383 protein-coding genes, 8 tRNA genes, 1 other RNA gene, 2 pseudogenes and 1 riboswitch (2 of these 395 running past the window's edge) are annotated in these 461,373 nt (G+C 44.3%); of the genes and pseudogenes, 251 read left to right on the forward strand and 143 right to left on the reverse strand.

Annotated elements, in window-relative coordinates; genetic code table 11:
* The 4 genes from GTQ48_RS03055 to GTQ48_RS03070 form a co-directional block, all read left to right on the forward strand.
* Positions 1-1,013: the end of an AAA family ATPase gene (locus tag GTQ48_RS03055; protein WP_163105124.1), read on the forward strand. The gene continues 2,764 nt to the left of window position 1, outside the view; 1,013 of the gene's 3,777 nt are visible here — the last part of the coding sequence; its start codon lies beyond the left edge, outside the window; its stop codon occupies positions 1,011-1,013.
* Positions 1,014-1,201: 188 nt separating this feature from the next.
* Positions 1,202-2,008: an alpha/beta fold hydrolase gene (locus tag GTQ48_RS03060; RefSeq protein ID WP_163105434.1), complete on the forward strand. Its 807-nt coding sequence runs from the start codon at positions 1,202-1,204 to the stop codon at positions 2,006-2,008.
* Positions 2,005-2,898 carry a GGDEF domain-containing protein gene (locus GTQ48_RS03065; RefSeq protein WP_163105125.1) on the forward strand — a complete coding sequence of 298 codons (894 nt, stop codon included), beginning with the start codon at positions 2,005-2,007 and terminating at the stop codon, positions 2,896-2,898. The genes GTQ48_RS03060 and GTQ48_RS03065 overlap by 4 nt, the downstream gene beginning before the upstream one ends.
* A gap of 223 nt (positions 2,899-3,121) precedes the next feature.
* Positions 3,122-3,541, forward strand: coding sequence for a CreA family protein (locus GTQ48_RS03070; protein ID WP_203565094.1), 420 nt, complete (start codon positions 3,122-3,124; stop codon positions 3,539-3,541).
* 121 nt (positions 3,542-3,662) lie between these two features.
* On the opposite strand, the gene GTQ48_RS03075 is transcribed toward GTQ48_RS03070, so the two are convergent.
* On the reverse strand, positions 3,663-4,421 hold the full coding sequence (locus GTQ48_RS03075; RefSeq protein WP_239059977.1) for a MipA/OmpV family protein: 759 nt from the start codon (positions 4,419-4,421) through the stop codon (positions 3,663-3,665).
* A 321-nt stretch (positions 4,422-4,742) separates the two neighbouring features.
* On the opposite strand from GTQ48_RS03075, the gene GTQ48_RS03080 reads away from it, so the two are divergent.
* A complete protein-coding gene (locus GTQ48_RS03080) occupies positions 4,743-5,657 on the forward strand; it encodes a glucosamine kinase nucleotide-binding domain-containing protein (protein ID WP_163105127.1) in 915 nt (304 codons plus the stop codon).
* A gap of 197 nt (positions 5,658-5,854) precedes the next feature.
* Here the strand turns inward: GTQ48_RS03080 and GTQ48_RS03085 are convergent, their stop codons facing one another.
* The 4 genes from GTQ48_RS03085 to GTQ48_RS03100 form a co-directional block, all read right to left on the reverse strand.
* Positions 5,855-7,447, reverse strand: coding sequence for an ABC-F family ATPase (locus GTQ48_RS03085; protein ID WP_032096404.1), 1,593 nt, complete (start codon positions 7,445-7,447; stop codon positions 5,855-5,857).
* Between the two features lie 308 nt (positions 7,448-7,755).
* On the reverse strand, positions 7,756-8,949 hold the full coding sequence (locus GTQ48_RS03090; protein WP_163105128.1) for a patatin-like phospholipase family protein: 1,194 nt from the start codon (positions 8,947-8,949) through the stop codon (positions 7,756-7,758).
* Positions 8,950-9,143: 194 nt separating this feature from the next.
* The gene (locus GTQ48_RS03095; protein ID WP_163105129.1) at positions 9,144-11,555 is read right to left on the reverse strand and encodes a YbcC family protein; all 2,412 of its coding nucleotides are present in this window, start codon (positions 11,553-11,555) and stop codon (positions 9,144-9,146) included.
* Positions 11,555-13,171, reverse strand: coding sequence for an NADH-quinone oxidoreductase subunit L (locus GTQ48_RS03100; RefSeq protein ID WP_163105130.1), 1,617 nt, complete (start codon positions 13,169-13,171; stop codon positions 11,555-11,557). Before GTQ48_RS03100 ends, GTQ48_RS03095 begins: the two co-directional genes overlap by 1 nt.
* A 255-nt stretch (positions 13,172-13,426) precedes the next feature.
* Between GTQ48_RS03100 and GTQ48_RS03105 the strand changes: the two genes are divergently transcribed.
* Positions 13,427-14,395, forward strand: coding sequence for an L-threonylcarbamoyladenylate synthase (locus GTQ48_RS03105; RefSeq protein WP_163105131.1), 969 nt, complete (start codon positions 13,427-13,429; stop codon positions 14,393-14,395).
* Here GTQ48_RS03105 and GTQ48_RS03110 read toward each other — a convergent pair.
* Entirely contained in the window at positions 14,392-15,264 is an 873-nt protein-coding gene (locus tag GTQ48_RS03110; RefSeq protein ID WP_203565095.1) for a LysR family transcriptional regulator, read from the reverse strand. The genes GTQ48_RS03105 and GTQ48_RS03110 overlap by 4 nt on opposite strands.
* A 335-nt stretch (positions 15,265-15,599) precedes the next feature.
* Positions 15,600-16,205, reverse strand: coding sequence for an HvfX family Cu-binding RiPP maturation protein (locus GTQ48_RS03115; RefSeq protein ID WP_420837591.1), 606 nt, complete (start codon positions 16,203-16,205; stop codon positions 15,600-15,602).
* Positions 16,206-16,664: 459 nt separating this feature from the next.
* Between GTQ48_RS03115 and GTQ48_RS03120 the strand changes: the two genes are divergently transcribed.
* The 3 genes from GTQ48_RS03120 to GTQ48_RS03130 all read left to right on the forward strand — a co-directional run bounded on the left by GTQ48_RS03120 (position 16,665) and on the right by GTQ48_RS03130 (position 21,933).
* Positions 16,665-17,321, forward strand: coding sequence for a hypothetical protein (locus GTQ48_RS03120; protein WP_163105133.1), 657 nt, complete (start codon positions 16,665-16,667; stop codon positions 17,319-17,321).
* On the forward strand, positions 17,321-21,400 hold the full coding sequence (pulA, locus tag GTQ48_RS03125) for a pullulanase-type alpha-1,6-glucosidase (RefSeq protein ID WP_163105134.1): 4,080 nt from the start codon (positions 17,321-17,323) through the stop codon (positions 21,398-21,400). Before GTQ48_RS03120 ends, pulA begins: the two co-directional genes overlap by 1 nt.
* A gap of 215 nt (positions 21,401-21,615) precedes the next feature.
* Positions 21,616-21,933, forward strand: a complete 318-nt coding sequence (locus GTQ48_RS03130) for a hypothetical protein (RefSeq protein ID WP_338023275.1) — start codon at positions 21,616-21,618, stop codon at positions 21,931-21,933.
* A gap of 390 nt (positions 21,934-22,323) precedes the next feature.
* Here GTQ48_RS03130 and GTQ48_RS03135 read toward each other — a convergent pair.
* Positions 22,324-22,400: transfer RNA gene (locus GTQ48_RS03135), tRNA-Ile, on the reverse strand.
* A 396-nt stretch (positions 22,401-22,796) separates the two neighbouring features.
* Between GTQ48_RS03135 and GTQ48_RS03140 the strand changes: the two genes are divergently transcribed.
* The 9 genes from GTQ48_RS03140 (at position 22,797) to GTQ48_RS03180 (ending at position 30,591) form a co-directional block, all read left to right on the forward strand.
* Positions 22,797-23,606 (forward strand): MbnP family protein, encoded by an 810-nt coding sequence (locus tag GTQ48_RS03140; protein WP_163105135.1) that lies wholly within the window; start codon positions 22,797-22,799, stop codon positions 23,604-23,606.
* 221 nt (positions 23,607-23,827) lie between these two features.
* Positions 23,828-24,157: a hypothetical protein gene (locus GTQ48_RS03145; protein ID WP_163105136.1), complete on the forward strand. Its 330-nt coding sequence runs from the start codon at positions 23,828-23,830 to the stop codon at positions 24,155-24,157.
* Between the two features lie 196 nt (positions 24,158-24,353).
* On the forward strand, positions 24,354-24,725 hold the full coding sequence (locus GTQ48_RS03150) for a CidA/LrgA family protein (protein WP_239059978.1): 372 nt from the start codon (positions 24,354-24,356) through the stop codon (positions 24,723-24,725).
* A gap of 4 nt (positions 24,726-24,729) precedes the next feature.
* Positions 24,730-25,440: an LrgB family protein gene (locus tag GTQ48_RS03155; protein WP_163105137.1), complete on the forward strand. Its 711-nt coding sequence runs from the start codon at positions 24,730-24,732 to the stop codon at positions 25,438-25,440.
* 201 nt (positions 25,441-25,641) lie between these two features.
* Positions 25,642-26,637, forward strand: coding sequence for a response regulator (locus tag GTQ48_RS03160; RefSeq protein ID WP_032096415.1), 996 nt, complete (start codon positions 25,642-25,644; stop codon positions 26,635-26,637).
* Positions 26,637-27,125 (forward strand): PAS domain-containing protein, encoded by a 489-nt coding sequence (locus GTQ48_RS03165; RefSeq protein ID WP_163105138.1) that lies wholly within the window; start codon positions 26,637-26,639, stop codon positions 27,123-27,125. Before GTQ48_RS03160 ends, GTQ48_RS03165 begins: the two co-directional genes overlap by 1 nt.
* 103 nt (positions 27,126-27,228) lie before the next feature.
* On the forward strand, positions 27,229-29,031 hold the full coding sequence (locus GTQ48_RS03170; RefSeq protein ID WP_163105139.1) for an Lcl C-terminal domain-containing protein: 1,803 nt from the start codon (positions 27,229-27,231) through the stop codon (positions 29,029-29,031).
* 4 nt (positions 29,032-29,035) lie between these two features.
* The gene (locus GTQ48_RS03175; RefSeq protein ID WP_420837586.1) at positions 29,036-29,623 is read left to right on the forward strand and encodes an Lcl C-terminal domain-containing protein; all 588 of its coding nucleotides are present in this window, start codon (positions 29,036-29,038) and stop codon (positions 29,621-29,623) included.
* A 161-nt stretch (positions 29,624-29,784) separates the two neighbouring features.
* Entirely contained in the window at positions 29,785-30,591 is an 807-nt protein-coding gene (locus tag GTQ48_RS03180) for a DUF2884 family protein (RefSeq protein WP_163105140.1), read from the forward strand.
* A gap of 107 nt (positions 30,592-30,698) precedes the next feature.
* Here GTQ48_RS03180 and hemW read toward each other — a convergent pair whose 3' ends face one another.
* From hemW to srmB, 3 genes are all read right to left on the reverse strand, one after another.
* Positions 30,699-31,838, reverse strand: coding sequence for a radical SAM family heme chaperone HemW (gene hemW, locus GTQ48_RS03185; protein WP_163105141.1), 1,140 nt, complete (start codon positions 31,836-31,838; stop codon positions 30,699-30,701).
* Complete coding sequence (rdgB, locus tag GTQ48_RS03190; RefSeq protein ID WP_163105439.1) at positions 31,831-32,433, reverse strand: RdgB/HAM1 family non-canonical purine NTP pyrophosphatase; 603 nt, start codon at positions 32,431-32,433, stop codon at positions 31,831-31,833. Before rdgB ends, hemW begins: the two co-directional genes overlap by 8 nt.
* 232 nt (positions 32,434-32,665) lie before the next feature.
* On the reverse strand, positions 32,666-33,925 hold the full coding sequence (gene srmB / locus GTQ48_RS03195; RefSeq protein ID WP_163105142.1) for an ATP-dependent RNA helicase SrmB: 1,260 nt from the start codon (positions 33,923-33,925) through the stop codon (positions 32,666-32,668).
* A 337-nt stretch (positions 33,926-34,262) separates the two neighbouring features.
* Here srmB and msrA point away from each other — a divergent pair, with 337 nt between their 5' ends.
* Positions 34,263-34,862, forward strand: a complete 600-nt coding sequence (gene msrA / locus GTQ48_RS03200) for a peptide-methionine (S)-S-oxide reductase MsrA (RefSeq protein WP_163105143.1) — start codon at positions 34,263-34,265, stop codon at positions 34,860-34,862.
* Between the two features lie 69 nt (positions 34,863-34,931).
* Positions 34,932-36,707: pseudogene (locus GTQ48_RS03205) on the forward strand (S46 family peptidase).
* A 90-nt stretch (positions 36,708-36,797) separates the two neighbouring features.
* On the opposite strand, the gene GTQ48_RS03210 reads toward GTQ48_RS03205, so the two are convergent.
* On the reverse strand, positions 36,798-37,385 hold the full coding sequence (locus GTQ48_RS03210) for a porin family protein (RefSeq protein ID WP_163105144.1): 588 nt from the start codon (positions 37,383-37,385) through the stop codon (positions 36,798-36,800).
* A 273-nt stretch (positions 37,386-37,658) separates the two neighbouring features.
* Positions 37,659-38,927: a tRNA nucleotidyltransferase/poly(A) polymerase-related protein gene (locus GTQ48_RS03215; RefSeq protein ID WP_163105145.1), complete on the reverse strand. Its 1,269-nt coding sequence runs from the start codon at positions 38,925-38,927 to the stop codon at positions 37,659-37,661.
* Between the two features lie 146 nt (positions 38,928-39,073).
* Here GTQ48_RS03215 and GTQ48_RS03220 point away from each other — a divergent pair, with 146 nt between their 5' ends.
* Positions 39,074-39,985 carry an ExeA family protein gene (locus tag GTQ48_RS03220; protein WP_163105146.1) on the forward strand — a complete coding sequence of 304 codons (912 nt, stop codon included), beginning with the start codon at positions 39,074-39,076 and terminating at the stop codon, positions 39,983-39,985.
* Position 39,986: 1 nt separating this feature from the next.
* Positions 39,987-41,267 (forward strand): general secretion pathway protein GspB, encoded by a 1,281-nt coding sequence (locus GTQ48_RS03225; RefSeq protein ID WP_163105440.1) that lies wholly within the window; start codon positions 39,987-39,989, stop codon positions 41,265-41,267.
* 52 nt (positions 41,268-41,319) lie between these two features.
* On the opposite strand, the gene GTQ48_RS03230 is transcribed toward GTQ48_RS03225, so the two are convergent.
* Positions 41,320-42,546, reverse strand: coding sequence for a cyclic di-GMP phosphodiesterase (locus tag GTQ48_RS03230; RefSeq protein ID WP_163105147.1), 1,227 nt, complete (start codon positions 42,544-42,546; stop codon positions 41,320-41,322).
* A 650-nt stretch (positions 42,547-43,196) separates the two neighbouring features.
* On the opposite strand from GTQ48_RS03230, the gene nhaC reads away from it, so the two are divergent.
* Positions 43,197-44,684, forward strand: coding sequence for a Na+/H+ antiporter NhaC (gene nhaC, locus GTQ48_RS03235; protein ID WP_032096427.1), 1,488 nt, complete (start codon positions 43,197-43,199; stop codon positions 44,682-44,684).
* Positions 44,685-44,921: 237 nt separating this feature from the next.
* Here the strand turns inward: nhaC and leuD are convergent, their stop codons facing one another.
* From leuD to GTQ48_RS03260, 5 genes are all read right to left on the reverse strand, one after another.
* The gene (leuD, locus tag GTQ48_RS03240; RefSeq protein ID WP_163105148.1) at positions 44,922-45,527 is read right to left on the reverse strand and encodes a 3-isopropylmalate dehydratase small subunit; all 606 of its coding nucleotides are present in this window, start codon (positions 45,525-45,527) and stop codon (positions 44,922-44,924) included.
* A gap of 3 nt (positions 45,528-45,530) precedes the next feature.
* Positions 45,531-46,931, reverse strand: a complete 1,401-nt coding sequence (gene leuC, locus GTQ48_RS03245; protein ID WP_163105149.1) for a 3-isopropylmalate dehydratase large subunit — start codon at positions 46,929-46,931, stop codon at positions 45,531-45,533.
* Between the two features lie 9 nt (positions 46,932-46,940).
* Positions 46,941-48,038 carry a 3-isopropylmalate dehydrogenase gene (leuB, locus tag GTQ48_RS03250; RefSeq protein WP_163105150.1) on the reverse strand — a complete coding sequence of 366 codons (1,098 nt, stop codon included), beginning with the start codon at positions 48,036-48,038 and terminating at the stop codon, positions 46,941-46,943.
* On the reverse strand, positions 48,039-49,598 hold the full coding sequence (gene leuA, locus GTQ48_RS03255; RefSeq protein WP_163105151.1) for a 2-isopropylmalate synthase: 1,560 nt from the start codon (positions 49,596-49,598) through the stop codon (positions 48,039-48,041). It lies immediately after the preceding gene.
* 508 nt (positions 49,599-50,106) lie between these two features.
* Positions 50,107-50,859 (reverse strand): hypothetical protein, encoded by a 753-nt coding sequence (locus GTQ48_RS03260; RefSeq protein WP_163105152.1) that lies wholly within the window; start codon positions 50,857-50,859, stop codon positions 50,107-50,109.
* 621 nt (positions 50,860-51,480) lie between these two features.
* Here GTQ48_RS03260 and GTQ48_RS03265 point away from each other — a divergent pair.
* From GTQ48_RS03265 to GTQ48_RS03310, 10 genes are all read left to right on the forward strand, one after another.
* Positions 51,481-54,441 carry a TonB-dependent receptor gene (locus GTQ48_RS03265; RefSeq protein ID WP_163105153.1) on the forward strand — a complete coding sequence of 987 codons (2,961 nt, stop codon included), beginning with the start codon at positions 51,481-51,483 and terminating at the stop codon, positions 54,439-54,441.
* A 492-nt stretch (positions 54,442-54,933) separates the two neighbouring features.
* Complete coding sequence (locus tag GTQ48_RS03270; protein ID WP_163105154.1) at positions 54,934-55,812, forward strand: NAD(P)-dependent oxidoreductase; 879 nt, start codon at positions 54,934-54,936, stop codon at positions 55,810-55,812.
* A 138-nt stretch (positions 55,813-55,950) separates the two neighbouring features.
* Entirely contained in the window at positions 55,951-58,218 is a 2,268-nt protein-coding gene (locus GTQ48_RS03275; RefSeq protein ID WP_163105155.1) for a polysaccharide lyase 6 family protein, read from the forward strand.
* Entirely contained in the window at positions 58,215-60,413 is a 2,199-nt protein-coding gene (locus tag GTQ48_RS03280) for a heparinase II/III domain-containing protein (RefSeq protein ID WP_163105156.1), read from the forward strand. The genes GTQ48_RS03275 and GTQ48_RS03280 overlap by 4 nt, the downstream gene beginning before the upstream one ends.
* A 20-nt stretch (positions 60,414-60,433) precedes the next feature.
* Positions 60,434-60,778 carry a cupin domain-containing protein gene (locus tag GTQ48_RS03285; RefSeq protein ID WP_163105157.1) on the forward strand — a complete coding sequence of 115 codons (345 nt, stop codon included), beginning with the start codon at positions 60,434-60,436 and terminating at the stop codon, positions 60,776-60,778.
* A 2-nt stretch (positions 60,779-60,780) separates the two neighbouring features.
* The gene (locus tag GTQ48_RS03290; RefSeq protein ID WP_163105158.1) at positions 60,781-62,082 is read left to right on the forward strand and encodes an MFS transporter; all 1,302 of its coding nucleotides are present in this window, start codon (positions 60,781-60,783) and stop codon (positions 62,080-62,082) included.
* Between the two features lie 67 nt (positions 62,083-62,149).
* Positions 62,150-63,070 (forward strand): sugar kinase, encoded by a 921-nt coding sequence (locus GTQ48_RS03295; protein ID WP_163105159.1) that lies wholly within the window; start codon positions 62,150-62,152, stop codon positions 63,068-63,070.
* Between the two features lie 224 nt (positions 63,071-63,294).
* Positions 63,295-63,915, forward strand: coding sequence for a bifunctional 4-hydroxy-2-oxoglutarate aldolase/2-dehydro-3-deoxy-phosphogluconate aldolase (gene eda / locus GTQ48_RS03300; RefSeq protein WP_163105160.1), 621 nt, complete (start codon positions 63,295-63,297; stop codon positions 63,913-63,915).
* Between the two features lie 5 nt (positions 63,916-63,920).
* A complete protein-coding gene (fbaA, locus tag GTQ48_RS03305) occupies positions 63,921-65,000 on the forward strand; it encodes a class II fructose-bisphosphate aldolase (protein ID WP_163105161.1) in 1,080 nt (359 codons plus the stop codon).
* A gap of 678 nt (positions 65,001-65,678) precedes the next feature.
* A complete protein-coding gene (locus tag GTQ48_RS03310; protein WP_163105162.1) occupies positions 65,679-66,416 on the forward strand; it encodes a FadR/GntR family transcriptional regulator in 738 nt (245 codons plus the stop codon).
* A gap of 131 nt (positions 66,417-66,547) precedes the next feature.
* On the opposite strand, the gene GTQ48_RS03315 is transcribed toward GTQ48_RS03310, so the two are convergent.
* The 3 genes from GTQ48_RS03315 to GTQ48_RS03325 form a co-directional block, all read right to left on the reverse strand.
* Positions 66,548-67,981, reverse strand: a complete 1,434-nt coding sequence (locus GTQ48_RS03315; RefSeq protein WP_163105163.1) for a polysaccharide lyase family 7 protein — start codon at positions 67,979-67,981, stop codon at positions 66,548-66,550.
* 143 nt (positions 67,982-68,124) lie between these two features.
* On the reverse strand, positions 68,125-71,379 hold the full coding sequence (locus GTQ48_RS03320; RefSeq protein ID WP_239059980.1) for a TonB-dependent receptor: 3,255 nt from the start codon (positions 71,377-71,379) through the stop codon (positions 68,125-68,127).
* A gap of 153 nt (positions 71,380-71,532) precedes the next feature.
* Positions 71,533-72,597, reverse strand: a complete 1,065-nt coding sequence (locus tag GTQ48_RS03325; RefSeq protein WP_163105164.1) for a polysaccharide lyase family 7 protein — start codon at positions 72,595-72,597, stop codon at positions 71,533-71,535.
* A gap of 383 nt (positions 72,598-72,980) precedes the next feature.
* Between GTQ48_RS03325 and GTQ48_RS03330 the strand changes: the two genes are divergently transcribed.
* Positions 72,981-75,203 carry a VCBS domain-containing protein gene (locus tag GTQ48_RS03330; protein ID WP_163105165.1) on the forward strand — a complete coding sequence of 741 codons (2,223 nt, stop codon included), beginning with the start codon at positions 72,981-72,983 and terminating at the stop codon, positions 75,201-75,203.
* Between the two features lie 191 nt (positions 75,204-75,394).
* Here the strand turns inward: GTQ48_RS03330 and eno are convergent, their stop codons facing one another.
* The 3 genes from eno to mutS form a co-directional block, all read right to left on the reverse strand.
* Entirely contained in the window at positions 75,395-76,687 is a 1,293-nt protein-coding gene (gene eno / locus GTQ48_RS03335) for a phosphopyruvate hydratase (RefSeq protein WP_163105166.1), read from the reverse strand.
* Positions 76,688-76,746: 59 nt separating this feature from the next.
* Complete coding sequence (locus GTQ48_RS03340; protein ID WP_163105167.1) at positions 76,747-78,378, reverse strand: CTP synthase; 1,632 nt, start codon at positions 78,376-78,378, stop codon at positions 76,747-76,749.
* Between the two features lie 181 nt (positions 78,379-78,559).
* A complete protein-coding gene (mutS, locus tag GTQ48_RS03345; RefSeq protein ID WP_163105442.1) occupies positions 78,560-81,163 on the reverse strand; it encodes a DNA mismatch repair protein MutS in 2,604 nt (867 codons plus the stop codon).
* Positions 81,164-81,278: 115 nt separating this feature from the next.
* Here mutS and GTQ48_RS03350 point away from each other — a divergent pair, with 115 nt between their 5' ends.
* The 4 genes from GTQ48_RS03350 to GTQ48_RS03365 all read left to right on the forward strand — a co-directional run bounded on the left by GTQ48_RS03350 (position 81,279) and on the right by GTQ48_RS03365 (position 85,677).
* The gene (locus GTQ48_RS03350) at positions 81,279-81,818 is read left to right on the forward strand and encodes a CinA family protein (protein ID WP_163105168.1); all 540 of its coding nucleotides are present in this window, start codon (positions 81,279-81,281) and stop codon (positions 81,816-81,818) included.
* Positions 81,819-82,138: 320 nt separating this feature from the next.
* Complete coding sequence (gene recA / locus GTQ48_RS03355) at positions 82,139-83,173, forward strand: recombinase RecA (protein WP_163105169.1); 1,035 nt, start codon at positions 82,139-82,141, stop codon at positions 83,171-83,173.
* A gap of 505 nt (positions 83,174-83,678) precedes the next feature.
* Positions 83,679-84,485 (forward strand): ATP-binding cassette domain-containing protein, encoded by an 807-nt coding sequence (locus GTQ48_RS03360; RefSeq protein WP_163105170.1) that lies wholly within the window; start codon positions 83,679-83,681, stop codon positions 84,483-84,485.
* Entirely contained in the window at positions 84,469-85,677 is a 1,209-nt protein-coding gene (locus GTQ48_RS03365; protein WP_163105171.1) for an ABC transporter permease, read from the forward strand. The genes GTQ48_RS03360 and GTQ48_RS03365 overlap by 17 nt, the downstream gene beginning before the upstream one ends.
* Before the next feature lie 134 nt (positions 85,678-85,811).
* Here GTQ48_RS03365 and GTQ48_RS03370 read toward each other — a convergent pair whose 3' ends face one another.
* Together GTQ48_RS03370 and GTQ48_RS03375 are read right to left on the reverse strand one after the other, a co-directional pair.
* Complete coding sequence (locus GTQ48_RS03370; protein WP_163105172.1) at positions 85,812-86,135, reverse strand: EscU/YscU/HrcU family type III secretion system export apparatus switch protein; 324 nt, start codon at positions 86,133-86,135, stop codon at positions 85,812-85,814.
* Between the two features lie 14 nt (positions 86,136-86,149).
* Complete coding sequence (locus GTQ48_RS03375; protein ID WP_163105173.1) at positions 86,150-88,783, reverse strand: flagellar hook-length control protein FliK; 2,634 nt, start codon at positions 88,781-88,783, stop codon at positions 86,150-86,152.
* Between the two features lie 337 nt (positions 88,784-89,120).
* Between GTQ48_RS03375 and ccmA the strand changes: the two genes are divergently transcribed.
* The 10 genes from ccmA (at position 89,121) to GTQ48_RS03425 (ending at position 97,432) form a co-directional block, all read left to right on the forward strand.
* Positions 89,121-89,744, forward strand: a complete 624-nt coding sequence (ccmA, locus tag GTQ48_RS03380; RefSeq protein WP_163105174.1) for a cytochrome c biogenesis heme-transporting ATPase CcmA — start codon at positions 89,121-89,123, stop codon at positions 89,742-89,744.
* Positions 89,744-90,409, forward strand: coding sequence for a heme exporter protein CcmB (gene ccmB / locus GTQ48_RS03385; RefSeq protein ID WP_163105175.1), 666 nt, complete (start codon positions 89,744-89,746; stop codon positions 90,407-90,409). Before ccmA ends, ccmB begins: the two co-directional genes overlap by 1 nt.
* On the forward strand, positions 90,409-91,161 hold the full coding sequence (locus GTQ48_RS03390) for a heme ABC transporter permease (RefSeq protein ID WP_163105176.1): 753 nt from the start codon (positions 90,409-90,411) through the stop codon (positions 91,159-91,161). Before ccmB ends, GTQ48_RS03390 begins: the two co-directional genes overlap by 1 nt.
* A gap of 1 nt (position 91,162) precedes the next feature.
* Positions 91,163-91,360, forward strand: coding sequence for a heme exporter protein CcmD (ccmD, locus tag GTQ48_RS03395; protein WP_163105177.1), 198 nt, complete (start codon positions 91,163-91,165; stop codon positions 91,358-91,360).
* 103 nt (positions 91,361-91,463) lie between these two features.
* On the forward strand, positions 91,464-92,054 hold the full coding sequence (gene ccmE / locus GTQ48_RS03400; protein ID WP_163105178.1) for a cytochrome c maturation protein CcmE: 591 nt from the start codon (positions 91,464-91,466) through the stop codon (positions 92,052-92,054).
* A 3-nt stretch (positions 92,055-92,057) separates the two neighbouring features.
* Positions 92,058-94,061 (forward strand): heme lyase CcmF/NrfE family subunit, encoded by a 2,004-nt coding sequence (locus tag GTQ48_RS03405; protein WP_163105179.1) that lies wholly within the window; start codon positions 92,058-92,060, stop codon positions 94,059-94,061.
* A complete protein-coding gene (locus GTQ48_RS03410) occupies positions 94,058-94,714 on the forward strand; it encodes a redoxin family protein (RefSeq protein WP_163105180.1) in 657 nt (218 codons plus the stop codon). Before GTQ48_RS03405 ends, GTQ48_RS03410 begins: the two co-directional genes overlap by 4 nt.
* Before the next feature lie 65 nt (positions 94,715-94,779).
* Positions 94,780-95,208 carry a cytochrome c-type biogenesis protein gene (locus tag GTQ48_RS03415; protein ID WP_239059991.1) on the forward strand — a complete coding sequence of 143 codons (429 nt, stop codon included), beginning with the start codon at positions 94,780-94,782 and terminating at the stop codon, positions 95,206-95,208.
* A complete protein-coding gene (gene ccmI, locus GTQ48_RS03420; protein ID WP_163105182.1) occupies positions 95,205-96,530 on the forward strand; it encodes a c-type cytochrome biogenesis protein CcmI in 1,326 nt (441 codons plus the stop codon). The genes GTQ48_RS03415 and ccmI overlap by 4 nt, the downstream gene beginning before the upstream one ends.
* 2 nt (positions 96,531-96,532) lie before the next feature.
* Positions 96,533-97,432, forward strand: coding sequence for an MlaA family lipoprotein (locus GTQ48_RS03425; RefSeq protein WP_163105183.1), 900 nt, complete (start codon positions 96,533-96,535; stop codon positions 97,430-97,432).
* 162 nt (positions 97,433-97,594) lie between these two features.
* Here the strand turns inward: GTQ48_RS03425 and galE are convergent, their stop codons facing one another.
* From galE to GTQ48_RS03465, 8 genes are all read right to left on the reverse strand, one after another.
* Positions 97,595-98,617, reverse strand: a complete 1,023-nt coding sequence (galE, locus tag GTQ48_RS03430; RefSeq protein ID WP_163105184.1) for a UDP-glucose 4-epimerase GalE — start codon at positions 98,615-98,617, stop codon at positions 97,595-97,597.
* Positions 98,614-98,916: a DUF6170 family protein gene (locus GTQ48_RS03435; protein WP_163105443.1), complete on the reverse strand. Its 303-nt coding sequence runs from the start codon at positions 98,914-98,916 to the stop codon at positions 98,614-98,616. The genes galE and GTQ48_RS03435 overlap by 4 nt, the downstream gene beginning before the upstream one ends.
* Positions 98,917-99,119: 203 nt before the next feature.
* Complete coding sequence (locus GTQ48_RS03440; protein WP_163105185.1) at positions 99,120-100,640, reverse strand: peptide MFS transporter; 1,521 nt, start codon at positions 100,638-100,640, stop codon at positions 99,120-99,122.
* A gap of 223 nt (positions 100,641-100,863) precedes the next feature.
* Positions 100,864-101,979, reverse strand: a complete 1,116-nt coding sequence (locus GTQ48_RS03445; protein WP_163105186.1) for a capsule biosynthesis protein — start codon at positions 101,977-101,979, stop codon at positions 100,864-100,866.
* Between the two features lie 10 nt (positions 101,980-101,989).
* Positions 101,990-102,664 (reverse strand): ABC transporter ATP-binding protein, encoded by a 675-nt coding sequence (locus tag GTQ48_RS03450; protein WP_163105187.1) that lies wholly within the window; start codon positions 102,662-102,664, stop codon positions 101,990-101,992.
* Positions 102,661-103,440: an ABC transporter permease gene (locus tag GTQ48_RS03455; RefSeq protein ID WP_163105188.1), complete on the reverse strand. Its 780-nt coding sequence runs from the start codon at positions 103,438-103,440 to the stop codon at positions 102,661-102,663. Before GTQ48_RS03455 ends, GTQ48_RS03450 begins: the two co-directional genes overlap by 4 nt.
* A 2-nt stretch (positions 103,441-103,442) precedes the next feature.
* The gene (locus tag GTQ48_RS03460) at positions 103,443-105,272 is read right to left on the reverse strand and encodes a polysaccharide biosynthesis/export family protein (protein ID WP_420837592.1); all 1,830 of its coding nucleotides are present in this window, start codon (positions 105,270-105,272) and stop codon (positions 103,443-103,445) included.
* Positions 105,273-105,280: 8 nt separating this feature from the next.
* The gene (locus GTQ48_RS03465; protein WP_163105190.1) at positions 105,281-105,685 is read right to left on the reverse strand and encodes a hypothetical protein; all 405 of its coding nucleotides are present in this window, start codon (positions 105,683-105,685) and stop codon (positions 105,281-105,283) included.
* A gap of 708 nt (positions 105,686-106,393) precedes the next feature.
* Here GTQ48_RS03465 and wecA point away from each other — a divergent pair.
* From wecA to galU, 4 genes are all read left to right on the forward strand, one after another.
* Positions 106,394-107,455 carry a UDP-N-acetylglucosamine--undecaprenyl-phosphate N-acetylglucosaminephosphotransferase gene (gene wecA, locus GTQ48_RS03470; RefSeq protein ID WP_163105191.1) on the forward strand — a complete coding sequence of 354 codons (1,062 nt, stop codon included), beginning with the start codon at positions 106,394-106,396 and terminating at the stop codon, positions 107,453-107,455.
* A 150-nt stretch (positions 107,456-107,605) separates the two neighbouring features.
* Complete coding sequence (locus tag GTQ48_RS03475) at positions 107,606-108,493, forward strand: glycosyltransferase (protein ID WP_163105192.1); 888 nt, start codon at positions 107,606-107,608, stop codon at positions 108,491-108,493.
* Positions 108,490-109,344 (forward strand): glycosyltransferase family 2 protein, encoded by an 855-nt coding sequence (locus GTQ48_RS03480; RefSeq protein WP_163105193.1) that lies wholly within the window; start codon positions 108,490-108,492, stop codon positions 109,342-109,344. Before GTQ48_RS03475 ends, GTQ48_RS03480 begins: the two co-directional genes overlap by 4 nt.
* Positions 109,345-109,621: 277 nt before the next feature.
* Positions 109,622-110,515 (forward strand): UTP--glucose-1-phosphate uridylyltransferase GalU, encoded by an 894-nt coding sequence (gene galU, locus GTQ48_RS03485; protein WP_032094321.1) that lies wholly within the window; start codon positions 109,622-109,624, stop codon positions 110,513-110,515.
* Between the two features lie 61 nt (positions 110,516-110,576).
* Here galU and GTQ48_RS03490 read toward each other — a convergent pair whose 3' ends face one another.
* From GTQ48_RS03490 to queF, 7 genes are all read right to left on the reverse strand, one after another.
* Positions 110,577-110,891 carry a ComEA family DNA-binding protein gene (locus tag GTQ48_RS03490; RefSeq protein WP_163105194.1) on the reverse strand — a complete coding sequence of 105 codons (315 nt, stop codon included), beginning with the start codon at positions 110,889-110,891 and terminating at the stop codon, positions 110,577-110,579.
* A gap of 187 nt (positions 110,892-111,078) precedes the next feature.
* A complete protein-coding gene (locus GTQ48_RS03495; RefSeq protein WP_163105195.1) occupies positions 111,079-112,086 on the reverse strand; it encodes an isocitrate dehydrogenase in 1,008 nt (335 codons plus the stop codon).
* Positions 112,087-112,413: 327 nt separating this feature from the next.
* Positions 112,414-114,081, reverse strand: coding sequence for a histidine kinase (locus tag GTQ48_RS03500; protein ID WP_163105196.1), 1,668 nt, complete (start codon positions 114,079-114,081; stop codon positions 112,414-112,416).
* 6 nt (positions 114,082-114,087) lie between these two features.
* On the reverse strand, positions 114,088-114,462 hold the full coding sequence (locus GTQ48_RS03505) for a DUF3192 domain-containing protein (RefSeq protein ID WP_032094325.1): 375 nt from the start codon (positions 114,460-114,462) through the stop codon (positions 114,088-114,090).
* A 329-nt stretch (positions 114,463-114,791) separates the two neighbouring features.
* Complete coding sequence (ppnN, locus tag GTQ48_RS03510) at positions 114,792-116,147, reverse strand: nucleotide 5'-monophosphate nucleosidase PpnN (protein WP_163105444.1); 1,356 nt, start codon at positions 116,145-116,147, stop codon at positions 114,792-114,794.
* 11 nt (positions 116,148-116,158) lie between these two features.
* Positions 116,159-117,727, reverse strand: coding sequence for a diguanylate cyclase domain-containing protein (locus GTQ48_RS03515; RefSeq protein WP_163105197.1), 1,569 nt, complete (start codon positions 117,725-117,727; stop codon positions 116,159-116,161).
* Between the two features lie 55 nt (positions 117,728-117,782).
* Positions 117,783-118,664, reverse strand: coding sequence for an NADPH-dependent 7-cyano-7-deazaguanine reductase QueF (gene queF, locus GTQ48_RS03520; protein ID WP_163105198.1), 882 nt, complete (start codon positions 118,662-118,664; stop codon positions 117,783-117,785).
* Between the two features lie 96 nt (positions 118,665-118,760).
* On the opposite strand from queF, the gene syd reads away from it, so the two are divergent.
* A complete protein-coding gene (gene syd, locus GTQ48_RS03525) occupies positions 118,761-119,339 on the forward strand; it encodes a SecY-interacting protein (protein ID WP_163105199.1) in 579 nt (192 codons plus the stop codon).
* Between the two features lie 129 nt (positions 119,340-119,468).
* Here syd and GTQ48_RS03530 read toward each other — a convergent pair whose 3' ends face one another.
* On the reverse strand, positions 119,469-119,762 hold the full coding sequence (locus tag GTQ48_RS03530) for a hypothetical protein (RefSeq protein WP_163105200.1): 294 nt from the start codon (positions 119,760-119,762) through the stop codon (positions 119,469-119,471).
* Between the two features lie 516 nt (positions 119,763-120,278).
* Between GTQ48_RS03530 and GTQ48_RS03535 the strand changes: the two genes are divergently transcribed.
* Together GTQ48_RS03535 and GTQ48_RS03540 are read left to right on the forward strand one after the other, a co-directional pair.
* Entirely contained in the window at positions 120,279-120,644 is a 366-nt protein-coding gene (locus GTQ48_RS03535; protein WP_032094329.1) for a DUF3192 domain-containing protein, read from the forward strand.
* Positions 120,645-120,810: 166 nt separating this feature from the next.
* The gene (locus GTQ48_RS03540) at positions 120,811-121,461 is read left to right on the forward strand and encodes a GNAT family N-acetyltransferase (RefSeq protein WP_163105201.1); all 651 of its coding nucleotides are present in this window, start codon (positions 120,811-120,813) and stop codon (positions 121,459-121,461) included.
* Positions 121,462-121,586: 125 nt separating this feature from the next.
* Here the strand turns inward: GTQ48_RS03540 and GTQ48_RS03545 are convergent, their stop codons facing one another.
* The 3 genes from GTQ48_RS03545 to GTQ48_RS03555 all read right to left on the reverse strand — a co-directional run bounded on the left by GTQ48_RS03545 (position 121,587) and on the right by GTQ48_RS03555 (position 124,676).
* Positions 121,587-122,144, reverse strand: a complete 558-nt coding sequence (locus GTQ48_RS03545) for a hypothetical protein (protein WP_163105202.1) — start codon at positions 122,142-122,144, stop codon at positions 121,587-121,589.
* A gap of 1,169 nt (positions 122,145-123,313) precedes the next feature.
* Entirely contained in the window at positions 123,314-123,616 is a 303-nt protein-coding gene (locus GTQ48_RS03550) for a DUF3301 domain-containing protein (protein ID WP_163105203.1), read from the reverse strand.
* A 1-nt stretch (position 123,617) separates the two neighbouring features.
* On the reverse strand, positions 123,618-124,676 hold the full coding sequence (locus GTQ48_RS03555) for a DUF3549 family protein (RefSeq protein WP_163105204.1): 1,059 nt from the start codon (positions 124,674-124,676) through the stop codon (positions 123,618-123,620).
* A gap of 340 nt (positions 124,677-125,016) precedes the next feature.
* On the opposite strand from GTQ48_RS03555, the gene GTQ48_RS03560 reads away from it, so the two are divergent.
* From GTQ48_RS03560 to GTQ48_RS03570, 3 genes are all read left to right on the forward strand, one after another.
* On the forward strand, positions 125,017-125,361 hold the full coding sequence (locus tag GTQ48_RS03560; protein ID WP_163105205.1) for a YqcC family protein: 345 nt from the start codon (positions 125,017-125,019) through the stop codon (positions 125,359-125,361).
* Positions 125,362-125,449: 88 nt separating this feature from the next.
* Positions 125,450-126,208: a pseudouridine synthase gene (locus GTQ48_RS03565; RefSeq protein ID WP_239059993.1), complete on the forward strand. Its 759-nt coding sequence runs from the start codon at positions 125,450-125,452 to the stop codon at positions 126,206-126,208.
* A gap of 40 nt (positions 126,209-126,248) precedes the next feature.
* A complete protein-coding gene (locus GTQ48_RS03570) occupies positions 126,249-126,698 on the forward strand; it encodes a flavodoxin domain-containing protein (RefSeq protein WP_163105207.1) in 450 nt (149 codons plus the stop codon).
* Between the two features lie 150 nt (positions 126,699-126,848).
* Here GTQ48_RS03570 and dapD read toward each other — a convergent pair whose 3' ends face one another.
* The 3 genes from dapD to map form a co-directional block, all read right to left on the reverse strand.
* A complete protein-coding gene (dapD, locus tag GTQ48_RS03575) occupies positions 126,849-127,673 on the reverse strand; it encodes a 2,3,4,5-tetrahydropyridine-2,6-dicarboxylate N-succinyltransferase (RefSeq protein ID WP_032094342.1) in 825 nt (274 codons plus the stop codon).
* A complete protein-coding gene (gene glnD / locus GTQ48_RS03580; protein ID WP_163105208.1) occupies positions 127,670-130,321 on the reverse strand; it encodes a [protein-PII] uridylyltransferase in 2,652 nt (883 codons plus the stop codon). The genes dapD and glnD overlap by 4 nt, the downstream gene beginning before the upstream one ends.
* A 292-nt stretch (positions 130,322-130,613) precedes the next feature.
* Entirely contained in the window at positions 130,614-131,408 is a 795-nt protein-coding gene (gene map, locus GTQ48_RS03585; RefSeq protein WP_163105209.1) for a type I methionyl aminopeptidase, read from the reverse strand.
* Between the two features lie 366 nt (positions 131,409-131,774).
* Here map and rpsB point away from each other — a divergent pair, with 366 nt between their 5' ends.
* From rpsB to tilS, 17 genes are all read left to right on the forward strand, one after another.
* A complete protein-coding gene (gene rpsB, locus GTQ48_RS03590) occupies positions 131,775-132,506 on the forward strand; it encodes a 30S ribosomal protein S2 (protein WP_032094345.1) in 732 nt (243 codons plus the stop codon).
* 113 nt (positions 132,507-132,619) lie between these two features.
* Positions 132,620-133,492, forward strand: coding sequence for a translation elongation factor Ts (gene tsf / locus GTQ48_RS03595; RefSeq protein WP_163105210.1), 873 nt, complete (start codon positions 132,620-132,622; stop codon positions 133,490-133,492).
* Between the two features lie 290 nt (positions 133,493-133,782).
* Positions 133,783-134,523: a UMP kinase gene (gene pyrH, locus GTQ48_RS03600; protein ID WP_032094347.1), complete on the forward strand. Its 741-nt coding sequence runs from the start codon at positions 133,783-133,785 to the stop codon at positions 134,521-134,523.
* 21 nt (positions 134,524-134,544) lie between these two features.
* The gene (frr, locus tag GTQ48_RS03605; protein WP_032094348.1) at positions 134,545-135,102 is read left to right on the forward strand and encodes a ribosome recycling factor; all 558 of its coding nucleotides are present in this window, start codon (positions 134,545-134,547) and stop codon (positions 135,100-135,102) included.
* A 9-nt stretch (positions 135,103-135,111) separates the two neighbouring features.
* Positions 135,112-135,894: a polyprenyl diphosphate synthase gene (gene uppS, locus GTQ48_RS03610; RefSeq protein ID WP_163105211.1), complete on the forward strand. Its 783-nt coding sequence runs from the start codon at positions 135,112-135,114 to the stop codon at positions 135,892-135,894.
* 54 nt (positions 135,895-135,948) lie between these two features.
* The gene (locus GTQ48_RS03615; protein ID WP_163105212.1) at positions 135,949-136,812 is read left to right on the forward strand and encodes a phosphatidate cytidylyltransferase; all 864 of its coding nucleotides are present in this window, start codon (positions 135,949-135,951) and stop codon (positions 136,810-136,812) included.
* Entirely contained in the window at positions 136,812-137,999 is a 1,188-nt protein-coding gene (ispC, locus tag GTQ48_RS03620; RefSeq protein ID WP_163105213.1) for a 1-deoxy-D-xylulose-5-phosphate reductoisomerase, read from the forward strand. The genes GTQ48_RS03615 and ispC overlap by 1 nt, the downstream gene beginning before the upstream one ends.
* Positions 137,993-139,345 (forward strand): sigma E protease regulator RseP, encoded by a 1,353-nt coding sequence (gene rseP, locus GTQ48_RS03625; protein WP_163105214.1) that lies wholly within the window; start codon positions 137,993-137,995, stop codon positions 139,343-139,345. The genes ispC and rseP overlap by 7 nt, the downstream gene beginning before the upstream one ends.
* Positions 139,346-139,403: 58 nt before the next feature.
* On the forward strand, positions 139,404-141,881 hold the full coding sequence (bamA, locus tag GTQ48_RS03630; protein ID WP_163105215.1) for an outer membrane protein assembly factor BamA: 2,478 nt from the start codon (positions 139,404-139,406) through the stop codon (positions 141,879-141,881).
* A gap of 73 nt (positions 141,882-141,954) precedes the next feature.
* Entirely contained in the window at positions 141,955-142,470 is a 516-nt protein-coding gene (locus tag GTQ48_RS03635) for an OmpH family outer membrane protein (protein ID WP_032094353.1), read from the forward strand.
* Positions 142,471-142,642: 172 nt separating this feature from the next.
* Positions 142,643-143,092 (forward strand): 3-hydroxyacyl-ACP dehydratase FabZ, encoded by a 450-nt coding sequence (gene fabZ, locus GTQ48_RS03640; RefSeq protein ID WP_163105216.1) that lies wholly within the window; start codon positions 142,643-142,645, stop codon positions 143,090-143,092.
* A gap of 1 nt (position 143,093) precedes the next feature.
* Positions 143,094-143,864, forward strand: coding sequence for an acyl-ACP--UDP-N-acetylglucosamine O-acyltransferase (lpxA, locus tag GTQ48_RS03645; protein ID WP_163105217.1), 771 nt, complete (start codon positions 143,094-143,096; stop codon positions 143,862-143,864).
* 2 nt (positions 143,865-143,866) lie between these two features.
* Entirely contained in the window at positions 143,867-145,015 is a 1,149-nt protein-coding gene (gene lpxB, locus GTQ48_RS03650) for a lipid-A-disaccharide synthase (RefSeq protein ID WP_163105218.1), read from the forward strand.
* Positions 145,008-145,583 carry a ribonuclease HII gene (gene rnhB, locus GTQ48_RS03655; RefSeq protein ID WP_163105219.1) on the forward strand — a complete coding sequence of 192 codons (576 nt, stop codon included), beginning with the start codon at positions 145,008-145,010 and terminating at the stop codon, positions 145,581-145,583. The genes lpxB and rnhB overlap by 8 nt, the downstream gene beginning before the upstream one ends.
* Positions 145,584-145,687: 104 nt before the next feature.
* On the forward strand, positions 145,688-149,152 hold the full coding sequence (gene dnaE, locus GTQ48_RS03660; protein WP_163105220.1) for a DNA polymerase III subunit alpha: 3,465 nt from the start codon (positions 145,688-145,690) through the stop codon (positions 149,150-149,152).
* A gap of 68 nt (positions 149,153-149,220) precedes the next feature.
* Positions 149,221-150,177 carry an acetyl-CoA carboxylase carboxyl transferase subunit alpha gene (gene accA / locus GTQ48_RS03665; protein ID WP_032094358.1) on the forward strand — a complete coding sequence of 319 codons (957 nt, stop codon included), beginning with the start codon at positions 149,221-149,223 and terminating at the stop codon, positions 150,175-150,177.
* Positions 150,178-150,195: 18 nt separating this feature from the next.
* On the forward strand, positions 150,196-151,530 hold the full coding sequence (gene tilS / locus GTQ48_RS17865; RefSeq protein ID WP_163105221.1) for a tRNA lysidine(34) synthetase TilS: 1,335 nt from the start codon (positions 150,196-150,198) through the stop codon (positions 151,528-151,530).
* A gap of 116 nt (positions 151,531-151,646) precedes the next feature.
* On the opposite strand, the gene GTQ48_RS17870 is transcribed toward tilS, so the two are convergent.
* On the reverse strand, positions 151,647-152,546 hold the full coding sequence (locus GTQ48_RS17870) for a GGDEF domain-containing protein (RefSeq protein WP_163105222.1): 900 nt from the start codon (positions 152,544-152,546) through the stop codon (positions 151,647-151,649).
* Positions 152,547-152,910: 364 nt separating this feature from the next.
* Here GTQ48_RS17870 and GTQ48_RS03680 point away from each other — a divergent pair, with 364 nt between their 5' ends.
* A complete protein-coding gene (locus GTQ48_RS03680) occupies positions 152,911-154,842 on the forward strand; it encodes a monovalent cation:proton antiporter family protein (RefSeq protein ID WP_203565082.1) in 1,932 nt (643 codons plus the stop codon).
* A gap of 103 nt (positions 154,843-154,945) precedes the next feature.
* On the opposite strand, the gene GTQ48_RS03685 is transcribed toward GTQ48_RS03680, so the two are convergent.
* The gene (locus GTQ48_RS03685; RefSeq protein WP_032094361.1) at positions 154,946-155,179 is read right to left on the reverse strand and encodes a hypothetical protein; all 234 of its coding nucleotides are present in this window, start codon (positions 155,177-155,179) and stop codon (positions 154,946-154,948) included.
* Between the two features lie 288 nt (positions 155,180-155,467).
* On the opposite strand from GTQ48_RS03685, the gene tadA reads away from it, so the two are divergent.
* Complete coding sequence (gene tadA / locus GTQ48_RS03690; RefSeq protein WP_163105224.1) at positions 155,468-156,025, forward strand: tRNA adenosine(34) deaminase TadA; 558 nt, start codon at positions 155,468-155,470, stop codon at positions 156,023-156,025.
* 374 nt (positions 156,026-156,399) lie between these two features.
* On the opposite strand, the gene mltF is transcribed toward tadA, so the two are convergent.
* Positions 156,400-157,782, reverse strand: a complete 1,383-nt coding sequence (mltF, locus tag GTQ48_RS03695) for a membrane-bound lytic murein transglycosylase MltF (RefSeq protein ID WP_163105225.1) — start codon at positions 157,780-157,782, stop codon at positions 156,400-156,402.
* Between the two features lie 175 nt (positions 157,783-157,957).
* On the opposite strand from mltF, the gene purL reads away from it, so the two are divergent.
* Together purL and GTQ48_RS17505 are read left to right on the forward strand one after the other, a co-directional pair.
* Positions 157,958-161,845 carry a phosphoribosylformylglycinamidine synthase gene (gene purL / locus GTQ48_RS03700; RefSeq protein ID WP_163105226.1) on the forward strand — a complete coding sequence of 1,296 codons (3,888 nt, stop codon included), beginning with the start codon at positions 157,958-157,960 and terminating at the stop codon, positions 161,843-161,845.
* Positions 161,846-162,087: 242 nt separating this feature from the next.
* On the forward strand, positions 162,088-162,228 hold the full coding sequence (locus GTQ48_RS17505) for a hypothetical protein (RefSeq protein ID WP_203565083.1): 141 nt from the start codon (positions 162,088-162,090) through the stop codon (positions 162,226-162,228).
* A gap of 108 nt (positions 162,229-162,336) precedes the next feature.
* Here the strand turns inward: GTQ48_RS17505 and smrA are convergent, their stop codons facing one another.
* From smrA to GTQ48_RS03715, 3 genes are all read right to left on the reverse strand, one after another.
* On the reverse strand, positions 162,337-162,924 hold the full coding sequence (gene smrA, locus GTQ48_RS03705) for a DNA endonuclease SmrA (protein WP_163105227.1): 588 nt from the start codon (positions 162,922-162,924) through the stop codon (positions 162,337-162,339).
* Positions 162,925-163,280: 356 nt separating this feature from the next.
* Positions 163,281-163,356 (reverse strand) — tRNA-Arg (locus GTQ48_RS03710).
* Positions 163,357-163,434: 78 nt separating this feature from the next.
* Positions 163,435-164,616, reverse strand: coding sequence for a flagellar assembly protein T N-terminal domain-containing protein (locus tag GTQ48_RS03715; RefSeq protein ID WP_163105228.1), 1,182 nt, complete (start codon positions 164,614-164,616; stop codon positions 163,435-163,437).
* A gap of 713 nt (positions 164,617-165,329) precedes the next feature.
* Here GTQ48_RS03715 and GTQ48_RS03720 point away from each other — a divergent pair.
* Positions 165,330-165,764 (forward strand): LPP20 family lipoprotein, encoded by a 435-nt coding sequence (locus GTQ48_RS03720; protein ID WP_239059996.1) that lies wholly within the window; start codon positions 165,330-165,332, stop codon positions 165,762-165,764.
* Positions 165,765-165,876: 112 nt separating this feature from the next.
* Here the strand turns inward: GTQ48_RS03720 and flgN are convergent, their stop codons facing one another.
* From flgN to flgA, 3 genes are all read right to left on the reverse strand, one after another.
* Entirely contained in the window at positions 165,877-166,308 is a 432-nt protein-coding gene (gene flgN, locus GTQ48_RS03725) for a flagellar export chaperone FlgN (RefSeq protein WP_163105230.1), read from the reverse strand.
* A 312-nt stretch (positions 166,309-166,620) separates the two neighbouring features.
* The gene (gene flgM, locus GTQ48_RS03730) at positions 166,621-166,950 is read right to left on the reverse strand and encodes a flagellar biosynthesis anti-sigma factor FlgM (protein ID WP_032094369.1); all 330 of its coding nucleotides are present in this window, start codon (positions 166,948-166,950) and stop codon (positions 166,621-166,623) included.
* Between the two features lie 103 nt (positions 166,951-167,053).
* A complete protein-coding gene (flgA, locus tag GTQ48_RS03735; protein ID WP_163105231.1) occupies positions 167,054-167,770 on the reverse strand; it encodes a flagellar basal body P-ring formation chaperone FlgA in 717 nt (238 codons plus the stop codon).
* A gap of 224 nt (positions 167,771-167,994) precedes the next feature.
* Between flgA and GTQ48_RS03740 the strand changes: the two genes are divergently transcribed.
* The 13 genes from GTQ48_RS03740 to flgL all read left to right on the forward strand — a co-directional run bounded on the left by GTQ48_RS03740 (position 167,995) and on the right by flgL (position 180,890).
* Positions 167,995-168,924, forward strand: coding sequence for a chemotaxis protein CheV (locus GTQ48_RS03740; protein ID WP_032094371.1), 930 nt, complete (start codon positions 167,995-167,997; stop codon positions 168,922-168,924).
* Between the two features lie 15 nt (positions 168,925-168,939).
* Positions 168,940-169,770, forward strand: coding sequence for a CheR family methyltransferase (locus GTQ48_RS03745; protein WP_032094372.1), 831 nt, complete (start codon positions 168,940-168,942; stop codon positions 169,768-169,770).
* 204 nt (positions 169,771-169,974) lie between these two features.
* A complete protein-coding gene (gene flgB / locus GTQ48_RS03750) occupies positions 169,975-170,406 on the forward strand; it encodes a flagellar basal body rod protein FlgB (protein WP_163105232.1) in 432 nt (143 codons plus the stop codon).
* 2 nt (positions 170,407-170,408) lie between these two features.
* Entirely contained in the window at positions 170,409-170,831 is a 423-nt protein-coding gene (flgC, locus tag GTQ48_RS03755) for a flagellar basal body rod protein FlgC (protein WP_163105233.1), read from the forward strand.
* A 31-nt stretch (positions 170,832-170,862) separates the two neighbouring features.
* Entirely contained in the window at positions 170,863-171,549 is a 687-nt protein-coding gene (locus GTQ48_RS03760) for a FlgD immunoglobulin-like domain containing protein (RefSeq protein ID WP_163105234.1), read from the forward strand.
* Between the two features lie 14 nt (positions 171,550-171,563).
* Positions 171,564-172,949 carry a flagellar hook protein FlgE gene (gene flgE, locus GTQ48_RS03765; protein ID WP_163105235.1) on the forward strand — a complete coding sequence of 462 codons (1,386 nt, stop codon included), beginning with the start codon at positions 171,564-171,566 and terminating at the stop codon, positions 172,947-172,949.
* A 195-nt stretch (positions 172,950-173,144) separates the two neighbouring features.
* Positions 173,145-173,888 (forward strand): flagellar basal-body rod protein FlgF, encoded by a 744-nt coding sequence (flgF, locus tag GTQ48_RS03770; RefSeq protein ID WP_163105236.1) that lies wholly within the window; start codon positions 173,145-173,147, stop codon positions 173,886-173,888.
* Positions 173,889-173,973: 85 nt separating this feature from the next.
* Positions 173,974-174,762 carry a flagellar basal-body rod protein FlgG gene (gene flgG, locus GTQ48_RS03775; RefSeq protein ID WP_032094378.1) on the forward strand — a complete coding sequence of 263 codons (789 nt, stop codon included), beginning with the start codon at positions 173,974-173,976 and terminating at the stop codon, positions 174,760-174,762.
* Positions 174,763-174,773: 11 nt separating this feature from the next.
* Positions 174,774-175,466: a flagellar basal body L-ring protein FlgH gene (gene flgH, locus GTQ48_RS03780; RefSeq protein ID WP_163105237.1), complete on the forward strand. Its 693-nt coding sequence runs from the start codon at positions 174,774-174,776 to the stop codon at positions 175,464-175,466.
* A gap of 15 nt (positions 175,467-175,481) precedes the next feature.
* Positions 175,482-176,588, forward strand: a complete 1,107-nt coding sequence (locus GTQ48_RS03785; protein WP_163105238.1) for a flagellar basal body P-ring protein FlgI — start codon at positions 175,482-175,484, stop codon at positions 176,586-176,588.
* A gap of 12 nt (positions 176,589-176,600) precedes the next feature.
* A complete protein-coding gene (gene flgJ / locus GTQ48_RS03790) occupies positions 176,601-177,557 on the forward strand; it encodes a flagellar assembly peptidoglycan hydrolase FlgJ (protein WP_163105239.1) in 957 nt (318 codons plus the stop codon).
* Positions 177,558-177,571: 14 nt separating this feature from the next.
* A complete protein-coding gene (flgK, locus tag GTQ48_RS03795) occupies positions 177,572-179,659 on the forward strand; it encodes a flagellar hook-associated protein FlgK (RefSeq protein ID WP_163105240.1) in 2,088 nt (695 codons plus the stop codon).
* A gap of 7 nt (positions 179,660-179,666) precedes the next feature.
* The gene (gene flgL / locus GTQ48_RS03800) at positions 179,667-180,890 is read left to right on the forward strand and encodes a flagellar hook-associated protein FlgL (RefSeq protein WP_032094382.1); all 1,224 of its coding nucleotides are present in this window, start codon (positions 179,667-179,669) and stop codon (positions 180,888-180,890) included.
* 29 nt (positions 180,891-180,919) lie between these two features.
* On the opposite strand, the gene GTQ48_RS03805 is transcribed toward flgL, so the two are convergent.
* The gene (locus GTQ48_RS03805; protein WP_163105241.1) at positions 180,920-181,879 is read right to left on the reverse strand and encodes a hypothetical protein; all 960 of its coding nucleotides are present in this window, start codon (positions 181,877-181,879) and stop codon (positions 180,920-180,922) included.
* 239 nt (positions 181,880-182,118) lie between these two features.
* Between GTQ48_RS03805 and GTQ48_RS03810 the strand changes: the two genes are divergently transcribed.
* The 22 genes from GTQ48_RS03810 (at position 182,119) to GTQ48_RS03915 (ending at position 205,625) form a co-directional block, all read left to right on the forward strand.
* Positions 182,119-182,964, forward strand: a complete 846-nt coding sequence (locus GTQ48_RS03810; protein WP_163105242.1) for a flagellin N-terminal helical domain-containing protein — start codon at positions 182,119-182,121, stop codon at positions 182,962-182,964.
* Between the two features lie 806 nt (positions 182,965-183,770).
* Positions 183,771-184,616 carry a flagellin N-terminal helical domain-containing protein gene (locus tag GTQ48_RS03815; RefSeq protein ID WP_163105243.1) on the forward strand — a complete coding sequence of 282 codons (846 nt, stop codon included), beginning with the start codon at positions 183,771-183,773 and terminating at the stop codon, positions 184,614-184,616.
* Positions 184,617-185,362: 746 nt separating this feature from the next.
* Positions 185,363-186,202 carry a flagellin N-terminal helical domain-containing protein gene (locus GTQ48_RS03820; RefSeq protein WP_163105244.1) on the forward strand — a complete coding sequence of 280 codons (840 nt, stop codon included), beginning with the start codon at positions 185,363-185,365 and terminating at the stop codon, positions 186,200-186,202.
* 87 nt (positions 186,203-186,289) lie between these two features.
* Positions 186,290-186,769: a flagellar protein FlaG gene (locus GTQ48_RS03825; protein ID WP_163105245.1), complete on the forward strand. Its 480-nt coding sequence runs from the start codon at positions 186,290-186,292 to the stop codon at positions 186,767-186,769.
* Positions 186,770-186,781: 12 nt separating this feature from the next.
* On the forward strand, positions 186,782-188,212 hold the full coding sequence (gene fliD / locus GTQ48_RS03830) for a flagellar filament capping protein FliD (protein WP_163105246.1): 1,431 nt from the start codon (positions 186,782-186,784) through the stop codon (positions 188,210-188,212).
* Positions 188,213-188,237: 25 nt separating this feature from the next.
* Positions 188,238-188,666, forward strand: a complete 429-nt coding sequence (fliS, locus tag GTQ48_RS03835; protein WP_163105247.1) for a flagellar export chaperone FliS — start codon at positions 188,238-188,240, stop codon at positions 188,664-188,666.
* Positions 188,663-188,980, forward strand: a complete 318-nt coding sequence (locus GTQ48_RS03840; protein WP_163105248.1) for a hypothetical protein — start codon at positions 188,663-188,665, stop codon at positions 188,978-188,980. Before fliS ends, GTQ48_RS03840 begins: the two co-directional genes overlap by 4 nt.
* Positions 188,981-188,982: 2 nt before the next feature.
* Positions 188,983-192,345: a 6-hydroxymethylpterin diphosphokinase MptE-like protein gene (locus tag GTQ48_RS03845; RefSeq protein WP_163105249.1), complete on the forward strand. Its 3,363-nt coding sequence runs from the start codon at positions 188,983-188,985 to the stop codon at positions 192,343-192,345.
* A 2-nt stretch (positions 192,346-192,347) separates the two neighbouring features.
* On the forward strand, positions 192,348-193,340 hold the full coding sequence (locus GTQ48_RS03850; RefSeq protein WP_275405600.1) for an NAD-dependent 4,6-dehydratase LegB: 993 nt from the start codon (positions 192,348-192,350) through the stop codon (positions 193,338-193,340).
* 9 nt (positions 193,341-193,349) lie between these two features.
* Positions 193,350-194,495 carry a LegC family aminotransferase gene (locus tag GTQ48_RS03855; protein WP_163105250.1) on the forward strand — a complete coding sequence of 382 codons (1,146 nt, stop codon included), beginning with the start codon at positions 193,350-193,352 and terminating at the stop codon, positions 194,493-194,495.
* Between the two features lie 27 nt (positions 194,496-194,522).
* The gene (locus GTQ48_RS03860) at positions 194,523-195,218 is read left to right on the forward strand and encodes a WbqC family protein (protein WP_163105251.1); all 696 of its coding nucleotides are present in this window, start codon (positions 194,523-194,525) and stop codon (positions 195,216-195,218) included.
* Positions 195,199-195,873, forward strand: a complete 675-nt coding sequence (locus GTQ48_RS03865; protein ID WP_163105252.1) for a class I SAM-dependent methyltransferase — start codon at positions 195,199-195,201, stop codon at positions 195,871-195,873. Before GTQ48_RS03860 ends, GTQ48_RS03865 begins: the two co-directional genes overlap by 20 nt.
* Positions 195,863-197,053: a UDP-N-acetylglucosamine 2-epimerase gene (neuC, locus tag GTQ48_RS03870; protein WP_163105253.1), complete on the forward strand. Its 1,191-nt coding sequence runs from the start codon at positions 195,863-195,865 to the stop codon at positions 197,051-197,053. Before GTQ48_RS03865 ends, neuC begins: the two co-directional genes overlap by 11 nt.
* Positions 197,054-197,065: 12 nt before the next feature.
* Positions 197,066-198,415, forward strand: coding sequence for an NAD(P)-binding protein (locus GTQ48_RS03875; RefSeq protein ID WP_163105254.1), 1,350 nt, complete (start codon positions 197,066-197,068; stop codon positions 198,413-198,415).
* Positions 198,402-199,430: a DegT/DnrJ/EryC1/StrS family aminotransferase gene (locus GTQ48_RS03880; RefSeq protein WP_163105255.1), complete on the forward strand. Its 1,029-nt coding sequence runs from the start codon at positions 198,402-198,404 to the stop codon at positions 199,428-199,430. Before GTQ48_RS03875 ends, GTQ48_RS03880 begins: the two co-directional genes overlap by 14 nt.
* Positions 199,427-200,098, forward strand: a complete 672-nt coding sequence (locus GTQ48_RS03885; RefSeq protein WP_163105256.1) for a PIG-L deacetylase family protein — start codon at positions 199,427-199,429, stop codon at positions 200,096-200,098. The genes GTQ48_RS03880 and GTQ48_RS03885 overlap by 4 nt, the downstream gene beginning before the upstream one ends.
* A 9-nt stretch (positions 200,099-200,107) precedes the next feature.
* Positions 200,108-201,061 carry a sulfotransferase gene (locus tag GTQ48_RS03890; protein WP_071950979.1) on the forward strand — a complete coding sequence of 318 codons (954 nt, stop codon included), beginning with the start codon at positions 200,108-200,110 and terminating at the stop codon, positions 201,059-201,061.
* Positions 201,062-201,064: 3 nt separating this feature from the next.
* The gene (gene neuB / locus GTQ48_RS03895; protein WP_163105257.1) at positions 201,065-202,165 is read left to right on the forward strand and encodes an N-acetylneuraminate synthase; all 1,101 of its coding nucleotides are present in this window, start codon (positions 201,065-201,067) and stop codon (positions 202,163-202,165) included.
* Entirely contained in the window at positions 202,159-202,788 is a 630-nt protein-coding gene (locus GTQ48_RS03900; RefSeq protein WP_163105258.1) for an acetyltransferase, read from the forward strand. The genes neuB and GTQ48_RS03900 overlap by 7 nt, the downstream gene beginning before the upstream one ends.
* A 20-nt stretch (positions 202,789-202,808) precedes the next feature.
* Complete coding sequence (locus tag GTQ48_RS03905) at positions 202,809-203,876, forward strand: nucleotidyltransferase family protein (protein WP_163105259.1); 1,068 nt, start codon at positions 202,809-202,811, stop codon at positions 203,874-203,876.
* On the forward strand, positions 203,866-204,579 hold the full coding sequence (locus GTQ48_RS03910; protein ID WP_163105260.1) for a cytidylyltransferase domain-containing protein: 714 nt from the start codon (positions 203,866-203,868) through the stop codon (positions 204,577-204,579). The genes GTQ48_RS03905 and GTQ48_RS03910 overlap by 11 nt, the downstream gene beginning before the upstream one ends.
* The gene (locus GTQ48_RS03915) at positions 204,576-205,625 is read left to right on the forward strand and encodes a polysialyltransferase family glycosyltransferase (protein ID WP_163105261.1); all 1,050 of its coding nucleotides are present in this window, start codon (positions 204,576-204,578) and stop codon (positions 205,623-205,625) included. Before GTQ48_RS03910 ends, GTQ48_RS03915 begins: the two co-directional genes overlap by 4 nt.
* 18 nt (positions 205,626-205,643) lie before the next feature.
* On the opposite strand, the gene GTQ48_RS03920 is transcribed toward GTQ48_RS03915, so the two are convergent.
* The 10 genes from GTQ48_RS03920 to pseB all read right to left on the reverse strand — a co-directional run bounded on the left by GTQ48_RS03920 (position 205,644) and on the right by pseB (position 215,170).
* Positions 205,644-207,128 carry a CDP-glycerol glycerophosphotransferase family protein gene (locus GTQ48_RS03920; RefSeq protein ID WP_163105262.1) on the reverse strand — a complete coding sequence of 495 codons (1,485 nt, stop codon included), beginning with the start codon at positions 207,126-207,128 and terminating at the stop codon, positions 205,644-205,646.
* Positions 207,129-207,170: 42 nt separating this feature from the next.
* Entirely contained in the window at positions 207,171-207,917 is a 747-nt protein-coding gene (locus GTQ48_RS03925; protein WP_203565084.1) for an SDR family NAD(P)-dependent oxidoreductase, read from the reverse strand.
* Positions 207,918-207,941: 24 nt separating this feature from the next.
* A complete protein-coding gene (locus GTQ48_RS03930) occupies positions 207,942-209,246 on the reverse strand; it encodes an AMP-binding protein (RefSeq protein WP_163105263.1) in 1,305 nt (434 codons plus the stop codon).
* Between the two features lie 14 nt (positions 209,247-209,260).
* On the reverse strand, positions 209,261-209,512 hold the full coding sequence (locus GTQ48_RS03935; protein WP_163105264.1) for an acyl carrier protein: 252 nt from the start codon (positions 209,510-209,512) through the stop codon (positions 209,261-209,263).
* A 38-nt stretch (positions 209,513-209,550) separates the two neighbouring features.
* Positions 209,551-210,138 (reverse strand): UDP-4-amino-4,6-dideoxy-N-acetyl-beta-L-altrosamine N-acetyltransferase, encoded by a 588-nt coding sequence (gene pseH / locus GTQ48_RS03940; protein WP_163105265.1) that lies wholly within the window; start codon positions 210,136-210,138, stop codon positions 209,551-209,553.
* A gap of 2 nt (positions 210,139-210,140) precedes the next feature.
* Positions 210,141-211,190, reverse strand: coding sequence for a pseudaminic acid synthase (pseI, locus tag GTQ48_RS03945; protein WP_163105266.1), 1,050 nt, complete (start codon positions 211,188-211,190; stop codon positions 210,141-210,143).
* The gene (pseG, locus tag GTQ48_RS03950) at positions 211,177-212,238 is read right to left on the reverse strand and encodes a UDP-2,4-diacetamido-2,4,6-trideoxy-beta-L-altropyranose hydrolase (protein ID WP_163105267.1); all 1,062 of its coding nucleotides are present in this window, start codon (positions 212,236-212,238) and stop codon (positions 211,177-211,179) included. Before pseG ends, pseI begins: the two co-directional genes overlap by 14 nt.
* A gap of 1 nt (position 212,239) precedes the next feature.
* Positions 212,240-212,941 (reverse strand): pseudaminic acid cytidylyltransferase, encoded by a 702-nt coding sequence (gene pseF / locus GTQ48_RS03955; RefSeq protein WP_163105268.1) that lies wholly within the window; start codon positions 212,939-212,941, stop codon positions 212,240-212,242.
* Positions 212,942-213,002: 61 nt separating this feature from the next.
* A complete protein-coding gene (gene pseC / locus GTQ48_RS03960; protein WP_163105269.1) occupies positions 213,003-214,172 on the reverse strand; it encodes a UDP-4-amino-4,6-dideoxy-N-acetyl-beta-L-altrosamine transaminase in 1,170 nt (389 codons plus the stop codon).
* Positions 214,169-215,170 (reverse strand): UDP-N-acetylglucosamine 4,6-dehydratase (inverting), encoded by a 1,002-nt coding sequence (gene pseB, locus GTQ48_RS03965; RefSeq protein ID WP_163105270.1) that lies wholly within the window; start codon positions 215,168-215,170, stop codon positions 214,169-214,171. The genes pseC and pseB overlap by 4 nt, the downstream gene beginning before the upstream one ends.
* A gap of 331 nt (positions 215,171-215,501) precedes the next feature.
* Between pseB and GTQ48_RS03970 the strand changes: the two genes are divergently transcribed.
* From GTQ48_RS03970 to ppnP, 36 genes are all read left to right on the forward strand, one after another.
* The gene (locus GTQ48_RS03970; protein ID WP_163105271.1) at positions 215,502-216,299 is read left to right on the forward strand and encodes a flagellin; all 798 of its coding nucleotides are present in this window, start codon (positions 215,502-215,504) and stop codon (positions 216,297-216,299) included.
* 183 nt (positions 216,300-216,482) lie between these two features.
* Positions 216,483-217,958: a sigma-54 dependent transcriptional regulator gene (locus tag GTQ48_RS03975; RefSeq protein ID WP_163105272.1), complete on the forward strand. Its 1,476-nt coding sequence runs from the start codon at positions 216,483-216,485 to the stop codon at positions 217,956-217,958.
* A gap of 137 nt (positions 217,959-218,095) precedes the next feature.
* Positions 218,096-219,235, forward strand: coding sequence for a sensor histidine kinase (locus GTQ48_RS03980; RefSeq protein ID WP_163105273.1), 1,140 nt, complete (start codon positions 218,096-218,098; stop codon positions 219,233-219,235).
* A gap of 18 nt (positions 219,236-219,253) precedes the next feature.
* A complete protein-coding gene (locus GTQ48_RS03985) occupies positions 219,254-220,597 on the forward strand; it encodes a sigma-54-dependent transcriptional regulator (protein WP_163105274.1) in 1,344 nt (447 codons plus the stop codon).
* A 268-nt stretch (positions 220,598-220,865) separates the two neighbouring features.
* Positions 220,866-221,213, forward strand: a complete 348-nt coding sequence (gene fliE / locus GTQ48_RS03990) for a flagellar hook-basal body complex protein FliE (RefSeq protein ID WP_163105275.1) — start codon at positions 220,866-220,868, stop codon at positions 221,211-221,213.
* Between the two features lie 12 nt (positions 221,214-221,225).
* Positions 221,226-222,923 carry a flagellar basal-body MS-ring/collar protein FliF gene (fliF, locus tag GTQ48_RS03995; protein ID WP_163105276.1) on the forward strand — a complete coding sequence of 566 codons (1,698 nt, stop codon included), beginning with the start codon at positions 221,226-221,228 and terminating at the stop codon, positions 222,921-222,923.
* A 12-nt stretch (positions 222,924-222,935) separates the two neighbouring features.
* Positions 222,936-223,976, forward strand: coding sequence for a flagellar motor switch protein FliG (gene fliG / locus GTQ48_RS04000; protein ID WP_032094402.1), 1,041 nt, complete (start codon positions 222,936-222,938; stop codon positions 223,974-223,976).
* A gap of 61 nt (positions 223,977-224,037) precedes the next feature.
* Positions 224,038-224,820: a flagellar assembly protein FliH gene (gene fliH, locus GTQ48_RS04005; protein WP_163105277.1), complete on the forward strand. Its 783-nt coding sequence runs from the start codon at positions 224,038-224,040 to the stop codon at positions 224,818-224,820.
* The gene (fliI, locus tag GTQ48_RS04010) at positions 224,813-226,141 is read left to right on the forward strand and encodes a flagellar protein export ATPase FliI (protein WP_163105278.1); all 1,329 of its coding nucleotides are present in this window, start codon (positions 224,813-224,815) and stop codon (positions 226,139-226,141) included. Before fliH ends, fliI begins: the two co-directional genes overlap by 8 nt.
* Positions 226,141-226,587, forward strand: a complete 447-nt coding sequence (gene fliJ, locus GTQ48_RS04015) for a flagellar export protein FliJ (RefSeq protein WP_032094405.1) — start codon at positions 226,141-226,143, stop codon at positions 226,585-226,587. Before fliI ends, fliJ begins: the two co-directional genes overlap by 1 nt.
* Positions 226,588-226,947: 360 nt before the next feature.
* Positions 226,948-229,140 carry a flagellar hook-length control protein FliK gene (locus GTQ48_RS04020; RefSeq protein WP_163105279.1) on the forward strand — a complete coding sequence of 731 codons (2,193 nt, stop codon included), beginning with the start codon at positions 226,948-226,950 and terminating at the stop codon, positions 229,138-229,140.
* Positions 229,141-229,326: 186 nt separating this feature from the next.
* Complete coding sequence (gene fliL, locus GTQ48_RS04025) at positions 229,327-229,863, forward strand: flagellar basal body-associated protein FliL (RefSeq protein WP_163105280.1); 537 nt, start codon at positions 229,327-229,329, stop codon at positions 229,861-229,863.
* Between the two features lie 39 nt (positions 229,864-229,902).
* On the forward strand, positions 229,903-230,964 hold the full coding sequence (gene fliM / locus GTQ48_RS04030; protein ID WP_163105281.1) for a flagellar motor switch protein FliM: 1,062 nt from the start codon (positions 229,903-229,905) through the stop codon (positions 230,962-230,964).
* 16 nt (positions 230,965-230,980) lie between these two features.
* Complete coding sequence (fliN, locus tag GTQ48_RS04035; protein ID WP_163105282.1) at positions 230,981-231,388, forward strand: flagellar motor switch protein FliN; 408 nt, start codon at positions 230,981-230,983, stop codon at positions 231,386-231,388.
* A gap of 28 nt (positions 231,389-231,416) precedes the next feature.
* Entirely contained in the window at positions 231,417-231,851 is a 435-nt protein-coding gene (fliO, locus tag GTQ48_RS04040; RefSeq protein WP_163105283.1) for a flagellar biosynthetic protein FliO, read from the forward strand.
* Positions 231,852-231,855: 4 nt separating this feature from the next.
* Positions 231,856-232,614: a flagellar type III secretion system pore protein FliP gene (gene fliP / locus GTQ48_RS04045; protein WP_163105284.1), complete on the forward strand. Its 759-nt coding sequence runs from the start codon at positions 231,856-231,858 to the stop codon at positions 232,612-232,614.
* Positions 232,615-232,622: 8 nt separating this feature from the next.
* Positions 232,623-232,892, forward strand: a complete 270-nt coding sequence (gene fliQ, locus GTQ48_RS04050) for a flagellar biosynthesis protein FliQ (RefSeq protein ID WP_163105285.1) — start codon at positions 232,623-232,625, stop codon at positions 232,890-232,892.
* A gap of 94 nt (positions 232,893-232,986) precedes the next feature.
* A complete protein-coding gene (fliR, locus tag GTQ48_RS04055) occupies positions 232,987-233,766 on the forward strand; it encodes a flagellar biosynthetic protein FliR (RefSeq protein ID WP_163105286.1) in 780 nt (259 codons plus the stop codon).
* Between the two features lie 32 nt (positions 233,767-233,798).
* Positions 233,799-234,923, forward strand: coding sequence for a flagellar biosynthesis protein FlhB (gene flhB / locus GTQ48_RS04060; RefSeq protein ID WP_163105287.1), 1,125 nt, complete (start codon positions 233,799-233,801; stop codon positions 234,921-234,923).
* Positions 234,924-235,026: 103 nt separating this feature from the next.
* On the forward strand, positions 235,027-237,126 hold the full coding sequence (flhA, locus tag GTQ48_RS04065) for a flagellar biosynthesis protein FlhA (protein WP_163105288.1): 2,100 nt from the start codon (positions 235,027-235,029) through the stop codon (positions 237,124-237,126).
* Positions 237,127-237,155: 29 nt separating this feature from the next.
* A complete protein-coding gene (flhF, locus tag GTQ48_RS04070) occupies positions 237,156-238,583 on the forward strand; it encodes a flagellar biosynthesis GTPase FlhF (protein ID WP_163105289.1) in 1,428 nt (475 codons plus the stop codon).
* A 5-nt stretch (positions 238,584-238,588) separates the two neighbouring features.
* The gene (locus GTQ48_RS04075; protein ID WP_163105290.1) at positions 238,589-239,455 is read left to right on the forward strand and encodes a MinD/ParA family protein; all 867 of its coding nucleotides are present in this window, start codon (positions 238,589-238,591) and stop codon (positions 239,453-239,455) included.
* The gene (locus GTQ48_RS04080; RefSeq protein ID WP_032094418.1) at positions 239,452-240,183 is read left to right on the forward strand and encodes an RNA polymerase sigma factor FliA; all 732 of its coding nucleotides are present in this window, start codon (positions 239,452-239,454) and stop codon (positions 240,181-240,183) included. The genes GTQ48_RS04075 and GTQ48_RS04080 overlap by 4 nt, the downstream gene beginning before the upstream one ends.
* 35 nt (positions 240,184-240,218) lie before the next feature.
* Positions 240,219-240,602 carry a chemotaxis response regulator CheY gene (cheY, locus tag GTQ48_RS04085; RefSeq protein ID WP_013785088.1) on the forward strand — a complete coding sequence of 128 codons (384 nt, stop codon included), beginning with the start codon at positions 240,219-240,221 and terminating at the stop codon, positions 240,600-240,602.
* Between the two features lie 34 nt (positions 240,603-240,636).
* The gene (locus tag GTQ48_RS04090; RefSeq protein WP_163105291.1) at positions 240,637-241,392 is read left to right on the forward strand and encodes a protein phosphatase CheZ; all 756 of its coding nucleotides are present in this window, start codon (positions 240,637-240,639) and stop codon (positions 241,390-241,392) included.
* A 12-nt stretch (positions 241,393-241,404) separates the two neighbouring features.
* Positions 241,405-243,648: a chemotaxis protein CheA gene (locus GTQ48_RS04095; protein ID WP_163105292.1), complete on the forward strand. Its 2,244-nt coding sequence runs from the start codon at positions 241,405-241,407 to the stop codon at positions 243,646-243,648.
* A gap of 34 nt (positions 243,649-243,682) precedes the next feature.
* Positions 243,683-244,813, forward strand: coding sequence for a protein-glutamate methylesterase/protein-glutamine glutaminase (locus GTQ48_RS04100; RefSeq protein WP_163105293.1), 1,131 nt, complete (start codon positions 243,683-243,685; stop codon positions 244,811-244,813).
* 29 nt (positions 244,814-244,842) lie between these two features.
* Complete coding sequence (locus GTQ48_RS04105) at positions 244,843-245,607, forward strand: AAA family ATPase (protein WP_163105294.1); 765 nt, start codon at positions 244,843-244,845, stop codon at positions 245,605-245,607.
* A gap of 6 nt (positions 245,608-245,613) precedes the next feature.
* The gene (locus GTQ48_RS04110) at positions 245,614-246,513 is read left to right on the forward strand and encodes a chemotaxis protein CheW (protein ID WP_163105295.1); all 900 of its coding nucleotides are present in this window, start codon (positions 245,614-245,616) and stop codon (positions 246,511-246,513) included.
* A gap of 16 nt (positions 246,514-246,529) precedes the next feature.
* A complete protein-coding gene (locus GTQ48_RS04115; protein ID WP_032094424.1) occupies positions 246,530-247,021 on the forward strand; it encodes a chemotaxis protein CheW in 492 nt (163 codons plus the stop codon).
* A gap of 100 nt (positions 247,022-247,121) precedes the next feature.
* The gene (locus GTQ48_RS04120; RefSeq protein WP_163105296.1) at positions 247,122-247,556 is read left to right on the forward strand and encodes a DUF2802 domain-containing protein; all 435 of its coding nucleotides are present in this window, start codon (positions 247,122-247,124) and stop codon (positions 247,554-247,556) included.
* A 249-nt stretch (positions 247,557-247,805) separates the two neighbouring features.
* Positions 247,806-248,744 (forward strand): homoserine O-acetyltransferase MetA, encoded by a 939-nt coding sequence (metA, locus tag GTQ48_RS04125; RefSeq protein WP_163105297.1) that lies wholly within the window; start codon positions 247,806-247,808, stop codon positions 248,742-248,744.
* A 3-nt stretch (positions 248,745-248,747) separates the two neighbouring features.
* Entirely contained in the window at positions 248,748-249,815 is a 1,068-nt protein-coding gene (locus tag GTQ48_RS04130) for a homocysteine S-methyltransferase family protein (protein ID WP_163105298.1), read from the forward strand.
* A gap of 9 nt (positions 249,816-249,824) precedes the next feature.
* Positions 249,825-252,449 (forward strand): methionine synthase, encoded by a 2,625-nt coding sequence (gene metH / locus GTQ48_RS04135; RefSeq protein WP_163105299.1) that lies wholly within the window; start codon positions 249,825-249,827, stop codon positions 252,447-252,449.
* Between the two features lie 33 nt (positions 252,450-252,482).
* Positions 252,483-253,085, forward strand: a complete 603-nt coding sequence (locus GTQ48_RS04140) for a DUF938 domain-containing protein (protein WP_239059982.1) — start codon at positions 252,483-252,485, stop codon at positions 253,083-253,085.
* Between the two features lie 165 nt (positions 253,086-253,250).
* Positions 253,251-253,535: a pyrimidine/purine nucleoside phosphorylase gene (gene ppnP / locus GTQ48_RS04145; protein ID WP_163105300.1), complete on the forward strand. Its 285-nt coding sequence runs from the start codon at positions 253,251-253,253 to the stop codon at positions 253,533-253,535.
* Between the two features lie 129 nt (positions 253,536-253,664).
* Here ppnP and GTQ48_RS04150 read toward each other — a convergent pair whose 3' ends face one another.
* On the reverse strand, positions 253,665-254,573 hold the full coding sequence (locus GTQ48_RS04150; RefSeq protein WP_163105301.1) for a LysR family transcriptional regulator: 909 nt from the start codon (positions 254,571-254,573) through the stop codon (positions 253,665-253,667).
* A gap of 128 nt (positions 254,574-254,701) precedes the next feature.
* Positions 254,702-255,643, reverse strand: coding sequence for a hydrogen peroxide-inducible genes activator (locus tag GTQ48_RS04155; protein WP_163105302.1), 942 nt, complete (start codon positions 255,641-255,643; stop codon positions 254,702-254,704).
* A gap of 166 nt (positions 255,644-255,809) precedes the next feature.
* On the opposite strand from GTQ48_RS04155, the gene GTQ48_RS04160 reads away from it, so the two are divergent.
* From GTQ48_RS04160 to GTQ48_RS04170, 3 genes are all read left to right on the forward strand, one after another.
* Complete coding sequence (locus tag GTQ48_RS04160; RefSeq protein WP_163105303.1) at positions 255,810-256,472, forward strand: carbonic anhydrase; 663 nt, start codon at positions 255,810-255,812, stop codon at positions 256,470-256,472.
* 12 nt (positions 256,473-256,484) lie between these two features.
* Positions 256,485-258,122 carry a SulP family inorganic anion transporter gene (locus GTQ48_RS04165; RefSeq protein ID WP_163105304.1) on the forward strand — a complete coding sequence of 546 codons (1,638 nt, stop codon included), beginning with the start codon at positions 256,485-256,487 and terminating at the stop codon, positions 258,120-258,122.
* Between the two features lie 257 nt (positions 258,123-258,379).
* Positions 258,380-260,803, forward strand: coding sequence for a TonB-dependent receptor domain-containing protein (locus tag GTQ48_RS04170; protein WP_163105305.1), 2,424 nt, complete (start codon positions 258,380-258,382; stop codon positions 260,801-260,803).
* Positions 260,804-261,002: 199 nt separating this feature from the next.
* On the opposite strand, the gene GTQ48_RS04175 is transcribed toward GTQ48_RS04170, so the two are convergent.
* Both GTQ48_RS04175 and GTQ48_RS04180 read right to left on the reverse strand, forming a co-directional pair.
* The gene (locus GTQ48_RS04175; protein ID WP_163105306.1) at positions 261,003-263,078 is read right to left on the reverse strand and encodes a M13 family metallopeptidase; all 2,076 of its coding nucleotides are present in this window, start codon (positions 263,076-263,078) and stop codon (positions 261,003-261,005) included.
* A 19-nt stretch (positions 263,079-263,097) separates the two neighbouring features.
* Complete coding sequence (locus GTQ48_RS04180) at positions 263,098-264,306, reverse strand: GNAT family N-acetyltransferase (RefSeq protein WP_163105307.1); 1,209 nt, start codon at positions 264,304-264,306, stop codon at positions 263,098-263,100.
* A gap of 190 nt (positions 264,307-264,496) precedes the next feature.
* Here GTQ48_RS04180 and GTQ48_RS04185 point away from each other — a divergent pair, with 190 nt between their 5' ends.
* From GTQ48_RS04185 to GTQ48_RS04225, 9 genes are all read left to right on the forward strand, one after another.
* A complete protein-coding gene (locus GTQ48_RS04185) occupies positions 264,497-264,946 on the forward strand; it encodes a regulatory protein RecX (protein ID WP_163105308.1) in 450 nt (149 codons plus the stop codon).
* Positions 264,947-265,305: 359 nt separating this feature from the next.
* On the forward strand, positions 265,306-267,903 hold the full coding sequence (alaS, locus tag GTQ48_RS04190; protein WP_163105309.1) for an alanine--tRNA ligase: 2,598 nt from the start codon (positions 265,306-265,308) through the stop codon (positions 267,901-267,903).
* A 132-nt stretch (positions 267,904-268,035) separates the two neighbouring features.
* Positions 268,036-268,227 (forward strand): carbon storage regulator CsrA, encoded by a 192-nt coding sequence (gene csrA / locus GTQ48_RS04195; protein ID WP_032094439.1) that lies wholly within the window; start codon positions 268,036-268,038, stop codon positions 268,225-268,227.
* Positions 268,228-268,482: 255 nt separating this feature from the next.
* Positions 268,483-268,572, forward strand: a tRNA-Ser gene (locus tag GTQ48_RS04200).
* Between the two features lie 39 nt (positions 268,573-268,611).
* Positions 268,612-268,688, forward strand: a tRNA-Arg gene (locus GTQ48_RS04205).
* Between the two features lie 53 nt (positions 268,689-268,741).
* Positions 268,742-268,818: transfer RNA gene (locus GTQ48_RS04210), tRNA-Arg, on the forward strand.
* A gap of 259 nt (positions 268,819-269,077) precedes the next feature.
* A complete protein-coding gene (locus GTQ48_RS04215; RefSeq protein ID WP_163105310.1) occupies positions 269,078-269,347 on the forward strand; it encodes an OadG family protein in 270 nt (89 codons plus the stop codon).
* A gap of 15 nt (positions 269,348-269,362) precedes the next feature.
* Positions 269,363-271,276: a sodium-extruding oxaloacetate decarboxylase subunit alpha gene (gene oadA, locus GTQ48_RS04220; protein ID WP_163105311.1), complete on the forward strand. Its 1,914-nt coding sequence runs from the start codon at positions 269,363-269,365 to the stop codon at positions 271,274-271,276.
* A gap of 3 nt (positions 271,277-271,279) precedes the next feature.
* Complete coding sequence (locus tag GTQ48_RS04225; protein WP_163105312.1) at positions 271,280-272,410, forward strand: sodium ion-translocating decarboxylase subunit beta; 1,131 nt, start codon at positions 271,280-271,282, stop codon at positions 272,408-272,410.
* 159 nt (positions 272,411-272,569) lie between these two features.
* On the opposite strand, the gene GTQ48_RS04230 is transcribed toward GTQ48_RS04225, so the two are convergent.
* The 7 genes from GTQ48_RS04230 to pspF all read right to left on the reverse strand — a co-directional run bounded on the left by GTQ48_RS04230 (position 272,570) and on the right by pspF (position 279,692).
* Complete coding sequence (locus tag GTQ48_RS04230) at positions 272,570-272,779, reverse strand: hypothetical protein (RefSeq protein WP_163105313.1); 210 nt, start codon at positions 272,777-272,779, stop codon at positions 272,570-272,572.
* Positions 272,780-272,917: 138 nt separating this feature from the next.
* Complete coding sequence (locus tag GTQ48_RS04235) at positions 272,918-273,724, reverse strand: ATP-binding cassette domain-containing protein (RefSeq protein ID WP_163105314.1); 807 nt, start codon at positions 273,722-273,724, stop codon at positions 272,918-272,920.
* A complete protein-coding gene (locus GTQ48_RS04240) occupies positions 273,721-274,716 on the reverse strand; it encodes a peptide ABC transporter ATP-binding protein (RefSeq protein ID WP_163105315.1) in 996 nt (331 codons plus the stop codon). Before GTQ48_RS04240 ends, GTQ48_RS04235 begins: the two co-directional genes overlap by 4 nt.
* Position 274,717: 1 nt before the next feature.
* Entirely contained in the window at positions 274,718-275,611 is an 894-nt protein-coding gene (locus GTQ48_RS04245; protein WP_032094446.1) for an ABC transporter permease subunit, read from the reverse strand.
* Positions 275,598-276,566, reverse strand: coding sequence for an ABC transporter permease subunit (locus GTQ48_RS04250; protein ID WP_163105316.1), 969 nt, complete (start codon positions 276,564-276,566; stop codon positions 275,598-275,600). The genes GTQ48_RS04245 and GTQ48_RS04250 overlap by 14 nt, the downstream gene beginning before the upstream one ends.
* 59 nt (positions 276,567-276,625) lie before the next feature.
* Positions 276,626-278,428, reverse strand: coding sequence for an ABC transporter substrate-binding protein (locus GTQ48_RS04255; protein WP_163105317.1), 1,803 nt, complete (start codon positions 278,426-278,428; stop codon positions 276,626-276,628).
* A gap of 94 nt (positions 278,429-278,522) precedes the next feature.
* The gene (gene pspF, locus GTQ48_RS04260; RefSeq protein WP_163105318.1) at positions 278,523-279,692 is read right to left on the reverse strand and encodes a phage shock protein operon transcriptional activator; all 1,170 of its coding nucleotides are present in this window, start codon (positions 279,690-279,692) and stop codon (positions 278,523-278,525) included.
* A 227-nt stretch (positions 279,693-279,919) separates the two neighbouring features.
* Between pspF and pspA the strand changes: the two genes are divergently transcribed.
* The 7 genes from pspA (at position 279,920) to maiA (ending at position 286,083) form a co-directional block, all read left to right on the forward strand.
* Complete coding sequence (pspA, locus tag GTQ48_RS04265) at positions 279,920-280,603, forward strand: phage shock protein PspA (protein ID WP_163105319.1); 684 nt, start codon at positions 279,920-279,922, stop codon at positions 280,601-280,603.
* Between the two features lie 67 nt (positions 280,604-280,670).
* Positions 280,671-280,910 (forward strand): envelope stress response membrane protein PspB, encoded by a 240-nt coding sequence (gene pspB, locus GTQ48_RS04270; protein WP_032094451.1) that lies wholly within the window; start codon positions 280,671-280,673, stop codon positions 280,908-280,910.
* A complete protein-coding gene (pspC, locus tag GTQ48_RS04275) occupies positions 280,907-281,356 on the forward strand; it encodes an envelope stress response membrane protein PspC (protein WP_032094452.1) in 450 nt (149 codons plus the stop codon). Before pspB ends, pspC begins: the two co-directional genes overlap by 4 nt.
* 190 nt (positions 281,357-281,546) lie before the next feature.
* Positions 281,547-282,347: a phenylalanine 4-monooxygenase gene (gene phhA, locus GTQ48_RS04280; RefSeq protein WP_032094571.1), complete on the forward strand. Its 801-nt coding sequence runs from the start codon at positions 281,547-281,549 to the stop codon at positions 282,345-282,347.
* Positions 282,348-282,590: 243 nt separating this feature from the next.
* Positions 282,591-284,147, forward strand: a complete 1,557-nt coding sequence (tyrR, locus tag GTQ48_RS04285; RefSeq protein WP_163105320.1) for a transcriptional regulator TyrR — start codon at positions 282,591-282,593, stop codon at positions 284,145-284,147.
* A gap of 234 nt (positions 284,148-284,381) precedes the next feature.
* On the forward strand, positions 284,382-285,392 hold the full coding sequence (locus GTQ48_RS04290) for a fumarylacetoacetate hydrolase family protein (RefSeq protein ID WP_163105321.1): 1,011 nt from the start codon (positions 284,382-284,384) through the stop codon (positions 285,390-285,392).
* Between the two features lie 37 nt (positions 285,393-285,429).
* Entirely contained in the window at positions 285,430-286,083 is a 654-nt protein-coding gene (gene maiA, locus GTQ48_RS04295) for a maleylacetoacetate isomerase (RefSeq protein ID WP_163105322.1), read from the forward strand.
* Positions 286,084-286,157: 74 nt separating this feature from the next.
* Here the strand turns inward: maiA and GTQ48_RS04300 are convergent, their stop codons facing one another.
* The gene (locus GTQ48_RS04300; RefSeq protein ID WP_032094572.1) at positions 286,158-286,625 is read right to left on the reverse strand and encodes an Lrp/AsnC family transcriptional regulator; all 468 of its coding nucleotides are present in this window, start codon (positions 286,623-286,625) and stop codon (positions 286,158-286,160) included.
* A 193-nt stretch (positions 286,626-286,818) separates the two neighbouring features.
* On the opposite strand from GTQ48_RS04300, the gene GTQ48_RS04305 reads away from it, so the two are divergent.
* Both GTQ48_RS04305 and ffs read left to right on the forward strand, forming a co-directional pair.
* Complete coding sequence (locus GTQ48_RS04305; RefSeq protein WP_163105323.1) at positions 286,819-287,877, forward strand: Glu/Leu/Phe/Val dehydrogenase; 1,059 nt, start codon at positions 286,819-286,821, stop codon at positions 287,875-287,877.
* Positions 287,878-287,960: 83 nt separating this feature from the next.
* Positions 287,961-288,057: signal recognition particle sRNA small type (ffs, locus tag GTQ48_RS04310), an RNA gene on the forward strand.
* 170 nt (positions 288,058-288,227) lie between these two features.
* Here ffs and GTQ48_RS04315 read toward each other — a convergent pair.
* Positions 288,228-288,497 (reverse strand): annotated as a pseudogene (locus GTQ48_RS04315) (late competence development ComFB family protein); the annotation flags it as partial.
* Between the two features lie 229 nt (positions 288,498-288,726).
* On the opposite strand from GTQ48_RS04315, the gene GTQ48_RS04320 reads away from it, so the two are divergent.
* The 9 genes from GTQ48_RS04320 to GTQ48_RS04360 all read left to right on the forward strand — a co-directional run bounded on the left by GTQ48_RS04320 (position 288,727) and on the right by GTQ48_RS04360 (position 299,417).
* Complete coding sequence (locus tag GTQ48_RS04320; RefSeq protein ID WP_163105325.1) at positions 288,727-289,824, forward strand: tryptophan 2,3-dioxygenase family protein; 1,098 nt, start codon at positions 288,727-288,729, stop codon at positions 289,822-289,824.
* Positions 289,825-290,148: 324 nt separating this feature from the next.
* The gene (locus GTQ48_RS04325) at positions 290,149-293,415 is read left to right on the forward strand and encodes a TonB-dependent receptor domain-containing protein (protein WP_163105326.1); all 3,267 of its coding nucleotides are present in this window, start codon (positions 290,149-290,151) and stop codon (positions 293,413-293,415) included.
* A 138-nt stretch (positions 293,416-293,553) separates the two neighbouring features.
* The gene (locus GTQ48_RS04330) at positions 293,554-294,165 is read left to right on the forward strand and encodes a 2OG-Fe(II) oxygenase (RefSeq protein WP_163105327.1); all 612 of its coding nucleotides are present in this window, start codon (positions 293,554-293,556) and stop codon (positions 294,163-294,165) included.
* Positions 294,166-294,473: 308 nt separating this feature from the next.
* The gene (locus GTQ48_RS04335) at positions 294,474-295,235 is read left to right on the forward strand and encodes a DUF3450 domain-containing protein (protein WP_163105328.1); all 762 of its coding nucleotides are present in this window, start codon (positions 294,474-294,476) and stop codon (positions 295,233-295,235) included.
* Between the two features lie 6 nt (positions 295,236-295,241).
* Positions 295,242-296,600: a MotA/TolQ/ExbB proton channel family protein gene (locus tag GTQ48_RS04340; RefSeq protein WP_163105329.1), complete on the forward strand. Its 1,359-nt coding sequence runs from the start codon at positions 295,242-295,244 to the stop codon at positions 296,598-296,600.
* Position 296,601: 1 nt separating this feature from the next.
* Positions 296,602-297,126 (forward strand): MotA/TolQ/ExbB proton channel family protein, encoded by a 525-nt coding sequence (locus tag GTQ48_RS04345; protein ID WP_032094464.1) that lies wholly within the window; start codon positions 296,602-296,604, stop codon positions 297,124-297,126.
* 11 nt (positions 297,127-297,137) lie between these two features.
* Positions 297,138-297,536, forward strand: coding sequence for an ExbD/TolR family protein (locus GTQ48_RS04350; RefSeq protein ID WP_163105330.1), 399 nt, complete (start codon positions 297,138-297,140; stop codon positions 297,534-297,536).
* A gap of 1 nt (position 297,537) precedes the next feature.
* On the forward strand, positions 297,538-298,149 hold the full coding sequence (locus GTQ48_RS04355) for an energy transducer TonB (protein WP_163105331.1): 612 nt from the start codon (positions 297,538-297,540) through the stop codon (positions 298,147-298,149).
* Between the two features lie 2 nt (positions 298,150-298,151).
* Positions 298,152-299,417: a tetratricopeptide repeat protein gene (locus GTQ48_RS04360; protein WP_081926564.1), complete on the forward strand. Its 1,266-nt coding sequence runs from the start codon at positions 298,152-298,154 to the stop codon at positions 299,415-299,417.
* 73 nt (positions 299,418-299,490) lie between these two features.
* Here the strand turns inward: GTQ48_RS04360 and GTQ48_RS04365 are convergent, their stop codons facing one another.
* Entirely contained in the window at positions 299,491-301,866 is a 2,376-nt protein-coding gene (locus GTQ48_RS04365) for a GNAT family N-acetyltransferase (protein ID WP_163105332.1), read from the reverse strand.
* Between the two features lie 60 nt (positions 301,867-301,926).
* On the opposite strand from GTQ48_RS04365, the gene GTQ48_RS04370 reads away from it, so the two are divergent.
* From GTQ48_RS04370 to GTQ48_RS04410, 9 genes are all read left to right on the forward strand, one after another.
* Positions 301,927-302,352, forward strand: coding sequence for an acyl-CoA thioesterase (locus tag GTQ48_RS04370; protein ID WP_032094467.1), 426 nt, complete (start codon positions 301,927-301,929; stop codon positions 302,350-302,352).
* Between the two features lie 210 nt (positions 302,353-302,562).
* A riboswitch (TPP riboswitch) is annotated at positions 302,563-302,667 on the forward strand.
* 56 nt (positions 302,668-302,723) lie between these two features.
* Positions 302,724-304,820, forward strand: coding sequence for a TonB-dependent receptor (locus GTQ48_RS04375; RefSeq protein WP_163105333.1), 2,097 nt, complete (start codon positions 302,724-302,726; stop codon positions 304,818-304,820).
* Positions 304,821-304,832: 12 nt separating this feature from the next.
* Positions 304,833-305,096: a hypothetical protein gene (locus GTQ48_RS04380; RefSeq protein ID WP_032094469.1), complete on the forward strand. Its 264-nt coding sequence runs from the start codon at positions 304,833-304,835 to the stop codon at positions 305,094-305,096.
* On the forward strand, positions 305,096-305,734 hold the full coding sequence (gene pnuC, locus GTQ48_RS04385) for a nicotinamide riboside transporter PnuC (RefSeq protein WP_163105334.1): 639 nt from the start codon (positions 305,096-305,098) through the stop codon (positions 305,732-305,734). The genes GTQ48_RS04380 and pnuC overlap by 1 nt, the downstream gene beginning before the upstream one ends.
* A complete protein-coding gene (locus tag GTQ48_RS04390; protein ID WP_163105335.1) occupies positions 305,700-306,635 on the forward strand; it encodes a phosphotransferase in 936 nt (311 codons plus the stop codon). The genes pnuC and GTQ48_RS04390 overlap by 35 nt, the downstream gene beginning before the upstream one ends.
* Positions 306,636-306,716: 81 nt before the next feature.
* Positions 306,717-306,793, forward strand: a tRNA-Trp gene (locus GTQ48_RS04395).
* A 244-nt stretch (positions 306,794-307,037) separates the two neighbouring features.
* Entirely contained in the window at positions 307,038-307,631 is a 594-nt protein-coding gene (locus GTQ48_RS04400; protein ID WP_163105336.1) for an alanine acetyltransferase, read from the forward strand.
* Positions 307,632-307,637: 6 nt separating this feature from the next.
* Positions 307,638-308,099, forward strand: a complete 462-nt coding sequence (gene rimI, locus GTQ48_RS04405; RefSeq protein WP_338023278.1) for a ribosomal protein S18-alanine N-acetyltransferase — start codon at positions 307,638-307,640, stop codon at positions 308,097-308,099.
* A gap of 250 nt (positions 308,100-308,349) precedes the next feature.
* On the forward strand, positions 308,350-309,270 hold the full coding sequence (locus tag GTQ48_RS04410) for a DMT family transporter (RefSeq protein WP_163105337.1): 921 nt from the start codon (positions 308,350-308,352) through the stop codon (positions 309,268-309,270).
* A 71-nt stretch (positions 309,271-309,341) separates the two neighbouring features.
* Here the strand turns inward: GTQ48_RS04410 and GTQ48_RS04415 are convergent, their stop codons facing one another.
* Positions 309,342-311,090, reverse strand: a complete 1,749-nt coding sequence (locus GTQ48_RS04415) for a diguanylate cyclase (RefSeq protein ID WP_163105338.1) — start codon at positions 311,088-311,090, stop codon at positions 309,342-309,344.
* A gap of 452 nt (positions 311,091-311,542) precedes the next feature.
* On the opposite strand from GTQ48_RS04415, the gene prfC reads away from it, so the two are divergent.
* From prfC to GTQ48_RS04440, 6 genes are all read left to right on the forward strand, one after another.
* Entirely contained in the window at positions 311,543-313,132 is a 1,590-nt protein-coding gene (gene prfC, locus GTQ48_RS04420; RefSeq protein WP_163105339.1) for a peptide chain release factor 3, read from the forward strand.
* Positions 313,133-313,141: 9 nt separating this feature from the next.
* A complete protein-coding gene (gene argS / locus GTQ48_RS04425) occupies positions 313,142-314,872 on the forward strand; it encodes an arginine--tRNA ligase (RefSeq protein WP_163105340.1) in 1,731 nt (576 codons plus the stop codon).
* Between the two features lie 241 nt (positions 314,873-315,113).
* Positions 315,114-315,683 carry an NADPH-dependent FMN reductase gene (locus GTQ48_RS04430; protein ID WP_163105341.1) on the forward strand — a complete coding sequence of 190 codons (570 nt, stop codon included), beginning with the start codon at positions 315,114-315,116 and terminating at the stop codon, positions 315,681-315,683.
* 454 nt (positions 315,684-316,137) lie between these two features.
* Positions 316,138-317,484 (forward strand): TonB-dependent receptor plug domain-containing protein, encoded by a 1,347-nt coding sequence (locus GTQ48_RS17605; protein ID WP_239059983.1) that lies wholly within the window; start codon positions 316,138-316,140, stop codon positions 317,482-317,484.
* On the forward strand, positions 317,411-319,117 hold the full coding sequence (locus tag GTQ48_RS17610; protein ID WP_239059984.1) for a TonB-dependent receptor domain-containing protein: 1,707 nt from the start codon (positions 317,411-317,413) through the stop codon (positions 319,115-319,117). The genes GTQ48_RS17605 and GTQ48_RS17610 overlap by 74 nt, the downstream gene beginning before the upstream one ends.
* Positions 319,118-319,256: 139 nt before the next feature.
* On the forward strand, positions 319,257-320,396 hold the full coding sequence (locus GTQ48_RS04440; RefSeq protein WP_163105342.1) for an aspartyl/asparaginyl beta-hydroxylase domain-containing protein: 1,140 nt from the start codon (positions 319,257-319,259) through the stop codon (positions 320,394-320,396).
* Positions 320,397-320,652: 256 nt separating this feature from the next.
* On the opposite strand, the gene GTQ48_RS04445 is transcribed toward GTQ48_RS04440, so the two are convergent.
* A complete protein-coding gene (locus GTQ48_RS04445) occupies positions 320,653-321,699 on the reverse strand; it encodes a PLP-dependent cysteine synthase family protein (protein ID WP_163105343.1) in 1,047 nt (348 codons plus the stop codon).
* Between the two features lie 310 nt (positions 321,700-322,009).
* Here GTQ48_RS04445 and GTQ48_RS04450 point away from each other — a divergent pair, with 310 nt between their 5' ends.
* From GTQ48_RS04450 to GTQ48_RS04460, 3 genes are all read left to right on the forward strand, one after another.
* A complete protein-coding gene (locus GTQ48_RS04450) occupies positions 322,010-323,224 on the forward strand; it encodes an endonuclease/exonuclease/phosphatase family protein (protein WP_163105344.1) in 1,215 nt (404 codons plus the stop codon).
* Positions 323,225-323,421: 197 nt separating this feature from the next.
* Entirely contained in the window at positions 323,422-323,832 is a 411-nt protein-coding gene (locus GTQ48_RS04455; protein WP_163105345.1) for a hypothetical protein, read from the forward strand.
* Between the two features lie 57 nt (positions 323,833-323,889).
* A complete protein-coding gene (locus GTQ48_RS04460; RefSeq protein ID WP_163105346.1) occupies positions 323,890-324,318 on the forward strand; it encodes a DUF2177 family protein in 429 nt (142 codons plus the stop codon).
* On the opposite strand, the gene GTQ48_RS04465 is transcribed toward GTQ48_RS04460, so the two are convergent.
* Both GTQ48_RS04465 and GTQ48_RS04470 read right to left on the reverse strand, forming a co-directional pair.
* A complete protein-coding gene (locus GTQ48_RS04465) occupies positions 324,307-325,524 on the reverse strand; it encodes a fatty acid desaturase family protein (RefSeq protein ID WP_163105347.1) in 1,218 nt (405 codons plus the stop codon). The genes GTQ48_RS04460 and GTQ48_RS04465 overlap by 12 nt on opposite strands.
* Complete coding sequence (locus GTQ48_RS04470; protein WP_163105449.1) at positions 325,521-326,609, reverse strand: flavin reductase family protein; 1,089 nt, start codon at positions 326,607-326,609, stop codon at positions 325,521-325,523. The genes GTQ48_RS04465 and GTQ48_RS04470 overlap by 4 nt, the downstream gene beginning before the upstream one ends.
* A gap of 412 nt (positions 326,610-327,021) precedes the next feature.
* Here GTQ48_RS04470 and prfB point away from each other — a divergent pair.
* Positions 327,022-328,120 (forward strand): peptide chain release factor 2 gene (prfB, locus tag GTQ48_RS04475; protein ID WP_163105348.1). Its coding sequence is split into 2 segments (ribosomal slippage): positions 327,022-327,096 and positions 327,098-328,120, totalling 1,098 coding nucleotides; the frame shifts between segments, so codons are not numbered across the junction.
* A gap of 23 nt (positions 328,121-328,143) precedes the next feature.
* Positions 328,144-329,715, forward strand: a complete 1,572-nt coding sequence (gene lysS, locus GTQ48_RS04480; RefSeq protein WP_163105349.1) for a lysine--tRNA ligase — start codon at positions 328,144-328,146, stop codon at positions 329,713-329,715.
* A gap of 19 nt (positions 329,716-329,734) precedes the next feature.
* Here the strand turns inward: lysS and GTQ48_RS04485 are convergent, their stop codons facing one another.
* Genes GTQ48_RS04485 through GTQ48_RS04495 form a run of 3 tightly spaced genes read right to left on the reverse strand, consistent with a single transcriptional unit; the run spans position 329,735 to position 332,237 of the window.
* A complete protein-coding gene (locus tag GTQ48_RS04485; RefSeq protein WP_163105350.1) occupies positions 329,735-330,847 on the reverse strand; it encodes a ketopantoate reductase family protein in 1,113 nt (370 codons plus the stop codon).
* Position 330,848: 1 nt separating this feature from the next.
* Positions 330,849-331,649 carry a pseudouridine synthase gene (locus GTQ48_RS04490; protein WP_163105351.1) on the reverse strand — a complete coding sequence of 267 codons (801 nt, stop codon included), beginning with the start codon at positions 331,647-331,649 and terminating at the stop codon, positions 330,849-330,851.
* Between the two features lie 9 nt (positions 331,650-331,658).
* A complete protein-coding gene (locus GTQ48_RS04495; RefSeq protein WP_163105352.1) occupies positions 331,659-332,237 on the reverse strand; it encodes an Hpt domain-containing protein in 579 nt (192 codons plus the stop codon).
* 306 nt (positions 332,238-332,543) lie between these two features.
* Here GTQ48_RS04495 and GTQ48_RS04500 point away from each other — a divergent pair, with 306 nt between their 5' ends.
* The 4 genes from GTQ48_RS04500 to GTQ48_RS04515 all read left to right on the forward strand — a co-directional run bounded on the left by GTQ48_RS04500 (position 332,544) and on the right by GTQ48_RS04515 (position 338,356).
* On the forward strand, positions 332,544-335,420 hold the full coding sequence (locus GTQ48_RS04500) for a M16 family metallopeptidase (protein WP_163105353.1): 2,877 nt from the start codon (positions 332,544-332,546) through the stop codon (positions 335,418-335,420).
* Between the two features lie 61 nt (positions 335,421-335,481).
* Positions 335,482-337,101: a glutamate--cysteine ligase gene (gene gshA, locus GTQ48_RS04505; RefSeq protein ID WP_239059985.1), complete on the forward strand. Its 1,620-nt coding sequence runs from the start codon at positions 335,482-335,484 to the stop codon at positions 337,099-337,101.
* A gap of 67 nt (positions 337,102-337,168) precedes the next feature.
* Positions 337,169-337,807 carry a transglycosylase SLT domain-containing protein gene (locus GTQ48_RS04510; protein WP_032094485.1) on the forward strand — a complete coding sequence of 213 codons (639 nt, stop codon included), beginning with the start codon at positions 337,169-337,171 and terminating at the stop codon, positions 337,805-337,807.
* A gap of 426 nt (positions 337,808-338,233) precedes the next feature.
* Positions 338,234-338,356, forward strand: a complete 123-nt coding sequence (locus GTQ48_RS04515) for a DUF3149 domain-containing protein (RefSeq protein WP_152561496.1) — start codon at positions 338,234-338,236, stop codon at positions 338,354-338,356.
* Positions 338,357-338,416: 60 nt separating this feature from the next.
* Here GTQ48_RS04515 and smrB read toward each other — a convergent pair whose 3' ends face one another.
* Positions 338,417-339,016: an endonuclease SmrB gene (gene smrB, locus GTQ48_RS04520; RefSeq protein ID WP_163105354.1), complete on the reverse strand. Its 600-nt coding sequence runs from the start codon at positions 339,014-339,016 to the stop codon at positions 338,417-338,419.
* 165 nt (positions 339,017-339,181) lie between these two features.
* On the opposite strand from smrB, the gene prmB reads away from it, so the two are divergent.
* The 3 genes from prmB (at position 339,182) to GTQ48_RS04535 (ending at position 342,548) form a co-directional block, all read left to right on the forward strand.
* Entirely contained in the window at positions 339,182-340,117 is a 936-nt protein-coding gene (gene prmB, locus GTQ48_RS04525; protein ID WP_163105451.1) for a 50S ribosomal protein L3 N(5)-glutamine methyltransferase, read from the forward strand.
* Positions 340,118-340,126: 9 nt separating this feature from the next.
* Positions 340,127-341,224, forward strand: a complete 1,098-nt coding sequence (gene aroC / locus GTQ48_RS04530) for a chorismate synthase (protein ID WP_163105355.1) — start codon at positions 340,127-340,129, stop codon at positions 341,222-341,224.
* Between the two features lie 124 nt (positions 341,225-341,348).
* A complete protein-coding gene (locus GTQ48_RS04535; protein WP_203565085.1) occupies positions 341,349-342,548 on the forward strand; it encodes an MFS transporter in 1,200 nt (399 codons plus the stop codon).
* Positions 342,549-342,599: 51 nt separating this feature from the next.
* On the opposite strand, the gene GTQ48_RS04540 is transcribed toward GTQ48_RS04535, so the two are convergent.
* The 4 genes from GTQ48_RS04540 to sodB all read right to left on the reverse strand — a co-directional run bounded on the left by GTQ48_RS04540 (position 342,600) and on the right by sodB (position 348,299).
* Positions 342,600-344,129 (reverse strand): SpoVR family protein, encoded by a 1,530-nt coding sequence (locus GTQ48_RS04540; RefSeq protein ID WP_203565086.1) that lies wholly within the window; start codon positions 344,127-344,129, stop codon positions 342,600-342,602.
* 10 nt (positions 344,130-344,139) lie between these two features.
* On the reverse strand, positions 344,140-345,462 hold the full coding sequence (locus GTQ48_RS04545) for a YeaH/YhbH family protein (RefSeq protein ID WP_163105357.1): 1,323 nt from the start codon (positions 345,460-345,462) through the stop codon (positions 344,140-344,142).
* A gap of 116 nt (positions 345,463-345,578) precedes the next feature.
* On the reverse strand, positions 345,579-347,501 hold the full coding sequence (locus GTQ48_RS04550) for a PrkA family serine protein kinase (RefSeq protein WP_163105358.1): 1,923 nt from the start codon (positions 347,499-347,501) through the stop codon (positions 345,579-345,581).
* Between the two features lie 216 nt (positions 347,502-347,717).
* Positions 347,718-348,299, reverse strand: a complete 582-nt coding sequence (gene sodB, locus GTQ48_RS04555; RefSeq protein WP_163105359.1) for a superoxide dismutase [Fe] — start codon at positions 348,297-348,299, stop codon at positions 347,718-347,720.
* A 460-nt stretch (positions 348,300-348,759) separates the two neighbouring features.
* Here sodB and GTQ48_RS04560 point away from each other — a divergent pair, with 460 nt between their 5' ends.
* The 5 genes from GTQ48_RS04560 (at position 348,760) to GTQ48_RS04580 (ending at position 357,103) form a co-directional block, all read left to right on the forward strand.
* Positions 348,760-349,110, forward strand: a complete 351-nt coding sequence (locus GTQ48_RS04560) for a Grx4 family monothiol glutaredoxin (protein WP_032094492.1) — start codon at positions 348,760-348,762, stop codon at positions 349,108-349,110.
* 323 nt (positions 349,111-349,433) lie between these two features.
* A complete protein-coding gene (locus GTQ48_RS04565) occupies positions 349,434-351,986 on the forward strand; it encodes a TonB-dependent receptor plug domain-containing protein (RefSeq protein ID WP_163105360.1) in 2,553 nt (850 codons plus the stop codon).
* A 179-nt stretch (positions 351,987-352,165) separates the two neighbouring features.
* On the forward strand, positions 352,166-352,726 hold the full coding sequence (locus tag GTQ48_RS04570) for an RNA polymerase sigma factor (protein ID WP_163105361.1): 561 nt from the start codon (positions 352,166-352,168) through the stop codon (positions 352,724-352,726).
* 1 nt (position 352,727) lies between these two features.
* Positions 352,728-353,795, forward strand: a complete 1,068-nt coding sequence (locus GTQ48_RS04575) for a FecR family protein (protein ID WP_163105362.1) — start codon at positions 352,728-352,730, stop codon at positions 353,793-353,795.
* A 416-nt stretch (positions 353,796-354,211) separates the two neighbouring features.
* A complete protein-coding gene (locus GTQ48_RS04580; protein WP_163105453.1) occupies positions 354,212-357,103 on the forward strand; it encodes a TonB-dependent receptor plug domain-containing protein in 2,892 nt (963 codons plus the stop codon).
* A gap of 110 nt (positions 357,104-357,213) precedes the next feature.
* On the opposite strand, the gene GTQ48_RS04585 is transcribed toward GTQ48_RS04580, so the two are convergent.
* Together GTQ48_RS04585 and rnt are read right to left on the reverse strand one after the other, a co-directional pair.
* Positions 357,214-357,408 carry a bacterioferritin-associated ferredoxin gene (locus GTQ48_RS04585; RefSeq protein ID WP_032094496.1) on the reverse strand — a complete coding sequence of 65 codons (195 nt, stop codon included), beginning with the start codon at positions 357,406-357,408 and terminating at the stop codon, positions 357,214-357,216.
* Positions 357,409-357,592: 184 nt separating this feature from the next.
* Entirely contained in the window at positions 357,593-358,231 is a 639-nt protein-coding gene (gene rnt, locus GTQ48_RS04590; protein ID WP_239059987.1) for a ribonuclease T, read from the reverse strand.
* A 484-nt stretch (positions 358,232-358,715) separates the two neighbouring features.
* Here rnt and GTQ48_RS04595 point away from each other — a divergent pair, with 484 nt between their 5' ends.
* The gene (locus GTQ48_RS04595) at positions 358,716-359,549 is read left to right on the forward strand and encodes a flagellar protein MotY (RefSeq protein ID WP_239060000.1); all 834 of its coding nucleotides are present in this window, start codon (positions 358,716-358,718) and stop codon (positions 359,547-359,549) included.
* 169 nt (positions 359,550-359,718) lie between these two features.
* On the opposite strand, the gene glpQ is transcribed toward GTQ48_RS04595, so the two are convergent.
* Together glpQ and gloA are read right to left on the reverse strand one after the other, a co-directional pair.
* A complete protein-coding gene (glpQ, locus tag GTQ48_RS04600; protein WP_239059988.1) occupies positions 359,719-360,879 on the reverse strand; it encodes a glycerophosphodiester phosphodiesterase in 1,161 nt (386 codons plus the stop codon).
* 110 nt (positions 360,880-360,989) lie between these two features.
* On the reverse strand, positions 360,990-361,373 hold the full coding sequence (gene gloA, locus GTQ48_RS04605) for a lactoylglutathione lyase (RefSeq protein ID WP_163105365.1): 384 nt from the start codon (positions 361,371-361,373) through the stop codon (positions 360,990-360,992).
* Between the two features lie 592 nt (positions 361,374-361,965).
* Between gloA and cspE the strand changes: the two genes are divergently transcribed.
* Entirely contained in the window at positions 361,966-362,178 is a 213-nt protein-coding gene (gene cspE, locus GTQ48_RS04610) for a transcription antiterminator/RNA stability regulator CspE (RefSeq protein WP_032094499.1), read from the forward strand.
* A 529-nt stretch (positions 362,179-362,707) separates the two neighbouring features.
* Here cspE and GTQ48_RS04615 read toward each other — a convergent pair.
* The 10 genes from GTQ48_RS04615 to GTQ48_RS04660 all read right to left on the reverse strand — a co-directional run bounded on the left by GTQ48_RS04615 (position 362,708) and on the right by GTQ48_RS04660 (position 371,820).
* On the reverse strand, positions 362,708-364,114 hold the full coding sequence (locus GTQ48_RS04615; protein ID WP_163105366.1) for a M20/M25/M40 family metallo-hydrolase: 1,407 nt from the start codon (positions 364,112-364,114) through the stop codon (positions 362,708-362,710).
* A 170-nt stretch (positions 364,115-364,284) separates the two neighbouring features.
* Positions 364,285-365,016: an endonuclease III domain-containing protein gene (locus GTQ48_RS04620; protein ID WP_203565087.1), complete on the reverse strand. Its 732-nt coding sequence runs from the start codon at positions 365,014-365,016 to the stop codon at positions 364,285-364,287.
* Between the two features lie 327 nt (positions 365,017-365,343).
* Positions 365,344-366,036 carry an electron transport complex subunit E gene (locus GTQ48_RS04625; RefSeq protein ID WP_163105367.1) on the reverse strand — a complete coding sequence of 231 codons (693 nt, stop codon included), beginning with the start codon at positions 366,034-366,036 and terminating at the stop codon, positions 365,344-365,346.
* Positions 366,033-366,728: an electron transport complex subunit RsxG gene (gene rsxG / locus GTQ48_RS04630; RefSeq protein WP_203565088.1), complete on the reverse strand. Its 696-nt coding sequence runs from the start codon at positions 366,726-366,728 to the stop codon at positions 366,033-366,035. The genes GTQ48_RS04625 and rsxG overlap by 4 nt, the downstream gene beginning before the upstream one ends.
* Positions 366,728-367,831 (reverse strand): electron transport complex subunit RsxD, encoded by a 1,104-nt coding sequence (gene rsxD, locus GTQ48_RS04635; RefSeq protein WP_163105368.1) that lies wholly within the window; start codon positions 367,829-367,831, stop codon positions 366,728-366,730. The genes rsxG and rsxD overlap by 1 nt, the downstream gene beginning before the upstream one ends.
* The gene (gene rsxC / locus GTQ48_RS04640; protein ID WP_163105369.1) at positions 367,828-370,218 is read right to left on the reverse strand and encodes an electron transport complex subunit RsxC; all 2,391 of its coding nucleotides are present in this window, start codon (positions 370,216-370,218) and stop codon (positions 367,828-367,830) included. The genes rsxD and rsxC overlap by 4 nt, the downstream gene beginning before the upstream one ends.
* Positions 370,219-370,220: 2 nt before the next feature.
* Positions 370,221-370,790 carry an electron transport complex subunit RsxB gene (gene rsxB, locus GTQ48_RS04645; protein ID WP_032094506.1) on the reverse strand — a complete coding sequence of 190 codons (570 nt, stop codon included), beginning with the start codon at positions 370,788-370,790 and terminating at the stop codon, positions 370,221-370,223.
* Positions 370,790-371,371 (reverse strand): electron transport complex subunit RsxA, encoded by a 582-nt coding sequence (rsxA, locus tag GTQ48_RS04650; protein ID WP_032094593.1) that lies wholly within the window; start codon positions 371,369-371,371, stop codon positions 370,790-370,792. Before rsxA ends, rsxB begins: the two co-directional genes overlap by 1 nt.
* A 269-nt stretch (positions 371,372-371,640) precedes the next feature.
* A tRNA-Asn gene (locus GTQ48_RS04655) sits at positions 371,641-371,717 on the reverse strand.
* A gap of 26 nt (positions 371,718-371,743) precedes the next feature.
* Positions 371,744-371,820: transfer RNA gene (locus tag GTQ48_RS04660), tRNA-Asn, on the reverse strand.
* A 1,292-nt stretch (positions 371,821-373,112) separates the two neighbouring features.
* Between GTQ48_RS04660 and GTQ48_RS04665 the strand changes: the two genes are divergently transcribed.
* From GTQ48_RS04665 to GTQ48_RS04685, 5 genes are all read left to right on the forward strand, one after another.
* A complete protein-coding gene (locus GTQ48_RS04665; RefSeq protein ID WP_338023280.1) occupies positions 373,113-374,516 on the forward strand; it encodes an MATE family efflux transporter in 1,404 nt (467 codons plus the stop codon).
* 10 nt (positions 374,517-374,526) lie between these two features.
* Positions 374,527-376,542 (forward strand): excinuclease ABC subunit UvrB, encoded by a 2,016-nt coding sequence (gene uvrB, locus GTQ48_RS04670; RefSeq protein ID WP_163105370.1) that lies wholly within the window; start codon positions 374,527-374,529, stop codon positions 376,540-376,542.
* A 177-nt stretch (positions 376,543-376,719) separates the two neighbouring features.
* Positions 376,720-377,646, forward strand: a complete 927-nt coding sequence (locus tag GTQ48_RS04675; protein ID WP_032094509.1) for a LysR family transcriptional regulator — start codon at positions 376,720-376,722, stop codon at positions 377,644-377,646.
* A gap of 69 nt (positions 377,647-377,715) precedes the next feature.
* Positions 377,716-378,117, forward strand: coding sequence for a hypothetical protein (locus tag GTQ48_RS04680; RefSeq protein ID WP_338023281.1), 402 nt, complete (start codon positions 377,716-377,718; stop codon positions 378,115-378,117).
* Positions 378,102-378,503: a hypothetical protein gene (locus GTQ48_RS04685; RefSeq protein ID WP_163105371.1), complete on the forward strand. Its 402-nt coding sequence runs from the start codon at positions 378,102-378,104 to the stop codon at positions 378,501-378,503. The genes GTQ48_RS04680 and GTQ48_RS04685 overlap by 16 nt, the downstream gene beginning before the upstream one ends.
* Positions 378,504-378,596: 93 nt before the next feature.
* Here GTQ48_RS04685 and queC read toward each other — a convergent pair whose 3' ends face one another.
* Positions 378,597-379,253 carry a 7-cyano-7-deazaguanine synthase QueC gene (queC, locus tag GTQ48_RS04690; RefSeq protein ID WP_163105372.1) on the reverse strand — a complete coding sequence of 219 codons (657 nt, stop codon included), beginning with the start codon at positions 379,251-379,253 and terminating at the stop codon, positions 378,597-378,599.
* Positions 379,254-379,371: 118 nt separating this feature from the next.
* Here queC and queE point away from each other — a divergent pair, with 118 nt between their 5' ends.
* Positions 379,372-380,019, forward strand: a complete 648-nt coding sequence (gene queE / locus GTQ48_RS04695; protein WP_163105459.1) for a 7-carboxy-7-deazaguanine synthase QueE — start codon at positions 379,372-379,374, stop codon at positions 380,017-380,019.
* A gap of 64 nt (positions 380,020-380,083) precedes the next feature.
* Positions 380,084-380,938: an amino acid ABC transporter substrate-binding protein gene (locus GTQ48_RS04700; protein WP_420837587.1), complete on the forward strand. Its 855-nt coding sequence runs from the start codon at positions 380,084-380,086 to the stop codon at positions 380,936-380,938.
* Between the two features lie 66 nt (positions 380,939-381,004).
* Here the strand turns inward: GTQ48_RS04700 and asnB are convergent, their stop codons facing one another.
* Both asnB and GTQ48_RS04710 read right to left on the reverse strand, forming a co-directional pair.
* Positions 381,005-382,675 carry an asparagine synthase B gene (gene asnB / locus GTQ48_RS04705; protein WP_163105373.1) on the reverse strand — a complete coding sequence of 557 codons (1,671 nt, stop codon included), beginning with the start codon at positions 382,673-382,675 and terminating at the stop codon, positions 381,005-381,007.
* A 549-nt stretch (positions 382,676-383,224) separates the two neighbouring features.
* The gene (locus GTQ48_RS04710; RefSeq protein ID WP_163105374.1) at positions 383,225-384,898 is read right to left on the reverse strand and encodes a M28 family metallopeptidase; all 1,674 of its coding nucleotides are present in this window, start codon (positions 384,896-384,898) and stop codon (positions 383,225-383,227) included.
* A gap of 82 nt (positions 384,899-384,980) precedes the next feature.
* Between GTQ48_RS04710 and GTQ48_RS04715 the strand changes: the two genes are divergently transcribed.
* Entirely contained in the window at positions 384,981-385,859 is an 879-nt protein-coding gene (locus GTQ48_RS04715; protein WP_163105375.1) for a DUF3025 domain-containing protein, read from the forward strand.
* A 97-nt stretch (positions 385,860-385,956) separates the two neighbouring features.
* Here GTQ48_RS04715 and GTQ48_RS04720 read toward each other — a convergent pair whose 3' ends face one another.
* The 17 genes from GTQ48_RS04720 to GTQ48_RS04800 all read right to left on the reverse strand — a co-directional run bounded on the left by GTQ48_RS04720 (position 385,957) and on the right by GTQ48_RS04800 (position 407,465).
* The gene (locus GTQ48_RS04720) at positions 385,957-386,661 is read right to left on the reverse strand and encodes a YIP1 family protein (protein ID WP_163105376.1); all 705 of its coding nucleotides are present in this window, start codon (positions 386,659-386,661) and stop codon (positions 385,957-385,959) included.
* Between the two features lie 419 nt (positions 386,662-387,080).
* Positions 387,081-388,805, reverse strand: coding sequence for an SLC13 family permease (locus GTQ48_RS04725; protein WP_163105461.1), 1,725 nt, complete (start codon positions 388,803-388,805; stop codon positions 387,081-387,083).
* 16 nt (positions 388,806-388,821) lie between these two features.
* Entirely contained in the window at positions 388,822-390,237 is a 1,416-nt protein-coding gene (gene cysN, locus GTQ48_RS04730; RefSeq protein WP_163105377.1) for a sulfate adenylyltransferase subunit CysN, read from the reverse strand.
* Between the two features lies 1 nt (position 390,238).
* A complete protein-coding gene (cysQ, locus tag GTQ48_RS04735) occupies positions 390,239-391,030 on the reverse strand; it encodes a 3'(2'),5'-bisphosphate nucleotidase CysQ (RefSeq protein WP_163105378.1) in 792 nt (263 codons plus the stop codon).
* A complete protein-coding gene (cysC, locus tag GTQ48_RS04740) occupies positions 391,031-391,627 on the reverse strand; it encodes an adenylyl-sulfate kinase (RefSeq protein ID WP_163105379.1) in 597 nt (198 codons plus the stop codon). It abuts the gene before it with no gap.
* Positions 391,627-392,541 (reverse strand): sulfate adenylyltransferase subunit CysD, encoded by a 915-nt coding sequence (gene cysD, locus GTQ48_RS04745; RefSeq protein ID WP_032094520.1) that lies wholly within the window; start codon positions 392,539-392,541, stop codon positions 391,627-391,629. The genes cysC and cysD overlap by 1 nt, the downstream gene beginning before the upstream one ends.
* Positions 392,542-392,784: 243 nt before the next feature.
* The gene (gene putP / locus GTQ48_RS04750) at positions 392,785-394,290 is read right to left on the reverse strand and encodes a sodium/proline symporter PutP (RefSeq protein ID WP_163105380.1); all 1,506 of its coding nucleotides are present in this window, start codon (positions 394,288-394,290) and stop codon (positions 392,785-392,787) included.
* Between the two features lie 230 nt (positions 394,291-394,520).
* The gene (locus tag GTQ48_RS17875) at positions 394,521-396,527 is read right to left on the reverse strand and encodes a diguanylate cyclase (protein WP_163105381.1); all 2,007 of its coding nucleotides are present in this window, start codon (positions 396,525-396,527) and stop codon (positions 394,521-394,523) included.
* Between the two features lie 270 nt (positions 396,528-396,797).
* On the reverse strand, positions 396,798-397,502 hold the full coding sequence (locus tag GTQ48_RS04760; protein WP_163105382.1) for a DUF3379 family protein: 705 nt from the start codon (positions 397,500-397,502) through the stop codon (positions 396,798-396,800).
* Complete coding sequence (locus tag GTQ48_RS04765; protein ID WP_163105383.1) at positions 397,495-398,052, reverse strand: sigma-70 family RNA polymerase sigma factor; 558 nt, start codon at positions 398,050-398,052, stop codon at positions 397,495-397,497. The genes GTQ48_RS04760 and GTQ48_RS04765 overlap by 8 nt, the downstream gene beginning before the upstream one ends.
* A gap of 150 nt (positions 398,053-398,202) precedes the next feature.
* Entirely contained in the window at positions 398,203-400,056 is a 1,854-nt protein-coding gene (locus GTQ48_RS04770) for a DUF885 domain-containing protein (RefSeq protein WP_163105384.1), read from the reverse strand.
* A 152-nt stretch (positions 400,057-400,208) separates the two neighbouring features.
* A complete protein-coding gene (locus GTQ48_RS04775; protein ID WP_163105385.1) occupies positions 400,209-402,014 on the reverse strand; it encodes a BatD family protein in 1,806 nt (601 codons plus the stop codon).
* Positions 402,015-403,991: a vWA domain-containing protein gene (locus GTQ48_RS04780; protein ID WP_338023282.1), complete on the reverse strand. Its 1,977-nt coding sequence runs from the start codon at positions 403,989-403,991 to the stop codon at positions 402,015-402,017.
* Complete coding sequence (locus tag GTQ48_RS04785; protein WP_163105386.1) at positions 403,988-405,022, reverse strand: vWA domain-containing protein; 1,035 nt, start codon at positions 405,020-405,022, stop codon at positions 403,988-403,990. Before GTQ48_RS04785 ends, GTQ48_RS04780 begins: the two co-directional genes overlap by 4 nt.
* A complete protein-coding gene (locus GTQ48_RS04790) occupies positions 405,022-405,543 on the reverse strand; it encodes a DUF4381 domain-containing protein (protein WP_163105387.1) in 522 nt (173 codons plus the stop codon). Before GTQ48_RS04790 ends, GTQ48_RS04785 begins: the two co-directional genes overlap by 1 nt.
* A complete protein-coding gene (locus GTQ48_RS04795; protein ID WP_163105388.1) occupies positions 405,543-406,505 on the reverse strand; it encodes a DUF58 domain-containing protein in 963 nt (320 codons plus the stop codon). The genes GTQ48_RS04790 and GTQ48_RS04795 overlap by 1 nt, the downstream gene beginning before the upstream one ends.
* Positions 406,506-406,508: 3 nt before the next feature.
* On the reverse strand, positions 406,509-407,465 hold the full coding sequence (locus GTQ48_RS04800; protein ID WP_163105389.1) for an AAA family ATPase: 957 nt from the start codon (positions 407,463-407,465) through the stop codon (positions 406,509-406,511).
* Between the two features lie 434 nt (positions 407,466-407,899).
* Between GTQ48_RS04800 and fadI the strand changes: the two genes are divergently transcribed.
* Together fadI and fadJ are read left to right on the forward strand one after the other, a co-directional pair.
* Positions 407,900-409,210 carry an acetyl-CoA C-acyltransferase FadI gene (fadI, locus tag GTQ48_RS04805; RefSeq protein ID WP_032094529.1) on the forward strand — a complete coding sequence of 437 codons (1,311 nt, stop codon included), beginning with the start codon at positions 407,900-407,902 and terminating at the stop codon, positions 409,208-409,210.
* A gap of 1 nt (position 409,211) precedes the next feature.
* Complete coding sequence (gene fadJ / locus GTQ48_RS04810; RefSeq protein ID WP_420837588.1) at positions 409,212-411,383, forward strand: fatty acid oxidation complex subunit alpha FadJ; 2,172 nt, start codon at positions 409,212-409,214, stop codon at positions 411,381-411,383.
* A 346-nt stretch (positions 411,384-411,729) separates the two neighbouring features.
* Here the strand turns inward: fadJ and GTQ48_RS04815 are convergent, their stop codons facing one another.
* Positions 411,730-411,888: a class IIb bacteriocin, lactobin A/cerein 7B family gene (locus GTQ48_RS04815; protein WP_163105390.1), complete on the reverse strand. Its 159-nt coding sequence runs from the start codon at positions 411,886-411,888 to the stop codon at positions 411,730-411,732.
* Between the two features lie 559 nt (positions 411,889-412,447).
* Here GTQ48_RS04815 and GTQ48_RS04820 point away from each other — a divergent pair.
* Complete coding sequence (locus GTQ48_RS04820) at positions 412,448-412,645, forward strand: hypothetical protein (protein ID WP_163105391.1); 198 nt, start codon at positions 412,448-412,450, stop codon at positions 412,643-412,645.
* Positions 412,646-412,815: 170 nt separating this feature from the next.
* Here the strand turns inward: GTQ48_RS04820 and GTQ48_RS17510 are convergent, their stop codons facing one another.
* From GTQ48_RS17510 to GTQ48_RS04830, 3 genes are all read right to left on the reverse strand, one after another.
* The gene (locus GTQ48_RS17510; protein WP_203565089.1) at positions 412,816-412,983 is read right to left on the reverse strand and encodes a hypothetical protein; all 168 of its coding nucleotides are present in this window, start codon (positions 412,981-412,983) and stop codon (positions 412,816-412,818) included.
* Positions 412,984-413,278: 295 nt separating this feature from the next.
* On the reverse strand, positions 413,279-417,826 hold the full coding sequence (locus tag GTQ48_RS04825; RefSeq protein ID WP_163105392.1) for an EAL domain-containing protein: 4,548 nt from the start codon (positions 417,824-417,826) through the stop codon (positions 413,279-413,281).
* A 212-nt stretch (positions 417,827-418,038) separates the two neighbouring features.
* Entirely contained in the window at positions 418,039-420,786 is a 2,748-nt protein-coding gene (locus tag GTQ48_RS04830; RefSeq protein ID WP_163105393.1) for an insulinase family protein, read from the reverse strand.
* Positions 420,787-420,941: 155 nt separating this feature from the next.
* Between GTQ48_RS04830 and sixA the strand changes: the two genes are divergently transcribed.
* The gene (gene sixA, locus GTQ48_RS04835) at positions 420,942-421,469 is read left to right on the forward strand and encodes a phosphohistidine phosphatase SixA (RefSeq protein WP_163105394.1); all 528 of its coding nucleotides are present in this window, start codon (positions 420,942-420,944) and stop codon (positions 421,467-421,469) included.
* A gap of 136 nt (positions 421,470-421,605) precedes the next feature.
* Complete coding sequence (locus GTQ48_RS04840) at positions 421,606-421,818, forward strand: hypothetical protein (RefSeq protein ID WP_163105395.1); 213 nt, start codon at positions 421,606-421,608, stop codon at positions 421,816-421,818.
* 185 nt (positions 421,819-422,003) lie between these two features.
* Here the strand turns inward: GTQ48_RS04840 and GTQ48_RS04845 are convergent, their stop codons facing one another.
* Both GTQ48_RS04845 and GTQ48_RS04850 read right to left on the reverse strand, forming a co-directional pair.
* Positions 422,004-423,296 carry an HlyC/CorC family transporter gene (locus tag GTQ48_RS04845; protein ID WP_032094536.1) on the reverse strand — a complete coding sequence of 431 codons (1,293 nt, stop codon included), beginning with the start codon at positions 423,294-423,296 and terminating at the stop codon, positions 422,004-422,006.
* Positions 423,297-423,435: 139 nt separating this feature from the next.
* Positions 423,436-424,227, reverse strand: a complete 792-nt coding sequence (locus GTQ48_RS04850) for a cytochrome C assembly family protein (protein WP_163105396.1) — start codon at positions 424,225-424,227, stop codon at positions 423,436-423,438.
* Between the two features lie 300 nt (positions 424,228-424,527).
* On the opposite strand from GTQ48_RS04850, the gene ffh reads away from it, so the two are divergent.
* The 6 genes from ffh (at position 424,528) to GTQ48_RS04880 (ending at position 433,586) form a co-directional block, all read left to right on the forward strand.
* The gene (ffh, locus tag GTQ48_RS04855; RefSeq protein WP_163105397.1) at positions 424,528-425,943 is read left to right on the forward strand and encodes a signal recognition particle protein; all 1,416 of its coding nucleotides are present in this window, start codon (positions 424,528-424,530) and stop codon (positions 425,941-425,943) included.
* An 83-nt stretch (positions 425,944-426,026) separates the two neighbouring features.
* Positions 426,027-429,725: an ATP-binding protein gene (locus tag GTQ48_RS04860; RefSeq protein WP_163105398.1), complete on the forward strand. Its 3,699-nt coding sequence runs from the start codon at positions 426,027-426,029 to the stop codon at positions 429,723-429,725.
* Positions 429,722-430,357 carry a hypothetical protein gene (locus GTQ48_RS04865; RefSeq protein ID WP_163105399.1) on the forward strand — a complete coding sequence of 212 codons (636 nt, stop codon included), beginning with the start codon at positions 429,722-429,724 and terminating at the stop codon, positions 430,355-430,357. The genes GTQ48_RS04860 and GTQ48_RS04865 overlap by 4 nt, the downstream gene beginning before the upstream one ends.
* Complete coding sequence (locus tag GTQ48_RS04870; RefSeq protein WP_163105400.1) at positions 430,354-431,571, forward strand: phosphoenolpyruvate carboxylase; 1,218 nt, start codon at positions 430,354-430,356, stop codon at positions 431,569-431,571. Before GTQ48_RS04865 ends, GTQ48_RS04870 begins: the two co-directional genes overlap by 4 nt.
* Positions 431,572-431,837: 266 nt before the next feature.
* Positions 431,838-432,230 (forward strand): TerB family tellurite resistance protein, encoded by a 393-nt coding sequence (locus GTQ48_RS04875; protein ID WP_032094542.1) that lies wholly within the window; start codon positions 431,838-431,840, stop codon positions 432,228-432,230.
* Between the two features lie 75 nt (positions 432,231-432,305).
* Positions 432,306-433,586 carry an alpha/beta hydrolase gene (locus tag GTQ48_RS04880; protein ID WP_163105401.1) on the forward strand — a complete coding sequence of 427 codons (1,281 nt, stop codon included), beginning with the start codon at positions 432,306-432,308 and terminating at the stop codon, positions 433,584-433,586.
* A 209-nt stretch (positions 433,587-433,795) separates the two neighbouring features.
* On the opposite strand, the gene GTQ48_RS04885 is transcribed toward GTQ48_RS04880, so the two are convergent.
* From GTQ48_RS04885 to GTQ48_RS04895, 3 genes are all read right to left on the reverse strand, one after another.
* A complete protein-coding gene (locus GTQ48_RS04885; RefSeq protein WP_163105402.1) occupies positions 433,796-436,915 on the reverse strand; it encodes an efflux RND transporter permease subunit in 3,120 nt (1,039 codons plus the stop codon).
* A complete protein-coding gene (locus GTQ48_RS04890; RefSeq protein ID WP_163105403.1) occupies positions 436,908-437,963 on the reverse strand; it encodes an efflux RND transporter periplasmic adaptor subunit in 1,056 nt (351 codons plus the stop codon). The genes GTQ48_RS04885 and GTQ48_RS04890 overlap by 8 nt, the downstream gene beginning before the upstream one ends.
* A gap of 351 nt (positions 437,964-438,314) precedes the next feature.
* On the reverse strand, positions 438,315-440,090 hold the full coding sequence (locus tag GTQ48_RS04895; RefSeq protein WP_163105404.1) for an ABC transporter transmembrane domain-containing protein: 1,776 nt from the start codon (positions 440,088-440,090) through the stop codon (positions 438,315-438,317).
* A 378-nt stretch (positions 440,091-440,468) separates the two neighbouring features.
* On the opposite strand from GTQ48_RS04895, the gene GTQ48_RS04900 reads away from it, so the two are divergent.
* From GTQ48_RS04900 to GTQ48_RS04930, 7 genes are all read left to right on the forward strand, one after another.
* Positions 440,469-441,341 carry a mechanosensitive ion channel family protein gene (locus tag GTQ48_RS04900; RefSeq protein WP_334065719.1) on the forward strand — a complete coding sequence of 291 codons (873 nt, stop codon included), beginning with the start codon at positions 440,469-440,471 and terminating at the stop codon, positions 441,339-441,341.
* Between the two features lie 145 nt (positions 441,342-441,486).
* On the forward strand, positions 441,487-442,839 hold the full coding sequence (locus GTQ48_RS04905; RefSeq protein WP_420837593.1) for a M20/M25/M40 family metallo-hydrolase: 1,353 nt from the start codon (positions 441,487-441,489) through the stop codon (positions 442,837-442,839).
* A gap of 254 nt (positions 442,840-443,093) precedes the next feature.
* Positions 443,094-443,345 (forward strand): 30S ribosomal protein S16, encoded by a 252-nt coding sequence (gene rpsP, locus GTQ48_RS04910; protein WP_032094545.1) that lies wholly within the window; start codon positions 443,094-443,096, stop codon positions 443,343-443,345.
* A 23-nt stretch (positions 443,346-443,368) separates the two neighbouring features.
* Positions 443,369-443,890 carry a ribosome maturation factor RimM gene (gene rimM, locus GTQ48_RS04915; protein ID WP_032094546.1) on the forward strand — a complete coding sequence of 174 codons (522 nt, stop codon included), beginning with the start codon at positions 443,369-443,371 and terminating at the stop codon, positions 443,888-443,890.
* Positions 443,891-444,652: a tRNA (guanosine(37)-N1)-methyltransferase TrmD gene (gene trmD / locus GTQ48_RS04920; protein WP_163105405.1), complete on the forward strand. Its 762-nt coding sequence runs from the start codon at positions 443,891-443,893 to the stop codon at positions 444,650-444,652.
* 18 nt (positions 444,653-444,670) lie between these two features.
* Positions 444,671-445,030 carry a 50S ribosomal protein L19 gene (gene rplS / locus GTQ48_RS04925; RefSeq protein ID WP_032094606.1) on the forward strand — a complete coding sequence of 120 codons (360 nt, stop codon included), beginning with the start codon at positions 444,671-444,673 and terminating at the stop codon, positions 445,028-445,030.
* Between the two features lie 256 nt (positions 445,031-445,286).
* Positions 445,287-446,045 (forward strand): substrate-binding periplasmic protein, encoded by a 759-nt coding sequence (locus tag GTQ48_RS04930; protein WP_163105406.1) that lies wholly within the window; start codon positions 445,287-445,289, stop codon positions 446,043-446,045.
* Positions 446,046-446,138: 93 nt separating this feature from the next.
* On the opposite strand, the gene GTQ48_RS04935 is transcribed toward GTQ48_RS04930, so the two are convergent.
* Both GTQ48_RS04935 and GTQ48_RS04940 read right to left on the reverse strand, forming a co-directional pair.
* Positions 446,139-446,858 carry an enoyl-CoA hydratase/isomerase family protein gene (locus tag GTQ48_RS04935; protein ID WP_163105407.1) on the reverse strand — a complete coding sequence of 240 codons (720 nt, stop codon included), beginning with the start codon at positions 446,856-446,858 and terminating at the stop codon, positions 446,139-446,141.
* A 220-nt stretch (positions 446,859-447,078) separates the two neighbouring features.
* On the reverse strand, positions 447,079-448,113 hold the full coding sequence (locus GTQ48_RS04940; RefSeq protein WP_163105408.1) for a metal-dependent hydrolase: 1,035 nt from the start codon (positions 448,111-448,113) through the stop codon (positions 447,079-447,081).
* A 342-nt stretch (positions 448,114-448,455) separates the two neighbouring features.
* On the opposite strand from GTQ48_RS04940, the gene GTQ48_RS04945 reads away from it, so the two are divergent.
* Together GTQ48_RS04945 and tyrA are read left to right on the forward strand one after the other, a co-directional pair.
* Entirely contained in the window at positions 448,456-449,544 is a 1,089-nt protein-coding gene (locus GTQ48_RS04945) for a 3-deoxy-7-phosphoheptulonate synthase (protein ID WP_163105409.1), read from the forward strand.
* 38 nt (positions 449,545-449,582) lie between these two features.
* The gene (gene tyrA, locus GTQ48_RS04950) at positions 449,583-450,728 is read left to right on the forward strand and encodes a bifunctional chorismate mutase/prephenate dehydrogenase (RefSeq protein WP_163105410.1); all 1,146 of its coding nucleotides are present in this window, start codon (positions 449,583-449,585) and stop codon (positions 450,726-450,728) included.
* A gap of 116 nt (positions 450,729-450,844) precedes the next feature.
* On the opposite strand, the gene pheA is transcribed toward tyrA, so the two are convergent.
* From pheA to yciH, 3 genes are all read right to left on the reverse strand, one after another.
* The gene (gene pheA, locus GTQ48_RS04955) at positions 450,845-452,026 is read right to left on the reverse strand and encodes a prephenate dehydratase (RefSeq protein WP_163105411.1); all 1,182 of its coding nucleotides are present in this window, start codon (positions 452,024-452,026) and stop codon (positions 450,845-450,847) included.
* A 259-nt stretch (positions 452,027-452,285) separates the two neighbouring features.
* The gene (locus GTQ48_RS04960) at positions 452,286-453,086 is read right to left on the reverse strand and encodes a response regulator (protein ID WP_163105412.1); all 801 of its coding nucleotides are present in this window, start codon (positions 453,084-453,086) and stop codon (positions 452,286-452,288) included.
* Between the two features lie 50 nt (positions 453,087-453,136).
* Entirely contained in the window at positions 453,137-453,469 is a 333-nt protein-coding gene (yciH, locus tag GTQ48_RS04965) for a stress response translation initiation inhibitor YciH (protein ID WP_163105413.1), read from the reverse strand.
* A gap of 162 nt (positions 453,470-453,631) precedes the next feature.
* On the opposite strand from yciH, the gene GTQ48_RS04970 reads away from it, so the two are divergent.
* The 8 genes from GTQ48_RS04970 to GTQ48_RS05005 all read left to right on the forward strand — a co-directional run.
* The gene (locus GTQ48_RS04970) at positions 453,632-453,937 is read left to right on the forward strand and encodes an STAS domain-containing protein (RefSeq protein WP_163105414.1); all 306 of its coding nucleotides are present in this window, start codon (positions 453,632-453,634) and stop codon (positions 453,935-453,937) included.
* Between the two features lie 153 nt (positions 453,938-454,090).
* A complete protein-coding gene (locus GTQ48_RS04975; protein ID WP_163105415.1) occupies positions 454,091-455,755 on the forward strand; it encodes a fused response regulator/phosphatase in 1,665 nt (554 codons plus the stop codon).
* Between the two features lie 99 nt (positions 455,756-455,854).
* Positions 455,855-456,304: a tellurite resistance TerB family protein gene (locus GTQ48_RS04980; RefSeq protein ID WP_163105416.1), complete on the forward strand. Its 450-nt coding sequence runs from the start codon at positions 455,855-455,857 to the stop codon at positions 456,302-456,304.
* Between the two features lie 145 nt (positions 456,305-456,449).
* Positions 456,450-458,522, forward strand: coding sequence for an EAL domain-containing protein (locus GTQ48_RS04985; protein WP_163105417.1), 2,073 nt, complete (start codon positions 456,450-456,452; stop codon positions 458,520-458,522).
* Between the two features lie 170 nt (positions 458,523-458,692).
* Positions 458,693-458,989 carry an EF-hand domain-containing protein gene (locus tag GTQ48_RS04990; RefSeq protein ID WP_163105418.1) on the forward strand — a complete coding sequence of 99 codons (297 nt, stop codon included), beginning with the start codon at positions 458,693-458,695 and terminating at the stop codon, positions 458,987-458,989.
* Positions 458,990-459,141: 152 nt separating this feature from the next.
* Positions 459,142-460,557, forward strand: coding sequence for an ATP-binding protein (locus GTQ48_RS04995; RefSeq protein WP_163105466.1), 1,416 nt, complete (start codon positions 459,142-459,144; stop codon positions 460,555-460,557).
* A 162-nt stretch (positions 460,558-460,719) separates the two neighbouring features.
* Entirely contained in the window at positions 460,720-461,304 is a 585-nt protein-coding gene (locus GTQ48_RS05000) for a hypothetical protein (RefSeq protein ID WP_163105419.1), read from the forward strand.
* Positions 461,301-461,373, forward strand: partial view of a sigma 54-interacting transcriptional regulator gene (locus GTQ48_RS05005; RefSeq protein ID WP_163105420.1) — the start only. The gene runs 1,268 nt beyond the window's last position; only the first 73 of its 1,341 coding nucleotides appear in the window; it begins with the start codon at positions 461,301-461,303; its stop codon lies off the right edge, out of view. Before GTQ48_RS05000 ends, GTQ48_RS05005 begins: the two co-directional genes overlap by 4 nt.

Below are 461,373 nucleotides of genomic sequence, written 5' to 3' on the forward strand. Positions count from 1 at the left end.
AGCAGGGCGCCAACAATACGGCAGCTCGCTTAGATGCGGAAAAAGAGCAGCTCATCGAACAGCTAATGACTAAACGAGAGCAGCTTGCCATTGCTCGTAGTGATTTTGAAAGCCTGCTTAACAAAAGCCCCTTTGAAAGCGAGGAAGCCTTTACTCAATCGCTGCTTGATGAAGAAACCCGAGAGCAGCTTGTTGCACTCAAACACTCGGTTTCGCAGAAGCTGCAACATGCTGAGTTACTAATGGCTAATGCAGTTACGCAGCAAGAAAAGCTTAAAGCGAACGAGAATGCAGAGCGCTGGCAGCAGTTACTTGAAGAGCGCGGGCCGCTGCAGGTTAGCGAAAATATAGCTGAGAAAAATGAGCGTAAAGACGCGTTGCTGTCTACCCAAGGTCAGATAGCTCAGCAGTTAGCAGCCAATGCACAGGCACAAGAAAAACAGCAGAAATTAATAGAAGAAATGGCGAGTTTTGAGGCCTATTACGACGATATTACGTATTTGCATTCCTTAATCGGTTCAGCCAGTGGTGACAAGTTTAGGCGCTTTGCACAAGGACTCACTTTGGATAACTTAGTGGTGCTGGCTAATCAGCAGCTTGATAAGCTGCACGGGCGTTATCAGTTAATTCGCAAAGAAAATGAAGGTTTAGGGCTTAGCGTGGTTGATACTTGGCAAGGCGATGTTTTAAGAGATACTAAAACTCTATCTGGGGGCGAAAGCTTTTTAGTGAGTTTAGCGTTGGCACTGTCTTTATCTGATTTGGTGAGTTTTAAAACCAGTATCGACTCACTTTTTTTAGACGAAGGATTTGGAACTTTAGATGCAGAAACGTTGGATGTCGCCTTAGATGCTCTTGATAATTTAAATGCTAGCGGAAAGATGATAGGTGTTATTAGCCACATAGAGGCTATGAAAGAGCGTATTCCTACTCAGTTAAAGGTAATAAAGCGAAACGGCGTAGGTTTGAGTGCATTGGAAAAGCAGTATTCAATACCTTCTACCTTAGTATAGTTTTTAGGAAATTTCGCTGTTTTTTTAGTCTAAAAGGCTATTAGAGCGAATATTGGCAATCATTTTACGCTACAATAGACTCTAAAGAAGTAATTTGAATTTTGGTTTGAAATAAGGACATTGTGCTAGGAAAACAGCAGCTAGGGTAAGCAAACCACCTATTGTCAAAAAATATCGGCAGAATAGATATGTACTTAGAGACAGATATCATAAAGCGCAACAATGTGCGTTTTTTTGGCAACGGCGAAGTTACCCTACTGCTAGCCCATGGTTTTGGTTGCGATCAGCGCATGTGGGACCATCTAATCCCTTATCTTGAAAACGACTACAAAATCGTTTTGTTTGATTATGTTGGGTGTGGACAGTCAGATCTTAGTGCATTCGATAAAAAAAGATATTCAAAGCTGTGTGGTTATGCGAAAGACGTTGAAGAAATCTGTGATGCGCTTGAACTAAGCAATATTATTTTTATAGGCCATTCAGTGAGTGGCACCATTGGCATGCACGCGGCAATCGAACGCCCAGGCTTAATTAACAAGCTGATCATGATTTGTCCTTCTCCATGTTTCTTAAATGTCCCGCCCGATTACATGGGTGGGTTTGAAAAACAAGACTTAGAAGAGCTCATCAATTTAATGGATAAAAACTATCTTGGGTGGGCCAATTATTTTGCCCCTATTGTAATGGGCAAAGGTAACGACGATGCTTTTACCCAAGAGCTAGAAAACAGCTTTTGTTCTACCGATCCCGGCTACGCAAAACCCTTTGCTAAAGCCACATTTTTTGCAGACGATAGGTACCTTTTGCCAAAGCTCGGCACGCCAACACTGATACTTCAAAGCCAAGATGACAGCCTTGCATCTGTTGAAGTTGGCCGCTACATGAATAAAGCAATAGAGCACTCTGAACTCATCGTTTTAGAAGCCAAAGGGCACTGCTTGCACATGACAACACCAGAGCAGGTGGCTTGTGCTATCGGGGAGTTCTTGGGTTGAACCAAGTAGAATTTGATCATTTCCCTTGCCTGCTGTTAGTGAGTCATATTGAGACCACCCATTTACTTACCTGCAATACTTATGCAGAGAGTTTTCTGGGGTTACAGAGCATTGACGGCTCGTTTGGCATCAATGACATGCTGTCTAAAGCGTCACTGATTTTTTACGAGAGTTACTTAAAGCCTATTTTGTTAAGTAATGGGATGTGTAAAGAGGTTCAACTTACGCTTTTGACTCATACTGGCGAGCGTGTTCCTGCTGTGGCCCATATTACGTTGAAAGAAGCGGCGCTTTACTGGGCTATTTATCCTGCTCAAGAGCGAGACAAGCTATACCAAGAGCTTGTTTCTGCTCGCGAGAATTTGGAAGCAAAAACCGAGGAGCTCACTCGACTAACTCGGCTAGACCCGCTCACATCATTATTAAATCGTCGTGCACTAACCGCCGACCTTAATAAAATAATCACGCTCATAAAACGCAAGTACGTACCTGTATGCTTAGTACTCATCGATATCGACTTTTTTAAGCCTATAAATGATAATTTCGGTCACGAGTATGGCGATGAGGTTTTAATAAAACTTGCCGCCGTACTAAAAGGCGTTGTACGAGAAAGTGATTTAGTCGCGCGATGGGGTGGCGAAGAGTTTTTATTAGTTCTTTATAATGCCAACGTTGACGATGCGTTTTCTTATTGCGATAGAATTCATGAAGCCGTCCGAGACATTGACCTACCCGATAATAAACATCTTACGGTAAGCATTGGCATAGCCAATGTGAAGCAAGAGGATATCAGCGACAGTGAGGTTATTTCTAAAAATATTCACGTTGCAGATAGCGCGCTTTACATCGCTAAAAAAAGCGGTAGAAATCAAACTCAATTAGTTAGCTAGTGTTGGCGTTCTATCTCAGTCGTTCCGAGAGATAGTGATACACGTCTTATTTTTCAAACGACAGAACTAATAAATTGGCTAGTTTTTGCATGGCATATAGGCCACAATCGCCATGCTGTGCAAACAATATACTATGGAGAAAGCAATGACTTGTGAAGGGAGAGTATCTGACGTGGGCGCGTTAATTAAACAATGGTCTGTTGGTGCAGTACTATTGGTAATAATGGCAATTACAGGCTGCAGTGATAGTGAAGTAGGCGATGTGTCTCTTGGTTTATTTACTACCAAAGATATTAAGATAGACGCGTTAGTAGACCCCATAGTAACAGGCGTTACCTGTCATATTTCTAGTATTGAGGCCGATTTAGACTTTTCAGATCCGTCTGATAGCGCGATTGCCTGCAGACAAACCGGGCCGATAACAGCTGAAATGCTAGCGAACATTGATAAATCGCCCTCTGGTGATGTGATTTTTAGAAAATCTAAAAGTGTGTTTTTTAAAAACATGAAGCTTCGCCGCATTTACGATGAAGAATCAAAAACACTGATGTATTCGTCGTACAGTACGAAAGAAACATCAGGTAGTTACAAACATAGCTTATCTACGGTACCACTTTGGGAAACTGCGGCTTTTAATAATTAATCGAGTGCTGCGAAAAAGCCTGTGATGAAAGCTCACTTTTAAAAGCGCACGTTAAAAACGATTCTTTATTGTGCGCTATCATAACCAATGTCAATAAGTTCGCTCTTGGTTTTAAATCTCTTTAAAACATGCGTGTGTAAACCAGCGTAGCGCTCAATGCAGTGTCGTCATCGGTGAGTGGGCTGTCACTTATGCTGCTATCAAAAAATGTAGCGCCGACGTCAACTCGCGTCATGCCGCCTAAAAACTTACCCGTAGACACTGCGACTCTTACTTCGGTATTTGTCGCGCTGCTGCCTTCATACAAACCTCTAAATGCAGTGACTTCTTCAGGACGCACGCCGTAGTAATAATCCACATAGTTATTATCTTGAAAGCTAAGACCAACAGAGGGCTCAATCAAAAAGCCATTTACTCTAAATTGTTTGCCTATTCGCGCAGTGGCTTGAAAACCATCGTATTTACCTAGCATATCGGTATTGGTGGATAAGGAGTATGTCCAGCTTTGCGTGTTGTAATTTGCACTTATTCCAGCGGCAAAACTAAAGTCTCTATCGTCCATTCCTTCAAAGATAAAGCTGTCGGATTCCTCGTAACCGGCAAACACGGGAACCAATTGTGCATCGACTGAGAAGCCCTCTTTTTGAAATACTTGATAGCTAACAAAAGGCCCATACACCCTGAGTTTTTCGCCGGCATAACCAATAATAGGAATAGGAACAATTCGGTTATCGAAGCCCGCGTAGACATCTTGCGATACGCTAATGCCAAAACCATACATCCAGCCTTGAGGTTGTTGTGGAGCCTGGGCGTGCGTAAATGTAGACGCGGTTAGTGCCGACAGCAAGCCGCTAAGTATTAAACCTGTTTGTATTTTCAATTTCGAGCCTCCTTTTCAATAGCAATGTATTCGACCGTTTAAAGCAACGTTTAAATCAGAGTTTGAACAGAGCTTAAAACAGAACTTAAAATAAAACCTAAAACAAGAATACATTCAATGGGTCGTAATTGATCAGCACTATGCGTGAGTGAGTGTAACCAAGTGTTGCTGCTGCCCTCTGACTAAGCGTTAGATTTATCTGCAGGCGGTTTTTTAAAATGAAATCGTGGCAAGTGATAAAAACCATCTTAGTTGATGATAGGGCTTGTGATAGAGTGGAGGGATATGAAGCAAAGTAATATGAAGTAAATTGACGAGAAAATGGTGAAGCACGAATACATTATTGGCATCGACGGCGGAGGTTCACACTGTCGGGCTGTGTTGCAAAGTAGCGATGGAAAAATAGTGGGAGAGGGAGTCTCTGGGGCATCAAATATTATGAGCGACCCCCAACAGGCACTGCAATCAATAGTGAGTGCATGCAAAGCAGCAATAGCCGATGCCAACCTGTCGCTTTCTCTTTCAAACGTAGTGGTAATGGCTGGGCTTGCAGGCGCCAACATTCCTAAAGCAAAGACCTATTTTCTGTCATTGCCAATGCCGTTTAAACGCATTCACGTAATGAGCGATTTGCATGCCGCCTGCTTTGGTGCCCATGAAGGTGCAAGCGGTGGCCTAATTATCTGCGGCACTGGCTCGGCGGCAACGTGTCATCGCGATGGCACATTTAAAGATATTGGTGGTTATGGACTTAGTTTAGGCGACAATGGCAGCGCAGCGTGGCTTGGTCTTCAAGCAGTCAAAATTACCTTACTTACGATGGATGGTGTTCATCAAGAAAGCGCGCTTGCAAAGCGAGTGGTTGAGCAACTCCAAGCACGCACAGCTAGCGATGTTGTTACCATTACCTCCTCTTACAAACCAAGTCATTATGGAGAGTTGGCACCCCTTGTTACAGCGTGTCATGAAGCAGGCTGCAAAACAGCTACCGAGATTATTCGCGAAGGCGCACGCTACATTCACTCCATCATAATCACGCTGAACGAGTACTATCGAAGCTTTTGTAAAACAGCAGGCGATTCATCAGTAATGCCAGTGTGTGTGGTGGGTGGACTTGCGCAAACTTATATTCCGTTATTGCCTAATGATATACAGCAATCGTTATGCGCGCCAAAAACAAACGCTCAGCGCGGTGCAATAGGGTACTTTTTACAAGTGGAGAGCGCAAAACGATAGAGTGAAAGAAGACGTAAAGTAAAACGTTCTTAAAGGAATAGGGCAGATAGTAACTGGGCCAATAGTAACAAGGCCGAAAGAGACGGGGTTCTATAGGAAAAGGGTTTTGTGCACAATAGTGTGAAGGGTAGACGTGGTTTAAATAAATAAGGTGGCTTGCGCCACCTTATTTTGTATATAACGTTTAAAACGTTAATTTACGCTATTTCTTTGTGTGACAAGAACTCGTCGTAGTTACCATCAAAGTGGTTAAGCTCTTGATCTTTTATTTCAATAATTTGAGTGGCTAGCGAAGAAACGAACTCTCTGTCGTGGCTAACAAAAATAACCGTGCCATCAAATTTGTAAATAGCATTATTGAGCGCTTCGATAGACTCCATATCCATGTGGTTGGTAGGTTCATCTAGCACAAGTACGTTGATATCTTGAAGCATTAGCTTGCCAAACAATAGACGGTTTTTCTCACCACCTGAACACACCTGCACTTTCTTATTGAAGTCGTCAGAGGTAAACAGTAAGCGTCCCAGCATACCTTTTATTTGAAGGTCATCATGCTTTGGACTGCGCCACTGGCTCATCCAGTCAAACAACGTCATATCTTTAGCGAAGTATTTGGCGTTGTCTTGTGGAATGTAACCTATCGCTGCGTTTTCCGCCCACTTAATGTTACCCATTGTAGGCTCTAAATCGTCCACTAAGGTTTTAAGTAGCGTTGTTTTACCTGCACCGTTTTCACCGATAATCGCCAGTCGCTGACCTGCTTCAAGCAACAAGTTAACGTTGCTAAAAAGCGGAAGGTCGGGATAGCTGTGACCCAGCTCTTCAAGGGTTATGGCTAAGCGATGCAGTTTTTTGTGTTGCTTGTACACAATGTAAGGCTTACGGCGACTCGACGCTTTCACTTCAGATAGTTCAATTTTTTCTAAACGGCGAGCTCGCGAAGTTGCCTGCTTTGCTTTTGACGCGTTAGCAGAGAATCGTGCAACAAAGCCCTGAAGTTCTTCAATTTCAGCAGATTTCTTCGCGTTTTCGTTATGCAACTGCTCCTGTACTAACATTGCAGCCTGAACGTAATCGTCGTAATTACCTGGGTAAGTACGAAGTTCACCGTAGTCAATATCCGACATATGAGTACACACAGAGTTTAAGAAGTGTCTATCATGGGAAATAATGATCATGGTGGATTTACGCTTGTTTAGCTCTTCTGCTAACCAGCTTATGGTGTAAATATCCAAGTTGTTGGTTGGCTCATCAAGCAGCAAAATATCGGGTTCTGCAAACAAGGCTTGAGCAAGAAGAACACGCACTTTTTTACCCGGTGCAATTTCTTTCATTAGGCCAAAGTGGTAGCTTTCATCAATACCGGCAGAACTTAATATATCGCCTGCTCGGGCTTCGGCAGTATATCCGTCCATTTCGGCGAACTGAGTTTCAAGATCGGCAACACGCATACCGTCTGCTTCGCTCATATCAGGCTTGCTGTAAATGGCGTCGCGTTCTTGCTTTACTTCCCATAATTCACGGTCGCCCATGATAACGGTGTCAACTGCGCTAAATTCTTCAAATGCGAATTGGTTCTGACTTAAAATACCGAGTTTAGTACCTGGTGCCATAGAGACATTGCCAGAAGTCGGTGTAAGTTCACCGCTCAAAATTTTCATGAAGGTAGACTTGCCGCATCCGTTTGCACCAATTAGGCCGTAACGGTTGCCGTTGCCAAATTTGGCAGAAATGTTTTCAAACAGTGGCTTAGAGCCAAACTGCATCGTAATATTAGCGGTGGTTATCAAAACAGGTATCCAGGGGAGTAAATCAGAAGATAAAGCTGGGCGCGTTTGTACGCCGAGACAGCTTGCATTGCGCGCGCACTATAAGGAAATAAGGGCAATATGTCGAGGAAATTTTGAGCTATTGCCCTTATCTTCACACAAATGTCTTAATTCATGCCCTAATTCCTTAGCACTAAAAACTAGCCCCCTTAAAGGGCGCACAGTCACTTATTCGACTTGTGGGCTGCTCTTAGTGCATTAAAAGGAACAGTGCACCAGACTAAGTTGTGCATTAAAGAGAACATCACCCTAAGCCGAGAGTCGGTGGGCTAGGCAGACAGTCGGTGACTTTCAAATGCTGTTTGGTTGATAGGTGAGCCATTCATTGCCGCTACAAGCGCTGAATCATCTGTTGCTGGTAATGCTAAATCACCTGTCGGCGGCAGCGCTACATCACGGTCTTTTGCGGCCTCATGCTGATCTAAAAAGTGCTTTCCTGCGCTTACTCCAACCTTATAATCATGGCGCAAGTCGCTGTCAGTACTTCCAAGAAGCTTACTGTGCAAGGGTTTACCAGCAAAAATTTGGATTATCTCTACATCTGCTGGTGGATTTGCGATAAACGCCAACTCTTGCTGATAAGCTTGCTCGTGCTGCACTAAATAATTAATTGTTTTGGGGCAATGACCCGTTGCGCATACTAACGACTTCAATTTGTGTAGCCACGCTGAGCGCGCCTGAAAATTAATATCACCAGTGCGAATAACAACAATTTTCTTCGCGCCCCGCTCGTACGCCTCTCGCACGGGCAGGGGAGCCGCCAAACCGCCATCTAAGTAAAAATCTGATATAGGTGCAGTTTGCTTAATACAGCTGGCATTTTGCCCACCTTTTGTAGGCCCTTTAGCGATACCTTTCCTCGCTAGCGCTCTATCACTGCTAGAAACGCTAGTGCGTTCACCGTTATTCGAAGAGGCGTTATAAGCACTAGCATTATAGTCTGTTGTCAGTTCTACGCCTTGCTTATACAAAAAAGGTAATGCGCTAGACGCTTTTAGAAGTTCACGCCATTGATTAGCGCTACCTGTAGGGCTTAAGAAATAAGGTTTACGATCCCGAGAGTTTGTAGCGGTAATAAATAGCTCTCTATCTCCTAGGTTTTCAGTAGCGGCACTAAAATCTAATAGTCGATTTGTTTCTTTGGTTTTATCAAAGTACCAATCTAAATCGACAATGTGCTTACCCACCAAGCCGCGGCCAACTTGAAAAAAACGTTTGTGACGTGATAGTCCCCTAATTAATCGTTTCGCATATCCTTTTTGCCGCGCTAAAAAGCTAGTCAAGTTTTGCGAGCCCGCTGAGGTTCCAATAAACATGTCGAAAGGGTCGTAATTTTCAGCCAACCACGCGTCGAGCACTCCAGCGGTAAAAATTCCTCGCTGTCCTCCGCCTTCTGCAATAAGCGCTAGCTTAGTGCGCTCATTTACTTGAGGTGAGCTTGAGGATGAGGCTGGAGTGTTCATTTTAATTACCTGTTCGACGGATACTAAAGATGAATCAAAGGATATGGCGTTTTACGCCAATGCGAAAATTGAAAGAATGAATCGCAGCGATAGGAAAATACAGTCAGTTAAAGAACGGGATTAAAAAACAAATGTGAAAAAAAGACATCCTTGTCAACACACTTACACACAAACAAGTTTGCCGGTAGGCAGAATTACATAGAAAGACCGTGAGACTTGTACCACTTTCCTTTATAAAGTCTTTCTATGACAGCCTGCTTTTCCCAGCTAAATAAATATATCCAATCGTTATCAATAAGTTCTTGCAACATGGTGTGTTTATTCACAATGTCGAGAATTTTGTGATTTGGGGCAACAATATAAACACCCAGTCGTTGAGGTTGATGAACCCAGCGCTCGCCATTGTGCAGCGACTGCTTTGAAAGCCCTATTCGTAAATCGCCAGAGTTGCCTTCAAATACACCAATGTTGTTTCCAAGGGCGTTGTGAAGCACCTTATTTCCGCTGCCTAACTTTTCGTTATCGGTAACAGAGGCGTTGTATTGTGCGTTAATCCAGTGGGTAACAATCATTGGCGCTGTCATCAATGTTCCTAGCACGGAAGAGTCTAAATCGTTTTGCCAGGTATAGTCGTGGAGGAAGCTCTTACCTTCTAAGTCCACGCCTCGAGTACGCTGTCGAGGTCCGATAATAAACGAAGCGTTACCTGCAAGACCCCACTCAGGCTGAACCTGAGACCAGTCTTTTGCGCGATGTTGAAAGCGCAGATCCCGCTTCTTGTCCGATTCAAACTGTAAATTGGTACTGTAGTGTTTTGCCCTTTCTTTTTGCGCTTGGTGTTTAGCTTTTAGCAGCCAGTTTTTTACTTTTTCCGGTACTGAATTATCAAAACACTCCACATCATCGGTAGTCGTATTATGCAGTGCGGGGATAAAGCGCGTATTTCCAGCTATTTTGTGTCCCATTGTTTTAAGTGCTTTACGAACCTCCTCATCATTGAGAAGTTGAGCCAGCACGCGCACATTAACCTCGCCAGATTGACCGCCGCAGGCGCCGCAATCAAGACCAGCGGCATGCAGGTTATTTCTAGATTTGCTGCCATGACCTACTAGCAAAACAGTAGGTGAGAACTTAACCATTCCCATCATTTTAAGCGCACCTGCAGCAAGGGTCACTTTTTCAACTAGGCCGATAGGGCCGTTTTCATTTTTAATTTCCCAATTATGTTCATGACTTAGTGAGTTCATCGGGTTTTCTTTGCTTGATGGAAGCCAAGAGTTTTTCAAAAGTTTAAAGGCATACCACCACCCCGCAGACTCCACCATAGAAAAGCTGCCAAGTGGCGACTTGCTCCACTTGTGCCACGTAGAACGCTGCTGAATAAATTCGGTGCGATGAGCTTCAGTACCAGTTTCCGATGCTAAAAGCTGCGGAGCGAGAAGCCCTGGTAGTTGAGGACGTTTTGCATCTGTATTCGCAGGCGCATAGGCTACTGGCATACCAAAAAAGCCTGCAAACCCCATGGTTTTCACTGAAGGACTTTGCAGTTCTAAAACACGTCGTATAACTTCAGAGCGCACATCAATGCAAAAGATAGCCTGCACTTCTGCGTGGGTGTGCTCAACCGGCGTACAGCCAATCAATTTACTCTGTAACCGCTGTTGCTGCTCATATTCGTAGGCATACATCATTACCCACAGGCTTTGCTCTTCTCGTTTAAACTGCTCTATTCTTGTCGGGAGTTGATTTAATAGGTAAGACCATCTTGTTCTTACCTGACTAGCCTCTACAGCATGGTGTTTTTCATAATACCGATATACGATGAGTTCCCAGGCAAGACGAATAGCGAGTAAACCTAGCAGTTCGTTTTCGTCTTTGAGCCAAGTGCGATAAGCGATATAAGAAGACCACCCATTAATACTCATAATGAGCGCGTAGAAATAGTCTTGCGCTTTGCTGTTATCTAGCGACAGTGTTTTACTCGCTTCAAGTAGAAGAGCATCAACACTTGTTGGCAGGGTTTCAAATACTTTCTTGAGTCCTCGGGTATTCATCAGTACGTTAATGCCGGCGTCGTGCTTTAACCCATTAAGCCAACTCTTATACAGTGTGTCGGCGGCAGAGTTGCCTTCAACGTGAACCAGCGGTGATTCGTGTTGATAATACGCCGCGCAAAACTGACTGATTTGAAATAAGCACTCATCTTGCCAGGTCATTTCACTTGCCGAGCGATAGCTGTCGAAGTGCGTCGTAATAAGTGGAAGCTCTAACTTCTTGGTGGTATCGCCAAGCGTAGACAAAAACGTCGCGCTATCTAATGTAATACCGTACTGAATTAAACTGTGAGAAATTGCGTTGTCTGAGATCTCTCCCTCTTTATACAAATCTAACCAGTGAGACGCTGGCATCACGGTTGATATACCGGCAAGGGCATGTACTTTTGCCGACACGTCTTGCTGTGTGCTGTTTATCAGTTTCCAATAGGGATTTACCGCAATTAATTTATCAAGAGGAAAGTTTGGCGCTACTCCTTCGCAAGCTTGGGCTGCCGCTTTGTGAATGCGCTTTTCGTCAAGGCTAGAAGCGTTAAGTGAGATAACGGTCATTATTGACTCCCAATTTTAGACACTGATGCTGCATGACTAGGTCGCGACTGTTTCTCACGCAGCGTTATTGGATATAGTTTTAATGTGACTTTGGTAAACCATTCATCGAGGTAAAACCCTGCAAACAAGAGCTGTTTAAAACGCTTTACTGCAATATGATTAGCAAATGTTTGCATAATAAAGTGCAGCGCAAATAGCGTAACTAACAGTGCTGATACCCATATGTCCATTAGCGAAAACATGCCAATTGGGGCCGGAAAAGCGGGCACAATATAGCTTTGAATTACGCCTTTTATTGTTGCGTAAAAGCTTACAAGAGCAATGGTAATAGCCACTAAGATATACATTTGTGTTTGGTCTGAATTAGCGGTTCGCATAGCAAGAAACGCGGTGAATGCCAGCGCCATGAGAAGCCAAGGGCTTGCGGGCCCTTGATAGCTAGAAAGTGTAAAGCTAGCAGCAATGGCAAGAGAGGTAATAAATGCAGCGTTAAGCCAATCGGCGAAAAGGGGGGCGCGATGGGCGCTAATATCGTGCTCTAAAGTCTCATAAACCGCCGAGCCTGTATTTAAAAACGCATAGGCCTTGTAAAACGAGTGAGCAACCAAGTGGATTAGTGCAAGTGAATACAATCCCATGGCGCATTCAATGAGCATTAACCCCATTTGTGATGACGTTGACCAAGCAAGTCGTACTTTAATCGTGACGCGGGTTGTCATGATCAATGCACTGAAAAATACACTTAACCCTGCTACAACTAAAAGCATCCACTGCGCCTCACTACTTGCAGCAACAAGGGGAGCAAAGGCCAATAACAGGTAACCACCTAAGTTTATAACACCTGCATGAAGTAGCGCACTCACTGGAGTAGGCGCTTCAACAATATTAATGAGCCATCCATGCGCCGGCAGTTGAGCACATTTTAACAGCGCAGCTGCACTTATTAGACAAGCGGCATACGTAGCTAATTGAGTGTTAGTGAAACCAGTTTGTGTTTGACTGAGCTGATCTGGTTGATTAACGAGATACAAAATTTCATCGATATACAAGGTGTCGAATGCTAAAAACAGCAATACAAAGGCGCCAGCCATTAAACACTCTGAGGTGCGAGCCAAAATAAACTTTTTGTGTGCCGCGATAATGGCGCGTGGGCGCTCGGGATAAAGTAGCAATAGGTTGTGCAAAGAAAGACTGACCGCTAGCCATCCAGCCCAAAAAATAACGAGGTGGTTGGCCAAAATGGTAATAACCACAGACGATAAAGTGAGCTGCATCCAGCGCAGGAAACTGGGGTAACAGGCTTCACCCACTAAGTAATTGCGTGAAAATCGCATAAGGATGGTGCCTATTGCTACAACCGTTAGCATAACAATGGCTTTCATCGGGGAAATAGAGACTAACATGACACCCACTGCAGCTGTTCCCGCATCAGTAAGCATGCTACTAGAAAGGCCAGTAACTAAAGACACGATGAGCAGTGTGATACTTCCCACAATAGCCACTTTCTCAATATTGACAGTCGAGAACATTGTGGCCTTTTTACTGGTAAACCAAGACAATATGGCCCAGAACAGTGGCAGCAAAATTAGCAAAAATGCGCTGGTTTGCGGTGACATGTTTTACTCCTTTATTGTTTCAAGCAGTAAAGCACGGTCAGTTTCATTTAAAAAATAGATATATATTTAAAAATCGTTCGTATTTTTAACTTTGTTAATTTTTTGTTTTGGGTAAAGTATTGAAATATATATTAAATATTAGTTTTCGTTGTTGATTTGTTCTGTTTAATAAATGGTTTTGTTTAATAGTTTGAATTTTATTTTATATTCATTGAGGGCGATCATTACGCTAACAGAATTTTTGTATAACGAAGCATGCAACCTACAACCCCTATTCTCCATTTTCCCAACGACTTGGCACAGGCAACCGCTTTTATCAAAGCCGGTGAGTGCGTAGCTATTAAAACCGAGACGGTATACGGTCTTGCTGCTGATGCATCGAACGAAGATGCGGTAAGATCCATTTTTAAAGCCAAAGCGCGGCCAGCCACAAACCCGCTTATTGTTCACATTGCCAGTATTGCTGATATGAAAAAGTGGGCACGAGATATTCCATCGAAGGCTTATTTATTGGCTGAAAAATATTGGCCAGGTCCGTTATCCCTATTACTAAAAAAGCAGCCATGGGTAAGCGATACCGTCACCGGGGGGCAAGATACTGTGGTGCTGAGAATACCAGCGAGTAATGATTTCTTATCGCTTATAAAAGCAGCGGGTGTTGGGCTTGCTGCTCCCTCTGCCAACAAATACAAGTTTATAAGCCCAACTTGCGCAGCCCACGTGCTTACGTCTTTACATGGACGAATTGCTGCTGTGGTAGATGGAGGAAGGGCGGAAGTGGGTATTGAGTCGACCATTGTTGATGTAACGGGAGAGGCGCCCTGCATATTGAGGCCTGGGCCTATCGACCGCGACAGCCTGAAGCATGACTTACAAACCGAAGTCACTTTCAAAAACAATGAAGGCCTTACTGTACCTGGCAGCGTCTTACAGCATTATCAGCCGAATACGCTTGTGAAGATGCTTTCCCAAAACGCGCTAGTGCAAAAGCGATTTACCAAAGGCGAAGGCTTAATAGCTCTTTCACCCTGCACATGGCCTTTAGAAAAAAGAAACCACATTCAACTTTCTTCTACACCCAAGGAGTACGGACGAGATTTTTACGATGCATTGCATCAGTTGGACAAACAGGGGCTGAGTTGTATTTACATTGAAGCCTTACCTAATACCGATTCATGGTTTGCATTGAATAATCGGCTAAGCAGGGTAGTGGCTTTGGGCTAACTTTTCGTTTGTTCAATCAGTTGCTGAACATGTGGCGAAACCCGTTTTTTCGACAGGGTAACAGCATAAAAATGCTCATAGGCGTCGGGCAGACTTTGTTGAATGTGCAAAAGGCCATTGGCAATCTCATCGCGAACTACCACTTCAGGCATAATTGAAAAGGCGCCGCTATCTCGTGCTAGCAATCGAAGCATCGCCATATCGTTGGTTTCTGCCTTTATCTTGGGTGTGTATTGAAATTTGGCACAAGCAATACTAAACGAAGAACGAATTTCGCTGTTTTGAGAAGGAAGAACCCAAGTAGCATCGCCATAACTATTGGGGAATTTTCGGGTTCGCTGTGGTTTAGTGGGGCCAATGATCTCAATGGCTTGGCGGGAAACCAATTCGCTGTGCCATATGGCGTTTTGCTGGCCTAATTCAACATTGTGATTGGTGAGTATAATGTCGAACTTAAAGCTAGAAAGCCCATCGAGCAGATTTTCTAAGCTATCTGTTTGCAAAGAGAAAGTAGCAAACTTATCGTTTATAAGCGGAAGCGTAAAACTCTCTACAAAGTTTCGAGACAAGTTAGATAACACGCCAATTGAAACGTGCCTATGTTGAGTGGGTAGGCCCTTATTGATCAAACTCTCTAGTTCTTCGCCTTTTGAAAAAATGTCGTCGGCGTAGGCAAGTACCTGCTTACCCTCTGGCGTTAGAATAAGTGAACGACCCTTGCGGGTGAGAAGCTCTATACCTAAGTGCTGTTGAAACTGTTTAAGCTGGGCCGATATAGCCGATTGTGAAAGGTGAATTTCGTTGGCTACCTGAGTTAGATTACCTGTATTCGCGACGCGCCAAAAATAATACAAATGATGATAATTCATTCTCGACACGAGGTTATCTCCGTAGCTCAAATAAGCCTATGATTTAGCTTTAAATTTAGCGGTTAACGTTGCCTATACTACCGCAAAAAATGAGACAGTGCAGTATTCTGTTGTTTCGATTCCTCGTTAACCCCCTTAAAAATATAACATAGTGCGTTTATCAAATTGCTTAAAAAGCGCTTTGACGAAGAAGGCATCGTTATTCCATTTCCTATTGCTGCGATTAATCTTGATCAAGAACGGCAACAAGGCCAGAAATAAAAACAGCAACAAGACCAAAGGTAAAAACAGCAATAGGAGTAAGCCAATAGCCATAGGGAATAAGGTTGTTAGTGTTATCTATTTCTTGTTAAAAAGTAATCGGCGCTCACGTATTTTCCGCCGCCGTAAATAAGTAGCACGAGTAACATAACAAAATAGGTGGCGGCGAATTCAATGCCATTATTTAACACTACCATGTTGCCACTTGAAGTTAGCCAGTCGTAATTGCCGTGGGTTTGAAGAAGTGATTTGGCAGCAGCAAGCTTTTCAGGAGCGTCCATAATGCGCTCGTTTAGCAAAATAGTACCATCTGCCAGCCACGAAGAGGGATCAGAGATAGCTAGCCAGCCGTTTTTTCCATGCACGGTTACCATGGCCACCAGCATGGTTACCAGCAAAGGAATGCTAACTAATCGAGTCAGCAAGCCAAACAAAAGAAAGATGCCGCCAACCAGTTCAGCCGCTGTAGCTAGCAGTGCAAGCACAAATGGAAAGGGTAGCCCCAAACCGTAATCTTCATTACCGAACCAATCTACTATTCCTGAAAAACTGCTGGCTTTATTCCAACCTGCCTGAATCATAACTGGCGCTAGATAAAGCCTTATTAATAGTAATGCTATCCCATCGAAATGGTGTAAACGCTTAACAGTATTGTCGTATTTTGAAATGAGCACGGCGATAATCCTTAAATGTGAATTTTTAAATAAGAACGCTATATGTGCAAAAAAATTTCACGTCATACACTTTCATGTTTTGTCGAAAGCTCATTTTAAAGAAGGAGAATTACCTAAAATCACGCTGCATAAGCTGGAAGTTCTATTGCTGTGGAAATAGAGTGCTATCGCATAACGTTCTTCTCCGCTGCGTTTCAAAGTACGAAATTACACTACGGGATTCGCTTTTTAATTTCGCTACATCAACACCTTTGTTAATCTCAAAAATTTCATATTTACCGTCAATTTCTAAGCATTTGTTTACATTTTCGTTAAATTTTTCCCAATATGTCTAATTTCTTTTGCATACGTATTCAGCGCTCTTTTAGGGGCTAAACGCTAGTAAGCAAGTATCCCTTCCAATAGCATGTGTGAAAAATAAACATTTTGTTAACACAAAATGCACTTCTTTAACAAAAAGGTGAAATGATGAATTTCAGATTTATAACGGCAGTCACACTAGTTTTTATATGCGCTCAGGTTATGTGCACACGGGCTAATGCTAGCCTTATTTCCAATGGCGATTTTCAAACATGCAGCATCGATGGGTGGAGTTTAGACACAGACGCGTTCGGTGAACCCGCCAATACCAGTGACTTCTCGATAATAAACAACGCAGGTCAATGCTCTGCGCAAGTTAGTGTAGAGAATTCGTTGTCCGTCAACTTTAACAACTCGTTGATTACCCAACTCGATTTATCAGATGTTGCCAATGGTGTGTCGTTAGATTTAAGTTTTGATTGGATATTTAGTGGTTTCGACTTACAAACAGATACCGAATCTGATTTGTTCTCAGTGGTGCTAAACGATGGGATTAATATCGAAACACTATTTTCCGTATTCGAAAATGGCAGCGGTACATTTACCACGCAAATTGACAATAGTTACGATGGCTTTTTTCTTGAATTTGTATTGGAGCCTGGCTTCAATCCTGAGTCATTTGCCTCAACGTTCATCATTGATAATGTCTTCTTGACTGAAGAAGTAGATGTGCCAACGCCTCACACTTCGTTATTAATGGCAATGGGACTGGCCATTATTGGCATTCGTCGTAAGCATCAGGATAAAAGGGGAGCGTTGTAATGAACAAGTTATCAATGATGTGCCTACCTTTACTAGCCCTTACAGGCGCGCCATCGTTTGCAGATTGGCAGCAAACAGAGGCCGCTGATACAAGTTACCTTAAACGTCCTATGCTCGATCGTATTAATCGACAATACGTCACCACAGTTACGGTTGAAAATACGGGTGATTCGATATTACTAGGCCCTTTACGTGTCATGGTGAATGCTAGCAGCCATGCGTTGATGAATGCCAGTGGAGAAGAAGACGGTGTACCTTACTTAACGCTAGATACTGAGCAACTGGCACCTGGAGAACGCGCTACTGTAAACGCTAGATTGGAACTGCGTCGAGCCCGCCTTTCCTTAGACCTTTCGGTGCAGGGGTTTGTTGAAGACAGCGGGGGCACGGGTCTAACACTTGCTGAAAATCAGATTGCTGTATTTTATGACCGCGACGATGGTCAATACGACGGATGGGGCTTACATCTTTGGAATGGCCAAGCATGTGGCAATTACGCTGAGCCTACTACACAAAGTTCTCATTTTAGTAATTGGAATGATCCCTATCCTGCTGACGGAGTTCATCCCGATTATGGGGCGTATTACATAATGTCAGTTGAGCCTGGAGCTGACTGCTATAACTTTATTTTACATAAAGGAAATGAAAAACCGCTAAGCGACGCTGATAGTCAATTTGAACCTGAATTTGGTAACCAAGCGTTCACATTTAATGGCTTTCCAGAGCTTTGGTATACTCCCGTAACTAGCCGTCCTCAGTTTCTAGATGGTGCAAGAGCTCACTGGATGGATAGTAATACCTTGCTTTGGCTTACTGAGCACAGCGATGCCGTAAATATATCGCTGTATCATTCGTCTGACGCGAGCCTTGATATAGAGAGCTCCGGTGTGTCGTTATTAAATACCGATGCATTGAGTTCTGCCTCCAGCACTCCTATGTCTTTGGATGCGCCAGAGCAATTTCATTACAACAACAATCCGCACTTAAGTGAGTTTACCGGCTTCTCAATCGATGTAAGCGAAGCGCAAGCTAAGCAGATGTTGACAGGTCAGCTTATTGCCGTAGCTGCCGATGCTGAAGGAAACATTGTTGATTCAACGCGAGTTCAAATTCCAAGAGTTTTAGACTACTTATATACACGCACTGACAATGATGCAAATGAAGCGAAGTTGGGCGTAGACTATAGTAACGATTCAGTGACCGCTTCAGTATGGGCTCCAACTGCCCAGTCGGTTACATTAAAGGTATACAACAAAGCAAAAGTGCTACAAAACACCTATCCTATGATACTTGATTCCGACACAGGTATCTGGCGTCACAGGGGGGAAAAGGCAACGCTAGATAGACAATTTTACCGTTATGAACTGTCGGTATACCACCCACTCACACAAAACATTGAGTTAGTTGAGACAACCGACCCTTATTCAATCTCCCTTTCCACAAATGGCCGCTTTACTCAATTTGTTAACCTTGATGATGCAGACTTGAAACCAGCAGGCTGGGATACACACGTAGTTCCAGCAGCGAAGGATCCTGAAGATATCATTATTTACGAAAGTCACATTCGCGACTTTAGTATTCTCGATGAGAGTACAAGTGCTGAACATCGCGGTAAATATATGGCATTTACCGAGCTTAATTCTGCTCCAGTTCAACACTTACAGTCGTTACAACGTGCAGGACTCACCCATTTTCACATGTTGCCGGCGAACGATATAGCAACTATTCGAGAGGATGAACAAGGTCGCGTAGATGTTACCGATACCGTAGGCAAACTGTGTAGTTTGAATGCCCAAGCGTCTGTTTGCGGGGTGGAAAATGACAACGCGATTATTTTAGATGTACTGCAAAGTTACTCACCTAACACTGCTGAAGCACAAGCATTAGTAGACTCAATGCGTGCCTTTGATGGTTTTAATTGGGGCTACGACCCACATCATTTTGCTGCGCCAGAGGGAAGCTATGCTACCGCTCCAGACGGTGAAAGTCGAGTTTTAGAAATGCGCGCGATGAACCAAGCGCTTCATGAAATGGGTCTGCGTGTAGTGCTCGACGTGGTGTATAACCACACGGCATCATCGGGGCTTTACGATACATCGGTACTGGATAAAGTAGTACCTGGGTACTACCAGCGCTTAAGTGAAACCACTGGCAGCATAGAGAACTCAACATGTTGTGAAAATACCGCTACTGAGCACGTCATGATGGCAAAACTAATGAACGATTCGTTAGTCAATTTTGCTAAAGAGTTTGGATTCGATTCATTCCGCTTTGATTTAATGGGGCATATACCGAAGCAAGCCATTTTAGATGCTCGTGAAGCGGTTCGCGAAGTAGACTCAGACACCTATTTTTATGGAGAAGGTTGGAATTTTGGTGAAGTGGTTAACAACCGCAGATTTGAGCAGGCGGCCCAGCTTAATATGGCTGGCTCTGAAATAGGTACCTTCTCAGACAGACAGCGAGAGGCAGTGCGAAGTGCAGCTCTATTTAACGCCGGGGGAAGCCTTCACGATCAAGATACGATAAGAATTGGCTTAGTGGGCAATGTAGGTAGTTATCAATTTGTAGCCGCAGACGGCACGTACTTGTCTACCTACGACTATAGCTGGAACGGACAGCCTGCCGGCTACAGTGACGACCCCGCTGATACCGTTAACTATATTTCTAAGCACGACAATGAGGCACTTTGGGACCAGCTTCAATATGGTTTGCCAAGTGATATGGCACTACAAGATCGCGTTCGTATTCAAAACGTTGCGCTTTCTATTCCTTTGCTAAGCCAGGGGATCCCATTTCTCCACATGGGCTCAGAACTAATTCGTTCTAAATCAATGGACCGGAACACTTACGATGCAGGTGACTGGTTTAATAAAGTCGATTTTACCAAGACAACAAATACTTGGAATATCGGCTTACCGTTAGCGCAAGATAACGAGGCGAAATGGGGAGAGATTAGCAGCGTTTCAGCGAATACTAATGCGCAGTTTGGCTCTGAAGACATTCAGCTGACTTCCTCACTGTTTAAAGAGTTTCTTAATATTCGGTCTACAAGTAAATTGTTTAGGCTAACAAGTGCAGAAGCTATTTCAGAGCGTATTCGTTTTCACAATACAGGGCAGGGGCAAGTACAAGGATTAATTGTGATGAGTCTTGATGACGGTATAGGTCTTGCCGATCTGGACGCAAACAATGATGCAATTGTGGTGCTATTTAACGGAACACAAAGCTCACAGAGTTTCAGCATAGTCGATGCACTCGGCTTTGAGCTTCATTCCAATCAGCAGACGTCTGCCGATGAACGAGTGCAAAATGCATCGTTTAGCAACGGTACATTCAGTGTACCAGCGCTTACCACTGCAATATTTGTTAAGCCGCAAAATGGCGATCAAGGGTACGGACTGTCAGCCTTGCCACCCTATGGCGATAGGGCAGTATTTCTTCGCGGAAGTATGAACAACTGGGATATGTCTCTACCTCTTGAGTATGTGGGTAATGACAAATATCGTCTCACCGCTAATTTGTTTGAAGGCACTTACCAATTCAAACTAGCGGATGAATATTTTGATGTGGCAAACATTGGTGGTGGCTTCGCGGTAGGAGCGGGCCAGTCGTTTACACTCAGTAATGGCGGTAATAACCTTACACTGAACATTATCAAAGACGGTGACTATACCTTTGAGTTAGATGCTTCAAATGATGCCAATCCAGTGCTCAGTATTTCTAATGAAGACCCTGATGCAATACCTGCACCTTATGGCAATACGGCTATTTATTTACGCGGCATTATGGGCGATTGGGGAACGTCTCGACCAATGACATACGAAGGGGCAGGGGTTTACGCTATAAGTACTTTTGTTAGTGCTGGTACTTACGAATTTAAAGTGGCGGAAGCTAACTGGTCTAGTCCGAATTTAGGTAGCAACGGTGGTTCAATTAATGTGGGAGAATCTATATCGTTAACGCAAGGCGCTGGTAACGTGCAATTGACGGTAAGCCAATCGCAAACATTACGCTTTGAGATAGACGCGAGCGATACCAGTTCGCCGGTTATTCTCGTGCAAGGACCGGAACAATAGTAGGCTATTTATAAATCTGCTAAAAATACATAATGGGGCGATAGTTATCGCCCCATTTTATTTTAAAAGAGACGTATTTTGACAATTAGACTAAATCAATATGTGAAGAAAAGAACCGGCTTAGGGCTAGGTGCTTCAGGCTCTCTGCAAAATATGCTTTCACGCTCCTTAGGAGCCAAATCTTTCAGTCACTTTTGGCGATACTGGAATCCGATATGGAGTTACTATTTATCGCGATACGTCATGCGGCCACTATCAAGATGGTACCGCAGTGGCTAGCCATAATGATAACTTTTGCAGTAAGCGGAGCGCTTCACGACCTAGCAGTTACCTTGCTTAAGTGGCACGTTATATTCTTTTTTACACCTTGGTTTGCAGTGATGGGGGCAGCAGTTTTAGCCACAAGCAAACTGAATCTTGAATACGCTAACTTTCCGTGGGCCATCCGTGCATTGATCAATTCAGCGATAATAGCTGCGTGTTATTTGTTGACCACGTTGCTTGATGAAGTGTTTGTGCAGGCTTATAGCTAAATTCACGTTTATTGAGTTTTGAACAGTGAGCTGTTTTATATAATGGAGCTGCGAGTAACGCGGCTAGAAAGGTATCACGTGCTAGTTCAAACGAAGCGCCTTTCGGATTAGAAGCGCATTCCGATGCTGGTAATAAAACCATTAAAAAACTAATTAATAAAACTTTAAATGTCCCACATTTATATCCCTTTATTTAGACAGCTTTTATAGAGGCACTTCTCTATATTATTGTAGTGCAGGTGTAAGAACAGTATATGGTAACAATCATAAATTCAATCACATATTGTGCAACCTTTATCCAATATGCTCGACAAAATTCGAGAGGGATTTAGTGTTAACTTTTTGGTTGTGAATGCGTTTGAGCTTTATAGAATGTTAGGAATGAAGAAATGGTGGCCCAACCCTGACTTGAACAGGGGACCTGCCGATTATGAGTCGGATGCTCTAACCAACTGAGCTATTGGGCCATTTTGAATTGTATATTGCGCTGCGTTAACTATGTGATTCAAAGCTTCGTTTGAAAGCAACATGGGATTCACATATTTAAGCGACCGCAAGTATAAGCAGTTTTATTTGGCTTGTCACGCCTTGGCAATAGCTTTATGAATTGTTTGCTTTATTTTTGTTCACATTAGCGCAAGATGTAGTGAAAAGCTTTTGGTGATGGGCGTGGCTTTCTCTACTCTTATTAAGTTTCTTGACTCATCGTAGCCAAAAGCAGCACTATTAGGGCTGCTTACGATTCGCTCGTGGCTGCAAATAATCGCTTGAGTTAATTTACTACGCTTTTTTTTAAACTTTACTTCCTTATTGCTTGTCTATCAGATGTCTCATCTCTTTTTTTACAGGATAAACGCCCCGTTATGAACATGCATTCCCGTTCTGCTTCTTTGTTAGCACTATTGTTTACTGCCACCTTGTCATTGAGTGGTTGTGATGTGGGGAGCTTTGGAAGCAGAGAAGCTGGTGAAATACCGTTTAAACTAGTGGGCGTTGAAACTGATGCCTGTCCTGTCATTGTGCGCGCCGGAAACGACAGATGGAATATCGACTACTTTGGATTCTATCTAAGTAAGCCAGAGGTGCGGGTTGACGGGAAATGGCAGCGAGTGAAGTTTAAGCAAACACAATGGCAAACGCCGTCTACTGCGCTTTTAAAGTTTCATACCATGTGCAGCAACCCAAGCGATGCGAACAATAAGATTGTATTAGACGTTTCTGAAGAGCTATTAAAGTTGTCAACCAACTTGCGTTTCACTATGGGGCTGCCTTTAGAGCAAAATCACGCCGACATTAATAAACAGACCTCGCCGATAAGCGATAAATCTATGTTTGCTAACCAGTTAGACGGGCATATGTTTTTGCGGTTAGACGTATCGAAAACCGGTGACCCGTCATCCACATGGTCTTATCATTTGGGCAATGCAGGGTGTGAAGATACAGGGATTGATGAGGTGAAAGTTGAGTCGTGTGCGTTCACTAACCGTGTTGAGTTTATACTTCCCATGACACAGCTAGATACCGACTTAGACCTTGATATTTCAGTGTCTAATATATTTGCTCAGTTAGATATAAATGAGGTGGACGACTGCAAGTTTGCGTCATCTGAAATTGCCCCGTGCAAGAAGCTTATCAACAATTTGGTGTACCGCCCTTGGATAAAGTGGCACTAAACAAGCGCGATAAATAAAAAAAGAAGCAGCAATAGTACCGAAAGTAAGCAAAAAGCGACAAAAAGTAGTTTTTATTTGCCTGTTTTAATTGTTTTATGTTTATACTTTAGTCAAAGCAAGAGCTTGCTGCTTATGTGCTACGTATGTAATTAGTGGTAAACTTATAATAATTTTAACATTGCATTGCCTTATACAGCAGGTACGCTGTCACGGAGATTAAAATGACAGAAAGAGCCTTTATTACAAGTGGCCGTAACACCATTATTCACAAAATTCGAAAGCTAGACTTACTGGTCATTAACGGAGACGAGCATCCGCCGATTATTGTTACCTATAAAGGTATTAAGCAATACGAAGGAAAAGTCCCAGAGAACAAGCGCGATGCCAAAATGATGGATATGGAGCTGGTGGATGTGACCACAAGTGACGTATTTGGCGATGAAAAAACATTGGTGTTCATTCAAACCCTTAACGGGAAAGAGTACAAAATAGACTACTCGAAAATTGGCACCAGCATGTTTATTAAAATTCACCAGGACAGCTTCTTCTAGGCCGATAGAGAGTTTTGGCAAGTATTGATTTTAAAAGTAAGGGCTAGTTTATCTAGCCCTTACTTGTTTCTGACGCCTCACTTTGCAGCATTCATCATTAACTAAAGCGTTATGATCATTTATTAGTAAGACCTTTGTCGCGCTTTTCAGCATGCTAGTTTGAGAATACACTTGGTAATCAATATCAAAGAGACGAATGGCGAAAATGCTTCAGCTTAAAAATACGTTCATTGGCGTTTTTGCTATTTTATTCGCCTATTACGGCGGGGTATTTCTTTCAGCTTCCCTCGGCCTGCCCATTCCCGGCCCGTTACTAGGGTTGGTAATATTGCTCTCTTTGCTTTTCGCCTTTCCAAACATTGAAACACACACCACATTAGTGGCGCAGCCTTTACTCAAGCACATGTCTGTACTTTTTGTTCCTGCCGTATTGGGAGTTGGTATGTATTGGAGCGATATTGAAGCTAATGCGGTGGCGCTGATTCTAGCGATTGGGGGCACCACAGCATTAAGCTTGGGGTTAACGGCGTGGGTAGCGAATAAACTAATGAAAAAAAAGTCGATGTAGCGCAATGATAGATGCGATCCTCAATACCTTTACTGTAAGTGGTCTTATATGGTTATCCGTTACCTTGTGTTGTTACGCCATTAGCGTAAAAGTGAACCTGTTTTTTAACGGCCATCCCGCATCACACCCGCTGGTAATTACGGTATCGCTTGTGGGTCTCGCGCTTTTACTCAGTAATATGAGTGTGCCTCAGTATCAACAATCGGTATCGCTGTTGCACTGGTTGTTAGGGCCGGTAACCGTTGCTTTAGCGCTGCCTATTTTTAAGCAGTGGCAAAAGTTAAGGCATTACGGCTGGCGACTATTTGCCAGTATTGCTGTAGGCGGTGTGTTGGCGCCATTGTTAGCTTGGTTTACATTGTATGCGCTGGGTTCGCCCGTTGCGCTGCAGCTCACCATGTTAGCTAAATCAATAACTACGCCGCTGGCCATGGAAGCCACAGCTCAAATTGGTGGCATACCAGCACTGGCGGCTGTTTTTGTTATCACCACGGGTATTGTGGGAGCGGTGGTCTCGAACTCGGTCTTCTTGTTGTGCCAAGTAAAAAGCCCAGAAGCTCAGGGCATCGCCCTAGGTACAGTGGCTCATGCAGTAGGCACGGCTAAAGCCATTCACATGGGCGAGGAGGTAACCGCAATGGCAACGCTTGGGCTTTGCATTAACGGCTTATTTACCGCTTTTATTCTCCCCCTTATGTTTAGCATAGTGTTATAAAGCCCCAACAGCATTAATTTGGTGCTATCGTTGGCAATATTCCCCAAAAGTGCTATTTCTTAGTGATGTATTTCATATCATTATTCACTTATGCAAAAGTGCGTTTCAGTTTGCTGTTATTCTGCCGATACGGTTACATTAGTTAATAATTGATAACGTCGGTGAAAACTGGTTTCTTAAATTAGGTGGTATAAAAGCTTAATGTTTTCCGTACTCGTTTGTGATGACTCATTAGTTGCACGAAAGCAAGTGGCTAAGTGCCTTCCCCAAGATTGGGACGTTGCTGTGCATTTTGCTAAAAATGGCCAAGAGGGGCTTGCGTCCCTTACCGCCGGTAAAGGCGATTTGCTTCTACTCGACCTAAATATGCCCGTACTTGATGGGTACGGCACCTTAGAAGCTATTCAAAAGCAGGGGCTTAAAACTAAGGTCATTGTGGTATCTGGCGATATTCAACCTGAAGCCCGTGACCGAGTAATCTCGCTTGGTGCATTAGATTTTATTCGCAAGCCCGTCGACCCTCAGGCACTGGCCGAGGTATTAGATAAACATAATATCCTGCATGCTGAAGAGGAAGAGGTGCACGAGGTTACTCCTCTTGACCCCGATATTCGCGATTGCTACCAAGAGATTACTAATATAGCCATGGGCCAAGCGGGCGACCACCTAGCCAGAACCATGAACGTATTTGTTGAATTACCCATTCCCAACGTCAATCTCATTGAAGTGTCTGAACTTCATATGATGCTGTCAGATATAGAAAGTCATGAAGAAGTTACCGCGGTTTGCCAAGGCTTTTTAGGCCCAGGTATTAGTGGCGAGGCACTGTGTATTTTAAGTGATTCAAGCTTCGACGACGTGGCCAAAATATTAAATGTAGAAGGTGAGGTAGACGATCAGCTTCAATTAGAATTATTGATGGACGCTGCCAGTATTTTAATTGGCACCTGTCTGAGCGGGCTAGCAAACCAGATGGATGTTAATTTCAGCCAAGGCCATCCCATTGTACTTGGTCAACATCGTGCGATTACCGAAATCATCAGTATGAACCAAATTAAGTGGAAGCGAACGCTGGCCATTGAATTAAGCTATGGTCTTGAGGGCTACAACGTTCAATGCGATCTCATTTTGTTGTTCACTGAGGAATCGATGAAAATGATGAATTCAAAACTCGCCCATTTGCTGGAGGACTTTTAATGAATCAGAATCTCGACGATTTATTAGAATTCCATTGGATGATGGATATGCTGCAAACCGTTGATGTAGGTATTGTGGTGTTAGATAAAAGCTTTTCTGTGCAGGTGTGGAACGGCTTTATGGAAAGTCACAGCGGAATGCTGCCTAGCGAAGTGAGAGACAAAACGTTATTTGAGCTGTTTCCCGCCATCAAAAAAGACTGGTTTATGAAAAAAGCCAAGCCAGTGTTTGAATTGAAAACCCGTGCATTTATGACATGGGAGCAACGCCCCTATTTGTTTAAGTTTCCCAACTATCGGCCGATTACAGGTAGTGAGCCATACATGTATCAAAACATCACGCTTTCACCGTTGACCTCGGCAACGGGTAAAGTGGATTACATCAGTATGATGATTTATGACATGACTGATGTGGCAGTAGGGAAAAAGCAATTAGAATCGTTGCAGGTATCGGTGTCAGAGGCGCAGGAGTCGAAAAGAGTACTCTAGCGTTAACGCAGCTGCATCACCTCATTCCTTACTCCCTCAGTAATTTAAAACATGCTGTTTTTAAAAAGCACGGCCAATAGGTTGTCGTGCTATTGGAGCTTTTATGCAAGTAACGCCTTTTATTCATTCTCCTCGCTCTTTTACTGCCGCGGCACGATTTTTTGTTGTGTGTTGTGGTGTCTTTATTTTAGGCGCATGTGGCGGAGGCGGCTCCGATTCCAACAGCAGTCCAGGCAACAGTGCTCTGGCGGTAAATGCAGGGCCAGACGCCACCGTTACCGAAGGGGTTACTTATACATTAAGCGGCAGCGTAACTGGCGGCGACGGTACCTATACCTATAATTGGACTGCGTCGCCTACCCTTGATATTACCCATGACGATACATCCACGTCTTCAGCTAGCTTTGTCGCGCCTTCGGTAAATGAAAGCACCAGCTATACCATTACGTTGGCGGTAAATGACGCAAGCGGTAATTCAACCAGCGATGCCACTATCATCACGGTAGCGCCTATTAACATCGATCCTGTGGCAGATATTTCTGTTCCTCAGTGGAGTGGTCTGCCAGCCAATAATTTTCCAGGCGGTGTAAATATTGTATTAGACGGTTCTGGCAGCAGCGATGCTGATGCGCCAGCGAATACAAACGCTATAGCCAGCTATACGTGGTCGCAAACCAGCGGAACCAATGTCATCACGGGTGTTGAAACCAACTTATCTACGTTGAGTATCACTACGCCTATTGCAAACGATCCACAGACCCTCGAATTTCAGCTAGAAGTGGTTGATAGCGAGGGGGCGAGCGACACCGCTTTAGTGAGTTTGTCTATTCAGTCTGAGGCCGAAACGTTACCAGAAGCTAACGCCGGCTTTTCGCAAGGCGTATTTAGTGGTGAAGTTATTGTGTTGAACGGACAAGCGAGTACCAGTATTCCGGCGGCAGAGCCGCTTCAATATTCTTGGGAGCGTAGCAGTATTGCGACCTCTTCTTTGTCTGGTACGACTGGCTCTAACCAAGACAATAGCGACCCAGCGAGCACATTGGTAAGCATAAAAGCCGTTGACGATAGTGATGCGCTATCTACCTTCGCCATTGCCCCTGCGGTATCGTCTGCCACAGTAGTGACGTATACGCTTACAGTAACCGATGCCAATAGCAACAGTGTTGAAGATACTATTTCGGTGCGTATTCAACCCATGCCCACTGCGTTAGTCAACGACACTGGTTTTTTACAACAAGCCACCAATAATGCCCTAACCCAAGCACAGCAAAACGACTTTCCTGGCCAAGACGGTCAGCGCGGCTCTGATATTATCGAGCAAAACGGGTTAATAGAAAAAGCAGGCCGAGGTAAAGCCGGGTTTGATTTTACCCGCTTAAACGCAAACGGCGATGAGCAAGACGCTGATGCCCAAACATGGTCTTGCGTTCGCGACAACGTAACCGGCTTAGTATGGGAAGTGAAAACTGATGACGGTTCGGTGCGCGACGTAAACTTTACCTACTCTTGGTATAGCGAAGAAGTTAACGGCGGTTTTGAAGGCGACCAAGTGGGCATGGCCGCAACATGCCTGCTCACTAACTGTAATACTACGGCTTATGTTGCCGAGGTAAACTCACAAGGTTTGTGCGGCTTTTTCGATTGGCGTATGCCCACGCACAAAGAGCTCTTTTCGCTTATGCATCTTGGGGACGTTAGCGGGGTAGCGATAGATGAAGATTACTTCCCTAATACGGGGGCTCCATCGAGCGCGCCTCTTTGGTATTGGTCGTCAGTGCCAAGCGCAGACGGTGTAAACAGTGATGACGCACAAAATTCATGGGCGCTAGATTTTGACTCGGGTGTTGATAACTTTCTCAATAAGTCCACGGCAGCGAGAGTGCGTTTAGTGAGAGCAGGGAGATAACGTAATGAAACTAACTATAAGCAACACCTTTATGACACAAACTGCTGCAGGAAAAAACAGCGTATTAAACGCCAAGCTGGTTGGTGCATATCTGTTCGCGGCGCTATGCATTATTCCCAGCGTGGCGCTGGCACAAGAGTGTTTGTCAGATGGCCTTGAAACCACCCCTAATGACAACTTTACTGCCGTAACAACGAGTACATTACTTGATGTTACCACCGACCTTGTGTGGCGACGTTGCTCAGAAGGGCAAACGTGGAACGGCTCTACGTGTGAAGGTGAAGCAATAAAATACACGTGGCAAGCGGCGCTGCAACTAGCCCATCAAGCAAGCGACGAAGATTTGCTTGGCTGGCGTTTACCTAATGTGAAAGAGCTTGCTTCGATTACCGAGCGAGACTGCGTTAGACCCGCTGTGAATAGCTCGCTTTTCCCGGCCACCCCCCCTGATGATTTTTGGACTTCTACACCATCTGCTGACGATCCTGATAGAGCGTGGGTGGTTGCCTTTTTTAACGCCAGTCACTCTATTAAAGAAAAAGACCGGTTTATTTATGTTCGCTTAGTAAGAACATTTACCACCGACGAATAGACATCTGCGTTTAGCAAAAACAGATAAAGATATCGATGAAAAAGCACATAAAAATTTATGTGCTTTCTTTTTATCCAATCTAGTTCAAGTTCAACCTGATTTTTAGCACGTTAAACTCAACACGGCTTTTTATTTTGTCGTAAGCTAGCCACAATAGCGTTATGAAATATTTCCCTCGTTTCAAACCTATTTCGATATTGCTTTGCTTGCTAGCAGGGCTGCCTTTTTCTACGCAGGCCGAATATACCTGTAACATCGATTTTGCCTACGGCATTGCGGTTAATAGCGACCAATTGCGAGTGATGGATAAAACTCGCACCGTAGTGCAAATTAACGAGCAGTCTCAGCTTTTTATTAACGGTCGGTGGCAAACCCTTAATGAAGAGCAGCGTGCTTGGCTTAGTGAATATTCAAATGGTCTGCATTATGTAGTGCCGAAAATGATAGTGCTGGCCACCGAAGGAGTCGATTTGGCGATAGACACTATCGAGCATGTTTACTTGGGCTTGGTAGGTAGCGATCACGACAGCTACGAGCGCTTGAATACCGCAATGAAGCGGGTACAAGGCAGAGTGAAGGATAAGTTTCGCCATGCCAGTAATCACTATTTTATTGGCCCTGGGTCACTAGAAAGCGTCGATGAGTTTGTAGACAGTGAAATTGAGGCGCAGCTTGAAGAAGCGATTTCTACCTCAGTAGGCGGCATTCTCTCAGCTATCAGCGGTATTAACACCGACAACAGCGAAGTGAATGAAGAGAAAGTCGCGGCTATTACAAGACAGCTGAATACGGTTGGTGAAGGTTTAGACGTTGGCGACAAGGCCACGACGCTGCGTAAAAAAGCAGAATGGTTTTGTGAAAAGCTTAAGCGTTTAGACATTGCCGAGGAAAACTTAAGAGCCAGTCTTCCAGCGTTTGAACCCTACAACATTATTACTTCGCAAACAGTACAAACGGCTAACGAGTAAGCCCAGCACTGCTGCTTAGCACACTGCCGCGTTTCACAACGCCGCCTTTAACACTGCCGATTTTAAAACTGCAATGTATAACGCGGTGCAGGCTCATTTGCATGGCATTACACAAAGCAGGAAAGCAGCGTATTTAAGTAGCGTCGGCCCTTAGCTGTAACCTGCCAGTGATGCGGTGTAATGTCTAGCAGTCCTTTTTGCGCAGCATCATCAAGCGCAGCTTTTACCTCATCGCTTATTGAAACGCCTGTTAATGCACTATAGTCGTCGATAGGGCAGGGTTCTAAAAGACGGAATCTATTCATAAAAAACTCAAAGGGAATATCGTCTTCTTCTACCATTGTGGTGGTATCGATATAAGGGCGACTCATTTCCATATAGCCTCTAGGGTGTTTCACCTTTACTAGCCTTTTTATCGTCCCGCTTTCTATATCCGTTATTTTGCCATGAGCCCCGCAGCCAATACCTAGGTAGTCACCAAAACGCCAATAGTTTACATTGTGGCGACACTGGTGGCCTTCTTTTGCATAGGCTGAGATTTCATATTGCTGGTAGCCCGCCGCTTCTAACACTTTGTGCCCTTGCTCTTGAATTTCCCACAATATGTCGTCATCTGGTAAGTCGGGAGGGCGAGAGTAAAAAGGCGTGTTTGGCTCAATGGTCAGCTGGTACCACGATAGGTGATATGGATTAAGGGCGATGCCTTTATCTAAGTCTGCCATGGCATTGTCGACGCTTTGCTGAGGCAACCCATGCATAAGATCAAGATTGAACGTAGGCAGTCCAGCGCTGTGCGCCTGCTTTACTGCATTGATGGCTTGGTCATCATTATGAATACGCCCAAGCACCGCTAAATGCTGCGGTTGGAAGCTTTGAATTCCTACAGAAATACGGTTTACGCCAGCGTGATAAAACCCTAAAAACTTTCCAGCCTCCACGGTACCAGGGTTGGCCTCCATGGTAATTTCCGCATCAGGTGCTAAATTTACCCGGGCTTTTATGCCAGCGATAATATCTGCCATTGCGTCTGCAGAAAATAAGCTTGGTGTGCCGCCACCAATAAACACGGTATCTACCTGCCTATCGCCAATAGACTTGGCGTCTTCTGCAAGGTCGTCGAGTAGATGAGCTACGTATTCTTTTTCTGGCAATGCCGACTTTAATCCATGTGAATTGAAGTCGCAGTAAGGGCATTTTTGTACGCACCAAGGAATATGCACATACAAACTAAGGGGTGGATTACGCAAAAGCAGATCTCATATTATCAAGTAAAATAGCCAGCGCGTTACCGCGATGACTAACGCGATTTTTTTCGCCGCTTTCTAGCTCTGCCGCCGTGCAGCCGTGGGAAGGCAGATTAAAAATGGGGTCGTATCCAAAACCACCGTCGCCTTGGCGAGCTTTAAGAATTTCGCCTTGCCATTTGCCTTGGCTAACTAGCGGTACAGGATCATCAGCGTGACGCATAAATACTAGTGTGCAAAAGAAGTGGGCCTTGCGATTTGCTTCGCCATCAAGATCAGCCAGTAGCTTATCGATGTTGTCACCGTCGTTGGCGTTTTCACCAGCATAGCGTGCCGAGTAAATGCCTGGGGCACCGCCTAATGCATCAACCACCAACCCAGAGTCGTCAGCGATAGCGGGCAAACCCGTTACCTGAGCCGCATGGCGCGCTTTAATAATGGCATTTTCTACAAAGGTGGTACCTGTTTCTGGAACGTCTTCAACGCCCAGTTCTTTTTGTGCAATTACGTCTACGCCATAGTCAGCAAAAAGAGAGGTGAATTCACGTACCTTGCCTTGATTACCCGAGGCTAAAACAATTTTTTGGGGAAATGTCATATCATTACTCTGAGTTGAATAGGTTTGCCACAGCCAGTAGGCCAAGTGAACTGAGTCAACAGAAGGCACTACAGGGCACTTTGTCATTGTACAATCTGATAGCTAGCTTTGTTTCTAGCCATACCCATTAAATTTAATGATTAAACTTAATAGCTAAATTTGATGGCTCAATTTAATTGCACAAATTAGATGCACTCGTTAAATACCCTTGCAGCGCTTAACAACCTCTGACTTACTTGGCTTTTTTGCCAGCTGACTTTGCTTTTGAACTGGCCCTTGCTTTCGCTTTGTTCTTCGGCCTTGTCTTTTTCTTTGTTGCTACCTTTTTCTTTTTGGCAGTAATTTTGGGCGTCTTGTTTTTAGGTCTAAGCTCGGCGATAACCCGCCCTTTAATAGGCTCTTCCATATAACGGGCAGCTTTTGCAACCATGGCAAAGTCGTGGGCTTCTACCAGTGAAATAGCAGTACCTTTTGCGCCAGCGCGGCCAGTTCTTCCTATTCTGTGCACGTAAATATCGGCTTTGCGTGGCATATCAAAATTAATCACATGGCTTACATCGGGTACGTCTATTCCACGTGCCGCAACGTCGGTGGCAAGTAAAATAGGCACTTCACCGCTTTTAAAACGCGCTAATGCGGCGTTTCTTTTATCTTGTGGCATTTCGCCCTGAAGCCAGCAAACATTAATTCCTTTAGACGCAAGCACGTCTTTAAGCATCTGCAAACGCTCTCGTGTTTTTACAAACACAACTGCAGTAGTCACTTGCTCTTTAAGAATGTGAATAAGCAGCGCTTGTTTATGAGCGAAGTCATCGGCGAGGTGATACCACTGGTGTATTTTATTTTTTTCTTTGCGCGATGGATTTGCTTCAACAACTTCAGGGTTAATTAAGATGTCTTTCGCAAAGTTTTTTACCCCAGCGCCTTCTAGCGTTGCTGAGAAAAGCAGGTTCTGTTTGCGCCAGCGAGCTTCTGTGGCTATTTGATTTACCACGGTAGAAAAACCCATATCAAGCATACGATCAGCTTCATCAAGAATTAAGCATTCAATATCACGGCAGTCAGCCGTTTCTTTTTCGATGTGCTCTAAAAGGCGTCCCGGTGTGGCTACAAGAATATCTAAGTTTTGGCTTAGTGTTTCTTTGTCGGTGCCATAGTTAATACCGCCAGTAATAACACCACAAATTAATTGCGTATGTTTGGTAAAACTTTTAGCTTGCTCGTATACCTGAAGAGCAAGTTCACGAGTGGGCGTTAGAATTAATATACGCGTAGCGCCAGGTTGCTTACGCGGGTAATCCAGCAAAAATTGACACGCAGGCAACAAGAATGCCGCTGTCTTTCCGGTACCGGTGGGTGCAGACGCTAAAATGTCTCGTCCGTCCATGGCAAGTGGAATAACCAATTCTTGAATATTGGTTGGGGTTTCATAACCCATATCGGCCACGGCGTGACAGAGAGTTTCGTCTAATTCGAGTTCTTCGAAAGTCATAGTATAAAAACGCTTAAAATGAATGGGGTGTATTGTAGCATTGATGCGTCGAAACACAGAAAAAAACTGTACAGGAAATGAGATTATCTCAGCATTCCCTTTCGTTCTCGTTTACGCGTTTTGCATCAAGCGCAATGGTAAAGTTGATAGCGCTAAATTAAAACCGCGATTTTGTTTTAACCGTATAGACTCAATAATTGACACAAACACAAACACAAACACAAACACAAACACAAATACAAACGCAAAGCAGGCGAGGTCAACACGTCCGCGTGTTTGAAAATAGCTAATCAACATAGCTAAAAAAAGCGCTTCTCAAAATAGGTAAAACGTTGTTATGAAAAAAATTCTTACGCTGGCAATAACATGTGCCGTACTTTTTTATGGTCCTTTAGCAATGGCTGCGAAAACGAAACAAGCCATACTGGCAGGTGGCTGCTTTTGGTGTATGGAAAAAGACTTTGAAACATTGGAAGGGGTCACTGACGTTATTTCAGGCTTCACTGGGGGAAAACTTAAAAATCCAACGTATAGTGGCAATCATAAAGGTCATTACGAAGCCGTGTTGATCACTTACGACACTAGCGTGTTGAGCTATCAAGATATTCTGGACCATTACTGGGTAAACATCGACCCATTTGATGACAAAGGTCAGTTCTGTGATAAAGGACCTAGCTACCGCAGTGCTATTTTTGTAAAAAACGAGAGTGAGCGCATGCTGGCAGAAAAGTCTAAGCAGGCAGTTATCAGTCAGTTTCCAAATCAGCAGGTGGTTACGCCTATTCTCGATGCCTCAACCTTTTACCCCATTAAAGGTGATGAAAGCTATCATCAGGACTACTACAAAAAAAGCCCAATCCGTTATGCAACGTATCGCTGGGGATGTGGCCGCGACGCTCGCTTAGAAGAAATTTGGGGTGATGCTGTCACGCACTGAGTACTTCACCTCCTTTGGTTACACTTGTTAATAATTGTGTGCTCACAATATGAATACGCTTTTGCGACAATGCAAAAATACTACACTGGTGGTATAAAAGAGTCGGTAGAAGGGCGTGCGCGCTTCGATGCTATCGAAGCTAACCGTAAAGCATTGATCACCGAATGTGAGTCACAACCGGGTTTCCGCTGCTCAGTGCCGTCATTTTTCCAAGGCCTTGAATACAAGCTTATTAAACAAATGGAAATACGCGATGTTCGCATTGTGTATGCACCTGCAGACTCCATTGGGAAATACGGCGGTGATATCGATAACTGGATGTGGCCTCGCCACACGGGCGACTTTTCATTCTATCGTGCTTACGTGGGTAAAGACGGTAAGCCAGCCGATTTTAGTGAAGAGAACGTACCGTTTAAGCCAGAACATTTCTTAAAAGTGTCTGCAGCAGGTCTTAGCGATGGCGACTTTGTTATGGCAGCGGGGTACCCGGGCTCAACAAATCGCTATGCGCGGTTGTCTCGCGTATCGTATACATTCGATTGGTTGTACCCCACCTATTTAGATTTGGTAGGCGAGTGGATTGATACTATCGAAAAAGCGTCAGAAGAAGGAAGCGACGCGCGCATTAAATGCGAAGCGACTCTTGCCGGTTTAAATAACTTCCATAAAAACACATTAGGCCAGCTATCTGGTGCCAAACGAGTGGGATTAGTACCACGTCGTGCTGAGCGCGAAGCACAGTTGTCCGCTTGGCTTGATAAAAATGACAAAAGCGAACTTAAACAGGCGCTAGCTGAACTAGACGCGGTAAGCGAACAGCAGATGCAAATGAATAAGCAAAACTTTTGGTACAACAACTTGAATCGCGCTCAGTTACTGTCGTCTGCGCAGACACTATATCGCAATGCTATTGAGAGTGAAAAGCCAGATGCAGAGCGTGAATCTGGATTTCAAGAACGGGATCAAATTCGTTTGAAAGAAGGAATGGAGCGAATAGAGCGTCGTTTCGATCCGGTTGTTGATCAAGCTGTTTGGCAAAAAATGATCAGCATGTATTGAGAGCAGCCTGAAGAAAATCGCGTTGCGTCATTTGACGAGGCAGTTGGCATCAACGGCTCTACGGACAACCAAACACTGCAGAAAACGTTGAAGGCGTTTTACGATAATACCTCATTAACCGACACTGAAACTCGACTTTCCTGGCTTACCGCTAGCCGTGAAGACTTTGAAAAAAGTGATGACCCATTCATTAAATTGGCCGTTGCCCTTTTCGATACTGAAATGAGTATTGAAGATCAAAGCAAAACCTTAAGCGGCAAAGCCACAGCGCTTCGGCCTAAATATATGAAGGCAATTATTGAATGGCAGAAGTCGATGGGAAGTTTGGCTTATCCAGATGCTAACAGCACATTGCGTGTGACTTACGGCAACGTAATGGGCGGTTCGCCTAACGATGGCCTTATCTACGAGCCTTTCACCCGTCTAGAAGGGATCACTGAGAAAGACACTGGCGAAACTCCGTTTAATTCACCTAAAAAACAGCTTTCACTCATCAATGAGTCTCAGTACGGCCCGTATAAATTGGATGATATAAACAGCGTTCCAGTTAACTTCTTAACCGACTTAGATTCTACAGGCGGTAACTCAGGATCTGCTACTTTAAACTCGAAAGCCGAATTAATTGGTTTATTGTTTGATGGAACCTTTGAGAGTGTAAACTCAGATTGGGATTTCGACCCTAAAGCTACCCGCACTATCCACGTTGATACCCGCTATATGCTTTGGGTAATGGAGTATGTAGATGGGGCGAACAACTTAATTGAAGAAATGACAGTGGTGAGATAAAAGTTGCTAGGTAAAAGCTGTTAGTAACAAACTGAAATATAAAAGCCAGCCTGATTAAAAGCTGGCTTTTTAGTATTTAAAAACTGTTATTTAGAAGCGGTATTCAACACCGATACTCGCTTGTTTTAAATCGGTTTCAAAGTTAGTGTCGTCAATATCGTCAACGGCTTCTTCCGCGTCTAGTTCCGCGTCGTATACCGTGTATTCCGCGTTTACTAGGAAGTTAGCGGTAATGGCGTAACTTAAACCTGCGCCAACGAAAAGGCTTTCATCGTCGGATTCATTCGATATGCCACCTAAATTATACTCAGTTTCTGACCACAGTTGACCTGCTTTTGCATAGAGTGAGAAACGGTCTGTTAACGGAAGGATACCTTTAATCGCTGCCGTATACCCATCGGTATTCCCGCCAGCAAGGTCGGTGCCGTAGTCACCAAAATCGATAAAACTACCTTCTAATGCAACGTATTCGTTAAATTTATAACCTAGCAATCCTTGCCATACATCTTTGTCGTCATCAAAGTCGTCTTCACCTTCTACACGAAGGTAACCGTAGTTACCACCTACATAAAAACCACTGTCGTCAGCTGTCATATCGTTTGATTGCGCATGGGCACCAAACGATGTTAGCGATGAGAGTGCTGCGATTCCTGCAAGTGTTGTAAGTGTTTTTTTCATAATGACATCCTCTTTTCAATTTATAACTTTCCATTAGCTTCCCTCAGGGAAGTTCAACGTGAAGCTGTAATTGTTCACGGTTGATGTGATTAACTATTCAATTGGTATGCCAGCGTAAATTTCACAGAAAAGAGGAAAAACCGTGAAAGAGTTTCACAGTTTACACAGGTTTTTGACCGGAGTTGTACAGCTTCTAATCGTCGATTAAAAGCTGTACGGCAGAACTTTCATGCTCTTTGAAAAGAATACATAAGCTTTGCTGTATGTAATGACTTACTTAGCGCCTTCGCCTTTGACTGACTTAATAGCATGGCCTATGGCTTGCAGCTTTTCTTTATCTAAAGCTTCTTTTATTGCTGCGCCTTTGTGCCCTTTGGCAATAATGTCTTTAACATTAACCTGGTTCGCTGCGGCTAAGGCCTTATTAATTAGGCCGTGCGTGGCTGACCATTTTACTCCACTTGCCTCTGCTGCTGGACCGATGGCAAAAAGTAATCGTTCAAAGCGCTCAGCTCGTCGCCACGCATCCGCTGCGTTGAAAACAGTGATCAGGGCATCAGAGGTTATGCAGGTTTCAGTAGAGCTCGCTCTATGGCTCGTCGCGGAGCCAATAATATTGCCTAGCAACAAGGTTTTAAATTTACAGGCCAGCACAACAATCTCGCTTACTTGATTTGGCACCCTTAGGCGTTTACACAGCGACGCTGCCTGTTGCTCATTTAACAACATGCAAAGTGAGGTAAACCGAGTAATTAATATTTGGGTATCATCCTGTTCTTTTTTATCAGCGCTAACGTTTTCATCAGCCTTACTATCGATACTTCCGTCGTCGTTATCGTTGCTATTACCGTTACCATTAGTAGCGGCTACTGCTTTAACCAGTAACGCTATAGCGTCGTCGATGACGTCACTGAGTTCCATAAACCAGCTTGGCAACGCCTTGCTTTTTGCCAACGTTGAAAAATACACCCCGGGAGACTGCTCTAAAAGGCTGCGCTTAGTCTCTTGCCATACGCGCTCTGCACTTAGTGCTTTTAATTCACCGCTTGTTGCCATCAATGTCATAAGGGCGATGGTGTCTTCGGCAATGTAAAAAGCTAAGTAGGCATACCTAGCGGCAAAGCGGGCCGCGCGAAACACTCGTAACGGGTCTTCGCTAAATGCTTGAGAAACATGGCGCAAACATCTGTTTTCTAAATCAGCTTTTCCGTTGTAGGGGTCGATAATATTGCCCGAATCATCTTGCGCCATGGCGTTAACAGTAAGGTCACGGCGTCGCAAATCCTCTTCAAGCGTCACTTCAGATGATGCATCGCAAATAAAGCCCGTGTAGCCAGCCCCAGATTTTCTCTCTGTGCGGGCTAGGGCATATTCTTCATTAGTGCGCGGGTGGAGAAATACAGGGAAGTCTTTTCCTACTTGTGTAAAGCCCTTTGCGAGCATGTCGTCAGGGGTTGCCCCTACTACCACGTAATCGCGTTCGGTAACGGGCCTTCCTAACAACGTGTCTCTAACGGCACCGCCAACCAAGTAAACTTGCATGTATTCTCGCTCTTCAAAAAGTAAGGGTAATAATGGTGAGTATACCAATGTTACAATTAAATTTGTTACTGCGTGCTATGGCGCTTTTACTTACCGTCATGCTCTGGTAGTTTAATCATCGTTTTTACGATGAATTAGCGAAAACCATGTACTTGAATTACTTCGGGTTAAACGACAACCCGTTCTCCATAGCGCCAAACCCCGACTACCTTTACATGAGCCCACGACACAAAGAGGCTCTAGCACACTTAACCTTCGGCTTAAGGGAAAGCGGTGGTTTTGTCATGCTGACTGGGGAGGTTGGAACAGGCAAAACAACGGTTTCGCGAAAATTACTTCAACAGCTGCCGGATAATACTCAGGTAGCGATGATTTTAAACCCCACGTTATCAGCCTTAGAGCTCTTGGCCACAGTGTGTGACGAGTTAGGGCTTTCATATTCATCTGATAAAGCCAGCCTTAAATATTTCACTGACCTCATTTTGTCTAAACTCGCCGAAAATCATAAATCGGGTATGAATACCGTATTGATGGTTGATGAAGCGCAGCATTTATTGCCTGAGGTATTAGAGCAGTTGCGCTTATTAACTAATTTAGAGACTAACCGAGAAAAGCTGCTTAAAGTGGTGTTAATTGGCCAGCCTGAGCTGCAGCAATTGCTTAAACGCAATGAACTCCGACAGCTTGCACAGCGCATTACGGCTCGATATCACCTGCTGCCGCTAACCGCCCCAGAGGTGAGTTCTTACATTGCACACCGACTTAGCGTGGCAGGTGGCGATATTAGTATTTTCAGTAAGGGTACCTTGCGTGCAGTACATCAAATAACGGGGGGAATTCCTCGGGTTATTAATTTGCTATGCGATAGGGCGTTAACCCTTTCATTTACTAAGCAACATGCGGTGGTGAAAAAGCCTATTTTTCTCGCAGCGGCAGAACAAATTTTGGGTGAAGATGTCGTAAGCCAAAGAGTGCAGGGCCAAAACCGATGGTACTTGACGGGGGCGTTTGTACTAGCGTTAGTGTGTGGGTATGCCATTGGGAGTTTGTATGTCTAGTATGTCTAATATTGTTGCTATTGAAAATTTGCAGCCAGGCATGGTGATAGTTCAAATTACCAAGCAAAACGGGCCAGTTAAAATACGCAAATCTGGATTAGTATCGAGCGATGCTATGGTGCAAGGCCTTTCAGAAATGGGAGTGCAAGAACTTGAAATTGACCCTGAACAAACAGTTGAAGTTGCACCTCCAACTCCCACTTCAACTCACCATCGCACGCAAACGCAGGCATTATTGCGGGGCCAGCACGATACGTCGGCGCGCTTCGATAAATCGTTGAATGACCAATTCAATCGCAGTTTATTTTTGCCTACTGTTGAAGGCCTTCCGTCGTCGTTTTCACTTTATGCAAAGCAAGCTTTTGTTTTTGCCGTTGTGATAATAGGCGGGCTTGCACTTGGCTTTACCGCAGCGACAAAGAATAATTGGTGGCCGGCGTTAGCCTCATCAATTTCTACCGATACCTCAACATCAGCAGGAAATATAGATACGGCAGCAAATACGCCCTCGAATACCACTACAGATGCAGCGCCGAATGAAAACGGCGTAGGCGGTGAGCAAACGTTATCTACTAATACAGGGAACAATTCAACGCCTGCGCAGCAGCCTGCTCAACAATCATCACAACAGCCAGGTCAACAATACGTTGGTAATACGCAAGATAATGCGCAGAATGTGATGAATAACAACGCATCGCCGCCGTCGAATAGTCAAGCCGCGTCAAATGGCAGTGTAAATAATGCTAGCAATTCGGGGCTAAGCACTGATTTTGGGGGCGCTAATTCTGGAAGCGCTAATTCTCAATCTGCCAGAACTGGCAATCAAAAGAGCAGTGGGCAGGGTAGCACAGGGCAAAGTGTTACGGGTGAGCAGGGCTCTACCGACGAGTACGAAGGGAAAGTGCTTAACGAGGCGAATAACGCTAACAATATTGAGGTTTCTCCAGAGCTAATGGCGCGATTTAACGCTGCCGTTGAAGCACTTGATGAAAAATCACCGGGTTCAGCGAGAGAGCCTGAAACAAAGGTAACGGTACGTGACGATACACTGCGGGTAGACCAATTACCGGTTAGATTATTAACTCGGTTGCCAACAATGAATTTCAGTGCCCATATGTACGCGTCTCAACCGCGAGATAGGTGGGTTAGGGTAAATGGTCGTCAGCTTTCAGAGGGCGACTGGATTGCCGACAAAGTCCAAATTGTAAACATTGAGGCTCAGCGGGTGGTGCTAGCCTTTGAAGATGAAATATTTACTATGGCAGCGCTTACTGACTGGTAGCGCGCAAGCCAGGCCAAGCCCCGAATATCGAATATCGATTCTCGGTTATTGTTTACTGCGGGGCTTGATGAACAAACACTTCCTTGAAAAACTTCGGCAGGTTTATTCTGAATTCTTCCGGACGCACGCCAGAGACCACTTCATCGTTATAATGACTAAGGTCAATTTTTTTAATTTCATTAAAGTGGTTCGATGTCACGCTGTAAAACGTCATCACATGAGGGCTTATTGGATCTTTAGGATTAATTTTACTAACAATGCCTAACTTGCCGCTTTTTAATTTAACCAAAGATCCTACTGGGTGCACACCAATACATTGGATGAACTGGGTAACCAAGGTTTGATCTAGGCCAGGTGATGCTGATAAGCGTTTGAGCGCTTGCATTGGGGTGAGGCTTGGCTGCGACGGATGATGAGATGTTAACTCGTCATAGGTATCAACAATGGCGGCTATTCGAGCAAACTCTGATATTTGGTCGTTACAAAGCCCGTCAGGATAACCACTGCCGTCTACTCTCTCTTGATGTTGTTCAATAACCTGCAAAGACAAATCGGGAATTTCTCCGCATTGCTCTACTAGGGTAGTACCAACTTCTACGTGGGTTTTCAAAACCGCGAGATCGTCTTCAGATAGGGCTGCAGTAGGCCTTCGAATATCAGCGGGTATTGATGACATGCCCGTATCCATAAGCAATGCCCCAAGACTTGCTTGCTCAATACTGTCTCTGTCGTAGCCAAGAAATTTGCAAAATATTCCGGTTAACACTGAGCAGTTTATCGAGTGTTCTAGCAGGTAGTTGTCAGTATCTTTAATGAGGGTGAGGCAGCTTAAGGCGTCTTCGTTATCAAATACACTCTCTATAAGACTGTGTGATAGCGACGTCATTGGAGATAAGTCAGTCACGGCTTCTTGATTTAACGCTTTTATAAACTTACTTTGAATAGACAGAGCATTTTCGTATAAGTCATTGGCTTCGTTAATGGAAGCATTGTCTAGGGGGGGCGACTTAGCCGTTCCTGATTCAGACGCTGAGGGTTCATTGGCAGGTGTTTGCTCTTCATTTGCCAGAGCATCCGCTTGAGTTTCATCATTGCGATGGTGCTTTGACTTAGCAATATCAACTTCGAGAAGTAAAATGCCTTTTTTCTTCAATGTATCCACAATGCTTTGAGATTTAACAATGCCCTGGGAGCGCATATGAAGCGTACCAGATTGCTTTAGAACCTGTGTAACGTACATTCCTGGTTTAAGCTCATTAATAGGCACCTGTTCTAGCATTTCATTGTCCGTTTACTGCATTGTTTTAGGCTCGTTAAATTAGCATAGGGTTATGTGTGATGATATGCCAATAATGAGGAAAATTATTTTTAAAAACCGCAAAGTTCACTTCTTGTACTAACAGTGGTTTTCATTGAAAAATGAAATCAAACGGAAAGTTTAAGTATGTGCCCAAACCCGTGACAAAGCCCTACAAAACCTCTGCCATTTTCCGTGCATTCGATCTTTTACGCATAAAGTAGCGTAGCAAACCTGCACAATTAATAAATAATTAACTAAAGGGCGTGTTGATCTTTGCTGTAGATTTTTGCAGCGGTCTGTGAGCTATTTAGACAAGGCAAATGGTTGAAGGTCTAGCGGTCTAAATCGAAACCATTTAACGCAGGATAAATAGCTCACAGGCGCTGCCCGAAGGGGGCGTTATAGAAGCATTTTACTCTTTGTCACAGCCCTTTGACTTAGCCCACTAGGCCTACAGGACTGTTTCGCGATTAAAATGCTTCTATTTAGCCCAAAATTCGTACAGCAAAGAACAACACGCCCTAGTAATAGCGCTTTTAATATCTAGCGAAGTATTTTTTATATCTAGAACGCTATTCACAGCATGGGGTCTGATTGTCTATATCAGTGCTCTAGTATAAGGATGTCCTATGAAAGATGAACAGCAAACTACGCCCGGGCTTTTGCTGGCGTTAACACCTGTTGTGTTAACGCTGATAATCTTGGGAACACAGATTTTCTACTTTGGCGTTTTCGAGCCTCATATCCCCTTGGCGATAGGTTTAGCCCTTGCAAGTTTTGTAGGTGTTTACCTCGGACTGTCGTGGGAAGATATTCGCGCCGGTATTTTTAAAGTTATCCATGTTGCGCTGCCATCGGTAAGCGTGCTCATAACGGTGGGCATGATCATCGGCATTTGGATTGCCAGCGGCACAGTTCCCACCATTATCTATTACGGCTTAAAAACCTTATCGCCAGAGATATTTCTCGCCGCTGGCATGGTCATTTGTGCTGTGGTGTCAGTGTCTTTAGGCACAAGTTGGGGAAGTGTCGGAACCGTTGGTTTGGCCCTGATGGGCATTGGCGAGGGGTTTGACATTCCCATGTATTGGACGGCAGGCGCTGTGGTGTCTGGCGCATTTTTCGGTGATAAAGTATCGCCGCTTTCTGACACGACGAACCTAGCACCAGCGGTGACAGGTACCGACGTCTTTTCACACATACAAAACATGATGGCCACTACTATACCGGCCATGGTTATTGCGCTGTTAATCTATATTGGCGTTGGCTTTTTTGTTATCGATACGCAAAGTGTGTCGTTTGAAAAAATTGAAGGTATTACTACCGCTTTAGAAGATAACTTCTACATATCCGCATGGGCGTTATTGCCGGCTTTGGTGGTGATGGTATTGGCGTTGAAGAAATTTCCACCTTTGCCTTCGCTGTTCGCAGGCGTAGTTGTTGGCGGCGCGTTTGCAATGGTCACTCAAGGACAGTCACTTCAAGCCGTGTTCGACTATGCAAATAACGGTTACTCCATTCAAACTAATATTAGCGAAATAGATACATTGCTTAATCGCGGCGGTATTCAGTCGATGATGTGGACCATTTCGCTTGTACTTATCGCCCTGGGTTTTGGTGGGGCGCTTGAGACAACAGGCTGTTTGAGAAGTATTATCAACGCTATCAAAAGTAAAGCAAAAACATTCGCAGGTACTCAAGTTGCAGCCGTAGGAACTGCGTTTGCAACGAATCTTGTTGCGGGCGACCCCTACCTATCTGTTGCTTTACCAGGACGTATGTATTCTCCTGTTTATCGCGGCATGGGGTATTCAACCCTCAATCTTTCCCGTGGTATAGAAGAGGGCGGTACGCTAATGTCGCCACTCATCCCGTGGAATGCCGGGGGCGCATTTGTTATATCCGCACTAGGGCTTGGCATATCCGGTGATAACTTACAAAATCTACTCTATATACCGCTGGCTTTCGCATGTTGGACAGCGCCATTAATAGGAATATTTTATGCCTATACCGGTATGTTTTCACCGAAGGCATCAGATAAAGAGCGTGAAGAGTGGGAGTCATCAGGTGCTGATATTGCCAAGTTCAATGATGACGGTACGCCAGTGACCGAATGATTGGTTTTTGCTGACTAAAGTAAAGACTGATAAACGAGGCTCTTACTAGACGAAGCATTAATAAACGAGCCTCTTTTCAACCAAAAAATTCATTGAAAGATATGCTGTTTAAAGTATTTAGGGAAAACAAAAAAGCGAGGGTTGTCACCAACCCTCGCTTTTTATTTGCCGCTTTATTTCGACCTTCACAATTGGGGCCTTGATATAGCGCCTTTACATTAGCACTCCCTTCGCAAGCTAAAGCCAGCTAGGCTGTTTGTCTTCAAACGCGCTGATAGCACTATCAAGCTCGAGAGTTTGACCTATTGCATCAAGGCCTTTTATCAGATTAGTTTTGTGATGAGGTGCAATATCAAAACTAAACGATGTATCGTCAAAGCTCACTGTCTGCGCCGGCAAATCCACAGTAATAGCGACAGCGGGATCTGCTTTTATAGCGTCAAATAAAGCGTCCATTTGTTCGCTGCGTAACGCAACAGGAACAAGCTGGTTGTTAATACAGTTACCATAAAAGATATCAGCAAAGCTGGTGGCGATTACGGTTTTAAAACCAAAATCGGCCAGTGCCCAAGGCGCGTGCTCTCGACTTGAACCACATCCAAAGTTTTCTCGTGCCAACAACACGCTAGCGCCTTTATGCTCTGGCTTATTCAATGAGAAATCAGGGTTAGGCTCTTGCTCTTTTAAATCCAAATAGCGCCAATCGTGAAAAAGGTGCTTGCCGTAGCCGATACGGGTGACACCCGTGAGAAACTGCTTAGGAATAATTTGGTCTGTGTCCACATTGGCTTGGTCTAACGGTGCTGCAATGCCCGTGTGGTGTGTAAAACCTTGCTCTGACATGTATTACTCCTGATAGTCTCTAACATCGGCGAAGTGGCCGTTAATGGCTGCTGCTGCAGCCATAGCGGGGCTCACTAAATGGGTGCGTGCACCACGGCCTTGGCGTCCTTCAAAGTTTCTGTTGCTGGTTGATGCACAGCGATCGCCAGAAACCAGTTTATCGTCGTTCATACCCAAACACATTGAACAGCCTGGTAAGCGCCACTCAAAGCCGGCCTGCTCGAAAATCTTATCTAAACCTTCAGCTTCAGCTTGGCGTTTTACTGCACCAGATCCCGGCACCACAATAGCGGTAACCGATGATGATACTTTGCCTTTTTTGGCAACGTGAGCCGCAGCACGTAAATCTTCTATACGGCCATTGGTACATGAGCCAATGAAAACGTGATTTACTGCTACATCAGCGAGTTTTTCACCTGCCTTCAAGCCCATATAGCTAAGTGCTTTTTTCGCACTTTCTATTTCAATTGGGTCGCTAAAGTCTTCTGGGGCCGGCACTGGAGTATTTACCCCAATAACTTGACCTGGGTTGGTTCCCCATGTGACCTGCGGTGCTATGTCGGCCGCTTCAAGTTCGACAACCGTGTCAAAGCTTGCGCCTTCTTCGGTGTATAAGGTTTTCCAATAGGCAACCGCGTCATCCCAGGACTGGTCTTTGGGTGCATACTCGCGGTCTTTTAAATACGCGAAAGTAACGTCGTCTGGTGCTATAAGCCCAGCTTTTGCCCCCGCTTCAATACTCATGTTACATACGGTCATTCGCTCTTCCATGGTAAGTCCACGAATGGCCTCGCCCGCATACTCAATCACATGACCTGTTGCACCGGCGTGTCCAATTTTGCCGATGATAGCCAAAATAATATCTTTCGCTGTAATTCCCACAGGAAGTTTGCCATTCACATTAATAAGCATGCTTTTTGCGCGGCTTTGCTTCAGAGTTTGTGTGGCTAAAACATGCTCAACTTGAGAAGTACCTATTCCAAATGCAAGTGCACCGAATGCGCCATGGGTTGCAGTGTGAGAGTCGCCGCACACTACGGTCATGCCAGGCTGTATAAGCCCTAATTCTGGCCCCATTACATGCACGATGCCTTGTTTTTGATGGCCTACAGGGTAAAGCTGAATACCGTGATCTTCACAGTTTTTGGCTAGGGTATGCAGCTGTAGTGCGTTATCTGGGCCGCATGCATCAATGGCTAACGAGCGAGTTGATATGCTGTGATCCATGGTTCCCACAGTTTTATCTGGGCGACGCACTTTACGGCCTTTTTCGTTAAGGCCAGCGAATGCTTGCGGAGATGTCACTTCGTGAATTAAGTGGCGGTCGATATAAATAAGGCTATCTTCGCCTAGTTGGTCGACAATATGCGCTTGCCATACTTTGTCATATAAGGTCTTGGCCATGTGGTATTTCTACTCCTGCGCCATTAATTGTTTAACAATTTCATCGCCTACTTGCGATGTATTTGAAGCTTGTTCTCTTTTATCTTCAGGCAGCAGTTCGCCGGTGAGTACGCCCTTTTCAAGAGTGGCGACCACGGCTTTTTCTATAGCATCTGCGGCGTCGTTTAAGTTCATACTGAATCGCAACATCATGGCTGCCGATAAAATTTGAGCGATGGGGTTTGCAATACCTTGGCCTGCAATATCCGGCGCTGAACCGCCTGCTGGCTCGTATAAACCAAACCCGTCTTCGTTCATACTTGCCGAAGGCAAAAGCCCCATAGAGCCTGTCATCATAGCGCATTCATCAGATACGATGTCGCCAAACAAGTTTGAACACAGCATGACGTCAAATTGCGCGGGGTTCTTCATTATTTGCATGGTCGCGTTGTCGATATAGATGTGATCTAACTCAACATCGGGAAAGTCTTTGGCCACTTCTTCTGCCACTTCACGCCACAATCTGCTAGTAGCCAATACATTGGCTTTATCTACTGAGGTGACTTTACCGCGACGCTTTTGTGCTGCTTCAAAGGCGGCGACGGCGATACGGCGAATTTCTCGTTTGCTGTAGCGCATTGTGTCGTAAGCAAACTCTTCTTCGCCTTCACCCTCACGACCTTTAGGCTGGCCAAAGTAAATGCCGCTGGTAAGTTCGCGCACTACCAACACATCTACACCTGATTTAGCAATGTCTTCACGAAGTGGAGATAAACCTTCAAGGCCAGGATAGATACGTGCAGGGCGCAAATTACTGAATAAATCGAAGTGGCTTCTTAAAGTAAGCAGTGCAGCGCGTTCGGGACGCTGTTCAAGTGGAAGTGTATCCCACTTAGGTCCGCCTATGCTTCCAAATAAGATCGCGTCTGCTTGTTCACAACCTAACAGTGTTTTCGCTGGAAGGGCTTCGCCTTCGGTATCGATAGCAAAGCCACCAACAGGAAACTCGGTGCGATTTAGCGTAATGCTAAACTTCTTTTCTACAGCATCTAAGACCTTGTTGGCCTCTTGCATAACTTCTGGACCGATACCGTCTCCGGCTAATACGGCAATTGAAAACTGGCTCATTTACACTCCTACAACGCGTTCTTGTTGATTCTTTTGCTGATCAATCTGGTCGGCCAGATAAGTATTGTTCAGTACAAATATCAATGCTTTTACACCGGCTTCTACGATATCTGTGGCCAAGCCTATACCGTGGAATCGACGATCTTTATATGTGGCGATGACACTCACTTGCGCTAACGCATCTGCACCTTCGCCTTTTGAATCTAGTTTAAAGTCGACAACTTCTAAGTCTTCATGACCAAGAATAGAGATTATCGCTTTAAATGCGGCATCTACTGGTCCGTTACCTGTGCATGCCTGTGTAATCTCTTGTTCGCCCACTTTCATTTTTACGGTAGCGCTTGGGATAATTTCTCTGCCCGAATTAGCCTGTAGGTAAAGCAGTTGATAGTGCGCTTGGTCGTGCTTTTGCTTATCGAAAAACAACAGTGCCTCAAGGTCGTAGTCGTAAACCTGTCCTTTTTTGTCAGCCAGCTTTAAAAACGCATCGTATACGGCCTCTAAATCAAATTCTTCAGGCTTGTAACCTAATTCAGTAAGCCTATGTTTGATAACATGGCGACCCGAACGAGAGGTTAGGTTTAGGTTGTTCTTATTAATGCCCACGCTCTCAGGCGTCATAATTTCATAGGTATTTTGCGCTTTTAAGACACCGTCTTGATGAATACCTGACGAATGACTGAAGGCGTTTGCCCCAACAATGGCTTTGTTAGATTGCACCGGCATATTACACAACTGGCTGACAAGTTTAGACGTACGTGAAATTTCCGTGGAATTGATATTAGTATCAATGCCAAGCAGCCCTTTTCGCGTTTGCAAAATCATTGCAATTTCTTCAAGCGACGCGTTACCTGCACGCTCACCAATACCATTTATAGTACACTCCACTTGACGCGCACCTTGCTCTACGGCGGCGAGTGAATTAGCAACAGCTAGGCCCAAGTCGTTGTGGCAATGCACAGAGATAATGGCTTTATCGATGTTAGGAACCCGATTGAACAACTGCTGAATAATACCGCCGAATTCAGTGGGTGTTGTGTAGCCAACAGTATCTGGAATATTTACCGTTGTAGCGCCCGCGTGAATAGCAGCTTCAACCATACGGCAAAGGTAGTCGATATGCGTTCTGCCGGCGTCTTCACATGAAAACTCCACATCATTGGTGTATTTACGGGCATGCTTTACCGCAGCCACAGCCATGTCTACCACATCATCATGAGATTTACGCAATTTTGCGCCAACGTGTATTTCCGATGTGGCAATAAAGGTATGTATTCTAAACTGATCAGCTACGCTAAGGGCTTGGCCGCATGCATCGATATCACCGGGAAGGGCGCGGGAGAGACCGCATATCACTGAGTTTTTGATCTCTTTGGCAATCAACTGTACTGATTGGAAGTCGCCAGGTGAAGACACAGGGAAACCGGCTTCAATAATATCTACACCTAGTCTTTCAAGCGCCAGTGCAATCTGTAACTTCTCTTTGGCACTTAGACTTGCTGGCAAGGCCTGCTCACCATCTCGCAACGTGGTATCAAAGATTTTCACTTGATTTGTCATGACGCTCTCTCAATTGAATAGTTAAAAAAAAACCCGTGCTGTGCACGGGTTTTTGTGTGATTAGTCGCTGGTCGCAATCTACCCGTGCAGTCTGGCTGCCTTGAGGAGTAGTGTAATTAGAAGAAAACGAATACGCATTTTTCGAAAATCTTTGCTGACCAAAATTGATAGCGATAATTTAACCATGTGAGCCTTGAACGTCAACCATTGTTTACCATATTGATTAAATTTTTATGAAAAAATTAATCTCAACGCTAATATTAGGATGTGTGTCCTAATTAATGGTGTGAGCTCTCTGGTTTTATGGGTTAAACGCCTGTTTGATTGCTGCTAATGCAGGTTATGAGACTGGCTTTCGAAATGGTTAGTATGTTTGTACTCTTTTTGACTGATATGAAGAAGTTGTAAAGTGAATTAATACTTATTAATTTTGTATTTTTATTCATATTTGGGTTGGTATGGCATTGCTAATGTCGCCTTGAAAGAAAAAAGGACGTAAACAAGCCCTTTATTTCAATAAGGTAAAGTTCTTCCAGTTTATTTGAGTAGACAGCCGCATTTCTCTAATAGACAGTGCACGAGGTGATACGCGAGATTTGAAGTTCCAAGCATGACCCGAGCAAGCACTCGCCATGATGGTTTTCGTTGGTTTAAGAAGAGTTTTACTATTAAAAGCTCCGTAGTTTTCAAGTCCACTTTCACGAGACTCTTCATCTGAGCTTTCAATGGAATGACTAGCCTGCTTATTTCTTCGATTCGCTTCCTGACTGTTTCCCCGATTGACTCCATCAACTGTAAACCAACCGTGTTTGTTCAGATGAACGACGTCATCTACCAACATCGTTTTGTCGATAGCGTCTAATTCAAGGTGAATACCTTCAATGGTTTTAACTAAGACTGGAACAATTAACCCATAGTCGGCATGTTTTCTAAACCATTGCGCTGTTGCATCAGCATTCTGTGGTAAACGGGGCGCAGATTTTGGCTGCTTGGCGTACCAGCTTCCGTTATAGGTGTCGGTAGATAGTGGGGTGGGGTTGGTTACAAAATATCGAGCGACACTTCTAATATGATGAGGCAAGCCACCAATTCGGCGTTTAAGGATAGACGCATTACTGATACCGCTGTGGGCAATAAACAAAAGTTCTCTTTCATATAGCGCCGTACACACTTCAGAAAACTGTGCGTGATTACCACCCAGCTCGCCTAAGTCGTTAAAAAAACCTGATTGTGTTTTTGGCGGATGACTGTTTGTGCTCACGTTAACATCGCGTTTTGACTGTCTCTGCACTAACCGTATCAAGAAACCTGCAAACTCGCTACTGCTCGCTTATTAATTGCTTAAGAAGTGACGAAAGAAGAAAGGCCTTTTACGAAACGTCTGGTCGGATTGCGGTTCAGGCGGCGGCTTAGCACGATGAGAATATTGAACATACTTGATATTACTTTTTTCGAGAAAGTGAAATTGTCTGACTAGCACTAATAGCATTTTTATCAACATCAACGTCAGTATCAATATCAACATTCGTTCCACGTTGTTATTTACCAATTTAATACTTTTGGTAAGTTTTTTAAAAAGTTGTTGTTTTTCCTTCTGTTACTTTAATAGCAGTAAATTATTGGCCTCAGGGCCTATTTTTAAAAGGTTAAGTAAAACTCTACAGAAATTTACATTTAAAACAACTTGGTATTACCAACTTTAGTCTTAAAACCGATTTTTGTTTGTATTCTTGGTTGACCAATGCCGTTTTTTGGCATAACTTTGTGAACGCCTTGTGAACGTATTGTAAGTTTTTAACCGGCAGGGCATATGACGATGAAAAATAATTCTGTGATTCAGGTGGGTTAGAAACTCACTTTTCAATCCTTAAAGGAAACACAAATGGGACACAAACTATCTAAGATTACACTTGCCGTGCTGTCAGCTACATCACTCAATTTTGCCTCGATGGCCCATGCACAAGAGGCTGAAGAGCAAGGCAAGCAAGAAAAAGAAGTTGAAGTGATTGAGGTTTCAGGCATTCGCGCTTCACTCGCAAGCGCCCTGAATGAAAAACGCTTCAGCAATAACTTAGTTGAAGTTATCGAGGCCGAAGATATTGGTAAGCTACCTGACCAAAACTTAGCTGAAGTCCTAGAAAATATTACTGGTATTCAAATTACGCGTTCTGCTGGTGTTGGTACTGGTGTACAAATTCGTGGTACAGACGCAAACAGAACAGAAATCAACGGTGTTTCAACAGTAGGTTCTGGCGCAGGTAGAAGTGGTATAAACTTCGAAGACGTGTCAGCTGCAATTATTGCGGGCCTTGAGGTAACGAAATCTCCAGATGCGAAAACTATCGAAGGTTCAGTCGGTGGTACCATCAATTTAAAAACTATTCGTCCTCTTCAACTTACTGAAAGGCTTGCTGCCGTTCGTGTACAAGGCGAAAACAGTAGCCTTACAACAGACAGCACTTTCCAACCACGATTTTCCGGGACTTTCGGTGACAACTGGGAAAACGACAACGGTAAGTTTGGTGTAGTAATAAGTGCAAGTTACGCAGAGCAAGATGTGACTGCATTCCGCCCACGTGCTGACCGAGACAACCTAGTAGCTACTGATAGTGGTTTCGCTAGTGCCCAGGCGTTCGACTTCCTTCCTATCCAGTTCTTTGTTCAAGACTACGATAACTTTGAATATGAAACTAAGAACTTCGTAGGTACGTTTGAGTGGGCGCCGAATGATAATTCCAGAGTGTTCTTCGACGCAGTCATTAACGATCAAGAACGTCGTCAAGAAAGCTCACGCGTACAGGCTTCGGGCGTGAGTGCACTTAATGACATTTCAGTTCCTGATGAATATGAAACGGTTAACTTTGGTTCATTGGGTGGAAGGAACCTGGGTTCTATCGAAGCAGCTTTGCGTGGCGTTATTCCTGTAAACCTAGAGAATGATGATGACGATCCAAACCTTCGTTTCTCTAGCGATACAAACTCTCGTATCACCGACAGTAAAATATTCAGATTTGGTGGTGAGTGGCAAGGCGATAAGTGGAGCATCTTCACTGAAATCGCGTCATCTTCATCAGATACTACGACGCCAAGCTTTAATACTACGCTTAACTTTATTAACCCTAATGCGCCCTTAGACGCTGGTGGCGGTAACGATAACAGTGTGCCATTTGCCTATGATTTGTCTGGTGGTTCGCTAGCATTTGGAATCGCTGAGGGTGCAGACTTTGCGCCTACGTCATCACAGTTACTCGACCCTAATAATGTGGTACTGCGCGATGTCAACATTGGTCGAGATACAACTGAAAACTCTGAAGATGCATTTCGTGTTGATGCGTCTTATTACATCGATTCAGTTATCACCTCAGTCGACTTTGGTTATCGATACAATAAATCTTCAAGCGTACGGGAAGATATTGGTACCAGCGTAGGTTTGCGTACCATGGACGACAGTCCTCGCGGTAGCCTGTTCGCTGACCTTCTTGTTGCTGGTCCAGACAACTTCAATGATGCTGATGGTCGTCAGTTATTCGTAAAAGACTTCCTTTTGATAAACCCAGAGTTAGTTGCATCAGACCCAGATGGCGTTTTAGCAACACTTCAGTCTGCATTGACGACCCATGGTTCTAGCAGATCGTTAAGCCAACCGACAGCGTCATCATCTGGTTTCTTTGATATTGAAGAAGAGACTCATGCTCTTTATGCACAAGCGAACTTTGAATACGAAATGTTCCGCGGTAACTTTGGTCTACGCTATTTGCAAACTGACGTGACTTCATTAGGTAATTCAATTACTGAAGATGACGCCGGCAACGAGATAGTGTCAAGAGTGACCAACAAAGGTGATTACGATTTCGTATTACCACGCCTTAATATCGTTGCAGACGTTACCGACGATGTGGTTGTTCGCTTCGGGGCAGGTAAAGATATCCGCCGTCCAAACTACAACGACCTATCTACGTCTGTGGTTTACAGCACAAGTCCTAACCCGAATGTAGCGATTGGTAACCCTGGCCTAAGCCCTGAAGAAGTGACGTCATACGATTTATCAGCAGAATGGTATTTTGCAGAGGCTAGTGTCGTCAGTATCGGTATATTCCATAAAACACGTAAAGATCTGTTTGTTGACCAAATTGTTAGCCCATTCGAAGATCCAACCACTGGCTTCCGTGACCTAACCGACCCTTGTGAAGGCGGCGGTATCTTCAACCCTATTGCAGACATCAACGTGTTTGGTCCTGATTTGGGAACGGGTGTGTGCGTAGGTACAGAAACTAAAGTTAACGACACGGGTGAAACAACGCAAAAAGGTATTGAATTTGCTGTTCAGTATGACTTGTCAGGCTTTGAAAAAGAGCTAGGTTGGGCATCAGGTTTTGGTGTGTTGGCTAATTATACCATCCAAGAGTTCTCTGGTGGTGATACTGAAAACAGTGCGACCTCACGTGCCGCTAATGTATTTGCAGCAACAACGGGTAGCGATGAGGAAGTATCTGCAGTTCAGGGTTTACTCAACCTTTCTGAAAATGCTTACAACTTCACGCTGTATTACGAAAAGTACGACTTTTCTGCACGCATGCGTTACACGTGGCGTGAAGCGTTCAGAACGGACGACTTCGGAAGTACTTCCAGCTTCCCTTGGGGCTTCCCGGCTGTTCAAGGGGATCGCGGCCAGCTTAACGCAAGCGTTACCTACACGGTGAACGAAAACTTAAACGTTGGCATTGAAGCGGTGAATTTAACCGAGTCAGAAGTTGACCAGTACTGTGTTAATGAAAATGCCGTTCTTTGTTTCCAAGGATTGACAGATCGCCGCATTACTGTTGGCGCAAACTACAGATTTTAGAAGAGACACTGTAATCAAGGTTTGGCCTTTGTAAAAAAAGGTCAAACCATTAACAGATAGCTATTAACACTCAGCCATCAAAATATGGCCATAAACATATAGCGGAGCAACCCGCCTAACGTTGCAATCATCACCACAGGTGATAAGCCGTAAATATCCCCTAAGGCGATTGTGACCTAGCGAGACGTAATTAGCATTGAAACTGGATACTCAAGCGTTCATTCACCAATGTAATAAATGTATGAATATCCTACCTTTACTAACTTTTTATTTACCAATATTTAAATATAAATCTAGATTGGTTGACAAATTGGTCTAATAAAAATAGACTTTTGATATGTGCTTCCGGTTATCAATAAACACGATTATCCCGAAGGGGCTAAATCGTTAAGCAGTCTCTAGCGTTATTAAGAAAGAATTGTATTAACCAGTGAATAAACAAGACTTCACTGCTTAGAACTCAATACTAGTATCAAAATTTAGGAGTTATTCATGTCCAAACCAACGATCGGTTTTATCGGCCTAGGCCTTATGGGCGGCAATATGGTTGAGAACCTTCAGAAGAAAGGTTACTCAGTTACCGTAATGGATTTAAACAAAGACGCCGTTGAGCGATGTGTAGCTCGCGGCGCAAACACAGCGTCTTCGGGCAAAGAACTAGCTGAACAGTCAGAGATCGTGATGTTTTGTTTAACAACATCAGACATCGTTGAAAAAGTGGTATATGCAGAAGATGGTGTCTTAGCGGGTATGAAAGCCGGATCAGTATTGATTGACTTCGGTACATCAATTCCTGCTTCAACGCGCAAGATTGGCGCAGACTTAGCAGAGAAAGGCGCTGGTATGATTGATGCGCCGCTAGGCAGAACGCCTGCACATGCAAAAGATGGCCTATTAAATATTATGGCGTCTGGCGATATGGAAACCTTCAACAAAGTTAAGCCGGTACTTGACGATCAAGGCGAAAATGTTTTTCACCTTGGTGCATTAGGCGCAGGCCATACTACTAAGTTGATAAACAACTTTATGGGTATGACCACAGTATGTGCAATGTCACAGGCATTTGCAGTAGCTGAAAAAGCGGGTGTTGATAAACAGCAGCTTTTCGACATTATGTCTACAGGCCCGTCTAACTCGCCGTTTATGCAGTTTTGCAAGAACTACGCGGTAGACGATGTTAGCGACCTAGGCTTTTCTATTGCTAACGCTAACAAAGACCTTGGATACTTTTTAAAAATGGTAGAAGACCTTGGCACTGAGTCGAAGATTGCTGAAGGTTCATCTGCAAACCTCAATGCTGCCGTCGATGCAGGGCTTAGCAACGGTAATGTGCCGGAAATTTTTGACTACTTCAAAACGCTAGCAAAGTAATAGCGAATCAAGGTAGATGAGCGCTCGAGATAGAGTATTGTATCAAGAGCGCTACGTTCCACTATCCTCAAACCTAACATCGTTTCTGTAAAAAATATGACATTTTTATTTGCCGTCTCGATAAAGTAAGAGTGTGTTATGCGATTAAGTACGGTCTATTTAGCAAGCTTATTATTCACAAGCGCTTCATTTCTCTCATTTTCTATTGATGCTGCCGACTACGTTGTTTCCTCTCAAGAAGAATATAAAAACGTTTCAAGTAGTCTAACGCCTGGCGACACTATCATTTTAACGTCTGGTGTTTGGCAGGATTTCGAAATATTGCTAGAGGGTGAAGGTACGAGCGAGGCGCCAATCACCTTAAAAGCAGAATCAAAAGGTGATGTAGTATTATCGGGTAAGTCAAACTTAAGGCTGGCAGGGGAGCACCTCGTTGTTTCTGGTCTAGTGTTTAAGAATGGTTACACGCCAAGTAGCGCCGTTATTGCATTTCGCAAGAATAAAGAAAGTTACGCCAACCACTCTCGCGTAACAGATGTTGTTATTGACAACTTTAACAATCCAGACAAGCAAGAATCCGATTATTGGGTTGCCCTTTATGGTAAGCACAACCGCTTCGATCACAATCACCTAGAGGGTAAGCGCAACAAAGGCGTGACGGTTGCTGTTCGTCTTAACTCAGAGGCCAGCCAAGAGAACTACCATAAAATAGACCACAACTATTTTGGCTATCGTCCAACGTTCGGTTCAAACGGCGGTGAAACCCTTCGTATTGGAACCAGTCACTTCTCCCTCACTAATTCATACACGTTGGTAGAGAATAATATTTTCGAACAAACTAACGGTGAAGTAGAAATAATCTCTGTTAAATCTGGCAAAAATACGTTGCGCGGAAATGTATTTTTGTCGGCTAGAGGCACACTGACTCTTCGCCATGGCAATGGCAACATTGTTGAAAATAACGTGTTTCTTGGTAACGAGGTTGCACATACTGGTGGCATCCGCGTTATCAACAAAGATCAGGTGATCAGAAATAACTACTTAGAAGGCCTTAAAGGCTATCGCTTTGGAAGTGGCTTCACCATTATGAATGGCGTTCCCAATTCGCCAATTAACCGCTATCACCAAGTAGAAAACGCAACAATCACAAACAATACGTTCATCAACGTTGACCATATACATCTTGCAGCAGGCAGTGACGCCGAGCGAAGTGCAGCGCCTAAATCCACTATTTTTAAAAACAATGTGGTGTATAACCAAAACGACACACAGCCATTTTCTATTTTCGATGATGTTAGCGGTATTTCCTTTCGTGATAACGTCACTAATACAGAGACTGCAAGCCCCATTGCGAGCGGGTTTGATAAGCAAAAGATTTCACTAAAAAGGGAGGGAAATGGGCTTTTTTACGCAAAAGGAATAGCTCAAGGTGTTGATGAATCTTTATCAGTTATAGACAAGGAAAGTGTAGGAACCTCCTACTATCCTAAAACGGTAGTCTCTGATGATTTCGATACAGGAAATACCATCGCTGTCGAGGCTAGCGCAAAGGCGTTAAAAAATGCCATAGCAACAGCACAAAATGGTGATGTGTTAGAGCTCGCTGAGGGAGAGTTTGTTGTACCGTCTGTACTCTACATTGATGACGCTATCACTATTAAAGCGCGAAATTCGCAGAAAACCACCCTGTATTTTGAGCGCACTGCGCTATTTGAAATTCGTGACGGGGGAAGCCTAAAACTAGAAGGCCTGGTTATCTCTGGTGCACAAAGCCCTGATTCCTCTGGCAACAGTGTGGTACGTACAAAGAAATGGGGCATGGTAAACAATTACCGATTCACACTAGCAAACACCATTGTGAAAGACCTTGATATTAACCACTCGTTCTCATTCTTTACCTCTGGAAAAGGGGCCTTTGCTGATGCAATAACCCTTTCTAATAATACTTTTACATCGGTTTCAGGAGATATTCTGCGCCTAGATAAAGAAATTGAAGATTATGGTATTTACAACGCTGAATACGTCACCCTTAAGCAAAATACATTTACAGATATAAAAGGTGGTGTACTTAAGCTGTATCGAGGTGGCACTGATGAAAGTACATTTGGCCCGCACTTGCTTATGACCAACAACGTGCTAAATAACGTGGGTAACGGTAAGCGCAACAAAAAAGGGGCTAGCGTGTTCTTACATGGTGTGCAGGTTACTGATGTACAGAGTAATGAGTTTATTCAATCAGGACCTCTTATCATTGACCACACGGTTGGTGAGCCTATCACTTCTGTAATCGATAATACGTTTACGGCGACACCGACAATACAAATCCAAGAACTTCATGCCGAAGGACCACATACCGCAATACTAAAAAACAATATTGTTGCGGGAAAGGAAGCGAGTAACCTATGAAAAAGCTAGCCATTATATCGTGCGCCACAGCCGTGCTTTTATTTGCCGCGTCATCGCTGTCATTCCAGTCGCAGGCTGCCCACCCTAACTTAGTGATTACTGAACGTGATGTGGTTGACATGAGAGCGGCCGTAAAGGAAGGAGGTCGCTTTTCAAATGCCTATCATGCACTTAAGGCAAACATCGACTTTTACATGACGCAGCCAAATGTTGTACCTGTGCCAAAAGATGGCGGCGGCGGTTACACCCACGAACGTCATAAGAAAAACTATCAGCTTATGTACAACGCTGGCGTGTTGTATCAAATCAGCCAAAATGAAGCTTACGCCAACTACGTTAAAGATTTACTGCTCGATTACGCTGCACTGTACCCTACACTTGATGTGCACCCAAAACGAAAAGTAAAGTCGCAAAATCCTGGAAAGCTGTTTTGGCAGAGCCTAAATGAAGCCGTTTGGCTAGTGAATACCATTCAAGCCTACGATTTGGTTTATACGGCGCTAAGTGATGGTGAACGTGCAACTATAGAAAACAAGCTGTTAAAGCCAGTTGCACTATTTCTCTCGGAAGGCCAGCCTTCTACGTTTAACAAAGTGCATAATCACGGTACTTGGGCTACCGCTGGTGTAGGTATGGCTGGGTATGTGATGGACGAACCAGAATGGGTAGAGAAGGCGTTATACGACCTTGAAAAGTCGGGTAAAGGCGGTTTCCTGCGTCAGCTTGATACACTGTTCTCACCTCAGGGCTATTACAACGAAGGCCCTTATTACCAGCGTTATGCACTCATGCCCTTTGTTACTTTTGCCAAAGCGATTGAGAACAATCAGCCTGAAAGAGACGTGTTCGACTATCGCGATGGGGTTTTACTTAAAGCCATCGATACCACCATACAGCTAAGCTATAACGGCTTATTTTTCCCCATAAACGATGCTATTAAAAGCAAGGGGGTTGATACTATCGAACTGGTTTACGGTGTTACGGTAGCGTATGGGCGAACAGGTGATACAGCCTATTTAGACATTGCTGATAAGCAAGACCACATTGTATTAACTGGCGATGGCGTAAAGGTAGCAAAAGCCTTAGACGATGGCTTGACTACGCCTTATAAGTTTCGCTCAGTGGCATTCGGCGACGGTAAAGACGGCGATGAAGGCGCTTTGGTAGTCATGCGCAGCGAGACAAATGGTGATTCTGCAGTACTGTTTAAACCCGCAGCTCAAGGGTTAGGCCATGGTCATTTCGATAAACTCACATGGCAGTTCTATGATGCAGGTGAAGAAATCGTATCTGATTATGGTGCTGCGCGTTTTTTAAATGTGGAAGCAAAATTTGGTGGTCGTTATCTGCCGGAAAACAACAGTTATGCTAAACAAACTGTTGCGCATAACACGGTAGTTGTCGATGAAAAAAGTCATTTCGATGGAAACGTTAAGATTGGAAATCGCAATGCTCCCACATTGAATTTCTTTGAAACGAACGCATTTGGCACGATAGCCAATGGAGAGATTGAAACCGCCTATGATGATGTGTCGCTAGAAAGAACATTGGCCCTAATTGACCTTCCAAAAATAGACAAAACGGTTGCGCTGGATATTTTCGACGTGACCTCATCAAGTAATCATCAGCTCGACCTTCCGCTTCATTACAAAGGGCATTTAATTGATACCAGCTTTCCAATGACGGCAAACACATCTTCACTTCCAGCCCTAGGTAAAGATAACGGTTATCAGCACCTTTGGCTTAAGGCTCAGGGAACGGTTGAAGACACCTTATCAAGAGTGACCTGGCTTAACGAAAATGGACACTTCTATTCTCAACTAAGCTTAGTGACTTCTCCAGAAACCTTTTTATTCACTCAGCTTGGTGCTGGCGACCCTAATTTTAACCTTCGAAATGAAAATGGATTTATTCGCAGAGTAGAGGGGGCTTCATCTCACCAGTTTGTGTCTGTGCTTGAGCCTCATGGGAGCTACAACCCAAGCAAGGAGTTTACGCTTAATGCATCAAGCTCAATAACGGCGCTTTCAATGGATGAAGAGTCTGGGATTGTGCTGGTTACACTAACTGCCGCCGAGCATACGTTTCTGATTGCGATAGACAAGCGAAGCGCCGCTGCAGATGAATCAAATTCTTTCACTTTTAACAATACTTCATATTCTCTTGATGGCCGATTTGCCGTTTATGAGCTGTAACACGATTAGGAATAGATATTATGAATAAGCAAAGCGAACACTTTTTATTCGGCAATGACACACCTATTGAAGACTTAGGTAATGGTTTAAAGCGTCAAATGCTTGGATTTAATCACGAGTTGATGGCAGTTAAAGTGTTTTTTGATAAAGGCGCTGAGGGTTACACCCATAAACATCGTCACTCACAGGTGACCTATGTAGAGTCTGGTGAATTTCATTTCAGCATCGACGGTGAGATGAAAATTCTCAAAGCCGGAGATAGCTGTTTAATTCCTCCCCATGTGGAGCACGGTGCAGTATGCCCAACAGGTGGTGTGTTAATCGATACATTTAGTCCTGCACGCGAAGACTTCGTAGGGGAATAGCCATGAAAGTAAACGGCTTACGCTGGTGGGTAATAGCACTTATTGCGCTTGCTACCATCATTAATTACATCGACCGTCAGGCGCTGAGTGTGCTTTGGCCGGACATTGTTGAAGATTTGTTCCCAGATAAAAGCGCGCTAGAGCGAAAGCAGATTTACGCCAATATCTCTATTGTGTTTGTTTTCGCATACGCCTTTGGTCAAGCTATATTTGGGAAGGTGTTTGACTGGGTAGGTACCCGATTGGGCTTTGTTTTATCCATTGGAGTGTGGTCACTGGCTACCGTGTTACATGCCTTTGCACAAGGTGTACTTAGCTTTAGTTTCTTCCGTGCTATTCTTGGTGTTGCCGAAGCGGGTAACTGGCCGGGTGCTGCGAAGGGCAATGCCGAGTGGTTCCCCACCAAAGAGCGTGCTCTAGCACAGGGCATTTTCAATTCAGGTGCCGCTATCGGTGGCATAATCGCTATTCCCGCTATAGCAATGCTTACCATTTATTTTAACTGGCAAATGGTATTTGTGATTGTAGGTGCAATTGGTTTCCTATGGTTGGTTCCATGGCTTATTTTGGTGAAGTCGCCGCCAGGCAGTCACCCTTGGATAACGGAAGAAGAAAAGCAGTATATTCTTACCGGCCAGCGCGCAGAAGATAAAGATGAGCATGGCAATGCGTGTGAAGAATACAACCCGTCTACCGCTGAGTTATTAAGGCATAAAGAAAGCTGGGGCGTTATTATTGCGTCAGCCGCTATCGATCCTATTTGGTGGTTATTTGTATTCTGGATCCCTATCTATCTTAACGAAGTTTATGGCATGGACGTACAGTCTATTGGCCTTTACGGTTGGGTGCCTTATGTGGGCGCCATGTTCGGAGCGTGGTTTGGTGGTCTGCTTGCGCAAAATAGACTGAAAGCAGGTTGGAACATCAACAAAACGCGAAAGCTCACTATTACGTTAGGCTGTCTTATCATGCTGCCTGCGTTGCTGGCGATGGCAAATCCTGGCGCACCTGTGATTGCGGTATTGATCATGGCCGTTATTTTGTTTGGATTCCAAACTGCAATCGGCAATGTTCAAACACTACCTAGCGATTTACTAGGAAGAAAAGCGGTTGGCACGTTATCAGGATTTTCCGGGATGGCCGCAAAACTTGGTGCGGTAGGACTCACATCGTTGGTGCCTTTTTTAACCGCTGATGGCAATTACACCCCCGCTTTTGTAATCGGTGCTTCGTTAGCCATTATTGCGATGGCTGCTGTGTGGTTCCTTATCCCTAAAGTTGAGCCGTTAAAAAGGTTGAAATAACGCTAGCAGTGCCCCGCTTAACAGCGGGGCAGGCAGCTGACCTCACAACGTAAATTGAGTGCAAATAATGAAAAAAATCTGCTTTATGGGCGAATGCATGGTTGAGCTGCGTCCGGTCGAGCCTCAAAAGCTGAATCAGTCATTTGCTGGTGATGTTTATAACTCTGCGGTTTACCTAACCCGCTGTTTTGCTCACGTTAGCGCGGCCATGTTAACTGCTGTTGGAAGCGACAGACTGAGCAACGAGATGGTGACTCGATTCAAGCAAGACGACCTTGATACATCGTATGTGTTTCAGCATCAAACTCGCTCCACGGGGCTTTACTTAATAGAAACTGACGAAACAGGTGAACGTAGCTTTACCTATTGGCGCAGTGAGTCTGCCGCGAAACAAATAATGTCGTTTATCACACAAGCGCAAATAGATTCGCTTAGCGACCTAGACCAATTTGTATTTTCAGGAATATCCATAGCAATCATTGAAGCTGGCGATAGAGAAGCGTTTTGGCAGTTCCTCAACACATTGAAATCAAAAGGGGTTCAAATTGTTTTTGACCCTAACTACCGCGCTAGGTTGTGGAAAAACGAGTCTGAGGCAGTGATAAATTTCGACCGCGCCTTTGAACTCTGTGACGTCACACTTGCTGGGGTAGAAGACTTAACCTCTCTTTATGGCGTCCACACCTCTGAAGAGGTGCTCAGCCTGTGTCAAAAGCATGATATCGGTGAAATCATTGTCAAAGATGGACCTTCCTCAGTTATCTCGTGGTTCGACAACGAATGTTTAGAGCACGCTATCACTCCCGTTACCAACGTTGTTGATACCACATCAGCAGGTGATGCCTTTAATGGCGTGTATTTGGGCGCAAGACTTTCGGGTAGCACTATCAGTGATGCGATTTCACTTGCTGCAAAAGCGGCTGGCATAGTTATTCAACACCCAGGAGCTATTGTCCCGAAGGGGCTGGTTGAGAAGGCCATTAGTTGAAAAGGTATTTGTTGAGAAGGCCATTCGTTTAAAAGATCATCACAAGCTAGAAAGTAGCAGCCGATGGTACAGACATGCTATCCACATGTTTTCCTAGCGCCTCAAAAGAGACGAAACAAAGCGCGAACAAAATGATATGTATACGCGCAATTACACAATAGACACTGCACTTATGCACTGAGTTCGGGGCTTTTGCCACGAAAAAACAATATGGAGATTTTCAAATGACCCGTTTTTCTGAATTAATGTCGGGACAGACTCTACTGCCCATTATCCAAGCCAATTCGAGTGAAGAAGGTGTGAACATCGCCAAAGCGATGGCTGAGGCTGGTCTTAATTTAGTAGAAGTGGTTCTTCGTACTGAGGCATCACTTGATGCATTAAGTGCTATCAAAAAAGAAGTCCCTTCACTATGCGTTGGCGCAGGGACAGTGATTAATAAAGATATTTTGAAGAAGGCCATTGATGCAGGCTCAGACTTTATTGTTACGCCCGCAGTATCAAGAGGGCTTTTAGCTGACCTTTCATCTTGCGGGTTACCCGTGCTTCCAGGTGTGTCCAACACGGGCGATATATTACTTGCGCTAGAAGCGGGCTTTGAAGAGCAAAAACTTTTTCCTGCGTCACTCTCCGGTGGTGCTCCTTTTTTGAGTGCAGTCTCCTCGGTATTTAAATCAGTTTCTTTCTGTCCGACTGGTGGCGTAAACCAAAATAATCAATCTGACTATCTCTCCTTGCCCAATGTTTTCGCCGTAGGTGGTACATGGATAGCCAAGAAAGAATGGGTTGCAGAGGGTAACTGGCAAGCGGTTACTGACGCGTGTCGAGAAGCAACAAAAGGCTAATTATTATGGATAGTATAAGGTCTACCATTAAACCCGGCGTGGCGCTTGGTGAAGAAGTGTCATCACTGTACGCCCATGCACGGCATAACGAGTATGCTTTTCCTGCGGTAAATGTTATCGGCACGCAGTCAATTAACGCCACGTTAGAAGCTGCAAAAAAAGTCGACTCTCCCGTTATTATTCAACTTTCACATGGCGGAGCGCAGTTTTTCTGCGGTAAAGGCTTGTCACTTCCGGCAGATGATAGAGCCGTTATCGGTGCGGTGGCTGCAGCTAATTACGTGCACCACGTCGCTGAAAAGTATGATGTGGCAGTGATGCTACATACCGATCATGCAGCCAAAAAGTTGCTGCCATGGATTGATGGCCTTCTCGATGAAGGTGAAAAGCACTATGCGCGAACCGGAAAGCCTTTATTTAGCTCGCACATGATAGACCTTTCAGAGGAATCTTTAGAAGAGAATATTGAAATTTGCGCTAAGTATCTCTCTAGGATGGCAAAGATTGGAATGACCCTTGAGATAGAGCTTGGCTGCACAGGTGGCGAGGAGGATGGTGTTGATAATAGCGATATGGACAATGCCATGCTGTACACCCAGCCTGAAGATGTTGCCTACGCATATAAAGAGTTAAGCAAAATCAGCGACAACTTTATTATTGCTGCCTCATTTGGGAATGTTCACGGCGTTTATAAGCCTGGAAATGTGGTTCTGACGCCACAAATTCTTAAAGATTCTCAGCACTATGTTTCGCAACAGTTTTCTCTTCCTAAAAACAGCCTGAATTTTGTCTTTCATGGTGGTAGTGGTTCAGAGCCAGAGAAGATAAAAGAATCGTTGGGGTATGGTGTAGTAAAAATGAATATTGATACCGACACTCAGTGGGCAACGTGGGAAGGCGTGCTTGATTACTACAACGATAAATCGGGTTACTTACAAGGGCAAATTGGCAACCCTGACGGCGACGATAAGCCTAATAAGAAGTTTTACGACCCCCGTGTGTGGTTGCGACATGCAGAAACCAACATGGTCAAAAGACTTGAGCAGTGTTTTGCTGACTTAAATTGTATAGGGCGTTACACATAATGCGTCGACGTACTCTTTTACTCAAATGGTGTTGGAACCGATCTAATTATGCTGATTAGGCCGATGCTTTGACGATGTACTATAGGCATCTGACAAGTACACAGCTAGCGAATGGTGAAAAGTACTAGACATACAGCCACACGGTATTCATCAACGTGTTCCCGTAGCGATGGGCTCTAGCGTGCCAGTTTGTGCTTATAATTCGCAAACGAAATAGCTAACCAACCACGGTAGAAATAGAGGTGTAAATGCACCCTTCGGCCTTACCAAAATACGTTGCTAAGCATTAAGGATAAATGCTTTTGACCGTTTATTGTGCGATTGCTAAGTGAATATTGAGCGTGTTGTTTGAATGCTTATGTTAGTAAAATACTGATTATTTCAGTCTTTTGCGTTTTTTAAGTAGGCTGAAATATGCACGAATTAAAATATTACCAATTGCGTGTATATTGGCGGAAAAAAAATGGCATAATATGGGCCTGCATGCGTACTAAATGGGTATATTGGACACAACAGTTTAGTGATATTTTCTTGGTCATTTTAACTTAGAAAATAGGCAAATTTAGAAGTTATGTGTGATGTTCAAGGGAATGTAATCGTTGGCTACAAAATTGACTATACCCAGCGAAGCAGTAAACGTGCTTAAGTATTTAGCAATTATTTTTAAAAGGTTCGACCATGAAAAACCGTCGCATGTTCTGGCAAATAGCCGAAAAAATCCAGTCATTAATTGAATCTGGATTATACCCTCCAGGAAGTAGACTACCTCCAGAGCGAGAACTTGCGGAATCCTTTAACGTGAGTCGGCCGACGATCCGTGAGGCGATCATTGCACTAGAAGTTCTGCAGCTTGTTGAAGTGAAAACAAGCTCTGGTGTGTACGTGCTCGATAAACCCAAAAATAATAATGATGCACCGGCCGAAACAATAAGTGCTTTTGAACTAACACAAGCGCGTGCTCTTGTTGAAGGTGAGGCCGCGGCGCTAGCTGCACTGTCGATCACTGATGAAGAGCTAAAAGCACTGGCGGCAACCCTTGATGCCATGGAGTCGGGTATAGAGGCGGAAAAAGCCGACCGTGAATTCCATATCATTATTTCAAAAGCAACCCGTAACAAAGCTATTTTGCTTGCAGTGAATAAATTTTGGTCGTTAAGAGATTCTCAGCCGCAGATTACACAGGCCTATAGCAATGTTTGCAGTCAGTCAGACAGAGACAGATTGGAAGAACATACTAAAATCTACCAGAGCCTAAAAGAGCGTAACTCACAAGCAGCCCGCGCTGCCATGCATGCTCATTTCAACAGACTCATTAATGCATTATTCGAAGCGAGCGAGGCACAGGCGCTAGAAGAGGTTCGTAAAAAGACGAGTCAGACAAGAGACTTGTATTCGCTAAGTCATCTGCGCAACTAAATCGCCACGTTGCCAACACGGCCCCAACTCGCCCCCAATATGCCTCTAACATACGAAAATAAAAAAACCTACTATGCAGCGCCTCGCATAGTAGGTTTTAGATATCCCTTGTTAACTTCCCTTGCTAATACCTACTCGCTTTCTGCGTAGTTGTCGTGGCTGTTTTTGATAGAGTAGAACGTGACTTTCGCTCGCTCATCGGCGTTGCTTGAGTTATTAACATGATAGACACCGACCTTAAAATACATATATTGGTCTGCTTCGTCATAACGACTTCCCGTCATATCGTAAGTACTCACCACATCCGCTTTACCTTCTCGAGAAATGGTGACAAACAGAGTGTTGCCAAGTACTTCAATGGTGTAGCTGAAAGGCTCGTTAAGGGCTATGCCGTCACTGGGGTTACTCGCTGAACTACTTCTAGACCCAATCATTTCAATCCAGTCTTCGCTCTTCTCCATGGAGCCATCCGCGCTGGCACGCTTTTCGTGAGCATAATAAATAGCGCCCTTATCATTGTTAGGCAGCTTGCGGTAATACAGCCTTACAGGTTCGTCATCATTAGCATGAATTTGGCCGATAATGACTCTGCCAATCTGATAATTTTCACCCGTTGTACTTACTTCATTGACAGCTAGAGAGACGTTAAGTTTACCGTCAACACCGCCCGCTGCTGTTTGTGCACTTTGCGGTGCAGAGCTAAATACCCAATTGTTTTTATTCACGCCCTGAGTGCTAATACTTTTATTTCCTCGTCTTAGCATTTCTCTCAGCTCAACACGCACGTAGCTGGTGTTTTGAGAGGTTTTAAAGCCATAGGCTGGAGAGCGCATTACAATGCCTGCATCGTCACTGGCATAGAAGTATTCTGAGTTAGTGTAGCCATCAGCCAGTTCGTTCTCATAGATACTATCTGATGTTCCTGAGCCGTCCTCGTCAGTAGGCACGCTCACATACCAATCGAGTAGTTCAATACCTACTTCATTGGGAAATACGTCGACAATTTCTCCATCGCCTGCTTCGCAGTTAAATGCGTCAACTTCTACTATGGCGGTTTCATCGTTTACTGAGTTTCCTGAACCCGTGATGCGAAGAAAATTCGCGGTTGTAGGCTCTTCAAAGCTGATAAGTTCAAAGCCTGAATGTCGACCGCTAGAGCTTTCATTGCTGAGTATGGTGCTCCAATCGTTGCCGTCTGACGAACCCTCAACTGAGAAGCGATATGTACGCTCACTGCCTTTAAACCATTTAATTTGAAGGCTACCTACCTGTCGCTCCTGTCCAAAACCAAGAGTCAGCGATTCGTTACTGAAGTTACTTTGCCACCTCGATGTGCTAGTTGTATCGTCATCAACAGCGTTACTTGCCCCATAGCTATCGCTAGATGCACTATCATCTGCAGATACGCTAATTGGCAGTGAGGTGGTGGAACATGTTTGACCGGCTGTGGGGGGCGGTAAAGGCACCTGCTCAGGCACCGACTCGCTAACTGGCTGCGATTGAGAGCCGGAGCCGCCACAGGCTGTTAGCGTTAAAAGGGTACACAATAGGTATAAGCTACGCATGAAATATTGCTCTTTAAATATAGAAAAAATGAAGCGCAGAGTGAGGGTAGGGCTACCCTCATGTCTGCGCTCTTTGTAGTTGCAAGGTTGATGTGTTTGCAAGACTGCTCGCACTTGCAAAGCTGCTAGCACTTACAATGGCGTTAGTACTTAAATTCAACACCTGCAAAAACACGTGGGCCGTAAACATTAATTTCTGCGAAATTATCACGTGACGGACGATACTGTCTTTTCGGGTCGTCAAACAGGTTGATAGCTTCGAGTCTGAATTTCCAGTTGCTGTTCAAGCGATATGACAAACGAGCCTCGAAAATTTCGGTATCGTCTACATAGCGCACGGCGCCCGGTGTGCTTAAGAATTGCTGGAAGTAATTACTACGATACTTGTAATTTACCGCCACATTAAAGTTCTCATATTCATAGTAAACCTGAGTGGAAAGTACGTGCTCAGAGAAACCAAATAGATTCGCAGGTGGAACAATACCAAAACGCTGCTCAAGCTCACCCGTGCTTGAATTAATGACAACTGAGGTACCAAAGCTTTCATCTTCAAATTCAAAGTTCGAATCTGCGTAGTTATAGCTCACCTTAAAGCCAAAGCCATTTAACCAGCTGTCTAAATAAGAGAACGAGTGTGTGGCGGTAAGCTCTAGACCGTAAATCTGGCTTGAGTCGTCACTTGTTTGAGGGGTAGTTACAATGGTATCCACCGACTCGCCATCAATTTCAAATGATTCCGTTTGCGACGTATTCGAGAACCCCCCGTCGAAGGTTTTATAGTAGAGACCGAATGCTAATACCGTATCTTCATTAGGGTACCATTCTACTGCAGCATCAAAGTTCCACGACATAAACGGGTCTAACAGTGGGTTACCAACTGCCACTGCACGGCCTACGGCATCAGACAAGTTACCTGTGACTACTTCGTCATCTATTCCGGTAAAGCTTCGACCGAATCCTAAATCAGATGGATCAGGGCGAGATAGTCCGCGATAAAGGCCGCCGCGTACAAGAATGTCGTCACGAACATCTACAATGACGTTTACACTTGGCAATAGCTCGGTATAACTGCCGCCGCCTTCTACTTGCTCTAGGTCTCCCCCGACTGGGCTTATTGCAGTAATAATGCCGTCAAAGTCTCTTTCAGCCGTAAGCGGGCCGCGATATGAAATTGAGGTTACGTCAGTTTTAACTACTCGAAGACCAAAGTTGCCTCGAACGCCATAATCACCGATGAAGGTGTCATAATCGGCCTGAAGGTAGGCAGCGATTGTGTCTTCTTCCATATCAACAGCGGCGATATCGCGGGCATCTGCTTCGTCGTTAGTAGGCATTGAGTTGGCGATAGTGCGGATATCACCGTTTTCCAGCGTCAACGAGCTAAGAAGGTTTTCTGCTAAGCAGATAGGGTCGAACGTGGCAAAAGAGTTGCCTGTACCGTTTGTTAGCACATTGCCATCACTATCCACATTGGTAAATAAAGGTGCACCGCCGGTTTCGTTGTCAAGAAAGCCTGATTCAGGAAATACCGTGTTACGACATGCTATGTTTGCCGCAGCTGCAGCATCGTTACTGAAGGTTAATTCTGTTCTGTTGTTGGTGCCGCTTCCGCCAGGAACACTTGCGTATTCAAGTTTAGACACTCGTAAGCCACCTTTTAAACCCACAATAAATTCCGAGTCAGGTATATAGTCAAAGTCTAAGCGGGCAGCATTAACGTCGTTGAAACGAGACTGATTTAGGTCAAGGCGAGTTCGTGCTTCGTCTGCAAAGGCAGCGTGATAATTTACATCAAAGTTTTGCAGTGTCCATGTTGGTACTAATGAACCATTGTTAAAGATTTGCGCAGCGGTGAGTACTTCACCATTACTATCTGCACCTTCAACGTTATTTTGATAAATATCTCTGTTTTCAGATTGAAGTCGAGTTTGAATAATGGTTTCTACCCGCTCTGTTTGCGAAGCGGCGTAGTCGAACATCACTTTTAATCTATCGTTGACGGTATACTTAATATTAATACCGCCGCCGTTGTATTTTTCACCGCGTTCAGCATATTGACTGTTGGTTTCAATGTTTTGAATTGCAGTAAATTGACGAAGGGCACCGTTTTCGGTGGCAGTTAAATTAAACGGTAATCTTTCTGATTCAGGGGTGTTAAAACCGTCAATGTGGTTTGCTTCTGCAAACACTAGGTCGTTACGAATTTCACTGAAATCGCGGTTTGAATACTGATAGTCGGCATTTATTTCTAGTTTATCGTTAGGTTGCCACTGCACAGCACCAAACACTGATTCACGGGTGTCGTCAGTAATGTTTTGTCTAAAAGAGTTTTGAGAGCGGGAAAATATAAAAGGTGTATTGGCATCAGGGGCATTGCCACTTTCATCTGCTACAAGGTCAAGGGCGCCACCACCGTCTTCACAATCAACACGGCCTTGGTTAATTCCGCCATCAAACCCAGGCGCAATGCGACAAGCATTCCACGAGGTGCCTGTGCGTGCCTCTTGCTCGGGGTTACTTTTGGTGTCCCGCTGTAAGCCAATTGAAAAGCCAAAATCACCTAGCGAGTCAGTTTCAATTTGATCTACGAAGCTGGTTGTAATTCGATGTCCAAATTCATCTACCGGCTCCTCTAAGTCGTAGTTGTCAGGGTTGAAGTTTCCTTTATACGACAACTGAAAACGGCGCTTCCCGTAGTCTAAAGGTCTGATGGTATCGAGGTGTATTTGCCCAGAAACACCACCTTCAATTAATTCAGCAGATTGGGTTTTGTATATCGCGACTTTGTTAAACAACTCTGATGGAAACTGAGAAAAGTTAACTGACCGGTCGCCACTGCCGTTAGCAGCTTCACGTCCGTTCATTACCGTGCTTCCTAGATATGGACCTAAACCTCGAATTGATATTTCCGTTGCACCGCCTTGCTCTCTGTGAGAAGAGGCGCCGGTTAGGGTTTCTAACGCTTCACCAATAGATAAGGCCGGCAGATCGCCAATATCGTCTGCTGAAATACCGTCGACAATTTCGGTAGACTCGCGTTTTATCGATATCGAGCTTTGAATAGTTTGGCGAATCCCTCGAACTTCAATAACTTCAGTTTCTTCAGCAGATTCACCTTCGCTCTCTTGCGAATAGGCAAAGAAGGGAGCCATTGTCATTGGTGCGCAAATTACACCAGCAACGAGTGAAGGGCGGTACGCCTTGCGTATCGCTCGCAATACTTGGCTTAATCTTGTTTCTTGTTTTAAATCAGTGTGCATAAACGTGATGTCCATTAAAGTTTCAACTACCAAACTCGAAGTAAGGCGTTCCTTGTGAATCCATGCTGTCCATATACCAGGAATTAGGGTAACCAATACTGCCAAGGTGTTACCAAAATGAATAGTAATTGTTACCAATGCTATTCTTTTGTTTACATATTGGCAATAACATTTGGTAAATATTTATAATTCTATTTAGTTTTAACGTTCTAACGTCGGCGTAATACAAAGCTCGTCATTGTTACTTTTAACGACGTATTTCAAATGACTGCGTTTTTAGCGCCTGTATCTCTATTTACCAGCAACTGGTGGTGTACTCTCACTCAATGTAAGCTTTGAGAAGCTCACTCTGGCATAGTCACCATTGGCTTTATCTTCTTCCCAGTTTCCCGTACCTAAACAGGCTGGATACCAAAACCCTGCTTTTTCGCTAGTACTGCATTGGTTGTATGCGCCAGCTTTAAAGTAGTTCCAGTCAAGAGTGTAACCATAGGGGTGATCGAACTTATCAAGTTCACCATTAGCATCCACCGCATTGGCTAAATTAATCTCATACTTCACCGTTTCGTGGCCCTCTGCCTCAAAAGTCAGATACATAGTATCTTCGTGAACATTGACGGTGTAAGACATTTCATCACCCAGTGCGATGCCCTCATCACCAGGGTTGGCAGGCTCTTTCCACGTGTTCCCCCAAACTGGGTAGGCAATATCGGTTCTATTTGGATCGTCTTTAGGAAGGTTGCGCTCGTAGGTCCAAAATACCGAGCCCGTTTCGTGCTCTGGCCATTTCTTATAATAGATTTTCAGCGGTTCATTGCCCCAACCGAAACCCTGTACTTTTTTATCCCACTTAGTAGCGTGGATCTGACCAATTACAACGGAAAACGCGGGTGGTCTGTCGGGGTACTTGGCCCTCTTTGCCACGTGCTCTACTTTCAGTGTTGCTTCCATTTTTCCACCAATACTGGCGAATCGTTTTGCAATTGGATTACTTGCCACCGTAAAGCTGTTTTTCGGCGATTGTGTTTTTATGCGGCCGTCATCGCCTTTAAGCATCTGACGAAGTTCGCTGCGAGTATTTGTCGAGTTTTTGGTTGTTAGCGCCTTATTAGGCGCAGTAAAGACCATGTTGCCTTCATCATCAAGGTAGAAAAAGTTGGGGTGATAAAAGCCCTGTAGGTCTTCCACAGAAATATTGTCAACCTTACCATCGTTATTGTCATCCACAGGAAGCGTGATATACCACTGAGAAAGATCAAATTGCTCTGACGGTGCGTCGGCAGCTACCCCTTGGCTTGAAAACAAGACGAAGCTTGAAAAGAGTAACGTCGTAAATTTTTTAGGTCGTATTTGCATAACGAAGTCTTCACATGTTGTTCACTTTGTTTCGCATATTAACAAACCAAATAAATTTACCAATAAATATTTTTTGACAAACCAATTATTCAAATGGAAGCGATTAGAAAGCTTATTCGATTAAGGCCTGTAAATACAAAGACTGCACGCCAGTGCACCGTGAGAATGCTCTATGTAAAATTAATTTTTGTACCTTACCGGTTGATAAAGGTTTCAAGACTAATTGTTAATTTTTTGTATTTAATTATGGAATATGGTGAGGGATTGTGATTACATACCAAAAAATAAATTGGTAATAATTAAGCTTTTTGTTGGTAAGGTTTTGTTTTTCAGCCTTCACAATGGTCAAGCATGGGTTTTAAAAAGGAAATAGGTGAACCGTGATGAAAATAAAGAGTGTGTTTACATTGAGTATGTTGAGTTTGACGCTTTACGGGTGCGGTGGTTCAGACGCACCTGAAAATCAGCCAGGCTCTGTAACGCTTTCAGGAAACGCTATCGCTGGCGAAACGCTCAGTGCGAGTGTGGAAGATGCAGATGGTTTTGATGCAAGCGCTGTATCCTATCAGTGGCTAGCCAATGGAATTCCTTTGTCTGACCAAACAAGCTCGTCTTTTACATTAACTAGTGCACAGCGCGGCGCTACAATTCGCGTATCAGTGACCTATGTGGATAATGGTGGAACGCGCGAAGGAGCAACATCAAACGAGACTTCTGAAGTACTTGCTAATGAAGTTGGTGCAATTACCGTTTCTGGCGCTACCACCGTTGGCTCGGTGCTAACAGCTGAGGTAACAGACGGCAATGGCTTGCCTGAAACAGTTACCTACTCTTGGTCAGCGTCTGGTACGGTGATAGAGGGCGAGACGGCTCAAACGTTAGAGCTTGGAGAAGCAACTGAAGGGACAACAATTACTGCTACTGCGAGCTATACAGATTTAGAAGGCTTTGAGGAAAGTGTTACCTCTGAGCCTACTGAAGAAGTTGCCCCTTTCGGTACGAATACCCCTGCAGAAATTAGTGGGCTAACCGCTACGGTAAGTAATGATGTGACTGATCCGCTAACAGGCTCGGTGTCCGTGTCTGATGTGGATGAGGGGGAAGCGACAATCGTCGCACAAACAGACACCACAATAACTTACGGTACGTTTTCTATTACGGAGTCTGGCGACTGGTCATACAATCTAAACACCGAAGATCCAACGGTTGCTGGCTTAGCCAATGCCTCTGAATCTGTTGAGGACAGTGCGGTACTAGAATCTGCTGATGGAACAGTTGCTACGCTGGTTATTACTATTATTGGTGTTAATCCTGCGAGCGGTAATAATCAAGCTGCTGTTATTAGAGATTTAACCGATGACGATACAGGAGAACTGCGTTTCTCTCTTCCCGAGGCACTAGCGGCCGGAAGAATTGAAGCAAGCTTCACCAGAACCGATGACGACCTTGGCAGCACTGATGCATTCATAAGCCTATTTAATTCGGGCAATAACAATGCAGGTTCTATCATTGACCTACGCATCCGTGATGATCAGTTTGCGACTCGCTACCCTGAACGCTCATTTGATGGAGTGGATGTTACACCAGGAACCTTACAAGACATTGTGATCACATGGGCTTATCCTGATGGAAACACCGCAGCGGGTCAATTGCCAGTCATTACTGTTGAAATAGACGGCGAAGCAGCGGTTGATCCCTTCACTCCAGATGGAAGCAATCCTGAAGGTGGCGTGACGACGGTTTCATTCCGTTTTGGTAGTAACTCTCTCGTGCTTCCTGAAACCGGTCAATTTACCATTGATGAGTTTGCTGTATACAGCGACGTAAATGGTGACACTCTGGTATTTGAAGATGATTTCTCTACTTATAGCGCAGGCTTTAATCTTGATTCAGAAGTGAGTGACACATCGCCTTACGCCACTAATACAGAAGATGCTCTGGTTGAAGAATATGGCTCAGCGTCTGGTGAGGGTAATCAGTACGCACGTGTTATTGATACTGATGACAGCGATACGGGAGAGTTGAGATTTGCGTTACCAGAAGCACAAGCCGAAGGTAAACTTGACCTTCGCTTTACGCGCACTGACGATGACGCAGGAAGCACTGATGCTTTTATTAGCCTATTCAACTCAGGTAATAACAACGCTGGCTCAATCATGGACTTACGAGTAAGAGATGATTCCTTTGGCTTGCGCTACCCGAGTATGGATATTGAAGGGGCTGTAGTAACACCTGGTGAATTCCAAACGTTAAGTGTGACCTGGGCTTACCCAGACGGAAACACGGCGGCAGGGCAATTACCTACCATTACGTTAGAAATTGACGGCGAAGCGGTAATGGATCCGTTTGAGCCAACTGGCAGTAATCCTGAGGGCGGTGTGACGACGATATCTTTGCGTTTTGGCAGCAACAGCACAGCGCTCACGCAAGATGCCATGTTCTGGCTAGACGACCTCATCATTTATGCTGACACTGCTGGAACGAACATCGTCTTCCAAGATGATTTCCAAAGCTATGCAGATGGTGAAGACTTAGACCCAGACAACAACGCAAACTCTGTATATTCAAGCAATACTTCGGAGGCAGTGGTAGCCACTGAGCAGTAAAAGCAGGCGTGTTACTCGATTACATTGCAACATCGGTTGTAATAGTATAAAAGCTGTCGAATAAGACAAATGCCCGATACGCTAAAACGTGTTGGGCATTTTTTTCAGGCAAAAAAAAGCGCACTTTATACAGTGCGCTTTCGTATTTTTAAAGCAAGTTAACAGCGATTCATAGGAGAATCGCTTTTGCTTTATTGACCTTTAATTTCAGAAAGGCCTTTATAGGTTGCTGCACTACCAAGCGCTTCTTCAATACGTAGAAGTTGGTTGTACTTAGCGACACGGTCAGAACGGCAAAGAGAGCCTGTTTTGATCTGACCTGCAGCAGTACCTACTGCCAAATCAGCAATGGTCGCGTCTTCAGTTTCGCCAGAACGGTGAGAGATGACAGCGGTAAAGCCTGCGTCTTTCGCCATTTTAATTGCGTTAAGCGTTTCTGTTAGTGAGCCAATTTGGTTGAACTTAATAAGGATTGAGTTACCAATACCGTTATCGATACCGCGCTTAAGAATTTTGGTGTTAGTGACGAACAAATCATCACCGACAAGCTGTACTTTGTCACCAATCTTCTTCGTTAAGCTTTCCCAGCCGTCCCAGTCACTCTCGTCTAAGCCATCTTCGATAGATACGATAGGGTACTGTGAAGATAGGTCAGCTAAATAGTCACCAAACGCTTCTGAGTCGAAGCTCTTATCTTCGCCAGACAATACATACTTACCGTTTTTGTAGAATTCAGACGCTGCACAATCTAGTGCAAGGGTAATGTCTTCATTCATTTTGTAACCAGCGTTTTCAACGGCTTGTACGATAACAGCAAGTGCCTCAGCGTTAGAACTAAGGTTTGGTGCAAAACCACCTTCATCACCCACAGCGGTGTTAAGACCCTTCGCTGACAGTACTTTCTTAAGTGAATGGAAGATTTCAGCACCCATACGCAGTGCTTCTTTAAAGCTTTTCGCGCCAACTGGCTGAACCATGAACTCTTGAATATCAACGTTGTTGTCTGCGTGCTCGCCACCATTGATGATGTTCATCATAGGTACAGGCATTGAATATTGACCAGACGTGCCGTTTAAGTCAGCGATGTGCTCGTAAAGTGCTACGCCTTTTTCAAGGGCGGCGGCTTTTGCTACAGCAAGAGATACAGCCAAAATAGCGTTAGCACCAAGAGTTTCTTTGTTTTCAGTGCCGTCTAAGTCAATCATCACCTGATCGATATCAGACTGCGCTAGTGCATCTTTGCCTAAAAGAGCCGGAGCAATGGCGTCGTTAATAGCCGCTACTGCTTTAATTACACCTTTACCAAGGTAACGAGACTTGTCGCCGTCACGCAGTTCTAATGCTTCGCGGCTACCCGTAGACGCGCCAGAGGGTGCAGCAGCACGACCCATAACGCCAGACTCTAAATAAACGTCTGCTTCTACAGTTGGATTACCGCGTGAATCTAAGATTTCACGTCCGATGATGCGACTAATTTTCGCCATGTTATTTCCTCAACAATTGATGTGGGAACGCAACGGGAAAGCGTTCCCTTTATTAGAAACTAGTGATTTTCTTTTTGGTATTTGCCTGCAGCTGCAACAAACCCCTTAAACAATGGATGTCCATCGCGAGGTGTTGAAGTGAATTCAGGGTGGAACTGACCTGCGATAAACCAAGGATGGTCAGGTATTTCGATAACTTCTACAAGTCGTTTATCAGTGGACAAACCACTTACTTTAAGGCCTGCAGCTTCGATTTCATCGCGAAGATTGTTGTTCACTTCATAGCGATGACGGTGGCGCTCGTAAATTTCGACGTTGTCATACATCTCATGTACTTTAGTGCCTTCAATTAAATGACAAAGCTGGCTACCCAATCGCATTGTACCGCCAAGATCTGAGGTTTCAGTGCGTGTTTCGGTTGTGCCTGCTGCATCTAGCCATTCCGTGATTAACCCTACCACAGGGTATGCAGTTTGTGGGTCGAACTCGGTGCTGTTTGCTTTTTCCATGCCTGCAACATTTCGTGCAAATTCTATTAGCGCCACCTGCATGCCTAAGCAAATGCCTAAATAAGGCACTTTGTTTTCACGGGCGTAGCGGGCGGCTTCAATTTTGCCCTCAATTCCTCGCTCACCAAAACCGCCAGGCACTAAGATAGCGTCAAGCTTTTCAAGGATTTGCGTGCCTTTACTCTCAACATCTTGAGAGTCGATATGATGAATGTTGACTGTCAGTCTGTTTTTAAGACCAGCATGCTTTAGTGCTTCGTTAACGGATTTATACGCGTCTGGCAACTCAACATACTTACCAATCATGCCTATGTTAACTTCTGCAGTGGGATTTGATTCAGCGTAAAGCACCTGTTCCCACTCGACTAAATCGGCTTCTGGGCAATCAAACCCAAAGCGATCCACAACAAGCTGGTCCATTCCTTGCGCTTTAAGTGCAGCTGGAATGCGATAAATGCTATCTACATCTTTTAATGAGATAACCGCTTTATCTGCGACGTTAGTGAAAAGCGCGATTTTAGAGCGCTCACTGGTAGGTAGAGCACCTACAGAACGACACACAAGAATATCGGGTTGAATACCAATTGAGCGCAACTCTTTAACTGAATGCTGGGTTGGCTTTGTTTTTACTTCACCGGATGCTGGCATATAAGGCACTAGCGTAAGGTGCATGTACATAGCACGCTCGCGGCCTACTTCAGTGCCTAGTTGGCGAATGGCTTCTAAGAAAGGTTGTGACTCAATATCACCTACGGTTCCGCCCACTTCTACAATGGCAACTTCGTGACCTTCAGCACCTTCAATTACGCGACGTTTAATTTCGTTGGTAATGTGTGGTATGACCTGAATTGTGGCGCCTAAGTAATCGCCGCGACGCTCGCGTTTAAGTACTTCTTCGTAAACACGGCCTGTGGTGAAGTTGTTGCGTTTTGTCATACGGGTGCGAATAAAGCGCTCGTAGTGACCAAGATCAAGGTCTGTCTCTGCACCGTCATCGGTAACAAATACTTCACCATGCTGTATAGGGCTCATTGTGCCCGGGTCGACGTTGATATAAGGGTCGAGCTTTAACATGGTAACGGTGAGACCGCGTGCTTCAAGAATTGCTGCTAATGATGCTGCTGCAATACCTTTTCCAAGCGATGAAACTACACCACCAGTGACGAAAATATAATGTGTCATGCGAAACCTAGAACGTTAGGGTTGTATGGTAAATATAGGCCGATTTCAGAAAGAAACCATCTACACTTTGGACGGGGCGATAGTATACGCAAAACCATGTAAACAGACAATCGATTTGCCCACATGATGTGCAAATTTACGCCAAGTTCAGGCCAATTGTGACCTAAACTTGGCCTTGCGGCTAAGACTGACTTAAGCGCTTTAAGGTGTAAATAAGGTCGAGAGCTTGGCGCGGAGAGAGCTCATCAGGAGATATGTTCGCAAGGGCATCGACAGCAGGGTTAGGTTTATCTGGAAACAGCAGTTCTGCTTGGCCTTTTGGCTTTGCGTTTGATGCAGCCTTTGATGTGGCTTTTGTTGTAGCTTTCGGGGTGCTTGCTGCCTTATCAGGCGTGCTCTCTTCTCCTTGTATCATAATATGAGAAGATTCGAGCGCAGCGAGCTTTTGTCGGGCGGCTTGAATGACGGTTTTTGGAACGCCCGCTAACTGCGCTACCTGAAGCCCGAAACTTTTGCTTGCTGCACCCTCTGACACCGTGTGCATAAAGCGAATGGTATCTTCAAACTCAACAGCATCTAAATGCACATTTACTACACCTTGCTGTGTATCAGGCAGCTCAGTAAGCTCGAAATAATGAGTAGCAAAAAGGGTATAGGCATTAAGCTGCTTGGCAAGGTAACTTGCACATGCCCACGCCAGTGAGAGCCCGTCGTAGGTGCTAGTTCCACGGCCAATTTCATCCATTAACACCAATGAATTTTCTGTGGCATTATTGAGAATATTGGCGGTTTCTGTCATTTCTACCATAAAGGTTGAGCGGCCAGAAGCAAGATCATCAGACGCACCAATGCGGGTGAAGATACGGTCAAGTTTACCAATGTGAGCCTGTTGAGCCGGCACGAAACTACCCACACATGCGAGCAGTGCAATGAGAGCCGTTTGACGCATATATGTAGATTTACCGCCCATATTAGGACCCGTAATTATTAGCATGCGCCGTGCGCTATCTAGCTGAAGCGGATTAGCGATGAAAGGCGCTTTCATTACATTTTCGACAACAGGGTGCCGGCCTTCTTCAAAAGTAAGTGCGCACTCGTTACTGAGCCTGGGTCTATGCCAATCTAGAGCTATTGCCCGTTCGGCGAAACAACACAGTACATCGAGTTTTGCCAGCGCCGCGGCACTGTCTATCAGGTTGTTTAAATAAGGCGTAAAGTCATCAAATAGTGCTTCATAGAGTTTTTTCTCAAGCGCAAGCGCCGCCCCTTGACTACTAAGTACCTTATCTTCGTGCTCTTTTAATTCAGGAGTAATAAAGCGTTCGGTATTTTTCAGCGTTTGGCGACGGATATATTCCGCGGGTGCATTTGCGCTATTGGCGCGGCTAATTTCAATGAAAAAGCCATGTACTCGGTTGTATCCCACTTTAAGGGTAGAAATACCAGTACGCTCTCTTTCTCGACGCTCCATTGCATCTAGATAGTCTGTAGCGCCCTGAGAGAGCGCGCGTAATTCGTCTAATTCTTGATTGTAGCCAGGTGCTATGACGCCGCCTTCTCGGATAATAACCGGCGGGTTATCAATAATGGCCTTATTAAGCAGTGTTTGCAGTTCGGGATAAGTGCCGATGGTTTCACTGATTTGTTTTATTTGGCCAGTTTCAAAGCGCGATAATGCGTCGTGTAAATCAGGTAATGCGTTAAACGCGTTTTTCAACCTCGCAAAATCACGAGGTCGCGCAGAGCGAAGGGCTAAGCGCGCCATAATACGTTCGATATCACCAATGTGTTTTAGGGCGCTGCGAATATCGTCAGGGTTATCATCAATAAAGGCGTCAACGGCGTCTAATCGACTCTGTAGCTCATGTTGGTCGGTTATCGGTGAATGGATAACCCGTTGCAACATACGGCTACCCATCGCCGTTGTGGTGGTGTCCATCACACTAAAAAGCGTGTTTTCTTGACCGCCAGATAAGTTATGGGTGAGCTCTAAATTGCGTCTTGTCGCTGCGTCTAACTGAACGCGGCTGTCTTGCTGTTCGGTTTGTATTTGCCTGATATGGGGTAGGGCAGTTCGTTGGGTGTCTTTTACATATTGCAACACACAGCCCGCAGCGCCTAACCCTTTCGTTATGCCTTTAAGACCAAAACCATCAAGGGTCTTGGTCTCAAACTGCAGATTCAGCTGCTCATCTGCGGTATCAATGTCAAACTCCCATTCAGGACGTCTTCTTAATCCTTTTCGGTTCTCAATGAGTGAGAGTTGCTCGAAGCCTTCTGGATAGAGCAGTTCGGCTGGATTAACTCGCTGTATTTCCGCTAACAAATTCTCATCATTATCGCATTCAAACACCACAAATCGTCCGCTAGTCACGTCGAGCGTGGCTAAACCATAATGCATAGTGTGGCCACACACGGCGGCTAATATATTATCTCGGCGCTCTTCTAGAAGCGCTTCGTCGGTGACAGTACCGGGTGTGACAATACGCTGAACTTGGCGCTCTACGGGACCTTTACTTGTAGCGGGGTCGCCAACCTGTTCACAAATGGCTACTGACTCACCCATTTTAACTAATCGGGAAAGGTAACTCTCTACTGCGTGATAGGGTACACCAGCCATTGGAATGGGATCGCCGCCAGACTTGCCCCGAGCCGTCAATGATATATCGAGAAGATCTGCAGCTTTTTTGGCATCATCAAAAAACAATTCGTAAAAATCGCCCATGCGATAGAACAAGAGAATATTCGGATGCTGCGCCTTAATCGTAAGGTACTGGCGCATCATAGGAGTATGTGATTCCAAAAAAACGGCCTCGATAGATATGTTTATGGTGTTAGTGCGTATGGTAACAAATAAATGATAAACTCTGTGTAACAAAAAGCACTGACGGTAAATTGATATGACCACACCATTTTCAACGGTTTCTATTACAAACGCTATACCTCTAGTGCTTGATAGCGCGTTAAATACCCAAGTAATGGCGATTGGTGATGTGTTGCGTGAAAGGGGATGGACAGCATCTTCTGCTGAGTCGTGCACCGGCGGCGGTATTGCTTTCGCGTTTACCAGCGTGGCAGGCAGTTCAGATTGGTTTAATCAGTCTTGGGTAACCTATTCTAATAAGGCTAAAACACAGGAACTGTCAGTAAACACTGAAACCCTTGAGGTGCATGGTGCTGTATCGCAGCAGACGGTGACTGAGATGGCGCTTGGTGTGCAAAAGCGATGCGGAGCAAACGTGGTGATTACGGTTAGCGGTATTGCTGGGCCTGGTGGCGGTAGTGACAGCAAACCTGTTGGCACTGTGTGGTTTGGTTTCATTTGTGGGGAAGATGCTTTTCAAGTTAAGCAGGTGTTTAGTGGCAACAGGGATGAAGTGCGTGGTCAAGCGGTAGCGTTTGCAATCAATTACGTGCTGAAAATGCTTAGTGCTAGTTAAGCCAAACATATTCGGGCGTGTTGGAAAAAATAATTAAAACACTGGTTGAAACTGTATGCTTGTACAGTATAGAATGCATGCAGAAATTGTTAAGGTGTTGATGTAGTTGTTAGTCATAGCAACTTTAGATTTACGCGCGGTTTTATAGCGCTGAGTCAATACTAACGGTGTTTTGGTGTGAGTGCACCTGTGTAAAAGTTAAAATATAAGAATGTGAAAAAGTATTTTTATATTTTAATTTTTACTCACATTCATGTTCCAACTCTTGTTGATAATAAACGCAATGTGACGCGCAAAAGATAAGCATAGGCATAGTTAAAATGACAGATCAAAATAGAACTAAAGCGTTAGATGCAGCGCTTTCCCAAATTGAAAAGCAATTTGGTAAAGGCTCAATCATGAAGTTGGGCGAAAACAAGACAATGGATGTGGAAACGATTTCCACAGGCTCCCTTGGGCTAGACATTGCGCTTGGTGCGGGGGGGTTACCACTTGGCCGAATTGTTGAAATTTACGGCCCAGAATCATCAGGTAAAACAACGTTAACCCTTGAGGTTATTGCTGAAGCGCAGCGCCAGGGCAAGACTTGTGCGTTCGTCGATGCGGAACACGCGCTAGACCCTATTTACGCTGAAAAACTTGGCGTTAACATTAACGAGTTATTGGTATCGCAACCTGACACGGGTGAGCAAGCGCTTGAAATTTGCGACATGTTGACACGGTCTGGCGCTGTTGACGTTATTGTTGTCGATTCCGTGGCGGCGCTAACACCGCGAGCTGAAATCGAAGGCGATATCGGTGATTCACACGTAGGTCTTGCTGCGAGAATGATGTCTCAAAGTATGCGTAAAATTACGGGTAATTTGAAACGCTCGAACACAATGATGATTTTTATCAACCAAATTCGTATGAAAATTGGTGTAATGTTCGGAAGCCCTGAAACCACAACAGGTGGTAACGCGCTGAAGTTTTACGCGTCTGTGCGCTTAGACATCAGAAGAATTGGTTCGGTAAAAGAAGGCGATGAGGTTGTTGGTAACGAAACTCGCGTTAAAGTCGTTAAGAACAAGATCGCGCCTCCGTTCAAACAAGCTGAATTTATCATTCGCTATGGTGAAGGTATTTCTAAGCACGGCGAGTTAATCGACTTAGGCGTTAAGCACAAGTTGGTTGATAAAGCCGGAGCGTGGTATAGCTACAACACAGACCGTATCGGTCAGGGTAAAGCGAACAGCATGTTGTTTTTAAAGAACAACCCTGCCGTATCGGACGAGATAGAAGCTAAGCTTAGAGAAATGTTGCTTCCAAGTAAAATCGTTGAAGATAAAAGCGAAGAGGCTGGTGAAGAGTCATAAGCACCACCAGAGACAGCGTCTTACTTAAATGATTTGTGAGAAGCTCAATCCTCTTTAAAATAATTAAAACCGCCATCAAGGCGGTTTTTTTGTATCTATCAATTAACGATATTGTTCAACAGAAAACATTTACTAACATTTTTAGCCTGAATAACCCTTGTTTACATGACTAATAAGAGGAATGCTGTAATTAATCGCAAAAAGAAAAGACTAATAGTCTGTGCAGCGTTTCATCTAAGCGCAAAGTAAAGCGAAAAACAGTACAGCGAAAAACAGTACAGTGACAAATAGTACAGCGATAAATAGTGAAGTGATAAATAGAATGTTCATCCAATAGCCCAAGCTATGAACATTGTATGTTTATGCAAAATAAAGTATTTCTAATATGATAAAAATAAATAGTGCAATGCTGCTTATGTTGTAAGCATCACTGAACGTCATCGGTTTATGAATACGCGAGTTGCTGGCATAAATCGTAATTAATAAAAGAGAAGAGGGAACGTCCATGATTGAAATAGCTGGCCTCGCTAAACGCTTTGAGGTCGAGAACCCGAAAAAGCTTAGCGAACAAGAGAAAAAAGATCCGCGTTTGAAGGGGCGTTATTTTCAGTCTGTTAGGGATGTATCTTTTACATGTCAAAGTGGAGAGGTTCTTGGTTTGCTTGGACCCAATGGAGCGGGTAAAACGACGACGCTTCGTATGTTATCAACAGCACTTCGTCCAGATAGCGGCAGCGTGTTAATAGATGGCCAAGACATTTTGGCGAATCCTAATGTTGCACGCAAAAAGATAGGCTTTTTATCGAGCTCCACAGGTTTGTATGGTCGACTGACTGGTAGAGAAAATATCAGTTACTTCGGCGAACTGCATGGATTATCGAAAAGTACGATTAATGCTCGTATTGAAGAAATGGCAGACTTACTTGATATGCAGAGCTTCTTAGAGCGTCGAGCCGAAAATTTTTCATCTGGGATGAAGCAGAAAGTATCAATAGCGAGAGCGGTTATTCACGAGCCTTCACTTGTTGTGCTCGATGAGCCCACCACGGGTTTAGATATTATGGCTACCAGCACCGTAATGGAATTTATCCAGCGATTAAAAGACAAAGGCACGCCCGTTATTTTCTCTACCCACCATCTCGATGAAGTGCAAACGCTGTGTGACAAAGTCACCGTCATCAACCAAGGTGAAACGGTATTTAATGACTCATTAGCGGCGTTCAGTGCACTGTCTGATGGCCAAATGCACAAGAGTTTCCTTAAAACACTAGAAACAGAATCACAGGAGAAGAGCAATGTGGTTAATCTTTAAGAAGGAGTTTAAAGAGTTATTGCGGGATAGAAAAACTATCATCTTTATGATCTTGTTACCGCTATTACTGTTCCCCGCGATCTTTGGTGTGGGCATTTTCTTTATGAGTAATGCCGCTGAAAAGGCAGAAAACGAAATTTTAAAATATGCCATTGTTGGTGAAGCTTATGCGCCAGATATTGTTGAGTCGTTCAGTCAGGCTTCGGATAAGTTTGAGCAAGTCGCTATTGACGGCACCGCTACCGATAAACAAGGCTACGCAACGCTGATTAAAAACGAAACCTTAGACTTCGTGCTAGTAATACCTGAAACCTTTAACCCTGACATTTTGACGTCTGGGCAGCACAAAATTGAGCTTTATCTTAATGACGCTGGGCTCAATAAGGTGTATGGACGGGTAGCTGAAATTATCGATGTATATATGGATGAGTACCAGCTTTCTGCATTTACGCAGTTAGGTTTAAATGAATCTCAGCAGGAGGCGCTGCTAAAACCCATTTCAATAGAAAAGCAAAATATTGCTGATGATAGAGAAGTGTGGGGAGAGCGTATTGGCGGCTTCCTTCCTTATTTCATATTCATACTGTGCTTACAAGGCGCAATGGCGCCGGCCGCTGATTTAGGGGCAGGGGAAAAAGAAAGAGGTACACTAGAAACATTACTTATTTCACCAATGGACAGGTACAAACTTGTTCTGGGCAAATTCTTTACGGTAAGCGCTGCAGGGATCATTACTGCCCTCATCACCGTATCGTCCATGGCTCTGTGGGGAATAGTGTTATCACAAGGTATGGCCATCGAATTTGTCGTTGAAGTGATGTCCATGATTGGCATTGTGGATTTTGTACTGATATTTCTTATGTTGGTGCCTGTGGTGGCAGTATTCGCAGCTATTTTGCTTTCCCTTTCTATCTATGCGCGTTCATTCAAAGAAGCACAAAGTTATATGGGCTCGCTAATCATGGTGGTTATCTTCCCTGTGCTGATTGCCATGATGCCTGGTGTAGAACTAAAAGGTGCGTGGGTGTGGGTTCCGTTAACCAACGTAGCTCTCGCGATGAAGGAACTGTTTAAGGGCACTATGGACTACTTTGCGTTGTTCGGTATTTTTACTTCCACAGCCGTTATAGCAATAGGTCTTATCATGTTCTGCATTCATTGGTTTAACAAAGAAAAAGTACTCTTTAGATAGCCAATTTACTGGTATAAGCGAGAGCGCCCTGTGTGGTTGGAAGGTGGTTAATCCTACCAGCCACACGGGGCGTTTTTTTTATGGCGTGGAGTATTTTTTAAGGCTGTATATTCGGCCAACACAAAGGGGGAGTTTCATACTTCAAAATCGATTCGTTTGATAATACTTTCCCAGCCCGGTGGGATCTTTCCTTGAAGAACGTATGAGTAGGCAAGCAGCTCTGCGATGACAAAGTACAAGGACTCTGGGATATCTTGGCCTACATCAAGTGTGGCAAGGACTTCACTTAAATAAGGGTCTTCATGGATAAGTATTCCTGTTTCTTCTGCCATAGCAATGATGGCTTCGGCGAGGTCGCCATATCCCTTTGCCACCACTTTTGGCGTATTTTTTTTGTCGCCTCCTTCGTACTTGAGGCCTATGGCACGTTTAGCCTTGTTTTGCTTATCTGAACTCATCGCAATAACTCATTTCACACTTTGGTCTCAAAAATATGATGCGGACGGCTATTGAGCGTGTCAGGTATGTGGCCGCGCTGAAAACTGGAATTTTCAACATGCAGCCCCAGCCCTTCTAACCGTTTGGTTAAATATGGCAGTGTATCTGCAATCCTTGACAGAATAACGTCATTTGACGCGTACAAGTCGAGGGTTATTGACTCTTTATCTATTTTTGATTTGACGAGCACCTGCCCTGTATCGCCGATATCCAACTTCATAGTGACATTCCATAGCCCCCGCTGCGCGCTATTTTCTTGCTGTTGGTGCTGCTTCTGATTTTCGCGATAGATGAGCAGTTCCGGTGGCGTGCTGTGTTGAGACAATGTGGGCAGCACGTAATAAAAAGCATCTTGACCTTGAATACGTGTATCAGCTTGAGTTACTTTGCTTTGCTGATGATTGGCAAGCAATGTTTTTAATTGAGCTAACAGCTGCTGGCGGCCATCTAACTGGTTTACATCTTGGCTAACCCTGCTTGGCTGAGTGTTACTTCCCACGCTTGCTAAGGTTTTGGAGATAATAGAGTCAGGTGCATCTATTTGCGACTTCAGACTGGGCTGTCGCTGCAGGGCTCTTCCGGCTAGTGCGAGCTGAACAAGTGCTACAAGTCCTTGTACAAAACTCGATACCGCAACGGGAGAGGTCAGCGTTGATGGCGTTGCCAAAAGTGCTGGGCTGTTTAGCAGAGTTTGAATACGTTGAGGCAATGACGAGTCAGACCCTGACGTACCGGCCTTTAAATTAACGTCTTTAACCTCTTTGTCCTTTCCTGTGCTGTCAGTAGATTTCACGTCAGACTCGGCTAAAGCGTTTGTCATTTCTTTGACTAGCGCGTTTCGTTCACTTGCACTTATTTGCTGCTTGCTGGTGTTATTTGAGAGTTGCTGCAATAGATTATTAAACAGCTCCACCGAAGCGCTTTTTGCTTCAGATTTTATCATTTGAGCAATGGAGCCCAGTGTGGGCCTTGTTGCGTTTGCTTCTTTGGTCAATTGGCTGTTCGCTGTGTTTTCCACCGCATTTGCATTGTGAGTAGAAGGTGCCTTTTGTGCAGGTAACCCCTGAGTTGTTTCAAGCTGTGGCTTGTTTAGTGCCGAAGGCGAAGCTGAGCGAACGTCTATGCTTTTTAATTGCTGTATTAGTTTGGATAGTGCAGATGACGTATCTTGTTGAACTAGGGACTTGCCTTGTACCTGTCCAAGAGCGCTAGTATTCGGTCTATTCTCTATAATGGACACTAGGGCTGTAAGGGCGCTAGCGGTGCTGCCAGTTTGATTTAATAAAACACGGGAGAGTGAGCGAATGGCGTTATGTACATCACTGCCGCTAAAAGACTCAGGTGAAGTTTTAATACTGGCACTGTGAGTATTATTAACACTATGAGAGTTAAGCAATGTTGCATCAGGTGCTAGCCGTGAACCCGCCCCTTTTCCAGCGCTCGTTATTTCAATGCCAGTAAGTTGAGATGTCGGCAAGCTTTTAACATTGATATTACGCAGCTGCTCTGTGCTCAATTCAGGCATTATGCCCTTAGATAAAAGTGAAGCTGAAGCCGGTAGTGAAAATGTGGTAAGCAGGCTATTTTTCGTAGTGTGAATGTTTAGTGTAGCGTTTGCTGCGTCCTTTGTATTTAAGGAAAGTAAACTTACGGCTTTTAACGTATTCGCGCTGTAGGTTGTGTCTGGAAGAAACTGTTTTAGCGAAGAAACTATATCGCGCTCTTGAGATATCGCAACACCGCCTTGTCTAAGCGCCTGCTCAATCAGTTGGTATTGAGCCTTTGCACTTATATTTCCCAATGATAGGGAATCTAAGTTTGTGCGTTGCTGTGCAGAGCCTTTTCCCGTTAACTCGTTGGCAATATTATTTAAACTAGTGTGTAGTGTTAGCGCAATATTCCCACTTTGCGTCCTGTTAAGGCTGATGGAAACGTCTTTGCCATTAAGGTTTTGAAGTGATGCCATTGACTTAGCGTCTAATTGCGCCAAGGGCAAATGAATTGATTTACCCCCCTTTAAACCAAGGGTTATTTCTTTACTGGTAACAGAATGTATTGGTGCCCTAAGCGATACCGCGGCTCCTTCAGCGTTCTTTAAAGCTTCTGCGATTGCTTTAAACAGTTGCCCTTGTTTATCTAAAGGAATACTCGTGCTCTGCGATGTCACCTCTACAGACGTCAGTGCAGCTTGTACAGTGGCCTTTGCTATAGAATCTGTTGTTCCAGAGCTATTTACTCCAGAGACACTTGCCTCAGAGGCACTTGCCCCAGAGCCGAGGGATACGAGTTGAGGCTGCTGTATTCCTTGGCGAGAAACCGTGTCGGGGACACGTAAATTCGCTTTTAACTGAGGAGTACTTAGGGTCAATACATTATCGGGAAGCCGAGCAACAACTACCTTAGCGGCGTTATCAATTGCGACCGCCCGTGATAGCGGGTTGCTCCGGAATTGATTCATCGCACCTTGTTGAGTAGGTGCTTGGCCTGTATTAGCGGATACGGGGTTGGTACTTTGACTGCCAGCAGCCCTCGCAGCGCCTATTTGCCCTGTAGATTGTGCTGTTGTTTTCAGTACACTCGCGAGAATATTGGAAAGTTGCGACGTCATGTGAATGGTATCGGCCTTGGCATGTTTTTCCTTAGCTACATAATTGATAAAGTCACAATCGATTATTATAGTAAAGCAGGTTAAAAGCCGCCTGTTAAACCAGTTATTAGCTCACCGATTAATTCGTTAACTAACTCATTTTTTGAAAGGCATATGAACAACCCAGCTAATGTTGTAGATAGCCTGAGATGGAAATGATAAATCGTTAATAAAAAGACAAGAAAACTGTTGAAGTAAATCATATTTAATTGATATTCGCGACTGCGAAAATGCCATCCTGTGATAAACTAGCGTCAATTTTTAAAGGTAGTAATTCGTACAGAAGGTAGGCGTCGTAGTGCTAAAAGCGTGTGAACTAACATGCGTAAAAAGAGACAGGGTATTATTTGAAGATGTTTCATTGGCGGTCAATGCCGGTGAGCTCCTGTATGTCCGTGGGCCTAACGGAGCGGGTAAAACCAGCTTACTTCGAATTCTCACCGGGCTAAGCACGCCTGAATCTGGCGCTGTATTGTTTAACGGAGAGGATATTGCAGATTCTTCGTTTTCGTATTTGTCGACGTTGTTATACCTAGGCCATAAAAGCGGGACCAATGGCAGCTTATCTGCAATTGATAACTTAACGTTTTGGCTCGCTCAACATCAAGTAAACTGTGAAGAGAGCCAACTTTTCGATGCATTAATGCGTGTAGGGCTAGTTGGTCTTGAAGATATACCGGTTCGGTTCTTATCGGCGGGTCAGCAGCGAAGAGTAGCCCTAGCTCGGTTGTGGTTAAAGCCCGCTGACATATGGATCCTCGATGAGCCTTTTACCGCATTGGATGTTAAGGGTATAGCGTTGCTTGAAGAGCGAATGAAATCCCATGTTGAGCGTGGTGGAGTTGTCATAACTACCTCTCATCAGCCGCTGTCTGAAGCTGCAGGCCCGCACAGCGTATTTGATTTGGAGTATCGAATTTAATGTCGCTGTATCAGGGAGTATTTAAACGAGACGTTCACATTGCGTTTAAACAGAAGGCTGAACTACTTCAACCGCTTATGTTTTTGCTGATGGTTGTTACTATGTTTCCACTTGGTGTAAGCCCTTCTCCTGACACCTTGCAACGCATTGGTCCTGGGGTGCTGTGGATTGCGGCAATCCTTTCATCATTGATGGCCATGGAGCGAATGTTTCGAGACGATTTTCAAGACGGCACCATGGAGCAGTATGTGCTCTCAGGTATGTCTCTTGCAGGGATTAGTGCTGTGAAGGTGTGCGTGCATTGGCTGGTGAGTTTTATTCCCATGCTGGTGCTGTCACCGCTATTAGCCATGTTTTTAAATTTAACGTTTGATATGTACGTGGCGCTAATAGCTACTCTGCTATTAGGTACTCCGCTACTGTCATTGATTGGTGCAATTGCAGTAGGGTTAACGGTAGGGTTACAGAAAGGTGGCGTGTTGTTAGCATTGCTGCTAATCCCTGTTTTTATTCCGTTACTCATTTTTGCCACGTCAGCTGTGGATTCTGCCGCACTTCAATTACCTTATTATCCGCAACTTGCTATTATCACCGCCATGCTGCTGCTGGCACTAGCAATAGCACCTTTTGCGATAGCGTATTCTTTAAGAGTGAGTCAGAACTAATGTGGAAGTGGTTACATCCTTACGCAAAAACAGAGCGAGCTTATCAGCTTTGCGTAACGTTACAGCCTTGGCTTTGGACAGGCGCAGGCATTGCTTTGTTTATTGGCACGCTGTGGGGACTTGCGTTTGCGCCACAGGATTATCAACAGGGTGATTCATTTCGTATTATTTATATTCACGTGCCAAGCGCCATATTGTCTATGGGCACGTACGTAGCTATGGCGGTAGCGGCACTCGTCGGTATGGTATGGCAGTGGCGCACGGCTTACATGAGCATGATTGCGATGGCGCCTGTTGGCGCTGTAATGACATTTATTGCCTTGTTCACCGGTGCTGCATGGGGTAAGCCTATGTGGGGCGCGTGGTGGGTATGGGACGCGCGGTTGACCTCAGAGCTTATTCTGTTGTTTTTATATTTTGGTGTTATAGCGCTTTACGGTGCATTTGAAGATAAGCAGCAAGCTGGCAAAGCGGCAGGGGTTATGGCGCTAGTAGGGGTAGTGAATATTCCTATCATTCATTACTCGGTTGAGTGGTGGAACACCCTTCATCAGGGGGCCACAATTAGCAAATTTGACAACCCCTCGATAGCACCTGAAATGCTGTGGCCGCTACTGATTAATTTACTTGGTTTTGCATTTTTTATTGGTGCAGTAACCACAGTTCGCTTGCGCAATGAAATAGTGCTGCGAGAAATGCATCGTCCTTGGGTGCAAGCTCTTGCGAAAAAACAGGTAAAAGGGGCTCAGTAGTATGCAGTTTGAATCGTTGACAGACTTTTTTGCCATGGGCGGGTATGCCTTTTACGTCTGGATATCGTTTTTTGTCACCTTTGGCAGCATGGCTATCATAGCAATACAAAGTTATGTGAAACAGAAAGCGCTGCTGTCTACAACGCTAAAAGAACAAGAGCGAAGAGCCCGCATTAAACGTGCTCAGCAAAGTGTTTAAATTGGCCGTTTAAAATAAACACTTAAAATTAGCGCACTGTATAAGGCGTGCTATCAACAAGACACATTTTTCAATTTTCCAAATATCGAAGTGAGATAGTTGCATGAACCCAAGACGAAAGCAGCGTTTAACTGTAGTGGCTTTAATCGGCCTTCTAGTTGCTAGTGCAATTGGACTGATGCTCTATGCATTAAACGACAGCATTGATTTATTTTACACGCCAAGCGAAATCATTGAGGGTAAAAATGGACTAAAGCCACAGGTAGGACAGCGTTTGCGGATAGGCGGAATGGTGGTTCCTGGAACGGTAAGCCGCGACCCAGATAGTTTAGCGGTCAGTTTCGACCTTGTAGATACAGGCCCTGCTGTCACTGTGACTTTTACCGGCATTTTGCCAGACTTATTTCGCGAAGGTCAGGGCATAGTGGCAACGGGTGTATTAACAGACTCAAGACAGATAAATGCTCAGGAAGTACTGGCAAAACACGATGAAGAGTATATGCCGCCTGAATTGGCAGAAAAAATGAAGGGGATAAAACACGTAAAGCCTGAAAATAAACCAGGTTACGGTTCTTCAGACGCCAGCTCTTATAACGACAAATCCTATGAGGCTAGCTCTTATGAGAAAAGCACTAATGAAAGCGATGTTTCGGGCAAGGCAGATTCAACCACGAGTATGAATGAGGGGCAGTAAGTTATGATACCTGAAATTGGTAATATAGCGCTCACACTGGCGTTAGTGCTATCCATTTTGTTGGCGGTATATCCGCTTTGGGGCGCTCACCGTCAACATGAAACCTTGATGGCAACGGCGAAGCCGTTAGCGATTGGCCTATTTGTTTTTACGCTCATTGCCTACGTATGCTTGACGTATGCTTTTGTTACCGATGACTTTAGCGTTGAATACGTTGCCCAACACTCTAACAGCAAACTGCCTATCTACTATAAAATCACAGCGGTATGGGGTGGCCATGAAGGCTCGTTTTTATTGTGGGTACTGATGCTGTCGCTATGGACTGTTGCAGTGGCTATATTTAGCCGAGGGATCCCCCTTGCTATGGTAGCTCGAGTCCTATCGGTGCTGGGAATGATCGGTATCGGTTTCTACTTGTTTATGCTGCTAACGTCAAACCCGTTCAACAGCATGCTGCCGTTCTTTCCTGTTGATGGGCGAGATCTCAATCCGCTGCTGCAAGACTTTGGCATGATTATCCATCCTCCTATGCTGTACATGGGATATGTAGGATTTTCTGTGGCGTTTGCATTCGCAATCTCAGCGCTAATTTCAGGACAACTCGACTCCACGTGGGCTCGGTGGTCTCGTCCTTGGGTGATTGCTGCATGGGCATTTCTCACCGTTGGAATTGCACTGGGTAGCTGGTGGGCTTACTACGAGCTTGGCTGGGGCGGCTGGTGGTTCTGGGACCCAGTAGAAAATGCGTCTTTCATGCCATGGCTAGTAGGTACCGCATTAATGCACTCCTTAGCCGTAACTGAAAAGCGCAAAGCCTTTAAGTCTTGGACGGTTTTGTTGGCCATTGCTGCATTTAGCATGAGCTTACTTGGCACCTTTTTGGTTCGCTCTGGCGTTATTGTGTCTGTGCATTCCTTTGCAAGCGATCCCACCCGAGGTTTATTTATTCTCGGTATTCTTATTGTGCTCAGTGGTTTTGGTTTACTGCTCTACGCAATGCGTGCTGCGTCACTAAAAAGCCCGGGCAGATATCAAGCTTTCTCACGTGAAGTGTTATTAATGGGAAACAACGTTTTCCTCTGTGCTGCAACGCTAGTGGTGTTGCTAGGGACTCTATTCCCACTTGTGCATAAAGAGTTGGGGTTGGGCAGTATTTCGGTGGGTGCACCGTTTTTCAATCAGATGTTTACGCTGCTTATCGTTCCTTTTGTGCTTATTCTTGGCCTTGGGCCGCTTACCCGTTGGAAGCATCAAAAAGCCAGCGAGCTTAAAAAACAGTTGCTTATAGCGCTAGGCATTGCGCTAAGTGCAGGCATACTCGTGAACTTCGCCTACGACACGCCAAGCTACATGGGTGTGCTTGGTATGGTATTGGTGTTTTGGATTTTGGTGATGACGGTGCAAGAAGTTATTCAGCGGGTATCCTCAATGCCCAGTGACATGAGCACTCTGACATCGCTTAAGAAACTGACGCCTAGCCACTGGGGTATGGTACTAGGTCATGTTGGTTTTGCTATTTCAATTATTGGTATCACACTCGTGTCTAATTATGAGCTGGAGCGTGATATCCGTATGGATGTTGGCGAAACAGTGAGTTTAGGTGGTTATGACTTTACTTTTACTGATGTAAAGCGCGCCGACGGACCAAATTATAATGCCGACGCTGGCGTTTTTGATGTGTATAAAAACGGCGAGAAAGTCGTTAGGCTTGAGCCTGAAAAGCGTCTTTACACCGTGCAGCGTATGCCGATGACCGAGGCTGCAATTCACTCTACAATTACACGAGATGTGTTTATCGCCATGGGCGAGCCATTAGATAATGGGGCTTGGGCAATACGGATATACATTAAACCGTTTGTTATATGGCTATGGGCTGGTGCGGTGGTAATGGCGCTGGGCGGCGTACTGTCAATTAGTGACAAGCGCTACCGAATTGCGAAAGTGAAGAAAGTAAAAGCGGTATTGAGTAGAAGCGCGACAGATAAACCTGAAGGGAATGCAATATGAAGAATGCGCGTTTAGTCGTGATTCCACTGGTATTATTTTTATTGCTGGTTGTCTTTTTATTCAAAGGGCTGTTTTCAGACCCTCGAGAACTAGATTCTCAGGTGAAGAATAAAGTACTGCCAGCGTTCTCACTACCAGATCTTATGCAGCCAGACATAACCTATACCCCAGAAAGTTTAAAAGGACAGGTGACGCTATTAAATGTGTGGGGCGTATGGTGCGTAACGTGCGCGGTTGAAATGCCTTATTTGACTGAGCTGAAAAATGAGAAAGGCGTTCATATTGTCGGTCTCTATTTTGACCAAGATTTAGATCCAGATTTTGGCACTAAGACGCTTAACCGTGTTCAACAAGAAGTGACATCCATGTTGAGCCGATACGGCAATCCGTATGCGTTTAATATTTTTGATGTGTATCGCGATACATCATTGGATTTAGGCGTTACCGGCGCACCAGAGCATTTTGTTATTGATGCCCAGGGCGTTATCCGTATGCATCATATTGGTGACATCAACGAGCGGGTTTGGAAAAACAAAGTGGGCCCCCTTTACAATCGGTTAGTGGCAGATGCATCAACTGGTAAGTTTGATAGTGACAAGACAAGTACTAGTACCAACGCAAACGCTAAAACTATTAGCGCGGAGGTAAAGTAATGCGCCAGTGTATAACGTCGTTGCTCATTGCCTTGAGATTAAGACCCTTCATATCAAGCGCTTTAATGATAAGCGCGCTGGCTTTTGCTAGTACCCTCTATGCAGCAGAAGACAACTTTTCATTTGAAACACCAGAGCAACGAGCGGCGTTTTTAACGTTGACTGCGGAACTACGCTGCCCTATGTGTCAGAATCAAAACATAGCGGATAGTGACGCTATGATCGCTCATGATATGCGCCGCAAAGTATATACCCTTCTTAAACAGGGCAAAACTGAAGCACAAGTTATTGATTATATGAAAACGCGCTACGGGGACTTTGTTCACTATCAGCCACCGGTGACAATCGCTACCATGTGGCTATGGGCTGTGCCGGTGTTGTTTGTTTTTATCGCTTTACTATTTATCGTTAGACGTAAGTCAGCCTCACCGCCTGAGGACATGGCAGCAAAATTAGCCAAAGCCGATGCAATGTTGGAGCAAGATAAAGAATGAGTTGGTCTGAGTTTTATTTAATTGTTTCTGGGCTTATTACCCTCGTTCTTTTAATTATCGCATTTCCGTTTTTACGCAATAAAAATCATGCAAAACGAGATAGCCTGAGCAATACGCAAATTATTAGACAGCGCCTGTTAGAGTTGGAGCGCGAAGTAAAAGAAGGGCTGATTAGCGAAATAGACAAACGCCAAGCGGTGGACGAGTTAAAAATTGCCCTTGTTGACGAAAGTGCTTTTACAGCAAAGAAAACCGGCACTGCGCCTCTTGTGCTGATTGTGGGTGGGTTAATTGCCCTAATTTGCGGCGCCGTGGTTTACTCTCAAGTGAATCAAATGAGCCAAGTCAAGCGCTCGACGGATGCAATTGCTGCGCTGCCTCAATTGAGTCAGCAACTTGCGAACGGCAATGCGAACAGCCTGACTCAGCAGGATATTGCTGATTTAGCCCTCGCTATTCGCCAGCGCCTTCGTGACGACCCGAGTGACGATACTGGATGGATGTATTTAGGTCGTTTGATGCTAAGTATAGGGCAAGAGGTGCAGGCGATAGAGGCTATCGATAGAGCTACTGTTTTGGCTCCTGCCAACAGTGGTCACAAAATTACGCTTGCGCAGGCGTTGATGACCACCGGTGATGTGAATAATCTTCAAAGGGCACAGGCTATATTAAACGGCTTGTTAGCTAACACTCCAGATAACGACAATCTTGCTTTAATGATGGCCGTGGTATCTGCACAAGTAGGTGATTTAGCGCAGACTAAACGTTATTATGCTCAAGTGAAAGATAAGCTTCCCAATGGCAGTGATATGCAGCAACGTCTAACGGTTCGTATTGCTGAGCTTGAAGCGCGAGCTAGTGATATGGCTCAGCTGACTGGCAGTACTGATGGTAGCACTGACGGCAACATGTTGGCACCAGGTGAATCAAGCAATATGCCAGACACTGCGTTATCAGAACCATCAAAAGTTAAAACTGGCTTTACTATCAATGTTGAATTGTCCGAAGAGGCGAAGGTAAAAGCGCCCAAAGAGGGCTTTCTCATCGTATTTGCACAAGATGCTCTATCAGAAAATAGAATGCCTGCTGCTGTAGTAAAAATGCCCATTGGTGCTATGCCTGCGGTGGTGACACTTAGCAATAAAAACGCAATGATGCCGCAATACACTTTAGGCTCGCTTTCTGACATCACCATCACAGCAAGGCTGTCTATCGATGGGGATGTTTCTATTTCATCAGGCGAGTGGCAGGGCAGTACCTCAGCGCAGGTTAAACAAGGGCAAATGCCTGAGTTAACCGTCATCATAAATAAGGAATTGTAGTAATGGATATAACCAGGCAACTGGTCGCTGGCGCTTTAGTCATAAGCAGCCTGTTAGGTGGATGTGCAACAAATAACGCATCTCAACAAACTTCAGCGGTTTCAACAAGCAGCACACAGGTGGACTCATCAGATCCAAGAGACCCTCTTGAACCAGCAAACCGTCTAATGTGGGATTTTAACTGGGAAGTACTTGATGCCTACATTGTGCGCCCTCTGACCGTTGGTTACGTGACAGTGATGCCTCAGTTTGCAAGAACTGGCTTACTTAATGCCTCACGTAACTTACAAGAACCAGCTAACTTTATGAACAATGTGTTTCAGGGCAAGGTGGACGATGGTTTAGACAGCTTAGCCCGTTTCCTATTAAACTCTACCGTTGGCTTACTTGGTACTATCGATGTTGCTGAGAACATTGGCATATCTCGCAAAGATGAGGAGTTTGGCGAAACGTTAGGCGTATGGGGTGTTGATACAGGGCCCTTTATGATGCTGCCGGTGTTGGGGCCAAACGACCCGAGAAGTTTCACAGGTCAATTTGTTGATGGCACGGTATACCCCATGGCGGTTATTGCCAGCAATTTTTTCATCGCTCGCTACGTGGTGTCTCTACTTGAAACTCGTGCTCAATTAATGGCACAAGAAGCGCAGCTCGAGCAGTCGGTGGACGATTATGCGTTTATCAAAAACGCCTATTTCGAAAACCTAGCGTTTCGCGTTACCGATGGTAAAAGCGGCGACAAGGCTATTGATGAAAAGCAGCTAGATGATTTCGCTGACTTTGAGGCCATGCTAGAAGATTCAAGCTTCGATGATTACGAATATGAAGAAGAGCAAAGCGAAGATGACGAGCAAAGTGATAAAGCTAAAGCGTCAGAAGATGGCGATATTATAGATAATTAAAGGGCATTCAACGCCCTCGAGCGCATAGGCAATAAAAGCTTACTTTTAGCAACGCTACACGCTCGAGAAAAATAAAAAGACCCCCAGTAGTGGGAATGTCCAACTACTGGGGGTCACTTCATAGTGCTTAGGTTTTTGCTTTTAAACTTGTCTAAATGCTGGTTAATCTTTCGGATAGCCTGTTGGGTTCTGCGACTGCCAATTCCACGTGTCGGCACACATATCTTCTAATCCTTTATCTGCATTCCAATTTAATTCTTGGGCTGCCTTTGTGGGGTCAGCATAACAGGCCGCTACATCGCCACTTCGTCTCGGTGCAACCTTGTAAGGCACCTTTTTGCCAGAACCTTTTTCAAATGCTGCTATCATTTCTAGCACAGAATAACCCTGACCCGTGCCGAGATTATACTTATCTAATCCCATATTAAGATTGAGTCTGTCTAGCGCTTTCAAGTGGCCATTCGCTAAATCGACAACGTGGATGTAATCTCTCACACCCGTTCCGTCAACGGTGTCGTAGTCATCGCCAAATACGCTAAGCTGCTGAAGTTTCCCCGTGGCAACTTGAGAGATGTATGGCATCAGGTTGTTTGGGATCCCGTTAGGATCTTCACCAATTTGACCAGATTTATGTGCGCCTACCGGATTAAAATAACGCAGCAACACAATGTTCCACTCGTTGTCTGACCCATAAAGGTCGCTAAGCATGTGCTCGACCATCAGCTTTGACATGCCGTAAGGGTTTGTTGGGTGACCTGTCGACATATCTTCACTAAGAGGAAGGGATGCAGGGTCGCCGTATACAGTGGCTGATGAGCTAAAAACAATGTTCTTCACATTGTGTTTTTGCATTGCCTTACATAGCGTTAGCGTGCCGTACACATTATTTTCGTAATAAGATAACGGCTTAGCCACCGATTCACCTACCGCTTTAAGTCCGGCGAAATGAATAACGGCAAAAATGCTGTGCTCACTAAAAATATCATCTAAAACGGCGGTGTCGCGGATATCACCTTGTACAAACGTAACTGACTTTCCAGTAAGGCCTTCAACCCGTCTTAACGACTCAGGACTGGCATTACATAGGTTATCGAGTACAACGACGCCGTAGTCTTGTTCGAGAAGCTGTAGAACGGTGTGGCTACCGATGTAACCCGCACCACCAGTAACTAAGATGGTTTTCATTCATTTTCCTTGCTTGACGGTTGCGCTATGTATTTAGCGCATAGGGAGTATTGGATAGGCTTTATCACCAACGGATAAAGTAAAAATACCACAAATGCCCACAGTAGCGATGTCCAATTTGTGGCCGTTTGAAGAATAAAGGCAAAAACAGGCACAATAACGAGTAGCTTTAAGACATTCAGTAGCGTTTTCTCTGGTACTGAAAGACGCTTTGATGCTTGGTCAAGCAAACGAGCTCGCTCGGCTAAGGGTAAACCTTGTAGCGCAGGGATATTACGTGTAGAAAAATAAAACGTCATCATTACTCTCAATAAAAAGCTTACTTGTATCTAAGGCGTGCTCATCTTTGTTGTAAAGCAAAGAGCAACACGCCCTATCAGTTCGCTCCCAATAAAAAACCGCCGAAATACAACTATAACGGCGGTTATTGTAGGTCAATATTCTACTAGTTAAAACAGCGTAAAAATAAAACTGTTTTAACCTAAGAAAACATAATCAACTTCTACGGTTTTTCTTGGATTCCAGCTTTTTCCCAGAAGCGTGATTTAACGCTAAGAAGGGCAATCACAATACCTACAGCAATGCTGAATAAGGCTATCTGTAGATAAAGATTAGGCATTTCTTTTACATTTTCCGGGTCGAAATTACCAGAAAGAAGACCAGCAATGATGTTACCAATTGAATAGGTCAATACGAATACACCCATCATTTGTCCAGCAAAACGTTTAGGCGACAGTTTACTGACCGCACTTAGCGCCACAGGGCTTAAGCATAGCTCGCCCACTGTATGTAGGAAGTATGTAGTTACCAACCACATAGGCGCAACTTTTAGGCCTTGTGCGGCATATTGTGACGCCATGAACATAACTAAGAAGCCCGACGCCATAATGATGATACCGACAGCACATTTAATGGTGTAAGACGGGTCAATCATACGCTTTGCAAGATTTATCCAAAGCGCGGCAAAAAACGGCGATAGTATGATGATAAACAGTGAATTTGACAGCTGGAACCACACCGTAGGTATAGCAGACATACCAAACCAAGAGGTAAGGAAGGAACCATCGCTTAACACACGGTCGGTATAATTCTGGGCAAACAAATTAAGTGAAGAGCCCGCTTGTTCAAAACCAGACCAAAAACATGCCGAGGCTACACATACTAAGAACAGCGCCCACATGCGTCTCTTTTCGTTTTCTGATAAGTCGCCTTTAAAATAGATAAAGCCAAAATATAAGAAGAAAATAGCAGTAAAGAAGATAGCCACTTTCTGTGCAAGTGCGATAGGTTCGATAACAATGCTACCCATATGAGCCAAAATGATGACAGCAATAGCTGCTGCAACAACCACAAGTACACCTGTCCACGCCCGCTTTCTGGCTGCGCCTTGATAGGCATTTGCTGGTGCCACCGATTCCGCTGAAAGCGTACGGCTAGAGAAGTAGTATTGAATTAGACCAATTGCCATACCCACAGCAGCGGCGCCAAAGGCGTAGTGCCAGCCCCAGTTTTCTTGAAGGTAGCCGGTGACTAAGTACGCAATCAAAGAGCCAATATTGATACCCATGTAATAAAGGGCATAGCCACTATCACGGCGACCGTCGTCTTCCCCGTACTGCTGGCCGACCATGGCAGAAATATTAGGTTTGAGTAACCCAGTTCCTGATGCCACTAAAATTAGACCAACGAAGAATAGGTTCTGCAAATCAATAGCAAGTACTACGTGCCCTGCAAAGATAATAAGGCCGCCATACCAAACAGCTTGCTTACCGCCAATTAGTCTGTCAGCTAACCAGCCACCGGGTAAGCCAAGAAAGTAAACGGCACCGGTGTATAAGCCATAAATTGCACCCGCTGTCGCTACGGTTAATCCAAGTCCTTGGGTTTGAAGGCTTGCTGTCATAAAAAGTACGAGCAGGGCGCGCATGCCGTAATAACTCATGCGTTCCCACATTTCAGTGAAGAAAAGCGTTCTTAGGCCCCCTGGATGACCGAAAAAGCTTGTATCGATAGATGGTTTCATAATTATTTTTTAATTCCACATTGCTTATGGTTGTTATTGTAGAGCTCTATATTGGTCGGCTCTTTGATAATGGTCCGAATACGGATAACTTCTTATACTAGAGGTGGCGATAAGACACAAGATTTCGCGTGCAAACTTCGAGAGCCAAGTGTCAACCGACCAAGTATTGAACAACATTGAGCAATAGTGGCCGGATGACATTTATCTTTATTCTTCGTAAAAATTACAGCTCTCGAATCGTTGCTACTATGATGCGTGCAATGCCATACAGTAAAAGTAGCGCTGCGCCGAAAAGGACGAGGTTATATAAAATAGTGGGGTAGGAATTGTCATCGGGTAGGGTGGATGATTCCACTGTCACCAGATGCTGTAGTTTTTGATAAGCTTCAACCCGAGCGTTTTCGAGCGTGATTAAAGATGATGAATACGCCTGAATGGCCAGCTGTAGCTGAACTTGCAAATTGCTGTATTGTGCCATCAATTCACTCACAGAAAGGCTTTGCCCCGGTCCTTCGGTAGTGCTGATTTTTTCTTTCTGTTTTTCTACTTCTTTTTGTAGCGCACTAATTTCCCGCTTTATATTAATTACCTCTGGGGCCATGTTCGACATCATTGTGGCCATGGTGCTCAGTTCCGCTTTTTTCTGCGCAAGTGTCGCTTCAAGAGAAAAAGCTATCTGTTGAAAAGCTGCGCCTTCGGCGGTGGGGTCTAAAACATTATATTTTGACTGAAAGCCCAAAATCTCTGTTTTCGCATTTTGAAGTTTTTGCTCCACAATTTCGTGCTCGCCTTTCGCGAATACCAGTTTAGATTTAGCTAAGTTGTTATTGATAGTATTAATAAATTGTTCAGCTTTTTCTACAATAGCCTGGTTAATTACTTGTGCATACTCAGCATTAAACGCACGGGTACGCAATGTAATCACCGAAGAAGTAGAATCAACACTTACGTCAACATGGTTAAGGTAAAACTGATAAAAGTCTTCTTGTTTATGCTCTGAGGATAGACCGCTGAACATGTCTGCCTCATCGGAGGTGTAGTGGTCACGCAATTGAATAGTGCTGTCTAGATACTTAATCATATCGGCAGACTGGATATAGGCTTCTACTAAGGAGCTTTCATTACTGCTTCCACCTGATACGCCAGCTGCCATAAGAAGAGAAGATGGGTCGAAACTGCTGCCACCATCACTAGATTTTACAATTAACTGACTTTGACTTTCATACTGAGGCGCTGCCCAAACGATAAGATAAAAGGCATAAAGTACCCATGGCAGAATAAGAAGTGCGGTTTTATTCTGTTTAAGAAGAGTGTTTAGCTGTGTAAGAGATTTTTCCACGGTGTTAAACCTATTTAAGTGATTTCTTATTGTCCGCATCCTGCGTGTACACGTCGATGCCTTCTTCAAGATCTTTATAATATGTGAGCTTTCCATCATCAATGATGACGGCTGAAGTACAAAACTCTCGGATTTGATCTAACTCATGGCTCACCATAATGACGCCGGCCTGTTTACTTTTTTCTTTTAATGAGAGCCGGGCTTTTTTACGAAAAAGTGGGTCGCCAACGGACGTCGCTTCATCGATAAGGTAAATATCAAAATCAATGTTCATACAGCATGCAAACACAAGCTTGGCGCGCATACCCGAAGAGTAGGTGCGAACAGGAAGGTCGAATCGATTGCCTAACTCGGCAAATTCCTGGACCTTTTCTTCATACTCTGGAAGAGAGCGAACATTGTTAATCCTGCCCACAAAGCGCGTATTCTCACGTCCGGTCATTTGTGGGTGAACGCCAGTTGCCAGTGCCACTGGCCAAGACATGGCTTTGTTAGTGACAACGCGGCCTCTGTCTGGGTATTCACTTTTAGCGAGCATTCGGAAGAGCGTAGATTTACCCGCCCCGTTTTTACCTAAAATGGCCACATTATCTTCGCTTGGAAAATCGAAGTTTAAATTCTTAAAAATGTACTGCGGCCCCATTTTACTCGGGTAGCTTTTGGTTAAGTTTTCAATCTTTATCATCTAGACAACACTCTTTTCCATGTGACTTGATACATCGAAAGACTTAGGAACAAAAAAACAACAGTAACGGCAATAGTAAAGGTAAGCGATACACCTTTATGTCCATAAGACTCAAAACAGGCATAACGCGCTAGTTCATTGAAATGTACTAGTGGATTCCATGTTAGATAAGGCCAAAATTCTTCTGGTAAGTCTTGCAAACTGAAAAATACACAGGAGATAAACATTAGCGGCCTCGTGAGCATTGATTTAATTTTGTCCACCTCAGGTACAAATGCTGCTGCAATAGCAAACATAAGGCCGATTGAGATTGAAAATACCCATAGAAGTAAAAACAAAAAAAGCAAAAGCAATGGGTCATGAATTACGAATGTTTCGTCCATTAGATACAGTGCCAAGGCTAGGAGCATAACAACAACCACTTTTACTGAGAACTCTAAGAACCCAGCAGTGATAATGGCCGATATTGGCTGCACTTGTCTAAATGCATAAAGGGGTTTGTTTCGTCGCACCGAGGTTGATACTGACTGTAAGCACGTTGTAAGAGACTGAAGGCCGACCATGCCAATCATCATAAAAATAAACAATGGAACAGTATGAATGTCGCCACCGCTGATAAGACCGCGGAGATAAGACAATGCAAAAATAAATGCGAAAGGCTCTAAAAATGCCCAGCCCAATCCAAATTTATCGTTAAACTTACTCTGCAACTCACGAAGGAAAAGCGCAAAGATTACGCCTCTCCATGCATAAAGCTGTTCTTTAAACGTGACCATTATTAGTTAGTCGCCACGTTGGCGGCAACCGCAACTTGGAAGACGATTTGTGTGATATCTTTGACCGCTTGAAGCAATTTAGTATCGATAGCAGGTAATACAATAATTTGATCGCCAGGCTCTAGTTGACTTTCTGCACCCGATAACAAGTTGCCATTTAAGTTGCTAAATGTGACGTTACCATTTTTACGTACAATTAAGATGCGCTCATCTTCCGCTCGTTCTGTAAATCCGCCAGCCCACGCCAAGTAGTCTTCGGTGGTGGCTTCAGGGTTAAATACAATAGATTGAGGCAATAGTACTTCACCGCCAACATGTACTAGGTCAGTGACTTCCGGGATAACAATAGTGTCATTCGGTTCAAGAAGAATATTGGCGATGTCACCGTTTTCAGAAACTACCACCCTTCCTTGAGGCTCGACTTGCCTAGCGCGAGCAATAAAATCAGCGACGAGCTGTGCTTCTTGAGCGCGTATAGCACCTTCGCCCGTTGAGCTAATTGGTGCGGTATACATGCTGCGTTCAAGACGTTGTAGGCCTTCTTCAATGATTTCTTTTTGCTTTATTGCCACGCTTTCTCTTAATAAAAAGATATTTTGAGTGTCTGATAAGGAGGTGTCGGCTTCGATATGATCTAACACGTCAAGCAAGCGAGTGCCCTTGTCGATCATAACTTGTGAGGCGCCTGAAAAGGCTCCGGCAACGTTTATGCGATATATTTGCGGTTCGTTATCGGCAACATACTCTACCGTATCCCCTGCACGTAGCGTTAAGGTAGAGAACTCCTCTATACTTAAATATCTAGCATATTGTTTGTCTCCCCTTACGCCTGCTACTGAAGCGTGAGACGCAAACTCACCTGGACGAGCAAAGTAGTTGACGGCTTCACCATTTAGCTCTTCATTTAAAAATTCAAATGTGAAGCTATTTCGCGCACCGGTTTCAACGGTAATAGTGTTGCCAATTGGGTGCACTAATATGGTATCGCCGTCTTTAAACGACAGCGAAGGAAGCTTTCCGCTTCTAAAAAAGGCATAAAGGTCTGCACTTGCTACCACTTTATTATCGCGTAGTACATCTATTTGCCTAAAGCTGCCACGCTGAAAATCAACACCGCCCGCTCTTTTTAGAAAGTAGAGTACGCTATCAGAAGCGAGTCCAGCGTATTGTCCCGGCCGTAACACTGGTCCTGAAACGTAAACCGAGACAGGAGTAGTCGTAAGAAGGTTCACATACACATTAACGTCATTAGTGTAGACCTGGCGTATTTTACCAGTTACCGTTTGATTAACACTGCCTGCTGGCGTATTCGCTATACGAATCGGTCCAATATTTGGAATAAAAATGTTGCCCTGATTATCCACAGTGACCACATCTGAAAAATTAACTGCGCCCCACAGCCAAATTGAAATTTTATCTCCCGGCGCTACAAGATAGTTGTCATTCATTCCAGAGGTACGCTCTGACTCAAATCCACCGATGAACAGATTAGCCGCAAAAGGCGGGTTTTCCATCGCTGTTTGTAGAGGGAATACGGTATCTATGGTGGGCTCACCCGGCAAAGAAACGCCATTCCTGGGTTGGGTTGAAAACTGCCCGACAGCGCTGCCAGATTGTGTTGCCCCAGGTAGCGTTCGTTGGCTTGAAATATTAAGTGGAGATACTGCCGACGTTCCTGCGGACGAGCTGTTCGTTTGCTGAGCTCGCTGTCTTAGCTGTTCTATCTGTTCAGCGCTTTGACTATGTGCGTTGTTACTAAAAACTAGAAATGTAATAAGAAGCGGTAATGCAACCGCCAGAGATTGTTTAAGCTTAATCACGTTATGAGCCATCATCTTAATTAAACGCCTTCCATGTTAGTGGTTCCGACAAGTGGGTTTATTAAAACCCACACACCATCTCGTTCGCATGACGTAATTTTCTTACGAGTAGCGTTAGGCACTGCCTCTTTACTGCTATCGCTTAACACGAATCTTATACATTTATTGCCAGTGGCTGAAATATACCGCTCTGTTGACTGATAGCGAACGCCGTCAAAGGTTATCGGTATTGAGTCATTAGTATCAAAAAGCATATTCGCTCTTGGAATATTGATAGTCAGTGCAGTGGTACTATTTAGCGAATAAGCTAGAGAAGAATGAACCAATGGTATGTCAGCTTTGGTAACGGTGGGGGTATTGGTACAACCTGTTACGCCCATCATTACGGTGACAGCAGAGAAAAAATAGGTGATGTGTTTTAACATTCGCTTTCATATCCGTGTAGCAATTTGGCGATAGGATAACACAAGATTTATTAAAAGCGTGATCGTGGATATGTGTAATGCACTGCGCAACAAATAAAAGTGTTTGGATACTTGATGCTATATACTGCGACTCGCTGTTTTACCCCTATATAAAGCGACTATTTTCGATATCTAAAGCTTCACGAAAAATTAGTTTGGTTGCTTAGAATTTACACATTTGCACAATTATTGCTTATCAGATTTAAGCTAATGTGTTTGCGCCAGTAGTTTTTAAAGAATGTTTAGCAGTGCATTTAAAAAGCGATTCTTAAAGGAGTCACTGCAAGTGAAGAAAGAGTAAAAGAAGCAGCTTGTATCATTTTGGCGGCTTGAATTAATGTATATGGTGGTCGGCAGAGTCGTCGCTATCATTGAATTAACGAGGGAAGCGTTCGGATATTGCGTTTTATGAAATGAAAGTAGTGAAAGAGCGACAAGTTACAGATACTTTTTTTTACAAGCTAGGGTGGTTACTTAGACAAATGTTTTATATCATTGGGCATGATGAATCGCACAATGACGGAGCAATATAGGCCGTTTAGTCCTGTTGTAATTAGGGAAAAGATTGTTGTTTTACATGGAACTAAAGTTGAGATATTCACCAATAACAAATACGACTTGTGTTGGGTTTTCGCAAACCAGCAGAGGTAACGAGGAATTGTGCTTTTTATGCTAGCTCACCTGCAGTTTGTGCCGCTTTTCACTGCATTTATTGTTGCGCTTATTCTATTAGTTGTGATGACTCCGCTTGCGCATCAGTTTGGCTTGGTTGATCAACCCACAGCGAGAAAGCGTCATGCCGGAATAGTGCCTTTAACGGGCGGCGTTGCTATTTTTATGGCCGTGCTGGTTGCAAGTGTTGCAACCGATGTGTGGATGAAAAACAATCCACTGTTCTTTACCGCTTCTGCTTTTGTTGTTCTGCTTGGCATGTTAGACGATAGGTTTGACTTAAGTGCCAAAGGCCGACTTATGTGTCAGTTTGGAGTCGCGTCTATCATGGCGTGGAGTGCGCAAAATTACATTACCTCTTTAGGTAGCATTCTAGGGGCTGAGGAAGTATTTCTCGGTATCGGAGGTTATTTCTTCACTATTGTATGTGTGGTCGGCGTTATCAATGCGTTTAATATGATTGATGGTATCGATGGGCTAGCCGCTGGAATGAGTTTAGTCATTCTATTAACGTTGGTTGGCTTTCTAATCGCAACGGGTAATGGTGTTGCTATCATGGAACCGCTTATCATTGTCGCCGCAATTGTTCCGTTTTTAGCGTTTAATCTCAGCTGGAAAGGCTTTAAGGGCAACAAAATTTTCATGGGCGACTCTGGCAGTATGTTTGTGGGTCTCACCATTGTCTGGTTATTGGTTGATCATACTCAAGGAGAAGGAGCCGCGTTTAGACCAATTACTGCGGTTTGGCTTATAGGTCTCCCTCTAATGGATATGGCAGCCATCATGTATCGTCGAGCAAGAAAAGGGCAATCCATGTTGCGGCCAGACAGACAACACCTTCACAATATTTTTATGCGAGCGGGCCTTAGCAGCAGAAAATCCCTTATTGCTATTTTAGCATTAGGCGCGTGTTTCTGTGCAGTTGGAATACTGGGTGAAGTCTATCAAGTCTCGGAAGCAATTATGTTCTGGGGGTTCATGGCACTGCTTGTGGTTTACAGTTTCGTTATTCAAAATATTTGGAATGTCCTGCGATTTATAAAGCGCGTGACAACCTAGCTCTCAAGAAATCCTCAACTTATTCGCAATGATGAAGAATATGCAGAACTGAAATGCGTAGATGCCAGCAGCATTTCTCTGTAAGATATTGTGAAGAAGCGCATTATTTACGCCTCTCTTTGTTTGCACACGTCACAATCGGTAATCTATTTGAATAATCAATTTTCTATTCTTTCTAATAACAATCAAAAAAAACGTGTAGAAACTATCGTCGCTATGGCCGTTTATCATGCGGACAATGTAGTGTGGTTGGAAGAAGCCATGAGCAGTATTACCACGCAGGATTATCGCGACTTTTTGTTTGTCATTGTTGTTGACGGTTCGGTTCCTAAGATAATTTTGAATACGGTGTTAGATGCGTCAAAGCGGGATAGCAGAATTGTTGTTGCACAAAATTCAGATAATGTAGGTCTTGCGAGCAGCATGAATTCAGCAGCAGAATTCGGCCTTACCTTTGAACCTCAATTTTTCGTGCGAATGGATGCAGACGATATATCTGAGCCTAATCGTCTTTCCCGTCAAGTGTCTTATATGAGAAGACACAGCTATATTGCGGTGTTAGGTACAGGGTTAACTGAGGTTAACGAACACGGTGTTAAAGTGGGAGCGCGAGTAATGCCTGCCTCTCATAAGCAAATTGCAAGAATACTGCCCCGCCGCTGCGCGCTTAATCACCCAACGGTGGTGATTCGATATAACGTATTTAGAGACGGGTACCGATACGACATCAGCTTGATGAATACCCAAGACTATTTTTTCTGGATAAAGCTCGCGTCTGAAGGATACGTTTTCAGAAATTTAAAAGATCGTTTGTTAAAATTTCGCCGTGTGAATAATTTTTATAAACGCCGAGGTCTCAGTAAGTCCTTAAACGAATTCAAAGCACGAATATACGCCATCATAAAATTAAAGCAGTATTCACTGTATAATGTGGCCTATGCCTTTGGTGTGCTGGCATTACGACTGATGCCCGGCAAATTAGTGAAGTTAGCTTATAAGTTAGATAGGCATCTACTTGAAAGGTTTGGTAAGCATTGAGTATTGGCATTGTCGTTATTCTTTACAACCCCGACGTGGAGCATGTAAATCATCTGATTGATGAGTTTGCTAGCGATGATTGGCAGATAGCCATTGTCGATAACTCCCCTCATCCTACTCAGTTAGATTTAGCTAGCAACTGCATCTATTCCCACTATCCGTCAAACCTGGGCATTGCTGAGGCGCAAAACATTGGTTTACGCGCACTGTTTTCTCAATCAATCGGCTATTGTTTTCTTCTCGATCAAGACAGTAGCTTCTCACCTGTTATCGCAGCCTCACTGTATAAGCAGTTCATAGCGCTTGAAAAAGTAAGTCCTGTTGCTGCTATAGGCCCAGCTATTCACTGCCAATTCAGTAACACGGTGCAGGAAGGAGTGATTCAAAAAGGTAAGCAGATATCGTTAGGACTAAAAGAAGTTAAGCAGATAATAGCCTCCGGTATGCTCATTTCTCAACAGGCATTTGAGAAGGTGGGTGAGAAAGAGTCTGCATTGTTTATAGACGGGGTCGATCATGAGTGGTGTTGGCGAGCAAAGCGTAAGGGCCTAAAGGTTTATCAATCTCAATTAGTCAGCATGCCACACAGACAAGGCGACGATAGAGTTAAAGTACTTGGCATAACCTTTAAACAAGGAACGCCTGTAAGGCTGTACTACCAGTTGAGAAATGTACTTATTTTAAGTCGCCGGCGCTATGTCCCCATTTATTGGAAATGTCGTCATCTTTTCGCAATACCATTGCGTTACATTGTGAATCGTTTCGTTTTTGAAAATGGACAAGAGCGAGGTCAGTTCATGCGTAAAGGGCTCAGAGACGGCATCAAAAAGAACTACGGCCCTTTGAAGTAAGGACAACGCTTAATAAAACTGAAAACCTGTGATGAAAAAAAGATCTTTTCTTTCACCATATTGGTGCGTGAGATATCATACCGTCACAACTTTGGTGCTGAAAAACCGAAAAAATTTATAATTTGGGCATTAAATCATTCTTTATGCTCAAAGTGTGTTAGTTGGAACATCGATTGCATCTCATTCCACAAGCCGACGTGCTTACCCAAAGTACAAACTCCTAATAAGAGTTGTGTAAAGAGACCGTCGAAGAATTTGAATCAAAAGGATATAGACTATGAGTCAGGTAAAAAAGGCAGTAATTCCAGTAGCAGGGTTAGGAACACGGATGCTACCTGCCACGAAAGCAATACCGAAGGAAATGCTTCCAGTTGTTGATAAGCCTCTAATTCAGTATGTAGTGAGCGAGTGTGTTGCAGCAGGTATAAAAGAGATTATTCTCGTTACCCATGCAAGTAAGAACAGCATTGAAAACCACTTCGATACCTCTTTTGAACTAGAAGCTACGTTAGAAGCGCGTGTAAAGCGTCAGCTGCTTGAAGAAGTACAGTCTATCTGCCCTAAAGACGTAACTATTATGCAAATTCGTCAAGGTGTTGCGAATGGCCTAGGCCACGCGGTACTTTGCGCTCGTCCTCTTATAGGCGATGCACCGTTTGCAGTTGTGTTACCTGACGTCATCATTGATGATGCTGCGAGCAACCCTAAAAAAGACAACCTTGCCGATATGGTGGCTAAGTTTAATACAAGCCGAGTTAGCCAAGTTATGGTTGAGCAGGTTGCGCAGGAAGATATTTCTAAATTTGGTATCGCAGACCTAGATGGCGCGTCTATTACTCAAGGTGAGTCAGCGAAAATTCACAAAATGGTAGAGAAGCCGCCACTTGACGAAGCACCATCTGATTTGGCCGTTGTGGGTCGTTATGTGCTTTCAGAGAAAATCTGGGATCTACTTGAGTTCACGCCTCCAGGAGCTGGTGGAGAAGTTCAGCTTACTGATGCTATCGATGCGCTAATGAAGCTAGAGCAAGTAGATGCCTACTACATGAAAGGAAAGAGCCATGATTGTGGTAGTAAACTTGGTTATATGAAAGCGAATGTTGAGTATGCACTACGCCACCCAACTTTAGGTGAAGAGTTTAAAGAGTTTTTAGCTACTATCAAAGCCTAATAATAGAACTCTAAAAATGAAAAATGCGCCTTTTAAAGGCGCATTTTTTTTAAATTGTTTTTCAATTAACTTTTACCAAGCTTTGAATTTTCGATAGCATTTTGTTACCAATTCCCTTCACCTCGGTTAGCTGCGCTACCTCTAAAAAGGGACCAACCTGCTCTCGGTAATCAATAATCGCTTTGGCTTTTGATACACCAACACCCGGTAGCGTTTGCAATTCGGCTAGTGAGGCCACGTTTAAATCAAGCTTGTTGGCAACTGACTGGCTAGTATTGTGTCGTGCTTCGTCAGTATCCATGCTTTGTGAGTAAGCCACAGGTATGTGGAGTGACAGTGCGGTGAGTAACATTAATCCCGGTAGTATTTTTTTCATCATCGTTCCTTGTTTAACGGTGTACACCATTTGTACAACAAGAATTGTATGAGATTGAGGGGATTAGGCTAGTCCAGTTTTAGTACAGGTTTTAAAGTAATTACCTATGCGACTGGTATAAGTGAAGAATGAGTAGATAAAAAAATAGCGGGCATTGCCCGCTATTTTTGTTTTCTTACTGTAGGGCCTACAGACGTTCAATCAGTGCGTCAGTAAACTCAAGGGTGCCCGCTTCACCACCAAGGTCGCGTGTAGTGCGGTCGCCGCTTTCAATAACGTCTTTTAGCGCTGAGCGAATTTTTTCTGCTTTGTCGCTCATGTTCAAATATTCTAGCATTTGCGCTGCAGCTAGAATTACTGATGTTGGGTTAGCAAGATTTTTACCCGCAATATCAGGAGCAGAGCCGTGCACTGCTTCAAAAATGGCGCAATCTTCGCCGATATTCGCACCAGGTGCCATACCTAGGCCGCCAACAAGTCCTGCACATAAATCAGAAAGAATGTCACCGAACAAGTTTGTCGTAACAATGACATCGAACTGATGTGGGTTCATAACTAACTGCATACAGCAGTTATCAACAATCATTTCTGCTGATTCGATGTCTGGATAACGCTCACCAACTTCACGGGCCACTTTAAGGAACAGTCCAGAGGTTGATTTTAAGATATTTGCTTTGTGAACCGCTGTAACCTTCTTTCTGCCTTCGCGGCGAGCAAGTTCATAAGCAAAGGTCACAATTTTTTCTGCGCCGTCACGTGTAATCTTACTCATGGCTTCAGCTTCGTTGCCATCTTCAGACACTACTTGGCCAAGACCAGAATACATACCTTGGGTATTTTCGCGCACAGTGATGATATCGATGTCTTCGTAACGCGCTTTTGTGCCTTTAAAGGAGATTACTGGGCGAAGGTTTGCGTACAGTTTAAACTGCTTGCGAAGGCTCACGTTAATAGACGTGAATCCTTCTCCTACTGGAGTAGTAAGAGGGCCTTTAAGTGCTACTTTGTTTTTTGCAATGAGGTCGAGTGTCTCTTGTGGTAGCAATTCGCCATGTTCTTCTAGAGCAACGAGTCCTGCGTCGGCATAATCGTAGGCGAAGTTACAGCCAACCTTGTCTAAAATTTTTGTGGTTGCATCGATGATATCCGGGCCAATGCCGTCACCGCGAATGACTGTAATATGTTGCTGAGTCATGATGGGAGATCCTCTAGTAATTCTGTTGTCTTAGTCGTTAGGTTCTATATGCACCGCTTTATTGTAGCGAGCACAACACGCCATTGCTTGCCTGCTTATTATAAACTTGAAAAAGTAGGGGATATTAAAATGTCGCAGTGCAAAAGTCCGCGTATTTTATACGATAGAAGGCATAAGTTATAGCCATTCGTAAATATAAATTGGAAACGGGCAGAACCTTTGATATTTAATACCAGTTAAAAAGAAGGGCTTTGCTGCCTCAAGTTGGAATAAAAAGCCGGAGCGCAAAATGTCTACTAGTAGAGAACTGCATACAGAGGTAGCTAATTAGCGGGACAGTGGGCATAGCAAGTGAGGTTTTCGTTCATTCACAATGTGCGCTAGGTCACTAGAAGACAAGGACAGTACTGACTTCCACAGCTTTACTTCTTTGGTGTTGCTTAAGTCTTTATCAGGCGTGGTTAATAGGTACGCTTTGGCTAAATAAAAACCCAATGATATTACCGCGTGCTCTTTTCTAAGTGATGTTGGCACAGCGTCATTTGTCTTATTACACTGATGGAGAACAGCACGCCACGTAGCGCTTTGATGCCAGTTCTCAGCTAGCTCACTGGCAATAGAGAGCCAGGGCGATGGTGTCGTTATTTTAAACGTATTATTGATGGAGAAATTCGGGTTTGCCCGAACAGGGAGTTTGGTAATTACTTTCAAGCCCGGCAGCGTGAAAAGCGGTGAGCAAGCGAAGGTCATAGTTAACGCCGCGGACTGGGCCGTAAACTTGGTTTTGGTAAGCGATGCGATATGACTGGCAAACGCGCTGGCAACCAGTGTGAATTGTTTGCAGGTATCTACAAGAGGAAACTCATGCTGTGTTAATCGCTCCATTAAAGCAAATTGAACAAGCATATCGCCCACGCGCTCAGTACCGTAAGTGAGTACTGCCTGTTTTATCGTCTTCACCGGTAGTTGCAAGCGGTTATCTTGGCTCGCTGTGCTTATTAAAAAATGATTGAACGTAGGAGCACGTTCTATTTTCTCACAAAGCGTCGGAATATCGATGTCGCGTTTTTGCAACTCGTCAATAATGTGCAAAAGTGCAGAAGGGGGGCGTTGGATAGCAAATGTTGTTGGAAAAAAAGGCTGGCCTCCCTTTACTAGTCTAGGGGCTCTAGTTTCATTAAAAAGCGCAATGAACGCATCAAATTCAATGTGTTGATGTATCGGCGAGCGTATTGATGAAGCAGGCACCCAGTCACTATCGCGGTCGGCATTACGAGCAACCGCTGCAAAACTGTGGTTTTGCTGTATATCTACAATGGTTGCCGGAATACCACTGGCATACACTTTCTCGCCTGGCATAGCACGCTCAAAAAGCGGAGACAGTGAGGGCAACAAGCCGTGATGGTGCACAGGTATTAAGCGAGTGCATTGAGAAAATAGACTATGCTTTTTTTCCGTCGATGCGCTGCTGATTATTTTAGACAGTAAACAAAGTCGTTGTGCGCGGTTGAGTTTAGCACTGGCAAGAGAGTGGGCTTGTGCATTTCTGGCAGAAAATACCACCCGTTTTAACCGCAAAATCTCCAGCCAAGACGATAAGCCTTTCGCGCGTAAAAATTCAGAAATTGCTTTACCGTCATTCGATTTTCTTATCAGGCTAGCGTCGCCTAGTTGCTCGGCATCTGTTTCGTCGCTTTTAACATGACCAGTAAGGTGATAGAGGGCCAAGGTTGCCGCAATAAGATGCTGAAGGTAGTGATCGTTAAAGTGATTGAGCTTACCAAATACTGTCAATAAAAGTATGTGGGTTAACTGCGGGGAGAGTGAGTTTTTAGTCCCATGAGCCGCTAGTACCGCGGCGGGCTCTTCATTAACAAGCGCGATGGCTAACTTGGCATTTCTAAGCCAGAGGTTAACTTTGTTATCAACGCTTTGTGAGGGAGTCGGTGCAGCAAGTATCTGAGAAAACGTCGACTGAATATCGGCTAATGCCATACGGGGCTAGCTTTCTTGATAGCTAGAGTAGGCACCTTCTCCCCAGGCAATGAGCTTGTCATTTTCAAACAGTAGAGGCGTACATTCGTCTTGGGTTGTTAAGCCATCGGCACGGACATGCTGCGTTCGAAAGAACATAACTTGAATAGCATTCACCCCTTGGCGTTTAGCCTCAGTCAAATCAGGTGAGCCGAGTAGTGCAAGCACCTCCTCTCGCGTGCTGCCTAATTTAAGCTTGGTAATTTGAACGCGGTTATATTCTTCTCTATCCTTCCAATCCATGTTCTCAGGCTTATCTGGATAGAACGCGATAATCATAAAAACAAATAACGCGTAAAGTCCTACGCCAGCTAGGATGAGTCGAATAACTTTGGTGTTCATAACCGTTACTTCTCGTGTCTAAATTAATGTAATAGTGACAAGCATGGGTGCCTATTGCAGGTGCACAACGCGGCCGAATAACTTGAGCGTGTAACGCATAGGCGTGCAGATAAAAACGCGCTAAACCTATACGCTCATTCCCAGCTTTTATAATATTTTAAGTCTACCGTAAATTGTATGAGAATAATAAGCGATTATGGTAAGTGTTTATTTCAGGCCATCATTACCGGCAAAAGTATAATAGCTAAAGAGTAGGAGGCGAACGCGCAGCGCTTATTTTCAAAGCGCTGGCGGTGCAATACATCTCTTGGCTAAATGAACTGGATAAACTATTTCACCAAATAGCAGGGCTCGTAAGCGCTGCCAGGAAGCTTCATTCGGTGCTGTTTTACAAATGATTCTAGCAGTACATCAACATGCTTCATTAACGTTCTGTCACCCGTGATCTCAAAAGGGCCGTTTTCTTTTATCTGCTTAATCCCTTCTGCTTTTACATTACCGGCAACAATACCTGAGAACGCTCTTCTTAAATTCGACGCTAAATCGCTTCTGCTTTGATGATGGTCAAGTTGAAGCCCTGCCATACTTTCGTGCGTTGGAATAAATGGCTGTTGAAAGTCTCGCTCTATTTTTAACGACCAGTTAAAACTAAAGGCATCTCCCATCGCACCGCGATATTTTTTCACCTTTTCTAACCCTTTACATAATGAACGTGCTACTTCTTCCGGGTCGTTCACTATAATTTGGTATTTCTTCTGTGCTTCTTTACCCAAGGTCTCTGCAATAAACGTATCTACAGCCTCGAAATATTCTTCACTGCCTGCAGGGCCGGTTAGAATGACAGGGAAAGGCTGTTGGTCATTTCTTTCATTCATTAGAATGCCAAGAAGATACAGGAGCTCCTCAGCCGTGCCCACACCACCTGGGAATATGACAATGCCGTGTGCCAAACGCACAAACGCCTCTAAACGCTTTTCAATGTCAGGCATTATGATGAGCTCATTAACAATCGCATTAGGTGGCTCAGCGGCAATAATACTAGGCTCTGAAATACCTACGTATCGACCGGATTTGTGTCTTTGCTTAGCATGACCTATTGCTGCACCTTTCATTGGGCCTTTCATTGCACCCGGCCCACAGCCTGTACAAATGTTCATGTCTCTAAGACCAAGCTGATAGCCCACTTCTTTAGTGTACTTGTACTCAACTTGATTAATGGAGTGGCCGCCCCAGCATACAATGGTATTAACGCCATCGTTGCCCTCTAGCGCTTTAGCATGGCGAAGCATATCAAACACCATGTCGGTAATTTGTGCGCCGTCTGCTGGTGAGTGTTGATGTAAGAAATCATACTTATCGCCCATGTACAGTAAGTCTCGCAACACTGCGAATAAGTGCTCATGAACGCCTCTTACGAGGTTGTCGTCTACAAAGGCGACTTCTGGAGGGTTAATCAACTCAATTTTCACGCCGCGCTCACGGCGAACAAGCCTTATATCGAAGCTTTCATAGGGGGCAAATAAGGTTTCAAAATTATCTTCATCAACACCGCTGTTTAACACGGCGAGAGAGCAATTTCGAAACATGGTAAAGAGTTCGCTATCGGAAGCATCCTGCAGACGCGCAACTTCAGCTTGTGACAGTTGGCTCATCCAACCCATGGGGTTTAGCTGTACTTTTTTAATCACACTACTTCCTATTTTTGGGCGTCGATGTCAGTAACGACTTGATTTCGGCCATTTCGTTTAGCTTGATAAAGGTATTTGTCTGCACGCTCAAAAGCCGAATCAATGGTATCTGTTGAGGTAAATGACGTACCTCCGAGCGATACAGTAATAACCACTTTTTCTTGCTTAAACTTAAGCTGCATACTTTCCAAATCTTTTCGAATAGCCTCTAGTTTTTCTCGTAGTTTTGTCTCGTTGGTATTGGGCAGAAGCACCACAAACTCCTCTCCGCCCCAGCGCGCAAGAAACTGATCGCCAGCCATGTGACGCTTAAACGCTCGACTAACAAGCTGCAGTGTTTTATCACCCGCGGAGTGCCCGAACTTGTCGTTAATTGATTTGAAGAAATCAATGTCGATAAGGGCAATAGAAAGCGGCTTTTTGGATGATTGAAAATGCTGATGCGCTATCGCCAACTGTTCATTGTACGCTTGACGGTTAGGTAAACGGGTAAGTGCGTCTGTTTTACTTTGCATAACCTGTTCGGCAATTTTCCGCTTATAAGAATCAGTTTGCTGTTGAAGCTTGTTGATGCGGTCCTGCATTGACGACAATAATGAGATGAGTGCTGTTTGGCTCTCGCTGTCGCTTGCCTGGGTATCCGTCAGCGTTTTTGACAGTACTTTGATACATGACTGTGTTTGCGTTTTAAGCGCGTCAAAAGAATCGGTTGTAGAAACTGCTTCTTCTATATTGTCGATATAGGTTTTCAGCTCAGCATTACTGGCTGTCCGTTGCTCAAACTGCGCTTTGCTTCCATCAATACTTTTACTCACGTCCTCGCCAATTTTACCGAGTGACGTATGCAGTCCCTGAATGACCTTTCCGGTTAAACTAGCTTCTGTCATGGCGTCTTGTACTATCATGCGAAGTACTACGACACAACTTTCTAATAGCTGCTCGTTAGCCATGCCTTGGTCAAGCCGCTTTTTGATATCTAAAAGCTGTCTATCGTTGGGTTTTTTCTCTGTGTATGAAGTAACCAGCTGATTTAGCTCTATAAAAATAGAGCGGTAAAAATGAGCACTCCCTCGCTCCGTACCATCATCTTCCGCTGACTGTCGCTGTGTTGATGTGGCGGTTTCGGGCGTTGCAGAATCGCCTGATAACAAGCCTTTAACGTGTTTACCAAGGGCAACCCGGTGAAGCTGAACCGCTCTAGCGTAGAGCCTGTAAATGCTGAATATATCTGATACAGGCTGATTTAGCTTTATGAGTTCTTGAGTAGCGAGACCGCGAAGCGCTTCATCTTCAAAGATAATTTTCTGCAGCTGCTTCATAGCATCTTCAATAGATGACACCGTCTCAAGGCTGTACTTGCGAAGGCTAATGTCTTGATGCTGTAACGCCACATTCAGTTTATTGATACTGACTGTAGCTAGACTGAAATTGGGCGTGCCGGATAGGTGTCCGCGGAGGGTTTTCAGTTCACCATCAACCTTGTCTGAAAAACCCTCGTAAAAAGATGAGAGTTTTATGATGAATTGACACAATAGCGCATTGTTTTTTTTGTACGCTTGCAGCTGTTTATCTTCCATGTTGCTCATCTTTTGTTGTTTATGGACACGTTACATTTGTAAGCTCATCAAGGGACTACTGCCGAGCTTGACGATGGTTTGGGTAAGGTGCCTCAAAATTGGTACGAAACGGATTGATATCGAGTCCACCTCTTCGTGTATATCGAGCGCAGACCGTCAGCTTTGTTGGTTTACAGTGATTAAGGATATCGGTGTAAATGCGCTCTACACACTGCTCGTGAAATTCATTGTGTTGTCTAAAGCTAATCAAATATCGCAGCAAGCCTTCATGGTCGATTGACGAACCTGTATATTTAATTTGAATACTTGCCCAATCTGGCTGGCTGGTAATAAGGCAATTAGATTTTAGCAAATGAGAAATAAGCGTTTCACTCACTTCCTTGCCTTTATCTGATGATGCCAGACCAAGATACCGAGTGTCGGGCTCATAATTATCAATTTCAATATCAAGCTCATCGAGTAATGTACCTTGGAACTCTTTGAATTGCAGAGTTTCAAATTCACTGGGTAATATCAGGTTAACTTCAACGTCTTTGCCCGCGCAGGCAGACAAATCTTTTTTGAGCACTGTTTTTACATCGTCGCTGCTTTTAAAACGGGTTTGATTAAAGCTGTTTAGATAAAGCTTAAACGACTTAGACTCAATCAGGTTTTCAGAGGTGATAGGCACCATGCATTCAAGAATCGCGACCTGAGGTTTACCTTTCATATTGAGCCAGGATAATTCATAGCCTGTCCACGTATCGATGCCTTCAAAGGGAAGCGTATCAGAGGAAGGAGCTCCTGATTTAAAAGACAGAGTGTCTCTACTTAGACTACGCGGCACCCCTTGAAGGAGCGCAGGGTTATATTCATACTCGTAGTCTACTTGCTTACCTAACGAGAGATCGTCTGGTGCAGAAATAGTAATTTTTTCTCGTTTGTTGTCTGTCGACATAAGAACCCTATTGCATTAATCGGTATATCATCGCCAAACGTTGACTTGGCATATTTTACGTATAGTGTAACCCAAAAATACGAAGGTAATTAAATAATGGCTCTGTCTATTTGCGAACAACTGGATAATTTTGTTTCATCTTATGTCGAGAACGCCAACGAAGGTGTTCTGTCCATTCCTTATGACAAGGAGTGGCCCTCGCTGTGTTATAACAGCGAAGGCGAGCAGGGGCGGCAGGGACAACAGGGGCTACAGGGGAAAATAGTACCTTGGCAGCCTGTGAAACAAACACAGCCGTTGTCTTTTGATAATGTAGGTTCCGCCCTTGAACTTACCTTAAACAGTGACTATTGCACCTATTTCACGCGTTATTTTAGCAATAATCTAATTGCAACAGCCCCTCAGGGTGAATGCGAGCTACTTCAGGTGTGGAATGAAGAAGATTTTGAGCGCTTGCAGCAAAACCTTATCGGCCACCTGCTCATGAAGCAACGGTTAGAGCAGGCACCAACGCTATTTTTTGGGTTAACCGATGAAGAAGATTTCATATTAACGGTAATCAACAAAACAGGCGAGGTTGCATTAGAGCAGGTGGGCATGGAGCCAAAAGAAATTTTGGCGCCGTCACTTGCTGCTTTTCTTTCTACCCTTAAGCCAAGCTCAGCAAGTCGATAACGCCTATTTTACAATACCGACGAATAGACCCTCATTGCTGGTCGCGTGTCTCATTGCCCGCCGCGTATATTATTATCGGTCGCGGATATCAATACCGGCTGCGGATATCAATGCCGGCCGCACGTCTTACTATCGGTGGCGTAGCAGGTCAGCCACCGAGGCTTTCAGTGTTTCTACTTCTCGTTCGAGTGCATCTACTCGAGTCGCCAGGCTAACTGAGTCATCACCAAGCTGTGTATCGTGCTGCGAGTTTTTAGTTTGTGCTCTTGGCGTACTGGCATTAAAGCGCTTAATTGCATCTATTGCTTCAGTAACCGACACTTTAAACGGCGCCTTCGAACGAAGAATTCCCACACTTGGAGTCTTGCCTTCTTCATGCATTTTTTGGCAGATAATGATTAATTGGTTGATGGTGTTGTTCATAGTTTATTTGTTACTACCCTTATGTTTATGCCGACTGTCAATGTGTCGCCCTCACTGCATTGCCCTCGCTGCATTGCCCTCACTGCATTGCCCTCACTATATTACCCTCAATGTGCCGCCTTCAATGTATTGGTGGTGAAAGCCTTTGAGTTTAAAATGAACGTCAAGCATCGTACTACCTATCAGTAATCAGGTTCATTACCCAAAGTACCTTACGGCATATCAAACTAACCTTCGGCGCAAAGGTTAAATGTTAAAAAGACTAATAATTTGCCTTATCCACTAATTGTTAAGGTATTTAGTATTTGGCGTTTTTAATAAATATAATAAAAACAGATGCTTACGTTTTGGCGCTATTTTTGATTGTTACTTACTAAGTGTGTGCCTTGCAAAGTTTGCCATCTAACGGTTTATCTACTCAGCAACGGCGCAGGGCGTATTGTCTGTTTCGACCAAAGTTTGTACAGCAATGGTCAAGACGCCCTAAATAAATCAAATAATAATTAAGGAATATACATGAAAACACTCATTCTTTCTGTCGCTGTTGCGTCTTCATTACTACTTTCTGGCTGTGTTGTTTCTGTAGGAGGAGGCTCTGATAGTCACTACGGTTCAGATTGGGAAGACAGAGAGTTCAATAATCGTAAACATATCGCTAATCTTGAGGTTGGGGTTGGCTATGAAACGGTATTGAGAAAGATGGGAGTCGCCGACTTCAACGAACTTTTTGAAAAAGCAGATGGCACATACCGCGTACTTTATTACCGTACTCAAAAAACAATGGGTGATGGTGTAACAACAAAGGACGAATGTACACCACTGGTATTTAGAAACGGAAACCTTGCGGGTTGGGGAGACAGTGCCTACAGCCTAATGCATTAAAAATTGTTAATAAAAAGTTAACAGGTGATGGGTTTTCGCGTAGTCTAATCATTAATCAGTTCTAAAGCGTATGAGTTATAGCTATTTGAATTTGCGTGAACAGTTTATTCAGTGGTCATTTTTTTCAAGCGCGAACTTAGATATAAGCCTACACGGAGGCCCTCTCATGGATATCGAATCAAATGAGGCTGTTCTTGCTCCATCAGCCGATACGGTTAAAGCCATTTATCTTGGCGTTGATGATCTAAAAATCGCGGCATCTATCCTTTATAACGCCTATGTGGATGACCCTCTGTTTTTGGAAATTTTCCAAGCAGAAAAAGAAGGCTATGAGAGTCGATTACGCTCGGCTATCCGAGAAGAGCTTAATGCGTTTTGGGTTGCAGAGCAGCCCATGATAGGGCTGTTTGATGCTGAACGTTTAATTGCAGTAGCGTGCCTTACTGCTCCTGATGCAGCATTTGGTGCAGGGCGATATTGGCACTGGCGACTTCGCATGTTGCTTACCGCTGGGCTTTTCGGAACGAAGCAAATGCTGGAAAAGGAAGAAAAAGTACGAACCCTGGTTCCAGCAGAGAATTTTCATATGCTTAGCTTCATTGCTGTGCATCCTGATCATCAAGAACACGGTTTAGGTCATATTCTACTTGGCGCAATTGACAGTGTGGTTGAAGTAGACGCTAAAAGTGCAGGTATCGCGGTATTCGTGACCATTGATAAGCATAAATCCTTTTTTGGCGACGACAAATACAGTGTTGTTGGTAATTTATCGTTATCTCATGTTGATGGGTCGGTGATGTTCAGAGCTAAGTCTTAGCAAGGTCGCTATGACATGCAGCTTTCTCAGCAGCAAATACTCGTATAGTGATGCGCTTACGTATATACAAATGATAGTTCGTGCGAACGGACCGGCGATACCTTTTAAGCTTTCTGATGTGTCCCCTAGTCTTTTAATCCAAACTTTTTTCGAATTCGTTTAGCCCATGAAGGCCTTTGTATTTTGTAACGATTTGGATTATCCGGAAGAATGATATTTGGGTTTGCAGTTGCAAGCGCTTCGAAAAAAGCGTGTCGATTAAAGCCGCGATAATTGTGATACATAAGTTGCTTATTCTCTCCACTTTTCAACACAATGAAATTAGAAATATGTTGCCTTGTGTCACTGATTTGCTTTAACTGTGTAATGTCATCAATGTTGACCTGCCAACTTATATCACCGAAGGTAGGGTCGAAGTACGACAGTTTGGTGGATGACACACAAACTCTAATCTCTTTATCTTCACACCAAAACCATAATGCCAACCCAAGCAAAGTAGCTTCAATAAACCAAATGGCGATATCTAGCACATCAAAAAGTTCATTTAGTGCAGTGCTATCGCTTGTTAAATTTGGAAGATATCGATGTGCTGCTCCGTATAAAACAAGCGCCACGCCAGCATTAAAAACAAGTAATAGCGCGGAAGAGCGCTGCTTTCTTGTAAAAATGAAGTGAGTTGCCATACGTCCCCTCTCAGGAATGAGCCTTACAGTAAGACTACAATAGATTGTTAATTCGCATTAGCAAAGTAGAACGTGGCGTTAGTTATTAGTTTATAACTAAAGCATAGCTAGGAGGTATAGCGTTAAATTGTTGGTGGTGAGTTGTAATTGGTAGATAATTGATGGTGAGTCGTGCCTCTATCAATGGCATATTGAAAAATTCGGACGAATTGTAAATTTCGCATTTCTTAATACCGGCCTCCTATCTCACCAATTGCTCAGGCAAGTGTGAGATATCTCCTACAAAATCTGTGAGTTTTCCGCCTTTTTTCATATGGGAAATTTTTAGACTAAAGTATAAAGCATTTGATTTTTATAGGCTTTTTGGTCTTTATCCAAAAGTTGTAGAAGATCACTCCTTAAAACTTTGTAATTTCGTATAGCGGTAATATTTGAAGATTATATTATTTAACACGTCACAGGGAAACACGATGAGTCAGGATGATTTGCAAGGATGACCTAGGACAACTTAAGGATGAGATTCTCACACGGAGTGAGAAAAAGGAAATGGACAAGACAAGGACGCTTATTATAGGACGTGCTTAAGGGATGAAGGATAGGGACATCTCGCAAAAAGGATTCACAATTGGACGTGGGCAGAGAACAGGATGCTTCTTCTGCATTGCTATAAAGGATGAGTCAGGGACGAGTGTATAAGGATATAAAGCAAGGATGTAGAACAAGGATGCTATTTACAGGGAGCGCTTAAGGAATAAGCGGGCTACAGCAGGATGTGTAGTCAAAAGGACTATAAAACAATGGATAAGGAACGTCAGCGGAGTCTGACACGGACAGCCTCAGGATGGGGAATATTGCAGAATGGATTTGCAGTAAAGAAGGGAACAATGGAAAGGGACCTACGCACGGACGGGTAGCTCACAAAGGGTATTGTGAGACAAGATGGAAAGGGGCGAAGACGGATTCTGATCGGGAAGATTTTAGTCGCAAAGGATCGCAGAGAGGGATGCTCAAAATTACGAAAAAGGGGGAAGTCTGATGACTTCCCCCTTTTTTATTATTTAGACCTGCTCAACTAGTTAGATATGGCCGTGCCATTAAGTCCAGTCTCAGTAAGCCCAGTATCAGTAAGCCCAGTTCCATTCGTCTAGGTACGATGAAGCTCAGTGCTATTAAACGCGATGCGGTGGAACCTCGGTGCGTATGACGCGGCTTCCTACCAACTCTACCTCTCCGCTGTATCTATCTTCACCATTGCTTGAAAATTCAAACATAAACACACTGTTCCAATCGGGCTTTTTGAATTTAAACGAGAGACGTGTTTTAGCTCGCGCAACACTCAATAATTGAAGTTGGTGTTTATCACAGTACTGTTTCAAGTAGGTATTGGTGCTTTCTGATATGCCTCTTATTCGCCAGAATTGATAACTGATAAAGCCAATTGCCAACCATAGGGAGAGCTCTAAAAGTGTCATACTACTTCCCCGTTTGCGCAAAAAGTTGATTAAAGGCTTTGGCTAATACGGCCGGACGGTCGGGTGAGCGTAAAAGGGTAAGTACTTGACGGCGCAACTTCGGAACTTGAACTAAGTCAGAGAAGAACCCAGAAAATAAAGCGCCTGCATGGCCTTCACTTTCATCCGCCTTTGCTGCTTGTGTTAAAAACAAGGTTAACAACTCATTGTCCATTTGCTCATAGTGACGAGCAGCTATAACGCTTAGCACGTCAAGTCGCGTTGAAATGTCTTTGCTTAAAATACTCTTGAGTTCACAGTGAAGCTGTTTATTAAACTCATTGCATGAAAGCGCGCGCAGTGCAGCCAAGTTAATATCATCAAAGTGCGCTTTTTGAAAAAAGCGTTGTAACACGAACGTCTCGACAGGTTTTGACAGAGGTACGTACTCGAGCATTTCCATAAACGTATTCAAAAATACGTCAGAATACAGACTTACATTGTTTACAAACGCTTCTTCTAACCTATATTGATGACTGTGGGTAGGTAGAGAAAATGCAAAATCTGCTACACTTTGCATAGACAGCTGTTGCCAATCCACTAACTGTGGCGCTTGAATGTAAGCCTCAACTTGTTTGGCCTCATCACTAAGCGGCTGCGATAATGTGTGTTTCACTAACGCATTAAACTGAGCCAGCAACGCTTGATTGGGAACAAACGAATAGGGGTTATCAGGCAGTGTCTGTGCTTTTTCAGTATCCTCTATTATGGACTGACCCAACGCATCGACAATAATATCAAGAAAATGATTACGGGCGGCTGTGACTACTAAGCCTTGTTCATCAATAGGTAGCTTTACAAACCAAATATAGTGTTCTGTTGAGCTTTGCTTGTTCCAAAAAACAATACCAAACCATGCGTGCTGTTGGCGCGGGAGGGGAGCGTAGGCATTGCCACTTTCAATATCTAAGAATGATTGATTATCAATGATTGTTAATCTGCGACCAATATCGAATACCTTGTACTCAGTACCAGCGTGTAATAAGAATTCACTGATTGAATTAATTGTGTCTGCGCTCATCAAAACATCCTAAATACTACAAATTTATCCACGTGAGCTTTTTGCTCATAATTGTGTGCCTGAATAGACTTTTTCTAAATACACGTTTTCATTACGCTGAAAAGAACAAGACTGCACACAAGGGTGCGAGGCCAGCGTCGCTTTTCTATGTGTGTTTCTCGAACATGTATCGCCAATACGAGCCTAGAAGCCTCTAATGCTATTAGTTTATCACAGATAATAGGCACTCAGACATGCACACTCAGACATGCACACAATTATGAATACAGCAGTGACAGGGTTCTGATTAGCCTGATATAATTTCGCGATACATTCTTGAGCATTCGATGGTAGTGAGTTAATGGTAAATCAGGTCTATCAAGATATGGCCTCAGCAATAGAGACACTCGTTTTGTTGATGGACAATGAAGGGCTTTGGCCGAGCACTAATTCTACTGACGCTGAGCCTTCTGAAACGGCGTTGCGCAGCCAAGTGCCATTTGCTTTAGACACCATGGGATTTGAAAGCTGGTTAGCTTACGTCTTTATTCCTAAAATGAAACATATCCTCAGTGCTCAAATGCCCATACCAAGTATGAGCATCACTCCGGCCGCTGAGCAGTATTTCACTCAAGCCCCTCCGGCTATTCTCGACCAGCTTAAAACGATTGATGGGCTCTCCAGCAAAGCGAATTTGAACGAATGAGACAACTACAAAAACTAGTACACGGAACAATTCAAATGGCATTCTTGCAATGAACAATGAAGCGGTCGATAAGCCCTTCTCTCAATATATGGTTGAGCAGCCAAGGTCATCGGCCGGTCCTTTGACAGTTTTATATCAAGATGAGGATATTGTTGCCATTGAAAAGCCTCCTGGTCTCTTGGTTCATCGAAGTCCTATCGACAAACATGAAACCGTTTTTGCCGTACAAACTTTAAGAGATCAGCTCGGTAAGCACGTATTTCCTGCCCATCGATTAGACCGGCCTACCTCCGGCGTACTGTTATTTGCCTTCGATGGGCGCATGGCGGCGCAGCTTGGTCAGCAAATGATGCAAAAACAAGTGCATAAAACCTATCATGCCGTTGTAAGAGGGTTCGTTTACAGCACTGGGCTTATCGATTATGCGCTGAAGTACAAGTACGATAAAATTGCAGATAAACACAAGCGCCCGCAGCAACCTGCGCAAATGGCAACCACCACCTACGAATCCTTGGCACGCTATGAAGTGCCCGAGCCGGTAGGAAAATATCAGAGCGCTCGCTATTCGCTAGTAAAACTAACGCCAAGCACAGGGAGGAAGCATCAACTTCGTCGACATTTGGTTCATATTCGTCACCCGATTATTGGCGATACCACTCATGGCGACGGAAAGCAGAATAAATTCGCTAAATCGCACTTTAGTTTTAATAATTTGGCCTTAAACTGTACGTCAATGGGATTTCATCATCCTTCATCAGGCAGATGGATGACAATATCATCAGAACTTCATCATGAAATGGCGACATTTGTACGCCATTTAGAAAACTTTCGCGTTGTTCCTTCGTAAAAGCATACGACATCGCAGAAAATAAATAGCAGGGGTAGCAATGGGTACTTTGAAGATAATTGCGGGCACAGTATATGGAAATGCTCAGCATGTGGCCGAGCAGGTAGAAGAGAATTTGGCCGAGCAGGGTGTTGATTGCGAGCTAGAGAGCACGCCGTCAGTTGAAGATTTTACTGATGCGGATGCAATATTAGTTATTACGTCTACCACTGGGCAAGGGGATATCCCGCCTAATTTAGAGTTTGTATTTTCAGATTTAAAAGACGATTCACCACTGCTAAAAGATAAGCCCTTTGCAGTAGCTGCACTAGGTGACAGCAGTTATGGTGAGAGTTTTTGCGGCGCAGGTAAACAGTTTCAGGCTTTATTAGTAGAGCTTCAGGGAACGCCAGCGGCAGAACTTCTCGAAGTAGATGCAATGGAGACGTTGGAGCCAGAAAAAGACGTAATCGATTGGGTGAATAGTATTAAAGACAAGCTAATCGCATAAAATTCGATGGGCCTTTAACAAACGCAAGGTCGTAAAAATAAAAAAATGGCGCTAACTGGTTAGCGCCATTTTTATTTGTAGCTCGTTATTCTTAGCTTAGCTTAGCTTCGCTTTAGCACTAGCTCTGCTTTAGCAAAATAACTAGGTGTGCTATTCAACGCCGCGTAAAAGTGCATTAATGCCAACTTTCGCACGGGTTTTCGCGTCTACTTTTTTCACGATGATAGCAGCGTAAAGGCTATATTTGCCGTCAGCACTTGGCAGGTTTCCTGAAACCACTACCGAACCTGCTGGAACTCGACCGTAGTGAATTTCTCCGGTTTCACGGTCGTATATACGAGTACTTTGACCAATATACACACCCATAGAAATTACCGCACCTTCTTCAACAATAACGCCCTCGACAATCTCAGAGCGGGCTCCTATGAAGCAGTTGTCTTCGATGATGGTTGGGTTTGCTTGCAATGGCTCCAACACGCCGCCAATGCCTACGCCACCAGAAAGGTGAACGTTCTTACCAATTTGTGCACATGAACCCACGGTTGCCCATGTATCAACCATTGTGCCTTCATCCACGAATGCACCAATGTTGACGTACGATGGCATTACCACCGCGTTTTTACCCACAAATGTACCAGTGCGAACTGCTGCCGGTGGCACAATGCGCGCACCGTCAGCAACGAACTGCTCGTTGGTGTAGTTGGTATACTTAAGAGGCACTTTATCAAAGTATTTGCTCTCGGCACCGTCAATCATTTCGTTATTGTGCAAACGGAAGAAAAGCAATACCGCTTTTTTCAACCACTGGTGAACTACCCATTCCCCAGCAATTTTCTCTGCTACTCGAGCTTTGCCGCTATTCAGTAATGAGATAGCTTCTGCAACGGCATTTCTTACCTCATCAGGTGCTTCATTTGGGCTGATGGCATCGCGATTTTCGAAGGCGTCTTCAATAATGGATTTCAATTCATTCATGGTATTGTAATATCTTCAAGTTGGTCGAGTTTAAACAAAATCTGCTTTTTTAAGCTGACTTGTTGTTCTTGGGTTAATGCGGTGCCAGCCTCGTTGCTGACGATGAAAATGTCTTCGGCGCGCTCGCCAATAGTGGCTATTTTAGCAAGTTTTAATGTCATATTCGTGTCGACAAACGCGTGGCCAATTTTAGCCAAAATGCCGGGCGCGTCCAGTGCTTCAAGCTCAACCAGAGTGGCTTCGTCGTGTAAGTTGAAAAAGCGCACTTTAGTTGGTACGTCTAATTGTCGCATTTGACGAGGCAGTTTGCGCTTGTTTTCGTGAGAACGCCCAGGTTTTTCAAGCTGTGTAGATACTGCCTTTTCTAGCGACGAAATACGAGAGTCGGATGAAAGGCGAGTGCCATCATTTTCCAGAACTATCATACTGTCGAATACGTAGCCGTCTCGAGTAACGGTAACGTGGGCATCGTGAATTGAGCAGTTTCTGCTATCAAGTACCGAGGCAACCTGTGCAAACAGGGCCTTTCTGTCTTTACCATAAACGAACAACTCAGTGCCACCTTTGGCGCTGTTGTCATTTGCCCGTACAAGTAAAGCTTCATTGTCGGGAGTTAGCCAGTCATCTTGTGCCGTAATAATTTCTTCTGTATGCCACGCAACTTGGGTGGGTTTAAAGCGCACAAAGTAATCGTCGTCTAATCGTGCCCACAGCGCATCAACAGATATCGGATCAACGGCGCGCTCTTGTAAAATCTGTCGTGCTTGATGTTTATGTGTCGCAACGCGTTCATTCAGGGTCACCTGACACTGCAATCCGTTATCTAGTGCTTTTTGCGTCATTAGGTATAGCTCTCTGAGCAATGAGGCTTTCCAGTCGTTCCACAAATTGTCATTGGTAGCGCGAATATCTGCAAGGGTTAACGTATAAAGTAAGTTTAAATGATTGTGGCTTCGAATTGCTCCTGCAAACTCACTGATCACATCCGGATCGTAAATGTCTCGTCGTTGAGCCACCACCGACATCAGTAGGTGATTTTCTACTAACCAGGCTATCATTTCGGCATCATCTGAAGGCACATTATGAAGCTCACAGAACGTGGCGACATCTTTTGCGCCAAGTTTGGAATGATCGCCGTTTCGACCTTTTGCTATATCGTGAAAGATGGCGGCAATATAGAGTACTTCCGGTTTATCGAGGTTTCGACAAATGCGTCCGCATCGAGGAAAATCTTTGTTTTCTTTCGAGAAGAAATAATTGACCTGTTTAACGAGCCTGTGCGTGTGCTCGTCAACGGTATAGGCGTGAAACAAATCGAACTGCATCATGCCCACAATGGTATCCCATTCAGGCAAATAGGCTTGAATAATGCCGTATTGATGCATGATGTCCCAGCCGAAGTTGAAGAAGTCTGGTTGCTTCATTAACATCATGAACTTTTCACGACATGCAGGTCGTTCTACGTAGTAATCACTTTCAAACTCTCTGTGAGCATTGCGCAGCTGTCTAATGCATATGGTACTGAGGCCTTTTACTTCAGGGGTATTCGTCACTAAATTTAGAAAGTCGAGAATTGCCTCAGGTGTTGAGAACACGCGCTCGTGGCGCGGTGATATCATGTAGTCGAGTAATTCAAAGTCTTCATTGATGATGGCACTGTGCTGAACACTTTGATTCAACATATCGTACTTAAAGCGCTGGAGCAGCATCTGATTGAGCTCGGTTACTCTTGCCACTGTACGGAAAAAGTCACGCATCATCTTTTCTACAGATGACTTGCCTTCTTCCCCGTACCCCATCATCTCTGCCACATCAGGCTGATAATCAAACAGGAGGCGGTTTTCGCTTCGTTGAGCAACTAAATGAAGTGCGCAGCGCATTTTCCAAAGATGCATCCGACAGGCTATTAACTCGCTGTGCTCTTGCTCCGTAAAATAACCATGGCCGACCAAATTCCAGCCGTCATATTCTTTAAAGTGCTTTTTGGCCACCCAACCAATAGATTGAATATCACGCAAACAGCCAGGGTTTTCTTTAATATTCGGTTCAAGGTTATAGGCAGTACCGTTAAACTTTGCGTGACGCCTTTTCTGCTCATCGTATTTTGCAGAGAAAAAGGCTTTGCTGCTCCAAGAGTTTCTGCCGTTAGCTTCTTCCCAGAGTTTTTCAAACGTTTCTTCGCTTCCAATTAATAAACGACTTTCCACAAGGTTAGTGGCAATGGTGATATCGTCTTTTGCTAGCTTTACCGTTTCTTTTAAGGTTCGTACCGACTGTCCTACATCAAGCTTAATATCCCACAGTAAGGTGATGAAGAGACCTACTTTCTCTTGAGCATCAGCACTGAGCTTCTTTTTACTTACAATAAGCAAGTCGATGTCTGAATGAGGTTGAAGATGGCCGCGACCATAACCACCAACAGCGCAAAGCGAGAGGTCGTTTACAGCACCTAGGCCGAATAATTTCCAAAGGTGGCAAAGAAGTGCGTCAACAAAGTGCGCTCTGCCAGTGACTAGCTGATTTACTGGGGTGCTATCAAAAGATTGCGTTATCCATTCGTAGCTTTTTTCTACACAGGCCTTAATAGTAGGAACATCATCAACAGCACCTATGGTATCGATATCTTGAATAAGAGATTGGAGCGTCAAATTGCACCTTTTCCGGACGTCTAACAAACACCTCTGACTTTATCATGAATTAATATCAATTCGCACCTGTGAATAAATGCATATTTTAGGTTAAATTGTGAATATTTATGGAAAAATGTTATAGCGTAAGCGATAGACAGAGATAAGTAGGGCATTACATTTACAGGGTGAGTAAGTAAAAGAAGTTATACGTGAGGTTTGTATAAAGCCGCGCTGGCCATTGCTACAGAATTCATATCAATGGCTAGCGCGGCTGTAAGGGGGGGCGCTTAATAATTAACGGCAGCCCTGATTAGCTGTGAGAAATGGTACGGGGAAGCGTTTCTTCATCGCGAAGTGTTAGCACTTCGACACCGTCTTCAGTCACCAATAAGGTGTGTTCCCATTGCGCACTCAAGCTCCTGTCTTTAGTAACAACGGTCCATTGGTCTGGAAGCACTTTTGAATAGCGCTTACCCGCATTCACCATAGGTTCAATGGTAAAACACATGCCTGGTACAAGTTCTTCACCGGTTCCTGGCTTACCGTAATGCACAATCTGCGGTTCCTCATGAAAGCTCGAGCCAATACCATGGCCACAATATTCTCTCACAATTGAATAGTTATGCGCCTCTGCATGGGTTTGGCATATATGACCAATATCGCCTAAACGCATGCCGGGCTTAACCTGCTCAATCGCCTTGTACAATGACTCTTGCGTCACGCGTATTAAACGTTCCGCTAGAATAGTAGGTTTGCCCACAACAAACATTTTTGATGTGTCGCCGTGATAGCCGTCTTTGATAACCGTAACGTCGATATTAATAATATCGCCGTCTTTCAGCTTTTTGTCCGAAGGTATGCCGTGACAAATACAGTGATTAACCGACGTACATACAGACTTTGGAAAAGGCGGTTGCCCGTAATTCAAAGGAGCAGGAATAGCCTGTTGCTCATTGACGATATACTCATGACATAGCGTATTGAGTTCATCTGTCGTTACTCCTTTTTTTACATGGGGAGTGATCATGGTTAATACGTCTGCCGCTAGTTTTCCAGCCACGCGCATTTTTTCGATTTCATCAGGGGATTTGATAATTGCTGCCACAACGCCTCTCAATAATCGTATTTAGTTAATGACAATATTCTACGCAGTATATCATTAATAAGACCGCTTTTGGATAAGCAAGAGCACAAAGAGACTGTTTATAGAAAGAAGAAAGAAAAATTGAAGAGAGGAAATGCCCCTGAATATGGGCTTAAAACTTGAGAGTAAACTGTGGTTATGGTATAAAGCGCGCGCCCTGACGGAAAGCCTATTTTTCATTGCGAAAAAAGCCGCACGTTAAAGGGTATATTCTTTTATTAAAACACACATATACCGACACTTGTTATCGGGGTGTCCAAGCTAACTCGCGTTGGCAAGGATCGATACAAGGGGTATATGGAGGCCTAACCCCAAGAGGAAAATAAAATGGCTAATGTTTCTATGCGTGACATGCTGAAAGCCGGTGTGCATTTCGGTCACCAAACTCGTTACTGGAACCCAAAGATGAAACCTTACATCTTTGGTGCTCGTAATAAAGTTCATATCATAAACCTTGAAAAAACAGTTCCACTTTTCAACAACGCGTTGAACTACATCTCAGGTGTTTCGTCGAAGAAAGGTAAAATCCTTTTCGTTGGTACAAAACGTGCCGCTGGCGATGCAATTAAAGATGCTGCAGTAAAATGCGACCAGTTCTACGTAAACAAGCGTTGGTTAGGTGGTATGTTGACTAACTGGAAAACAGTTCGTCAATCAATCAAGCGTTTGAAAGAGCTTGAGCAAAAGAGCCAAGACGGTACGTTTGAAAAGCTAACCAAAAAAGAAGCATTAATGCTTCAGCGCGAAATGGATAAGCTTGAAAACAGCCTTGGTGGTATCAAAAACATGGGCGGTCTTCCAGACGCGATCTTTGTTGTAGATGCAGACCACGAGCACATTGCAGTTACAGAAGCACGAAACCTTGGTATCCCTGTTGTTGGTGTTGTAGATACTAACTCTAACCCAGATGGTGTTGATTACATCATTCCTGGTAACGACGATGCTATCCGTGCTATCCAACTTTACTTGGACGCTGCTGCAGACGCTATTAACTCAGGTCGCGAAAGCAACCTTGAAGTACAAGCTGAGCAAGACGATTTCGTAGAAGCGGCAGAGTAATTCTGACTGCTCGCTGCCTTGTAAAAGGTGGTGACATATTGCGGAACGTAATGAGAGGGGCGAGTCGCCCCTTTTACCTAACGAATTTATATTTATTGCTGAGGAATTGAAAAATGGCAGTGACTGCAGCACTAGTTAAAGAACTGCGCGAACGTACAGGCGCAGGCATGCTGGATTGTAAAAAAGCCCTGGTTGAGACGGATGGCGACATTGAACTAGCCATCGAGAACATGCGCAAATCAGGTCAAGCAAAGGCAGCTAAGAAAGCAGGCCGTATCGCAGCTGAAGGTGTAATCCTTACTAAAGTTGAAGGTGGTCGTGCGACTATGCTTGAGCTTAACTGCGAAACTGACTTCGTAGCACGTGATGAAAGCTTCCTTAAGTTCGGTAACGACTTACTAGAAGTAGCATCTGCGAATAACATTAACGACATCGATGCGCTTAATGACGCAGAAATGAACGGCGTTAAAGTTAGCGACGCTCGCGACACGCTTGTAGCGAAAATTGGTGAAAACATTTCTCCACGTCGCGTAATCAACGTTGAAGGTGACACGCTTGGTGGTTACGTTCACGGTGGTCGCATCGGTGTTATCTCTATCCTTAATGGCGGCAGCGAAGAGCTAGCTAAAGACGTGTGTATGCACGTTGCAGCTGCTAGCCCGCAGTACGTTAAGCCTGAAAACGTTCCGGCTGAAGTTGTTGAGAAAGAGAAAGAAATCCAAATCGACATCGCAATGCAGTCTGGTAAGCCAGCTGACATTGCTGAGAAAATGGTTGCGGGTCGCATGAAGAAGTTCACTGGTGAAGTGAGTCTTACTGGCCAACCTTTCGTTAAAGATCCATCTATCACCGTTGCTGAACTTCTAAAGAACAACAGCGCTGATGTTATCAACTTCGTACGTTTCGAAGTAGGTGAAGGTATCGAGAAGAAGACTGAAGATTTCGCAGCAGAAGTAGCTGCGCAAATGGAAGCGGCCAAGAAATAATTGAGCGTTTTTCTTTTGCATTCAGTGAATGTCAGATAAACTAAAAGCACCTCTTCGGAGGTGCTTTTTTATAGCCGAATCTCTTTCTATTACTGCGGTTTCGCGATAGTGTGAGGCGCTGATGTGATGATAAGCGTCGCTGTAATGGCAAGTAGTATGCAGCAAAACCACTTATGCAAATGCATAAACATATCAAAATGAGCTAAAGCGCTTTGTTCTATATTTTTTCATGCAGCTGCATGTCGTTAAAATGTATAGCACAAACCGGGTTTACGAGGACATATCGAATAATGAGTATCACACCTAAATCAGCATATCGACGCATTCTATTAAAATTAAGCGGTGAAGCCCTCATGGGTGAAGAAGGGTTTGGCATTGACCCTAAAGTGCTTGATAGAATGGCACAAGAAATTAAAGAGTTGGTTGAACTTGGCGTTCAAGTGGGTCTTGTAATTGGTGGCGGTAACTTATTTCGCGGCGAAGGTTTAGCGAAAGCAGGTATGAATCGTGTTGTTGGCGACCACATGGGTATGCTAGCTACAGTAATGAACGGCTTGGCGATGCGTGACGCGTTGCACAGAGCATTTGTTAACGCACGTATGATGTCAGCTATTCCATTGAATGGCGTTTGTGATGCTTACAACTGGGCAGAGGCTATTAGTCTGTTAAAATCGGGTAGAGTCGTTATTTTCTCAGCCGGTACAGGCAATCCATTTTTCACAACAGATTCTGCGGCGTGTTTACGTGGCATCGAGATTGAAGCTGACGCTGTGTTGAAAGCAACAAAGGTTGACGGTGTTTACAGCGATGACCCGGTTAAGAATCCAGACGCTACCTTGTACGATCAACTCAGTTATAATGAGGTATTGGACAAGGAACTAAAAGTAATGGATTTGTCAGCATTTACCCTAGCACGTGACCACAGCCTCCCAATTCGCGTTTTCAATATGAATAAGCCTGGTTGTCTTAAGCGCGTAGTGATGGGCGAAAAAGAAGGCACGATAATCAGCCACGCTGGCAATGATAAATAAAGAAACATAGGACATATAATCGTGATTGATGAAATTGAATTAGATGCGCAAGAGCGCATGGAAAAAAGTGTTGTTGCCCTGAAAGGCCAGTTTAGCAAGATACGCACGGGGCGTGCACATCCCAGTCTGCTCGACGGTATCATGGTGCCATACTATGGCGTAGATACACCGCTGAAGCAGGTTGCAAATGTTATTGCCGAAGATAGCCGCACACTTGCGCTAACGGTTTTCGATAAATCAGCTATCCAGGCCGTTGAGAAAGCTATCATGCAGTCTGACTTGGGATTAAATCCAATGAGTGCAGGTGGTTCTATTCGTATTCCTCTTCCACCATTAACGGAAGAACGAAGAAAAGATCTTATCCGCGTTGTGCGTAATGAAGCAGAAGGCGGACGTGTTGCGATTCGAAACATTCGTCGTGATGCGAATGGCGACATCAAAGATTTGCTAAAAGAAAAAGAAATTAGTGAAGACGAAAGTCGCGCTGCTGAAGAGAACATTCAGACAATCACTAATGAAATTATTAAGAAAGTTGACAGCATGCTTGCTGACAAAGAAAAAGAACTCATGGAAGTATAAGTTAGTATCATGATTGGAAAGCGTTTAAACGCAGCCAAAAAGACTAACGTAATAGGGCCAGCACCAGTTGCTGGCCCTAAACACGTGGCTATCATTATGGATGGCAACGGTCGATGGGCGCAAAAGAAAGGGAAGATTCGTACTTTTGGTCACAAAGCAGGTGTTGAGTCTGTTCGTTCTGTAGTGCGGTTTGCTAGGCAAAACGCCATTGAATCACTCACATTGTTTGCCTTTTCCAGCGAAAACTGGAAGCGACCAGAAGAGGAAGTGAGCGTGTTGATGGAGTTGTTTAACCTCGTACTTAACAGTGAGGCAAAGCGACTGCACAAAAACGGCGTTCGGCTTCAAGTTATCGGCGATTTAAGTGCCTTTGACGGAAAGTTGGTAGAAAAAATTCGCAAAGCCGAAGAGATGACCAAAGACAATGCCGACCTAGTGCTTAATATTGCAGCAAACTACGGCGGGCGTTGGGACATTGTTAATGCTGCTCAGCAATTAGCAAATCAAGTGAAAGAAGGTAAAATACACGCGAGTGATATTGATGAAGCGATGTTCACTGCACATACCTCTACCGCAAACCTACCCGAATTAGATCTCCTTATCAGGACTGGTGGCGAGCACCGCATAAGTAATTTCCTATTATGGCAATGCGCTTACGCTGAGCTTTATTTCACCGACGTATTGTGGCCAGACTTCAACGAAGATGTATTTCAGCTCGCTGTAGACGACTTTAATGTACGTCAACGTCGTTTCGGTCTCACCGGTGAGCAGGTTATCGTTTCCAATGATTAGGTTTACTCAGGCGATTATCGGACTCGTCCTGAATATAAAAGCCAAGGGCAAATTATGCTAAAACAACGAATAATAACCGCATTAATTCTTGCGCCACTTGCACTGTACGCCATTCTATTTTTACCAATATTCTGGTTTGAGATTGCTATAGCTGGCGTTGTAGGTATCGGCGCTTACGAGTGGGCAGCCATGGCGGGTGTCTGTGAAAGACCTAAAAAACTGCTCTTTATGGCAGGTGCATTTGCTATTTGTATAGCGCTTTCGTTTATTGTTGATGCCAGTGTTATCTGGTATCAAGGCCAGCTACACGGCCTATATACGGGTATTCTCAGCGTAGCTGTTGTATGGTGGATTGCGTCATTGGCAATGGTGCTTGCCTATCCAAAGTATTCTAAATTTTGGCGCGACAGCAGGGTGGTGCGAACGGTATTTGGTTTACTTACTCTCATTCCTACATGGGTTGCGGTCATCGCGCTTCGCACAAGCTTGCACGATGTAGACCCTTTCTATGGCGCCTCACTTATCTTTTATGTATTGGGTATTGTGTGGGCCGCTGACATTGGCGCGTTTTTTGTGGGCGTTAAGTTTGGCCGCCATAAGCTGCGTCCTAATGTATCACCGGGTAAAAGCTTAGAAGGCTTATTAGGTGGTATTGCTGCGTCGTTTGCAATTATCGCCTTTGCCGCACTGCATTACCAAGTTGAACCGTCGCGTATTTGGCTCCATCTTGCAATCGGCGGAATTACGGTGGCAGTATCAGCGTTAGGCGATCTCAACGAGAGCATGCTAAAGCGTTGTGCAGGCATTAAAGACAGTGGCAAGATTTTACCCGGGCATGGTGGGGTCTTAGATCGTATTGACAGCTTAACTGCTGCGTTTCCTGTTTTCGCGTTTTGCTATGTTACTTGGATGGCGTAATGGAGACGGTAACGGTATTAGGGGCCACAGGCTCCATTGGTTGCAATACACTTGATGTTATTAACCGCCACCCAGACAAATATCGCGTTTTTGCTATCACCGGCAACACGCAGTTACCTTTGCTTATGGAGCAGGCAAATAAATGCTCGCCCCGTTACGTGGTCATTGCTGACCCTAAAAATTACGACGATGCTTTACAGCTTGCTAAGCAACATAATGTCGAAGCAGAAATTCTATGCGGCCAGCAGGCTTTAGAAGATGTTTCAAGCGCACCAGAAGTAGATGCTGTGATGGCGGCAATTGTCGGCGCTGCAGGTTTATTACCCACCATGGCCGCAGTAAAAGCGGGAAAGCGTGTATTGCTTGCCAATAAAGAAGCATTGGTTATGTCCGGTGCGCTCTTTATCGACGCGGCGAATAAAAGCGGCGCGCAAATTCTGCCTATTGATAGTGAACACAACGCTATTTTCCAATGCCTACCCCATGATTATACCTACGGTGATTTAGCGGGCTCCGGTATTGCAAAAATATTGCTTACTGGTTCTGGCGGACCGTTTAGAGAACGAGCATTAGATTCCTTTAGCAGCATTACTATCGATGAGGCTGCAACTCACCCTAATTGGTCCATGGGCAGAAAGATTACGATCGATTCAGCCACCATGATGAATAAGGGGCTTGAGTTTATTGAGGTATGTTGGCTGTTCGGTGTCAATGCCAGCGATATAGATGTTGTTATTCACCCGCAAAGCATTATTCACTCAATGGTGCAGTATGTTGATGGTTCGGTGATTGCCCAAATGGGGAATCCGGATATGCGCACGCCCATTGCTTATGGCTTAGCACATCCCGAGCGAATTGACGCTGGCGTCAAGCCGTTAGATTTTAAACGCTTAGCCGACTTCAGTTTCCACACGCCGTGCTTTGAACGATATCCAAATTTGAAGTTGGCAATAGACGCTTGTCAAAACGGGCAGTGTGCAACCACCAGCTTAAATGCAGCCAATGAAGTTGCAGTAGCGCACTTCCTAGAGGGGCAAATTGCTTTTTGTGATATTGCAAAAGTCAACGAGGCGACCTTAAATGCACTGTCTATGGTGGAGATGACGTCTATTCAGCAGATATTGGAGCAAGACGCATTGGCTAGAACCAAAGCGAACGAATTAATTCGAGGTAAATTTCAGTGCTAGCATTTTTTTGGAGTCTAGGTGCATTCATTCTTGCCCTCGGTATTCTTGTTGCCGTTCACGAATGGGGTCACTTTTATGTGGCACGAAAATGTGGAGTGCAGGTAGAGCGTTTTTCCATAGGCTTTGGCAAGCCGATTTGGCGCAAGCTGAGTAAGTCAGGTACAGAATATGTGATTGCCATGATCCCACTTGGCGGATACGTGCGAATGCTTGACGGGCGAATTGACGATGTCCCACCTGAACTCGAGAGTAAAGCCTTTAACAACAAAACCGTATTGCAACGTATGGCCATAATTGCTGCGGGCCCAGGCGTTAATTTTATATTTGCGTTTTTTGCGCTCTGGCTAATGTACATAGTAGGTCTAGAGACGGTTAAGCCAATAGTTAAAGCAGTAGAGCCTGACAGTATTGCCCACGTGGCAGGTGTGCAACCTGGCGATGAAATTATCAATATTGACGGGCGAAACACGCCAGATTGGGAAGCTGTTAACTTAGAGTTAGTGTCAAATATTGGCGGCGACAATACTGTAGTTACCGTTAGAAATTCATCGAATACTGAAAAAGAACTCACATTTACACTGGATACTTGGAACTTTGACCCAGATATCGAGTCTCCTTTAAGCAGCTTAGGATTGACGCCATTTCGCCCAAATCCAACTTTAACCGTTGGTTTTGTAGGCGATGATAGTGCAGCGAAGGAAGCGGGGCTTTTGCCTGGTGATAAAATCGTTACACTTAATGGTAATAAGCTTGCTTCGTGGAATGCGTTAGTTGATGAAGTTGTTGAAAGCCCTGGAGAGGTTATTTCTCTTGCTATTGAACGGGATGGACAACAACAGACACTACGTGCCACGATAGCGCGCCGTGATACACCACAAGGGCAAAGTGGGTATCTTGGCGTGAGCCCAACGTTTGAGTCTTGGCCAGAGGGGTATGTGTTTACGCATCAATATGGCATTATAGAGGCTATTGGGACAGCGCTAGATAAAACATGGCGCTTAATGACACTCAGTGTCGAAATGATAGGCAAATTACTCACTGGCGATGTGTCAGTTAAAAATTTGAGTGGGCCTATCTCAATTGCTCAAGGAGCAGGTACAAGCGCTGGTTATGGGCTTGCATACTTCTTGAGTTTTCTAGCCTTAATAAGCGTAAATTTAGGCATTATAAATTTATTACCCCTGCCCATGCTTGATGGTGGTCATTTGATGTTTTTCATCGTTGAATGGATCATTGGCAAGCCTGTGCCCGAAGCGGTGCAAGAATGGGGTTACCGAATAGGTGGCGTGCTTCTGTTTATGATTATGGGTATCGCTATTTTTAACGATATTGCTCGCATAACCTGATGAATATCAGGAAGTACAAAACAGCAAATATGAAACGCGGCCAGGAAAAGAAAAGTAGATGAAGTTAAAACAGTTAGTAGCAGCCGGAGTTATTCTTTCCAGTGCTAGCTTTGCCAATGCTGCGGCGCAAAACAGTGAATTCGTAGTACAAGACATTCGTGTTGAAGGTTTACAACGTGTAGCACTTGGTGCGGCGTTAACTTACTTGCCTGTGCAAGTAGGTGATGAGCTAAATACATTCCGTGTAACTCAGCTTATCCGTTCGTTATATTCTTCAACTCACTTTGAAAACGTTGAGATATTGAGGGATGGCAACACACTCGTTGTGCGCGTGTCTGAACGTCCAACCATCAGTAATATCATTTTTGAAGACAATGACGATATCAAAGATGAGCAGCTGCAAGAAAGCTTAGATGGAAATGGCGTAAGGATTGGTGAACCCCTAGACAAAACCGTATTAACCTCTATTGAGAATGGTCTTAAGGATTTCTTCTACAGTATCGGTAAATATAACGCTGACGTTACCGCCATTATTACGCCTCTACCGCGTAATCGTGTGGATCTAAAACTTCTTTTCGAAGAAGGTGACGCTGCGGAAATAGAACAAATTAACATTGTTGGAAACGAGCTGTTTTCAGATGAAGAGTTGATGGAGTCGTTTGAACTTCAATACGACACCCCTTGGTGGGATTTCTTATCTGAAACGCGTTATCAGCAGCAAACACTGCAAGGCGATATGGAATCGTTGCGCAACCACTACCTCGACCGTGGTTACCTGCGCTTCAATGTAGATTCAACGCAGGTGTCTATGACACCAGAGAAAAGCGGTATCTACGTAGCCATGAACGTGTCTGAAGGTGAGCAATACACCATTTCAGAAGTAGAGCTTGTGGGTGATGTTCTCGGACACGAAGAATATATTGAACGTGTACTGCCGTTAACACCTGGTGAGCTTTATAACCAAGCTGAAGTGACATACACAGAAGAATTCATCAGCAAGTATCTTGGTCGATTTGGCTATGCCTATCCAACGGTAACCACCGTGCCTGATATCAATGATGAAGACAAAACGGTAAAACTGACATTGTCTGTCGACCCGGGTAAGCGCATCTACGTTAACCGTATCAAATTTAACGGAAACGTCGTTACCGCCGATGACGTTCTTCGCCAAAATGTAAGTCAGATGGAAGGCACGTGGTTGTCAAATAGCCAGCTTGAGGTGTCAAAAAGCCAGCTATCCCGTCTTACCTACATGGAAAATGTAGAGTTTGAGACAGTACGAATTCCTGGCTCAGAAGATAAGGTAGACGTTAACTTCAACGTAAAAGAGCAGCCTTCTGGCTCATTTAACGCCGGTATCGGTTACGGCGACAGAACGAAATTGAGTCTGCAAGCGGGTATTCAGCAGGATAACTTCCTAGGTACCGGTAAACGCGTAGGTCTTAACCTAAGCACGGTTTCTTACCAGAAGTCAGCGCAAATAACCTACAACGACCCTTACTTCACCATCGACGGTATCAGTTTAGGTGGAAGTATTGGTTACAGCGAATTTGATGGTTCAGACTTTAACGTTATCCAGTACAACTCGAAGCGCTGGTCTGTTGGTGCAAATATCGGTTACCCGATAAACGAAGTAAACCGTATTAACTTCGGTCTAACCTATAGCAATGTTGAACTATTTAACCGTGGTTTCTACGAGCAAACCGAACGCTTCTACAATCAGTTCCCAGACGGAAACGATCCAGATGCAGCGGTAAAATATGACAGCTACTTGGCGAGCGTGAGTTGGAGCAGAGTTACCTTAAACCGTGGCTTGTTCCCAACAGCAGGTTCATCGCAGCGAGCCTCATTTAGTGCAACGACGCCTAACTCTGATGTAACCTATTTTAAAACTGTGTTTGATGGTAAGTGGTATTTTCCACTGTCGCGCAATCAACGTTGGTCTTTCTTAGCTCGAGTTCGCTTAGGGTACGGAAACGGTTATGGCGACATTAACGGCAATGAACAAATTCTTCCGTTCACAGAAAACTTCACCGCGGGTGGTGCAGACTCACTACGTGGGTTTGAAAACAACACCGTTGGCCCAAGAGGTTTACTGGTATCGTCACCTGGTAATATAATAGGCCCAGACGGCGAAGCGTTCCCAACGGATCCTGCTGACGCGGTTATTTCGTGGTCTAGACAGAGTCTAGGTGGGAACGCAATGGCACTCGGTGGTATTGAGCTTATCGTTCCAACACCGTTTGTCGAAGCTGACATGGACAACTCGGTAAGAACAAGTTTGTTTGTGGATGTGGGTAACGTATGGGATACTGAATTCGATTACGAACGATTCAGACAGTTGAACGTTAACCCGAATCAACAGGGTGAGCTATTGGACTATTCAGACTGGACTCTGTATCGTAGTTCGGCAGGTTTATCGGTTCAGTGGGTTTCTCCCATGGGACCAATGGTATTCAGCTTCTCTAGAATGATCCAAGAGCGTGATGGTGATGATGCGAGATTCTTCACTTTCAACATTGGTCAAACTTTTTAGATACGTTTTTAATTAGAAAAGCGGGCTCGCACTTCGTGTGTCCCAAACAAGAAGATACAAAAAGGAGTTCCCTTTGAAACAGTTGGTTAAACATATCGTTGCAGGTGCAATGCTAAGTAGTGCACTAGTCAGTACGTCAGTAATGGCAGAGCAGAAGATGGCCGTAGTAGACGTGCAAGGTATTTTCCAAGCTATGCCTCAGGCTGCAGAGTTGCAAAACGCAATTCAATTAGAGTTTAAAGATCAAATTGAAGAAGTTAATCAGCTTCAACGTGACGGTCAGTTCTACGCAGAACGCCTTCAGCGCGATGCAGCAACAATGAGCGACTCAGAGAAAAAAGAACTAGAACAAAAGATCTTATCTGTTCGTGAAGAGTTGTCTCAAAAAGGTCAGCCACTTCAGCAAAACATTCAGCGTCGTAGCAACGAAGAGCGTAACAAGCTGCTAGGTCTTATCAAACAAGCAATCGATACAGTAGCGGCGAAGCAAGGTTATGACCTTGTACTTAACGCTGGTGCGGTAGCCTTTGCTAAAGAAGACCACGACCTGTCTGAGCAAGTATTAGAACAGGTTAGCAAAGCTAACTAAAAACATTGCCAAGGCTGGTAGTGTGCAACAATTTATCAGACCAACAACCGAAAGGTGTTGGTCTGATTTGTTTTTTGCGTTTAACAGCGTATGGTTGCCGCCGAATTTAGTTTTACGGCGAGTTTGACCATAAATTAGTTGCTAGGTCATGCTTGATTACAGGAGAAAGTTCTTGACCAATTCACTTAATACCATCGAAATTCAGGAAATAATGGCACTATTGCCACATCGTTATCCTTTTCTGTTAGTCGATCGCGTCACCGACTACGTTCTTGGTGAGTCAATCAAAGCGTATAAAAATATTACGATTAACGAACCGTGTTTTACCGGTCATTTTCCAGGCCAGCCAATTTTTCCAGGCGTGCTTATTCTTGAAGCGATGGCGCAGGCGGCAGGTGTGCTTGGTTTTAAAACCATGGGCAAGAATGACAGTCTATACTTGTATGCAGGAATTGATAACGCCCGCTTTAAGCGCCCGGTAGTGCCTGGTGATAAGTTAGACTTTGACGTGGCGCTAGTGAAAGAAAGAAGAGGGATCTGGAAGTTTAAAGGTACTGCAACCGTCGACGGCGATTTAGTATGCAGTGCAGAATTTATGTGTGCGATGAGAGAGATAGCATAACGTGATCCATCCGACTGCGGTAATTTCAGAGAGCGCTACCATTGGTGAAAATGTCACTATTGGTCCATTTTGTGTGGTCGACGATAATGTAACTATTGGCGATGGTTGCATCTTGAAGTCACATGTAGTTGTTCGCGGCACTACGCGAATAGGCAAAAATAACAAGTTCTTTCAGTTTTCGTCTATTGGCGAAGACTGCCAAGATAAGAAGTATGCAGGCGAGCCCACCGAACTCATTATTGGCGACGACAACGAGTTTCGTGAAGGTGTTACCGTTCACCGCGGTACCGTGCAAGACGAAGGCGTAACCATTATTGGCTCTCGTGGCTTGTTTATGGTTAATGCCCATATAGCCCATGACTGTGTGCTCGGCGATGACATCATTGTTGCTAACAACTGTGCAATAGCGGGCCATGTTCACATTGATGATTTTGTTATTGTTGGTGGCGCAGTGGGTATTCACCAGTTCTGTAAAATTGGGGCTCATGCCTTTTTAGGTGCTGGCGGCATAATTTTAAGAGACGTTCCGCCGTTTGTTATGGTGAGCGGTCACAAAAATATTCCTCAAGGCATTAATTCAGAAGGCCTTAAGCGCAGAGGTTTTGAAAAGGACGAAGTGCTTGCGATAAAGCGCGCATACAAAGTCATTTATCGTGCTGGCAATACCATTGAAGAGGCCATCGACGCGTTAGAAACTCCCGCTAACGATCACAATGGTGTGGCGCGCATGGTAGAGTTTCTTCGCCATGCTGAGCGAGGCATAATCCGATAGTTATGAAAACGCCATTACGAATTGGCATGGTTGCCGGAGAGCCTTCCGGTGATGTCCTCGCCGCTGGAGTGGTTGCTGAACTAAAGCGCCAATACCCCGATGCAGTGATAGAGGGTATTGGTGGGCCTAATATGCAGGCCCAAGGTTTTAACACATTATTCGACATGGAAACGCTGTCGGTAATGGGTCTTGTCGAAGTATTGTCCCATCTTCCTGCCATCCTAAAAGTGAAAAAGCAGCTGCTCGCCCACTTTGAGCAGAACCCCCCAGACATATTTATTGGCATAGACGCACCAGATTTTAATTTGCGTGTGGAGAAGACGCTTAAGCAGCGCGGTATAAAAACCCTTCACTATGTCAGTCCCACCGTGTGGGCATGGCGAGAGAAACGTATTCACAAAATTGCGAATGCAGCGAGCCGTGTATTGGGTTTGTTTCCTTTTGAGCAAAAGGTATACGATAAATACCAAGTGCCCTATACGTTTGTGGGTCATACTATGGCGGATACCATCGCTTTAGTGCCGGATCAGTCTCTGGCCAGAACAACCTTAGACCTTGCTGCTGATAAGCCTGTTTTGGCGGTGTTGCCCGGCTCACGGCGGGGCGAGGTAGATACTCTGCTTCCTGTTTTTTTAGACACGATAGAAGCTATCCACAAAAAACGCCCCGATATCCAGTTTGTCATTCCTGCAGCTAATGAACATCGTTTAGTACAAATTGAAGCGTTTTTAGCGCAATCTGATGATGCGCAATCGCGACTTCCTATTCACATCACAACAGGTACTGCCCGTGATGCCATGATTGCCAGTGATGTCATACTCTTGGCCTCAGGCACTGCAACCTTAGAAGCCATGCTGTGCAAGCGGCCCATGGTTGTTGCGTATAAACTGGCTCCGCTTACCTACAAAATTATGCAGCGCATTTACAAAGCACCGTATTTTGCCTTACCTAACTTACTTGCTAACGATGCAATTGTTCCAGAATTACTTCAAGAGGACGTAAACGCGGAGAATATGAGCAATCAATTATTAGGTTTCTTTGAAAGTGACAATTCTGCACTTATTTCCCGTTTCACCGAACTCCACCATACGCTAAAATGTGATGCTGATAAAACAGCTGCAAAAGCGGTAGTGGAGGAGTTACTTGGATAAATTAATAGCCGGTGTGGATGAAGTAGGTCGCGGACCTCTCGTTGGTGACGTGGTAACCGCTGCCGTTATCTTAGACCCGTCAAATCCTATTGAAGGGCTCAACGATTCAAAAAAGCTTAGCGAAAAAAAACGCATTGTATTAGCTCAAGAAATTCGAGAGAAAGCACTGTATTGGAATATAGGTCGTGCTAATCCAGCTGAAATCGACAAGTTAAATATACTGCACGCTACCATGTTAGCGATGGTGCGAGCTGTAAAGGGGCTTCCCGTTACACCTGATTTTGTGCGTGTAGATGGCAATCGGTTGCCTGCATGGAATTACTCATCTGAAGCGGTTGTGAAAGGTGATAGCCTACATCAAGAAATATCCGCGGCGTCGATTATTGCAAAAGTAGAGCGTGACAATGATATGTTGGCTCTGCACGAGGCGTTTCCTCAATACAACTTTGCCGGTCACAAAGGTTATCCTACTAAAGCACATTTTGCGGCACTGGCCGAGTTTGGTGTGTTAGATTGCTATCGCAAAAGCTTTAAGCCGGTAAAGGCGTTGCTAACAAACGATAATTAAAAAGCTGCTAACGCACAGTAGTTAAAAAAACCTGCTAACGCACAACAGTTAACAAAGCTGCTAGCGCAAGATGCCTCACAAAATTAAAAAAGAGAAATAACATCATGTCTTCGCCATTTATTCATTTACGGGTCCACAGTGATTATTCAATGATGGATGGGCTTAACAAGGTTAAGCCCATTTTGAGCAAAGTGGCTGAGCTCGAAATGCCGGCAGTCGCTATCACCGACCAAATGAATATGTGCGGCCTAGTGAAGTTCTATTCTGAAGCGCATTCGAAGGGTATCAAACCCATTATTGGCACTGATTTTTGGGTAACGAATGAGGTATTTGGCGACGAACCGTTCAGGCTAACGTTATTAGCCATGAACAATGAGGGATATAAGAACATGACCGTGCTTATATCCAAAGCCTATTTAAGAGGTCACCTAGCTCATCGCGCGGTTATCGACCAGTCTTGGCTTGCTGAGCACAGTGAAGGGCTTATCGTGCTTTCTGGTGGTTTACACGGCGATGTTGGCGTGGGGCTAACCAAAAATAATACAAAAATTCTCGATGCTTCAATCGAGTTCTATAAAACCTATTTTCAAGACCGCTTTTATTTAGAGCTTGTTCGCACTGGACGGGTTGGAGAAGAAGACTACCTTCACCGTGCAGTAGAATTCGCCCATCAGCAAGATTTACCCGTAGTGGCGACCAACGAAGTTTGCTTTATTGATAGAGAAGGCTTCGATGCCCACGAAATTCGCGTGTGTATTCACGATGGGTATACCTTAGACGACACCCGTCGTCCAAAGCGCTATAGCGAGCAGCAGTACCTGCGAACTGCCGAAGAAATGGTGGACTTGTTCAGCGATATTCCAGAAGCGATAGAAAACACCGTTGAAATAGCGAAGCGATGCAACGTTACCGTTCGGTTAAATGAGTACTTCTTACCGCAGTTTCCCACCGGTGGCATGACCACCGAAGATTTCTTGGTAAAAGTTTCAGAGGAAGGCCTTGAAGATAGGCTTGAGTTTTTATTTCCAGATGAAAATGAACGCAAGGAAAAACGCCCAGAATACGATGACCGACTTCGAATAGAGCTCGAGGTTATCAACCAAATGGGGTTCCCCGGTTACTTCCTTATCGTGATGGAATTCATCCAATGGAGTAAAGATAACGGTATACCCGTTGGACCTGGGCGTGGTTCAGGTGCAGGTTCATTAGTGGCTTACGCGTTAAAAATTACCGACCTCGACCCCCTTGAATTCGATTTGCTTTTCGAGCGATTTTTGAACCCTGAACGTGTATCTATGCCCGATTTTGACGTGGACTTCTGCATGGATAGACGGGATGAGGTTATCGATCACGTTGCCGAGCTTTACGGTCGCCAAGCGGTATCGCAAATTATTACCTTCGGTACGATGGCAGCAAAGGCCGTTGTGCGTGACGTGGGAAGGGTACTAGGACATCCATACGGCTTCGTAGATAGAATTTCAAAGCTTATCCCGCCAGATCCGGGTATGACCCTGGAAAAAGCATTCAAAGCGGAACCCCAGCTTCCTCAAGTATACGAGCAAGACGAAGAGGTAAAAGACCTCATTGATATGGCGCGTATTTTGGAAGGTGTTACCCGTAACGCAGGAAAGCACGCCGGTGGTGTTGTTATTGCGCCCACCACTATTACCGACTTTTCACCACTGTACTGCGATGACGAGGGGAACAACCCGGTCACCCAGTTTGACAAAAATGATGTTGAAACTGCGGGGCTAGTTAAGTTTGACTTCTTGGGACTGAGAACGCTGACCATCATTCAGTGGGCTATTGATATGGTCAAAGAAGGCAAAAATATCGATATCGATATTTCTGCTATTCCTCTCGCCGATGCTAAAAGCTTTCGCACGCTTCAAAATGCTGAAACTACGGCGGTTTTCCAGCTTGAATCACGGGGTATGAAAGAGCTTATCAAGCGTCTTAGACCCGACAGCTTCGAAGATATCATTGCATTGGTGGCATTATTTCGCCCAGGTCCACTGCAGTCGGGCATGGTAGATAACTTTATCGACCGTAAGCACGGCAGAGAGGCGATTTCCTATCCGGATAAAGATTATCAGCACGAATGCTTGGAAGTTATTCTGGAGCCCACCTACGGTATTATATTGTACCAAGAACAGGTTATGCAGATTGCCCAGGAAATGGCGGGCTACTCACTGGGTGGCGCCGATTTACTGCGTCGTGCAATGGGTAAGAAAAAGCCAGAGGAGATGGCTAAGCAGCGCGGCGCGTTTGCCGAAGGGGCCAAGGGCAATAACATTGACCCTGATTTGGCCATGAAAATCTTCGACTTGGTGGAAAAGTTTGCAGGCTACGGTTTTAACAAATCACACTCTGCGGCGTATGCATTGGTGTCGTACCAAACGTTGTGGCTAAAAGTACATTATCCTGCCGAATTTATGGCCGCGGTAATGTCCGCGGATATGGATAACACCGATAAAATTGTTACCCTAGTAGACGAATGCGAGCGCATGGGCATTGAAATTCTGCCCCCAGACTTAAACGCTGGTAAATATAAATTCACCGTTGATAGTAAAGGACGCATTGTCTATGGCATTGGCTCTATAAAAGGGGTTGGTGAGGGCCCAATTGAAGCCATAATTGAAGCCCGAGATACTCACGGTGAATTTAAAGATCTTTTCGAATTTTGCGCAAAAATTGACACTAAGCGAGTTAATAAGCGGGTGCTAGAGAAGTTGGTATTATCTGGCGCCATGGATAATTTAGGTCCCCATCGAGCTACATTAATGGCCACGTTGCCTGAGGCACTCGCTGCTGCAGGTCAGCATGCAAAAGCCGAATCATTTGGACAGTCCGATATGTTTGGACTACTGACCACTGAGCCCGATGAAGTAGAGCAGGCCTTTGCCGACGTTCCCGAATGGCCTGAAAAAGTTTGGCTAGAAGGTGAAAAAGACACCTTAGGTTTATATTTAACCGGCCACCCCATCAATCAATATGCCGATGAACTGCGCTATTATACCGATGGCCGTCTTGTGGACTTAAAACCAACGAACAAAGATCAAATGTCGAGTGCTGTTGGTCTTGTACTTGGCGTAAGGGTTATGACGAACAAACGAGGACGTCGTTGGGCAATAGTGACACTGGATGATAAGAGTGCCAGAATGGATGTTCGTTTTTTCCCCGATACGTACGAACAGTTCGAAAGTGTGCTAGAAACCGATAAAATATTGCTCGTAAAGGGACAGGTCAGCTTTGATGATTTCTCTGGGGGCAATACAATCACCGCCCGTGATGTAATGGACATTGTTCAGGCACGAGAGAAAAATGCGAAAGCGCTGGCGTTAAAAGTTGATACCCAGTCGCTTGAAACGAAGAAAATGAGTCAGATGCAATCTATTCTGCAGGCATTTAATGGCGGTAGTTGTCCTGTTCAAATAGAGGTTACGCACCCCGACGCCGAAGCAACGTTAGCGTGCGGCGTTAAGTGGTATGTAACCCCAGAGGATCAACTCTTGCACGATCTCAAACAGTGTTTGGGAGAAAAAGCCGTTTCAATTCTCTACCATTAATAGGTAGAGTTCGATAGATTGGACATCTCGCGTTTGTATTGACGAGCGTAGATAGAATAGGACATAAAATGAGCATACAGTTTTTGGACTTTGAGCAACCCATAGCCGAATTAGAAGCAAAAATAGAAGAGCTAAGACTGGTTAATCAAGGCGGTGAGTTCGATGTTGGTATTGAAGAAGAGATCAACAAGTTACGAGGCAAAAGCGCCGATCTAACGAAGAAAATCTTCTCAGATCTCGGCGCATGGCAGGTTTCTCAAATAGCCCGCCACCCGATGCGTCCATACACATTGGACTATATTCCTCGTATTTTTAGTGAATTCGATGAATTAGCAGGGGATAGAGCGTTTGCGGATGACAAAGCGATTATAGGCGGCCCGGCAATGCTAGACGGACAGCCAATAATGGTAATTGGACACCAGAAAGGTCGAGATACCAACGAAAAAGTCAGACGCAATTTTGGTATGCCGAAGCCAGAAGGGTACCGCAAAGCGTTACGTTTAATGAAAATGGCGGAACGTTTTAATTTACCTATCATTACCTTTATCGATACCCCAGGTGCATACCCTGGCGTAGGCGCTGAAGAGCGTGGGCAAAGCGAAGCTATTGCAAAGAATCTTTTCGAAATGGCAGAGCTCACTGTGCCTATCATCTGTACCGTTATTGGTGAAGGCGGCTCTGGTGGTGCATTAGCCATTGGTGTGGGCGATAGAGTAAATATGCTTCAATATTCCACCTACTCTGTTATCTCACCTGAAGGGTGTGCTTCTATCTTGTGGAAAAGTGCAGAGAAAGCGCCGCTAGCCGCAGAGGCAATGGGTGTTAGTGCTCCGCAAATTAAAGAGCTCGGGCTGATCAACAGTATTGTTGAGGAGCCTTTGGGCGGTGCTCATCGAGACCACAACAGCATGGCTGCCAATTTAAAAGCGGTACTGAAGCAGCAGCTGAGTCAACTTAAAGAGCTAGACAAAGACAAACTTCTTGAAGAGCGTTATCAGCGACTCATGTCGTTTGGCTACTGCTAATTAACAAACGGACAGTGTGTGCCCCCCATATCAACTGAAATAGGCCAGCAGGTAATTGACTCAATAGCTGCTGGTCTCAACGATGCTAATCTTCCTTTACATTCCCCCCTTGTCGTTGCATTTAGCGGCGGCGTGGACTCATCAGTACTCTTACAATTAGCCTTATTATATCGCGACCAATACCACTGCGAGCTACATGCAGTGCATATTCATCACGGGCTAAGCGATAATGCCGATGGGTGGTCAAAGCATTGCGACTTACAATGCAGAATAAATGATGTTGTATATCACCAGCAGCGGGTTGTCGTTGATACAAGTTCACGTAAAAGTATTGAAGCTGAGGCAAGAAAGGCGCGTTATCACGCCCTACTAAGCGCTTGCGAGCAAATAGGAGGCGTGCTGCTTCTTGGGCAGCATGCAGAAGACCAATTAGAGACAGTACTGCTGCAGTTAAAACGTGGAGCAGGGCCGCAAGGGCTTGCCGGTATGGCTGAGTCTCAGTGGCGAGGCGATACCTTGGTTTTACGACCTATGTTAAACCTCAAAAAGACAGATATCGTCAGTTTTGCCCATAGTGAGGCATTGAGCTGGGTTGAAGATGAGTCGAATTTTGAAACCAGTTTCGATAGAAACTTTTTGCGAAATGATATCATTCCTGACTTAGTTGCACGCTGGCCTGAGTTGGCCAAAACGGTAAGTCGTAGTGCGCTCCTATGTGCAGAGCAGTCTCACTTAATCAATGATACTGCCAATCAATTTTTAAACGACTGCAAGCTATCACCTGTTCGTCTTAGTGGTGATATTCTGACAACACTATCGATACCCTGGCAAAAAGCAGTGATTCGATTGTGGTTTACCCAGCAAGGACAACTAGCGCCGTCAAAAGCACAGTTAGATGAACTGCTTTCCATGCTAGGTGCTAAACAAGACGCTACACCGGAAATGTCGTTTAAGTGGGGTAAAATTGCGCGCTCTAATGGCGATATTTACTGGGTGGCAAAGCCAACAGAAGATATTCCGGTAACGCTAGCACTCAACAATCACGAGATGACTTACCTTGCGTGGTTGAGTATGAGCGTCACCGTGTCTCTTGAAAACAGTGACGAGGCAATTTGTCTTAAAACTGATATGCGAGGGCTTAAGGTAAAACCTGAGCAAGCTGGAGTGTCAAAAGAGTTAAAAAATTGGTTTAAGGTATGGCGCGTACCTCGTTGGGAGCGACAGGGCGTACCGGTAATTTTTATTGGCGATACTCCGGTAGCAGTCATTGCCAATAGGGAGTGCCTTTATTTAAGACGTGAAGATAACAGCGTAAAGGTAGATATACGTATCGAGTACTGCTCAGAGGATTAGCGGCAAGAGTTTGCCGCGTTTTAGTTATAAAAAGAACAGATTTGCAATTGGGTCAGAGTCGTAAAGAAGACAGAGCCCTAATCAAAAATTCTAATTTGGTATGCAGGTAACAGTGATTATGCGGCTTGATAATCATCTTTCCCTGAACTTTTTACTTTGTACAGCGCACTATCAGCTCGGTCGAACATGCTGTGCGTTGTATCACCTACACGATAGAGTGCGCCGCCTAGGCTGCATGAAATGCCTAAATTCACCAAGTAATCGGAACTACTGATACTGGCCTTTATTCGCTCAGCAGCGCATAAAAGCTGCTGCTCGGTTTGACAGTCTAAAATGCAGCAAAACTCATCGCCACCATACCTAAAAGGCTCATCTTCATTGCGCAGCACGTTCACTAATCGCGAAGCCACGTGTGCCAACACACGGTCTCCCTCGCTGTGTCCAAACGTGTCATTCACCTGCTTAAAGTTATCTAAGTCTAAGACCAACAATGAAAATGGTTCATCTCGACGCTGTGCCCAGCTACGCTGGCGTATCATAGCTTGTTCGAAGGCAATACGATTACCCAGCTCAGTTAAGCCATCTTTTGTTGCCATACTCTTCATGCGTGAATGCGATACGGCATGTTTTACTTGTTTACCAAATAAATCATGAAGTTGAAAAAGTATCTCACGTTGCGACAGCGAAAGAGGTGAGCTAATGTAATAGTAAGCGTGGGCTTGTTCTCCACCTTTCGATGCAGAGCCTTGCAGAGGCAAATCAATCAAGGTTGACGAAATTTTTGCATTGCCGTACACCCAGCGGGGGTCAAAATCAGTCAAGCTCAAACCTGCCACTGGCAAAAGAGCGTTCAGCTGTTGGAAATAGAGTGTTCCCAACTCTTCAAGCTCAAGTGTAGAAAGTAGTCGATTGATGAATACAGTCAGTTCACTCACAGAAAGACCGTGAGCCTGTGACTCTCTCGGATAAAAACTGCTATGGTGTGTGCTATCGTATACTGACGTTGAAAATTCCACGGCGTACCCTTTTCGCAATATGTTGCATCGGTTGTGTGTCAAATCACTGACACTGGTGCGTATACTGACGCCAAGCATAGGCAAGGGCGGCAATATTTATCTTAAATGCTGGCGTGCATCGGGGCTGTCATATCTGCGAATGCTCTGGGCAGATGCAAAACGTGCACGCTAACACGTTATTGATTAAGAGCGTTGCAAACTGAGTGCCAATTCTTTTTTGACGCATAGGGCTTTCGCACTAGGCGGCCCTGCCAACTCAGTGGCTCTGCTAATTCAGCGAGAGCTGTGACGTAGCATCACTGAATATTTAAAAAGAAGTAACGGAGGTAAAGTGGGAGCTGGTTTTTTAAACATAGTGGTTTTAATGTTTATATCGGTGTGTGCGGTTGCTTTATTTAAGCGAGCGCACTTACCACCTATTCTTGCCTACCTCTTTGCAGGCATTCTTGCTGGCCCACAAATATTATCGGTATTTGCTCATCCAGAGCAGATGCATCTGCTGGCTGAAGTGGGCATTGTATTTTTGCTGTTCTCTCTAGGGCTTGAATTTTCATTACCTAAATTGCTTGCAATGCGTTCCTTAGTATTTGGGGTTGGCTTGGGGCAGATGTTAATCACCACCGCAGTCTTCACAAGCGTTCCATACTTTTTAGGGTTGTCATTAAGTGCTTCCATCATTGTGGGCGGCACCCTCGCGCTAAGCTCGACAGCTATTGTAATAAAGCAGGCCACTGAAATGGGGATCTTAAACAATCGCCGCACTCAGCTAGCAATCAGTATTCTACTTTTCCAAGACTTAGCCGTTGTCCCTTTCCTTATTGCCATTCCCTTGCTAGCACAAACAGGTGAAGTAAGCATTGGCTTAGCATTAGGTGAGGCATTACTTAAAGGTGTGTTCGTTATCGCCTTTCTTATGTCTGTTGGTAAGTGGGTACTTCCATGGGTATTTAGAGAGATCGCCAGAACGAGAACCGATGAACTGTTTGTTCTTACCACTATCTTAATCGCTTTATTGGCCGGTGGCTTAACCTACTATTTTGGTCTTTCAATGGCGCTAGGGGCTTTTTTAGCCGGAATGATGTTGGGAGAAAGCCAGTATAAATATCAGCTAGAGGCAGATATTCGCCCCTTTAGAGACATTTTGATGGGACTGTTTTTTGTTACCGTTGGCATGCAGCTCGATTTAAGCGTGTTGTGGAGCAATCTATTTGAAATCGTTTTTGGTGTCTTTGCCCTTATGCTGGTGAAGGTGGTACTGGTAAGGCTTGCATCAATGCTGGTTAAAACCGACCCTATTGACGGATGGTCGGCTGGCGTGAAACTTTGCCAGATAGGAGAGTTTAGCTTCGTCATCGCAGCCCTTGCAACTACACACGGTGTACTTTCAACCCAACAATCGTCACTCATTATCAGTATGGGGGTCATTAGCATGGCGTTAACCCCGTGGTTAATGAGTAACAGTGTGCTGATTGCAAAGCGTATCGTGAAAAGCGATTTAGCCCTCACCGATGAGGAAACGAGTTTACGCCACGATAGCCTGACTAATCATGTCATTATTTGCGGTTTCGGTCGCGTAGGACAGTCGGTGGCACGCATGTTAAAAATGGAAGGAATAAAGTTTGTCGCTATAGATATGGACCCTGTACGGGTACAAGAAAGTCGCAATGCAGGAGAGCCAGTGGTTTTTGGAGACGCCAGTCAAAAAGATATTCTGATAAGTACTGCGATTGAAAAGGCCACCTTGGTGTTAGTGGCCTTCGACCAGGTAGATAAAGCCAAACAAGTTATTACCCAAGCCAGAACCATTTCCTCTACAGACGTAATGGTGAGAACGAAGCGAGATTATCAATTAGAAAGTCTTTATTCTGCTGGAGCAAACCAGGTTGTGCCTGAACTGCAGGAGGGAAGCTTAATGCTAGTCTCTCAGGTGTTGCATTACGCTGGTGTACCCATGTCGAGAATATTGAAGCGAGTAAGAGCAGAGCGAAAAGGCCGTTACGATCACATGCACGGTTTCTACCCAGGTGAAACCACAGAGATAAGCTACGGCACAGAGGATAAGTTGGAGTTTATCCATGCCGTTGTGCTTAGCGAAGGCGCTGCATTTGTGGGTAAACCTTTAAAAGACATTGACTTTGCCCGCATGCGGGTAAAGGTGAAAGGACTGCGTCGAGACGGTAATGAAGTAAAAGAGCCAAATGAAAACGCGATATTACAAGCCCATGATGTGCTTGTTATTGCGGGCAAGCCACGAAGAGTGGAGCGGGCGGAGCGTAAACTTTTAGAGGGCAATTAGCCCTCTTTAAATCGCTTTAAGGTGTGTCGTTTAGAGCATGTCCTTTAAAGTGCGCCCTGTTAAGTGCGCATTTAAGAACTGTAACCTCAAAATCTATAACCCATTAAGCTACACGGTCTTTTTCTAAATCAGCAAACTGTTTTTTGAGGTCGTATTTTTCGTCGGTAACGATTTTCTCTAATACCGAAATACGTTCTTTTAATTCAGCAATTTCCGATTTGTATGCATCGAATTCCTTGCTGTTAAGTTTTTTCTTGCTCTTATCTTTCGCGCTGTCGATAATACTGACTAGCGCCCAAGCACAGATAGCAACAATAGCAATAGCAGTTAAATTCACGGTGGCATCCCTCTCAAATATCGTTAAAAAAGTGTAGTCGATAACAATTAGTTTGTCTTGTTAGGCTGTTTGACACAGCGTGTTTACTTAATATCGATGATTTAAATAAACCCTATTTGTTGATAAATGTACAGCAAGATTGTTGCCATCGATAAAAAAGCATTTTTTAACAATGGTTTATATTATTAAGGTGAATGTTTTAGTGTTTTGGATGATGAAAATCACTAACTGTTTTGGTGATATTGACGAAGGAATAACTAAAATGGTCATTACGAGGTATGCCGTTACATGACGCCTGACAATACGATTTCCTCACACTCAGAGGCCAATGAACAAGACATAGAGTGGATGAAACATGCCTTGAGGCTTGCTGATAAAGCCGAAGCAATTGGCGAGGTTCCTGTGGGTGCATGCGTGGTAGCTAATGGCGAAGTAATAGGTGAAGGCTGGAATACGCCAATACAAGATCACAACCCCACCGCTCACGCAGAGGTGCATGCGGTGACTCAGGCTGCTAAACATGTGCAAAACTATCGCCTTATAGACGCAACGCTTTACGTTACCTTAGAGCCATGCTCAATGTGTGCAGGCATGCTGGTGCATGCAAGAGTCAAGCGCGTGGTGTTTGGAGCTTGGGATGCAAAAACAGGCGCTGCCGGTTCGGTGATGAATTTGCTACAGCATCCTGTACTCAATCATCAGTCCGAAATCGAGTCTGGGGTATTAGCCGATGAATGCGCTAACAAAATTTCTGCATTTTTTAAAAGGCGAAGAGAAGAGATAAAAGCGGCTAAAAAAGCGAAGCGCTCCCAGCAAAATGAGGAACTGCAGCCAAAGCAGTTATAAATCTGGGCAGTTATCGATAAGCTTAATTACAAATGGGGCAGTTAAAAACCAGGGCACGCATTTATCATTGCTCTGAGCTTCTGGTCAGTTGGGTGAACATGTCATTAGTGACATAAAGCCTTCTGCGGTGCAGTACTTTCTGATGGCTTTTCTTTATCAACAGTCTGCGTCTATTGTTATTTCTCAATGTAATCCCCTTTCTCATAAATCTATTTTTCTTCATATACTCTCCCTATCTTGACGATGTTGGGAAGCCAAATAATCCCCAAACCTATGTACCTTATCGGTATCATGCTGGGTTGGGCTTATACTTCCAAACTTACGCCATAGAGATGACACTTAAATGACATATTTCAATAGCCAGCAGACTGAGATCATATTTTATTTTGTTCATCTAGCCATACTAGGCTGTCGTAGTAGCGCCTGATATTTTCAACATACTGCATTGCTTCATCGCCGCGAGCATAGCCATAGCGGGTAGTGCGATAGTATTTTTTCTGCCTAAGCTGCGGCAATCTGCGTTTCACATCCACCCATAGGTCAGGGTTACCGCCTTGTCGCTCGGTTAATACTCTCGCATCTTCTAAGTGCCCCATACCTATATTGTACGCGGCCATGGCCATCCATACTCTGTCAGGGTTACCAATTCGCGCAGGTATTCGACTCAATAAGCTGGCAAAATATCGCGAGCCGCCGCGAATGCTTTGTTCAGGGTCAACGCGATCGCTTACATCCCAGTCACTGGCGGTATCAAGGGTGAGCATCATCAGCCCCCTAACACCAGTGCGAGAAACTGCGTCCGGCTCCCAGTGGCTCTCTTGGTAGCTCATCGCAGCTAATAATCGCCAGTCTAAGTCGCCCGAATATTTTTTGAATAAGGGTTGGTATTGTTTAAGGATAGACTCTGCAGCGTTCTTGAATGCTCTGCTGTCAACATAATCAAACTGACGAATGTGTCCAAAATATTTGTCTTCTAAAACGGTAAACCATCCTGACTGATGTACCGTTCCAAAATACTCAATTATCGCCGCTTTCACTGAGTCATCTTGGTTTACCGGCATAGCCCAAGCCATGGGCATTTTCGCATTTAAGGTTTTTGCCACAGCCAAGCTAGGATAGCGCCTGCGCTGTAACGCGAGCCGATTGCTGTCGGCCACTGTAAAGCTAATTTCTCCTGATGCGACCTGCTGCAGCAATTCCTCTGAATCAGAATCTTCGGTGGTGATAACCTTTGATGACGTTACGTCAGTAGACGATTGATTCAAGAGTGCGTTCAGTACGTGTACTTGACTGCTGCCCGACACGGCAATAATAGGTGACGATAGCGCTTGTATATCACGAGGCCGGGGTGTACCGGCCTTAAATACTAGCTGTTGATCCACAAATTGATACGCTGGTCCGTAGTCAAAGCGCTGCTGCAAATTTGATGTAACGGCATCGCCAGTAGCAACAATGTCGAGGTTTCCTTCTTCTAGCTGTTGCAACATAACGTCATAACTGTAAAACGGGTACAAATCGAGCGTTACCCCGAGATAATCCGCAAAGCCAGCCAAAAGTTCATATTCAAACCCTTGGGGCCCGCCGGCGCCATTGTAAAACGTGCCGGCGCCATATACGGTTCCAACTTTAATAGAGTTTCTTTCAAGTAGCTGCGATAGTGCAGTCGGCACAGAGGGCACCGTGCACGCTATGGTGACAACAGAAAGTATCAGAAGGGCGTAAAGTCGAAATTGCTTTTTATAGCGTTGTAACTGCATAGCGCTTTTCTTATTTGTGTTAGTTAAAAAAATTTCAAAAAAATTTCACGTAAGGTCGTATTGAGGTTACCAAATGAGCGTAATTGCTCTATAATCCGCGCCGAATTACTCATCAATTTAAGAGGCAACGCGTCGCATTGGTGGTCGTTGTTTCAAAACAACCAGGTAAAGCACTATGTTGGTCCTTCGAGGCGCTCCCGCACTATCAGAGTTTAACCAAACTAAACTGATTGCAAAGCTGGGTCAATCCGGCGTTAAGGTGAATAACCTTTATAGCGAATATATTCACCTAGTAGATTCTCAAGGTGACTTATCCAATCAGCAAATAGAAATCTTAGAAAAACTGCTCACTTACGGACCTGCTAGGCAAACACAGTCGCCTTCTGGAACACTTTTTCTTATCACTCCTCGTCCAGGTACTATCTCACCCTGGTCCTCAAAAGCCACTGATATCGCTCATAACTGTAGCCTTGATACTATTAACCGTATTGAACGCGGTTGTGCATTCTACATCGATACCGATACCCGCTTAAGTGATGACGATTTTGCCCTAGTTGCTAGTTTCTTACACGACAGAATGACAGAATCGGTGTTTACCAATACTGATGATGCGGCGGTGCTTTTTGCACAGGCAGAGGCGAAAAGCTTTACTTCTGTACAGATGTTAGAACACGGAAAAGATGCACTAGTAAACGCCAACGTGTCTTTAGGCTTAGCGCTTGCTGATGATGAAATTGATTACCTATTTGACAGCTTTACGACGTTAGGTAGAAACCCGACGGACGTAGAGCTTTATATGTTTGCACAAGCAAACTCTGAACACTGCCGTCATAAAATTTTCAATGCCAGCTGGACCATCGACGGAAAAGATCAGGAAAAGTCACTTTTCAAAATGATCAAAAATACCTTCGAATTGCTGCCCGACAGCGTGTTCTCTGCCTATAAAGATAACGCAGCGGTAATGGAAGGGTGGCAAGCCGGACGTTTCTTCCCAAATCCTCAGTCTCATCAGTACGAATATCATCACGAAGATATCGATATTCTGATGAAGGTTGAAACACACAATCATCCAACGGCTATTTCGCCTTTTCCCGGTGCTGCTACAGGTTCTGGCGGTGAAATTCGCGATGAAGGCGCGACTGGCCGAGGCTCTAAGCCAAAAGCTGGGCTTGTTGGCTTTACGGTGTCTAACCTTCGCATTCCAGGTTCAGAGCAGCCGTGGGAAAGTGAATACGGTAAGCCGCAGCGCATTGTTAGTGCACTTGATATAATGACAGAAGGCCCATTAGGTGGCGCTGCGTTTAACAATGAATTTGGTCGTCCTAATCTGTTGGGTTACTTCCGTACTTACGAACAAGAAGTAAACAGCTTTAACGGTGTAGAAATAAGAGGCTATCACAAGCCTATTATGCTAGCCGGTGGGCTGGGTAATATTCGCCGTGATCAAATTGAGAAAGGTGAAATCACGGTAGGTGCCAAGCTAATTGTACTTGGTGGGCCAGCGATGAATATTGGTCTTGGTGGCGGTGCAGCCTCATCAATGGCATCAGGTCAGTCAAACGAAGATTTAGATTTTGCCTCTGTACAACGAGAGAATCCAGAAATGGAGCGTCGCTGTCAGGAAGTTATCGATGCATGTTGGCAGCTTGGTGAAAATAACCCTATTCAGTTTATCCACGATGTTGGTGCGGGTGGCTTGTCTAATGCGTTACCCGAATTAGTCAGCGATGGTGGTCGCGGCGGAAACTTTGAGCTTAGAAAAGTATTGTCAGACGAACCCGGTATGACGCCGTTAGAATTGTGGTGTAACGAATCGCAAGAACGCTATGTCATGTCAGTAGCACCACAAAATATGCCAGTATTCGAAGCGATTTGTGCCCGTGAACGGGCACCTTATGCGGTAGTGGGTGAAGCGACGGTTGAAGAGCATTTAAACCTTAATGACAGTCAATTCGATAATAAACCTATCGATATGCCATTAGACGTTTTACTGGGTAAACCACCTAAAATGCACCGCGATGTTACATCAAAGGTTGCACATTCACCTGCCTTTGACGACAGTCAAATCAGCTTAAGTGAAGCAGCAGAGCGCATTTTGTCACTACCTACGGTAGCTGAAAAAACCTTCCTTATTACCATTGGCGACCGCTCTGTTACAGGACTAGTCAATCGCGACCAAATGGTGGGGCCGTGGCAAGTTCCCGTTGCTGACGTCGCGGTTACGGCCAGTGCCTTTGACACCTATCACGGTGAATCAATGGCAATGGGAGAGCGCACCCCAGTCGCCTTGTTATCTCATGGGGCTTCTGCACGACTTGCCGTAGGGGAAGCGCTGACAAATATCGCGGCCTCTTACATTGGTGATATTAAACGTATTAAATTGTCTGCAAACTGGATGACGGCCGCGGGTCACCCTGGTGAAGATGCAGGTTTATATGAAGCGGTTAAAGCTGTTGGCGAAGAGCTTTGCCCTGAGTTGGGATTAACTATTCCAGTGGGTAAAGACTCTATGTCGATGAAAACGGCATGGCAGGACGATGGCGAAGAAAAATCAGTCACATCACCCCTGTCTTTGGTGATTACTGCATTCGGTGCGGTAAAAGATATTCGTAAAACCGTAACGCCTCAGCTAAGAACTGACAAAGGCGACAGTAAGTTATTACTCATTGACCTTGGTGAGGGCAACAATCGTCTTGGCGCTAGCTGCCTAGCGCAAGTGTATGAGCAACTCGGCGACAGCCCAGCAGATGTGGTTTCACCCACCAGACTGAAAGGCTTTTTCAACGCTATTCAAGCGCTATTGGAAAACGGTCTTGTACAAGCGTATCACGACCGCTCTGATGGCGGCTTATTTACCACCGTTGCGGAAATGGCTTTCGCTGGTAAAACCGGCGTCACAGTGACGCTAGATAAACTCGCTGGTAGTGATTTATCAGTGTTATTTAACGAAGAGCTAGGTGGCGTACTGCAGGTACTAGAACGCGATAGTGACGCGGTAAATAGCATTCTTGCAGAGCACGGGGTTGCCGACATTACTTATGATATTGGTTCTGTTAATACTACCGATATGATTGAGTTTCAGCGCGATGGCGTTGCTGTACTGGCTGATAGCAGAGTGTCGATGAGAACCACGTGGGCAACGACAACGTTTGAGATGCAAAAGCTGCGGGATAACCCCACTTGTGCAGAGCAAGAACATATTGCTAAGCAAGACGCGACAGATCCAGGCCTTCACGCTAACTTAACTTATGATGTTGATGACGATATTGCGGCACCTTACATTGCTACTGGCGCTAAGCCTAAAGTGGCTATATTAAGAGAGCAGGGCGTTAACTCCCACCTTGAAATGGCAGCGGCATTTACGCGTGCAGGCTTTGATGCGGTAGATGTTCACATGAGTGATATTCTTTCAGGTCGAAGTTCACTAGACACCTTTGCGGGTCTTGCCGCTTGTGGCGGCTTCTCTTACGGTGACGTTTTAGGAGCAGGTGAGGGCTGGGCGAAGTCGATACTCTTTAACAGTATGGCTAGAGATCAATTTGAGCAGTTCTTTACTCGTGACGATACCTTTAGTTTAGGTGTGTGTAACGGCTGTCAGATGCTGTCTAACTTGAAATCACTTATTCCAGGCACTGAGCATTGGCCTCACTTTGTAACAAACCAATCGGCTCGCTTTGAAGCGCGTGTTGCTATGGTAGAAGTGATGAAATCAAAATCTGTGCTACTTGATGGCATGGCCGGTTCGCGTATGCCAATAGCGGTCTCCCACGGCGAAGGGCAAGCAGAGTTTGCCAATGCTGATGCACTAGCAAAAGCAAACGAGCATGTAGCGTTGCGATATGTGGATAACTTTGGCAATCCAACCATGCAGTACCCTGCTAACCCTAATGGATCTCCACAAGGGATAACCGGTCTTACTTCAGCCGATGGGCGCAGTACCATTATGATGCCGCACCCTGAGCGGGTATTTAGAGCTGTAGCCAATTCTTGGCGCCCAGATGACTGGGAAGAAGATGGGGCATGGATGCGGATTTTCAGAAACGCACGTAGGTTTGTCGGTTAAAATCAATGATAAGCGCAATTTATGTTGGCTGTTTGCAGCCAACATAGCTGCTGATTTATTAAACAAGGGCACTTTTTGTGTCAAACCATTGGCTTAGCGTCAATATTTTGCTTTTGCCCCTTGTTATTGGCGTATCGCTGATCTATTGTAGTGCTGCACGGATTGCAATTTGGTTACAGGAGTTGAATTGGGTTGCACTAGTTATTGGTAACAATACTAGTTTAAATAATAAGAGACGAACAATGAATCGTTCCTCAAAAGGGTTTGGCTTGACTGGAGTCGCCGTTGCCGTGGTATTTATGTTTATTACCGCCGTATTTAGTACTTCTGCAAAATCTGCAGACGCTCCAACAACGCTAAGTGTGCAATCTTCAGTTAAGTAGTCTGAAAGAAAATAATAAAGCCCGTAATAAATACGTTTATTACGGGCTTTAATCATTTTGGGCGATGCTATTTTTCTATGATCATCTCCCCCTAAGTTTGAGCGGTACTTATCCTTTCCTATTTTTTTCTCTGTTTATCAATTTTTGTTGAGGATGTTTCTTTAATAATACGTAGGTAGCGCCAAATCCGCCATGCATAGGCTGCGCGGTATGAAACGCTATTACTTCCTCAAGTTCGCGCAACCAATGATTAACGTAACTCTTCTTTAAAGCCGGAAATGGTTTAGAGTTTTCACCAGTCCCATGCTTAATCAAAAGTGCTCTTACGCCTTTTTCATGCCCCGAAATCACGTTCTGATACAGTAAATTTCTGCTTTCATCGAGGGTTTTTCCCGCCATAGATATCACTACCTCTAGCGGGTACTTTCCTAGTCTTAGCTTTTTAAATACACCATCTTGAATACCTGGCTGCTGAAATTGTATAAAGTCATCAAGCGGCACAGGCTTTACACCTTCCATACTTAGGGGGTTTTTTAATTTATCTCGAATGGAGGCTTGCAGAGAAGCGCGTTTCTGTTTTTCTGCTAAGGCTGCCTCTGGGTCGTGCAGCTGTGCTTTATCGTCAGAGATAATGGGTTTTACGTCTTGCATCTCAGCGAAAAAAGAATCCAATTCATCGTGTTCGAAATGGCTCATAACGGCTCCCCGAGGTTATAACTGGCTTCAATAACACGTTACTTAATGGCTTAAATAACGACAGATGTTTTGTACATTAAAACAGGATATGGGGATTAAGTTGTAAATTTCACTGGGGTTAGAAAATAGCGCCGGGCTCGTTTAACATCTCAATCACGTCCCATATATCCTTTTGGCTATTCTGCTCGTCTGCACAGTCGCGTTCTGTGTCATTATCCATTCTATTTTCTCTAAATACGTTATCTACTCTCTATATAATATTGCGTGGATATGATTAAAAGCAAAATCTACAGAGCATAAACAACGCAGTCTGTATGTGAAAATGTACAAGATAAAATTAGGAGATTGTCAAATTATGGCGTCCCCACCGCGACTCGAACGCAGATCTAAAGCTTAGGAGGCTCTTGTTTTATCCAGTTAAACTATGGGGACTTGCCCTTCGATTATACCCACCTAAGCCAAATACGGAACCCTGGATTTAGGATAATTACCCCGTTGCTTCTAGTGCGTTTATTTTTTCACCACAAAGTCATTTTCCTGGATATTTGCAACCAAACCAGAGTTTTTGTGAATAATGGTTGAAGAGTTTGCAAAGGTATTTTCAACCACAAAAACACCAGGGTAGAGTGAGTACTGAAGGTATTTCTTTCCCTTATTATCCATAACTTCTTTTGCCTGATAAAGCACAAGCTCGTCGCTGTCTTGCAACCCGTTATCTCGCCCTAACGAAATAGAAATAATATTTCCGGCCACATTAACCACTCGCCCTGTTACCGGTTGGCAGGCTGTTGCTTCTTTTAAGTCTTGAATAGCGTCTATCATTAGCTTTTGTGCCGCACGACCATAAGTAGAGTGCCAAAAGTAATTTGAAAACTCATCGATTTGAGCAAATCGGTCAAATGTCCACTGCGCATGTGTACTGTAAGACTTGGTAAAGAGTTTGCCTCCATTGATGCCGTCAAAAACATGAAGAGTCATTCCAAAGTATCTGTCAACACTATCATCGGCCCACGGCGTAAATATAGAGGCTGATTCTCTTTTAATACTCAAGTCGTCAATGGTACCCACTATCACAAATTGAGAGTTTCCTCTTTGTGACAAAGAACGCACGTTTTGTTCGGTAAACTCGCTTTTAAATTTTGCTGTATGCGGTGCAATGTACGACAAGCGAAGCGTATCAGTCGTGTTAGCCATTAAGTCTGCAAAGCGTTTCGTTACCGCTTCATCTAAGTGCCTAATATTGCCCTCGGTAAGTTGTTGTCTATTTGGAATAAGGAAGTGGGTTGTTGCAAAACGCTTGATATCAGATATGGCGGCGCATTGTTGGCTGGCAGGGAAGATATCAGCCCTAATACTCACCGTGAAAACTTCGCCATTGTACCTTTCGTCGATAATTTCTAATTGTTCAACTTCGCCCGTACTGCGAATGGTCATTTCTTCGTTTTCGAGTAATCCATTGGTAAGCTGTTGAACACTTTTGATAGATGCCCCTGAGAAAAGCATGGCTTGTTTGAGGGCTTCTTCAATTGCCTCACGTTTAGCGGTTTCTTTGTCACCATTTAAGATAATCGCTCGCCCTTTCGCCTCATACCACATGGCATGGGATTGCCCACTAAACAAGGCAATAAGGCAAACCAGTGCCACACACACATTGATCAAAATGGCGTAGCCTTTTATCTTTTTACTTTGCATATAAACCTCACGAACGCTGCAAATAATGCATCGCTTTTTTTGTGTTTGACGTTTGTCAACGCTTACTTGCGATGGCTTTGTAGTGACTGCATAAATGACTCAGCAATTCCACAATGTAGTATTGAGTGCTTTTACTCGCTCTTTTACATAAAGCGCTTCTACACAAAAAGGACGCCACGTATTTTGTAATGGCCTTATAACTGCATACATTTATGCTAAAACAATGCCAAGTGAGAGGGGATGCCAGGTGATAGGGGAAAATGTTGCGAAGCGTAATTAAAAAGCACTGAGGAACCTAGAGACGCAGCTTAGTTAAAAGGCGCAGCAGTTCAAAAAGCTCAGCACTAAAAAGAATGAGCCCTGCAAAAGCGCGAGTCGTTAGCACTGTGATTGTACTCTATTGCGATAAACTGTTTTTAAGCAGAGTATAAATAGGTTATTCAAAAAAATGTATTCTCTTGTGAACTACGCACATGATTAGGCACAAGCGTTGCATCGATTAGGCACAAGCCTTGCACATAGAAAAATACAAGCAAAATACAAGCAAAGCACAAGCATAAAAAAATTATCGCAGATATAAGCGTAACGCACATCATCAAGGTTAATGATGACAGAGTGAGCAACTTAGTTAATCGTTACGTGTGATATCAGGAATAGGAAAGAATGTAATGGGTATTTCAACAAGTGTTGTTAGAGTGAAAGCTGCTTTACTTATGTTTAGTATCATGACGCTCGCGAGCTGTGGTGTCATCGATAAGCATGTTGAGTGGGAAACGGTTGAGCCAGCGTCGTACCCTGTCCTTACCGCCATAGGGTATGCCCCTATCGAATCACAGCAGGGCAGTAATGCTAACGTAAAGCTTTTAATGGCGATGAAAGCGTCAAAACTAGAGGCCTACAGAGAGTTAGCCGAACAGGTTTACGGTCAACGTATCGAAGGCAGCCAATCATTATCTAGTTTAGTTGTTGATAGTGAGTCCTTACGTGCTTCTGTGGATGGCGTAATCAGGGGAGCAAAAATTGTGAAAACTTACCCCGTAGGTGAAGACACGTATGTCACAGAACTTTCTTTGGATATGAAACGTGTGCACGACATATATTTGACGACGGCTAAGCCTCGAAGAGTAAAAGACGTTAAATATTACTAAGCGGCGAAGATAGACTGATTATATTAAAGCGGGACTTCGTGAAGGGTATATTAAATACAGCGGTGTAATTAGCAGCGTTGTAGAAGTTATGTTTAAGCGCTGTCTATAAACGCTATGCGCTCACACCTGAACCAAGGGTACCGCCTTTCGGCTTTCCTTTTTTGTCATACGTAAGCGATTCTTTCGCACGTACTTCCATCATCAGGTTGCGCAGGTGGGTTAAACGAAGCTGACCCTGTTCAACTGCTTTTTGGTTTACCTGAGTACGATACTTACAGTCATCAAGCAAAATTTTAGCCTTATCTGTAAGTGCATCGTCTTCCTCTGTGTAAGACTGACCATTCGCAAACATTGATTCTGCGGTGGCGTCTAACATCTGGATTTCCTCTAGAATCTGGGTTTTTTCATCAAGCAAGGTCATTAACGCTTCGGCATCACGAGAGCTGATAAGATGAAGCTCTCTTTCTAATAGCCCAGAAAGCGCCGTCAGCTGATCCACCTGGCTTCTTAATACCGATGTTAAGTTTTCATGCTGATTCGTCAATTTATTACTCTTATGGTTTATTCGCTTTTTCTGACAGCTAAGCTTCTGTTGTTAACTGTTCGCTGCGAAGTTGGCACGTCTAGTTTGAATAATGTACGCTTTTAGATGGTGGCTTTCAAGTTAGCGCTTTATATCTCGCCGCAAGAGGATTGGCAGAAGCCTTTAGCGCTACTTAGAGCCTTTAGCGTTGCATAGAGCCGTTAGCGATGATACTAAAGCAGCGAAGCTTGGAACCTACGTTATACCCTCACTACTGAGTATTGGTCGTTTCCAAAGCTCTGCGCTATTGCTACCCTGTGCTTTGCGCAAACGCTATTTAGTGCCGAAAATTTCTGCCTCAGCTTTTGCAATCTTACTTGCAAGTACTTCAGGGTTGATTTGGTAATCACCGCTTTGAATTGCTTTTTTCAAACGATCGACCTTTTCCTGATTAACTGGCGCCTCAGTCCCTTTCTTCTGAACTTGGTTCAGCTGCTGGGCCGATTGCGTCAACGAAACAGAATCTTGGCGAGGTGCTGGCGCCGCAGTGGCGGTTTTAGCAGTCGCTTGCTGTTGAGCTTGCTGGGTCTGGTTTTGTTGTGAAACCTTACCATTATCAACGGGATTTTTTGGTAACCCATTGTTTATATTGTTAATAGCCATAATAGTTCCTCACTACCTTTTTACCTCTCTATACGTTATCGGCCGCTGAGACATTTTCTTTAGCCCAAATTAACGTAAAAAGGATAGTTTTCGTACGCCATTATTATAATTGTATCACGACTCTCTCTACGCTGGCGACTCTGGCTATAACTGTCTTTTTTGAGCTCGCATTGAGTACCTGAATGTTATCGCCTACCACGCCATCTTGTTGCGCTATACCGGCGGTTTTTACTTTCATTTTGCCTACCTCGGCAGAGATGGTAATACGATCGCCCTTGCATACAAAACAGAGCATATTTGCCTGGATAGCCTGTCCATTTGTGGCGCGGCGTTTCATACGTGCACCAACTAGCGTTTCAATGTTGGTAAACGTTGTGTAGCGAAGACGTTTAATGTCTACACTCGCCATTTTCAAATTTGATGAGGTTAACACTGTGCCGGGGCTAACCGCGCCATAGGTCACCACAATATCTTTTGTCCTTGATACCTGACCACTGGTGAATAAATACCAATCATTATTTTGACAACTCACCCGCACAGAAATGTACGATTGACGAAGGGCTTCTTCGGACGTGTGATACTGATAGCCCTCGGGGCATTCGGGAATATTTATCCTATCGTCTATTTTAATAATATCGACGTCGATGTTAGTATCCGCCGTATTATCAGCGAGTTGCGATACTAGGTAGTCTTTTGCGCCATTTTCCACAACACGGTGTAAACTGTCTGTCGCAACACATGAAAATGACACTGCACTCGACATAATAAGCGCAATGGCGGCCAATGTTTTCTGTTGTCCTTTGCTATTCAATTTTTTCATTGTGACTTTTCGTGTTCAGTTCGTGAGTTATTGGCTATGCTTAGTAACAAGATGCGGGGTTACCATGACCGAGCTTTCTAATGTCAGTCGCCTTTGAGAGTTGCTTTTAAAAGTTTTAGGCGATACTGTCATTTTTCTGTCGTTTAACCTGCAAAAACCAAGTGTTCTTGTCTATCTTATTGGATAACGCAATGTTCATGCCCAGAATTACCTAGAGGTGACTTATGTCGGGGATTTTAGATTCAGTTAACCAGCGCACGCAGCTTGTGGGGCAGAATCGTTTAGAATTATTATTGTTTAGGCTAAACGGACGTCAGCGCTTTGGCATAAACGTGTTTAAAGTTCGCGAAGTGCTTCAGTGCCCTCCGTTAACTTCCATGCCCAAGCTAAATCCTCTGGTACGGGGAATTGCCCATATACGTGGACAGACAATTTCCGTTATCGATTTAAGCATGGCGACGAAAGGCAGAAAAATAGAAGACCTGTCTAACGCCTTCATCGTAATTGCAGAATATAACCGCTCAGTTCAAGGTTTCTTAGTGGGCGCGGTAGAACGCATCATTAATACTAACTGGGACGCGATAATGCCGCCACCTCAGGGTACCGGGCGCGCAAGTTACCTCACCGCAGTAACGGAAGTTGAGAACGAACTCATTGAAATTCTCGATGTTGAAAAAATACTTAATGAAATTTCTCCGTTGAATGCAGAAGTTAGCTCAGAAGTCGCTGAAGGGTTAACCACCGAAGGGCAAGAAAACAAAATTATTTTTATTGCGGATGATTCCACAGTTGCAAGAAATCAGGTTAAAAAGGCGCTGACTTCATTAGGTCTTGAGATTGAGCTCGCCAAAAATGGTCTTGAGGCGCTTAAGCGTTTAAAAGAAATTGCCGAAGAGTATGGCGATATCACGAAGCGAGTTGGTGTTTTAGTCTCTGATATTGAAATGCCTGAAATGGATGGCTATACGTTAACTGCAGAGATAAAGAACACGCCTGAACTGCAAAAGCTTCATGTTGTCCTTCACACCTCGTTAAGTGGCGTATTCAATCAGGCTATGGTTCAGAAGGTGGGCGCCGATGACTTTATCGCAAAATTCCACCCTGACGAATTAGCGACCGCAGTGCAAAAATGGCTAATGACTGAATGCGAATAACGGAGCACCAAAGGATTGATTAATAAAGAGGTTTCGCCAGAGGGCTACCTAAAGTTTAGGCAGTTTTTAGAAAAGCAGTGTGGAATAGTGCTTGGCGAAAACAAGCAGTATTTAGTACGAAGTCGACTGGCGTCTTTACTGTATAAATACAGCTATAGCTCTGCAGATGAATTGATTAATGTGGTTGTGCGCGGTCACGATCGCGGATTGCTGCAAAGCGTGATCGATGCCATGACGACAAATGAAACCTTATGGTTTCGCGATAACTACCCCTTTGATCTTCTTGTAAAAGATTTGCTTCCTGATTTGGCCAAAACCAATAGAAATATCAAAATCTGGAGTGCGGCTTGCTCCTCAGGTCAAGAACCCTACTCAATAGCAATGGCAATTTTAGAGTTTCAGCGACAGCGTCCTGGCATCTTGAGAGGAGGTGTTGATATTGTGGCGACAGATTTGTCATCTGAAATGCTGTCTAAATGCGAGCTCGGTGTTTACGATGAACTATCTCTAGCGCGAGGACTTTCTCCGCAGCGCAGACAAACGTTTTTCCAGCAGCACGAAATGGGGCGAATGCAGATAAAGCCAGAAGTGCGTCGCATGGTGACGTTTAAAAGTTTTAACCTGTTGTCGAGCTATGCCGCCCTCGGCCGGTTTGATATTGTGTTTTGCCGTAACGTACTCATTTATTTCTCTGCAGACGTAAAGCAGCGGATACTGCAACAAATTGCCGGTCAGCTGCAGCCAAAAGGCGTTCTTTTCCTTGGCGCTTCTGAATCCATAAGTTCAGCCAGCGACACTTACTCTATGGTTAAATGCCAACCTGGCCTTTATTACCAAAAACGGTAGGGCAGTAACAAAGTAAATTAGGGTAGTTTGAAAGCTGAATTTTAAAGGCTTTTTCATTACCCGCTCCTCTTATTCCGCAAAATATCAAACGTCAAAATCCAAACTGGCACTCGCCTTGCTAACTATTTCACTAGAAGGTAATTAATACCATTCTGATGGCACAACACGCATCAGAAGGTGGTGAAAAGTTAGGGGTCATAGTCAATGGCGATCAATCTAGATAAGTTAGTAGGGTTCCACGAATCAGCGCTTAAGATCCGCACTGAGCGGATGGAAGTCATCTCTGGCAATCTAGCGAACGCTAACACTCCTGGCTACAAAGCAAAAGACATCGACTTTAACAAAGCTATGCAGTCAGCCCTGAACGAAGGTGTTCAGGGTAAACATAAAAGCACTGGTGGATTAGTTCGTACCAATGAACGCCACCTAAGCGGCAATCCTTCGTCAGTCGCGGCAAATTTTGACATGCAATACCGTATCCCTAATCAACCTGATACCGGTGATGGCAATACTGTTGAAGTTCAGTCTGAAAGGAATCGCTTCCTAGATAACGGACTTCGCTACCAAGCGAGTTTGCAGTTCTTAAACGGAAAGATTAAAGGTATGAAAAAAGCACTAGGCTCTGGAGGGCAGTAGCAATGGGTTTATTTAACGTTATGCAGATATCAAGCACGGGTATGGAGGCGGAAAATGTTCGCCTTAACACCACGGCTAGTAATATCGCAAATGCAAATTCAGTGAGCAGCAGCTACGAAGAGACCTATCGTGCACGCCACCCCGTGTTTGCATCAGCATTGCAAGATGCAATGAGCGACCAATCAAAAGGTGTGGGAGTTCAGGTTAAAGGCATCGTGGAAAGCGACGCGCCTTTACAAGTTGAGTATTCGCCCAACAACCCTATGGCTGATGCTGAAGGCTACATTTACAAGCCAAATGTGAATATCGTCGAAGAAATGGCAAACATGATGTCGGCATCTAAAGCTTACGAAACAAACGTTCAAGTGGCTGACACCACGAAGCGTATTTTCCGCCGAGTATTGCAATTAGGGCAAGGGCAATAATGCGCGGTTGGGTTAATGTGAGGACAAACCAGTGAACACAATTAATAACACCGGCTTAAATACCGACCTCTACTGGCAAGAGGAAACGGTGAAAATAGCTGACGGTACGGAGCAGCAGCTTTCACAAGAAGATTTCTTCTCGATGCTGACAGAGCAGCTTGCTAATCAGGATCCAACAAAGCCAGTAGACAACGACCAAATGGTCGCCCAAATGACATCGTTTACTATGGCTGATGGTATCTCTCAGCTAAACGAAAAGTTTGAAACGTTTGCGTCGTCAATGACGTCGAATCAGGCGCTTCAGGCTTCCAGCTTGATTGGTCAGAACGTGCTTGTTCAAGGCAACGTTGGTTTCAAAGGCAGCGACGGTGAAGGAATATCTGGCGTCGTTGTAAATGAAGGCACTGTCCAGAATATGACGATAAGCATCGAGAACCAGTTTGGTGAGGTTGTCAAAACTATCAATGCGGGCACGCAAACTGCGGGTAATATCGAGTTTGAGTGGGATGGGAAAGATCAGCAGGGCAACCTCATGCGTGCCGGTGAATATGTAATAAGCGCCACTGGCGAATTAAACGGCGAGGGTGTACAGCTGAACACAGCGGTCAATCGTCATGTAGGTAGCGTAAGCTTGGCTGGAAGCGGTCAAGGTGTCATTTTGAATTTGGATGGTGATGTCAGTATTAATCTTGACGACGTCATTCAAATCGGCAGTTAGTAGGGGAATTAATAATGTCTTTTAATATTGCACTGAGCGGTGTATCAGCCGCGCAAAAAGATTTGGATGTAACCGCCAATAACATTGCAAACGTCAACACGGTTGGCTTCAAAGAATCACGGGCAGAGTTTGGTGACGTGTACGCTGCATCACTACTCGCAGGTGGTAAAACCAAAGTGGGTGATGGTGTGCTTACCCAAGAAGTTGCTCAGCAATTTTCACAAGGTAGTCTTCAGTTCACCAATACATCACTGGATCTTGCAATAACCGGTAACGGTTTCTTTGCTACGGTTCCTGAAATAACCTCGCGAGATTTCTCATTCACTCGTGCAGGTCAATTTAAGTTGGACGACGATAATTTTGTTGTTAACAGCGCGGGCGATAATCTACTTGGATTCCCAGTTAATAATGACGGAACAAGCGCTTCTGTTGCCTTGAGTACCACTGAACCTGTTCGTATTCCTGATTCATCAGGTTCACCTCAGCAGACGTCTGAAGTTGATATTCGAATGAACCTACCTGCGGGCGATGTGGGTTTAGATCCACAGGACTTTGACCCAGAAGATCCCCTTACCTACAACGCAGCAACCTCTGTAACAGTGTATGACTCGTTAGGTGATAGTCATGTAATGACGTATTACTTTATAAAGGACAATGCACCTACTGCAGATAACGAGTGGTATGTGGCAACAGCGGTTGATGATACGCTGGTGGACATGACCGATTCTACGGGTGCAGATACCGACCCAGCAACCGCGGTGAATTCCGTTGGCGGAAATACAGGTAATGCAGTATCTGCCTCCAAACTGCTGTTTTCACAAGGTGGTGATTTTAACAGAATGGAGACGCCAGATGGTCTTCCCACGTTAGACTTTAAGATGCAAACTGAGGCGTTGGGCGCGAATATTCTTGCAAACGGTTCTGACCCAACCCAACAAATCAGCATCGATTTTAATCTAGATGTTAACAATGCAACGCCAAACGAACCTACTCAGTTTGCCTCCGCATTTGAGGTAACGTCATTAGAGCAAGATGGCTTGCCAGTGGGCCGTTTGACCGGCATTGATATCGGTCCAGATGGGTTGGTAAGAGCAACCTTCTCAAACGGTACGTCTGAGCCTATTGTCCGTGTTGCGCTAGTTAGATTTTCTAATGAGCAAGGGCTAACGCAGGAAAGTGGTACTCAGTGGAAAGAAAGTATTCTTTCAGGCGAGGCTCTTGCGGGTGAGGCAACAACCGGAACGTTCGGTGAGATAAACTCATCATCACTAGAACAAGCCAACGTTAACTTAACCACTGAGCTTATCGACATGATCATCGCTCAGCGTAATTTCCAGGCCAACTCTCGTGCGTTGGAAGTGAATAACTCGCTTAACCAGACTATCTTGAATATCCGATAGGCGAAGTAGCTTAGCGTGGAAAAATAGAGCTCGTAAAATTAAAGCCGCAGATACTATCTGCGGCTTTTTATTACTTAAAATCAGAGCGTTAACTCTATATCCTTACCCTAGTCAAAATCATCGCTCTAACTCCCACCATTCTGGCACTACCTTTGCAATCTTTGTATATGGTTTGAACAGAGTCAAAAGTCAGTCATGGATAAACTTCTCTATATTGCAGCAAGCGGTGCGTCTCAAGACCTTATGGCGACAGGTATTCGCTCGAATAACTTGGCCAACGCCCAAACGACAGGATTTAGAGCTCAGCTAGAGCAAGCACGAGCAATGCCGGCCTACGGCGAAGGTTTGCCTACCCGCGTTTTTTCAATGACTGAAAGCCCGTCTAATAATTACGAGTCTGGTCCTATGATTAAAACAGACCGTGATTTAGATGTGGCAATTCAAGGTGACGGTTGGTTTGCTGTTCAAGGCGACGACGGTCAAGAGGCCTATTCACGCAACGGAAACTTTAAATTAAGCACCGACGGAATTTTGACAGACGTTAACGGTCGCGCAGTGTTAGGGGATAACGGTCCGCTTTTTTTGCCAGTCCCTCTCGATAATCTGACCATTGCTGCGGACGGAACACTGTCGATGAGACAAGTTGGCGCACCGGCTAATGTGATAGAGACGGTTGGCAGATTAAAGCTAGTAAGCCCTAACTATTCGGATATGGAGCGTGGCACTGATGGTTTATTTCATATGAAAGACCGCTCGGTGGCAGACCCATCAGCTAATGTAAAAGTGATGTCGGGCATGCTTGAAGGCTCTAACGTAAACGCCGTTGAAGAAATGGTAGATATGATCAGTTTACAGCGTCATTACGAGCTACAGGTAAAAGTCATGAAGCAAGCGGAGGAGCTCGATACCCGCGGCAATTCGATGTTGAGAATTTTGTAATAGCAGATTTCAATTTTTGCTTGATATTTTCTTTAAAATTTTTCTTTAACAGCAATACGTATCGTCGTGTTGTTTGGAGGTTAACATGCATCCAGCATTGTGGATTAGTAAAACCGGATTAGATGCCGCACAAACTGACGTGGCAGTGGTTTCTAACAACTTAGCGAATGCCTCAACGGTAGGATTTAAGAAAGATCGCGCCGTATTTGAAGATTTGCTTTATCAAAACATCAACCAACCAGGTGGCAGGTCGTCTGCAGATACTGAACTGCCTTCAGGCCTTATGCTGGGCTCTGGTTCGAAAGTAGTGTCTACGCAAAAAGCCCACACTCAAGGCAATCTGCTAACCACTGACAACGCACTTGATTTATCTATTCAAGGGCGCGGCTACTTTGAGATTTTACAGCCTGACGGCACAACGGCCTACAGTAGAAATGGTCAGTTTAGTTTAAACGATCAGGGTCAAATTGTGACCTCTGGCGCGGGTTATTTACTGCAGCCTCAGATAACCATACCACCTGATGCACAGCAAATTACTATCTCTCAAGACGGGCAAGTAAGCGTGAGCATCAGGGGGCAGGCTCAGCCTCAGCAGCTAGGACAAATTAATATTGCCGATTTTGTTAACCCAACAGGCCTGCAGCCAATTGGTCAGAATCTGTATTCAGAAACCGTGTCTAGCGGGTTTCCTAACCGAGGTGTTCCAGGTCTTCAGGGCCTAGGAATGTTAGCACAGGGCGCGCTGGAAACATCGAACGTCAACGTAACGGAAGAGCTCGTTAATTTGATTGAAAGTCAGCGACTTTACGAAATGAACTCCAAAGTTATCTCATCAGTTGACCAAATGCTGGGTCAAGTCATTCAGCAGCTGTAGGAGTGTTTACTATGTATCGTTTCGGTTATTTTTTTACTGCGCTAGTTGCTTTATCAGTGGTCTCAGGGTGCGAGAGCACGCCTGATACACCGGTACAGGCAAACGATCCTTTTTATGCGCCAATCATTCCTGATTATCCCAGAGAAACGATCATTGAAGACGGTTCACTATTTCGCGGTCATTTAGCAAGAAGCCTTTATTCTGATGTCACTGCACGTCAAGTGGGCGACATCATCACCGTTACGCTAAGTGAAAATACGGCGGCAACTAAGTCTGCAAACACGACTACATCAAGAGAAACTTCTGCCGAGCTTGACCCTATTATTGGGTTAGGGGGTAACGCGGTAAATATAGGTCGTGAATCCATACAGCTTGGTATTGATGGCTCAAACGATTTTGCCGGTGATGCTGCAGCTAACCAAACAAACAGCCTTCAGGGAAGTATCTCTGTCACCGTTGTGGATGTTTTACCAAACAGCAATCTTGTGGTGCGGGGTGAGAAGTGGATGACCTTAAATCACGGCGATGAATATATTCGATTAACTGGAATAGTTCGACCGCTCGATATCGACCCAGACAATCAGGTTGAATCTACGCGTATAGCAAACGCGCGCATTCAATATAGTGGTACTGGATCATTTGCCAATGCACAAGAGAAGGGATGGCTAGGTAAGTTTTTCTCTTCTACTTGGTGGCCGCTATAAATGATGGGGTTTCTTATGCGTGCTTTAACATGTTTATTGGTTGCTTTATGCCTTTCAGGCGCAGCCAATGCTCAAAGGATCAAAGACGTAGCATCTATTCAAGGTGTGCGTTCTAACCAATTGATAGGTTATGGGCTGGTGGTTGGTTTACCCGGAACAGGCGAGCAGAACCCGTTTACTGAACAAAGTTTTAGAACCATGCTCGCCAATTTTGGTATTCGCTTAGGTGCCGACGTGCGACCTAATGTTCGAAATGTTGCGGCCGTTGCAGTGCATGCGGAGCTTCCTGCATTTAGCAAGCCCGGACAAACAATTGACGTCACCGTTTCTTCGGTGGGCGAAGCGAAAAGCCTTCAAGGCGGCTCTCTATTACAAACCTTTCTTCGCGGGGTGAATGGCGAAGTATATGCCGTGGCCCAGGGAAGTTTGGTGGTCAGTGGTTTTGGTGCAGAAGGTGGCGATGGCTCTCGAATAGTGGTTAATACACCTACGGTAGGACGTATTCCAAACGGCGCCATGGTAGAAAGAGAAGTGCCAAGTGGTTTTGCAAACGGTGATTCGTTAACGCTTAACCTTCACTATCCTGATTTTACTACAGCGAAATCGCTGGCAGATACCATAAATGAACGCTTAGGTGCGCAACCAGAAAATGGCTATGTCATTGCTACACCCATTGATGCTGCCTCTGTTCGAGTATCGGCTCCCCGAGATGCAGGACAGCGTGTAGGCTTTCTCGCCACATTAGAAAACTTTGAATTTACGCCTGCCGAGGCTCCTGCTCGTGTCGTTATTAACAGCAGGACCGGCACTATTGTCATCGGCAGCGAGGTACGTCTTCTTCCTGCCGCGATAACGCACGGAGGGCTAACTGTCACTATTTCAGAGAACCAGCAGGTTGCCCAGCCAAACGCTTTTGCAGACGGCGAAACCGTGGTTACCACGCAATCTATCGTTGACGTAGATTTGGCCGACAGCCGAATGTTTAAGTTTGAGCCAGGAGTAACACTTGACCAATTAGTGCGTGCGGTAAATGAAGTAGGCGCAGCACCAGGCGATTTAATGGCAATCCTTGAGGCATTAAGGCAGGCCGGCGCATTACGCGGCGAACTGGTTATTATTTAGGGGCTTACGGTAATGGACGCACTCAGCACAAAAGGCCAGCTTGATATGGCGCGCAACGTTCACGATATGGGCAGCATCAACAAGATGCGCGAAGCCATAGCGTCGGGCGATGAGACTGTATTGCAAGAAGCAGCAGAGCAGTTCGAAGCGATTTTTGTACAGATGATGCTTAAGTCCATGCGTAAAGCTCAAGACGCATTAGCCGACGAAGACAGCCCGTTTAATTCACAGCAAGTAAAGTTTTATCGCGATATGCACGACCAACAGCTAGCCACGGATTTGACCGCTGGCGGCGGGATGGGTCTTGCCGATGTGATTGTGAAGCAGCTTGGCCAAACCGAAGAAAGCTATACGCCAGCTAGCGTTATACGCAGCGACGGCAATTTATCTTCGCTTAATCAACACCGCGCTGAGTCCATATCTCAGGCACAAAATGTAGCGTTATCCTCGCACGCTATGGGCAGCAAAAGTGCTCATAAGGAAGCGATGTTCGATAGTCCTGAGCAATTCGTTGAGTCACTTATGCCACATGCTGAAAAAATAGCTGAAAAGTATGGCATGGATGCAAAAGCGATAGTGTCGCAAGCTGCGGTTGAAACAGGTTGGGGGAAATTTGTTATTCACTCAGCCGACGGTAAAAGCTCCCACAACCTATTTGGAATAAAAGCAAATAGCGAGTGGAAAGGAGAGCAGGCCGTTGTTGACACGCTTGAATTCAACGGTTTGGTTCCACAGAAACAAAAAGCAGCGTTTAGAGCATACAGCTCTATTGAGGATGCAATGGATGACTATGGGCGATTTATTGCTACGCAGCCACGCTACAGTGACGCAGTGAAAGCTGCAGGTAATGCCACAGAATATACCCAAGAATTGCAGAACGCAGGTTATGCAACCGACCCACATTACGCCAATAAGATCATGTCTGTTTACAACAGCGATAGACTTAATGCGCTGATACCGCAGAGATAGGGGAGGCATACACCATGAGTTCAGTTGACTTATTTTCTCTTGCAACCAGTGGCGTTAATGCCAGTGGAAAGTTGCTGCAAACAACCAGTAACAACATTGCCAATGTAAATACGCCTGGGTATGTCCGCGAGCGCACAGAGCTGAATAACAGCCAAGTGTTTGGTGTTGAAATTGGCAATACAGAAAGAATTATCAACGTGTTTGCGCAAAATCAACTTCGTCGCGACATAACCGCGGTTGGAGAGCTTGAGGCATTTTCATCAAAAACCACGGCTATCGATAATTTGCTTGCGGGTGATGCAAACTCTATTTCAAAAGGGATGAGCGAATACTTTTCTGCGCTACAGACTGCTGCTGACGACCCAACAAACTTAGCGTCTCGAGAGCAAGTACTTGGCAAGTCAGAGTCCTTGTTTCAGCGTATGAGAACCCTGTCTGACTACATGATTGAAAAAGAGGAGGAGCTTAACTTAGAGTTTACTTCTTTGATTAATCGCGCAAATACCCTTATTGGCAATATCGGTGATTTAAACCGAAATATTGTTATTGCTAATGGAAACAGTACAGCCGATCAGCCATCAGCACTGCTCAATGAGAGAGACAAAGCGGTTGATGAGTTATCGTCAATTATGGGGATTAATGTTAAGGAAAGTCAGACACAAAACGGTGCGGTTACCATTAACTTAACCTCTGGTGAATCCTTGGTGTTGGAAAACGGCGCGTTTAACTTATTTGAAGTTAACACCGATGCTGACCTGTCGTTAAAGCAGTTAACTCTTGAAACAAACTTTGGCTCGCAAACAAAAGCCGACGCGTCACTGCGAATTCAGGAAAGTGATTTGGGCGGTGCACTTGGCGGACTATTCGGCTACCGAAACGAAGTGCTTGGCCCCACAATGCGAGACGTTGGTCAGCTGTCTATCGCTTTCGCTGACGCGATGAACGAGCAGAATAAGTTAGGTATGGACCTAGACGGCCAGCTAGGAAGTAATATTTTCGATATCCCGTCATTTCGCGGCTTAGCGTACTCAGACACTAATGGTGATTATGTAGTCACAGCACAAGTTACCGAAGGTATGGGCGCAGAATTAACAGATGCAGATTACAAAATTGAAGTAACTGCAGTTTCCGGTGGAGCGCCTAGTGAGCTGGAAATTACGTTTTTAAATGCAGACGGAACACCAAAGAAAGATGGCTCTGGTAACGATATCGTGTTTTCAAACTTTCCTGTTTCCTCTGGCTTTAACGAGCTGCCAGGTGGAATTGAAGTAGATTTCGCAGGAACATCTAGCTACACGGTAGGTAACGAATTCCTCATACAGCCTACAAAAACCATAGCGTCAAAAATCGATTTCAGCACAATGCGACCAGAAGATTTGGCGTTTGCAACACCCGTTCGCGGTCAAGCCGACAGTACAAACTTAGGTGATGCGAGTGTGGTGAATGTAGCCGTATCTAATACTACGCTGGGTACTGGTATCGACCGCTCTGCCTTTGATGGTGCCGGTGGTATTGATACGGGGGCGCCCGCTCAAATTGTATTCACTGCCCCAGACACGTTTGATGTTGTTGATGGAACTGGTGCCGTCATGGCAAGCGTTACCGGAACAACCGATTTAAACAACCTCATTGAACAGGCAAAAAATAGCGGTACGTGGCCAGCGGGACTAAGCGGTCTTACTGATTACCCTGGCTACGATATAAGTTTAGACGGCGTTCCAAGAGCCGGTGATAGCTTTTCGCTCGCTTATAATACTGACGGTTTTAACGATAACAGCAATGCCCTTAATCTTGCGGCCTTACAAAATGAGAACTTAGTTCAGGTGAGCAGTGAAGCCACAAATACACCACGTACATTTCAAGATGCCTATGCGTCAATGGTAGGTCGCATCGGTGAAGATGCTGCGATGGCCAAAGTGTCGTTGGCGTCGGCTGAAGCTATGCAGGTGCAATCAGAAAACTGGTTTCAGTCCGTCTCCGGAGTGAGTTTGGATGAAGAGGCTGCCAACTTGATTAAGTATCAGCAAAGTTACGCCGCGGCGGCTCGTATTCTTACCACCGCACAAGAACTGTTTAACACTATTCTCCAGTCAGCGAGGTAGTTAATAAATGCGCATAACTACAAATCAAATTTACGATCAAAACGTTCGTTCAATTATGAATAATCAGACCGAGCTGTCTAAGACTCAAGAGCAACTTGCGTCAGGTAAGCGAATTATTGCTCCTAGTGACGACCCTGTTGGCGCAGCAAAGGTACTACGTTTAACCGAGGAAGTGGACGAGCTTACTCAATTTCAGCGCAACAACGACCTAGTGACAGGGTCTTTAGAGCAGCAAGAAGCAGTATTGACGAATATCACCAATTCTATCAACCGTGCTAGAACGTTGGTTGTTCAATCAGGCAACGGTATTTTAGCCGACCCTGATAAACGGGCCATTGGTGCGGAGCTAGAACAGATAAAATTAGAAGTTTTAGATTTGATGAACACGCAAGATGCCGACGGAAATTACCTCTATGCAGGTTATCAGTCTGGCAATCAGGCGTTTTCCTTTAATCCTGCATCTACAGGTAATGCCGTTTCTTTTGCCGGTGATGCCGGTGTCAGTTTTATCCAGCTTTCAAATAGCTCGAAAATTCAGTCAACCAGCAATGGTTATGATGTGTTTGAAAACGTGCTTTCTCGTTTTAAATTTTCAGTAACAGGAAGTGCTGTAGGCAATTTAGAAAGCGCAACGGTAAAAGAGCAGGGAACATTCGATACGTTTTTTGATAAAAACTTTGACCCTGTGAATGCAGCTAACAATAACTATCGGGTGAATTTCTTGGCCGGTGGACAAGCCGAACTTGTTAATCAAGGTACGGGCGCGGTAGTGGATACGGTAGGCTTTACATCGGGTCAACCTTTTACCATAAAAGGCATGCAGTTTGAGGCTACTGCCGTTGCCGGCAACAGTATAGATTTCTCTCTGGATACGCCAGAAAAGAAAAGCATGGCTCAGGCAATTCATGAGATTCAAGAGATTCTGCTAGACAGCACCATTGATAACGGCGCACTGCAAGAGTCTATTGCCGATGCATTGGTAGGGCTAGATAACGGCTTAGAGCGAATTTCTCTAGAACGGGCGTCCATCGGCAGTCGACTTAACATTGCAGAATCATCGTACGAAACTAATCTGGATATGGAAATTGCAGCTAAAGCAGCGCGCTCATCCATTCAAGATGTAGATTACGCTGAAGCGTCGACTAAATTTGCTCAACAAGAGACGGCGCTAAATGCGGCCCTTGCTACATTCCCAAAAATAACCAACTTGTCTTTATTTAACTTTATTTAAGCTGAGCTGAATAGGTTATTGACGCGGGTTTACATGCTCAATTTAGCAAGGTAAACCCGCGCTTCTTCATCGCAATGACTCGAATAATAAGATACGTAAAGAATATCGTTATCAAGTACCAAACCTGGATAACTAGTATCACCGCCACTTGGAAGAGTAATCAGTTCAGTGAGCTTCTTTGATTGAACATCAAAATGCCATAATCTTGTACTGAAAATATCGTCCTCCCATTCAACGTGTCTACCTGCCACAACAAAATTCCCATCTTCCAACATAACTGCTGCTGGTCCGCCGATGTAAATGTCTAAATCATACCAGTCCCAGTTTGTGTAGGGAGGACTTGCGTATCCAAATTGAGCGCTGTATGTGTCGGCATCTCGGCGTAAAAAGACGCTCGCATTACCCTGTTCGTCAAAGAGAAGCGCACTTTCATTGGGGTAACCCTTGTCTGATTTTTCAAGTCCAAATACATTGTCTTGATAGCATGTCATTGAGTTTAAAGGATTACCCCTATACAAGCTTATAGATTGAGCTTTGCGATTATAGGCAAACCCGTATGCCGTTGTTTTAAACCAATCGCAATTCCAAATCCACCACGCGTCATCGCCAAAATAGTGTGGTCCATTCCAGGATAATCCTGTGTCAGAGCTATAGCTCACCATATGACGTGAAAGGCTACTGTCTTCTAAAACAGTTTTAGCATAAGCGGTGATGATAAGACGTTTGCCATCGAAAGAAAGTTTTGGATCTCGAAGATCTGTGCCTGGTATTTTTAATGCCCAAGAATTGAATGGCTTCAATGTTTTTTTATCTATTCGTACAACGATAATTCTGCCGTTTGGACTGACATGGGTATCAGCCTCGCGGTAGGTGCAAAATAGCGACGCAAAAGATATATCAAAAGGATCTTCGCATAAATCAGTAAAGGCAGCATGAGATGCGGGCGCTGATATCTGAGTGACCTCAAGTATTTTCAATTTATCCAGCACTAAAAATCTCCTATTAAAATCCGATAGTTACGGCGCTTAACTCAGGCAATAAGCGGCAATATGTTACCGCTAATCGGCAATAATCGTAATTTTTTCTAAAGGGAAGTTACATATTGTCGATACAGTTTCTGAGAGAGCCAGTTCATCAATTACCCCTCAGGTGTTGATGACTACTAAAACAAAACGTCGGAAAACCCGACAGCCAGCCCACGCTGGACTGAGAGTGTAGGAGAGACTTTATGTCTATGTTCGTCAATACCAATGTATCATCATTGAATGCACAGCGTCAGTTATTCGATGTTAGTAATTCTTTGAATACGTCATTTGAGCGTTTGTCTTCAGGTTTCCGTATCAACAGCGCTGCTGATGATGCCGCAGGCCTTCAGATAACCGATAGAATGACATCACAAGTTCAAGGTCTTAACCAAGCGGTTCGAAATGCAAACGATGCGATCTCACTATCGCAAACTGCAGAGGGTGCGCTATCTGAGACTACCACCGCGCTTCAGCGCATTCGTACTCTAGCAGTACAATCGCAAAACGGAATTAACAGTTCTGCAGACCGTGTAGCACTTCAAAAAGAAGTGTCTGCACTGCGTACTGAAATTTCACGAATATCTACAACGACTCAGTTCGCCGGTGTAGATATTCTATCTGGTGATTTTTCTGCTAAGTTTTTGGTTGGAGCTAATGCAGGGCAAACAATATCCGTAAACCTTTCTTCTGGAACATTGGCGAGAGCAGGCGTGAGCGGATTTAGTGCTACTGGTCTTGGAATTACTACCGACGATGTTCTAAGCAATGGTAATGCATCAGCAATGCTTGCAAGCGTTGACACAGCAATATCAGCGGTAGGTGGATTACGTGCTGATTTAGGTGCGCTTCAAAACCGTTTCCAATCAACTATTCGTAACCTTAGCAACATTTCTGAAAATGTTTCTGCTGCACGTTCACAAATAAAGGATACGGACTTTGCAACTGAAACCGCTAATTTAACCCGTAATCAGATACTGCAGCAGGCAAGTACAACTGTATTGTCTCAGGCGAATCAGCGCCCACAGGCAGCGTTACAGCTTCTAGGATAAGCTTTCTAAGCCATAGACTACGGCGAGGATGAAGCCAGGGGGTAGTGACCCAGTGCTTGTTATCTATTTAAATGGCCAGTAATTGAATGTATTTCAATTTACTGGCTTTTTTGTATCTAAAGTATTTAGATGTTGCCGAATACTTTTTCCTCATTCTGCTTTCTATTACTTTCACATAGGCTGTTTTATTCACAAAGTCTTAATTTTCCTGCATCTCAATCTCAACTTTATGATTTCAATTGGTTCGTAATGTCATGAAAATCATCGGTTTTTAAAAATTTCACTTTTTTTTCGTCTCAATGGGCAAAAAACGCTAAAGGAAAATCGGTAATAGGACGATAACTATTACAAAGGGGAGATAACGAACGTTTTTACTTCCCAAGTGCTAATAACAACATTAGTAGGGCACTAAGCAAGACCTTTTTTGCGTAAAGTAAATAAAGTAAGTGAAATTAAAGGTTAGGAAAATCAACCTATTAAGATGTTAAAAGTGCAGTTTAAAAAGTTCTAAAGTAATTGTGTTTTAATGTCGATATATAGGAAGGTTTGCTAGAAGGGTTGGAGCTGCTGACAGGCGAGAATGAAGCCAGGAGGTAGTGAGAGGTTTGAGGTTTGGAACATCAATCTCACCAGCCAGCAAAGAGAAGAAAACTTCTCCGTTTAGCAAACTTCATCAGTAGTGTGCCGATGAAGTGTCAGATAAATCTGACTACTTAAATCAAGCACGCACTGTGCCAAGAATTTAATACAACGCGCAAATAATAAAACCAATAGCGCAATCACTCGAAACTGTTAGGAGAGACCCCATGAGTCTATTTGTAAATACCAACGTGTCATCATTGAATGCACAACGTCAATTATTTAATACCGGAAACAACTTAGATACCGCGTTTGAGCGTCTATCTTCTGGGTTTCGCATAAACAGCGCCGCGGATGATGCAGCGGGCTTGCAAATCACCGACAGAATGACATCGCAGATTCAAGGCTTAAACCAAGCTGTTAGAAATGCGAATGACGGTATCTCGCTAGCGCAGACAGCTGAGGGTGCAATGGCGGAAACTACGACTGCGTTACAACGTATCCGTACGCTTGCAATCCAATCTCAAAACGGCATAAATAGCTCTGCTGACCGCTTAGCGTTGCAAAAAGAAGTATCTGCATTACGTACTGAAATTTCGCGAATTGCGACAACAACCCAGTTTGCTGGTGTGGACGTACTGACAGGAAGCTTTTCTGCCCGATTCTTGGTGGGTGCGAATGCCGGTCAAACTATCTCGGTAAATTTGTCTAGCCAGGCACTAACGCGCGCAGGCGTTCAAGGATTCAGTGCAACAGGTTTAGGTATTACATCCGAAGACGTGTTGACGGAAGCAAATGCTTCAGGTCTATTGTCTTCAGTTGATAGCGCTATATCAGCAATCGGTGGAATTAGAGCTGACTTAGGTGCTCTACAAAATAGATTTCAATCAACTATTCGTAATTTAAGTAATATTTCTGAAAATGTGTCAGCGGCAAGATCTCGCATCAAAGACACTGATTTTGCCACAGAGACGGCAGAACTAACCCGTAATCAGATATTACAGCAGGCAAGTACGACTATCCTATCGCAGGCTAATCAGCGTCCACAGGCTGCATTATCACTACTAGGTTAATCTTTTAAATTAGGCGTAAGTCTGGGAAGGAGTTGAGAGGCCATCCCCTAGAAAGGAATGCGACCGTGAGGTCGCACCTTTAAGAAAGCGCCGACTAACAGGACTGAGAGTGTAGAAGCGTTGGTTGAGAGGCCAGTTTGTCCTACTAAACCCTGCCAGCCGACAGAAACTAATTTTGCTCAATCTCCTAACGTGAGCAAATTGGCCGAGACTTTGTGTCTCGGCCTTTTTTTTATAATCGCCGAAACATCCCACCAATTTCAGACCTCAGTAGAGCAACGCTGAAATCCATTAATATTAAAGCATCTTTGATGCCAACTTAATTTCGAATCCTCATTTAATTTTTTAAGCAGTGAAGCTTCTTTTTAATCATATGCTCTAAACCGCTGTTGCAAGGTTAGCGCCTTGTCTTGCCTGATTTCTTGATGATATCGCCTCATATAAATTCATTTTATCGTCTTTGACAACACTTTTAGCCCAGCAAATGAGCTTAAGAGATCTATTTAAGTATTTTTTTACAAAAGTAAAATTCAATGTAATCAATACTATATATTCTGCTTAGCAATAATTTGAAAAAAAATTTAAAAAAAGGCTAAAGAACCTAAAACCTTGGCCGATACCTATTGTTGAGGGGTAATTTACTTTACTTTTACAAGAGAGGTTAGCAGGCGTAGTGACCCGGCTAATTTGAACTGGATGGATTTGAATGTACTTGTAAGCACATCGAATCTCTAGGAGGTAATCTAATGTCTTTATTTGTAAATACTAATGTGTCGTCGTTAAATGCACAACGTCAGCTTTTTGACGTAAGCGACCGTTTAAACACATCGTTCGAAAGACTTTCATCGGGATTTCGTATAAACAGTGCAGCTGATGATGCGGCAGGTCTTCAAATCTCTGACCGTCTTACATCGCAAGTTCAGGGTCTTAATCAAGCGGTAAGAAATGCGAACGACGCAATTTCTTTATCGCAAACCGCAGAAGGTGCTTTAGGTGAGGTAACAACCAGCCTACAGCGAATCCGTCAGCTTGCAGTACAATCTCAAAACGGTATTAATTCGTCTGCAGACCGTGCAGCACTTCAAAAAGAGGTTTCTGCGCTGCGAACTGAGATTTCTCGTATCGCTACGGATACTCAGTTTGGTAACGTCAACATACTTGATGGAAACTTCTCTGCAAGCTTTTTAGTCGGTGCTAACGCAGGTCAAACGATTTCGGTTAACCTTTCGTCAGGTAACCTTGGCTCAATAAGCGGTTTTAGTGCAACCGGTTTAGGCATTACGACAAATGATGTGTCCACAGCCGCTGGCGCCTCTTCATTACTAGCAGATATTGATGGCGCAATCTCCGGTATCGGGGGAGTGAGAGCAGACCTTGGTGCGCTTCAAAATCGCTTTCAGTCGACAATTCGTAATCTGAGCAACATCAGTGAAAACTTGTCCTCAGCCCGTTCGCAAATACGCGATACAGACTTTGCGGCTGAAACTGCCGAGCTAACTCGAAATCAGATTGTCCAGCAGGCATCGGTTTCAATCCTTAGCCAGGCTAACCAGCGTCCGCAAACAGCACTGTCACTACTTGGATAAGTAGTTAAAAAGTAGCTATAGTTAGTAGGGCGGGTGCTTACATATGATGTAACGCCCGTTTTTCTGGTTTAGGTCAGGAGGTATTACGTGGAAATTCAAAATACCCTGGGTGGTCAAGCTTTTGCATCACCAAATGTAACACCTATTCGGACGGATACTGATGTAAAGAAAGAGTCTTCCGGCAGTGAAAATAAAGAGTTTAATCAGCGAAATAATGATTCTTTAGCATCATTGCAAACTCGTGATTCCTTTTCTATCGAGACGAATAAAGAATTGTCTCAAGCATCTGGATTACAGGCCGATAACGTAAGAAGCACGGAGAATGATAAACAGCTTGATGATGCAATATCAAAAGTCGAGTCATTCCTAAAAGTTCAGAATCGGGATTTAGCGTTTTCTATCGACGAAGAAACCAATCGGTCAATAGTAACGGTTAAAGATTCTCAATCTGGAGACGTAATACGGCAAATTCCTTCCGAAGAGGTGCTAGAACTTGCCGAGCGTATCCAAGAGCTCCAACAGGATGTTGGGAACAGTGTGGGAGTGTTTATCAACAACCAGGTTTAATGAGGTAATACAATGACAATTCAGTCTCTAGGTGTAGGATCGGGGTTAGCCCTTGATGATCTTGTACAGCAGCTTATAACCGCAGAACGTAAACCGAAAGAAGATCGTTTGAATGCGTCGGAAGAGCAAATTGAGGCTGAAATTTCTGGCCTTGGTCAAATTAAGTCGAAACTTTCTGATTTTAAAGATACGGTAGATGACCTTCGAAGCGATAACGGTATCAATGGCCGAGAGCCAACTATCACCAATCCTTCCGAGGATGACGATGTCCTTTCAGCAGAAGCATCCAACTCAGCACTCAGAGGTAGTTACGAGATATCGGTAGAGCAACTTGCCGCGGGTAGTCGTATCACCACCGATGCAGGTGCATTCACATCGAGTAGCGATCCAGTTCTAACGTCGGGCACAGGTTCACTTTCATTTGATGTGGGTGGAGCGGATAGCTTCACAGTAGACGTTACAGCCGGTATGTCCTTAACCGCCCTTCGTGAAAAGATCAATGGTGCTGACGATAACTTTGGCGTAACCGCGAATATTATCGATACAGGCACTGGTGCAGGCCCCCGGCTTGTATTCTCTTCATCTGAAACGGGTGAGGGCAACGATCTTGTCATTACTAACGATACTGGAGTTGCTGAACTTGACCGCCTATCTACAACGGGCGGTACCGCCAGTATCAGTGCGGCAAATATTGAAAGTGCTAAAAATGCTATAGCTTATATAGATGGCATTGAAGTTCAAAGTACTTCTAACGAGTTCGAAAATACAATCCAAAACGTATCCTTTGATGTCAATGAGGTTTCTCCAAAAGACTCCGTTGGCGATTTTTTGACGACTAAGTTGGACATTGGTTTTGACAAAGAAGGTTTGGATAAAAAAATCCGCGACTTTGTTGATAATTACAATGCGTTGATTGATGAAATAGGGACGTTAACTAGCTATGGCGAATCAGAACTTGAAGATGACGGAGCGCTTGCTGGCGACTCACTGCTTCGCGGGATTCAGTCTGGCCTTGCTTCTATAGTTAGCGGGAGTGTGAGTAATTCAGCTCTTGGTAATCTATTTCAGGTTGGCATAGAAGTTGATAGTGACGGTAAGCTGGAAGTAGGTACAACCGATTTTGGTTTAGGGTCTGGTGAAGACAGATTAGAGGATGCACTCGAAGATAACTTTGATGAAATTGCGAAACTGTTCACTGATAAAGACGAAGGTATCGCCACGCGTATGTTCGAATTTGCCAAAGAATATACTTCGTTCAGCGGCCTGATTAGTTTAAGAGAACGAGCGGCAAAGGATAATCGAGACGAAATTCTCGACCAGAGAGAAACGCTGGAGCTACGTATGTTGAGTTTCGAGCAGACGCTTAGAGACAAGTATTTAAACCTTGACCAAACTGTAGCGCGACTAAACCAAACTGGCTCTGCATTATTAGCCTCGTTATAAGTTTAAAGATGTAATCGGAGATAGTATGTCACTTAAGGGTATTAACGCTTATCGTAAAGGCAACTTAAAGCAAGATGTTTCAAGTGCCGATCCTCACAAGCTCACACTGATGTTACTGCAGGGGGCGCTTGACCGTATTGCTTATGCAAAAGGCGCGATGGAGCGCAAAGATCTTATTGTGAAAGCTGACTATATTTCAAAGGCAAGCGCAATAATAATGCACCTAAGAGATACGTTAGACTTAAAGGTGGGCGGTGAAGTTGCTGAAAATATGTTCGCACTTTACAACTACATGGTAGAGCGTCTTGGCGATGCTCATATTAATAACGACTTGAATATGTTGGACGAAGTGTCTAGCCTGTTAACACCAATACGTGATGCATGGGTTTTGATTCCTGAAGATGCCAAGCAGGAAGCTTACGAAACACAGCGCCAAAACCGACAAGCGATTTGAACAAATCAATATTAAATCACGCTAACACCCCACTTTTTCTGCAAGCAGTTAATTCTGAATTAGCTGCTTGTCTATCTACTCCTGGTGAAGATTTTTCAACAGATCGTTTTAGATATCTCTGCGATGTTCGCCACAAAGTAGTTATTCGGGCATTAGCTCGACTTGACCCAGATGTAAGACACTCATTTGCCAAAGAAGAACTTGAGATAAATAACAACTTAGAAAAGCTGGCGCAAGGTTTGCTTCTCAATGCCAAAGACGAAGCTGTGAAATTCTCCCGAGGTCGCTCGGCTGTGAAGAAATATAATAAATAATTATGCTAAATCAAATTCAGCTACATATTCATGAGGATGAAGAAAAGCAGCTTGAGGTAGAGGAAAAGTTTTCTAAGCACATTCAAGCTAGGCAGAAAAACGCTATTGAAGCTTTCAGGCGTTATATTCCGAGCTTGTTACCAATATTGACAAGACGTGAATTCAAAACTTCTACCGTATTCTGTAATAAACACGGTGACGTTAATATTATCGACTATTTTTCGGGGCAGGTCGTTTATGGAGAGTTTCCTGCTAATGAGATCGCTGAGCATTTACGGCTAAGCGATCAAGATTCAAGCGCCATATCCTTTTCTGAAGACCATCTTCACAACGCTGTCATCGTGTTAGGACTAGGCCTAGGTCTTCACATTGAATCATTAGTTTATTCAAGAAAATATAAATACATAATCGTATATGAACCTTCTCTGGATCATCTAACATGCTCAGCTTCTGCTATTGATTGGCGGAGCGTCTTAAATTTTGCTCAGCAACATGGTATCAGCCTGTTCCTACAAATTGGTCAAAACGGTAGAACGCTCTACAAAGATATACAGGAGTTGCGAGAAAATTTGCCTTTAGACAGTATTTGTCTTTATAAGCATTTTAATTCGCCTACATTCGACCATATTCAGGAGATTTGGCAAAAAGGAGATTGGCATAAGTTTGAGAAGCAAAACATATCCAATAGCCTGACATACGATGTAGTAAACTACATTCCACCATGGACGCTACTAAATAGCGAAAACGAGTGGCTATCCTCTAAGCTGTGCTTTAAAACTAAAGAGCGAAACTTAAAGGCACTAGAGAAGTTTTTTCCTACGCTTTTTGATGAGTATAAAGATTATGTCCCACAAGGATGGTCGCCGGTCGCGGATTCAAACGGTCAGATAAATATTTGTAGGTTGGGTACAGAAGCTCTGTTTTATAGTGAAAATCCAAAGGATGAGTGTGAAAGAAGTTTTGAGCAATTTCGACATCATCCGCACAAAGATGGATTACTACTTGGCTACAAAGGGACAAAATTACGCAATTATTTGCACTACAGAATGGTTGCAGATTGTCAATCAATCCTAGAAAGCGTTGAGGATGTAAAAGGGGAACTTCCAGAGAAACTCCGCGCATTGATTGTAATGGGGTTAGGTAATGGGTACACATTGAATAGCCTGACCGAGCGACATAAGGTAGACAAACTCTTCATTTGCGAACCCAATCGCGACTTTTTTTATGCTTCTTTATTTTGTGTAAACTGGTCTGCAATTTTTGAGGAATTTGACCAAAGCGAGCGTCGAATTTATCTCAATATTGGGGACGATGGTTCTAATTTAACCGACGACCTCCTCATTCAATTTCAATCCATTGGTCCTTATGTATTAGCAAATACATACTTTTATCAAGGCTATTACAATGAAGGGCTGGTAAGAGCGATATCTCAGCTTAGGGAGCAACTGCAAGTTATTATTGCAATGGGAGACTATTTTGATAATGCAAAGTATGGCTTGTCTCATACTATTGATAGCATTACATCAGATGTCCCTTTTTTAAGAAAAACTTTTCCATCTTTGGTTAATGATGCCACCCGCAATGTTCCAATATTCGTAGTAGGTAACGGACCTTCACTTGATAACCTGCTTCCTTATCTTAAGCAAGAAAGAGAAAAGGCTATCGTCATCTCCTGCGGTACCGCATTACAGTCCCTTTACAAGAATAATATAGTTCCTGATTTTCACGCTGAGATCGAGATGAATAGGGCAACCCACGACTGGGCCGTTAGAATCGGAGATAAAGCGTACTTAAAACAAATTGTTTTATTGAGCTGTAACGGTATTCACCCTGACACACGAAATCTTTATAAAAGTACGTTGTTAGCGTTCAAACAAGGCGAAGCCTCGACCGTAGCCTTGATGGAAGCCTACGGGAAGCATGACTTTAAGTTATTGGAGCATGCTTACCCGACGGTTTCCAACTTCGTGATTGATCTAGTCGCATCACTTGGTTTACAGCAGGTATACCTGTTGGGGATAGATCTCGGCTTCGTCAGCGAAAAATATCATCACTCGAAAAGCTCTGGATACTATTTAAAAAATGGACAAGAGCTATACGCTTATAGCGATACAAACAACACATCGGTGGTTGTCCCAGGAAATTTAAGGCCTTGGGTTAGTACTAAATTTGAGTTTAAGGTTTCAAAGTCAGTTATTGAGCAAAGAATAGCGAAATCGAAAGCCGACTTTTACAATCTGAACGATGGTGCTCGAATAGCGGGTGCATCTCCACTTAAACCAGAGAACCTTCTTATAATGTCCTCTCCATCGCAAAAAGACGCCCTGGTCGCAAGTGTGTTTGACCAGGCTTTTAAGCCACTTGACAAAGCAAGGCTTACTGACGGATTGACGCAACGATTTAGTAAACCTGCATTGCTTGAAGAGTTCGATTCCCTAATAACTCTTTGCGATGAAAACGATTTAGATAGTCATTCATCTCTAGAAGCCTTTATTGAGTTACAAAGAGAGTTTATTGTTTCATCATTATTTAGAAAAAAGTCTCAACTTTTTTTCTTACTTAATGGCACGCTTAATTATATCAATAGCGTCATGAGCAAGTTGCTCGATATTCAAGACGAGGCATTGCTTTGTGACACAGCGAACCAGCTAAAATGTCTTTGGAAACGTTACGTTCAAGACATGCAGCGCATTATGGACTTGGATGAGTTAGGAACAGATGGTTCTGGAAGTTTCTATGCACTAAGACGAAAAGTGTATATTCAAAAATATGCAGAGACTTCAGGTTTTGACATTCGCGTGGTGCCAAAAGTAAATGAAGTTTGGCTTAAAGAATGGCAATTGCTAAATAGCGTATGTGACGTTGACAGTCAAAAACGTGACCCTATTGTTGTAAATTTTGATAATGAAGAGCACGTACTTGAACGCGTAAATTGTAAGGTTTCATCAAATATTGAAGGGGTTTTAAGGTCTGCGGAATATGACGATACGGTTGTATTTTCGCTTGATACATTTTGCGTAGATAAAGACGTTTGCTTACTTCCACCTAAATTTGATCAAATAAACCACGCGTTAAACGTTACGTTGTCTTCTATTGGAAAAGCGATCGTCATTCCTAAGTTACTCGTCTTGAAAGGCTATTGTCCAGATGGACTTGAAAAGGTTGTTGAAGCTTTTCAAAAACGTTTTGTTTACGAGACTCAGGACTTTATCGTTCTTACAGAGACTTTGCTGAAAAATGATCAGAGAGTATTAACATTTGGTGACAGACTTAGCTTCCGCCCAAGATTAATGACATCGTTACTTACCGTTTTAATTAAAACCGAAAAGGCGTTTAAAGACGTTGTCGCGTTAAAGAAGAGATAGAAATGAAAGCGAAAAAAATGAGCGTTTTGGTCACAGGGGCTGATGGGTTTATCGGGTCGCACCTTACAGAGCATTTGCTAAAAAAAGGCTGCTCAGTGAGAGCCTTGTGCCAATACAATTCATTTGGTTCACAAGGTTGGCTTGAAGAGTTCTCCCACCCAGAAACACTAGAGGTTGTGTATGGCGATGTGCGAGACCCGCAATTTTGCGACTCTTTATGTGAAGGTATCGATATTGTTTTCCATTTAGCTGCGCTGATTGCCATTCCTTATTCCTATGCAGCACCAAGTAGTTATGTCGACACAAACATTACAGGTACATTGAATATGTGCCAGGCAGCGTTGAGACACAAAGTCAATCGCTTTATTCAAACATCTACCAGTGAAGTATATGGGACGGCACAGTATGTGCCAATTGACGAAGCGCATCCTTTACAAGCTCAATCTCCTTACAGTGCATCAAAAATTGGTGCTGATGCTGTAGCAATGAGCTTCTTTAATGCATTCTCACTTCCTGTTGTTGTAGCGCGACCGTTTAATACCTATGGGCCAAGACAGTCCGCTCGCGCGGTCATTCCCACAATTATCAGCCAAATCGCCACTGGTGCCGATAAAATTAAACTAGGTGACGTTTCACCTACCAGAGACTTTAATTATGTGCTGGATACGTGTGAAGGATTTTGGCAATTAAGTCAAGCGGAAGGCGCTGTAGGTGAAACGGTAAACATAGCATCAAATTATGAAATTTCAGTTGGTGATACTCTGAACCTCATACGCTCTTTAATGCAAAGTGACGTGGTTTTTGAAATAGAAGAGGAAAGGCTACGCCCTCAAAGCTCTGAGGTATTTCGCCTTAGGGGAGATAACAAAAAGCTTAAGGCATTAACAAAATATACGCCCAGTACTAGTTTAGAGAAAGGGCTTCAAGAGACTATCGATTGGTTGACTAGGCCAGAGAACTTGTCGCGCTACAAGGCTGGAATTTACAACAAATAGTGGAAGCTCATGCACAATTCGTTAATTACTTTCATCCGTGAGCTATACGGCTCGTCAGATTTCATTCCGCTGCATCAACCAACGTTTGAGGGAAATGAAAAAAATTATGTGAGCAACACCATTGATTCTACTTTTGTTTCTAGCGTTGGCGCCTATGTAGATGAATTTGAAAGTGCGTTGTCATCATATTGTGATGCAGCAGCAACGGTAGCAGTAGTAAATGGAACCAACGGACTACAGTCTGCCTTGCATATGGCAGGGGTTACCCGAGACGAACTCGTCATAACGCAATCAATGACCTTCGTAGCAACATGTAATGCGATTCATTGGTTAGGAGCAGAGCCTGTGTTCGTAGATATTTCTGATACGACGCTGGGTATGTGCCCGCTCTCCCTTGCTGGTTTTCTTGATGAATATTGCAAACTATCCAATAACGTGTGCCTTCACAAACAGACAGGTAAACGCGTGCGTGCTGTCGTTCCAATGCATACGTTCGGTCACCCTGTAGATCTATCTCGTCTTATTGAAATTTGCCAAAACTGGAACCTATCGCTGGTTGAAGATGCCGCTGAAAGTTTAGGATCAACTTACAAGGGTCAGCATACAGGCACGTTTGGCCGCTTTGGAGTACTTAGCTTTAACGGTAATAAGATTATTACTACCGGTGGTGGAGGCGCCGTACTTTGCAAAACAAAAGTGGACGGAACAAAGCTTAAGCATTTTACAACGACCGCTAAACTTCCTCATGCGTTTGAATTTATTCATGATGAATACGCCTACAATGCACGAATGCCTAATTTGAATGCGGCATTAGGCTTGGCACAGTTAGAACAACTAGCGCTTTTCATTGAAAAAAAGCGCCAACTAGCGGCTTACTATGCTGACTTCTTCAAAGGTACAGCATTTAAGTTTGTCCAAGAACCTCAAAATACGCGCGCTAACTATTGGTTAAACGCAATAGTATGTGAGAACAAAGAGTGCAGAGACGGCCTGCTCAAATACGCCAACAGCAGCGGTGTGATGATGAGGCCTGTCTGGAAACCGATGCATCAACTTTCACTGTATAGCAACTGTATAGCTCATGAAATGCGAAACACAGAATGGTTTGCAGACCGGCTTGTTAATCTCCCAAGCTCAGTCCCATCAGTAGAGTAACGTTTTATATAATAATAGAGTGCGCTTATGAAGAAGCCTCGAAAAATAGCAATGCATCAAAGCCAATATCTTCCTTGGCCCCCTTTTTTTAGAAAAATGGCATTGGCAGATACCTTTGTACTAATGGATTGTGTTCAGTTTCAAAAAAATGGATTGCAAAATCGCAACCAAATTAACAGTAGTAATGGGCCGCTTTGGCTCACGCTTCCGGTAAATTCAAAACTGGACGAGCCCATAAAAGACAAGGTAATTATCGACAAAAGGTGGAAAAAAAAGCATTTACAAAGCATTCAGAGTAGTTACGGAAAAAGCACTTTCTTTCACGAATATTTTGACGAGGTTAAGGCTGTTATAGAGTCTGCGGATGACACCCTGTTTGATATTAACTTACGGTTTATACATTTTTTTAGAAAGGTGTTGTCTATTGACAATCAACTCATGCTTCTTTCTGACCTGTCGATAACAAGTAGTAAGAGCCAATTGGTGTTGGATACCTGTATTGCCCTCAATGCTTCTGAGTACCTTTCCGGAGAGGGAGCGAAGAGCTATTTGGATTTGGACGCCTTTAAGGTCAATCAAATAAAAATACAATATGTCGGAACTAATACGCCTGCATATAAGCAAATTCATCCGGCGATGAAGCACCTTTCGTTATTGGATTGGTTATTTCAAGAAGAGTTAGACGTTATAAAAGACTATATTCATGACACCAAATACAATTAAAAGCAAAGACCGTGTAAATTCCGAGGTTTGGGATAACTTGTATCAGCAGAGAAAGTCTCTTCTTTCTTATCCAGATAGCACATTTGTAACGCTTCTTCATCGGTACTTAACGACGGCAAAGCACAGGCAAATTTTGGACTACGGTTTTGGTGGCGGCGCTAACATGCGCGTAATGTTAAAGCGTGGGCATAATGTAGATGGCATCGAAATATCGGATACAGTTATTGAAATTAATAACCAAATTCTAGAGGAGCAAAACCTACCGGCAACACTACATAATGTTCAATCACATGAAGCGTTGCCTTTTGCCGATGAAAAATTTGATGCGGTGGTCGCCTGGCATGTGCTGGGTTATAACTCGCTATCGTCTTTGCAATCACGAATTGTTGAATTTATCAGGGTACTCAAAAGTGGCGGGTGTTTTATTGGCACCATTCCAGCTTATGGAGATGTATCCCATGACAGTGGCAAAGCAAAAAATGCATTTGAATTTGTGTCAAAAGTGCCGACCCAAGAAGGCGCGCAAATTGTTTGTTTTGAATCAGAACAAGCTGTATGTGACGCATTTAATTTGGACATGTCTGTTGCACTTCTGCAAAGCCCATTAATGGATGGTTCGTTTTCACGACACTGGGTGTTTCTGTATGAAAAATGACGGCAAAACACTGCTTGAAGAATGCCATGGTAAGATATCGGTTATGGCAGTTACTGGGATTCGTTCGGAATACGATTTAATGTACCCGTTGTTGCTTGCTATGTCAAAAAGTGAAAAATTTGAAGTAATGGTGGTGGCGACTGGAGCGCATTTGACGGCTATTCATGAGTACTCTATAAAAGAAATCGAAAATGATGGTTTTAACATAGTCTCACGCATTCCTACGTCTATTTCTCACGATGATAACCTACACAGAGTGAAATCTTGCTCTGAGTTAATGGCGGGACTAGGTGAAGCTATCGCTCAAAATAACCCTGACCTTCTACTCGTCCTAGGCGATAGAGAAGAGCCGCTGATCAGTGCTGTCGTGGCAAACTATGCTACAGTTCCCATTGTTCACCTTGCTGGTGGTGACAGCACCAATCCTGAAGGCGGAAATGTAGATGAACAGTCGCGGCATGCGACAACAAAATTAAGTCATCTTCACCTTACTATGACGGACAATCATACAAAGCGTATTCTTCAACTAGGCGAAGAACCTTGGAGGGTCATTACAGTGGGAAGTGGTGGAGTAGACAGGCTGCGCATGACCCCTCATATGTCTCCTTCCGAACTAGCGAAAGAGTCAGGGTTAAGCTGTGAGGGGCGTTACGGTGTGTTAATCCACCATCCCTTAAATGGTGATTTTGAAAGTGCCAAAACTGAGATTCTCAATACAGTTAAAGCAGCCAAATCTCTTGGTTTACATGTTATCGTCGGCTCACCCAATTCCGATCCTGGCTCATCAGAAATTGTGAAGTTCATTGATAACCTTGAAGGTATTGAAGTATATCGAAACCTGCCGAGAGTCGCCTTTATCAATTTGCTGCGACACGCCTCTGTGCTTTTAGGTAATTCATCACTTGCATTCCATGAGGCTGATTATATGGGCTTGCCTTGTATCAACGTAGGGGAGCGACAGCGCGGCAGAGAACACTCTGGTAATGTTATATTTTCCCAAAGCAACCAAGATGACATAAGTACAGCATTGTCTTGCGCGTTAGCAGATAAAAGTTTCCGTAGTCACTTGCGTCCGAACCAAAGCCTCTATGGTGATGGGTTTATGGCAGAGCGTACACTTGAGATTTTAGAAACATTGCCGATAAAAAGAAAATTGTTAGCGAAAAAGCTTATGTATTAGTCGAGGTTATCTATGACAACTATTGCAGTAGTAGGAGGTGGAATTGGGGGTATTGTTGCCAGTTATACACTCAAAAAAGATTTGCCAAACTGTAACGTTGTCATTATCGAAGGCGGAAGCCGTCTGGGTGGTTTGCTCGGGATGTCAGCGAAATTTAACCAACAGCATTTTGATATAGGAACACACATTCCAGCACAAACAAAAGTTGATGAACTAGACAGCTTCTTATTTAGCAGTATATGCAGCGACGACGACTGGATTGAAATAGGTCGAATTAAAGGCGGACACTACTTTAATGGAATGTTAGACGCTACACATCACAATGTGGCCAGTTCAGAGGCGGTTGATGCCTTACGAGATGGCGTTGTATCTAATAACAGTGATGACATCACTTCAAATTATCGACGTCGCTTTGGCAACGTCTTAACAGATAGTATTTTTCTGCCTAGCATAAAAAAATTTCTTCCTTGTGCACCTGAATTATTAGAGGCTGAGGTTCAGCGTTATTTTGCGCTGGATAGACTCTCTGAGCACACCGGACGAAGCGCTGAGCACAGTGCTGAAACCCCCTTGTCCTTAACGCGTATTGATTTAACTGGTAAGAAAATTCCCCTAGCGTTTTATCCGAAAAATGGTTTCGGTGTTGCTAAGTGGATTGACGAACTTGTTACTAAAACCCGTAAAATAGGTGTAGATTTTAAGCTGAATAGTAAAATTACCAAGGTTATTAAAAGCGGTGATGAAATCGAAAACTTGGTTTTTGAAAGTGGAGAAATATTTGATTGCGATCACGTTGTGTGGACTGCCCCAATTGAAACACTAAGCGTCCTAGCTAACCCAAAAGACATGAAAAAATTGTCTGAATTGTACGCTAGGACTCGCATTCAACTTTTCCATTTTGTATTCGACAGCCCTTATAAAACAAACTGCCATTATATAAATTGCTTCGACCCTAATTTTGCGCCATATCGAATAACGCTTTACGAGAATTTTGCTTCTAACGAATACTCAGAAAACGGATATCGTTGCACGGTAGAAGTAATTGGTCATGGAAACCTAGAAAAGCCTATTGATAATGAAGAGATAGTTAATCAGCTCAAGCTAATGGGGATTATTTCCCAAGAGGCGACAGCACTGTATAGCGAACAGACTGGCGTATTAAATGGCTTTCCCCTTCGTAAGCTCGGGGCTTATAAACAAGGAAGGGAAATAGTTGAAAAACTTGGAAAATCTATAAATAATCTCACGCTAACAGGGTCGAGTGAACCTGGTGTATTTTTTTCTAACGATGTCATGATAAAGACTTTCTCTTGCGTGAAGGCATTGTGCAAACAGGAATTAACAAGTTTTGATACCGCATAATCAAATCGTCTTTGCTAATGCTGAGAAGCAATTGCTACACGATGTAGTGCAAAGTGGCTTTTTCACGCAAGGGAAATATGTAGCAGACTTTGAAGCCAAAGCTGCGAGCTTCTATCGGCGTAAATGCGCAACCGCAGTTTCTTCAGGTTCAATGGCAATTCGACTCTCACTTATTCTAGCGGGGGTGAAGGCGGGAAGTAACGTCATAGTACCTGCTTATTCATGCAGCGCTGTTTGCAACTCGGTGCTGTCACTAGGCGCGAATGTCATCCCCTGCGATATTGCAGAAGGCGAAGCAAATATTGATGTACTTAAAGCCATACAGCTTGCCGAACAACACCATGCCAATGTTGTAATAGTAGTTAACACATTTGGTATTCCTGCTGACGTTACCACACTCAAAAGTGCCGGCCTTACGGTTGTTGAGGATTGTTCTCATGGTTTCGCAATTGACGGGGATAGTTTCCCTCAAACTTACGGTGACTTTGTCATACAATCTCTTTATGCAACAAAATTGTTCGGTGCTGCAGAATTGGGCGTAGTGTTATTTGATGATGAAGCGTTATTGGATAGTGCAAACCGTCTACGTGAAGGGTATTCGCAAACACCCTCTGGTGAATGTCTAAATATGAAAGCAAACGAGTTTAGCGGGGCATTGGGCGTTGCCAAACTCGTTGAGGCAACGTCAATTGTTGCCCAAAGGCAAGCTCGAGCGAATATCTACTTAGAAAACGAGTTCCTTTCCCGACACGTTGTAGGTAGCGTAAACAACCGCGTTTGGTATCGCTTTGTAATAGCGGTAGAACAAGCCGATAAACTTATTGACTGTGTAGCTAGCAGGGTTCAGATATTGCGACCCATAAGTCCTTGGCTAAAAGACCTGAATAAGTTTCCCCACGCGTCAACGGCCTACCGACGTTACCTATCTTTGCCTATATATCCCTCGCTAGAAGAGGAACATCAAGCAGAAGTGATGTCCGCTCTAGATACGTATTTACAGGACATTGCATTATGAATAAGTCGGTTATGGTTATTGCCCCACATCCTGATGATGAATCCTTAGGGTGTGGTGGAACACTTTTAAGACATAAGTCCGAGGGCGATGACATACATTGGTGCGTAGTTACAGATATGCAGCAAAGCAGTAATTACACCTCTGAGCAAAAAGCACAAAGAGCAGAACTGGTAGAGAAAGTAAGCCAACACTTCGGGTTTTCCAGCGAACGAAATTTGGGCTTTACTCCCGCAGGATTGGACTCAACGACTGCAGGTGCGCTTATTGGAAAGCTCAAAGAGTACATTGATTTAGTGAAACCACACACGGTATATATCCCTTATGCGTTTGACGTACATTCTGACCATAGATATGTTTTTGACGCAGTCATTTCTGTCAGCAAATCCTTCAGAGCTCCCTATATAAAGAAAGTGGCATGTTATGAAACCTTGTCAGAAACTGATTTTGGCTTATCGCCTATAAATACACAGTTTCAGCCAAACCTCTTCGTTGATATTAGTCATTTTAGCGAACAAAAAAAGACAGTGTTGTCTTTGTATCAAAGTGAGTTAGATGCTCACCCTTTTCCTCGTAGCTTTGATGCGGTCGAAGCACTTGAGATCATTCGTGGCACTCAAGCTCATGTAGAGCGAGCTGAGGCATTTGTTGTTTTAAAAGAAATCGCATAGGACAACAAAGTGAGCGACTCCTTTGACATCGAACTTGTGATTCATGTGGGCTATCCTAAAACGGCTACATCGTGGATGCAGTCGCATGTTTATACAAAAGCCGAAGGGTTTTGCCATCTCGGTAATGGACTCAAAATGTCTGGGTGGGGAATTCACCTAGTTGCAGCGCACGACCTAGCATTTTCTCCCGCACTGGTTAGGGAAGGCGTGGCTGAGTTTTGCCGTTCCCGTGGATGTAACAAAGCGATAATGTCATGGGAGCATTTACTCGGCGATTCTGCTTACCATGCTGATGGCTTAACTCGGATAGCTAACCGGTTGAAACAATCTTTCCCTAATGCGCGCATTATTCTATATGTGCGCGAGCAACTTGCTTTGCTAAAAGCAATATATGCGCAGTATGTGCAAGAAGGGGGAACGTGGACTCTCGATGAGTTTACGCAGCTAAAATATCCGTACAGGGTTGGCTTTTCACCTGTTTACTTGAATTATGAGCTTGTCTACCGCTTATATGGCAACTTATTTGGCGAGCACAATATATACTTGCAAGCCTATGAAGCGCTAAAAGCTCAACCGGAGGAAGAAATATCACGTTTGTTTGCTTGGCTAGGAGCACCGTCTCACAGTATTGCTGATATCCAGTTTTATGAGCAGGTAAACGCAAGTTTATCTCGCCAAGCACTCAGTGTGTTGAGAGTGCTCAATCATGTTGTCCCAAGCAGATTTAATTCGTTAGGGAGCGTAGCGTTTACCAAGCAGCCGAAATCTCGCTTCTATTTAAGGAAGTGGCTGCAGCAATATGTAGACCCCAAACTGATTAAAAAAATCTTCACCGCAACAGAACTAGAATTGTCTTCAACTGTTCATGCAGAGCTTGAGCGTTACTATAGGAAGTCAAATAGTACATTGGCTAAGGACCTGAGGATAACCCTTGCAGAATATGGCTATTTACTAGAGGCGTAAATAATGAATAACTTTTCAAGAGCCTTCATAATTGCCGAGGCTGGCGTAAATCACAATGGTGATATTAATATTGCTAAATCACTTATCGACAAGGCGAAAGACGCGGGCGCTGATGCGGTAAAATTCCAAACTTTTAAAGCTGATGCATTGGTTACGCAAGATACACCAAAAGCGCAATATCAAGCGACAAATACAGGGTCAGACGATGGCCAGTACAATATGCTGAAGCGTTTAGAACTATCTGACGTGCAGCATTTAGAGCTTGCTAGGTACTGCAAAGAAAAAGCGATAGCGTTTATGTCTACAGCTTTCGATGTTGATAGTTTAAGGTTTCTTGAGCAATTTGATCAGCCTTTCATTAAGATCCCTTCAGGTGAAATAAGAAATGCGCTGTTACTGTGGCATAGTGTGAAAGCAGGGAAGCCGCTAATTATTTCAACGGGTATGGCAACGTTAGGTGACATTGAGTTTGCACTTAGCTTTGTTAACTATGCGCTACATCACGATAGTCCCCCTTCAACCATGGAATGCATAATGCGCTATCGCGCCGAATGTTTATCGGGACAGTATGCAATTGATTGTGATAAATCGCTTAGCAACCTTGTAACGTTACTCCACTGTACAAGTGAGTATCCCACGCCCCTCGAACAAGTTAATCTGCGTGCCATGCAGCAGTTGTCTTCTACTTTTGGTGTAAACGTGGGTTACAGTGACCATACGTTATCGTTATCCGTCCCATGTGCAGCGGTGAGTCTTGGAGCTACCTGCATTGAAAAGCACTTCACACTGTCACGAGAAATGGACGGGCCAGACCATCGTTCTTCGCTAGAGCCGGAGGAACTCACGTTAATGGTCTCCATGGTTCGGGATTGTGAACGTTCACTTGGCCACGCCACCAAATTCCCACAGCCCAACGAGTTTGACACCCAAAAAATAGCGCGTCAGAAGTTAGTTGCTAAAAAGCAGATAAAAGCAGGCGAACGTCTTACTGAAGATAATGTTACAACCGCCAGAAGCCCAAGTGGTATGTGTGCAAGCCTTTACTGGTCAGTCCTTGGGAAAAAATCGTCTTGTGACGTAGAAATAATGTCGCCCATATGCTGAAACCAGTAGCTATAATCGGAGCCGGTGGGCATGCAGCGGTTATCGCCGACTTACTAAGAAAAGCAAGTCGTCAGTGCATAGCTATTGTAGATAGACTTGGTTGGTCGGAAGGTAATGATATTCATAATGTACCCATATTTAGCGAAGAGATATTCTTGGCTCGGTATTCGCCAAATGACGTGGAGCTTGCTCTGGGTATGGGTTCACTGCCTCATCAAAATATTCGCCAAGAAATATTTGATCGCTTTGTTCGGGAAGGGTTTAACTTTCCCGTGCTCATTCACCCTCAGGCAATAGTGGCCGATAATGTTTGCTTTGGGGATGGTGTGCAGGTTATGGCTGGAGCAATCATTCAAGCAAACTCACAATGTGCCGATAATGTTATTATTAACACTAGGGCTAGTGTTGATCATCATTGTCATATTCGAGCTCATAGCCATATAGCGCCAGGAAGTGTGCTGTGCGGTAACGTTAGTGTAGGGAATGGCGCTTTCATTGGTGCCGGCGCAGTAATAACTCAAGGAGTTTCGTTGGGCAATGGTTCAGTCGTTGGCGCGGGTGCCGTCGTGGTATCTGACGTTAAAAGTAATACAACTGTGAAAGGTGTTCCTGCACGCGTTTAAACTCGTGCATTGGAGGCTCTATGAAAAAGCAAAGTAATTGGCGAAAGCTGTTAGTTGAACCAGGTCTCTCTCTTGTTGATGCCGTTAAAAGGCTAGATGAAGGGGCAAAGCGTATTCTTATAGTCGTTGATAAACGCGATAGGCTAATAGGTACAGTTACCGATGGTGATATTCGACGGGCGCTTATCCGTCAAACAGAATTGACAACACCTATCTCTGAAATCATGAACACTAACCCCAAGAGCGCAACGCATGCTTGGAGTCGCCTTCGCTTGTTGTCATTCATGGAGCGAACAGATTTATTACAGCTTCCAATTGTCGATGAAAAAAACAAGGTGGTTGGTGTTACCTTTCTTTATGAGCTTCTAAAAAAACCAAGAATAGACAATCCAGTATGCCTGATGGCCGGAGGGTTTGGTACAAGGCTTAAACCGCTAACTGATAGCTGTCCTAAACCTATGCTAACCGTTGGGGACAAGCCTATTTTAGAGATTATTCTTGAGCGGTTTATTGAAGCTGGATTTTGGCGCTTTTATATTTCTACGCACTATATGGCTAATACTATTAAAGGGTATTTTGGAAATGGTAGTGATAGAGATGTAGAAATTAACTACCTCGATGAGAGAGAGCCTTTGGGTACTGGTGGCGCATTATCTTTGTTGCCCAGAGAAGAAATTAATGCCCCTTTAATCTTAATGAATGGCGACCTTTTAACCAATTTAGACTTCTTGTCGCTACTGTCACACCACGAATTGAGTCAGTCTAAACTTACAATGTGTTTGAGAGAATACGAACAGCAGGTGCCCTTTGGTGTAGTAAATACCCAAAAGGGGGAAGTGAAAAGTATCGTAGAGAAGCCGGTAAATCGCTATCACGTTAATGCGGGCATTTATGTGATGGAGCCAAGCGTTATTGCAGGGTTAGAAAAAAATCAATATGTTGATATGCCCACTGTCGTCGATAGGTTATTAGAGCAAAGAGCATCTATTGGTTATTATGAAGTCAGTGAAGACTGGTTAGATATTGGCAGGCTGGACGACTTTAAGAAAGCACAACAATTCGTGTTGGAAAGTTTTAGTGAGCTGTAAATACTTAGCCATAATACCCGCGAGGGCAGGCAGTAAAAGATTACCAAATAAAAATGTACTTTCTCTTGCCAAAAAGCCCATGGTTGAATGGTCAATTGCTGCTGCTGTAGCCGCTCAACAAAGCCTCGACATCGATGTAGTAGTTACCTCGGATGATGAAAGGGTGTTAGAGATAGCACGCCGCTTTCCTAAGGTTTTTACAATTGTAAGAAACCCTGCCTTGTGTACCGATGAAGCAAGTTCAATGGATGTAGTGTTTGATGCGCTTACTCAGCGAGAACAAGCAGGTAGAGTTTATGACGCGCTTATTCTTCTTCAGCCAACCTCACCATTGAGGACTAGCACAGATATCACGCAATCCATCGCGCTTTTTGAAAGTAAAAACGCGCAAGCTGTTATCTCAGTTTGCCAGTGTGAACACTCACCACTTTGGACAAATACACTCCCCGCAGATGGGGCAATGTCCGACTTTATGCCGCAGCAGGTAATGGGGAAGAGAAGTCAGGATCTCCCTGCTTACTACCGCCTCAATGGTGCCATTTATATTGCAAATTGCCAGACATTGCGTGAAACCAACACCTTTTTTAATTTGCCCAATAGTTTTGCCTATAAAATGCCAGCCGAATATTCAGTTGATGTAGATAGTGCTATTGATTTGGCGCTTGCAGAGGTGCTGATAAACCAGCGAGAGGGGAAAAATTGAAAGCGTTATTTCTAATCGACACCCCAAGCCAAGTCTACAATGTTTCTGATGCAATAAGCAGTTACGGGATTGAGCGCTATGATGTCATGATCAACGATTGCAACCGTGCTGATACGTATGAACAGCTAAAGAACACAATGGTGTCACTTTCCCCGCAAGAGGTGATTGAGATACCTCGGGAAACAGGGGATATCGAAAAGCGAATTGAAGTCTACGCAAAGCATCTCAACACGTTGAGGAAAGCTAATTATAGTCATATATTTTTCAGTGCAATAAGGCAACAGTGGCAGCGTGATATTGTGTGTAGCCTTGAGTGTCAAAATACCATTTTAATGGATGACGGTAATGCAACGGTTATTTTTTACGAATATTTGTTTAAAGACAGAAGGTTTTTCGATTTTCCCATAGATGAGAATGAAGAAAGACGAACGCGGGCAGAGCAATGCCGGCAGGAGTATGGCATCTCAACCCATCAACCCACATCACTTTCCCTTTTCACTATCTTTGATTTAGCTCCTTTGCCATGGTTGTCGGTACGGCATAACTCCCTAAACCATTTATCAGAAGTGGATAAAGACGTCGATGAATCTAGTGTTTATATCTTAGGTGTTGGCGCGGAAACGGTGGGGTATATCGACTTAGAAGACTATGTTCAGTTAATTGTTACGACGGCTAGATTGTTTGAAGGAAAATCAATTACGTACGTACCCCATCGAATAGAAAGTGCCGCGTTGCAAGCAGCTATTTTGGAGCAGGGAATAAAAGTTTCCCGTTTCGACAAGCCAATTGAAAATCAATTAGCGAGTATGGAATGTATTCCCGGCTCTATTGTGAGTTATCACACCACAGCGCTTTTTACGTGTGCAAAGATGTTTCCAAATGCGAATATATATTGTGCACGCCCACCAATGTCGGTGTGGAATAAAGCTAAACACTCACATGTCTGGAACTTCACCGCGTGCAATAACTATGAGGGGTTATCTGTGGTCTACAAATACCTAGAAAAAGAGCCTAGTATTACCACTATTGATTTAACGCTAAATTAAAACAGATTAAAAGTAGCCTCACTCTCGCACGAGACGGCAAATTTGTTCAGAAGCCAGTAGATTCTTCATGCCGAACTTATTCTTAAGGTTTGAGGAGTGTGGCTTAGCGTTGCTGAGTACAGCAAGCATTTCCTCGGTACTCTCGACCACTTCACCGGCAATAAAATCATCGTCACTGACCAGTGTTGCCCCACGTAATTTCACATAATCGGCTTTATCATATTGAAAATAAACAATTGGTTTATTGGCCAGTAAAAAATCATAAGCAATTGACGAGTAGTCTGTTACCAGCGCCGATGCTTCTGCAAGCCATGGATAGATGTTTTTGCCGCTGGGATACATATAAATATAAGGGTGGCTAGGGAGTTGTTGCAATGAATTACTGTCCTCAAGCCCCATAGCCTCTCCAAATAAGCGTGAAATAAAGGGGTGAAACTTGAGCACAAATGCACGTTTATTTTTCCTACACCAAGCATTGATGGCGTCCAAATCGATGGGGTATTCGTTGTTGCCCCAGTCTCGGTATGTGGGGGCATAAACTATGATGCTGCCCGAGTTATCCTCTATCTGCTTCAGCGATTCATAGGGCTCTGTATTTATCCAATCACGCTCATTAGGGCTTTGCAGGAAAGCATCATTTCTTGGGTAGCCTAATGCTAAATAATTTTTAGCTCGAAAGATCTTAGGGAAAATTTCATTGTTGAACCAAGTCGAGCTAGAAACAAAGGCCTCATCGCATATATCTGGATAATGCTTGTTCCCGCTTAACGCTTTGTAGGGCAGGCCATGCCACAGCTGAATCACAGGAATATGTTTTCGCAGAAGTGAAAACGTATCTCCAGTGTATTCATGGTCAACGATAATTCGTTTTGCGCAACAGAGTTTCCACAAGACTGGTAAAGACAAATGGTCAAATTGAGTGTTGTCGCTTTCCAGTTCAGCGATATGTTGCTTTAAATCCAAACCAAGCAAAAAGGCTTCTTTTTTATAGCGTCGTTTATGTTCTCGATAAGCTAAAAGAACGTTCGTATCAAAAAAGCCTTCTGCGTAGTATACGTAGTTACGTTTGGGAGCAACTAAGCGCAACGCTTTAAACAGCAGCAAGCATGTATTAAAGACCACCTGGCGCCACCGAAAGTTTAACGGCAGTGAATAGCGAGAAAAAGATACATCAACGTTAGCGTTTTCAGAGGAAGTTGTTGATGATGTTATGGGCGGAGGTGAGTCGCCAGCGGTATGGCACAGCCACAGAACTCCTCGAGCAAAATGGCGTTGTAAAAGCCCAGCGGCGACGCTGTCGGTATAAGTTGCCTCATGCAGTATTACTTTCGCATGTTGCTCAAGGCGGGATGCCTGGCTAGCTATATCGTCCCCTTGTTTAAGGTTATCAACAAAGCCTCTTACATTGTAGCCGGCATTTTGCAGATTTTTTGCTAATTTTCTACCAGCGGGGTTTGCTGGTGCAATGTAAAGAGGTGTGCTTTTATCTATATCGTTTTGCATCGCCTTCCCGCTATGCTGTGCGTTTTTAAAACCGTCAACCTGTTAGGCTGTAGAGCCAGCATCAACCGTCATTATGGTACCTGTCATTGACTTTGCTTGTTCGCTCATTAAATACAACACAGCGGAGGCGGCATCGGCAGGAGACGCTAATCTTCCTAATGGACTGCGGCGCTTTACACTCTCTAACTTTTCGCCCTGCAAAGACGATGTCATTTCAGTTTGCATATACCCGGGGGCAACGCAATTTACCGTAATACCCGCTTTACCCACTTCCCGTGAGAGAGACCGTGTAAATCCTTCTATAGCCGCTTTACTGGCAGCGTATACGCTTAGTCCACTAAACCCCGTACGGGCAATAATTGACGATATATTAATAATGCGCCCGGTACGGTTTAACATCATGCTGCGTGAAAGGTATTTACTCAACAAAATAGGCGCCTGAACATTAATATTAAGTAGTGAGTTAATTTCACTGTTGTGCATGGTAGCTAATACGCCGTCATGGCCAACAGCAGCATTGTTTACCAGCGCGTAAGGCCGTCCAAACTCTTCAATGATTGCCTTACAGAGAGTGTGTATATCATCAAGATTGGCTAGGTCATACGGAAGATGAGCAATTGAAAGTGGGTGATCATCGCATAGGTTTGATAACTCACTACTTAGGCTACGTGAAATAGCAACAACGAAATAGTTTTCTTGAAGTAATTGATTACAGATAGCGAGGCCGAGTCCTCGACTTGCGCCAGTGATAATCACGGTTTTCTTTTGGCTTTTTACGATCGAATTCAACAGCACTATTCCTTGGGGTACTGGTTAGCTTGTCGCTCTCACTAACTTGCCACTGTCGGACAAGGCCAGTGTATCGACGACGTTAATTTTTGTAGGCATGTCTTTTCTGTCTAAATGCGTTTTACAGTAAAGCAGTATCGACAGTTTTATTTTTTTATTGTCAGCATTCGCTGGCGGCTTACTTAACACTATATCGGCAACGACAACACTACCTAAAATCTTATTTTCTTTGCCATATACTCTGGCCTGTGCAACTAAAGGTGAGCTTAATAGAACGCTTTCTACCGTTTCCGGAAAGACTTTGTGTCCGCCTACATTAATTGTGCCATTCAGTCGTCCTTTGAAAAAGACTCGTTCGCCCTCTACCAACACCACATCTTGTGTATTGATGTACCCCTCATCGTCACACTCAATTGCACCAGCATTGTTAAGCCGTGCTGCGTCAAACCAAGGTTTGATCCACAAAATGTTTTGCTTTATGCGAAGGTAATTCCGGTTCACGCCATTTTCTACCCATGATTTCGGAAAGCCTGCTTTATTATCGCTGACCGCAAAACCCACTCCAGCTTCAGTTGATGCATAAATGTGAAAAATTTTTGCTGATGGAAAACAGGTAGACAAGGTGCTTAGTAAATGCTGGTCAGCAGTTTCGCCGCCAAGAGTGATATGCGTCAGATTGAGGGAGTCGATGCTATTCGTCATCAGTAGTTGTCGCCACCATGAGGGCGTCGCTGATATCGCACTGGCTTTGGTTTCCTTAAGCAATGCCACCTTTTCGTCGGGTGAGCCAGAGGAGCAATCAACTAAACAGTCGCCACTCAGCAAGCTCTGAAGAATCACTTGAATACCCGCAAATTTACTGGGTTTGTATGTAAGTGCCCAGCAACTTTGCTTTGAATGTCCACGCAACCTAAGAGAAGCGCAAATGCTTTTTGTTGTGTGCGCAATTTGCTTCGGTTTGCCTGTCGTACCTGACGTGAAAAGAAACCACGTGGAATTGACTGCGCTCTTTTCGCCCAGTGTTGAGGGGGGAGAGTAAATAAACCTGTCGGATAAAATTGAAAATTCCTCAACCCAACCTTCTAGGGCAAGCAGCCCAATTACAAATTCTGTAAGTGAAGAAAAGGGTAATTCTCTGTCTTTTGTCTCTGCATCATTCTGATGTGAGTTATTGACCAAAGCGTCAGCTGATTTCGTAGCTACGGCTTTGATTTCCTCTCGCAAAACGTTGGACACTGACACAATAGAGGAAAATGAAATGGTATCCCCATTAGGCAGAGTGATGGCGGCTCCATCAAATGTGTCGAGTTGCTGAAGTAATGTAGTCACGAGAGGTTATCTGCTCAACTTAATGCATTCTTGTATACAGTAACGAATTCGCCAAGCGTTCTGGGGTACACCGCTAACTCCATTTCACTAAAGGGATCCGTTCCGAGTTCTTCTTCAAGTTGTGCAACCAACATAGCAAAGCCCAGCGAATCTAGGCCACTTTGCAATAAAACGGTATCGTCGGAAATGTTTTCGATTAACGTGCAGTCAGCTATCACTGCAACTTGCTCCATGCAATCTAAGATGGTTTTTTTAAGGTCAGACATGTTCACATTTTTCTCGTAATTTACTGTGCAGATACTGTTTATACTTCAAATTCAATGTTGCGCGCAGCTGCGCAAATTTGCTTTGGTAAACGATTTAATACAATGGCCTTATTGTGTTGCCACTGTTCTCTTTTGTATTTAAAGCGCTTTACGCAATGCTCTTCTTCATCACGGACAAACGATGGGCCATCTTCTAGCGGCATATATTGAAAAAGCGTGTGAAGCTTGATGACGCTCTTGTTGAACGATAAAACTTCTGCGTAAAGCGCATTTGCAGACTCAATTTCCAAAGCAAATTGTAAAGCAGCAATTTCCAACAAAAGTCCTGAGCCCGGCCAAGCGTTGTCTTCACCAATATAACACCCCCATTCGAAAGTATCAGGCACTGAAGGGTACTGAGAAAAATTGAGTACTCCAATAGGTCTATCATTCTGATAGAAAACAAAAAAGAGGCGGCTGTCATCATTTGTTAGTGCCTCATACCATTGACTGTGCTGTGTCCAAGTTATTGTTTCTTGATGGTGCATGTTTTGGCGTATATGTGGTTTATTGCGCCAATTAAGCACGGTCTCTAACTCATTGTGAGACAATAGGGAGAAGCGACTTTTAGGTGAATATGATGCCATCGTTAAACCAAGTCCCATGACATTGGCGTTCCTTTAGTGACAGCTTTGGTTACTGGTCTTCCTAAAAGCGTTGGTAAATGTTTTACCGCCAAACCCATTCCGGGGCGAATAGCGCGTAAGCTTGATACAGTTAATAGCTCACCTTCTGCCAAGTCTTCACATATATAAAGAGAACGGCGATGAGTGCGAGAGGCTAATTCAGATGATGTACAGCCATAATTCACGCTTCCAACGGCAATAGCTGCGCGCCCAGTCTCATCCACCAGAGACTTAAATTCATCGGGCTCAAGTGAGAAAGCAGCATCTACGCCCCCAGCATTTCTATCAATTACAAAATGTTTTTCTATGACTGTTGCACCAAGTGCAGTTGCAGCCACGGCCACGCCAATCCCTTTTGTATGATCCGATAATCCTACATGGCAATTAAACATCTGTTTCATGTGGTTAATCGTTGCAAGGTTTGCATTAACTGGATCGGCAGGGTACTGGCTAGTGCATTTTAGTAATACGTAATCTGTGCAGCCGTTTTGTTCGAGTGTGTTCACAGCTTCGGCTATCTCAACCAGGCTCGCCATTCCAGTAGAGACTATTACGGGTTTGCCCGTTTTAGCTACTTTAGCGAGCAGTGTGTGATCAGTATTTTCAAATGAAGCAACCTTATAACAAGGCACATCGAGAGTTTCTAAAAAGTCCACAGCTGTCCCGTCAAAAGGCGTACTAAAAGCCACCATACCGTGTTCCTTGGCCCTACTGAAAATAGCGCTGTGCCACTCCCAAGGGGTATATGCTTTTTGGTAAAGCTGATACAAAGAGCTGCCGTTCCACAGGCTGTTTTCATCATCGATATAAAACTCACCTTCAGACACGTCGATAGTCATTGTATCTGCCGTGTACGTCTGTAACTTTAGCGCATGCACACCTGCTTCAGCCGCAGCGTCCACCATTTTTAGCGCTAGCGCTAAGTCTTGATTATGGTTTCCGGAAAGTTCGGCAATAATGAAAGGAGGAAACCCATCGCCTACATTGAAACGATCAATTTTAATGTTCTTCAATGGTAAAACCTCTTTCGTCTTTCTTTGTGTTTATCAAATAAATAATTTCTTTGCTGACTGATGCTGCTCCGCCATCTAGCGGTACAATTTTGTTAAGACGCTTTTGGGTTGCTGTCTCAGCTCCATTTTTGACGAAGTAGTTTCGTAACGCTGCAGCGATAACTTCACGGTTAACTGACGTTACATGACCAATATATTCACAGGCGTAGCGTGAAGCCAAGCACTGTGTGGCCTCTCTTTGGTTATCCGCGATAGTAATAATAAGCCCAGGCAAATCGCATATACACCGTTCCCAGTGCATACTGCCTCCAGCGCCGATCATGACACTTGCTTTACACATTAATTCGGCCATGTTTGGGCTATCAATATGAAGCGTTACCTTATCAAGGAGTTGCACCTGCTCGATGATAATTTGCTTATGAGTGTTCCCTGCGCCTATCACCACATCGGCGGTAAGCGGTAAGTCTTTAACTTCTTTCAACGCCTCAAGGGCCATAGACGTTGTGTTAGTGGGGTCGCTACCACCAAAGCAAATGAGTATATGATTAGAGGTTCTCGGTACCATCTTCTTTTGTACGTGGTAGAACTCCTCCCTCAACAGCGCATACTTTGGGCCAATTAGCTGAACACAATTCTGTGTGACTAATGTGTTGTAACGATGTTCGGCATTGTTCGTTAGGTTTGCGTCAATAAGGAGGTGACAATTGTGCTGTCGATTAGCAAGGTCGTCAATCACCACTACAAGCGCACCACTTTTTACCAAGGGGGTCTCAAATTCCGCATCAAGCTGATAGTGGTCGACAATCCAAATATCCGCTTTAATGTGACTGACATCGCAATGTATGTCATTAACATAAATAACGCTAAAGCCCGCGGCCTTAAATGCATCGTTTAACATGTCAGCGCCGCGCGTGATTACAACATCGACTTTCAATAAAATATTGTCAGCTTTCAAGGCTTGTTGTAGTGCTTTGGCTAGAGTAACACAGCGTACAGCATGCCCTGAGCCAATGTCTGAGGACGCATCTACTCGAATGGCTAAACGCAAGCTAGCATTCTCCCATTTCTTGAAGAACTTTAAACATAACCTCTGCGCGTTTCCAGTCGTGTATTGTATCGATATCTTGAACTAGATGACTGGGAAGCTTAATCATTCTAGAGTGATTAGAAAAAACACGCGCTGATGGAGTAAGCCAAGTGTTACTCAAAGCGGTATACAGCTGGCCAGCATCGTGAAAGGTTTCGGCTAAATCCTGTGAACGTTTGCCGATATCTGCTCTAGAGAAAGGGCTTACTTCTCCGCGTTCCCCTTCTAAAAGCGCTCTTTGAATGGGAAATGAAAATTGATTTGCAGTGAAAACAAACTCAGCTTTCTCTTTCAGTAGCTTTTCAATGGACCTATCAATGATTTCAGCTGATAGAAAAGGGGCTGTGGCGTAAATACAGACACAGGCCTCGATTGTAAGTCCTTGCTCTACCAATGTAGATAACGCTTGGCGCACGACTGGCGTTGTACCTGTCGAATCGTCTGAGAGTGATGCATCGCGTAAAAAGGGGACTTCAGCGCCATGTGCTCTAGCAACGTCAGCAATTTCATGGTCATCAGTAGAGACAAAAACGCGGTCGATAGCATGACTATTCTTGGCTGCCTCTATGGAGTAAGCGATGATGGGTTTTCCGCAAAATGACTTAATGTTTTTTCGAGGTATACGTTTGCTCCCGCCCCGTGCGGGAATGATAGCTATATTCATATCATTCTTGGCTAGTAAAGTAAGTGAATAGCCTGCCTGCGTATTAACTTACAACTACCCGTTACCTTTTCAAAGAATCGACTAGAGTTATTAACGTATCGGCAATAAAATTTATTTGTGAAGTCGTTAAATTTGGAAAGATGGGAAGTGTTATTGCCTCGCGGTAATACCGCTCTGAATTAGGGTAGTCGCCAAGCTTGTGACCGAGCTCAGCATAATAAGGTTGAGTATGAATAGGAATATAATGCAAATGAGCAAATATACCTTTATCCCTCATTGTCTCGACGAGCTCGCGTTGCTGATGTTGAGTTAAGTTTGCAATGCGCACCACATATAAATGGAAACTACTGTAGCAACCATCGCTTATCGTAAGTGGCGTAATGAAGTCGCTTTCAAAGAATCGTTCATTGTACTGTTCGGCTATTTTATTCCTCTTAACGATAAAGTCGTCCAGTTTTTTAACTTGGCTGCAGCCAAGTGCGGCTTCAATATCATTCATTCTGTAGTTAAAGCCTAGCTCAACCTGCTCATAGTACCAAGGCCCGTGCGCTGGATTACGCATAGCCGAAGCTGCGTTTGTGACACCATGACTCCTAAATAGACGCATTTTGTCGGCGAGAGACTGCTGATTGGTCATTGCCATTCCGCCTTCCATTGTCGTTATGATTTTCACAGGGTGAAAACTAAAAACACAAATGTCGGAGTAATTGCAGCTACCAACGGCGCTTTCGAAATATTTCGCGCCTACAGCATGAGATGCATCCTCAATAATCTTAAACTTGTATTGCTCTGCAAGTGTGGCAATTTGTTTCATGTCACAGGGTTGTCCGGCAAAGTGTACCGGGATAACCACTTTTGGAAGGCAATTGTGTTCGGCTGCATTGGCCAATTTAATGGCTAACGCGTCAACACACATGTTTCCCGTATCAATGTTGATATCAACAAAGTCGACAGAGGCGTTGCAGTAAAGGGCACAGTTTGCAGAAGCCACAAAAGAATTCGGCGACGTCCAAACAATATCGCCAGTGCCTACTTCTAGTGCAAGACATGCAATGTGGAGTGCTGAAGTAGCACTGTTAACTGCAATACCAAATTTCGCACCAACGTGGCAAGCCAGTGCACTTTCAAACGCAGGTACGCGAGGCCCTTGCGTAAGCCAATCTGATTTCAGCGCTTCTACCACTGCCTCAATATCGGTATCGTCAATGTGCTGACGACCATACGGTATCACTTCTTCGCTTCCTCATTGAATGAACAAATCTCATCTACAGAAAGAAAGTGCGGATTCGTATCTGAAACATACTCGAATCCTTCGTCCACTGGCTTGCCTTTTTCATCTAGCGCATTGCTGGTGAAATCATTACTGCGGTGAAAGAATTTTATAGCAGGTGCAATAACGAAATGATCATCAAACTCATAGGTGTGAAAAGCCATATCACCAGGACACATCATCTCGTGTAATTTTTCGCCGGGGCGAATACCCACTATTTTAATCGGTATATCTGGTGCCATTGCTTTGGCTAAGTCTGTGATCCTGATCGATGGAATTTTGGGAACGAAAATTTCCCCCCCCAGCATACGTTCGAAATTTTTCAATACAAAATCGACACCTTGCTGAAGAGTTATCCAAAACCGAGTCATGTCTTGGTGTGTGACAGGAATATGGTCTGTACCTTCTTCTATTAGAGTATTAAAAAAGGGAACCACGGAACCTCGAGAGTTAACGACATTGCCGTATCGAACAACTGAGAAACGGGGTTTTCTTGCGCCTACCATATTATTCGCTGCCACAAATAACTTGTCAGAGGCAAGCTTGGTAGCACCGTAAAGATTAACAGGGTTAGCGGCCTTGTCGGTGGATAGGGCAATCACTTTGCTTACGCCATTATCAATGGCCGCATTTATTACGTTTTCAGCACCGTCTATATTGGTGCGAATGCATTCAGTTGGATTATACTCAGCGGCTGGAACCTGCTTCATGGCGGCCGCGTGAATAACATAATCAACGCCCTGCATAGCACGCGTTAAACGGTCTTTGTCGCGAACATCACCAATAAAATAGCGCATGCAGTTAGCATTAAACTTTTGCTGCATTTCGAACTGTTTTAGTTCGTCACGAGAATAGATAATCAAACGCTTCGGTTTGTATTTAGCTAACAGAATCTCTGTATATTTGTGGCCAAAAGACCCCGTCCCACCAGTTATCAGTATTGATTTCCCATCGAACATATATCTGCCGCTGTTTTTATGATTATGAAATAAATATATCATGTGTCGGCGCTAATGCCATAAACCATTAGTTTTTATGTGAAATACACACGAATTTTTATACTTTAGCGAGCTCGCCTGCTCGTAAATAAACTATGTAATGTAGAGCAGCACCTATCCTTAACTTCGTTCATGAAGTTCATTTCTCACTATGAAGGTATTGTTGAGTATTAAACTACATATCCTGCACAGAACTTTAATACCCATTGGTGATGGTTATAAGACGTGGTTGGTTAGATGTTGAGCAGTACTGTGCTATAATAACGGTAAGATTTTTTTGATAGGCGGAATTATGCAAATAGACAACAGTGGCCCATCCTCGCTAATTGGGCAGGTTCAAGAAAAGCAAAACAATCTTTTCGAGAAACTTGCCTCTGGCAAAAAGGTGAATAATGCACTGGATGATGCGTCTGCCCAACAAATCATCGACCGCCTAACTTCCGAAATTGAAGGCAATCGCCAAGCTGTCAATAACGTGTACGACGGTATCTCAGTTGCACAGGTGGCAGAGGGCGGATTAGGTAGCATCAATTCCGATGTCGACAGAATACGCGAACTCACGATTCAGTCAGGCAATGGCATTTTAAGCGCAGGTGACCGCCGTTCTATCCAGTCTGAAATTACTCAGCTTCAAGAAAATATATCGCAAACCATCGAGCAGACAAATTTCGCTGGCAAGCCTCTGTTATCTGATAACGGTTCGTTAAATTTTCAGGCTGGTGCAAATTCTGAACAATCTATCAGTGTGCAAACGCAAGATATTGCTGCGCAACTAGGTGGTGTACTTAATATCGATATCACATCGGGCACTAGCGTAAACGATGCTTTATCGGCAGCCGATTCTGCGCTTGAAATAATTGGTGGTGCTAGAGGCGACCTTGGTGCAACACAGAACCGATTTGAAAGTGCAGCAAGAACGCTCACACAAGCAAATGTAAATACGGCTGATGCCCGCAGCAGAATTCAAGATCTTGATTTTGCTCAGGCGGCCTCGCAGCGCGCATCGAACGATGTTCAATCACAAGCTGCACTCTCCGTGCAGGCACAGGCTAATCAGCAGCAAGGCCAGGTATTAGCACTGCTTAATTAATCGATGCTGCATTTTAAGTAACGCTAACAGCGTTATTTTCTACAAATTAACCAAAAGAAGCAGGGTAACCTGCTTTTTTTATTGCTATATTTCCGCAAACATCGGTTGCAGAGTTAACTTTTACCGTTACAATTTGCTTATGCGCTACACTATAAATAATAACAAAGCGTCATTGGGGAATAGATGAAGGACATATTGCTGGTTAGTGATAATCAGGAACTCATTCAAAATTTAGAAACGATCGTAACCTTCATGGGAGAGTCGTGTTTGTCGCGAGGTCTCACTGACTGCGATACTTACCTGTCTTCTTCCGGCGCTGACGCTGTACTTATTGAACATACATCAGCAGCCATTGTTAATAAACTAGTCACGAAATACCCCCATATTCCTTTTGTCGCCCTTGTACAAAACGAAGGCGAAGCTAACGTAAACTGCAACTTGGTAAGCGTTATCAGTACGCCTCTTACTTACCCGGTATTGACTCAAGCTATTCACCGTTGCCAAGAGTACTCCCGTCGAAAACCTAATTTGTCGAAATCTTCAGGCACGAAAACCCGGCTCTTTAGAAGCTTGGTGGGGAAGAGCGATCAAATTCAAATTGTACGGCGTTTGGTGGAGCAGGTGGCTCCTACTGATGCTACAGTACTCATACTCGGTGAATCTGGTACGGGTAAAGAAGTGGTTGCACGAAATGTCCATTTCTTTTCTGAGCGTAAAGATGGCCCCTTTATTCCGGTAAACTGCGGTGCTATCCCTGGAGAGCTTCTTGAAAGTGAACTCTTTGGGCATGAAAAAGGCGCATTCACCGGTGCGATTAGTGCCAGAAAAGGTCGTTTTGAATTAGCCGAAGGCGGCACCTTATTTCTTGATGAGATAGGGGATATGCCGTTACAAATGCAGGTGAAATTACTTCGTGTGCTGCAAGAAAAAACATTTGAGCGCGTTGGTGGTACTAAGCCGCTTAAGTGTAATGTTCGCATTGTTGCCGCTACGCACCGTGATTTAGAGACGATGATAAGCCAAGATAAATTTCGTGAAGATTTATATTATCGTCTCAATGTTTTTCCTATCGATAGCCCGGCCCTTCGTCAACGAAAAGACGACATCCCGCTTTTACTGCAAGAGATCAACAGTCGAATACAAGGCGACGGTGTTGATGGGGTTCGCTTTACAGAAAGAGCCATTGCATCGCTTATGGAGCATGAATGGGCTGGTAATGTGCGAGAGCTCTCCAACTTAGTAGAGCGGCTCACCATTTTATATCCTGGGCACATTGTGGATATAAGCGATCTCCCCGAGAAATATCAATACGGTGACGCTGTCGCCTACGAGCCAGATTACCCTGAAGAGATACTCGAACGTGAAGCGTTCAATAGCCTGTTTGCTGAATCAGCAGCGCAAGAGCGCCTAGAAGAGCAAGAGCTCGAGCAAGGAGAATCTTCTGAGACTGCACAGGACAGTTTTATTTCCTCTACACTGCCGGAAGAGGGTGTCAACCTCAAAGAATACCTATCGGAACTCGAAGTAAACCTTATTCGCCAAGCCTTAGAGAGCCAAGAGTGGGTAGTCGCTCGTGCCGCGGATAAGTTAGGAATGCGCAGAACCACACTCGTGGAGAAAATGCGCAAATACGATATTCAGCGTACTGAGGATGCCTAACGTCAGGTATTTGACGTATTTTTTCTGACGCAAAAAACAGAGTCAACTTTTTGATTTTTATAGTAAAATAAAACTGGCACGCCTTCTGCTTTAGTTAAGCCATATTTCGTTAACGTCTGCAATTTGACGAGGGTTATATGGCTTACGACGGCTCACAAACAATTTTTGAATACGCTGCTTCTAGTTTTGTTTTTCATGGCTCGAAAAGCAACGATAACCTAGCCGACTTTTCAATAAATCAAACGCCTTCTTCTGAAGAAGTGGCCTCGCTGAGACTTCAAGCAAGTCGCCTAGAGCATTTACTACAAGTTATGCCCGCTGGCGTTATCGTCCTCGACGGCAAAGGCATAGTGCGCCAAGCCAATGACCAAGCAAAAGCATTACTCGGCGAACCCCTTGAAGAAGAGATTTGGCGACGTATTATCACGCGCTCTTTTAAGCCAAGAGCCGATGATGGACATGAAGTATCACTGGTAGATGGACGCAGAGTTAAGCTGTCAATAACGCCTCTGGAAAATGAACCAGGCCAACTTATTGTCATCACTGATTTAACTGAAACCAGAGAGCTTCAAGCCCGGGTCAGTCACATGCAGCGTCTGTCTTCCTTAGGAAAGATGGTTGCGTCATTAGCGCATCAAATAAGAACTCCGCTATCAGCGGCGGTGCTGTATGCATCTAACCTTACACGTAAAAATTTGCCTGAAAATGCCTCGCAACAGTTTGCCTACAAGCTTACCGATCGCCTCAAAGAACTAGAGAACCAAGTGAATGATATGTTGCTGTTTGCAAAATCAGGGGAGCAACAAGTCGTTAGCCAAATTACCTTATCCGAGCTGTTTGAATCTATAGAGTCAAACGCTCACGCCATGACGTCACAAGAGCAACAAACCCTTACATTCAAAGGTTTCGACAGTACGGCGTCGATCACGGGTAATTTAACGGCACTTCAAGGTGCGTTACTCAACCTCATACACAATGCAAGTCAGGTGACTCCTAAGGGCTTTGAGGTAGTCGTAGAAGCAAATCTCAACAATGGCACTTTAGTGATTGAGGTAACAGACAGTGGCACTGGCGTGCCAAACGCCATCAAATCGAAAATTTTCGAACCCTTTTTCACCACTAAAACTCATGGCACTGGTCTTGGATTAGCGGTTGTTAAGTCGGTTATTAATGCACATGACGGCGTGTTAAATGTCGGTGATGCAGAAAATGGTGGCGCATGTTTCAGTGTTAGCTTGCCGTGTAACACCGACAATATGCTGACTAACGTCGCGTAAACTCATAGGAGAATACCAATGTCTAAAACTACTATTTTGATTGTTGAAGATGACGCAGGTTTGCGCGAAGCACTCTTTGATACCTTGCTGCTTGGTGACTATGACGTCATTGATGCAGATTGCGCTGAGTCAGCTCTCATGGTCCTGTCGGCCAAAAAGATAGATCTGGTGGTGAGCGATATTCAAATGGGTGAAATGAGTGGGCTTACGCTGCTAAAGAGCATTAAAGCTAAATACCCAAGCATGCCGGTACTGTTGATGACAGCCTACGCAACCATTGATGATGCAGTGCAAGCCATGCGAGACGGTGCAACTGATTACTTATCAAAGCCATTTGCACCAGAGGTGTTGTTAAACCTAGTAGGCCGATATGCACCTGCGCAAAAAATAGAGTCGCGAACGCCAATCGTTGCCGACCCATCGAGTATTAAGCTACTAGAGCTTTCTCGTAAAGTGGCAAAGTCAGAAGCAACCGTCATGGTGTTAGGACCAAGTGGCTCGGGTAAAGAAGTTATTTCTCGTTATATACACGACCAATCAAATCGCAGTGAATCGCCATTTGTGGCCATTAATTGCGCGGCTATCCCAGAAAACATGCTAGAGGCCACCTTATTTGGTTATGAAAAAGGTGCATTTACTGGTGCGGTTCAAGCATGTCCTGGCAAGTTTGAGCAAGCGCAAAATGGCACCTTGCTACTCGATGAAATTACAGAGATGGACCTAGCGCTTCAAGCCAAGCTGCTACGGGTTTTGCAAGAGCGCGAAGTGGAAAGGTTGGGTGCACGAAAAACAGTAAAACTGAATGTGAGAGTTATTGCAACGAGTAACCGAGACTTACGTAAGGCTGTTGATAATGGCGAATTCAGAGAAGATTTATACTACCGATTAAATGTTTTTCCCATTGAATGGCGTCCGCTATCTGAGCGTCCCGGTGATATTGTACCGTTGGCTGAACATCTTATTACCCGCCACGCAAGCCAGCAAGGGCTGGGCAATATTAGGTTGAGTGCGGCAGGGCGCAGTAAACTATCTCAATATCAGTGGCCAGGAAATGTCCGTGAGCTTGAGAACGTTGTGCAGCGAGCGCTTATCTTATGTGAAGACGGTGAGATAGATTCTAGTGATTTAATGATAGATGAAAGCGTATCCCTTGCTGCGGATACGGCTATTGCGCCAGAAGCGAATGAAGATAGCTACCTAGGCTCAGAGTTGCGGTATCAAGAGCACCAAATTATTCTGGATACATTAGCCTCGTGTAATGGCAAACGAAAAGACGTGGCGGAGAAACTGGGCATCAGTCCTCGTACACTCCGCTATAAATTGGCTCGCATGCGCGATGATGGTATCGAAGTGCCAGCCTAACGTTACTCAGGACTCTTTTACAAAAAAGACGAACAAAAATACCGTCGCCATTAATGACATTTTTGGAGGCGGTTTTTTGTTGGCAATAGTCATTGCTCTCTCCCACACTACGTCATTATTTTGGCTTCTTAAGTTTTATTTTTGTAAGTTTTTGATTTAATGGGCTTTAAATTAATTTAAAAACTTGGCAAGCCCTTTGCAAAACCTTCCTTATATAATAAAAATGTGACCGATAGCCGTCACAATTCATCGATACTTAGGAGTGGTTATGGACGTTAAAGCCAACAGCTTGTACCAAGAAATGCAAAGTATGATTGGGCAGACTCGTCTTCCAGTTAACGAGCTACAACCCTCAAATGGGCTGCAACCTACTAACGAGATAAACACCTCTGCAAGTGATTTTTCCTCTATGCTCAAGCACGCTGTCGATGGTGTAAATAACATTCAGCACGAAGCTAAATCCATGCAGCAGCGCTTTGAGATGGGCGATGCCAACCTTAGCCTTGCTGAAGTTATGCTGGCAAAAGAAAAGTCGGGCATTGCGTTTGAGGCAACGGTTCAGGTACGCAATAAAGTACTTGAAGCTTACAAAACAATCATGAATATGCCGGTGTAGGTGGAGTAGGTTATGGCTGAGGCAACAGGCACAAATTTATCTATCCCCGATCAAGGGAATGGAATGGATAGCGAGCCGGAAAATAAATCGGGCTTTATGGACACCATAGGCAGCGCCGACATGATGCGTCAAATGGCATTGGTCGTTGTGTTAGTTATCTGTGTGGCTATCGCTATTTTTATTCTTATTTGGTCGCAAGAGGCAGATTATCGGCCACTAGCCAAAATGGAAACTCAAGAGTTAATTGAAACCCTTGATTACATGGACGCCAACCAAATTGATTATAAGCTTGAAGGCAATACGGTTTACGTGAGAACCGATGAGTTTCAAACCATCCGCCTAGGCATGACGCGACAAGGTCTCAATAATCCTACTGAGACCGGCACAGACATCATCATGCAAGACATGGGGTTCGGTGTCAGTCAGCGGGTTGAAATGGAGCGTCTTAAGCATGCTCGCGAGCAGCAGATTGCATCAACCATTCAGGATATGTCGAGTATTCAAAAAGTACGTGTTTTGCTGGCTATGCCGAAAGAAAATGTATTTGCGCGAAGAGAGAAAAAAGCGTCGGCTACGGTAGTACTAACCGCTAAGCGAGGCTCAGTCATTACTGGTGAGGAAGTTGACGCAGTGGTGGATATTGTTGCATCAGCGGTACAAAACCTCGACCCATCAAAAGTAACAGTCACCGACAGCAACGGACGTTTACTCAATTCAGGCTCGCAAGATTCATTGAGTGCACGAGCTCGAAAAGAGTATGAAATTGAGCGCCAGCGTGAGCAGGAGTATTTAGAAAAAATTGATGCCATACTTATCCCAGTATTGGGCATCGGCAATTATACTGCCCAAGCAGATGTATCGATGGACTTTACCGCAATGGAGCAAACTCAGCGTAGCTACAATCCAGATTTACCCGCTGTACGAAGTGAGATGATTATGGAAGAAAACAGCGTTGGCGGCGGTGTAGGCGGTATTCCAGGTGCGCTTTCCAATCAGCCCCCTCTAGACTCTAACATTCCTGAAAATGCTACAGGTGCGGCAAGTCAACAAACTATGCCAGGGCGTACGGCAAAAGAATCAACACGAAACTATGAACTGGACACCACAATCAGCCACACTAAAAAACAATCGGGCGTAATCCGGAGGTTAAGTGTTTCTGTGGCAGTAGACTACATGCAAGTAGCGGGAGAAGACGGTACCATGACGCCATCACCTCGCAAACAAGAAGAAATACTCAATATACGCCGACTGTTGCAAGGTGGCGTAGGCTTTGATGTTACGCGGGGAGACTCTCTTGAAGTGGTTAGCGTGCCATTTATGCGTATGGATACGGGAGAAGTCGAAGATATTCCATTTTGGAAAGATCCAGAGCTTCTACCTATAATCAAGCTCATCATCGGTGGATTGGTTATAATAGTGCTTATCATCTTTGTCATCCGCCCAATGTTACGTCGCTTGATTAATCCAGACGAAACGAAAGAAGTTGACGATTTCGATGCTGATGAAGGCTTAGATTTAGGCGACGATACCATTAGCATGCTGTCGACAGATTTCGACGAGGGTCAAGTTGGCTTTGCAGCAGATGGGTCGCTTATGCTACCTGACTTACACAAAGACGAAGATGTATTAAAAGCCGTGCGCGCCCTAGTTGCAAATGAACCAGAATTGTCAGCCCAAGTTGTGAAGGGCTGGTTGATGCAAGACGAGTAGTGAGAAAATATTATGGCTGAAGAACTTGCCAACGTTGAAGACCAGTCCTACGACGTCAGTAAATTAGAAGGCGTTGAAAAGGCAGCAATATTGCTTTTGAGCTTGTCTGAAGAAGATGCCGCGCAAATACTTAAACACTTAGAGCCAAAGCAGGTACAAAAGCTCGGCAGTGAGATGGCGAAAGTCGATGATATGACACAAACCAAAATCACAGCGGTGCACAAGCATTTCATTGAAGAGATTCAAAACTACAGCACCATCGGGTTTCAAAGCCAAGACTTTGTTAAGCGAGCACTTACTGCTGCTCTTGGTGAGGACAAGGCCGCCAATCTTATTGACCAAATACTTATGGGAAGCGGTGCGAAAGGCCTCGATTCACTTAAATGGATGGATTCCAAGCAGGTGGCCAGCATCATTCGAAACGAGCACCCGCAGATACAAACTATTGTATTGTCTTATTTAGAGCCGGAACAAAGTGCTGAGATTTTGGCCCAGTTCCCAGAGAAGGTACGGCTAGACCTCCTTATGCGTATTGCTAATCTTGAAGAAGTACAGCCAGCAGCACTGCAAGAGCTCAACGAAATTATGGAGAAACAGTTCGCGGGTCAAGCTGGAACACAAGCCGCGAAAATGGGCGGCTTGAAGTCTGCTGCCAATATCATGAACTACCTAGATACCTCCATTGAGGGGCAGTTGATGGATGCAATTCGCGAGCAAGACGAAGAAATGAGTCAGCAAATTCAAGATCTCATGTTTGTCTTCGACAATCTCATTGATGTTGACGACAAAGGCATTCAGGCTATTCTTCGAGAAGTGCAGCAAGACGCCCTACTCAAATCAATTAAAGGTGCGGATGAAGAGCTTAAAGACAAGATCATGCGCAATATGTCAAAACGTGCGGCCGAAATGCTTAACGATGACCTTGAGGCGCTTGGTCCAGTGCGTATTTCGGAAGTTGAAGTGGCGCAGAAAGAAATTCTTTCAGTGGCCCGTCGACTTTCTGACTCTGGTGAAATTATGCTTGGCGGCGGTGGCGGCGAAGAGTTCTTGTAATAGTGTCTTTAAATAATGATTTGCCTTTAAATGCTGTTGCCTTCAAATACTGGGAAAAATGATGTCTACGAACAAAGGTTTTAGTGAAAGCGAAGTAAGCGATGCTAAGAAATGGGACCTGCCATTTGTAGAAGATGCCAGTGCTAAAAAGAATGACGGCACGACTAACGCCTTAAACCGTCGCTCAGACTGGAAGTATGAGCCCCCTGAAGAAGTAGAAGAAATTTCTCCGCCAACCGCGGATGAAATTGAGACTATTCGTCAAGCAGCATTTGATGAGGGGATGAGCGATGGAAAGGCCGCCGGCTATGAAGAAGGAAAAGCACAAGGCCTAGAGGAAGGATTTAACGAGGGCCGTGAAAAAGGTCACGCAGAAGGGTTAGCCCAAGGCCTCGAAGAGGGGCAGTCTCAAATAGCGACGCAAACTGAGCAGTGGCAGATGCTCGTTGATAAGTTACATGACCCACTCTCTCAGGCCAACGATGAAACCCGCGACCAGCTAGTAAAGCTGGCGGTTACCCTTGCCAAAGCCGTCATTAAAACTGAAATTGATACCAACAAAAGCGTAATCATACAGGCGCTCAGCGAGGGTATAAAAGCGCTTCCCATCAATCAAAATGAATACCAAATACATTTACACCCTGACGATATCACTATTGTGAACGAGCACTTCTCTGAAGAGGAAGTGGAAAAGAAAAAGTGGAATTTGATCGCCGCGCCTAACATGGAGCGAGGTGGCTGCGACATCGTGACAGCGCAAAACGCAGTGGATGTTTCTGTTGAAAGGCGTTGCCGAGAGGTCATTGAACGCTTTCTTTTAAACCAGGGGTTAAACGATGACTAGCCCATGGCACAATCACTTTGAGTCGCTGACTAAGCAGGTGGCGTCAGTACCAATCGTTGCGGCGGGTAAGCTGGTTCGCGGTATTGGTTTAACCTTGGAAGCGGTTGGATGCCAACTTCCCGTTGGAAGCCAATGCCTGGTGCAAACCATTGAAGGCGAAATTGAAGCGGAAGTAGTCGGGTTTGGCGATGACATTACGTATTTAATGCCCACCGAAGCGGTAAGAGGTATTGTTCCTGGCAGTAGAGTGATGCCATTAAGTCGACAGGGCGGTTTACCCGTGGGAATGGGGCTATTAGGCAGAGTGGTAGATGGCAACGGCCAGCCACTAGATGGCCTTGGTGAAATTGAGGCTGAACATCGTGCCCCCACTACTCGTCCTCCAATGAACCCGCTTATAAGACGACCTATTAATGCTGCCATGGATGTGGGCGTTCGCGCCATTAATGCGCTTAATACTGTGGGAGTGGGGCAACGCATGGGACTGTTTGCCGGCAGTGGTGTAGGCAAAAGTGTGTTGTTAGGAATGATGACAAGAGGCTGTGAAGCGGACGTTGTTGTTGTTGGCCTCGTAGGAGAGCGTGGGCGAGAAGTAAAAGAATTTATTCATGACATCCTGACAGAAGAAGAACGTCAGCGCGCAGTGGTAGTCGCAGCGCCAGCAGATACGTCACCGTTAATGCGACTAAAAGGCTGTGAAACTGCAGTGACTATTGCGGAGTATTTTCGCGACAAGGGAATGAAAGTACTGCTTTTAATCGATTCTCTCACGCGTTATGCCATGGCGCAGCGCGAAATAGCGTTAGCCGTGGGAGAGCCGCCTGCAACAAGAGGGTATCCACCTTCGGTGTTCGCGCGGTTGCCAGCACTGGTAGAGCGTGCAGGTAACGGGAGTGAAAAGCAGGGTTCAATCACGGCGTTTTATACGGTGTTAACAGAAGGCGATGACTTACAAGACCCGGTAGCAGATGCGGCAAGAGCTATCCTCGATGGCCATGTGGTGCTATCTCGTACATTGGCAGACAGTGGCCATTATCCCGCTATTGATATTGAATCGTCCATTAGTCGAGTAATGCCGCAAGTGGTGAGTGAAGAGCATCAATTGATGGCACGGCGTATTCGCCAAGTCTATTCCCAATACAAACAAAACCAAGATCTTATCTCAATTGGTGCATATGCAAAAGGCTCAGACCCGCGTATCGACTTAGCCATTAGAGCAGAGCCAGCTATAAACGCGTTTTTGCAGCAGGGAATGAATCAAGTTTTACCGTATGACGAGAGCCTAGAGAGTATGGCAGCGCTCGCGAAAGGATTAGGATAATGTCGAAGCAACTAGAGCGGTTAGCCGAGTTTGAAAAGGAAAAAGAACAGCGAGAGGCGCGTTTTTACCAACAGGCGCAGCTTAATGTTAATCAGCAAAAGCAAAAGCTTTCTAGTTTAGAGCAATACCGCGTTGATTATATCAAGGGTATTCAACAGACCGGACAGTCTGGTGTTACCGCCACCTATTATCAGCAACACCTCTCTTTTGTGGGAAAGCTCGATAAAGCATGCGAACAGCAAATGCACATTATTGGTCAGGCGAAAGTGGCCGCCGACCAACGCAAGCAAATGTGGCTGAAACAGCAGCAAAAAGTAAAAGCGGTCACGCTTTTACTTGATAAAAAGCGTATAGCAAAAGAGCAAAAAGAGGCAAAAGCAGAGCAGGCTATGATGGATGAGTTTGCCACTCAGCGATTTATTCGCTCTAAGCGTTCGGTTTTCTAACTCCTCTTTACCAACCCCCTCGTTTTTCAATTACCTTCCTTTTAACGACACTATTATTTACATTGGAATATAGATAGGAATGAAACGTATGGCTTGAAATGTTTATTGCGGTACGTTTATTGCTTTTTCTGTTATTGGGTATCGCTAGACATCGCTAATCATGGCGAAGAAAGCAAAAAAGACCATTAGGCTTTTACATCGTTGTTAACGCAAATTGTAAGTTTAAAAATTCTTTTATAAAAAAGGATTTTTTTAAAAATCTTAACTTTCATGCAGTTACATTTTTATTTGCGTACAGACAACGATATAACTTTTTACATTACTGGCTTTGCCGGTGAACGTGTAGGACGGTAGAAAATCATGCAACAAGTTGCCGCAAATAAAACAGACATTGCCGCATTGCCCTTCTCGGCAACTTCCACAGCAAAAGCGGTGGGGACAGGCCTAGACAGTCAAGCTAAAGGACAAAATACCGACGCTTTTAACAGTCTTTACCAAGAGGCAAAGGCTCCAGGCCGTGACTTCGTATTAAATGAAAACGTCCGCAGCGCCGACAATGCGTTTCGCGAAAGTGATACCCGAGCAGAACGGGCTGAATTGAGCAACAAGGGCACAAACGCTAAAGGCCCCGAAAACGCGAATAAACAGTCAAATAATGACTCAATGTTGAAAGATAGCAGTCACAGAGGGCTTGATTTTGATAACGGAAAATCTCCTGTCAATGCATCGGTAACCGTTACTGAAAAAGAATATACAATAGGCGCTGACGGTAACGAAGCGCTTACCAATGGTCAGATTGCAAATGAAGAGGCTGGTGAACCCGATTGGATAGCACTCGTTGAAGTCATCACTAAAAGCGCATTGGGACAGGCTATCAACGATAGCAGTACTCAGTCTATCAATACCGAGGGAGACGAGAGCAGCGCCATTGCTGATGCAGCTTCTGAATTAATGTCTCAGTTACAGTCTATGGAAGGGGACGATGTCGCTTCTAATCAAACTCTGGCTGATAAATTAAGTGAGCTTAGTAACTTGCTTAATAAACAAGTCGAACATGCAGACACGAAAGATAGTGCACAGAGCGAGGGTGCGGGAGAAGGTAAAGGCACAGATACATTGAGTGAGTTGCTTGCAGCGCTAACAGGCTCAGAGTCATCAGAAGGACTACAAGGTGACTCAGAAAACGCAATCTTAGAAGACGCTATCTCGAAAGAGATTAGCAGTGAAGAGAGTGCTCAAAAAGCGTTTTTACTCAGTCTCGCTCAAGATGCACTTCCAACAGCATCCGACAGGCTAAGTAAGGCGCTATCTACAGCAAATGCAGGTGAAACTGCCACAGTGCAAACAGACGCCAATACAGACAAGTTGCATAAAGAACTGACTGACGCAGGAGCAAAGAGCCAAGACGCTGTCACACTCCAACAGTTATCTGCATCAAACACGGCAGCAGTTTCTGATATCGATGCTTCAAATCAAGATGTTTCAAATCCCAGCATTTCAAACCTAATTGCTTCAGAGGCCGAGCAGAGTCTACTTACCGCTGCCCAGCAAGACGCTTCTGCAAAAATAGTGTCATCCGCAGCAGCCAGTAATGGGGAAAATGCTAATTCACCAAGCGCTACGTCAATCCTCAATAAAGGTGGAGACAACTCTGTGGCGAGCTCAGAGGCAGCTACCTTAAGCGATGAGTCTCTTTTAATGGCAATTAATAAGTTACCGCCTGAAACAGCGCAAAAGGCGACAGAAGCTTTTGCCGAACGCATGGTTGCCCTTGTGCCAAATAGTCAGCAGCAACAGGCGGTGAAAGCAAATATTATTGCGGGCATTAACGAGTTTCAAAAGCAGGTTGAACAGGGCCATCAGCCTGGCATCGACTTATCAGCAATTGTTGCCGACGCTGCCAAAGAAGCATCACTTACCAGTGACGTATCGGCCGCTCTTAATTCAAGAGTCGATGCCCAAGCCGGGCAGTTTATGCAGTTGATGAATAACGCCCAAAACAGTATCCATCAAGTCGTGCAGAATCAATTAGCGCAAGTTGATACAACGATTATTGAGAATAGCCAGTTGCGGTCAGAGGGCTCTAAACCGCAAATGCAGTTTGAGGGCTTTGATAAAGCCGTTAATATTCATAAGCCAGAAGGGCAACAGCAGCTGAACGAAAAAATCCGCTGGATGGTTAACGCCAGAAATACAATGGCAGAGATTCGTTTAGACCCGCCAGAATTGGGCAGTATGCAGGTGCGTGTAAATGTACAGGGCGATGCGGCTAGCGTTAGCTTTATCGTGCAATCTCAGCAGGCTAAAGACGCCCTTGCCGACACTATGCCAAAGCTCAGAGACATGTTATCTGAACAAGGTATCGAGCTTGGCGATGCTCAAGTAAGAAAAGATAACTCACAAAATGGTGAAAGTGGTCAGCAACTTGCAGGTGAAAGTGGAAATGGTCAGGGGCAGCGTGGAAATAATGACGCTGAGTTTGATGACGACACTCGAGTGATTGAACAAGCGGTCACAAGAGAAGCAAAAGGCGGTATTGATTATTACGCTTAGCTTTTTCGCAAGACGCTTTTTGAGCAAAGTCAGTTTAATGCTGCTGGCGTTTGACTGAACAGTTGAGCCCAAACAGTGTATATCAGCAAATATCTGCAAATTTTGACTAAGGCAGCATTGCGATTTTTACCTGAAGTCTGATAATACAGGCTTTGTGGTACTAAATGAGATATAGAAGAGATTTCCATGGCAGATGAAGAGTTACAGGTAGAAGAAGGCGGAAAAAAGAAAAGCAAATTGATGCTTATCATCATTATTGCTGTCGTAGTTATTGGCGGTGCGGCCGGTGCTTACTTTTTCCTTTTTGCAGGCAGTGATGAACCTGCAGCAGAACAACTCCCTGAAACAGAGGCCGCAGCTGCTGCAGCGCCAGCAACACAAGGTGGCGGTGCAGAAATTGGAACGGCACTTTATGTGGCTATGCCAAGACCCTTTGTGTTTAATGTCCCCGGCGGAGGGCGTGACCGCCTAGTACAAATCAAAGTACAGCTGTTAGTACGTGGTTCTGACAACGAAGAGCTTGTAAAAACACATATTCCTTTAATTGAAGGTACGTTGTTACAAACGTTTAGTATGTCAAATGCTGAAGACCTAGTGACTGAAGCAGGCAAGATAGAACTTCGTGAACAGGCTGTCAGCGAAGTTAAAAGAGCGTTGGAAGAGAACGATATAGGTAGCAACGTAGTGGAGCGAGTGTTATTCACTGGCTTTGTGATGCAGTAGCAGTATGCATATTGTGCATGCGATAACGGGTAGAACACTGTGAGCGATTTATTATCACAAGATGAGATCGACGCCCTATTACACGGCGTGGATGATGTGGAAGAAGAAGAGGTTAGCAGCGATGCTGAATCTGGCGCTTCGACGCTCGAATATGACTTTTCCTCACAAGATCGCATTGTTCGTGGGCGCATGCCAACCCTTGAGATTGTGAATGAGCGTTTTGCTCGCCATATGCGAGTAAGCCTCTTCAACATGATGCGTCGCTCTGCTGAAGTGTCTATCAACGGTATTCAAATGATTAAGTTCGGCGAATACATTCACACCTTGTTTGTTCCAACCAGTTTGAATATGGTGCGTTTTCGTCCCTTAAAAGGTACTGGCCTTATTACTATGGAAGCGCGACTTGTATTTATACTTGTCGATAACTTCTTTGGTGGAGACGGACGCTATCATGCAAAAATTGAGGGTAGGGAATTTACGCCTACCGAGCGTCGTATCATTCAAATGTTGCTCAAAATAATATTTGAAGATTATAAAGAGGCATGGGCGCCGGTAATGGACGTTTCTTTTGAATATTTAGATTCAGAAGTTAACCCTGCTATGGCCAACATCGTGAGCCCCACTGAAGTGGTGGTGATAAGTTCGTTTCATATAGAGCTTGACGGTGGCGGTGGTGATTTCCACGTATCATTGCCATACTCGATGCTAGAGCCTATCCGAGAGTTGCTCGATGCGGGTGTACAGAGCGACAAAGAAGATACGGATCTTCGCTGGAGCAAAGCACTTCGCGACGAAATTATGGACGTCAAAGTGGCGTTAACCACGCACATGCTTGATGTAGATGTGCCGCTGAGAGACGTGATGGAGTTTAAGTCGGGCGATATTATTCCCGTTGAAATGCCTGAAACTATCACGGTACTCATCGAAGATTTACCCACATTTAGAGCTAAACTTGGCCGCTCAAGAGATAACTTAGCTTTAAAAATTGTAGAGAAAATCGCAAGACCGACTTCTGTGAAGTCTGAGCTGCAATTATTAACCCGTGGCGGGCGCATTATTGATAATGATGCCGAGCTACAAGTACTCGAAGAAGACCTGTAAGGTAAGGGGAGTTCCCATGAGTGAAGACGGTATGGACGATTGGGCTGCAGCCATGGCTGAACAGGCTGATTCAGAAGCAGACCAAGAAGGCGGCGAGAACGAAGACGTTCAGGTTGCCGAATTAGATGAATTAACCGATGATGCGCCAATTACTCAGGAAGAGAAAAAGAAGCTAGATACTATTTTAGATATTCCGGTTACTATTTCTATGGAAGTAGGCCGTAGTCAAATTAGTATTCGAAATCTGCTACAGTTGAACCAGGGTTCTGTGGTGGAACTGGATCGCGTAGCCGGTGAGCCACTAGATGTATTAGTAAATGGCACGTTGATTGCTCATGGTGAAGTAGTAGTAGTTAACGACAAATTCGGTATTCGATTAACGGATGTTATTAGTCAAATTGAGAGAATCAAGAAGCTTAGATAAAACTTCTTACATAGTAAGGGGTTGCGCAATGCTGCCCCTTTTCATTAGCCACGTTGCCAACGCGCAAACCACTCAGTCAATCACCAATCCCACATCTGTACTGTCAATTTTCCTTTCGTTACTGGTTGTTGTTGGCGTTATTTTTGCGCTTGCTTACATCATGCGTCGGTTTAATGTCACTGCCATGGGCAGCAACCACCTGAAGGTGGTGGCAAGCATGGTGGCCGGCACTAAAGAAAAAATAATGGTGATACAGGTGGGCGACGAGCAGCACCTTATTGGTGTTACTAGCCATAATATTTCCCACTTAAGTAAACTGGATAAAAATTTAGATGTGCCGGTGAAGGGCAAGGCCCGAAATAACGGAGCCGGAAGTAGCCAAGACGCATTTAAACAAAAGCTGGTGGCTGCGATGGCGGGTAAACTAAATCCGCAGGCCAATACTAAGCAAAAGGATAACTAAAACAATGCGAAATCTTGCGTTTCTATTTTTAGCTTTGGTGTCGTTAGCATTGTTTACAGAGCCTGTGTACGCGCAGCAGGGCATATCGGCGGTTACCGTGGTAACCAATGAAGATGGCTCTCAAGACTATACAATGACCCTGCAAGCGCTGTTTATTATGACAGCGCTCAGCCTTATTCCTGCATTTATCATGATGATGACGTCTTTTACTCGCATTATTGTGGTGTTATCTATTTTGCGCCAAGCCATTGGTTTACAGCAGTCGCCCTCTAACCAGATTCTCATAGGCGTGAGCCTGTTTTTGTCTATGTTTATTATGGCACCTGTATTTGAAGAGGTTAATGAGCGCGCGCTTCAGCCATATTTAAATGAAGAGATGACCAGTCTTGATGCGCTAGAGCAAGCAAAAGGCCCCATGCGGGCGTTTATGCTTTCGCAAACACGGGTAAAAGATTTAGAAACCTTTGTTCGCATAGCGGGTGATGAAGATAAGTACGCCGACACCAATGAGGTGCCGCTCACCATATTGATCCCAGCATTTGTCACCAGTGAGCTTAAAACGGCTTTTCAGATTGGCTTTATGCTGTTCATTCCCTTTCTCATTATCGATTTAGTGGTGGCCTCAATTTTAATGGCAATGGGGATGATGATGCTCTCCCCCATGATAGTGTCACTGCCGTTTAAATTAATGCTCTTTGTCTTAGTTGATGGATGGAATCTTATTTTTGGTACCTTAGCCACTAGCTTTGGTATGGGCGTCTAGGAGGACTTATGTCACCAGAAGTCTTTGTTGAAATACTCAAAGAAGCCATGTTCATGGTTATCATGCTTGTGTCTGCGGTTATCGTACCTAGCCTGATTGTTGGTTTAGTGGTTGCTGTATTCCAAGCCGCGACCTCTATTAACGAGCAAACCATGAGTTTTTTGCCTCGCTTGTTGATTACGCTTCTCGCGCTAAGCTGGGGCGGTAATTGGCTTGTTCAACAGCTAATGGATTTCACCTTTCATATGGTTGAAATGATCCCCCAAGTCGTTGGCTAAAATGGGGCAGAAGACGATGTTGGCTGAACAGGTTTGTTGAGTAGAAATATATGTGGGGTAAAAAGGTGAGTGAAATAAGAAGCTGGGGTCTCTAGTGGAAGTTGATTTAGCGACAATAAACCAATTCTTGGCCGATTTAATGTTGCCGTTTATGCGAATAAGCGGAATGTTTATCGCGATGATTGGCCTCAGCGCTAAATCTATTCCTCCACAGGTAAGGGCGCTACTTGGTATTTTGCTTGCGTTGATTATCATGCCCATGGTGCCCCCTTCTCCAGTGGATAATTTGGTGAGCGCTGGTACTTTTTTGATCATTGTTCAACAGCTGCTTATAGGTATTGCCATTGGTTTTATTTCAATGATGGTGTTAAACACCTTCGTTTTAGCCGGTCAGATAATCGCCATGCAGACAGGTTTAGGTTTTGCGTCTATCGTAGACCCTGTGAACGGAATTAATGTCCCCGCGGTTGGCCAGTTTTATCTTATTTTAGCGACCTTATTGTTCTGGACCCTCGATGGACATTTGTCCATGATTCAAATGATCGTGATGAGCTTTGAGGCCTTTCCAATTGGTGAGGCATGGTGGACGGGAGAGCAGTTTAAAGGCATTGCTCATTGGGGCGGTTGGATGTTTGTATCTGCCATTACCTTGTCGCTAGCACCTATCGTCTCATTGCTGGTGGTTAACCTTGCCTTTGGTGTTATGACGAAAGCGGCCCCCCAGTTAAATATTTTCAGTATTGGTTTTTCTATAGCGCAGATGATGGGGTTACTTATCATCTGGATAACCCTAGGTAACTTTACGGCGCACTTTGAAACGCAGTGGATGCGCGCTGAGCAATATATGTGCGAGCTGTTGCGAATATGTTCTTAGATTTTAGAAATTATGTTGATTTGAGAGAATAGATGTCAGATTCAGCAGAAAAAACAGAAGACCCCACGGGGAAAAAGCTCGAGGATGCCCGAAAAAAAGGGCAGATTGCGCGATCCCGTGAGTTATCCACCACGTTGGTGCTTATTATCAGTGCCGTCATGTTCTTGTTTGTGGGAAGTTGGATTGCTGAATCGGTTTTCACACTCACTCGCCGCATGTTTATTTTGTCTCGTGACGAAACCTACGACACCACGCATATGTTAGCTGCGTGGGGTGACGCATTTACTACTATTAGCGGGCCTGTACTTTTGTATATGGTTGTGGCTATGATTGCCGGTATCTATGGTTCAATTGCTTTAGGCGGCTATAACTTTACATGGAGCGGTGCAAAACCAAAAGCCTCCAAAATAAGCCCAATTCAAGGCTTTAAGCGCATGTTTGGCACTAATGGCTTGGTGGAGTTACTTAAGTCAATCGCTAAGGTTATCACCATAATCGGCATGGCGATTGCCGCACTGCTATTCTTTCAGGACGAAGCTCTGCATCTGGATATGGAGCTGTATCCTGGCAACATTTTCCACGCCCTTGATATGCTTAAATGGGCATTTCTACTTCTTGTATGTGGCATGATCCCTATTGCGCTTATTGATGTGCCTTATCAAATGTATAAGCACAACGAAGAGATGAAAATGACCAAGCAAGAGGTCAAAGACGAGCGCAAGAACGCAGAAGGCGACCCTATGGTGAAAGGGCGTATACGCCGTTTACAATATCAGGCAGCCTCCAAGCGGATGATGCAAGAAGTGCCCAATGCTGATGTGGTTGTCACTAACCCCACCCATTTTTCGGTGGCAATAAAATATGACGATAATGGCAACCGCGCTCCCGTTGTTATTGCTAAAGGGGCTGATGAGCTCGCCATGCACATACGAAAAATCGCCACGGCCAATGACGTGCCGCTTATCCCATCGCCTATGTTAGCCCGCGCTATTTTTTACTCAACAGAAGTTGACGATGAAGTACCTAACGCATTGTTTATGGCTGTGGCTCAGGTGCTGGCCCACGTCTACCAACTAAAAGCGCATAGAGCTGGAAAGGGTAAGCGTCCTAAGCCTTTAAAACGAGACTTACCCATACCTCCAGAATATCGTCGCTAGAGCGTGTTTTATTTGATAAAAAACCTAAAGCTGGCACGTTAGTTGTTATATCTCTATCAGATTAACGTTAAGCGTCAATTTTCTGATAGAGAGACATCCAACGATGCAGTTATCCGGCTATCTTCAGCGGTTCGATAAGAATCAGTTGCAAAACTTCACCAGTGGCTTAGGTGCCCCCATAGTTTTGCTTGCCATTATGGGTATGGTCATTCTACCCATGCCCCCTTTTCTTCTAGATGTTCTGTTCAGCTTCAATATTGCATTGTCCTTGGTCATTATTCTGGTGGCGGTTTTAACGCAAAAGCCTGTCGATTTCGGTATTTTTCCACTTGTCTTGCTTATCGCTACGGTATTGCGCCTCGCTTTGAACGTGGCTTCTACGCGGGTTGTGTTGTTGTACGGCCATGAAGGCGGCGACGCTGCGGGTAAGGTTATTGAAGCTTTTGGTGCAGTGGTTATTGGTGGTAACTACGCGGTAGGTATCGTGGTATTTGCTATCTTACTGATTATCAATTTTAAAGTAGTTACCGCTGGTGCGGGGCGAATTTCTGAGGTGAACGCTCGCTTTACCCTTGATGCAATGCCTGGAAAACAAATGGCCATAGACGCCGATTTAAACGCCGGATATATCGACCAAGACCAAGCCCGGGAGCGCCGTGAAGAAATAACCGCAGAAGCAGATTTTTACGGTTCTATGGATGGTGCGTCAAAATTTGTTAAGGGTGATGCTGTTGCTGGCCTGTTTATTATGCTTATCAACATCGTTGGCGGACTGTTTATCGGGATAATTCAATATAGTCTGTCATTTGGCGATGCGATTGAAATTTATACGCTACTGACTATTGGCGACGGCTTGGTTGCTCAAATACCTTCACTGCTGTTGTCGGTTGCTACCGCGATTATTGTGACTCGTGAGAATGAGTCTCAAGAAATGGGTAAAGAAATTCGCGGGCAGCTTGGTAATAACCAAGCGCTGTATATAGCCTCAGGCGTGTTATTCGTCATGGGAATTATACCGGGAATGCCCCATGTTGCGTTTCTTGGTTTTTCCTTTCTTATTGCTGGTGTTGCGTATTTTCAAACTCACAACGCGAAGAAGAAAGCGGCTGAGCCACAAGTGCCAGACACGCTGTCACGAGACGAGTCAGTCGCGCCAGAGGTGAAAGAGCTTGGGTGGGACGATGTACAGCAGGTTGACACAATCGGTCTTGAAGTAGGCTATCGCTTAATACCGTTAGTTGATAAGTCCCAAGGGGGCGAGCTATTAACCCGTATTAAAGGGGTACGTAAAAAGCTGTCTCAAGAATTGGGTTTTCTCATTCCCCCAGTTCATATTCGCGATAACCTCGACTTAGAGCCCAATACGTACACCATTGCGATGCTTGGCGTTACCATTGGCGATTCAGTAATAAGTCACGATGAAGAGTTAGCAATTAATCCAGGGCAAGTATTTGGCAAGTTAGAGGGAAGGGCAACAAAAGACCCTGCCTTCGGTCTTGATGCGGTATGGATTAAACCGAACAAGCGAGAGCACGCGCAAACACTTGGCTACACCGTAGTCGATGCTGCAACGGTAGTCGCGACTCACCTAAGTCAACTGCTGACGAACAATGCCTATCAGCTCTTAGGTCATGAAGAGGCGCAGCAGCTTCTCGATATGCTAGCGAAGCAGCATCCTAAACTCGTAGAGGGATTAGTGCCTGACATACTCCCCCTTAGTACGGTAGTTAAAATACTGCAAACGCTGCTGTTTGAAGGTGTGCCAATTCGTGACATGCGAACTATTGTTCAAACGTTAAGTGAGTACGGAACCCGCAGCCAAGACCCAGATGTGTTGGTATCGGCGGTGCGAATTGCACTTAAGCGCCTAATAGTTCAAGAAATAACCCAAGGTTCAAAAGAGATACCTGTCATAACCTTGGCGCCAGAGTTGGAACAGATGTTGCACCAGTCACTTCAAGCAGGTGGCGAAGATGGCGCTGGTATTGAGCCAGGCTTGGCAGATAAGTTGCAAAAATCACTGCAACAAGCCAGTCAGCAGCAAGAACTTGAAGGAGAGCCCGCAGTGCTTCTTACTTCAGGAATGCTAAGACCGGTGTTATCGCGCTTCCTTAAGTATTCTGTTGTTGGGTTACATGTGCTTTCTTACCAAGAAGTGCCCGATGACAAGCAAATAAAAATAGTCAGTTCGGTCGGTCAATAATCTGACGCTGGGTGAGTGGAGAGGTTGCAATGAAAATAAGACGATATTTTGGCAAAGATATGCGCGAGGCATTAAGCCAAGTAAAGGCTGAGTTAGGTAGCGATGCGGTTATCATGTCAAATCGCAAAGTGGCTGATGGCATCGAACTTGTTGCAGCTTACGACAAAGAGCCAGAAGCAAAGCTAAATATTAGCAAACCTTCCGGTGCTCCTTCTTCACAAACGTTTTCTAAGCAAAATGCTACACCGAGTCTTAGCGAGATCATTGGCGATGATGGTCCAGACAGCCTAAAGGCGCTGCTTGAAAAGCAACATGGCGCGGGACAGGCTGCTTCAGCAGAGGTCATGCAACCGACGTCTGTAAATGCACAGCATGCCAATGATATTGCATCGCATCTTAATTTCTCCGACGCATTCATCGACGAGGTTGAAGCACAGCAACCTGTTGACAGACATTCGGGCCCCAGTGAGTATCAAAGACAAAGCGAAGCATTTCCTTCTCATCAAGCGTCGAGCATTGAAGAAGCGCCAGCTGCACCGTCTGATGAGCTAGCGCAGATAAAAGAAGAGCTAGCGTCATTAAGAGGGGTACTACAGCACCAAGTGGCTGACTTGATGGAGGCAAAACAGACTCGTCAAAAACCCGTTCATCAGTATTTGATCACTCGCTTAACCGATATGGGGCTTAGCAAAGCATTATCTAAGCAACTTATCAGTTATACACCTTCGCATTATAACGAGAGAGATGCCTGGGTTTATCTTCTTAACCTATTGGCTAATCGATTAAATGTAACGGGTAACGATATACTTACCGCACAAGGTGCTGTCGCACTAGTTGGACCAACGGGTACAGGTAAAACAACCACGGTGGCGAAATTAGCCGCTCGCTATGCACAAAAGTATGGCGCAGATTCTGTGGCAATGATCACCATTGATACCTATCGTATTGCGGCGTATGAGCAACTTGCAACTTACGGTAAGATTATTGGCTGTACGGTGCGAAAAGCGCAATCAAGTGAAGAACTTTCAGATTTATTGTTCCAACTTCGTCATAAACGACTAGTATTGATTGATACGGCTGGATTTAGTCAACGAGATAGTCGATTAATTAAGCAAATAAAGCATTTTGACAACGGTCAGATGCCCGTGGTGAAAAAATATTTAGTCGCGCAGGCAAATACACAATATCCTGCATTACAGCGTATCATTAGAGCGTATGACGACATCGAACTAAGTGGTTGTATTTTCACAAAGTTAGATGAGTGCTATTCTTTAGGAGAGGTACTCAGTGCGGCAGTCGAGTATCAGTTACCGGTTAGCTATGTCACCGACGGTCAGAAAGTACCTGAAGACATTAAGATTGCAGAAGCGAAATCTTTAGTTTCCGCTGCTGCAAAGCTTTATAAAAAATATGGTTTGGATCATACTAGTAATAACAACGATATTAAAACAGCATAAGTAGTATGATTGACGACCAAGCGAGTAGCTTAAGAAAAATGAAGCAATCACGGTTAATCAAAGTTATCGCCGTCACCGGAGGCAAAGGTGGCGTAGGTAAAACAAATATTACGCTTAACACAGCAATTGCTATGGCTAAGCAAGGTAAACGTGTGATGGTTCTTGATGCCGACTTAGGATTGGCAAACGTAGATGTCATGTTAGGCCTTCGCGTTGAAAAGAACTTGTCTCATGTTTTGTCCGGTGAGTGCACGCTAGACGATGTACTAGTTACTGGTCCCCACGGTATTAAAATTGCGCCAGCAACATCGGGAACCCAATCGATGGCCGAGCTTTCAACGACGCAGCATGCAGGCTTGATACGTGCGTTTAGCGAACTTCGCACGCCTATTGATGTGTTGCTTGTCGATACTGCCGCGGGCATTTCTGACATGGTGCTCAGCTTTGCAAAAGCTTCCCAAGACATAATGGTAGTAGTGTGCGACGAACCCACTTCACTTACCGATGCCTACGCCCTTATCAAATTGCTTAATCGCGAGCACGGCGTGTTTCGCTTTAAAGTGGTAGCGAATATGGTGAGGGACGTGCGCGAGGGGCAAGAGCTATTTAGCAAATTGAGTAAAGTAACAGGGCGCTTCTTAGATGTTGCGCTAGAATTAGTTGCAACAATACCGTTTGATGAAAATATTCGCCGTGCAGTTAGAAAGCAAACTGCTATAGTCGATGCCTATCCAGGCTCACCTGCTGCTGTTGCGATAAGCCAGCTAGCGAATAGAGCGGCATCATGGCCAATACCGGCTCAACCAGGTGGTCATTTAGAGTTTTTCATTGAGCAGTTAATTGCAGAAAAAGCAGTAGGGAATCAGCGTTGAACAGTAAGGCGGCAGCTTATCAACAACAAACTGATAAGTCGCAGTTAGTAGAGCGACACGCGCCCCTTGTGAAGCGCATAGCACATCACTTGATAGCGCGACTCCCTGCTAGTGTGCTCGTTGATGACCTTATTCAGTCTGGCATGATTGGACTCTTAGAAGCCGCTCGAAACTTTGACGGTTCGAAAGGCGCAAGCTTTGAAACGTTCGCGGGTATTCGCATTCGCGGTGCTATGTTAGACGAAATTCGCAAAGGTGACTGGACGCCCCGTTCGGTGCATAGAAACGGGCGTGCCATAACAGACGCCATCTCTCGTGTAGAGGGCGAAACGGGAAGAGATGCAAGAGATGTTGATATTGCTGCTAAGCTAAACGTAAGCTTGCAGGACTATCATCAAATGCTCAACGAGGTAAATGCAGGTAAGCTAGTTGGGATTGAAGATTTAGGTGTTTCGGAAGATGTGATTACTACTGAGCAAAGTAGAGGTAGTGATGCACCGCTGGAAGACCTTATGCAAGGGGCGTTTCAAAAGTCACTTGCGCAAGCAATCACCACGTTACCAGAGCGAGAAGCGATCGTGCTTTCTTTATACTATGATGAAGAATTGAACCTAAGAGAAATCGGTGAAGTTCTTGATGTAAGTGAATCGAGAGTAAGTCAAATTCACAGTCAGGCCATGTTAAAACTCAAATCTCGAATGAAGTCGTGGCAAGCTGACGAAGAATAGAAATTAAAACAATTAACCCCTCACTGGAGGCTATTTTGGATAAGAGCATGAAGATTCTCGTGGTCGATGATTTTTCAACCATGAGACGTATCATAAAAAACCTACTAAAAGATTTGGGTTTCGCAAACATCCAGGAAGCGGACGACGGAAATACGGCGTTACCTATGCTACAGCAGGGTGATTTCGATTTTGTTGTAACCGACTGGAACATGCCAGGCATGCAGGGTATCGATTTGCTTAGGGCAATTCGCGCCGATGACAAGCTGAAGCATTTGCCGGTACTAATGGTAACCGCTGAAGCGAAGAAAGAACAAATTGTTGCCGCTGCGCAAGCAGGCGTGAATGGCTATGTAGTTAAGCCATTTACTGCAGCTACATTGAAAGAAAAGCTAGATAAAATATTCGAACGTTTAGGTTGATCCAGACGCTCACCAGAGAAACGAGGTTTACTGGATGACAACGAATACAAACGTTCCACTTTCATTAGAAGAAGCTAAGCAACTCGTTGTTTATCTTGAAGCTGGTGATAATGCGTCGGCTAATGCACTATTTGAAGCCGCGTCAATGAAAGAAAATGTAGAGCTTTTCGCTGAGGTTGGAAAGCTAACGCGCCAACTTCATGATGCGCTGAACAATTTTCAAATAGACGCTCGCATAAAGAATTTAGCGACAGATGATATTCCCGATGCGCAAACTCGCCTAACTTACGTTATTGAAGAAACTGAGAAAGCAGCTAACACTACCATGGATGCGGTAGAGGCGAGCATGCCTATAGCTGAACTGCTAGCTTCTCGCATTGATAGCGTGATGCCTGAGTGGAAAAAGCTCATGACTCGCCAGATTGAAGTGGGTGAATTCAAGGTTTTATGCAAAGACTTAGACGAATTGTTAGAAGATGGTGCTTCGCAGTCGGCTAAACTTACACAATTGCTAACTGAAGTATTAATGGCGCAGGGTTACCAAGACCTAACAGGTCAGGTTATCCGCCGCGTTATCGACTTAGTAAAAGAAGTTGAAGAGAGCTTAGTCAACATGCTTACCATGTTTGGCGAGCGAGATGGTTCAGAACAAACTAAACCATTATGCCCTGAGGCCGATAAGGCTGAAGGTGTGAAAGCAGAGGGTCCGATTATCGACGCAGAAACACGTGATGATGTTGTATCGGGCCAGGATGATGTTGATGATCTTCTGTCGAGCTTAGGTTTTTAGGGGAGCGGGCGCATGTCGTTTGATGTTGACGAGGAAATACTACAGGACTTTCTAGTTGAAGCTGGAGAGATACTTGAACAATTACAAGAACAGCTCGTTGATCTTGAGAACAATCCTGAAGATGCGAATTTGCTTAACGCAATTTTTCGCGGATATCATACAGTTAAAGGCGGAGCGGGATTTTTATCGCTCACCGAGTTAGTTGAAATTTGTCATGGTGCCGAGAACGTTTTCGATGTCATGAGAAATGGCCAGCGCACGCTTACGCCAGAATTAATGGATATTATTCTACAGGCTACAGACGTAGTGGTAGATATGTTTGAGCGGGTAAAATCCCAAGAACCATTGGAACCTGCCGACGCCAAACTTGTAGATACTCTGCACAAGTTAAGCAAACCAGAGTCACCGGACGAAAATATTTTTGATACCGATGAATCTGCTCCAAGCGCTCAACCTGAAATAGCCTCTGAACCTGAACTAGACATCGTAGACGAAGCACCTGCGCCGGCAAGCTCTGGTGGGGATATTGATGAAATCAGTGAAGATGAATTCGAGGCTCTACTTGATGAACTTCACGGTTCCTCTGCGCCTGGAAAATCTGCGCCAGCTAAACCTCCTACAGACACAAAAAGCGAAGTGAAAGAACCAGCTTCGTCTAGCGTTGATGCTTCGTCGGGCAGTGGCGATGATATTACCGACGATGAGTTCGAAGCGCTTCTTGATGACCTTCACGGTAAAGGCAAGTTCAGCGCCGCAGAAGAAAGCGCTGCACCCAGTCAGCCAGCGCCACAATCCACATCTGCGTCCGGCGATGAAGAAATTACTGATGATGAATTTGAAGCGCTGCTAGACCAACTTCACGGTTCAGGGCAAGGTCCAACCGTTCAAAGCGCCTCCGATACCAAAGCTCCAGAGCCTAATGTTGATAAAGCGGCGACTGAAGCTATACAAAAAGCAAAGCAATCTGCACCCGCTGCGGCTAAGGCGGCACCTGCTGCGCCAGCGCCCAGTAAGGCAGCATCTACAGCCCCAGCAAGTAAAGATTCTGGCAAGAAAGACGAGAAGAAAGCTGCACCTAGTGCGCCGCCAGCTGAAACTACCGTTCGTGTTGATACTAAACGCCTAGATCAAATCATGAATATGGTGGGCGAACTGGTACTCGTTCGTAATAGATTGATAAGCCTTGGTATAAACACCAACGATGAGAGCATGTCTAAAGCGATAGCAAATTTAGATGTGGTTACCGGAGATCTACAGGGCGCGGTAATGAAAACTCGGATGCAGCCAATTAAGAAAGTATTTGGCCGTTTCCCAAGGGTTGTTCGTGATTTAGCGCGAAGTCTCAAAAAAGAGATTACCCTAGAGCTTGAAGGTGAAGAAACAGATTTAGATAAAAACTTGGTGGAAGCACTTGCCGATCCGCTGGTTCACTTGGTGAGAAACTCCGTCGACCACGGTGTGGAAATGCCAGATGACCGTGCAGCTTCTGGCAAACCAAGAATGGGAACGGTTAAGCTATCTGCATCGCAGGAAGGTGATCACATTTTACTTACCATCGAAGACGATGGTAAGGGCATGGACCCTGAAAAATTAAAAGAAATTGCTATCAGTCGCGGTGTGCTAGACGCCGACGCTGCAGCACGAATGTCAGATGTTGAAGCCTTTAATCTTATTTTTGCACCGGGCTTCTCTACGAAAACGGAAATTAGCGATATTTCTGGTCGTGGCGTTGGCATGGACGTGGTGAAAACTAAGATAAATCAGCTTAATGGTACGGTAAATATCGACTCTCAGCTTGGTAAAGGCACTCGGTTAGAGATAAAAGTTCCACTTACCTTAGCTATTTTGCCAACACTGATGATTATAATTGGTAAGCAAACCTTCGCATTACCTCTAGGCTCTGTCAGTGAAATAATTAACATGGACATCAAAAAGACCAATACGGTTGATGGACAGTTAACAATGATAGTTCGCTCTAAAGCTATACCGTTATTTTTCCTTGGCGACTGGCTAATCAGAGGGCCTAAGTCTATCGAGAGAGAGAAAGGGCATGTGGTCGTGGTGCAAGTTGGTACCCGACAAGTTGGTTTTGTTGTCGATGCATTAATAGGGCAAGAAGAAGTGGTAATCAAGCCACTGGATGCGCTGCTACAGGGCACTCCAGGAATGGCAGGCGCAACAATAACCTCCGACGGCGGTATTGCGTTGATCTTAGATATTCCAAGCCTTCTGAAGCGGTATGCTCGTAAGCCATAATAAGCTGGTTTACAAACAATAGGAAAAGTAATCCATGGTCTTTAAAGTCCTGGTCGTGGACGACTCAACGTTTTATCGTCGTCGTGTAAGAGAAATACTCGATGAAGATAGAGAGTTAGAGGTTGTAGGTGAAGCTAGAAACGGCAGAGATGCCCTTGATAAAATTAAAGAGCTATCTCCCGACGTAATTACGATGGACGTTGAAATGCCCGTTATGGACGGCATTTCGGCGGTTAAAGCCATCATGAAAAATAAGCCCATCCCTATTTTAATGTTTTCATCACTTACCCATCATGGGGCACAAGCTACGTTAGATGCATTAGAAGCAGGTGCACTCGATTTTCTACCGAAGAAATTTGAAGATATAGCGCAAGATAGAAAAGATGCAACGCGCCTGTTGTGTACTAAAGTTCGTTTGATTGCGCGCAGAGGTATAGGGCTGAAACGCCCCACGTTCAGATCTGAGGAAACCCGAAGATTACCTCCCAATGCACCGAAACAGGCCTTTTTCAAAACGTCAGGTTTGCTGTCGGGTCATAAAGACGCGGCGAAGCAGCCTACGGTTTCATCGGTTAAAGCAACGGGTAAACGATATAAGTGTCTTGCCATTGGCGCTTCAACGGGGGGCCCGGTAGCGCTGCAAAAAGTGCTAATGCCTTTACCCTCAGATTTTCCGTACCCAATTATTTTAGTTCAGCACATGCCTGGCACTTTTACGACGGCGTTTGCACAGCGGTTAGATGCAAACTGTAAAATAGGCGTGAAAGAAGCTGAGCACGGAGACATTCTAATGCCTGGTCAGGCTTACTTGGCCCCTGGCGGAAGACAAATGCTCATTGAAACTGTTGGCGGGCAAAAAAAGATTGCTATTGTCGATGCTAGCAGTGCTGACAAGGTTAACTACAAGCCAAGTGTTGATCTCACTTTTAGCTCCTTAGAACGAGCTTTTTCGGGCGACGTGTTGGGGATAATCCTCACCGGTATGGGAGCCGACGGGCGCGAGGGCTGTAGAAAGTTAAAAGAGAAAGGCGCTACAATTTGGGCCCAGGATCAAGACTCCTGTGTGGTTTACGGCATGCCTCAAGCGGTTGCCGTGGCGAATATATCAACGCAAAATATTAATGTTGATGATATGAGCAACTGCATTCTTTCCGAAATGCGTTAGTGTATTAATCGTGTAGTGGACATTATGTCGTGAAGGTATGGACAGTAGCAAATCAAAAGGGTGGGGTAGGTAAAACTACTACCACCGTGAGTTTAGGCGGTTTACTCGCGCAGCAAGGTAAGCGCGTGTTACTCATTGATACCGACCCTCACTCATCGTTAAGTTACTATTTTGGTATCGATGCTGAAGCGCTAAGTCATTCGGTTTACGACATTTTTATTAAGTCTGCCAGTTTAACGGCCGATAGCGTTTTAGATTGCCTTTGCCCAACCAAAATAGATAATCTCTATGTGCTACCCGCAACAATGGCGCTTGCTACCCTTGATAGAACCATGGGGAGTGAACAGGGCATGGGTTTAGTGCTTAAGAAAGCGCTAGCAAAAGTCGACAATGAATTTGATGTGGCCATTATCGACTGCCCACCTGTGTTAGGTGTGTTGATGGTGAATGCACTGGCAGCGTGTGACAAGGTTATCGTGCCGACACAAACCGAATACCTGGCGTTAAAAGGCTTAGATAGAATGATTCGTACAATGGAAATAATGGGGCGCTCATTGGGCAAAAGTTTTGATACCTGCATTATTCCAACCATGTTTGATAAACGAACAAACGCGGCGCTTGAATCGCGTAAGCGCTTAATGAGCGATTACGGTGGGCGTGTTTGGGAAGGCGTTATCCCGGTTGATACGCATTTTAGAGATGCCAGCTTGGTGCAGTTGCCCATTTCAGCGGCCTATCCGAAAACACGAGGCGTTGCGGCCTACGGTAAACTGCTTGAAGTGTTAGGGAAATAATGAGCGATGAGTAAGCAGTCTCCGTTTGCACGTGAAGACGTGATGGAAGCGTATTTAGATGGTTTGCTTAAAGAGCCTATAGAGGCTGACGACGCAACCGCTCGGGCAGCTAAGCTGCTTGAGCAAGCTTCTCATCATATTACTGAGGAGCGGTTAGTTAAAGATACGATACCACTGCCTCAAGATAACGACGTGATTGATGCCGTTACACTGAAAGCTGAGCAAAACGTTTCTGAGCATGGCACTTATGAAAAGAGCAGCTTACGTGAATTAAGTAGTGCGAAAGATAGCCGTTCATTAACAGAACACGAAAACGTTGCTGACTCCAGTGTGAGAACGCCTGAGGTTATCACCTCAGATGAACTGGAAATTAGAGGTTCTTCGTCTACTGAAAAAAGTAGCGATGAAGAAACAATAGCTGCAAAAACGAAGGTTGCACTTCAAGACAGTCTAGACTTTCGTTTTCAGGCGTTATTTTTTGAAGTGGCAGGGTTAACCCTTGCCGTTCCATTAACCACCCTTGGTGGAATACACCAAATAGATAAAATTGCACCACTTTTTGGAAAACCTGACTGGTTTATGGGTGTAATGTTGCACAGAGAGTCTAAACTAAGTGTAGTAGACTCAGCAAAGTGGGTAATGCCAGAAAAATATACCGAAGAACTCGCTGAATCTCTTAACTATCGATACATGATCATGTTGGGAGATAGCGAATGGGGATTAGCTAGCGAAAAGCTAGTTAACACCGTTAATTTAACAAAAGATGATGTCAAATGGCGCGGATCCACTGGTAAACGTCCTTGGTTAGCGGGGATGGTTAAAGAAAAGATGTGTGCATTAATTGACGTTGAAGAATTAATATCTATGCTTAACAAAGGCTTAGGCAGCAACGACCAGACGCCATAGTACGGGAGCCAGGTTCATGAGCGACGAAAAGATGAAAAATAACGGCACTGACAGCAACGATGAAGTCCTTCAGTGGGTGACATATCGCCTAGGTGATGAAACATACGGTATTAATGTAATGCAGGTACAAGAAGTATTGCGTTATACCGAAATAGCGCCGGTGCCCGGTGCGCCTGACTATGTATTAGGAATAATAAACCTGCGTGGTAACGTTGTTACGGTTATCGATACGCGAGCACGCTTTGGTTTACCTCCTACAGAAGTTACCGACAATACGCGTATTGTTATTATAGAGTCTGATGAGCAAGTCGTTGGCATACTCGTCGATAGCGTCGCTGAAGTGGTGTATCTGAAGTCGTCTGAAATCGACAGTGCGCCAAACGTAGGTACTGAAGAAAGTGCTAAGTTTATCCAAGGCGTCAGTAATCGCGATGGCGAGCTTCTTATCTTAGTGGATTTGAACAAGTTGCTAAGCGATGAAGAGTGGGACGAGCTAAGCAGTATTTAGTGAGTAGTCTTTAGTAAATACTATATAGTGAAAGTAGAGTTGATGGCACGAGTGCCGTCGGCTTCCCTTTGTATCTCGGTCTCATTTAGGTGTGTCGCATATGGACTTGCAGCTTGCTGCTCTGTCACTGGTTGAATGTATACTCGCGGTAATCAGTCTTTTACTCATTATCGCCGTTATAGTGCTTTATACAAAACTTCGTAAAACAACTGAACTGTTAGAAAACCTTACCGTCAGGGTTTCAAAGGAGTTGTCGAGTATGGCCGTTCAGGTTAATGATGCTAACAACCAGCAATCTGAAATTCAGACTAGAAGCGTTGTGATCAGTCAGCATTTACAGCGTATTGATGAAAAGCAGCAAGACGTGGACAATCAACTTCGAGAGCTCAAATTTCAAGATCCATCGTTGAAGCTGTATCAGCGGGCTGCGGATTTGGTCAAACAAGGCGCGACGATTGAGGAGATTATTGAAACCTGCGATATTCCCCGTGCCGAAGCCGAAATGCTTGTTATGGTGCACAAGTCCGGCAGCTAATTCTTTATTGCTGCTATCTAAATGAGTCTTAGTCACTCTTGTCGTTTGTGTTGAAGGTGCGTGACGCGGCAATGTTACTTACATATTTTTTAATCTTTCTTACTGTTATCTAGCGTTCATACGCTTCCCTTCCAATTGTCCTCCCAACTTTCCTCCCAATATTGCGTTTAGACGTCTAGACGTAAAGATGTTGACATATTCACAGTATTCGCCACAATACAGTTATCGTTTTTTTGACTGGAGTTATTTATGCCAATCCGTATCCCTGTGCAACTGCCTGCTCAGAATGTCTTGTTAGGTGAAAACATATTCACTATGGATATGGATAGAGCGGCGAGTCAGGAAATTCGTCCTCTTGAAGTGGGTATTCTTAATTTGATGCCCAATAAAATAGAGACAGAAGTGCAGTTGCTAAGATTACTGTCTAATACGCCATTGCAAATCAATGTGGACTTTATTCGCATTGATAACCAAGCACCAAAAAATACGCCGCAGTCTCATATGGATGCCTTTTATCACGAGTTTTCCAGCGTGGCGAATAAAAAGTATGACGGATTGATTGTCACGGGTGCCCCCCTTGCTTTACTCGATTACGAAGAGGTGAAGTATTGGGAAAATATGAAAACTATTTTACAGTGGGCCCAGCGCCACGTTAACTCAACCCTCTATTTATGCTGGGCTGCTCACGCGGCAATGTATCATTTCTACGGCGTGACGCGGGAGCTTCGAAACGAAAAGTTTTCAGGCGTTTATCAGCACACTGTGAACGATCCGAACAACGAATTACTGCGTGGATTTGACTCACCTTTTGCGGCACCACACTCTCGTTACGGTCACATAGACACATCACTTTATAATAGTGTTGAAGGTCTTAATGTAGTGGCTGAGTCAGAGGAAGTGGGCGCTTACATTGTAGCTTCAGAAGACAAACGGATGGTATTTGTTACCGGGCACCCCGAGTACGAACCGGACACGCTAAAAGACGAATATCTGCGTGACGTGCAGGCTGGTCAACATCCTGCGGTGCCAAATAATTATTTCACTGACAATGACCCAACTAAACCGCCTTTAGTTCAATGGCGCTCCCATGGAAGTCTATTGTTTACAAATTGGCTTAACTATTACGTTTATCAAACAACGCCGTATGATTTAAGCCAGTTAGCTGAAAAACCACAGCCAAAGAGGTAACGCGTGAGTAACGATTTAGATTCGAAAGCACGAGCTAGTTTAGCCAGTGCCGCAAAAGAAAGAATTTTAATTCTAGATGGCGCCATGGGCACCATGATCCAACGCCATAAACTGGAAGAAGATGACTATCGCGGCGACCAATTTGCCGATTGGCACTGCGATGTTCAAGGAAATAACGACCTTCTTGTTTTAACTCAGCCCGACCTCATTTACCAAATTCACTGCGATTATCTAGACGCTGGTGCTGATATTATTGAGACGAACACATTTAACGCTACCACCATCGCCATGGCCGATTACGACATGGAAGACATATCTCGTGATATTAACGTGGCAGCTGCGAAACTTGCTAAGAAAGCCGCGCAACAATACAGTCTAAAAACACCGGACAAACCTCGTTACGTTGCGGGCGTGCTTGGGCCTACCAACCGCACCGCTTCAATATCCCCAGATGTAAATGACCCGGGCAAACGAAACGTAACCTTTGACGAATTAGTCAAAGCGTACAGCGAGTCTACGGAAGCACTCATTGAAGGTGGTGCTGACCTCATTATGCTTGAAACCATCTTCGATACGCTAAATGCCAAAGCGGCGGCCTTTGCTGTTGAGCAAACCTTTGAAAAAGTGGGTAAAACTTTGCCAGTCATGGTGTCGGGTACCATTACCGACGCATCGGGACGCACACTTTCAGGTCAAACCGCCGAAGCGTTTTACTACTCTATGCGTCATATCAAACCTTTTTCTTTCGGACTGAACTGTGCATTAGGCCCTGATCTTTTGCGTCAGTATGTTGATGAAGTTGCCACTATTTCAGAGTGTTTAATTTCAGCACACCCCAATGCTGGGCTGCCCAATGAGTTTGGTGAATACGATATGGAGGGCCCCGAAATGGCCGAACATATCAAAGAGTGGGCGGTATCTGGTTTAGTCAATATTGTGGGGGGCTGCTGTGGAAGTACGCCTGAGCACATAAGTGATATAGCCAACGCTGTTGCGGGCATTAAGCCTCGCCAAGTTCCTGCATTTGAACCTAAAATGCGTCTGTCAGGCCTAGAGCCTTTTGTACACTAGGAGGGCAATGTGAGCGCAGATTTTTCTACATTTATTAATATTGGTGAACGAACCAACGTAACTGGATCAGCACGTTTCAAACGACTCATTTTGGAAGGTGATTACGAAGCGGCACTCGACGTTGCTCGTCAGCAAGTTGAGAACGGTGCGCAAATCATCGACATCAACATGGATGAGGCGATGCTTGATTCCGAGCTGGCGATGGTGACGTTTTTAAACCTTATTGCGTCTGAGCCCGACATTAGCCGAGTGCCTATTATGATTGACTCCTCGAAATGGGACGTCATTGAGGCTGGGCTTAAATGCGTACAGGGAAAAGCCATTGTTAACTCCATAAGTCTTAAAGAGGGCGAAGCGCTCTTTATTGCTCAAGCGAAAAAAATTAAACGATATGGCGCCGCTACGGTTGTTATGGCGTTTGATGAAAAAGGCCAAGCCGACACGCAACAGCGCAAAGTTGAAATCTGTCAACGAAGCTATAAGGTCCTCACTGAGCAAGTGGGTTTCCCACCCGAAGATATTATTTTTGACCCAAACATCTTTGCTGTAGCAACCGGTATCGAAGAGCACGACAATTACGCTGTAGATTTTATCGAGGCAACGCGCGTTATCCGCAAAACATGCCCTTATGCACATATCTCGGGTGGTCTTTCGAATATTTCCTTTTCGTTTCGGGGCAATAACCCTGTTCGCGAAGCTATGCATTCGGTTTTCCTTTTCCACGCTATTCGAGCGGGAATGGACATGGCCATCGTTAATGCCGGTCAGCTTGAGGTGTACGATGAAATTCCCAAGGCACTTCGTGAAGCGGTAGAAGACGTCATATTAAACAGGCGCAGCGATGGCACCGAGCGACTACTCGAAATTGCCCCACAATTCCAAGGCGATGGAAAGGCTGCGGCAAAAGAAGATCTTAGCTGGCGAGAACAAAGCGTTAGTAAACGTTTAGAGCATGCTTTGATAAAAGGCATTACCGATTACATTATTGATGATACCGAAGAAGCGCGTTTAGAGGCTGAACGCCCGCTACACGTTATTGAAGGCCCGCTCATGGATGGGATGAATGTCGTCGGGGATTTATTTGGCGAAGGCAAGATGTTCTTACCCCAGGTAGTTAAATCTGCCCGGGTAATGAAAAAAGCAGTGGCTCATCTACAGCCGTATATCGAAGCTGAAAAGTCTGAGGATAATAAAAGTAACGGTAAAATATTACTGGCCACCGTAAAAGGTGATGTTCACGATATCGGCAAAAACATTGTTGGCGTTGTTTTGCAGTGTAATAACTTTGAAGTTATTGATATGGGTGTCATGGTGCCCGCGGCAAATATTCTTCAAAAAGCGAAAGAAGAAAATGTGGATATGATTGGCCTTTCGGGTCTCATTACGCCGTCGCTAGATGAAATGGTGTACGTGGCTAAAGAAATGGAGCGCCAAGGCTTTGATATGCCCTTACTTATCGGTGGTGCAACAACGTCGAAAGCCCATACTGCCGTTAAGATAGAGCAAAACTATCATTCAGCAGTGGCCTATGTACCTAATGCGAGTCGTGCAGTAGGCGTGTGTCAGAAATTGCTCAACAAAGGTTCGCGGGATATATACGCAAAAGAATTAGCGAAAGAATACGATACGGTGAGAGAGCAGCATGCTCGTAAAAAGCCTCGCAGTAAGCCTGTTACGCTTGAGGCTGCGCGAGCTAATGGGTGTAAAGTCAATTTTGCCGAGCCACCGGTTAAGCCAGCGCAGCTTGGTGTTACGCCTATTACCGCAGACTTGGCTACATTGCGAGATTATATTGATTGGACGCCTTTCTTTTTGACGTGGTCATTAGCAGGGAAATATCCGCGAATTCTTAATGATGACGTGGTGGGTGAAGAAGCAACGTCATTGTTTGCCGATGCCAACGCTATGTTAGATAAAATTATTGCCGATGGCTCACTTGAAGCAAAAGGCGTGATAGGGTTGTTTCCCGCAAATAGGGTGGGCGATAATATCGAAGTCTATTCTGATGAGAGCCGCACCTCGATAAAAGGCGTTGCACATCATCTGCGTCAGCAAACCCAAAAAGATAAATTTGCCAACTATTGCCTTGCCGATTTTGTGGCTGAAAAACAAAGCGGAATTGCAGATTACATCGGCGCGTTTGCAGTCACTGGCGGCATAGGTGAGGACACCCTTGCCGATACATACATTAAGGTCGGTGATGACTACAATGGTATTATGGTAAAAGCCGTTGCCGATCGCTTAGCCGAAGCCTTCGCTGAATATCTTCATCAGCAGGTGCGCTTGAAGTATTGGGCCTATGCACCTAATGAAACCTTGAGTAATGAAGAGCTTATTAGGGAGAAATATCAAGGTATTCGACCTGCACCAGGCTATGCGGCGTGTCCAGAGCATACTGAGAAACAGCTCATTTGGGATTTGTTATCAGCAAAAGAACACACCGGCATGACGCTTACTGAAAGTTATGCAATGTGGCCTGGCGCGTCTGTATCGGGATGGTACTTCGCTCACCCAGAGGCAAAATATTTTGCGGTGGCTAAAATTCAACCTGATCAAGTTGAGGATTACGCCAAGCGTAAAAACTGGACACTGGAAGAAGCCGAGAAGTGGCTGGGGCCAAATCTGAGTGATTAGGTCAATCTGTCCCTTGGCGAAAGTATCTGTAAGATGGAAGTTACAACAGTAATGGAAAAACCCTTTAGCCAAGCCTGTGAGAATAATAAACGCCCAATTTTAGATATTCTAAAAAGGGCGTTCGCTCATACTCAAAAGGTGCTCGAAATTGGTAGTGGAACCGGGCAGCACGCATCTTATCTTGCTGCTCATCTGCCTCATTTGACTTGGCATACGAGCGATCAATACGAGTACCATGACGGAATAAACGCCTGGATAAGTGAGTCTTCACTATCCAACCTTATTCAACCAGTCGAATTCAAGGTGGGTGTAGACCCGTTTCCTGCTTTGCCCTTTGATGGGATATTTTCCGCCAATACTGCCCATATTATGCAAAAGCATGAGGCGAAACTGCTCATGGAATTAGTATCGCAGAAATTACCTAAAGGCGGTACATTTTGCCAGTACGGCCCGTTCACACAATCAGGGATTTACTCATCTCAAAGTAATGCTGAATTTCACCAATCGTTAGTCGAGCGGGGCTATGGCGGCTACAGAGATATTGATGAACTCGAAGCATGGGCTAAGCGACTCACATTGAAAGAAATGATAACGATGCCTGCTAACAATCTTATGTTAGTGTGGACGAAAGAGTAGCAATGCAGTGGATTCGAGCCCACTTTGTTAACAGAGCTACTCCAATAGAGGTACGTTTGCCTGGTTACGTTAGCCGAGGCTCCAGAAACTGAAGTCTTTGAACTTCTGTTTTTCTACCGCCTTTGTTTAAAACCATTTTTCTTAAAAAAACTAACAAGGAATAATATGTCATTTTCAGTTAACCACTACTTCGACAATAAAGTCACCTCAATAGCATTTGATTCAGCAAATGGTCCCTGTACATCCGGTGTGATGTCTGTAGGTGAGTATACTTTCGATACTTCAAAGAAAGAGCTAATGAAAGTTGTTGAGGGTGAGCTTACCGTAAAATTACCCGGCAGCGATGAGTGGCAATCGTTTCCTACCGGTACTGAATTTAACGTAGATGCCAATGTGTCGTTTGATGTAAAAGTATCATCGCCAACGGCTTACCTTTGCTTTTACAGCTAGTTAGGGTGTGTTGAACTTTGTTGTACGAGTTTTGGGCTAAATGCACAGAAAGCCTTAGCCCTAGCTAATACCTATATGGACGAAGGCGCCTTGATTCTCAACAGCGCCTTCGTCATCATCAGCCCGCAGTTATTGCTGCGGGCTGTTTGTTTTTAATCCTTGCGCCATTGCCATCTCTACGAAACTATCAATAAAACCCAGCGTGTCAGTACGCTTTCTATGCCCCACGAATAAGGTTTTTGTTAACCCTTCTTCGCCAAGGGGACGACAGCACAGCAATTCACTTTCTTGCGACTCATCTACAAGCCATTTAGGCAGCGCAGTTACCCCTCTTCCTGCTGCCACCATTTGCAGAATAATCTCAGTGGTCTCTATGGTTTTGTGACTTTTAACCGATGCATTGGCCGGTGTTAAGAATTGAGAGAATATGTCCAACCTACTAGTTTCTACTGGGTAGGAAATGAGCGTCTCTTGAGCGAGATCCCGAGGCGCTATAAATGCCTTCGTCGCTAAGTCGTGTGTACTATGCATCACTAGAACCTGTTCGTAGCTAAACACAGGTGTGTAAGTAATCGCGTCTAAGTGCAGGGGATCGGGAGTAATGAGTACATCAATGTCATAACCATGCAGCGCTTGAAGGCCGCCAAAAGAAAAGGCACGTCGTACGTCTACGTCTACATCAGGAAATCGTTTTAGAAAGGGAGCGACTATTTTCAATAGCCATTCAAAGCAGGGGTAACATTCCATTCCAATGCGCAGTGTGCCTTGCTTGCCCTCGGCAAATCGACGAAGTTGCGCTTCTGTGTGTTCAAACTGAGGTAATATACGCTGTGCAAGGCCAAGTAAACTTTCACCTGCCTGAGTTAAAAACAAACGCCTGCCTTCTTTCTGCCAAAGCGGAACATTAAACTCGTGTTCAAGCTTTTTCATAGCATGACTTAAGGCCGATTGGGTTAAATACAAAGATTTCGCGGCTTGTGTCATCGTGCCATGCTGGTGTATTGCGTGGACAATACGCAGGTGTTGTCTATCAATCATGTGTATAAAAGCGCTAGTGAATGTGGAGTCAATATAACATCAATAGGTGTGTTAAAAGCGCTAATTCAATAACCCTATTTAAATAACTGGCTTTAATTAAATACCAAGCTTTTTTTCACTCACCAAGCCTAATCACACATAGTGACAGCATCAGCCAGCCGCTCTTCAATAATACGCCTAATAATAATAGACATCTCACGGAAGGTCTTTCTACTAGGTGATGTGTTACGCCATGCAAGAGAGTGCTGGCGCTCAATAGGCATGTCAGCAATTTCACACACGTGTAAAGCTTCAGGTTTGTGTAATTCAGAATGAATATAAAGACCGGGCAAAAAAGCAACGCCCATGCCCATAACCACCATTTGTCTTAATGTATCAAGGCTGGTGCCTTCATAGTCTCGCTGTAGGTCTGCACCTATGTCTTCGCATATTCTTTGCACTTGATGATGAAAATGGTGCTTATCTTCTAACGTAAGTATTTTTTCACCGCTGATATCTTCAGGGTGAACAAATGCTTTACCCGATAGAAAATGATCAGACGGGGTAACAAACTTTAGCGGTTCTTTGAACAGCGGCGAAGTAATAAGCTGTGAGTTATCACTTGAAAGGGGAGAAAGGATAATGTCGTACTCACCTCTTAATAATCCGTGCTGCAAGTCATCGGGTGACGCTTCTCTTACGTAAAATCGCAGTCCCGGCTTTAGTCTGTGCAAATCGGGTAAAACAAAAGGCAATAAATAAGGACCAAGTGTTGGAGGAATACCAAGCCGATAGGTGATTACTTCCCCTTTTGAGAGATCGCGGGCCATTTCAGAGAAGCGTTGAGTAGACTGCAATACCTCCTCTGCACTGGCTAAAAGCGCCTTTCCTTGTGGCGAAAGCAAGGTGCCAGTGCGGGAACGTTCTAACAGCGTTAAATTCAGTGTGTCTTCTAACGCATTTATTTGGCTAGTCAGCGTGGGCTGGCTAATGCCAAGTGCCCCTGCTGCCTGTCGAAAATTGAGGTATTTTGCAACGGCCACAAAGTAGCGAATCTGGTTAAACGAGGGGGCTTTACCACCTAATTGCATAATTAAAACTCCTACTTTTGACTATAGTTAATGAGCAGACTATCCAACAAATAACTCGCATGATAGTTTTTGGTTATCACGAGGTGGTATATTAAACTATTAATCTATCAAGTGACACTAGAGTATTAACATTGTTATAACTATTTAAAATAACCGGGAGTATTCTATGGAACACGTCTTTTCAGGTGTTGCGAAGTTTCAAAAAGAAGTTTATCCAAATAAAAAAGCAACCTTTCAAAAATTAGCGAATGGTCAAAACCCAGAAGTTCTTTTCATCACGTGCTCAGATTCTCGTATTGACCCGAACCTGGTTACTCAAACCGATCCGGGCGAGCTTTTCATTTGTCGAAATGCGGGCAATATTGTTCCTCCTCATAGTAATCAAACCGGCGGCATGACAGCGTCTATTGAATTTGCTGTAGCTGCGTTAGGGGTTTCACACATTGTGGTATGTGGTCATACAGATTGTGGTGCTATGAAAGGCGCTATCAGCCCTGAAGGTCTAGATTCATTACCGCACGTAAAAGAGTGGTTAGGGCACTGCCGCGTGGCGACTGACGTTGTTAAAGAGCGTTGTGGTCACGACAAACTATCTATTGACGATTTAGAAGCGGTGACAAAAGAAAACGTATTGCAACAAATACAGCACCTTCGCACTCATCCTGCAGTGGCGGCTAAAATTGCAACTGGACAAGTAGAGCTTCACGGCTGGGTTTACAATATCGGTAGCGGCGACATGTTGTGTTACAGCAGCGAAGCTGGCGACTTTGTTACTATGGACCAGACAGAGGCTGAAGCGCGATTCAAACGTGCAAAAGCGGCTGAATAAGAGGGAACATTTGTGGTAAAAATTAATTTTTCAAATTTAAGAGGTGATCTCACTGGTGGTTTAACTGCCGGTATCGTTGCATTACCTCTTGCGTTAGCGCTTGGTGTAGCCTCAGGTCTTGGACCAATGGCTGGCCTGTATGGTGCAATAGCTGTTGGCTTTTTCGCTGCTCTTTTTGGCGGCACACCAGCTCAAATTTCAGGTCCTACTGGACCAATGGTGGTGGTACTTGCTGGCTTGTTTGCCAGCCTCTCTGGTGATGCTAGCCTAATATTTACGGCGGTAATGCTAGCCGGTATATTCCAAATAGCGTTTGGCTTGTTTGGTGTTGGACAATATATAAGGCTTGTTCCTTATCCAGTGATTTCGGGCTTTATGTCTGGGATTGGTGCCATCATTATTATTTTGCAAATTGGCCGATTACTTGGGCATGAACCTCCAGGCGGTACCATCGGTGCGCTTTCTTACCTTCCAACAGCGTTGGCTGATATAAACTTCTCAACCCTAGCTTTAGGTCTTGGCACGTTAGTGATAGCGTACAAGTGGCCTGCGTCTTTAGGCAAATATGTACCTGGTGCTCTTGCTGCACTTATCATTGGTACATTAGTCAGTCTTGCGCTAAGCGTACCAGTATTGGGTAATATTCCAACGGGCTTGCCTAGCCTTCAATTGCCTGTATTTGATCAAAGCAAGATATGGGTTGTAATAGAGGCTGCATTTATTCTAGCGCTGCTAGGTGCAATTGATAGTCTTTTGACTTCGCTTGTTGCTGATAACATGACGCGTACTCGTCATGATAGTAATAAAGAGCTTATCGGTCAGGGGATTGGTAACACCTTTGCCGGCTTAATCGGCGGTATCGCGGGTGCAGGTGCAACCATGCGTACTGTTGTAAATATCCGAAGCGGCGGTAAATACAACGTGTCTGGTATGGTACATGCGTTGGTATTACTTGCTATTGTATTAGGTTTAAGCCCACTTGCGGCAAAAATCCCGCATGCTGTGCTTGCCGGTATATTGGTAAAAGTTGGACTAGACATCATCGATTGGGGCTACTTAAAACGTGGTCACAAAGGCCCACGATGGGACTTTGGATTGATGGCATTAGTATTGCTGTTAACGGTATTCGTAGACCTTATCACCGCAGTGGGCGTAGGTGTTGTACTTGGCGCTTTAGCGTATGTTAGACAAGTCGCTCAGCTACAAATTGAAGAGCTGCAAAAGATTCCCCAAGATCTTAACGACCCGAAAGAAAATGGATTGCTTGAGGAACTCAAAGACAAAGTGTCTATCTTTAGCTTCGGTGGTCCATTGAGCTTTGGTGCGGCAGCTGATTTAGGTCACCGTGTTCGCGAGCGTGTTCAGCCTGGCAGTAAGTTCACTATTCTGGACTTCTCACGGGTACCTTTGATGGATGTATCTGCAGCAATGGCAGTTGATACAGTAACATCAGACGCACTAGCGGCAGGAAGGCAGTTGATAATTTGTGGTGCCAACGAAAACCTTAACAAAGTACTTGAGGGTGTTAATGAAGCTCACCCAGGCATTCCTAACTTTGAAACGCTACACGATGCGCTTCTGTATGCAAAAAAGAAAGTAGGCGGGAGTAATGATGGCGAACCATCGCTGCAAGCCGCAACACAATCGTGATAAGAGTTTGAGGTAAACAAAACCTTTCCCTTTTTTAGCCCTCCTCAGGAGGGCTTTTTTATGTCTGCAGCTAAGCTTTTTTATCGATTGGCGATGAATAATGAGAGGTAGGTGCTCTTTGAACCCAATGTGCCACTAATTACCTGTAAATAACATTCGCAATTTAATTAATTGATTGTTCAATTAAACTTAACGTAAGTGTAACAATGCCTTTCTAAAGTAGTGCGCAAACAATACACAACTACTTTGAGAACCACATGAAATCACGGAATAAATTATATATAGCAATACTTGCTGCTCTTTCTTCTATTGCTGCGTCGTCACAAGTTTTGGCGGAGGAAGCGGAACGCGCAGAGGAAGAGCGTATTGAAGAAATTACTGTTGTGGGGCGTAGCGTTTCTTATGCGAATAACGCAACCAGCGACGACATGTTCAAACAGCAGGCAAATCTGAGCAGCGTTTTAGCGGCGGTGGACAACTTACCAGGTGTTCTTATTAACGAAGGCGACACCTTTGGTGCTGATGATTGGTCAACGTCTATTGTTATTCGCGGGTTTCAGGTAAACCTAAACGAACAGCAGATAGGTATGACGGTAGATGGAATCGCTAACGGCAACTCAAATTATGGTGGGGGTGCGAAGGCGAATCGCTATATCGATACTGAAAACGTAAATGGCGTAGAAGTATCACAGGGTACAGCAGACATTGCTTCCCGCTCTCATGAAGCATTAGGCGGTACGCTAAACTTCACCACCATCAACCCGTCTATGGAGCAAGGTTTAGTTACTAGCTTAACCGCAGGCGAGTTTGATGCGTCAAAGTATTATGTGCGCTACGAAACAGGTGAAATCTTTAAAGATACTTACGCTTGGATAAGCCTTTCAAGTCAAGAGAGTTCTGACTTTATGCAGCAAGCAGCAGAGAACACTCGTGACCACTTGGCGATGAAGTTTATCTCTACTGTTAACGATGTATCGCTTACCGGTTACCTGTCTTACGACGATACCCACGAAGACAACTATCAGCGAATATATGGTTTAGCGCAATATGAGCAAAATCCGGAATGGGATCAGCTAACTGACGAATGGACAGGAGTGCCTTATCAAGATCAGGCGTATCGAAGGGGGTGGTCTACATTACGGGAAAACCTTTTTGCCTATCTTCAGGCTGAATTTACCATTGGCCAGGTCGATTTTATGACCAACGTTTATTATCACGACAATAAAGGCCGCGGCGAGTGGGTTCCACCATATATCGTTGATATCACTGATGACGATGCTGAAGGACACTCTGAACTTGTGGTCGGTAATACGGTGTTCGGCGGACAAGAACTCGGACAAATCTACTTCGTGGATAGACAAGGCAATCAGCTAAGCCCTATTGAGGGTTGTCAAAGCTCACTAACTTTCCCTTATGGCGGTGCAGGCGCACAGTACGATCCTGGCTGTCACGAACAAGGGGCTATTCCAGTAGGCTCTTATCGCCACACCCATTATGATAAAGAACGCTTTGGCATAAATGCCGATGCAGTCTGGTACACCAAAATTGGTGATTTTGATAATACGGTTCGATTCGGAATTTGGTGGGAAGACTATGAGCGAGGTGAATCACGGGACTGGCACAAGATAACCAATTCATCTATCAGCGTAGATTATGATAACGTGCCTTATTGGGTGCAGTACGACAGAACATTTCCGGTTGATACCCTGATGTACTATGTGGAAGACGAGCTAGATCTAGGCTTTGCTCGCATCCGTGCGGGCGCAAAGAAGTTCAACGTGGATATCGAGAAAACCGACAACTTTGATTCAGCTAACAACTTAGCGGTGAATACGGATTCAGATACATTATTCTCAGCGGGTATCGTCGCACCTTTACCAATTGAAGGAGTAGAAGTTTTCGCAGGTTACGGTGAAAACTTTGCGGCAATCAAAGACGCCCAGCTTGAACGTAACGATACTGACCTTCGTTTTATAAAGCCAGAGACAGCTGATAACATTGACGTCGGTTTCCGCTACGCGTCACCAGGCTTTAATACCAGTGTGACCTACTACAATATTGAGTTTAATGACCGTATTCAGTTTACTAGTAACGAAACTTCAGAGGGTATAGACTTTCTTGAAGCCGCCGCTGGTGGTTATAAAAATGTTGGTGGTATTAAGTCAAGCGGTTTTGAGGTTTCAGCAGACGTTATGCTAACCGACGAGTTCTCGTTGTTTACCTCTATTACCCTAAGCGATTCTGAGTACGTTGCGACGGTAGGAAGTTCAGGTACGCAATATGATACACTTGCTAATGCCCAAGCTGCCATTGCAGACGCTGAAAACCCTGAGGTATCGCTGGTAGCTATTGAAGGTAATACGGTTATCGGTACACCTGATACTATGGCAGTAGTCAGTCTTGATTGGGCGCGCGACAACTACTTTGCTGGCTTATCAACTAAGTATGTTGATAGCCGTTTCCTAGATATCGAAAATGCCGCACGGGTTGATGACTACATTGTTAGTGACTTCTATGTGGGTGGCTTTATCGAAAACATTGGGCCAGGTGTTGAAGAACTAGAGGTGCGTTTAACCGTCAATAATTTGTTTGACGAAGATTACGCTTCTACTATTGCACCAGGTGCGTTTTGGATTGGCGCCCCACGCGCAGTTGCAGTCAACGCACGCTTAACCTTTTAATCGTGATAACAAATCTGCAACAGTTTAGTGCTGTTGCAGGTTCGATAAAACACTGAAGAATATTGATTTGTATAAAAAGGGCGGTTCGACATAAGTCTTACCGCCCTTTTTGTATTTTTTGAACAATCAGTGCCGAATGCATCATGCTATCCAGCGTAGTGAGCCAAAATACGGCTCACCAAACTGATCGTTCAACGAATTACCAAATACGCACACGCTCATCTGGCGCTAGGTATAGGGCATCACCCGGTTTAACGTCAAAGGCTTCATACCATGCATCGTGGTTACGAGGTGCTTGTGCACGGAAGCGGCCCGGTGCGTGTGTACCGGCACGAAGCTGGTTCAACATGCTTTGTTCAGTACGCTTTTCTTTCCAAACTTGAGCCCAAGCAAGGAAGAAACGCTGATCGCCTGTAAGACCATCAATAACTGGCGCTTCTTCACCGTTAAGACTAAGTTTGTAAGCGTGGTAGGCCATTGCAAGACCACCTACATCACCAATGTTTTCACCCAGGCTGTTACGACCGTTTACGAAGTTGCCTTCAATGGGCTCGTACTTACTGTATTGAGCTGCAAGGGCATCTGCTTTTTCTTCGAACGCCGCGCGATCTTCGTCTGTCCACCAGTTAGTTTGAATCCCCATGGCATCAGACTTCGAGCCTTGGTCATCAAAACCGTGTCCCATTTCATGACCGATAACAGCACCTATTGCACCGTAGTTAACGGCTGCATCTGCATTTGGGTCGAAAAATGGTGGTTGAAGAATTGCAGCAGGGAATACAATTTCGTTGAATGAGCTGTTGTAATAAGCATTTACTCGCTGTGGTGTCATACCCCAACGCTCACGATCGGTCTTCTTAAGCTCACGCTCTACCGATTCAGCATGGAAGAATTCACGTAAGTTGCGAACGTTACCAATAAGGTCGTTATCACTAATAGTTACGCCGTCAAACGACTGCCACTCATCTGGGTAACCAATTTTAGGACGAAATGCCATTAGCTTCTCTTTGGCATTAACCTTGGTTTCTTCACCCATCCATTCAAGGGTATCTATACGCTCGCTTAACGCAGCACGTAGGTTCTCCACTAGCTCTGCCATTTGTGTTTTTGAGCTTTCAGGAAAATACTCGTCTACGTAAATCTTGCCAATTGCAAAACCAAGAGACTGAGTACCCGACATTTGACTTAACGCACGCTTCCAACGAGGGCGCGGCTCTTGTTGACCATTAAGCGTACGACCGTAAAAGTCGAAATTGGCCATGTATACATCTTCGGCAAGCATGCCCGCATTGTTAGAAATCGTGTGATATTTCAAATAAGATTTCCAGTCGTTCAGGTCAACTTGGTTTATCAGTTTAATCACATCTTTTACAGGCTGAGGCTGAGTGATGTTGAGCTCTGGTACCTTATAACCTGACTGTGCGAAATAAACATCCCAATCGAAACCCGGATAGGCATCAGTGAGCTTACTGCGCTCAATTTGGTTAAGGGTCAGGTCACGGTTACGGCGTTTTTCGCGAGGCCACTGAACTTCAGCTAGCTGAGTTTCTAGCGCCATAATATTCGCTGCTTTTGTGCCTGCGTCTTCTACGCCAGCTAAGGTAAGCATCTCTTCAATGTGGGCTACATAGGCTTCGCGAATTTTTACAAAGCGCTCACTATCGCTTAGGTAGTAGTCGCGATCGGGAAGACCAATACCACCAACACCCACGCTTAGCTGGTATTCATTCGGGTCAAGACGGTTGTACCACATACCGCCACCAATAGGCGTACTGTAACCGTATAGCCAGCTTTTACCGAAGGCTGCGGTGAGGTCTTTCGTGTTTTCTATACTATCAATGTCGTTTAGAACATCACTAATAGGAGATAGGCCTTTTTCATTGATGGTCTCTGTGTCCATAAAGGCAACGTAGAAATCTCTAACTAACTTTTCATCAGCGTTAAGTGTTTCCTTTTCTGTTAGACCATCGATAATGCTTTTTACCTGTTCTTCGCTGCGTTCAGCTAAGCCGGTAAATGCGCCATAGCGCGTTTTATCTGCAGGAAGTTCATAGTTGTCGTACCAAGTGCCACTGGCATACATAAAGAAGTCGTCACCTGGCTTAACCGCTTCATTTCGAGCAGAAAGATCGACACCAAACGAGCCAAGTTCCGCCTCGGCTTTTGCTTCAGCAGGCTCTGCTTTGGTCATTTGTTCTTTGGCTTGCTCTGGTTGAGAGCAACCAGCCAGGCCAAGTGATGCCGCAATCGCTACGGCAAGGAGTTTATATTTCATATGGTTTCTCATTTTAGTTTTATGTGTCGTCGTTAGGATGAATGACACTTTTAGTTTTTAAAGTAGGCACAAATTCCTGATTAAAAGGTAAAGCATTCTGTGCCTGATTAAAATAGTGGGCGATATGTTCGTTTTCTTGCTGTAAAAAATTTGCGACAGCATCGTGGAAAGCCGGCTCAAACAGCTGGTGTTTGGACTGACAGTAAATAGGCTCAAACCCTCGCAATATTTTATGTTCGCCTTGGGTGCCTGGGTTGAAATGAGTGAGCTTATTGTTTATCGCAAACGCGATACCTTCGAAATAACAGCATGCAAAATGCAGGCTATCGATATCTTTGAGTGCTCCCCAATAACGTCCATAAAGGCCAGATTCGTCGTGAAAAAATAAAGCGCTAGCCACCGGATTTCCGTGCTCAATTGCTGTAACAATAAGCAGGCGTTCACTCATAGTTGACACAAGCGTTTCAAAAAAGGCGGTATTGAGGTAGCCAAGGTGGCCACTGCGCTTTAAGTAGGTAGATTGATAGCACTTAACGAAGAAGGCGAGTCTTTCTGGGGTAATGTCGCTTCCGCTGTAGTGTGAGAATTGGATGCCGTTTTCAGTCAGTTTTTTTCGTGTTTTGCTTATTGATTTACGCTTTCTCGAGGTGAGGGCATTCAAAAAATCATCAAAGTGCGTGTAACCATAGTTGTGCCACTGAAATTGCACACTGTGGCGAGTTAAATAATGGTGTTCTTTAGTTAGCAAGTTGTTTTCGCTGTCTGAAACGAATAACCAGTGTAGTGACGAGATATGCTCTTTGTATCTCGATTGGCACTGCGCGCTTAAGGTATCTGCAATTTGTGCTAATAGAGCAGGGGAGCACGTTAGACCTTCTTTTATTAGTAACCGTTTGCCTGTTACCGGAGTGAAAGGTACGGCACTTATCCATTTTGGGTAGTAGTCAATGCCGTGTTGATGATAAGCATTTGCCCATGCGTGGTCGAATACGTACTCGCCATAGCTGTGTGTTTTAAGGTAGCCAGGTATCGCCATAACAATATGGCCGTCATGCTCTACCGTTACATGAAACGGGCGCCATCCCGATTCTTCACCACAACACTTTGACGTTTCCAATGCATGCAAAAATTCAAATTGGAGAAATGGGCCTGCATTCTCAGCGAGAGAGTTCCATTGCGCTTTGGAGATACTTGCTATGCTGTCGTGTATTATTACTTGTTCATTCATAATTTCATTTAAAGTATATCAAGCGCTAGTAATGCGACTCTTTTCTTATTAAGGCTAGACTGTCGTTGGTATAACGAAATAAAATACTGCTTCAAAATAGGTCAACGGGACCTAATCAAAACACATCACCCATGCCGTAATTTTAGTATTTGAATATTTACGGAAAACAGTAACAAGTAGGGTCACAAAAATGTCAGAGTTTGACCGAAAGATCATTATCGACGCGATTACCCGCATGCTGGCACGACGAGAGCATAGCTACAGTGAAATAGTGCGTAAACTTACCCAAAAGGGCATTGAGAACGAAGCGCTGTTACCCATTTTAGATGCTTTTCGTGAAGCCGATATTCAAAGCGACGAGCGATTTGCTCAAAGCAGAGCGCGGGCCCTGTATTTAAAGGGCAAGGGCCCAAGAGTGATAAAGTTAGACCTGCAACAATACGGTGTTGATGAAGGGTACGTTCGACAGGCTTTCGAAGAAATTGAAGCGGATTGGTTTGAAAGCGCGAAAACGGCAAAAGTGAAAAAGTTTGGCGCATTTTTTGAGACAGACTTCACCTTACGTCAAAAACAAAAGCGCTTTTTACAATACCGAGGGTTTTACCAAGAGCATATTGATTATGCTGTAAGCAATGAGTGATCATACGGAAAGTAACATGTAAATGTACCTACAATTTTATTTTAGCTGCAGTTTTGGTGATGTTTAGTAAAAAATTGCCTACTACATAGCCCCCTTAGGCTTAACAGAAAACCACTATTCGTGCTATTGTTTCGCAAAATTGTGCGAGCATAACGCCATGTGACGCGGATATCTCTTTGTTCACTATTTTTACTCGACTTTTCACTTTGTTGTTTACGCACTTTTCCTTGCTATGAAATTGTTAGGCTATGTTGGGTTATGGAATTGTGAGCGATTTAAGCAACTGAGTAAATTAAGCAACAATGTCGAGTAAGGGCTTCGCACCGTCTCATTAATGTATAAAGGAAGTTAGGTTTTCAATGACAATATCAACTGCTGACTTACGCAACAAGTTCAAAGATTATTTCAAAAGTCATGGCCATCACGCCGTCGCTAGCTCGTCACTGGTACCTGCAGATGATCCAACGCTTCTTTTTACTAACGCAGGTATGAATCAATTCAAAGACACCTTGCTAGGCGCAGATAAGCGCAGTTATTCTCGTGCAGTGTCTTCTCAGCGCTGTGTAAGAGCCGGTGGTAAACACAACGATTTAGAGAACGTAGGTTACACCGCTCGTCACCACACATTCTTTGAAATGTTGGGTAACTTTAGTTTTGGCGATTACTTCAAAAAAGAAGCTATTGAATTTGCTTGGAATTTTTTAACCAAAGAAGTAGGCCTTCCTGCAGAGAAGCTATTAGTGACGGTTTACTCTGAAGATGATGAAGCCTTTGATATTTGGGAAAATCACATTGGCGTTCCGAAAGAGAAAATCATTCGCATAAGTACCTCTGATAACTTCTGGTCGATGGGTGATACAGGGCCTTGCGGTCCATGTTCTGAAATATTTTATGATCATGGTGCACATATCTGGGGCGGTCCTCCTGGCACGCCAGAGGAAGACGGCGATCGTTTCATTGAAATATGGAACCTAGTATTCATGCAGTACAACAAGCAGGCTGATGGCAGCATGGAGCCCCTACCTGCACCCTCTATCGATACCGGTATGGGACTTGAGCGTATTTCTGCCATTTTACAAAACGTGCACAGCAACTACGAAATCGATTTATTTCAAAATCTTATTAAGTCAGCGGCGTCAATTGTTGGTACCGATGATTTAGAGAATAAGTCGTTGCGAGTGATTGCTGACCATATTCGTTCGTGCAGCTTTTTAATTTGTGATGGTGTTATGCCATCTAACGAAGGTCGCGGCTATGTACTTCGCCGTATTATCCGCCGTGCCGTTCGCCATGGCTATAAGCTAGGTGCTGATGATATTTTCTTCTACAAGCTAGTAGCTTCATTGGCTACTGAGATGGGCGAAGCGTACCCAGAGCTCGTTGACCAAAAGCCAGTAGTAGAAAAAGTACTTCGCGTGGAAGAAGAGCAGTTTAGTAAGACACTTGCCCGCGGAATGGCAATGCTTAACGAGACCCTTGAAACATTAGAGGGCGATACTATTCCAGGCGATGTTGTGTTCAAGCTTTACGACACCTATGGATTCCCTATTGACTTGACCAACGACGTAGCAAGAGAGCACGAGCTTAAAATTGACGAGGAAGGCTTTGAGTCTGCTATGCAGCAGCAGAGAGCAAGGGCGCAACAAGCGAGTAATTTTGGTACCGACTACAATAATAGATTGGTGGTTGAACAGGAAACTGCCTTTACGGGTTATACCGACGTTGACGGCAGTGCAACGGTTGTTGAGCTAATTGCTAACAATGAATTCGTCGCCACTTTAGAAGATGGCCAAGAAGGTGTTGTGGTGCTAAACAGCACGCCGTTTTATGCGGAAAGCGGTGGTCAATCTGGTGACAAAGGCATACTAAGCGTAGCCGGTGGTGAGTTCGTTGTATCAGACACTCAAAAGATGGGTAAAGCATTTGCTCATAGAGGTGTTGCTAAAGGTACAGTGAAAAAAGGTGATACAGCTACCGCATCTATTGACGTAGCCAACCGAGAAGCAATTAAAAAGAACCACAGTGCAACTCACTTATTGCATGCTGCTCTTCGCGAGATATTGGGCGAGCACGTAACGCAAAAGGGCTCACTGGTTGAGGCTCCTCGCTTGCGCTTTGACTTCTCTCACTTTGAAGCCGTGACGTCAGAGCAAATTGTGCAAATAGAGCGTCGAGTTAATGAACAAATCAGAGAAAACCATGTCCTATCTACAGAGCTAATGGAGCTTGAAGACGCTAAAGCGTCAGGCGCGATGGCGTTGTTCGGCGAAAAGTACGACGAAAAAGTACGCGTTGTAAAAATGGGGCCGTTTTCTGTAGAGCTTTGCGGCGGTACTCACGTTACTAGAACTGGTGACATCGGTTTGCTTAAAATTACCAGCGAAGCCGGCATTGCTTCAGGCGTACGTCGTTTAGAAGCAGTAACAGGCGAAGAGGCCTTAAATGTAATGCAGAGCCAGCAGGCAACACTTGCGTCGCTATCGGCAATGTTGAAAACAGACAGCGCCAATGTGCTAGACAGGGTAGCAACATTACAAAATCATACTAAAGAGTTAGAAAAAGCACTCACTGCGGCCAAACAAAAACTGGCAAGTCAGCAAGGTGCTGATATGCTTAGTAATACGGTAGAGATAAATGGCGTAAAAGTGCTAGTCGCCAATTTAGAAGGTGTGGAAGCTAAGTCATTGCGTTCAATGATGGATGATATAAAGAACCGAATCGGCGAAGGCATCGTAGTATTAGGTGTAGCAAACAATTCAAAAGTTAATCTTATTGTTGGTGTTACCAAAAACCTTACTAGTCAGGTAAAAGCCGGCGAATTGGTGAATTTCATCGCCTCGCAAGTTGGCGGCAAAGGTGGCGGTAGACCTGACATGGCTCAGGCAGGTGGCGACAAACCTGAAAATCTCAATCAGGCGTTAGATTCGGTTAACGCTTGGTTACAAGATAAGCTATAATGATAACCGCATATAACAGTGAGTTTTTGAAGTGACACAGAAACAAGGAATCACTGCGCTTCCGCTGGGTCGTGCCGGCGAGTTAGCAAACTATAATGGAAACGTTAAATATAAAGGAACAGGAGCAAGCGAATGCTTATTTTGACTCGTCGAGTTGGTGAAACGCTTATGGTTGGTGACGATGTTACTGTTACTGTGTTAGGCGTCAAAGGGAATCAGGTACGAATAGGTGTTAATGCACCGAAAGAAGTTTCTGTGCACCGTGAAGAAATATACATGCGTATTCAGGCAGAAAAAGGCGGACAGCCGGACTCTGCAGAATAAACGTTAATATAGCTTCATTGGGAAAGGTCGGCGCACGCCGGCCTTTTTTGTTTCTATATTTAAAAAAATGGTACTAGCCCAAATTTTCCCGGCAATGATTGATTGACGAGGTATCAGTAGGCGAGGGTCGTGTGATTGGTATATAATTAACGTGTTTTTTAAACGAATCGTTTAAAATGACAGCGGACGAACACTTTCTTCCTAAAAAAGGTTTGACTCAGGCCAATGAATCCGTAAAATGCATCCCGCACTCAAGGAGAGGTGGGTGAGTGGCTGAAACCAGTTCCCTGCTAAGGAACCGTACGTTAATTCGTACCGAGGGTTCGAATCCCTCCCTCTCCGCCATTATTCGTTGATAGTGGCGGTCGACAAAAAGTTTATTGCGCGTGTGTAGCTCAGCTGGATAGAGTACCTGGCTACGAACCAGGCGGTCGGAGGTTCGAATCCTTCCACACGCGCCACTTATTTTGAAGCGTCACCTTTTGATGTAAAAATCGAAAGTAAAACAGTTTACGCGTGTGTAGCTCAGCTGGATAGAGTACCTGGCTACGAACCAGGCGGTCGGAGGTTCGAATCCTTCCACACGCGCCATATAAGAAAGCCCACCTCATTGAGGTGGGTTTTTTTATGCCTGCCTCAAAGTGCCTCACGCTACACACTTCTACACGACGAGCACAAATCCACTCTTTTTGCATATTCTCTTGTTAAAGATTGTGAACCTTTGTACGTGCTAAAAGCATGTTCAAATATCGACAGTTTTCATCTTTATGGCATTTATCACATTGCGTTGTTGAGTTTTAACAAACCCCATGATAGTTATTTATCATAGATTTTATTAAAGCGAGTTCACATGGACACTGATTCAGTCACTAGCCTGCTAATGGAAGCGGCTTCACTTATGCTAATAGGTATGCTGTTTGTATTTTCCTTTCTTGGTTTACTTATCCTAGGGATCCATCTTATTGCGCGCTTTTGTAAAGCATTCCCCGGGGAGGATGACTCAGAGTCAGTTTCTACCAGTAGACCCAAGCATTCAGCGCAGCCAGGTATTGATGGCAATATCATCGCCGCCATTTCCGCAGCTGTTCATACTCACCGTCAATCTAACAAAAACATATAGCCTCAAGGAACTACCATGACAAAGCCACTTGCGCTTACCGAGCTTGTTTTACGTGATGCACATCAATCTTTGCTCGCCACTCGGATGCGAATTGAAGATATGCTGCCTATTGCTGAGAAATTAGATAGCGCTGGGTTTTGGTCTGTAGAGTCTTGGGGAGGCGCAACCTTTGACGCCTGCATTCGCTACTTAGGAGAAGATCCCTGGGAGCGTATTAGAAAACTGAAAAAGGCGATGCCAAATACCCGGCAACAAATGTTGTTACGCGGGCAGAATTTGCTCGGCTATCGTCACTACGCCGACGATGTAGTGACGCGGTTTGTCGAGCGGGCTCACGAAAGCGGTGTGGACGTATTTAGAATATTCGATGCGATGAACGATATTCGCAATTTAAAAACAGCCATTAAAGCTACTATTGATAGCGGAGCTCACGCGCAGGGGACTATTTCATATACGGTGAGCCCTGTACACGGACTAGAAACATGGCTAGAGATGGCCAAGCAGTTAGAAGATCTTGGCGTTCACTCTATTTGTATTAAGGACATGGCAGGACTGCTTAAACCTTACGAGTGCGAGGCATTGATCTCAGGGCTTAAAGAGACAGTGAATGTTCCTATTGCAATGCAGTGTCATGCAACAACAGGGTTAAGCACGGCCACATATCAAAAGGCTATTGATGCAGGTATCGATATGCTGGATACCGCCATTTCCTCTATGAGCATGACATATGGTCATACAGCCACTGAGACAATGGTATCCATTGTCGAAGGTACCAAGCGAGATACGGGAATATCACTTCCACATTTAGAAGAGATCGCCAGTTACTTTCGCGAGGTCAGAAAAAAATACAGTCAATTTGAAGGCAGCTTGAAAGGTGTGGATGCGCGCATCCTTCTTGCTCAAGTGCCAGGTGGAATGCTCACCAACATGGAAAGCCAGCTAAAAGAGCAGGGTGCAGAAGACAAATTTGAAGAAGTATTAAAAGAAATTCCGCGGGTTCGTGAAGACCTCGGTTACATACCGCTAGTAACACCTACGTCTCAAATAGTAGGCACCCAATCTGTATTGAACGTACTCACGGGAGAGCGTTACAAAAGCATTACGAAAGAAACAGCAGGAGTTTTAAAAGGTGAATATGGTGCAACTGCAGCGCCGGTGAATAGCGAGTTACAAGCCCGGGTGCTAGACGGAGCAGAGCCAATAACATGTCGTCCTGCTGATAACATTTCACCTGAACTTACTAAACTTGAAAAAGAATTAGATGAACTTGCTGACAAAAAGAACATTGCTCTGTGTGAAAGCAAAATTGATGACGTGTTGACCTATGCACTCTTTCCTCAAATCGGTCTTAAGTTTCTTACCAATCGAGGGAACCTTGATGCATTTGAGGCTGCGCCGACGCTCGATGAGAATTCAAAGGACAATACCAAGGACAATACTAAGATCTCATCTTCTACTAAGGGCGCTGTCCAAGAAGGCCAAACCCAGCAGGTGACGTCTCCTCAAGCTAATACACAGGCAAATGCAGCCGCGTATGACGTTAACGTTGATGGAAAGCTTTATCACGTAGAGGTAGCTCCATCGGGCGCATTAAGCAAAGTCTCTGAGGTAAACGGCAACTCTGAGGTGAACAGCAATACTGCAGCTAGTGCTGCTACGCCTGCAAATCAAAACCAAGCCTCGAGTCAAGCTGCATCAGCATCTCAAGCAAGCGCCGCGCAAATTATTGATGCCCCATTGGCCGGAAACGTATTTAAGGTTTTGGTGCGCAATGGCGATAGCGTAGCCGAAGGAGATGTGGTCATTATTTTGGAAGCCATGAAAATGGAAACAGAGATACGCTCAGCCTATACAGGCACAGTTAGCGATATTCTCGTTAGTGATGGCGACGCTGTAAGCAGTGGGCAATCACTGATTTCGTTGGGGTAATACATGGATAAGTTACTACTGCTTTGGGATAGTACCGCACTTGCCCATTTTGAGGCTGGCCAACTTGTTATGATGTTGGTGGGCTTTGGATTGCTCTATTTAGCCATCGTTAAGAAATTTGAGCCTCTTTTGCTGTTACCCATAGGATTTGGCGCGCTTCTCACTAATATTCCCATAGCGGGTTTCTCCGAAGCGGGAGGCTTGCTCCACTATATTTATAAAATTGGTATCGACACCGGTGTGTTCCCACTCCTTATTTTTATGGGAGTTGGGGCTATGACCGATTTTAGCGCGCTTATCGCCAATCCAAGAATGCTATTACTAGGCGCGGCAGCTCAATTTGGCATTTTCGCTACGCTCTTTGGTGCCATCGCTTTAAATTTACTGCCAGGTTTTGATTTTACCTTAAAGGACGCCAGTGCTATCGCCATTATAGGTGGAGCCGATGGGCCTACCGCAATATTCCTTGCCTCTCGTTTAGCGCCGGACTTACTAGGTGCCATCGCCGTTGCGGCATATTCGTACATGGCATTAGTGCCCATTATTCAGCCACCTATTATGAAAGCTCTTACTACCAAAGCTGAGCGAGAGATTAAAATGGGGCAACTGCGCTTTGTTTCTAAACGGGAAAAGATAATTTTTCCTCTGGCGGTGTTGTTTCTAACGATTTTATTTTTGCCTGCGGCAACCCCTCTTGTAGGCATGTTCTGTTTCGGTAACTTAATGAAAGAGTGTGGTGTTGTAGACCGGCTAAGCAATACAGCACAAAACGAACTTATCAATACAGTGACAATCTTTCTTGGTCTTGCTGTTGGCTCAAAGTTATCGGCTGAGGCGTTCCTCACGGTAGAAACCCTTGGCATTTTAGGGCTAGGTGCTATTGCTTTTGCTATGGGTACGGCAACCGGTGTACTCATGGCAAAACTAATGAGTCGGTTAAGTGGTAATGCGATTAACCCGTTAATTGGCGCCGCGGGCGTATCTGCTGTGCCAATGGCTGCGCGAGTCGTTAATAAAGTGGGTTTAGAAGCCAATCCTCATAATTTCTTACTTATGCACGCTATGGGGCCTAATGTGGCTGGTGTGTTAGGCTCAGCAGTAGCCGCAGGTATTTTATTGGCCCTCGTAGGATAACAGCGATTAGCGCAGTAAGGGCTGACCCTGCTGCGCTTTTGCCATTAAAATAAGGTGCGAACAGGGCTCGGCTCTAATAAAGTAAGTTGCCAATAAGCAAGGTGGCATTAGAGCAAAGTGCTAGCAGTATCAGGTGCCAGCAGAGTCAGTCTATTTAACTTACAGAATGAATCCAGAAGATGTGTTTACCGCTGCGGCCGCTGTTGCCGCACCCAGTAACGTAACCACACCAGCACCGGCTAAAAACGTACCTAGCTTTTTAGCAAACGATCTATTTTTTGACTGCGCTGGCAGCTTTTGCGAAAAAAACGAAGTAAGAATAAAAATTGCACCAGCAATAACTGCATAGCTCACGTAAGTCATCAACATAACATTTCCCATTATTTAAATGTGTAATGCTTGTTTCGTTCGGCGCAGAGTAAACGTTCATTTTATGAGTTACATTAAGTTAACAAAACGAGGGGTGTGGCCGTTTCTAATGCTGCCTTTAGCTTTCGTTATTATGGTTTAGCGAATGGTTTGCTGGGGCACAAGAGAGTGGTAGGCAGTCACTAGTTTTTTAGTCCGAGTGTGTTGGGGCCAACGAAATATAGTTTCTGTTTTGCCTTCTTCAACAATTTGACCGCGCTCCATTACAATAACTTTATCTGCAATATGGCGAACAATACCCAAATTGTGACTAATAAATATAAACGCCAAACCAAGCTCTTGTTGTAACTCTAAAATCAGATTGACAGTTTGCGAGCGAATAGAGGGATCAAGGGCGGCAAAAGGCTCGTCTGCTACCAAAACTTTAGGTTTGAGCATGATTGCGCGGGCAAGCGCAATACGCTGCTGTTGTCCGTCTGAGAGCATATTCCGATAAAAGTAGAAGTGCTCTCTTAACAACCCTACTTTGACGAGGGTATCTTCAATGATTTTCTTACGTTCGTTAGATTCCAGTGTGGTATTCAATCGCAAAGGCTCATCGAGTATGCGACCCACCGGAACCGAAGGGTTCATGGTTTCGTTGCTGTGCTGCAATATCATCCGAATATCATGCGTTCGCTTTCGCTGACCGTCTTTCGATTTATATTTGGCTAAATACTTGTGCTCATTAATTTCAACTTCGCCTTCGTCAGCACGAACGGCGCCCACAAGAAGCTTGGCTAACAGTGATTTACCAGAGCGATTTTCACCAATAATAGCTACGGTTTCTCCGCGCTTAACCGTTAGGTCAATGGGGCCTAGCTCAAAAACTTCGGGCCGTTTTAACCACCGCTTGTTTTCATTGTGTAGAAACCTAAGTTGCTTTACCTGCATAACGTCTGTCATAGTTTCTCCATATGCAAAGGGTAGTGGCAACTGTAGCTGTGATCGTGGATGCGTCTTACTGCTGGTGTTTGTACGCAAGCACGTTGTGCTCGGGGGCATCGTGGACCTAATCGACAGCCAATAGGCAAATGCTGCAAGGTGGGTATTGACCCAGCAATGGTGGGCAAATGAGACTTAGGCGGTAAATCCTTTCTAAAGCTTGGGGCACTATCAAGCAGAGCCTTCGTATAAGGGTGCAGCGGCCGCTTTTTAATATGCTTCATTTTACCTGATTCCACCGTTTGCCCTGCATAAAGCACCGTCATGGTATGCGACATGCTGGCAATGGCAAGAAGGTCGTGACTCACAAATAAAATAGACAGAGACCGGGTTTGATTTAAGCGAGTGAACAACTTCAGAATTTGTGTCTTTGTTGTTGGCTCCATGCCACGTGTAGGATCATCAGCAATGAGCAGTTTAGGTTGTGAAACCAAGGCCATGGCAATCATAAATTTTTGACCAATATCGCTTGGGATTTGGTGGGGGAAGGCGCTTAAATAATGCTTGTGATGTTTTATTCCCACTTTATGCACCGTGCTGATAGCAATTTTTCTACGTTGTTGAGCACGTTGCCAAAACCATCGCCCCTGAATAAACTCACTGGGAATACTTTCTTCTAGCTGTTCACCAAGCGTTGCAGAGGGATCTAAACTGGTTTGTGGGTTTTGAAATACCACTGCAATTTCCCGTCGCATCACCTCACGACGTTGTTGTGAAGACATACCAAGAAGATTTTCACCATTCCAACTCATTCTGTCTGCGGTAACCGACCACTCTAAGGGCAGGGCCCCACATATTGCAGATACGATTAAACTCTTGCCTGAACCAGACTCACCCACTAATGCGCGAATTTCTCCAGTGCTCACCGTGAGATTGACTTTATCTAACGCTTTAATGGTGCCCTCACTACTATGCATTTCTAGCGTCAGGTTTTTTATATCTAACATCGGCATTTTAGTGATTTACCCTTTTTCTCAAGGCTGAGCGAAGACCGTCACCAACCACATTGATTGAAAGCACCAAGAAGAAAATTGCCATGCCGGGAAGCGCGACATTCCATGGGGCTAAATAGGTCACATCCAGTCCGTCTGATAGTATTGCCCCGAGTTCCGGCAGGGGAGATTGTGCACCGAGGTTTAAAAATCCCAGTGCAGAAATATCAATAACGGCGATAGAAAGCGCTATTGTTCCTTGCACTACAAGCATTTCAGTCATGTTAGGTAAAATGGAATAGGTAAATAACTGCCATTTGTTCGCACCGTCTAGCTTCGACGCTACAATGTAATCTTTTTTCATTTCAGTGCGCACCAAACTGCGGGTATGGTGCACAAACTGAGGTATCAGCGCGAGGGTAATCGCCCACATACTGTTCACCAGTCCGGTACCAAAAATAGCCACAATAATAATAGCGATAAGCAAGGTGGGAATTGCCATTAGCGCGTCTGGCAGGTGGTTGGCAATACTTGAGCGAACGCCGCGAAGCATACCCGCGAAAGCGCCTAGGCTTACGCCAACCAGCATGGCCAATACCACGGTAATAAATGCAGAGCCTAGGGTTACTCGGCACCCATAGATAACGCGAGTAAAGAGGTCTCTCCCTAAGGAGTCGGTGCCGAATAAATGGGAAATTGAACCATTACCCGTCCAACTTGGTGGTACTAACAGGCCATCGATATTTTGTTCATTAACCCCATAGGGGGTTAACAACGGAGCAAACAACGCAAATACAACAAATACGCAAAGCAGCACAGCACCTGCCATTGCAATGTGACTCTCTTTAAACGCACGCCATGTGCGCTGCCATGGCGAGGGGTGAAATTCTTCTTCGTACAAACTATATTGCGGCATGCTCGTACTTCTCTCTGCTAGGGTCGATGAGTCGATTAAACATATCAACCGTAATGGTGAGGGTGATAACCAGCGTCGATACTGCCAGCATGCCTACTCGTAGCGCAGGATAGTCCCGCTGATAAATAGCCTGAATTAACCAATTGCCAATTCCCGGCCACGAAAATAGTGTCTCTACGATCATTGTGTTGGTTATAAGGGTCGTAATCTGAATCGCCATCAGTGGCAATATGGGAAGTAGAGCGTTTCTTAAAATGTGTCGAAAGAAAATCTGCCAACCCGACAATCCTCTAGACACTGCTGCAGCAATGTAGGGTTGATTCCTAGCATCAATAACCGAGCGCCTAGTTATTCGCACCATGGAAGCAGTTGAAACTGCGCCAATAGCAACGGTGGGAAGGGTTAAATGGGACAGGGCATCTTTAAATGCCAGGCTTTTGTTTTGCATGTCAGAAAGTAAAATATCCAGCAGTATGAAGCCGCTTACAGGCTCTACATCGAATAACAAACTTATTCGACCAGAAAGAGGTGCTTTGTCTAATTGCAGACTGAACACAAGAATTAGCAAGAGCGCTAGCCAAAAAACAGGAAAAGAATAGGTGGTGATGCTGCTCGTGTTAATTATGTAGTCAGAAGTTGAGTAGCAGCGCATTCCAGCGTAGTACCCCAGAGGAATACCAACAAAAAGGGCAATCATGATTGAATAAGTGGCAAGCTCAATGGTAGCGGGCATTGCGATGCCAATCTCATCTCTTAAGGCAATCCCCGAGGTAAAGCTATACCCCCAATCTCCCGCAAATAGGTTAGAGAGGTAATAGAAAAACTGGATGAAATAAGATTGGTCAAGTCGGAACTGGCGTTCTAAAGCCAGACGCTGAGCGTCATTGGCGGGTACTATGCCAGTGAGATTTTCTAACACATCACCGGGAAATAAATAGGCCAGCGAGAACGACATGACGGCTAACACTAAAAGCGTCAGGATAAAAAGAATGCTGTAGCGTGCTAAAATCCGAATCACAGTACTTTTTCGACTCCACCAAAACGGACACCGCCAAAGGGGTTAATGGTCATTCCCTTAACTTCATTTCTATAGGCTTGATAGCGATAAGCATGGGCAATTGGCACCAGCGGAAGTCGCTCATACATGAGCCTGTTCACTTGATGATAAATAGCCCGACGTTTATCAAGGTCTTCTGTTTTCAATGCCTCGTTAATAAGCCTATCATAATCCTCATTACACCACATGGCTCTATTGGTGCCTGAGGGAATAGCACCGCAGCTAAGTAGAGGACGATAAAAGTTATCGGGGTCGCCGTTATCCGCAGACCAACCTATCAATACCGAGTCGTGTAAACCTTCTTGCAGGTGGCGTCTAAACGTCTTCCAGTCATACGTGACGATGTTGGCTTCTACACCCACCTCTCGTAGGTATCGCTGAATAAGTTCTGCCATCTTAATTGCATTGGGATTGTAGGCACGTTCAACAGGCATAGCCCAAATCGTCATTGAAAAGCCCGGCTCAATACCGGCTTCAGCAAGCAAGCTTCGCGCTAGCACGGGGTTATACGCCGTATCGTCTGCATCATTTTGATAAGCCCAGCTGGCGGCAGGTAACAGGCTCTTCGCACGAGATGCACTGTCAAAATACACCGCCTCTAACAGCGTATTTTTATCGATAGCGAAGGCAAGTGCCCGTCTTACGTTTGGGTTATCAAAAGGAGGCCGCTGTGTGTTGAATGCCCAAAACCCAATATTCAGTCCTGGTTTTTCTGCTAACGTAAGATCTTCTCTATTCCTGATTACTTCAAGCTCTGTTTGGGCAGGAAATGCAGTAGCGTCGCACTCTCCCGTCATCAGTTTAGCCAGGCGAAGTGAACTACGGGGAGTAATATCAAAAATGAGTTGTTTTACGCTGGCGCTTGGGGCTTTTTCATTTGTCGCTTGATTGAGGTCTTCGCCGTTCGCAACATTCTCTTCGGTAGAAAGAGCTCGGTCGCTAGCCAAAATGGCATCACTATTTTCTTCAAGAGATTCGTCTTCAAGAGGTTCGTCTCCAAGAGGTTCGTCTCCAAGAGATTCGTCAGCTGCATCTCCTTCAAGAGCGCGCCAATAGTCCTCATGGTGGAGGTATTTGATGTAGCTATCTTTGCGAAAGCTATCAAACCGGTAGGGGCCGGTTCCAACCGGTAGCCGATCGATTTGGCTAGGATTACCTTGCTCGAAAAGCTGCGCCGCGTACTCTTCAGATAATATGACGGCAAAGTCAGTGGCTAAATTGGCTAGAAATGAACTGTCTCGACGCTTAAGGGTAATTTCAACGCGATAGCCATTCACTCGCGTTACGTCAGCAATATTGTCTGCTAAACCTAAGCTCTCAAAATAGGGGTAGCTGCCGCTTGATACGTTGTGAAATGGATGAGATTCAAGTCTCCAACGATCGATACTGAATATGACATCGTTGGCATTAAAATTACGGGTTGGCGTAAAAAAGTCAGTGGTGTGAAACGCAACGTCTCTTCGCAGTTGAAACGCATAAGTTAAACCGTTTTCTGAGACCAACCAACTGCTTGCTAAGCTCGGTACTATGCGGCCAGAGTCGGGGTCGAAGTCAAGTAATCGGTCGTAAAGTTGATGGGAAGTGGCGTCTGACGTTGTACTTGAGGTATCAAGCTGGGGATTAAAAGTAACCGGGTTACTTTCAGAACAATACACCACGCCAGTATTGTAAAAGGGCTGCTTGTTTTGCTTTGCACAGGACACCACAAGCAAGGCCGTACCGGCGCAAACAGCAACGCGCTTTATAACACTGCTCATCATATTAATTGCCTCAATTTTTACGCCCCAGCCTTTGCGATTCGGTCTTTACGGTTCAGTCTTTACGGTTCAAAGTGTGCGAGTTAAGCCCTAAAGTTCACGCTTCTAGGTCCTGCGCAGATGAATCTAACAGGTTGTACTTTTTCAAGTAACCCCTTAGCTGATGATACGTTAGGCTGAGTTTTTCTGCTGTTTTTTTCTGATTAAACTGACTATCTGATAACGCCTGCTTAATAATATCAATTTCAAATTGCTGTGAACGTTCTTTTAGATCGATAGGGTAGTCAACTGCAATAGAATCTATCTTTGGTGAAAGCTGTTGAAAAGACTGCTCATCTGCAGCATTGCCTGTATTTTGCGGCGGTGTTTCTGAGTTTGCAGTGTCATTTGCTGCATTATTTACTGTGTTATTCGCTGCGTTGTGCGTTGAGGCTTTATTCAGCGTTGAGACTCTATCCTGCGTTCGCATCCTATTTTTTGGCCTAAATGCCGATTCAAAGGGGTCGAGTACAATTTCGTGCACTGGCAGGTGAGGGTTATTCGTTCTATATACAGCGCGCTCAACAACATTCTTAAGTTCACGAATATTGCCAGGCCACTCATACTCAAGTAGCGTGCGTTTGGCTTTTTCAGTGAATCCGCTGAAAAGCTCCATTTCCAGCTCGCGAGCCATATTAATTGCGAAGTTTTCAGCTAGCATCATGATGTCTTCTCTTCTTTCACGAAGAGGGGGAATAGTAATAACATCAAAGGCAAGGCGGTCGAGCAAATCTGCTCTAAATTCGCCAGCATCAGCAAGGGCCGGGAGATCTTCATTTGTCGCTGCAATAAGGCGTACATCAGTTTTAACCGACTTACTGCCACCTACACGTTCAAATTCGCCGTATTCGACTACGCGAAGTAACTTCTCCTGAATAAGCCCTGATGTGTTTGCGAGTTCATCAAGAAAAAGCGTACCGTTATGAGCCACTTCGAAGCGGCCTTCGCGACGCTTAGCCGCTCCGGTAAATGCGCCCGCTTCATAACCAAAAAGCTCACTTTCTAAAAGGCTTTCATTCAGTGCAGCGCAATTGAGCTTGACGTAATTCTGGTCCCAGCGCTTCGATAAAAAATGCAAGCGAGCAGCAATTAGCTCTTTACCTGTCCCGCGTTCACCGATAACTAGCACGGGTTTGTCTAAAGGGGCAATTTGCGAAATTTGCTCTAAAACTTCTAAAAAGCTATTTGCTTGGCCTAGCAAATTATCTTGTTGGCGATATCGACTCATTAAATCTCTCAATAGTTAGTCATTTCGACTAATAAATAGTGTAGAACAAAAAAAATTGATAAACGAGCATTATTTAAATTTAAAAAAAGGTTTTGTATTTAGGTACTTACGAGTTTGAGCAGATTGGCAAGCATATTGAATACTCTTCTATACAGATTTATTCAATATGTCAGTCATAGTTTCACAAGAATACATGACGACCAGATTTTCATTAAGAGGTAATTATTATGGGTATCTTTTCGCGTTTTACAGACATTGTGAACTCAAACATAAACTCATTATTAGATAAGGCGGAAGATCCTGAAAAGATGGTTCGTCTCATCATTCAGGAAATGGAAGATACATTAGTAGAGGTGCGCTCCGCATCAGCTAAGACCCTTGCCAATAAAAAAGATATTGTCAGTCAAATAGCGAAGTACGAAAGTGACGCAGCTGACTGGCAGTCAAAAGCAGAGCTTGCACTGAGTAAGGATCGTGAAGACCTCGCAAGAGCGGCGCTGCAAGAAAAGAAAAAGTCTGCAGAAGCAGCAGAGACATTAACCAAAGAATTGGCTATTGTTGATGCTCAGATTAGTAAACTGCAGGATGAAATTGGCCAGCTACAAGATAAGCTTGCTGACGCCAAAAGCCGTCAAAAGACCATCATTATGCGTCAGAAAACGGCAAGCTCTCGTCTTGAAGTTAAGAAAACCTTGGACAGCACCAAAGTAGACAACGCAATGGGGCGCTTTGAGCAATACGAGCGCAAAATTGATGACCTAGAGTCGCAGGTTGAATCTTATGACTTTGGTAAGAAGTCGCTGCAGGATGAATTTGCAGAGTTAGAAGCGGGTGAGAAAGTAGACGACGAATTAGCAGCGTTGAAAGCAAAAATGCAAAACGCCAAGAAAGATACTGAAAAGTCTGAATAATAAAAAATAACGAGCTGCTCCGACGTGATGCGGAGCAGACTGATCAGAGTTTGTAGGAGAATTCGAGATGGAAGAAGGCATGATCGCAATTATTGTAATGCCACTAGTGGTTTTCACAATTTTTGTAGCACCCATATGGTTAATTTTGCATTATCGCAGCAAGAAACAAGTCAATCAGGGATTAAGTGCTGAAGAGTACGCAGCGTTGAGCACGTTAGCCGATAAAGCGGAAAAGATGAGCGAGCGTATTGAGACATTAGAAGCGATTCTTGATAGCGAGGCTCCTGAGTGGAGGAATAGAGCATGAGAAACGGTAAGCAGCTCTACCGCAACCCAGAAAAGGCAAAAATAGCGGGTGTTTGTTCAGGTGTTGCGGAGTACTTCGGCTTAGAAACATGGTTAGTGAGAATTTTAGTTGTCACAGGTTTCTTCCTTCTTGCTGGGCCTTTCATCTTTGTTGCCTACATTGCCGCTTGGTTCATTTTAGACAAAAAGCCAAAGCATTTGGATAACGCACAGCCTACGCCTCAAGCTTTTTCGCGGGGTAAAGGTTGGACTAACCCAAATCGTGGGCAGGTTAAAGAAACGAAGGTCGAGGTGAAAACTAAGGTGTGGCAGGCTGGCGAACCACCAAAACAAGCGTTTCACGATATTAGAAATCGATTTGAAAAAACAGAAAATCGATTACGTAAAATGGAAACCTATGTAACGTCGAAAGAGTATCAGTTGAACAAAGAAATTAGCCGACTGTAAGCCTGACCAATGTATTGATTAAAAACCACCCTTATGGGTGGTTTTTTAATTTATATCATAGGGTTAGATTTTGATGTAAAAACATTGTTACAGTGATCTTAGTGGCTCAATAGGGGCAAATGCTTCTCGTAAAGCGGTTTTTGGTTAGACTACAGTCCACGTAATTAGCAACTCATTGGTTTTAGAAGTTATGCCAAAAACAACTCAATATGCATCGCGAGAATCTGACGGTAGCGGCCACATCGCCTGGTCGACAGAAGAAAACCAAATCTGGTCAGAGCTTTATTCAAGACAAATACCCTTGGTAAAAGAGCGCGCGTGTGATGAATATATCGAGGGTTTGAGATTGCTTAACTTGAGCGAAAACTGCATTCCTCAATTACCCGATATTAATCGTGTATTGCTCGAGAGAACCGGCTGGCAAACCGCAGAGGTACCTGCGTTGATTCCATTTGGTGAGTTTTTTCGTCTGCTAGCAAATAAGCAGTTTCCTGTGGCCACGTTTATTCGCTCACGTGAAGAGTTCGACTACCTGCAAGAGCCGGATATTTTTCACGAAGTATTCGGGCATTGTCCACTACTGACTAACCCTGCGTTTGCGCACTTTACGCATACTTACGGAAAATTAGGGCTGGCAGCGAGTAAAGAAGATAGAATTTATTTAGCGCGCCTTTACTGGTTTACCGTAGAGTTTGGCTTGGTGAAAGCCAAGAACGAGCTGAAGATTTACGGCGGTGGCATTCTCTCATCTCCGGGTGAAACTATTTATTCGCTAGACAGCGACGTACCAGTAAGAAAGCCACTAACCGCTACCGACGCGTTAAGAACCCCTTATCGCATCGATATCATGCAGCCACTATATTACATTTTGCCAGAGTTTGATCATCTGTTTGAATTAGCGGAAATGGATATCATGGCGTTAGTAGAAAAAGCCAAATCTCTTGGTTTGTTCGCACCCTTGTTCGAACCAAAAGAGAAAAAAGCTGGCTAGTTTTTGTGAACGGTCACACAAAAGCGAAAAAGTATACTTAACAAAAAAGCATAAAAAAAATACTGAATAAAAAGTATATCAGGCAGAAAGGAGACGACTCAGTCTCCTTTTTTATTTGCACCATGTTGTATCCCATTGCTTACAAACTCACAGCTTTTTAATCTTTAGTAACAATTATCTTGTTATCTTTTTGTAAAAGTGTGATATCTTGTACATAAATCTTTACAAAAATATACATACCCTATGCGCCTAGAAATCAGTTGTCAGGACCGCCTTGGTATCGCCCAAGATGTTCTGGATATTCTCGTGACTAAAGAAATAGACCTTCGGGGAATCGAAATAGACCCTGTAGGCAAAATCTTTCTCAATTTTCCTAATATAGAATTTGAAGACTTCCAGCATCTCATGCCTCAAATTCGTCGAATTGACGGTATAGACGACGTCAAGACTACGCTTTTTATGCCAGGGGAAAGAGAGAAGAATCAGCTTTCAGCAATACTACGCACGCTACCAGACCCTGTTTTCTCTGTGGATGCCAAAGGCAATATCTTACTGTGTAATGAAGCAGTAAGTGCTGGGTTAGAGCTTCCTGCCAGTGAAATAAACACAATGGAGATTACTGAGGTTGTTAAAGGGTTTAACTTTACGAAGTGGATGGATGGAAAAAGTCCGGGCCCCCAATCTTCAAAGGTGAAGTTTATTCAGCAGGATTATCTAGCCGACATGCTGCCTATTACGGTAGCGGACGGAGAGAAGAAAAGTATCATGGCTGGCGCGGTGGTCATTTTAAAATCCGAAATGCGCCTTGGTCAGCAGTTCACGGCATTTCACCAGTCGCCCACAGACAGTTTCGACCGTTTTGTAACAGAGTCATCCTTTATGAAACGCGCGGTTCACGAAGCCAAAAGAGTAGCGGACTTAGACGCACCTATCCTCATATTCGGTGAAACTGGCACAGGTAAAGAGATGATCGCGCGAGCTTGCCATCAATCAAGTCGTCGCAGTGAAGGGGCATTTTTAGCATTAAACTGTGCCTCGTTACCTGACAGTGTTGCAGAAACTGAGCTTTTCGGTTGTGCAGCAGGAACTTACAACCAGTCTAGCGGCAAAGTGGGCTTGCTCGAGCAAGCAAAAGGCGGCACCTTACTACTTGATGAAATTGCTGATATGTCGTCGCAGCTGCAAGCAAAACTATTAAGAGTGCTTGAAGACGGTGAGTTCAGAAGAGTAGGGGATGTGGAGCCTGTCTCTGTAGATGTACGCTTTATTTGTACTACTTGCCGCGACTTAGGCCAACTGGTAGAAGAGGGGCGCTTTAGAAAAGAGCTGTATTATCGCTTAAACGTGTTAAGCCTGGTAATGCCGTCGCTAAAAGATAGGCGTCAAGACATTGTTCCTCTGGCAGAGTCTTTTATCTTGCAGCACAGTACCAAGCTGGGTCGACGACCTGCTAAGTTAAGTAAATCCTGCGTCGACTTTTTGCAGCAATATCCTTGGCCAGGAAACGTGAGGCAGCTGCAAAACGCCCTTTATCGTGCGCTTTCCTTGCTCGATGGCAAAGAAATAACCAAAGAAGATATTCAGCTTCCAAGCTGCGCCCCAAGTGTTACCTATATTGATGAGAATTTTGAGGGTACGCTGGATGAAGAAGTGAAGAAGTTCGAGAAAGATTTATTAAAGCGTCTGTACCCGTTCTATCCCAGTACCAGGCAGCTTGCTAAAAAATTGGGCCTTAGTCATACCGCCATTGCTAATAAGCTGCGTGAATATGGCATTAATAAGGCGACAGTTAAACTGTAGAGCGCTCACTTTTCGCTGCTGCAAGGCTGTTGTGATAAGTTTACAACACCCTTGCAGCTAGCGTCGGCAGGCAATTGCCAGCAATTCTCCCTTACTCCCCGTACATCCTTTCTTACAGCTTATTAAAACTTGTGGATGTGCACACTTCTCTTTCCCCTACATGTAATGGCATAACTGTACTTATACTTAAGCAAACGTGCCCTAATCTACTTAGTGCTTATCGAGGAAAAAAGAATGAAGCTTGCTACTTATAAAAATGAAACCCGCGATGGGATCCTTATGTTGGTATCACGAGATTTGTCTAGAGCGTGTGACGTGTTAGACATAGCGCCAACAATGCAATATGCCCTCGATAACTGGCAAGAAGTTGCGCCGCAGCTACAGAGTCGGTATGAACAGTTAAATGATAATGCCGGTGACAGTGTGCAATTCGACTCAACTCGCTGTGAATCCCCATTGCCGAGAGCGTTTCAATGGGCAGACGGCAGTGCTTATGTGAATCATGTTGAGCTGGTAAGAAAAGCACGGGGTGCTGAGATACCGGAGAGTTTCTGGACCGATCCACTGATGTACCAAGGTGGTTCTGACGATTTCATTGGGCCAAATGACGATATCATTTTGCCTAGCGATGATTGGGGAATAGATTTTGAAGGCGAAGTTGCCGTAGTTACCGACGACGTGCCTATGGCATGTACACCAGAGCAAGGCGCTGAACGAATCCGTTTAATCATGCTGGTAAATGACGTTTCTCTTCGCGGGCTCATTCCAGGTGAATTAGCCAAGGGGTTTGGCTTTTTCCAATCCAAACCAGCCTCTAGTTTTTCACCAGTAGCGGTTACGCCTGATGAACTCGGCGGTGCGTGGCAAGATAACAAAGTACATCTGCCGTTGCGCTCGACCTACAACGGTGAGCTATTTGGTAAGCCTGAAGCAGGGCAAGACATGACTTTTGATTTTGGTCAGCTTGTTGCTCACGCCGCTAAAAGCCGTAACTTAGGTGCAGGCGCCATCATAGGTTCGGGAACTGTATCGAATAAGCAAGGCACCGAGCACGGCTCAGCAATCAGCGAAGGCGGCGTAGGTTATTCCTGTATTGCTGAGGTGAGAATGATTGAGACAATACGAGATGGCAAGCCAGCCACCCCGTTTATGCAGTTTGGCGATCGTATTCGCATGGAAATGCTTGATGAAAGTGGCGTCAGTATTTTTGGTGCTATCGAGCAGCAAGTTAAGCCTTTGCGCTAAATTTTTCAATCGTTAACATGTGTAGAGGAACAATAAGATGAGTATTAAGCTTCACGGTTACTGGCGTTCTACTGCTACCTATCGCGTGCGTATCGCGCTCAATTTAAAGGGTGTGGACTACGAATATGTACCGGTTCATTTAGTTGCCAATGGCGGCGAACAGCACAGTATGGATTACGCCCGCTTAAACCCGGCTCATCTTGTTCCCACGTTTGTGGATGAAGACGAAGACATTATCTTGAATCAATCGTTAGCCATCATAGAGTATCTCGATGAACGCTATGCGAGCGACTTTCGTTTAATCCCAGAGCATAAAACAGAGCGTGCGCGAGTACGGGCACTGGCCCAGGACATTGCTTGTGACATTCAGCCTGTGGGAAACCTTCGTGTGTTAAATGCATTGAAAGGTACGTTTAATGCCAGCCAAGATGATGTGTCTGTGTGGGCAGCCCATTGGATAACATTGGGGTTCGATGCTATTGAAAAACGACTTCAAACTCAGTCAGGTAAGTATTGCTTTGATTTTGACGTAACCATGGCCGACATATGTTTAGTGCCTCAAGTTTACAATGCGAAGCGTTTTAATATTGACATGGACCAATATCCTTTGATTAGCAAAATAGCGGACAACTGCAATGCCCTTGAAGCTTTTGAAAAGGCTAAACCAGAAAATCAAATCGACGCTAGTTAGCGTTTGGTATAGAAGAAGCTTTGGGTTTGATCTAGAGCTAAAAAGGGGCGGTTTTTTACTGCCCCTTTTTGTATCTACTGACGCTTGATAGGAAGTTCGGTGGTGTTTTTCACTTGCTTAAGTGCAAATGTAGAACTGAGGTGGTCAACTAACGGTAAATGTGTCAGTTTTGTTTTTAATAAAAACTCATATTCTTCGATACTTTCTACAATGACTTTAAGCAAATAATCCTTCTCGCCACTCGTAGTATGACACTCCACGATTTCATCAATATTCTGTACTGCCGTTTCAAAATCTGTCAGTGAGTCACCATCGTGATTTTTAAGCGTGACATAGATAAAAACAGACACACCAAGGTTAAGTTTTTTGCTATTTAGCAAGGTCACTTTTCCGAGGATAATACCATCTGCTTCCATTCGCTTCACACGTCGCCAGCACGGAGTATGAGAGAGCCCGACTTGCTGGCTTAAATCAGCCATAGAGACGGTGGCATCTTGCTGTAGGACGCGTAAAATCTCACGGTCAAACTTATCTAATTTCATAAGAGTTATGTCCATCGTTTTTATGATGTTCATTATATAGTAAAAAAAATTATAGGATAGCTGTCCTAGTAAAATAGTGTTCATTTCTTTTCCGTTTCGGTTTGTAAAAACCACATGAGAAACTCGCAACGCTTGTCCTCAGCGTATTCAGCTAGACTAGACGGATTAAACAGCAAATAAAAATAGGGAACGTATGTCAGTCTTCGATCATTCAGAATTTGATAATCACGAGCACGTGGCTTTTTATCACGACGAAAAAGCGGGCCTTAGTGCCATTATTGCAGTGCACAATACCAATCTTGGACCTGCACTTGGTGGTTGCCGCATGTGGCCATACGTGAACAGTAGTGAAGCACTTACGGATGTGCTTCGATTATCAAAGGGGATGACATACAAAGCAGCGCTTGCCAATTTAGAATTGGGCGGCGGCAAGTCAGTCATTATTGGCGATCCTAGAAAAGCAAAAACACCAGAAATGATGAAAGCAATGGGGAAATTTGTCGATTCGTTAGGCGGCAAGTATTTCACCGCAGAAGATTCTGGTATTACTGTAACTGACTTACAAACAATGGCTGAAGAGTCTGACTATATTGCTGGTGTTAGCGCGAAATATCACTATGCAGGTGAAGTACCAAACGGTAATCCAGCCCCTTCTACAGCCTATGGCGTATACGTTGGTTTAAAGGCGTCTGTTGAGTTTGGTTTAAAGCGCAGTCTTGATGGCGTTTCAGTGGCTATTCAAGGCATGGGTCATGTTGGTTACAGACTCGCTAAGCATCTGCACGAGCAAGGCGCAAAGCTTTATGTTGCAGATATCTTCCCTGAAGGTATAGAAAAAGCAGAGAAAGAATTTGGTGCGACCGTTGTGGCGCCGGAAGATATTCTAAGTTTAGACGTAGACGTGCTCGCACCGTGTGCGTTAGGCGCTGCAATTAACGATCAAACGCTGCCAGATATAAAAGCGAAAGTCATTGCGGGCGCGGCAAACAACCAGCTTGCACGAGAAGAGATGGGCGAGTTACTCAGCAAGCGTGGCATTCTTTACGCACCTGACTACGTTATTAATGCCGGTGGTGTCATCGATATCTTTCATCAGCGCATGGCATCGAGCTCAAATGAAGCATTGCGTGCTCACATTGAGCAAATTGGCGACACGCTTAAAGAAATATATGCGCGAGCAGAAAAGGAAAATACAGCGACTAATCGTATTGCTAATGTGATAGCTGAAGAGAGATTTTCTGATAAGGCTTGAAACTTAGCATTCAAATAGTCATAATGCGCCCCGCAATAAGGAGGGCGCAAGCTACTTTCTAATTGCAGTTTTCTATGGTGGGCTTTTGGTCCTCCCGCAATGATACTCTGTGAACTCGGTCAGGCCTGGAAGGGAGCAGCCGCAGCAGACGACTCATGTGCCGGGATGTGGCTGGAGGCCCGCCACCCAAACCTCTTCCAGCATCCTTGCCTCTCACTGCTTAAATCCAACGTATATACAGCACTTTCCTCGACTATGGCAAGAAAACTCAATTAATCGTCTTTTAAATCACCTGTAATGTCGATTTCAGATTTCATCGCTTCAGTTGCTATTGTTTCCGGAGGTTGTGGTTTTTCACTCTTCTCAGCGTCATTCAAAAACCGCAGCGCCTTACTGATTGCATATTCTACGTTCATCTCCATCTGCCTGCGTTCACTTTGTGGCAGGTAAAACGCCATGTCCACTTCAAAGCGAATATATCGTGGTGGCACCTGATTTAACGCTAAACAGCATAAGTCTGCTAAGTAATCAGGACTTTTATTTTTATCAAGACCTAGCTTTGCAATTCGCTCTAACACTAGATGTTCGTAATAGTTATGAATATCATCATCGAGTTTCATTTTACTTACCTCAAACGCTTTATGTACCGACGGTCACCAACGATACTTCTTTTAAATATTGGACAGTATTTTATACGCACAACACTAACGAATAGGGAGTGCTCTGTCACTATAAAGGTATAGCCTGTATTCTATATATGTCGAGAAGGTGAAGCTGAATCTCAAGCCTTTGTCTATCTCAAAAGCACCTAAAAACACTCATAAAAAAGCAATTACAGAGAAGAACACGATGAAAAAGAATATCGAACCCTGCTACTACGGTGATTATTTACAACTGGATAAAATTCTTGGTGCACAAAAACTTCAAAGTGCGAAATATTCAGATGCGGCTCATGAAGAGATGCTGTTTATCATAGTGCACCAAGTTTACGAACTCTGGTTTAAACAAATATTGCACGAATTAAACGCAACCATAGATACCTTCAATCAAAAGGTAGTAAAAGACCAACAGCTTACACAAGTTGTCCACCGTCTTCAGCGAGTCATTACTATACAGCGATTAATGAACGATCAAATTGCTGTAATGGAAACTATGACACCACAGCAGTTCCTGTCATTCAGAGATTATCTTGTACCTGCGTCTGGCTTTCAAAGCATCCAATTTAAGCGCTTAGAAATATCGCTGGGGTTAAAGCGTGAGTTTCGGGTGGATTTTGATAAGCAAAGTTTCTATAGCCGATTAAGCGACGATGACAGAGCATTATTAGAAGGCTTAGAAGCAAAGCCAAGTTTATTTGACCTTGTAGATAAATGGCTATCGAGAATGCCGCTGCTAAAAACAGATGACTTTGACTTTTGGCACTATTACAAACAAGCCACCGATGAAATGCTAAGCGACGACCACGAGACGATATCTACCAACGATACGCTCTCGACAACAGATAAGCGCCAAGAGTTAAAAGACTGGCAGTCGACTAAAGAAAACTTTGATGCGCTTTTTGATCACGCAAAATTTGAAGCGCTTCGCAAAGAAGATAAGTTTAGGTTGAGTCACGAGGCGTTATTGTCTGCACTATTTATAAAGCAGTATTCAGAGGAGCCCGTTTTTAATCTTCCATTTCAACTTATCACTGCACTGACTGAAATTGATGAACAATTAACTATCTGGCGTTATCGTCATGCCATGATGGTGCAACGAATGCTGGGTACCAAAATCGGTACAGGTGGGTCTTCTGGTCATCACTATTTAAAACGCACTACTGAGTCTAATCGCATATTTCTCGATTTTTTCAACATGGCTACTTTTTTGTTGCCAAAATCGGCCTTACCCGAGTTACCGAATGCCATAAAACGAAAGCTTGGATTTTATTTAAATTCGGTAAATTAGAGTTGAGAGCTATACCTTCCTTTAGTATATGACGTTGTTAACAAATTCTGGTAAATTGCAGCTGTGACTAATTATTATACATTCGTATAAAAAATAGTCACACATTAAGAAAAATGTAATAAACGTGTGTTTCGTACGCAAGGCTTTACAATTCGTGACTTTGTTCAAAAAAAAATTGAACTTTTCAGCAAACACTTGTGCCACTGCGTATTGACCCCCAGTCGTTTTTTGTATTCTATAGAGGCTGGGCGAAAGCCTTACAAAAATATTCGCAAAAGCGAAAAAACACACACAGATAAAAATACTAGGTCCAGGGAGACTTACATGTTTAAAAATTCTAAGTTGGCTACGTCAGTCAAGTTAGCTTGCGTATTTGGTTCTGCACTCGCAGTATCAGCAAGTAACCTTGCATTGGCACAAGAGGTCACTAACGACGACGCAACTGCTGATGAAGCAGTTGAAAAAATCACGGTTACGGGTTCTCGTATACGCCGCGTTGAGCTGAGCGAGAGTGCACCTGTATTTTCATTTGGTGAACAAGATCTAGATGTGCGCGGCTTCACAAACGCTGCAGATCTTCTGAACGCATCTCCATTGTTTGGTGGCTCACTAACTCCTGCTGGCGCACAGGACGCTGAGAATGCTGGTCAAAACCAAGCAAACTTGTTTGACCTTGGAACCTCACGAACGCTTACACTAGTAAATGGTAAGCGTTTTGTAAGTTCTCAATCTGCTTCTCAGGGTGGCTCCCAGGTTGACATTAACGCTATACCAGTTGCGCTTATTGAACGTATTGAAGTGGTTCCGCTTACCGGTGCAGCAACTTACGGCGCAGACGCAATTGCAGGTACGGTTAACGTAATCTTGAAAGATGATTATGAAGGATTTGAGGTTACTGCACAGTACGATGGCAATGAAGATGGTAATGCCAGAACTTTTCAAGTTAGCGCATTAGGCGGCGGTAACTTCGACGATGGTCGCGGTAATATAACTTTCGGTATTGAGTATACACGAAACAATGGTTTGCTTCTGTGCGACCAGGATTTCTTATGCAACAACAACCCGGGCTTTGATAACGCGCAAAATGAATTTTTAGATCTTGACGGTGACGGTTTACCGGATGACTTTAATGGTGACGGAACAGTTGACGCCGAAGATACAAGGTCTGTGCAGTTAGTTTATAATGAACTTAACCTGCAATTATTCTCAGAATTCGGCTCTATTACACCTGCTGGTGGTGGATTTCTGCCTGCATTCGGTTCTGGTGCGATGCCAGATGGTAGTTTCTACGAGTTTGCTCAGAATGGTGACCTAAGACAGTGTCAACCTGGAACAAGACAAGCTCGCAGCTTGATTACACAAGGTGGTGAAGGCGTATGTGGTTTAGATTTCTTCGACAGCGTTGCGCAAATTCGCTCTCCTACCTCACGTATGAACACATACGCGTCATTCAATTATGACCTTGCAGATAATGTGAGAATTAAAAACGATTTCATGTATGCGAACACAAAAGGAAGTGAATTGGTAAACCAAGGTGGTTTCCAAACCGGTTTCTTCGGCGGGACATCTGCTGCTATTAACATGAGTATCAACAACCCATTCCTATCTGAACAGGCGCGTTCAACGATAGTAAACACCGGTTACGACGCAGACAATTTCTCTGTTCATCGTTTCAACAATGATTTAGTGAGCCTCGGTGGCAACTCAAACGAAACACACGTTTGGCGTGCAAGCAGTATGTTAGAGGGTGAATTTGAAGCTTTAGACAGGGATTTCTACTGGGATGTGTCAGTCGTACATGGTCGCTCTGATATTAATATCAGAACGACAGGTATTGTCGATGGTCGCTTCCTCAATGCGGTAGATGCACAGCGTGTCGACGACACTATGCTTGAACGAATTCGTGATGAACAGGGTTTAGACACATTAGATGATGCGTTGGCTGCTCTACAGGGAGCTCGCTCTCAGTTCACAGGCGGTTTCCAGCGTGGAGATATTATCTGTGGTGCCTATGCAGATTTAGCGGCAGGAACACTAGAAGGATTTAACTCACGTGCTTCTGGTTCGGGTCTTGTTGATGAAGACCTTCCGTTCCTCGATGGCTGTCAGCCGCTCAACCTATTCGGGTCTCAAGCATCGCCTGAGGCACTAGACTTCATCACTGGTGGTTCGCAAATGTCTCAAGCGAGCAACCTACAAACTGTTTACACTGCAAACATTGGTGGTACAGCGTTCGAACTCCCTGCTGGTCCGTTAGACTTCGTAGTTGGTGTTGAGCGTCGCATTGAGAAAGGTGATTACGAACCTGCTTTAGGTGGTCGTGTGCCAATCACCCGTTCTGCCATTGATCGCCCAGTGAGCGGTGGTTTCGATACCAACGAATATTATGTTGAAATTGTTGCTCCGGTTATCTCTGAGGATATGGATATTCCGTTTGTTAAATACTTTGAGCTGAGCGGCGCCTATCGTAATCAGGAGTTCAATACAAACGCACCACGTGGTTTTGATGACAGAACAACCGAGGAAGATGTATATCAAGCAAGTATGAAGTGGCAGGTTGTTGATGACCTATCGTTCCGCGCAACGTATGCAACAGCATTTAGAAACCCATCTATTAATGAATTGTTCCAGCCGGAGCAACAAACTTTTATATTAGGTGATGACCCGTGTGACTCTCGTTCAGTTGGGGTTGGTCCTAACCCCTCTGTGAGAAAAGCAAACTGTGAGTCAGAAGGAATTGATACCGATACATTTATATCAAATATCCAAGATGGAACAATTCCAACAGGTATTATCTCTGGAAATCCAGAGCTAGGGCCAGAGACAAACAAATCTTACTCATACGGCTTTGCATACACTCCTTCATACCTCGAAGGATTGCAGTTGAGCGTTGATTATTACAACTTAGAGATTGAAGATTTCATCGAACAAGTTGATTTTGAAACACTTGCTGCAGCTTGTTATGATTCGAATAACTTCCCGAATGAGCCTGCTTGTAACACGTTCCAACGTGGTGACGACTTCCAGGTAATTGAAGCACGTAACCAACCAGCGAACGTTGCTCTATCTACGTTTGAAGCAGTATCAATATCGTTATTCTATGCTCACGATCTAGGCGAGTACGGAAACCTTACTGTTAATTCTTCAACACAGCACAATATTACAAACGAGTTCCAGGCAACTTCTGCTGCTGAAGTAACGGAAGATGTTGGTGATTTTGCAGATCCAGATTGGATTGGTACGGTTGATATCAACTGGTTATATGAAGACTGGATTGTAAGTCATCGTATTCGTTGGCAGAACCCAGTTAAAATTGATGCGTTAGATCAGCGTCTATACGCGGATAGTTATACTGAGCTTGAAGATGGTACTTTCCAAGGTAACTTCACCAACGAGACTGATTGGCGTGCGATTCATGAGCTAAGTATCGGATATACTCTGGATTCATCGACGAATATACAGCTGAACATACTGAACCTTCTTGATCGCAAACCAGACGAAAATGGCGATATTGCATTTGCTGCAGGCCATTTTGGTATTGACGAGCGTTTAGGCCGTCGATTCAGCCTACGTGTTAACCATAAGTTTTAAGTAAAAAAGCTTAGTACTCTTCAATAAATATATTGCGGAGTATGAAAAGTAAACAAAGCCGCCCTTTTTCGAAGGGCGGCTTTTTCATTTTGATTTCCTCGTCACTTCTAACTCAAAAAACTTCGTGTTTGCGACATTTTGTCTTTTGAAGAAGCAGCTCACTTATACCAAGCGTTGAGTGAAAATGTGACGTTCGATACTGCTATGGCGGTTGATGGCAGAAATATAGTGGTCTCTGCTGAAGAGTGGAAAGCATTGAAGGACGAACAAAGAAAGCAAATCTATTTTAATCTCATGGAAAATGCGGCGAAAGGAAATGGCTTTTCTTACGGGCGGCGCTACATTACTGAAAGTGAGGCTAATACAGTACTCAACAACTTCTTTTCAGCGTTAAATAGCGAAAGGGTATTAAGCGCTATGAGTGAAATGACTGGGATGGGAGATTTGAATTATGCCAGTATGCAGGCTACGCGGTTTGTACCTGGCCAATTTCTTACTCGTCACAAAGATGTGGTGGAACAAGAAGGAAGAAAATTAGCTTACGTATTTAACTTGTCGCCAGAATGGCATCCAGACTGGGGCGGATTGCTGCAATTCTTTAATGAAGATGGTGCTACCACTGAAAGTTGGACTCCGAATTTTAATACCCTAAGCTTATTCACAGTAGAAAATATTCACAGCGTAACTTATCTCACACCGTTTGCTAAAAAACCACGATATGCTCTTACAGGCTGGTTTGGTAAACGATAACGCAACAAATCTAAAATAGAAAACGTGTGAAACTTTAAATGGGTAAGTAACAAAACCAAAGTACGAAGTTGTACGTTCCGGGGTGTCTGTTTTTTGTTCAGACAACGCCTCATTTCAATGGTGTAAACATAGTGTTGCTTGACTAACCCTCACATTCCGTGTGAGTATAATAGGTTCGTAGTGCTGGTTAGCGCCTCATGTACTACATATTTGAAACAACATTGTAAAAATTTAATACGCCCCTTGCCCGAATATTTTCCTATCGGCGAGGATTCAAATAAGAAATTTGGTTGGGAACTATGTCCAAAATGAGCAAGAGAACTCTTATTGCTTCTACTGTTATAGGTGCATTCGCACTAACAGGTAGCGCAGTCTCTGCAGATACCCTTGATGATCTTCACAGAGAAGAAGCAAAAATTCATGCGGCTGCAGCGAAATCGCAAGAAAAAATCAACACGTTGTTTGAACAATCTCAAGAACTACTTGTTGAGTATCGTCAAACAGTAGACCAGACAGAAAACCTCAAAATCTACAATGATTATCTAGCTAGCCTTGTTGCTGACCAGCAGCGCGGTATCAATTCATTGCAACGTCAAATTGACAGCATTGAAGAAACAAAGCAGGGCATCGTTCCGCTTATGTTCCGCATGATTGATAGCCTAGAGAAGTTTATCAAACTAGATCGTCCTATTCACTTAGACGAGCGTCTTCAGCGCGTTGAGCGTCTTCGCGACCTAATGGCTAACTCTAACGTTACTGTATCAGAGCAGTTCCGCCAGGTACTTGAAGCGTACCTTGTAGAAGTTGAATACGGTACTAAAATCAATTCATACCAAGGTACAATCGATGATGCAGGTACAGAAGTAACTGTTGATTTCTTTAACCTTGGTCGTGCAGCACTGCTTGCGCTTTCTCTTGATCAAACTCACGCGTGGGTTTGGAACAACGAGAGCCGTGCATGGGAAAAACTTGGTGATGAATATCTTTCATCAGTTGTTGATGCAGTTAAGATGGCTAATGGCGTCGTTCCTGCAGATCTCATCAAACTACCAATTAGTGCAGCGGAGTAATAGTTAATGAAACCAGTATTCAAATCTCTTTTAGCCGCTGTGACAGTTGCAGTTGCGGCAACCGGAGCACAGGCTCAGGAAGCAAAGAGCCTTAAGGATCTGCTTGACCAGGTTCAGCAAAACCGTGTTTCTGAAGCGCGCTTAGACAAGCAACGTGAGGCTGAGTTTCAGTCTGCTCGTGCTGACAAGCAAGCGCTTCTAAGAAAAGCACAAAACGAACTCAAAGCAGAAGAAAATCGTGGCGATCGTCTACAACAGCAATTTTCTGACAACGAAGTAACGTTGAATGAAAAAGCGGCTGAACTAGACCAGGCTACAGGTACTCTTGGTGAAATGTTTGGTGTTGTACGTCAAGCGTCATCAGAAGCATTTGGTCGTATTTCTACGTCAATTGTAAGTGCTCAATACGCAGGTCGTGGTGAGTTTCTTGCAGCAATGTCAGAAGATTCTAAAGGTCTTCCGAACATTCAAGAACTAGAAGACCTATGGTTTGCACTTCAGAAAGAAATGACTGAAGGCGGTGAAGTTGTTAAGTTTACTACTGAAGTTGTAAACCTAGACGGCGGTTCATCTCAACAAGAAATTGTACGTGTAGGTACGTTTAACCTTGTTGGTGCAGACGGTTACCTTGCATACGACGCAGAAGCAGAAGTTGTACAGCCTCTTGGCCGTCAGCCAGATGGTCACTTTGTATCTTCAGCAAATGACTTAGTATCTGCTACTTCTGGCCTAGTTCCTTTTTATGCTGACCCTTCTCAAGGTGCGATCCTTGGTCTGTTAAAGCAGAAAGCAACTATGTCTGAGCGCTATCACGCTGGTGGACCGGTAGGTTACACAATAACAGTGATGCTAGTTATCGGTTTGCTTATCGGCGTTTACAAGCTAGTTACGCTTACTGTTGTTGGCGGCAAAATGCGCTCACAGCTTAAAAACGTAAACAACCCGTCTGAAGGCAACCCTCTTGGTCGTATTCTTAAAGTATACGGTGAGAACAAAAATGCCGACGCAGAAAACTTAGAACTTAAACTTGATGAAGCTATCCTTCGTGAACTTCCACGTATCGAAAGCGGCATCAACGTAATTAAGATTTTTGCAGCGATTGCACCTCTACTAGGTCTACTTGGTACAGTACTTGGTATGATTGAGACATTCCAAACTATCACATTGTTCGGTACTGGTGACCCACGCATGATGGCAGGAAGTATCTCAATGGCTCTTGTAACTACAGCTCAGGGTATCATAGCGGCACTACCGCTAATCCTTACTCACAGCATCGTAGCTTCTCGCAGCAAGTCAATCATCCATATTCTTGATGAGCAAACTGCGGGTATCGTAGCTGCTCACTCAGAGTCGGAGAAGGCGTAATATGAATTACCTGATTGGATTATTTGAATCGGTCAGGGACTTTATCGCTACCGGCGGTGACGTGCTTTACTTCGTCGCTGCCGCGCTCTTTCTCATGTGGGTTTTAATGATTGAGCGTTATTGGTATTTAACCTCTGTTTTTCCAAAGGTGAAGAAAAACATCATCGCTAATTGGGATGCACGAGCAGATACTACTTCATGGTATGCGCATAGAATCCGTGACGCGTGGATTTCTCAAGCGTCAGACGACTTAACCGCAAGAATGCTAATCATAAGAACGATTATTGCAATGTGTCCTTTAATAGGGCTACTTGGAACAGTAACCGGGATGATCAGCGTTTTCGAGACAATGGCCACACAAGGAACCAGTAATGCACGTCTTATGGCATCTGGTATCTCTATGGCTACAATCCCGACAATGGCGGGAATGGTAGCGGCGCTATCTGGGCTGTTTATCAGTTCACGTCTTGAAGCGAAAGTGAAGCTGGCAAGAGAAGGGCTAGTTGATAGCCTGCCACATCATTAGAGAGAGAGATTATGCCTCGAAAAGTCAGAACCGAGGAAGAAGATGCACAGATTGACATGACTCCCATGTTGGATATTGTCTTTATCATGCTTATCTTCTTCATCGTTACCACTGTTTTCGTTAAAGAAGCAGGGATTGAAGTTAACAAGCCAGACGCGAGTCAGGCGGTTCTTCACAAAAACGCAAACATCTTTATCGCCGTAACGGAAGATGGGAATGTTTGGTTAGATAAACGTGAAGTAGCGCCAGATAGCGTAAGAGCGAATATAGAAAGACTGCTTACCGAGCAGCCAACTGACTATGTAATCATTCAAGCTGATGTTAAAGCGAAGCATGGTTTAGTAGTTGAAATCATGGATCAGGTTAAAGCCGCTGGCGTTGACCGAGTCTCGGTAGCGGCAAGGGGATAAGATGTTACGTATAATTGTATCTATATTATTAGGTGCTGGTGTTGCATTTGCCCTATTCGTTCTAATGGCCAAGCTGATTGAAAACTCATCTAGGCCAGCAGACGAAGTGCCGCCTGCACCCGTAATCGATATTGTGATGCAGGAACCAGACGACCAGACGCAAACGCGTCAACGTGTTCCGCCTCCACCGCCGCCTCCGCCTCCACAACCTCCTAAAATGGAGCAAGTAGAGCCAGAAGCTGCGGAGCCAGATGCTGATGGGTTTAGCCTAGCTATTCCTGCAATCGACACTGGCGGCGTGGGTGTAAACATTGGTGGTGTTGGTGCTATGCAGCGTGACGGTGAAGCAACGCCTATCGTTCGTATCGATCCTAAGTATCCACCGCAAGCAGCCAGAGATGGCCGTGAAGGTTGGGTTAGGTTATCTTTCACTATCAACGAAGTTGGTGGTGTAGACGATATCGAAGTTATCGAAGCTGAACCTAAGCGTATATTCGACCGCGAGGCACGTCGTGCGCTTCGCAAGTGGAAATACAAGCCTAAAATTGTTGATGGCAAGGCTGTTAAGCAAACCGGCATGTTTGTACAGCTAGACTTCAAACTGGAGCAATGATTATGATGAAACGTTCATTCAAAATGTCAGCCGTTGCTTTAGTGCTAGGTGCAGGGGCGATGTTTACATCGTCTGCTGCCTTAGCGCAGTCATCTGCTGTAGTTTGTCCTGGATATGAAAAGGGCAAAACAACACTGGTTGGCGAGCGTACTGGTAAGAAAGTTCAGAAAGCCTTTGAGTTTTACAATGAAGACCAAGTCGATGAAGCATTGAATATCCTTTACGATATCGACCCGTCGGATGACTTTGACAAGTCTTACGTAAAGCGCTTCATCGGAAATCTGCTTGCTGCGCAAGAAGGAAAAGGTGCCAAGGCTTATGGATATCTTGCAGATTCTGTTCAACCGAAGGTACTTAATGACCTAGAGCATTCTCAAACACTTAAATTGTTAGGTGACTTGAGTATGCAGGAAGAAAAGTTTACTGACGCGGTTAAGTGGTACAACTCGTGGATGGATTTCACGTGTAAAGAAGATGCTGATGTGTATACGCGTTTAACTCAGGCTTATTATGAATCTAAGCAATTAGATAAAATGATTGAGCCAGCGGATAAAGCGATTGCGTTATACGAAGAGCCAAACAAAAACCCGTATGTACTTAAGCTTACTTCGTACTACGAGCGCAAGATGTTTCCTGAGACAGTTGCTGTAGCAGAAGAGTTAGTGCGTAACTTCCCTGAAGAGCCACGTTGGTGGAGTCAGTTGGGTTTCTTTTATCTTTCAGTGGAAGATTATAAGAAAGCACTCTCTACATTTGAACTAGCGCACATGCAAGGCTATCTAGAAAAAGAAAGTGAAGTTAAAGCACTTTCTCAGCTTTACCAAACTAATGGCATGCCGTATCGCGGTGCCAAGGTAATGGAAAAGTTCATGAAGTCTGGTTTGCTAGAAGAAGATGAGAAGTTGCTAGCAAGTCTTGCTAACGCTTATCATTCTGCGAAAGAGTTCAAAACTGCGGCGTCACTTTATGGCAAAGCGGCTAAAATGAGTTCTGATCCTGACCTTTATAAGAAGCAAGGTACATTGTTACTTGTTGCTGAAGATTATAAGGGTGCTATCTCTGCGCTAGAAAATGCGTTGGAGAGAGGTATTGAGAAGCCGGCTAAAGTTCACTTTACGCTTATGGAAGCGAACTTCTATGCAGGTAACTACAGAGAAGCCTTCAGACACATCCAAGAAGCTAAGAAAGATCGCTCACTACGCCGTAACGCATCAGCGTGGGAACCTTACATCAAGGAAAAAGCGAAGAACCGTGGTATCAACATTTAATTGTTAATACGAACGCTTAGTAAGAAAGCCTCCTCACGGAGGCTTTTTTGTTTCTGAGCATTTTATAGATGAACTAATCTGCCATATCCAGCTTGATGATAAAGCGGCTAATAATTTCTTTTAACGCAGCAGTTGTTCCTTTTTTCCCTTTTGTTTTTAGCATGTCAGAGAGTGAATTATAGTTAGGGCGGGGTTGTCGTAGAAGTCTGATCAATTCACTGCGTCTTTCATTAGTCTGGTTATCGAACAACTCACTTAATACATCAAATAAAGGGGCGGTGTGATTGCTAGACGGATGTGGACTGTTGCAGAGGGCAATTGCATTTATCTCTCCCCAGATGTTATCTAGGCTTCGATAACCCGCTATAAAATGACGAAGTTTAGTCACACAAAGTAATTGCAGAGAAGCAGAGAGAGAATCATAGGTGGTTTGCTTTTTCTTAGCGTCGTATATGCTGGCCACTTCTGATGAAAGTGTTCGTGCTCGCTCTGAAAGAGGCGCAATTCGCAATACGCTTGTTTCACCACTTGCTTTGTTGGCTTTCTCACCTTTATGTACGCAGACAAATTTATTCTGTTGCCAAAATCTATCTAGTTTATCCTCTGAACCGTACGACGTACTTAAGCTATCAATGCCGGCTTCGTAAGCCGCTTTTTCTAAGGTCGATATAATAAAGGTACCAAAACCTTTTCCCTGAAGTTCTGGACTTACAGCAATACGGTTAATACGCCAATACTTCAACGTGGCCAGTGCAGGATTTGCACTCATGAGCGTCAATTGCTGTGCGCCTAAATGTCCCTTAGGTCGACGTTCACCCGTCGCTATGTTCTTAGCAATGTCTCGCAGTTTCTCACCACCTTCCTCGTTAACAACCGCTGCACCAATTACTTTGCCACCTTGATACAGTAAAAACAAAATCAGGTCTGGGCTATCTAAGAGACGCATTAAGTCATCAGGCGTGGTTTGGTAATGGGCAAGTGTTAATAGCTTCATCACGTCCTCCAGCGCTCTCTCACTGAGCCGTTCAAATCTTGTTTTGTTCAACGAGATGTCACTAAACGAGTTAGTCGGGGCTAATGGCGCTTCGACTGTTTTGTATCCGGCTTTTTCATCGCCTTCAAAAACCAACTTTGAATCTTCACGATCTGTATCAAATAAACACGCTTTATTGACAAAGCGTTCAATGGGGTCATGGGTGAACCAGCGAAGTGGTGTGTGTAACTCAATAATGTTGACAGATTTACGTTCACTCTTACGCAAGTGAAAGTTTAATTTCGGAATGAGTTTATGGATAAAGCCGCTGCCGCTACCTTCGTAACCTTGTAATGTAGTGCTAAGCAGCCATTGCTTATGGTTTTTGATTATATTAAGCACTACGGGTATAGGTAATGACGCAGCCTCATCAATGAAAACGGCATCACAATGGCCGTTAAAGAGCATTGGATTATCAGGTGCAACCCATTCAACGGTTCCCTCGCCAACGCGCCGTTTTTTCTCCGACGTTTTATCCAAAACGTTATTCGAATTTTTATCCGAAGAAGAAAAAGGCTCAACATGCGGATGTTTGCTATCGTCAGTAGAAGTTTTATTCTGTTCGTGCATTCGGTCAATCTGGCGGAATACAGAGTGCACGTTTTCAAACAGTGTACTTGTTAGCAAAATATGTTGGCCTTCATTTAACAAGTGCCATATGAATATTCCGAGTAGGCTTGATTTGCCGCGCCCTCGTGGGGCTGCTACGAGAGTATGCATATTATCCTCTTCAAACTGTTCACTCAGCGCATCAAATGCGGCTCTTTGGTCTTGAGAGCTAAATAAAGAGGGTATTAAGTGTTGGCTATCCTGATCAGCATCCGAATAATCCATATTCTGCTTTGTGTCCAGATACCCACTATCTTGATTCGGTAGGCGGGTACCTTCAAGGGTGTGAATCGCGGTGTGCTTGTCATCTAAAAGTAATGTTATAAATCGTTTTAAATAAGCACTGTCATTACTTTCGTAGCCGTATGAAATGAAGGAGGCATGGTGTTGCTGTGGCCACTTATCAAAAGAAGGGCAGGTAACAATGAGGCAACCGCCATGCGTAATTGTGCCAGCCAGCGCCAAAAAGTTGCCTGGGCTAAAAGACTCATGGCAATGAAAAATGGCCATATCACGTTCAGAGCCCAACAGTACTTTTCTGTTTTTACCTTTTAATTGGCTCTCGTTAAACGCTTCTGCACGGCACTGGCCTGGTAAATCAGCGAGCAATACATCAATAGTATTCTCAATAAACTCAACATCACCAGATATAACAAGGAGTCGGCGATGAATCTGTGGCCGCTCTGCATTGTGTTGTGCATAGGGTTCTGCATTAAATTCTGCACTATATTCTACATCGCTTTTTTGCTTTGCAGCCTGCGAGTAGTAGGGAGCGAGTAGCCAATCACGTAATTGTTGTAGCGCCATGTAGAGTTTTTTTCTGTATAATTGAAGGCATATAGTAGCGATTTATATTAAGGAATTCGAATGCGCTTTCTTTCTCGGCGTTTAGTGATGCCAAACGACCTCAATTACGCCAACTCATTGTTTGGCGGTAGAGCATTAGAATGGATCGATGAAGAGGCCGCCATATGGGCTATTTGTCAGTTAGAAACCAATTGTTTGGTCACCAAGCATATAGGCGAAATTAGTTTTGAATCACCCGCTTTACAGGGCGATATCGTTGAGTTTGGTCTTGAGACCAAGGCAGTAGGGCGCACGTCTATTACGGTGAGCTGCTTAGTGCGTAACAAGGCCACTAAAAAGACGATTTGTTTTGCAGACGATATTGTGTTCGTTAAGGTGGACCCAGAGACGAGACAGCCGGCCTCTCACGGAAAGACATTAGAAGGGTTAATTGCACAAACTGATGATGAAGTGCGCAAGCTCAATCTTAATATAGAAAATAGCTAAGTCGAGTTTAGTTCGTTACGCTAAATTTGTAACGGCCTAAATTTGTAACGGCCTAGATTTGTAATAACCTAGATTAAATATGAACTTAGCTTAACGAGCGCTGCGCTTGACGGCGTGTTTCGAAGTGGTAGACTCCACGGCGTTCGTTAAGTTAATGACTCGTGCTCGTTTAACTCAAACAGCTTGCACGTTACTGATGAGTCACTTGCGAATTATACCAAGGGGTGTCCGTTTTTCGGTCTGAGATCCACACTAGTGGGAACCCTTAAACCTGATCCGGATAATACCGGCGTAGGAATGGTTTACAACATAGCCTGATCACCTGCCGCTAACCCCGGATCTTTTTTCTTATTAAGAGAACAAGAGATCCCATGTACAAACAACTTTTCACACTCTCTCTATTGGCAACCTCAATAAGTGCGATTGCACAATCTGAGGCCTCTGATAACGTTCAAAAAAGCACTGACACCATTGACGATATTGAAAAAGTAGTAGTGACGGGCAATTTTCGTCAAACTACCCTAGATCAACTTAGCGCCAGTGCGACCATACTGAATCAAGATCGCTTGCGCAGCAGACAGCCTTCTCATGTTGACAGTATTCTCAATAGTATTCCTAATGTAAATTTTGCGGCAGGTGCCTCTCGCGGCCGCTTTATACAAATTCGTGGTATTGGTGAGCGCAGCCAGTTTGCTGAGCCGATTAATCCGTCTGTCAGTTTTATCGTTGACGAGTTTGATTTTTCTGGTCTCGCTGCGTCGGGCATTATATTTGATACTAAGCAGCTTGAAGTTTATCGCGGTCCCCAGGCAACGCTATATGGCACGGGAGCACTAGCCGGCGCCGTCAAACTTTCAAGCAATGAAACGGGAAGCGAAGCGCCTGACTATGTTGAAGCGCGAATTGGCAATAAAGATAGCTATCGCGTTGAAGCTGCAACCGGCGATGACATTAACACTAATTGGGGCTATCGCGTAGCGCTGGTTCACAATCGAAGCGATGGTTTTGTCGAGAATACGTTTTTAAATAGAGACGATACGAATAATATTGATGAGACTGCGCTTCGTTTCGCTATAGATGGAAATGTTGCTGACAACAGCACATTGGCATTGGCTTACCGTTGGTATGATATTGATAACGGCTACGACGCATTCTCTTTAGACAATGACAACAGAACACTGTCTGACGAGCCGGGTTTTGACGAGCACCAAACTCATGCAGTAAGTGCCCGCTCTACCACTACCACTGGCGCAGGCGACCTTATCTTAATTGCGACACATGCTTCTCATAACATCGCCTATGGCTATGACGAAGATTGGACGTTCACTGGTTTCCACCCTTTCGGCTATACATCGTTTGACGCTTATTATCGCGATGTAGAAACACAGACAGGTGAAATCCGCTTCGTTTCCTCTCGCGATGCTGCGTTGTTCAATGGGTTGACAGATTGGACGGTAGGGGCTTTCTATAAACAAACTGAGGAAAACTTGCTACGCCAATATACGTATTTAGACGGCGATTACGCCAGTGAGTTTGCCCCTACAACAACCGCGCTTTATTTAGAAACCGAAACCCGCTTAAGAGACGATTTAACACTGGTAGCCGGTATTCGCGCAGAAAACTATGATTTCGATTTTGCGGATAATCGTGGCCTAACCCGTGATAACGATACCAATATGCTGGGCGGCAAAGTGGCATTGCAATACACACTGGGCAAGCACTTTTACTATGCCAGTATTTCACGTGGCTATAAAGGACCTGGCTTTAACCCTGATAACCGAGTTAACGACGATCAGCGTTTCTTCGATGAAGAATACAACGTCAATTATGAACTAGGATTTAAAGGGCCGCTTTTAACCCCAGACTTAACGGCGCGCGCTGCTGTTTTCTACATGGACAGGACAGACACGCAAGTTAGCGACTTTGATGTGATTACTCGCGAAGACGGCACGGCCGGATTTATCGATATTATTGATAATGCCGATCTTGGTACCAACAAAGGGGCTGAGCTTGAGTTGTCATGGTTGGTTTCTGATGCTTGGCAGCTAAGTGCGAGTGCAGGATATTTGTCCGCCACATTTGAAGGTTATACGTTAGCCGATGGCACGCAAGTTAATGAGCAGCGTCAGGCTCAGGCACCGAAGTGGACAGGTAACCTATACAGTGAATATGCGTTAACCGACAATGTAACGTGGCGAGTAGACATAGATTATAAAGACGAATATCGCTTTTCAGACGGACACAATGTGACGTCGCCATCTACCACGCTGGTGAACTCAGAGCTGGTCGTAAACCATGGCAACTGGCAAACCTCTGTGTGGATCCAAAATGCGTTCGACAGAGAGTATTACACACGGGGCTTTGGCGGCTTTAGCAATGATCCAAGAGACGAATATGCGTTTGAAGAGCCCTATTACCAGCTTGGTAATGGCCGTCAATTTGGTGTAACGGCTAAGTATGAGTTTTAAGGGAGTATGAATATGCAAGTGATGGTTGAATTGTCGTTATATCCGTTGGTGAATGAGTATATTCCTCCTATCCAAAATTTTATTGATAGGCTTAATAGCTATACTGAGTTAAGCATTAACACCTGTTCCACCAGTACTCAGGTCACTGGTGATTACACAAAGGTGATGGAAATTTTAGGAAAAGAAATGCAACGGACACACGAGGAAGTAGGGCAGGCAATCTTCGTCGCCAAATTTCTTAATTTTGATGCAATGCAATCAAGAAAGTCGTCTTAGTGGACGGCTTTCTTTCTGATTTTATTGCCCAAATAGCGGGCACCTCTCCATTGGAGTGGGTGGCCGTTGTTCTCGCACTAGGGTATGTGCTCCTTGCCGCAAAGCAAAACAGTTGGTGCTGGGCGTGTGCATTTGTGAGCACTGGCATTTACACCTGGTTATTCTGGCAAGTCACGCTTCCCTTTCAAGCTGCCTTGAACCTGTTTTACATGGCAATGGCCGGCTATGGATACTATCAATGGTCGAAGGGCAGCACAGCAGACGGGCAGGTTAAGCCTGTGCGGTCATGGGCTCTTTGGGTTCATTGTTTAATCGTGCCTGCTATGCTGGTGATTGCGTGGGCGTTAGCTCAAGTTGCGGGCTCACAGTTCATTAGCGATTACTTACTATTAGATGCCAGTATTAATTTACTCAGTGTTGTTACTACCTTTATGGTTGCCCACAAAGTCTTACAAAATTGGGTGTATTGGTTTTTTATCAACTTGGCGTCGGCCTATTTATATCTTCAGGTAGGGTATGCGTTATCTGCATGTCTTTTCCTAGGGTATGTGGGATTTTCTATATTTGGTTACTATCAATGGTTCTCCCAATGGAAAGCGCAAGATGACAGACAATCAACTGCTACAGCTGTTACATAAACCTCTAGGGCTGTCTGCTGAGGCAAGTTTGTATCGCTGTCCTGCCGGGGCGGTTAACCATGTGTATCATTTGCGGGATGCTAACCTTAGCGCGGCGGTAAAATGGCTTGGTGACGATAACTTTAGTGGCGTGAAGCGACGTGAGCAATTTGTACTGCAGCAATCCTTGTCGCGTTTAGGCGCTGCGCCAGCGCCCATTTGGTTAAGTGCTGATGAAAAAATTTGGGTAGAGCAGTGGATTGATTGTGACGCCAATGAGATAAAACAGGGCAACAGTGCTCAAGAGAGCTCTGTGCAGAAAAACCATAAGCAGGCAGATAGTCAACCAGAGGCGTTAACACCTCAGCAGATGGCACAGGTGTTAGCACAGCTTCATGCATTACCTGTTAGCGGTCACCCTCTGAATTTGTATGGACGTTGGCAGCATTATCTTGAAGTGGCCAACATAACGCCGACAAGTGCATTATTCGATAAAGTATGTGAGCTAAAACACCACGTTATTAACAGCGAAAGAGCGTTCTGTGGCGACTCTGATGCCGAAAACAGAAGCAATGATAGTGTGACCGAGAGCGACATCGTTATTTGCCACAACGATTTATTGAGAGCTCACGTATTAAAAGCGACAGCCTCGCCCCCTCTACTGATTGACTGGGAATACGCAGCTATTGGCAATCGTTATTTCGATGTAGCGTCGTGTTGTTTAATCAATGGGTTTACAGAAGCCGAAAGCGTTCAGCTAGTTAATACCTACGCCGATGAAATGGGTATTTGCCCACAAAGAGCATCGTCACAGCATAAGTTGTTCAGTGACATCGTGCATGTAACCAACGTGTTATGGCGCGCAGCAATGGATGCGACAGCGAATAATGAGACACTTTTGAATGAAAATTCAACGCATTGAGTGTAAATTAAGCATGCGAGCAGGGCAGGTAACAAAAAGGCTTTACCTTTTAATTGTCATACGTATAATGCACAGCGCGCTAGGGGTGTAGTTCGAATTGGTAGAACAGCGGTCTCCAAAACCGATGGTTGGGGGTTCGAGTCCCTCCACCCCTGCCACTTTTCCTCTTGATTTATTCCAATGTTATCTCTCCAAGCAATAGTGTAACCGCCAATCTATTTCTATATTTTCTTTTTATTCCTATTATTCTGTACCATTTTTTGAACCTGCTTTTTAGTACACTTGCTTTGAACTGTAATTGTGAATAGTCATTCAATATTTTACGTCATTGCAGTACACTAACCGCACGTGGCTATTTCGCTAATACTGCTTTAAGCATTACACTAATTTTTCGGTACTTTTATGCTCATTACGCCTTATCAACACGCTGTTTTGCAAGAGATGGGTATTCCCGTTTGGATAAGCAAAGAAGCATATTTTGCTGCAGAAAGTGGTGAAGTTGGCAGTGCGGCGAGTAAACATTCTGCTAAATTGCACTCCACAGAAATTGCTCAACGAAATGTATCTTCCTCTGTTTCTAGCAAGCCTATTTCACAGCAAGAAAAGCAGTCGAGGCTTGATCAGCTAAGAGCCCATGTTGGTGGAGCGTCCGCTCATAAAGAAAATACAGCCGCTAAAGAAAGCATACCCACAAAAGAAAGCTCAGCCACTAGTAAGCCACAACCCACTCAAAGCGATACTAGCTCTCAGTCTCAACCACTGGGTATACCGCTAAGTGCAAGTCAGAAAGTAGCAAGTGCAGCGTGGCTTTCTGATCTTACATTAGCTTGCGTACAGCTAGGCCTCTCTTCGAGCCAGGTAAATGTATTTATTGGAACAACACTCAGTATTCATAAAAACGCTATAGTTGTACCTGCACCGCCAGAGCAGCTCAATACGCAACAAAAACGCGCGTTATGGAGCGCATTAATCTCAGCAAGCCAGAAAAGCGGGTAGGCGCGGGTGCTTAAATTACGAATAGTAAACTCGAATACGCCATTAGACACTCTTAGCGAGGCCCATCGCATCCACGAGTCTGTGCAGGTGGAACCATGGTCTTTTGCTACTTTTGAAGATTGCCTTACAGCACCTTATTACGGCGTATTCGCTTACCTCAACGAAGAGGTTGTGGGGTTCGCCATTGTGCTTGAAGTGCTGTCAGAAGCTACGTTAATGGATATTGCTGTAGACAAAAAAGCAAGAGGTAAAGGACTTGGTAAAGCGCTGCTTAACTTTGTACTAGAGCAATCTAAACGTCGCAGCATGGATGAGATGTGGCTTGACGTGAGAGAAAGTAATGAAGTTGCTATTTCACTTTATAAACGGCTGGGATTTTCCTATATAGATACACGGAAAAATTACTATCCCACAGAAATAGGCAGAGAGAATGCCTTAGTAATGAAGTGGTGTAGTGCTAAGCAGTAGAGTGTGTCATTTCTTCTGTATTTAAATAATACGTAATGTCGATAGCAAATAAGTTCCATTATAGCGATTAAGCCCAAAGGTGGCTTGGCCTATTTGACTGTAACTAAAAGTTGACCATTTGGTCATATTTCGTTTTTCATTTTTCCTTGCTTCATTTCAATTAGCCAAGCTTTACCTTATAGTCGCGCCCATTATAGATAATACCAATACGTCGCAACAGCGCAAATGAAGTCAATTGGATCTAATGACCATGCAACACACCTCCACAATAGATAAAACCCAGTCTAAAGGCATTAAAATGCTTTTAGTTGCCGTGCTGTGCTTGGGGTTTAACTGGCCTGGAATGAAAGTAGGGTTAGAGATAGTTTCTCCGCTTTGGATGGTGAGTTTACGTTTTTTACTCAGTTTGCCTGTATTGGCTCTTTTTGTAATTTTAACCAAAAAGCGTTTTCCAATACTTAATCGCAAAGATAGATCAGTGATTCTTGTCGTTGCACTTTTTCAATTTATTTTATCAATGGGCTTAATAACGGTCTCCCTGCAGTTTATCCCTGCAGGAACGGCAAGTATTCTCATCTATACTACGCCACTATGGATGTTGCTAATTGATACCTTATGGTACAAGCAGCGAGCAGCTGCAAAGCGACTCATATTGACCGCGGTTTCTACTGTTGGCTGCGCCATGATCTTGTTTGCTTCTGGCGAACCTGGAGCGCGCATACCTTTGTTGGGAATGTTAGTTGCCTCTGCTCTTTGGGCAGTGGCAATCCGCAGAGTGTCATTTCACAAGTGGCAGGGCAGTGTCATTGAGGCTGTTTTTTGGCAGTTTGCTATTGCAGGATTCGCCATGGTTGGATTGGCGTTGGCTTTTGAGCCCATTCCTGATTTTGCCTCATACACATGGGCAGATTGGCTATTGCTAACATACATTGGCCCGGTGGCTACGGGTCTAGGGTTCGGCTTAATGGTCGCTGCTGGGCCCAAACTTGCTCCAGAAAAAATAGTGCTTATTTCTACGCTTACGCCGATAGTTGGCTATGTAAGTTCAGTGGTGATTTTACAGGAAGCGCTATTGCCAATGGTGGTTGCTGGTGCGGTATTAATGATTTCTGCACTGATTATGAATGGGTTATCACCGCAAATGCTAAAAAAAGTGTTCAAGTTACCTTAGGGCACTATGTCATTTGTAACATTGATCATGCCGTTACATGCACTGTTATTAAAAAATAATTTTGCTCCTCGTTAGCTTTCCTCTGCACGAATTATACGATTACGGCCTTTATTCTTTGCTGTGTAAAGCGCTTTATCTGCACGTCTAAATGCGTCTACCACGTCGATAGGCCCAGTACACATGGTCCAGCCTATACTGGAAGCCACTTTTCTATCTTCTATCTCAGTGATAGATAGCTCATTGATGCTGTTGTGAATACTGTGCAGGGTCATATAGAACCTATTGTCATTCATATCCCTTGCTATGATTGCAAACTCTTCGCCACCAAATCGACCAGCTAGCAGGCTATCGCTGTTAAAGGCTGCCAGTACATTTGCAGCTTTTTTCAGAACAATATCACCCACTTCATGGCCATAAGTGTCATTTATATTTTTAAAGTGATCGAGGTCGATGAGCGCTATCGCAATAACTTTTTCATCGCCCGTAGCCTCTGCAAAGCTAGCGTCCACAAATAAGTCTACACTCCTTCTATTTGGGAGATTAGTCAGCGTATCTTTAGATGCTAATTCAGCAAGCATCGTATTGGAGCGCTCAAGCTCTTTGGTTCTCTCTTTAACTAGCGACTCGAGTATGGAAGTTTGTTCACTTCTCATTTGTGCCACTTCTTTTTCTGCATCTCTTTCTTTTTGTAATAATTTTACTAAATAATTCGAGGTGATCACTATCATAAACACGCAGGTCAGTAAGATCCCAGCCATGAAAGTCGCGACAGGGTCCCAGGTTGAGAGTGTATTATTGAGCGCGATAATTACCAAAAACAAAGAACTTACTGCTATGGGTAACATGGCGATTGCAAAGCGTTTTGCTATGTCTGACCCTCGCTTATGCTCCACTATAATTACCACAACAGAAATTATTAGGTAGGGGAAGAACAGTAAAACGGGAAGCCGCAACGCTAAATCTAATCCTAAGGTTTGCCATACAGCGATCCCAATAAGCGGCAGTAAATAGCAAAACCACTTGATAAATTTTTCACCGTAAATTTGTCGGCCTGGTCTTTTTAATACCGTTACTATCACCCCGAAGGCAGAAAGTAGCAGTGCGTAAATACTGACTGCGTAGCTGATGTCATTAAGTTCAGGGGTTTGAGGCCATAGTATTTCAAACGCGTAACCGAACACTCTGAAAAACCAAAAGGTGGTTGCAAAGATAAAAACCGCGAAGCTTAAAAACGCAATTTTGCGCGTGGCAAAAAAGACCAAAAATGACAGGGCAGTCAATATGGCCATGGCACCGAAAAATGCCATGTCTCGCTGTAGGGTATCGACATAGTCATTAATCACTTTCTCTGGTGTGGCAAGAGAGAAGTTGTAGCGAAGAATTTCACCCCGCATATGGCCGGTAAACGTCACGCTGTCATTAGCGGGTAATATAGATGGGAAGTGATAATTCGGTAGGTTAATCTCTCTTGTAGAAAAGGGGAGTGCATCACCGGTTTTCCACACACGGTTCCCGTCTGAAACCTGTAAATACTTAATAGCAGGGAACGTTACGTTAAACCACACTGGCGTTGGACTGCTGTGATTGCTTGCCACTTCTACTCTAAAGTGCAGATATTGATTAGGCTTTCTTTCTAAGCTATGGGGGTCATCAACCCAATTTTCATGACCACTTAATTCCGCGGTATTAGAGATGGCGAACTCTGCATGTTCAGTAAGCGTTAATTCTTCGTTGATATCAGTGAAAAGAACATAACCGTTTACCGAAAAAACAAACATGCTGTATAGAACTAATGTTAAAAACAGTTTCAACTTCACCATCGAAAACATCCTTATATCTATTAATAGTAGCTATACCGCCTATCGCAGTCCAATTCAAAATGACCCTGGGTTTGCCAATATGTTAACTCTTAATTCCTTCTTACCTGCACTTGTGTGATGGAGCAGAAATTTCCAAGTCTAACAATAATTTCTAATGGTATCAGAAAATAGCATTGTGCAGTCTATGAAAATTGAAGGCATCAAATCTCAAACAATATCGCCCTTCCATGATGATGTCCGATGTAGAATAGATTCTGCTAACATTTCTTGAAACAGGGCTCTACTGTTACCGACGGTAAGATGCTAAAATCACCTGCAATTAATACACCACCCGAATTTTGCTTTTCCATTGCATTTGCTAAATGGAAATTCAATGGATTGTGGTTCAAATGTCGGAGTCGAGTTGACTAATCAACACGGCGTCCAAACGCACAGAAAAAAGATTATTATTAATGTCAGATCTAAAGCTTCTTGAAGAAATAGGAAAGCGACGCACGTTCGCGATCATTTCACACCCTGATGCGGGTAAAACCACCATCACTGAAAAAGTATTGTTGTTCGGCAGTGCTCTTCAAACCGCAGGTACGGTTAAAGGGAAAAAGTCAGGCCAGCATGCCAAATCAGATTGGATGGAAATGGAAAAAGAACGTGGTATCTCTGTGACGACCTCGGTTATGCAATTTCCTTACAACGATCATTTAGTGAACCTACTCGATACCCCGGGGCACGAAGATTTCTCCGAAGATACTTATCGTACGCTTACCGCCGTTGACTCCTGCTTAATGGTTATTGATGCCGCGAAAGGGGTAGAAGATAGAACCCGTAAGTTGATGGAAGTTACTCGACTGCGCGACACGCCAATCGTTACCTTCATGAACAAGCTGGACCGTGATATACGCGACCCGTTAGAGCTTCTCGATGAAGTTGAAACCGAGCTAGATATACTGTGCGCCCCCATTACATGGCCCATTGGCAGCGGAAAGCGATTTAAAGGTATTTATCATCTTTATCGCGACGAAACCGTGTTGTACCAAAGTGGTCAGGGTCACACCATTCAGGAAGTACGCACTATTAAAGGCTTGAATAACCCTGAGCTTGATGATGCAGTCAGTAGTGAGTTAGCAGATACACTGCGCGATGAACTTGAATTAGTGCGCGGTGCGTCAAACGACTTCGACAAAGAGTTGTTCTTAGAGGGGCAATTAACCCCCGTATTTTTTGGCACTGCACTAGGTAACTTTGGTGTTGACCACATGCTCGATGGCTTAGTTGAGTGGGCCCCTGAGCCTCTAGGTCGTGAGACAGAGTCAGGGAAAGTTGACAGCAAAGACGCCAAGTTCAGTGGATTTGTATTTAAAATACAAGCTAACATGGACCCGAAACACCGTGACCGCATTGCGTTTTGCCGAATTGTGTCGGGTAAGTACGAAAAAGGCATGAAAATGCGCAACAGCCGGTTAGGCAAAGATGTTCGTATTTCTGATGCGCTTACGTTTTTAGCCGGCGACCGCTCTTTACTTGAAGAGGCCTATGCGGGTGACATTATTGGTTTACACAACCACGGTACTATCCGTATTGGCGATACCTTTACATCCGGTGATAACTATCGATTTAGCGGTATTCCTAATTTCGCTCCTGAACTATTTAAACGCATTCGCTTAAAAGATCCCCTCAAGCAAAAGCAACTGTTGAAAGGCCTTATACAGCTTTCAGAAGAAGGCGCGGTTCAGGTGTTTCGTCCGCTCGCGAATAACGACCTAATTGTTGGCGCCGTTGGTGTGCTTCAGTTTGATGTGGTGGTTGCTCGTCTTAAAGCCGAGTACAACGTTGAAGCCTTGTATGAGCACATCAATGTAAGCACAGCGCGCTGGGTTTACTCTGATAACGAGAAAAAACTCGATGAGTTTCGTCGAAAGGGTGAGCAAAACCTTGCACTAGATGGCGGGGATAACCTCACTTACATTGCACCGACTATGGTGAACCTTCAGTTAGCGCAAGAGCGCTACCCAGACATTCAGTTTACGAACACCCGCGAAAATTAAGAACACACTATGAATATACATGCTCTATTAGTTAACCGATTCAGCGAAGCACTTCAAAAAATGGGCGTTGAAAACGCGCCTATTCCCGTTTCTCGCAGTGCTCGTCCAGAATTTGGTGAGTATCAGTTTAACGGCGCTATGGCGCTGGCTAAGCAATTGCGCAAAAAACCTCGCGATATTGCAGATAACATCGTCGAAATAGTTGAACTTGACGACGTATCTTCAAAATTAGAAGTAGCCGGCCCGGGGTTTATCAACATTCACTTGAGTGACGAATGGCTTGCTAGCCAATGTGAAATTTCACTTGCTGATCCTCGCCTTGGCATCGCTGAGTCGGATGAACAAAATATCGTCGTTGACTACTCTTCACCAAACTTAGCCAAAGAAATGCACGTGGGGCATTTGCGAACCACTATTATTGGTGACGCGGTAGTGAAAGTGCTTGAGTTTTTAGGGCATAAGGTTATTCGCCAAAACCACATGGGTGACTGGGGTACGCAGTTTGGCATGCTGTTGGCACACCTGTCTGACAAGCTTCAAGAAGAAGTGGCTGAAACCGCGCTGTCTGACCTAGAAGACTTTTATCGCGAAGCCAAAGTTCGTTTTGATGACGAAGAGGGGTTTGCCGACCGTGCTAGAGAGTACGTAGTGAAACTTCAAGGCGGCGACGAGAAATGTTTAGCGCTTTGGGAGAAGTTTATCGATGTATCGATTACTCACTCAGAAGAAGTGTACAAAAAGCTTAATGTCAGTCTAACCCGCAACGATATTATGGGTGAATCGGCGTACAACAGCGATCTGGCCAATGTCATTGCCGACCTTAAATCAAAAGGGATTGCGGTTGAAGATCAAGGTGCTCAGGTGGTGTTTATTCCTGAACTTGCCGACAAAGAAGGTAATCCTGCTGTTTATATCGTTCAAAAATCTGGCGGCGGATACCTGTATGCCACTACCGACCTTGCAGCAATGCGCTATCGCAGCGGTAAGTTAAATGCCGACCGCACACTGATACTTACCGATGCCCGTCAGGCGTTGCATTTTAAGCAAACTGAAATTGTAGGCCGCAAAGCGGGCTTTATGCTTGAAACACAAACCTATGAGCACTGTCCGTTTGGTATGATGTTAGGCAGCGATGGCAAGCCCTTTAAAACGCGTACGGGTGGAACGGTTAAGTTGGTAGAACTGCTTGACGAAGCTATTGAGCGCGCAGGTAAACTGATTGCAGAACGTGACAACGATTTAAGCGAAGACGAACTGAATGAAGTTGCTTACAAAGTAGGTATTGGTGCGGTGAAGTATGCCGACCTATCTAAGAACCGTACCACTGACTATATGTTTAACTGGGACTCCATGTTGAGTTTTGAAGGCAACACAGCGCCTTACCTACAGTATGCTTATACTCGAGTGAAAAGTTTATTTAGAAAGGCTGGGGTAGACATGGCGTCTATGCCGGTTGATATCTCATTGGTGGAAAAACAGGAGCATGCGCTAGCTGTACTTCTTTTACAATTTGAAGAAGTTATCAGCATGGTGTCTCGTGAGGCCACGCCGCATATTCTTTGTACCTACCTGTACGATGTGGCATCGGCATTTATGACGTTTTATGAGGCGTGCCCAATGCTTAAAGACGGCATAGAGCCAACAACTCGCGACAGTCGATTGGCATTGTCAGCTTTAGTTGCCAATACGTTGGAAAAAGGTTTGACCCTTCTTGGTATTGAAACACTAGAAAAAATGTAATCTACGTCATACATTGCACAGTACAAAGCATAAGTATGAAAAAGAAGGCTGACAGTAATGTCAGCCTTTTCTTTTTTGTAAGTCAGGTCAACACGATTTCTTCTTTATGGGTGAAAGCTTAGTTTAAAAAGCTTATATCGAAGAAGCTATACCGATAGCTACTTATGCCGATAAAATTCCATACAAATCAAAACTGATGCTGAAAACAGTTTTAAATGACAGAACAACAATAGGAAAACCAATGACAAAAATTCTCGCATTTGCAGGCAGTACCCGAGACGGCTCGTTTAATAATGCTATCGTAAAGGTCGCCGCTGAAGGGGCAAAAGAAGCAGGGGCTGATGTAACCGTTATTAACCTGGCTGATTATCAGATGCCTATATTCAATGAAGACGAAGAGGCTGAGTTTGGAATTCCAGAAAAGGCATTAGCTTTTAAAGAGCTGTTAATGGAGCACGATGGTTTTCTCATTGCGTCGCCTGAATATAACTCTAGCTATCCTGCGTTGCTGAAAAACGCTATCGACTGGGCTTCTAGAATGAGTGAAGGTGAAAAGCCGCTTCAGGCATTCAAAGGAAAGGTTGCTGGTATTATGGCAGCCTCTGCTGGTGGGTTAGGTGGCTTGAGAGTGCTGGTAGTGCTTAGAATGTTGCTGGAAAACATCGGCGTTATTGTTAGCCCAAATCAAAAGGCCATTGCGAAAGTAAACACCTTGCTTGATGATTCTGGCAGCGTAAGCGATGAAAAAACAATAAAACAGCTTAAAAACTTAGGTAAAGAAACCGCAGAGCTTGTAAGAAAACTGTCATAATAGAGTTGTTTAAAGGGCTTTGACTCACGACCATGAAAATGGGTGATGGCTTTCTAATCTTCACGGAAGCCATCTTTCAAAAAGCTATTCGAGACTTTCTTCTTTAGCATCTTTTTACAAAATTAGATGATTTCAAAACGTTGACTTTAAGCTTTTTTGTGTATGATGCCCCCTAAACGGTACTGAAGTTTTGTTATTTCCATACACTTTATAAAAATTAAACTAGAGTCTAGCAACAAAAAAACTTAGACAATTTTGCTAAGTGTCGGCGAAATCTAGAATGTTTTTTGGGCTTCATTATTTTTTTTTTTATTTTGAACTTTTCAAAAATCTAGTGAATGACTTTGTTGACCACTTTGTCGCGATGTGTTTATTATAGCTTCAGAAGACCGTGTCTTCGCAAAAAATAATAAATCAAATTATACATTTTTAATAATGTCCAGGGAGACAGCCCATGTTTAAAACCTCAAAGTTGGCATCAGCAGTTAAGCTTGCCAGTTTGTTAGGTGCGACGTCTATTGCGTTAGGCAACGTAGCTTATGCGCAAGATAATCAAAGCCCAGGTTCAGACGAAGCAACGGTTGAAAAAATTCAAGTAACGGGTTCTCGCATTAGAAGTGCTAATGCAGTTTCAACTAGTCCTATTCAGACTGTTGGCGAGGTTCAAATTGAACAGCTTCAACAACCTGAATTAGAGCGTGTGTTACGTTTGTTGCCAGGTGTATTACCTGGAGACAACAGCAGTGTAAACAACGGCTCGGGAGGTGCAGCAACAGTAAACCTTAGAGGTCTAGGTGCCAATAGAAATTTAGTTCTTATGGACGGAAAGCGCCTAGTTCCGTTTAATACATCAGGTACGGTTGATACATCAATCATCCCAACTGCACTTATCAAAAACGTCGATATAGTGACTGGTGGTGCTTCTGCAGTATATGGTTCAGATGCTATATCTGGCGCTATCAACGTAATGCTGAAAGACGATTTTGAAGGTGTTGAATTAGAGATACAGCATTCACGCACAGCTGAGGCGGATGCTCAGACCAAAAATATCTCCTTAACGTTGGGTGGTAATTTTGACGACGATCGCGGAAACGCAGTAGTATCAATGAGCTGGCTAGATCGTGATTCGCTTCTTTTGGGCGCACGTTCATACGGTAACTACGGCATGGGAACAGCTTCAGGTGCTAACTACCAAGAATTTTTAGATGGCAATCCGCCTGCTCCGCCAATTGCGGGCTGTGGCGACCAAACTCCTTTCGCAGTAGCCCCAGGCGGCGGCTCTGGTACGACAATGCCTACGCGCATGCAAATACCTGGTGTACCCGCGGCGAATGGTCAGTTTCGTGATGATGGTACTTGGGTAAATGGCCCAACATGTAGTAACTTTAACTTCAACCCAGTTAACTTCTTCCAGACTCCATCTAAGCGTTGGTCTGCAACTGCACTAGGACACTATGATATTACTGATGATCACCGTGCTTATTCAACAATAACGTTTACTAACACAAGTGTTCGTCAGCAAGTAGCACCTTCAGGCATCTTCGGAAATGTGTTTGATATTCCACTAGCCAATCCTTTCTTAGGCGACCAAGCGAGAACTGCGTTTATTGATGCAGCAAATGCAAACATTGGCGATTTAGGTAGTAACTGGACTGACGTAAATGGCAATGGTGTTGTTGACGTTGAAGATAGAATGCAAACTACATTCTTCCGAAGAACTTTAGAACTTGGATTCCGTTCAACAGAGTTTAATACAGACACAATTCCAAGTTGTGTTCGGTATGGAAGGTATGCTGAATGACGATTGGGCTTACGATGTGTCAGTTCAACATGGCGAAACGAATCGTACAAACGTTTTTGGCGGTTATACTAATGTTGATAACATCGCTAACGCGTTAAACGCTGTCGAAACCGATCGCTGTTTAACGGGTGGTGATGCGTGTGTTCCACTAAACATATTCGGCGGCTTCGGTACTATTACCCCTGAAATGGCTGCTTATTCCTCTGCAACCGCTTTATCTCGCACTGAATATCAACAGCGAGTTGTTATGGCGAACGTCGACGGGCCGATTGATGCCATGATGTCACCTTGGGCTGAAACTCCATTAATGATGAGCTTTGGTTATGAGTGGTGTGAAGATGCCTCTAACTTCACTCCAGATGAGTGTTTAAAACTTGCTCCTCGAAGCTGCCTTGGTGGCGCGGGTGGTAACTCTCTTCCTGTTGGTGGTGCTTTCCAAGTAAATGAGCTTTACATGGAAGGTAAAATGCCTCTAATTGAAGATGCAGACTTTGCTGAGGTGTTAGAGTTAGAATTCGGTTACCGTCACTCCAACTTCAGCACAGTGGGTGAAGTCGGCGCATGGAAATTGGGTCTTGCATGGCGACCTAGCAGCGAAATGCTTGTTCGTGTGATGAACCAGCAAGCAACACGAGCGCCTAACGTGGGTGAACTTTTCTCGCCATTTACAAGCTCATTAAATAATGCGGAACAGGATCCATGTTCAGCTGCAAACGCAGCAGCTCTTGCTGATAATGCGGAACTTCGCCAGTTATGTGTTGCTACAGGAATGACAGAAGGTCAAGTTGGTCAAGTAGAGGATATCATCGCTGGTCAAATTTCTTCGTTCTCAGGTTCAAATCCTGCGTCATTACCTGATGAAGAAACAGCTAAAACTTTCACAGCGGGTTTCGTATATACTCCTGAAGTGAGTTGGGCAACATCAGCATTACTATCTGTAGATTACTATGATATCGATGTTGATGGCTATATTGGCACAAACACTCCTCAGGAAGTGCTTGATGGATGTTATGAGCTAGGTAATCTTGACCAGTGTTCTCAGATTACTCGTGTTGGCGGTGGGTTGTTGCTTGCAGGAGCAGGTATTTCAACGTTTACCACTAATCTATCTTGGTTACGTACCCGTGGTATTGAGGCTACTTATAATTTCAACTTTGATTTAGAAGATATGGGTAACTTGAGTTTAAACGGTAACCTCAACCATTATCTTGAGTCTGAGTCGCTGAGCGCTCCAACATCGTCTGTTATCGATTGTAATGGGTTCTTTGGACCTCAATGTAATCCTCAACACACTACACGTGCTATCACACGTGCAACGTGGAGCTACGAAGATTACTCAGTATCATTATTATGGCGTTACCTGAGCGACATCGAGCGTGAACCAGGCGTTATTGATTCTACTTTTGAACCGTTTAAGCGTATTGGTTCTTACAATTACTTCGATTTGTTCACAAGCTACCAAGTAAACGACTATACTAGCCTTAACTTTGGTATCGACAATTTGTTCGACAAAGCCCCACCAATTGTTGGTAACCAAGCAGCAGGAACCGCACGCAACAGCGGTAATACGCTGCCTGGTCACTATGATGTGTTAGGCCGCACATATCGCTTTACTGTTTCTCTTAGCTTTTAATAAGTTAAGCAAAAATAGGTAAACATCTAAAGCCCCGTTCACGGGGCTTTTTTTCATTTCTGTTTCAAAAACTAAACGTTTAGTTAGGATTCAATCTACAGTCCTTTTATTAAATAAATATCGGTATACGGCGGCAACAATGTCAGAAGACTTAAATACCTATGAAAAAGGAATTAACTTGTTACGGCAAGGAAAAACCGAACATGCAATCATTTGTTTGAAGGAAGTGACCAAGCATAGAAACGCAGGCTCATCTGCATGGTTTGCGCTATCCATTGGTTATCGACAATGGGGAAGTCATACAGAGGCTTTAAATGCAATAAACAAAGCTTTAAGAATCGACTCTAACGACATTACCCTACTTGTATATAAAGCAGATTTACATGTGGAGCTAGGTTCCGAACAGGAGGCCTTACCTATTTATCGCAGAGCAATTGAGGTAGGAGATACTTTTGAAGTACTTCCTGATCAACTTCAGTCATCGATATTGCAGGCTCATAGAAAAGTTTCGCAGATCACACAAAGTATGTTCCAGTATCTTGATGAGATATTGGGGCAGCATTCAAAGGATAAACTTCCCTCTCGATTCAACAGGTCTATCGATCTGATAAAGGGTAAAATTAACCGATTTGAACAGCAACCGAGAGCGTTTTTCTATCCTGAGTTACCATGCCGTGAATTTTACCATAAAGATGAATTTTCATGGGCTTCCTTGGTAGAATCTAATCGAGATATGATTTGTAAGGAACTACAAGCTTTGATGGCTAGCGAAACGTTCTTGCCTTATATGCAGTCTGACCATATCACCACTGACAATAGCAGTACTAAGCTTGTAAATAATAATGACTGGTCTGCTTTCCATTTAATAAAAAATGGGAAAGTGGATCCAATTGCTAAACAATACTGCCCAAATACCCTCGCGCTGTTTGATTCATTGCCTTTGCCTAGAGTCAAAAATTTCTCGCCAATGTTAGTATTCTCTAAGCTCAAAGCTGGTGCCAAAATCCCTCCGCACTGCGGTTATTACAATACGCGCTTAATCGCCCATTTGCCAATAACGTCAGAACCAGGTTGTTACTTGAGGGTAGGAGGACAAACTGAGAGTGTTAAAGAAGGTAAGTTGATCATATTTAACGATAGTATTGAGCACGAAGCATGGAACGATAGTCAGAAAGATAGAGTCGTTTTAATTTTTGATATTTGGCGTCCGGAGTTATTGGACTCCGAGAAAGAAGCGCTGGCCTCGCTTTTCTCTTCCTTAAACTTGTATAAAGCTTAACTGATTAAGTTAGTGCTGCCTGTTATTAGGCAAGGAATAATTCGCTCTTTCTCTGCACATTTAGTGGAACTCTTACAGAAAGTGTCAACCATCAATACTACTCAGAATTCGTGCGATGCATTTAAATTTCCTTATTTGAAACCGGAGTAAATGTAGACCGTCAATTGAGATTGCTAGTCTTCTTGCAATAAACTCATGACTTTAAAGACATGAGTTTATTTTTAACTACGTGATAAAAAACTTTGCCAAAAAGAAACTAGTCTGTGACGAATGCGTTTAATATCTCTTCATAGCCACATGTATTGCCTATTTCTCTGTCAATCCACTCGCGATTATAATAGGTATCTAGATAGCGCTCTCCGCTGTCACACATTAGTGTAACGATAGAGCCTTGCTCGCCTTTTTCTAACATAGTTTTAGCAACTGCCAGCGCGCCCCACAAATTTGTCCCCGTGGACGGGCCCGCTTTTATACCCATCGTGTCATTTAACCAATGCATGGTGGCCACGCTTGCTGCATCAGGAACTTGAATCATATCGTCGATAACATCGCCCTGGAATGAAGCCTCAACTTTGGGCCTGCCTATACCTTCAATCCTACTGCCTCTTTTGGCCGTTAATGAGGAGTCTCGTTGTTTATAGCTGTCATAAAACACGGAGAACTCAGGGTCTACCACCACCAATTTAGAGGCCATACCTTTAAAGCGAATGTAGCGGCCTATGGTGGCAGAAGTACCGCCAGTGCCCGCGCTCATCACTATGGTATGGGGCAGAGGATGAGGTTCGGCCTCCATTTGGTGAAAAATACTCTCAGCGATGTTGTTATTTCCTCGCCAATCTGTAGCGCGTTCTGCAAACATGAACTGATCCATAAAGTAACCGTTACTCTGCGTGGCAACACGAATTGCCTCATCGTGCATTTGTGTTGGGCAGTCGACAAAATGACAGCGACCTCCAAATTGCTCAATAAGCGCAATTTTTTTAAGGGCAGTAGAGCGCGGCATGATTGCGATAAACGGAACGCCAATCATACGAGCAAAGTAGGCTTCAGATACCGCGGTGCTTCCAGAAGATGCTTCCACAACGGTGGTGTGTTGGTTTATTTTGCCATTACACAACGCATACAAAAATAATGAGCGGGCGAGGCGATGCTTTAAACTACCTGTTGGATGGGTACTTTCATCTTTTAAGTAGATATCGATACCGTTAAGTTTGAGTGCATCGAGTTTGATAAGGTGCGTGTCCGCTGAACGCTGATAGTCAGCGTTAATCTTTTTGATCGCTTGGGAAACCCAATTTGCCATTTTAACCTCTTGAAACATACTGTGAATAAAAATATAAGAGTAGAATAGCAGTGAGTTTTCAGTTTTTTTGTGCGATGTTTTCTATATTTAATCTAATAAGTGCGATTTAATGCCAAAAATTACTGCTTAAGTGGTTTTTAATTCTATAATTGATTTTTGAGGCGAAGTGTTCGGCAACGCTGTGTGCATAAATTGTTTGGGCTTCATAAAAAACTTGGTATCTTGTGATTAAACGCTAGGTCACTGCGTCTTAAGACAACATGTCTTAGTCCTTCATGTCTTAGGTAAATTACAAATTGGGAAAAATACCATGAGAGCTCTGCTACTCATTTTTTTGTTTACGCTTTCGCCGTACTGTCTGTCCACTGAGTCACTGAAAGTCGCTACCTTCAATGTCAGTATGGAGGCGGGAAACTACCCTGAGGCTTTAACAAAAAAGAAAAATACACAAGGGGCAACGCTAAAGCCCGCACCGAGTATTGATGTGCTTCAACGAGTGCTAAGTACGGGAGAGCACCCGCAAGTTAAGAATGTGGCTGAAATTATTCAGCGCGTTAATCCAGACGTACTGCTATTGAACGAGTTCGATTACATAGCGGATAAAACCAAAGGTGTCGATGCCTTTATTGCCCATTATCTCAATGTTTCTCAAAATGGTCAGCGGGCTGTTGACTACCCCTATACTTACATTGCACCGGTCAATACGGGGCTTGCAACGCCATTCGACTTAGACAATAACGGTCGGGCTGAGCAGCTTGGAGGCGATGCCCACGGTTTTGGCTTATATCCAGGCCAATATGGTATGGCATTGTTGTCGAAGTACCCCATCGACACCAATAATATCCGAACATTTCAACGGTTCAAATGGCACCACATGCCTCATCCCCAGCAGCCATATATACCGAGTCCTCAGCAAAAAGAGACTGAGTGGACGCCTTGGTACGATGCCAAAGAGTGGCAGGCATTGCGTCTAAGCTCAAAGTCTCACTGGGATGTGCCAGTGCTGGTTAATGGCGAAAGCATTCATATATTGGCAATGCACCCAACGCCGCCGTCTTTTGATGGTGAAGAGGACAGAAACGGCAAGCGCAATCATGATGAGATTCGTTTAATGGCAGATTACTTATCGCCAGATAAAGGAAGCTATATTTACGATGACAACGGCAACAAGGTGAGTTTACAGCACAATACGCGCTTTGTACTTGTTGGTGATTTTAATGCTGCCGACATCGGCGATAAATACCGAGACGGTGTCATTGAGCAACTAACGGAAAACCCGTTAGTGAATAATACTGTTTTACCCATAAGTCGCGGTGGCGCAGAGTCGTTTAAGGTTTCTTTTAGTAACCGTTATACGGCAAGTTGGGGCGCTAGGGCTGACTATGTTCTGCCATCAGCTAATTTGAATGTTAGTAGCGCTGGTGTATTCTGGCCTGTAAAAAGTAGCCATCTTTATCGTTTGGTGGACAAAAGAGAAGCGAGTTCGGATCATCGCTTGGTTTGGGTTACGTTAGCACTTAACTAACTTTTCTGTACTGCTAATTAAGCATTGCCGTCCTCTATTTGTGAAGCGATAGATTGCCTTACGGCAGTAGTACTATTTTAGCAAACGAGAAATACCACCTTTGTAAATGACAGCAAAAGAGTCATTGTTAAACTCATCGTAAAAGTCGATTATAAAAGCCTATTTTAAAAACACAGTGCAAGATAAGAGAGTTCTATATGCGTTTACTAGTGTTTGTTTTTACTTTAACTCTCGCCGCTTGCGGTGCAAGGCCTAATGAAGACTTCATTGATATCGAAGCGATACAGAGTTTAGAGCAAGGGGTCGATCACGACCTTCCCCTGATTGCGCAAGCATATTCGATAAAAAGCAGTGAGCTATGTGAAAAAGAGGGAGGCACGTGGAAGCAAAACGGTAGCAAGCAATCTACTATTTGTGTGTTGCCGGCGATTGATGCCGGAAATGTGTGTTCTGATAGCTCTCAATGCACAGTGGCGTGTGTGGCAAAAAGCGATAATGTCACCGCAGGAACGAATGTTGAAGGCATGTGCTTAGAATCTACCGATCTCTTCAACTGCCCAATTTATGTATCAAAGGGCGTTGCCGAACAAAGTATGTGCGCTAACTAGCTAAAGAAATACTCACTACCAATTTACTCATAAGAAATTGAAACAGGAACATGTTAGATGCTTCAAAATATTCAACACTTTGCAAAATCTATAGCGGTTTCTCTTTTCGCTATTTTCATTTGTTTTGGCGTGCTTGATTTCCTGTGGCTAGGCATTATCGCCGATAGCTGGTATCAAACCGAAATGGCGCCGTTGTTACGCTCGCAATTTATTACCTGGCCGTGGCTAATATTTTATCTTATGTATGGCTTTGTCGTATTTGTATTGGCAGTGGTAGCAAACCGCGATAAGTCGCTATTGTATGCTGGTATTGATGGCGCCTTACTCGGGCTAGCTAGCTATGGTGCTTACAACCTAACTGCATACAGCATTATCGACGGATTTACCTTGTTTATCATGCTGATAGATTGGGCCTGGGGAACATTCCTAACCAGCGCTAGCGCGATGGCCGGCTGGTTAGGATTCAAAGCAGCGCTACGGAAATGAATAGCGGACGATGCGTTTTAGCACGCTGGCATACTGCTTAAAAAATCCGCCCGTGTTGTAATGCATACCGTGTTCTTTGAAAATGGCTTGTACCTGTGGTGCCATTTCTTTGTAGCGGCGTGCAGGAATATCTGGAAACAGATGATGCTCTATCTGAAAGCTCAAGTGACCGGTAAGTACGTGAAATAACTTACCACCTTTTATGTTGGACGAACCAAGCCCTTGTCGGTAGTACCATTGCCCTTGGGTTTCATCAACACAGTCTTCAGCACTAAAGGTTTGCACATCCCCCGTGAAATGCCCGCAGAAGATGATGGTAGACGTCCATAAATTCCTCAGTAAGTTAGCCACCAAGTTACCGGTGAAAACGTAAAGAAAGAATGGGCCGGCTAGCAAAGGAAATAATACGTAGTCTTTAACTAATTGACGGGCTCCTTTGCTAAAAAAGCGACGCTTTAACTCAGCATGCGACAATTGATTTTTGCGGTTGTCTTTTTTCTTACCAAAAAATACGCGCTCTGCGGCCATCTCATGATACGACACCCCCCATTGAAACATGACGCTAAGCATTACGTAGGTAATAAACTGCCATAGGTTTTTTACGCGCCAGCGAAAGTCATTCGACAAACGCAGTAAGCCATAACCAAAGTCTCTGTCTTTGCCAATAATATTGGTATAGGTGTGATGTTCATAATTATGCACACGATTCCAGCTAGACCCGTCACAGGCAATATCCCACTCATAGGCTTTGGAGTTGATGTGCTTATCGTTCATCCAGTCGTACTGACCGTGCATAACATTGTGACCAATCTCCATATTATCTAAAATTTTAGCCGTTGCTAAACTCAGCACACCTACTACCCATAACAGAGGTTGTATAAACCCTAACATAAGCAATATTCTGCCGGTCCATTCACACGCTCGCTGGGCCAATATTACCCGTCTAATGTAGGCGGCATCTTCACTGCCAATTTTACTTTTTATGTCGGTTTTAACGGCATCAAGCTGAGTGGCAAGTTTGGAATAGTTAGGTACCTTTGTATTGCTACTTTCTGTGCTAATTGATGCACGCTGTGAAGCCTGTTCGTTAGCATTTTCTCCACTATTTAAATGGTTGTTTGAACCTTTGAAAACTTGGCCCTTATTAACGATACTTTTATTAACCGTGCTTGTCTTAACGGTGTCTGTATTAATTGTCGTAATCATGCTTGAAGCTCCAAATCGGTAACGGCTTGAGATACACAAAGTTGAATTAGCTGCTCGGCGTTGTCTGATAGCGCGCCGGTTCGTGTATCTCGAACCACGCCACGTTTTTTCACACATTGGCATTGGTGACAAATACCCATGCCGCATCCATAAGTAACAGGTCTTTTAGCTTGCTGAAGTTGTGTTAATAGCGTTTGCTGGTTATCTACTAAAAGAGAGCTTCCGTTATGGTTTAAAGAGAAAATGGCTTTCTCAGCACTGGTTTGCGCAGTTGCCACGGGAAATGCTGCAAAATGTTCGCTATCTAATGACACATCATTAGAAGGGGGAAGGTTCGCATGTGTATTTGCCACTTCATCATAAAGAGACTGCGGACCGCATACCATCCAGTGTGAATCAGTGTGGTTATCCAAAAGCTGTTCCACCCCGCCATCTTTTTGGCGACACAGTAATTCATAGGTGAAGTACGTATTTAGTCGCTTATGTTCGGCAAGCTCGTCTGTGAGTAGATGCTCATTCTCTTTAGCAAAATACAGTAAGTGAATAGGCAGACTTTGCAGATTATCGCTACTTGCACTGTTTAAATCTTCTAGCATAGCGATGAAAGGCGTAATGCCTGAGCCGCCAGCTATCATTACAACGGGTTTGATTTGCTCGGGCATTGCTCCTTTTAAAGAAGTGCTCTCGGGCTTATCTAAACGCGCAGCGTTTGGCATAACAGCATTTGGTATAATAAAGTGGCCCATGGGCGCAGAAATATTCACTGACACTTTTGATACCGCTTGTGTTGCCGATTTCGATGAAAGCGCGCTCAAATACGGCGTTAGCACACCGTCTTTCTTAACCCGCATAACTAAGCGAATAGTACCTTCATTTTGTCGGCTTTTTTGGCCGCTGGCGATAGTAAATACCCGAGTGACTAACTTGCCGTTTACTTCTACGGTAAGCGCAATATGTTGGCCAGCAGTATGTTGGGGCCAGCGCTTTTGCGGCAAGAGAATAAGCTGAACGCTTGTATCACTTAGCGTAGAAACCGATTTTACACGGGCTTGATAATACCCGTCCCGCCATGATGGATTCACCATTTGAACAACCGTTTCCCAATATCCTGCCCACGTAGCGTGGTGGAAGAAAACGGCTGCGGCCCTATTTATTAATGCTTTCACTGCGATGTTTACTCTTTTCTCTTGTATTAGCTTTTACATTAGCTCTCTGGGAGCCTTCAAAAGTAGGTACGGTTAGCGTTTTTACTATCACCAAACATATGTAAAACCGTTGGCTTACACTTGTACGCTCAGTCAGCGCACAAGTGTAAGCTTAAAAAAATAAAAAGCAAGAGGGCGATTATTAAATGTTCAAGCACGACAAACGCAATTAAGACAAAATGGGCTGATAAAATAGGCTGTCTAAATTGAGTCTTATTTACTGCAGCCTCTATCAAAATTGCTCTAAATTCGGTAGTATCCGCGGTCTTAATTTTTAATTAATAAGCGGACTATGTTTGAAATTAACCCGGTTACTAATGCGATAAAAGATATCCGCGAGCGCACCGAAGCGCTTAGGGGGTATCTTTGACTTTGATGCGAAGTCAGAGCGTTTAGAAGAAGTAAGTCGAGAACTTGAAAACCCAGATGTGTGGAATGAACCAGACAGAGCGCAAGCATTGGGGAAAGAAAAGGTAGCCTTAGAGCAAATTGTGGAAACCATTCACAATTTAGACCAAGGCACTGAAGATGTTGAAGGTTTGGTTGAACTTGCCGTAGAAGCCGAAGACGAAGAGACATTCGAAGAAGCGCAAAATGAACTGAATAGTTTAATTGAGGCGCTAGAGAAACTTGAGTTTCGCCGTATGTTCTCCGGCCCAAACGATGCCAACGATTGCTACATTGATATTCAATCTGGGTCAGGCGGTACGGAAGCTCAGGATTGGGCGAATATGCTGCTGCGTATGTATCTTCGCTGGGGTGAAGCTCACGGTTTTAAAACAGAACTTATCGAAGTATCAGACGGTGATGTTGCCGGCATAAAAAGTGCTACATTACGCATTCAAGGTGAGTATGCCTTTGGCTGGCTGCGTACCGAAACAGGTGTTCATCGCCTTGTTCGAAAGTCGCCATTTGACTCTGGCAATAGAAGACACACCTCGTTTTCTTCGGCGTTTGTATACCCTGAAGTTGACGACGATATTGATATCGATATCAATCCTTCCGATTTGCGTATTGATACTTACCGAGCCTCAGGTGCCGGTGGACAGCACGTAAACCGAACGGACTCCGCTGTGCGTATTACCCATGAGCCCACCGGAATTGTGGTGCAGTGCCAGAACGATCGCTCGCAGCACAAAAACAAAGATCAAGCCATGAAGCAGTTGAAAGCGAAACTCTATGAGTTTGAACTGCAAAAGCAAAACGTTGAAAAACAAGCGATGGAAGACAGTAAGTCAGATATCGGGTGGGGGAGCCAAATACGGTCTTACGTATTAGACGATTCTCGCATAAAAGATTTGCGTACTGGCGTTGAAACACGCAACACCCAGGTTGTCCTTGATGGCGATTTGGATAAATTCATTGTAGCTAGCCTGAAGTCTGGGCTGTAGACCGAACAACGAAGTGAAAGGTTATGACTGACCAACAAACTGACGATAACAAATTGATTGCAGAGCGCCGTGCTAAGTTAAGCGCTATTCGTGAGCAGTGCCGTGCAAACGGTTTCCCTAACAGCTTCCGTCGCGAAAATTACGCTGACGAATTACAAGCTAAGTTCGGTGAATTCGATAAAGAAACGCTGCAAGAGCAGGGTAATAAAGTAAGCATCGCTGGACGTATTATGGCAAAACGCGGTCCATTTATGTTGCTTCAAGACATGACTGGACGTATTCAGGCCTATGCTGACAAAGATACGCAGAAAGTGCTTAAAGCCAAATACGGTGCGTTAGATATTGGCGATATTATTGGTGTTGCCGGTGATTTGCACAAATCTGGTAAAGGCGACTTATACGTTAACATGGTCGAGTACGAGCTGCTGACTAAAGCACTGCGCCCGTTGCCTGAGAAGTTTCATGGCTTAAGCGATCAAGAAACTAAGTATCGTCAGCGCTACGTAGATTTGATCACCAGCGAGCAAACCCGTAAAACCTTTATGATCCGCAGCAAAATTGTGAATGGTATTCGCAATTATCTAACTAAGCGCGACTACCTAGAAGTAGAAACGCCAATGCTGCAGGTTATTCCTGGCGGCGCTACTGCGAAGCCTTTCGTTACACATCATAATGCGTTAGACATTGATATGTATTTGCGTATTGCCCCCGAGCTTTACTTGAAGCGCTTAGTGGTAGGCGGTTTTGAACGTGTGTTCGAAATTAACCGCAACTTCCGTAACGAAGGCTTATCAACGCGTCACAATCCCGAGTTTACGATGCTTGAGTTTTATCAAGCTTACGCTGACTACAACGACTTGATGAATCTTACGGAAGATATGCTACGCACTTTGGCGGAAGATATCCTCGGTACTAGCATTATCACCAATACCACAAAAGACACTGACGGCAATGTAACCAGTGAAGTTCAGTACGACTTTGGTCAGCCTTTTGAGCGTTTAAGCATGGGTGATGCCATTTTGAAGTATTGGCCAGAGGCCAATGAAGCAGCAATCCGCGACCCAGAAGCGCACCTCGATGCGCTTAAAGCCATGGCAAAGCAGCTTCATATTAAAGAGCCTGAAGTGGATGGCATTTGGGGTGCAGGTAAATACTTGTGTGAAATTTTTGAAGCCACTGCAGAAGAGAAACTAGAACAACCGACGTTTATTACGGAATATCCGTGGGAAGTTTCTCCGCTAGCGCGTCGCAACGATAATAACCCGTTTATTACTGACCGCTTTGAGTTTTTCGTTGGTGGTCGTGAATTGGCCAACGGCTTTAGTGAGCTTAACGACCCAGAAGATCAAGCGGAACGTTTTGCTAAGCAAGTGGTAGAAAAAGACGCCGGCGACGATGAAGCTATGCATTTTGATGACGATTACATTCGCGCCCTTGAGTATGGCTTACCGCCTACAGCGGGTGAGGGCATTGGCATCGACAGATTAGCCATGTTGTTTACCGACAGCTCTACTATTAAAGACGTAATTTTGTTCCCTCACATGAAGCCTCAAGCAGGCAACGACGCTGAGGCAAAAGACTCAAAAGCCGAGTAAAAAAAACGAATAAAAAAAGCTAAACAAGAAGCGCTTTCACGCGCTCTACAAGAAGGGTATTGGTGGGAACGCTAATACCCTTTTTCTTTGCCATAGAAACAATATAGCCATTGATCGCGTCTATCTCAGTTTCACGTTTATACTGTACATCTTGATGCATACTGGAAAAATTACTGCCCGTCGCCTTTGCTACCTGAATTACTTTGTCTTTAACTTCACTAAGGTCGAAGTGCTCACCGCAAGCTTGAGCTACTGCTACAAATTCTTGGCAAATATCGTGTATTTGTTCGCTGTAGCTTTCATCGCAAATAGCAATATTAGGAACATTATTAAGCGCAGTGAGTGGGTTTATGACTGCGTTAACTGCAAGTTTGCTCCAAAGCGCGTGTAAAATGTTGTTTGAGAGTGCCACTGGCGGCAACGTCTTATTCAGTAATGCATAGGCTCTCACAAGCTGTCTACTTTCACGCTCTGTTTTTGATAGCTTGCCTGTTTTCCCTAAGCTGCCTGTTTCCAATAGACTGTCTGTTTTCAATAGATGGTCTGTTTTTAATAGACTGTCAGCATTGAATGAGTCGGCTAACGCGCACAAGTTAGGGTGTTTTATACTGCCTAGCGTAGTACTTCCCAAGCCCGTATACACAAGCTGTTGCTGTGCATCGTCTCTTTGCTTTTTCAACGCACCGTGGCTCGTTGTCGCTAATAACAGTGGATAGTCATCACCGAGTAAGGCTCGCGCTATTTCGTGTCCGCCCATGCCATTTTGCAGTAATACAACAACCGGTTTGGCGTGTAAAAACGGTAGCCATTGGCGAAGAGCCGATTCCAGTTGATACACTTTAAGCGGAAATATTAGCACATGGTCGGCATCAATCTTCGTGGGTGATGCAATAGCGCCTTGTAGGGGAAAAGAATGTCCATCAAGCCATGTTGCTTCGTTTGGAATGCTAGATTCGTTTGGAGTGCTAAAAAATGCATCGAGTGTTGGTTTATCACAACGCTTGGTAGCTTCATTGTGGTGCAAGGACGAGTAAACCCTAGGGTAGCGAGTATAAGTCACCTGATGCTTTTCAGCGCCCGCTGCCAAAAGACTCCCAATGGCACCACTGCCCACAATATGTAAGTGCGTCATATCAGTTAGGTTGCCTGGCCGCGCTAAGGGAACTGTCATGAGTGTAGCGAGAGGGCAGTGCTGGCCATGCAAAATTATCGGGGTTTGCGACAGTCAATAGCCACTGCTTAACGGTATCGTCACTAAATTCATTGCCCTCTAATAAAGGCGCGGTAAAGGTCTTTGTTCCGCTTTTCAAAGGCAATGAAAGCATAAAGGCGTGTAAATACAATCGGTCGGCACTGCTACCGCCGTAGAGTGAATCCCCTAAAATAGGTGCGCCCATGCTTTTTAAAGCAACTCTAATTTGGTGAGTTTTACCTGAATGGGGCTTTAGTAGAAACCCGCGGATCCCTTGTTTTGCCGACTGGCTAAAGAATTGAGTGACGGCAGGGTTATCAGTGGTTTTTAACAAAATGTGTTGACCACCTCGTCGGTTTTTCATGTCGCCGATGATTAAGCCCTGCTTTTTCTTCGGCTTTTTATCACTGAGCGCTAAGTAGTACTTACTTACCTGGCGAGTCTCGAATAACAGACCAATTTCTGCTGCCAAATGCTCATTTTCAGTAAGGCATAAACAGCCAGAAGTGCCGGTGTCTAAGCGGTGGCATAGAAACAGTTGAGGTACATTTAACTGCCGTTTTAATAACTCGACTATACCCAGTTCCGGTTCAAGCTCTGAACCAAGTTCTGAACCTAGCCCTGCACTGGGTTGTGCAACATGCTCGCTATGCGTAGGTGACGTAGTATGCATGGCAATGCCAATGGGCTTATTGACAACAATAACCCCGTTGTCACGGTAAATAATAGGAATGTGCTGCACTGCCTAGCTTCACTTAACGTCTAGGGTTGCTAACGCTTCTTCGTAGTCTAATTCGTCTACCGCCTCAATAATTGCTTCGCGCTTTTCATCGCTAAGGTTCATCGCATTTAGCCATTCATCGAGAGTAGTTTGTGAAATAAACTCACTGGCTTTTAGCGCTGCCACTAGCTGTTTCTCAGCGCGTTCTGCAGCTGCGTTATTTGTCACATTATCCGTTGCATTAGTTTGCGCTTCAGATGCCGCGGGCTCAGCAGTCAGGCTGTCTACTTCGGCAACCGTGTCATTAAGCAATACAACAAACTGAGGGTAATTACCGGGTAGCTGTTGCTCGTTTCTAATTGCACTTTCTATTTGTTTACTGTCATTGTGAAGCGCGAATAAGCCCAAGTTACCAGTCACGCCCTTTAGTGTATGCATAAGCGAGTAGGCATCGTCATACTGCTCCTTTTCCATAAGCGCTTGCAAGTTTGCATCTAAAAGACGATATTCATCTGTAAATTTACCGAGTAGGGTAAATAAGAGTTTTTTGTTCCCGCTTAACTGCGACATCCCAAATTCGAGATCGACTAATGTGGTTGACTTGTCCATGCAAGTATCCTTTTACAACACGTTAAAGCGACGTTGCTCTAACGTCGTTGGTCATTGCTTTACTACCATTGAGCGAAACAATATGGCACTGGTTTACATTACCAGAGATGATAGAACTCATAATGGTGATAGTGTATTTCAAGATTGCACAAATTAATACAGCCATAGCGTTGGCTGTACAAGTAAAGCATTAAAAATTCTGTTAATCTTCGATGCAAATGCGACGCCCCCCTCTGTTATAAAATAATAAAAACACCGCTTTAAAAAGCGCGGTTTATAACGTAGTTAGTTAAAAAAGGAATAAACATGCCGGGTAACCCCTCCTTTCGTATCGTCTGTGCGGCCCTTTTAGTGTTAATTAGTAGCGGGTGCCAACGGGTGCAGGTAGAACAACCGCAAGAAGAAAATTCAGTTTCTATTCCTTTTGAGAAATACACCTTGGATAACGGCCTAACCGTCATTCTTCACGAAGATAACTCAGACCCACTTGTGCACGTAGACGTGACTTATCACGTTGGCTCTGCGCGGGAAGAAGTTGGCAAATCAGGATTCGCCCACTTTTTTGAGCACATGATGTTCCAAGGCTCAAAACACGTTGCTGACGAACAGCATTTTAAAGTTATCACCGAAGCAGGTGGAAACTTAAACGGCACAACAAATACAGACAGAACCAATTATTTTGAAACCGTACCTGCTAATCAATTAGAAAAGGTATTGTGGCTTGAATCTGATCGCATGGGCTATTTACTTGAAGCGGTAGATCAGAAGAAGTTTGAGAACCAGCGGGAGACCGTTAAAAACGAAAGGGCCCAACGAGTCGATAATCAGCCCTACGGGCTTCGATTTGAGCTAAACGGCGAAGCGCTCTATCCCGAGGGTCACCCTTATTCATGGTTAACAATAGGCTACGTTGAAGATTTAGATCGCGTAAACGTTAACGATTTAAAGGCATTCTTTAAACGTTGGTATGGACCAAACAATGCAGTGCTCACCATTGGCGGCGATATTGATGTGGCCAAAACAAAAGCACTTATTCAGCAGTATTTTGGCGATATACCCTCAGGGCCAGAGGTTGTGGATGCGAAGCCTCAGCCCGTGACGCTTGATGAAACGCGTTACTTAACCTTAGAAGACAAGGTACATTTGCCCCTGCTACAAATAACGTACCCCACAGTTTATGCCCGTCACGTTGATGAAGCGCCTTTAGATGTGTTGGCCAATATTCTTGGCGGTGGTAAAACATCGTTATTTTATAAGAACTTGGTAAAGCAAGGAATGGCGGTGCAGGCCGCTGTGTCTCACCCCTGTCGCGAGCTAGCCTGTGAGTTTCAACTATTGGCCTTAGCCAACCCCGCTAAAGTGACGTCGCTAGCGACACTTCAACAAGCGCTCAACGATACATTAAAAGAATTTGAAACCCGAGGGGTTACCGCCGATGACCTTGCCAGAACGAAAGGTCAGTTAGAATCTAGGACGGTATTTGGGCTTCAAAGTGTTTCAGGTAAAGTCTCTGCGCTTGCAGCAAATGAAACCTACTACAAAACCCCCGACCTCATTGCACAAGACATTGCGCGATACAATTCGGTTACCGCTAGCGACATTATGCGTGTATACAATGATTATATTAAAGACGCCAACAGCGTTGTATTAAGTGTTGTGCCAAATGGCAGCCCTCAGCTTGCTGCAGCAGAGCCCACTTTCGAGCGACCCACGCGCACACTTACCGATGACCAATTACAATCTGAGCATCAATCAGCCTCTGCTAAGCATAAAAGTGACAATGAGTCGTTCGCTAGCCCAGCGTCAACGTTTGATAGAAGCATTATGCCAGGAGCTGGGCCTGCGCCGGTTTCTAAAGTACCAGACTATTGGGAACGTTCGCTACGTAATGATATTAAGGTGCTTGGCGTAACCAGTAATGAAACGCCCACGGTAACCATAACCTTAGGTATGGACGGTGGCATGTTGCTAGACCCAGAAGGCAAAGCAGGCACCGCATACCTTACGGCGCTACTGATGAACGAGACCACGGAAAACTACAGTAATGAAGACTTAGCAAACGAACTTGCTAAGCTAGGCAGTTCGATTCGCTTTAGCACTGGTGGAAGGTTTACTCAGATGTCAGTGTCTACCTTGACAAAAAACATTAAACCCACGCTAGCGTTGATGGAAGAAAAGCTGTTTAACCCTGCATTTACTGAAGCAGATTTCTCGCGCATGAAAGAGCGCGTTCTGCAGGGCTTGCAGCAGCAGGCAAAAACGCCCTCTAGCCTAGCGCAGAGAGCCAAAGACTTAATTCTGTTTGGGGAAGAAAATCGAGTAAGTTTGCCTGATGGAGGCACTATAGCGTCGGTAAACAATATTGCCTTGGATGATGTAAAAGCATTTTACGAGCGCTATTATTCACCCGCAAAGGCCAGCATGGTTGTTGTGGGTAACCTGACGCCAGAGCAGACCATGGAAGCGCTTGGCTTTTTAAATGACTGGGAAGGGCAAGACTATGATTTTGTCGATTACCATGAATTTCCTCAGTACGAAGAACAAAACCTGTATGTAGTACACAGTCCTGATGCGGTGCAGTCGGTGGTGTATATTGTGAATAGAGGTTTACCCTTTGATGCCACAGGCGAATATTTTAAATCTCGACTTATGAATTTCCCGCTAGGTGGAGCTTTTAACAGTAGAATCAATTTAAATCTACGGGAAGATAAAGGTATAACCTACGGTGCGAGTAGTGGCTTTGTTGGTGGAAAAACCTTAGGTTGGTTTGAAGTGGGTACTGATTTAACCGCAAAGGATACTGCACTGGGCATCAAAGAGATTTTTGCCGAGATAAATGCGTATAAAGAAAAGGGCGTGACTGAGTCTGAAATTGAATTTATGCGAAATGCCTTTACATTAAGTGATGCATTGGCATTTGAAACGCCCTCTAGCAAAGCTCGCTTTTTACGACAGTTGCTCAGCTATGACTTGGAAAAAGGATATCGAGACGAGCAACTCGACATCATTAACCGCATAGATAGAGCTGCTATTAACAGGCTAGCAAAACAATATTTGAATGCTGATAAGATGCAAATTATTGTAGTGGGTGATAAAACGAAGATTTTGCCACAGCTGAGCTCATTAAATATACCGATGGTTGAATTATCGGTAGAGGACAACAAGCGAGAAGCGTTAGACTAAACAGCCAACGTATCTTGAATTTACACTATTGCCGCCCATGACTTCAAAACTGGGCGCAATAATGACATCACGGAATACCATTTTGACAGCAGACAACACTTGTTTCGACGCGCGCGTTAAGGCGCTTAAATCGCCAGAATTTTTAGCCTCGTTAAAAGACATAAAGCGTGGTGTAGAGCGAGAGGCGCTTCGAATCAATCCAAACGGTACGTTGGCACAAACGCCACATCCTAAGCCGTTGGGCTCGGCCCTGACTCACGAATCTATTACGACAGACTTTTCTGAGTCTTTGTTAGAGTTTATTACTCCTCCAGAGGCAAGCTCAGCAAAGACCGTTGCACAACTTCAAGATATTCACCGCTTTGTTGCAGATAATATTGAAGAAGAGCAAATTTGGCCACTCAGCATGCCCTGCTTTATCGATGATGAGACGGAAATTCCCATTGCCTACTTTGGCGAGTCTAACGTGGGTAAAATGAAGCGTGTGTATCGCATCGGGCTTAAAAACCGCTACGGTAGTATGATGCAGGCTATCGCGGGTGTTCATTTTAACTTTTCCTTACCAGAGAGCTTTTGGGCACTGTGGGCGAAACAAAACGGTACCACTCATTCACAAGACCAAACGTCGGCAGAGTATTTTGGCCTTATTAGAAACTATCGCCGCTTGTGCTGGTTAATCCCTTATTTGTACGGTGCTTCTCCAGCTTTATGCAGCTCATTCTTAAAAGGCAAGGAGTACAGTCTACCGTTTAAGAAGGTGGGTAAAGGTACACTGTATATGCCTTACGCCACATCGCTTAGAATGAGCGACTTAGGCTATACCAGCGCAGAACAATCTTCGCTAAAAATTTGCTACAACGAATTGGATAATTACGTTCGCTTGTTGCGCGAAGCGATGAGCACACCTTCCACTCGTTTTGAGCGCTTTGCCTCAGGTGAAGGCGGAAATTATCAGCAGCTCAATCACAATATTATTCAAATTGAGAACGAGCTTTATTCTCCTATTCGTCCTAAGCAGCCTACTGAGTCAATGGAGAAGCCCACCGACGCTCTCGTAAGGCGCGGTATTAGCTATATAGAAGTGCGCGCATTAGATGTAAACCCGTTTTCTGCCATAGGCATCTCTGATTCGCAGTTTGATTTTCTTGATGTATTTCTGCTTTCCTGTTTGCTGATGCCCAGTGACGCGTTAGACGAACAACAGCTTAATGAAGCAAAAGAAAATATGGATCGCGTTGTGTTGGAAGGACGAAACCCGGAGCTAATGCTGACAGAAAACGGCAACCCGGTATCGTTACCTCAATGGAGCGAAAAGCTTTTTGCATATTTTGGCCAAGCGGCCACATTGCTTGATGAGGCGAATAACACAAAACAATACACCAGGGCGGTGAGTGACGAATACGCTAAAATTCAAAACCCCGCTTTAACGCCTTCAGGGAAAATGCTTCAGTCTCTGTTAGATGGTGACAAAGACAATAGTATTTTTGGGTTAGAGTTAGCGCAGAAATACAGCAACGAAATGAAAGGGTTTGACTACACGTTTACCGATAGTGCTGAGTTTGTTAAACAGGGCGAAAGCTCTTTTGACGCACAGCGAGAAATAGAGGCGTCAGATGAAAAAGACTTTGATACCTTTATTACTGACTATTTTGCCGAGCCCCAAGCAAAAAAAAATGCCTGACATAAGTCAGGCATTAAAGGGTTCCAGGGAAACACACATTTTACTAGAACATTAATTAAGACACGCTATGAGCCAAAAGTTCAAAAAATGGGTTGTTTTTTTATCAGCCCTTATCGTTCTTTTTCCGCTGTTAATCGCAGGGTGTGCCACAACACCCCCGAAAAACAGCAGTAACTTGTGTGAAATCTTCTACGAAAAAGAAGATTGGTACGATGCCGCTGCCGATGCAAGGGATAAATGGGGCGTCCCCATTCACATACCCATGGCAATGATGTACCAAGAGAGCTCCTTTAGACACGACGCACTTCCTCCCAGAGACTATGTTTTTTTTGGATTGGTTCCTTGGGGAAGAGTGAGTTCAGCGTATGGTTATTCACAAGCGAAAACGCCTACGTGGGAAGATTACATAAGAGAAACAGATAGCAGTGGCGCAGACAGAGACGACTTTGAAGATGCCATTGATTTTATGGGCTGGTTTATCTACAAATCGCAAAAGGTCAATGGTGTGTCTAAGTGGGATGCTTACGCCCAGTACCTTAATTACCATGAAGGTTGGGGCGGGTATAAGCGCCGCAGCTACGATAGAAAGCCATGGCTTAAAAAGGTGGCATCAAAGGTCAAAGCGCGCTCGTTACGCTATGCCACTCAGCTTAAAACCTGCGAAGAAGATCTTCAGAAAGGTTGGTTTATGAAGCTATTCAGCTAAAGCTACTTTGTAAGGCGTTTGTTCTTGTGGCTCTGCGGGCTGTTACACGCCCTTTGAAACTAGCGTATTAATAAGCAGCATATATCAAAACAAAATCATAAAACATTAGAACAAAAAAGAGGGGGTAGATTATCTCTACCCCCTCAGCGACGCTAAGCTAAGACCGTTTTTTTGACCCAACGTCGAACAGGCATACTCAATGTATTGCAAATGAGAATGATTTGCAATAGCAATTTGATGTATTGTTTGTGACCCTTCTATTTCTTTGATGCAGATCAAGATACCCATGCGAAACCATTCATCCCTTTTACGCTGTTGATCTAGATCATAACCACAGCTCCCGCACTCCCATACACTTCAACTATAGATTTTTTATTCACGTGCTTGTTTACGTGCTAATTTTTCGTACTTGTGGAGAGAACAATTATGTTGTGGACAATGATTAAAGATCCGGTGGTGTGGGGTTCGCTGTTAGGTATAGGTATTATTGTTGGAATGATGGTGTACTACACCTATTTGTTCATGCACAACAGCGCGGCTGGAAAATAAAGCTGGTTGCTTTAAACGGCAGAGGCAGTCAGGCCTCTATTTTCAAAAAGTAGAGTGCAGCTACTGTTTGCCAGCCATTACCGGCACATCAAGCAATACCAGTAAAGCGGCTTTACCGCCATACTCTAACGGGGCCTGGTGAAACGCTTTAACGTGGGGATGTTGAACCAAGTAATGGGGCAGGGCGGCTTTCAGTACGCCCTGACCAAAGCCGTGCATAATACAGGCGCAGTCTACAAGGTCTTTTCTCGCGGCGTAAATGAGCGCGGCAATTTCATCTTTTGCCATTTCTCTGGTCAGTCCGTGAAGATCTAAATGTAGCTCTGGCGAAAAGTCACCTCGTCGCAATTGCTTTAACACATGGGTAGGCACATCGCTGCGGCAATAACGCATCGGGCCTTCTTGTGGCAATACGGCTTGGTACATGTCTGAAAAGTTAAACGACGCAGCAAGTTGTTTACTGTGTTTAAGATTTTTAGCCGACGACTGCTGTTTCTTCTTAAATAGCTCTACTTGCTTATTTGGCTCTACTTTATCTTGCGCCAACGGCTTTACGCCAGTCATGGCGTCGGTAAACGAAAAGGTCTCTTCTTGAACAGCAGGCGCGTGAGTACTTTGCTGCTTTTTCAACGCTTTCAATTCTTTTTTAAACACTTTCATAATGAATCTAATCTGCATTGGGCTTTCAAAGAAGCAAGAAGCTTCTGTTAAAAGCGAGCGTTAATAAAATACCTTTCGACGCTGCTGCACCACAGTTAATTATGTGAATTAGCATGAAGTTTGGGTATGATACCAGCTTTCAAAATATTGATGTACCCAAACGCTATGACCGATAAGTTTTACCTAGAAGAAGCCATTGACGATCTGCATACATTGCTTGATATGACCCGATGGGCAACAAGCCGTTTTAATGACGCTGAACTCTACTTTGGTCACGGCACTGACAATGCGTGGGACGAAGCAACAAGCTTGGTATTGCAAGCCCTTCACCTTCCACACCCTATCTTATCGTCAGTGGGAGAACATATATTGTCTTCTCGCCTTACAAAAAGTGAGCGTGAGAAAATAGCAGAGCTTGTATTAAAGCGTGTACAAACACGCATGCCTTTGCCCTACATGACTAACGAAGCATGGTTTTGCGGTATGCCGTTTTATGTTGACGAACGAGTGCTCATTCCTCGTTCACCCTTTGCTGAGTTAATTCAAAACCACTTCTCGCCGTTTGTAGAAAACGAACCGTCGAACATTCTTGATATGTGTACTGGGGGAGCCTGTATTGCAATAGCACTTGCCCATGCTTATCCAGAAGCGCAGGTAGATGCGGTGGACATTAGCTCAGACGCACTTGAAGTGGCAGATATCAACATACAAGAGCATGGCCTTAGTCATCGCGTTTATCCCATTCAGTCTGATTTATTCACAAGCCTTGAAGGGCAAAAGTACGATTTAATTATTTCAAACCCGCCGTATGTTGATGCACAAGATATGGCAGACCTCCCAGAAGAGTATCATCATGAGCCAGAACTCGCGCTAGCCGCAGGGGAAGATGGCCTTGATTTGGTAGCTACCATGTTGCGTCAGGCCCCTATGTATCTAAACGATGGCGGTTGGCTATTTATCGAAGTGGGTAATAGCGAAGTGCACATGAATGAAAGATTTCCTGGCTTAGAAGTTATTTGGTTAGAATTTGAAAACGGCGGCCAAGGCATCTTTGCTGTGAATAAAGACACACTGGTTCAGTATTTTAGTAGTAAGGATTAATGGTTAATTATGTCAGGTAACAGCTTCGGGAAACTTTTTACTGTAACCACGTTCGGAGAAAGCCACGGTATTGCCATTGGCGGTGTCGTAGACGGTTGTCCTCCAGGATTGGACATTACTGAAGAAGATCTTCAAATTGATTTAGACAGAAGAAAGCCGGGAACGTCTCGTTACACCACTGCTCGTAGAGAAGATGATGAGGTACAAATCCTTTCAGGCGTTTTTGAGGGCAAAACAACGGGAACCAGTATTGGCCTGTTAATTAAAAACAAGGACCAACGAAGCCAAGATTACGGCAATATTGCCGACCGGTTTCGTCCAGGCCACGCCGACTATACCTACGATCAAAAATATGGCAGCCGCGATTATCGCGGAGGTGGCCGCTCATCTGCTCGCGAGACAGCTATTCGCGTAGCAGCGGGTGGTATTGCAAAAAAATACCTTAAAGAAGTTCATGGTATCGAAGTGTTAGGCTACCTATCTCAATTGGGCCCCATTGCCGTAGAGAGCGTTGATCATACTATTACCAATACCAATCCTTTTTTCTGCCCAGACGAGAACAAACTAGGCGCTCTCGACGAATACATGCGCGATTTAAAGAAGTCTGGCGATAGTATTGGCGCGAAAGTGTCAGTGGTCGCTAAGAACGTGCCTGTAGGACTTGGTGAGCCCGTGTTTGACAGACTAGATGCCGAAATTGCGCATGCCATGATGGGTATCAATGCGGTTAAAGGAGTTGAAATTGGCGACGGGTTTGACGTTATTAATCAAAAGGGCAGTGAGCATCGCGATACGCTGACTCCTGATGGCTTCGCGTCTAATCATGCCGGTGGCGTACTTGGTGGTATTTCTACGGGGCAAGACATTGAAGTTCACATGGCATTAAAGCCAACGTCGAGTATTTCTGTGCCAGGAACGACAATCAATAAGCAAAACGAAGAAATTGATATTGTGACAAAAGGTCGTCATGATCCCTGCGTTGGCATTCGCGCTGTGCCTATTGCTGAGGCAATGATGGCGCTAGTATTGATGGACCATCTATTGCGTCACCGCGCACAAAATATGGGCGTTGTATCAACGACAGCACCTATTTCCGGCAGCCGTTAAACGCCACGTTTATCGTTTAAAACACTTGGCTTGCTGTATTACGTTAGTGGCGCCCTAATATCACATTAGTGGCGCCTTTTTAAATGGTCGGTGTAAATGGATTTTATACATATGGAGATACGCATTGACGCTTCCTAGCCACTCTTCGGTTACCAGTAAAAAGTCTCTCATTATTTTAGCATTAACCTATTGGCTCTACTTTGGTCAACTTGGTGTGCTTGTTCCCTATTTAGGTATTTTTTTAGACGGTCGGGGCTTTTCGTCACAGGACATTGGTGAGCTATTTGCTGTTATTACGTTAGCGCGTATTTTAGGGCCTGGACTTTGGGCAGGTGTGGCAGATAAAACGGGTAACGCGGTTGGCATTATGCGACTTGGCTGTCTTCTTACGGTGCTCACCTTTAGCTCGGTGTTTTACTTTTCCAGCTTTTGGGGGCTCACTTTTGCCTTCGGTCTTATGATGATGTTTTGGACTGCGGTATTGCCTCAGCTGGAGGTGATCACAATGAACGCAGTCTCTACGAGTACCGCTAACTACGGGCAAATAAGACTGTGGGGCAGCATTGGTTTTATCTGCTTGACCGTGACTGCGGGTAAAGCCCTCGATATATTTTCCACCGAAACTCCGGTGTATGTCAGTGTTGGGGTGCTATCGCTACTATTCATCAGTACATTATTCATTACCGCGCCGGCTAAGAAATCAAAAACTGAAAGTGAGCCTGGAAGTATTTGGAGGTTCGTTAAGCAAAAACCGTTTGCGATATTTATTTTTGCCTCTGCATGTCTACAAATTAGCTTTGGTGCCTTCTATGGCTTCTTTGCATTGTACATGCGAGACCTTGGATACTCTGGTCAGCAAACCGGCGTGTTTATCGCATTTGGTGTACTGGCGGAGGTGGGCATATTCTTAGTTGCCAGACATCTTATTAGCCGTTTTGGCGTGTGGAATTTGCTGTTTGCGAGTATCACGTTGACGGCTCTGCGATGGTACTTGCTTGCCGACTTTGCCCAACATATATCTGTGATTGTGTTTAGCCAAGTTATTCACGCATTAAGCTTTGGATTGACTCACGCGGTGTCTGTGCACTTTATTCATCAGTATTTACCAGCAGCATTTCACAGCCGCGGACAAGCCGTGTATATCAGTATTGCCTTTGGTTTAGGGGGCGCGTCTGGTAACTACCTTGCAGGTCAGCAGTGGTCACAAGGCACCAATGCCTATGAAACCTTTGTGACTGCAGCCGTTTTCGCTGCAGTGGGGGCCCTGTCTCTCTTCTTGTGCTCTAAAAAAGTGATGGATGGTAAGGCACCCCAACAAGCCTAATCAACCCATTAAATTGAAGGCCAAGTTCTCGGAAGGCAAAGTTTCAGAAGGCTAAGTATCAGAAAGCGGGGGGCTAGGGCATTGTGAAATGACATCGATCTTACCGCTATTATGCTCTTGCTCTAACCTGACATCAAATTTCCACAGTCGATGCAAATGACGCATAACCTCATCTTTTGACTCGGCAAGAGGGATATCGTGTTGAGGGATGTAGCGTAATGTTAAGGAACGGTCGCCGCTTATATCTACGTTGTATACCTGAATGTTAGGCTCTAAGTTGCTCAAGTTATATTGGGCCGAGAGCTTTTCTTTGATTGTGTGGTACCCCTTTTCATTGTGAATAGCACTTACGCTTATAAACGATTTTGAGGTGTCGTCTTCAAGAGCGAATAGCTTGAAGTCTCGAATGATTTTTGGAGATAAGAACTGACTAATAAAACTCTCGTCTTTAAAGTTCTGCATGGCAAAATGCACCGTTTCTAACCAGTCCTTCCCTGCGATGCTGGGAAGATAGTAATAATCTTCTTCAGTAGGAGATTGGCATACCCGTTTGATATCCATAAACATAGAAAAGCCTAACGCGTAGGGATTAATACCAGAATAATACGGACTGTTGTATTCGGGCTGCATGACCACGCTTGAGTGACTGTGCAGAAACTCCATCATAAACCTGTCGCTTACCAGCTTGTCGTCGTACATTTTATTTAGAATGTGATAATGCCAAAAACAGGCCCATCCCTCATTCATTACTTGGGTTTGCTTTTGAGGATAAAAATATTGCGACACCTTGCGCACTATTCTTACAATTTCACGCTGCCACGGCTCTAATAATGGCGCATTCTTTTCAATAAAATAGAGTAAGTTTTCCTGTGGCTCACTAGGAAAACGACGAGGGTGGGTAGTATGTTTTTGCGCGTTCTCCGGCAGTGTTCGCCATAGTTCATTGACCTGCGACTGTAAGTAAGTCTCGCGCTCTTGTTGACGGTTCTTTTCTTCCTGTAGGGAAATTTTCTGAGGCCGCTTATACCTATCTACGCCAAAGTTCATTAACGCGTGGCACGAATCAAGAATATTTTCCACATCCTCAAAGCCAAATTTTTGTTCGCATTCGGCAATATAGTTTTTAGCAAACACCAGGTAGTCGATGATTGAGCCAGCGTCGGTCCAAGTTTTAAATAGATAGTTGCCTTTAAAAAAGGAGTTGTGGCCGTAGCATGCATGGGCCATAACTAACGCCTGCATGGTAATGGTATTTTCTTCCATTAAATAGGCAATACAGGGGCTTGAATTAATGACTATTTCGTACGCCAACCCCATTTGCCCCCGTTTGTACTGCTGCTCAGTCTGAATAAACTTTTTACCAAACGACCAGTGTGTGTAGTTGAGCGGCATGCCGATGCTGGCGTAGGCATCCATCATTTGTTCTGCGGTAATAACTTCAATTTGGTTGGGGTAGGTGTCGAGCTTGAAGGCTTTTGCTATACGGTCAATATGTTCCTCGTACTCACCAAGCAAGTCAAAGTTCCAATCAGGTCCATCACTAAGCTCATAAAATTGATGGGATAAGGGGGAAGTCGACATAGAATGCTCCTTAACTTGCGTCAGCATCTGCGCGCTTAAATATCTCTCTAAACACGGGATAGATATCAGCTTGAGATTCAATATGCTTACACATGAAGTTGTCGTGGGACGCGCTTACTTGCTCAAACCCTTTCCATAAACTTTGATGGGGTCGTTCAGTAATCTCAATGTAAGTATAGTAGCGGCAAACGGGTAATAAATGGTGGGCAAGCAACGCACTGCATTTTGGCGAGTCGTCAGCCCAATTATCACCATCAGAGGCTTGAGCCCCGTAAATATTCCAAAGGCCGTCGCTGTATCGTTCTTCTATGATGTCTTTCATCAGCTTTAATGCGCTTGAAACAATAGTGCCCCCGGTCTCCTGGGAATAAAAGAACTCTTGTTCATCTACTTCTTTAGCCTGTGTGTGGTGGCGAATATACACCACGTCCACATTTTCATACGTGCGACTGAGAAACAGATAAAGCAGAATATAAAATCGCTTCGCCGTCTCTTTTGTAGCTTGATCCATTGAGCCAGAAACGTCCATTAAACAGAACATCACGGCCTTACTGCTAGGAAGCGGTCGTTTGTCATAATTTTTAAAGCGCAGATCAAAGGTATCAATAAAGGGCACTTTGGCGATTTTGGCTTTTAATGCGGCAATATCCGCCTCTAAAGCGATTTGCTCTTCCGTTACTAATTGCGAATTAGCACGCATGCTTTCATCTGTGCTGTCAGTATTATTGCCTTCGTTGGCTTTTAATCGCTCATAGCGTTCCTCTAATTCTCTAAGCTTGCGTTTGTCTGTTGCAGTCAACGCAATGCGCCTGGCCACAGAGCCTTTTAATGAACGCACAATATCTAAATTAGAGGGAATGCCATCGGTTTGATAACCCGCTCGATACGTTTCGTATTGTGTAACGTGATTGAATTGGTTTTTTTTCAGGTTCGGCAATTCAAGATCTTCAAACAGAATGCTTAAATACTCGTCTTTAGAAATAGAGAAGACAAATTCGTCTTGCCCCTCGCCGTCGTTGCTGGCGTCTCCGTCTCCATTGCCCCGGCTAGCTCCTTGAGGGGGACGCTCAATTCTATCTCCCTCTGAAAACTGGTCGTTGCCGGGATGGACCATATCCCGCCGCCCGCCTTTACCAGTGTGAAATACAGGTTCTGAAATATCCCGTGTGGGAATACTAATTTGTTCACCAGATTCCACATTGGTTACCGAACGCTTGCCTACTGCGTCTGACACCGCCCGCTTTATTTGCTGCTTATAGCGTTTAATAAAGCGCTGTCGGTTTATCGTGCTTTTGCCTTTGCTGTTGAGCCTTCGGTCAATAAAATGGGCCATAAACACCTACTTACATAATGATACTCATGTATTAAAATTCGACCTCATACAGAGGAAATTCATACAATGAAAATCCACATGAGTGAGAATTCGATAGGCAGAGAGAAAGCGCGTCTTTACGACGCTTTTCTCACTCGGAGATACCATTCGCAGAGTAATCTTACTTGCTTTTGCGTATAGCCTTTTTCGGTCATGCGGTTAACAAAGTCGTCATGCTTCTTCTGCTCCTCAGTGGAGCCTTTTGTGTTAAACGAAATGACGGGTAACAAATCTTCAGTATTTGAAAACATTTTCTTTTCAATCACGGTGCGCAATTTTTCATAGCTGGTCCACGAAGGATTGTTACCGTTGTTATTCGCTCTGGCGCGAAGCACAAAGTTTACGATTTCATTTCTAAAATCTTTTGGGTTGCTTATTCCCGCTGGCTTTTCCGTTTTTTCAAGCTCTGCATTAAGCGCCTCACGGTCGAATAATTGACCAGTTTCGGGGTCTCGATACTCTTGGTCCTGGATCCAAAAGTCAGCATATGTGACATATCGGTCAAATAAATTTTGACCGTATTCCGAGTAGCTTTCTAAATAGGCGGTTTGTATCTCTTTTCCAATAAACTCCACATATCGAGGCGTAAGGTAGCCTTTCAAAAATTCGAGGTACCTGTCGGCAATTTCTTGGTTAAACTGTTCACGCTCAATTTGTCGTTCTAAAACGTAGAATAGGTGCACAGGGTTAGCTGCTACTTCCTGGCTGTCGAAATTAAACACCCTAGATAAAATTTTAAACGCAAAGCGAGTGGAAAGACCCTCCATTCCCTCATCAACTCCCGCGTAGTCTCTATACTCTTGATAAGACTTCGCTTTTGGATCTGTGTCTTTTAGGCTTTCTCCATCGTACACCCGCATCTTAGAAAATAAACTTGAGTTTTCAGGCTCTTTAAGACGGGAGAGAACAATAAATTGAGCCAAGCATTCCAATGTGTCGGGGGCACAGGGCGCACCGTGTAACTCACTGGTGTCCAACAGCTTTTTATAAATCTTAATTTCTTCACTCACTCGCAGGCAGTAAGGCACTTTGACAATGTACACCCTGTCTAGAAACGCCTCGTTGTTTTTGTTGTTGCGAAAGGATTGCCATTCAGATTCATTAGAATGAGCCAGTATCAGACCATCAAACGGCAATGCCGAAAATCCCTCTGTCGGATTGTAATTACCTTCTTGCGTTGCTGTAAGCAGAGGATGTAACACCTTGATAGGTGCTTTAAACATTTCTACAAATTCCATCAGCCCCTGATTGGCTTTGCATAGAGAGCCGGAATAGCTGTAAGCGTCTGGATCATTTTGAGCGTATTGCTCTAAGCGGCGAATATCTACTTTTCCTACCAGCGCAGAAATGTCTTGGTTATTTTCATCACCAGGCTCGGTTTTTGCGATACCAGTTTGGTCGAGTATTGAAGGATAAACCCGAACAACTTTAAACTGGGTAATATCGCCATTAAATTCATGTAGACGCTTGCGCGCCCATGGCGACATGATGGTTTTAAGGTAGCGCTTGGGAACACCGTATTCTCGTCTTAAAATGTCACCGTCTTCATTTTCATCAAATAGACAGAAAGGGTGATCATTAACTGGCGAGCCCTTGAGCATATAAATTGGAACATTTTGCATTAACTCTTTCAGTCGTTCGGCCAATGACGATTTACCGCCGCCAACAGGACCTAGCAAATATAAGATTTGTTTACGCTCTTCTAATCCCTGTGCGGCATGTTTTAAGTATGACACGATTTGTTCAATCGCCTCTTCCATACCATAAAATTCTGAAAAAGCTGGATAGCGAGAAATGACGCGGTTAGAAAAAATGCGACTGAGTAGTGGATCGCTGGCGGTATCAATCCGCTCAGGTTCACCAATGGCTATTAAGAGACGTTCGGCGGCGTTGGCATAGGCCAGAGAATCTTCCTTGCAGATTTCAAGGAATTCTCCAATGGTAAACTCTTCCTGTTTACGCTCCTCATAGCGACTTTGATAGTGCTCAAAGATACCCATAAATACCCCTTAGAAAACGGAAACCCGTACTTTCATGTTAGTAGGTATTCTTAAAAAGGTAAGGTTTTGTAGGTTAACTTTTTTAGAGAGTGTTTGTCGCTGAACACAAAAAAGCCTCGCTAGTGCGAGGCTTTCATATGCAGCTATTTGTAGCGATTTATTTCTATTCAGAGACCGCTCTGTATAGCGCTCACCCTGTCTAGAAAGAAAGGTCGCTTACGCTAGATTACTGTTCGCAAATTCCCAGTTTACCAGTGCCCAGAAGTTTTCTAGGTACTTAGGACGAGCATTACGATAATCGATGTAATACGCGTGTTCCCAAAGGTCAACAGTTAGGATTGGCGTTAGCGAGTCGCCTGAAATAGGTGTTTCAGCATTGCTTGTATTAACAATGTCTAGGCTGCCGTCAGCTGTTTTTACTAGCCACGTCCAGCTTGAACCGAAGTTGTTCACTGCTTTGTCATTAAACGCTGCTTGGAAGTCAGCGAATGAGCCCCATTTTGCATTTATTGCGTCAGCTACTGCACCTGTTGGCTCGCCGCCGCCATTTGGGCTTAGGCAACTCCAGTAGAAAGTATGGTTCCAAACTTGAGCTGCATTATTGAATACACCGCCTTCAGAAGCCTTAATGATTTCTTCTAGGCTTTTGCTCGCCATATCAGTACCTTCCACTAGGCCATTAAGCTTAGTTACGTAGGTAGCGTGATGCTTGCCATAGTGGTACTCAAGTGTTTCAGCAGAAATATGCGGTTCTAGTGCATTTTGTTCGTAGGGTAATGCTGGTAATTCAAAAGCCATGTCGGTCTCCATGATTAGTTTATAGATATAACGCTATTAACCCTCTAAAGCCTGCAAATAGAGGACAACGTGCTAATTTAGCTCACTAATATCGTTATGTGTATTGTTTCGAAATAAAGCGCTTCGAAATAAAGCGTTTCGAAATAAAGCATAACGTAGAAGTGGGGATAAAGTCTTATAACTCAATGACAAAATTATGAATTTTTCGTCTATGCTTGAGAGAAGTCAGTAACAATACAATTGATAGCCACGTGACCTTTTAACAGATCACTTTATAACGCGTGTTTTATCGGCGCTGGTAAAGCGACTGCCACGTTACTCTATTCATTATTAAGCATATTAGCGATTATGTTAGAGACTGGATAACATCACAATAAGATAATTTGTGTTATTCTGCCCTTGATAAATGTGACGAGCATTCCCACTTCCTAAGTATTAACTATTCCGCTGAGAGGATCCAATGGACAATACTGAAAGCCAATCGACGATTGACAGAATTAAGCAACAAATTGAAGAGAACCCAATCCTGCTTTATATGAAGGGCTCACCTAAGCTTCCAAGCTGTGGATTTTCTTCACAAGCTTCACAGGCGCTTATGTCATGTGGAGAGGCCTTTGCCTATGTTGATATTCTTCAGAATCCAGACATTCGTGCAGAATTGCCAAAGTATGCAAACTGGCCAACGTTTCCACAACTTTGGGTTGATGGAGAACTGGTAGGCGGGTGTGACATCATTATTGAAATGTTCCAGCAAAACGAGCTGCAGCCATTGGTCAAAGAGACGGCTGAAAAACACAAAACTGAAGAGTAATTAGCAAATCTCAATTCTCTATTGAAAAGCCGGCTTTAAGTCGGCTTTTTTGATTGAAATTACCAAAAAACACATTGCTTTTAATTCCGCTAAAACTATATAGACAAGCCAGAAAAATAAATCCTCTACGCCTTGAAAAAATATTTTTATTTTATCGAAAAAGGTTTGTTTTTTAATACGTTACCCTCTATAAAAAACCTGTGCTGACACAGCAGTCGTCAGTGTTGAAGGTCTAATAAAAAATTACTTTATCGCAATCACTTTGGTTATGGTTTAAGGCGCAAAAGCGCCAAAGCTGATAAAGAAAACTCCGGGAAAACACCATGAAAACACACTTGTCTTTATTGACTAAAAACGTACGCAGCGTACTAGCTGCTTCTGCTGCGTTTTCCGTTATTGCTGCCGCGCCTGTTTACGCGCAAGAAGCAGATGACGAAAAGAAAGCGGAAGATTACGAACAAATTGCGGTAGTTGGTTCACGCGCAGCGCCTCGCTCAATTGGCGATTCAGCCGTGCCAATTGACATCATATCCAGTGAGGACTTTAAGCAACAGGGTGCCACTGACATGGTGTCTATGATGCAAACAGTGGTTCCTTCATTTAACGTGAACGACCAGCCAATCAACGATGCATCAACATTAGTACGCCCAGCGAACTTACGTGGTATGGCATCTGATCATACACTTGTTCTTGTAAATGGTAAGCGTCGCCATCGCTCAGCAGTCATTACTTTCCTTGGCGGCGGTCTTTCTGACGGTGCACAAGGCCCAGATATTTCAGTTATCCCAGCATCCGCATTAAAGCAGGTAGAAGTACTTCGTGACGGCGCCGCTGCACAGTACGGCTCAGATGCCATCGCAGGTGTTATCAACTTCGTCCTTAACGATGCATCAGAAGGCGGTACGTTTGAAGCCCGTTACGGCTCATTTTATGAAGGCGATGGTGACATGATCCAGCTTTCAGGCAACATTGGCCTTCCACTGTCTGATGCGGGCTTCATCAACCTTTCTGCAGAGTATCGTACTGCAGACGATACATCTCGCAGTGTGCAGCGTGATGACGCAGCAGCACTTGTTGCTGCTGGCAACACCTTTGTCGCAGACCCTGCACAAATATGGGGTTCGCCTGAAATTAAGCACGACATTAAGCTGTTCGCGAATGCGGGCCTAGAGCTATCAGACTCTTCAGAAGCCTACATGTTTGGTAACTACGCAGTACGTGAAGTTGAAGGTGGTTTCTACTTCCGTAACCCACATACTCGTGGCGGTGTTTTCGCTAACGACGGCTCGCTTCTTGTGGGTGACTTAACTGGTGATATGTCGGGCAACTGTCCAACTGATATTGCGCCGGGCGCAAACGTGTTGACTAACGACCGTTATATCAATGAAGTGGCGAACAATCCTGATTGCTTTGCGTTTAACGAAATACTTCCTGGCGGCTTCACACCACGCTTCGGCGGTGAAGTAACTGATATGTCTTTGGTATTCGGTACGAAAGGCGAATTAGACAACGACGTGACGTATGACGTCAGCGTTAACTTAGGCCAAAACGAAGTTGATTTTAAAATTAGCAACACTATCAACCCATCTCTTGGTCCAGATACACCGTTTGAATTCAGCCCAGGTCGTTACACGCAATCTGAACAAACGTTAGATATAGATTTCACTAAACCTTTCGATGTTGGCCTATACGAGCCACTTTTCGTTGCAACGGGTTTCCAATACCGTCACGAAAGCTACGAAAGTTTTGCAGGTGATACCGCGTCCTATGAAATAGGTCCATTGGCGTCACAAGGTTTTGGCATTGGTTCAAATGGTTTCCCTGGCTTAGCAGCTAATAGCCAAGGCCTTGTGTCTCGTCATAACGTTGCATTTTATATTGATGCAGAAGCATACATTACTGAAAACTTCATGTTAGCAGGTGCGCTTCGTTATGAAGATTTCTCAGACTTCGGTGACACGACCAAAGGTAAAATTGCGTTCCGTTGGCAAGCTCTTGAGAACATCGCGTTTCGTGGTGCTTACTCAACTGGCTTTAAAGCGCCAACACTGGGTCAAAGTAACGTTCGTAACGTAACAACAGCGTTTGGAACTGGCGGCGAGCTTATCGACCGTGCGACACTTCCACCGACGGATCCAGTATCGCAGCTTAAAGGCGGTGAACAGTTAACTCCTGAAGAATCAGAAAGCATTACTTTTGGTATTGTTGCAGAGTTCGACAGCGGGTTATTTATCACAGCTGATTACTACAATATCGAACTGACAGACCGTTTAAGTACTGCGTCGGGCATTGCGCTGACTGATGAAGATATTGCGACCTTAATTTCTCAAGGTATTAATGACGCGTCTAGCTTCTCTGAAATCAGCTTCTTTACCAATGACTTTGATACTACAACGGAAGGTGTTGACGTAGTAGCAAACTACAGTATGGAAATGCTGGGTGGAGACACTAAGTTCTCACTTGCTTATAACTGGACATCAACAGTAGTTGACCGCGCGTCTGATAATATTTCAGATTTCCGTATTCGCATGCTAGAAGACAACCTTCCAGCGGTACGTTACAGCGCTACGGCTAACCACACAAACGGTGACTGGCGTTTCCTTACTCGCCTAAACTATTTTGGCAGCATCTTTGAAGATCACTTAGACTCAGCCCTTCCAATTAATAAGGTGGGTTCTGAATTTACCGTTGATTTAGAAGTAGCGTATAGCTTTACAGAAGACTTCACGCTTACTGTTGGCGCCAAAAACGCGTTGGATGAATACCCAGACGAAAATACGCAATATGCGGGCATTGCTGGGTCGTTATACCCCACAACAGCACCTATTGGTATTAATGGTGGGTTCTACTACCTACGAGGCATGTACACGTTCTAACGTGTACGTCTAATAAAGGGAGCTTTTGCTCCCTTTTTGCTTACCAAAAAACCGCATTTAAAGCGTGAAAAGCCTGACAAACACAGGCATGATTAGGGACTATAGATTTTAGGTGTTATCCCAAAATCTATATTTCTTGAACATCTGTAAGCAATTCGAAACACATTCATTAGAGATTTATGACCAGAAAGTCGACAGTAGCTGAAACCTTCTTAAAATACCGCAGCAAGTTAATGCGCGCGGTAGGCACTATTGTTGGTACTGATGATATTGAAGATATAGTGCAAGAAGCATTTATTAAGAGCTATGAGGCCGAACTAAAACAAGAGATACAGTATGAACGGACCTACATGCTTAAAACTGCGCGTAATTTAGCGCTTAACCATGTGTCGAAGGCTGAAAATAAAAATAAACAGCATTTAGACGATATGGATATGCTGCCCTATGAGTTGATAGGGCACAGCTTAGAAAAAAACGTAGAAAGTAAAGAGCGCTTCATTCACTTTTGCCGAGCCACAGACACGCTGTCTGCGGATGTGAAGCGCGTATTTTTATTGAAAAAAGTCTATGGCATGCGACAAAAAGAAATTGCCGAACTCGTGGGGTTGAGTGAAAGCACTGTGGAAAAGCATGTCGCCAAAGGTCTTTTAATGTGCTCTCGGTATTTGGCCGACCTGTCAAAAGAAACTTCGTCACCCCAAGCACCTTTAAGTGCGACTCAGGACATAAGCAGTAGTTGATATGAATAACATTCGCCAATTTTCCAGTAAAGAAGATATCCAAGAGCATGCCTGCTTATGGGTAAGCCGCTTAGACCGCGGTTTGAGAGATGAAGAGCTCGTGGAACTTGATAGCTGGCTTAGCGAGAGTAACGCCCATCGTCAGTCTCTTATTGAAGCGGCTAGCCTCTGGGACGATATGTCTGTGCTCAACGAGTTAAGTGGCTTGTTTCCCGAGTCTCACATGCGTAAAAGTGATGGAAACAGAGCAAAGCGCCAAAACGCTTCTCAACATCGTGGTAAGTGGAGTATTGCCGCTGCCTTCTTGGTAATGACGTTAGCGATAGGGGCGATTGTTCAGCAAGTGTGGTTGGACAATACACATGAGTTTGCCGCCATAAGCGAAAAAGTGGAGACGGGTATTGGAGAGCAAAAAAACATTACCTTGGCAGATGGGTCGGTGCTGCACTTGAATACAAACTCTATCGTTACGGTGGACTTCTCCCAAAACGCTCGCTCTATTGTATTACTTAAAGGTGAAGCTCACTTTGAAGTGGCTCACGACACATCTCGCCCCTTCTCAGTAACCGCAGGCAACAACACGGTTACCGCGGTAGGAACCGCATTTAATATGCAGTATGTTAACGATAACGCCTTTGAATTGGTTGTGACAGACGGTAAGGTGTTAGTCAAAGACCGGTTCAGGGATTCTTCGTCTGCCGAATCTTTGTTTGGGAAGAAACCCGTTACCGAGGAAGGTCTGCTTATGTTTGCAGGTGAGAAAGCCACGGTGCAAGGCAAGGTGGAAGCTCGCGAAAGTATGTCGAAAAACGATATCGATGATGATTTAGCTTGGCAGCAGGGCATGATTGTATTTAAAGGCGAGCCTTTAGAAGCGGTACTTGCTGAGATAGGACGCTACACGCCGGTGCGGTTTAACATAACAGATGAACGCCTACGTAAACGCCGGGTTGCTGGCTACTTTAAAGTGGGCGATATCGACGGCTTACTGGCAGCGCTGAAAAGCAGTTTTAATATCAATTATGAAAAAATAACCGATACAAGCATTCAGCTATCTGTCGCTTCTTAAGTCGTTTTGATAATGCCTGCATGAATCTGGGCAGCTTGGGAAGCTTCAAAAGCATAGAGAAAAGATCAACACGCCCTAATATTATATAAAAATAATTAGCGTGTTGGCATTGGCCTATTGGCATCCGCTTATTGAATGTGACAATATACGAAAGAATAACAGCACATCGATATTTTACCTTGCAGTACATGCACTTCGCAGACATTACTCATTCTATGAAACGTCAACTTTTTAGTTGGTGTCTTCGTGCTGTGGACTCCCATCACTGTACTCACAAAAGCGCCGGTCGCAGCGCTGATCTCGGCGCTCATCGTGGCTCTCATCGTGGCTCTCATTACATCGCCGCTCGTAACTCCCATGACAGCAGCAAGAGAAAAAGCCAAGTGGCGCTGGCGATATGCATAGCCTTTTCAAGCATGGGGTGGCAAAGTGTTAGCCATGCTCAGCAATCTACACCTGCAAGCCGCGATAGCGAGGCCCTAGCGCTATCGGAAGCGCCCTCATTTACGTTTTCGGTGCAATCCCAATCGGCAGATGAAGCCCTAACCGAGTTGGCTAAGCAGGCAAATACCACACTCCTTTTTCCCTTCGATTTAGCGAAGCGAGTTAAAACCAACTCGCTCAATGGCACCTATACGCTAAATGAAGCACTAGAGCAGCTACTTGAAGGAACCGAACTTGCGGTAATTGCTGATGATTTAGGTGTGCTAAGCATACGCTCGCGGGCATCTTTAGTTGCCAAAAAGCCCGTTGAGCGCAAAGAAGAAGAGCAAGAGGACAATAGTAACGCCCTAGAACGCATTGCTATCGTTGGCACACGAAATGCGCCTAGAAGCGCTGTTGATTCACCGGTTCCGCTGGATATTATTGGCGCTAAGTCGTTAAGCTCTCAAGGCAATGCAGACGTACTGTCAATGCTAAGCGTCATGGTGCCATCTCTTAATGTGAACGACCAGCCAATCAACGACGCAAGCAGCTTGGTAAGGCCAGCAAATTTACGCGGCATGTCCTCTGATCATACCTTGTTATTGCTCAACGGTAAGCGCCGGCATCGTTCTGCGGTTATCACCTTTTTAGGTGGCGGGTTGAGCGATGGCGCACAGGGCCCCGATATTTCCGTTATTCCAGCGTATGCGTTGAAGCAGGTGGAAGTATTGCGAGATGGAGCATCAGCGCAATATGGCTCAGACGCTATTGCCGGTGTCATTAATTTTGTGCTTAAAGATGATAGGGAAGGAGGAAGCTTTGCCTTGAAATCAGGTGCCTATGGCGAGGGAGATGGTGCTTTATTCCAATTTCAGGGTAACCGGGGCTTTGCAGTGGGCGACACTGGTTTTATCAATGTCACTGGTGAATATCGTCAACAGGGCGGAACGTCGCGCTCGGTGCAGCGAGACGACGCTATAGCGCTGATGGAACAAGGTAATGGTTTTATTCAAGATCCCGCGCAAATATGGGGAGCGCTTGATGTTGCCAACGATATGAAGCTCGCTATTAACGCAGGTTATAGTCCATCTTCCACCACGGCCTTATACGGTTTTCTCACTGCAGCTACTCGAAAGCTTTCGGGGGGATTTTACTATCGCAACCCCCAAACACGAGAAGGGGTATTTAGCCGTACTGATACTGAAACCGGAGCACGGCGATTAATTGTTGCCGACTTAGATGGTATCGATTCTGGTATACAATGCCCTTCAATTACCCTCACGGATAACAATGTACTACAAAATCCCACCTATCAGCAGATTGCGGATAACAGTACAGAGCTTGGCGCAAACTGCTTTGCGTTTAACGAACTTTATCCAGGTGGATTTACACCAAGCTTTGGTGGCACCATCGAAGATGCCTCACTAGCTGTGGGGCTTAGAAAGGAGCTCCCTTACGATTGGGCTTTCGATGTCAGCGCGAGTTTGGGCTACAGTAATGTAGACTATGACATTTCCAACACGGTGAATCCCTCCTTAGGTCCACTTTCTCCTACGTCATTCAACCCCGGCGGCGTGTCTCAAGTCGAACGCACGCTCAATTTGGATTTTTCAAAGTTAATTCAGACTGTACTCGACGATCCTGTGAGTATTGGGCTTGGCATAGAGTGGCGAAAAGAGACATATTTTCAAAAAGCAGGCGATGAGAGTTCATATATTGCCGGGCCTTATGCATTTGAGCCGCCGCTAGGGTTAAACGAGGGATTTTCAATTGGCTCCAACGGTTTTCCCGGCTATCAGCCTCAGTCTGCTGGAAATTGGAGCCGCAGTAATTGGGCTATGTACGCCGATATTGAGTTTTTCGTTACCGAAGCACTACAGTTTGGTGTTGCCTCACGCCTTGAGCACTTCAGCGACTTTGGCACTACATTTGATGGCAAGCTGAGTACCCGCTACAAGCTTAACGATCTTTTTGCTTTAAGAGGCTCAGTGAATACAGGCTTTAAAGCGCCCACGGTGGGGCAGAGCAATGTTATTAACGTGACTACAGCCTATGGCCCCAACGGGCTAGAAGACCAAGCCACACTGCCGCCTACAGATTTAATATCCGTACAGCTTGGCGCAACACCGCTGACACCAGAGGAATCGGTCAATTTCAGTGTAGGGGCGGTAATGCACGTGAGTGAGTATTTCTTTGCCACCGTCGATTATTTTAATATTCGCTTGGAAGATAGGATCAGCACTACATCAGCTATTCCGCTCACAGAAGATGACATCAGTGCACTTATTGCCGATGGTCGACCTGATGCGGCTAAATACAACGCTGCAAAATATTTTACTAACGATTTTGATACTAAAACACAGGGTGTTGATGTTGTTGTAAATTATCAATTTGCAGCAGGAGAATGGCAAAACAATCTGCTGTTTGCCTACAACTGGACCGATACGCAGGTAGAGCGAGTGACGTTATATCCAGCATTAGTCGACGGCGCGCTTCAGCTTACGCCAAATTTGACCAATGCGCGGATACGCATGCTGGAGGATAATTTGCCGGCTCACAGGGGAAGCATTACCCTCGAACAAGCTATTTCGTCATTCGCATTTACATGGCGCTTAAACTACTTTGGCTCATTTTATGAAGATCACTTAGATGCATCTGCAGGCTTTGATATATACGGTAGTGCAAGACTGACCATGGATGCGCAGTTTTCGTGGCAAGTGTCAGAGGAAACTCGTTTTACAGTAGGGGCGCAAAACTTATTCAATACGCTGCCAGATACTAATATTTTCAAGGGAGAGGTTGGCGCTTTGTATCCGCCGACTACGCCGGGCGGTATAAACGGAAACTTTTTCTATGCAGGTTTGGAGTTTGAATTCGAGTAGTGAAATGAAAAAGGCGGGCTCAATGCTGCTTGCTATGATTTGAAACTCGCTATGGTTTATAACTAGCTATCGATTAATATTTGCGGGGCGTCGAAGCGTCGAAACGATTATTAGCCTACGTTTTTGAATAGGGATTCGTCGATGATCGTTTGGTCAATAATTTGCTGAGCCATGCCGATACATTTGCCGCACTGAGAACCAAGCTCTAAATGCTCACGTAATTCACGCATGTTGCCTACGCCGTTAGTCTCAACAGCAGCACGAATACTTTTATCGGTTACCCCGTAGCACATACATACAAACATTATCGAATACTCCAAATGAATCTGTAAATGATAATAATTGTTATTCGTGCTTTTGGCAAGGCTAGTTGAGAATAATTTTCATTAAATACGACTAATGGTTTACTGAGTCCTTTCGTTTACCCATACTGCCTTTATCTGCCGTGCTTGATAAGGCGTACTTTACTAGCACGCCCAAGTCCCCCGATTATTCTTCTTCAGCAAGAGGCCAACCGCCCAATGACTGGTAACGGTTTACCATATAACAGAATAGCTCTGTGGTTTTTTGTGCATCATACAGCGCGCTGTGTGCTTCGTTTTGGTCAAAGTCTATACCTGCAGCTCTACACGCTTTCACTAGCACCGTCTGGCCAAGCGCTAATCCTGCAAGACTTGTTGTATCAAAAGAGACAAAAGGGTGAAACGGCGTGCGTTTTATATTGCATCGGGCTATGGCTGCATTCACAAAGCCTTGGTCGAAGGCGGCGTTATGAGCCACAATGACAGAGCGCTGACAATCGGCATTCTTTTGCGCCTTGCGAACGCCTTTGCATAAGTCTTTCATTGCATCGCTTTCTTCAATAGCACCTCGTAGAGCACAATTTGGATCGATACCATTAAATTCTAACGCGGCAGGTTCAAGGTTTGCGCCTTCGAAGGGCTCAATGTGGTAATGAAAGGTTTCGTCTGGGTGTAAAAGACCATTTTCATCCATTTTTACCGTTACAGCAGCAAGCTCTAACAACGCATCAGTTCCAGCGATGAAACCCGCTGTTTCAACATCAATTACGACGGGAAAATAACCTCTGAAACGCTGAGATAAAGTAGGCATTGCGGTTGAAGACATAGATTCTCTTTTCAAGACAAGTGAATGTGAAGTGTCGTGAGGATAATCGCAGACACGGGTAACAATAGGACGAGATTATCGCAAGGATAATAGGCAAGTGCTAGCACGAATTAGTGCTGCACTTTTTTAAGGCAATTTATAAACCTGCGGCGTTAGCGTTGTTAAACACCCGTTTTTCACTACTTGGCAAATCGCAACGCTCGGTATTAGAAAGGGCAATGCGCTCCAATAGAATGTAAATTAATAAATCACGTCTAAACTTTTTTGGGCTTAAGGCGATATACTGTTTATAGTTTGTATTTGCAGGTGCTAAGACAAGTACTGAAGCAAGTACTCAAACACGCGTGGCTGCGTTTTTAAATTTTTCATTTTCTGGGCTTTCGTTATGCTATCGATATTTAAAATAGTGTGGAATTTTAAAAGAAGAGTTTCGTTTACGGGGCTCTTTTACATTTGCATGCTAGTCGTCACCGCGTCCGTTGTGATGAGCTCGACAGCAGCGTATGCGGCCATGCGACAATACTCAGCAACAGTGGAAACGTCTAACTGGCAGGTTGATACAGAATCGCGTTTGCAGTGTACGTTAAATCATGAGCTGCCTGGATACGGTGATGCCATGTTTACGAGTGTGGCGTCTAAACAGCTGAATATGGAATTCGAGCTTGATATGCATTTGCTGCCCAATCGTTTTGATGTTGCTGCGGTGTACTCTGTGCCGCCAAAGTGGATGGCGGGTGTCGCACCAAAAACAATAGCGGACATGACAATGAGAAAGCAGTACAACGGCGACTTGCCTCAAGATGCGGCATGGACCATGCTTTCAGAGCTAGAAAAGGGGTTCTGGCCCACTATCTATTACCAAGATTGGTATAATAAGTACGACAAAGTGAGTGTGGCGCTGAACGCAAGTAATTTTGCCGGCGTTTACAGACAATTCGTGGAGTGTGTTTCTAACCTGCTTCCTTACACCTTCGATGATATAGCTTACACAGTATTATCTTATCAAAATGCCAGTACAGAGCTGACTAAGTACTCGCAAAAGCGACTTGCAATGATAGGCGAGTATCTGAAAGAAGATGGTGAGTTAGAGCTCGTGCTGCTAGACGGTTATACCGATAGCTATGGCGGTCGTTGGAACAACGAGCAGCTTTCTATTAGAAGGGCGAATGAGGTTAAAAGTTACCTTACCGCTATTGGCGTACCCAATGATCGTATTAAGCTAACGGGCCATGGTGAAAAGCGTTTTATCGCGCCTAATGATACGAGAGAGTCACGAGCACAAAATCGACGAGTTGTAGTACGACTTTCTAAGTCATAGCCGCCGTAGCCTAATATCGGCGGCTCTTATTGATAAGCTCTAATTAATAGTGCTTCCAGACAGTCTTTCCTGACAGAGCTCCCTAACAGAGCGTCCTGACAGAGCCCCTTCAGTATCATTGCCTGATTGGCTAGCTGAGCTGTACTAGCCGTCATAAGTCACAGATGTATTATTGAGCGCCATCAACGTTTGAACGCCTTTGTTCACGCCATGATAGTACAGGAGGGACGTGGTCGGTAAATATGCCGTCTACCTTAACTATGTTGCGCAACGCGTCTAGTAAGTGCGGACCTGTTATTCCTGGTGGCAGTGCATCTTGGCGATAGGTATAAGGGTGAATGGTCAAATTATTGCTGTGTGCATGTGTTACCCAGTTTGCAGCTTCAATTTTTTTACTCTTTGCGTCGTTTTGATTGAAAAGCTGAGGTACCCAAGGCCCAATACCATTTGCGTATTTAGCGACTTCTGCCATTCCTTCTGCACTTCTTATCCACGTATAATCAGTACTGCTTTCTTTCCAATCATTTTCGCCAATTAACATAACAACTTTGCCTTTGTAGCCTAACTCACTGCGAATTCTTTTCACTTCACTAAAGTCAAAGCATTGCAAGTAGCTGTTGTCTTGTGCACCGTCGAAATTAAATGCTTGGAGCGCGTCTATAACAATGCGGCTTGCGTCTACTCCTTCAGCTAAGTGAAAAGCAGGTGATTTCACTTCTGGGTATACCCCTATGTTTTTGCCAAGCTGACGGTTGAGTTCGCTTATTAAATCAAAGTGCTCATAAAGAGTCGCAATGCTAAAGCGAGAAGTTGTGGCAGAAAAACGTGATGGAAATACTCTATTTTGGCTTTTATCTTCTCGTTCGTGCACGTTAAGCCTGCGTAACTCTGCTAATGTAAAATCCCGCGCATAAAACCTATCGTCTTCTCGCGCTCTTTCGGGAAAGACAGATTCCACATTGGTGACTGTCTCTAAATGTATATCGTGAAGCACAATGGGAATGTCATCTTTGGTGATCACAACATCCTGTTCAATGAAATCTGCGTTAAGTGCAAAAGCAAGCGTCGCTGCTTCAAGGGTATGCTCGGGCAAATAGCCAGAGGCGCCCCGATGAGCGATAACAGTAAATTCAAAGGCTTGGCTTTTACCAGATTTCTCTGGGCCTTCCTCATTGCTCTTTACCCTGCTGCTTACCTTGCTGTTTATCTTTTCAGGGCTTAGCCCAGCTGATGGGCCTTGTGCTTGTGATACTTCAGCAAAAGGCAAAGACATTAAGCAGAAAAATAAAAACAACGAAATCCCGTAGCGATTGTTCATCAATAGACTCAAAAGAATTCTCCAAAAGAATTGTGCGTAGTCGGGGCGCTTCATTTATCAGTTACACAGTCATAAACAGCGCTTTTTAAAAAAAACGGTAACTGTAATTGGATTAAATGGGACTAGCGACCTTCTATTAATTCAATGGCATAGCCATCGGGATCGCGGACAAAGGCAATAACGGTATTGCCGCCTTTTACTGGCCCAGGTTTGCGGTAAACGTCAGCGCCATTTTGCTCAAGGTTTTCGCAAAATGCATAAATATCGTCTACGCCAATAGCGATGTGGCCGTAAGCGTTGCCTTTATCGTAGGTATTTTCTCCCCAGTTATAGGTGAGCTCTAGTACGGTAGAATCCTCCTCATCGCCGTAACCCACAAAAGCGAGTGTGTACTCGTAGTCTTTATTGTCAGATTGACGCAACAGGCGCATGCCCATTAGTTCTGTGTAAAAGTGAAGTGATGCGTCTAGGTTTTCAACGCGAAGCATAGTGTGGAGCATTCTCATAGTCGTTCCTTTTATTTATTTTTTATTGATACGTTATCGAAACACTTTTGATTAAGGGTAATAGGTAATTGTTAATACTTGAAGACACAGTTTAAATTGCCGGGTTTTAATTGATGGGGTTAAATCGAACGGTCTATATTTGGGCATGCCCTAATAAGCCGATAAGAAAATGAGTGGTTTATTTACGGCAGGCCTTTTTTCATACCCTAATTTCTCTCAATTTTCGAAAATAAAAGTGTTTTAAACGTAAATCACAGATTTTTTCAAACGAGGAGAAATTAAAACCAAATAAAAATCACATGAAAAAAATCAATAAAAACCATGAAAAACAGTCGCTTGCTATTTCATTTGGCTTTTTTTGGGGTGAGATTGGTAAATCAATGGTGAAAAGGTTAGACATGCCCATGCTTTGCATGTATCTTACGCGGGCTTTAGATATGTTTTACGCTTTACCTAATACTGCTTTGTACCACTCTTTTATTCCTTCAATTGAAGTTTTATATAGATATACATCTGCTTTACTAGCTCGTTTATGTCTATCGCTATCGGTGATTTCACCACTTAAACATCAATTTTTTAAAAGGTATATATTATGTCTAATTCTGTAAACGGTACAGTAAAATGGTTTAACGAAGAAAAAGGTTTTGGTTTCCTAACTCAAGACGGCGGCGGTAAAGACGTATTCGTACATTTCCGTTCAATCGCTTCTGACGGTTTCAAAACTCTTTCTGAAGGCCAAGCGGTAAGCTTCGAAGTAGAACAAGGTCAAAAAGGCCCACAAGCAGCTAACGTTGTTGTTCGATAAGCTAGAAGACGCTTAGAGTCTTTGAAGTGATTAGGCTCTCTTATGAGAGCCTAATATAAAGTTTTTGAAATTTCTTACTACCAATTGCTGACCACAAAAGGAATACTAAAAACAACAATATAATAATGATAAAAGAAGTAATTAATTTGCACATCCAATCTATAAAAAATTCCCCAGTACAAACTCCAATTTCCAATATATCAGTCTATAAAAACAGCATTGCTTTTACCGAAGTAAACAGCAAACGTCATATTGAATTCAGTTCTAAGAAAGAAACTAGAGCCTACCTTAATTGGTTATTAAACTTTTCATAACGCTTTCAGTGTTGATTAAATTCGTATTTGATTGGCAAGCGCCTAGCTCGAGAAAAATGCTTAATACACACTCACAAGCCAAATTTCCAAAAAGCCCATTTTAGAAGCGCGTAATTCAAGGCTCGTGGGAATAACCGAATAAGAAAAACCGCACAAGAGAAACCACGAAATAGAACAGCCAACGTCCATGTTAACTGTTATCTCGTGTCTTGATGCTATTTTGCGCCTTTTAAGTCTACGTCTGTATCTGCCAAGAGATAGATACTAGCTGCATACGCTGCAATGTTTTGCGCGAGCTCCTCAGGATTGATTTTATCCAGCGTGTCATCAGGTGTATGGTGTAAGTCAAAGTAATCACGACCATTCTGATTAAGTCTGATAGTGGGTACGCCCTTCGCTGCTAATGGAATAATATCTGGGCCTCCGCCTGCAACATCAGAGCCGCCTCGAATAATGCCTAGTGGTGACAGTATCTTCGCGATATCGTCCACAAGTTGCGTTGCGTCTGAATTAACATTTGATACTAACTGCCACACTGTTTGCGCGCCGAAATCTGACTCAGTGGCCACAACGTGATTTGCTAAATTTGCCTCGTGCTGTTTTGCATAGGCAAAAGCACCTAATAGGCCTACTTCTTCAGCGCCAAACATAACAACGCGTATGGTGCGTTTAGGTCGCTTTGGAAGCTTAGCAATAAGCGCTGCAGCTGCAGTGGTAATCGCAACACCAGCACCGTCATCAACCGCTCCTGTGCCCAAATCCCAGCTGTCTAAATGTCCGCCGATGAGTACAATCTCTTCTGGTTTTTCACTACCAATGATATCGAGGATCACATTGCCACTGCTCACTTCACCTTTCCACTTGGATTCACTGTGAAGCGACATGGAAAGCGGTTTGTTTGCTTGATGAAGGCGGCGAAGATGGTCGGCATCTGGATTAGAAACAGCAATAACGGGTATGGTTGCCCATTCGTCGCCGTTTTTACTCATCATGCCTGTATGGGGAAAGCGGTGAGAGTCCGAGCCAACAGAACGCACAACAAGGGCACTTGCTCCACCACGCTGGGCATGTTGCCATCCAATGCGTCGACGCTGATTGGCTTGTCCGTAGCCCGCACCAGTTTGGCTTTTAACCATGGCGTCGCCATCAACAAAGGCAATTTTTCCTTTTAGCTCTTTGTCTTTAATATCTGTTAAGGCGTGAATGTCACGAAAATAAACTACATCTGCATTAACTTCACTCTCGCTCGGGGCAGCTCCGCCAAGGGCTGTTCCATAAAGGGGCTGTTGATAAGGAGAGGTGAGCGTAATATGTAAGTGTCCACGATCCCAAAAAGGCATTGTGAACTCTTCTATAGATACCCTATCAAAACCTAACTCTTTTCCAAGCTCGGCACCCCAGTTCCTTGCACGAGCCTCAGCCTCTGAACCCCCTAATCGAGGACCGACTTCTGTTGTCAGTGATGTGACTATGTCATAGCCCATATCACTGTTAAGAGCGGTTTGTATGAGTTGTTCTGCGGTTTCTTTTTGTGAATCGGTAATGGGGGAGGGAGCGGCGAGTAAGGATGTGCTAAACACCCCCACTAATGCACTCAGTGTTACTGCTTTAAATTGTAGCATGACATCTCCAAGTTCTTGTTTGTCAATTTTGTGTTTTTATTTTCGTTATCAGGGCGTGTTCATCTTTGCTGTACGTTTTTGCAGCCTTACTCAATCATAGCGACTGTAAGGTGAATGTCGATATTGCATGCTGCAAGAACGTGAATTTAGAGGACAGGTGGCTCCGGTTTTTACGATTTATGCTTTACGGCCTTTGCTTTCTTCTTAGTTGCTAGTGTTTTCTTCTTTTCCTGCTCTTTAATAACTTCATTGATGAAACTTTTTCGACCAAACTCTCTTGTTATTAGGCATCGGTCTAACGAAAAGCCTCTGGCCGGGCAATATTCACGGCCGTAAAAAATTATTTGTAGATGTAAGTCGTTCCATCTATCTCTCGGGAATAGGCGTTTAGCATCACGCTCTGTTTGCTCGACACTTTTGCCGTTTGATAAACCCCAGCGATACATTAAACGATGAATGTGTGTGTCTACCGGAAAGGCAGGAACGCCGAATGCTTGAGACATGACGACGGATGCGGTTTTGTGACCCACAGCAGGCATAGCTTCAAGAGCCGTAAAATCTTGAGGAACCTTGCCGTCATGCTGCTTAATGATCATGTCAGAAAGGTGCCAAATACCTTTTGACTTCATTGGCGACAGGCCGCAGGGTCTTATAATATTTTGAATTTCTTCAATGCTCATTTTGACCATGTCGTATGGATTATCTGCTTTGGCAAAAAGCTTCGGTGTTATCTGATTAACACGTTCATCGGTACACTGCGCAGAAAGCAATACGGCGACTAAGAGAGTGTATGGATCGGTATGATCAAGGGGAACGGGAATTTCAGGGTAAAGGTCGTCGAGAATATCCATGATGGCCTGGACTTTTTCGTGTTTCGACAATGTTTTTACAGCGTCACCCATGAATGTGCTCTCTTAATAATAATTGTAGTTAACTTGAACCCTTAGGGCGTGTCGATCTTTGTTGTACGAGTTTTGGGCTAAATGGAAGCATTTTAATCGCGAAACAGTCCTGTAGGCCTAGTGGGCTAAGTCAAAGGGCTGTGACAAAGAGTGAAATGCTTCTATAACGCCCCCTTCGGGCAGCGCCTGTGAGCTATTTACCCTGCGTTGAATAGTTTCGATTTAGCCCGCTAGACCTTCAACCATTCGCCTTGTTTAAATAGCTCACAGACCGCTGCAAAAATGTACAGTAAAGATCAACACGCCCTAGGACCGGTCCGCTGATGGCTATGTTTCTGCGGTAATTCTCACCCGTTCAGCTTTCGCTTTCGGTGTTGTCTCTTTTTCAGCGATTTTCGCATCTATCATGTTTTTGACTGCGATTAATAAGCCCATGGCTAAAAACGCGCCGGGCGGCAAAATGGCAAGTAAAAAAGGGCTGTCTGTTTCAAACAGCGTGATTGTCCAGTTTTGTGCGACCTCACCGAATAGCCTATCGGCACCGGTAAACAAGGTACCCGCACCTAAAATTTCCCTGAGACCGCCTAAAATTACGAGAACTGCGGTAAACCCAAGCCCCATCATTACGCCGTCGTAGGCTGAAGCGAGAGGTTGATTCTTGGAAGCAAATGCTTCTGCGCGGCCAATAATGGCGCAGTTAGTTACAATGAGAGGGATGAATATTCCCAGTGCCAAATACAGGTCGTAGGTGTAGGCGTTCATCAGTAACTGAACAATAGTGACGAATGAGGCGATGATCATAACGAATACGGGAATACGGATTTCGTTACGCACAATATTACGCACAAGCGACACAGTAACGTTGCTGCCAATAAGAACAAGCATGGTCGCCAAACCTAGCCCTAACCCGTTTATAAAGGTAGAGGTGACTGCAAGTAATGGACATAGCCCGAGAAGCTGGACTAAAGCCGGGTTATTCTTCCATAGGCCTTGAAGCGATAAATCGCGAAAATCTGTCATGATGGCTGTTCCTGACTGTCGGCGTTTATATCATTACCGATTCGGCATTGATTGGGGGCTTCAAATAAGCGAGTCTGATTCTCTTCCACGTAAATCAGTGTATTTTTAACGGTATTAACCACCGCTCGAGGGGTAATTGTTGCCCCTGTAAATTGATCGAACTCACCACCGTCTTTTTTTACCTGCCACGGCGCGAGGTTATCACTAGAAAAGTCTTTTCCTGCGAATGTTTTTATCCAGTCGCTAACGGCAAGCTCTACCTTATCACCAAGTCCTGGTGTCTCTTTATGCTCAACAACACGAACACCCAGTACATTGAGATTTACATCAACGCCAATAACCATGTCGATGTTGCCGCTATATCCATCAGGGGCTGTGGCTTGTACAACAAGCCCACTAGGTTGACCATTTAGGCGCGCTCGATATACAGCATGATTGCCAGGACCAAGGGCCGAAGAATCAATAACAGTACAGTCGGCGTATAGCGGGTTAGTGTGCAGTGAACTTGGCACCACTTCGTTAAGTACACTCAAAAGCTTACGTCTTTTTTGCTCTTCAATAGTGTCTTTTGTACCAAAGAAAGTAACGGCAATAAGTGCGGTAGTCACAATCGCGAAGGCACCTAGCATCGCGCCGTTTTTAATCAGGCTATCTTTTATCGGGTTATTTTTAAAAAAGCTGCCTTTTGACATTACTTAGCCCCCCGTTTGCTACTCACATTTTTTCCATAAACGCGTGGGCGTGTGTAGTAGTCAATTAAGGGCACGGCCATGTTCATGATAATAACTGCAAACGCTACGGCGTCGGGGTAACCACCAAATACACGGATAATAACGACCCAAAATCCAATAGCAGCACCAAAAATGATACGGCCCTTTGGGGTGGTGGATGCCGACACGGGGTCGGTGGCAATAAAAAATGCACCAACAATGACAGCGCCGTTGAGTAAATGAAATAGAGGTGAAGCGTATAGGTCGCCGTTAACTAAGTGCAGTGCGGCTGCGCAAACAAACACACTAATTACCATGCTGCCAGGAATATGCCAGCTAATTACGCGGGTTTTCACTAAGCCCAGACCGCCAAGTAGGTAAGCGAGACTAACCCAGCCCCAACCAGCACCTGCTGCATCAAATAGGCTACCGTCAAATGTGGGTTTCGCTAATGACTCTGAGTATGTGAGCCCCTGCGTTAAATCGGTTTTCAATGTATCTAGAGGCGTGGCCATAGTGACTCCGTCAACCATAGATGCGCCCCCGGCTACCGTTCTTAGTTGAGTAACATCATAGCCGCTGGTGGTAAATCCGGTAAAAATAAGTGATGCCGAGTCGAGAAAGCTAGGCGTAATGGCGGCATGCGTTGCAGCAGGAAGCCACAAACTCATCGCTGCCGGAAACGAGATAAGTAGCACCACGTACGCTATCATGGCGGGATTGAATATATTAAAACCAAGCCCACCGTAAACTTGTTTTGCAACGGCAATGGCAAAAAATACACCTATAATAGTCATCCACCAAGGTAGGGTAGGCGGAATACTGATAGCGATAAGCAGGCCCGTTAGCACTGCACTATAATCAGTAAGCGTTCTCTCAATGGGGCGCTTTCGCAAATACAATATCACGCCTTCAAATATGAGCGCGCTAGCCACAGCGATGATAGCTTGAATAAGCATACCCCAGCCAAAAAACCACGACTGCGCTATCATGCCAGGGATCATGGCATAAATGACTATGCGCATGACTTGGCCCGTATCTCGTTTTACGCGCTGATGTGGTGAGCTTGATAAACTTAATTTCATTTCAACTCTTTCTCTTTATCAATAGCTGCTTTTTTGGCTTTGGCTTTTGCCACCGCAGCTGCAATTCGCGCTTTCTTCGCATCTGCGGCACTTTTAACATCTCCACCACTGTTAGAATTTACGGTACTCTCCTTTTGTGGATGGTGATTTTGTGAACCGTGCTCTTGCGAAGCAGTCTCTTCTTTATTACTCGGTGTGCTGATGCTTTCGTTTTTTGACACCTCAGCGGCCTCACTACTGTCTCTTTTGCTGATATGGCGTTCTTCACCGCTGGCTTTGCTTATTGCACCGCTATTAATGCTCTGCTTTGCACTGGCTTTTTTCGCTTTTGCTTTAGCCACCGCAGCTGCAATTCGGGCTTTTTTCTGGTCAGCTTCACTTAAAGGCGTATCATTTACCCCGGTGTCACCCGTGGTGCTCTCAAGTTCCGCTTCTTTAGCGGGCTCAGATTTAGAATGCTCAGCTTCAGAAGGCTTAGCTTCGAAAGATGCGGTCTCATCGCTAGATGGCGCGGATGACTGTTGAGCTGCCTTTTTCGCTTTAGCTCTCGCTATTGCAGCAGCAATCTTCGCTTTTTTATCATCAACGTCCGTTGTGCCCGAAGGTGACGCCTCGGATGCGTCTGCCGCCCGAGCTTCTTTCTTTGCTTTTGCTCTGGCAATAGCGGCCGCAACTTGCGCCTTTTTATCGCTACCAGATGCGTCGCCTGAGCCGCCGCTTGAATCCACTGCTGATACCGGGGCGCTTTCTTGCGTCTTAGCATCAGGTTGGGTTTGATTACTGACATTGCTTTGCAGCGCTGCTTTTTTAGCTTTAGCTCGTGCAAGTGCCGCCGCCACTTTGTCTTTGGTGTCACTCGCCGGTTGTGCTGGCGCGTCAGTGTTTGCCGATTTAGCTTGATTTGCTGCGAGTCGCGCCTCTTTTGCTCTGCGATGCTTTTCTTCTCTTTCGCGTTTTTCCCGCTCTAGGCGCTCATTTCTGGCTTCAAATCGCTGCTTAGCTTTTTCAGCTTTATTCTTTTCATCTCGTTGGGTGCGAATATCAGCTTTAGCCTGTCTGTAGTAGTGCACCAGTGGAATTTCACTCGGGCATACATACGCACATGCACCGCACTCTATGCAGTCGAATAAGTCGTATTCTTCGGCTTTGTCATACTCTTTGGCTTTCGCATGCCAAAACATTTGCTGCGGCAGTAAGGACGCTGGACAAGCATCAGCACAGGCGCTGCATCTAATACAAGGACGCTCAGCATTGTCGTCTACCAGTTCTTTTTTGCTGGGTACTAGCAAGCAGTTTGTTGTTTTTATAATAGGAATGGTGGCATCTGATAACGTGAACCCCATCATAGGGCCGCCCATTACCACTTTAGGTGCTTTTTGTTTTTTGGGATTGTACTGGGCCTGTTCAAGTAAATGAGCAACAGGTGTACCAATAAGTGCTTTGAAATTGCCTGGCTGTTTAACGGCTTCTCCCGTCACCGTCACCACTCGCTCTACGAGAGGCTTTCCCTGCAAAATGGCATCGGCTACTGCGTAGCAAGTACCGACGTTAAACATGACCACGCCGATATCAACAGGTAAGCCGTCGCGGGGAACCTCTCTGCCAGTGAGCACTTGAATAAGCTGTTTTTCGCCGCCGGCAGGGTACTTTGTTTCCACACTAACAACTCGGTAAGCCTCTTTGTCTTGGCAGGCAATGTTTAATGCCTGAAGCGCTTCCGGTTTGTTGTCTTCAATAGCGACAATAATGGCCTTGGGATTAATAAGGTGCGCTAATATGTCGAGCCCTTGCCTAATTTGCCAGGCATGCTCTCTCATCAGTCGGTCGTCTGATGTGATATAGGGCTCACACTCAATGCCATTTAGCACCAAAAACTCCACAGGCTTCGATGTTGATGTTTTTATATGTGTTGGAAACCCTGCGCCGCCCATTCCAGAAATACCTGCTTGGCAGATATGGTTAATTAATTCGTTTTTATTAACCTCAGTGTAATTAGGAATAGGACTTAAATCGCACCATGTATCATTTCCGTCAGGTTTCAATGTGATACACATCTCCGTTAACCCACTCGGGTGGGCAACAACATGTGGTGCGATTGCGATAATTTCGCCGGATGTCGGCGCGTGCACAGGCACCGCGAATGGCGTTGCGCTTTGCGACAGTATTTGCCCTTTTTGCACCTTATCACCCACTTCAACGCAGCAAGTACCATCAGAGCCAATATGCTGACGCATAGGAATAATAAGATGCGCTGGTAAAGAGGGCACTTGTATGGTCGTTGTATTGGATAACGATTTCTTATCGTCGGGGTGCACGCCACCTGGAAACGAGTAAAGCTTGTTATTGTTCAGCGTTTCAATAATGGAATCAAAGCTTGGAGATAACACGATTAAGACACCATTTTTATTGGAATGTCACCTTTCGGTGATGAAGAAAAATCCCAGTTCCAAGTAGACGTTGTTTGAACCAATGGAACCATATCAATGCAGTCTACGGGGCAGGGATCAACACATAAATCGCAACCGGTACATTCATCGACAATCACGGTGTGCATATGTTTCGCAGCCCCTAAAATAGCGTCTACTGGACAGGCCTGAATGCACTTTGTACATCCAATACATTCGTCTTCGCGAATGAACGCTACTTTTTTTGTATCTTCTTCACCGTGAGCAGCATCAAGGGGTTTAGCTTCAACGCCCATTAAATCCGCAAGCTTTTTGATTGTTGATTCACCACCGGGAGGACATTTATTAATATCATCCCCGTTAGCAATGGCTTCGGCGTAGGGTTTACATCCTGGGTAGCCGCATTGACCGCATTGCGTTTGAGGCAGAACTTCGTCAATTTGTTCTACAAGTGGGTCGCCTTCAACATGAAAACGAATACTGGCGTAGCCAAGAATAAGGCCAAAGATAACGGCAAGAACACCAATGGTAATAACAGCAAATGAAATAGACATTACACTTTCACCAACCCGCTAAACCCCATAAAGGCGAGGGACATTAAACCTGCTGTTATCATTGCAATGGAGGCACCTTTAAAGGAAACGGGCACATCTGCGGCCGCAAGGCGCTCTCGCATTGCGGCGAATAAAATAAGCACTAATGAAAAGCCAAGGGCTGCGCCGAATCCATAAATAAGGCTCTGCATAAAGTTGTGCTGTTCAGTTAGGTTGAGTAACGCCACGCCAAGCACTGCGCAGTTAGTGGTGATTAGAGGGAGAAAAATACCCAATAGTCTGTAAAGCGTAGGACTCGTTTTGTGCACTACCATTTCAGTAAATTGAACAACTACTGCGATGACTAAAATAAAGGCAAGGGTGCGAAGATAACTTAGCCCAAGTGGAGCCAATAAATAGGTTTCAACGAGATAGCTTGAAGCAGACGCTAACGTGAGCACAAATGTGGTTGCCATAGACATGCCCATAGCCGTTTCCAGCTTGCTTGAAACGCCCATAAACGGACACAAGCCCAAGAACTTCACCAATACGAAGTTGTTTACTAATACTGTGCCAATCAATAGCAGTAAAAAATCAGTCATGAAAAACCCAAATGAAAAACCAAAAGAAACGCTCTAGAAGGCGAGGGGGCCTTTGGTAAATTTTATGCGTGCTCTATTCGCAAATTAATAAGACAAAATAACAGCGCTATTATCGCTTTTTACAGCCGGTTTAACAACTTGATTGAATTAGGGTAATTTAATGAATTTGATGCAAATAAAGAAAATATGAAAGAGATAAACAAGAAGTGAAGAAAAGGAGTGTCTAAAGAACGTATTGATGATTTGGATGCGACTTGGAGCCAATCAAGTGGCTCCCCCTCCCCGACTCGAACGGGGGACCTGCGGATTAACAGTCCGTCGCTCTAACCAACTGAGCTAAGGGGGAATTGACACTTAATTTGCTGCTGAAGTTGGCTCCCCCTCCCCGACTCGAACGGGGGACCTGCGGATTAACAGTCCGTCGCTCTAACCAACTGAGCTAAGGGGGACCTGTGCTTCAACGGGGGCGAATATTAAAGAGGTACTTAGTTGCTGTCAACAATATATCTAAAATATTTGTACTGACTGCACAAAAAATAACTTTTTAACGTCTTGATGCTTAATTTGTCACCAATGGGTCAAAATTAATGATTAATTAGTGAACGGAGGCCGCAATATCACCTTTGTTACGTTTTTGCGGTCGCTTAAACAATACGCTTCAAATGTTTTGTTTTTTATATCCCATTACTTGAAATTACTATAACAAAATAGAATAAAAAAAAGCTTTGATACTGATATTATATACAGTCTTTAATAAAACTGTAACCTGAACGTAAGGATTAAAAGGTTAGTCACTACTTACCTTTTATTTTCCTTTTAGGTCATGAAATCCCGCCAAATATGGTCTTGCGTTAGTTATCCACTAAATCTGTGGATAACTATGTTGATAGATTGATTTGGTGCTAATTCAATGCACGATCCTTATCCTTTTGATCTCTATTTTAAATTGCATGTAACTTATAAAAATCAATTAAAAACAATAGCTTGAATCTATATTTGTGATCTCAGCATAAGATCGAAATAGATCTCATGGACAAAATTTAGCTTGTGTGTTAATTCAACGACTGTCTAAATGCTATGCAGCTAAATTTATGTTTTATCAGAGGTTGTTACATTTCAGTAACAATATTTACGTGCTGCTAAAGCTTCGAATTTTGAGTGCAATAGGCTAAAAAGCCTGTTTTGCTGATGCATAAGGTAGGAATGTACTATCAACATCGATAGCTGATACAGAATAGATGATTAAAAATAGGGTATTTTACTAACAAAGATTAATTTTGGTGGCTAAATATACATTTCGATGAATTTGCCCCCAAATCTAGCTCGAGGGTAAGAAATAACGCTGTTTTTAATTATTGTTACCAAGCGGTGTTTGCGTTCTAAGAATTGTTAACATGTGGCTTAGTATCAAGAGAAGTCCAGTATTAGTTAAGCCTAGTATCAAGTCAATCGAGAGAGTCGTCTCCTCTTTCACTCTAAAAAATTGCAGCAGACGTTTTCAACCCATAGTTCATCGTGTTGACGTGGCGTAACGATGGGTACTCTTTTACACTGATGAATCGATGGTGCGTTTGCCGAAATCGGCAATGCAAGCGCGACAAAGCAAGCTCGGCAATGCTCGCGCAAGCAGCTCGCGTACATACAGCATCATCATTACACGCAAAACACCGTCATCGCATTGTGCGCTTTATACACGTAAAATTATCAGTGAGCGCTTAAACACCATGAATCAGGAGCATAAGTGATAAAAAATCAGTCATCCTCAAAAGCGTCTAATCTTTTAGAGGGAAATATAGCGTCCACGTTAAAGCGTATGACCATCCCCATGATTTTGGGCATGATAATGATGATGAGCTTCGGCTTAATTGATACGTTTTTCGTTAGCTTGCTAGGCACTGAGCAATTAGCAGCGATAAGCTTTACATTCCCAGTGACGTTTACGGTGATCAGTTTAACTATCGGCCTAGGTATTGGTACTTCTGCAATAATTGGCCGGCTGCAGGGCAGTAAAGAAATAGAGAAGTCGAAACTTTACGCTACCGGTTCTTTAATGCTGTCAGCAATGTTGGTTGGCGTGTTGGCTACCATAGGTTTCTTTTCTATAACGCCCGTATTTTCTTTATTAAACGCTTCTGACCGACTCATGCCTTATATCTCTGACTACATGGGGCTGTGGTACGTGTCGAGCGTATTTCTTGCTCTACCCATGGTTGGAAATAGCGTGTTGCGCGCCTGCGGTGATACCAAAACACCGAGCATAGTGATGGCCTCTGTTGGCGGTTTAAACGCTTTGTTAGACCCTTTATTTATTTTTGGCTTTGGTCCAATTCCCGCGATGGAAATTCAGGGCGCGGCACTTGCCACATTTATTGCCTGGCTCGTTGGGGCGTGTTGGATAATTTATATACTGGCAGTACGCCGCAAATTAATGCTGCCTCGTTTGCTGACGCTGAATGAACTTCGCAGCAGCAGCCGAGACATTCTGAAAATTGGTTTACCCGCTGCAGGTGCCAATATGCTCACGCCAATTGCTGGTGGCGTAATGACTGCAATAGTGGCGAGTTATGGCGCAGAAGCCGTTGCCGCGTGGGGAGTGGGAAATCGAATGGAGTCTATTGCAAGTATCGTTGTGCTTGCGCTATCAATGACGTTGCCTCCTTTTATCAGTCAAAACGTAGGTGCACTGCAAATTAAGCGAGTGAAACGCGCCTATTCCATCACCTTGAAGTTCGTATTGATATGGCAGTTTATTGTCTTTCTGGCTATGTGGGGATTATCAGGGGGGATAGCGCAAGCTTTTGCTCATGAGGCTGAAGTGGGCAGTTTAATACAATTGTTTTTAATGATTGTACCCCTAGGTTATGGCATGCAGGGAGTTATTGTTCTGACTAACTCATCGTTAAATGCAATGCATCGCCCGATGACCGCACTTGTTCTCAGTGTCATCCGCTTATTCGTTTTTTTCGTACCCATTAGCGTTTTAGGAAGTTATTTGTATGGTCTACAAGGATTATTCGTCGGTAATGTGATTGCTAATGTGGCAATGGCAGGCGTATCACTCTTAGTATTTAAAAGAGCCGTAGCGCAGGCCGTAACTAAAGAGCATGCTAATTTAGTTGACGCCAACCCAGTTAGCTCAAAATAAAGGTGTAGTAATGAGTAGAGGTTTCGAACTTCATTCGAAATATAAACCCGACGGTGACCAGCCCGCTGCGATTGAGGCGCTAGTCGACGGATTGGAAAGTGGTTTAGCAGGTCAAACACTGCTTGGTGTAACGGGCTCTGGTAAAACGTTCACCATGGCCAATGTGATTAAAGAAGTGCAGCGTCCTACGCTGATTCTTGCTCACAACAAAACATTGGCAGCTCAGCTTTATGGGGAAATGAAAGACTTTTTCCCCAATAACGCCGTTGAGTATTTCGTGTCTTACTACGATTACTATCAACCCGAAGCCTATGTGCCGAGCACAGATACATTTATTGAAAAAGATGCGTCGATAAACGATCACATAGAACAAATGCGTTTGTCTGCGACAAAAGCGCTTATGGAGCGTCGAGACGTTGTCATTATCGCAAGTGTTTCCGCCATATACGGCTTAGGCGACCCCGAATCCTACATGAAAATGCTGCTGCATCTTCGCCAAGGCGACACGATGGATCAGCGTGACATACTGCGCCGACTTGCTGAACTTCAATACAAACGAAATGATTTGGCGTTTGAGCGAGGTACGTTTCGCGTTCGCGGTGATGTTATTGACATTTTTCCTGCTGACTCTGAAAAGCAAGCCGTTCGCGTTGAGCTGTTTGACGATGAGATAGACAAGATAAGTTTATTTGATCCATTAACGGGTGCAGTGGACAAATCTGTCGTGCGGGCCACGGTTTTCCCTAAGACTCACTATGTGACGCCAAGAGAAAAAATTCTCAATGCGATTGAGCATATAAAAGTTGAATTGGGCGAGCGCAAAACGCAGCTGCAAGAAGCGAACAAACTTATTGAAGAGCAGAGAATTTCTCAACGTACCCAATTTGATATCGAAATGATGATGGAATTAGGGTATTGCTCGGGTATAGAGAACTATTCTCGCTACCTCTCTGGTCGTGCACCAGGTGAGCCGCCTCCAACCTTACTCGATTATTTTCCCGCCGACGGACTGATGTTTATCGATGAGTCTCACGTGACCGTTTCTCAGGTTGGCGCCATGTACCGTGGTGATCGCTCTCGCAAAGAAACATTGGTTGAGTTTGGCTTCAGACTGCCGTCGGCCCTTGATAACCGACCGCTGAAATTTGAAGAATTTGAGCAAATTTGTCCTCAGACTATTTATGTTTCTGCCACCCCTGGCGATTACGAGCTGAAAAAAACCGAAGGTGACATTGTTGAACAGGTGGTGCGACCTACCGGGCTTCTCGATCCAATTATTGAAGTTCGGCCCGTGGCTACGCAGGTGGATGACGTGTTGTCCGAAATCCACAAGCGTGTTGCGCTAGATGAACGAGTGCTTATTACCACGCTAACAAAACGCATGGCTGAAGATTTAAGTGAGTACTTAAACGAGCACGGCGTAAGGGTGCGATACCTCCATTCTGATATCGATACGGTAGAGCGAATTGAAATTATTCGCGACTTACGCCTAGGCAAATTTGATGTGTTGGTGGGCATTAACCTGCTAAGGGAAGGGTTGGACATGCCGGAGGTGTCATTAGTTGCAATCTTAGATGCAGACAAAGAAGGCTTCTTACGTGCAGAGCGCTCGTTAATTCAAACCATAGGTCGTGCCGCCCGTCATTTAAATGGTCGCGCTATTTTGTATGGAGACAAAATAACGAAATCTATGCGCAAAGCGATAGATGAAACTGATAGGCGTCGCGAGAAGCAGTTAGCACACAATAAAGCCAACAACATCACGCCAATGCGTTTGAATAAGCCAATTACGGATATTATGGACTTAGGGGAAGGCGCGCATTCTGCGTCTGGTAAGGTTCGACTGCGTAAGGTTGAAGAGAAAAATAAACAGAAAAAAGCGGCGAATGCGACGGATCTTATGGACCAAATCGCAGAGCTTGAAAAACAGATGTTCGAATATGCCAGAGAGTTGGAGTTTGAAAAAGCAGCTTCCCTTCGCGATGATGTAGAGGCTTTAAGAAAGCAAGTAGTCGCTTTGTCTTAAGCACTTTTCAGGCCGCGTGTTCTTCAGTATTAAGCTGAATAACACGCGGTAGGCGGGCAAGTCGTTATAATGTGCAACATTGCGATGAAAAGACTCAATTTGTCGTTGTAATACCCTGTGTTGTTTCATATAGTTAGTGGAAGAGTATCAATAACTATACCTAAAACAGGTGCTACTATGCTAAATCGTCTCCAAGAATCGGATATAAAGTTACTACGCGTTTTTTATGCAGTAGCAAGTTGTAATGGATTTACGGCGGCTGAACCAGTATTACGAATGCAGCGACCAAACATAAGCGCGGCAATCAAAAAGTTAGAGGAACGGCTAGATCTTGTGCTTTGCCACCGAGGGCGGGGCGGGTTTCAAATGACTAAAGAAGGCGAAGTTGTTTTTCAAGAAACCAAGCGCATTTTTAATGCTTTCGATAACTTTGTCTTTAACCTCAAGTCGTTACACGATGATTATTCAGGTCACATTACCCTTGTATTAATGGCTGGCTTACCACTTTCCATGCATCTAGCAGTGAGTAAAGCGGTTAAGAGCACCATGAAAAAGTTTGATGATATTCACGTAAATATTCAAACTCGTCTTTACAACGAAGTAGAGCATGTGGCGCTATCAGGCGAATGTCATTTGGTTGTGTCTACCTACGACATGGTGAAACCTGAATCAGTGACTTTCCACCCAGTGGGTTTGAACGTTGAAGGCCGGTTGTATTGTTCTCCTACTCATGTGCTAGCGAAATATCGAGATACTGAGCTTCCTGATAATGTGAATATTGAAGATTATCCCGCTATCGGAATTTCTGGTCTGTCATCAGCAAACTACATTGAAGATGAGTCGAGGCTAGCTATTCAAACATTCTCAGATTCTTTTGACGCCTCAATGTCGGCAATAATGACAGGCGAGTACGTAGGCCTTTTACCGGATTATATGGCGAAAGAGCAGGGCGCTGCGCTTGGGCTCGTGCCTATCGCCAATGGCAGCCTATTTAACTTCAGTCATGAATTGTTTGTAATGAACGGTAAAAATACACGATTGAACCCCGTGTTGCGCCACTGCATTAAAGAGCTAAGTTACTTTATTGCTGAAAGCCAAAAGTAGTCGCATTCTTTCGTCCTATCAAAAGTGCTTAGATTTGCGCTCTAGTAATAACTAAATCGGAGCCAAGCAGTGCAAGCCATTAAGAAAGTGGGTCTTTTTTACAGCGTAAAACTGCTTTCTTTCTTTTTGGGTTTGTACGGCTGCTTTGTTCTTCATCAGTTATTGGAAGTGCCTATTGTGGTAAGTGCAGCTTCAATAGGGCTTATGGGCAGCATTCTTCCCACTACCACTCAATTTCAACATCATCCACAGGCCGCCATGTATGCAGGCGCGTTTGCGGGCATGTGCTCGTCTGATGTTATTAGCTCTCCTTATGAACTTGTTGTTATTAGCCTCATTGGGGCGGCAATTTATACATCGCTAAAAAATCATTTTATTGGCGTTGGGGGAAAGCTAGGTGCAATTGCCTTTGTGTCTGTCGCAAGTGTCGTGCTTTGTACAATGGTGATTGGTAAGTGGGTGTCTGGATAGTGTTAGTGCTACTCTTTGCTATTTTAGGGGGTGTTATTACGTATAAGCTGTCTATTTTACGTTGGATGAATGCTATTCGAGCAAGCAGTACCTGTACGTTAATATGTTACGTACTGTTGGCTTACACAGCAGGCACAGAGACGGCAAATACGTATACCAGCATTTTTTTTGGCGGAAGCTTTGTTGGAATGACATCATCACATCGCCTATCAAGTAAAGGCGTCGTGGCGGCGGCGTGTCTATTTGGAGTTATTAGCTCGCTGTTGCTACCCTTTCTTGAGGGCGTTGGCGGAGCATTAGGGGTTTGCGCTTTCATTTCAGTGTCAGCAGTACATCTGACGAAAATGGCAGCGACACGCCTATCTCTTAAAATGAGAAACCCCTAAAAATAAAGCAGGGGGCACTTCGTTCAGCTAGATGCCTCCAACTAGAAGCGCTTAGGCCTCTAGTTGGACTCTAAAAGGATAAGTAACCTTTTATTACTCGTACTCTAACGGGTCGGTGGCGTTATTGTCTCTAAAGGCTTCTAGTCGTTCTTCGCAAGCACCACATTTGCCGCAGGCTTTTTCTCGGCCGTTGTAACATGTCCATGTCTTACCGTAATCAAGCCCCATATTTAGCCCATCAGTTAAAATAGCCGTTTTACTTTCATCAATGTAGGGGGTGACAATTTCCACAGGGGTGTAGTTTGCAATACCGCACACATCATTCATTCGATGCACAAACTCTGGTCTGCAATCTGGGTAAATTGCATGGTCTCCAGCGTGGGCACCGTAATACACTTCTTTTGCTTCCAGGCTTACTGCGTAACCTACTGCAAGGGAAAGCAAAATCATGTTGCGGTTAGGTACAACCGTCTGCTTCATGCTTGGCTCTTCGTAGTGACCCTCTGGAACCTCAATATCAGAAGTCAGTGCAGAGCCACCTATCAGAGAATTAATTGCACTAATATCAACAATCTTATGAGGTACGGCTAGTGAATCACACACACTCGCGGCATAATCGAGCTCTTTTTTATGGCGCTGACCATAATTAAAACTAAGGGCATGTACTTTTTTTCCTTCACGCAGTGCTTTATGCAGCACAGTGAAAGAATCCATACCCCCAGAGTAAATAACAACAACGTTTTCTGACATAGATTTTCACGAATTAAGAAATAATGTCAGAATTTTATGTGATCCTTGGTAAAATCCCAACATACAATCGTTAAAGGACGTCAATTTGTCTGTATTAAGCACATTAAACATCAATGAGATGTTCGAAACTATTCAAGGAGAGGGTGCACACACTGGGATCCCCTCTATTTTTGTTCGTCTTCAAGGTTGCCCTGTGGGTTGTCCGTGGTGCGATACAAAACACACTTGGGAAATTAAAGACGATCTTATCGTTGCCCCGCGGCAGGTAATTGATCAGGCCGAGGAGTCTGAGACCTATTTTGTGGCAGACGATGAGTCTTTGCTTTCGCTGTTCAAACAAGAAGGGTACGTTGCTACTCACGTTGTTATAACTGGCGGTGAGCCCTGCATGTACGATCTGCTGGGGCTGACAACCATGCTGCACAATAACGGCTTTACCACGCAAATCGAAACTAGCGGTACTTTCGAGGTACTCTGCGATGACCGAACCTATGTGACAGTGTCGCCAAAAATCAACATGCGTGGTGGCTTTGAGGTGCTGACAAGCGCATTAGAGCGCGCTAACGAAATAAAGCATCCTATTGCGATGCAAAAGCATATTGATGAACTGGACGCGCTGCTTGCGAATGTTTCTTTAGAGGGTAAGCAGGTATGTTTGCAGCCCATTAGTCAGCAGGCAAGAGCAACGCAGCTCGCTGTTGAGACTTGTATTGCAAGAAACTGGCGGCTATCTTTACAAACACATAAATACATTGGTATTGAGTAAATGGGTATTGGTTGCCTTGAGAATGATTAGAGACTGCAAAAAACAAGTAGGGAGTTTAAGTTTGTTGAAAGTGTTGATACTTGTGCTCTCGCTATTAGGGCTTAGTGCACACGGCGCGTTGTGGACAATCACTTATCCTCGCCCTATAGATGATACCGATGAGCGAACTCAATACCCCATCGCGCTACTGAAACTCGCACTGGATAAGACCGGCGTGAATTATGAATTACTACCCTCTGACAGAATTTTGCTTACGGGCAAAGCCATGCGACAGCTGCGCGAAAACAGAGAAGTGAGCGTGGTATGGAGTATGACAGACATCCAGCGTGAGAAAGACCTAACCGCCATTAGAATACCCATTGCCAAAGGATTAATTGGGTTACGGGTATTTGCCATTCAAGACCAAAAAAGTGCAAAGTTTGCTCAGGTTGAATCCATAGCCGATATGCGTGAACTTGTTCCTATTCAGGGTGAGGATTGGCCTGATACAAAAATATTGCAGGCCAGCGGATTCAATGTATTTACCGTTCCGGAATTTGATAGAGCTTACGACTTCCTTAGCCAGGGAAAAGGAGATTTCTTCCCTCGCTCCGTTATCGAAATTACCCCAGAGTTAGACAAACTAGGCAAAAGCGCCAGCGTGTCACTTGAGCCTTCCCTCGCCATTTATTACCCCACGGCCATGTACTATTTTGTGAGCAACAATAACAAAACGCTTGCACATTTAATTGAGACCGGATTGCAACGGGCCATTGAAGACGGTTCTTTCGACACACTGTTTCAGTCGACTTATATGCCCATTCTCGACGAAATAAATATGGATGAGAGAACGATTTTTACTATTGAAAACCCGCTTTTACCCAACGACACACCCTTGTCAAATGAGGCGTTGTGGTATAAAACGGCAGCTGAAAAATAACGCATAAAAAAACGCGACCATGGGTCGCGTTTTTTATTATTTTAATATGCTATCTAAGCAAGAAGCCTAAGACTCTCCAGAGTGCACACCTTTCATCGAGCGACCTGACGGATCTGCATTATTCTTGAAGCTTTCATCCCACTCCAATGCTTCTGCGGTGCTACAGGCGATTGATTTACCACCGGGAACACAACGTGCAGCGCTTTCTTGTGGAAAGTAGCTTTCAAAAATAGTGCGGTAATAGTAGCCCTCTTTTGTGTCCGGCGTGTTGTAAGGGAAGCGAAACTCTGCTGTTGCCAACTGCTGGTCGGTTACTTCACCGTCAACAAACTCGCGAATAGAGTCTATCCATGAGTAGCCAACGCCATCACCAAACTGCTCTTTTTGACGCCATAAGACCTCGGCAGGCAAGGTGTCGCCATTATCAAAAGACTTACGTAAGATCCACTTTTCCATTTTTCCATCAAGACACATTTTGTCTTGTGGGTTTAAACGCATCGCAACATCAATAAAGTTTTTGTCTAAGAAGGGAACACGTGCTTCTACACCCCATGCTGACGTTGCTTTGTTTGCACGAGCACAGTCAAACATGTGAAGACGGTCTAATTTACGTACGGTTTCTTCATGGAATTCTTTTGCATTTGGCGCTTTGTGGAAATACAGGTAGCCACCAAAAATTTCATCAGCACCTTCACCAGATAAAACCATTTTGATACCCATGGCTTTAATCTTACGCGTCATGAGGTACATGGGCGTGGCTGCGCGAATTGTCGTGGTGTCGTAGGTCTCAAGGTGAAAGATAACGTCACGAATGGCGTCTAGGCCTTCTTGAATGGTGAAATGTATCTCGTGATGTACAGTACCAATCATGTCAGCCACTTTTTTGGCTGCTTTTAAATCTGGAGCCCCCTCAAGACCAACAGCAAAACTGTGTAGTCTCGGCCACCATGCATCTGTCTTATCTTCATCTTCAACCCGTTTAGCCACATATTGCGCGGCAACGGCAGAGACGAGTGAAGAGTCTAACCCGCCAGATAGTAAAACAGCATAGGGCACATCTGACATCATGTGTGATTTTACTGCTTTCTCGAAAGCAACGCGAAGCTCGTCTAAATCTGAACTATTGTCTTTAACGTTTTCATAGTCCATCCAATCGCGCTTGTAATATTTAGTCAGTTTACCTTCTTTGCTCCACATGTAGTGGCCTGGAGGAAATTCACTAATCGTTTTACACACACTGGCAAGTGCCTTCATTTCAGAAGATACATAGAAGTTGCCGTGTTCATCGTAGCCTGTGTATAGCGGAATAATACCAATATGATCCCGCGCAATCAGATATGCATCTTGTTCTTCATCGTAAAGAATAAAGGCGAACATGCCTTCTAGTTCATCAATGAAATCAATGCCTTTTTGTTGAAATAAAGGCAGTATTACTTCGCAATCCGAGCGAGTCTTAAATGGATAAGGCTCGTCTAAATCAGCAGCTAGTTGCTTGTGATTATAAATCTCGCCATTCACTGCAAGGATATGTTTGTCGTTCTGGCTGATAAGAGGTTGAGCACCTGTATCCACGTCGACGATGGCTAATCGTTCATGACAAAGAATGGTATTGTCATTATTCCAGATACCCGACCAGTCAGGGCCACGGTGGCGCAATAATTTAGATAAGTCGAGGGCTTGGGTTCTGAGTTCAGACACATCGGTTTTGATATCAAGGATACCGAAAATACCACACATAAGACGGATTCTCTCTGTTCGCTGGTTTAAAAAAATGGGTTATTTCTGTCGGGTACTCGTTGAAGAGCAGCGAAGGATTATTATTTTTGATTTGTCTGATTCGCGTGTCTTGAATGTGCCAGTCTGACAGGAAATTGCAAGTACATTGTGATGATAAAATGGAATTTATTGGTTCTTTTTAGCGAAGTTACATTGATAAATGCAAAAGTATCCTATTTTGCGTAAAAAACCATCTTTTAGCTTTATGCGTTGAGTTTACGTCTGCGCCAGTAAACAACTATTAACACCAGGTTATAGATGAAGGGCAGTGACAAAAGCGTGTGCATGAAAGCGAACTTACAAAGGCGCGAGTACAAAGGCGCGAGTACAAATGCGAAAGTACAAAGGCGAATCTTCAGAAAGTACCAATAACGATGTGTAAAAAAGAAATGCCCCGACAGGTCGGGGCATTGTAGTTTTACTCTGAGCGACTTATGCCGATTGAATCAGGCTTAAGTCAGCTTTTATTTGCATCTCAGATGCTCTGACGTATTATGACGACAACCTCGATTAATACTGGCGCTGAAATTCACTGCCTTCATTCCACTGTGGCCACATTGGCGCATTCGCCACATTCACACCTACATCGAATAACATTTGAGTGTCCTGAACAATGCCGCCCATATCCCAATTCTCGCGGTACTCGTCGCACACTTGATGATAGCATCCGGTCACAATCACGTTCATTCGCTTGCGGTATTTAGCTGTTTCTTCATCGGCTGGCTCGTCGCCGCCCTCAGCATACAGAGCTGGAACACCTTGCTTAGCAAAGCTGAAATGATCCGAGCGGTAGTAGTATCCCGCTTCAGGCTTATCTTCTTGGGTTAACACTCGACCTTGTTTTTTTGCGGCTGCTCTGAGGTAGGTTTCAAGTTCTGATTTACCCATTCCTACAACGGCAACATTTTTGGTTTTACCCAATACATTCATGGCATCCATATTTATGTTTGCCACTGTTTTCTCTAGCGGGATAACAGGATTAGCAGCATAGTATTTACTGCCTAGTAATCCTTGTTCTTCTGCAGTAACCACTAAAAATGATATTGAACGTTTGGGTCTTGGCGTTAGTGATGAATACGCCTTGGCCATTGCTATCATTGCTGCTGAGCCGGTGGCATTGTCATGGGCGCCATTGTAAATTTGATCGCCTTCTTTGCTTTCATCTTTGCCAAGATGATCCCAATGGGCGGTGTATATAATATGGTCATCAGCAAACGCAGAGCCCGGTAATGTGGCTATGACGTTATTACTTTCTGATTTTTTGAACGTGTTTTTAACAGTTACCGACGCGGTAATGTCCATGGCCTTGTTGTAAGGTCCTGACATTGCCTTTGCTTTTTCAGCATCAAAGTCCAATCCAGCATCGCTAAATACTTGTTTGGCCGCATCTAGAGTCAGCCAGCCTTCTACGGCAACGCGACTGGCGCCTTTGTCTTCACTAACTAATCCATATTGCGGGCCGCTCCAGCTGTTGGCAACAACTGACCATCCATAAGATGCGGGGGCCGATTCGTGTACGATAATAGCTGCTGCAGCGCCTTGGCGGCTGGCTTCTTCATATTTATAGCTCCAACGACCGTAATACGTCATTGTCGTGCCCTGAAACTTTCCACTTTTTGGGTTTTCAAACCCTGGATCGTTTATGAGGATAACAACCGTTTTCCCTTCAACGTCTAAACCTTCGTAGTCATTCCATTTATATTCTGGTGCGTTAACACCATAGCCTACGAACACTAATTCAGAATCATTCAGCGAGACCGAAGCTTGCTCACGCTTTGATGATGCCACCATGTCTTCTTTATAAGCGAAGCGGTTGTCACCGATAGTCATTGTCATATCAGGGGTCGCGGTGATTTCCATTAACGCTACCTTCTGCAAATAGCTATCGCCATTTCCAGGTTCAAGACCGGCTTCTTTAAATTGGCTAACAAGGTAATCAATGGTTTTCTTCTCACCTTCTGTCGTGGGTAGGCGACCTTCAAATTCATCAGATGAGAGTATTTTTAACGGCTCTCGAATATCTGCATCGGAGATACTGTTGTATACCGAGTCAAAGTTTGTCGTTTCATGTGCTGTGGCTAACGTATCTGTGTCGCTAACCTTCGTTTCACTGTCGTTAGAAGGGGTACATGCACTTACGCTTAACAGCGCAGGAACAAGCAAGGGCAAGAATATTTTTTTCATTATTAGTCTCTATTAACCGTCTTAGTTTGCTCTACAATAGACCCCAGTATAGAGAAATCCACAAAACGAACCAATAGGTGTTATGCAATCAACAGATATTCCTTTTAGTAAAACGTATTTATCCCAATATGCCTCGTTAAGTGTTACTCGCCTTTTGACAGAAATGAACTTGATAGACCTCAGTGAGTTTCCTTCAACGGAGCAGTTAAATGCATTAACGCAAAACTTTCATTCCAATTGGCAGGGGCCTCACTTTGTAGCGCAAAGCGAGTTTGGCGAGGATGAATCGCGATATTACGAAACTATCATTGGCGAAGATAACCGTGTCCCTACACGGGAGAATAGTTGGCACGACTTGTTCAACGCACTTATCTGGATACAGTTTCCTAACACGAAAGGCTTGTTAAATACGCTGCATGTGAACGATATAAATAAGTTTGGAATTAGTCCCCGTACGGCGAGACGTAATCGCATTACTCATTTCGATGAATGTGGTGTAGTACTGGCAGTGGAAACCCCCAAAGACAATAACACGGCCGATTTAGAGACGTTCTTAACGTCACTAGCTACGCACAACTGGCATGAAGTGTTTATAAAACAGCGCAACAAGTGGGCGGGAGATGTCACGCCCTATATTTTTGGCCACGCCAATTTAGAAATGATGCTAAACCCTTTTATTGGATTAACGGGCAAATGGTTGGCGGTGCCAGTTCCAGAGGGCTTTAGTCAGTTGAGTCAATGGCAACAACGAAGTGAGTTGGATAATGCCTTGGTTAAGCGAATCACCCAATTAGATGACTTTCAGCAAGCACCTATATTAAAACCTATTCCTTTACTTGGCGTGCCAGGATGGCATCACCCGCAGTCTGACAGTTTTTACGATAATGAAGAGTATTTTAGGCCGGCTAGAAAGGGGGCTAAACAAACAATACAGCTACCGCTATGGAGCCATAGCCAGTAATGAAATTTCAACGCTATACGTAATGTAAAATGCCTGTTTACTGGCACGACTCATAGAAAACGGCAGGGCCAGCAGTTACCGGCCCTTAATGAGCAGATTAGAATGCAAGGATTGCAACAAGCCATATTGAATAAATAACGAGGTATGGTGCAGCGGCGACAATGGCGGCTTTTTGCCTGGAAAACGATGTCCATTGAGCAATGCCTACCATTGCAAGATAAATTCCCCAAAATAGCTCTAGTCTAATTGCTTGAGCAAAGGCATACCACTCTGAATCCATAGGAATACTCAGCATAAAGCTAAGAGAAGTGGGAGCGAGTGTCGCTGGAGATATCTGATGATCGCTTGCGAAAAGCAGTAAGGCAACGCCAATTAAACCCGTTACAACATAGGGCATCGCAACCCACCACGAAAAGCCATACCAGTCAGTAAACCCAAAAATGTGACTGTCGTCTGAACGAGTAGCAAGATTAAGGTATAGAGCATAAATCGCATTGACGATGGTAAGTATAAAAAATGCCCCAATCAGTTGGGACCACATTAGGCTTGTTCTTGTGAAAAAAGCACGCATTTGATCTTCTTCAGCAGGGCTCATGTCGCCCTGGGCGGCAATATTTAAATTCGCGAACCATTCAATATCGACAAAATTCACATAAAGATATTGAAGGACTAAGGTAACGCCCATGACCATAAAAAACGGCATCCAGCTCCAGTTGTTATTCTCGCCAACGGCTTTGAACACCCCCTTGGGTTTGAAAAATATATCGTTACACGCTTGAAACGGGTTTGACACTGTGTGCATTCTAACTCCCTGAAAAAATTTAGTTATTTTTATTGGTATGTTGGCCTATCGACCGCTTTAAAAGTTTATAGCAAATTAATTAAACGCGTACAGATTACTGAGTTGGTGAATTTAAGTACAGGGAAAGTGGGCACAAATTAGGTATTATTTGTAAGTGGTTATTTGTGAGTGACGATTTGTAAGTGATTAGCAGGGCAGCAAGCCCTTGGGCAACACGCTCCTGTTTACGAACTCTTGATCAAAGAGCCGGGGTACAGGTTTACTTTTAAAATTCTATGCAACAAAAAAAGAAAGCCTTCGCTTCCTTTTTTGTAAAATTGTATGCCTAGCCGTACGTTTCACCCTATATTTAATCGTGATTTCAACGGAGCTTCTAACCGTACTTTCAACCTTGTTTTGAATAAGGCGCGATGCTGTAATCAAAAATAGGTGATGTTTAGCAGGCACAATACAATGGCGCTATAAACCAAAGATATGGGCAACCCAATTTTTATAAAATGAGAAAAACGGTAGTTCGCGGCATTATAAACCAATAAGTTAGTTTGGTAGCCAAAGGGAGATATGAAACTCGCACTTGCCGCAAAGGCGACGGCGAGAGCAAAGGGCATAAGTGGTGCACCTATAATCTCAACCAAGCCATAAGCAAATGGAAACATTAACGCCGCTGCCGCATTGTTGGTGACAAGCTCGGTGAGTAGAAGCGTGATGAGATAAATCGCAATCAATGCAATAAACCAATCAGTACTTGATAACACCGGCAACAGCGTCTCTGTAGTAACTGCAATCACGCCAGAGGTTTCTAGTGCGGTAGCCAAACTCAACGCACCTACTATGACAACAATCAAATTGAGGGGGAGATTGCGCTTCATTTCACCGTTAGACGTCACTTTCATAAACACTAACACTGCCGCTAAAAATAAGAGACCAATAGCTAAGTGAATAATATTTGATGCAGCAAGGGCGACGGTGGTTAAAAAGCCGCCTAAGGTTATCCACTCTTGCTTGTTCGTTAGCGGCCGCGCTATCTTCTGTTCTGAAAGTATGAAAAAGTTTTTACTTAAGTTCTGCCGAGTCGCAAAATCAGGGCCAGTAGCGAGCAGTAAAAAATCACCCGATTTTAATTTTATCTCTCCAAGCTTTCCTGAAAGCTGTTCACCGTCTCTGCGTATAGCCACAACTGCCGCATCAAATAGCGCTCTAAAGCCCAATTCTTTGATAGTTTGGCCAATAATTTGAGCGCGGTTAGAAACAACCACTTCAGTGAGGCTTTCCCGTAATACACCGTCTGTTTCTGCAAACATACTTAATCCTTTAATGTGGCTTAAGTTTTCTAACTTCTGCACATTTCCGGAAAATATGAGCTTGTCGTGTTCGAGAATAACCAGGTCAGGGCCAACAGGTGATATTAGGTTTTTATTTCGAACGATTTCGACTAAAAACAATTCGGGTAAGTTTCGCAGGTGGTTCTGTTCAACGGTTTTGCCTATGAGTTCAGAGCCAGCTTCTACGTCGGCCTCTACCATGTACTCAAAGTAGTTGCTGTCTTTGTTACTGATATTTGGCAAAAGTGGCAGCAATACAAACATTAGTAAGCCACAACTTAATCCTGCCACTGTGCCATACAAGGTAAAGTCAAAGAAGTTGAAACCAGGGTGACCGTGCTCTTGCAAAAAGCTGTCTACTATCAAATTGGTAGAGGTACCGATGAGGGTAACCGTTCCGCCTAAAATAGCAGCGTAAGACAGCGGGATGAGTAATCTTGAAGCTGGGTGATGTTGGTTTTGCTTTATCGGGCCAATGAGACTGGCCACAATAGCCGTGTTATTTAACAGTGCTGATGAAATAAAGGTGAGCGAAAATAATCGCCAGTACGAGTGGGTGAAGTCAGCTGTAACGAGCTTTCTACCCAACCGTTTAATAAGTGCAGTTTTATCGATGGCACTACTGACCAAAAGTAACAAAATAAGGGTGATTAAGCCCTTGTTCGTTAAATTCGATAGAATGTCATCTAGCGATAATTGCTGCGTAACCAGTAAGCCTAACACCGCACCTGAAAATACGGTGGCAGGGCGCTGATTGGTAAAAATCAGCGCTAAAATCGTACTGGCAAAAATGGCCAGTACGATGAACTGGGTAACATCCATATATGTCCAGTCCTGCTTATAGCTTGGAAATATCCACAGCGTTCCAATGAGGGAAATGCTTGCGCACGAGTTCATTGAATTCTAATTCAAACTCAGAGAAGTTTGGAGAAGTGTGCTGTGCATCACCTGAAATGGCATCAATTACCATACCCGCACCCACGGTGCCATTTGTGAGACGATCAATAACGATAAACGATCCCGTTGGACGATTGCGCTTGTAAGGGTCACAGGCAATAGGCTGGGTAAATTTAACGTCTACCACACCAATCTCATTAAGGTTAAGGTGCATAGCATCAGTTTCTTCAAGTGTGTTCACATCAATTTGATTATCGATATGCGCTACAACGCCAGGCGTTGATTTGGTCGCAAACTTAAACAAATACTGTTTGTTTGGCATTAACGGTTCTTCTGACATCCACACAAGGTGTGTCTTGAACTGTGTAGACAGCAAAGGCAGATTATCCGACTTCACAATCATATCACCACGGGAGATGTCAATTTCGTCTTCAAGGGTTAGCGTAACGGCTTGTGGAACATAAGCCTTTTCTTGATCGCCTTCGAAGGTGACCACTTGCTTCACTTTTGACGTTTTGCCTGAAGGCAATGCGGTAATTTCGTCACCCGGTGCTACCTGGCCTGAAACTACTGTGCCGGCGAATCCGCGGAAGTCTAGGTTGGGGCGGTTAACATATTGAACCGGGAATCTGAAATCATCGTGATTATCATCTTCACCAATTTCGATATTCTCTAGCATTTCCATCAGTGGAATACCGTCAAACCACGGTGTGTTTTCACTGATACTCACTACGTTGTCGCCTTCAAGGGCCGATAACGGTACAAATTGAATATCAGGAATATCAAGCTGTTCGGCAAACTTAAGGTAATCTGCCTGAATTTGCTCGTACACTTCTTGTGAGTAATCCATCAAGTCCATTTTGTTAATAGCAACAATAACGTGCTTAATACCCAATAAAGACACAAGGAAAGAATGGCGTTTAGTTTGTACTTTTACACCACCGCGAGCATCTACAAGAATGATGGCAAGGTCACAAGTTGACGCGCCAGTTACCATGTTGCGAGTATATTGCTCATGTCCTGGCGTATCTGAAATGATGAACTTACGCTTGTCGGTAGAGAAGTAGCGGTATGCTACATCAATAGTAATACCTTGTTCGCGCTCAGATTGAAGACCGTCTACTAATAACGCAAGGTCTACTTTTTCGCCTGTAGTACCTGATTTTTTGCTGTCTTTAGTAATAGCAGCTAGCTGATCTTCATAGATCATTTTTGAATCGTGAAGAAGACGACCAATCAATGTACTTTTACCGTCATCTACGCTTCCGCAAGTTAGGAAACGTAGCATGTCTTTCTCTTCATGTTGTTCTAGGTAAGACAGGATGTCTTGTCTTAATAATTCGTTTTCGTTGTTCATGTTATGCGCTCACAAGGAAAAAGGGGTTTAACACAGATTCTTTCTGATTGTAGGTAAGATCTTCTGCATTGGAATCTAAAGGATTAGCCGGATCAAGGACAGTCACTTTCGCGCCAGCTGCAATCGCCACGGCATGTGCTGCTCCTGTATCCCATTCTGAGGTCGGGCCTAAGCGTGGATAAAGATGCGCTTCACCCTCAGCCACTAAACAGAGTTTCAATGAGCTACCCATGGCCACTAACTCAGTTTCACCGTCAAGTTGTGCTAACAGATTCTGAATTTCAGGGCTTTGATGAGAGCGGCTTCCAACGATTTTCCAAACGTCGTTATCACTGTGCTTTGTCGCCGAAATAGGTGCAAACTCACCGTTTATTTCAGTCCAAGCACCTTCACCTACAATACCTACGTAGCTTTTATTTAATGCAGGTGCGTAAACAATCCCCATGGTTGGTTTACCATTTTCAATCAGGGCAATGTTTACCGTAAATTCACCATTTTTCTTGATGAACTCTTTTGTGCCGTCAAGAGGGTCAACCAGCCAATATGACTGCCATTGCTTACGCTCGTCCCACGAGATATCAGCCGATTCTTCAGAAAGAATAGGTAAGTCAGATTCTGCGGTAAGTGCATCAACAATCACGTTATGAGCGGCTAAGTCAGCTTCCGTTAGGGGGCTGGTGTCTTGCTTTTCATAAATGGCAAAATCATTTTCATAAATCGCCATTATTTTATCGCCTGCCTCTTTGGCAATGCGCAGCACAGTTTGTGCTAAAGAATTAATTGGCAGTGTCATTTACACTAATCCTTTTTCGTGGAGCAAAGTGTATAACCGTTCAGCGGTTTGCTCTGCAGGTTCTTCCTGATACGTTAAGTGTACTTCTGGCGAATCCGGTGCTTCGTAGGTAGAGTCGATGCCGGTAAAATCTTTGATTTCGCCGCTGCGAGCCTTCTTGTATAAGCCTTTAGGGTCGCGCTGCTCGCAAACCTCAAGGGGAGTATCAACGAAAACTTCTACAAACTCTGTACCTTCAAGCAAACTGCGACAGTAGTCACGGTCTGCTTTAAATGGCGAAATAAATGCAGTTAACACAATGGTGCCCGAGTCTACAAATAATTTTGCCACTTCGCTGATGCGACGAATATTTTCAACTCTGTCTTTATCGCTAAAGCCTAAATCGCCACATAATCCGTGGCGCACGTTATCGCCATCAAGCAAATAGGTATGCTTTTGCTTTTCGTGAAGCTTTTTCTCAAGCAAGTTAGCCAGTGTAGATTTGCCAGAGCCACTTAGCCCCGTTAACCAAAACACTCGTGGACGCTGATTCAATTTTTCAGAGCGTGTAACTTTGTTCACTTCATGTTTATGCCAAACAACATTGTCGGTGGCCATTAGAAGTACCCTTCCATCTTTTTCTTCTCCATAGACCCAGAGCTATCGTGATCAATAACTCGACCCTGTCGCTCTGAGGTTTTGGTAAGCAGCATTTCTTGAATAACTTCAGGTAGGGTTGCCGCTGTTGACTCAACAGCACCGGTCAATGGATAACAACCTAGCGTACGGAAGCGAACAGAACGCATTTCTGGTACTTCGCCTTCTTCTAACGGCATGCGATCGTCATCTACCATTATTAGTACGCCGTCACGTTCTACTACAGGACGCGGCTTAGACAGGTACAACTGTGGAATATCGATGTTTTCAAGGTAGATATATTGCCAGATATCTAGTTCTGTCCAGTTAGACATTGGAAATACACGAATACTTTCGCCTTTGTTTACCTGTGAATTATAAATGTTCCACAATTCTGGGCGTTGGTTTTTTGGATCCCAGCGATGGTTGCTGTCGCGGAATGAGTAAACACGCTCTTTTGCACGAGACTTTTCTTCGTCGCGACGGGCTCCACCAAACGCTGCATCAAATTGATACTTGTTGAGCGCCTGCTTAAGAGACTGTGTTTTCATGATGTCAGTGTGCTTAGCTGAACCGTGTGAAAATGGACCTACGCCATGCTCAACACCTTCTTCATTAATATGCACTAGTAAATCGAAGCCGTGCTTTTCGGCTTGCTCATCACGAAATTTAATCATTTCTTGAAACTTCCACGTTGTGTCAACGTGAAGAAGTGGGAATGGAATTTTACCCGGTGCAAAGGCTTTACGTGCTAAATGAAGCAGTACCGAAGAGTCTTTTCCTACCGAGTAAAGCATTACTGGGTTGTCAAACTCAGCAGCAACTTCTCGGAAAATTTGGATACTCTCGGCTTCGAGTTGTTTCAGATGCGTTATAGACGGGATACTTGCAGTCATTTTGAAGTCCGATTTATGTTATATAAAAAAAAGTTATATGCGGGTTGTTTTTCTGCATAGAAAGATAACATATTTAATTTTAAAAGTAGTATGCCATTTTGCTATTTAAAATAGCTTTCTTATGCTTTAAAAAATAATTGCTATACAATTTAGGCATAAGCGCTATTTTCGCTCTCCAGAAAGTAAAAAAGCCCCAAACTGTTTTTGCAGTTTGAGGCTTTTTAAAAGTCAGAGCATTATCGATTATCTTGCATTGAACTGCTTTTGAAATTCATCGAATGTCTCGGTTACACCTTCACGGGGCTTACCTGATTTGCTGAGTATCATTATGGTTAAGCTTGAAAGCACAAACCCAGGCACAATCTCGTACATCCAAGCACCTAAAGCCTGACCATTAATGGTGACAGGAAGGTAAATCCACAATAACACCGTTACCGCGCCTACAATCATGCCGCCTAGGGCTGCGCGACGAGTCATCTCACGCTTGAACAGGCTAAACAGGACTAGCGGGCCAAATGCGGCGCCAAATCCAGCCCACGCATTACTCACCAATGTCAGTATGGTGCTGTCTCTGTCGTAGGCTAAGAATATTGACACTAACGCGACCGCAACTACGCTAAGGCGACCAGCAACAACTAGCTCTCTATCAGAAGCATCTTTGCGTAAAAAGGCTTGATAGAAGTCGCTAGTTAATGAGCTAGACGTTACCAACAGCTGTGATGAAATTGTACTCATGATGGCCGCTAAAATAGCCGCAAGCAAAAAGCCCCCAATTAACGGGTGAAAGAGAATTTGTGAAAGGTAGATAAAGACGGTTTCAGGATCAATCTCGTTACCATTGCCTGTGATATAGGCTAACCCAAACAAGCCTGTCATTAATGCGCCGATGATAGACACTATCATCCAACTCATACCGATGTTTCGAGCCGCTGGAATATCTTTTACAGAGCGTATAGCCATGAAACGGACAATGATATGAGGCTGTCCAAAATACCCTAATCCCCATGACATTAATGAGACAATGCCAATAAAGGTAATCGTTTGGTTAGTAGAGGCATCCATAAATGCATCAAAAAGGGCAGGGTTAATGTTATCTAATGCGTCGATAGACGCACCAATACCGCCTAATTCACTGATGACCACTGCTGGCACCATGATGAGCGACACAAACATGATACAGCCTTGCACAAAGTCGGTCATACTTACGGCCATGAACCCGCCTACCAACGTGTAGGCAACGACAACCCCTGCAGTGACATACAAGCCAGTTTCATAGCTTAGTCCAAATGATGTTTCAAATAATTTCCCGCCGGCTACAACGCCAGAAGAGGTGTAAAGGGTAAAGAAGACAACAATCACGACAGACGCAATAACTCTGAGAAGACGAGAGTTATCAGCAAAGCGATTTTCAAAATAGTCTGGAATAGTAATAGAGTTATTTGCAACTTCGGTGTAAATACGAAGTCGAGGAGCAACAAGTAAATAATTGGCAAGTGCGCCAAGGGTCAAACCAACAGCTATCCAGCCTGCAGAAAGCCCTGAGACATACATTGCACCCGGAAGACCCATTAGCATCCAGCCACTCATGTCAGATGCACCAGCAGATAAAGCGGTTACCGCGGGACCCAACTGTCGACCACCAAGCATATACCCTTCAACATTGGTATCTGTTTGCCGGTAAGCAAAAAGACCGATACCCAACATTACAACAAAATACAAACCCAACGAAATAATCGTACCAGTAGCCATATATGTTCCCTATGATTTTTCTTCCATGCTATCACCAATATTTAGGAGTCTCCACGTAAGTAGGTACTCACCGGTTACTTTCTGAGCAGTGAATCGTAGATTGATGTGATGATGATGAAAGCCGACACCCGATTTTGTAGCGAAAAGACAGGATACGAGACAACACTATGAGCTTAGTAAATGAGCTTAAGTAAATGAGCTTAAGTAAATGAGTCGCAGATGATTATGCTTTAGGCAAGGGCGAGTGTTGCAGACTCAACGCGAGAGCGACCGCTGTTTTTAGCTTTATACAAAAGGTCGTCGCATGTTTTAATCACAGACTCTGAGTTAACCGAGCCATTCAGCGCCACTACACCACTTGAAAACGAAACGGTAAACGCCTTGTCTGTGTGTTTCCAGTGGGCGACACGAGAAAATGCGTCATTTAACTCATTGAGCACGCTTTTCACTTCTTGTTCACTGGAATTCTCAAAGTAGATTAAAAACTCTTCGCCACCATAGCGGCAAAGCAAGTCGGATTTGCGGATACGTTTTAGAATGGTTTGACTAAAGGTATTTAATACCTCATCACCTACAGCATGACCGTATTTGTCGTTAATGCGTTTGAAATGGTCGATATCAATAAGGGCAATACACGATGTAGGGTGTTTCCTGAGTAAGGATTTTAATTGTCTTAGCATGGCACGGCGAGTTAAGGCGCCAGTGAGTGAGTCGGTATCTGCCTTAGTGTCGCTTTTCCTTTTTGCTATCCATAGCCATGTAGTTAAAATTGAACAGATAATGGCTATAAGGGCAAATACTGCAGTGCGCAAATTCTCTGTTTCGCCAGCAAGTCCCGAGGTCTCACGCTGCAATGCTTCAAGTTCTTTTTGCCTATACTCTGCAAGTTCAACGTCCCGCGAGAGCATGCTTAATTTTGCGTTGTCATTGAGCTGGAAGCGCTCTGTGTGGTAATTCACTAGCGCAGAGCTGTACTTATTTTGGTTTGCAAAAGCTTTTTCACTGTCGCCTCTCACTGCGTATATATGCTTTAGCGCTTGAAATTTCGCCAGTATTGCAGTCTTCTTGTACGGTACAGCGTTAAACTTTTTTTCAAACGCCTTCTCGTATTCGCGAATTGCAGCATCAAATTGGGAATCGCTTCCGTTAACCGCAATGTACATGGCCTTAGCGATAGGCTTTGCGTCAGTGAGGTAAGCAGGCATGTCAATAGCTGAACTCAAAATTCTATTGGCTAACTCTGTTATCTTTTGTGTGTCGCCCTCAGCTAGACGAGAGCTGTAGATACTCATAAGCAATAGATCTACATAAATACTTTTGAAATCTTGTACAGAGGGCATGTATTTTTTTGCGTCTTCAATTAAGGCTAAAGCCTCAGCAAAACGACTAAGTCGGTTAAGAGCAGTAATTGCTAACAAAAAGTCAACAGTGTCCAAAGTACTATGCTGCTTTTTTAGGTAGATATATTCTTTGGCATGCTCCACAGCCTTGCTAGGTAAATTTAAATCGAGATAGCTTTCCGAAAGTAACCTATGTGCGTCATAAAGGTTGAATTCTTTTTCAAGTTTGTTGCTATTTTTAGGAACGGCGAGAAAGGGGATTGCGTATTCCATTTCGTTGATGGAACGTATGGGAGATGATGTAGAATACTCCTCAGCTAACCACATACTTGCCATCGCGACCGCTCGCTTATCGCCTGATTGAAGTATTTCTTGCTTGAGGTTGTAGAGCGACGGAATAGTTGTACTTAAACGTTTGAGGGAGCCTTTGTAGTCGCTCACCCCTTTTACATAAAAATAATAAGCTTTTAAGTAAACATAGGTTCTTAGGTCTATCGATTTTAACTTAAGCCAATTTTTCTCTAATAGCGGCCGTTTAACTGTTATAGGAACTTGAGGCAAACCTTGGTGTTCTACATTTGATAGTGCCATGATATGGCGAAATACAACGGCTATTTCCGAATTATCAGACTGAATACCGCTTTGCTGTAGCTGTTTTGCAATGTCTTTATTAGTAAGTTCAGAAGGGTAGTTCCACTCATAAAGAACAGCATGTGCCAGATTTGCATAAGCATCTACCTGATTTTTCATGCTGACATCATTGCCAGAGGCTAGGGAAGGGGACGTTATCAAAAGCATAAGTACGCACTTAAGCATTAGCTTATTTGCAAAATGACATAATGACGTTACTGCTGTGCCTTTAATGCTACCAGCGCGCTTTTTTGATCTACGGCTCACTTACTGTTCTTAACTCTATACTGCTTAGGACGAATTGAACTTGTCTCAATAGGTAATTTTGCACGCTTACTTAGCTACTACTTGTAGCCTATATGCGACACTGTCTAATTAGTCTAAAGTATAGAGTTTACAGCGCTTGGTTGCACCTTAAATTTTTAGAATGAATATATTGCTATGTTTGCCACCAAGTCGACGACGTTGACAGCAAATTAGCGTAAGTGGATAGAAAAGCTATAAGCGGTTGAAAAGCTATACACTTTTTATGTTTTCTTAAGCAGAAAATTGAATTCTATTGGCCACCGCGTCTTTCATAGTTGATAGGTCGCTGCCTTTGTTGCCCACGACTATTATATTGGCCTGTTGCATTTTAAAGCTCTCGCCGTGAAAGGAGTCATCTTCGAATTCGCTTGGCACTTTAAAATTGTCACGACTTGGCACCACAAAAACTGACATTTTACCCTGCGGTGTATCGACAATAAGGTGCAGGCTTTGTACGGTGCTGAGGTGGCAGTAGTTGGCAACCTCTACCCCATCAATCATGGTGTCGAAGCTAGCGCCAAAGCTCGCCAGTTTCGCGTTTACCATATTTAAATCAACGGGTAATAGGGAGTGAGATTCCTCTACATCAGCATATTGCATATGAGCCAGCGCATGGTCGCCCAAACTAATGGACTGCTGCTGAAGCATAGTAAAACTAATCCCCACAGCAAATGCGACAGATGCGGCTATCGCAACATACCAGCGACTTCTTTTCTTGTAGCGGCTAAATTCATCCGCCGACTGCTGCCAAATAAGTTTACTCGCTAAATCTTCTGGTACATCAACTTTAAAAGTTTGCTTAAGCTTACTGTCCAATACTTTTTGTTCCTGCCAAAAAGCGCGCTTTTTCTCATCTGCATTTGCAGCAGCGACTAAATCGCTGTCAGTTGTATTAGGATCAGCGTAAATTCTACGTCTAAATTCTAATTCATCCATTAGCTTGACCTCTATGTTGATTCTGTTTCTCCAGCGCCTCTTTTAACTGATTTCGAGCCCGAAAAAGCCGTGTCATTACTGTGTTTTTGTTGAGATCTAACTGAGTCGCTATTTCTTCACCGCTAAAACCAAATAACAGCTGCAGAATAAGCGGCTCTCTATATTCAATGCTTAAGGTACCGAGTAACCTATGCAGCTCTCGTTCTTTAATATCGCCTTCAGCTTGCTGAGTGTCGTCGTGAATGAAAACATCATCGATATCTACGAGCTCTAATTGTTTTCGTTCGAAGCGGCGGGCATTTTCACGGCGCAATATAGTGATTAACCAACCTTTGGCGGCTTTTTCGTCATTCAAGGCGTCGAGAGAACGCCATGCCCGTAGGAATGTTTCTTGAACAATGTCTTCCGCCACACTTTTGTCTTTGACTAACCAGTAGGCATAACGAAAAATATCGGCGTGAAATGCTTTCACTAAGGCTTCATATCTTTGATGCTTTGCTTTCATACTCGATAAGACCTGAGTGTTATCGATTTTATTTCGAGCAAACATAAAATAAATTCCAAAAAGGGTTAATTTTTTTAACGTCTCACACCAAATACCGACTCAAAGAAATCTAAAAGGCATCTTTTGAGCAAAAAAAAGCGCCATGCTTTTAAGCGACGGCGCTTCTTAGAACTCTATTTGGAAAATACAGAACGTTTACATAGCGCTTTGGGTTGCTATCCAGCTATCGATGTTTTCCTCAAGCATTGAAAGCGGGACCGGTCCATACTTTAATACTTCATCATGAAAACCTTTCCAATCGAAGTTGTCGCCGAGCTCGTTCATCGCTTTTTCGCGCAGCTCCATAATTTTTAACTTTCCAATCATGTACGCTGTAGCCTGCCCAGGCATCGCAATATAGCGTTCAATAGCCTTTTGTGCATCATATTCTGGGTTCGGCGTATTTTCTACTAAGTAATTAACGGCTTTTTCGCGAGACCACTTTTTAGCATGAATGCCGGTGTCTACGACAAGACGACAAGCACGCCACAGCTCCATAGCTAATCTACCAAAGTCAGAATAGGGGTCTTCATAAAATCCCATATCTTTAGCAAGTTCTTCAGTGTAGAGTCCCCAGCCCTCGGTGTAAGCGGTAAAGCTTAAGAACTTTTGGAACTGCGGAATACCGTCGAGCTCTTGAGCAATGGTACGCTGCATATGATGGCCTGGAATGCCTTCATGATATGCCAAAGCCTCTAGCTGGTAAGTTGGCATCGCTTTCATGTCGTATAGGTTAGCATAGTAAATGCCTGGTCTACTGCCATCTTGTGCCGGGCTCTGATAGAAAGCTTTCCCCGCCGACTGCTCTCTAAACGCCTCAACGCGTTTTACTATCATTGGCGCTTCGGGAAGTATTCCAAAATATTCAGGGATCATCTCTCTCATATCATCGATAGCTTGCTTAGCATCGTCTAGATATTGCTGTCTGCCCTCGGGAGTAGAAGGAAGGTAGAACTGGTCGTCTTCGCGCATAAATACGAAAAACTCTTGCAGCGTGCCTTCAAATCCTACTTCTTTCATAATGCCGCGCATGGCGTTGTGAATACGTTGTACATTTTCTAAACCTATGTCATGCACTTCTTGTGCAGTAAGGTCGGTGGTAGTGAACCAGTTTAGACGGTTTTGGTACCACTTATCGCCATCAGGCAAACGCCATACGCCATCGCCTTCAGGTGATAATGTTTTTTGATGCTCAAGCTCATTGATAAAGCGGGTATAGGCTGGTTTTACTGAAGCCGTAAGTGCGCTTTTAGCGTCTGTGAGCAGCGTTGTCTTTTCACTTTCACCAATGTCCAATGCATTCACTTTGTTTTGGAAGTCGTTCAATAATGTTGAAGGTGTGTCTGAGTCATCAAATGGCGCGCCCTTTATCACATTTTCAGAGGCATCCACCATTTGGTCATAAGCCCATTTTGGCGGAAATACGCCTACTTTCTCTCTTATCTTCATTTGGTCGATAACTTGATCAAAGTAGGTACTTACATTATTTAGTCGGCCGATATACGCCACTGCATCTTCTTTGCTCTTCACACTATGAATGTTAATTAGGAAGCTTGGGACTTGGGTATGAGCCGCTCTGAATTGATGGACAATATACCTATGATGGCGAAACTCGTCATTGGCCAAGTCTCTCTCAATACCAAGCTTGTATAAACGCAAGCTTAAATTTTCTTGGTCACTCAGTTTTAGCGTGTCGAAATTTTCTAGTGTCTTAAGCCTGTTCTTTGCTATAGCAATACGCGCGTCTTTCTCGTCTTCGCTAATGTCATCCCACTTGTCATAGTCCCACTTTTTTCCTAAGTAGCTTTGAAAGAGTGGTGAGCGTTTAAGGTCATCTTCAAATGAGTTCTCAAAAAAAGTAGCAAGACGTTGGGATTCCGTTTGCCCTGACTCGCTCTGTGATTTTACATCCGGCGCTTTGGGTTGAGGTGTTTCATTGGCAGGTGAGCACGCCGTTAGCGTTAAAAGTGCTAACGCAACTGGTGTTAGTGAAAAGAGTGACGTTTTCATGTTATCTCCCGGTATTGGTTGGTCGCACTATTGTTGGTGCGGCTATTTTTATTGTTTTGTTATCTTCTGTCGTCTTTACTAATTGATGTTTTTCGCAAATTTACTGTATTCACTCACTGGCGCTATTAACTAGCGCTAGTGAGTGGCACGATTTACTCGCTTACACTGTTTACTGACGATGTAGGGTAAAGCTTAGAAAGTGTAGCCCCTTTACTTTTAGCGTGCATAAAATGCGCTTTTCTTGCCGCCTCAACTTCTGACATCAGTTCAGACAGAATTTGATTAATACTGTCTGTGCTTTTACCATCATTAGACTTTGAAAAACGCGCTTGTTGTAATTTATCCAGAGGCCTTCTAATCGCTACAGTGTCGCTCGAGTCTTCTGGCATTGGACGCCCACTCTCATTGCCATTTAAGGCGCGAAGCCATACTTGTAACGCACTATCAATTTGTGAAATATCTTTTGCTTTCAATATGCTAATAAGGGTTTTATACGCCTTCTTTTCAACGCTAGAATTGTGTTGATGTTTCAATACGCCTGACGTAGACAGGCGTCTTCTATTCTCACTCATTTGAGAGCCTTGACGACTTCTCTTAATAAACAGTACCAAAACAACAAGGGTAACTAACCAACCCAATGCCAGCACGCTAATGAGCAGCCAGAGTGTTGTTGTATCGCTTGATTCTGCAACCTTAGGCTCATTTGCCTTAATGTCAGAAGCGGCATTTGAAGGCGCTTGGGCCACAGAGGGCGTTTCATTTTCTGGCGATGCTTGGGGCGGGGCACTATTGGTTTGCCCAGAGGCCGCGAGCACATTAATTGAGCGGGGCGGAATAGTCGCATACTCTGTTTGCTCAGTAAGCGTATTGAACCAAGGAATAGTGACCTCCGGCAAAACCATTTTGCCTGGCTCCGTTGGAATAATAGCCAGCGAACTCTGTCGCTGAGCAATTAGGTTTTGATTTTTTTCAACTGTAGTCGTGTTTGATTGATCTGGGTATAGCTTGAACGTAGGCGGATAGAATTCCGGTATTTCAGGCAATTGCTCTTCAACGACACCGAGGGCTGTGAGAGTGACAATTCGCGTAACGGGCTCGCCAACAACAAAGTTATCACCTTGCGGCCATTCTTCATCAATTCTCACCATTTCAGAAGGTAGCCAGGGGTAATCAATATCACGAGGAATAGGGTTAATATTAACTACAATATCTGGCCCTACACGGTTAATTTGTTGCGTGCGATTAAAAAAGCCAAACCGTTGATTAGTATTTGCCGCCATCACCTCACCGGTAAATACAGGGCCTCGTAGGGTGAATTCTCCAGAAGCTTGCGGCACCACAGCAAATTGCCGCTCAATAATTTGATAACGTCTTCCATTTAAAATATCGGCGTACTGCTTGTCGTCGCCTAGTTGTCTTATTTCTGCATTTTCCATTTCAGGCGCTTGCAAACTGCCTCTTTCAATATTGCTAGAGAGATGGAGTTTTACGGTGTAGAGTAATTGCTGATTGAGGTACGCCTCGTTCTTGTCTATATCAGTGGTAACGAAATAGTCCCTTGCTACGTTTGTTTGCTCCTGTACTGGGATCACTGAAACTTCAATGGGTGTTGTGGTTTTATCTTCTATGCGCAAAGACGGAATGGTAAATGTCCCTTCCTTTCGAGGAAACAGGGTAGTAGTCCAGGTGGTGGTGCGCTTCGCATCAAAATTCACTATAGAGGTTTGACTGCTCACCGACGTTCGCCCCACTACAAAGTCCTTTAGCAATGATGAGCTGTCGAATGCATCCCGATCGGCGCTGCCATTTGCCGTAACTGTGAGTCTTATAGCTTCGTCTAACATCACCGGGTTGCGATCGATAGTGGCTTCAACTGACTCAATATCAGCCTGCACATGAAAACTGACGAAAAAAGTACAAATTAACGTTAATACTGTAGATTTAAATAAAGCTTTCATCTACCAATCTCTCCGGTTTGATGGCATTCGCTGCCTTTTGCGTTTCTCAGCCTCTAGCTGCATTTTTCTTTTTAGCAAAAATGCAGGGTCATCAGGTACTCTTCGCATTAGGTTTTCCATGCGTTGCATTTCTTCTTTTTCTGCATCCGTTAGCGGTTCTTGTTGAGCTTGAAAACCACTAGATGAATCTGGTGATTCTTCTTCAGGTTCACCAACGTTTTCATTTTGCTCACCGGTCTCTGTAGATTCTTTGCTATCGGTTTGCTCATCTGATTGCTGTTGCCTGTCTTGCTGCTCAGATTGCTCTAAACTTTGATTCTGTTCTGAGCTTTGATTTTGCTCTGAGCTTTGCTGTTCAGCACTGTTTTCATTGTCAGAACTGTTCTTGTTTTCAGAGTCCTTGGATTGTTCCCCTTGCTCCTGACCTTGCTCTGACTGATTTTCTTGGGGCTGGCTATCGTGAGACTGCTCCCCTTCTTGTTGATCGCTCTTTTGATTCTGCTGCTCTTGATTTTGTTTCTCTTGTTCCTGCTGCTGACTAATCAGCTCTTCAAGCAATGTCTTGTTAGCTTTGGCGTCCTCAAAGTCTGGCTGGCGCTCTAACACCTCGTTGTACTTTTCAATAGCCGCCTCAAGTTTACCGAGCTTGGCAAGGGCATTGCCTTGATTGTACAGACTGTCAATGCCAGGGACGTCTTGATAGGCAGCTAATGCCTCCTCAAATCGGCCAGCTTTATAGAGTGACGATGCTTTCCAGTTTTTGTTTTCAAACTGCTCTGCAGCATCTCTAAATTGCTCTTGCTGGTAGCTATTCAGGCCTTCTTGGTCTGCATTTAAAAATGGAGTTTGCCACCACGATAGGGGCGCATCAGATGCGGTGTTAGTTTGGGCTGGCTGCTCTGCAGATGTCTGTGCGTATGCTAATTGGCTATCAAAAGGGGCTAGCACGCTAACGACGACAAAAAAGAGTAAGCCTCGGCGAAATGCAAAAGCGGCAAAAGGCAAGATGAGTAATACCAAGTATGGACCTACCTCTTTCCACTGGTCGCCACTTGGATTGCTTTCTCCTTCGCTACTGTCGTTGGTATCTCGCTCTAACAATGAGGTAGCGCTTAGCGCTTCAATATCGTCATCATTTGAGGTAAAGGATTCAAGCTGGCCGCCGCTTGCTTTTATAACGCCACGAACCACGTCCTCTTTTAGCTTAGGAATAACGATACTGCCTGATGTATCTTTAAGAAGCTCGCCATTTAGCTGTCGAATTGGTGCGCCTTCAGCACTACCCAACGTCAGTGCGTTCACTGTAAATGGAATGCCGCTCACATATTCTTGAAGCTCTTGCTGCTGACCAAACTCAATACCATCTGTTATCCAGTAAATTGCCCCGTTGTTAAAGCCGGCATTGGTTAACAGCTCGACGGCCGCTTCTATGCCAAGAAGTGGATCGCTACCAGGTACGGGCATGATCTCTGGGGATAAACTGGGAAGTAGACTAGTAATGTTCGCGGCATCTTCGGTTAAAGGGCTTATAACGAAGGCGTCGCCTGCATAGGCCACCAACCCCATTTCGCCCTCAGAGATCGTGTTGACTAAATCGATGGCCTTGTATTTGGCGCGAGTGAGCCTGTCCGGTGTCATATCCGTTGCTCGCATTGACATCGACATGTCAATAACTACCACGTGCCCCATTTTAAGCTGATAAACCGGTTGGGGAAGGCGTTCCCATGTTGGACCTGCAAGCGCTACAACGGCAATACACCATGTGAATGGAAGTAACCAAAGTGGTGGGCGTTTTCCTTTTTCTACTTTGCCCACAACCATATGGTTATAGAGGTGGGCGGGAATAACCGATTGCCAGCCCGAATACTTCGTAGAGCGAGTTCTTAGCCACACATAAAGCACTAACAACGGGATTGCACTGTAAAACCACTCAGGTCGAATAAAGTGAAAGTTGTTTAAAAAGTCAGTGTTGATCACGCCTGCTTCTCCACGCTTTCTTTATCGGTGTTTTTTAAGCTCATACCACCAAACAGCGACTTTAAAAATGCAACTATTATCCATAACACTGAGCCTAATAAAGCGAAGGCTAACGGGTAGTAAAACAATGCCGTAAGCGGGCGCATTTTGCGAGTTTCACCTTCGATAGGCTCAAGAGTATCGAGCTGTTGATAAATGGAATTGAGTTCTTCAGCATTGCGAGCGCGAAAATACTGCCCGCCAGTAGAGCTAGCAATATCTGAAAGCATCGTCTCGTCTAGCTCTTGGGAAGGATTTATTTGTCGGCTGCCGAAAAAGCTTTGAATGAGCATTTTGTCAGCGCCTACACCAATCGTGTATATTTTTACGCCTTTATTAATTGCCAGTTCCTTTGCTTGTTCTGGTGTGATGTTACCTGCTGTGTTTTGACCATCAGTGAGAAGAATGAGCACGTTATTTGATTCATCTTTTGCATCAAACCGTTTTACCGCTAGGCCTATTGCATCGCCAATAGCAGTCTGTTCACCGACTAACCCGATAACGGCTTCACTGAGAAGTGTAGATACGGTTTCTCTATCGTACGTGAGGGGCGCCTGAACATACGCTGTATCAGCAAATAGAATTAGTCCTAACCTGTCACCCACCCGGCGTTGAATAAAATCGTACACCACAGACTTTGTCATTGTTAGCCGATTAACCTGCCGGCCATTTAACTGCATATCGTCTATTTTCATGCTGCCGGATAAATCAACCGCAAGCATCATTTCTCTGCCTTCATTTGGAATGCTGACGGGCTCACCTAGCCACTGGGGTTGAGCGGCAGCCGTGACTAACGCTAGCCATATAAGCGTTGCTGACGCCAGCGCGACCTTACTCTTTTTAACCGTTCGGTCTTCATTATGTTGCTCGGGACGCAGTCTAGGCACTCGAAGAGCAGCCAACGAAGGTTCTGACGCCTTAGGTACTAGAAACCTCACTATCAAGGGCAAAGGCAGCGCAAGAAATGCCCACCACCAATTGAAATCCAGCATTATGATGTTGCCTCTAAAAACGACGGAATACGATTTTGCCTTAGAAATGTTGCGTTTTTAATCCACATTTTTACAGCATCATGGGAGACAGCAAAATCAGTATGCTGTGCACTATTTCGATAAAGGTTCGCATGTAACGTAGTCAAGCCTTCATTAAGGGCTTGCGCGTTTTTAGGGCACGAAGCTAACAGAAAATCTCGCCACTGCTGAGTATGCAGGCTACTGATGCGTTCTTTAGGAAAGTAGGAAAGGGCGGTTCGCTTCAATAATGTATTTAACTGAACAGGCCAATCATCGGCATGCTCTGATATTGTCCCTAATGCCTTTAATGCTTCCTTGCGAGGTCTGTTGAATGCAATTCGACGTTTTATGAAAACAATGAGGGCAATCAATACAACCACACTCAATAGCATTAAAAGCCACCATCCCCAATCGAGTGGCCACCAATCAACGCCCGTAGGTGTTTTAATGTCTCGTAGTTGCAAAAGTGGATCTTGTTCTGGTGATGCTTGTAACGCCATTACACTTTCTCTCTTTGCATACTTTGAAGTTGCTCATCTAATGGATAGGCGCTAGAGACGTGAAAGCGTGCAATGCCCATTTGCTTAAGCGTTTGCGTAATGGCTGTGTTTTGTTCTTCGCGCCATTCACTGTAGCTGAGCGTTTCCTTGCTATCGCCAAGTACCCAACGCTGATTCACAACGCCATCAGACACGTTGACGCTTTGCAGCGCGTTGGTTTCTGGCAATTTGTGTTCGAAAGGATCGTCAACAACGATAGCTCTCACTTCGCAATGACGCGTGAGGTGCGTTAAATGCTGTTGTGCCGAGGTGCTCATGTTTTGAAAATCAGAAACTAAGTAAACCAAACTACCAGGCTTAGCCAAACGCCTTGCTCTAGCGCAAGCGTCAGAAAAAGCAACTTGGTCGCGAGCAGTATTCGGCTGCTCCTCATGAGTACCCTGGCTTAATGCTATTAGCTCATGGCAAACGTGAAGTACGGCTTTTTTTCTACTTAATGGTTTTACTTCTTTGTGACTATTTTGATTAAAAACTAAGGCGCCTACTTTGTCTCCTCGGGCGGCGGCAGACCAACTTATTAGCGAAGAAATATGCGCTGCTTGAACGGCCTTTGTCAGTAGTTTTGTACCAAACCCCATGGAAGGAAGGTAGTCGCAGAAAATAAAAACAGGACGTTCTCTTTCTTCTCTATAAATTTTAGTGTGAGTTTTTCCGGTTCTCGCAGTTACGCGCCAGTCGATGGCTCGAATATCATCACCAGGCTGGTAGTGGCGTGCCTCATCGAATTCCATGCCTCTACCTTTATGCTTGGTGAGGTAGCTCCCGCTTAAGCGAGCTTGTGGCACCTTTTTGGGAGTTAAGTTCATCAGTTTTGCCAGCTGCTGATAGCGCAGTAACTCTGCTGTCGTCAGATTTACCCCATCGCTTTTTAACTTCTCTAATTGCGAGTGAATGTTTGACATGGCTTAGGGTACAGCAACGGTAGCGACTATTTTATCCAGTACATCATTGACAGTAACGCCTTCGGCCTCTGCCTGATAAGACAAAATAATTCGGTGTCTCAGTACATTGTGAACAACGGCTTGAATATCATCAGGCCCAACAAAGTCACGGCCGCTAAGCCAGGCGTGGGCGCGAGCACAGCGGTCTAGTCCGATAGTAGCTCGTGGACTCGTTCCCATAGCAATCCACTGAGCAAGGCTGTCGTCGAAAAGCCCAGGTTTGCGCGTAGCCATGATAAGTTGCACGAGGTAATTTTCTAATTCAGGTGCCATGTAAAGGGATAGCGCCTCTTTACGAGACGTGAAGATATCGTCTTGACTCAGTGTTGGCGGTGTCACCGGCGGTTGCGATAGCGCCTCTCCTCGAGTAAGTCGTAAAATCTCTAATTCAGTATCTGCATCGGGATAGTCAATATCAACATGCATTAAAAACCTGTCGAGTTGTGCTTCAGGGAGTGGGTAGGTTCCTTCCTGTTCTAGCGGATTCTGCGTTGCCATCACTAAAAATAGAGGAGGCAAAGGGTAAGTTTTACTACCTACCGTTATCTGGCGCTCTGCCATGGCTTCTAATAACGCAGACTGCACTTTAGCAGGCGCTCGGTTAATCTCATCGGCAAGTACTAAACTGTGGAAAAGGGGGCCTTTCTGAAAAACAAACTCTCCTGTTTCAGGGCGATAAATGTCTGTTCCCGTTAAATCAGCAGGCAACAAATCCGGTGTAAACTGAACTCGATGAAAGTCACCATCCACACCATTGGCCAGGGCATTAATAGCACGGGTTTTAGCAAGGCCTGGCGGTCCCTCCACAAGAAGGTGTCCATCGGCGAGTAGCGCTATTAAAATACTTTTTGTTAATGCATGTTGACCGATAATTTGTTGATCAAGGTAAGCATGTAATTGTTTAAATTGCTCTGCTGCCATATTGCCATTTTTCCAATTAAATTCTAGTTATCAGGAAGTGCCCGTGACGCTTGTGAGGAAATGTCGACCACTTTGCACAAAAAAAGCGTAGTTTCTGAGGTCATCACCTAGACTTACCTAAACAATGACACAAAACAGACTGTGTTTCTCATATAAGGTTCATTTTGCATTACTTCAAGTCACTTATGTGGATGAAAATGAGAAATGCCATATTAAATTGCGAAGAAATTCTGGTGAGGCTGATAAGAAACACGATCTACACGCCTAATCTAGTTAAAAGGTAGTCTGCCCATATTCTTTGCTTGATAACCGTTATTCTCTTCGCATTATTTGCTATTTTGTTCATAGTTTGTAAAAATCGATGTTATTACAGGTCAGACCACTTGGTTCAGGTGTCGATAGCACTTGCTGAGGGTCACTAATTTAGGTGCATTATGTCCACAAAACAATCAGTTACAACCCGAGAGGGTGATCGTATCGCTATTGTCGCGGGGTTACGTACTCCTTTCGCAAAGATGGCGACATATTTTCACGGCGTTCCCGCTGTAGACCTAGGCAAGATGGTCGTGAACGAACTTCTTGTTCGCCACGGAATTCAAAAAGAGTGGGTGGATCAGGTTGTCTATGGGCAAGTAGTGCAAATGCCTGAAGCGCCAAACATTGCTCGTGAAATTGTATTGGGCACTGGCATGAATGTGCATACCGATGCGTACAGCGTCTCACGAGCGTGTGCCACAAGCTTTCAGTCTACGGTTAATATTGCCGAGAGCATGATGGCGGGACACGTTCAGGTTGGTATTGCAGGTGGCGCCGACTCTACGTCTGTATCTCCTATTGGTGTGTCTAAGAATTTAGCCAGAGCGTTGGTTGATTTGCAAAAAACGAAAACTCTTGGTCAGAAGCTGAATATTTTCAAGCGCCTTGGTCTTAAAGATTTAGCCCCTGTACCGCCTGCAGTTGCAGAGTATTCATCGGGACTGTCAATGGGACAAACCGCAGAGCAAATGGCGAAGTCTCATGGTATTAGCCGTGAAGAGCAAGATAAATTGGCTCACCGCTCGCACAGCTTTGCAGCGCAAAGTTGGGAGGAAGGCAAGTTATCAAGTGAAGTAATGACTGCTTATGCCGAACCTTATAAAGGTGCTCTTGAGCGCGACAATAACGTGCGTTTCGACTCAAAGTTAGAAAGTTACGCCAAACTACGCCCTGTTTTTGATAAGAAATACGGCTCTGTGACTGCGGCTAACGCCACGCCCCTTACCGACGGTGCATCTGCCGTTATCATGATGACAGAAAGTCGTGCTAAAGAGCTAGGATATACTCCACTTGGCTACATCAAGAGCTATGCATTTTCTGCTATTGATGTGTGGGAAGACATGTTAATGGGACCTTCTTATGCTACACCCATTGCGTTAGATAGAGCCGGCATGACGCTAAACGACCTTACCTTAATAGAGATGCACGAAGCATTTGCTGCGCAAACACTTGCCAATGTAAAAATGTTTGCAAGCGATAAATTTGCCAAAGAAAAGCTAGGGCGAAGCAAAGCCACGGGCGAAATTGATATGGACAAGTTTAATGTAATGGGCAGCTCGATTGCTTACGGCCATCCATTTGCTGCTACGGGAACTCGTATGATTACGCAGATGCTTAATGAGCTAAATCGTCGTGGAGGCGGAAGTGGCCTTCTTACAGCATGCGCAGCCGGTGGTTTAGGCGCAGCTATGATTGTGGAGACAGAATAATATGAGTCAGGAAAATATGAGCCAAAACACAGAAGCTAACGAGGCAGCCACGCCCACTACAGGTGCGTTTACGTTGACCAAGCAGGACAACGGCGTTGCTATTCTAAGCATGGATGTGCCTGGTGAGAGCATGAACACGCTAAAAGCCGAGTTCGGCGATGAAATTAGCGCAATGCTAGATGATATTGAGCAGGACAATAGCATCAAAGGCGTAGTCGTCATTAGCGGTAAGCGTAATTCGTTTGTTGCTGGCGCCGATATCTCTATGCTTGCAGCATGCAAAACAGCCGAAGATGCAACAACAATTGCTGCTGGTGGCCAAGCTGTGTTCGACCGAATTGAAAATATGAAGGCAACATTTGTCGCTGCCATCCACGGGCCTGCCTTAGGCGGCGGTTTGGAATTGGCGCTTGCTTGTCACTATCGCGTATGTACAGACGCACCAAGCACGCAGGTTGGTTTGCCTGAAGTACAGCTTGGGTTGCTACCTGGGAGTGGCGGAACGCAGCGTCTTCCTCGATTAATCGGTATTCAGCAAGCGATGAAAATGATGCTTACTGGTTCGCCAGCTAGAGCGAAACAAGCTAAGAAGTACGGCATTGTTGATGAGGTAGTGCCTGAAAGTGTGCTACTCAAGGTGGCTGAGCAATTTGCGCTTAAGCGCAAGCCAGAGCGTGAAGCGCCGCAAAAAGGGCTAATGAACAAAGTATTGGAGACTACCGGTCCTGGTCGCAATATGATGTTCAAAAAAGCACGTGAAGCCACATTTGCTAAAACTAAGGGCAATTACCCTTCACCTGGCTACATTATTGATGTTATTGAAACTGGCATTAATGATGGAATGAAAGCGGGTTTAAAGGCAGAAGCTGAAGCATTTGGTAAATTGGTGATGACGCCAGAGTCATTCCAACTTCGTCAAATATTCTTTGCTACTACCGAAATGAAAAAGGAAAACGGTGTAGAAGGCGTCAGCCCTACAAAGATGAAGAAAGTAGGCGTTTTAGGCGGAGGCTTGATGGGCGGCGGTATAGCTTTTGTTACATCAACAAAAGCCGGTGTGCCTGTGCGTATTAAAGACGTGCGCGCAGAAGGTATTGCTAATGCAATGAAGTACAGCTATGACATCTTAAATAAAAAGGTGAAGAAGCGTTTTATTCGCAATAGTGAAATGCAGAAGCAATTAGCCTTGCTAACGGGAACACTGGACTATAGCGGTTATAAAGATATTGATATCGTTGTAGAAGCCGTTTTTGAAGATCTTGATTTAAAGCAAAAGATGGTGGCTGACATTGAAGAAAATTGTAAAGAAACAACAATTTTCGCATCAAATACGTCATCTATTCCTATCACGCAAATTGCTGAGAAAGCTGCCCGTCCAGAAAATGTCATTGGTCTGCACTATTTCTCCCCGGTAGATAAAATGCCGTTGGCGGAAGTGATTGCTCATGATAAAACCTCAGATGATGTCATTTCATCTACGGTTGAGTTTGCGAAGAAGCAGGGTAAGACGCCGGTTGTCGTTAAAGACGGCGCAGGCTTTTATGTGAATCGTATTTTAGCGCCTTACATGAATGAAGCGGCTAACTTAATCTTAGATGGCGAGCCAATTGAGCATATTGACAAGTCTTTAGTGAAATTTGGGTTCCCAGTTGGCCCAGTCAAGCTACTTGATGAGGTTGGTATAGACGTAGGCACCAAGATTATTCCATTTTTAGTGGAAGCGTTTGGTGAGCGTTTCACCGCGCCTTCTGCATTTGACAAAGTGTTGTCTGATGGACGTAAAGGTAAGAAAAACAAGAAAGGATTTTACGATTACGAAGGTAAGAAGCCTGGTAAAGAAGTCGATGAAAGCATTTATGAATTATTAGGGCTATCACCGTCAAGTAAGCTTAGCGAGAAAGAAGTGGCAGAGCGCTGCGTTCTGATGATGCTGAACGAGGCTGCTCGCTGTTTAGATGAAGGTGTTATTCGCAATGCCCGTGACGGTGATATTGGTGCTATATTCGGTATTGGATTCCCGCCGTTTTTGGGTGGTCCGTTCCGATACATGGACACGCTTGGCATAAAGCATGTTGTAGCTAGGCTAAATCATTACTCTACCGCTGTTGGTGATAAGTTCGCGCCAGCTGATGTACTGGTGAAGATGGCGGAAAGCGATAAGTCGTTTTACTAACATCTAGTGAAGTATGATATAAAAACGGGGCATTTAATAAATGCCCCGTTTTTTTTGTCTTTTTTTAAGTAAGAGCTTTTTTAAATAAGGGCTTCTAGTCAGAGACCTAAGTTGAACCCACAGCAAGTTGCTAAAGCACCACCGGCTTTGCAAAAATGCCCTTAGCTACTTCAAGTAAGTTTGAACCTTAAAATAAAGCAGGGTTAATAATGCTGCGGCAAAAAAATACTTCGATGTGAATACATACTCACCCTTAGCCGCTGCGAAATACATTACCATCAGCCAGCAGTACACAATATTCACAACGATCAACCCTTGGCCAAATCGACAAAGCTTACTAACGTCTTTAATGAGTTGCATCGTATAAACCTGCCCCTAAACCCGCGCCGAAGTCAGCAGAAACCTGGAGGGCTCCTATGTAACCGGCAGTGAACAGCATGGCCGTTAATATTGGTCCGATGCCACCAGAAATATTGTCTAATTCATGAATTGTTAGCTCTTGCATTTCCCGCCTCTTTATTTGTTTAATAAATAGGTTAAAACGACCTAGAGCCGTTTTTAAATTTTAAAGTTTAAAACTTATTTACTCACGATGATTTCAAGAAGAGTAGTGGATTCGATATAATTTATTAACTGACCGTTAGCCTAGAATTGATTTACCGCTATTTCAGTGCAAAGAGTTTGTTGTTAATAATCAACGCTAAAAGGTGTTTTTTCGTAACCATTAGGTTGCTGATATGTTAAATACTGGTCGTTCGTCGATTTTCGTTCATGTAACTGTAATTTGTGCTGGTTTATTGAGCATTTATGGTTAGAATCACCCCGTTTTCTTTAGTTACTATCGGTATATTATTCAAGGCGAGCCTTCATATTATAAAGATAATACTGATGTCAAAAAAATGACGCCTCACTTAACAGAGACCTTTATTACTGCAACCATTTTGGTGGCGATCATTTTTATGGCGATACAATGTTCAAAGTGAATGATGTTACCGTTTGAATAAACAGGCAATGATTACTTGATATGGTTTAATCAAAACCCTTCGAAATTGTGGAGATGTAGAGTGTTGTCACTTGTTCTAGTATGCATGATATTTAGCGCCTATTTTTATGTAGAGGCGTTTAAGTGGGGTATGAATGCCAGACGCTGGGCTGCGGCAGGTTTACTCCTAGGCCCTGCAGTGCTTCCCATGTTCTCTATTTCGCGTCATATTCATTGGCGCAACGCTGTAGGCTACAACAACCTCTTTGTTGCCGCATAAGCGCTTACAGGACGCTTTGACCTAACGCTGCAAAAGGTGCCAGTGGAATGTGTGGTGATGGGGAGATTCGAGGGCGAATAGAGGGCGAATAGAGGTCGAGTGATTCGGTAAAAGCTAAGCATAAAAAAAGAGAGCCGAGGCTCTCTTTTTAGAATCTGTGTCAGTGCGCATTACCAGCCTAAACCACGGCCATTGTTACCAGTGCGAGGCTTTGGAACATAACTTTCTGTCGCTACTTCTTTTTTAGTCTCAGGAGCCTGTTTGGCGCCGTCTTGCTTGTCAGCTGCAACTGGGGTAGCGGTAGATAGTACTAGTGCAACAGCGTACTCTTTTAACATGTCTTTTCCTCTGATTTTTTAATTTTTTAAAACGAACAAACAAAGTCGATTTGAATTTTTATTGTCAGCTCTTACCGACGTTTATACCATTGCTAAACTTGTGCCACATTTTAAAAATGTATAAAAAACAGGTGCTTGCATTTTTTTGTTGGTTTTTTGACGGTATTTTCAATACCAAAGTCTATTAGCCTTTTGCCTAATTGGCGGGAAATTGCCGGAATGGGGTGTGAGGAGGAGGCAGAGCCTAGCCTGCCATAAAACGCATTTTCAAAGGTTGGGATTGGTAGGTTGTTAACTACTGTAGGTCAGCGTTGCCAAGAATGGTATTTAGCTGGTGGTTTTCGGTAAGTAGTTTTTCAAAGCGCTCTGCATTAAGGGGTTTACTGTAGAGAAAACCTTGCAGCATTTCGCAATCGTAACGGCGCAGAATATTAAGCTGTGCCTCTTCTTCTACGCCTTCAGCAACCACTTTAAGTCCGAGGTTGTGGGCAATATTAATAATGGCTGCTGCCATATGGCGGTCCACACTACTTTTTGCGATATCGTCGATAAACGCTTTATCGATTTTAAGAGTGTTCAGTGGAAAGCGCTTGAGGTACGCAAGTGACGAGTAGCCAGTACCAAAATCGTCAAGAGCCAAATGAATCCCTCGCTCTCGCAGGCGGGTCATCATTTGAAGGCCATTTTCCGGGCTCTCCATTAACGTACCTTCGGTTATCTCGCATTCTAAATGAAGCGGAGATAGCCCTACGTCACTTAATATCCGGTTGATGCGCTCGTCCAAGTCAGGTAATTCAAATTGCTTGGCAGATATGTTGACAGCGACGCGACCGCTAAATAAACCCTGACTGACCCAGCGCTTTGTATCGGCGCAGGCTTTTCTTAAAACTTGCTCGCCTATCTCAATAATTTGACCAGTTTGCTCTGCAAGGGGAATGAATTGGCCAGGGCTTACAATCCCTTTTTGAGGGTGCTCAAACCGCACTAAAGCTTCCATACTTACAAGCCTGCCCGACGTTATATCTACCTTAGGCTGGTAGTACACGGTGAAGAGGTCGTCTTTGATCCCTTGTCTAATTAGATTTTCGATTTGAAGTTGTCGTACGGCGTTTTGATTCATTTCACCGCTAAAGAACTGATAGCTGTTGCCACCGTTGTTTTTTGCAAAATACATTGCTGTATCAGCATTTTTCAGCATTTCTTGGGGGGACATACCGTCATCAGGAAAGAAAGCGATCCCTATACTTGCGCCAAGTACAAATTCTTGTTTATTGATAATAAACGGCCGTGATAGCGTATCTAGTACGTTTTGAGCGTAATGCGTTACAGTGTGAATATCAGCATCACTCTCCATTAGAATACTAAATTCATCGCCGCCAAGGCGGTAACAGGTGGCGGTTTTTCCTGTAATTCTCTGCAATCGTTTAGCTATTTGTTTAATTAAAATGTCACCAGTTTGATGTCCTAGAGAATCATTTATTTTCTTAAAATTATCCATATCCAGACAAAGAAGCGTATGCTGCTCGCCTTTACGCACTAAGTTTTGGTGACTGGCTTGAAAGAACGACCTGTTAGGCAATTCAGTCAGCGGGTCGGTGTTAGCAAGTTTAAGCAGTTCTTTCTCGGTGTTTTTACGAGAAGTAATATCACTAAAAACACCCACGAAATGGCTAATTTTACCGTCTTCATCGTGTACGGCATCTATATTAAGCTCAATCTCAAAACGTTCGCCGTTAACGCGCACGCTCTCTACCTCGCCACTCCAGTTGCCTTTGCTTTTTAAGGTTTTCTTAATTTCTTCTGTAAAGGCATCAGGGTATAGATGAAAATGCATATAGCTGGCTAGCGCTTGATCTCTAGTTTCACCGGTATAGCCACAGTAGGCATTGTTAACGCTAATAAATTTAAATTTAGTGTTTGAAATAAACACCCCTTCAGAGATGTTTTCAATGGAGCGCTTAAATAAATTTAATTGCTCTTCAGCTTCCTTAAGGTGATGAATATTCTTTAGCGTACCCGTCATGCGAATTGGCTGTTGATTGTGATCTCTTTCTACAACCTTCCCTCTATCGAGTATCCAAATCCACTGATTTTTAAACGTTTTCGCTCTGTAGGCAAGTTCGTAGAAGTCGCTTTTCCCTTCTAAGTGCTCTCTCAGTGAGTCTTTAACGCGTTTAAGATCGTTAGGATGTATGTTGGCATCAAAGGCGCCTGTGGTTCGTATATCGTCTTGGGGGAAGTCTAGGGTGCCCCAGGTATTTGCCCGATACACTTGACCTCGGTAAACATCCCAGTCCCACAACTCATCCCCTGAACTCCACAGCGTTAACTTTAATCGTTCTTCAGACTCTTTTATCGCTAGCTGATTGGCTTTTCGAATTTGAAATTGTCTTACCAGAAAAGCAAAAATTACCACAATGACTAAGGCGTAAAATACAAGGGCTACTGCGTGAAGCCATGGCGGGCGTTCAATTTTAATATCTAAACTGCGACTTTCAGACCACTGCTTTCCTGGTTCTTTCGCCTGAACTTCAAAAGTGTAGTTGCCAAAGCTAATATTATTGAACTGAGCAACTCGCCCATCATCAATATAAATCCAGTTTGAATCTAAATTATTCAGACGGTATCGATAAGACACCTGAGAAGGATAAACTGGATTTACTAATGCAAAAGAGAGGCTGAAGCGCGTTTCGTCGTGCGCTAATCGAACCTGTTCACTGTAATGTACGTCTTGGCTGTTAGCATAGGCTTGAGGATATTCAGTGCCTCGCTGCTCATTGGCTTTCACTGAGCCAAATACAGATAATTGGCCTAGTTGAGGCGTCAACGTGCTTTGGCCAGTTTTATTCACATTGTCTCGTTGCTTTGATATTTTGTTGTAACCTCTGATACCGCCGAAATAGATAGAGTTATCTCTGGCTACAAATACTGAAGACTCTCCTAAACTGTTGTATTCTAACTCAGAATTGGGAATGAGGGACTCTTGAGTTAGCGAAGGCAGAGCAATTTGGTGCACGCCAGCGGCATCGGCATACCAAATACTGCGTCCAACTCCAATAGAGGAAATAATATAACCATTTCTATCGTTTCTGGTTTGTCGTTTTACAATCTCGAAAGAACTTTTATCAACCATAAGAACGCCGTCAGAACGAGTGGTTAACCAAAATGCTTCAGAGCTCTCGTAAATAGAATAAACTTGAGAGTTTAGACCGTCGTCCTGAGAAATTTGCCCTATGACTTCCTTAGAAAACGGCGATACGATGGTGACTCCTTGTTCATTTCGGAGCCATAGACGTTTTAAACTATCTGTAAAAATAGGTATGAGGGTAGTAGGAAGCCCATCAATGGATAATTTAGTTGGTGATAGTTCTTTATTTGGATTCTTTAGAGCCCCCGTATCAATATAAAGTGTAGCTAACTTTTCATGCCAAACCCATATTGTGTCATCGTGATAATGAATGTGATCAATAATATCGCCTTTGAACAAATGCGCCTGCTTGGTAATAGTACCGTCGTCTTCTTTATACGCTGCTAATCCATCTGACGATGCAACCCAATAGTATCCTTGGGAATCAATCGCTAAGTCCCAGTAATTTGATTGAGCATTATCGCCATTGGAATGGGTTAAATAATTGACTTTACCAGACGCCTTATCAAACTTCGCGAGTCCCCGTTCCTGCGTTGCGAGAAGAAGCTCGTCTTTATTATTTTCTGCCAGAGCCCAAACTGTCGCGAAGTTATCTTCTGTTTGTTGTGAGGAGTTATACACTGGCTGGTAGTGGACACTTGCGTATTCGGGATGATATCTGAATGCCCCCTGACGAAAGGTACCTGCCCATACTACTCCAGTCCGGTCTACCATTACACGAATAATTACTGCTGCCGGAAAACCCGTCGATTCAAAGTTGTCCGAATTCAAATGAAGCGATTGAAATTCTGTAGATGGTGATACTTCTTGTTTAGCTGCACCGCTTAAAACAAAGAGTCCAGAGGTAGTGCCCATCCAAATGTCGCTCTCGTTTATCGTAATATTTAAAACATTGAGGTCGCCATCAAAACCTAAGTCAGCACCGTTTTTAATTAATACTGTTTTACCGCGGGCATTGACAATCTTTATGCCTTCTTTGGTTGCTAGCCAGTAATTACCGTTGATAATCTTTATGTCGTGTAACGCAGCCGAATCAAGGGTAATTCCCCAAGGATTTACTTTGTTTAAACTCGACAATTCTCCTGTATCCTTATCGAGAATTTTTGCACCCAATTCATTTGATCCAATCCAGGTTCGGTTGGGCTCATCCATTATCACTTTTACAAAGGTTTGTTCATCAAAAATTTGCTTTGCGGAAGTAATATTGTTCTGGATCTTATCAAATTGATACAGGAACTTTTCGTCAGCGAACAAAATTTTGCCAGACTTTGATTCGCTAATTGCGGTAATTGAATTGGATTTGATTATAGAGTTGTCTCTATTAAACACTTCGAAGTTATCGGTGTCAGGTTTGTATTTTGCTAAGCCATTATTCGTTCCTAGCCAAAGCATGCCGTCTGAGTCTAAAAATAATGTTTGGATAAAACCTGATGGAATTGAATTTGCGTCGATATCTGAAGGGTGGTACTGCTTAACTTCGTAGCCTGAGTAACGATTAAGGCCGTTAGAAGTCGCTATCCATATAAAGCCTATGTCGTCTTCAACGATATCAAGAACGGTAGTATCTGATAAGCCTTGGCGCTTATTCAGTTCAGTAAATTTAAGATCGGATACTTCTATCGCATCTACAGAAGAGCATAACCCTGAAAGCAGCAACAAGAAAACGGATACAGTTTTTAATAGGGTTGAACGCACCTAAACACCTTTGGCTTGCGCCGATTGTTTTTATTTTTTATGTTTTGTTTTTACAGCGTCCTAGTCGCATCCCTAACAACTAGAGGAATAAATATGCCGAATTAAGGCACTCTCCACAAGGACTTTTTATAAAAGCGAAAACAACGGCTTACTTATTAGCCAGCTTAAGAGGTTTGGATAGTTGTGTATCGGCAAGAATAAAGAATTGTTTATCAATGATATGGAATTTTCTGTTTAAATTCGGCAATGCTGTTTATTGTGCGTTTTTCACAGGTTGGCATTGGGTCAAATTTGCCGTCTGAGTAGAGTACTATTTCGCCACAACGCTCTCTTTTCGCGAGTTGGTCGGCAAAGCCTTGTATATGTTCAAACGAGAGTTTCTTTACACACTCTGCTAATTTTAGGTTTCTGTTGAATTCCAAGTCCTGTGTGCCAAGGCTTACCCATAGCCTTTGCGACTTCATCGACAAGGTCAGGTCCCGTTCTTCAAGCTGCTTTAAAAGGTTTTCTTGAATAGTGGGCCAATAAAATCGATAGAACTCTATTTCATGTAGCTGTTGATATAGAAAAGTGGTCATCGCTTCAAGCAGAGGTTTTGGGCCTTTTTCAGGGCTTTGAATATAAAAGGCAATGCCAGGGTGCTGATTGTGCGGTACGTAACCTGTACCCACGATGTAACCAAGCTGTTGTTCAGTGCGCAATGAGTTGAAAAATGGAGCTGCCAGCATTTGCTCCAACACCATACAGAGGGCAGTGTCAGATAAGCTTGCTGAAGGAGCTTGTAAGTATAAAACAACTGCACCGTCATCGTGTTTACAGGAAACTTGATGGTAAAGGGTGTCACCAACCGGAAGCTTTGAAACGGCTCGAGACAGTGGGCTACCCTGTGAATGCTTGCATAAGTGATAAGTCGATGTCGCAAACTGTTCTGCTTCGTTGCTAGTCCAGTTACCATGCATAAAGGCTTCAGCAAAAAAATGCTCAAATGCACTTTTTCTGGCCAAGAGCATATCGTCATAGCTAGTGTCAGACATTACGTCTAAAAGCTCAATTGGCGCTTGTGTATTGCGCTGAATAAGCACGCTCAACCTCGAAAACAGGCGGTTAGTAGGCTTGTTGAGCAATGAGTTATGAAGTGCTTGTTCCTGTAAATATTTGTGGTGCGAGAACGCCCGCTCATCAGGTATAAAATTAATCACTGCGTCCATCAATTGACTGGCGAGTAGGGGCTGTTGATTGGTAAAGCCTCGGGTGTGAAGCGTAAATCCCGCTTGATGACCGTAAATACGATAATGTAGCCCCGCAATTTCAGCACGGTAATACTTTGCTTGTAAGTGATCGTTAAGCGCTCCTAACCAAATTCGCTTGGCGGCAACTGCCGTAAGAGATTCAGAAAAGCTTGTGGCGTCAAAAGAGATATAAATATCTCCTTTGGGACTATGAAACTGCTGGTCTTGCGCAAACCAAAACTGATAGCCTTGTTTATCAATAAGTTTATTAGGAATGTGAAAGCCAGACTCTGGAAGCACGAGTTGGTACTCATTGCCTAGGTAAGGATTTGGGGGCGGAAGCTCGAGTTCGTCTATTAACGAAGGCGAATTTAATGACGCTATTACTTCTAGAGGTATGTCTTCAACGCTATACTTTGCTTCGTAGAATGCACACGTTTTATCTGCCGGTACGTCTTTAGAAATTACTTTTAAGCGAAGATTTGCCGGTTTAAGATGAGACAATGCATTGAGTATGACGCTATGGTCAAAGCTGCCTATTGTAGACCTCAGTTTGTTGAGCTCTTTAGGTGAAAAAACAAACTGATGCTGGGCGTATTCAGTAATCAGGTTCAATGGCTTTATATTTTCTTCATACTCTAATGCTAGCGCATCAAGTTGCGCTTTTTCTTGATATCGCCATTGCTCACTCGACGCCTGCTTAATCAATTCTATATAACTAAATAAGGCTTGTAGCACCTTATATTTATTGATTAGCCCTTCGTTAGTAAGCTGAAAGCTAACATTGAAGTCTTTAAACCCATCGCCCTCAATCCCTGCTCCAGCAATGAGGTTTAACGCCCAGTCACGCTCTTTTAAAAACGCTAAGAGGCTACCTTCACCTTCATCGCCAATTAAGTGGCTTATGTAGTTAAGCGGCTTACATTCATAATCGTTTTGCAACGGTGGAAGCGCAAAGGTCACAATCATTCGCTTTGCCGACTGCAAAGGTTGAATATTAATTTGAATGCCTAATTCACTCTCACGATAAAGGGGAGGCCATTGGTCGTCAGCGAGCTCACCTGCAGTAAAGCTACCAAAACATTGGTGTATCAATGCGTTAATTTGGTCTATCGGCATAGGGCTGGCTATGCATAGACACAAATTGTTGCCGCAATAGCGCTCATTGTGCATTGCCTTAAGACGTTGCTTAAGTTCGCCCGCGGTATGTTTTGAAAACGTATCGCTGTTGCCCACTGAAAACTTTGAAAATGGGTGCTGTGGGTTGCAGGTCTCTTTGTGAATTTGATAGAGACGTCTTAAATCATCCTTTTTCTTGAACTCAAACTCAGCGTGAATGTTTTTAACTTCATTGCTAATAGACAACTCTTCAAATAATGGTTGGCGCAGTATGTCGGCAAAACCGGGAAGCGTTTGGGCAAGAGAGCCTGCATGACAACTGTAATGGTAGTTGGCGTATTCAGTGCCTGTCCACGCATTGAGGGTGCCGCCTTGCTGCTCAATAAAGTCGTTAATGGCATTAGGTTTTGGAAAGTGTCGGCTGCCCATAAACAACATGTGTTCAAGTAGGTGCGCAAGTCCCTGGCAATCATGTGGGTCGTAAAAATGTCCAGAGCGCACCGCAATTGATACGTGTGCCTCTTCAGCATCGGGAGTATGGCATGCCATAACGCGCAGTCCATTTGGCAGCGTTATGTGATGAGCATTCTCAAACTTGATTGTGTTTTTCATGTCATCTCAGTGCGTTGTTTAACTCCCAACTTCTGGAGAAAGGATTTAAATATACATAGCAATACTAATAGATGATTAAAATAACCATTATTCAACGGTTAGCGCTAGTCGTATTATCATGTCTCTGATATCTTTAAGGTATCTTCACTAATACTATGCGCAATGTTATGTCAGGTCAAAGTAGCAACGATGACATTTATATCTTTATTATGCGTCATGGAGAGGCCGAATCACCTCGGTTAGATGATAAAAGTCGCCAACTCACGGAAGTAGGGCAACAACAGTCAAAGTCTGCAGCGCTTTGGTTAGCGCAGCACTACTGCATCGATGGTACTGTAGATTTAGCGTTAGTGAGCCCTTACAGGCGCACTAGGCAAACTTATGAAAAAGTGTCTTCGACTATCAGTAGCGACAAGCTAGAGATTAATGAAGATATCACCCCAGAAGGCTCACCAAAGCTGGTTAGCGACTATATCAGCGCTAGAATACACGCTTCGGTTAATGCTAAACGTCCCATCAAAAAGCTCTTGATTGTAAGTCACATGCCCCTTGTGAGTTATCTAGTGGATGAGGTTTGCAGCTCATACACTACTAGTCTCTTTGCCACAGCGTCTATCGCGGTGGTCAAATACTCACTGAGCAGCATGAAAGGCAGTCTGGTAACTCACTATCAAGGCTTTTAATTCGCACTAATTCCTCTTGCCCACATAGCCTTAGATCAAGGCGCTATATTTTCTTTGACGATTAGTTAAGTTAATTGCGTTACCGCCGATAACTTTCTTGAGAGTGTCAGTGTGTATATTATCGAAGGGTTGGGAAATGGATAGTAAGTCTATTCCTGAGCTCCTCAAGCGTTCGCTTCAGTCGCATATGGCTGAGGCTGATCTGCGTGAAGATGAGGAGACGCAGGATATTATTGCAAAGTTGTCTGTATTGTCAGACAAAGTTGCAGCAGCGAAAGCAAAAGCCCTTGAAAAAAGAGCCCAGCGATTAGTGCAAGAAAAAATCGCCGATGAAAAGCTTTCCGATTAGGGGCGCTTTATTGATAGGCTGCTTATTTGAAGATTAATGATTAAAGGAATTTTTGCCTAAACAATGATTTGTGTTCAAAGCGCATTGAATCAAATATTGGCCAGCACTTTCTCAGACCCGCGCTTCCCTGACCAGAGTGAGCCGACCAGAATGAGCAGAGATGTGAGTAACTAGGGCGTGATGCCCTAGATAGAGGTGTTGTTTTTCTCAGCGCTATAAAATTCCGGCATTACACGCACGGTTTTAATCATGTTTTCTGTAATGTCTACAATTTCCAATGGATAACCGGCAAGCCTGACGCTCACTTTGTTTTCCGGTATTTCTTCTAAGTATTCTAACAACAATCCGTTCAACGTTTTAGGGCCTTCAATAGGCAGGTTCCAATTCATCTCTTTGTTCAATTCGCGAACGTTGGCACTGCCATCTACCAACACCGACCCATCCTGCTGTACATGAGCTTCCTTGCTGTGATCGGGCACCATGCTGGTAGTGAAATCGCCAATAATTTCCTCAAGAATATCTTCGAGCGTGACTAAGCCCATAATATCGCCGTATTCATCAACGACTAAGGCAATGCGCTCCTTTTCCGCTTGAAACTTATACATTAGGGTGTGCAGTGGCGTTGACTCTGGGGTGAAATAAATTTCGCGCACAGCGCGCAGCAAGCTCGATTTAGTGAACTGATCTTTAGACAGCAATCGAAGGGCATCTCGCACGTGCACAAAGCCTACTGCATCATCCACACTATCGCGATATAGCAGTACGCGAGTATGCTGCGCATGCGTGAGTGCCTTTTGAATTTTTTTCCAATCATCATTGATATCAATCGCAAATATTTCAGCTCTTGGCACCATAATGTCTTCGGCGGTCACACTTTCAAGGTCGAGTATGCTCACCAACATATCTTGGTGTTTTTTCGGTATCATTGTACCTGCTTCAAACACCACGGTACGCAGTTCTTCTCTGCTTAGTGAGTCATCATTACCATTCGCAGGGCTTATTCGAAGTATGGCTAGAATGCCATTTGTGATGCCATTGATGGCTGCAACAAAAGGGTACAAAACGGTAAGTAATGGCAAAAGAATTAACGAACTAGGGAAAGCGATTTTTTCAGGGTAGAGCGCAGCGAGGGTCTTTGGTGTGACTTCTGCAAATATGAGCAGTATAAGGGTTAAACCAAACGTTGCTGCCAAAATACCCCAGTAGTCTCCAAACAAGCGAATGCATAAAACCGTGGCCAAAGAAGACGCCGCAATATTCACCAGGTTATTGCCGATAAGAATAAGTCCAATGAGTCGGTCTGGCCTGTCGAGTAGTTTTTGTACTCGCATCGCCGCTCGGTTGCCTTCGCTTTGAAGGTGCTTGAGTCGATAGCGATTTATCGACATCATCCCAGTTTCTGAGCTAGAAAAATATGCAGATAATAATATGAGTACGCCGAGCGCAATAAACAGCGTACTCGTTGATATGTCGTCCAAAAAGGTGGCTTCCTATCTAATGCTGGTCTTCAAATGTAATAAGTTGAAGGCTGGGTTTCAAGCTAAAAAAGGGCAATAAAGTATTATTGGCTTCAATCCGCTCGTAAAATTACCGCGCAATGGTATTCCCGATACTAGCTTACAGCAAGAACTCTCGCACGAGCTTGCTGCCAAAGTATGCAAGAGTGAGCAATATCACGCCAGTAATTGTCATTAAAATGACTTGTCTTCCACGCCATCCTCGTAACTTTTGTCCAATCACAAGTACTAAGAACACAACGAGGGCTGCGGCGGATAACACGGTTTTGTGAGCATAAGTCTTGCTAAACATATCCTCTAAAAAAACAAATCCGCTAAGCAGTGATACGGTAAGAAGTGATGTCCCGGCAAGCAATAACTTGAATAAAATATTCTCCACTAACATAAGGGGAGGGAGTGAAGAGTGTAATAAGGCAGCGCCCTTTTGCTTGAGTCGGTAGGTGATGTAAGACATTTGAAGCGCGTATAAAAACGCAATGACAAGGGTGCAATAGGCGAATAAGGATAAGCTTATATGCACGACTAAACCCGGCTGTAATTCAATATGCATGATGTAGGAAACGGGAACAAAAGTAGCAGACAGCACAGCAAGCGCTGCAAACCCAAATACTACGGGTAACAAAATGAGGTTGGGAATGGAGCGAGCAAAAAGCAGCATTGAAACGGTGATGATCCAAGATACCAAAGACAGCACGTTAGTTACGCTCATGTTCTGGCCGGGGGCAATAATGATCACGCTGATAAGAAAAGCGATGTGAGCGATTGCACCTAAGCTGGCCAAAGAAAGGGCAAGGTGTTTATTAGGGCCTTCGTGGTGTACAAATTTGCCAATTAAAACGGCTGCGGCCAAGGTATAGAGTAGCGCAGCGGAAATGGCGAAAAGCGTATTCATTATACTTCCTGTGATACGTGGGTGAATCGTCACCGAATAAGTCGCTATTGATACTGCAACTTTAGGCTAAATTCAACCACCTCCTTGATTTTGTTTGCTTCAATACCACTTATTGAGTAATAAAATAGCGGCGAGTGGCCAGGGCGTGTTGACCTTTGATGTCAATTTTTGCAAAGGTCAGACGCTCAAATAATACAGCAAAAACAAGGCGTAAATTTTAACGCATTTGCGGGTACGTTCGCTGTGCCTTTTACGATACAATACGGACATTGCGTCTGAAATCAAAAGAAGTTTCATACTATGTTTGAGAATTTATCTGAACGCCTAGGCCAGACATTACGGAATGTAAGTGGCAAGGGGCGTCTTACAGAAGACAATATTAAAGAGACATTGCGCGAAGTGCGCATGGCGCTATTAGAAGCAGATGTGGCTCTGCCGGTAGTGAAATCTTTTGTTGCTCAAGTAAAAGAAAGAGCCGTCGGTACCGAGGTAAGTAAAAGCCTCAAGCCCGGTCAGGTGTTTATTAAGATTGTACAATCTGAACTTGAAGCTGTTATGGGGGAAGCGAATGAAAAGCTGAACTTAGCCACCCAGCCTCCCGCCGTTATTTTAATGGCTGGTTTGCAAGGTGCTGGTAAAACCACTTCAGTGGGTAAATTAGCTAAATACCTCACCGAGCGTGAAAAGAAAAAAGTGATGGTAGTGAGTGCCGACGTTTATCGCCCTGCGGCGATAAAGCAGCTCGAAATGCTAGCGAACGAAGTGAATGTAGGTTTCCACCAGTCGAGCATTCTTCAAAAGCCAATTGATATCGTGGAAAGCGCAATTGATGAAGCCAAGAAAGGCTTTTACGATGTGCTTTTAGTGGATACTGCCGGTCGACTGCACGTCGACAATGACATGATGAGCGAAATACAAGAACTGCATAGCTCTGTAAAGCCCATCGAAACCCTGTTCGTTGTCGATGCGATGACCGGTCAGGATGCTGCTAACACGGCTAAAGCATTCAACGATGCCTTGCCGCTTACCGGCGTTATTTTAACCAAGGCTGACGGTGATGCGCGAGGCGGTGCTGCGCTGTCTGTTCGCCATATTACCGGCAAGCCAATCAAATTTATTGGTATGGGTGAAAAGGTTGATGCCTTAGAGCCGTTCCATCCTGAGCGTATAGCGTCTCGTATTTTAGGTATGGGTGACGTACTTAGCTTAATCGAGGAAGTAGAGCGCAAGGTTGATAAGAGTAAAGCAGAAAAGCTCGCGAAAAAAGTTCAGAAAGGGAAGGGCTTCGACCTAGCTGACTTTAAAGATCAGCTTGAGCAGATGAAGAACATGGGCGGAATGATGGGAATGCTTGATAAGCTTCCTGGCATGGGTGGCATGTCAGAGAAGATTAAAGATCAGGCTAATGATAAGCAGTTCAATCAAATGGAAGCCATCATTAACTCAATGACACCCGCGGAACGCGCTCGTCCTGACATTATCAAAGGCTCTAGAAAGCGCAGAATAGCGACTGGCTCTGGAACGCAAATCCAAGACGTAAATCGCCTGTTGAAGCAATTCACGCAAATGCAAAAGATGATGAAAAAAATGTCAGGCGGTGGTATGAAGAAGATGATGCGTCAAATGAAAGGCATGACACCACCAGGTGGTGGTTTTGGTGGTCCGGGAGGGCCAGGCGGTTTTGGCGGTGGTCCAGGCGGATTTCCACCAAGATAACGGCTAACGCGTTTGATGAAATACAAAACCTCAATAATGGCCAATTATTGAGGTTTTTTACTTAAAACTGAAACAGGAATTCTATGGCAGGCTTAAAACGAATTATTCTTATCGACACGCATCTTCCGGGTGTCGTTGAACTCAAGCTTGATGGACACACAAATATTTGTGGTACCAATGCGTCAGGTAAAACAACGCTTCAACGACTTATTCCCGTTTTTTACGGTGAGTATCCAAGTCGCGTTGTCCCTGCGACACGAGACAGCTTTGAGCGCTGGTACCTGCCTCGCCTTTCTAGTTTTATTATTTACGAATACGCCCGTGCAGACGGGGATTTATGCCAAGCGGTGTTGAGCTCAAATGGCACTGGAGTGAACTATCGTCTCATCGGTAAGCCCTTTGAGATAAGTGACTATCTGATTGAACAAAAAAGTGGCAAACACGCGAGTGTCAGCAGCGCTGAATTAGCGCGAGCGATGAAGCGCAACAACGTTATAGTAACAAGTTTACTTAACACTAAAGACTTCCGCGCAATTATCCAAAACGACCATGGCGTGCTAAATCAAAGTAATACGGCACGAGAAGTACTCGGCTACGCCAAACTATTTAGTTTGTGCGAGTCATCTAAGCACATGCGTCATATCGAAAAACTCGCTAAAGCGGTGCATTCTAAAGAAGGAAAAATGGAAACGATCAAAGCAATGATCGCAGCCATATTAGAAGAAGATGGCGTCACACCACCCACCTCAGGATTAAGCCGCAACCGCGTAGATGATTGGATCAAAGAGTGCCACCTTATTAAGCAGTTCGATAAAATAAGGCCAGAGTTTTCGAGACTAGAACAAGCGGACATGGCCTTAAGCAACACCGAACTTCAGCTGGCAACGCTTAAGCATACCTTTGAGCTGGATAAAACGTATCTATCTGCTCGCGTAGAAACCACGAAAAACGAACTCGATGAAAATAACTTTCAACGCAAGCAAACTGACAGTGAATGGGGCGATAATCGCGACCACCTCAACCAAGTCATATCATCTGCACGTGCTGACGTGGAAAAATATACGATTGAGCTTGAAAATGTCGAAGGCGAATTTGATAAGTGGCAAGAAGAGAACATCGAGCAACTTAAAGAAGATGTAGGTAATTTACCTCAGTGGTATAGCAAGAAAGAGTTGAGTGTAAGCCGCTATGCACTGCTTACTGAAAAGCATCAAGACATAGAGTCGGCCTACAACAAGCGGCTGGCCGAACTCGGTGAAAATCTCTCCGCTACTCTAGATGAACTCTCTCTTGCGAGACAAGAAGCCGCAGAGCACAAGTCTTTACAACAGCAAAATGAGCGTGAGGCGCTGGCGAAAATTAGCAACGATTACAGCGAGCAGTTAAATACGCTAAAGAGTGACTTTTCAAGCAATGTTAACGAACTCAAAGTATATGAAGCAGAATTAAAAGCGTCCCTGAGTAATGCTGGGTATAACGAGTTTGAACAATCTCAGCTGGATATTTTAGATGCAGCAATTAAAGAAGCGTCGATTAATGAAGATACTGCACGAGCAGAGCTTCGCCAGTCCCAGCAAACACACTCGAAAGCCTGTGAATATCGTAAAACCTGCTCTCAAGCACTAGATAAAGCTCGAGCTTCGTTTCAGCAGGAAGAAAAGTCGGTTAATAAAATTAATGGCTTGCTGTATCCCGGCGAAGGGTCTTTGCTCGAATTTTTAAGAGCGAATGTGGACGACTGGGAAGTATCCTTAGGTAAAGTGATTCGACCAGAATTGTTGGAGCGCACTGATTTAGCGCCCCACATGGAAGAACAAGCCGATACATTCATGGGAGTGAAGTTAGCGTTAAATGAGCTAGATACGCCGGATTATGCTTCTACAGAACAAGCATTAAAACAGCAGCTTAAAGATGCTGAAATTCGCCAAGCAGCTGCATTGGCAGTGCAAAACGAATGTGAGCAGCGATTGGCCAAGGCCAACGAAGATGTGCGCAACACAGAGTTATCACTTACACAAAAAGACAATGTGGTTAAAAGTGCCGAAGCTAGCCGAAAGCGTGCTCAACAAGACAGAGATACGGTGCTTAGTGAGTACCAGCAAACCTTGTCAGAGAGAAAGCAGAAAGCGAAAGCAAAGCTTGAGGCTAATAAACAAAGCCAAAAACAAGTAAAAGCGCAATACGAACAAAGCAGAGACGAAATTAACGATCAGCAAAGAGAAGCTGAGACGGAACATAAGTTTCATTGGCAGCAGCTTATTTCAGATACAGACGCTCGATTATCTCAACTAGACAGCGACATGCGTAAAGCGAGAGAGAGCGCAGCTCAAGATCGCAAAGATATGCAGCATTGGTTAGAGAGTGAATTGAATAATCGAGGTGTTGATGTTGACGAAATTGGCCAGCTTAAAAAGCTGATCAATCAGTTAAAAGAAGATATTGCGCGCACAGAAACACACCGTCACAAAGTCGCAGACTACGAGCGCTGGTATACCAATGTATTCACTAAACAAAAAGTGGTGTGGCAAGAAGGGTTGTCTAAGGCGCGCAAATCATTAGGTGAGTCTGAACGCAGCCTTGCGAGCAAGCAAAGTGCATATAAAACGAAAAGAGAGCAGTTAAAAGAGCAGCACGCACAGCTAGAAAGCACACTTAAAACTACCACCGAGCACCTAGAGCAAGTTAAAAACTTGAGCAAGTCGTTGGCTAAGCTCACGCTGCAAGCTAGTGGCGATACCGCCGAGATAAAGCATGACGAAGTGAGTATTGGCCAGCGCATATCAGAAGTGCAAAGTCAGCTGCAAGAGCGTGACAATTTACTCAGTGATATTCGCGCCTATGTGGAACGATTTGATCAGCTTATTGCGGCGCAGGCCGGCACAGGGCTCTCTGACACGTGGGAGCGGGCAAGAGAAGAGTGCGCCACGATTAACGCCCATGGCGTCAAAAGTTTTGACCATCGACGTATGGTGTCTCATTTATCGCAACTGCTTAACGTTATAGTGCCTCAAAAGCTTCAAGGACTCAGAGAGCAGGGCAGAATATTTGGTGCCGATTTATCTCAGTACTACTTTGTATTGGCAGATATCGATAAGCGCATCGTATCTCAAAGCCGTCGAATTACCCAAGAGGTGGACGGCGAGCTGTTCCTCGATGGCGTGTCAGACTCCGCCGTTAAAATCCGTTCTCGTATCAGTGAGCTTGAGTTTTGGCCAGAGCTTGAACAATTCAGAAAGCATTATGAATTCTGGATGGAAGAAGGGGCCAATGAACTGCCTGAGGAAGAGTATGGCCAAAGCATGCGCAGAGTCCTTGATATTCTGGGGCGAGCCGCACTTACCGGCGGTATCAGCAAATTACTCGATATTGAGCTGCATTTGCGGGAAGGAAATAGCGACCTGGTTATTCGAACCGACCGCCAGCTAAATGAGTCGTCCAGTCACGGAATGGCTTACCTAATTTTATGTAAGTTCTTATTGGCATTTACTCGTTTATTGCGTCAAGACGCGGGTGCAACTGTTCATTGGCCTATTGATGAGCTCGGTACGCTGCACCAAAGCAACGTGAAAAAGATATTTGATGCGTGTCAGAATAACAATATCAGCGTAGTGGGCGCATTCCCTAATCCAGAGTCAGAAGTACTCACGCTGTTTGAGAACCGATACCTTATCGACAAAGTGACACGCCAGTTACAAGTGGTTCAACCCAAAGCGAGCAGCATAGCAGCGCGTATAAAAGCCAAAAAGCACAGTGATGCAGTAACACAGGAGCCGTCGTTATGATGACAGAACAAGGTCGCGTGTTAAGCGCATTGTTGCAAGGGGCTTTTATTTGCCAAGTTACTGATGAGGAAGCATGGCGCTTTCTTAAAAGTCGTGACAACGCGGCAAAGCTAGAACCGCATTTAACGCTGCTCAATCGCACTCTCTCAACCACAGCAGAAGGCGAAGTGTTCTTTGCCAGCTATTCCACCATTGGTGAGCAAGAGCGCAAAGTGCTTACGCAGCAGTTCCAAGATACGGCGTCTAACCTAGTGCCTCTCATCGAGTGGCTGTTACTAGTTCAGCAGGCCAATGAATCTGATATGCCCATTACTATGGGCAGCGCTATTCGACTTAATGAATTGCAAGGTAGCATTGAAGATACGCCCGCCTACGGCGAGCAATTAGAGAAGATATCTCGTTACCGAATGTTTGGCTCTACCAGCGTTAACGTGGACGGCCAGCTTAAGCAGGTGTTTAAGCGCCTCACTGAGCTAGGCTATTTAATTAAGCCAAACCCAGATAAGCAAATTTATTTGGGAACCGGCAAAATAGAACACCTTTATGAAACTTTACGCTTTATTGATGAAACTGAAGCATTGAGCCTGTCTGAGCAAGCGGAGGCTGCGGTATCTCAAGGTAACCTGATATGAGCCAGGTATTACTTCAAGCCGGAACTAAGTTGCTCAACGCATTAGGTCGCCACAGCGACCTAATTATGAAAGCGTATATCAACGGCTCTGTAAAAGAGCGTGATCACAGCAGCAAAGTGCTTGAGCAACTTGTTCAACTCGGCGTGCTTTGGCGCCCAGAAGCGCAAAGTGAACTGCGTTTAAAAAGTGCGGTACGCACTCTTTTAGAGGGCAGTTTGCAAGATGAAAGAAACCGTACGATAAATGCCAACGTTGGGGCATCACTGGCGAGTTTAAAAACGCTTACTGAACACTATAAAGAAGCACTGCATTACAATAAGTTCAACGAAGCCGCCGCGCACATGAGCGATCTAACAGAACATGTTTATCAGCTATCGGAAACGCTGAGTAATAGTGTAAGGGTGATGTTCAGTCGAATTAATAATGAGTTTGGCTACGTATCTTCAGTAGACGCAAAAATTCGAGAGAATGAGTTAGCACAACAACAAGTTACCGACTTACTTGCCCAACTTGAATGTTTTCGATTTGATGAGTTGAGTGAGATTGCGGGTTCAAATCGTGAGCTAAGACATCTGCTGGTGGTATCGCTACAGCAGCGTTTTTCCAAAGCCGCCCAAGAGCTCTCGGTTGTGCAGGCACGACTTCTTGATTTACTGGGCCGATTTAGAGAATTTCAAGGCCGAACCCGGCTTCTTAAAGGCTTTTTATTGCATATGGAGCAACAGCCCGATTTCGCGCCAGGCAATTACGCAAATCTTACCAATGTACCTGTGTTATTTAATAACAGCGCAGCCACTATTTCTCATGCGTCTGCAGACGTAAATAACGTGGAGCATGAGAGTGATTACCAAAATATGGTAGCAACGCTTACCCATATCCACAAAAAACGCGGAACGCAAGATGACGGTAAGCCTGCGGACATTGATGTTACCGAACAAGCTACGCTATCTCTTGAAAAAGAGCCTTTGCAAAAAGCCGTTGAAGCTTATTTTTGTGATGTTATTGACTCTGGGCAAGCAAAGACAGCCTTAGATTACTATGAAGAACTAGACTTAGAGTTCGACCCTGAAGTATGGCTTTACCAAGTGATTGGTGGTTATCAGGCGTTAGATGATGAAGAGAAGCAGTTTTTTGCTTTAGAGCCTCACGGCATGAACGATAAAATTTACACCGGTAATTTTTATATTAGTGATATCACATTAGGCTTGCGGTAAACCTTAAAAATATCTGATGGCAAGCGCTTGATATTACTCAGTGGTGTCTCTATTTTAAAAAAATATTTACAAAAAGTTCACGTGGTGAGCTATATAATTTAAGTAGACGTAATCATGCTGTCATCACAGTGTTGTAGCTTTATACACAGTGATAGCAGCGCCCACGTTGACTTGGTCAATGCGACCATGTGATGTTCTAAATTATATTTCTACAGGACGTAGAATCGTTGTGGTGCTGGTGCGTACAGTACGAAGAGGAAGATGTTATGCAATTATCAGAACAACAAAGTTTTAACCAAGCCCTTATCCAACTATCTGTTTTGCTTTATCAAGTTGACGGTGTAGTGACATTATCAGAGCAAGACTACCTCAGTGACATTGTGGATACACTTTCATGGGAGAGCCCAATTTGCCCAGAAGCCTTTCTCAATGACACCATTTATCAAACACGAAAGGCCATAGATACGGGAGACGCAGTCTCTTACATGCGCAGCTTGAAAAATGCACTTTCCTTCGACGCTGACAAAACTCTTGAGGTGGCAATGGCCATAACAGGTGTTGATGGTGAGCGAAGTGAAGCTGAAACCGAGCTACTCTCGCTGCTTACGCACAAGGTGCTCGCCAAAGCGCTTGTCTCGGGTAGTGAGACCGTTCAGTAGAAGTGAACCTATACATATCGTATCGCTGTGTATTAAAGGCACAGCGCTACAACAACGCCTCCTTTTGTGGTGCTTATGCCTCAACACGTTAGCGAAAATAAAATAGGGCAGAGCCTATCAGCATTGGTACTGTTTGTGCTGCTTACAAGCTGCCATTCTTTCGACAATGCTCAAAGCGACGCCAGCTTTAATGCCAGCACTCAACCGTTCCCCACTCAGGTTGCTCCTTTTGATAATTATAAAGAGCAAGTTTTTAACTATTTAAGCGCCAATCGCAGCTTTGTTGGAACAGACAAAAGCGCTGAAATTTCTATGAATATGCCATTTGAGTGCGGTATTTCAGTCAATGATAAAGGTCTGTTTCTAGTACATGGTTTAGGCGACTCGCCGTACTTTTTTAGAGAGCTAGCCGCTACCCTGTGTGAAAAAGGGTTGAGAGTGCGCGTAATGTTATTACCTGGGCATGGTTCAAAACCTGGCGACATGCTTTCGGTGAGTTACGAGCAATGGCAAGCAGAAACCGATTTTCAGCTTGAACAATTTGCCTCTACGGTTGAGCAGCTTTATGTGGGTGGGTTTTCAACAGGGGCTAATCTAACCACCATTAGCGCCTTTGAAAGAAATGATATTAACGGGATGATTCACTTTTCCCCAGCGTTCAAATCTCGTTTTTTCGTATCTAAGTTAGCGCCGTATATCGATACGCTTTACCCGTGGCCCAATGTGGAAGAAGAAGACAACCCAAGCCGCTATAACTCCACCGCCATGCCCGGTTTCGCCGCCTATCAAGAAAGCGTGAATGCACTAGCGCGCTTGTTTGATGATAACGATGTGAAAAAAGCATCATTAGACGTTCCAGTTTTAATGGTTGTGGCAGAAAAAGACAGTGTTGTGGATACCCAACACGTTGCCAAACGCTTCAAAGAAAACTTTACCAATGATAAGAAGTGTCTACTTTGGCAGGGCGAGGAAGCCCCAGACGTGTTTGTTGATAATCCATCGATGTCTGGACAGCTGCTTATGCAATCAATGAATTTGCCAGAGGAGCGCATAAGCGCCGCATCGCATATGAGTTCGTTGTTTTCTGATAGAAACTCGCTTTACGGCACGCAAAGCACATTCAGAATTTGTGATAACGGCCAAGACGGTGAGTTAGAAGCGCTCTGTAAACAAGGTAAAGAAGGCAAAGAAGACAAAGCAGGTGAAGACGTATGGTATGGTCCTTGGGGCTATGAAGATGAGAATGCCAACCGTGTTTACGCAAGGCTAACCTATAATCCTTACTTCGATGTGATGATAGATAAAATAGTGGCATTTACCGGCGATGAGTCTGCTGGTAATTTTTGCACTCCATAGCGCACAGTACTAGCACACAGTAGCTGGAATACACGTTAAAGTATTGGTAAGTGTATTAGCTAGTGTATGGGCTAATGTATGGGGTAGTATATTGGCTAGTGGGTCAGCCGACATCATCTAAAGTAAAACCTACAAATGCAAAAAGGCCGTTCTTCAAGAACGGCCTTTCAATTACCTCAGCTTACCTGTCAATTTCACGCTTTTGGCATTTACGTATGTGACTGAGCGGCTTCTAATTCTCGTTCAAGCTGGTCACTAGCATCGGCTCTCGGTTTGGTAAATCGAGCCAGTGCAAGATACAGCACAGGAGTGAGGTATAGCGTGAACACAACTGCAATACCTAGGCCACCAAATACCACCCAACCAATAGCATTTCTTGCTTCCGCACCAGCGCCAGTGGATAGAATTAACGGTAGCCCGCCTAGAATTGTAGACACCAATGTCATCATAATAGGTCTTAAACGTACCGTGCCTGCTTCTACAATGGCATCGTAAACAGAATACCCTTTATCACGAAGCTGGTCGGCAAACTCAATGAGCAAGATGGCGTTTTTCGCCAAAAGGCCAATGAGCATGACTAGGCCAATCTGTGAATACACGTTAATCGAAGTACTGGTTAAGAACAATGCATACACCGCCGCAGCAATGCCAAAGGGGACGGTAAGCATAACCACTACTGCACTGTTAACACTCTCAAACTGTGCAGCCAACACCAATAGCACAATAACAAATGCCAGTACGTAGGTAAGTGCAACTTGCTTAGACGTTTCCTCAAAGGTTTGTGCTTCACCTAAAAAGATAAGGCCAATACCATCTGGCAATGTATCTTGAGAAACAGCACGTATTTCTTCAACCACATCACTCAGCGCCTTATCTTCAGGCAGCTCAACTTCAAGCTTAATGGCTCTACGTTGGGCCTGACGCTCCAATTCCGCTGCCACACCTTCTTCACTAATGTAGGCCACGCTCGATAGTGGAACTAGGTTGCCATCAGTACTCTTCACGTAGAGATTAGTCAGATCTGAAGGCGCCATCGTATTTCTATTGCTGGTTTGAAGCATAATGGGAATAGACTGATCGCCTACGTTCAAATCGGCAATGTCATCGCCATTTACCGCGGCGCGTAGTGCACTGGAAATATCATTTAACGGCACACCAAGCTCTTCAGCACGTCGTCTGTCAATATTCACACGTAGTTGTGGCTGAGTGGGGTCATAACTCACCCTTGGGCGGCCTAAGTAGGGTAGTTTAGTTTCTATTTCAGTGGCAAAAGCCTGCGCTGCCTGATAAATATTTTCATACGTATCACCGGTTAACGCCATTTCCAAACCGCCGCCTTGTCCGCGAAGATTTAGACTATTGCCGCCAAATGCGTTTCCAGGTGCGCCAGGAATAGCCTGCAGGCCTGGGCGAATTTCATTGACCACATCTTGCAATGACATATCGCGGTCATCCCAATGCTTAAGGGGCGCGGTAATAAAGACGATATTCGGGTCCCATTGCCCAACCACGGTGTACATAGAATCGATTGTGCCTTTTTCCACATAGGGAAGCAGCATTTCTTCCATCTTCTCGGCTTGTCTATCCATAAAGTTAAGGCCGGCACCGTCAGGCCCGCGGGCAAAAATGCGGATCGTTCCACGGTCTTCACTAGGCAATAATTCATTATCGATATTACCCGACAATATATAGGCGCCGCCGCCAGCTGCTAGACTTAATACACCAACAACCCAACCATATTTAAGCGCTTTTAAGAGCGATGATTGATACAGCGAAAGACACGCGTTACCGAATCGGCCAAAGGTGGCGTTAAAAAAGCTTTTGCCGTTTTCCTTAGGCTTTTTGACTGCAAGACGCGCTGTAAGCGCAGGCACCAGTGAAAGGGCAACGAACGACGAAATGATCACAGCACCGGCTAATACACCGCCAAATTCTCTAAAAAGTTTACCTGCCGTAGATGGCAGAAATGCAATAGGAATAAATACAGATGCAAGTACTGCGGTTGTTGCCACTACAGCAAAAAACACTTCTCGTGTACCAATTACCGCAGCTGCCCTTGCGCCAAGGCCCATGCTGCGACGGCGCTGAATATTCTCTGACACGACAATGGCGTCATCAACAATCATGCCGGTGGCAAGTACAAGCGCTAACAAGGTCAAAATATTTATGGAAAAGCCCATTGCCCAGATAATTGCAAGCGCACCTGCTAATGACACTGGAATGGATAGGGCAGGTACCAGCGTTGCGCGCCACGAGCCAATAAAGACAAGTAACGTAACAATCACTAGTGCAACAGTGAGGCTAAGTGAAATAACCACTTCTTTCACCGAGTCTCGGATAAATTCGGCGTCATCTGCGGTGACAACAATATCCATATCAGTAAAACGTTTGTCTAACTCACTCACCATTTCAAGCACTTCATCAGAGATTTCAATGGTGTTAGAGCTTGCTTGACGAATAACTCCCAGGCCAATAACCGGCATGCCGTCCAATCGCACCATACTGGTTGAATCTGCTGGGCCAAAATATACGCTTGCTACATCGTTAACTCGTATGTCGCCCGATATAACGATATCGCCCACATCTTGGGCTGATACTGATGTCGCGTCAGCTCGAACAATAAGAGCCTGTTCTGATGACTGGATACTGCCGGCGGGTACATCAAACGGAGCTAAAACAAGGGCGTCGGATACGTCTCTCATCGACAGTCCAAAGCTGGTTAATCGCAGTGGGTCCACTGACACCCGGAGCACGCGCTCCCTTTCACCGCGCATATTGACATCAGCAACCCCTGGAATACTTAAAAATAAGGGGGCGACATCGGTATTTACTCGTTCGGTAAGTGTTTCCATATCAAGTGTTTTACTCGATATGGCTAAGCTCACAACAGCTTGAGCGTCGTTGTCAGCGCGAATAATGGCCACTTGTTCAACATCTTCAGGAAGCTGTCGCTGTACGCGGCTTACTGACTCACGGGTTTCGTTCGCGGCGTCCTCTAGGTTAACACCGGGACGGAATTCAACACGAATACGGGCCGAGTTTTCTTCGCTTTGCGCTGAAATATTTTTTACACCACTTACCCGCGCTACTGCACCTTCAAGGCGACTGGTTACTTCTGCGTCTACCGTCTCGGGGGATGCACCGGGGAATGTTGCTGTAACTGTTACTCGCGGCGTATCTACATCGGGAAGTTCGCGAACCTCAAGACCACTTAATGCTGCAAACCCAGCAATAGCAATAAGCAAGTTTAAAACAACAATAAGTACTGGACGTCTTATCGCTAGTGACGGAAGGTCGTTTGCCTGTGAAGAAAGTTGTTTATCACTCACCGGCTGGTCCCCCAGCTATTTCGGTAGTGATAGATTGGCCAGTTCTCAGGCGCTGTACACCCTCAGCAATAAGTGTGTCACCATTAGTAATATCGCCTGACACTAAAATGATGCCACGAAGTCGTTGATGAACACTTACGTCTAACTTTTGTGCTTTACCGTCTACCGCAAGCCAAATGTAAGCACCGGTGGCACCCCATAAGAGGGCTGATTCTGGTACTGCGGCAAATCGGTCGCCCTCAATGGAAAGATTAACTCGAAAACTCATGCCTGGTCTGAATTGATCAGATGAATTGTCCAAAAGAGCTCGTGCTCGTAGTGTTCTGTCAGTTTCATTGATACGGGAATCTACCTGCGCAATCTCTGCTTTCACGCTTTTTTCTTTATCACTCCACGGCTCCAAGGTAACCTGCGGACCATCTAGCAATACTGCCAGCGCTGCTTCAGGGGCCTTAAAGTTAACAAACAACTTGCTACGATTGTCCAGCGTGGTGATCATCGTCTGCTCATTAATACGGTCGCCCACTTCCACGTCGGTAAAGCCAACAACGCCGTCAAAGGGCGCAACAATACGACGGTCTTCTAAATCTGTTTTTGCATCTTCTAACGCGACTTCTGCTAAATCACGCTGTGTCTTGGCAAGGTCAAGTTCATTTACCGGGATTGCCCCTTTTTTGTAACTCGATGCGAGACGTTCGACGGTACGCTGGGCGTCAGCAAGGGTAAGTTCAGCGCGCTTTAATGCAGTTTTTTGTCTGCGGTCGTCAAGGCGAACTAGTACTTTACCTTCCTCGACATTTTGACCAGGCACAAAGTTAATCTCAGTAACCTCGTCGGCTACAGCGGAATACAGAACAATAGACTGCACTGCTTCAGCGCTACCCACTGCCTCAACCTTGCGAGTCTCGTTCATGAACTCGATAGGTTTTGTCACAACCAACTTGGCTTGTCGGTCACCCATATATTGACCGTATGCGAACGGCATAAACAAAAATAAAGAAAAAAGACCAATCCATGTCTTCATTGTGCGAACCACTGACTTGTTCATTTTGTAACCCATTAGTTATAAGTTTTTTGTCTTTTAATAAGGGCGTGTTGATCTTTGCTGTACATTTTTGCAGCGGTCTGTGAGCTATTTAAACAAGGCGAATGGTTGAAGATCTAGCAGGCTAAATCGAAACCATTCAACGCAGAGTAAATAGCTCACAGGCGCTGCCCGAAGGGGGCGTTATGGAAGTATTTTACTCCTTGTCGCAGCCCTTTGACTTAGCCCACTAGGCCTACAGGACTGTTTCGCGATTAAAATACTTCCATTTAGCCCAAAACTTGTACAGCAAAAATCAACACGCCCTGGACTTTTGGCTAGTGCAAATTTGTACCGTATAGCACCATAGGCGGTTCAGCTAAGCAATTGCAGTTCAGCGTATTCCCTATACAGGGTATCGCTTTTCATCAATGAGGCATGATCCCCAGTGGCCACTATGCTTCCTTTATCCATTACAACAATGCGGTCGGCATGTTGAACAGTTGCTAGTCGATGAGCAATCACAATGCTGGTTTTCCCTTCCATTAAGCGGTTAATCGCCTGTTGAACCATTCGCTCACTCATGGCGTCGAGGGCACTGGTTGCCTCATCAAGCAGTAAAATAGGTCGGTCGGCTAAAATAGCCCTAGCAATGGCAATACGTTGCTTTTGTCCACCCGATAATTTTATTCCGCGTTCACCAAGCTGGGTGTCGTATCGGTTATCAAGGGAATCAATAAATTCATGGGCGAAAGCGAGCTTTGCCGCTTTAACCACATCCTCATCAGTGGCCTCAGGCTTTCCATAGCGGATGTTGTCCATCACAGAGCGCGCAAATACCACGGGCTCTTGGGTTACTACCGCTATTTGATCACGTAATTGTGCTAATGGCAGATTATTGATGTTGGTTTCGTTAAATACAACGCTGCCCGATGAAGGCTCATAAAAACGCATAAGAAGCTGAAATAATGTCGTTTTGCCTGCGCCGCTAGGGCCAACCAGCGCCAGTTTTTCTCCAGCGCGGATATTAAGGTTAAGGTCAGTAAATAATGCTTTACTACTTGGGTAGCTAAAACTGACATTGTTGATGTTTATAGCAGGGGATGCGTTTTCCGCTAATGTGACAACCGTTTTTTCATTGTCTGTATTACTTGAAGGGGGCTGAATATCTGATTCAGCTTGGATAAGTTGATAAAGACGCTCGCTGGCGCCCACGCCCCGCTGCACTTCTCCTATAACTTCGCTTATTGTAGCGACGCTGCCACCAGCCATTACCGCATAGAATAAAAAGGCGGATAGTTCACCGACGGACATTTGCCCTTCTAGCACCTGGCGTGCGCCAACCCATGCGATAAAAATAATCGCCGTCATGCTTAAACACATTATGCAGCCAATAAGCAGCGAGCGATAATGTATTCGGTGTTCAGCGGCACCCATGGCGGCCTCTACTCTTGAGGCAAAATGAGAGCGTTCTTTATTTTCTGCCGTATAAGCCTGCACTGTCATGATTTCATGAAGACTCTCATCTATGTGTGAGCCTAAATCTGCCACTTTGTCTTGACTAATTTTGGCAAACTTCCTGACTTGCGGAGCAAGTACTTTAATTGGCACTAATACCGCAGGTACTGCCACAATAACGCACAGCGTTAATAAGGGGCTCGATATACCCATCAGAATCAGAGCGCCAATGAATGTAATTACAGAACGCAGAGTCATTGACAGGCTCATACCAACAACGGTCTGGATAACCGTGGTATCACTGGTAAATCGAGAGATAACCTCACCGGTTCTCAATTCGGCAAAAAACGACGGGGGCAATGACAGCAAATGAGAATAAACCTGGTTTCTTATATCTGCGCTTACTCTCTCACCTAGCCACGTCATTAAATAGAAACGAGCATAGGTAGCAATACAGGCTAATAAGGTTATACCGAGTACAATAACGGTTGCTTGATTTAGCGTGTCAGAGGCGTTGTCCACAAACCCGTTGTCGATAGCATATTTGATCCCTTGGCCAAGCATTAGCCAAGCAATAGCGGCCGTGAGCAAGGCGACAATTGCACCCGCTACTCTTTTTTTGTAATGGCTTAAGTGAGAGCCAATCCAATGTAAAACCTGTTTAGTGGACACTTCATCAAGTGGAGTCGTCAAAATAGCCTCTTTTTTAATACTTCGGGGGTCTGTTTAAGGTGCTCTGCAATCACAACACGTGGGGTAGTAGCACTAAGTATACGTGTTAACGGCCCCAGTTGATTTGTACATGCGACTACATTTGCAGTAAATCAGTTGGATGGGAGCCGGTCTCTAGTAGATAAGACACTTTTTGACAAACAAATTTTTCGTTGCGCCGCTTTTAGATTTATCGGAGTTGTTTGCTGTTGTCAGCGTTGTCTCAGGTTTAAATGCATTTTGGATATAACTCGCGCTAAAACGATCTTGGGTGTGGAAGGTGTTTAGTTTATGCTACAAAAAAAACAAATAAGGTTGCAGACACTTCTGTGTTAAACCTTTCACTTATGGAGCACCCTGGTGAATTTTATTGAGCCACTATTTCAAAAAGTCCAGCGAATGTGGGTGGGGTTTGTAGAGCTACTTCCGCTACTTGCTATTGCACTCGTGGTTCTCATCATCACATGGCTGATGACTCGAGTTCTCACTGCTGTTTTAAAGCGGTCTTTAAAAAACTCGAAAATCCGCCGTTCATTGTGCGAATTATTCGACAGTCTTATAAAGGTAACGGTATGGACGGTGGGCTTTCTCATTGCCATTACTATTATATTTCCTAGTCTCACCCCAGCGAAGTTACTTACCGTATTAGGGTTGGGCTCTGTAGCAGTAGGCCTTGCGTTTAAAGATATTTTCGAGAATTTTTTTGCGGGAATATTAATTATGCTGCGCAAACCCATGCGTATCGGAGATTTCGTTGAATGCGAGAGCATAAATGGACGAGTAGAAAAAATAACGGTTCGAGAAACCTATCTTCGCAAAACGGATGATCAGCTCATCATCGTTCCCAACAGCTTTCTTTTTAAAAACCCGGTCTATGTGCTCACTGACCTGTCACTTCGTCGCTTTGACCTTGTTGTTGGCGTTGCCTATGGTGAAGATGTCGACATTGCCCGTGAAGTTATTCGTAGCGCATTAGAAGGTCTTGATGACATTAATCAACAGCGAGGTGTTGAAGTTTACGCCCGTGAATTCAATTCATCGTCTCTTGATTTCACCGTTCGCTGGTGGGCAAATTCACGACCCATCGATATGCATAAAAGTAGGGATATCGTTGTAACAGCAGTTAAGAAAGCCTTAGACGAAGCCGGTATTGAAATTCCATTTCCTTATCGCACGCTTACGTTTAAAGAGCCGTTGCCGCTTAGCAACCACAATGATAATGAATCTGTATGATGACAGTAGTTCTTTGAGAGAGGCTTGTGAGAGAAGCTTAAGTGATAAAACAATTTTTATTACTCATTATATTTAATTGCTCATATTAAAAAGGTGGGTTAACTGACCCACCTAACCTTAAGGATGCCAAAAGATGACACCAAAAATGAATAGAAAAATAAAAAAGGTGGCTGGCGTAACAATCGCTACAAGTTTTTTGTGCGCAATTAGCTATACCAGTATGGCCGATATCGCAACTGAGAAAAAAATCACGCAGTACATCGACCAATCTCTTGAGCAGTCAAAGACAACGTTAGAAAAGACGGTGAACATTAATAGCGGCACGATGAATTTCGACGGTGTTAAAAAAGTTGGCGCTATATATCAGTCTGAATTTGACGCTATGGGCTTTGACACCCAGTGGGTTGATGGCGCCGAGTTTAATCGAGCAGGGCACTTGGTAGCCAGCTACGGCAACACAGGGCCGAAAATATTGATGATTGGTCATTTAGACACGGTGTTTGCAAAAGATGATGCATTTCAGACGTACCGCCCTGTAGACGAGACTCATATTGCCGGCCCTGGTATTACAGATATGAAGGGGGGCGATGTGATAATTATTGCCGCCCTGCAGGCGCTTAAAGCACTCGAGCTACTAGATAAGGTGAGCATAAAAGTAGTGATGACTGGCGATGAAGAGAGCAGTGGGCGTCCACTTTCATTATCGAAAAAAGCGTTAATTGATGCCGCTGTTTGGGCTGATATCGCATTGGGCTTTGAAGATGCTGATGGCGATATCAAAACCGCAGTAGTTGCTCGCAGGGGTTCAATAGGGTGGCAGTTGGATGTAGCGGGTAAACCTGCTCACTCTTCTCAAATTTTTACCGACAGCATAGGTTATGGGGCTATTTTTGAAACTGCGCGTATCTTAAACACATTTCGAGAAGAATTAGCCGGTGTTGGCAACATCACCTTTAACCCAGGGTTAATTGCAGGTGGAACCGAAGTTGAGGTCCAGGCCGAAAAATCAATGGTCCAAGGCTTTGGAAAAACAAATGTGGTAGCCAAAGAAGTGACTGTAAAAGGTGGAATTCGCACACTGACCCAAGCTGAACTCACTAAAGCAAAACGTGTGATGCAAGACATAGTGTCTAACAATTTAGCGCACACGTCGGCAACGCTTACCTTCGCTGAAGGCTACCCACCAATGGCGCCAACCGAGCAAAATTACGCCCTTTTAAAAATGTATAGCGACGTGAGTGAGTCGTTAGGCTACGGACCGATTGCGCCAGTAAATCCTCGCAATGCAGGGGCGGCTGATATTTCATTTGCCGCAGACCATGTCGACATGGCTATAGATGGCCTAGGATTGATGGGAGATGGCGGCCACACGAAAGATGAAGTTGCTGACATGGCTACATTTGCTCAAAACATTCACAAGGCAGCTGTGCTCATATATCGATTAAGCGAAGAAGGCACCCCAAAACAAGGCACCCCAAAACAAGGCACCCCAAAATAGGTCGTGCATCTTTTTCAAAAGTGAGTGTAGACCTTTAGTGCACCACATTACTTACCGTGTAAGTTTGACCCAAAATTCAAGCGGGCCGCAACACCGGCATTACAGGCCCGCTAAATCCCATTTATCCCGCATTATTACTTGCATTCGAACACCACATCCGTATAATTCGCCAGCCTTCTATCAGGCGCTTACTTTTTGCGCGTGGTAAGAGGGTTTAAGTTAACGGTAACGCTACAACGAGTTCGAGGCATTTTATGGTTACTATTCGTTTACAGCGTGGTGGCGCGAAAAAGCGTCCATTTTATCAACTAGTGGTTGCTGATAGCAGCCGTGCAAGAAACGGTCGTTTCATTGAAAACATCGGTTTCTTCAACCCAACTGCACAAGGTCAAGCGGAACGTCTTCGCATCGATCTTGAACGTGTAGACTACTGGGTTGGCGTAGGCGCGGGCTTATCAGATCGCGTATCTAGCTTGGTGAAAGAAGCGAAAAAATCTGCAGCGTAAGCTGTTTTAACTGGTGAGTATAGATGAGTCTAGCGTCTGACAAAGTGATTGTTGGCAAAATTGGAGCGCCCTACGGCGTTAAAGGTTGGGTCAAAATCAACAGCTATACAGAAAAGCCAGAGGGCATTTTCGAGTACACGCCTTGGTTTCTTGGTGAAGAAAAAGAATGTTCGATTGATCAATGGCGAACGCACGGCAAAAGCCTAGTTGCAAAGATTGAGGGTGTAGAGAACCGAGATGATGCTGAACGCGTCAAAAACTTGGATATTTACATTAACGCTTCGCAACTTCCCGACTTGGGCGACGATGGCATTTACTGGCGAGAGCTCACCGGCATGAAAGTAGTAACTACGCAAGGTTACGACTTAGGTGTGGTGAAAGAGGTATTTAACACAGGTGCTAACGACGTTATTCACGTTAAAGCTAATGTAGGCGATGCCTTTGGTCAAAAAGAAAGACTTGTGCCTTTTGTATTCGACGAAGTCGTACACGAGGTAGATAAGGAAGCGAAGGTCATTAAAGTTGACTGGGACCCGGGGTTCTAAGTGACACCGGAAAAGTGGTTCGGAGTTATCAGCCTTTTTCCAGATATGTTTTCCCCATTTACCCAACAGGGTGTAATAGGTAGAGCAGTTAAATCTGGTAAAATATCGGTTGATACCTTCAACCCCCGTGACTTTACTCATGATCGCCATCGTACAGTAGACGATCGCCCCTACGGAGGCGGACCCGGCATGCTTATGATGGTAAAACCGCTAACTGACGCAATACACGCTGCCAAGAATATTGGTGGTGAAAACAGTAAGGTGATCTACTTATCACCCCAAGGAAAACCCCTTGATCAGGCTGGCGTTAAACGCTTGGCCAGTATCGAACGCACAATTTTAATTTGCGGTCGATACGAAGGAATCGACGAACGCGTAATCGAAAGCCATGTAGATGAAGAAGTCTCCATTGGTGATTATGTGTTAAGCGGTGGAGAACTTCCGGCGATGGTCTTAATGGACGCAGTTGCCCGATTGGTTCCTGGCGTGCTAGGGCATAAAGCCTCAGCAGTAGAAGATTCTTTCACAGACGGTCTTTTGGATTGCCCGCATTATACGCGGCCGGAAGTACTCGAAGGTCAAAAGGTGCCCGAGGTGTTATTAAGTGGTGATCACGAAAAAATTAGGCAGTGGCGACTGATGCAGTCTTTAGGTAGAACTATGCAACGTCGCCCTGATTTGTTAAATCACCTAGCTCTGACTGAGGAGCAGATGCGTTTGCTTGAATTATTCCAAGCGCAGCTGCGGCGAGATGACAGTTAACTAGGACGAGAGGATATGATGAGCAAAGTCAGTCAAGATATCATCAAAAAAATTGAGCAAGCACAGCTTAAAACTGATGTACCTGAATTTGGTCCAGGTGACACAGTAATTGTTAAAGTTCGCGTTACCGAAGGTGACAAAGAGCGTCTTCAGGCTTATGAAGGTGTTGTTATCGCTAAGCGTAACCGTGGTCTGCACTCGTCTTTTACCGTACGTAAGATTTCTAGCGGCGAAGGCGTTGAGCGTGTGTTCCAAACACACAGCCCGCAAATCGCTTCTGTTGAAGTTAAACGTCGCGGTGCGGTTCGTCGTGCTAAGCTTTATTATCTACGTGAGCGTTCAGGTAAATCTGCACGTATCAAAGAGAAGCTTAACTAAGATTATTAATTCTTGCGTTATTGTTAACTTCGAAAAAACCCGCCTTGTGCGGGTTTTTTTGTGGCCATTAAAAATTAAGATGTGAGTTTTAGGTTTGACAAGCAGGTAGTCGGGTTATAGCTTCAATATAGGGTTAGTTAATTTTTGAAGCACTGAACCATTGTTTAATTTATCAATAGATAGTCTGTATCACTGTTTCGCGAAACATTGCGTGGTCACTCGGTTAGGTAAAAGAAGGCACAAAGCGTGTTTAGCCATGTTGTTGCTGTTCGCTAATACCTCCCTTTTTGGTGAAACCTACGACATATCCCCAAGCGTTGTCATTGCCTACACCTATCATCTAAAACCTCCTAACATCATCGACGAAAAGATGAAGTCAGGTTTGTATTTTGATTTACTCTCATTGATAAGTGATGATGAAATCGAATACAGACTCGCCTACATGCCCAGAAAAAGAATAAATAAACTGCTTGAGCGGGGTAATCTAGAGGGCGTTATTATAGGCGTGAGTCCTCATTGGTTCTCAGACAGTCGGCAAAGTAAATATCTATGGACGTCCGCGTTTATAGAAGACAGAGACGAAATTATATCCCACATTGATACGTCGTTTGAGTTTCGTATCGATACGCTAAGTGATAAAACCATGGCTGGTGTGAGAGGTTTATTTTATGTTGGGCTTAACAAAGCAGTGGTTAGTGGACGATTGGAGCGATTTGATACTGAGTCTGCAGAGCAAATAATCGATATGGTCTATCACCAAAGAGTCGATTTTGGTGTAGTCAGTAGAAGCACTTTAGAATATCTACATGAAAAAACAAAATATATAGATTCGCTTTATATCTCAACGATCCCTCATGAGAGCTATTTAAGACACGTACTAGTACCAAAACACTTAAGCCCCGTTGCAGCGCATGTAAATAAAAGGCTAGGCAGTCAACTGAAAACCGAGGCATGGCAAAGAATGATGAGTCAGTATTCGTTGAACAAAAGAGAGTCGTTGAGCATAAATGAATAAACGACAATGACTGAAAAGTCACTCATCTTAAAGACCAACACCACCCAAGCGCGGTGGGGAAAAGCTACAGCACTTTTCTCCACCCACTCTTATTTATTTTGTCATAAGTGATAGCGATTCAATGAGTGGTTTGTTTTCTGTGTCTATGGTATTGACAATATGTTTGTGCAACCGTTTTTTGTGTTCACCGAAAATACCACGCTTTTTATCAAATGTTTTTGCGTATTCCACTGCCCCAAGCATCAACGCCTCTTGGCTGTCAAAGGCCTTCTCTATAACATGGTCTTGCTCGAGCTCTAGACCAGACACTCGTCGACCCGACAGTTTCATCTCATTAAAACGATAATAAGGCATGGCCTTTTTTACAAACTCAATCATGCCGGGTAAAAAGGGGATAGACAAATCGACTTCAGGAAAACAAAAGAACCCTTTGTCTGAACGCATAAAGCGAAAGTCACATGCACAGGCAAGAATGGCTCCGTTGCCAAAAGCATGACCGTTTATGGCTGCGATCACCGGAAGGGGCAACAACAGTAAGGTTTTAAATACGTCATCCATACTATGCATAAACGCTTTAATTTCATCAAACTGCTGCGCCTTCATTGCAGGCATTAACCAATCGGTATCTATACCTAAACTAAAGCATTTTTCATCATTTGATGTGATGACTAGTGCTTTACACGAGGCGTTCTCGATAACGCGCTGTAAGCTTTTTAACATGTCCTGAGCATAGGCGGGGTTGTGTCGGTTCTCACCATTTTGCATCAATAGTATGGCCACATCACCATCATACGTTAACGCTATATTTTCCATTCGTAGTTTCTTTTAATTAATTGTTTACCGTATTCTTCTATAAATATAAGCAAATGAGAAATTCAACGTAATGATATTTATTGATACTTGTAAACCACTGCAGTCTTATTGCAAATTTGCACTACGGGACACTGAGCAACCACCACGCATAAGAGCGGGCTTGCGTTACGAACTCATTTTGTGGGCTTATGTTACTAACTCACCTTTCTAGCACGAATTACTAGCAATACGGCTGCTGGTCTATGGTTGGAGCCAATGAAATCGATGGGTCCCAAATGCGCTGCCAAATAGACTGCATGTCGCTTAATTCTGGCTGTTTACTAAACTTTTCAAATGAACCCACCTCAACACCTGAATCCGTTTGTTTGGCGACCTTAAAGTTAAACGCATAAGCACATTCTACGCCCATTCTTAAGTCTGAAAGAATGATGTCATCATCTTGTAATCGCACAGAATATAGCCCCTTGGTAAACCACTGTAAGCGTTTTATGCCCCATTCGGATTTAACGGGAATAAGTAATTTAGGGGAGGTAGGGTAGGTGTAAACACTGACATCCTCTACCGCATCAAAAACAGAGGTATAAATTTCATAGTATTCGTTTTCGACCACCATCACGCTGCGCCACAATAACGTTGTGAAAGGCGCAGGTGTACTCATGTAGTGCTGTGACTGAATACCTTGTTTGGCTAACACCGATTCAACGTTGTTATCAATAATACCTTTGCCAATAAGAGACCAACCTAAATAGATGCAACTTACAAGTAAACCGAATGCATTGGCTCGCGCTTTTGATATGTATTGAATCTTGGGCAATAACACCATGATTAAGCCAACGAGCAATGGAATAGTGACAAATGGGTCGATGATAAAAATATTCGATATGGCAAAAGGATATTCGGTTATGGGCCACAACAACTGAGTGCCATAAACCGTAAAGCTATCTAAAACTGCATGGGTAGACAAACACAAAAATACCAACCAAAACCACCGGTGTTTGAATCTCGATGTGTCATTGTGAATGCGTATAAGTAACCACACAATTATAGGGCTGATAAGCAAGTGGACTAACAGCGAGTGGCTAAATCCGCGGTGGTAGGTAAATGCCTCAACAGCACCCTCGTAGGGTAAAAAAACATCTAAGTCCGGAAGGGTGCCAAGTATTGCGCCCCATAAAGCGGCCTTTCTACCCACTTTGTTTCCAAGTACCGCATAACCAACTGCGCCACCTAATGCCGCCTGTGTGAGAGAGTCCATATAGCCCACTTAATTTCTAATTTTATACTCATACGACATGAGTCCCCCATCAGGCCAATTTTCTTGTAAAACAGCTCGGCGTTCCTAAGCAAGCATCACAGTTGGTCATTTTATGCTCGTTGTGGGAAATAAAACCCCAGTTTGACCCTTCATTCACATCCCATCTAACCTAGATCAAAGTATTATGCGTTATTGCTTGCTTCCTTAGTGGTTAATTGTTAAAAAGTCAACGACGTTAAAGAAATATAGAAAAAGCTGGTTGTACAATAAGGTTTACATGCAGGTTGCATACTCTTTTGGCGTTTAATAATTTTTTTCATTTTTTAGTTAAGAGAGCTTTCCATGATAAAGGACACTGTTAATAATGTTCACGTAAGTGCAGAAGATGTGCTTATTACTCCCGATGCGTTAAGTGCTGAACTGCCTGTTTCAGACGAAGCGTTAGCGGCTATCTCAGATTCACGCCAAATTATTTCAGATATTATCCATCGACGTGATCACCGTATGCTTGTGGTATGCGGTCCTTGCTCAATCCATGATGTTGAAGCGGCTAAAGAGTATGCGTTGAAGCTAAAAGAGCTTCACGAATCATGCAAAGACACGCTATTTATCGTGATGCGGGTTTATTTTGAAAAACCGCGTACTACGACAGGCTGGAAAGGTTTAATTAATGACCCACATATCGATGGCACGTTCGATATTGAAACTGGCTTGCGCAAAGCCCGAGAGCTTCTTATTTGGTTAGCAGAATTAGAGCTTCCGGTTGCAACGGAAGCACTCGATCCTATCAGCCCTCAGTACCTTGCTGAGCTATTTAGCTGGTCAGCCATTGGTGCACGTACCTCAGAGTCGCAAACTCACCGTGAAATGGCGAGTGGCTTATCCATGCCGGTGGGCTTTAAAAACGGTACAGACGGCGGATTAGGCATAGCTATTAATGCACTTAAATCAGCTGCATCTGGGCATCGTTTCATGGGTATAAATAAGCAAGGCCAAGTAAGTATCATTGGCACTAGCGGAAACCCGGATGGTCATATTATTCTTCGCGGCGGTAAGCAGCCTAATTACGATTCTGTTTGCGTTTCTGAGTGTGAACTTGAGATGCAAGATGCGAATCTTACGGCGGGCTTAGTGGTTGATTGCAGCCACGCTAACTCTTCAAAAGATTACCGTCGTCAGCCTTTAGTGGCGCAAAATGTGGTCAATCAAATTTTGGAAGGTAATCAATCTATTATCGGCATTATGCTCGAGAGTCACTTAAAGCCTGGCAATCAAAAAGCAGAAGGTAAGAAGTACGAGGAGTTAGACTATGGTGTTTCAATTACCGATGGCTGTATTGATTGGGAAAGCACTGAAAACCTCATATCTCAAACCAGAGATAAATTGATAACTGTGCTACCCTTACGTCAAAATAAGCGCACAGTAGCATAACGAATTACTTGTGCCATTTGATTCAAGGATAAACCACAATGGCCGATTTTTCACAGCAATTGGCATCACTGCGCGAAGGCATCGACGAGCTGGATACCCAGCTCGTTGAACTGCTAGCAAAGCGCAATGAAATCACCACTAAAGTAGGGCAAATCAAAGCGCAAGCGGGAATGCCTGTTTACGTGCCCGAACGGGAGAAAGCCCTTATTGCTTCTAGGCGACAACAAGCTGAAGAAATGGGAGTTTCTGCCGATTTAACCGAAGATCTTCTTCGCCGCGTCATGCGCGAGTCTTACCATACTCAAAATAATGAATACCGCTGCGTGAAACCAGATATCGACAATGTGGTTGTTATTGGTGGCGGCGGTGCGCTTGGGCGGGTGTTTGTTAGTTTGTTTCAACGCAGTAAATACAACGTTAGCGTTGTTGAAAAAGACGACTGGGAAAATGGCAACGCGCAGGCGCTGTTGTCAAACGCCTCGTTAGTTATTGTGGCAGTACCTATCAATTTAACCGAAGCGGTTATAAAGCGCCTAACCATGTTACCTGATAACTGTATTCTTGCAGACATTACCAGTATAAAAGCGATGCCGCTTAACGCCATGCTTGGTGTACACAAAGGGCCAGTGGTGGGATTACATCCCATGTTTGGGCCCGATGCTCCTGGTATGATTAAGCAGGTGGTGGTGGTGTGTAACGGCCGCCAGAGTGGTAAGTACGAGTGGCTAATAGAGCAGATGCGAATTTGGGGCGCGACTGTTCACAACTCCAGTGCAAAAGAGCACGATGAGGCTATGGCATATATACAGGTTATGCGCCACTTCAATACGTTTGTATATGGTCAGCATCTTAAAGGTGAAAACCCCAATTTAGACTCACTGACCATGTTCAGCTCGCCTATCTATCGCTTAGAGTTGGCTATGGTAGGACGATTGTTTGCCCAGTCTCCTCAGTTATACGCCGACATTATTTTTAATAACCCCGATAATTTTGCACTATTGCGAAGATTTTACGAGCGCTTTGGATTAGCGTTATCACTGCTAGAAAGTGGCGATAAGAAAGGGTTTGTTGAGCAGTTTATGAAAGTTGGCGGCTGGTTTGGCGATTATGCGAAAAAATGTTTAGTCGATAGTAAGCAGCTATTGTTAAAAGCCGACGATGGGCAGTTATTGAGAGACAAATAGACCTTTAATAAATAAGAAGAAAGAGAAGGCGAGGGCATTTAAGCGCAAATGCTACCTCGCCTTTTTGCTATGTGTTATCCAACCAACTATCGAAGGGCTGGTATTCTAATATTCTATTACTGAGAGAGCGCACTTGCTGCCGCTACTTTGGTAGGGCTTATTTCTTCGCTGGGGTAACAGCCAAGTACTTTTATATAGCGAGTGATACTTTGCAGCGAGGCAAACGCGGTTTGCACCGGCCCGTCCTCAACGTTGCCTTCCACATCAATATAGAACATCTCTTCCCACGGATTGCCAGGAATGGGACGAGACTCCAACTTGGTCATGTTGATTTTGTTTTCTCTTAATACCAGCAATGCCTCTACGAGTGCGCCTGGCTTTTGTATCGTTGACATGACCAGCGTGGTCTTTGCAGGTACTTGAAGCGGAACCGTCACCGCGTTTCTTGCCACCACAATAAAGCGGCTGTGGTTTTCTTTCTGATTGGCTAAATTACTTTTTATCGCCGTAAGACCGTAAAGATTTCCACCGGCCTCGCTACCAATGGCGGCAACATCATCCCGTGCTAAATCGCTTACGGTAAGCATGGCAGAAGAGGTGCTGTCCATGGTTTTTACTTCCACGTTGCCAAGCTCTGCTAAAAAGTGGCTGCATTGTGTGAAAACTTGAGGGTGAGCGTACAGCGTCTTAATTTTTTCAATCGATGTGTCTGCACCAACTAATAGAGTATGGCGGATAGGGTGGGTAAGCTCGCCAATAATACTCAACTGTGTGTGTTGGAGTTGGTCGTAAACCTCATTAATACTGCCGGATGTCGTGTTTTCGATGGGCAATACGGCGTAATCAGCCTCCGTATTTTCTACTTTGTGAATGATTTCGCCAAAACTCTGACAGCCAATCTCTAGTAGTTCACCTGGGCGACGTGAGAAATACTTTTGGGTAGCAAGGTAGGAATAAGAACCCTTGTCACCTAAAAACGCAACGCGGTTAAGGGGCAACGTGCTTCCCGGGTTAGCGCGCTCCGCAAGCATAGCCTGCTGGTTGAGAACCGAGTCTTCAATAATCACATGAAAGATTTGAGTCACGTAGTGAGGGTCTAAATTTACACTCTGCCCCTCTTTAATCAAACGAACGAGCAGTTGCTCTTCGCGCTTTTGATCTCGTACGGGGATATGATGTTTAATTTTTGTTTCTGCAACTTCGTTGGTGAGTTTTCTTCTTTCAGCCAGTAAGTTTAGTAATTCGCTGTCTAGAGCGGTAATGCGCTTCCTGACAGTATCTAGTGCGTTGTCTGACATAATTTTCCCGTATAAAAATCTAAATCTATGACTTCAAAAGTTGTGTTGAATAAGTGGTAAAAAAAAACCTCCCTGAAGGGAGGCTCTTATGCATGTAGCAGCGCCCTCCTAGTATAAGGATGTAAACGCGAAAAATAGAATTGCTACGTGCAGTATATTCGTACTCATACAGCGAATGTAAGTCTAATGCCTAATGCTGTCAATTCTTTTTTACAAACTGGTTTAGTTATTTGAACAAAAAAGTTGAAATAAATTTTTGCTAGTGACTTAAAAGGGCTGAGAGCATTTGTCTTACTTCATTAGGCTCAAAGGGCTTGTCGCAAAGCGCATTTACCCCGGTTTGCTGAATGTTTGCCATATGCATACTGTCAGCAGATTCCGATGTAACCATAATAATGGGGATATGCGTAGTTTCAGGATTGAACCTGATGAACTCTGATAGCTCTCTGCCGTCCATTTCTGGCATGTTGTAATCTGTTACCACTAAATCAAAGGCTTCATCTTTAATAAATGTAAGAGCCATAGCCCCGTTTTCTGCCTCTTTGATTTTTTGCAGCCCCATACCTTCGAGTACTCTGCGAATATGGTTACGGGCTAGCTTACTGTCATCGACTAACAATACCCTCACGTCGTGAACATCAAAAAGCTCTAAATCAAGTTCATCGTGGTTAATAAGGTCGAGACTAGCATTTAGCGCTCTGGAGAGATGCAGCGGTTCAAACGGTTTTGGAAGAATGGCTGCCACACCTGCCTGTTTAAACTCTTCTAGCTTACTCATTCGGTTTTCACTTGAAACCAACATGAATGGGATAGATTTGAACTCGTCGCTCTCTTTTATGAATTTCAGCAATTCAAGCGCTGTGCCGTCCTCAAAATACATAGCGCTAACGACAAGGTCTGCACCATGTGCGCGAATGGCAGATTTTGCTTCACCGAATGTACTAACAGGATCAATTTCCTTAACACTTTCTTTGAGCAATAAGGTAGTAATGATCTTTCTCTGTGTATCAGAGGGCTCTACCAAAATAATATGTAAATCAGAAATTGACAGCTTTTCCATTTCGGACTCTTTTTGTTATGTGTTTATGAAAAAGTAGGAGGGGACAGACGTTATCCTCCTGCAAGTTTTACCTTATAATTTTTTTCTTCCAGCAACAGGCGAAGTTTTTCTCTGTCGTCGGTTTGAACTTCAATCACGCCGTCTTTAACCGCACCGCCGCAACCGCATTTCTTTTTAAGCTCTGAGCCTAGCTTCTTTAGGTCTGCAGGAGGCATGTCTAACCCTTTAATAAGAGATACACCTTTTCCCTTTCGTCCCTTAGTCTCCCGGTGAATTCGAACGATGCCATCGTCCGACACTGAGCGCGCTTGGTCCTTTTGTTCTGGTTTGACTTTACCGCTTTCAGTACTGTAAACCAAAAGCGCATCTTGCCAATCTTGCATATCTGCCTCTAACGTTAAACTGAACCTTTCAATTCTCATAAAAACTGTCATGCTGACGATAAAAATGTCTGAGAAATTATTGCAAACTTGTACTAGGGTTAAGGATAGCAAAATTGACGACATATGATGAAACTTTTCTCAACGAAGTACATTGGAGGTTCAATGCCGATCACATCGAAGTATCGCCAAGATGGCGAAGTTTTAGTCATTAAAGTGGGGGAAAAGTTCGACTTTAGTAAAGTTGAAGAATTTAGAAACGCCTACAACGATCTGACTGATAAAACCAACGAAATCGCTGTGGATTTGTCCATTACGGAGTATATGGATAGCTCTGCGTTAGGTATGTTGTTAAACATGCAGAAGTCGCTCAAGGGTGGCAACTACACGTACAGCATAGAAAATGCACGTCCACAGGTAAGTAAAATACTGGAAATTTCTCGTTTTGATAAAAAGTTTCAACTTCGCTAGGAGGGCGAGAAGCGTCTTAACGCTTTGAAGTAATGTTACTCCCGATAACTAGATAAAATACGGTGAGGCGGGATAGAGTGAGATAAGACGAAATAAAAAGTCTCATCCTATGTTCGGGTGCTGTTCGATGCTTCTGTTTTAAGGATATGTACTATGAAAATTCTTATTGTCGACGATGAGCCTATCAATCGCATTTTACTTTTGAATATGCTCAGCGCAGAAGGGTATGACGACTGCATCGAGGCTGAGAACGGCACACAGGCAATTGAAAAATTTAAATCAGAGGCGCCAGACCTGATTTTACTCGACGTGGTAATGCCAGACATGAGTGGCTTTGATGTTGTACCACAATTGCGTAAGCATGCCTCAGAAGAATACCTTCCCATTCTTTTTATTACTGCACTGGAAGACAAGGCCAGCTTGGTTAAGTGTTTAGAGGTTGGCGGCAATGATTTTGCGACTAAACCTTTCGACAAACACATACTTGTAGCCAAGATTCGAGCGCACTTGAAAATCAGAGCACTAAGCCTTCGTATTGAGCAGCAAAACAAAGCCTTATTATTGTTCAACCAGCGAGTCGCTCGCGAACACGCTATCGTCGAGCATATCTTTAGCAATGCAATTGTAAACGACCCGCAAGTACTGTCTTATTTTGACTATTACATTAAACCTGCAGAAAGTTTTAATGGTGATGTTTTTTTATGTGAGAAAAACCCAAATGGCGGCATTTACTTTGCGGTTGGAGACTTCACTGGTCACGGTTTAGCATCGGCGGTAGGCGCATTGCCAGTCACCAGAGCCTTTCAGGAGATATCGCAGCAGGGCGTCACCGTGTCTGAAATTGCCAGAGAGCTCAATTCTATCTTACTAAAGTTTCTCCCTCACGATATGTTTATGGCGGCAGTCATTGGGGAGATTGATTCAACAGGCTCTCATATTACCTTGTGGCAAGGTGGTATGCCGGCTGTACTCACCGCGGGTAAAATGGCCTCAGGGTTACGGCAGCGTCCTTCACGGCATATGGCTTTGGGGATCCTTGATGATGAGGAATTCGACACGGCCTGTGACACCGTTCACTTATCTCACGGTGAGCAACTTATTATTGTAAGCGACGGTTTAATAGAAGTGTTTGATAGTAATAACGATATGCTCATGGAAGATGGCATCAGTGATATTATTAAGGATAAGTTATTGAACAGCGAAACGATTACCGCACAATCGCTGTACGAGAAGGCCTTGCAGTTCAATGTAAGCGATTCATTTGACGATGATGTTTCTGCTATTATTTTTTCTGCAAAGCCTATTCAACTTTTACCATCAGTTAAAAATCAATTTGGTTTGCCTTCTTCACATGAAGTAGCCCTTACTGCTGAGTTGTTAAAACAGCCAGACATTTTGCAACGTGTTTTGCAGATAGCAGGGCAGTGTGAGGGCGTTCAGAGCATCCGCTCAGTCTTGTACACTGTGCTTTCAGAATTATTTAACAATGCATTAGAGCACGGTGTGTTAAAGCTCGATTCAGAAATAAAAAGCACCACTGAAGGTTTTCATTCCTACTATGAAATGCGAGAAGCATCGCTAAAAGAGCTCAGCGACGCAAGTATCACCATTAGAATTGAGTCTTTGCCTAACGAACAAAAAATACAAGTGTCAGTGCTCGATAGTGGCGACGGTTTTAGTTGGGATAGTTTACAAAATGTGACTAACGATGAATCTTTTGGGCGAGGGCTAGCAATGGTGCATGCGTTGTGTGAGCAGGTTCGATTTGAAGAGGGAGGTCGAAAGGTAATAGGTACGCTTAGCACCAATCCTCATTAGCGCTAATTTTAGGCCACTAAACGATAACTTCTTTCGTTATCATCTGCTTAAGGTTACAAAGTAAATAACGCACAAGGCGCTAACGCTAAAGGAGCTAAAATGCTAAAACAATTTTTAACCTTGTTTGAAGATGCAAAAAAACAGCAAAAGCCGACTTATTCTTATGAGCTTGCCACGGCCGCGTTACTCAGTGAAATAGTGAATGCCGATAATCAAGTGACCGAAGATGAGCGTAAGGCATATCAACATCAACTCAAAAAGCATGTGGATATTGATGACGATGCACTGGCCCTTTTACTCGAAGAAGGGAATGAGACGTCTGAAAATGCCATTGATGTTGTTCAGTTCACAAAAGTCGTTAATGCGCACTGCGGTAGTGAAGAGAAAGCAAACATTATTCGCAGCCTTTGGGCGATTGCCTATGCAGACAGCACGCTAGCACCGCTTGAGGAAAGTACGATAAGGCAAATTGCAGATTTACTTTATGTACCTCACAGTCAATTTATCAAGACAAAATTGGATGTGAAGGACGGACAAACTGACGTCTAGCTTCAGCCTTTTCATTGATGTTCGTAGTAAAGCGGCGTTAAAAAGAGTTGTTATTTACTCTCCTTCACATATTATTTTACGCCTTTAGCGGGTAAACTCATCTGCTGTCTTTTACGTTACTATTTCGTCGAACAAGGTTGTGTTGGTGTTTAAATCGATAAAAATAACCATGGGTATTGTGATAGCGATATCGATGTGTGCCCTTGCTATAGCGGTGTTTGTGATCAATAAAGTTGAGCACAACGCGCTAATGAAGCAAGTGGTAGAAAGCAACACCAGTGCAATCAGTAATAGTTTAGCGTCGCAATTGAGCGTGCTCGCAGACACGGGCTCAGATAATGTAGACAGGTACGAGTTAATATTTAAATCGGTGCGAGAACACAATTACCTCATATCGGCAACGCTTTACGATACCAATTATAAAGCGATTACGTCTGTAGCATTGAGAAAAGAGTCTGATTATGGCTCAGCAATTCCCTCTTCACCCCGCGATATTCCCTACGGCGTAACCCTGCATTCCAACGATGTTATTACTACTCATAATCTTGTAGGTACGAGTACTTACCCCCTTGGACACGTTGTTATTCATGCTGACGCTAAAGCTGCCATACCTGAGCAAAGTGCAAGAACTCTGGTGCGTCAATTCTTCCTTATTCTGGTCATAGGATTGCTCTGCGTGGGTATTTGTCTGTTGGTGACCCATCGTCTTATTACGCCATTATTTGAATTAAAGCGGTTCACTCAGGACCTTTTTGAAACAAAAGATTATGCACTGCGAAGCTCAATTTCCTCACAAAACGAATTTGGACAGTTAGGCTCAAATATAAATAGTTTGCTCGATACCATCGAAGTAGAGCTATTGATAAATTTTGAACAAAAACAAACCCTGTTCGATCAGCAAGAGACTATGGCCCGGCTCGCCAACTACGATAGTTTAACAGGGCTACCGAATAGACAATATGTGCTCGATAACCTCAGGCTCGAACTAGCGCGAGCCAAGCGAAACGACGATGACATAATGCTGCTGTTTTTCGACTTAGATGGGTTTAAAGGAATAAACGATTCATTAGGTCATGAGACCGGCGATTTAATTTTGATTGAAGTTGCCGATAGAGTGCAGCGTCTTTTGCGAAACGACGATTTATTTGCCCGTTTAGGTGGTGATGAGTTTATCGTTCTTCCCGATAGAGAGGTAAACGACTACGCTGCTGAGCAGTTAGCGATACGTTTATTGTCTGCATTTGATGAGCCATTTGAGATGCAAGGTCTTTCTCTGACAGTAGGAATAAGCGTTGGTGTTGCAAAAGCAAGCGATGCGAATTTTGAACTCAGCGACCTGATGAGCAACGCCGATCTAGCAATGTACAGATCGAAGGCGAGAGGGCGTGGAAGCTATACACTCTTTACACCAGATATGGTTGAGTCACACAAGCGCAAGCTTCAGATTGCAAATGGCATTGAGCAAGGACTGCGCGAAGACGAATTTATCGTCTATTATCAGGTGAAAGTTGATAACTACGGTCATGTTATTGGCGCTGAAGCCCTCATACGATGGCAGCATCCGGAATTTGGGCTTGTAATGCCCAATGAATTTATTCCCATCGCTGAGCAGGGCGGCAAGATTACCGCTATTACTCAGTGGATAATCAAACGTGTGTGTATAGACCTTCCTGACATTAAACATTGGGCTCCACAAAACTTCAAAGTGTCGGTGAATTTATCGGGACACGATCTCAGAAACGCGCAGCTTTTTGACTACATATACAACACATTAAACGTATACGACGTTAATCCTGAAAACATGGAGTTTGAGGTAACAGAGAGTGCCTATCTCGAAAACTTCCAACTGTCTAATAAGTTCTTCAGACGAATGAGTAATATGGGTTGTTCCATTGCCTTAGATGATTTTGGTACGGGCTATTCATCACTGAGTTACCTTACTCAGATAACTATCGACACGCTAAAAGTGGATAGACAGTTTGTGATGGAGCTTCAAACCTCTGAGCGCAGCAGGCTAGTAACCGGCGCTATTATTGATTTAGCAAAACGTCTATCGCTGACAGTATGCGCTGAAGGAATAGAGACCTATGAGCAGTGGGACTATTTACGCCAGCACGGCTGCGATAACGTTCAGGGCTTTATGTTCAGTAAACCCGTTCCTTTAAAAACGCTACTCAGTCTGGCGCCATTTTATGACGAAAAGCAATTTAAGTCGTAAAGGTTACATACAAGAGTGTTTCTAATCAGCAACACATAGCCGTGCAGCTATTTCTTTGCGTGAATCCAAGCTTCTGATATTAAAGTGTATTTTGGTTTTTCTGTAATGTGGCGCGAATCTGGCTATGTCTAACTAAGTACTGGTTAGCCATCTATTGCGAGGGATTCAGAATGAAGATTTCAGGTAGAAATATATTTACGTTGTTAGCAGTTATGATGTTGCAGGTTTCTTTTGTGGCGTCGGTAAGCGCAAGCCCGGCCAACACGCTGATGCAAAAGCTTGATAAAGATAAGGACGGTTTTATTTCACTTAAAGAAGCTGTCCAACACATCGAATTATTGCGAAATTTTGGCTTAATCGATGATAACGAGGATGGCAAGCTTACGGAAAAAGAGTTAGCAAAAAGTAAACTTACGCCTAAGACAAATGACGCAAATAATAGTGTTACCGCGGCGCTAAAGCAGTAGTAAAAGCAATAGCAAGTGCAGTAGTAAAATCACCAAGAAGTAGTAATGTCAGTGAATACTAATTGGCGCTGATATCAACGTTAGCTGTAACAAAGCAGCAGAAAAATTAAGAGGATAGGGTTCTGGTTAAAAAGTTTTCCTTAAGCGAACGTATAGTTCAGCTAGGTTCTCTGAGGCAGTTAACACTAGGTAGTTTTGTGTTGGCCCTAATTCCTCTTATTGCGCTGCTGTGGCAAAGCCAGAGCGATTTAGCCAAAGTTGGCCAAATGACAACGTTGGAAACTCGCTTTGTCGTTGAAATTGTGGGTGATGTTCAGCAACTTGATAACGCCGTAGTGGATGTTGAACGAAGTATTCGCCAATATTCTGTACTGAAAAGTGAGAGAGTGGCGGCCATCTCAGACAATGCGTTAGAGCAATTTGCACTGGCGGCAGATAACCTGTGCCAAGGTCTTGGCACAGGCGAAGTGTGTAGTTTTTTGACCACACAAATCGACCAACTGGCAGACTATCGAAACATTGAAGATCAGTTATTGCTAAATGCTTATCTCGCGACTATCAAAGATAGCGTTAAACAGCTTCGAGCAGATGTTGAACGGGTCATCACCGAGCGAGTGGCGCTGCAGCAGAGCGACCTGAACGCGATGCAGGCAAAGCAAGCATGGTCTACTGCTATGCTGGTAAGTGTTTCTTTAATGCTGATATTGTTAGGCAGTCAGCTTATTGTTAACCCCGTAAATAACCTCAAAAAAATAATTCGTATACTGGCCCACAGCAAAGGCGAATTGCCACCACTAACTCGCCACGCGCCCAAAGAATTACTTGATGTAGAAAAAGATTTGCACTGGCTGTATGACCGCCTTCAGCAACTAGAGCATATTCGAACGGCTTTGTTGCGCCATGCGGCCCACGAATTAAAGACCCCTTTAGCCAGCATCAAGGAAGGTTGCAGCCTGTTATCTGAAAATGTGGTGGGCGATCTAAACGATAATCAGCGAGAAGTATTGTCTTTGCTAAGTGGCAGCACTCAACGGCTCAACACTTTGGTTGAAAAATTATTAGACTACAATTTGTTACTGCAGCAGGCTCAGCCCAAACTGATGCTTTATAAGCCGCAGACGCTGATAGATGAGTGCATTGAGGACTATGCACTCGCTATTCAAAACAGAGAAGTTGTTGTTGATGTGCAGGTTGATGAGGCTCTTCTCGATGAAGAGCTCTTCCGTCGTGTCCTAGATAATTTAGTGTCAAATGCGGTAGCGCATGGTGCTGTCGGCAGGCCTATTTTCGTCAAGGTTTACATGAGCAAAAGCACAGGAGAGAGCATTGAAGAAGATATGCTTATTCTTGATGTAGCCAACCACGGCAAGCCAATTTCTCCAGAATCAGTTACAACCCTGTTTGAACCTTTCATTCGAGGCAGTGAACCTCGTAATGATAACGTCATCGGAACGGGCTTAGGGTTATCGATTGTTGCAGATTGCGCGCGACTTATGCATGGCGATGTTCAAGTGGTAGAGGTAGACTATGCGGATGTCTGCTTTCGGGTTTCCCTCTCGCAAAAATGAAAGCGCAGCATTTAATTTACAGCACAGAATAGACTGGTTTAAAAAAGCTGTACTTGAAACACTGCACTTAAAGCCCAAAGCTTAAAGCCCAAAGCACATAAAATAAAAAGTACGCACCTTTAAAAGCGTGCAGCATAAGCATTGCGCAACAGGAAAAGTAAAATGAGATTAAGTTGTTTTTTTATTGCCGTATTTTTTTTAGTAGGTTGCGAAAGCCTGAAAGATGTTAAAGAAAAAGCGTCTGACGAGTCACCGACGCACACCCAGACGGCCCTTGGTAGTACTTTTTGTTTTTATGAAAATCCACCGGAAGATTTTTTACATAACTGTGATGCAAAGCATTGGGTAGGGATTTGGGTTAATGCGTCTGATCAGCCATGGACGCAGCGTCAGCAAACCTTAGCCACGTTAACAAACAGTGACTACGACCGCTTACACGCTTATATTCTCACACTTATGAACGACACCCCCTACCAGAATAAACTGCGAGCGCAACTAGCGTTCAATGAAATATCCCCGGGCTTTACAGAGCAGAGCCGGAAAGTTATTGACGTTATTGCAGGTGCGCAAAATAATCAATTAATGCAATTTGAGTCTGCGCTGGTGGTGTTGGAAAAAGAAAATACCTCTCGCGGTGAAAAGCTCATAACACTGCAAAACGAGATAGATAGCTTACGTAAGAAACTTGAAGAATTATTACAAATAGAAGCGACATTGATGGATAAAAATAGGAGTACGCAACAATGAGTGAAAAGGCGAATAACAATCCTGACTTATTGTTGGTTGATGACGATAAAAGCCTACTTCGCCTGCTAA

Source organism: Alteromonas genovensis, assembly GCF_010500895.1.
Lineage (GTDB): Bacteria > Pseudomonadota > Gammaproteobacteria > Enterobacterales > Alteromonadaceae > Alteromonas > Alteromonas genovensis.

What these genes read in the sequence shown, in the direction of transcription:
- GTQ48_RS03060 (WP_163105434.1), top strand. Translation starts at nt 1,202, where the DNA reads ATGTACTTAGAGACAGATATCATAAAGCGCAACAATGTGCGTTTTTTT.
- GTQ48_RS03070 (WP_203565094.1), top strand. Translation starts at nt 3,122, where the DNA reads ATGGCAATTACAGGCTGCAGTGATAGTGAAGTAGGCGATGTGTCTCTT.
- GTQ48_RS03080 (WP_163105127.1), top strand. Translation starts at nt 4,743, where the DNA reads ATGGTGAAGCACGAATACATTATTGGCATCGACGGCGGAGGTTCACAC.
- GTQ48_RS03090 (WP_163105128.1), bottom strand. Translation starts at nt 8,949, where the DNA reads ATGAACACTCCAGCCTCATCCTCAAGCTCACCTCAAGTAAATGAGCGC.
- GTQ48_RS03095 (WP_163105129.1), bottom strand. Translation starts at nt 11,555, where the DNA reads ATGACCGTTATCTCACTTAACGCTTCTAGCCTTGACGAAAAGCGCATT.
- GTQ48_RS03100 (WP_163105130.1), bottom strand. Translation starts at nt 13,171, where the DNA reads ATGTCACCGCAAACCAGCGCATTTTTGCTAATTTTGCTGCCACTGTTC.
- GTQ48_RS03105 (WP_163105131.1), top strand. Translation starts at nt 13,427, where the DNA reads ATGCAACCTACAACCCCTATTCTCCATTTTCCCAACGACTTGGCACAG.
- GTQ48_RS03110 (WP_203565095.1), bottom strand. Translation starts at nt 15,264, where the DNA reads ATGAATTATCATCATTTGTATTATTTTTGGCGCGTCGCGAATACAGGT.
- GTQ48_RS03120 (WP_163105133.1), top strand. Translation starts at nt 16,665, where the DNA reads ATGATGAATTTCAGATTTATAACGGCAGTCACACTAGTTTTTATATGC.
- pulA (WP_163105134.1), top strand. Translation starts at nt 17,321, where the DNA reads ATGAACAAGTTATCAATGATGTGCCTACCTTTACTAGCCCTTACAGGC.
- GTQ48_RS03130 (WP_338023275.1), top strand. Translation starts at nt 21,616, where the DNA reads ATGGAGTTACTATTTATCGCGATACGTCATGCGGCCACTATCAAGATG.
- GTQ48_RS03140 (WP_163105135.1), top strand. Translation starts at nt 22,797, where the DNA reads ATGAACATGCATTCCCGTTCTGCTTCTTTGTTAGCACTATTGTTTACT.
- GTQ48_RS03145 (WP_163105136.1), top strand. Translation starts at nt 23,828, where the DNA reads ATGACAGAAAGAGCCTTTATTACAAGTGGCCGTAACACCATTATTCAC.
- GTQ48_RS03150 (WP_239059978.1), top strand. Translation starts at nt 24,354, where the DNA reads ATGGCGAAAATGCTTCAGCTTAAAAATACGTTCATTGGCGTTTTTGCT.
- GTQ48_RS03155 (WP_163105137.1), top strand. Translation starts at nt 24,730, where the DNA reads ATGATAGATGCGATCCTCAATACCTTTACTGTAAGTGGTCTTATATGG.
- GTQ48_RS03160 (WP_032096415.1), top strand. Translation starts at nt 25,642, where the DNA reads ATGTTTTCCGTACTCGTTTGTGATGACTCATTAGTTGCACGAAAGCAA.
- GTQ48_RS03165 (WP_163105138.1), top strand. Translation starts at nt 26,637, where the DNA reads ATGAATCAGAATCTCGACGATTTATTAGAATTCCATTGGATGATGGAT.
- GTQ48_RS03170 (WP_163105139.1), top strand. Translation starts at nt 27,229, where the DNA reads ATGCAAGTAACGCCTTTTATTCATTCTCCTCGCTCTTTTACTGCCGCG.
- GTQ48_RS03175 (WP_420837586.1), top strand. Translation starts at nt 29,036, where the DNA reads ATGAAACTAACTATAAGCAACACCTTTATGACACAAACTGCTGCAGGA.
- GTQ48_RS03180 (WP_163105140.1), top strand. Translation starts at nt 29,785, where the DNA reads ATGAAATATTTCCCTCGTTTCAAACCTATTTCGATATTGCTTTGCTTG.
- rdgB (WP_163105439.1), bottom strand. Translation starts at nt 32,433, where the DNA reads ATGACATTTCCCCAAAAAATTGTTTTAGCCTCGGGTAATCAAGGCAAG.
- srmB (WP_163105142.1), bottom strand. Translation starts at nt 33,925, where the DNA reads ATGACTTTCGAAGAACTCGAATTAGACGAAACTCTCTGTCACGCCGTG.
- msrA (WP_163105143.1), top strand. Translation starts at nt 34,263, where the DNA reads ATGAAAAAAATTCTTACGCTGGCAATAACATGTGCCGTACTTTTTTAT.
- GTQ48_RS03210 (WP_163105144.1), bottom strand. Translation starts at nt 37,385, where the DNA reads ATGAAAAAAACACTTACAACACTTGCAGGAATCGCAGCACTCTCATCG.
- GTQ48_RS03215 (WP_163105145.1), bottom strand. Translation starts at nt 38,927, where the DNA reads ATGCAAGTTTACTTGGTTGGCGGTGCCGTTAGAGACACGTTGTTAGGA.
- GTQ48_RS03220 (WP_163105146.1), top strand. Translation starts at nt 39,074, where the DNA reads ATGTACTTGAATTACTTCGGGTTAAACGACAACCCGTTCTCCATAGCG.
- GTQ48_RS03225 (WP_163105440.1), top strand. Translation starts at nt 39,987, where the DNA reads ATGTCTAATATTGTTGCTATTGAAAATTTGCAGCCAGGCATGGTGATA.
- GTQ48_RS03230 (WP_163105147.1), bottom strand. Translation starts at nt 42,546, where the DNA reads ATGCTAGAACAGGTGCCTATTAATGAGCTTAAACCAGGAATGTACGTT.
- nhaC (WP_032096427.1), top strand. Translation starts at nt 43,197, where the DNA reads ATGAAAGATGAACAGCAAACTACGCCCGGGCTTTTGCTGGCGTTAACA.
- leuD (WP_163105148.1), bottom strand. Translation starts at nt 45,527, where the DNA reads ATGTCAGAGCAAGGTTTTACACACCACACGGGCATTGCAGCACCGTTA.
- leuC (WP_163105149.1), bottom strand. Translation starts at nt 46,931, where the DNA reads ATGGCCAAGACCTTATATGACAAAGTATGGCAAGCGCATATTGTCGAC.
- leuB (WP_163105150.1), bottom strand. Translation starts at nt 48,038, where the DNA reads ATGAGCCAGTTTTCAATTGCCGTATTAGCCGGAGACGGTATCGGTCCA.
- leuA (WP_163105151.1), bottom strand. Translation starts at nt 49,598, where the DNA reads ATGACAAATCAAGTGAAAATCTTTGATACCACGTTGCGAGATGGTGAG.
- GTQ48_RS03265 (WP_163105153.1), top strand. Translation starts at nt 51,481, where the DNA reads ATGGGACACAAACTATCTAAGATTACACTTGCCGTGCTGTCAGCTACA.
- GTQ48_RS03270 (WP_163105154.1), top strand. Translation starts at nt 54,934, where the DNA reads ATGTCCAAACCAACGATCGGTTTTATCGGCCTAGGCCTTATGGGCGGC.
- GTQ48_RS03275 (WP_163105155.1), top strand. Translation starts at nt 55,951, where the DNA reads ATGCGATTAAGTACGGTCTATTTAGCAAGCTTATTATTCACAAGCGCT.
- GTQ48_RS03280 (WP_163105156.1), top strand. Translation starts at nt 58,215, where the DNA reads ATGAAAAAGCTAGCCATTATATCGTGCGCCACAGCCGTGCTTTTATTT.
- GTQ48_RS03285 (WP_163105157.1), top strand. Translation starts at nt 60,434, where the DNA reads ATGAATAAGCAAAGCGAACACTTTTTATTCGGCAATGACACACCTATT.
- GTQ48_RS03290 (WP_163105158.1), top strand. Translation starts at nt 60,781, where the DNA reads ATGAAAGTAAACGGCTTACGCTGGTGGGTAATAGCACTTATTGCGCTT.
- GTQ48_RS03295 (WP_163105159.1), top strand. Translation starts at nt 62,150, where the DNA reads ATGAAAAAAATCTGCTTTATGGGCGAATGCATGGTTGAGCTGCGTCCG.
- eda (WP_163105160.1), top strand. Translation starts at nt 63,295, where the DNA reads ATGACCCGTTTTTCTGAATTAATGTCGGGACAGACTCTACTGCCCATT.
- fbaA (WP_163105161.1), top strand. Translation starts at nt 63,921, where the DNA reads ATGGATAGTATAAGGTCTACCATTAAACCCGGCGTGGCGCTTGGTGAA.
- GTQ48_RS03310 (WP_163105162.1), top strand. Translation starts at nt 65,679, where the DNA reads ATGAAAAACCGTCGCATGTTCTGGCAAATAGCCGAAAAAATCCAGTCA.
- GTQ48_RS03315 (WP_163105163.1), bottom strand. Translation starts at nt 67,981, where the DNA reads ATGCGTAGCTTATACCTATTGTGTACCCTTTTAACGCTAACAGCCTGT.
- GTQ48_RS03325 (WP_163105164.1), bottom strand. Translation starts at nt 72,597, where the DNA reads ATGCAAATACGACCTAAAAAATTTACGACGTTACTCTTTTCAAGCTTC.
- GTQ48_RS03330 (WP_163105165.1), top strand. Translation starts at nt 72,981, where the DNA reads ATGAAAATAAAGAGTGTGTTTACATTGAGTATGTTGAGTTTGACGCTT.
- eno (WP_163105166.1), bottom strand. Translation starts at nt 76,687, where the DNA reads ATGGCGAAAATTAGTCGCATCATCGGACGTGAAATCTTAGATTCACGC.
- GTQ48_RS03340 (WP_163105167.1), bottom strand. Translation starts at nt 78,378, where the DNA reads ATGACACATTATATTTTCGTCACTGGTGGTGTAGTTTCATCGCTTGGA.
- mutS (WP_163105442.1), bottom strand. Translation starts at nt 81,163, where the DNA reads ATGATGCGCCAGTACCTTACGATTAAGGCGCAGCATCCGAATATTCTC.
- GTQ48_RS03350 (WP_163105168.1), top strand. Translation starts at nt 81,279, where the DNA reads ATGACCACACCATTTTCAACGGTTTCTATTACAAACGCTATACCTCTA.
- recA (WP_163105169.1), top strand. Translation starts at nt 82,139, where the DNA reads ATGACAGATCAAAATAGAACTAAAGCGTTAGATGCAGCGCTTTCCCAA.
- GTQ48_RS03360 (WP_163105170.1), top strand. Translation starts at nt 83,679, where the DNA reads ATGATTGAAATAGCTGGCCTCGCTAAACGCTTTGAGGTCGAGAACCCG.
- GTQ48_RS03365 (WP_163105171.1), top strand. Translation starts at nt 84,469, where the DNA reads ATGTGGTTAATCTTTAAGAAGGAGTTTAAAGAGTTATTGCGGGATAGA.
- GTQ48_RS03370 (WP_163105172.1), bottom strand. Translation starts at nt 86,135, where the DNA reads ATGAGTTCAGATAAGCAAAACAAGGCTAAACGTGCCATAGGCCTCAAG.
- GTQ48_RS03375 (WP_163105173.1), bottom strand. Translation starts at nt 88,783, where the DNA reads ATGACGTCGCAACTTTCCAATATTCTCGCGAGTGTACTGAAAACAACA.
- ccmB (WP_163105175.1), top strand. Translation starts at nt 89,744, where the DNA reads ATGTCGCTGTATCAGGGAGTATTTAAACGAGACGTTCACATTGCGTTT.
- GTQ48_RS03390 (WP_163105176.1), top strand. Translation starts at nt 90,409, where the DNA reads ATGTGGAAGTGGTTACATCCTTACGCAAAAACAGAGCGAGCTTATCAG.
- ccmD (WP_163105177.1), top strand. Translation starts at nt 91,163, where the DNA reads ATGCAGTTTGAATCGTTGACAGACTTTTTTGCCATGGGCGGGTATGCC.
- ccmE (WP_163105178.1), top strand. Translation starts at nt 91,464, where the DNA reads ATGAACCCAAGACGAAAGCAGCGTTTAACTGTAGTGGCTTTAATCGGC.
- GTQ48_RS03405 (WP_163105179.1), top strand. Translation starts at nt 92,058, where the DNA reads ATGATACCTGAAATTGGTAATATAGCGCTCACACTGGCGTTAGTGCTA.
- GTQ48_RS03410 (WP_163105180.1), top strand. Translation starts at nt 94,058, where the DNA reads ATGAAGAATGCGCGTTTAGTCGTGATTCCACTGGTATTATTTTTATTG.
- GTQ48_RS03415 (WP_239059991.1), top strand. Translation starts at nt 94,780, where the DNA reads ATGATAAGCGCGCTGGCTTTTGCTAGTACCCTCTATGCAGCAGAAGAC.
- ccmI (WP_163105182.1), top strand. Translation starts at nt 95,205, where the DNA reads ATGAGTTGGTCTGAGTTTTATTTAATTGTTTCTGGGCTTATTACCCTC.
- GTQ48_RS03425 (WP_163105183.1), top strand. Translation starts at nt 96,533, where the DNA reads ATGGATATAACCAGGCAACTGGTCGCTGGCGCTTTAGTCATAAGCAGC.
- galE (WP_163105184.1), bottom strand. Translation starts at nt 98,617, where the DNA reads ATGAAAACCATCTTAGTTACTGGTGGTGCGGGTTACATCGGTAGCCAC.
- GTQ48_RS03435 (WP_163105443.1), bottom strand. Translation starts at nt 98,916, where the DNA reads ATGACGTTTTATTTTTCTACACGTAATATCCCTGCGCTACAAGGTTTA.
- GTQ48_RS03440 (WP_163105185.1), bottom strand. Translation starts at nt 100,640, where the DNA reads ATGAAACCATCTATCGATACAAGCTTTTTCGGTCATCCAGGGGGCCTA.
- GTQ48_RS03450 (WP_163105187.1), bottom strand. Translation starts at nt 102,664, where the DNA reads ATGATAAAGATTGAAAACTTAACCAAAAGCTACCCGAGTAAAATGGGG.
- GTQ48_RS03455 (WP_163105188.1), bottom strand. Translation starts at nt 103,440, where the DNA reads ATGGTCACGTTTAAAGAACAGCTTTATGCATGGAGAGGCGTAATCTTT.
- GTQ48_RS03460 (WP_420837592.1), bottom strand. Translation starts at nt 105,272, where the DNA reads ATGGCTCATAACGTGATTAAGCTTAAACAATCTCTGGCGGTTGCATTA.
- GTQ48_RS03465 (WP_163105190.1), bottom strand. Translation starts at nt 105,685, where the DNA reads ATGTTAAAACACATCACCTATTTTTTCTCTGCTGTCACCGTAATGATG.
- wecA (WP_163105191.1), top strand. Translation starts at nt 106,394, where the DNA reads ATGCTAGCTCACCTGCAGTTTGTGCCGCTTTTCACTGCATTTATTGTT.
- galU (WP_032094321.1), top strand. Translation starts at nt 109,622, where the DNA reads ATGAGTCAGGTAAAAAAGGCAGTAATTCCAGTAGCAGGGTTAGGAACA.
- GTQ48_RS03490 (WP_163105194.1), bottom strand. Translation starts at nt 110,891, where the DNA reads ATGAAAAAAATACTACCGGGATTAATGTTACTCACCGCACTGTCACTC.
- GTQ48_RS03495 (WP_163105195.1), bottom strand. Translation starts at nt 112,086, where the DNA reads ATGACTCAGCAACATATTACAGTCATTCGCGGTGACGGCATTGGCCCG.
- GTQ48_RS03500 (WP_163105196.1), bottom strand. Translation starts at nt 114,081, where the DNA reads ATGGCATTAGCCGATATTCAGTCGACGTTTTCTCAGATACTTGCTGCA.
- GTQ48_RS03505 (WP_032094325.1), bottom strand. Translation starts at nt 114,462, where the DNA reads ATGAACACCAAAGTTATTCGACTCATCCTAGCTGGCGTAGGACTTTAC.
- GTQ48_RS03515 (WP_163105197.1), bottom strand. Translation starts at nt 117,727, where the DNA reads ATGGAAGATAAACAGCTGCAAGCGTACAAAAAAAACAATGCGCTATTG.
- queF (WP_163105198.1), bottom strand. Translation starts at nt 118,664, where the DNA reads ATGTCGACAGACAACAAACGAGAAAAAATTACTATTTCTGCACCAGAC.
- syd (WP_163105199.1), top strand. Translation starts at nt 118,761, where the DNA reads ATGGCTCTGTCTATTTGCGAACAACTGGATAATTTTGTTTCATCTTAT.
- GTQ48_RS03530 (WP_163105200.1), bottom strand. Translation starts at nt 119,762, where the DNA reads ATGAACAACACCATCAACCAATTAATCATTATCTGCCAAAAAATGCAT.
- GTQ48_RS03535 (WP_032094329.1), top strand. Translation starts at nt 120,279, where the DNA reads ATGAAAACACTCATTCTTTCTGTCGCTGTTGCGTCTTCATTACTACTT.
- GTQ48_RS03540 (WP_163105201.1), top strand. Translation starts at nt 120,811, where the DNA reads ATGGATATCGAATCAAATGAGGCTGTTCTTGCTCCATCAGCCGATACG.
- GTQ48_RS03545 (WP_163105202.1), bottom strand. Translation starts at nt 122,144, where the DNA reads ATGGCAACTCACTTCATTTTTACAAGAAAGCAGCGCTCTTCCGCGCTA.
- GTQ48_RS03550 (WP_163105203.1), bottom strand. Translation starts at nt 123,616, where the DNA reads ATGACACTTTTAGAGCTCTCCCTATGGTTGGCAATTGGCTTTATCAGT.
- GTQ48_RS03555 (WP_163105204.1), bottom strand. Translation starts at nt 124,676, where the DNA reads ATGAGCGCAGACACAATTAATTCAATCAGTGAATTCTTATTACACGCT.
- GTQ48_RS03560 (WP_163105205.1), top strand. Translation starts at nt 125,017, where the DNA reads ATGGTAAATCAGGTCTATCAAGATATGGCCTCAGCAATAGAGACACTC.
- GTQ48_RS03565 (WP_239059993.1), top strand. Translation starts at nt 125,450, where the DNA reads ATGGTTGAGCAGCCAAGGTCATCGGCCGGTCCTTTGACAGTTTTATAT.
- GTQ48_RS03570 (WP_163105207.1), top strand. Translation starts at nt 126,249, where the DNA reads ATGGGTACTTTGAAGATAATTGCGGGCACAGTATATGGAAATGCTCAG.
- dapD (WP_032094342.1), bottom strand. Translation starts at nt 127,673, where the DNA reads ATGAATGAATTGAAATCCATTATTGAAGACGCCTTCGAAAATCGCGAT.
- rpsB (WP_032094345.1), top strand. Translation starts at nt 131,775, where the DNA reads ATGGCTAATGTTTCTATGCGTGACATGCTGAAAGCCGGTGTGCATTTC.
- tsf (WP_163105210.1), top strand. Translation starts at nt 132,620, where the DNA reads ATGGCAGTGACTGCAGCACTAGTTAAAGAACTGCGCGAACGTACAGGC.
- pyrH (WP_032094347.1), top strand. Translation starts at nt 133,783, where the DNA reads ATGAGTATCACACCTAAATCAGCATATCGACGCATTCTATTAAAATTA.
- uppS (WP_163105211.1), top strand. Translation starts at nt 135,112, where the DNA reads ATGATTGGAAAGCGTTTAAACGCAGCCAAAAAGACTAACGTAATAGGG.
- GTQ48_RS03615 (WP_163105212.1), top strand. Translation starts at nt 135,949, where the DNA reads ATGCTAAAACAACGAATAATAACCGCATTAATTCTTGCGCCACTTGCA.
- ispC (WP_163105213.1), top strand. Translation starts at nt 136,812, where the DNA reads ATGGAGACGGTAACGGTATTAGGGGCCACAGGCTCCATTGGTTGCAAT.
- bamA (WP_163105215.1), top strand. Translation starts at nt 139,404, where the DNA reads ATGAAGTTAAAACAGTTAGTAGCAGCCGGAGTTATTCTTTCCAGTGCT.
- lpxB (WP_163105218.1), top strand. Translation starts at nt 143,867, where the DNA reads ATGAAAACGCCATTACGAATTGGCATGGTTGCCGGAGAGCCTTCCGGT.
- dnaE (WP_163105220.1), top strand. Translation starts at nt 145,688, where the DNA reads ATGTCTTCGCCATTTATTCATTTACGGGTCCACAGTGATTATTCAATG.
- accA (WP_032094358.1), top strand. Translation starts at nt 149,221, where the DNA reads ATGAGCATACAGTTTTTGGACTTTGAGCAACCCATAGCCGAATTAGAA.
- GTQ48_RS03680 (WP_203565082.1), top strand. Translation starts at nt 152,911, where the DNA reads ATGTTTATATCGGTGTGTGCGGTTGCTTTATTTAAGCGAGCGCACTTA.
- tadA (WP_163105224.1), top strand. Translation starts at nt 155,468, where the DNA reads ATGACGCCTGACAATACGATTTCCTCACACTCAGAGGCCAATGAACAA.
- mltF (WP_163105225.1), bottom strand. Translation starts at nt 157,782, where the DNA reads ATGCAGTTACAACGCTATAAAAAGCAATTTCGACTTTACGCCCTTCTG.
- purL (WP_163105226.1), top strand. Translation starts at nt 157,958, where the DNA reads ATGTTGGTCCTTCGAGGCGCTCCCGCACTATCAGAGTTTAACCAAACT.
- GTQ48_RS17505 (WP_203565083.1), top strand. Translation starts at nt 162,088, where the DNA reads ATGAATCGTTCCTCAAAAGGGTTTGGCTTGACTGGAGTCGCCGTTGCC.
- smrA (WP_163105227.1), bottom strand. Translation starts at nt 162,924, where the DNA reads ATGAGCCATTTCGAACACGATGAATTGGATTCTTTTTTCGCTGAGATG.
- GTQ48_RS03715 (WP_163105228.1), bottom strand. Translation starts at nt 164,616, where the DNA reads ATGCAAAGTAAAAAGATAAAAGGCTACGCCATTTTGATCAATGTGTGT.
- GTQ48_RS03720 (WP_239059996.1), top strand. Translation starts at nt 165,330, where the DNA reads ATGTTTAGTATCATGACGCTCGCGAGCTGTGGTGTCATCGATAAGCAT.
- flgM (WP_032094369.1), bottom strand. Translation starts at nt 166,950, where the DNA reads ATGGCTATTAACAATATAAACAATGGGTTACCAAAAAATCCCGTTGAT.
- flgA (WP_163105231.1), bottom strand. Translation starts at nt 167,770, where the DNA reads ATGAAAAAATTGAATAGCAAAGGACAACAGAAAACATTGGCCGCCATT.
- GTQ48_RS03740 (WP_032094371.1), top strand. Translation starts at nt 167,995, where the DNA reads ATGTCGGGGATTTTAGATTCAGTTAACCAGCGCACGCAGCTTGTGGGG.
- flgB (WP_163105232.1), top strand. Translation starts at nt 169,975, where the DNA reads ATGGCGATCAATCTAGATAAGTTAGTAGGGTTCCACGAATCAGCGCTT.
- flgC (WP_163105233.1), top strand. Translation starts at nt 170,409, where the DNA reads ATGGGTTTATTTAACGTTATGCAGATATCAAGCACGGGTATGGAGGCG.
- flgE (WP_163105235.1), top strand. Translation starts at nt 171,564, where the DNA reads ATGTCTTTTAATATTGCACTGAGCGGTGTATCAGCCGCGCAAAAAGAT.
- flgF (WP_163105236.1), top strand. Translation starts at nt 173,145, where the DNA reads ATGGATAAACTTCTCTATATTGCAGCAAGCGGTGCGTCTCAAGACCTT.
- flgG (WP_032094378.1), top strand. Translation starts at nt 173,974, where the DNA reads ATGCATCCAGCATTGTGGATTAGTAAAACCGGATTAGATGCCGCACAA.
- flgH (WP_163105237.1), top strand. Translation starts at nt 174,774, where the DNA reads ATGTATCGTTTCGGTTATTTTTTTACTGCGCTAGTTGCTTTATCAGTG.
- GTQ48_RS03785 (WP_163105238.1), top strand. Translation starts at nt 175,482, where the DNA reads ATGCGTGCTTTAACATGTTTATTGGTTGCTTTATGCCTTTCAGGCGCA.
- flgJ (WP_163105239.1), top strand. Translation starts at nt 176,601, where the DNA reads ATGGACGCACTCAGCACAAAAGGCCAGCTTGATATGGCGCGCAACGTT.
- flgK (WP_163105240.1), top strand. Translation starts at nt 177,572, where the DNA reads ATGAGTTCAGTTGACTTATTTTCTCTTGCAACCAGTGGCGTTAATGCC.
- flgL (WP_032094382.1), top strand. Translation starts at nt 179,667, where the DNA reads ATGCGCATAACTACAAATCAAATTTACGATCAAAACGTTCGTTCAATT.
- GTQ48_RS03810 (WP_163105242.1), top strand. Translation starts at nt 182,119, where the DNA reads ATGTCTATGTTCGTCAATACCAATGTATCATCATTGAATGCACAGCGT.
- GTQ48_RS03815 (WP_163105243.1), top strand. Translation starts at nt 183,771, where the DNA reads ATGAGTCTATTTGTAAATACCAACGTGTCATCATTGAATGCACAACGT.
- GTQ48_RS03820 (WP_163105244.1), top strand. Translation starts at nt 185,363, where the DNA reads ATGTCTTTATTTGTAAATACTAATGTGTCGTCGTTAAATGCACAACGT.
- fliD (WP_163105246.1), top strand. Translation starts at nt 186,782, where the DNA reads ATGACAATTCAGTCTCTAGGTGTAGGATCGGGGTTAGCCCTTGATGAT.
- fliS (WP_163105247.1), top strand. Translation starts at nt 188,238, where the DNA reads ATGTCACTTAAGGGTATTAACGCTTATCGTAAAGGCAACTTAAAGCAA.
- GTQ48_RS03845 (WP_163105249.1), top strand. Translation starts at nt 188,983, where the DNA reads ATGCTAAATCAAATTCAGCTACATATTCATGAGGATGAAGAAAAGCAG.
- GTQ48_RS03850 (WP_275405600.1), top strand. Translation starts at nt 192,348, where the DNA reads ATGAAAGCGAAAAAAATGAGCGTTTTGGTCACAGGGGCTGATGGGTTT.
- GTQ48_RS03855 (WP_163105250.1), top strand. Translation starts at nt 193,350, where the DNA reads ATGCACAATTCGTTAATTACTTTCATCCGTGAGCTATACGGCTCGTCA.
- GTQ48_RS03860 (WP_163105251.1), top strand. Translation starts at nt 194,523, where the DNA reads ATGAAGAAGCCTCGAAAAATAGCAATGCATCAAAGCCAATATCTTCCT.
- GTQ48_RS03865 (WP_163105252.1), top strand. Translation starts at nt 195,199, where the DNA reads ATGACACCAAATACAATTAAAAGCAAAGACCGTGTAAATTCCGAGGTT.
- neuC (WP_163105253.1), top strand. Translation starts at nt 195,863, where the DNA reads ATGAAAAATGACGGCAAAACACTGCTTGAAGAATGCCATGGTAAGATA.
- GTQ48_RS03875 (WP_163105254.1), top strand. Translation starts at nt 197,066, where the DNA reads ATGACAACTATTGCAGTAGTAGGAGGTGGAATTGGGGGTATTGTTGCC.
- GTQ48_RS03885 (WP_163105256.1), top strand. Translation starts at nt 199,427, where the DNA reads ATGAATAAGTCGGTTATGGTTATTGCCCCACATCCTGATGATGAATCC.
- neuB (WP_163105257.1), top strand. Translation starts at nt 201,065, where the DNA reads ATGAATAACTTTTCAAGAGCCTTCATAATTGCCGAGGCTGGCGTAAAT.
- GTQ48_RS03900 (WP_163105258.1), top strand. Translation starts at nt 202,159, where the DNA reads ATGCTGAAACCAGTAGCTATAATCGGAGCCGGTGGGCATGCAGCGGTT.
- GTQ48_RS03905 (WP_163105259.1), top strand. Translation starts at nt 202,809, where the DNA reads ATGAAAAAGCAAAGTAATTGGCGAAAGCTGTTAGTTGAACCAGGTCTC.
- GTQ48_RS03920 (WP_163105262.1), bottom strand. Translation starts at nt 207,128, where the DNA reads ATGCAAAACGATATAGATAAAAGCACACCTCTTTACATTGCACCAGCA.
- GTQ48_RS03935 (WP_163105264.1), bottom strand. Translation starts at nt 209,512, where the DNA reads ATGTCTGACCTTAAAAAAACCATCTTAGATTGCATGGAGCAAGTTGCA.
- pseH (WP_163105265.1), bottom strand. Translation starts at nt 210,138, where the DNA reads ATGGCATCATATTCACCTAAAAGTCGCTTCTCCCTATTGTCTCACAAT.
- pseF (WP_163105268.1), bottom strand. Translation starts at nt 212,941, where the DNA reads ATGAATATAGCTATCATTCCCGCACGGGGCGGGAGCAAACGTATACCT.
- pseB (WP_163105270.1), bottom strand. Translation starts at nt 215,170, where the DNA reads ATGTTCGATGGGAAATCAATACTGATAACTGGTGGGACGGGGTCTTTT.
- GTQ48_RS03970 (WP_163105271.1), top strand. Translation starts at nt 215,502, where the DNA reads ATGCAAATAGACAACAGTGGCCCATCCTCGCTAATTGGGCAGGTTCAA.
- GTQ48_RS03975 (WP_163105272.1), top strand. Translation starts at nt 216,483, where the DNA reads ATGAAGGACATATTGCTGGTTAGTGATAATCAGGAACTCATTCAAAAT.
- GTQ48_RS03980 (WP_163105273.1), top strand. Translation starts at nt 218,096, where the DNA reads ATGGCTTACGACGGCTCACAAACAATTTTTGAATACGCTGCTTCTAGT.
- GTQ48_RS03985 (WP_163105274.1), top strand. Translation starts at nt 219,254, where the DNA reads ATGTCTAAAACTACTATTTTGATTGTTGAAGATGACGCAGGTTTGCGC.
- fliE (WP_163105275.1), top strand. Translation starts at nt 220,866, where the DNA reads ATGGACGTTAAAGCCAACAGCTTGTACCAAGAAATGCAAAGTATGATT.
- fliF (WP_163105276.1), top strand. Translation starts at nt 221,226, where the DNA reads ATGGCTGAGGCAACAGGCACAAATTTATCTATCCCCGATCAAGGGAAT.
- fliG (WP_032094402.1), top strand. Translation starts at nt 222,936, where the DNA reads ATGGCTGAAGAACTTGCCAACGTTGAAGACCAGTCCTACGACGTCAGT.
- fliH (WP_163105277.1), top strand. Translation starts at nt 224,038, where the DNA reads ATGTCTACGAACAAAGGTTTTAGTGAAAGCGAAGTAAGCGATGCTAAG.
- fliI (WP_163105278.1), top strand. Translation starts at nt 224,813, where the DNA reads ATGACTAGCCCATGGCACAATCACTTTGAGTCGCTGACTAAGCAGGTG.
- fliJ (WP_032094405.1), top strand. Translation starts at nt 226,141, where the DNA reads ATGTCGAAGCAACTAGAGCGGTTAGCCGAGTTTGAAAAGGAAAAAGAA.
- GTQ48_RS04020 (WP_163105279.1), top strand. Translation starts at nt 226,948, where the DNA reads ATGCAACAAGTTGCCGCAAATAAAACAGACATTGCCGCATTGCCCTTC.
- fliL (WP_163105280.1), top strand. Translation starts at nt 229,327, where the DNA reads ATGGCAGATGAAGAGTTACAGGTAGAAGAAGGCGGAAAAAAGAAAAGC.
- fliN (WP_163105282.1), top strand. Translation starts at nt 230,981, where the DNA reads ATGAGTGAAGACGGTATGGACGATTGGGCTGCAGCCATGGCTGAACAG.
- fliO (WP_163105283.1), top strand. Translation starts at nt 231,417, where the DNA reads ATGCTGCCCCTTTTCATTAGCCACGTTGCCAACGCGCAAACCACTCAG.
- fliP (WP_163105284.1), top strand. Translation starts at nt 231,856, where the DNA reads ATGCGAAATCTTGCGTTTCTATTTTTAGCTTTGGTGTCGTTAGCATTG.
- fliQ (WP_163105285.1), top strand. Translation starts at nt 232,623, where the DNA reads ATGTCACCAGAAGTCTTTGTTGAAATACTCAAAGAAGCCATGTTCATG.
- flhB (WP_163105287.1), top strand. Translation starts at nt 233,799, where the DNA reads ATGTCAGATTCAGCAGAAAAAACAGAAGACCCCACGGGGAAAAAGCTC.
- flhA (WP_163105288.1), top strand. Translation starts at nt 235,027, where the DNA reads ATGCAGTTATCCGGCTATCTTCAGCGGTTCGATAAGAATCAGTTGCAA.
- flhF (WP_163105289.1), top strand. Translation starts at nt 237,156, where the DNA reads ATGAAAATAAGACGATATTTTGGCAAAGATATGCGCGAGGCATTAAGC.
- GTQ48_RS04075 (WP_163105290.1), top strand. Translation starts at nt 238,589, where the DNA reads ATGATTGACGACCAAGCGAGTAGCTTAAGAAAAATGAAGCAATCACGG.
- GTQ48_RS04090 (WP_163105291.1), top strand. Translation starts at nt 240,637, where the DNA reads ATGACAACGAATACAAACGTTCCACTTTCATTAGAAGAAGCTAAGCAA.
- GTQ48_RS04095 (WP_163105292.1), top strand. Translation starts at nt 241,405, where the DNA reads ATGTCGTTTGATGTTGACGAGGAAATACTACAGGACTTTCTAGTTGAA.
- GTQ48_RS04100 (WP_163105293.1), top strand. Translation starts at nt 243,683, where the DNA reads ATGGTCTTTAAAGTCCTGGTCGTGGACGACTCAACGTTTTATCGTCGT.
- GTQ48_RS04110 (WP_163105295.1), top strand. Translation starts at nt 245,614, where the DNA reads ATGAGTAAGCAGTCTCCGTTTGCACGTGAAGACGTGATGGAAGCGTAT.
- GTQ48_RS04115 (WP_032094424.1), top strand. Translation starts at nt 246,530, where the DNA reads ATGAGCGACGAAAAGATGAAAAATAACGGCACTGACAGCAACGATGAA.
- GTQ48_RS04120 (WP_163105296.1), top strand. Translation starts at nt 247,122, where the DNA reads ATGGACTTGCAGCTTGCTGCTCTGTCACTGGTTGAATGTATACTCGCG.
- metA (WP_163105297.1), top strand. Translation starts at nt 247,806, where the DNA reads ATGCCAATCCGTATCCCTGTGCAACTGCCTGCTCAGAATGTCTTGTTA.
- GTQ48_RS04140 (WP_239059982.1), top strand. Translation starts at nt 252,483, where the DNA reads ATGGAAGTTACAACAGTAATGGAAAAACCCTTTAGCCAAGCCTGTGAG.
- ppnP (WP_163105300.1), top strand. Translation starts at nt 253,251, where the DNA reads ATGTCATTTTCAGTTAACCACTACTTCGACAATAAAGTCACCTCAATA.
- GTQ48_RS04150 (WP_163105301.1), bottom strand. Translation starts at nt 254,573, where the DNA reads ATGATTGATAGACAACACCTGCGTATTGTCCACGCAATACACCAGCAT.
- GTQ48_RS04155 (WP_163105302.1), bottom strand. Translation starts at nt 255,643, where the DNA reads ATGCAATTAGGTGGTAAAGCCCCCTCGTTTAACCAGATTCGCTACTTT.
- GTQ48_RS04160 (WP_163105303.1), top strand. Translation starts at nt 255,810, where the DNA reads ATGGAACACGTCTTTTCAGGTGTTGCGAAGTTTCAAAAAGAAGTTTAT.
- GTQ48_RS04170 (WP_163105305.1), top strand. Translation starts at nt 258,380, where the DNA reads ATGAAATCACGGAATAAATTATATATAGCAATACTTGCTGCTCTTTCT.
- GTQ48_RS04175 (WP_163105306.1), bottom strand. Translation starts at nt 263,078, where the DNA reads ATGAAATATAAACTCCTTGCCGTAGCGATTGCGGCATCACTTGGCCTG.
- GTQ48_RS04180 (WP_163105307.1), bottom strand. Translation starts at nt 264,306, where the DNA reads ATGAATGAACAAGTAATAATACACGACAGCATAGCAAGTATCTCCAAA.
- GTQ48_RS04185 (WP_163105308.1), top strand. Translation starts at nt 264,497, where the DNA reads ATGTCAGAGTTTGACCGAAAGATCATTATCGACGCGATTACCCGCATG.
- alaS (WP_163105309.1), top strand. Translation starts at nt 265,306, where the DNA reads ATGACAATATCAACTGCTGACTTACGCAACAAGTTCAAAGATTATTTC.
- csrA (WP_032094439.1), top strand. Translation starts at nt 268,036, where the DNA reads ATGCTTATTTTGACTCGTCGAGTTGGTGAAACGCTTATGGTTGGTGAC.
- GTQ48_RS04215 (WP_163105310.1), top strand. Translation starts at nt 269,078, where the DNA reads ATGGACACTGATTCAGTCACTAGCCTGCTAATGGAAGCGGCTTCACTT.
- oadA (WP_163105311.1), top strand. Translation starts at nt 269,363, where the DNA reads ATGACAAAGCCACTTGCGCTTACCGAGCTTGTTTTACGTGATGCACAT.
- GTQ48_RS04225 (WP_163105312.1), top strand. Translation starts at nt 271,280, where the DNA reads ATGGATAAGTTACTACTGCTTTGGGATAGTACCGCACTTGCCCATTTT.
- GTQ48_RS04230 (WP_163105313.1), bottom strand. Translation starts at nt 272,779, where the DNA reads ATGTTGATGACTTACGTGAGCTATGCAGTTATTGCTGGTGCAATTTTT.
- GTQ48_RS04235 (WP_163105314.1), bottom strand. Translation starts at nt 273,724, where the DNA reads ATGACAGACGTTATGCAGGTAAAGCAACTTAGGTTTCTACACAATGAA.
- GTQ48_RS04240 (WP_163105315.1), bottom strand. Translation starts at nt 274,716, where the DNA reads ATGCCGATGTTAGATATAAAAAACCTGACGCTAGAAATGCATAGTAGT.
- GTQ48_RS04245 (WP_032094446.1), bottom strand. Translation starts at nt 275,611, where the DNA reads ATGCCGCAATATAGTTTGTACGAAGAAGAATTTCACCCCTCGCCATGG.
- GTQ48_RS04250 (WP_163105316.1), bottom strand. Translation starts at nt 276,566, where the DNA reads ATGTCGTTCTCGCTGGCCTATTTATTTCCCGGTGATGTGTTAGAAAAT.
- GTQ48_RS04255 (WP_163105317.1), bottom strand. Translation starts at nt 278,428, where the DNA reads ATGATGAGCAGTGTTATAAAGCGCGTTGCTGTTTGCGCCGGTACGGCC.
- pspF (WP_163105318.1), bottom strand. Translation starts at nt 279,692, where the DNA reads ATGAGTCGATATCGCCAACAAGATAATTTGCTAGGCCAAGCAAATAGC.
- pspA (WP_163105319.1), top strand. Translation starts at nt 279,920, where the DNA reads ATGGGTATCTTTTCGCGTTTTACAGACATTGTGAACTCAAACATAAAC.
- pspB (WP_032094451.1), top strand. Translation starts at nt 280,671, where the DNA reads ATGGAAGAAGGCATGATCGCAATTATTGTAATGCCACTAGTGGTTTTC.
- pspC (WP_032094452.1), top strand. Translation starts at nt 280,907, where the DNA reads ATGAGAAACGGTAAGCAGCTCTACCGCAACCCAGAAAAGGCAAAAATA.
- phhA (WP_032094571.1), top strand. Translation starts at nt 281,547, where the DNA reads ATGCCAAAAACAACTCAATATGCATCGCGAGAATCTGACGGTAGCGGC.
- tyrR (WP_163105320.1), top strand. Translation starts at nt 282,591, where the DNA reads ATGCGCCTAGAAATCAGTTGTCAGGACCGCCTTGGTATCGCCCAAGAT.
- GTQ48_RS04290 (WP_163105321.1), top strand. Translation starts at nt 284,382, where the DNA reads ATGAAGCTTGCTACTTATAAAAATGAAACCCGCGATGGGATCCTTATG.
- maiA (WP_163105322.1), top strand. Translation starts at nt 285,430, where the DNA reads ATGAGTATTAAGCTTCACGGTTACTGGCGTTCTACTGCTACCTATCGC.
- GTQ48_RS04300 (WP_032094572.1), bottom strand. Translation starts at nt 286,625, where the DNA reads ATGAAATTAGATAAGTTTGACCGTGAGATTTTACGCGTCCTACAGCAA.
- GTQ48_RS04305 (WP_163105323.1), top strand. Translation starts at nt 286,819, where the DNA reads ATGTCAGTCTTCGATCATTCAGAATTTGATAATCACGAGCACGTGGCT.
- GTQ48_RS04320 (WP_163105325.1), top strand. Translation starts at nt 288,727, where the DNA reads ATGAAAAAGAATATCGAACCCTGCTACTACGGTGATTATTTACAACTG.
- GTQ48_RS04325 (WP_163105326.1), top strand. Translation starts at nt 290,149, where the DNA reads ATGTTTAAAAATTCTAAGTTGGCTACGTCAGTCAAGTTAGCTTGCGTA.
- GTQ48_RS04335 (WP_163105328.1), top strand. Translation starts at nt 294,474, where the DNA reads ATGAGCAAGAGAACTCTTATTGCTTCTACTGTTATAGGTGCATTCGCA.
- GTQ48_RS04340 (WP_163105329.1), top strand. Translation starts at nt 295,242, where the DNA reads ATGAAACCAGTATTCAAATCTCTTTTAGCCGCTGTGACAGTTGCAGTT.
- GTQ48_RS04345 (WP_032094464.1), top strand. Translation starts at nt 296,602, where the DNA reads ATGAATTACCTGATTGGATTATTTGAATCGGTCAGGGACTTTATCGCT.
- GTQ48_RS04350 (WP_163105330.1), top strand. Translation starts at nt 297,138, where the DNA reads ATGCCTCGAAAAGTCAGAACCGAGGAAGAAGATGCACAGATTGACATG.
- GTQ48_RS04355 (WP_163105331.1), top strand. Translation starts at nt 297,538, where the DNA reads ATGTTACGTATAATTGTATCTATATTATTAGGTGCTGGTGTTGCATTT.
- GTQ48_RS04360 (WP_081926564.1), top strand. Translation starts at nt 298,152, where the DNA reads ATGATGAAACGTTCATTCAAAATGTCAGCCGTTGCTTTAGTGCTAGGT.
- GTQ48_RS04365 (WP_163105332.1), bottom strand. Translation starts at nt 301,866, where the DNA reads ATGGCGCTACAACAATTACGTGATTGGCTACTCGCTCCCTACTACTCG.
- GTQ48_RS04370 (WP_032094467.1), top strand. Translation starts at nt 301,927, where the DNA reads ATGCGCTTTCTTTCTCGGCGTTTAGTGATGCCAAACGACCTCAATTAC.
- GTQ48_RS04375 (WP_163105333.1), top strand. Translation starts at nt 302,724, where the DNA reads ATGTACAAACAACTTTTCACACTCTCTCTATTGGCAACCTCAATAAGT.
- GTQ48_RS04380 (WP_032094469.1), top strand. Translation starts at nt 304,833, where the DNA reads ATGCAAGTGATGGTTGAATTGTCGTTATATCCGTTGGTGAATGAGTAT.
- GTQ48_RS04390 (WP_163105335.1), top strand. Translation starts at nt 305,700, where the DNA reads ATGACAGACAATCAACTGCTACAGCTGTTACATAAACCTCTAGGGCTG.
- GTQ48_RS04400 (WP_163105336.1), top strand. Translation starts at nt 307,038, where the DNA reads ATGCTCATTACGCCTTATCAACACGCTGTTTTGCAAGAGATGGGTATT.
- GTQ48_RS04410 (WP_163105337.1), top strand. Translation starts at nt 308,350, where the DNA reads ATGCAACACACCTCCACAATAGATAAAACCCAGTCTAAAGGCATTAAA.
- GTQ48_RS04415 (WP_163105338.1), bottom strand. Translation starts at nt 311,090, where the DNA reads ATGGTGAAGTTGAAACTGTTTTTAACATTAGTTCTATACAGCATGTTT.
- prfC (WP_163105339.1), top strand. Translation starts at nt 311,543, where the DNA reads ATGTCAGATCTAAAGCTTCTTGAAGAAATAGGAAAGCGACGCACGTTC.
- argS (WP_163105340.1), top strand. Translation starts at nt 313,142, where the DNA reads ATGAATATACATGCTCTATTAGTTAACCGATTCAGCGAAGCACTTCAA.
- GTQ48_RS04430 (WP_163105341.1), top strand. Translation starts at nt 315,114, where the DNA reads ATGACAAAAATTCTCGCATTTGCAGGCAGTACCCGAGACGGCTCGTTT.
- GTQ48_RS17605 (WP_239059983.1), top strand. Translation starts at nt 316,138, where the DNA reads ATGTTTAAAACCTCAAAGTTGGCATCAGCAGTTAAGCTTGCCAGTTTG.
- GTQ48_RS04440 (WP_163105342.1), top strand. Translation starts at nt 319,257, where the DNA reads ATGTCAGAAGACTTAAATACCTATGAAAAAGGAATTAACTTGTTACGG.
- GTQ48_RS04445 (WP_163105343.1), bottom strand. Translation starts at nt 321,699, where the DNA reads ATGGCAAATTGGGTTTCCCAAGCGATCAAAAAGATTAACGCTGACTAT.
- GTQ48_RS04450 (WP_163105344.1), top strand. Translation starts at nt 322,010, where the DNA reads ATGAGAGCTCTGCTACTCATTTTTTTGTTTACGCTTTCGCCGTACTGT.
- GTQ48_RS04455 (WP_163105345.1), top strand. Translation starts at nt 323,422, where the DNA reads ATGCGTTTACTAGTGTTTGTTTTTACTTTAACTCTCGCCGCTTGCGGT.
- GTQ48_RS04460 (WP_163105346.1), top strand. Translation starts at nt 323,890, where the DNA reads ATGCTTCAAAATATTCAACACTTTGCAAAATCTATAGCGGTTTCTCTT.
- GTQ48_RS04465 (WP_163105347.1), bottom strand. Translation starts at nt 325,524, where the DNA reads ATGATTACGACAATTAATACAGACACCGTTAAGACAAGCACGGTTAAT.
- GTQ48_RS04470 (WP_163105449.1), bottom strand. Translation starts at nt 326,609, where the DNA reads ATGGTGAATCCATCATGGCGGGACGGGTATTATCAAGCCCGTGTAAAA.
- lysS (WP_163105349.1), top strand. Translation starts at nt 328,144, where the DNA reads ATGACTGACCAACAAACTGACGATAACAAATTGATTGCAGAGCGCCGT.
- GTQ48_RS04485 (WP_163105350.1), bottom strand. Translation starts at nt 330,847, where the DNA reads ATGACGCACTTACATATTGTGGGCAGTGGTGCCATTGGGAGTCTTTTG.
- GTQ48_RS04495 (WP_163105352.1), bottom strand. Translation starts at nt 332,237, where the DNA reads ATGGACAAGTCAACCACATTAGTCGATCTCGAATTTGGGATGTCGCAG.
- GTQ48_RS04500 (WP_163105353.1), top strand. Translation starts at nt 332,544, where the DNA reads ATGCCGGGTAACCCCTCCTTTCGTATCGTCTGTGCGGCCCTTTTAGTG.
- gshA (WP_239059985.1), top strand. Translation starts at nt 335,482, where the DNA reads ATGACATCACGGAATACCATTTTGACAGCAGACAACACTTGTTTCGAC.
- GTQ48_RS04510 (WP_032094485.1), top strand. Translation starts at nt 337,169, where the DNA reads ATGAGCCAAAAGTTCAAAAAATGGGTTGTTTTTTTATCAGCCCTTATC.
- GTQ48_RS04515 (WP_152561496.1), top strand. Translation starts at nt 338,234, where the DNA reads ATGTTGTGGACAATGATTAAAGATCCGGTGGTGTGGGGTTCGCTGTTA.
- smrB (WP_163105354.1), bottom strand. Translation starts at nt 339,016, where the DNA reads ATGAAAGTGTTTAAAAAAGAATTGAAAGCGTTGAAAAAGCAGCAAAGT.
- prmB (WP_163105451.1), top strand. Translation starts at nt 339,182, where the DNA reads ATGACCGATAAGTTTTACCTAGAAGAAGCCATTGACGATCTGCATACA.
- aroC (WP_163105355.1), top strand. Translation starts at nt 340,127, where the DNA reads ATGTCAGGTAACAGCTTCGGGAAACTTTTTACTGTAACCACGTTCGGA.
- GTQ48_RS04540 (WP_203565086.1), bottom strand. Translation starts at nt 344,129, where the DNA reads ATGTCGACTTCCCCCTTATCCCATCAATTTTATGAGCTTAGTGATGGA.
- GTQ48_RS04545 (WP_163105357.1), bottom strand. Translation starts at nt 345,462, where the DNA reads ATGGCCCATTTTATTGACCGAAGGCTCAACAGCAAAGGCAAAAGCACG.
- GTQ48_RS04550 (WP_163105358.1), bottom strand. Translation starts at nt 347,501, where the DNA reads ATGGGTATCTTTGAGCACTATCAAAGTCGCTATGAGGAGCGTAAACAG.
- sodB (WP_163105359.1), bottom strand. Translation starts at nt 348,299, where the DNA reads ATGGCTTTTGAATTACCAGCATTACCCTACGAACAAAATGCACTAGAA.
- GTQ48_RS04560 (WP_032094492.1), top strand. Translation starts at nt 348,760, where the DNA reads ATGGACAATACTGAAAGCCAATCGACGATTGACAGAATTAAGCAACAA.
- GTQ48_RS04565 (WP_163105360.1), top strand. Translation starts at nt 349,434, where the DNA reads ATGAAAACACACTTGTCTTTATTGACTAAAAACGTACGCAGCGTACTA.
- GTQ48_RS04570 (WP_163105361.1), top strand. Translation starts at nt 352,166, where the DNA reads ATGACCAGAAAGTCGACAGTAGCTGAAACCTTCTTAAAATACCGCAGC.
- GTQ48_RS04575 (WP_163105362.1), top strand. Translation starts at nt 352,728, where the DNA reads ATGAATAACATTCGCCAATTTTCCAGTAAAGAAGATATCCAAGAGCAT.
- GTQ48_RS04580 (WP_163105453.1), top strand. Translation starts at nt 354,212, where the DNA reads ATGGGGTGGCAAAGTGTTAGCCATGCTCAGCAATCTACACCTGCAAGC.
- GTQ48_RS04585 (WP_032094496.1), bottom strand. Translation starts at nt 357,408, where the DNA reads ATGTTTGTATGTATGTGCTACGGGGTAACCGATAAAAGTATTCGTGCT.
- rnt (WP_239059987.1), bottom strand. Translation starts at nt 358,231, where the DNA reads ATGTCTTCAACCGCAATGCCTACTTTATCTCAGCGTTTCAGAGGTTAT.
- GTQ48_RS04595 (WP_239060000.1), top strand. Translation starts at nt 358,716, where the DNA reads ATGAGCTCGACAGCAGCGTATGCGGCCATGCGACAATACTCAGCAACA.
- gloA (WP_163105365.1), bottom strand. Translation starts at nt 361,373, where the DNA reads ATGAGAATGCTCCACACTATGCTTCGCGTTGAAAACCTAGACGCATCA.
- cspE (WP_032094499.1), top strand. Translation starts at nt 361,966, where the DNA reads ATGTCTAATTCTGTAAACGGTACAGTAAAATGGTTTAACGAAGAAAAA.
- GTQ48_RS04615 (WP_163105366.1), bottom strand. Translation starts at nt 364,114, where the DNA reads ATGCTACAATTTAAAGCAGTAACACTGAGTGCATTAGTGGGGGTGTTT.
- GTQ48_RS04620 (WP_203565087.1), bottom strand. Translation starts at nt 365,016, where the DNA reads ATGGGTGACGCTGTAAAAACATTGTCGAAACACGAAAAAGTCCAGGCC.
- GTQ48_RS04625 (WP_163105367.1), bottom strand. Translation starts at nt 366,036, where the DNA reads ATGACAGATTTTCGCGATTTATCGCTTCAAGGCCTATGGAAGAATAAC.
- rsxG (WP_203565088.1), bottom strand. Translation starts at nt 366,728, where the DNA reads ATGTCAAAAGGCAGCTTTTTTAAAAATAACCCGATAAAAGATAGCCTG.
- rsxD (WP_163105368.1), bottom strand. Translation starts at nt 367,831, where the DNA reads ATGAAATTAAGTTTATCAAGCTCACCACATCAGCGCGTAAAACGAGAT.
- rsxB (WP_032094506.1), bottom strand. Translation starts at nt 370,790, where the DNA reads ATGTCTATTTCATTTGCTGTTATTACCATTGGTGTTCTTGCCGTTATC.
- rsxA (WP_032094593.1), bottom strand. Translation starts at nt 371,371, where the DNA reads ATGACTGATTTTTTACTGCTATTGATTGGCACAGTATTAGTAAACAAC.
- uvrB (WP_163105370.1), top strand. Translation starts at nt 374,527, where the DNA reads ATGAGTAGAGGTTTCGAACTTCATTCGAAATATAAACCCGACGGTGAC.
- GTQ48_RS04675 (WP_032094509.1), top strand. Translation starts at nt 376,720, where the DNA reads ATGCTAAATCGTCTCCAAGAATCGGATATAAAGTTACTACGCGTTTTT.
- queC (WP_163105372.1), bottom strand. Translation starts at nt 379,253, where the DNA reads ATGTCAGAAAACGTTGTTGTTATTTACTCTGGGGGTATGGATTCTTTC.
- queE (WP_163105459.1), top strand. Translation starts at nt 379,372, where the DNA reads ATGTTCGAAACTATTCAAGGAGAGGGTGCACACACTGGGATCCCCTCT.
- asnB (WP_163105373.1), bottom strand. Translation starts at nt 382,675, where the DNA reads ATGTGTGGTATTTTCGGTATCCTTGATATCAAAACCGATGTGTCTGAA.
- GTQ48_RS04710 (WP_163105374.1), bottom strand. Translation starts at nt 384,898, where the DNA reads ATGAAAAAAATATTCTTGCCCTTGCTTGTTCCTGCGCTGTTAAGCGTA.
- GTQ48_RS04715 (WP_163105375.1), top strand. Translation starts at nt 384,981, where the DNA reads ATGCAATCAACAGATATTCCTTTTAGTAAAACGTATTTATCCCAATAT.
- GTQ48_RS04720 (WP_163105376.1), bottom strand. Translation starts at nt 386,661, where the DNA reads ATGCACACAGTGTCAAACCCGTTTCAAGCGTGTAACGATATATTTTTC.
- GTQ48_RS04725 (WP_163105461.1), bottom strand. Translation starts at nt 388,805, where the DNA reads ATGGATGTTACCCAGTTCATCGTACTGGCCATTTTTGCCAGTACGATT.
- cysN (WP_163105377.1), bottom strand. Translation starts at nt 390,237, where the DNA reads ATGAACAACGAAAACGAATTATTAAGACAAGACATCCTGTCTTACCTA.
- cysQ (WP_163105378.1), bottom strand. Translation starts at nt 391,030, where the DNA reads ATGACACTGCCAATTAATTCTTTAGCACAAACTGTGCTGCGCATTGCC.
- cysC (WP_163105379.1), bottom strand. Translation starts at nt 391,627, where the DNA reads ATGGCCACCGACAATGTTGTTTGGCATAAACATGAAGTGAACAAAGTT.
- cysD (WP_032094520.1), bottom strand. Translation starts at nt 392,541, where the DNA reads ATGACTGCAAGTATCCCGTCTATAACGCATCTGAAACAACTCGAAGCC.
- putP (WP_163105380.1), bottom strand. Translation starts at nt 394,290, where the DNA reads ATGGCTACTGGTACGATTATTTCGTTGGGTTTGTATTTTGTTGTAATG.
- GTQ48_RS04760 (WP_163105382.1), bottom strand. Translation starts at nt 397,502, where the DNA reads ATGGATGAATTAGAATTTAGACGTAGAATTTACGCTGATCCTAATACA.
- GTQ48_RS04765 (WP_163105383.1), bottom strand. Translation starts at nt 398,052, where the DNA reads ATGTTTGCTCGAAATAAAATCGATAACACTCAGGTCTTATCGAGTATG.
- GTQ48_RS04770 (WP_163105384.1), bottom strand. Translation starts at nt 400,056, where the DNA reads ATGAAAACGTCACTCTTTTCACTAACACCAGTTGCGTTAGCACTTTTA.
- GTQ48_RS04775 (WP_163105385.1), bottom strand. Translation starts at nt 402,014, where the DNA reads ATGAAAGCTTTATTTAAATCTACAGTATTAACGTTAATTTGTACTTTT.
- GTQ48_RS04785 (WP_163105386.1), bottom strand. Translation starts at nt 405,022, where the DNA reads ATGCTGGATTTCAATTGGTGGTGGGCATTTCTTGCGCTGCCTTTGCCC.
- GTQ48_RS04790 (WP_163105387.1), bottom strand. Translation starts at nt 405,543, where the DNA reads ATGGCGTTACAAGCATCACCAGAACAAGATCCACTTTTGCAACTACGA.
- GTQ48_RS04795 (WP_163105388.1), bottom strand. Translation starts at nt 406,505, where the DNA reads ATGTCAAACATTCACTCGCAATTAGAGAAGTTAAAAAGCGATGGGGTA.
- GTQ48_RS04800 (WP_163105389.1), bottom strand. Translation starts at nt 407,465, where the DNA reads ATGGCAGCAGAGCAATTTAAACAATTACATGCTTACCTTGATCAACAA.
- fadI (WP_032094529.1), top strand. Translation starts at nt 407,900, where the DNA reads ATGTCCACAAAACAATCAGTTACAACCCGAGAGGGTGATCGTATCGCT.
- fadJ (WP_420837588.1), top strand. Translation starts at nt 409,212, where the DNA reads ATGAGTCAGGAAAATATGAGCCAAAACACAGAAGCTAACGAGGCAGCC.
- GTQ48_RS04815 (WP_163105390.1), bottom strand. Translation starts at nt 411,888, where the DNA reads ATGCAAGAGCTAACAATTCATGAATTAGACAATATTTCTGGTGGCATC.
- GTQ48_RS17510 (WP_203565089.1), bottom strand. Translation starts at nt 412,983, where the DNA reads ATGTTAAAAGAGTACGCTGTTGCACTAGTACTATCTACCGCTACCCCA.
- GTQ48_RS04830 (WP_163105393.1), bottom strand. Translation starts at nt 420,786, where the DNA reads ATGAAAAACACAATCAAGTTTGAGAATGCTCATCACATAACGCTGCCA.
- sixA (WP_163105394.1), top strand. Translation starts at nt 420,942, where the DNA reads ATGCGCAATGTTATGTCAGGTCAAAGTAGCAACGATGACATTTATATC.
- GTQ48_RS04840 (WP_163105395.1), top strand. Translation starts at nt 421,606, where the DNA reads ATGGATAGTAAGTCTATTCCTGAGCTCCTCAAGCGTTCGCTTCAGTCG.
- GTQ48_RS04850 (WP_163105396.1), bottom strand. Translation starts at nt 424,227, where the DNA reads ATGAATACGCTTTTCGCCATTTCCGCTGCGCTACTCTATACCTTGGCC.
- ffh (WP_163105397.1), top strand. Translation starts at nt 424,528, where the DNA reads ATGTTTGAGAATTTATCTGAACGCCTAGGCCAGACATTACGGAATGTA.
- GTQ48_RS04860 (WP_163105398.1), top strand. Translation starts at nt 426,027, where the DNA reads ATGGCAGGCTTAAAACGAATTATTCTTATCGACACGCATCTTCCGGGT.
- GTQ48_RS04865 (WP_163105399.1), top strand. Translation starts at nt 429,722, where the DNA reads ATGATGACAGAACAAGGTCGCGTGTTAAGCGCATTGTTGCAAGGGGCT.
- GTQ48_RS04870 (WP_163105400.1), top strand. Translation starts at nt 430,354, where the DNA reads ATGAGCCAGGTATTACTTCAAGCCGGAACTAAGTTGCTCAACGCATTA.
- GTQ48_RS04875 (WP_032094542.1), top strand. Translation starts at nt 431,838, where the DNA reads ATGCAATTATCAGAACAACAAAGTTTTAACCAAGCCCTTATCCAACTA.
- GTQ48_RS04880 (WP_163105401.1), top strand. Translation starts at nt 432,306, where the DNA reads ATGCCTCAACACGTTAGCGAAAATAAAATAGGGCAGAGCCTATCAGCA.
- GTQ48_RS04890 (WP_163105403.1), bottom strand. Translation starts at nt 437,963, where the DNA reads ATGAACAAGTCAGTGGTTCGCACAATGAAGACATGGATTGGTCTTTTT.
- GTQ48_RS04905 (WP_420837593.1), top strand. Translation starts at nt 441,487, where the DNA reads ATGAATAGAAAAATAAAAAAGGTGGCTGGCGTAACAATCGCTACAAGT.
- rpsP (WP_032094545.1), top strand. Translation starts at nt 443,094, where the DNA reads ATGGTTACTATTCGTTTACAGCGTGGTGGCGCGAAAAAGCGTCCATTT.
- rimM (WP_032094546.1), top strand. Translation starts at nt 443,369, where the DNA reads ATGAGTCTAGCGTCTGACAAAGTGATTGTTGGCAAAATTGGAGCGCCC.
- rplS (WP_032094606.1), top strand. Translation starts at nt 444,671, where the DNA reads ATGAGCAAAGTCAGTCAAGATATCATCAAAAAAATTGAGCAAGCACAG.
- GTQ48_RS04930 (WP_163105406.1), top strand. Translation starts at nt 445,287, where the DNA reads ATGTTGTTGCTGTTCGCTAATACCTCCCTTTTTGGTGAAACCTACGAC.
- GTQ48_RS04935 (WP_163105407.1), bottom strand. Translation starts at nt 446,858, where the DNA reads ATGGAAAATATAGCGTTAACGTATGATGGTGATGTGGCCATACTATTG.
- GTQ48_RS04940 (WP_163105408.1), bottom strand. Translation starts at nt 448,113, where the DNA reads ATGGACTCTCTCACACAGGCGGCATTAGGTGGCGCAGTTGGTTATGCG.
- GTQ48_RS04945 (WP_163105409.1), top strand. Translation starts at nt 448,456, where the DNA reads ATGATAAAGGACACTGTTAATAATGTTCACGTAAGTGCAGAAGATGTG.
- tyrA (WP_163105410.1), top strand. Translation starts at nt 449,583, where the DNA reads ATGGCCGATTTTTCACAGCAATTGGCATCACTGCGCGAAGGCATCGAC.
- pheA (WP_163105411.1), bottom strand. Translation starts at nt 452,026, where the DNA reads ATGTCAGACAACGCACTAGATACTGTCAGGAAGCGCATTACCGCTCTA.
- GTQ48_RS04960 (WP_163105412.1), bottom strand. Translation starts at nt 453,086, where the DNA reads ATGGAAAAGCTGTCAATTTCTGATTTACATATTATTTTGGTAGAGCCC.
- yciH (WP_163105413.1), bottom strand. Translation starts at nt 453,469, where the DNA reads ATGCAAGATTGGCAAGATGCGCTTTTGGTTTACAGTACTGAAAGCGGT.
- GTQ48_RS04970 (WP_163105414.1), top strand. Translation starts at nt 453,632, where the DNA reads ATGCCGATCACATCGAAGTATCGCCAAGATGGCGAAGTTTTAGTCATT.
- GTQ48_RS04975 (WP_163105415.1), top strand. Translation starts at nt 454,091, where the DNA reads ATGAAAATTCTTATTGTCGACGATGAGCCTATCAATCGCATTTTACTT.
- GTQ48_RS04980 (WP_163105416.1), top strand. Translation starts at nt 455,855, where the DNA reads ATGCTAAAACAATTTTTAACCTTGTTTGAAGATGCAAAAAAACAGCAA.
- GTQ48_RS04990 (WP_163105418.1), top strand. Translation starts at nt 458,693, where the DNA reads ATGAAGATTTCAGGTAGAAATATATTTACGTTGTTAGCAGTTATGATG.
- GTQ48_RS05000 (WP_163105419.1), top strand. Translation starts at nt 460,720, where the DNA reads ATGAGATTAAGTTGTTTTTTTATTGCCGTATTTTTTTTAGTAGGTTGC.